Raw genomic sequence first — 461,373 nt, 5'->3', positions numbered from 1 at the left:
CTCTCAATCTTGAATTACGTAATTTTACTGCCGGATAAGTTGCAGGCACAACATACACTCCTCTTTCAAATAACTTACGAGCAGTAAAAATGGATTTCATGTCATCTTTAATCATTAAAGGAATAATTGGAGATTCAGACCTACCAATGGAATAGCCCATATCTGATAATCTTTTCTTTAGATAGGCTGTATTTTCCCAAAGTGCGTTAATGATATAAGGTTCTTCGATTAGTAGATCAAGAGCCTTTGAAGCACCACCAATAGCTGGCGGTGCAATTGATGCTGAAAAGGTATTGGAACGGGAATACAATCTTAAATAGTCAATTAGCTTTTTTGATCCAGCTGCATAACCTCCTGTCGATCCGAGTGACTTACTCAGCGTTCCAGTAACCATCTCTACCTTATCTTCCATACCAAAGTAATTCGTTGTTCCACTTCCAGCATCTCCTATCACTCCCACGCCGTGAGCATCATCAACAAAGACCATAGCATTGTATTTTTCTGCCAGCATACATATGCTTGGCAGATTGGCAAAATCACCATCTTGAGAAAATACTCCATCTACAACTATTGCCAGATTTCTATATTTACCTTGCTCCCTTTTTAATACCATCTCGAGATAATTCATATCGTTATGACCATAGATCTTGGTATTCGTATTATTCTTTAATCCATCGTAGATGCTGGCATGTACAAGCATATCCACCAAAACCAAATCAGATTTATTGAATAGATTCTGAAATACACCAATATTGGCGGCATAACCGGATGTATACAAAATGGCATCTTCTTTCCCATGCAATCGGGCTAACTTTTGCTCCAAAGCTCTATGAATATCTGTATAACCACCAATCGGTGGTGCAGCACAAGTACCTGCTCCATATAACTCAACTGCATCTTTAACTGCATCCTTCACCTTTTGATGCTGCGATAAGCCCAGATAATTGCTGGAAACAAAACTAACCGTCGGTACTCGATCTCCAGAATAATAGTCAATCACATCCATATTTCTACTTATGGCGCTTCCAGATATAAAACCATAAGGGTACGATTTATCTTTCTCGAACTGATTGATGAACTTTTGAAAATGTTCTGCAGATTGATGAATATTTGCCTCTGGCATATCTGCAAAATCTCTCATTGTATAAATTTTTTCCATATAGTAGTTTTTATGCTTTAAATACTCTTTAGTACGATTTAGTCTAGCAATCGTCATGCAAATATAATATTTAGAGAAAGATATACACATATTTTATAATCACAAAAATATCAATGTATACTTTTAAGTTCGAATTTATTATGAAAAATCCATTATTATCGCTTTATTAATATCAATTATTACTATCCACCGTGCAATTGGTCACAAGAAAAATTAATGATAAGCTTAATAAGAATGACAAAAGCACTATTCCAATACTGTATGATAACAGCGATAGAATAATGCTTTTGATAACTTCCAAAACTTAGCTAATTGTTGCAATAAAAATTGTCTCTGTAGATTCTCTAAAAACTTTGATTTGGAACCTCTTGATTTTCTATTGTTTGCCTTTTAATTTTAGCTCTCTGTTTTCCCCATTTAAACTGATAACTAGCCTGAAGGCGAATAAAAAAAGTAGACACATGAACTTTCCCTTCTGTATTTGAGAAGTAATCGCTGCCACTACTTCTCACTCCTGCATGGGTAAAGTCCTTTTTTAATGGTATGGCTGAGGAGATTCCAACTTTCAACCCGTTTTTAAATGACTGATTGAGTGCTAATACATATATAGCATCGCTGAATCTTTTATTTTGCAAATCGTAGTTTGCACTGTTGAATTGAAATATCGCAGATGCAGTCAAGTCATCTGTAAAATTTATTCTCGAAGAGAACCCCAATTCGAATCCAGAGCTGTTTTTCTTTGCAATTGCTAATTGTCTAGCTAATTGATTAGGCTTATCGTACCTCTTATATCCTTTCAAATAAGGAGTAATTCCAATGGACCTAAACATGCTAATAGTCGTACTAATTTTAAAGCCATACTCTTTTCTTTCTGCAAGGTTGCCAATGTTATTTTCCAACAATTGATCTTGATTGACAAAGGCATAATTTTGAATCAGATCCTTAGATAGAACATGATACACTTGAGTGGATATATAATTCTTCCCAAAAGAAAAGGAGTGATTCAAGCTAAAATGATGATGATAAGTAGGAAGTAAATCGGCATTTCCTCTTTTCAAACTTACAGGATCTATTCTGGTAACACCTGGTGATAACTGATAAACATGCGGACGTGTTAGGCTTTTTCTGTAGTTCAACTTGAGATTTTGCTTCTTAGAAACTTGTAAAGTCAATTGCAAATTGGGAAGCACCGAAATTTCTTCATTTTCATTCCCCTTATCTACTCCTAGATAAGAATACTCACTCCGAATTCCAATGGAAGCCTTCCATTTCTTATTTCCATATGAAAATGAGAGGTAAGCGGCATGAATATCTTCCTGATAGTTAAAATTTTTAGAGTTTCTGTCTTCCATTTTGCGTAACTGACTTTTCCATCCTGCATCCATGTTTATTTTTGATCCAATCGGAGAAGTATAATCCATACGAAATCCAACAAACTGATTCACCGGCTTTACACCATTTAGGTTCGAACTTTCCTGATTTTCATATAAAATAGACTTCTCTCCCGTCAATCGAAAATAGTTTAAATCAAAAGAAATCTCTTTTCCTGATTTATCAAACAAGTGTTTGTAATACATTGAATAGTGTGAGAGGATGTAATCATTTTTTTCCAATCTACCACTTGTTTCCTTTAAGTTTAACAGCTCACCGGTTCTTACTTTCATATCTGCTGTACCTTCAAAACTTTGATTTTCTGGACATACAAAGGCATACAAACTAAATTGATTTTTCGAGTCAAAATGATAATCTGCTCCTAAATGAATTTGGTGCTTCCAGTTCTTTTGTCTTAAGTCCAGCGAAGAATGAAAGGTTTTCAATCCCATATCGGTGGACAAGATTTTTGTATTCTCTTCTGTATTATTAAAATACCTTAGTCTTCCACTGTAGGATGTATACAGATTTAATTTCCTATTGGTATAATTCAATCCACAAATTGGATCCAGGAATATCTCCTGAGCATTGGTTGGAATTTCCGAGAAAATATGTCCGCTCATCCCCACTTCTCGTTCTTTAAGTGTTACATTTATTACTCCACTAATATGAGCATCATATTTGGGTCCTGGACTTCGAATGATTTCTACCTTATCAATCTGCTTTGCATTTAATTGACTGATATATTGCAATTCCCGTTCTTTACCATCAACCAAAATGATAATATTGGAAGAGCCTTCCAAACTCAGGTTTTGCATTAAATCTACCTGAACGCCGGGAAGATGCTTGAGAATATCCACTCCTGTATTGGATGCATTATAGATTTTTCTATTCATAAAAAAAGTCGTACCTCTATTACTGGTTTGTGCTTTGATGCGCTCTCCCACAATTAATGTTTCTCCCACACGAACACTCTCCTGCCTAATTGGGAATGTCCCCAAATCACAACTGCTTTGTTGATTTAGTTTAACTATTTTTGACTTGTATCCAATAAAACTAATTCGAAGCAAATAGCTTCCCATTTGTACTTTACTAATTTCGAAGTATCCTTTCTGATTGCTTGTGGTACCTGTTATCAAAGAGGTATCACCTGGATTGTGTAATGAAACGGTCGCAAATGCTATTGGACTATTGTCCATTTGATCAATAATATGACCATGCATCTTCTGTTTTCCTTCAGCACTTAGTATTCTAAATTGACTAAATAAGAACATTAAAATTAATAGTAATGATCGTTTCAATTTGGTTTGATCGCAACAATTCATGTTTCCTGTGGGGTTAAGTTTTACAATTGATATTCACTGCAAAGTCAGGAAATATAGGCTCAAGAGGCAAAAATATGGTACAGACATCATGAATTTGTGATAAATGACAAATTCCTGCTAGACTTATTTCAAAAACTGGGATGAAAGGTTATTATCTGGGATGAGTAAACTATTGAGTTTTTTTAAAATCCTGTTCCAACAGATCGTAATTGGCAACATTCAATCTTGAAACTGGCAAATCAATATCTGTTCCTGCAATTTCTATGCGGTAACCCGAACTGTTCCCTTTCTTATTCTTAACCTTTTTCACATTCACAATAAATGCTCTGTGGATACGTGTTAAATAAGGGATATCACTTAATTGTTTCTCAACATCTCCAATTGAATTTCGCACCATTTCCTTTTCTATCCTATTCTTCTTTAAAAAATAAAATATTACATAGTTCGCATTTGATTCTGCATACAGAAATGATTCTGGATCGAAGCTAATGTGTCCTTTTTTTAATTTGGAGTTGATATAAATCAGTTCATTCTTAGATTCTTTCCTCTCGGAATCTACAACATCTTTTTGAGTATTTAAATCGAGTAAATGTCTCCTATTCTGAATGGTAAAGAAAAAATAGGGAAGCAGACCCATTATAAAGGGAGTTTTTACAGAATCAAGAAAAGTGTATATGTTCCAACGTCCTTCAGAAGATTCCATAATATAACCAGCGAAAAAATTCCAAACACCTAATAACAAGAAAAGGATCACACCAAATTTAATATCTCTTAGAAGAGTCCAATTCTTTATTTCATTAAAAGCGGGAAACAACTTTAACATTCTAATTGTGAAATAAAGAGGTAGCGTTAAAATCAAGCTATAAATTGCTAAAGTTGCTTCAAAGCTAAACGGATCAGAACTATGAGCATGCTGCGGTCTGTATAGAATCGTAAACAAGTAACAAAAGATTACTACTATAAAAGTTCCAATTAATGGCTTTCTAATAATGTAATTTTGAGGATACTTTTTATTTAGCCAATCGAAGCTAGCAGAGTTCATAAACGGAATAAGAGGTTGGTTTTGCAAAGGATAAAGATAATTATAATCTGAGAATTTTATATCGTCTGTACTCATCAAAAATACTGCATTTTAGTTTTATGAATACCAAATAAAATTGATTTATCTCACAATTTAAATGAAATAAGTAGATTTTAGAAATATTTATTCAAATACAAAACTCTTGTATCCTAAAGGAAATGGATATGTCAATAACATCTCATAAATCAGAACTAACAGTAACATCATTAATATTATTGACATTTCAATAAATACTTATTATATTTAATGAACTTAATCTAGCTAACTGAATATTACAAATAAAATATCAGTAACGGAATATATACTAATGAGATAAAAATATTCCAGCTTGAGATTAAAATTGAATAATTACAGAAGAACTTTTATGCTTCTACCTTAAAGATAAACGACTATTAAATTTACTTATTAATACCTGCAATGTCAGATTTTAAAAAAGCAGTGCAAGATCTAATACAAGATCTGAGCAGTAACGAAGTAGCTATTCTTGAAAAAGACAATGTAAATAGTCAAACTGCAAAATTCATTTCTTATGGGAAAGTTGAGTTAGAAGGAGATTCCATTCATGTTATGGCTCCTAATGCACAGCATCATGCCGAATTGCACAATGAATTGCTTATTTCCTCTAATCGTAACAGAAAATCGGTCTGGAATTTTATTCACAGGTCACTCCTTTAATACTAACACTTAAATCAAACTATTATGAGTATCAATTTAGACAAAATTAAAACGGCAATTTCTGATGTGTCCTCATTGGAGGTAGCAACACTAACCAATGCAAATGATAATAAATTCGATCTTAGCTCAGCCTCAAATAATGATATTTTTACAGCTATTCGAGCAAAATTAGATCAATCGGATTTGGTTGCCTATACCCGATTTGAACTGGATGGCGATGCTGTTAATTTTATCAATAAAAAAGAAGAAATGGCAGCTTTAGTCGAGGAACATAGTCTTTTAGTAGATTCTGCTCTTGAAACGCGTAAAACTTTATTCAATACTATTTATAGTGCCGTGGAAAACATTATTAAATGATAAACCAATTGAATTCGTGAAACAAAAGATCAAATATATTTTCTATACTCTTAAAGTTGACATGAATAGTTCATTTCAGGTTTCTGACATATGGAATAAGCTGAAAGAGGAAAATGCTCACAAGCTAAGCCCATTTGTACAAGGAGATGAAAATGAAATTCAATCAAGTAGTGAGTATGGAAAATATACTTTTCAAATTCATACGCAATTTGAAAAATTTCTAAAATTCATGAGAAAGAATAAATAGTATGTCGATACAAGAGATGTTCAAAAATGAGTTTTTAAATGAGGAAATTGAGGAAAATTTCGCTCGTATTCATAAACTTGAATGCGAAGAGGTATTGGATAACTTAGGTTATATAGAACTTGACCGAAATAGCAATAAACAGAGTGCTTCCAAAGCTGAATTAGATTTAAGCATTGCTATATTCAGAAGTGAATATGAATTACACAAACAAGCATTTTCTTCTGAAATAATTTCCTTTAGTAATGATCAAATGCAATTGCTTTCGGAAGAAGAATTGGAGTTTCTTCACGAAATATCATCTCTTGAAGGAGAGTTTGAACTTCATCTGTTCTCATTGGAAGAAATCAGACAGAATCCTATTCTTTCTAGAGTTCTGAATTGGCGACTTGGAATCCTTTCTATTTTTAATGAAAGCATCTCGAATCAGCTTTCTGAAGATATTGCCGATAACTTGAATCAAGTGGGGAATTGGTGTAACACTGCGGATCAAGGAGAAATTATTAAGCTATTGGGAAATATAGAGGATCTTTCTTTAGCAATTGCCAAACAAGATGAGTACACTAATTCCAATTACCAACACCTACTCTACTTTAAAAACTCCTACAAAGAATTAAAACATCAAGGCGTTAAAGTTAGAAGCGATAAAAAAAGATTCAATTCCAGATTGCAATTCATTCCCAAGGAAAGTAAGGATACCTTAGAACAGATTAGCAATAATAAAAAGAAATTTAACGCATTTCAGGAAGATAAATTGCATCGATTAATGACCCGATTGGTGCAAATTAGATTGTGGCTATTGGGCAATTATCAAGGCAAACTAGATAATGATCTTGGTCCCCTTAGTATTACAGGTCTACACTCCTTAATCGCATACATACATGAAACCTATGGTGGCAAGGAAGGATATAAATTAAGTGATTTAATTCTGCGCTTGGGTAAGGATAAGTGGGTATTAAATGCAACTTATCTTTTTAAGGCTCTTCTACCAGTTCTTAACGAGATGGAAGAAGAAAGAAAAATGAAAACCATATCAGAGGAATTTAGCAGCATTGTTAGCAAGTTGGATAAGGAAGAAGAGAAGAAAGAGGTTTTAAGTGAAATTGAAAAACAGATTAAAGATGATTTTAAAACACCCTCTCACAGAAAGTCCAAAACACGTGGAGGAAAAAGATTGCTTCGATCGATTGGACGTTTTTTTAAGCGAATTGGAGAGATTATAAAAGATGGCATTAAATGGGTAATTGAAGCTATTCGTAACCTGTTTAAATGGTTCAAAAATGGAATCAAAATATTAATGCGTGAACTGAAAAAGGCATTTCACATGGCAAAAACAGGTTTGTCTTTCTTTTTCTCGAAACGCATCGTTAAAACAGTAAACGGCAAAAGTCAATTGACTACTGATTATGATTTTAATTTTGACAGTGTTACTACACTTGTTCATTCCAATCAAAAATTAATAGAAGAACACATTCAAAATAATCAACAAATTTCAGAAGCTCTTGAGGAGGTTTCAGAATTTTTAGGAATCGTTATTTCCATAGCTATCAAAGTTATAAAAGGTCCTTTGGGTTGGATACAGCTTGGAATTAAGCTTATTAAGAGTCTTTCTGATGGTGATTTTAAATACAATAGATTATCTCTTGATTTTGAGAAGTAAGCAAAATGAAATCATCCTAAAATTACTGCAACTATGAAAATAAAAATGACCGATACCTATGTGAAGGATTTTGACGCTCCTGCTAAAAAACGAAAACATATCATTCTTTTAGATGGAACATGGAATGATGAAACAGGATCGGACCTTGATGGTTTAGTAACCAACATTGTAAAATTGCGAAAAATTCTTGTTAACAGCGAAGAAAATCAAATTGTAAGATACCACAGAGGTGTTGGAAATGATAATGACAATGGATGGCTTGGAAATCTATGGAAAGGCTCGAGTGGTAATGGTGTTCAGAAAATCGTTGAACACGCCTATATACGCTTTGTAAAAGATTGGCAAAAGGGCGATGAAATATTCATTTTTGGTTTTAGCCGAGGTGCTGCTGCTGCCCGACTACTGGCAAGTAAAATTTCGAAAAAAGGAGTCCCTAAATCGGTCAGCATTACTTTATTTGCACGAGAAAATAAACAAACCAAAGTTGCAGAACAGCACATTGCCAATTACAGTATAGAAAATGGTGATAAATCTGAAGCTGTAAAAATTGAGTTTTTAGGTGTGTGGGATACTGTTAGTGCTTTTGGATTGTACAATAACTTTAAACGTTTTATTGGCATTTCGAAAAAGGATTTATTTACAGATAACCATATTGCTCCAAATATTAAAAAAGCTGTTCACCTTGTCGGTATTGATGAAACCAGAAATCCGTTTACCCCCTCGTTAATGAATCATAAGGAAGGTGTAACACACGAGGTTTGGTTTCCAGGAGTTCACTCTGATATTGGCGGTAGTTATCGTGAAGATGAAATAGCCAAGGTTTCTCTTAATTATATGATTCAAATGATGAAAAATCATATACAAAAAGAAGGTCTAAAAGCTCTTGATGTCAATACAGATCACCTAAAGAAATTTACGCTTGAGACTTCCAGCAAAGCTCATTTCCACTTTCATGGCTTATCGTGGGGAGAAAACCTGCGCTTGATAAGAGTTCAAGAAAATGGTGAGACTAGCCATACATTAAAACCGAAAATACATCAGTTGTATTACGATTTATGTGAATCAAACGAAACTTTTGCTGCTGTTAAAAAACGAAAATCAAAAAAATGTGTTCCTTTTCAATACATGCCATTTAATGTAAAAGCACTAAGAGGTGAGTTTGAAATTGTAAAACCTAATGATTTAACTCACTCTCAAAAATCATCAGTTAAATCGAATAGTTTAGAGCTATCTTAGAATTGAACGATTTTATCACCTAAAATATCAAGTAAGAATATCATAAAAAGACCTGATAACAAAACAGCAATCAGGTCTTTATTAATTTACCAAATAAGAATCTTATTTCGTGTAAAGCTCTTTTTCTTTTAAGGTGATAATTTCACCATATTCAGAAAGCTTTTCCATATCAATCTTCGATTTATCACCAACAATCATGGTTACCATAGGTTGATTCTGAATGTGAGATTTATAGAAATCGTTAATGTTTTCGAAAGAAAGTTCCTTAGCTATTTGACTGGTATATTTAGAAGGATCCTTATCGTATCCTAACTCTTCCCAAGCTACAACGCTTTCGGATAAATATCTAAAGTTTGGATAGGCTGTAATGACCTGCTGCTGAAGATAAGGCTTGATGTAGCTCATTCTTTCAGGCATTTGCGGCATATTTGTTTTTAGATCATTAAAAACCTTAATGGCATCAAGGGTTTTATCCGCCTGTGTACCAATCATACCCATAAAATAGTTGTTTTCTCCTTCTCTACCTGCTGATAAATATCCTGCCCATGCCGAATAAGCTAGTGAGCGATACTCACGAATTTCCTGTAGTACCAAACCGGAAAAGCCACCTCCAAAGTATGCATTAAAAGCCTCCTGTACAGGAACCTGCTCTTTAGTAAAACGATCTCCATTTAGTAAGAAGTAGATATTGGATTGAACAGCATCTTTTCGATCTATAAAGTAAACCACCTGCTTGCTATAATTCTTAATTTTTGGCAATACCGTTTTGTCTTCAGCGATTGGATTGCTTGCAAAATTGATGTTTTTACTGATGATTTTTCCCAATTCTACTACATCAGTTTTTCCAGCATAATGCACATCACATTCATATTGCTGAATACTGTTCCAAACGCGCTTAAAATCATCAGTTTTAAATTTCTTGATCTCTTTTTTTCTTAAACGATGTTTGGATTCTGTTTTATCGGCATAAGCTACATAGCTAAGTAATGCTTGACCAACTGCTGCAGGATCTTCTCTCTCGTATTTACGTTCAGAAATCATACTCTTAGCCGTTGTCTTTAGATCTTCTTCGCTCACCACAGGATTTGCTATCAGTTTTCCAATCAAATTCATGGCTTCTTCCATATTCTCCTCCATACCTGATAAACTGATGACAACTTGTTCACCATCGGCAGAACAGGAATATGAAGAACCTATCTGAGCAAATGCAGTTTGTACCTCATCGCGACTCATGTTTTCACTACCTGAGGTATTAAAAAGTTCGGCTACATATTTTGCCTCTTTTACTTTTAATGTTCCCAGGTTAAAAATAATATCAACAGTATAAATATCATTTTTAGGGTTATTAACTGCGTACAGTTTTACTCCTTTGGCTAGTTTAACTTGCTGTACATCCTTATTAAAATCAACATACTTTGCTTCATAATCCTTCTCAGAAATATTCTCGTATCTTTTTGCGAACTGCGACACTGCTTTTTTATCGGTAACTACAGGATCGTAATTAGGTTTTGATAGTTTCTCCTTATCGGGAGATCCCATTTTTGAATAAAATGCAAGATAATTGTCGCCGTAATATTTCTTTGCAACACGCAATACTTCAGCTTTATTAAGAGCGTTAATTTTTTCTGGTTTCGAGAACAACTCATTGGCATCTTTGCCATTCATAAAATAGCTTGCAATGGTATTTCCACGAGTTTCAAAATCTTCTAATTCCAACTGGAAATTCACATACATTTCCTTTTTACTTTGCTCCAGAGCTTGCTCATCAACATCTCCATCGCGAACTTTGCGAATAGCCGTTAGAACCAATTCTTCAGCCTTTTCCAATTTTTGACCAATTAATTTTGGAACCACTAAGAACATGTTGGCACCATAATCCTGGTTGTGAATTTCAATGGCTTCAACAGCCATTAGTTCTCCATTTTGAGCCAACTTATTTAATACTCCTGTTCCCTTTTCATTAGAAATCAGATTATTGAAAATACTTAAGGCTAACTCATCAGGATGACCTACCGGAACAGTTCTGAATCCAAGAAGAGCCATTTTAATAGGACTATATTTTCCTACAACTTCCTCTCTTCCATTAAATTCCTTCTCTGCATACTTTTGCTTCTTAGGCAAATCAGCTTTTTTCCACTGTCCAAATTTCTCCTTTAAAAGAGGGATAACTGTCTCTGAATCAAAATCACCAATTAAAACAACTGCCATATTATTGGCTACATAGTAAGTATGAAAAAACTCATACATTTTCGAAAGCGATGGATTTTTAAGATGTTCTGTTTCTCCTATAATAGTTTGCTGTCCGTATGGATGTTCTTTATAAAAGTTCTTATTGAAAGCATCAAGCAAGGCTGTTATAAAATTGTCCTGATACATGTTTTTTTCCTCATAAACAGTCTCCAACTCTGACTGGAATGCTCTAAAAACAGGATTTATAAAACGATGACTGTACAATTCAGCCCAACGTTCAATTTGGTTGGGAGGAAATGAATTGTAATATACGGTTTGATCAACACCCGTTCCTGCATTCAGATTGGTTCCACCCATTTTATCAATTAAGGTGCTCATCTCGTTCAAGACAGTATATTTTCCTGCCTCAATAGATTCCTCATTGATCTCTTTCTGAATTTTTGTTCGTAAGCTATCGTCTTTCGTGATAGCTAATTTGTCGTATAGTGCAATAATACGATCGATATGTGGCTTCTCTTTCTCCCAATTACTTGTACCCAACTCTGTGGTTCCTTTAAACAGCATGTGTTCCTGGTAGTGAGCCATACCTGTTGCATCCTTCGGGTCATTCTTGGCTCCAGCATTTACAACAACCATCCCAAACACTTCTGTTTTACTATGATCTTCATTCAGAATAATTGTTAAACCATTATCAAGTTTAACTTGTGTTACGGCACTGTTCTGTGCATATGTATTCCCTATTCCTAAAAAGAGAATGGTCAAAAAGAGTAATTTTACTATTCTTTGTCTTTTCATTTCTATACTATTTTTCAGTCATCTATTTAATAAGTGAAATATTATTATTCAGCTTATTCTATTTCGCGACTCCATTAATATTTAAAAGTTATGATTGACAAAGTAGAAGATAATAAGTGATAGCATCATCAAATTCTACCCTCAAAGGACTTCGGATTTCTGAAATTTACATGTATTTCACAATTCCAAATATTGCAGAATTACTCAAAACACTAAACTATCAACACATTACGAATTACAATTATTTCATGTCATTTTTAATAAAACATATATCAACACTGCACCCTTTTGTTTATTTTTGGAGAATTGAAAACGCTTCGAATTTTGCGAGGCTAGGAATTTATGAATAATGGAAGAAATTAAGGATAGAGTATTACAAGTCATCACAGATGGCACATTGGATTACAGACAGAAAAAACATCATTTAGCATATATAGCTGAAAGCACTCAGGTGTACCCTGAAATTTCTGATGAAGCAAAGACCGCCTTGCAAGAGAAAGTGATTTGTGATCTGTTTGAAGGAAGCGCTCCTTATCGACCAAGATATGTTCTTCCAGATTACAAACTGGCTCTTGAAAATGGTATCAGTTATCTTGAATTGGAACCCCCTACAAATTTAGACGAGGCAATTAATTTCCTTTCCATTCTATACGTTCAGGTTCCATCTATTACAGGATATTCGGTTTATTTAGGCACTATTGATCAACTCCTGTTAGAATATGTTGGTGATTTATCAGAAGAGGATATTTATAAAAAAATGAAGCTTTTCTGGCGATTTATTGACAGGACTTTACCTGATGCATTTGTACATGCTAATATTGGACCTGAAGATAATGTAATTGCTCGTGTGATATTACGCATAGAAAAGGAACTCAAACAAGTTGTTCCCAATCTTACTTTAAAATACGATAAAGAAAAAACATCAGATTCCTTTCTAACTGAAGCTGTAAAGACTGTATTTGAAGTGGCTAAACCTCATTTTGCCAATCACAATATGACGGCAAAAGATTTTAAAGGAAATTATGGCGTTGTTAGTTGCTACAATTCATTGCCCGAAGGTGGTGGATCGCATACGCTTATTCGTTTAAATCTTAAAAAAATAAGCGATACTCATAATGGTGATACTGAAGCTTTTCTAAAAGGAACATTAAAAAAGTATTGTGAAATGACACTGGATATTATTGAATCCAGAAGTAAATATTTGGTGGAAACGGTTAAATATTACGAGACCGATTTTCTGGCTAAGGAGGGACTCATTTCACTTGACAACTTCTCTGCTATGTTCGGATTTTATGGTCTTGCTGAATGTGTCAATCAATTGATGAAAAATAGTGGTAAGAACTATGTATATGGAAAAGATGCAGAGGCAAATCAGTTGGGACATCTTATTCTTGAGGAAATGAAACGATTGGTTGATTGCAGAGAACTTCCTTATTGCGAGGGCAACAACGGAAGAGCATTTTTCCATTCTCAATCGGGTATCGATATTGATATTGAAGAAACAGCAGGAGCACGTATTCCTATCGGAGAAGAACCAGATATTTATTCACACATAAATACTGTAGCTCCACATCATCATTTATTTAGTGGTGGGATCAGTGATATTTTCCATTTCGATGAAACGATCAAGAGAAATCCTACGGCAGCATTGGATATTATTAAAGGAGCATTTTCGAAAGGAATGAGAATGTTTACTTTTAATTTATCGGATAGCGAATTTGTACGAATTACAGGCTATTTGGTAAGAAGAAGTGATTTGCAAGATTTCAGAAAAGATGGTTCGAGATATGGCAGTGCTCTTTTTGCAGCCAATTCAATGGATAATGCCAATGTAGACGATCGTGTATCGAAAAGAGTTGTTTCAAATGAGCAAATTGCGAGCAAATATTAGTGATATCATCAAATCAAGTGTGATTGATGGTCCCGGAAATCGAATGGTGATCTTTTTTCAGGCATGCAATTTAAACTGCATGTACTGTCACAATTCACACACCATTGGTTTGTGTAATTTGTGCGGTACTTGCGTAAAAGCTTGTCCAACCTGTAGTCTAAAGCTTGACGCTGATAATAAGAAGTTGGTACACAATTCAGAAACTTGCATTCGTTGTGACAAATGCCTTAAAGTTTGCCCACAAAACAGTAGTCCTTTCTACAAAAGTATGTCAGTTGATGATATCTTATCAGAAATTCTTGAAGTAAAAGATTTTATTTCGGGTATCACTGTTTCTGGCGGAGAGGTGATGTTACAATCTCTATTTCTGAAACAACTTTTTACAGGCATAAAAGAGCATTCTGATCTTCAAAACTTATCTATTCTTGTTGATTCAAACGGCAATATTAATCGAGATAAATGGACTCCTCTACTCCATTTAACCGACGGTTTTATGATTGACCTTAAGGCATATTCATCCGAAATACACAAGAAAATAACTGGCTATTCCAATGAAAAAATTCTGAATTCGATACACTACTTAAATGAACAAGATAAGCTTACAGAACTTAGATTTGTTTTAGTTCCAGAGTATAACGACAATGCATATGAAATAGAAGGAATTGCTGAGATGATGAATTCTGTATCTCCTGATGTTCGAAAAGTACTTATTAAACTGAGAAACCATGGTATTCGTAGTCAGTACAATCATCTCTCAGAGCCAAGTCATTCTGAGGCTGAAAATATTAGAAAGCAGTTCGAAAACTCAGGTGTATCCATTCAAGTAATCTGATATTTTTACTCCAATAGCATTTACCATCTATAAATTAGTAAATACAATAGTAAGAGTGGAATTACCAATAAAAATCCCAACCATGCATTCGATTTATTCTGGCATACCATGCTGTACTTAGGTCTTTCGCTACCAGTAAGCAAAGAATAAATCAATTGAATAATGTAGCGAATAGAACTACCTATAAAACAAAAAATGGGATGCATATTTCTATTATTTACTTTTGAATGCTAATTTAGTTAAAAACCTTAAATTTATTAGTCGTAAGCTATATATAATCAGCATTAGGAAGCAAGCTCATAATGGTTTGGTTTCAAAATAATTCTATGCTGTATGGTGCAAGTACAACTTTTACAATTTCAAAACCGATTTAGAAATGAAAAAACAAAAATATCCTATCCAGAACGAAGAAGAAATTCAAGCCTATATTAAAAAGAACAAACTAAATGCCACACGAAGTGATTCCGGCTTGTACTACATAATCACAAATCAAGGTGAAGGTGCCCAACCAACCCGCGATTCGAATATTTCCATTGGCTATATTGGTTATTTAACCAATGGTAGCATTTTTGATAAAAGTGAGAGTCTCGAAATTAACTTATCGGTAGTAATTGAAGGCTGGAAAGAAGGCATTCAACATTTTAAAGAGGGCGGTGAAGGGATATTACTTATTCCATCACATTTGGCTTATGGAGATACTGATTATGGTTCTATTCCTGGTGGATCTGTTCTTATTTTCGATCTTTTCCTTCAAAAAATTATTTCCTAAATAAAAAAATAGCCCTGATTTTTACAAGTAAAGATCAGGGCTATTTTTTATCGGTACACATTTAATTACACGCGTTTCATCATGCTTTCGATTTCACGAATTTGAGCGGTCAACATTTTACGCTTATCTTGCTTTTTAGCTTCCTGTAAATAGTATTTCGATAATTTCTTATTTCGCTGTGATAAAGCTATTCCAGATAGATTCAATTTAGCTACCGCCTGATCTGTATCTGTTCTTAATCCAGTATTTAAAGCTTTCTTAAATAACTTTTCTGCTTTCGAATTTTTATGCTGCTGCGATTCAATCAAACCTGAAAGATAATAGTGATATGCTTCTTGTCCTTTTATCATTCTTTCCGGATGTTTAACTCGTCCAAGTATCTTACCAGCTTTTTCGAATTTATTTTTTCTCACAAAATAAAAAGCTACAAGATTTGTCTCGTTCTTGAAATGCAATAGAACAAAAATTCCAGAGATCAAAACAGCCCAAATTCCAACACCAACTAACCCATTCACAAAAAGGAAGATAGATCCGATAAGCAGAATTCCTGCAATTATCAAGCGTAGAGATTTTCTAATCATATTAAATTCTTTAAAGTTTATTGCTACAAAACAAAGCATTTTTTGTTACAAATCAAGTTTTATAACACTCTGTTTTTCGATAAAATCATTTTGTATATTTTTAAAATACTGTTCAATTACAAATAAATCAATTAATAAATTCATTCTTTCTTTATAGGCAAGGTATTGCAACACTTTTATCCTTATTCCGTAATAATTTAAAGACTTAGTTCTTTATAAATAAGTTTCAACCACTTAGCCCTCACCTATATGAAATCAAGAAGTATTAGCTACATTTTAAGACGATTGATTCTTGTTATTTCCGTTGCCATCTTTTTTGGTCTAATGTTCATCATATTCATGTCTGAATATCATCAATACCAAAAAGATTTTCAATATGAAAAGAAATTAATTGAAGACGAAAAAAAGATTTTTCTAAAAACTGCAGTTAAAAATGTAATATCCTATGTGGAATATGCGCACATCACTTCAGAAAAAAAAATGAAATTAAAACTGAAAACTGCAGTTAACAATGCTATAAATCAGGCGCAAAACATCTATAACCTAAGCAATTCAGATCGATCAGAATCCGAAATCAAAGAGTTAGTTAAAAGCACATTAAGAGAACTGAGATACTTTAATGACAGAGGTTATATTTACATAATTGATCAAACCGGCAAGCTGCAAATGTATCCTTTTCAATCTAATTTAGAAGGAACCAAATCACTTGGAATGCCCGAAATAGATGGTCGAAAAATAATAAATGAACAATTAAATATAATTCAAAATAAAAACGAAGCATTTTATACTTACAAATGGACTAAACCATGGACAAGCGATTCAACTGTATTTCTTAAAACATCCTATATTAAACGTTTTGAACCTTTTAATTGGATAATTGGATGTGGTGAATATTACGACGAACACCAAACTGAAATTAGAGAAGAAGTCATCAATTATCTTAAAAATTCATATTCCAAAAAGGATTGGAATCTTTTTATCAACCACTACGATGGAACTTCAATCATTATTAATTCTAACAAATACAAAGCAGGTGTAAATATCAGAGATATTTCGGATGATAATGGATTAAAGATTTTTGAGGAAGAACTTATGATAGCTCAATCCGACTCATCAGGCTTTCTACATTACAATTGGCCAGTTGAAGAAAATAAATACGTTCCTAAAATGGCATTTGTTAGTGGTTTTAATCAATGGCAATGGATGATTGGAGCATCCTCAAGTTTGCAATCGCTAGATCATTTAGAACTTCAAAAGACAAAATCATTCTATCGGTTCTCCTGGCTTAGGATACTCTTAATATTATTAATTGCAGGACCTTTTGTAATGATTATCTTAAATCAACTACAAAAAACTGGTATTCATATTAAGGAGGAAATGAACCTCTTTTTCAAACAAATTGAGGCGGCCGTCAAAGGAAATGAAACGAAATCATCTCCCCAATTTAAAATTGATGAATTTACACACCTTTCTAATAAAGTGGATCAACTATTATCCAATCACCTTACAAATGTTAATGCTCTGAAAGAAAGTGAAGAAAAGTTTAGAATTTTAGTTGAACATGCTCCATTGGCAATAATAGGTCTAGATAATAAGGGATTGGTTAAAATTTGGAACAAACAAAGTGAAGCATTTTATAATCTAAAAAAAGACAAGGTTTTAGATAAGTTAGCTCCCCTCGATGTGCTTTTTGATAATGAAATGCGAGAAGATGCGAAGGAACGTATGTTTGATGACAATCCAGAATTCAAACTTATTCCGATAAAACTAAAAAACGGTAAATCTGCATTTCAATATTGGGCAACATTTCGAGTATCGGATAATCTTTTAATTTGGGTAGGTAACGATATTACCGACTTAAAAGAAACTGAAAACAAACTACTGGAGAGTAGAAATTTTTTGGATACAATACTGGAAAGTATTCCTTCACCTATCTTTTATAAAGATATCAAGGGCATTTATATAGGTGGCAATTCAGCATTCTTTAAATTAATTAATAAAAAGCCAGAAGAAATCATCGGTAAAGGAGTTTACGATCTATATCCAAAAGACTTAGCTGATGTTTATCACCAAAAAGACATTGAAGTATTTGATGGCAACAACCAGCAATATGATTTTATTTTCAGAAAAGAAGATAACACAATTAGAAATTATACTTATTACAAGGCGCCGTTTAAGAATACTAATGGAAGGATTGATGGTTTGATTGGCGTAATGCTAGATATTACAGAACGAATTCAAATTGAAAAGGAATTAACGGACAATCAACAAGAACTTAAAGAGTTAAATGCAACTAAAGATAAATTCTTCTCAATTATTGCACACGATTTACTCAATCCTTTTAATGTAATGATTAACTCTGGTGAAATGTTGGCTGAAAGTGTCAATGACAAAGATTTTGAAGGAGCTAATGAGATGATAGAGTTGCTTAATCCAGCCATTAAAAATGCCTATACCCTCTTACTAAACTTACTTGAATGGTCTAGATCACAATCTGGAGCAATAAAATTCTCACCTAGAAAAATTGCCATTCTCACCGAAATTCAAACAAGTTTGGATCTGATTGCTGGAATGGCAAAATCAAAAGATATTGAACTCGTAAAAAATATCTCTTTTAATCCTGAGATTTCAATTGATAAAAATATGTTTAAAACCATTATGCGTAATCTTCTTTCCAATGCCATAAAATTTACACCTTTGGGTGGTAAAGTAATTGTTGAGACACAAAACATATATGATTTTTTAATGATCAATATTACTGATACTGGTATTGGTATGGATAAAAAATCAATGGAAAACTTATTTAAACTTGATAAAACAAAAACAAGAAAAGGCACCAACGAAGAGCCAGGAACAGGTTTGGGATTAGTATTGGTTGATGATTTTATTAAAAGGCATAAGGGTAAAATAAGTGTGAAGAGCGAAATCAATAAAGGAACGACTATTAGCATTTGGCTTCCCTTAACCTGATAGCGCTTAATTTTAGGAAAATAACTAAATTTATCACCCCAGTTTTCAGTTAGCCTAACTATTAATTATCACTCCATAATTAGTTTTGCTATATTTACCAATTGTAGAGCCTATCTAGTAATAACAATTGTGCCCAGACCGAAATGAATCAAAAATCAAATAAATTTATCTATAGCATTGTAGTTCCAACATTTGTAGCAATTACGATGTTTATTGTATCATTTTATGCCATTATGATTCCAATGTTTGAACGAAGCATGATGGACCGCAAACAGGAAATGATACTGGAATTAACCAATGCGGCTTGGAGTGTTCTCAACGAATATCAGGATGACTATAAAAGTGGTGCATTAACATTGGAAGAAGCTCAAAAAAGAGCCGTTGAACAAATTGGGCGGATGAGATATGGTCAGGAACAAAAGGATTATTTCTGGATCATTACCTCAAGTCCAAAAATGATTATTCATCCTTACCGACCAGATTTAAACGGTAGCGATTTATCAAACTTTGCGGATAATCATGAAAACAAATTATTTGTTGATGCTGCTCAATTGGTTAAATCAGAAGGAGAAGGAATTATTACCTACTATTGGCAGTGGAAAGATGATGCATCTAAGATAGTTCCCAAATTATCTTTTGTTAAAGGGTTTTCGGATTGGGATTGGATTATTGGTACTGGCATTTATCTGGATGATGTTAAAACCGAGATTAAACAACTCAAGCGTAAGCTTTTAAAGGTGTCCTTCTTTATTGTTGGTTTAATTATTATTATTCTGATATATGTATTACGACAAACACAATCACTCGAAGAAAAACGCTTAAAAGCAGAAAAAGAGCTTAGATTATCGATACAGAAATACAAAAGCCTGGTAGATGCCTCAACAGAAGGTACCTTAATGTTAGTGAATAAAAAAGTGGTGTTTGCAAACACCAAATTCACCAATTTATTTGAAACAGAACCTAAAAGTGTAATTGGTAACGATTTCTCCAACCTTTTTGCAATAAGTTGGGACGATTTAATTGCGAAGATTAAAAACCCTAAGAAAACATCCACATTTGAAACAGAATTGCTTCAGGCAAAAGCAGGCATGCAAAATGTCATTGCCTCGGTAACACAAATAACTCAATCGGGTCAAATTGGTTATATTCTTGCCGTTAGAAATGTAACAGAACACAAGCGCTTGCGCCTAAGTGCTCATAAGCTTTCTGATGATTTGCAAGTATCATTACAATTGATGAATCAACCTGTTCTTAACCTGGTAAAAAACAATATAACCTGCCAGTTAAACGATTCTGTTAACACTGCCGCTTCTCTAATGACTGAAAAGCATTCCAAAATAATTTGTATTAAGGAAAATGATGATATCATTGGTGTGGTTACTGACACAGATCTTAGAAGTCGGGTTTTGGCGAAGCAAGAAATTGAACACAAAAGAATTTACAATGTAATGACCTCACCAATTCAGACCATACATCAGGATGCGCTCTTGTATGAAGCTATTTTGGTATTTACTCAAAAAAATATTACTCATTTACTTGTTGAAAACAATAATGGAGAAATCATTGGAAATATAAGCCATCTTCAATGTCTTGAGATGCAGCGCAATTCATTATCCTATTTAATTCAAGAGATTAAGGAGTGTACAAGAATTGAAGATTTAAAGAGAATTTACAATAAATTACCTGTTGTCATTCAAGCCGTGTTTACCAGCACAGAAAATATCAATAGTGTATCCCGAATTATTACTTCAATAGCCGATGCAATAAGCAGCAGAGTTATTGAAATGGCTTTAAAAGAAGTAGGTGAAGCACCATGTTCGTTTGCTTTTGTAGCTATGGGAAGTGAAGGACGAGGCGAGCAGACTTTAAAAACCGATCAGGACAATGCCATTATATTTGAAAATGCAAGCGAGGACAATAAATCCTATTTCTTACGTTTTTCTGAAATTGTAAACGAGAACCTGCACACGATCGGTTATTCGAGATGCAAAGGTGATTTGATGGCAGGAAATCCTGAATGGTGTAACTCTCTTGATATCTGGAAAGATTATTTCTCCAATTGGATAAACAACCCTGATGTAGCCAATGTGTTAGATAGCTCCATCTTTTTTGATCTAAGATTGGTATATGGAAATCAAACATTAGTAGATCAATTGTTCGATCATGTTAAATCTACTCTAGATGGGAATGTACTCTTTTTCAATCAGCTTGCTAAAACAGTCATTCGAAAAAAACCGGTATTAGATAAAAAGCATGTTCAGCCAAAACAGTATTTACAGCCAATTATTGGCTATCTAAGAATACACGCACTCTACCATTCTATTCGCGAAACCAATAGCATGCTACGTCTCGATCAGCTTATGGCGCGTGGAATAATAAAAGATAAAACAGGTGAAGAAATTGAAAAAATGTACAATTTCTTAATGCATCTTCGCATTAAGTGGCAGGTAGATTTAATTCTTGATAACGAATCGCCAGACAACTCGGTTTTACTTAAAAACCTGACAGATATCGATAAGTTGACTCTAAAACAAATTGGCATAGAAATTACAAAATTACAGGATGAACTTCAAAAGTCATTCAAGACCTCAGAATATCATCAGTAACAAATAATAAAAATCTCTGTCCATATCATAAGCAGAGATTTTTATATTAGTTTATAATGTTTTAAGTACTCCATATCTCATTTTTACGGACAACTTTACACGGATTACCAAATGCAATTGAATTGGCTGGAATGTCTTTGGTGACAACGCTTCCCATACCTATAAATGTATTGTCTCCAATGGTAACATTATTATTTAAAATTGCACCTGTACCAATCTCACAGCCTCTTCCTATAGTTACATTCCCAGAGGTAATCACTCCTGGATTGATATCCGAAAAATCACCAATGACATTGTGATGAGCAATTTTTGCTCCTCGCTTAATACTTACACCAAATCCAACAGAGGTTTGCGCACTTATTACGCATTGATGATCGATAAACACAGCTTTTCCAACACAACTACTCGCGCTAATAATAGAGGATTTAGCAATCACATTGTTGTAATCCTCTTCCCTTAAAAATTTAGAATAATCTTTATAAATGGGAAATTTATTGCGCGGACTCACCACTCCAAATATCACTGGTTGATTCCGACAGATTTCCTGCATTTCTCTGACTTCAAATGGCACTGCCTTCAATCGATCTGCGGCTTTAAATTCCAAATCTATATTCGGAAAAACCTGCAATGAGAAAGGTCCTTCTGAATTATAAATCAGCATATCCTGTACTACGCAAATCCAATTTGGATCAAACCCAAGAAGTTGAAAGTTGCTCTTTGATTCCCTCATTTTTAAATCCCAATTTACCAAATTCCTTTGGTGTGAAAAACTCTTTATTATTGATTTGAATTAATGAATGAATCCTTTGTACCAGTTCTGTATTGGTACATTTTCTGCTTCGCTGAGCATCCCACCAAATATTATCTTCCAGACCAACTCTCACACCATAGCCCATTCCTATTGCAGCAGCATTTACGGCTAATTGGTCTCCCGCCAAACCTGCTAATCCTACAAAATGGTCTTTAGGGATTTCAGATAAAGCTGTTCCCATTTGATGAAAATTCGCCTGAAAACCTGCAATGTTGCCAAACAAAAGATTCCAGTAAAATGGTCCCTCTATAATACCCTTTTTTATCAGATATTTCCCATAATTAATCATCCCTAAATCGAAACATTCCAATTCCACCGAAACACCGTAAGATTTCATTTTCTCTGCCAGGCGTTGCACCATATCTGGAGCATTAACCGAAGCTTGCTTTACAAAATTTAAACTGCTTAATGTAAGTGAACACATATCTGGTTTTAACTCAATCACACCCGATCGTTTTTCAAATTCAGGAAAATTTCTTCCCGATGTACTACCACAAATTATCAAATCGGGACAATACTTACGAACACCTTCAAAAATTTCCTGATATACATTCTTTTTATAAGTTGGCACTCCATCATTTTCTCGTGCATGAAGATGTGCTATTGTAATTCCTAATTCGTATGCTTCATGAGTTTGCTCTATAACCTCCTGAGGTGAAACCGGTACATGTGGTGTGATTTCTTTGGTTGGTATCATGCCTGTTGGGCAAAAATTTATAATTACTTTATTTTTTTCCATATTTAACGTTTATCATTAGTGAACTCCTATTCAATATACAACATTTTTCCTTTTTATAGTAATCTGATAATCAAACATTTTGAAACATAAATATGTAGTTTATTAATTCTTAAATTTTTTAAATGATACGACTATAATTACCCTGAAAAATTAAAAATTCATTTACCGAGTAAGTGTTCATCGTTTTTTAAGTGTCATACTAACAAATCAACACTTTTGAACTATGAAAACACGCATATACATTTTACTACTTCTTCTGAGTGCATTTGGAATACAATCTTGTAGCAAATCAGCTTTAAGCGATATTGAATTAACAGATCCTTCATTAGTAAAGGTTTCCGTTCACATTGCTCAAGATTACGACAACAATAAAGAAGTTCAGATTTTTATAAGAGATAAAAACAGTAGACCTGTACAATTGGAAAATGGATGGGTTGAAGTAAATGGAGCTGCAGCTCATTGGGATCGTGCAGAAATTAATTCCATGAGCGAGAGAGGGTATATTTATCATCCAGATGAGTATGAGCACGATTTTCGTGTTGTCATTCACCTAAACCCTTATGACGAATATTGGTTCGATTTGAATCCTTACTACGGTTTCCCAGGATTTATTAGAAACTATCCTCTATTTACCGACGAGTTTCATCCAGAGTATGATCCATACATCTACGACAGTTATCGTTTAGATGATATGCCATTTAGAAATGGAGTTGTAAAAGTTAGCTATCACATTTTAAAAAGAGAATAATAACTTGTTACAAATAAAAAATCCTCCTTCAGTTCGAAGGAGGATTTTTTTATATGTATAATAAATAATTATTCTGCACCTATTGATTTTCTGAATTTAGCCGCTTTAATTCTAAATTCCTCAAACTCTCCATATTCAATAAAACGACTCACATTTCCACTACATTTCTTACATCTTCCCTTTATTAAGATGTCATTCATATCGTTTAGGAAATTCTCTTTAACATCTACCCCTTTCGTACACATGTCTTTGCAGTGAACACAAAAGGTTCCTTCTTGTACAATGTAATTATAGGCTGCTTTCTCTTCTTCGTCCAACAATACATTCAATTGGAATTGATTCAGCTCTATTTCTTTCATTTTTTCCATTCTTTGAGTTCGTCTTTATTTATTAAGTTCAGATTATAAGAACATTAATAAAATATGCCCTCTTATTTAAAAGCAGAACGAAAATAGTTATATTTTGTTTTATGACAAATTTTAAGAGATAAAATTCTTAAAAAGGTGATAACTTTCACATGAATATTTTCAACATTACACATAAATAAGACTTAAAACTCTTTTTCTTTTAATATTCCTATTATATTTGCATAAAATTATACAAAAATGAGTTTATACCGATTACTAATTCGCCCTCTTTTAATACAGTTCCAACCTGAAACGATTCATAAATTCACCTTTGCATGGTTTAAATTTTTTCAACGGTTTGCCTTGGTGCGTTGGATTGTTTCTGTTCAATTTAGGGTAAAGCATCCTTCTTTAGAACGCCATCTCTTTGGATTAAATTTTCCCAATCCTGTAGGTTTGGCTGCCGGTTTAGATAAAAATGCAGAAGCCTTTGATTTTTTGGGAAGTATGGGATTTGGATTTATCGAAATAGGTACACTTACTCCTAAATCTCAAGCCGGAAATCCAAAACCACGCTTATTTCGCTTTGTGGAGGATAAAGCTCTTGTAAATCGAATGGGATTCAATAACGAAGGTGTTGAAGAAGCGGTTGAGCGTTTAAAAAGGAAACGAACAAATATTCTGATTGGTGGAAATATTGGAAAAAATAAAATTACTCCAAACGACGAAGCCAGTAAGGATTACATCACCTGCTTTAATTCATTGTATTCTCATGTTGATTATTTTGTTGTAAATGTTAGTTCTCCCAATACACCTAACCTGAGAGAGCTGCAAGGCAAAGAACCTTTAAAGAAACTACTCAATCAACTGGTTGTTCTAAATCAAAGCAAAGAGAAAGCAAAACCTATTCTTCTGAAAATTGCTCCTGATGTAAACACATCCCAATTGGATGATATAATTGAGATTGTTCAGGAAACAAAAATTGATGGTATAGTGGCTACTAACACGACCATTTCAAGAGATAGTTTAAGTGCTTCACAAAATAAAATTGAGGCAGTTGGTGCAGGAGGATTAAGTGGTCAACCACTAAAAGATAGATCTACAGAAGTGATCCGCTATATTCACCAAAAATCGAAGGGCAATATTCCTGTAATAGGTGTTGGTGGAATTATGAACAAAGAAGATGCATTGGAAAAACTAAACGCAGGAGCTTCTCTGATTCAGATTTATACAGGCTTTATATATGAAGGTCCGGCTTTAGTTAAAGCGATTAATAAGGAGCTAATTAAAAGAACCATTTAAGTTCATCTTCAATATTCCTGACAGATATTTTGTCAGGTTTTCTCTTTATCACAACTAACAACATCTTCGATACTTAAGTTTGCCATTCTTTCCATTTTGCTCACCTCAATACTCAAAAAACCGTACTCCTCCACTACTCTACCCTCTATGCAGTAGCATCCGGGACCTCTAAAGGGATAATCTTTTGCGCTAGGTGGAAAATGAACGGTATCCAGCCAATGTCCGTCCAGATCGATCCAGGTACCAAAATACATGATTTTGCCATTGCTAGCCTTGGTGGGCTTGCGGTGAATTAAAAAAGCTACTATGCGAATGTATCGGTTAATCAATCTCGGTAAATGACAAGCTTTTAAATCGGAAGACAGCTCATCTTTAAGCAAATCAAAAGGCGATTGTACCGATAAGCCCAGCAATTCAATTTCATCAAAAGCATTTTCAAGCTTGTGTTGCCACAATTTTGGCAGCTTAAACTCTTTTACCTCCATCTGAAAAAGAGTCTTTTCAGGCTTGGCTTTCTTGTTGTGTCCCAATAAAAAATGGGCATCCCAAAGCAATTCCTTTTTTTCTTTTCCTGTAAATCGAAAGGCTCCAATTCTAATTAGAATAATTAACTGTTCCAAACCTATTGGATTGCGCTTTACAAAATCTCGTAAGCTCAAAAAATCACCCTTTTCTGTTCTCTCTTTTATCAGGGCTTTAACCATTCCTTTTTCCAAATCCCTTAACAAATAAAATCCCAGGAAAATGGTCTTCCCCTTTATGATGTTTTTCCATGAACTACTGTTTACACAAGGAGTTACCACCTCTGCTCCATTCATAACCGCTTCGTGCAGATATAGCTGAGCAGAATAAAAGCCTCCACCATTATTCAAGGTAGCAACCATATACTCCAATGGGTAGTAAGCTTTTAAATAGAGCGCCTGAAAGCTTTCTACGGCATAACTTGCCGAATGTCCTTTGGCAAAAGCATAATTGGCAAAACTTTCGATTTGTCGCCAAATATCACTTACAGTATGTTCGGAATAGCCTTTTGTTTTACAATTGGAGAAAAACTTATTGCGCACCTTACTAAACTCGTTGCGTTGCTTAAATTTCCAGGACATTCCCCTGCGAAGCACATCAGCCTCATCCAATGTTAAGCCAGCAAAATAGTGAGCTACCTTAATCACATCCTCCTGATACACCATTACTCCATAAGTCTCCTCCAAAATCTCATACAGTGCGGGCAATTCCCGTTGTGCCTGCTCTCTCCTCTCTTTATTCTGAAATCGGATGATGTATTCACGCATCATACCGCTTTTAGCCACTCCTGGTCTGATAATAGAACTCGCCGCTACCAAGCGCTTGTAATCTTCAGCCTTAAGCTTGGTTAAAAGCATTCGCATCGCCGGAGATTCCACATAAAAACAACCAATTGCCTGTCCTTTTTTCAGCATGCGCTTTACACGCAGATCTTCCATGAACAATTTGGTATCATTAATATCGATATCAATCCCATGGTTTTGTTTGATAATGCCTAAGGTGTCCTTGATTTTTCCTAAACCACGCTGACTCAGGATATCGAACTTGTGCAAGCCCAAATCTTCGGCAATGTACATGTCGAACTGGGTAGAAGGAAAGCCTTTTGGCAACAGTTCTGTTGATGAATAGTTACTGATTGGCTCATCTGCTATTAAAATCCCACTGGAGTGGATACTGCAATGACTTGGAAAGCCCGAAATGTATTTGCTGTAGCGTATCACCCACTTTCCATACTCATCGGCTTGTGCCGGATTGGGATTCTTTTGCAGGCGGACAATCTCCTCATCGGGCAAGCCAAATACTTTGCCAATTTCGCGAAAAGCAGACTTGTGACTAAAAGTGATAAAGGTTCCCAACAGAACTACTCGATCCCAACCATATGTATCAAACAAATATCGCGTTACATCATCGCGATCGGTCCATGAAAAATCGATATCAAAATCGGGTGGTGAAGTTCGAAACGGATTAATGAAACGCTCAAAGTAAAGGTCTAAGTCAACCGGATCAACATTGGTAATTTTCAGTAAATAAGCAACCAAACTATTGGCTCCACTTCCTCGTCCTACATGATAATATCCCTGACTTTGAGAATAGCGAACCAAATCCCAATTAATCAGAAAATAGGAACAGAAATTCAACTGTCGAATTACCTTCAGTTCCTTATTCAAACGATCCAGAATTTCATCCGTTACATTATGGTATCGGTATTCTAAACCCTCACAAGCCAGCTTCACCAGCAATTTAAAATCCTCTTCTTCCGATTTGGTAAAAAGCTTCTTGTTTTTGTTGGTTCCAAACTCAAAATCCATGCTGCAAGCAGTCAATAGTTGTTCTGTATTTTCTACAATTTTCGGATATTCCTTATACAGTTCCAGCAAATCTGCTTTGCTTCTGTATTGATCTTCGAAAACAGCCTGCTCTTCTTTCGGTAATTTGCTCAAGAGCGTATTCTTATCAATAGCTCTCAACAATCGATGAATATTGTAATCCTTTTTGTTACGAAAGCTGGAAGTTTGTAATATCACCAACTTTTGCTGATGATTTTTCCACACCGAAAATGGCAGGTATTGCAAATCTTTCGAACTTATGCCTACATATTCGTGCTCTTCCAGATCTCGCAACTGATTTTGAAAGGGATATACCACAAAAGCATTTTTAAAGGAAGGAGCTTTTGCTTCAAATTCGGTATGTGCATGCAGATGTTTGGTCAGAAACTCATTCAGCTCCCGAAAACCATCTGCATTTTTAGCTATGGCAACATATTGCTGCTGGTTTCCATTCCTAAAATCAACACCTACAAGTGGACGAAGCGAAAATTCCTTCGCCTGCCTCACAAAATCGAGACTAGCCGCTGTATTGTTGATATCCGTTAAGGCAACAACAGCATGCTCTCCCGCCTGAGCTTCCTGCAAAAGCTCTTCTACCGAAAGAGTTCCGTATTTAAAACTGTAGTAGCTGTGACAATTCAATAACATGTATTAAAGTATAAAAGTCAAGAAATATAAAGTCCAATAATGATTACCCTCTCTATAAAAGGGAGAATTTCATAATTAGACTTACTGTCTTCGGTGAGCAGGAATAATTGGTGCTTGTCCATTAAAAGGGTTCATGCCACCAATGGTTTTTACATCCATGGCAATGGCACGTTTCACCGCATTTTTTCCATACTGATTCCGCAAATGATCCATAGCCTGATATAATTTTATCAACTTTTCGGAGTCCTCGAACAGACGAATTTGATAAGTTCCACCCACCAAATTGCTAAATCGAACGCCTATCAAACGAATCAGTACACGACGCTCATACATCTTATCAAAAAGGTCGAGAACGACAGCGATTAGCGTATGATCTAATGATGTGTAGGGGATTCGCTTCTGTTTTGTATAGGTCTGAAAGTCGGAATACCTGATCTTAACCGTCACACAAGCAGTTAGTTTGTTTCCATTTCGGAGCTGATAAGCCAAATTTTCAGCCATGGCAACCAAAATACTGCGCAATTTTACAATATCGGTGGTATCTTTCTCGAAAGTTCGTTCCGAAGAAATCGATTTTCGCTCATTCCAGGCAGTCACTGGTGTGTTATCAATTCCCTGTGCCTTTTTCCAAATTACCTGCCCGTTTTTTCCCAGTACACGCTCCATTAATTCCATGGGCATCTCCTGAACGGTTCGTACTTTTTCCACCCCCATGCTTCGCAACTTGTGATAGGTTTTTTCGCCAACCATGGGAATCTTTTTAATGGAAAGCGGAGCCAAAAAAGGAACTTCATTCCCACTTTCGATATTGATATGATTGTTGGGCTTTGCTTCCCCGGTTCCAACTTTCGAAACCGTTTTGCTACTTGAAAGACCAAAAGAGATGGGCAGGTGTGTCTCCCTAAGAATTCTTTCGCGCAACTCTCTCGACCACATGTAACTTTCCCGCACAAAGCGATCCATTCCTGTTATATCAATATAAAACTCATCGATAGATGATTTTTCGAAGATGGGCGACTGCTCCTTTATGATTTCGGTAACCATATCGGAAAACTTGCTGTAAGTTCCGCTATTGCCTCGAATTACCACCGCATCGGGACATAACATTCTTGCCATTTTCATTGGCATGGCAGAATGAATGCCATATACCCGCGCTTCGTAAGAACAAGCTGCTACAACTCCCCTGTCGGACGTTCCCCCGATTAATACCGGTCGGTTATTTAATTTACTGTCCAACAACCTCTCACACGACACAAAAAATGTGTCCAAATCCATATGTAATATTGTTCTTTTCACTAAATGTCGATATTTTCGTCAATATTCTGACTATAATTTAGTCTTTCTTTCTTATCTTTGAAAAAAAGAAGCTATGTTTTTTGCAGAAAATATCAAGTTCCTTCGCAAGCGAAGAAAGAGATCGCAAGCCGATTTATCTGATCAGTTGGAGATTACCAGAACAACTTTGGCTGGTTATGAAAAGAGCGTGCAGCCACCATTTAAGGTGCTGATTAAGTTTGCCGAGTACTTTAATGTATCTATCGACGCGCTGCTAAGGTATAATTTACAGGAATTATCGGAATTTCAGCTTTCGCAGATCGAAGATGGATTCGATATTGATGTAACCGGTAAAAAATTGCGACTGCTTACCCTATCAATCAACCAGGATGGAGAAGAAAACATAGAAATGGTGCCTTTAAAGGCGCAAGCTGGTTATACCAATAGCTATGGCGATTTGGAATTTATTGGTTCTTTGCCGAAATTCTCCCTACCCTTTTTGCCCAAAGATAAAAGCTACCGTACGTTTCAGATTCAAGGAGATTCTATGCTGCCCATTCCCGAAGGTGCATGGGTAACTGCTTCCTACATTCAAAATTGGGAAATGATAAAGGATGGTACGCCCTGCATTATCGTAACACAGGATGATGGGATTGTTTTTAAATTGGTATACAATCAACTGGAAAAGAATCAGACCCTTTTGCTGGTCTCTACCAACCGAAACTATACACCTTACGACCTGGAAATAGGAAAAGTGATTGAAATCTGGAAATTTGAGACGTATAATGGCTTTGAAGTAGGACTATAAACAAAGCTCTGAGCAATAAAAAAGACCTCCCAATAAATTAGGAGGTCTTTATTTTAAGCAAAACAATCAAACATTAAGTGCAACTCTATCTTTTTCTGCCTGCTTAGCAGATACAGCGACTTGTGTATTTACCATGAGCAATGAATTTTGAGCAGTTGTTTTTGCACTATTAAGTTTTACCTCTATTGTTTTATCTGCCAAAGTAATTGGAATAGTAGGCAGGGTAAATATCTTAATAGCAGGAATAGCCAGTAATGCAGCTTTTATTATTGGCTGTAAGGCTGTATTTAATGCAATTCCTAATCCAGCTCGTAATGGAGAAAATATTGTATTTAGCCAACCTGGAATACCTCCAAAATCAAAACTCATTTCTTTAATCTGCACATCTTTAACCTCGATATAGAAATCTGAATTTTTAACCAAAGGTTTAAGAGTTAATTTTACTGTAGATGTAGCCTTAGGTCCAAAAGAGAAATTTGGCAATGGCCATGGCGTATGAATGGTTAACTGAGCACGAGCCTCCAAAGGTAACTTTGCAGATATGCTGCCATCCTTATTTACCTCGAAATGATTCGGTGTCTGCAATTGAGCATTCACCTTTCCAGTAATTATCTTCCAATCGAAACCTGTTGATGGACCCAATGGGAATATATTTACTGCCGAAACAACTCCCTGCATTAAAGCAGCATCTACTCCTGCAAAAACACAATCAGCAGGCCATTTTTCCGGAGCTGGCACATCGGGTTGAATTGATCCTAAAGCTGAAAAGTTTAAGAAATAAGGATTTTGAGTAACTGTAGACGGAAGACTTACAAGTAAAGAGTTATATTCTAAAGTTGGTATCTCGATAGGCTTTAAAATATTATCATTAAAGTAAGGTGTAAAATGTGGAATAAATGCTTTGTTTAACAGATCTTCGAGAAGCGGATTGGCCGGAATACTTTTTAAGTTTGCAGAAATCAAATGTGCCGTTAAAAAATTCTTTCCTTCTTTTGTTATCGCCTGAATGTTAAGGTTTATGTGGATAATAGCCTCTGTATTCGTAGGGGCTTCTCCTCCCTCATAATTAATTGTTAGGCTAACATTAGCATCTAAACCAAATGAAGCCGCCGAAGCCATTTCAAGAACTTTAAGCTTATCGTCTTCTGATAAATTACTTAGTTCCTTAAGCTCATTATTCTTAATGATACCTTCAACCTGATTTTTAATCTCTTTGGCTCTTTCGAAACTAATTTGAGGCGCTTTAGTAATATCAAAGGCTACAGATTCGATTCCCAATTGATTTAATGTTATTGTATTCTTAAACAAACTTGGATATACCGCCTTGTATACATCCCCAATAATTCTATTTAGGGTACAACTATCTATACCGGCTACTATATTGTAATTCATATTCTTTTATTTTAAAACTATTTTTAATTCGTTATAATTAATATCTGTAATGCCAACTACACACCTACATGTGCTTCGTGTTCAGCATCTGCAGTTAAAGCAGGACCTGCAACTTTCCCTGTATAAGCCCCTACTCTTATCTGATTATGAACATTTGTTGTAAACAAATAGCAAGGCTCGGTACTTAAATTGTAGTTTACCCAGTACATCTGAATTGTACCTACAAACCTATCGCCACCATTTGTTTCACTCAATCGCTCGTGAGCAATTTTAAATGCTTCCTCAATATCTACTCTAATACTTCCAAATGGGATAGGTCGAATTCCTAATACTGGCTTAATTTCCATAGGTCCACCTATAAGTCTGGTAATTGGTCCCGGCCAATTCCATTCCGTTGTAAACTGTAACCAAGTTTGATTCGTTGCTTGTGTCACCATTTCTTCTTTACAGATATCTTCAACTTTATCAAAAATACTGTTTCGAGAATAATAGGTTTCTGACATTGTAGGCACAGCTTGCCATGATAGTTTTGACATAACTTTTTGATTTTTAATTAAAAAAACATTTTCCCAGATCAAGATTACTTAGCATTTTAGTAAAATATCTATCCTAAATAACCTGTAATTCAGAGACTATATTTTTAAAATTCTTTAATCTCTATTCAAAATCAAAAAAAAGTAAGTGAAGAGGGTAAACCATTTAGTAAGGAGCCCTTTCTGTTGAGTTAAGTAAAATGATAAGAGGGGAATTATTCAAATGATATAAAATGGAAGAATCAATAGATAAAGTTCCTCCAGAAAGCAATCGCCCACTTAAATCTGCAGGGGTAATCTTTCAATTCTATTTACTTGTTATAAATTTGTAAGACATTCGTTTTCTGTTTTACAGTGAGCACAAATTGCAAACTCGAATTACAGGAGATGAAATAAAAATCAAAAAAAATGATTTTAATGTGTAACTATTCCTAAAATCCTCTACTAAATAAGTACGAACAAAAACTTATACATTGAAAAAAGAAGATCAATTCAATCAGATTCTATCGGAAAATAGCGAGCGGATACTTCGAATATGTCGCTACTATAATTCCAATGCCGAAGATCAAAAAGACATGTATCAGGAGGTATTGGTTAACATTTGGAAAAGCCTCGATAATTTTAGAGGCGATTCGGCTATTAGTACCTGGGTGTATCGCGTTGCCGTAAATACATCCTTAAGCTTTACCGGCAAAAGTTACAAGCAAATGAAGCTTATGGTACATTCCGATACTCAAAACCTAAGCTCTATTATCGATGATGAAAACTTAGAGGATAAGCTCAACGAGGAAAGCCTGTTCGACAACTTACAATGCGAGCTAAATTTGCTTTCGGTGATCGATAAGGCGCTAATATCGCTGATGCTTGAAGGACTAAGCATGAAAGAGATTGGGAATGTTATTGGACTTAGCGAAGCCAATACCAAGGTTAAAATCCACAGGATTAAAGCACAGTTAAAAACAAAACTTACGGGAGGTAATCATGAACTTAAATAAATCAGAAGGAGAAAAAGTAAAGCTGGATCAATTGCTTGTAAAATTAAAAAAGGAAGACAACAATTATTCCAATCTGTGTAAAAGATTAAAGCTTATGTATTGGATTCTAATTCCCATATACACACTCATGGCAATTGTTACCTACCTTGAAACAATGGAGATGAATAATCTTATATCAGGATTTAGTTTTGTTGGAGCTTTTTTAATTTTTGCTCTTGTTATGGGAAGCTATCAAAAAGAGTACAAAAGCGTCGATTATGCCCTACCAACCTTGCTCATGCTAAAAAAAGCCGCCGCAAGATATCATCCTTTCAGACCTAAAACCCTGTGGGCACTACTTGCCATTTTATTAATGTATGCAGGCATAAGCTCCAGGTCAGATATTGATTCCCACTCCTTCTTTCATCCGCTTGTTTTTAGTATTGTGATGATTGCTGCAGTAATAATAGGCTTAATCGTGTGGTATTTTAAATACAAGCCACTTAGAGACCATGCCCTGGCAAACATTGCCGATCTTGAAGGATAATCAATATTTTTGTGAAATATGCCAAGCATCTCCAAGGTGCTTAGCATGTTTTCTTCCCCAGAGCACAAGTTCTAAAGAACATTCTCATTCATACTTAAATTGTGTGCCGGAATTATCCCCTAACTTCATGAGCCAGTGTCTTATTCTGTTTGTATTATTAATGACATTGTAAGATAAACTCTATTCTCCCTGAGTTATCATCATAGAAAACATATATTACTCCTACATCTCCCCACATTAAACCAGCATTGTCCTCCGAGTCTATCTGAAATAAAAGTTTCATGGAATTCCCTTCATTATCTTTTGGTGTTGATTCTCCTTGAACCCACCTTGGGTATCCTCCCAATTGACTTTGATAGCTCTGTTCTCCAATTAGCTTTGCAACTACCTGCGCATAACTGTCCCAAGGTTTATCTTCGTTAAGAACACAAGATAAATTTGAGGCATTATTGCAGTGTAAATCTATCCCCTCCCAATCGGGCAAGGATTGAATGGCTTGGCAAGAAATTTCACAATACTTCGATTTTCCCAACTCTTTTGGTTTCTCAATGTATTCAATGTTTTCTTTCTGCGTTTTTTGATAGATCTTTACTAACCAACCATCATTCTCAGTATCCCAGGGAAATTCATCCCAGTCATAATAGAACTGGATCAGTTCAATGTTTTCCGGCAACTCCAATTCTGCAGAATTAAACAGCTGAAAAATAAAATTCAAAGGTTTTCCTTTTTTAGTTCTTGGCCACTCTTCCCCTTTTTCAAAATATGCTTGTCCCCCAAAATGAGAATTTAATTGAGAGTTATTAGGTGGTCTCGAGGCTGCTAAAATCTCAAGTTTTGTTGTTGGTCTAATTAAAGGTTTTACCAGATTTTCCAAATCGGATAATGATTTTAAATCCAATTCATTTAATTCCTTTCTATATGCTTCAAAATGGGAATCAACTGTCTCGGTCTTACTTTTATCACCAAATATTTTCTTCCAAAAACTCATTTTACAATCTGTTTTTATGCTGTATACAACTTTTTACTATCCTTTTGAAGTTACCTAAAAGAAGGTACTAATCTATGTTCCGATATAGTAGCCTGTTTTAATTTATCTAATTTTCCCCAAATATAAAGGGAATATTACCAGGGACTTCTATTCCCATTTTTCTAGTCGTTTCATACCAACTCAATACATAATTCTTATCTTCTTCGCTCTGTATGGTAGCAAGTCGGATTGTATAATTGTTCCATGACTCAAGAAACACTTTTGCCATTAATTGAATTTTTGCGTCATTATCTGTCAAGGCTTTTAAGAAATCACCTGCAACAGACCAACCGCTAAATCTATTAAACAATCGAAGAATAATTTTCTTACCTGTTGAATCTGTTAAATCATACAACGTTCTTAGTCTTTTAAAATCAATGCCCTGTTTTACAAGTATACTTTCTGCCGCTCTCCTTGTGCTCACAGGATTTTCAGATTCAAGAATTTGATAAGCATTTTCTGTTCCAATAGTATTGTCAAGATTGTATATTCCAATCAAAGATGCAGTTTTGATTCTTGCTCTGTCTGAATTCAAATATTGGTTTAGAATTGGAAGCTCACCTTTGTCTGCAACTTCTGATAAGCCAAGAATTGAACCTATAATCAGTTGATTGTTCGATAAGCTTTCCTGATATATCTTTTTAAAATTACAGTCACATATTGTGCTTAATAATCGTCTCGCTTCAGCTCGCACTTGAGTAGAATTATCAAAAACCAATATTCTTAAGATTGTTTCATATTCGTTAATATCCTGATTTGCTATCATATTAACAGCAACTTGTCTAACTTTTTGTGACTTATCTTTGAGTAACTTTACAAGAACGAGTTGTAAATCATCTATTTTATCCGAGTGTTTAATCATTAAAAGCCGAATCAAATAATATTTATCGGTCAGCATTTTATTGATCATCTCCTTATCTATTAATCCAGCTTTTACAAACGTTTTATAATAAAAAAATCTATCCCCTTCACCAAGCTCCTTTATTTGTCCTGGCTTGAGTGGATTTGAAACAACTGAATTAATAATTTGATTATAAAGCTCAGATAAATCAGTTCTTTCAATATGTAACAACCAATTTATCAACTTATGCTTTTGAATAAAATAGAGATTGTTTTCTCCAACTAAAAATTTCTTTAACGCTTTTTCGGCTATTTGTCTAATCTGAGGAACCCAGTCTGCAAGCCGGAAAAGTATAAATGGAATTGTGTTTTGCGCTTGAAATTCAATCAATCTGCTAAGAGCCATAGCTCTTAAAAAACCATTTCCATTCATGGATGCAACACACAAGAGAGTAATTTCTAGCTTTTTATCAAAACGATTAAATTTCTTAAGATCTGATATATTTATTCTAAAATATTTGAATGTTCCGTACAGTTGTTTGTGCTTAATTACCTGAATAGAATTAAATAATCTATCTACTGTTTGCGCAGCCTTATTTGCAATTGCAAAATCAGAATTCAGGGTATAGTCAAATATTGTTTCTATTTGTCCAAACTCATCCAACTGATCAAAATCGGGAATATATTTTTCTGATCTGCCCATACTTTTTAATTCACTTTTTGTTTTCTTTCCTAATATTTTTTCAAGAATATTCATTAATTGTAGTATCGTTATTCCAATAAGTCCTATGTGTTAATGTCAACCATATTGTTGTTCATATAAAATCTCTTTATAATATTCGCAAAGTACGAACTATAAATTTGCGCTAGCTAACTCATAAATATCTATTAAGAAGTCTAGATCTTACGAATCCACCTATTCCGATTATACCAACTATCATAGATACGATAAAACCAAACTTGGATTTCGATTTTGCATCTTTGACATCATACAGAATTTCATCCAGATGGTTGGAAATGCGAAATACAGTTGGTCGCAATTTGTTTATCTGATTTCCTTTAATCCAAATTGTCAAACCTCTGGATTTCTTTATTTTGTTTGCAATTTTTTCAAATTGAAAATTATATCCATCCTGACCGATATTTTTCGTTAAAACAAATACTTGCTTCTCGTTTTTTAGCCTAAACTCCAACTCCGATTTAATACTTCCAGATCCTCCCGAACTCTCAATCTTCTTATATAAAACTTCAACCCTTTCGAGTTTTCCATTGCATTCAATTAAAGAACTTTCAAAAGTAAATAGAGTCGAAGCAAAGAAATAAACGCCACATATTATAGAGGCTATTCCAAGGCCTAATAATTTTATTGGATCGAAATAAAGATTCATGATTTCAATTTTCACTATAGATTACTCAAATCTAATTCCACCTAATAAATTACCAAAATTCGTATACCGAATTCGAAAATCATGAGCTACAAGCCCGTGCTATCGCAGATTACATCTTTTTCAAGACTACTATTACAAGTGTAACAACAAGCATTAGTAGGAATAAGATTAAAAAGATACTCGCAAATTTCAGTAGTTTTTTCAGAGTTTTACCCAATGTATATTTTCGGTATTTTTTATAAGCATACAAATACCATATCACAGTTAATAGTAAAGAGCCGCCAGTGTATACATCGTATCCTATCAGCAAGGATAGAAAGAATATGGGTACCCCAAAGAAAAAGAGCAAGCCCTGGATATAGGCATTTATCACCAGATGTTCTCCATAATTATCGGGTTTCCCAAACACGAAAAGAGCAACTAATGCAAAAAATGGCAACAAGAGAAATGATAAATAGTAGTAATATTTATATACAAATTCAACTAACTTTATTTTTGAAGCTTCCTGCTCTTTCATAAAATCTGCTTGCTTTTTGCTGATCTTAGAACTATTTCCATCTTTGGAATAGGTACTAACTGTAGTCTCAGAAGATTTTACATTCGTATTTGCAGATAGGTTAATTAATTCCTCGGAATATAAATTTAGAACGAAAACCGAGAGTGCTGTTCCAATGGCAAAAAATGTAAAAGGATTGGTATATTTTTTTCTCGTTCCATTCAAATATTTTCCAAATACGACTTGAGGTCTTACTATCAAATCTCTAAATGTTACAAAAAATCTATTGTCCCAACCAAATGAAACCAACAGACCAGATAGTAAACTTTTTATACTTATTCTCTCATTAACAACCTTTGCACCACATTCGTTACAGTATTTATCTTCCGAATTTAATTGGAAATCACAATTTTTACAGTTCATTTACATCTCTTTTTTGCAAGCATTTATTGGGAATCCCAACTTAAAAGTTCATCTCTTTTTTATTTCAAGTTTCTTTCCTTTAAGAGTTTTGACAACTCTTTAATTTTAAGCTTGTTCTTAGCCGCTATAGGCAGATAAACCATGGGAAGAAAAGTTAACAAGCCCAAGCCATTTTTAACCGTGCTATAAATGGCAATTCCAATCAAAACACCAAAGATTACCGGATCATAAAGCTTAGTGGCTTTCATTCTTTTTGCTTCTTGTAACAACTCTTCGTTTGTTAATTCTGCTGTATTTTTTTGCTGCATTGTTATTCTATTAGTGGTTAATTTTTTTCCTAAAAATTTTTATTGTATTCAAAAAGTAAGAGCTATAAATTTGCACTAGCTGGGGAAATATGCTTAGCGTGTTTTCTTAGCCATACCAATCAAACTCCTCATAGATCACTTTATACGCCTCCTGCTACCGCACGAGTCCTCTCGTGTGGTTTTACATTACTACCACAACACCCTCCAAAATCCCTTTCTCTCCTCTATAGTCTCTGGCACTGCTGTATATATAATCTTCCGGGAAGGAAACTAGATCATCCTCAACGGGATTATTATGAATGTAATTTATTTTTTCATCAAACACTTTATTACTCCATAACTCAATTGGTTTATTATCGTGTTGCCAAAACTGATACTGCTTTACATTAGACGATTTTGCCCCTGCTTTTAGGAATTGTTCTAACATGTATACGCTTCTACTTTCTATACCATTATCTTTTATTGCCTTAACTAAAGCCTTACTTGTAAATCTCTTAAAATCACCTAAAAGCAATTCTGGCTTTTGTCCATCTACACTTCTGAATATTAAATGAACATGATTTGTCATAATACACCAAGCAAAAATATCCATTCCCTTATGCTTTTGACAATAACGCAAACTGTCAATTACAATTTCTTTATATTCATTTTTGGTAAATACATTCAACCATTCTACCACTGCAAAACTTACAAAATAAACTCCTTCTGGATTTTTAAATTTATAATTTCTACTCATAACATGATTTAGATCGATAAAAATATTAACGTAACATAAATTTCGAATACAAAAAGCCTTGTAATTCTGCCAAATTATAATTTTATAATTAGACTTTTACGATTACCACACGAAAGGATTCGTGCGGTAGCAATGCATTCACAAAGCACAAGCGGCTCATCATAGATCCATTAAAAAACCTTTCCATTAATTAATCCATCAAGAAGTAGAGAAAATTTATGAAATTCATTTTCCATACTTTCCTGGCTTGAGACTCTCACACCCGACTTACGTTCCAATGTCATACAGTTATCAACTGTCTTAAGATTATAACTTCTGTATTTATCAGCTATCAATTCGTTTCGTAGATCTTCATTTTTAAAAATAGATGATAAGGATTTTTCAATATTCTTGCTTGGCTTTAGACCAATTCGCTTATCAAACTCTTTGTATCCAGTTTTACGCCCCGATGAACCAAAGATTTTATCAAAATAATCCTTTCGCCAAATTGACAATTCTACTCTCTCCTTTTTGGCTTTTTTGGCTGTAATAATAATATCGCAATCATTGTATTCGTTCTTTTGAAGTGGAAATTCATAAAGTCCTGTGTGTATATTTATTTCTAGACCCCTATATATAAATTCAATTCCAAACAGAAACATACCGCCAGCCATATTACCACCATTGATCTTCTGCTTCGGCATAGAGAAACTTCCTCCCAAAACATGAGCGGTTTGTTTCCACAATTTTACTATTTCAATTGCATTGTAATCCATTTCTTATTATTTGCTGTAACCATTGAATTTAAATAGCATGAGCTATAAAATTGCACTAACGAGAGAAATATGCTAAGCATGTTTTCTTAGCCATACCAAGCAATTTCCTCATAGCTTACTTTATCTGCCTCCTGCTACCGCACGAGTCCTCTCGTGTGGTTTTACATTGCTACCACAACACCCTCCAAAATCGTTTCATTTATACAGTTCTTCTTTAGTTTATCAATTCAATCTACAACTTCCTATTTCTTGCGACTTCTGGTTTGTAGCTCCCAGGTTGCCATGCCAATAATTAAATTTCTTTAAATGTTGTTATTGCATTCGCAAAACACGAGCTACAAGCTCGCGCTAGCTGGGGGTTATCCTTCTATTCCAATATCTTCAATATTTTTCTTCAAATCAGTTTCTACAGTAATAGCATGTCCCCAAAATATATCTCCATCATTAAAATTCATTTGAAACTCATCTGTATCATTAAGGTTAATTGATTCAAGGTAAATCCTGGAAATGAATTCATCAGCTGTTAACGGCTTTTCATCTTCCTCCAACCAAGTCTCATTTTTTAAGCTTAAAAGTTCCTCACAAATCTTTTCTTTTATATAAGTATCCCAATCTTGATGATTCTGTACAATTAAAACTGCCTTCTTCTCTATACTATCTAATTTGTCGTGTTCACCTATTAAACAGACATCGATCAATCTTCCGTTCCAGTCCGTTTTACCTTCAAACCAATCAAGCCTCCTATCAAGTTCAAACTTACCTAAGGTTAAACTTTCATAAATTACCGGTTCTTTTCGTTTGGCTAGAATTTTTTCTAATCTCTCATTCTTAATATTTGATTTTAGCAATTTATTCAGCCTTATCCTATTTTGGTTGTATTGTGTATATTCCTCACCCGAAATTTGTACTATAGATAAAGGTTCAATCCCTTTTACTTTTGTGTCAATTGAACGTATTTTTTTAGTGACATAAATATTGTCTTCAATTATCTCGGAGTTATTTTTAATGTATGCAAAAAGTGTAAATGACATCGAAGTATCCTCCATAAAAGAACTCTTTACAACTCCATCTTCAGTAACAATACCCGTAAAAATATCTTCATTATCCTCTACCTTTGCTAATCGGAATATTTCTCTTAATCTTTTCATTTGTGAGTTTTACAAACAGTTTCATTAATTAAGCACAACTAGTTTGTAACAGTAATGCTATTGTTGTTTTATACCAAAGACCTCCATTGCATTCGCAAAACACGAGCTGCAAGCTCGCGCTAGCTGGGGAAAATATGCTAAGCATGTTTCTTAGCCATACCAAGCAAATTCCTCATAGCTTACTTTATCTGCGCGTCCTTCAACCTGTTCTTCTCACTTATTTCATAATACTCGGTAAAAATCCGATAGAGTTTTTCGGTTGCATCATTTAAAGAACTGCACCACCATCCATAAGATATAACTTCTCCATTATCATTTCTTTGTGGGATACATTGCGAAGTCATAATCCAATTCAATACATTACTCTCAGCTTCTAAGATCCCTCCAATATAAATACCGACATTTCCTTCCTCTGCAAAAAACACCTTAACTTGATTACTCATAGCACTCGTTGTAAATGAACACGACTGTCCCATCAAAATAGCATTTTGCAGCCTCGATGAAATCAACTTCCTTGTTCTTGCCAAATAATCATCACTGCTGAAAAATGTCTTCTGATCTGCATATTCATTCAGCAAATCATTCATGTGACTCAAGTAGTAATCTTGTCTTTCTCGTGACAAAACATCAAAAGACTGTAGCTGCTCGTATACAGCATCCCAATACTCAACCTCTTTTCTCTTCTTCTTCCCAAGGTTCAAGAATCTCTTTTTAGTTTTACTACCTTCAAATAATTCAATAAGATTAGACCTTTCCGAAGCTGTTGTTTCGGTCATTTGTAATTCGGTTAAGATATGAGCTCTCAACCACCTATTAAACAATCTAAACAATTCTTCCTCAGCAATATCATAATACGACAACAAAGGTTTGATCACCAAGTAGGCAATATCATCCCTATACCTTTCTGCAATACTAATAGGCCGAAAATCAATCTTTTCAATTAACTTTTTTCTTAACTCATCAGGCTTTAAGGATAAATTAAACATCTCTGAAATATCATCCTGACTCCAAAGCTCAACATCAAATTCAGCAGCCAAGGCATAGTCACTATCCTTAATAACGAGTCCGGCTAAAGCAATAATAATTTTATGAGCTTTTATAATTTGGTTCTTACTGTGCCATTGATGTATTAAATTTCTAATGGTAAGAGTACTATTCTGGTAATTCTTACATTCCACAATAACCTTTCGGTCTCCAATCTCAGCAACAACATCAACCTCATACTTTGCAATCCAAACATTTCGACTAGTTTTAAATCCAGCCACACTAAATATGTGTTCCACTGCCAGCTCTAGCGAATCTCCTCTTTCTCTTGGAGTTATTTTACTTGGGCTTTCCATTGTTAAAGTATTCATTGCTTAAGGTTTTTGAGGTATTGGATTATAAATGCATACATAATTACACTAATTAGCAATCTCGCGCTAGCGCGAACTTATTATTAATCGAGGAATGACTTAGGAATTAATGCATTACTATCATGAAATTCTTCAACTAAATGAACATGGTTCAAATCTGATATTGCCTCGAACGGTATGTGTTCTAGAACAATCATCTGAAAATTTCCTTCATTCTCTTTTCTTGTTGCTACAAAACTATTTAATAATTCAAAAGCTTTTCTAATCTTATAGTCATCAGTCTCAGGAGAATCAGGTTTTCTTTTTCCATTTGTTCCATAATATGGTCTACTTGGTTGATCAATTAATAATAATGGTGCAACAAATGGTGATTTATTTTGAAAAATAACTTCATGCATAGCCAAGGAAAAAAACAAATGTAAAAACATATGATTTGAACTACTACCAACATTTTCAATATAAGATGTTTTAGGTTTTCTCAATAACAATGTTTTATTTTTATAATCTAAAACTGGTTGATATGTCGCATAATTAGCCAAAGCTTTTTCCGAATTCTCAATATATTCACATATAATTTCTTCAGTTAATTTGATTGTTAATTCTCTTTTTTCTTCAGTACTGTCTATTACTAATTTTTTAATTTTTTCCTCTAAATCTTTTATTTCTTTATCAAAAGTCGATCGTAGTGATGAAGGTTCTGACGATAATAATTCAAGTTTTGTTTTAACTTGTCCAAGAAAAAAGTATTTCTCCTTTTCACTTTTAAAGTTTTTATTTTCTTTGGGGAACTGATCTAATTTTGTCTTAATCTCACTAAGCTTATACTCTAAATCCTTAATATTATCATTAACTTGTCGATCAATAGGTGTATTTGTCTTGTAAGCATTACGTATAGAATCTAAATCCGTAGTTAACGAATTTAAAAGATCATCAAATATTGATGTCTTAATTATCTCATGATCTTTGTTTTTTAAGAATTCAATAGGTTTTAAGCTATCATTTAGGTTTTTAATTGTTGATTTATACTTAGTATATTCTCTGGAAAATTTCTTAATATTTCTTATTTTTCTTTGCAAAGTATAAAAAGATAATTCTAATTTTTCCTTATCACTTTTTATTGATTGCTTTACTTCAATTCCTTTAATAGCTTCTTCAAGTTCTGTAATTGCATTTTCCGAACTAGTATCTACTTTAATTACATTATATTCCTTTGCTTTTCTCAGTATGTTAGTTCTTTCTTTAGCAAAATCATTTGCTTTAGAAACTATTCTATTATTCTTTCGATTCAGTTTTGCAAGTTCTTTCTCTAGTTCAGCTTTCTTCTCAGCTTTTAAAACATTTTCAACCTTTTCTATTCCTAGTGCTAAATCAAATATTCTTGGTAGAGCTTCCTTATACCTTATTTCATTTTGTTTATCGAAAAATACCCCTTCATCATTTTCTATTATATTACCAGAAATTGTATTAAACATTAAAAAATATCTCAAAGATATTTTTGTTCCAGCTTTTATATAATTACTTCCAAAATTTGTTGGGAATTTTGCATCACTATCTATTCTAAATTCAGTCTCAAGTATTGATTTTATAGCAGAATCGGAATTGTTAGATACGACAACAGTTGGTGTTTCTCCAAAAGATGAGAAGAAATAATCGTTAGAAACTTTTCCTTCAATAAGTGCCTTCCTTGCTATTGTATATTTTTTATCATTTATTGAAATATTTATACCATACCATAGAATATTTTCATTAATCATGCTTTCAGAAATCCGAGATTTGCTGGAGAAAAGGCAGTAGTCAACAATTTCAAGTATTGCACTTTTACCAGTATGACTACCTCCTGTGATTATATTTACTTTGTTTGGCTCAAATTTTATCTCTCGTATTTTACCATTTTTAAGCCATAATATTATCTTGTTTATATTAAAATTCATAATTCAATTCTTAAATTTAAAAATAGGTTTGTATCTCTTTCTGTGAGTAGTTCTGAAATATTATTAGCCGCTTTAAATATCTTATTAGCCCTATTTCCCATCTTCTTATTATACTCTAATGGTTTAAGCATTATTAATGTACCATCTTTAAATTCAGCATACTCCATGTCTGTAAGATATTGAATGGATGATAATGATAAACTTAACGAGTCATAATATCTCGCGTTGAAATTTGAAAAAAAACTTGTTTTCTCTGATATTAATTTTTCAATGCTTTTAACTTGAGTATTTGCTCTAGATAAGTAATTTAAGCTTTCACTGTGAGTCACAAATGGCAATATTAAAGTCGCTTTTGCTATTGTCAATTCTTCAATATTGTTTAGAATAGAACCTATTGCTAAAGCGCCAACACCTATATTATTATAATCTACCTTCATTTCTTATATTTTTTCCAATCTTTTCGCCAGCCAATAACTGGTTCATCAGACAACGAATAATACCTACCATTACTCAAATCAACATCTAATTCTTGTTCTCCTAGTTTTAGATTATTTCTCAAAATAATTTGCAATAATTCTATTCCTTTTATATTATATTCTTCCTCAGATACATTTCCTAAATATTTAAAACGAAACTCTCTATTCCATATGTTTAGAGCGTCATTTTTTAGACGTAATAATTCATCTTGAGTAACATCTCCTTCTTGCTTCCAATTTTCAAGGTTATCCAATAATTTAATTTTAAATCGGCTTAGTTCAGAAATTAATTCAAAATCATCTTGCTCTACAAAACCTATTTCTTTTAATTGCTTAATAAAAACTTGATCCTCTAGGTTGTCGGGCAGTATTCCATTATACTGCCGAATATTTAGATTTTCATTTCTGTAAGTATCGAAACATCGACGATACTTCTTATAAAAATTATCAAAAGTGATTTCAATTTTTTCTCCATTTTTAATATTTAAAAAATTATCTGCTCTTATACTTGAGTCTAATAATGCAAAACAGTCATTTATTTTATTCAAAGGAATCATTTTAGACTTTATTGCACTCTTACACTTTTTAATTAGATCATCATCATCTAAATGAAAATAAGTATGCATTAGGAACTTCTCAAGAACAGCACCTTCCATATTATTAACATCAGAAACATAACCTTTTAAGTCATCATCTTTTGTGCTTCTTTTTAAATTGTTGAAGAATGACCGAACATCTGCCACTTTCTTTCTTCCTTTTTGAAGGTCTTTAATATTATTAATAACTTTATTAGAAGTATTTGATGATTTATTACTTGCTAAAACAAAACTTACTTTTTTTATAAAATCCAATTGAGCTTGTTTATTTGCTCTTCCATCATTTTCATCGGTAATCATCTTAGACCAATTGGAAAGTGTTTTCCACATATCTAAGTCTGACGTAGTTAAATTAGCTGGACTATTGTCTGCTTTTCTTTTAATAGTGTGTTTCAATTGATAAAGCAGTACATAATCATTATTCAGATCACAGTGTACATCATCTTTGACTTCTAGTCCAACTGATTCACTGGGAGATAGTGAAATAACCTTCCATAGAAAGAAATAATATTGATAATCGAAACCAATGGATTTAGTTTCTGCCGCAGTTTTTTCTGCGTATGTTTTATTACTCATAACATTATATTGTTTATGAAGTGATGTCCTTGAAAAAAGCTTATCTTATTTGTAACATATAATATTGTTGTTATTTTTTAAAAATTGTTGGTAGCACATTCATATTGTGAGACAACAACGCTTATAATACAACTGTAAGTGATTTTAAGAGCATACCCCTTAAACACATCTCACTCCCTAAAATTAACAATAATTACCAAATCAAAAAAACATATTATTCTTATTGTAGACTTTACTATTGCATTGGAAACAAATTGTAATGGGTAAAAAAGAATCTCACTTGTGCAGAATAGAGTTTATCATACAGCAAATGGAAAGTAATTTGAAGTAAATACAATTGATTTTGACTTAAATGGAAAGTGTTTTACCATCAGAATAAAGTGTTTTGAGCCGAATAGAATTTCTAAATAAGTGAAAGTGGGCTAATTTTCTATTTATCACCTCATTACATTTTCAATAGAACCAGAAATACTATAATCTTTATTTTTAGCGCTTTATAGAAATATTTCATGAGAATATTCTTTTTACCTAATGTTTCTTATTCTTGAAAACGTCATTTTTTTCGTGAATCCCTTGTTTTTTATGTTTTTAATTGACATCCTGCAACTTACACTTCTAGGGCCTGTACCTACTTTATATAAATCTCTGATTATATACGCATTAACTATTTAACTAAATGATAATTTAGAGTTTGTAAATTAAAATTTGGCTAAAAAACAGGATCAATCAGTAAAAATATTATTTCTGTATCGCCCAAAAACACTGAGCTTCTGAGGATTGATTTAAAAAATGTATTTTTTTTCGTGTTTTTTCTTGTCTTCTTTCATAGCTTTAATAGAGAAGACATACTTAATTTATTTATGAACCAAAAATCCATGTTATGAGTTTTATCTTAACAATTATTAGCACTATTAAGAGTTTTATCTCTTCAACAGAAGAGGGTTATTCTGAAAAATCGGATAATTTTATTGAGAAAGCACCTCCTCTTGTGGAATCGGGCATCTTGCCACAAGAAGCTACCGAGGCTTTAATTGCCACCTTGAAAAAGATAGAAGAGGCTCGCAAGCAAAAAAATGCCGCCATTAAAAAGGCTCACGATTCGCGTAAAGAGTTTGTAGATCTTAAAACGGGTGGCGACAAGCAGCTGAGAGAATACAAAAAAGCAATTGACATGCTTCCTAGTGTTCCTATCGAAGCTAAGAGAGAACTGGGCTTGGTAGATGAAAAGAAAACGGAAGAGAGTAACAACAAGCGTCCAGATTTAAGAGTAGAACTGGCGGCTGGTGTTCCCAAAATTACTTATACCAAAAGCCCTATGCATGGTATTAAATTGTATTCTAAAATTAACGATGGGGAGTACAATTTCGAAACCACTGTGAACCTTTCCCGCTTCGACGATACCAGAGCCAAATTGAATCCTAAGGAGACCGAGGTAAGAGAATATTACGCCTACTACCTGTACAATGGCAAAACAGTGGGTAAAAAATCGAATGTGGCGAGAGTGGTTTTGGAGCCGATTGATTAGGAAAAGCGGTTAGCGGTTAGCGGTTAGCGGTTAGCGGTTAGCGGTTAGCGGTTAGCGGTTAGCGGTTAGCAAGATGCATTTTTCGGATAAGAACAGCGAGCTAAGTGCAAATTAAAAAACTAAAAAATCCAGTAAGATGTGCCTTGCTGGATTTTTTAATATCATAGACACTCGAATCTTGCACTACCGTACAATTGGTGAGTTCTCCCCTTTTAGGGGAAACGAAGCGAAGCCTAGTTCGTGAACTCCTTTTAAATAGACACAAGTGAATCAAATGGCGATAGCCAGAGGGGTGCTTGGGGGAAATTTTTTATTTTTTCACCCTTTTGCCTATCGGCATTTTCCCTAAAAGGGAAAAACTCAACTTGAAAAATTGGAGACTCCATCTCCTATTTCAATTATAAATTGTAACATGTCAAGCATCTTGAAGATGCTAGACATGTATTGTTCATTGGTACAAAAATCGTTTTTTACTAGAAGCTGAGGGCTAATCAAAACACTCGAATTTTGCCCTACCTTAAAATTAGTGAGTTCTCACCTTTTAGGGGAAACGAAGTGAAGCGTAGTTCGTGAACTCCTTTTAAATAGATACAAGTGAATCAAATGGTAACAGCCAGAGAGGTGTTTTTATTTACATTTTTTACTAGTTCGCCCTTTTGCCTATCGGCATTTTCCCTGGAAGGGAAAAACTCAACTTGAAAAATCGGAGACTCAATCTTCTATTTCAAATAAGGATTGTAACATGTCAAGCATCTCGAAGATGCTAGACATGTATTGTTCATTGGCACAAAAATCGTTTTTTACTAGAAGCTAAGGGCTAATCAAAACACTTGAATCTTGTACTAACGTACAATTGGTGAGTTCTCCCCTTTTAGGGGAGAAGGTGACAGCCAGAGGGGTGTTTTTATTTACATTTCTTACTATTTCACCCTTTTGCCTGTCAGCATTTTCCCTGGAAGGGAAAAACTCAACTTGAAAAATCGGAGACTCAATCTTCTATTTCAAATAAGAATTGTAACATGTCAAGCATCTCGAAGATGCTAGACATGTATTGTCCATTGGCACAAAAATCGTTTTTTGCTAGAAGCTGAGAGCTAATCAAAACACTTGAATCTTGTACTACCGTACAATTGGTGAGTTCTCCCCTTTTAAGGGAAACGAAGCGAAGCGTTGTTCGTGAACTCCTTTTAAATAGACACAAGTGAATCAAATGTCAACAGCCAGAGAGGTGTTTTTATTTACATTTTTTACTAGTTCGCCCTTTTGCCTATCGGCATTTTCCCTAAAAGGGAAAAACTCAACTTGAAAAATTGGAGACTCCATCTCCTATTTCAAATATAAATTGTAACATGTCAAGCATCTCGAAGATGCTAGACATGTATTGTTCATTGGAATAATAAAGCAAAGTACCTGAATGATAAAAATTGATGAACAAATTAACAGCAGTGAAAAAATCAGTTTAAATTACTGATTGTTATTGCAATTCACTTATTACAATCTTTTTTCCTTCCTGTTTAATGCTTATCATGGCATTGTATTTTTTACTCCAAATTGGTGCTCCATATCGTCCTTGCAAAGCCTTTCCGTTTACATATACTTTTTTAGGAAGATCCATTCTACGATTTTCTATAATATACCGACCGCCATCAACATAAGCATAAGTACTACCATCAGGAGATACCTGAAATTCTTTTATGTTATCGTACTCAAGTTCATTTACCAACTGACTGTTTTTATATAGTTTCCATTTGTAGTTTTCACCTTTTTTAATGCGAAGCGTATAAATAAGATCGGAGGTATTTTCAACGGTAAATATCTGTCCGGCATCCAAATCTCCATTTACCAACAATTTGTTTTGCTTGTAACTAATTTCGTGTTTGGTGGCAGCTACTTTAGCATCCACATTCAAATGCATCAAAACTTCATTGTGATGGGCTTGAAGGGTTTTTACAAAAGCTATGTTTTTATTGATATGCATGTCCTTCCCATTCTTATCAATGTGGGTTTTCTTATCCGTCCCAACATAACAAACGTAAAGATCATCGGTATCACTTATACGCGAAAAAACCAAGCCATCAATCCCGGTAAGGTGATTCTTATTCCAAAGAATTTTACCGCCCATACCCAAATATTGGTAACGATTTGTTTGCGTGTTGAAGTTCTGGTAGTAAAATCGATTGCCCGCTTCTTTTACATACACATGCCCTTTGTATGGACCGTGTTTTTCTACAGTTCGACTGGCAACATTGTATTCATATAAGGTATTGTTCTGAGTTTGGGTATCTTTAATACAAAATACCACATAATCCGGGCTTACCGTGAACTGAGACAAGGATTCATTTGGCTTGCAATTGTATACGTATTCGCCACAACGCACTTCCTGATATGTATTGTAGTAGATCTGCTCGCTTCCGGGAATAAATCCAATTCCTTTGTGCGCAATCATTTTAAAAGGACCATATTTTTGTTGGTGATCCACATAAACATACATCTCATCGCGTTTTTCGGGAGCACTGGCATAAATCAATTGCCCACTTTCCGAGTAAACTGGTTCACTCACCATTTTTGCTCCTGTTATTTTATTCATCCCGTTTTCGTAGATACGATAATCGTTTTGCGACCACTGAATGCTGTAAGCAAATTTACCGGGATAGGTATCATATTCTGGTGCCTGACCAGGTCCCCAATAATAAAAGCCCTTATTGTTACCAATAATTGGGTAGTATTTATTTTTTCTTGTTCCACAAAAGCTAATTCGTTTGCCATCTTCGCTTACCCATTTGTCGATATCCGGATTTCTGTCGAGAGAATAAATATGGTCGTAGGGTCCCATTTTTTCACCATTAAAAATCAGATAATAGTCATACTTATTGTATTCCTTTGGTGTTCTTGCTTTTCTTAAATTTGCTCCAATAGGGCGTGGTCCGTAGTATGGACCATAAAATTCATATACTTCTTTTTCTGCATTGGGAACACGAACTACAGCTAGCGTATATTTAATGCCGCCCTTCTTATTTTTCCCAATTTTACCGTACACAAATTCTTCATTTGCCTGAAGTGTATAAATAGTACACCCTACATTCAATTGTTCATTGGCAGGTACAATAAAATTGTTGTTGGGTAGGTTTGAATTGTGCTTGTTTGCTAGAAGCGTATTGCTAAAAATTAGAGTCGCAATTGCCAGGGTAAAGATCTTAAGCTTACTCATTTGTTACTTTTAATAGGATTGCCAACAATTTTCAAATACTTGCCAGCAATAAAATGGTAGGTTCAGTAATTTTAGTCAGTCCTCTTCTTGTATAATACAACAACACTCAATTCCAATACATTTGAGCATTAGAATTGAGTAGTTATAGTTGCAATCTTATTTTAACGAACAGGCGTTAAATACCATTCTGTGGTAATTGCATTATGGTCGTCCCAAAGGTGTATCTTATTCCCGTTATTATCGGTTTTATTATTTTGCAAACACACTACCTTACCACTTTTGTGATATATCTTGTAACTACCATTAGGTAATTTTTTCAGGTAAAATTTTTGCGAATCACCACCGTGCTTAGACCAAAAGTGTAGCGGTGTACCTTTACTTGTACCCCCTCCTTTACAATCCACAACACCATTAGCACTTTTCGCAGCTTTAATCCAATAAAATTCCCCATTAGGAGTTTTTTCGAATTTAAACATCTTGTTGTTTGAAGAAGAATTTCCTTTTGTCCAGATTTGTGCGCGATTTCCTTTTTTCTGCCAATCTGCACCACCAAATTCAAAAAATCCCTTACTACCCCTACCATGGCTCATTGCTGATTGAATATAGAAGGTTTTAGATTCATCAACTCTTGATCCTTTTAATGATTTATGTACGATCCCAACTTTTTTGTCTACTACTATAGGTTTATTTGTATTCGCATCTAAAATAAACCATTCTGTTGAAATTGCGTTGTGGTCTTTCCATAGGTGCACTTTATTACCATTTTTATCAGTTTTGTTATCCTTAAGGCAAACCACTTTCCCACTTCTGTGATAAATTTTATATCTACCCTCTCCCAGGTGTTTAAAATAGAACTGCTGAGATGCTTTTCCGTGAGGATTCCACAAATGTAATGCAGTACCATTTTGTGCTGGTACGTTCTTTGCATCTACATTGCCCTTATAAGAAGTAGGTTGAATATTGAAATACCCATCTGCATTCTTCCACAGATAAAATAATTTATTGCTGTTAGTATCTTTGGTCCAAATATCCATCTGATTTCCATTTTTCCTCCAATATTTTTCTCCTCCAGGAAATTCCAGAAAACCTTTACTACTGCGACCATAACTCATTGCCGATTGAATTCTTATTTTTTTGCCTTGTGGTATATCAATCCCTTTTTCGTATTGAGCCATTAATGGCATAATACTTCCCAGTAAGAAAATTGTTACCAATGATAATAGTTTGATATTTTGCATCATATTAAATTTTTGAATTAGTTTTTATTACAGGTTCTAGTTTGGCTTATAAAACACAGCATTTTTTACATTTAAAATCGGATTCAAATATGTAAACTTCCTTATGTATTTGGCAAAAACAGCAATAGACATTACAATAGACAACTTAATGACAGAGGAACTAGAAACTACTAATCAAACACTTACAAAACACATTGCTTTTTGTTAAATTTTAGCTTTTCTATACTATTGCAGCTCCCTTAAGAATGTTTTTGAAACCTGTAGATGAGTATAAAGCCACAAGCTCCAAGCTTCAAGTAAAAACACTTGGGGCTTGGAGCTTGAAACTCGTTATTTGGAGTTTGAATAAGCACAGTATTTGAAATATGTTTTTCAGTCTAATCAGTGAATTCTCCCTTTTTAGGGGAGATGGCGACAGCCAGAGGGGTGCCCTTTACTTATTCACCCTTTTGCCTATCGGCATTTTCCCTGGAAGGGAAAAACTCAACTTGAATACGAAGAGATTTAATCAACTATTTGAATTAATTGAAGGCAGTTAAAAGAGCAAATGCAATAAGAGTGATTTTAAAACCTGCAGAACAGTATCAAACCACAAGCTCCAAGCTTCAAGTTAAAACACTTGGGGCTTGGGGCTTGGGGCTTGGAGCTTGAAGCTTGGTATTTGGAGTTTGAATAAGCACAGCCCACGAAATCCATTTATTTCACCCTTTTGCCTATCGGCATTTTCCCTGGAAGGGAAAAACTCAACTTGAATACGAAGAGATTTAATCAACTATTTGAATTAATTGAAGGCAGTTAAAAGAGCAAATGCAATAAGAGTGATTTTAAAACCTGCAGAACAGTATCAAGCCACAAGCTTCAAGTAAAAATACTTGGGGCTTGGAGCTTGGAGCTTGAAATTTGGCATTTGGAGCTTAAATAAGCACAGTATTTGAAATATGTTTTATAGTCCAATTAGTGAATTCTCCCCTTTTAGGGGAGATGGCGATAGCCAGAGGGGTGCCCTTTACTAATTCACCCTTTTGCCTGTCGGCATTTTCCCTGGAAGGGAAAAACTCAACTTGAATACGAAGAGATTTAATCAACTATTTGAATTAATTGAAGGCAGTTAAAAGAGCAAATGCAATAAGAGTGATTTTAAAACCTGCAGAACAGTATCAAACCACAAGCTTCAAGTAAAAATACTTGGGGCTTGGAGCTTGAAACTTGGTATTTGGAGTTTGATTAAGCACAGCCCACGAAATCCATTTATTTCACCCTTTTGCCTGTCGGCATTTTCCCTAAAAGGGAAACACTCAACTTGTATGCAAAGAGATTTGATCAACTATTTGAATTAATTGAAGGCATAAAAGAGCAAATGCAATAAGAGTGATTTTAAAACCTGCAGAACAGTATCAAGCCACAAGCTCCAAGCTTCAAGTAAAAACACTTGGGGCTTGGAGCTTGATATTTGGTATTTGGTATTCTTCTCTAAAACAGACCAAACCTTTTCTTTCTTTTGGCGGTATTCTCTCTATCTATTTGTACAATATCTGTTAGACCATGCTTATCGAATCCATCGAATAAAGACTCAACACCTTTCTTCATTTTTCGATTTACTTCTTCGCTGTAAAGCGGTATTATGGTATAAAAATCAATCGATTTATTTTCCAATTCAAGGGTATGAAATTCTTGTCCAAAAACGATGGTTGGCAACAATAACATGGTATTTAGTTCCGTATTTTCTGCAAATGGATCGGCAGGATCACCATTTGGAATGGTATGCCCGTAGCCCAACCACGTATTGTATTCGTGAGGAAATCTTGCCAAATACTTTAACCATCTCACCGGCCAGTAATTTCGTTCATCCTCGAAATCTTCATCCGATATTTTCCATTCCTCTGGCAAACAAATACTCAATTCTGCGTATTCACAGCCCTCAACTCCTTCGGGTGTTATCATCGCTTTATCGCTCATTCCCGAAGTAACCAGAGTATGAAAGGGTCTCTTCTTAGTAGGTTTTACCCAATGAATATCAACATGAACTTGATCGGATACCAGCTCATGGAAGACCGTATCGATTTTGCCAACATGCTTTTCTATGTGTTCCGAAATCTCATCAACTGATGACTCACCCGAAGCCATTTCAAAATCGTTTATATCCGATTCCTTGTATCGGTAAATGGGTGATCCTGATTCTGATTTTTCCATTCTAATAGTATTAATTGGTAACAAAAACACTGTTTTTTATTACAGAAAACTTAATTCATAGCCACATGTCAAGCATCTTGGAGATGCTAGACATGTTAATATTTAGCGACAGCCAGAGTTTTTACTAATTCACCCTTTAGTCTGTCGACAGTTTCCCTAAAAGGGAAAAACTCTTCAATTTTTTGGTGCAGCTTAAAAAAACATGTCAAGCATCTTAGAGATGCTAGACATGTTAGCCTTAGAGCTTGATATTTGGTATTTGAAATTTGGAGATTGAAGCTTACTTCTCTTCCAATATCAACACCACCTTATTAAAATCTGCGGCAGCATTTACCACATTTCTAAAGGCTTCGATGTGTTTTTTGTCCGTATATATTTCGTTGTAGAATTCATCTATCTCTACAATGTATTTGTTGCCCTCGATACGATGCTTAGAAACGAATTTAAACAGGGTTTCCCCATCCATTTCGTGTACTACATTCATATCTGCTACTTCGGGATTCGAAATGCTGTAATCCTCGGGAATGGTAAACTCAATGTTTCGTATATACCAGCGGTTGAACTCATTTTCGATATCTGCCTTTCGTTCCTCTTCCTGATACATTTCTGATTGTGGTCCTATGCTCTCGCCAATGTTCACCAATATTTTATTCCCAGCCTGCTCCATAAAATCTTCAGACATCACATCGGCATAAATGATAAAGTCGGCATCGGAGGCTTGTGGATTCTCCGATTTTTCGTGAGTGGTCATCTCTTTGTATTCCGGTTTTCCCAGTTTAGTAGCCATGATGTTTTTTAGAAATTCTCCTTTGGCTTTTTCATCCATCATGCTGTAAAACTGCTTGAAAAATCCACCACTTAAGCCATGAAAACAACGCTCGGTAATGATATGAGTCAAACTCTCATCTATATTCAAGTCCATTTTAATAAACATGTGATCGTAATTCTCTCGGTAATCCGCAGCTTTAATCTCTTTGAGTTGAGCTACAGCCGATTCAAAATCACCCACCTTCACCAGTTCAACAAACAAGCCATCGCTAGCTCCCAGTGTAGCCGGGAAACATCCCAATCGAAACTGCAAGTTTGCAGGTGCAATGTACTGGTCTATTTCAGGCAAATAAATCAAATACTTTCGCAGGTAATCCCAGGAACTAAAGTCCTTATCCAATGGGAAGACATCTCTATCGGAAGCCAAAACAATATTGTGCTGAATGCCTAGTTGCTTAAACAAATTGGCATAGATTTTCACAATTCCTCTTTCGCTCGATACTTTGTTCTGAGCCACAAATTCCAAATTATCGAATTCGGGTGCATGAAATTCCTGTATCAGAATGTTCTTTTTAAGGTAATTTTCAACATTCGCTACTTTCTCTATTAGGCTGCTGACAGACAAGTCGATTTCACTCTTCATTTTATCCAATACTTCCTGATCTTTACCCTCTAACAAATAGTTGTTGGCATAGATTCTCTGAGCCACATGATCCCAGGTAAGTATCGGAAATTTCCCCTGATCGGTATTATATGCCAATCGGTATTCAACGCGAGCTCTTCTTGGATTCAGGTAGGCAAACTTCTCCTCCTTTAGGCCAGGAATATTTTTCATCTCGGCGGTGTAAACATTTCGTTTTTCGCCCAACTGATGGTCTAATTTTATATCGGCATTGTAAGCCTTTGTATCGTATAGTAGCGTTGCTGGCGACGACAGTTCCCATCTGGCTTCCATTACAGGATATGGATACTGGAAATAGGCACGTCCGAAATAATCCGAAGGGATCTTCTTTACCATGATGTACTCAATATCGTTTCCTACCTCTATCCCATCAATGGCAAATATCTTGTACTTATCGCGACTCTCATCGTCGGTAACTTCCTTGATGCTGCTCTTATCAAAATTTACAATTTTTCCATTTTCGTTAATGGTTCTGGCTTTAATATCTATCAGTTCTACTCCATTCCCAATTTCCATTGATAAGGTATTCAACTGGTTCACTGCCTTATCGTTTAAGGCTCTGAATTTCCTATGTATCGTCTGAAATACAAATAGATTTCCTTCCTGATTGTGGAAATATTCGTAGCGCTCGAAGGAATAGAGTCCTACCCGATCTTCGCTTGTAAATTCTTCCGGAATTGTAAGGTAAGCAGGTTTACTCTCCCATTTGTATTCGCTTGGTGCTATTTGTGCCAGAGCCAACAGATGGCTAAAAACGAGGCAAAGTGTAATATAATATGTCTTCATATGATTGTAATGCTTTATTTTTCCTGATGTTTAAGAACTATGGTTTCGCGATAGGCTTTGTTCAGCTGTTTTATCATCTTATTCCAATCGGTAAAATCCGACTTTGGCAGATTTAAAAACTGAAAGCTGATGCTTTTTTCCTGAATCACCCTATTTTCTTCTTTTTTATAGGCAATATCAAAACCAAAATGCTTGTTGCTGTAGCTCGAATTTTTTGGCAGATATTCCAATTGGTAATCTGCAGGTATTTCAACACTGGTAACATCCGTTTTGGTAAAATGAAAATCGTTGCCAATTGGCGCTATCGAAATGGTCGTGTCTGCTTTAAAGTTCTTGTACTCTTTCTCTAAATTTAAATTGATATAGATCTCATCCCCATAAGATCTCAGGTAATTTTCCACCTTAAATTCGTAGTTGATATCAATGGATTTTTCACGATCCTGAAGCTGACTGACTTCATAATTGCTAAGCGTACATTTGTTGTTGCCCTTGTTTAAAATTCGGGTCAGTTTCTTCTTTAAACGCTCCTCGGTTTGTCCGTAAATGGCATAGCCCATTTCCATACGGTTGTAACCGATATGAGTACGTTTTCCTTTTCCGTTCACCGTTTTATTGTCAATTTTAATCTGTACCGAATCAACAATCTGATTGCGGGAATGCGACAGTACAGGTAGCTTGAATATTTTGTACTCATCCTTATCGATGCTCAGCAAAATATCTTTTCCCTGAATATGATCGGGAATCTGCCCAAACTGCAAATGACGTATGGTACCGTCCATAACAATCAAAGAATCCTTGTTCAGATAAGCAGCCACCATGTGATTATCGGTTTGAATGGTTGGCAATTCCTCGTAGGTATATGGCAATTTACGCGTTCCTACCCAGGCATAATAGCAAGGTAAACCAGCATAATCCATCATGGTTTTAATGATACTGGTCATATCCTTACAATCGCCATATCTTTTCTCGAAAACCATCTTAGCTGAATGAGGTACAAAACCTCTCATGCCTTGTTCGTAGGCTACATACTTGATATTGTCCTGTACCCAATACAAAATTGCTTTTGCCTTCTCGTCATCGCTTTCTATTCCTTGTAACAGTTTATTTACAAATGCTTTTAATTCATCCGAATCTGCCTTTAGCTCTTTAATGTTGGTATAATAAAAACGATACAGATCTTCCATACTTCCATAGTAGCTTTCCGTTTTACCCTTGTGATTTAGCTCACTTACAATTGGAATTAAATGCGGCGAATAGTGCAGCATATTAAAGTTCTCATTACCTGCTTTCAGTTCCGGAAGATCATGTGCTTCCCAAACAAGATATTTGTACTTTCCCTTTTTATACTCGCTAAATTCATGAGGCATTTTTTCATCATGAAACAAACGATAATCCATGCTGATATCCTTGTGGTATTTAATCACAAACTTAGAATGCAAACTAGGAATGTACGATTGAAAGAAAAACTTCCGCAAAAAGCGTGGGTTCTGATAATCGATACGATACTCTACCGAGGTTACCGCTCCTTTTTGCACATTTGGATAAGTGAAATGAATCAACTTGGAATCGTCGTAGAATATCGAATTCGAGATGTCGTGAGTCTCCTTAAAGGTAGTAGCCTCAACTGTTTTGAATTTTTCTCCATCGGGGATATACGTTTTTGCCTTTATATCGTGAATACTGGAGAAACTTGAGTAAAAGATGTTATCGTTCGAGAAAGCTTTGGTGTGCTCATTCAGAATTAAAATTTGCTCTTTCACATTCTGAGAAGCTATAATCTCACCGTCTTTCAGATCTAAAAGCAAAGTGCTTTCCTTTTCCAGAAAGACAGCATTCTGCGCCTTGTATTTCTCTTTTAGCAAAGATAGATCCTGCTTAAACTGTGCAAGAAGGCAAACTGGCACAAAAAGTAAAAGAAGGAGTAAGGATTTCTTTGTCATCATAGTACACTATACTTACTAAGTTTGTTATTCCAATGTTCCTCTACACTGATTAGCTTGCCCATCTGGTTGTAATTCTTACATTCTCCTTGTAAGTTCCCCATTTTATAGATTTCCAATCGTTTTAGTTTTCCATTCGGATAATAAGTTCGGCTCTCACCTTCTTTGGCATTTCGCAGGTAGTTGCTCTTGCTCTTTACATTGCCATTCATATCAGTAAAGATCTCCTCTCCAATCTGAACTCCATTGTCAAACTCCATTACAGAGATCTTTTTTCCATTCCTAAAATATCGCGTGCACTTTCCGTGATATCTTCCGCTTTTATAGGCAGATTCAATACTTGGCTTGCCATTATCGTAGTAGGCAACAATTTTTCCGCTGCCCTTTTCCAGATAAATGGTATCGCATAAAGCTCCATTTTTATTGTACTGATAGGCTAGTATCTCACCATTAACATATATCTTTTTAATCAAGAGATTTCCTTCCGGATCGTAATAACAATGATCTCCATGCTTCTCATCATTTTTATAATGCGATTCAGATTTCACTTTCCCATTTTCCCAATAAACCGTATAGGTAGAATCCAATTGATCGCCCACGTAATTGTAGGCTCTGTGTAGGGTTCCATCCTCGTAATAATCTGTCCACAAACCGGTTTGATTTCCATCGCGAGACTGCCCTTTAGTTCTTACTTCACCCGTAGGGTAATATCGAATGTATGCACCCGAAGCTTTGTCGTTTTCATATTGCTTTTCAACATACTTGCTTCCATCAGGGTGATACCAGACCAAATTCCCATTTAGTTTTCCGCAGGTCATTACACAATCGCCTTCCAGGGTATTGTTGTAGTTCATAAACTCTCGCTTACTTGCAGTAGGCAAAATCTGTGAATACATCATTTCTCCTTCCTTGTTGTATTGACAAAGCTCTACAGGATTTCCTTTCACATATTTGCTCTTTTGTGCCAACTTGCCATCCACAGCATAATTCCACATCCATCCCGATGCATCTCCCTTTTTATAGGAAAACTCTTGCTCCAATGTTCCGTCTGCATAATAGTTTAGCCACAAGCCATCCATTTCACCTTCTACATATTTTCCCCTGGTTTTTATCTGACCATTGTTATAATATTCAAGATATACACCATGCTCTTTTCCTTTGCTAAAATTTCTTTGATAATTAACATTCCCATTTTCGAAATAAGAAATCAACTCCCCATCCGCAAGTCCGTTCTCGTAATTCGAGCTTTCCTGTACATTGCCATTTCTCCAATACGAACTTCTATTCCCGGTTTTTTGTCCATTTATAAATTGTCCTTTGGCTATTAGTCGTCCATCCTGGCTATAGGTTTCGTAAGCAAAGGTTCCATCTGCCGATCCCGAATACTGAATGGTATCTCCCTTTGAATTTAAAGAGGCGCTTCCAATAATTGTATCATTTCTATAAGTCTCAATCAAATGAGGCTTCCCATTTGTAAAAACCACATAATCTCCAATTAGTTCTCCATTGCTGTTGTATTCGCTTCTATCGCTAATCGTTCCATTTCTCTCAAAGTTTTCAATCGTTCCAACTGGCTTGCCATCTTCATAACTTGCTATTGATTTTATCTTCCCATTATCGAAATAATATTTCCAGGTTCCAAGCTCTTTTCCATCCTCGTATTTTCCTGTAACCGAAATTGATCCATTAGAATAGTATTCCTTGTAATCACCATCTCGTAAATCCTCTTTGTAATTCACTTGGTAAAATAATTTACCATTGGCATGATATCGCTTGTATTCTCCATCTACTTTTGCATCCTTATAAACAAATATAGATAAGGTATCACCCGTTGGGTACATGGCATAACCAGGTCCGTTTAATGTTCCTTTGGTATACTGATTGTATTCTTCAACCACCTGACAAGGATAAAAGAAGGCTACATCTCCATCTACTTCTCCCATTTTATATGAGATAGAAGAAGTTTGATTTCCATACGAATCAAATTCACAATACAGTCCATTCAAATTTCCATCGATATATGAACAGGTCGTTTCTTTATAACCCGCAACATTGTAGTAGATCCAGTCACCTTCTTTTTTTCCATCGATAAACTTACCGCAAGCTTGCAGACTTCCATTGGAAAAGTAATACTTCCACTCTCCACTTTCTTTGCCCTCCTTGTTTGCGTTTCCGATAGATTCCAATGCACCTGAATCGTAATGCTGACAAGTCATTTTTGTGCTATCATTTAGCCATCGGTATGTTTTGTACTGTCCAAGATAACTTCCTGTAGCATAAAATTCCTTTAAGGATTTCTCATTCTTCTTAGACCATTTGTTAATGCTTTCGCGTCTTGCTGAACGCAATGTGGTATTCAAAAATTCTTTTATAAAATCATTCTTTTTCGTGTTCTGATAAAATGGGAAGTAAAACTCTGCCCAAAAATCTCTCTCTTGTGTTTGATATGGCAATTTTTCCAACACCAGTTGAGTCTGCTTCACCAAGGAGGCATTAAAATCGTAGGCTGATTCAAAACGACGGTTCAAGACAATCTTTGCCCTAATGTAATGATCCAGTTCCTCAAACAATTCATTGGGAACAAAAGGCTCTATTCTTTCACCCACATAAGTAGTATCTATGAAATTGTTAGCCAGATTTTCCAAACAAATTAATGCCTTGTTGCTTCTATTGGAATTCGGCTCTAATAAAAGAAAGGTCTGTAAAGACATAAAGGCATGACTCAACTGACCCTGTGCCGCCGAAATTTTCCCCAGCATCAAATGACTTGAAGTATGGAATGGATTCGATTTTAAAGCTTTTTGAAAATATTCAAGTGCTTTTGAATACTTATTTTCCCTATAGTAGGTTATTCCCAAATTAAAAAGCAACAAGTAGTCATAAGGATATTTCTTTAATGCCTTAGCATAAACTTTAATGGCTTGTTCCCAATCACCTTTCTCATCGAAAGCTGTTGCCATAGTTCTCATAATATGATTCTCATAAGAACTTACATCAATTAAAGCTTCCTCGCATGTAGCGATGGACTCATCGTATTCCTTAGTAGCAAGATAAGTCATTGCCAACTCGCTCATCATGTATAAATAATTGGTGTCTGCAGGATGCACCTGCTTATACATTTCTATGGCTTCGGGGTATTTGCCTTCGTCATACAATGCAACTCCTTTTTCAATCAATTTCTGGGAGTTGTATTCCTGATTGTATGCACAAAATGCATACAGAAACAATAAAATACTTAGGGTAGTTTTTTTCATAAAAATTAGCACATTTAACTATTGGGATACTAAAAAGTAATCTTCTTTGTCATCCAATATGTTATATTATTCATAGTGTTGTATAAAATTAATAATTTAAATTAGTTTACATATTCAATCCTTAACATGATAAAGATTTTATTGCTTATTCAAAATGAATTTAACTTATTGCAAACTATATGTAGACTAAAATACGATGGTCACAACAATAAATTTGTGTGAAATATTCTACAAGCCAATCTAAAATCAATATTTTTGCCAATTCATTTAAGATAGAACTTAGGAAGTACGATAATGCTGGAATTTAAAATAGAAGAAGAGAAGTGTATTGAGTGTGCATTATGTGCCCAGGATTGCCCGGTAAGTATCATTGAGATGAAACCGAAACCTATTATTCGAAAGGAACGTGAACACAACTGCTTAAAATGTCAGCATTGTTTGGCTATTTGTCCTACTGCAGCACTTTCAATTTTGGGTAAAAAACCTGAAGATAGTATTTCTGTTAAAGGTGAAATGCCAAAAGCCGAATCCTTAAGTCGCATGATCAAAACCCGACGTTCGATTCGCAAATACAAAAAGGAAGATCTGGATCAGGAATTGATTCAGGAGCTTTTGGAGATTGCAGCCTACGCTCCTACTGGTCATAACGACAATGCTGTACTAATTTCCTTAATTGACAATAGAACGGATTTACATCTGTTTCGTGAAAAAATATATGATGCCATTAAACAAGCCAAGAAGAATGGCACACTACCAAAGCAACACGATTTACTTGCGTATTTCCAACGAGTGTGGGAAAACAATGGTATAGATATACTTTTTAGAGATGCACCTCATGTAGTTATAGCCACGGCTCCTGCTGCGGATGCTTCGCCAATGGCTGATTGTATGATTTCCTTAAGCTACTTTGAATTAATGGCAAATACCAAAGGTGTAGGTACACTCTGGAATGGTTTAATCAAATGGGTTTTGGATGATATTGCTCCTGAGTTGAGAACTTCTCTAGGAATTCCTGAAGATCATTTAACAGGATATGTGATGCTATTTGGAAAACCCGCAGTTAAATATGCAAGAGGAATTCAATCGGAAGGATTACAAGTAAACAAAATCAAAATGAAGTAGTAAGAAGTTCAATTTAATTCATATCAATACAACTAACTAAAGGAATTTCTTTTTAACAAATTCGTCGAATACTTCTTTGTACTGCTTGCTTATTGGAATCCGTTCGGATCCAAAAAGTATTCGGTTCCGTTCAATTGTTTTAATTTTTTCAAGATTCACAATGTAAGATCGGTGAATTCTCATAAAATGATCCTTAGGAAGTTTTGTTTCTACTGACTTCATTGTGGAATGGAATACAATAGGCTTAGCTGATGTATCCAAATAAAGCTTAACGTAATCCTTAAGACCTTCAATGTAAAGTATCTCATTAAAATTAACTCTTTTAACTTGATAATCAGCTCTCACAAACAGATAATCAGAATTAACATCTATATCTTTTTCAATATCCAAATTAGCTGAAAAAATAGACTGAAAATGCTTTTTTGCTCGCTTGGCTGAGTTCAAAAACACTTCGTAGCTAATTGGCTTTAACAGATAGTCCAGAGCTTCGAGTTTAAATCCTTCAACAGCATATTTATCAAAAGCAGTCGTGAATATAATTTTGCTATTTTTTTCTAAAATTCGTGCAAACTCTACCCCGGTAAGATCAGGCATTTGAATATCTAAAAATAAAAGCTGAACAGGATGATCTTCCATAAACTCCATAGCATCAATAGGATTATCGAACTGACCACAAAGTTCTAAAAATGGTGTTTTATTAATATAACCCACAATTAAGCCTAAAGCTAAGGGTTCATCATCAACTGCAATACAAGTAATCTTTTTCATCCTTTAAGCATTTAATGGTAAAATTAACTCCACACTATAAACTTTATCCTTATCGCACTGAATAAACTCCACCTTATTACCATACAATAATGCAAGTCTTCTTTTACTATTTTCAATTCCTAATCCACCTTTAGGAGTATTAGTATTATCATCCGGTATACTATTCTTACATTTAAAAATAATTTTATCATCAACTGTAGTAAGTGAAATTTCGATAAATGAGTTCTCCCGATAACTAATACCATGCTTGAAAGAATTTTCAACAAAGGGAATAAATAGAAGTGGTGGTATTTCAACATTTGGAATTTCTTGTTGAATATTTGTGCTTACTTCCACTTTAGAAGAAATTCGTTGCTTCATTAGATCTATATAATTTCGGGTAAACTCAAATTCTTTTTTTAGTTCTACCTTCTTTATATCCGATTCATATATCAGATAGCGCATTAATCCCGAAAGCTTTTCTATTGCTTTTTGAGCCTGATCTGTATCAATAGCTACAAGTGCATAAATATTATTAAGCGAGTTAAAAAAGAAATGAGGGCTTATCTGATTTTTTAAAAATGCCAACTCTGTTACAACACGAGCTTTTTCCTTTTCCTTTTGCTCATTCTCATCGCGTCGTAAACGCTGCAAAACAGCCATTCCTGTACTAAAGCCTAGCACCAATAATAACATCCCAAAATCATCAATAATTCTGGGATGAAGATTGAACTTTCGTTCCGGTCTTTCAATACTCTTCATTAATTCACTTCTATAGCCATCAATATCAAAAATATCATAGAGAAAATGTGATAAAGAGAGTAATAGAATCGCAAACGCAATTACCACCACAAAAAATCTAATTCTTCTGCCAGTAAAAAAGAAACGAGGAACAATGAAAAGGTAATTCACATAAAATGCAATGACAATAAAATTTAACTGATAGAAATACCTAATTCTCCAGAATTTTAAATGCTCGTTGGTTTGATCAAAAACAAACATTGGCAAGATAACAATAAATAAAAGTCCAATAATATGAGGCAACCACTGCTGCAATTTGTCATTGTATATTTTCATGCTATTCAATTTTCGTAAAATCTTACTACTTCTAACTGGTACCCTACCTAATTTACTACTCGTGCCTTAATGCATCAATTGGGTCTAAAGCAGAAGCTTTACGCGCCGGATACCAACCAAAAAACACTCCTATAAAAGAACAAAAAAGAAATGACAAAAGTATAGATTTAGTGGTAACAAGTGTTGGCCATCCCATCATGCTTTCTACAGTATTAGATGCAGATACTCCCAATCCAACTCCAATTATTCCTCCTATTACACTTAACAGAATCGCTTCAAAAAGAAATTGCATTAATATATTTTTGCCTTTTCCACCTATTGCCAAACGAAGTCCTATTTCGCGAGTACGTTCAGTTACCGACACATACATGATATTCATAATACCAATGCCTCCCACAAGTAAAGATATCGCAGAGATAGAGCCTAATAACACAAGCATCATTTCGGAAACAGAACCAAATGTACTAATTAATTCCTGTTGGGTTCTGATTTCAAAATCATTATCCTCACTATCCTTTAACTTGTGTGATTTTCGCATTGCTTCCTCCACTTGTACTGTTGCGTCTTCAATTTGATCTTCCGAAACAGCCGACATTATAACACCATTTAAATGTGTTTGTCTAACTATCCTTTTCATTACGGTTGTGTATGGTGATAACAATAAATCATCCTGATCCTGACCAAAAGTATTTTCGCCTTTTTCACTAAGTACACCAATAATAACTAAAGGTATTTTTTCAAATCGAATGGTTTTTCCAACTGGATCTACATCTTCTTCAAACAAGTTATCGATAACGGTTTGACCAACCAAACAAACTTTAGCAGCAGTTTTTATCTCCTGAGTCGTAAAAGTACGTCCACTAGTAACATCATACTTCTTAATATATAAGTAATCCTCACTGCCGCCAAAAATGGAAGTTGGCCAATTTTTCGAACCCAAAACGACTTGTCCGGACCCGATTACCTCCGGCGAACTTGCCTCAATTAAATTACAATTTTCAGTAATGTAATCAACATCGGTAAGTTTTAGTGTTTGAGATCCACTTCTGCCCATTTGAACTCCTCCATTTTGAACGCGTGCCGGATTTACATTAATTAGATTGGTTCCCATGGATGATATTTGCGATTTAATACTTGCATTAGAACCTTCGCCAATAGCCAACATTGCTATTACAGAACCTACACCAATGATAATCCCTAACATTGTTAGAATGGAACGTAATTTGTTTCTCTTGATCGCCGTTATGGCTATTTTTAATAATATGAATAAATTCATCCTTTTCGTTTTAAGACCTAATTCGTTAAAATTTTAATATCCTCTTCTAAACTTTTTAGAGCTTGTAATGCACTGGTAGGATTATTAATAGTAACATCCTTAATTATTTGTCCATCACGAAATACAATATTCCTTTTTGTAAATGCTGCAATATCTGTCTCATGAGTTACAAAACCAATGGTAATCCCATTTTCATTTAATTTTTGAAACAGTGTCATTATCTCATATGAAGTTCTTGTATCAAGATTACCAGTGGCTTCATCAGCTAAAATGATTAAAGGATCGTTCACTAAAGATCTTGCAATAGCTACACGTTGTTGCTGTCCTCCAGACATTTGATTGGAAAGGTGTTTCATACGATCAGCTAGTCCCACTGCTTCCAAAGCGTATTCGGCTCTCTGTCGTCGTTCTTTCGAATTCATCTTCGAATTATACAGAAGTGGTAGTTCAACATTTTCCAAAGCTGTAGTTCTGGGCAGCAAATTGTATGATTGAAATACAAAGCCCAGGTTTAGGTTTCTAATCTCTGCCAGGCGATTTTTACTCATCGATTCTACATCAATACCATCCAACCAATAATTTCCTGCGGTAGGTTTATCGAGACAACCCAGAATATTTAAGAGAGTTGACTTACCTGAACCACTAGTTCCCAGAATAGATACAAATTCTCCTTTATTTATGCTTAAATCAATTGAGCGCAAAGCCTTAACTGTTTCGTCACCAACCGTATAATTCTTTTGCAATCCTTTAATTTCAATAATTTTTTTATTTTCCATCTTAACATCCTCATTTTAAATAAAAAACATATTTACCTTGGACCACCACCTCTAGGTCTTTCTTGAACAAAAGGGCTTTTCTGCGTACTGGTTTCCTCCTTCTCTTCGCCGCTATCCTTTTTACCAAGAGACATTGCAGTAACAATAGCATCATTTTCATTTAATCCTGATAAAACTTGAATATTTATTCCATCCGTAACACCAATTTCTACTACCACAGGTTTAATTAAATTTCCCTGTTTCACCCATACCAGCTTCTTATCATCCTCCAAATCCTGATCTGGTCGTGATCCCTTGCGTGATGCTATTGATGAATTTGATCCAGTATTATTTCTCCCTGAGCGCTCCAATTGATTGTTGTCAGATAAATTGCTCATATAATCATTCATCATTTCACGATCAGGTGAAAAACGAAAAGCTTTACCTGCTAATAAGAGAATATCATTTACCTCTTCCACATAATCAGTAATGGAAGCTGTCATACCTGGCATTAATTTGAATTCAGGATTTTGAGCTTTTACAATAACAGTATAGGTAACAACATTGGAAGTTTCAACGGCTTGTAGTCTTACTTCCGAGACTTCTCCCGAAAAAATATCATCAGGAAATGCATCCACGGTAAACTCAACTCTTTGTCCTGTTTTTACCATTCCTATATCCGCCTCGTCAACATCAGCTTCCACCTGCATTACAGTAAGATCGTTAGCAATGGTATAGAGCTCAGGCGTACTCATGCTTGCAGTAACAGTCTGACCTTCTTCTACAGCTCGATTGATTACAATACCATCAATTGGAGAATAAATGGTTGCATAGCTAAGATTTAGTTTGGCCTTATTTAAATTTGCTATTGCTGACTTTACTTTAGCTACACTGTTTTTGTAATTGTATTTTACCAAATCGTAATCACTTTCCGCTAATAACTCTTTATCGAAAAGAACTTTCATACGATCATAATTCGCTTTTTGATATTCAAATTCGGCTTGAGCTGAAGCTAAATCCGCCTCTACCGTTTCAAAAGTTGATTGCAAAGTTGATTTATCAAGTTCAGCAATTAACTGCCCTTTTTTTACTTTAGAATTAAAATCAACATACAGTTTCTCTATAACTCCAGAAACTTGCGTTCCTACTGTTACCGTATTTGTGGCCTCCAATGTACCTGTTGCAGTTACAGTATTGTTTATTGATCCTTTTTTAAGAACTACAGTATCAAATACGTATTCAGAATTACTATTGCTTGCAAACAGATAAGCTACGATACCTCCTGCCAATATTATCATACTCACTAAGGAGATTATTACTTTTTTATTTTTCATCCGGTTATATTTTAATTATAGTTGTCGTATAGAACTTACCATGATTTTATAATCATTTCTGTATGAGCTTAATAATTCCAAAATCATGGACGTTTATATCGTAATTTTTAAATTTTAGAACTTAACTTCTTCTCCCATGTAATAACCTATGATCTTATTCTGTATTACAAGGCTATATTTGTTTTGACTTAGATTGTTTTCGGCATTAACCAAATTATTTTTTGAGGTAAATAAATCAACAGAGTTTATCATCCCTTGAGAAAACATTTCTTCAGCTAACTGGTACGATTCCTGTTCAGCATTGTACTGTTCTAATGAGGCTTGAAAATTCATATCTGCTGCTTGAAAATCCACACAGGCTTGTTCAATAGCTTTTCTCAAACTAATTTTTTCATCAATTAAGTCTAGTTGATAGTTTTCTGCTTGAATGTTAGCCTGAGCAATCGAATTCTTTGCCTCTTTGCTTTGAGAAATAGGAATAGACAATGACAATCCTATAGTTGGTTGAATTTGTTTACTAAGTTGTTCTCCAAAATCAATTCCACCGTAATCATTAGCATAACTTGTACCTAAACTTCCGTTTAAGGTTAATACTGGGAGAGCACTTGCCTTGGCAATTTTAATTTCCATATCTGCACTTTCCAAATTCAATTCAGCTGAAGCAATGCTCGATTGTAATCCTAAAGCCACGTTGTAGATATAACTTGCATTGGAATTGATCTTTTCGCTCAACAATGCCTCAATATTAGGAGTTTCGATATCAAATGAATTACTAATTGGCATGTTCATTATTTGCATCAATGAAACAAGAACAATTTGCAAGTTACTTTGTGCAGATACTACTAATGCTTTATCAGAAGCAGATTGCGATTTAATATTTAAATAATCAGATGTGGAAATAATTCCTGCTGATTTACGAGCCTCTGCCAAATCGAGTTGTTTTGTTGTTAACTCGAAATTCGACTTTCTATTTAGTAACTGCTCTTTTGCTAGTAAAACATTCATATAGGCAGTTAAAACATCAAGACTTAGTAGTTCTCTTTCTGTTTGAACATTCATCTCGAACGCTTTCAAATTTGTTTTACGTTGAGCGATTGTATTTTTCAGTTTTGCACCATTGTAGAGTGTTATTTCTGAATTTAATGACAAACCTAAACTTGATGTATTATCTCTATCCCATTCACCCAAACCATTTGCTTCGGTATATTTATTAACCGAACTTAAGCTTTGACTACCATTTAATGATAAATTTGGAGTTTGTGCAGCTTTTGACTGTTCAAGATTATAGCTCTCACTTTTGATACTGTTGTTCGCTCTACTTATATCTGTACTATGCTCCCAGGCATAGCTTATGCATTGTTCCAGTGAATAGGTTTGCTTTTGTGCCACTAACTGCCCCTGAAATAGATTTGTAAACAGCAGACACAACAATGTTATTTTTAAATACTTTTTCATATCAACGATTTATTTTATAATTCCCTGATACAAAGATTCATTATATCAAATATGACAGCAACTACTTTAGACCATTGATAAGAATTTTTAGAAGTTTGACATCTTTCTTTCGACAAATGGAATACTAAAATGAGCCACTAATGAAATTGAAAGAGCCGAAGATGACATTCATTGCGGATTCTTTTTATCAGTTTCCATTCAGATTTGTTTTTGGATAAATTTAATTTAGCATTAACAACAAATTAACATTCTTCTGTTAGCTTGATCCCCAGCAATTAACACACATATGTAACCATGTAATGTCTGTGTTCCATATTGTTTAGCAACTGATAATGATCTAATCTTGCAGAACAATTAAAGCTTAGAAAATGTATTACAACAAAACAATTATTTCAATTTTAACTTCAGGTCTGCTATTGCTATCGCTTGTAGTTAATGCTAAAAAGAACAAAATGGAACAAGGAAAAAATGAATACCCGCGAGCGTTTTCCCATATTGGAATTACAGTTCCTGATTTGGATAAGGCTGTAGAGTTTTATACTGAAGTGATGGGCTTTTACATCATTATGCCTCCAACAGAGGTTGTTGAAGAGAATGAAACTGCTATTGGTAAAATGTGTATTGATGTGTTTGGAGAAGGATGGGGAACTTTTCGCATTGCTCACCTTTCAACAGGAGACAGAATCGGTATTGAACTGTTTGAATTTAAAGAGAGTAAAGAACAAAAGCCTACCTTTGAACCATTTAAGACAGGCTTGTTTCACTTCTCGGTTCAGGATCCTGATGTAGAAGGATTGGTTGCCAAAATAGTTGAGCATGGTGGCAAACAGCGCATGCCCATCAGAGAATATTACCCTGGCGACAAACCATATAGAATGTGTTATGTAGAAGATCCGTTTGGAAATGTATTTGAGATTTATTCTCATTCTTACGAATTGCATTATTCTCCTGGAGCATACAAGTGATGCTCTTTTGCAAAATTTTGTCCCCATTCGTCTAATTCCATGATGATGGGGATGATTGATTTTGCAGAATCGGTCAATTCATATACTACTTTAGGTGGAACTTCGGGGTATACTTTTCTACTTACCAGTCCATCTCTTTCCAAAGCGCGAATAGAAAAGGTAAACATTCGATTTGAAATGCCATTAATGGTCTTTTGAAGCTCACCTGAACGCATCTCACCATCTTTTAAATGAAAGAGAATAAGTGATTTGTATTTGTCACCTATCAATTGAAGGGTAAATGCCAGAGAACAGGCGTATTGTTTATCGTCGTAATTAATGATTTTTGATTTACAGGAATCCTTTGCCATACTATTTGTAATATTTAGAATACAAAGATAGGGATTTACTAACTTGTGTAATGAATGTCACATCACTAATAAGATATCAAATGAATAAAATAATTTATAGATTACTAATTGTATTGCTTGTGTTCTGCACTATTGCCTGTCAAAACAAGAATACTCCCAAACAGAATAAACTTGAAGTTATTGCTTCGTCGGATAAGCAGTGGACCGGAGTAGCGGTTGATCAGACAGGGCGTATTTTTGTAAATTATCCGAAATGGTCGGACGATGTGCCAATGAGCGTTGCAGAAATCGTAAATGGAAAACCAGTAGTCTATCCAAATAAGGATTGGAACAATACTGTGAATACAGAATCCTTTGTTGCAGTGCAGTCGGTTGTGGTTGATAAAAAGAACAGATTGTGGATATTAGACACACGTAATCCATTGTTCAAAGGAGTGATGGAAGGCGGACCACTGCTTTATCAATTCAATTTGGAAAGCAATCAGAAAGAAAAGGTGTATCAGTTCCTGGAGGGTGAGTACAAACCTAACTCCTACTTTAATGATGTTAGGATTGATACCGATAATGAAATAGCATACATGACCGATTCGGGTGATGGAGCTATTATTACTCTGGATTTAAATACTGGTACTTCTCGTCGCTTGTTAGATCAGCATCCGTCGACAAATAGTGAGGTAAATTATCTGATTTGTAATGGTGAGAGATGGGAAAACTCGGTTCATTCCGATGGTATTGCCCTTTCACCAGATAATGAATACCTATATTATATTGCTTTAACTGGTCATACTTTGTATCGCATAAACACAGGTGATCTTCTTAATAAAGATCTCACAAATGAAGCTTTGGCAACTAAAGTGGAAACAGTAAAAACAATTCCAGCGACAGATGGTATGCTGTTTGACAAATCAGGGAACCTATGGCTAGGCGGATTGGAAAACAATTCTATTAATAAAATTAATACAAAAGGAGATCTAACAAGTGTGGTTCAAGATAGTTCGATTCGATGGGCAGATTCCTTCGCAGAAGACCAAACTGGTAATATCTACTTTACGACTTCTCAAATTCACTTGCCAAATGAGCGTCGTGGATCCTACGAAGTAATTCGATTTGATCCAAAGAATCTAAAGAGTAAATAGGAATTCGATAAACTCATCAATTTCAACCTTTTTGTATTTCCAACAAATGAATTGTTGATATTATTTCATTTCATTCTAAACAGTATAATTAACACTTTATTAAAAAGAATTTAATGTTATTTTATTTGATTATCAATTATTTACGTTTTCCTGAATAGTCAGCGTTAACACTAGTGTTAACAATTGAATTGCAAAAAAACGTCAAATTTTAAAATATTAGACAAAAAAAGAGAGCTTTAAAGCTCTCTTTTTTGTTATAATTAGTTTAATAAAAAACCCAGATTCGAATACTATTTCTTATCTTATAACTTACTATTATTTACGAATTTTTTCAAATAAATTCACACTTCTTGCATTAGTGAATGTTATTTCATCATATAAATCAGGATTGTTTAATTCTAACCACTTATAAAGCTCATCCAACTTATAATATTCTACTATTGAAATACCTTGCCTAAATCCCTCTAAATGAGAATTTATATATTGGTGTTCTAAACTCCTATCATTAAAATCTATTAATTGAAAATTTTCAAAACCAAACAATGCGTTCATAACACAATAATCGTATAATAAAGAATTGAAGATATTTTCTATTAATATTTTTTTGTGCGATTCATGTACGTAACTATCTGTATCAATTTTAGATACCAACAAGGTTATTTTTCTTAGTTGACTATACAATCGAGTATAAAAAAGAAATAAATTAGAATAATGTATGAACCATTCTTTATCCTTAGAATCATTAAAATTAATCTTACTTTTAGTTTCAATAAGATTTAAATATTCAGCATTATTTATAAACTTATCTTTAATCCTCAATAATATAAACATGTAATCTACAAGTGATAGTACTGAAATATCTTCGGTTTTTATTATATCTTCTTCTTCAATATACTCTTCAAGATTAAATGCAATATTTTCATTACTTACACTATTCTTTAATTTCTTAATCTCCTTATTGTAATATTTTAAAAAGTAATCTCCTTGCAAAATTTTACTATCCTCCTTTTGTTGTTTTGTTTGCTTCATTATGTATTTTAATGTCACATAATACACTATAAAAGCAGCAAGAGTAACAATAGGAGTTAAAATATTATTAAAAATAGTTGTTTTCCCAATTAACTCGTCCCCTGTAATAGTCACATTTCCATTTAAAACAATTACAAATATTCCTAAAAAGAGTAAAGATAAAAAGGTCAATAAACCAATTAGAAGTCTTCTTTCGCTCCACATATTTTAAATTATTAATTTTCAATATCAAATTTATGAATTTATTATAAAATAATTCCTGAAATCACATTTATTAGAAGCTATCTAAAAATATATACAGTATAAAAAAGAAGCATATGATAAATGAACAGAGAATTATTAGAAGAAGTAATAAATAAACATTTTAAAAGATTAAAATTAAAATATTGTAATGGGAACAAACCAGATAATGATGGTTATACAGGAGAAGATGTTTTTCAAGAAAACATTCTATACCTAATACAATATCCCGAATTACAAAAATGTAAAGAAACCGAAGAAGATTATTTACGGTATATTGAATTTTACTTAAGTAAGAAGAAAAAAAGGAAAGAAAAGAAGAAGAAAATTAAAATTGATACACGTTCTGAATTATCAAATTTAGAAGCAGCTTATGATGCAGAATCAGGAATATTAAAAGAACATTTTCAGAAAAAACTGAATAAGGCTAGTTCTGAAACATTAATTATTATAGAAACATACCTAAGCAGTAAAAACAAAACCATAGCAGCGAATAAATTAGGTATATCACGATTTTCATTTTCCAGAAGATTAAATTTCGCTATAAAACAACTAAAGGAGATAGAATAATACTATCTCCTTTTTTCATTATAAACCTGTTGCTACAATTTTTAGAATTTCTCCAAGTGTTACATTACCTGTAACTATCGAATAGATAACAAAACCCCAAATTAATAATCTAAGTATCTTATATCCTAGTGCAATTATAATTTCAGTTTGTGTTGCTTCTTTTCTGTTACTTAAAAGAGTGTCAACTGATTCAATTTTAGCTTTTTCTCTTTTTAGTGAAGGTATTATTTTAGTTATTAGTTGTAATATTTTCATGCTTTTCTTGCTTGTTTTTTTATTCTCATCTTCCCCATTTTAATGTAAATGGGATAAAATAAATTATTCTTTTTTCGATATTGTTTTAAATAGAAAAATCTCGAAATCTTGAAGAATAAAGAGAAAATTAAAACAGCACAAGATAGAGCTGTAAAATATTGATTAGCAAACTGGACAAAGGCATTTATTACACCTAAACCAGTCGAACTAGCTAATAACGTGTTTATTGTATTTTTTATCATTTATATCATACTCTTATTTTTTTAGTTGTTAGTTATTGAAAAGGATTCAGTATTTAACAGTTGTATAGTCGGAGAATTTTAATATTCTGGCATCCTAAAGGAAATATTATCAATTTTTTTAATTTTATCTGTCAATTCAAACATTTCTGAACAAGCATATGCCAATGGAACAACATACATATCAGCAATATCAGCAAGCACATTAACCCCTCTAGCTCTTATAGCTTTTGAAGCTAAACAAGCTTCTCTTAATTTATCTTCCTTACATTTTTGCGGAGAATCTAACATGAAATGTGAGCGACATGATAATGGACGTACAGGGTATATAGAACATTTATTTTCATGAAGAAATGGACATGGCAAATTATTCGAATCTACAACATTCATAAAATCCACAAACACTTCCTTAACGTTTAATATTTCTTTGTTTGGTGTATTAGCATGAAAAAAACTCAACCAATCTTCATGGTTCTTTTTTATTCGATTAAGGTCTTCTCCATGAATATTTTGTTTAACGTAGTCTTCAATTAATGGTTGTTCCCATAATAATACTTCTATAGATTGATAACAACAATGGTCACACCCTTCAATACAACAATTTTGAATTTCTCCTACCGCTTTATCTAAGACTTCATGTAAATGTCCTACAATGTTTTTGATTTTTCCTCTAGTATCCATAAATTCAAATATTAAAAAAACCACCCAATTGGGTGGTTTTAATTACAAAGTGACTTCTTGTTAATCATTTATTTGTCAGTAAACATTATTAAATTTAAAATATTAATTTCTTAATAACAAAATATTATGAAAAAATATTTACTAGATTTTGTAAAATTGTTTCATCCAGACATTGATAAAAACACCTCCATATTCACCTTACTATTAGTAATATTGGCGCTTTCAGTAGTTTTATTATTCACTTACATTAATACGTAATAAAAGATTCTTAATAACCCCTCCTTCTATCCCTAACATGTTTATCTCTTTCTATAATCAGAATCTTTAGAATATCTCGTTCAGAATGATATCGTACCTGTATCCAACTTTCTTTAGATTCTGAAATTTGAAAGAAACTTTGATTTTTGTTCTTCGCTTGAAGCACTTGATATTCCTTCACTATTCCATCCAATTTTGCTAAGATTTCTAAATCTTCAACATACTCGAATTTGGATAGTTTAAGACCTTCAATTTTATCATCTGTGAGTAAATAATAGTTACTACTATTCTGGTCTTTAATGTATTTCTTCATCTATTAGAATTAAAAGAAAAGGCAGTGCCTTAGCACCACCAATCCTGATTTGAGACTACTAATATAATGATTAATTAGAAGTTACCATTATTTAATCTAGTCCAACAATCAGACATCTGAATAAATTCAACCCATTCATTCTCATCTGATACTGTATAAGTTCCACTTGTTCTTTTTGTGTTCGTATCCCATCTCATACGACTATTAGAATTAGCTACAATTTTAACAGCTTTACCTGATGTTCCAATTCTTATTATAGTTCCGTTTGGTGTATTTCCTGAATCTGGAAGTCTAACGTAAAAACTACCCGAAGCATCAAAATCGACATAGTAAGAATTAAACTCCATTTTAAGCTGAGTAGGTGAAGATGAATTAGAAGACCATTCAGAAGAAGTTGATGAAATCACCTTACCACCACCTGTAACACATCCACCTAATTTAAATTCACTGGCATATTTGGTAAGAGTCTTAGGACTATTCAAGAATGTATAATCATCACCTTCTAAATAGATGCTACGATTAGCAAATATTTCCACACCTAAATCACTTGAACTGCTATAAGTTTTCGACCTTATTCCACCTGTTCTTGATAAAGTAGAACCTGAATTATACCCCACATATAAAGCTGCTGATTGTTGTGAGGAATTTCTATAAACACCTATATCACCGCCACTTGCATTTAATTGAAGGCTTAAATTAGTTGAAATTAACGATGATGAACCAATCTTAAAACCTCCTATTTCACCGCTTTTTGCGAACATCTTACCATCAGTATCAACTCTAAAATATTTAGCTCTAATAGCTCCGTCCTTATGGATAGTCATACCTGATGTAGTGTAGGCATTTGAACCTTGATATGTACCTGAATAAATAGATGCTGTATTAATTATCCACGCTCCAATAGTACCTTTGGTTGATGCTAATGATAAAGTATTAATCTTACTTGCTGTTACTACTGCTGCCTGAATACTCGAAGTATTTATTTTAGTAGCATCAATAACACCAGATTTAATATTTTCAGCATATACAGAATTTGCTGCTAATTCACTTGTAGTAATAGCATTTGCTGCTATTTGAGTAGCCGTAATAGTATTAGATGTTATCTTATTTCCGTGTAAACTTCCTGTAGAAATTCTAGCCGCTGATAAAGTACCTGTAGTCATTTTTGAAGCACTTAAATCAGTGGTTTGAACTATACTTGATTTAATAACATCAGCTTCTAAAAGTGATGTTCTAATTTTGTTATTTGTAATAAGAGTAACACCACCAACTTTAGCAGAATTAACAGATAATGTATCTCCTGAATCAATTAAAGCATTAGAATAATCCTTATCAATATTTGAAGCAATAGAGGTAGTTATTCCAATATCCCAACCTGTTGACCATTTTGAAATAGATGAACCAGAATGACCACTTTTAAAATCTCTTACAACTATCTTTGGATAATACCAATTCGAATTACTTTCGCCAATATAAATACAGCATTTAGTACCATCGTGTCCAAAACGCACACGGTTATCAGCTTCTTTACTTCCTGTTAATGCTACAGAAGTATTAACCCAACCTGTTGAATAATTATAACCTGACACTCTTAATGTAAATGCTTTATTACTTGAATAATTGTAAACATCTACATGAAATTCCATCATTGTATTAGTCCAACTCTGAGGTAGAGTAACCTTAATAGCACCTGTATTTGTTCCTGTTAAACTAAGTTCACCACCTATAGGTCTTTTTACAGTTACTACACCACCTGAATTAACATTATTAGCTGTTAATGGGTCATTTTGCCAATTCAGTTTTACAGCACTCGAAAAGGTTACATTTCCTGATGAATTCCAACTTATATTATTATTTGCTAAAAATCCACTACCATCATTATATAGCCCCCATTTAGTTGTATTTGATATTTCACCTGTACTTCTAATAACTACATTACCACCTGAAAATCTATCTTCATTAAAATTCCAACCTGCTATAAAAGCACCAGCATTATCTGCTCTAAAAATATCTTTATATGGATTATTCCCTTTTACTATTCTAAAACCATAATTAGGAGTAGAAGGAAATGAACTAGCAGAATCCTTATTACAAAGCATTCCTAATTGAATAATCTTTATAGAATCGCTATTAATCAATTTAGTATTATCCACATACAGAGTTAAACCTCTTTTTGCTCCTCCGTGTACCGTATCGGTTTCAGAATTTTGCAATACTAAATGTTTACTATCTACACTACTGGATAGGGATGAATTTTTAATATTAAACGAAGCTATTTTACCCTGATTAAAAGAACATGCTAATCCATTGATATAAGTACTTGAAACTGTATCTTTTGTAATAGTTGTAGCTTGTGAAGAGGTTATTTTTGAACCTGCTAAAGTGTAAGCTGAATTAGCTTTACTTTGTGCTGTTGCTGCGTTGGTTACTCCTGTTTCAGCCGTGTTTTGTGCCGTTGAAATAGAATTTGTTAATCCTGAAGTATCTGTTACTTGATTCCACGATAATTTAACTTTATCTGTAAAGGTTACATTTCCTAATTTATCCCAACTAATTGCACCACTTGCTAAAATGCCTGAACCATCACCATTCAATCTCCACAAATAAGATGATTTGAAATTGTAAATAGTTCCATCAGATTTAAGAACTACTGAGCCACCTTGTAATGTAGAATCTGAAATATTCCAACCACCAATTTTTCCGAACTTAGCATTTATACCACCTTCTAAGTATCCGTTTTCAGTCCAAAAACCGTATCCTGATAGATTATTCCAAGTTGGTGAAGTAATACCATCAAGTTTACCTAATCTAACCTTTGTTTTACCTGCGAAAGAGTCAGAATTTACACCGTCAAGCACGTCAACATAAGGGCTGTTATTATCATTACTAGTAATATACACCGCTCCCTGTCTGTTTGTATCTGAAACGTTACCTATTCGTACTAATTCATCACCTATTTCAGGAACCCCCGAACCTGTTTTACTACTTACTGGCGCTCTGAAATAACTATGTGATTCATTGCTAGACTGAGCATCAACAACAAGAGTGTAGTATTTAATACCTCGACCATTCCAAACTTGACAGCGTACAATATCGCCAACTGCAAAAGGTTGTATATTTTTACCGTTATCGGTGTCAACACCAATCCTATAATAAGTTGAATTAGAGCCGTTATCAACCTCGTACTTCATTCCATCGCTAAACCAATAAGAACCATTTCCACTTCTTATCTTATTGATATTCAACTCATACACGTTCATACTCTTTCGTACAGTTAAGCTGTCAACTGTCATATTTCCGCTTACATCTGTACGCCAACCACTTCCACCAAAACCACTTACGTAAGAGTCACTACCTACATAACCTTTAGCTCTAAAGTCTCCAACATTTTGAAGGTTATAAACCGCTTCACTGCCTGTTGTGTCTCTCTCTGCAAATGTTAACCAATTATTAGCAGCTTTGTTAACTATAACAATATCGTTTCTATTCAGATGACGTCCATAAGTTTGTAGGTCGCCTGTAGTAACGTGCATACCTGTAGTAGTAGTGCCTGTATTGTGAACTTTAAACTTTTCAACACCTCCTATGAAAGCCCCGATTCTATTAGTAGTACTACCTGTATCACCTGCTCTTAAATCAATATTACCGTTTAACTGTTGGTTATTGATATACATTGTATTATTGACATTAGAGCCATAACCAATATAACCTAAGCCAGTACCTGTACTAGTTTGGAATCGCATATAAGGAGTAGCAGCCACACCCGAACTTGTACCTTTTAAAATAAGATTCTCAGAGGCTTTAACTATTTTATGAACACCTGTTGTGTATGTACCAGAAGAGTTAACTAAGAACTTTGCGGCATCATTAATACTTACAGCTACAGAAGCGCTAGAACCACCATTATTTTTAATATATGATGTACTATTTCTGTTAAATATTAAGTCATTTCCACTTAGATTTGCTGATAAACCACCTGTTGTTGATGTAATGCTACCACCATAAGAGCCACTTCCCGTTACCGTTTGATTACCCGTAGTTTTAGTACCATCATTTGTAAGTCTAAATATTTCAGAATTATATGCTAACATTACAACTTCACCGATAAGATTACGAAGTCTAAATTGTGAACCCGATGAATAAATTGTAGCTTTTTCTGTACTGTCATTTATAAACCTTAGTACATTGTTACCTGTACCTGCTGCTCTAAGTTTGTGTTCACCACCCTTAGAGTCAAAACCACTTGTAATTACTGCTGTTCCTGTTGTGGATGTTCCAGATGAAGTTGTTTCAAACCGTTTTATACCAACACCCCTAATTTCAATTTGACCATTATCAGAACTTAAAATAGAATTTGCAGTAGCTTTGAATTGTAAAAATCCATTTCTCACGCTACCTGAAGAGTCATAACCAGCTATATAGCCAGCTTCTGAATTTATTTTAAATCCTAACGTAGAGGTGGAAATAACAGTACCTGTAGCAGTATGATTCCCTGTTGTTAAAGTTCCCGAACTTGTAGTTTCAAATCTTCTGAGTCCTGAATGATATAGAATAGGTGCTTTAGTATTTCCGCTTAAAACTATTTGCGTATAAATTACATCTCCAACTCTAGTTTTAAAACTTATATCACCACCATTTACTAAACCTTTTAACTGAGTACTGTAACTACCTGTATTGCTCATTTCTAATCTTGGCAATAGCAAAGCACGAGCGTTCCAATTAACTGTTGATTTATTTGAATTCCCAGAATGCCATATTGTATTATTTTGCCTTGAGTCAGCACTCAAACCCCACGTAAGAACATTATTACTTCCTATGCCAAAATATCCTTTTAATGTTCCGTTATGATAGAATGACATATTTACATTACTAGTGCCTGTTCTATCTAATCTTAAGGGGTTGTAATTACCATTATTAAAAGTAACTTGACCGTTAAAAGTCTCATTAATGTTTGTTCTAGCATACTTTGAAGCATCATACCCTCCTAATTTTAATGAATCCTTTACACTAGCTACACCAACAATTCTTTTATTACTAGCATCCCACGCCAAACTGTAACCATCTGAAATTGCATCTTCTCTAGTGGCTACAGTTTCAAGACTATTAATTTTACCTAATTTGATAAGGGGCTTTGAACCTTCAACCACACCAAACCAATAATCTGAACCTGTACCTCTTCCTAAATTCAGACCACTGAATTTTATATTAGTGTTAGGAATTGTGCTTGTAATAGTGTTGGATGGTTCATTTTTGTTAAGCCATAAAATGTTATTTTTCACCTCTAGCTGTTCAGCCTTAGTGACGTAATGAGAAGAATTTTGAATTATATTGCCATTGAAGATTACATCTTTTTGAAATACATTTTTCTGAGAAAAAATATTTTCAAATTCAATTTTAGCATATTTGTAATCACTTGTATTTGAAGAATCCGAAGTGGTTTCTGAAGAAGAAGTATATGGAGAAGAGAAACTTGTGTTTGGGTTTGTATTTTCACTTCTGAAGTATGTTTTTAATGTATAATTTTTTACGCTTGGCATTTATATCATAGGCTTTATTTTTTAAGATGTGGTTAGTTATTAACCACATCTGTTAGAATTTCAATTAATTGAATATTTGCTGTACAATCTCGAACATCATATTCATAATTGTAAGCAATAAAATCTTTATCAAAATATAAATGTGAAGAAGCAACTGTTTTATCTCTATAAATCGCTCCATATTTAAAATTTGAAGATTTTAATTTTGTATTCATTCTTAAAATAGTACGTTGGCGAATAGTTAAAATTGATTGCATTAATCTAGCTGCTAGAGCATTATTTTTATTATCTCTTAGCTCTTTTTCACTATTCACCCGAAAATCTGTTATTGGTTCATATTCACTCCCATTTTTCCAATATAAGGCACTCAAATAAAGGTCTTTTGAAGTTGTAGGAGTGCCAATATTTAGTTCTTTTGCTGTAGCTTCTTTTCTAGTTGGAAAAGTTACATCTGAATTATAATCATTTACACCTCCTATGTAGTCTTGTACAGTATCAACAGAACCATCTTGAATATTAACATACACATTGTCTAAATAGTAACCTTTTACAGGTAATTCAGCAGTTGTAGAAGAAGTATTTAATTTTGAACTAATTGAATAAAATTTGATTTCCACTTTATTACCTCCATCTGGTTGAGTATTCACATGATAACCATTATCAACCAAATCCTTTACAGCAGATTCAAATTCAATAGTACCGTATGGTGGTGCATATTTCAAACTTCCTGTTGGGTATTTTTTGAAATCAATTTGAATTCCAGTTTTAACTTCATTTTCTATTTGGTCTATTGGTGAATAGAAGAAATATTTAGCATTTTCTAATATTTTACCTAAAGGCTTACCATTCAATATAATTTCTACTCCTATACCACCACCATCATACTGATAGTAATATTTAATTGATTCATTGATATCTTCAAGAGCATAGGAAAACCCAAATTTGAACATGAATTCATTCTCCATTTTCAATGAAGAAGTAAAAGTTGTAGTAATTGTACCACCATTATCATTATAAAGATTTCTTGTTCCGCTCATGTGCATACAATTATCTGAAATAATGTCTTTTGGCTCTGTTCCTTGGTATTTGAATTTGTCTCTGTAATAAGAGAAATCAGGATTATTTTCTAAAGTAATATCGTGTTGGTCATTATATCTAGATTGAGGTTGTACTATTGCCCAACCTTCTGTTCCTTGTTCAAAATCACCATTTGTAGCCCAATTTGGACGTGCAATCCATTTTTGTGTTATTACCTGTTTTTCAATTCCTAATTCTGTTTCATCAGTTCCATATTCATCAATTGTATGGGTGTTTATTCCATCAATTTCAATTACATCTTGAGAAATAGAATTATCTGTTGAATAGTACTTACCTGTTAAAGAATTATACTTGAATTCATGATATTTTAGGGTAGTTATTGAAAAATCTTCATTAGCCCTTTTAATGTCTGCATAACGTTGTATTTTCCATGCTTTTGCATCTTGGAACAATCTACAACCGTAAGCTGTCATTATATCCTTAAGAATATCCAAATTTGAAGCCATACCATCCTGTCTTTGGTAGACTTGTGATTCAATGAATGTATTATAGAATGAACCCTTTTTTTCTGAATTATTTACTTCTTGTTTAGGGTACAATTCACTCAAAATGTGAATATCTAATTTTTCAGGAGTGCTAATATCATTTATAACATTTGAAATTAAATCTAATAAAGTAATCTTTTCAAAATCTTTCCAAAGACCTGGAGAGTTACCATCGGTTAAACCTGTACTTCCTCTTTTCACATATTTTAATTCAGAAAGCCCACAACCTGCTGTTAACTTTATGATTTTTGGGTATTTGTTTGAATGTTCTTCTTCATAAAGAGTTGATGTAATAACACCATAAAATATTACTTCATTTAAGCTTATATTGGTGATTTCACAAGTAAATCTTTTTCGAAAATTGTATTTATTCAACACCTCGGTATCGAACAAGTGTAAATATTGAAAAGATTTAAAAGATTGAAGTTCTATTTCTGCTACAGTTGGTACAACATCAGCAAATAATTCTTCACTAGCATTTTTTGTAATTTTAACGGTATTACTACCAAACTTAAGAGGTTCAGCAGGTAAATATGTATCACCTGCTCTTCCAATTTCTTTAATATCAACTCTAATAAGCTGACTATATTTATTATAAAATGTACCTGAATGTTGTATTAATTTCATTCATATTTCATTATTTTTTATATCAATTTTAGAAGGTCGTTTTTCTTAATAACAGCAGCTAAATCACGTCCTTCAACTTTAAGTTTTACCTCTCCGTTACCATTCCCACCTTTTGAAGAAGTCATTGCACCAGAACGATTAAAATAGTACCCTGTATCGACCACTGTAGGTTTATAATCAGTTTTTTCAACATCTTCCTTTTTTCCTCCGAATAAAGAACCAAATAAACCCATACCTGCTGAAATTATACCACCCCAACCTGCTATATTACCCATAGTTTTCGCTTCTTCATCTGATAATTTACCCATAGACATTAAACTATCTTTTACTGTCAATAATGAATTAGAAAATGAACCTGAAGCCACACTGGCAACATCATAAAAACTTGCTGAACTATCAGCTAAAACACTATTTAGATTTTGAATATTAGATGATAGATTACCAATATTATTAGCAGTATCAAATTTGAAATCTTCACTACCCATATAAGAATTAATAGAAGCTTGATAATTTTTAGTATAATTCTTTTGCTTTTCTATCCCTTCTATTTGTGATGTGTAAAAAGGTTGTTGATGTTGAATAAAACTTTCTCTATCCTTTCCAGATAAACCTTTTAAAATATCTTCATATTCCTTATATAATGCTGTTTGTCTCTTACTTAGAGTATTTAAATATTTATTTGTTTTCTTATTTGAAAAACCACCAACATTATTAAACATCGTATTATAAAGGTGTTCTTCATCATCCTGAACATATGAACCAAAATCATTTCCTTTACCTCTTATATCTGATTTTAAATCATCTTTGAATTTCACCTTACTATTAAGGTCTATTGGCTTAAATTCAATAGATTTAGCCTTAGTTTCGATAACAGAAAATAAACCTTTTATATCACCATCTTTAAATTCTTTATCATTGGAAATCAAACCTTTTTTCAATTCATCTAAGAATGATTTCATCTTGGAAGATTCATTTTTATCTAAATTTACATCATTTAATAATTTACTTACGTTATTATAAAATTCTTGATAAGTTTCCTTCTTTAAAATATTGGCATCTAAGGCATTTACACCATTACCTGAAATATGATTTTGACCTAAATTTTCTCGATAATTTATATAACCAAGTTTTTGTAATAATTCTTCCTGAAGAGATGTAGAAGAAGTTGTACCACTTCCACCACCACCATTACCATCTGTACCAACATAAGCACCAGAATCAACACCATATACTTTAAGCACTTGTTTAACTTGGTAATTTTGTTCTTTCTTCAGTTGATTTAATTCTTCTTGAAGCTCTTTAAGTGGTTCAGTGTAATAAAGTTTTTCGTAATTTTTACCTGTTTGGGTTTTGAAAAATTCAGGTTTTTCTTTCTTTTCCCTTGCTAATAAAGTTTTCTTATAATCAATATGTTCCTGTTTTTCACCTATTTTTTCACTGTTATCTTCATACACTTTTGATAGAGCAGTTGTAGCAGCTTGGTATTTAGCTTTCTTTTCAATTGCCTTAATTTGTCTCTCAATTAATCCTAAAGTGTTTTGGTTTTGCTTGTACTCTTCACCTGCTAATTCAGCTACTTTTTTAGCTACTTCAATTTTCTTATCAGGTATAGTTGTAGATTGATACAAACCCTGTAATAATTTCAGTTCTGCAATCTCTTCCAAAGTGCTTTTCTTTTGTTCTTTAAGAGCCTTAGTATATTCATTAGCAGCCTTATTGTTCTTTTGATAACTTTTATAAAGTTTATACATCCCATAAGCAAGAGCAGCAGCAATTGCAACAGCTCCAACTATAGCAGCTTTATTTAATAATTTAGCTGTTGTATTAGCTTTTGTGGCTACTGTATCAGTATTCGTAGCTGCTGAACTAGTACCTGTAATTATAGTAGCTTTTTTACTTACACTATTCAGTAATTTCTTATTAGATTGCCACATCTCAATCCCACCTGCTACACCGATTGAAACCTTCTCCAAACTTTCAGCAGTTTTAATAAATTCTTCCAGATTAGTACCTGCGAAAGCAGCTCCAAGTGTTCCGACTCCTACGGTCATATCACTTATACCACCTGTAACAGATTTCAGTTCACTAGCTTTTTGTTCAGAATCCAAACCTTCAAAATCAAGCTCCATATTTCGAATCTCAGAATTAACAGAAGCTAATTCTTTAGCTAACTTTTTATATTCCGAAGTTCCTTTTCCAGTATTTTCAAACTCTTCTAATAATTGTTTCTGTCTGCGTTCTAATGATTTCATAGAACCTTCAACCAGTTGTACAGAATCATCAGCATCATTCATTCCATTCCGGAAATCACTGGTCATTTCCTTTATTCTACCATTCACAGTAGATATCTGTGATGCTAGTGTCTTATACTCATCAGTACCTTGTTTTGTCTTGTAAAACTCACTTATTAATTGACTTTGAGTAGATTTTAATCTACCTAGTGAGTCTTCATATATTTTAACCTCTTTCTTACCTTCTTTTAAGCCATTTTTAAAATCATTAGCATCAGCAGTAAGTTTAGCAGATATAGTAAATTCATTGTTATTAGCCATTTATATTAATAATTCCATTTTTCATCAAGGTCTATCATTCTTTCCCTTGTATTATTGCTCAAATCCACCTTTTTGACTTTCTTCTCTTTATCGGTTGGCAACTTCAATAAATCAGTCTCTTCAATGGCTGTTTTTTGCATTCCGTTAAAGTTGATAATAGTAGTAGCTAACCATCTTACTTTCTCCCATTGTTTACTTTCTTTTAGTACAAATTGGTGATGGATTTGAAAAAATTCTTTTGGTCGTAATGAATAAAAATCATCTTTACTCATACCAAAATCTATTACGGCTATAGATAAGCATTCACTTATGCTTACATGTTTTTTTTTACTTCTTCCTCCTTATTATCTTCTTCCTTATTTTCAGGTAAATCTTCATTAAGAAATTCCTTATAAAGTGCTTTTATAAGTTTTGTTCCAAAATCTAAATCTTTTGAACATTCTCTATAATATTCTGTGAGTTGAAGATTAAAATCTCGTTTATTCTCAATACAAGCTGCTTGAATACTACAGTACATCATATCCATCATATTGATATAAGAATTGATAACCATTTGTGTATTTCCATTTGTATCCGTACCTGTATTATCATTATCTGATTTAGCATCATAAAATTGGTTTTCTTTGAATAATACAAAGTCCTCTCCTTTCGCATCCTGATAATAAGCTAATGCTAGAAAAGAAGCTTTAAAATCGTAGTTATTGCCGTTTATATTTATTGTGTTATAAATCATTTTTTCATCTTAGTTTTTTCAAAAAAAGGGTGTAATATTTTACACCCTTTTATATAATTTCATTGTGGTTATTAAGCCGATACTGGTTTAACTACTTCTAATTCTCCTGTACCTTGAAAGTCTACCGAATAACTTCTATTATCTCCTCGATTTCCGTCTTCTTTATAATCTGTGATTATTGCTTTACCTTTCAAATAACCTGCATCATCATCAGCAACTTTGTAAGAAGCACCTTTTAGACCCATTTTCAACAAAAGAGGTTGTTTTGAAATGAATAATTCTAATAAATTGAATTTATCAATAATACCTGCTTCTGCTACACCATGACCAACTGAACCATTATATGTTGAATTCCATGATAACACATCACCAACAAATTCTTCCCAATCTCCTGATTCTTGTGTACCTACATTACGGGTTGACATGTTTGTTGATAGTGAATAACCACTTGCTAACATGAAAGGCTTCCAATTTGTTCCATTATCATTTGATGCGTATAAAATTGCTTCATTTCCGCTTACTATTTCTTGTGACATTTATATTTAAATTCTTTTTTTAATCTGAGTTTCAATAACATAATATTCATGAATTTGGTCGTAATCTTCATTATACAATGATGTATATTCACAACCTGCATCTTCAAGAATATTTGTTACTTTTTCCAGAATTTCCACTGCTTTATCATAGTCTTGAGATACTATATAGATACGTGCAGTAAGTGACGTTTTTTTATTTCTTCTAAGGGAATCTTGAGAATATTTAGGGTCTTGATTATCTTGCTGAAATACAATATAATTACCTGTTGTATCTGATTCAGCACATACAGGGTATATTTGATTTTTAGTGATTTCAACTATTTCAGCATTTTCTTTTAACTTAAGATTAATAAAACTTGTTAAATTCATTCATATTTTATTGTTTTTTAGCCTTTTGGATAATAGAAGTAATGATTTCAGCATATTCTTTAACCATGATATCTTCTGATACATTAGCAGTAGTAGTTATAGCTCCCGAGAAATAATTTGTACCCTTCATTGTACCATATTTACCCCTATTTCCAGTACCATTCTCTAATAAATGACCATGATAACCACGCCAATTACCAAACACTCTAGCACCTATTCGAAGCCCCTTCTTTCCCTTTATATTCTTTGTTCCTATAGACTTTGCTAGATTGCCTGTTTTCTTATTTGGCTTAAGATTATTTCTTATTTCTTTGATAAGAGGTTTAGCAACTTTTTTAAAGACTTTTAAGTCTATTCCTTTTTGTTCTGATGTTGTAAATTCGTTGTATATTTCATCCAGAATTTTAACACCTGATAAAATAACACCCATTATTAATTATGTTATTTTTTCTAAATCAAAAACAATCTCCTGTTTTTGTTTATTTGGATTTTTGAATATGATATTATAATCATCACCATCATACTCTATTCTATCCTTATCTGTAATATCTTCTGCATCATCATAACGACAATACATTTTAATCTTCAGTGTATTAATAAGCTTGTTATTATCTATTATTTCACCACCAGAATAGATTATTATCTTACACCATACATCACATGAAATATTATACCCTTTTGATACACTTCCTGATAATTCTGAAACTGTTTTTGAGTATTTTTTAATGATTACATTTTCGTTTAATTCACCTGCTGATAACATTACACAAACTCCTTTCGAAATGGTGCTAATAAGTAGTAACTTCCTTTACTATTTATTTCAATTTTCTTATCTGATAAATTACCTGTGTAATTCTTATAATCTTCAATGAACATCAAACGAGATTGGTAAATAATTTCAGGTGATTCAGGGAATAATTCTTCTATTTCCTCAATGGTTCTTTGTGTTTCCATTTCAACCATTGATTTCGATAAGAGAATTAATCTATCAAGCTTATCATCTAGCTTATTATTACTAATTTTAAGTTCTTTCTTTACATCTTCTAATGTCATATTTTCCTCTTATTTTTTTGTAAAAGAGGGTGTATTAATACACCCCCTAGGAAATTATATAAATTGCTTACGCTAAGATGTTAGTAATTGCAAGAATGGCTTCTTGGTGTAGAATATTCCAATCAACTTCTACTTCAAAGTGGTAACGAACTTGAGAAGTACCCATATAAGTATAAGGGTCATATTCAACCGTTGCATTCTCGAAGAAATTAACTAAAACGTGTGAGAAGTCACCCATTAAAGCTGTATCATCCTGAATAAAAGGAGATGCTAATACTTTAACTCCTGTGTTAGTAATTGTATCACCTTCAAGCAAAAATTTACCTGAACCTGCATCAATTGCTTCACCTCTCATTGTATTATCCATTAGATAAGAAGTAACAAATTTAGCTTTACCAACATTTACATGTTTCTCTGCTAATTTCTTTCTCCATCCCAATACAGCTTGATAATTAACACCTGCACTTACATGGTCTACTGCTGTACCCATTGCAAAAAGTCCACCAGGGTTTTTCTCTCCTCGTACTGTAGCAGAAAATAATTCGGCTTCAATTGATTCTTCTAAATGAACCTTTGATTCTTGAATAACTTGTGCAGTTGCTCCAACAATATCTTCTCTTACAAAACGCTTTCCAACAAGTACATCAAATGGAATTTTTCTCGCTCGCAATACAACTGTACGAAAGGTTACAGATTTATTATCACCTGCTTCATTTTCACCTTTAAAACCTGCTACACCAGTTAAACGGTTTGCAACAACTTTTTCAACCATTTGAGGCTCAAAAGTAACTTGTACACCAAGCTTATTTAAAAGTTGCTCAGGATACAATGAAGTAGCTAATGATTTATTTGATTGAGTAACTTGAGGGTTATCAGTAATTGATTGCGCTCTTTCTTTTTTAAACATTGAAGTAGGAATACTTCTAACTTTTTTATCATCCGAATTTGGAAGAGTCCAATTTGTCATTTCATTTCTCTTATTTTTTAATGGTTCACCTTCGATTTTCACATCTTCGAATGAACGTGCTTTTTCTTTATTGATAGCAATTTGATTATCAATTTTATTACCTAATTCTGTTGATTGTGTCAACAACTCATTTCTTTCTTTTACTTCGTTTTCTTCTAATTCACGATTTTCTTTTTCAGCTTTAGTTTCAAGAGCTTCCATTTTAGTAATTACTTCTGCTCTCTTTTGCTTCATTTCATCAATTTTCATAAATGTTCGTACTTCTTTTTTCTTTTCTTTTTGTTCAGTAATTACTTCTGAACGTGCTTTTGCAAATGAATCAACATAAGCAGGGTTAACAACTATATTAACCGCCAATAATTCTAGATAATGAATAGTCCTTACCTCTATCCCATTTTCATCATATTCAATTTTGGTTTGGTCTTCATCTTCAAAAAATTCAAATGAATTACCATACAAATCTTCTCTTTTAGCTTTTGCATAAACTGATTGATGTTGTGGGTCTTCCTTATTTAATTGGCATCTGTAATAATATCCATCATCCTTTTCAAATAAAACTAAGGTTGAGTTCCTTTGTCTCCCCAAAATTTCACCATCTATATGATTTGAGGTCATTATTATATCTCTCTTGATATGTACTGCACCACGCACCACTTTTTCATAAAAACCCATATACTTAGAAGCTGAATTATAAGTAATAAAACGACCTTCTAATATCCATTCATCTTTATCATTTTGGGGTGCTGTAATAGTTGTAGTTAAGCTTCTTATTTGCTTTTCTTTACTCATTTAATATTGAGATTCTTTTTTATTCATTTTCAACAATATCAGGTTCTTTAGGCTTGTCTTCCTCTTCAGTCGATTGAATTCTATTATCTATCTGATTTCTTGCTATTTCATCAAGCATAGATAATGGAGTCATACCACCAACAACTACATACTGATTAGCTTCTTCACTTGTAGGAATATTTAAATTCTTAGCAGCATTAGCAGGTGTAGAAATTCCGCACATAATAGCCTTATACCAATATTCGATTCTTGACTTCATATCACCCAGAATATTAGCTGTACGGTCAAATTCAACTATGAATTTTCCAACCTCTTTTTGTGTGAATAATTTTCTGTTAAGCTCCTGTTCAACTTTATCAAATCGAGGTTCTAAACTTTCACTAGTAAAAGCTAATTGAGCAGCTTCCAGTGTATTATAACTTATCTTACCTGCATTGATTTTTTGTGGAATAACACCATAATAACGTGCTACATTTAAATCATTATAAGCTCTTGATTCAAGTAATTGAGAATTTTTAGGGTCTACTGAAATCGGCTTAATATCCATTGATTCACCTTGAGTGAACACAAGACCACCACCATCACTTAAAGCTGATGCTACACTATTACGTGTATCTTTAATTCTATTCTCTGTAGTCCTTCCTTTAAGGTTAATAACAGCAGAAAAATTTGCACCATTTTTAAAGAATTTCTTAGCTGTATTTTCTGAATGGTTGGCTATTTCAAGCGTATCAGCAGCATAAGCATTTAAAGGTGTACCTTCATAACCGTTATCTGTATTTTCCCAAATATGTGCCATAGAAGGTGATTCAATTACCCCATATCCATTTACATCATATTCTACATCACTTGGAATAAATTGATTATTGGGAATAACTCTAACATATTGGTTTTTTATTGGAATAATTTCTTCTAATACACCATAGTTATCTTTTTTCAACATCAAATAACCATTACCATTACCTGTTAAACTATTCCAGATAAATTGTCTCATTACTTCATTTCGGGTGTGTAACTTATTAGGGTTATTTAGCACCTTCTGTACTCTGTGATTAGGTCTATGTACTTTTCCTTCATCAGTAATTTCAAAGACTTTTATAGGACAAGTACTAACACCATTTGCAATAGCAAGAATACAAGCATAAGCAGCAGGTAAATTTGTATTATCACCACCACCAAGAATTCCTTCAAATCCTGATATTGTTGAAAAACTTGCACCTGTAGAAGTTGGTTCACTTCTTATTTTTTGTTGTGATTTTTGTTCTTGTGAATAATTAATATTTACTAATTGCATTCATATTTTTATTCTTTTTTATGTGTTCTTGTTTTAGTAGTTGAACACTGCAATATTATCACTAACATTTCCTACATATCCGTTTTCATTATCGTGCATAAAGCCACTAAGTGCCTGAATCATTGTAATCACGATATCTATTTTGTATTTATTTGAATCATTTTTCTTAAAAGGCTTAGGATTGTTATTATTATCTGTTTTTAAAACAGAATTCTTAAAACAATAACGAGTCATAGGATTATCATCTATAATAACTTCATACTTATTATCATCTATTATTAACAACTCTAATTCCTTTGTTGGTTTACCAAAATGACCATAGCCTTGTCCATGTTTTACAAGATGAAAACCTGAATTTTGTAATTGAGGTGTAATCCCTCCACTTAGGGAAAAATCAAACAGTATAGCCATAACATCCAGATTGTAATTATTTCTATTTCTTTCAATATCCATAGTCACATAATTATAATCTACCGTTGCTGATGGAGTTAATTTTAAATAACCTGCATCATGCATTGTTTTAAAGAAGTGATAGTTATAACAATTTTCAAAACCAATCTTAGGCAAATATGGAACTGATTTGAAAATATATTTCCCATCCTTAAATATTAAATAAGTGACTGAAGTTAAATCGCTCACCGAACTCAAATCCAAGCCAATCCAACACTGACAACCTCTATAATCTTCAAAATCTACTTTTTCAGTACATCTCTTTCTTACATCATTTGCCGATATCCAGACTTCACTGTTTTCTACAAAAACATTTAATAATTTAGTTTTAAATTCTGGTTGTTCAGACTTCAATTTTAAACAGTTATTCAACTGGTCATCATATAAATTTCTAACTCTTCTTTCATGAATATATAAGGGATGTACTTTTTCAACTGCTCTATTCTCTATACACTTTTCCCAACATTCTTTTTCGTCATCATCCAAGTCATATATTAAAGCAAACTTTGATTTAGGAAGAGATTTATTTTGTAATTCTTCTTTATAAGTATCATACATTTCTTTCAACAAACCATCCATTATATCACCTGCTGTTGAAATATAAATACCTAATGGGTTCTCTCTTTTACCTGCTGTATACTCTAAAGCTGTTTTAAGTTTAGAATCCTTTGCTGCCCAAACTTCATCATAGATAAAACAAGATGGATTTTTACCATCATTCCTTTTCTTATCCGCACTAATACAAAACATTTGTCCATCAGTATTTTTAAATTTCAATATGCCCTGATGGTTATATTCTGATTCAGGAATTTTCCATGCATTTCTACATTTTGAAACTGAATATTTACACATATCCTTAGCCTGTTTAAATACTTCACCTGCTTGTTCCTTTGAATTTGCAGCTATATTTACAACAGCCTTTTCCTTATCGGTTCTGTCTGGAAACATGATTGCAATTATTCCAAGGATAGCAGCAATAAAGGATTTACCGCCACCTCTTGTCATTAGAATAAATGCTTCTTTTACGACTCTGTAATTATCCTCTTTATAAAACCATCCATGAATACCTGCAATGATGAAAGCCTGAAAAGGGTAAAACACTATCTTCTTATTGTCTACTGTTCTGTAGTTATTCTCTATAGCATTTATAATTCTCTGTACCCATGCCGTATCAAAATAAATATCTTTATCATTTGATAGTTCTACAAAAACATCAATCATAGAACGGAGTGAAGAAGAAGCAAGAACTGAACCGTTAAGAATACCCATGACATAATCATCTACTCTTTTAATTCCGACTTTCTTATAATTCATTAATATTCTAATTCATTTTTATCCGTAGGCTTTAGTTCCTTTTTACTTTTCTGAGTAAGCATTAATTGAACTGCATAAGTGAGATATAAAGACTGTAGAGATTTAATCTCTACTATAAAAGGATGCTTTCTAATTGCTCCTGTTTTCTGGTCGATATATGTTGGTTCTTTCTTGACTTCTTCAGAATATTCAATGATGTTCTGATACACTAAAGCCATTTGAGTACAAGGCAAGACATCAATATTTGTGAAGCCTCTTTCCTGTTCAATTAACTCCTTTAGGATTTTGTAATGTGCTTTGGCTATAGGTTCTTTTCGAAGAGCAGAAGGAATTGTATCTTTTAATTCTTTCTTCATATTCTCTTTCTTTATTTTGGTAGGTTGATAGATGCTATTATATAATCAAGCATTCTATCTTTATAGTATAAGTTCAATTGGAATTCTTTATTCTTCTTTCTTATACTTTTCTTCTTTATCACATAGGCTTTATCAATGATTCCTATGTCTTTAATATTGGCTCTAATTAATAATTTAATATGTGATTTATTAGCTGCTCTTTCATGAGCATATTCATATTTAATATTTGAAATTAAGTCACCATTATATTTATCAGTTAAGAGTTCAGTATTTAATATTTTAATTCTTTTATCTCCCTGTATTACTACAGCATATTCAAATTCATCTACAACATCTTCTATTAGTTCATTATCCTTATTGTAGAATTCAACACTGGTGACTACTTTATGAGTAAATGATAGATAACGCTGTATACAGGCAATTGATATTTTCTTATCATGTGTTTGTAACATTAATGGTTAACAATTATTTTTTATTACCCCTTGATTTACTGACAGTTAGAAGGATTTATTTAAGTCTCCCCCCTATCTTAAAATACTGATATACAGGGGAAACCACCGAAGGGAGTGACCTTTAAACGTGCGATACTTTTTCAGAATTTCAGCGTTTTTGGTAATCAAGGTTTTTCTGGTAGACTTCGAAGTAATAAGAATGAAAATTTGTATTAGTTTCTTCATACACTTCAATTAGAAGTTCCATATCTTCCACATCTATTTTCATAAATTTATGTACTTCGATGTGGCATGATTCACACAAACCACTTAGATTTTCATAATCAAAAGCATATTCTAAAGCTTTATCATAGTCAGTATCTAAATATTGAGCAAAGGGTATAATATGATGTATGTGTTCTGTGTACTTTCTTTTACAACATTCACATATTGGGTTATCAGAAAATTTTAAGGTTCTTAAATCCTTCCATTGTCTACTCTGATAGATTTTCTGGTGAGCCTGTTTAGCTCTTATCATTCTTTAACTTGTGTTTTACTTGTTGCTTAAACAGGTCTAAAAATGAATAGAAACCAGTTAAACTAAATACAATAAATGTTCCAAATAAAACTGCAAGAATTCCAGAGGTAATAAGTGTTGTGGGTGTTATTCCAAAGATTATTAAAATAACAGGGATGGAGAAAATTACAACCGCATTAAAAGCTAATTCTAATAACTGAAGTAATAAATTGAGTGTAAATAATATTGATAATTTTAATTCTTTCATTTATTGTTCTTTCCATTTTTTATAGAATGTATCAAATTCCTTTTCATCCATTCTTTTTACTCTTTCGTGTCCATTAAATAGTACATAGTAAGTAGCACTAATATTTGCTTTTCTGATAATAATTGTTCCAGATTCGTTTCTATATTCACCATTAACATATTTAATCTCAGATACTCTATCTAGTAATGTTAATTTCTTTTTAGAAGCTTTTTTTACTTCCACTTCTGTTTCAATTGCTACTTCTTGAGTAACTTGTTCTTCTGCTTTCTTAACAACTTTTTTAGTCGTTTCTGTTGCTTTTTTCTTAGCCATTTTTTATAATTTCCTTTTTTATTATGGTAATAATTCAATGTATTTTAATCACATTCTTTGTTTTTCATTAAAAACACCATACATTTTACATATATTTTCCTATTATTATTACCACTTTTTTATACTTTTTGAGCGCTTTTCTGGTGATTTTTTATAATTTATTTTTAAATTATTTCTTTTATTCTCTCCATAACATCAGGATGGATACCTGCGCAAAATGGTTTATTTGTTGGGTCTATATCTGAGTGCTGTTTTATATTAATATCACCATGTTTTGATTTCAACATCCTCAATAAATTTATTAAGGAATTCATTTGATTTTCTGTGAATATTCCATCCTTACTTATTAAACATATACCAATTGTGTTTCTATTATGACCATATGTATGTGCGCCTGATTTGTTTGTCCTTCTTCCACTCTCGATTAACCCATCACAAACTTCATCATAGTAGCCTGAATTGGTATATCCATTTAGTACAACATAGTTATATCCAATTTCATCATATCCCTTTTCTCTATGCCAAGAATCAATCAGTAAGGCATTTCCAAACGATGATGCAGAAGCATGTATTATTACTTCTTTACTCTCATTTAAATTCTTTGTTAATACTTTTACTCTCTTGGTTATCTGTTCATTATTCATCCATATCTTATTGTTTTTTTAGCATTTTCCATCTATAAAAAAGCTCCCAATCAATACTGAGTGGGAGCTTAAAAAAAATAAATCTTTAAAATGAAAAACTTAATTAAAGTCCTTATTCTATATATTTAAGTTATGATATCAAAAAGTGTTTTTTTGCAATTATTTTTATAAAAAAGAGCATCCATTAATGAATACTCTTAATAATCTCTTTATTATTTACTCAACTAAAATGGTTGCAACTCAGCCATTCGTTGAACAATTTTTCGTTTAAAGTAAGTCCCTTCACCAACCAATGCAGTAATCTCTGGAATATTTCGTAAATATTCTCTTATAGAATTTTCATGACCTGTCAAATCCAATTCAGTACATTCAATACCTTTTTCCTCTGCATATTCATTTATCCAATAGTCTATTATTTTATCCACTTCATCATTATCTATAGATTTTGAAGGTATACCACCCCTTATTCCTCTTAAAATTTGTAACGATTCTTCAAGTAATTCTCTATCACTTCTAATATCCTTCTCCTCACTAGATGATTTTGGAGTTTTAGACAATCGTTTTTCAAGTTGCTCCCAGTTCGTATCGAAAACAGATTTCAAACTAGATTCTCTAAGATTTTTACCACCTGTCTCACTAACAATACCATTAATAGTCTTTAATAACTTAAATATATCTTCTTTATTAAAACTTGTGTGTTGAAACTGTGAAAGTGGAGATTGGACATTAGCAGGTGTTATATCGAACAAGAAAGTACAAACAAACGCATCTTCATTTTTTGCTATTGCTCCTGCCTCGAAATGCACCCAATTCGAATTTAAATTTTCCTCAGTTAGGCAAATGATTGCTACCTTAGATTCTTTCAATTCGTTAGCTATTTCTTTACTCCAACGTTTTCCTTTGTCAATATCCGTTGAAATCCAAGGCTCTAATGATTGTAAAACTTGTTCTAACCAACTACTAAGAGACTCTGCTATATACTTGCTTCTTTCACCAGACCAACTTATAAATGTTTTCATTTTTCTCGTTTATATTATATTCTTAAATAATCATCTATATCATATTCCCTATTCATAAAATGCAAAGTCCCTGGTTGAACTTGTGGTTTTACTCCTAGAAGTTTTTCACTTTTAACTTTTTCAGAAAATTCCCTTACGCTTTCTTTATTAGGAAACATGTCAATATGGGTCACAATATTCCACATCAGATTAAAAAGTAAATCATCCGTAAATATTACATGTTCAACTGTTATATTGTTCGAATTTCCATTATGAACAAGTTCACACCTCCTTAGGTATGCATCTTTTATCTTCTCTTGATAGTTCTTATCCTCCCAATAATCAACCCATCCAATAAAAGCTTCAGCAAGTTCTGGAAGTCTTTCCATATACTTATCTTGACTAGGTAACAACATTTCTATAGCAATCATATTCCATAGAAATGCGTATTCCAAATCTCGACTCATCATACTTTTTCCAGACATTTCAGCAGCACGGATAATTGTATCCTTCCACTTCTTATTCATTTTTTTCTTTGAATCAATTAGTTTTAGAAATTCTAAAAAGAAAAAATCCTTATGAAATTTCAACCATTTCTTTCCAATCCTAAAGGGTAATATTTTACTTTCTTTGGTGGAACACAAACTTGACTTATATTCATTTTTATTAAGAATGAATAGTTCAGTATGAGTATTCAAATCAATCATTCCAAATTGTGAATTTCTTCTTCTATTACAATATCCTAATTGTGAAAAACCTAAAATATGAGTAGCCTTTTCAACTTCCTTACGAATATCATATCTTAACTTTTCATCTTTCGAATCCCCTCGAAATGTACATATTGCATAAGTTTTAGATAATTTGAAATAATTACTAAGAAATTTGGTTTCATTAATTCGAGAAAGTGGTACAGGAAAACCAAGTCGCTTTCTAACTCTTGGTATTTTTGTTACATCAATAAAAGTAACTCTACCAATCTTCAATTCCTTTGAAATACTTTTTCCTAACTCCAAACTATAAATTGGAGTAATGAACAACCATTCATCATTCTTTGACTTAACAACAATACTATTCTTCAAAATCTAAACTTTTAAAATCCATTAAAATGCTATTCTGTAATTTTAATTCAATATTTAACTTTCTTATCTTAACATCATAATAGACCGAATGTTCACTATCTGAAAATTTGGATTCAGATATTTCAACATCTTTCTTTTTAACACCAGAAAAGTCTCGATGACTTTGTTTCAATAAATAAACAATATCCTCACGAAGACAAGGTAATTTAACATTTTGCTCTACTGGATAACTTTGAAGAATTAAATAACGTTTATAATCTTCTTCAGAAAAAATACCAAGTTTCTTTAGCAATACCATTTGATAATTAAAACTTGCCAAATAATAATTTAAACTACCTCTATCATAGTCCAGAATTAATAATTCTCTAACTACTATTAATAATATTATCAAATGGGATTTAAATGAATGAAGAGAACTTATAACATTGTACTCATCTTTATTCATAAAAATCTGCTTAGTTTGGTCGAGTCCCAATTCTTTAATAGAAATATTAATTACCGAAAACAAATCAATATCTCTAATCAAAACCTTTTGACCATCTGATATTTCACCATATACTTTATCGTTTTCAACAAAATACTTTTTCCTCTTTCTCTTATCTTGAACTAAATTCCAAAATGGTAATAACTCTAGAGGAGTAATATTATGATTCTTAATTTCCTTCAGTTCCTCACCAACTTTAAACATTTGTGTTTCAAGAGATTTTATTTTCTCATTCTTTTCATTAACCTGAATCTGGTTTTTAAAAGACAAAACAATCCAAATCAAAGTTGAAACAGTAGCAAGAGTTCCAACAATTCCACCAAAAAAACCTGCGAAATTAGACCAATCCGAAGAATCTAGTGAAAGTGAACCGTGAAAAATCATGAAATACAAGGAAAGAATACCCCCAATAAGTAAGAGAAGAAGTAAAATAAATATATTTCCTTTTCTTAAGACAGTTTTATCCATAGTATCAGAATTAACATTAGAACATAAAGTTAACAACACCATATGAATTAACAATATATCTCATAAAAAAAAGAGTTGCCTTTTAAAAAGTAACTCTTCTTCATATTCCTCTTTTTCAATTTATTCTACATCGCACCATGTTCTACCTGTTGCGATACCATACAGGCAATTATAGCTTACATTATACTTATCTTGATAGTATGAATAGTTCACTTTAGTATTTTCGTCTAAAGTGCTTATATACTCTTTAAATTCAATAATATTATTATTAGAAATGGTTCGATGAGCATCTTTTATTCTTACCATCGAATAGTTCATATTCTCTTGTCTGCTTCTCACATCCAGATTCTCTAAACTATTATTACTTCTATCGTAGTCTAAATGATTAATTTCAAAACCTTCAGGAATTTCACCAACCCATGAAGACCAAACAGCTATTTGGCAATAAACTTGATGATTCTTACCATCAATTCTTAAATTCCATTTGTAATAATCATTGGCATTCTTGACTGGTTGTAGTTTTCTGCCTGTCTTTGAGTTAAAACACTCTCCTTTTCTGTTTAAATAATAATTAGTATCACGAAATTGTACTAAAACTTCATCATCTAATTCTTGAGTATCTAAACAGATATAGTTTTTCTCTAACCAGTTGTAATCATCAAATACACCCAACCTATGAGCAGTATTATAAATATTTGGATATGCTTCTCTAAATTCTTGTAGGTTGTCAAAATGAGCTAATAATTCATGAATTAATGCTCTTCTGTTTTCATTTTTTAATTCTTTCTTTTCTGATTTGATTTCATAATTTTTCATTTTAAATAATGTTCTTTTTTTTAAGTACACTGAAGTACTTACATTATTATATATTCTTGAAAAAATATGAAAAAGCGTATTTTTTGATATTTTTTATAAAAATTTTTTAATATTTTAATTTATCATATTTGGATTGATTAATGATGGTTTAAATTATTAATTCTTTAATCTCTGATGTAAGTTTTTAATATTTTAATTTCCTTTTAGAATAGAAATGTAGATAACACGACACTAAATGAATTTATCAAAAAGTAGAATATCAAGCTTTTGGGGTTTGTGAACCAATATGGTTATAAGATTCTTTTTGTTTTGTCCAACTTGAGATAAACAATAAAATACCCTTAGTAGTAGCTAACATTATTCTCGCTGAATTAATTTTTTCTTCCATACTAACAAAATCATCATTCTTTTGAATAATTCCTTCTATTTTTCTACCTCCGCCTTTCCTAACAGATTTACTTGTAACATTATTACTAAAATGTACATATCCACAACCTGCTTTATAAGCATCTTTAACCCATGAAAAAGTCTTATTTTTTGATAATCTATCACATAAATAATTATCACTCATCTTCTTACCTCTATCATCTTTAAGTTGATTAATTTGCTTACCACCAATTACTTTAAGAGCAAAATCATCAACATTAAATGATATGATTGTCGATGCGAAAATACGCAATAAAGAATCTATTTGGATTCTAACTAATGGAGCTGCTGATAAAAAGTTTTTATCTCGCATTAATAAAGTGTAACCCCTTATAGTATTTATACTACGATTTAAGATGGCTGAACAAAATAAATCATAGGAATATAAACCATAAGTTTCAAGCATTACCTTACTATAATCCTTAATAATGATATCTAATCCTTTATCCAATTTTTTTAATAAATCCTCTAATTCTATTTCTTTATCTTCCATAATCTATTTTTATTGTAAAGTTATAATTTATTCTACAGATAATAAATTGAATAAAAAGAATATTACATTATCATTATCTGGCATATTTTTAAAAAGTTTTAAATAAGGATATTTATAACGGTTTTAATAGATTTAGGTTTGAATGTAACTTAATTATTAGATTTGAATAGTTATTAGACTAAATCAAGAATAAACTATGTTAATTTTAATAGAAAGCTTTCTTCAGGAGTTTTTTGTGTTTGGGTTGCGAAGCACAAACCCATGAACAAAAACGATAATATTCATTTATAATATATTCTACTTTAAAGCCTTTTTAGACCATTTCACTTTGAATATATCAACTATCATTGTTGAATATATCTTTGCTTAAAGTTTACCTAAACCTTGTTGAATAGAGTTTTGTTTGTGTTGTGGCGAAGCAAACAAACACAAAAGCAAACAAACGATAATATTTATTTTTAATATAATCTATTTAAAAGCCTTTTAAACCCTTTGTTTATTGAATATAACTTACTATTCATTTATTCTTTATTATTAGCTTAAACCATAGATAATCCTATTCAGGTTTGAGTATAACTTTGTTTGTTTCTTTAATATATTATTCAATCCTAATAGAGTTGTTTTGTGTTGGTGTGCAAAGCACAACACCATAAACAAAATACGATATCAACATTAATAAATCTTCTTTTGTGAGACATCATTATTAAATATTACACCTTAAAATCACAAAACCTTCTTGTCTACCTTTATTCTTTATATAATACCTTATTAGAATTAAGGTAGGCAGTCGTGTTTTGTGATAAAATCAATCGTCTTTTGTGATATAAACAAGTAAATATTACAAACAAGGTAGATAATCGTGTTTTGTGACAAACCATATTAAAAAAAACATAAGATATTGACGTTTTCAATAATGATTATTTAATAGATAGTATAGATTGTTTTGTTAGTTACACACTAAAAGGGGTTTTGATTTATTTCGAACCCCTTTTTTAATGCTTTAAATAAACATTTTGATTTTTTTTTCATATAAAAATAAAATAAATCGTGTTTTGTGAGTTTTGACTAGTTAATATTTAATAGATACTATGTGTAACGAACAAAACAAAATATTAAAAAATGGAAAAACAAAACAACTACAGACCACTTAATTACAAACCCTCATTAAAATGGGTAAATGATAATATTAAAGATGGAATAAACAATGAAGAAGTGAATGGTATCAAAGTGATAATATTTAATAATCCTACATGGTTACCTTATTCGATTTCAAAAATCAGTCTATTAAAAAACATTTATTCAAAAATTGATAATACTAAGAAGAAAGACTTATTAATACAACACATTGTAACATTTGCATATTTGAATAAAGGAAGGGAAAAATCAGTATATGGTCACCTAAAAAAATATTTATCATCTGAATTTGAAGAATGTGATATTTCAGATAAGTTTTTATTATCAAAAATAAAATATGATTATCAATTTGAAAGTACATTAATCAGAAAAGAACCTATTAATTATATAATTGATAGGGAATCAAAATTTGATATGGAAGATACTAACACACAAAAAACAATACAAACACTAATGACAAAATATAGAACAATTAAAACTGACATCAAGCACGATAAGATTATTGAGATTTATAATAATTATAAGAATGAAATATTTAACATGAGTGATTTAAATAAATTTATTGAAATCGAAACACAAAGTACCATAACATTAAAAAATGACACATTGATTTCTATTTTAAAAAAGAAGAATATTGAATACAAACACAAACAAATAACAATTGGTGAACATACTTTAAATTTCACAACTAGAAAGGAATATGAATACATTAAAGATTTAGAAAAGTATTTCAAATCACATAACGATATCACATCAAATGCACTTGGAAACAAGCATGAAATAGTAAAAAGATTTTGGAAAAAGAATGAATACATTAAGTCTATTATAACTTCATCATATTCATCAATAAAGCAATCTCAGAAGCAAGAAGTGAAGAAAGTTGATAAAGTAGTAACAGAAGAAATCAAACCTCTTAAAACGCCTGTAATTAGCCCTGAAGTTAAAGAGAAAATGAAAGAAGTTATTACTGAAAATACAGAATCTTTTGAGGTAGAGGAAGAAGAAATTATTAACAATTTTATCAATTCAAAAGATAAAGATTTGGATAATGATGAAATAGATGAAGAAGATGATTTCATTATAGAATATAAAGCTAAGCTAGAAGCTAAAAAGGCTGAAGAAGCTATAAAAGAAGCTGCTGAAGAAGAAGAAATAAGAAAGAAGTTACATATATCGAAAAAAGAAAAAGAAAGCTTTATATGGTCTAGTTTGAATAATGATAACGTACCAAAATCAAATAAGAAAATTATTAAAAAAGAGAAGAAACATGAAACCGATGTTAATGGTAGAATCATTAGCATGAAAAAAGAAGAACAATATTTAGGTTCTGCTTTAGGATTTTAAAAAAAACAATCCAACATATATGAAACCACTAAAAATTAAATTATTCCCAAGAGGTCAAAATCCTAGAGAAAAATCTAAAAAATTTAACAAATGGTTCTTGGAGAAATACAAAAACCTAATCAACCTTTAAGCTAGTCTACCCGACTAGCTTTTTTTTATAAAAAATTGAAAATAATTACCCAAAAACACCTTTTTGAATATCAATCAGAAATATATAATAAAAACAAGATTATTAGAATGATAACACTTATTGAAGCAGAAGATTTATTTGATAAAAAGAAGAATTGATTAAAATATTAAAAAATAACGAAGAAATAAATGAGTAAAAAGTACACTTACAATGAACTACATGGAATGGCTGAATTCCTTCAGCAAAAAATGACAAATTTTAAAGGCATAATCTGGAATCATCACCTACAGAAAAACATGGATAAGATTGAATGCCTGATGAAGCAGGTGCAGAAATCTATTGATAAGGTAAGACCTGAAAATTTTGAATCTGTTAATGAGAAAGTAGATGAATATAATCAAAAGATAGAAGAAGGAATTCCAATTGAATCATTAACAGAATACAAAACTGATATCGAAGTTTTTATGATTTTTAATAATGAAGTTGAAGAATTGTTGAATGAAGAAGTTGTCTTTGAATTTCACAAAACTAAAAAAGAGAAGCTACCAAAGAATTTTGAAGAAGAACTTGATTATCAACAAACATTGATGATTAAAGAACTGATTTACAAAGAAGATTTTCCAGAATTATTTGAAGATGATGAAGAAAAAGAAGGTGAAGAAGTAATAGCAGATGCTGTTAAAGATTGGGAAAAGGATGCTAAATAGTATCCTTTTTTCACATAAAAAAGAATCAATTATGAATTGGCAAAACTCACTAAAACACAGATAAAACAACATGAAGAAGCATGTAAAATATTAGAAAAAGAATCATTAACATTCGATGATAAATTGTTTGTTCTTGCTAACTGGAATGAAGGCGCAAATAATAACAATGCCCAGGCAGGTGCATTTTTTACCCCTTACCTATTGGCAAGAGATTTTAAGTTAGAAATATACGAACAGAATAATAAAATTATTGACCTGTGTAGCGGAATTGGTGCATTATCACTCCCTCACTATTCATTCTGTGAAATGATGGGTTATGAAATAGATATTACGTGCGTAGAACTCAATCACAGCTACCTAGAAGTAGGTAAGAAGATATTACCAAAGGCTAAATGGGTACAAGGGAGTGCGCTTGACTTAGGCATGTTAAAAGGGCTTGGTCACTTTAATCAGTGCATAAGTAACCCACCATTTGGGAAAATCAAAACTGATGATAACAAGAATTTAAAATATAAAGGCAGTGAATTTGAGCTTAAAATAATGGAAATAGGCTCTTATATTGCTGACTACGGTACTTTCTTAGTACCTCAAAATAGTACTCCATTTCGTTATTCTGGAAGACCATATTTTGAAGACTTGCGTTATGAAGATGATGGTGATAGATTACCTAATAAAGTGAAGAAATTTATTAAAGAAACAGGACTAAATCCAGATTTCAATGTTGGTATAGACACTTCTATTTATTTGAAGGATTGGAAAGGTGTATCACCGCTCTGTGAAGTGGTAAATTTTAAATATTCTAAAACTTAATAATTAGTGTGGAATTAGAGAAGAAAAGAATCAGATTAAAAAAACTCGCTTTCTATTTTCCCGAATGGTTTAGGAAGAAAAAGTTACTTCAATATTTTAAGTCAAAAAGGGATGAAAAAGAGTCTATAAATTAATTCTAGACTCTTTTTTTATAGTAATAAATTATAACGTGGTTAAAGCAGGTGCTACAGTATCACTTACATACTCACCTTTTAAAGTCTTTAGATAGTGTTCCGTAGTTGATAGTGATTTATGCCCCATAGCTGTTTTAAGGGCGTATAAATCGACTGGCTTACCTAACTCCTGAGCTGCAAAAATAATTAGCATAGCGAACGTGTGACGAGCTGAATGTAACTTAAAAAATGGTATATTAAATTTCCTACAGATGTATTTTAATGACTCCGCTTGCCTTGCACACATATTGTTTCTCATATGCATTTTCTCTTTTTCTGTGCCTTTTTCATACCGTTTTGTTGCAAGCTTAGTTAAATAACGGTCTTTTGTTTTATCCTTTTCAACCCTCCTCACCTGTCGAACAAACAATTCTTTAGCGAAAGCTATTTTTTCACTTTCATCTATGTTTTCCAAAGCCCCTGTTTGCTCTAGTTCTAAATCAAAATTATGAGTATAACTTCGTTTAAATTCATTATTACCATTTAGCTCATAAATCATTCTCAAATTTTCAAAAATCTTCTTATTTTTCCAGTCTTCTTTTTTTATTTTACCTGCAATTGTACCAATTATACAATTACCAAACTTATCAGCATATTCTATCTGTAAATCACTATCTAAGAAGTAAACAAGGTATTTGAAAGAAGAATCATTAAGATTCCAACTTAATGTTGTTTTTTTATTCTTCAACATAGTGTATGTACACTCAACATCTATTTTTTTAATATGCTCATATTCATCTTCTTCTTCATCTATGCAAACAGAAGTGAAAGAAACTTTATTCTTAAAATTGCTAATTTTCAAAAGAGTTAAATCACTGGCTCTCATTCCTAATAATGATACACTTAGAAGATAACGGCACATATGAAGGTAACTATTTATGCTTATTTTTTTAGCCCAGTCAACATTATGGATAACCTCTTTATAATAATCTAAATGCGTGTTATATTCAGGATTTTTTTCAGGTGTTTCTGTTAATTTTCTGACAAAATTTATTTCAATATCCATTTTTTTGTATTTGTTGACCCATTGGATAAATCCCACAAATGAGAAAAAATATGAATGGATAGTGTTTAGTGAATATTTCTTACCTACTTTTTCTTCATCAGCCAAAAAAGCATGAAAATTTGTGATGAAATCTCTATCAATTCTATTTATACTTACTGTTTTATTTTCTATAAATTTTAGTAAGAATTGATAAACATATATATTGGTTGAGTATGTTGAATAAGCGAAATATTTTTCTTTAAAAATTAGAAATTCTTGATAATATTCCTGAATCGAATTTTTCTTAGTTAATGCTAGTTTTATTTTGGCTGAATTCAATTCACCATCTTCTAACATTTTCTCTTCTTCTTCCTCATATGCTTTTTGTATCGCCTTATATTGGTTGCATGTTTTTTTTACATCCTTGTTGGCTTTACTCCATTCTGTTTTTTTGATAGAGAACCCCAAATTTTTATAAGAAATTTTTCCGTTATTTGTGATTCTTATTTTTAAAGGAAATTTTCCAGTGTTACCTATTTCACGAGACCATAACACTAAAGAAATTTTAATCATAATTTTATTGCTTAAAATGATAATAAAGTACTGCATTAATGTTAACAATTTTTGTTAACAATTTCAAATAGTGTTAACAATTCAATGGAAAATTGCACTTTGAAAAAATATCTATAATCACATAATCAACTGACTGTTAAAGATGTTAAGCGTTTGTAAATACAGTGAAATAAAAACAAATATTAACACTTTATTAAAACCATTCGATTCAAACAGTTCTTAATTTTGCTTGTTCAAAACAGTACAATAAAACAAAAGATATGAAAGTAGTCGCATTTAACGGAAGTCCAAAAAAGGAAGGAAATACATATCACGCATTACAATTGGTGTGTGAACAATTGGAAGCCAATGGAATTGAAACTGAAATTGTTCAGGTTGGAAACAAAGGCGTAAAAGGTTGTACGGCATGTGGACATTGTGGTAAAACCCGAGATGAGAAGTGTGTAATCAAAAATGATGATGTGAACCTATGGATTCAGAAAATGAAAGAGGCAGATGGCATTCTTTTAGGATCTCCTGTTCATTATGCATCCTTAGGTGCGAATATGAAATCATTTTTAGATCGTGCTTTTTACGTATCAGGAATGAATGGAACTATGTTCCGCCACAAAGTTGGTGCTTCTGTTGTGGCAGTGCGCCGTTCGGGTGGTTTACCAACCTTTAACGAGCTAAACAACTACCTAAACTATTCTGAAATGATGATTCCAACATCAAACTATTGGAATGTGATTCATGGAACTACGCCAGGAGAGGTTCTACAGGATAAAGAAGGTGTTCAAATCATGCAGGTTCTAGGTAAGAACATGGCTTACCTGATGAAACTGATCGAAAACGGTAAAGATAAAGTTGAAGCTCCTGTTCAGGAAAAGAAAATTTACACCAATTTTATACGATAAAGAATATTTGAGTCCCGACATTTTGTTGGGACTTTTTTTACATCCTGACTGCCATAATCTTTTAAAGCTCTAGTATAAGGTTTGACCGAATTTAGCCTTTAAATTTCTGTCGTACATGATAATACTACCCGCAACCGATACATTCACACTTAATCGGGTATCGAATTTTACCAAATGATGCGATTTTTCGATGGCATTTTTGGTTAAGCCATTGTCTTCGGCTCCCAGCAAATATACACAGCGACGAGGATGCTTGTACTCTTCTAAAGGCACCGCTTTTTCATCCAACTCCACTCCTACCAAAACCGCTCCCTTAGGAAGGTGTGCATAAAAGTCATTGAAGTTATCGTAATGGAAGTAAGGCATGGCTCCTGTAGCCTTATGCGTATCGCAGGCTTGTTTTGCATAGCGCTTGCCAACAGTAAAAATAAAGCTGGCTCCCATATTTTGAGCTGAACGCCACAACACACCTAAATTCTCAGGTGTTTTTCCATTCTGTATTCCAATACCAAAAAATCCTTGTTCTAATGTATCTATCATCTCTATTCTTAATTGAGCTGCAAATATAGTTTTTATCAGTGTTTGCTTAGTAGGAAAAACCAATTAACCATTCAACCATTTCTTAAAATCATTACACCTATCCTGGCTTACAATGGCATCCATGCATTCAGGCTGATCGGGTTTGAGGTTGAGTTTGATTCTTGTTTTGGAATAATAGTGCATGTCAACAATGGAAGCGTAGCTCACCGTAAATTTTCGGTTGATTCGAAAGAATCGTTTGGGATCCAATTTGCTCTCTAAAGAGGTTAATGTGCCATCGCACAAGTAACGATGACCATCTAAGCCAAAAAGATAGAGCGATTTACCATCTGCCATAAAATAGGCAATTTTATCTATCTCAAGAGAGCTTAATCGATCTCCTAAACTCACCATGAATCGTTCCTGATAGGTATTTCCAGCTACCAAACTATTAAGTGACTGCTGCAATGATGATAAGTTAACAGATTCTTGATTTCGATGTCTTTTTTCAAATTTTTGAAGGGCTATTTCCAAATCATCTACATCTATTGGTTTTAACAAATAATCAACACTATTCTGCTTAAAAGCCTGAATAGCATATTGGTCGTATGCTGTCGTAAATATTACAGGAGTATCTATATTAAGCCTATCAAAAATGCCAAAACTATTGCCGTCTCCCAAATGGATGTCCATAAATAACAAATCAAGCTTATTAGAAGAAAGATATTTTACCGCTTCCTCAACATTCTCCAAATGCACTTTTACCTTTATCTCACCCGGACGCAAGCTAAGCAACATTTTCTCCAATTCACGTGCAGCTAAATGCTCATCCTCTATTATTGCAACTTCTATCATCTCCTCTTATTTTTTTGGGACTGCCAAAATACAAAAGAAAAGGGGCATTCCGCAATGGAATGCCCCTATTTTGATTCAAATAAATATGCTATTTATCCTAATTGTTCAAATTTGGATTGTTATCCACAGCTTCCTGAGGGAAACGCAATGTATATCTTGGATCTCCTTCTTCTAAAACTTCAGTTTCACCACCAAATGTGTGAGTTAAACTCTGCTGAGTTGTTCTTCTCAAATCATACCAACGATGCCCCTCAAATGCCAATTCACGACATCTCTCCTTAGCAACCTCAGTAATCAATTCAGCTTGAGTCATAGCATTGATTCTAATTTCCTCTAAAGCATAAAATTCAGCTTCTAAGCGATTTTGCTTTAATGTATTTAAATACTCTTTTGCTTTTGGAAGATTTTCGTTCAAGTTAGCTTCGCACTCTGCCAAAATTAAATACAACTCAGAAGTTCTGAAGCTACATTTGTTTTCAGAATTCTTTCCTTTATTAGTTGTATTTCCTGACCAACCACTCGAGTAATATTTCGATAATCGTAAGTCTTGAGCATTGTATTTTGAAATTAATTCATTTGATGCAAGCAAATTGAAACTTAAAATATTATCAAAAGTCTGCTCTGCGGCAAAAACATTTTCTTTCGACTTAAAATGATATGGCATAATAGCATTATCCTCATTTAAATCAACCAATTGATTATTGATAGTATAAGCTTCTAAAGCAGCATCTTTAGCCAACAAATATTCACCTCTATACAAGTGCATACGAGCTTTTATTCCTAAAGCAGCAACTTTTGATACTCTATAATTCAAGCCTTTCTCATATTCTGCAACGTTGATATATTTCATGGTGCTATCAACATCTGACAAAATTTGAGTGTATACCTCTTCAATTGTACTAACAGGAAATGGTTGCTCAATATCAATAAGTGTTACTACAGGCACACCTTTATCAGTCGAGGCTGTTTCCTTATTGTAAGGTTTAGCATACAAATTCAACACATTAAAATGCATATATGCTCTCATAAAATATGCTTCAGCCACTAATTGATTGATTTCCTCCTGACTACCTTCTTTCATATTGGCAGCCTGTGAAATAATTTCATTCTCATAGAAAATCACTTTGTAAAATTCCTGATATGGTAATGATCGTGCTTTTGAACTCAAAACACTTTTCCATAAGTAATAATCCTGAAATTCTTCAGCTTCTGCTCCCCATTCGTCCAAAATTGCTTCATCGGTAAAAATTGTTGATCTTGATCTATCAATTAAACCAACTTCGTATGCTCCAGTTTGTAGCTTTCTGAAATCCTCGTATGTTTCAGGAATAATTTTATCTGCAGGCTTAATATCCAAAAAATCATCACATGATGTTAAAGATAATCCTGCAATTACTATATATAAACAGTTTTTAAATAATTTCATAATTGTAATTTTAGAAGCCAACATTAATTCCAATTGAATATGATTTCGCAATTGGCTGCGCATAAATATTACCATAAGTTTCAGGATCAAAATATCCATCATAATTGTCTGAAATTACAAATGGATTACGAGCCTCTACACTTAATCTCGCACTCGTTAAGTTTAATTTATCCAAAATGTCTTTCGAGAAACTATAACCTAATCGAATATTTGTACATCTCAAATAATTCATCTCTTTTACCCAAATATCCAGGTACTTTAGATAATCAACCGGATCTTTTTGAGAATACAGTTGGTGCTCAACAGCTACATTCCCATCTGCACTTCCTGAACCAATTAAGCGAGGTAAATAAGTATTTGGATTTTCAGGAGTCCAAGCATTCAAAATATCTGTTGTTGAATTCAGAGCTCTGTCATATTCTGTAAAATCATATGGAGGAGTAACTCTAACCTTTTGCCCCAAATTAAAGCTACAAGCAATACTTAAATCAAAATTCTTATACTTAAAATTATTAATGATACCACCACTATATTTCGGATCAGCACTTCCCTCATATGTAAACAATTCTCTGAACTCCGTTGGTGATAGTGTTGGTGTAGGCCAGAATCCCCATTTTAATTCAATTCCAGCAAATTCTTGCAAATTCATTTTCTTACCATCCTTCACAAAAACAGGCATACCATTTTCATCTAACCCATCAGTTTTTAATGCATAAATAGCATTTACAGGTTTACCAATTCCCGAAGGAAACCAGCTATCGTTACGGACCTGAATATCATTAACCTTATTAAAGTTTCTCGAAATGTTAAAGTTAGTAGTCCATTCAAAATCGTCATTATGAATATTTCTAGTAGAAATACCAATTTCATAACCTTTATTGGTAACGGCAGCCCAATTAACCGGGGCAAAATTAAAACCATTCTCCAATGGTAAAGCGCGTAAGTTAATCAAGTCTGAACTTTTTCTATGGTAGAAATCAACACTCGCACGAATTGCATTTTCGAAAACAGCAATATCCAAACCTGCATTATAGGTTTTCGTTTTTTCCCAACGTAAATATTGATTTGGAGGATTATCAACCTTTAATGCATCTTCAACCATTCCTGGCAAAATCTCTACCTTATATTTTTCACCAATCACATATGGAGAAGTACTTTTATCAACATTTCCTTGTAAACCATAAGAAGCTCTTAACTTCAAGCTATTTAACCAAGGTACATTTTTCAAAAATTCTTCTTCTGTGGCATTCCATGATCCACTCAAAGCCCATAATGGAAGGTATTTGTATTTTTCATCTACACCAAATAAATTGGATCCATCGTATCGAACACTTCCAAACACTGTATATTTGCGCTTGTAAGAATATGATAATGTAGAAAAGAATGATACAAAAGTATTTTCAACAAAACTTTTATCGAATCCTTTATATTTTTTAGCGGCATCTGCATCGTGAAAATCAATTCCTGTTGAGGTATTAGAAGATCCGTCAAATGCATAATTGGCAGAATAAATTGTTGTCAACTCATTACCACGAATTTCATTTCCTAACATCAAATCGAACTCGTGATCTTCATTGATGACTTTATTCACTTCAATAATGTTCTTTAAATTGTATTGGAAAAAATCAGCATCCCAAACTTTTATAAAACCATCATTCACATCATAACGAGTAACACTTTGCCCATTCTCATCTTCGGTCTGATATCTACTATTGTGAATAGTTCTTCGACCAACATAAGAATCCTTTGTAGCTGTCTGTTCTGTTCTTTTATCCTCTGTTTGCAATCCAAGTTGAGCCGTATACTTTACTCCATCTATAATTTTGTAATCAAAATCAAAAATTGCGTTAATATTTCTAGAGGTTAATTCATTAGATGTATTATTTCGCTCTTCAACAATGTTAAAATCCAAAGGAGTACCCAATGCACCAGTCGTTTCTGTATCATACACATAAGAACCATCAGGATTGTAAACTTGCTGATAAGGATTTACTCTTCTTGAATAATAACCAGGATTAGTGAATAAATCTGATCCAGTTAAATATCCTTTAGTTTTACGTTCTGAAAGAAAAAGAGCAGCTCCAAAATTCATTTTCTCGTTCAACTTTAATCGAATTTTTGAAGTTAAGTTGATACGATCCAATGAAGTCCCTACAGTAGTTCCTTTTTCGCCATGATATCCTGCCGAAAAATAGTAGGTAGCAAATTCATTTCCTCCAGAAATGCTTAAACTTTGATCTTGGTTTACAGCTGTCTGATACAGTAAATCTTCCCAATCAGTATTGATACCTCTTAGAGCATTAATATCATTTTGAGCAGTATTTGAAATTCCAGAAAATCCATTATCCAAGTAATTTTGTCTATCATTATATTTATCCAAAACTCTTGCAACACCTCCATTACCATTTCTATAAGAATAATCACTTCGAGCAGCCAAGGCCAATTCAAGATCTACTTTCTGATCAGAATTCATCAAATTCAATTGACTTAAATCTGGTCGTTGAGTGAAAGTTGTGTTTGAGGAAAAATTAACTCTCATTTTCCCTTGTTTCCCAGATTTTGTAGTAACTACAATCACGCCATTTGCTGCTCTTGCACCATAAATAGCCGTAGCAGCAGCATCTTTCAAAATGGTAATATTAGCAATATCAGATGGGTTAAATCCAGCAATAGACGAATTGTACAGTTGATCAATATTACTTTTATCATTAAAATCCGGCACATCGTTACCTTCCAATGGCATACCATCAACCACCCAAAGAGGATCCTGTGAACCTGATAGAGACACTGTTCCTCTAATTCTAATTTTAGCCGGAGCACCTGGGGCACCAGTTTGAGTTACAGCTGTTACACCTGCTAACTGTCCACTAAGCATATGGTCAACACTCACAACTCCTGCCTGCTTAATGTCTTCCGCATTAACCTTAACAACTGCAGAAGTTACTTTACGCTTTTCGATCTTCTGATATCCAGTTACAATAATTTCGCCTAGCTCGCTTGTTGATTCTCCCAATTTAATGGTAACAAAAGATTTTCCTTTGATATCAACCATTTGAGTTTCGAAGCCCAAAAAGCTACAGGCAATCGTATTTAAATCTTTAGGAACTTCAAGTGTAAAATTACCATCAAAATCGGTAATGGTTCCTAAAGTAATGTTTTCAATAATCCCTTTCATCTTGGTTTCGGCACCAATTGTTGCTTTATCAATGTAAACCGATGCACCAATCAGAACGTCTCCATCCTGCTCCGAGAGTACCTTTCCTTTTATCTGCTTCATTTCCTGAGCCCAGATAAATGCTGGCATCAAGATCAAAAGCAAGGTTAGCATTCTTTTCATAAACTTGTATTTTTTATTGGTTATTAAAATAGTGGTTATTTCATACAAAAAAACAGGTAGGAGAAATATTATTCTCCCAACCTGAACTAACTAATTACTGATGTATATTAAGTGCTTCCTCAATTCGAAGAATTAAATCCTGATAATGAAACTTTGTAGCTTCATCATAAGTATTCAATCTCTTTGAGAGTAAGTCTCTTATTCGTAACAATTCTCCTCGTTTAACCGATACTACATCCGACACACGGTTGCTTGTTGCATAAAACACATTCCTGTTGGCATAACGACTTTCTTTAGTTTCATTCTCATTACCATCCTGAAACATCTCCTTGCTTTTTACTGCGTAATCGCAAAGCATTGGCATGTGATTGTGTAATCCACAATTTGAATGATCATGTTCATCATGAAGAGTTTTCTTAGTGGTCTTCTCCATAGTTTTATTATGAGTAATGATTAAATTATCCACAAAGTTTTTCTGAGTTTGACGCGTGAAAACATCTAATTTTTGTCTCTTAATGGTTTTGGCAAAAATACCATTGTGCATATCTCTCATCATATCTGTTAAAGTGTATGCCTTATCGCCATTAACAACTTCATTCTGGAGCATTCTTAATAATCTTTCTTTTTGAAGGATAGAATAAAAAATTCTTGAATTAAGATCTCTGAATAAAGTTGTTGGTGCATATTCAATATCCCCAATAACCGATTCACGAATAGGATATGATTTTTTATAGATTTCAGCATTGGTAATCCATTTCGGATTCTTAATTACTTCTTCTATTAAATAGTTTACTGCATCCTTTTGTTTAGCTTTTTCAACATGAGTATATGCTGATTTAGTTTCACCATATACTGGCTGGTCCAAATAGATACCTCCAATATTGGCAATTACATGATTGGCATAAGTAAACCATTGTCCAATTACACCCATCATCATTTTACCTGCTTTTTCGTAACTTACTCCTTCTTCATAAGTCCATTTTTCAACTTCAGGAACAATGCGTTTCAAATTTTGCAATCCGTAACGACTGGCTTTCATTGAATTGTCTCCTAAATCTTCGCTTTGCGCTGAAGGGTCGATTGTATTTTTTCCACTTTGCTGTGGTCCGTAATGATACAAAGGATCATTTTCATGCTTGCGAATCATATTGCTTAAAACCTGCAACTCATCCCAAGGTGTATCCTGGTTGATCCAACGGTAAGCCCAGGCAATAGCATACTTATCATACACACCAATCTGAGGCGTAATGTACTCTATACCATCCTTTGGCTGAGCAACGTAATTAAAACGAGCATAATCCATAATAGATGGAGCGGTACCTCCCATTCTACTAGTAAAGGTTTTTGAACGCAAAGAATCTACCGGGAAAGCATAAGATGCTCCCATATTGTGCATTAAACCAAGCGTGTGTCCAATTTCGTGAGATGAAACAAAGCGGATGGCATGAGCCATGTGCTCATCAGTAAATTTATTGTCTCTTGCTTTTGGATCAATACTTCCTGTTTGAATACGAATCCAGGAATGAAGAGCGGTCATTACATTGTGCCACCAAATTACATCAGCTTCAATAATTTCACCAGAACGAGGATCAACCACAGATGGACCCATTGCATTTGCCTGGCTCGATGCTGCATAAGTGATCATTGAAAAACGAACATCATCACCATCAAAATCAGGATCATCAAGTGGTGCATCTTTTGCTACAATTGCATTTTTAAATCCTGCCTGTTCGAAAGCTGATTGCCAATCGGTAATACCATCTTTAATTGCCTGACGCCATTGAGGTGGAGTTGAAGGATCGATATAATATACGATTGGTTTTTTAGGCTCAACCAATTCTCCAGACATATAACGTTCTACATCTTCTTTTTTAGGCTCCAATCTCCATCTGTTTACAAATTCACGATTTTCAACAGCTTGCTGAGAATCTTTATAGTAAAAATGCTTGGTGGTAAAATAACCAATTCTGTTGTCAGCAAAACGTGGCTTCATTGCTTTTTCTGCCAACAAAACGATATTAGTAGTAGCTTCAACCGTAACTGTAATTCCTTCAGCTTTTGTAGTAAGTAAAGATTTAACAACTACATTTTCCGGAAAGCTTTTAACTGCATTGATTTTAGATAATGACTTTACTGCACTACTTGGCATGCCTAACATACCAAACAAATCATTTAAACTTTTCTCCGATCCATCGAATACTTTATTTACTTTAAACACATAAGATGTGGAATCTTTACCAATACATGCCAAGTCGAAAGATTCTCGAATTGAAGGCATATAATTGTCTTTTACCGATAGGGAAATTGCATCCCCTTCTTTTCCTTCGTAATAAGGATGATAAGTTTTCACCCAAATTTTCTCGTTTAAAGTATCTGCCTCGAAACGAATCAAAAGGTTTTGGTAGTTAATACCTTTATTCAATCCCAATTCATTCACTTGAGAAGGTACCTTGGATATTTTATTCACCAAAAGAAAATCACGACCTAACAAAGAGTCTGCAATTTCGAAATAATAGTCTTTTTTAACACGGTGAATATCTATTACTCCATTCTTGGTTTGAGCATCTGAAGTAATTACCTCACTAAAAGCTTTTAAATCTGATTTCGATTCTTTACTCTTGGTACTATCAACTTTTATTTCCTTTTTCTTCTTTTTCCAAAAGTTAAAAATCCCATCATTTGGTGAGATCGATTTAAAATCTGCAGCTAGAGTTGTAGCATGCATTCCCCCCAGAATACATGCTATAAGGCACAGCTTGCTAATTGTGTTTGTAGGTGTAATTGTTCTTAAGTTCATTTATAGTGTTTTGTTTGCAAAGGATAAAACAAAACAAGGTTTTGCTCCTATGCTCATGTCATTTTGCATTTGAATGGCAGCTTTGATTGTACCACAATTCAGAACAAAAATGTTTTTTTTTGTAACTGCAAAGAAAAAGAAAGGAGTGAACTCGAAATATTGAGGAGTGAATGACAAAAAAATCGGTATGAAAGAATCATACTGATTGAAAAATCTTTTGATTTCTATTTAAAAAGGGGCAATTTAACTTTGAATTTGCCATCTGTTATGCCATAATAAGCTTGTCTATCGCCTAGAAAAGCGTAAAGTGCATCAAGAGTTTTTAGACCAGTACCCGGTGAGTTATTCAAATCGGTTCGCGGCTGATAAGGATTCTCAACCCATAGAAAATTATCATCATCCACTACAATTCGAATAGTTAATGGCTTTTCACTGGTAATTACATTGTGTTTAATGGCATTTTCGACCAATGATTGTATGCTAACCGAAGGTAATTTTAAAAGAAGTGCCTCTTCAGGAATATCATATTCTAAAATAAGATTCTCGCCAAAACGAATTTTCTGCAAAAAAACGTATTGCTTGATAAAATCCATTTCTTGTTTCAAACGAATTAGGTTGCTATTGTTACTATCAAGAAGGTATCGATACACTTTTGATAAGCTCATTATAAATTTCCGAGCTAACTTAGGCTCGCCATCTACTAAAGCATACAAGGAGTTCAAGGAATTAAAAAGAAAATGAGGATTAATCTGATTCTTGATGTTCTTCAATTGAGCTTTTACCTTCTCCTCCTCTTCATCCTGAGCTTTCTTCCTTAACTGAAGTGTTTCACTAATATCAAATCTAAAACTTGCAACCCCAACTACATTGCCTTCGGTATCCGAAATGGCATTAAAAATCTGCTGATAATCGATTCCATGACGTTGATACTCTACCAAAAAATGCTCTCCTCCTAAAGCCCTATCCAGATATTTTTTCATTTTTATGCGAAAATCACCATAATAGGTATCAAGTATATTATCTCCCTCTTTTATCTGATTATTCTCTGAATTTAGGATATCGTTTTTGTGAACGGTATTAAAGCTAGTATACTTATAATTCTGACCTATTGAAAAAATCATTATTTGATCGGTACTCTCCATAATGGATGATAATTTACTTACTTCGTTCAAATGTCTTTTCTCAGCTCGGCGTCTTTTGGTTGATTCATAAAGCCAACGACGTTGGGAAAAATAAAGAAAAACCATTAACAAAAGTGCCAATACCAACCCAATTAGTATCGTTAAGTTTCTTATTTCCTGTACAGATTCTTTTACATTAAACATAGGAACGCTTACAGTAATTAGCCAATAATCTCCCCCATTTGCGATTCGAATAGGCTTATACACCCTCATTACCGGAAGGTTTAAAAATTCGGATTGAACTTCTTTCTTTTGTTCTGTTCCCGACTGTAATGCCAATTGTACAAAACTGGAATCCTGATGATGACCAATCTGTTTACCAATCAAATTTTCATCGGGATGTGTAATGCAAATCCCATTTTTTGAAATGATGCTCACATAAGCTCTTCCCAAGGATTCTTCATCATAAAAAATTTGCTGAAACTTTCTCAAATCAATATCAAAACCAACAATTCCATACAAGTATGAATCAACAATTACTGGAGTCAAAATGCTAACCAACTCTTTACCTTGATCATTTTTATAGGGCTGTGATAAAATTGTCCCTTGCAGGTTTCGTATTTGATTCCACAGGATTTTCTCATGAATAGCTGAAGTAGGTTTTTCAACAATGGAATCACCTAATTTTTCCAAAACAATGCCACTAATATTCTTTTCCTTATCCATTCTAATGAACCATCGTGCTGATATTTCTTGACTGATCATTAAATCAGACCTCAATATCTCATGAATCACTGGAAATTCACGTCCATAAGCAATCTCTTCAACTGCATCAGTATAAAGTTCGGCTTGTCTGCAACTGTTTTCAATTTCGGTCTGAACAATCAGAAAGCTATTTTGTGCTTTCGACAATGCCAAATCCACACTCATTTTACGTGCAGTAATGGTCATTTTATCGCCAATATAATAAGCTACAGCACCAAAGGCAAGAATAATAACTAAACCTATAAATATAATGGATTTGTTTCGAAAGTTCATTAGTAATACGTTAAATTAATCTGAGATAAACAACACATTTTAATCCACTTACAAGAAATAAAATTCATTACATCTATCCTCTATTAGCCTACAAATGTAATGTTTCGAATGGTAATGAAGTGTTTTGCAGACAAGTTTTGTCAAAAATCCAATCTGAATTTTATTATTTAAGAAGCGAATTTATATGAAGTGACCATTTGTTCTAAAAAGCAAATAGAGTTCAATTACTCGAAAAGATGTTGGAAAGAAAAACTGGATCTAAAAAAAGAAATTCTCTTCTGTAATTATTATGTGCCACTCCCAAATAAGCACTATTGCATTCTACTACTATTCACTATCAGAAGGACTTTAAAGAAATATCATTACTAAAGAAAAACACAACCTGCCACTCATATATTTAACAGTAGAGTTTATAAATAAATCATAGTCCTATCGATATTGAAACTGAAAAATACGAGGAGTTAAAATCCCTTTATCTATCAACGTTTGCTCCTATCAACTGCACAATATAAATCAATACTAAACAATCATTTCACTGTATAAATAGTTCAAATTATCATCAATTTAAACGACTCATACTTAACCGCTTACTTTTTTCGAATATTTTTCACAATAAAATTATCAATGTTTACTAAGACAAGTAAATGAATTGCATTATTTCACTATTAACATATACTATATTACTGATTAAATAATTTCTTTCAGTTAAAAAAAAGAAATAAATTCCATCATAATTTACTTACAAACTATAATTTTAATCACCTATCTATGAGACATTTTACTATGTTAATGGTCTTGATATTTCTATTTCAGACCGGAATTACACAAAATCGCAGTGTCGACTCTAAAGGAAATTATGAAGGAGTTATACGCGTAAAATTCGACAACACTTACTTGTCAAAAGTAGATGCCTTATCAAGCACTCTTGATAAAGGACAAAATCTAAAAGCGCAGCCACAATTAGGTTACGTAGTAACAAATATGGAAGCAGTAAATGAGGCAAATAGAAAATTTACTGCAACAAAAATGAAACGTGTTTTCCGTGAAGCAGGAAAGCATGAGGCTAAACATCGCCAATATGGACTACACCTTTGGTATGAAATTGAGTTTGATGGCAACACTCCAATTACTCAATTGATCTCTTCTTACGGCAATCTTGCCGAAGTTTCCATTGCCCAGGGAGTACCAGAAGCCAAACAAGTTAATCATTCAATCCAAGTAACTCCACTTGCTGATAATGACATAAATCCTTCTTCGTTAAGCGGTGCTCCTAATGATCCTCGCTTTACAGATCAATGGCATTATGAGAACACAGGACAGAATGGAGGCACTGTTGGCTCTGATATTAGTTTACTTGAAGCATGGGAAATTGAAACAGGTAATTCAAATGTAATTGTTGCTATTGAAGATGGTGGTATAGATTGGGACCATGAAGATTTAGCAGGAAATATGTGGGTTAATCCTGGCGAAATTGCTGGTAATGGTATTGATGATGATAACAATGGCTATATCGATGATGTATATGGTTACAACTTTGTTGACAACACAGGAACAATTTCGGTTGGAGATCATGGAACTCATGTAGCTGGAACTGTTGCTGCAGAAACGAACAACGGAATTGGTGTTGCTGGTGTTGCTGGTGGTAGTGGTTCAAACGACGGTGTTCGTTTAATGTCATGTACAGTTTTTACCAACTCATCAAATGGTGGATTTGAAGAGGCATTTATTTATGCTGCTGATAATGGAGCAGTAATCTCACAAAATAGCTGGGGATACAGTAGTAAAGGCGTTTATGATCAAGCTGTTCTTGATGCAATTGACTACTTTGTCGCAAATGCCGGAGGTCCAAGTGAAGCAATGAATGGTGGATTAGTAATTATCGCCGCAGGTAATGATGACGATTCCGGACTATGGTATCCGGGATGTTATGAAAGTGCTTTGGCTGTTGGTGCAACCAATTGTAAAGATGAAAAATCCTGGTATTCAAATTACGATACTTGGGTTGACATTTCAGCTCCTGGAGGAGAATTAATTTCAACTAATAATGATCCAACTGCGATTCATTCCACACTACCAAACAATCAATATGGTGTAATGCAAGGAACCTCAATGGCTTGTCCTCATGTTTCTGGAGTAGCAGCTTTAATAATCTCTAAAAACTATGGAAACATAACTCCTCAAGAGGTTTGGAATAAGCTAGTAAATACAACTGATAATATTGATGCAACCATCCCATCTTACATTGGAAAATTGGGTAGTGGAAGAATGAATGCCTTCGCCGCATTAGATGATGGAAACCCTCCTACCACTCCAACAGGTGTTACTGCCACAAACATAAGTTCTACATCTTTTGAACTTAATTGGGACGCTACAAGTGGAGCAAGTTCTTATGATATTCAAATTCGAGAAAGTGGTGGAACCTGGTCAAGCTATAATTCATCAACAAATACTTATACTTATTCAAATGCAAGTGCAGAAACGACTTACGAATATCAACTAAGGGCTAATAATAGCGCTGGAAGCAGTTCATACACTTCTATTGCTACTGTTACTACTCTTGCATTGCCTGATATTCCAGGAATTCCATCTGGATTAACTGCTACGAATATCACCGCCAATTCATTTAGTTTAAGTTGGAATAATGTAGCCGAATCAGATGATTACGATGTACAACTGAGACCTGAAAATGGTTCATGGAGCGATTACAATACGCTTACAAATAGTATTAATTTTACTGGTTTGCAAGCAACTACTGTTTACGAATATCAGGTACGCTCTAACAATGTTACAGGAAGTAGTGATTATTCTGCAATTGGATCTGCAACAACAACCGATGTTCAAATCGAATATTGCACATCTCAGGGTAATAATTCAACTTATGAATGGATTGCGGAAGTAGCAGTTGGTACATTTACAAATTCTTCGGGTGCTGCTGGTTATACTGATTTTACATCACAAACCATAGACCTGGAAGCCAATACAACTTATAACATTGCTTTAACTCCTGCATTTTCAAGCACTACTTATAACGAATATTGGAAAATCTGGATTGATTACAATCAGGATGGTACATTCAATGATTCTGATGAGTTGGCATTTGATGCTGGCTCTATGAGTAAAACTACAGTGACAGGAACAATCACCATTCCTTCTAGTGCAACAGGAAGTACAAGAATGAGAGTTAGTATGAAATACAATGGAAGTCAAACTTCATGTGAATCATTCTCATATGGCGAGGTAGAAGATTATACTGTAAACATTCAAGCTGCTACACCTACCGTCCCTCCTATACCAGACGGATTATCTGCAAGCAATGTAACTACTAATTCCTTTACAATAAATTGGAATGAATCAAATACTGCAACTTCCTATGATCTTCAGGTAAGAGAACAAGGTGGTAATTGGTCTACTTTTAACACCACATCTACCAGTTATGATTACACTGGCGCTAGTGAGGAAACTACTTACGAATTTCAAGTAAGTGCCATTAATGCAGTAGGATCAAGCAATTATTCAACTATGGGAAGTGTAACAACAAACTCTACCAGTCTTGTTTATTGTGATTCAGAAGGATCTAACTCATCCTGGGAATGGATAGATTTGGTACAACTTGGAAATATTGATAACAGTACAGGTAATGATGGCGGTTATGCTGATTACACACAATTAAGTACAGATTTAGCTCCTGGTAGCTCTCAAACTATATATTTTAGTGCAGGATTCAGAAGTTCAAGTTATACCGAATTCTGGCACGTATGGATAGATTTTAACCAGGACGGAACCTTTGATGCTTCCGAAGAAATGGTCAATGGGTCATCAAGTAGTAGTGGAACTTTATCCGCAGATTTCACAGTTCCTTCAAATGCTAAGCTTGGAACAACTCGCATGCGAGTAAGCATGAAGTATAATGCGGCTGCGACAGCATGTGAAACATTCTCCTATGGTGAAGTAGAAGACTATACAATTAACATTAGCAATTCAGCAAACAGTGTTCAGTTCAGCTCTATTACACAATCAGAATATTTAGGAAATGAAGTACCTGTTGAGCTAATGACAATTAGTCCAAATCCTGCTGATAATCTGTTCTTAATTACTACTGTTCACGATCAAGGTATTGTAAAAATTATGAACACAAATGGTCAGTTAATAAAAACAGTATCAATCAATAGTAACCAAACTGAAGTAAACATTTCTAACCTGGCTTCAGGCATGTATTTAATAATGCTTGAAGGAGAAAGAGATGGAATCGTTAAAAAGTTAGTAAAAAAGTAAAGTTGAATAATTGAGCTAATGATTAAGAGGTTACTATGTATTAGTAGCCTCTTTCTTCTTATCTTACAATTTAATAGAGCTTAAAATATCTCTATTTTCATATATTTTCTGCCCTGATGCTTCTATTCCTATCTTAAACATTCCATATGCCAATTCTTCAGAAGTTATGCTAACATTTTCACCAAACATCTTAATAAGAGGGTACAATAAACGAGATAGTTTATAAGAAAAATTCGGTTCTTCTCTCTTTTCAACAGGATAAATATAAGCTGGTCGAAAAGTAAAAGCATTATCTAAAGTTGAGAAGAAATAGTTTTCAGCAATTCCCTTATATTTGGCAAACGACATTCGGCTCTTTTCAGTTCTATCAGCTCCTCCTCCACTTAAAAAGCAAAAATTCGCTTTAGGACTATGGATTTTTAACACATCAACAAAAGAATTTGTATAATCCACGGTTATTTCTCTAAACTTTAAATCCGAAACCGCTCCTGTATACACTCCAATGCAAAAATAGACCACATCTATATTCTGAAACTCATGTTGATAGGGAGAGTAATCTTTAAAATCTTTCACAAGCACCTCGTTTAGTTTTGGGTGTTTATTGTCAGAAAATCTACGAACAAAACTGGTTACTTTAGCTATTTCCAAAGATTTTAGGCAGTGCTTAAGAATAATGTTCCCAACCATTCCACTTGCTCCAGTTATCAAAACATTTTTCATTCCTTAGAATTTAATTATTAATTTATAGATCCAAGTTAATCCTAATATAACAATCCTTTTCACCACTTCTATAACTTTGATTAATCTTACAAATTTATGGCGATTCCAGATCAATCATTTATAGCAATTACAGAATCATGAATACTTTTTACTGATTTTCATACTAAACTTGTATTTCAATCTTTACTCATGCTCCAAACGAAATTTATTTTCTCTCACAAACCTACTTAGATTTATTCTAAATAAACTCAATATTGTTAAAATCTCAGTCAAGGCATAAGCATTCCATTATCAGACTCTTCCCTCTTCTAATATCGATTGCATTAGGAAACTCACTATTTATAGGTATTGTACAGTAAAAAAGAAAACCGTTCCTTTGCACGCTGAAAGAAAAAGGAGTTGGTTGTCTTTATTAGAATTTTGATAAGTAAATCCATTTATTTCAAATTACAACAAACCAAAATTAACAGCGTAGCAAATTTATGCAGCCTTGATATTTACTGAATTTCAAAAATTATCAACTGTGATATTTGTTCCACTCAACCATTGAAAAATAAATTGTAAAATGGCTAAAATGCAATTCAAAGCCGGTGAATGGCAAAAAACTATTAACGTTAGAGATTTCGTTAGTAACAATTTAACTTCGTACACCGGAGATTCTTCATTTTTGACTGAAGCGACAGAACGCACAAAGAAATTATGGGATATCTGCAAAGAAGCAGTTAAGGAAGAACGTGCTAATAATGGAGTTCGCTCAATCGATACAGAAACAGTATCAACCATTGCTTCTCACGGAGCTGGTTATATCGATAAATCATTAGAATTGATCGTCGGATTACAAGCTGATGAATTACTTCGCAGAGCAATGAAGCCTTATGGTGGTATTGCTGTAGTTGAAAAAGCATGTACAGAGCAAGGTCTTGAAGTATCGGATCGTGTAAAAGACATTTTCCGCAACTTCGCAAAAACTCACAATGATGGTGTTTTTGATGCATATACCGACGAAATTCGTAAATTTCGTTCTTTAGGATTCCTTACTGGTCTTCCTGATAACTACGCTCGTGGTCGTATCATTGGTGATTACCGTCGTGTAGCACTTTACGGTATCGATCGTTTGATCCAAGCTAAAAAAGAAGATTTGAATGGTTTACAAGGAACCATGACAGATCAAATGATTCGTCTTCGTGAAGAGGTTTCAGAGCAAATCAAGGCTTTAGGTCAAATTAAGGAGCTTGGTGACAAGTACGGCTTGGAATTAAATCGTCCAGCTGAAACTGCACAAGAAGCTATCCAGTGGGTTTATATGGGATACCTTGCTGCAGTAAAAGAGCAAGATGGTGCTGCTATGTCATTGGGTAACGTTTCTACTTTCCTTGATGTTTATATCAATCGTGATCTTGAAGCAGGTGAAATTACTGAGGAATTTGCTCAGGAAATGTTAGACCAATTCGTAATGAAATTGCGTATGGTTCGTCACCTACGTATGAATGCTTACGATGAGATTTTCGCAGGTGATCCAACTTGGGTAACTGAGTCTATTGGTGGTAACACTCTTGACGGAAGAACTAAGGTAACCAAGACATCTTTCCGTTTCTTGAATACATTATACACTCTTGGAGCTTCTCCAGAGCCAAACATGACCGTTCTTTGGTCTGAAACATTACCTGAAGGATTCAAGAAATTCTGCGCTCAGGTTTCTATCGATACTTCTTCAATTCAGTACGAGAATGACCAGTTGATGTGTGATACTCGTAAATCGGATGATTATGGTATTGCTTGTTGTGTTTCTTACCAGGAAATTGGAAAGCAAATTCAGTTCTTCGGCGCGCGTTGTAACTTAGCTAAAACTCTTCTTTTAGCATTGAACGGTGGACGTTGTGAGAAAACAGGAACTCAATTGATCAACGGTATTCCAGCTATGTCAAGCGACGAGTTGAATTACGATGAGGTAATGAGTAACTACATGATTGCAATGAAGGAAATGGCTCGTGTTTACAGCGATTCAATGAACATCATTCACTACATGCACGATAAGTACTACTACGAAAAGGCTCAAATGTCTTTAGTTGATACCAATCCTGCAATTAACCTTGCGTACGGTATTGCTGGTCTTTCAATTGTTGCCGATTCATTGTCTGCAATTAAGAATGCTAAGGTAACTGCTGTTCGTAACGAAGAAGGATTGACTTGCGATTTCAAGATTGAAGGTGATTTCCCATTCTATGGTAACGATGATGATGCAGTAGACTGTTTTGCTGTTGAAATTCCAACTCTTTTCAATGGCTTATTGAAAGAATTGCATACATATAAGAATGCTGAACCTACCATGTCTATTCTTACCATTACTTCTAACGTTGTTTATGGTTTGAAAACTGGTGCTACTCCTGATGGTAGAGCCGCTGGTGTACCTTTCGCTCCTGGTGCTAACCCAATGCACGGACGTGATTCTCATGGTGCAATTGCTTCTTTGAACTCTGTAGCAAAAATCAACTACGAAGATTCATTGGATGGTATCTCTAACACTTTCTCTATTGTTCCTAAATCATTAGGCGCAACTGCTGAAACTCGTCAGGATAACCTGGTAACTATGATGGATGCTTACTTTGTAAAAGGAGCTCATCACTTGAACGTAAATGTTTTGGATCGTGCAATGCTTGAAGATGCAATGGAGCATCCTGAAGAATATCCACAGCTTACTATCCGTGTATCGGGATATGCTGTAAACTTTGTACGTTTGACACGTGAGCAGCAACTTGAGGTGATCTCTCGTAGCTTCTTTGATAAAATGTAAGATCGTTTAACTTATATATAAAGAGTACCGGAGCTTTCTTATGAAGGTTTCCGGATTCTTTTTTTTATTGCATCAATGTGAATTTTAACATTGATATCCCACTTAAATAGAAAAACATGTTAAACGTTCATTCATTTGAATCATTAGGTACTTACGATGGACCAGGAATCCGTTTGGTCGTATTTCTACAAGGTTGTGCCTTTAAATGTTTGTATTGCGCTAATCCCGATACCATTAGTTTTAAAGGTGGCACTCCTACTCCATTGGATGAAATAATGAGAAAAGCTCGTAATCAACGACCTTTCTTTGGAAAGATTGGTGGTGTGACCATTTCGGGTGGTGAGCCATTATGGCAAGCTGCAGAGTTAAAAAAACTTTTCAAGCTATTGAAAGAGGAAGATTTTAACACCTGCATAGATAGTAATGGAAATGTGCTAACCGATGATGTTAAAGAATTGATGGAATATACCGATTTGGTATTGCTTGATATCAAACACATCAACCCCGATTGGCACCAGAAAATTACAGGTAAACGCAATGATACTACTCTGAAATTTGCCAAATACCTTCGCGATAAGGATGTAAAAGTATGGATGCGTTATGTATTGGTTCCAGGATACTCTGATCAACCAGAATATTTGCATGAAATGGGTAAGCATTTTCAGGAGTACGGCAATATCGAAAAACTGGAAATTCAACCTTACCATAAATTAGGCGTTCACAAATACGAACACCTAAAAATGGAATACAAATTAGAAGAAGTTCCTGAAAACACACTAGAACAACTTGAAGCGGCTAAAGAAATCTTCAGTCAGTATTTCAAGGAAGTCATTATTAATTAATTACAAAATATTAATTGAACAACAATGTCGTATCAAGATATCAATGAAATTGTTGAGGTAGCAAAACCAAAAATTGAAGTTTCTGTAAAGGATCAAAATGCTTTTAATTCACCATCCGAAACTGTTGAGGTAGTAAATCATACTGCTGAAGCTAAAAAAGTAATGCCGTCGAAAAAAACATTTGTATTAGCATTAATGGCGGGTGGATATATTGCTATGGGTAGTCTTTTGGCTTTAATTGTTGGTGGCGCCATGCCGGGTTTAGCAGCATCAAACCCAGGATTGCAAAAATTCTTTTTTGGAGCCGTTTTCCCTTTGGGATTAATATTGTGTGCAGTTGCTGGAGCAGAGCTATTTACAGGCAATACAGCTTATTTTATTCCTTCAGTATTGTCAAAAAGAATGTCTTTCAAAGTACCTTTAAAAAACTGGGGAATTGTATACTTTGGTAACTTTATGGGTTCACTTATTGTTGCCTATTTTTTAGTATATCTTACAGGGGCACTAATGAATTCTCCATCGGTAGATTCTGCTATTAATATAGCAATTGCAAAAACATCGAATCCATTTTACAAAACCTTTTTAAAAGGAATTGCATGTAATTGGATGGTAGCTTTGGCCATGTGGTTGGCTTATGCATCAAAAGATATTGCCAGCAAAGTATTGGGAATTTGGTTTCCGGTTATGGCTTTCGTTGCAATGGGATTTGAACACTGCGTAGCAAATATGTTTTTTATACCAGTAGCCATTTTCCATGGAGCTGACATTAGCTGGTTCGATTTTATTGTGAAAAATTTAATTCCGGCAACTTTGGGTAATATTGTTGGTGGAGCATTATTTGTTGGGACTGCTTATTGGTATGTCTACGACAAAAAGAAATAATTGCCAAAAAACATAAACAATCGATAAAATCTATTAGATTGTTAAACTTATTTCTATTATTTAATTCAGGAAGAGCCTTTGATTAATTTCATTGGCTTTTTTTATTCTAAGAAATTAGCTTCGTATAAGACCAAATCACAGAAAAATTCATGAGTAATATTACAGTCGCAATCATACATTAAATTCTAAGTGGCTTAAAAATCATCTTTTTCCAATGTTTCTCTTTAATTATCTGCCAATTACACAAAATAATAAACTTTCAAGAATTCATCCATTTTACAATACTTTCTTAATAAAAGTTGGATATTGGTATACTACCAATAAAAAATAGTTGATAACTCAAATTTTAACCCCAAAAGGAAATCTCATTTTGTTTGATATTCTAATATACATCCTCTTGCCATCGTTTTTCAGACTTTAGTTTGGAAACGTAATTTTTCACTTCTTCTTTTGATAATTTCCCTTCCTTAGCTATCACCTTCATTAAGGCTTTTCTGATACTAATAGCCATGGTACGTTTATTTCCACAAATATATACCGTCGCATTTCTATTCTCCATCCAATTGTAAATCTCAACGGATTGTTTTAATATAATATCTTGTACATAAATCTTTTCTGCTTGATCACGAGAAAATGCTGTTTCCAAACTGGTTAAAATTCCAGATTCCAGATACCTCACCAATTCATCCTGATAAATGAAATCAGTCTTAGAATTCCGTTCCCCAAAAATTAACCAATTATCTCCTTTCGATTTTGTAGCTGCCCTTTCCTGTAGAAATGAACGATAAGCTGCAATTCCAGTTCCACATCCAATCATAATAATTGGGAGATCTGTATTTTCCGGTAAGCGAAAGCTATCATTATTCTCAATGTATACCGAAATCATTTCTCCTACCTCAATTCTATCAGACAAGTACGAGGAAGTAATACCAATATGAGACCTATCTTTCAGATTATATTCCATTACTCCCAAAGTTATGTGAACTTCATCGGGATACACATTATAACTGGATGCGACCGAATACAATCGAGGTTTCAATTTCCGAAGTACTGTTAGAAACTGCTCTGGTTTTATTACTACCGGAAAATCACTCACCATATCCAATACATCGTGATTGAAACAATACTCCTCTATTGCCTTAGAACTGGCAATAATACGGTTCAATGCCTCGATATTGGCTATAGATGCATATTTTTTCAGAACAACAGGAGTTAACAAGCTAAGTTCATAATGTTTAATTAAAGATTCTTTAAGAAGTTCTATACTACCATTGTTTTGAATTGCATGAGTGCCATCAAACTTTAATTTTCGCAAAAGTCGATCCACCAAAAAACGAGAATTAGTACACTGAATTGCAAGAGAATCACCTGGTTTATATTGTTTATTCACCCCTTCAAGCGAAAATGCAAGATGAATTGTTTTCTTGGTAGAATCAGACCCACAAAGATTTCTCTTCTCTTTTACTCTTACCTGAAACTCTCCTTTGGTGTTTTGACTATCAACATAAAAATCAAATGAAAAATCTGTGCTTGGGAACTGCTTATCCGCTTGAATTAAATGAAAATGTGCTTCCACTGCCTTCTTAATCCAATCTCTTGCTACCTCTTCAAAATCTACATCACATTCCTGTACTGGTAATATTTTCTTAGATCCAAGTTGTAGCAATCGCTTTTCTAAATCTTTACCCGTTTTGCAGTAATCTTTATAACTGCTATCGCCAAGTGCCAAGACACTAAAGTTCAATTGTTTTAGATCTTTTCTTTTCTTATCGTGAAGATAATTGTAAAATTCCATGGCTACGGCGGGAGGATCACCTTCACCATGAGTACTTACAATTAAAAGCATATTATGGATCTTATCTAAGAGCTGAAACTCCATACTCTTCATTTCAAGTAAACACGTTTTTAAAGCAACTTGCTTTGCATACCTATTCGTAAGCTCTGCAATAGAACGTGAATTACCAGTTCTGCTACCATATATAATGTAGAGAATATCCTTCATATTAACTTTTCACTCCAATTTGGTTTAACTGATCTACCCAGGTGGCATTTTCCTCGTATTTCATAAAAAATGGCTTATACGTTTCCTTATAATCTCGATGACGAACATATTGCATCATGAAATACTTTTCTCCATCAAGTGGATTCTCTACTATTCCCATGATGTGCACTTTGCCCTTGGATGCCGACATAACAGGACCGGTAAGGGTTTTTGCCAAACTGCCAGTGCTTCGAATAGCATCAGTATATATTTGATAAGCCTCTTGCAATGGAATTTGGAAATATTCGTAAGGTCCGGTTTCTCGCTCAATAAACATGTAGTAAGGAACTAAGCCTAAGTTGACCTGATCTGTCCACATTTTAGCCCAAACTTCACTACTATTGTTGATATGGTTTAATATTGGTGCCTGGGTTCTGATCTGAGCTCCGGTAGCTCTTATATTACTTATGGCTTCCTGAACAATTTCATTATCAAGCTCTACATAATGATTAAAATGTGCCATTATCGAGAGATGTATTCCACGATCAACAATACGTCTAAACATGCTTAACATCTCCTCTGCCTCGTCATTAAATGCAGGTAAAAATGTAAACGGCCAATAACTTAAGGATTTTGTTCCGAATCTTATTACCTCCAAATTTTCAAGTTCCGCATCAAGTATTTTTTCGATATATTGATTTAGAGTTACAGGGCTCATAATCATTGGGTCACCACCTGTAAATAAAAGTTCATGTACATATTCATGATTTCTAATATAAGCAATCACCTTATCTATCTCCCGCATAGAAAACTGTAAATCAAGCTCCTTTGTAAATTGTGGCCACCTAAAACAGAAGGTACAATGGGCATGACACGATTGTCCTTGTGTGGGAAAAAATAGCACAATATCCTGATACTTATGCTGAATACCTCTTAATTTTCCCCCATTTAATTCCGGAACATTTGTTAGTTGTTGAGCAGGGTGCGGATTTAAATCCATCCTAATTTTATTAATGATCTTATACAGCTCTTTCTCTGGTAGATTCTGCTTTACTCCTCTCCTTACCATTTCATACTGCTCTTCCCTAAGCATATGTCGATTTGGAAAATTAAGAATATAGATCGGATCATCCTGATAGTTGTTCCAATCAATTAAATAATCAACCACATAATTATTAGTTTTAAAAGGAATCACCTTGGAAACTATTGAGATTTCGTTTTTGACATCTTCCGAGAGATATCGCAAATATTCAATCTTTCTAAAATTTTTAGTATTGTATGTAATGAACCTCATATCTAAGTAAATTAAGTAATACAAAGAGACAGGCAACAATGGATAAGTAGGATATTAAAAAATACCAATTAATGTAACCAAAAGCAATTTATTTAGATTAAATCTAACTACAATGCATTTTAACTAAAAATCTCTTTTGATCACAAAAAAATCCAATTAGCTTAAGCCAACTGGATTTGATATGAAATATGTATAAGTTATTTACAACTTACATCATCATAATTATTCTTAACTTGAATCAAGGCGACCATTTCCTTGGTCTGATCAACGCATGAAAAAACATTTTCACCAATAGTATTATATGCTAAAGTAATACCCATTCTTCGAAATTCTCTTGTTGTTGGTTTCCCAAAGAATCTCAAATCGGATTTTGGATAAACAGCAGCTTTTTCAACACCTTCAAAGTAGGGATTACTACCTTCATTGTCAGCTAAAATAACAGCACTTGCTCCTACCCTTTCCAATGTAATTTCAGAAATAGGTAAGCCCAAAACTGCACGACAATGCAATTCAAACTCACTAAAATTCTGCGTTCCTGCAAGCGTTACCATTCCAGTATCATGCGGGCGAGGTGATAATTCAGAAAATACCACGCCATCTTCGCAAATAAAGAACTCAACACCCCAAAGTCCGTTACCACCCAAAACGGACGTAACTTTTTCGGCCATTTCCTGTGCCACTTTCACATCCTCCTCAGAAATTAAAGCTGGTTGCCAACTTTGCTGGTAATCCCCACGTTCCTGAACATGTCCAATAGGAGGACAAAATAGAGTTGTACCATTTTTTTGAGTAACCGTAAGCAATGTAATTTCTGAAGTGAATTTCACAAAAGCTTCAACAATTACATCACCTGAATCTCCACGACCTTTCGATCCTGCAATATCCCATGCCTTGGCTATATCATCGTAACATTTGATTACCGATTGACCTTTTCCCGAAGAAGACATTAGAGGTTTTACCACACAAGGCATTCCCACTTCTTCCACAACCTTATACATATCCTCCAAAGAGTGTGCGTAAAGGTATTTTGCGGTACGAATTCCTAAATCTTTAGCCGCTAAATCTCGAATAGCTCTTCGGTCCATCGTAAAATTAGCCGCCTTTGCACTCGGAACAACCTGAATTCCTTCTTCCTCATAAGCATAAAATCGCTCCGTACGAATGGCTTCAATCTCCGGCACTATTACATCAGGTTGATGCTTCGCTACTATCCTATCCAGGGCATCTCCATCCAACATGTTTATCACTTCAAAGACATCCGCAACTTGCATAGCTGGAGCTCCAGCATAACTATCAACTGCAATAACATTTTGTCCTAATCGCTGAGCAGCAATCACAAATTCTTTCCCTAACTCTCCTGAGCCTAACAGTAAAATTTTCTTTACCATAAAACAACTTTCAATTTATAAAATGGATTATTTAAACGGTTGTTAAGTATCTTAAAATGCAAAATTACATTTAAATAATGTAATTAACTGTTAGTAGGTAGTGTAAAATAGAAAGTGGTTCCAACTCCTTCGGTTGACTCACACCAAATTTCCCCACCTAATAATTCTACCAAACCTTTCGAAATGGATAAACCAAGACCAGTTCCACTGTTATGCTCATGATTTTCAGATTCAACCTGAAGGAAACGATCGAATATGTGTGGAATCTGATCGCCTGGAATTCCAACTCCCGAATCCTGAATTTTGATTTGCAAAAAATCTTCATCCAATAATGAGCAATGTATCAAAATCTCACCTTCAGTAGTAAATTTACTGGCATTGCCAATTAAATTGATCAAAATTTGCTTCAGTCTTACTCTATCTGTTTTAATCAAATTCTCGTGAAAATCCAATTCAATTTGAGAGTGCAATCTGATTCGTCCATCCTTAATTTTATCGTTGCTGGAAAAAAACTCCTGTATTGTTTCGATTAAATCCCTTATTTCTACTTCTTCAACATACAGTTTTAATTGCCCACTTTCTATCAAGGATGTATCCATGATATCATCAATTATCTTTTGTAAATAATCTGAACTCCTTTGAATTAAATCACAATACTTAAACTGTTTTTCCTTTGTTATATTAGGTGAAGATAATAAAGAAGAAAACCCAACGATACTATTCATAGGGGTCCTAATCTCATGCGACATATTAGCCAAAAATAGGGTTTTTAAGCGATCAGCATTCTTCGCAACCTTCGTTGCTTCTTTAAGCTGTTCTTCCCTCTCCATTTGCACCGATATGTCACTCATAATACCAAGCATTCTATAGGCTTTTCCTGATCCATCCTTTAAGAAAGTTCCTTTATCATGAATCGGAACATACAAACCATTCTTATGCTGATATCTATAAATTACTTCATAGTCATCACCCTTGGCAATGGAGTGATCCAAAGTGGATACTGCATTATCCACATCATCAGGATGAACAAACTTCTCCCAATCCTTAATTGTGATAGACTCGTATTCTTTAGTGGTTGAACCAATCGTATTTTTCAGATCTCCAGACCACAACACACTATCATCCAGCAAATTGTAGTCGTACACAATTTGACCTCTTTGCTCTGCCACTATTCTATACCGAGCCTCACTATCTTTCAAAGCACTTTCTGCAACTAACCGATGAGAAAGCTCTTTATTCAATTCTGCAGTTCGCTTTATTACTAATCTCTGCAATCTCTTATTGAAAACAAATAAAATTGAAAAAACCACCATTACCAGAAGAGCAGCACTGCCTATCCAATACCAAAAATTTCTACGCTCCCAAAATTCACGAGTTGATAAGAACACCCACTCTTTTCTAATTTTATTCTTCTCACTCCTGCTAATTGCAGCAATGGTTTTATCCAAAATAGTACGCAATATTGGCATATCATCTCTTACGCCCATGGCAATTCTGTAGGTAAAGTCAATATTACCTGCCACATGAAGCTTTACTATACCAAGGTTTTCCAGATGAAAGGATGCAGAAGCCAAATCTAAAATCATGACATCTGTTTCATCAAAAACCAACTTTTTTAAGCCTTCCAAATCATCCAAAACCAAATCCAGTTTCAAATCAGGATAAGTTCTCTCCAAATATTCATGCACCGCAAACTTATAACTTACACTCACCTTTTTATCATAGAGATCTGCTACAGTCAACAATTTATCCGAATTACTAACAATAACAACAGGAGATTCAAAATAGGCTTCGGTAAAAATTAAGTATTCACTACGCTGGGGAGTTTTCGATAGAGAAGTGGCAATCTCAACATGCTTGCTCTTTATTAATTCCAGGTTAGCATCCAAACTCTCCTCATGAAGCTTGATAAATTCTATATTCAACTTATCCTCTATTAAAGACAAATAATCATTCGAAATGCCAATAACCTCGCCCTTATCATTTATAAAATCAAGAGGCGCATAAAGTGGATCTTGCGCAACCCTTAGGGAATCTCCATTTACCAACAACCATTCTTTTTCATTATTGCTTAAAAAACTTAGCTGCTCTTCATTTTTACAGCCCAATAGGAAACATAGTAAAATTAATAGGGAGATGTATTTCATGTAAATGGATCTTATGCCTTCTAAATTTAAGTATTGAAGTTCAAAATTACAAATGCAAAAAACTTCATATGACATCATAAATATCACGATATCAATCGATAAATTTCTTTCTTACAAAGAATACGTATTTTTCGATTTAGCCTGAATATTTTAATGAAACTTGATACTTTATCCATTTTAATTTATATTTACTTGTACCATTTAAGCATGCATCATTAAACCAAACTCACCTTTCACATTCTCAAACAATAATCATCCTAAACCCCCAAGAAATGAAAAAATTAGTCCTTTTATGTAGTGTTATCGCATTTTGCTTTCAATTGAGTGCACAAAATGTAGAAGAAGACAAAAAAGCAATCCAAAAAACCATTCAAACGGCTTATGTTGACGGTTTGCAAAACGAAGGTGATCTGGAGAAGATCGATTCTGGTATCCATCCTGATTTTAGATTAATAGGTATAGGCGAAGAAAACAAAATGTGGAGCCTACCTATCGATAAATGGAAAGAGAAAACCAAAAAGAAAAAAGCCGATGGCAAATTTCCTCGCACTGGCGATAAAAAAGTGAGTGTGAAGTTTGAGAATATTGATATTACAGGCAATGCCGCTGTTGCAAAAATCCAATTCTTTGTTGGCAAAAAATTGACTTACGTGGATTACATCTCGCTTTACAAATTTCCAAATGGCTGGAAAATGGTAAACAAAATTTACTATAAGATTCCGAAATAAGAAATCAATTCGATATACAAAAAAGATCGCCAAAACTGGCGATCTTTTTTATGCAATAGTATTGATGAAACTCTTGGTGTTGCAGAAAAAATGTAACCGCCCAACTGCCGCAAGTCATAGACCTGTGACAATTGAGGAAGCTTTTATAAATACCTGCTCTGCTTTCACAGAGCACAAGCAAAATCCTCGCGCTAGCTTTGGCTTGTGAATACTTGGACTATGTGGGACATCACTCAGACTTGTTCATCAAAAATGCCATCCTACTTTTAGGGATACCTCAGCTTGAAATTTTTTGCTACTGTATGTAGTGGCACCAACATTCACTTTTTCGTTGTTTAGCACACAGTGCACTGCTCCCCAAGGTTCTACATAGAAGTTTTTATACACCTTAACAATATAACCACCGCCTGCGGTTATCACATAGTCGTTGAAATTGTAATTGTTGTTATCAAGTTTTGATGTAATGGTGTTTTTCCACATTTCGCATCCAATACCATACCACCATCCCTTAAAGTTGTCATCTTTAAAGTAATCTATTATTAAAGCAGTGGCCCTTGTTTTCAAATTCAGGAAATCATCATTTCCCATCAACTTGTCTGGCATTTGAAATCCAGCGATTACACCTCGAAAACGAATTTTTTTGTAGCCATACCACAATTGGGCTGAGTATCCAAAATTACCCGTTGTCGCACTCATAATCGGAGGAAGTAAATCAATGGCTACACCAACAGTTTGTCTATTCTTTACCCTAAGGGATTGTGAATACTGAATTTGATTTTCAGAAGTATCCCTTATTAAATTTGTTTGTGCAGAAATTGTTGTAGCTAAAGCCATTGTTAGGGCCCAAATAAAAAATTGCTTTTGCATATCCTAAAGTTTATCTATTTACGATACAAAAGTAAATCTCCTATAAGGCTCAACTACTCCACATTTGTTACCAATTTACATTACTCAAATAGTTCCTTGCGAATTCGGCTTAAGGATTTTGGAACTACACCTAAATAATTGGCTATATGATAAAGCTGTACCCTTTGAAATATTTCAGGATATTGGCAAAGCATTTTCTTATATCGCTCAGTGGCCGTAAGTACCTGCAAGTCTATACTCTGTTCTGCAATTTTTAAGTATGCTTGTTCCATTAATATCCTGCCAAGTCGCTCTACTTTAGGAATTTTAACATACAAATTGCACAAATCTTCTTGTTTAATTACAAGCAATGCAGAGTTTTCAATTGCCTTAATACTAACTAATGATGGAGAATTATTCAAGCGGCTCTGATTAATTGTGACCCAATCTCCTTCAAAAGCAAAGTCGGTTGTTTTTTCATCACCATTCTCCATAGATTTAAAATAAATCATCGCTCCATGATTCACAAAGCCGATGGAAGTGCATACCTGACCTGCCTCTAAAAAAAACTCATTTTTTTTGAGTGTTTGCAATTCAAAAGAACTGCAGAATTCCACTAATTCCTCATTGGTCAGGGAGATGATTGAGTCAATACTTTTTATTATTTTATTCGTTTTATCCATAGAAAAATTGCCTGTTGTTTCCCAAGTTAGCAAAACATTTTTCATGCCGGAGTGCAGGTACGCAAATAATTATTCTGAATAAATTTTACTGGTACAGATTTCACCTTGTGGTAATTGGGAGAAAGCAAAAATCAAAGCCATAAAAACTCGCCAAGAGACAAACTTTTACGGCTCTAATCATTTATTTATCTAATTTTATGGGGATGTGCAACAGTTACTTTTGTTATCAGCCGCTTTTACATCAAGTCTTTAATGTCCAACACGGTAAGAAGCAGCCCCATTAAAATCATCACAATGGCACACCACTTCATATAGGGTTTATTGATCCGTTTTAATTGTGTAAGAACAAAAATCCCACCACCAATAAATATCAAGTTGTCTATAAAAGAACCAATTATTTCAAACATAGCATTTTAATTATTTTCAGTTCGTTGTATTAGTTTAATGTTTTCTTTTTCTAAGTTGGTTAGAAAGGCATTAACATTATCGTGTTGTCCAGAATACCAATCCTGATTTTTAAAATATAAATAGATTTCTCCACCTAAGTTAAACTTATAACCATATCGGGCAAATATCTCATTTCGCATGATTTGTAGATTGGGCTTAGTCATTTCGTTTAATTCTTCTGGACTTAAAATTCGCATTGATGCTTGTGGATATTTTCCTGGAAAATTGGAATTAATTAAACCTGTCCTAATTCCAATTTCAAATTCTCCTTTATCCATTAAAGGACTCCATGATTCATATATTTTCAATCCTTTAATGTGTTCGTTGGATTCATATATCACAAATTCTCCATTTGTCTTATTAGAATAGAATTTACTTCCTTCAATTCGAACATTTTTTAAGTTCTCCCAATGCCAAATCCATGATTTGCCATCATCAGACCAATTTCCTGTTTTAAGTTGAGCGTAATCCTTCTCAATTCCAAATATTAGAATCAGTTCAGATTCCATTTCAGAATCTCCAAAATGATATATGGATTGATATTCAAAAGTAAATTTGGGCACCCAAGTTTTAATTTTTGACTCATCGATTCTTTCTGAACCAATCTTTTGTCCGCTTACAACTAAGGGAATTAAAGTTAAAAACAAAAGAAGATATCTATTTCTCATAGGTGCTTTTTTAATGTAATCATCTAATTTTATATAGATGTGCAACGCTTACTTTTCTTAGCAGCTGGCTTTTGTCATAATGTTTTCTCAGAAATTTCTGAGTTCTGTGAATCGCCATTGAAAATAATTGGATGACATTCTTTAATAAACTTTTCAACTTCTTTTTCGGATATGTGGTCTGGATATGACATTAGTAATAATTGTAATGGAGATTGACCTTCTTTTAAAGGAGGCATTTCATAATAATGTTGATTTAGTTTGAAGCCTATTCTTTCATAAAATTTTATTCTTCGCTGATTTATTGCCGATGTAGGCAATTCCACCTCCAGAAGAATTGGCTTTTCATTTCGATTCATAAATCTATTAAGAATTAACTTTCCGAAACCTTTATTCCTATGTTGTTTTGATGTCGCAAAATGATCAATGAATCTATGTTTTTCAAAATCCCACCATAAAAGAAATCCTATCAGCTCTTTTTCATTACTCATGACATCAAAATGATAATTTGATTTATTAAAGACACGTATTTGATCATCCAACAATCTTCGCTCTTCCAATGGGAAGGCATCCTGATAGAGTTCCCAAGCTTCGTGGAAATAATTATCTGAAATAGTTTTTAATCTTATTTGTTTCATTTGCATCGCTGTATGTGCAGGGAGATGGTTTACAGTTGTACAAGTCACATGGTTTACACTATGTGGTTTGTTACGCGAATACTCTTTTCTCTATATTTTAGTAGTATATTATTAATATAAGCTAAAAATACATTACCATAAAATACTTTCCAAACACCATTGACATTATTCAGGCAAACAAAGTAATGCATCTATCTGCTACTGCCTATAATCTTAAAAAACTATTGAAATATGTAAGTAAAAACACGAAAACAATGGCTAATCAGGCAATTGTTTGCTTTTTACTTATCAGGAGCCTATTGGGCAGGTATAGATCCATTTTAAGGCTTTTATAATGTAATCATCTAATTTTATGCGGATGCGCAATGCTTACTTATATTACCAGCTGTGTTATCACAATCACTTATTTTTCGTCAATCTTTGCTTATTATAATTGAATTTCATAAATATAACATACCCCGGTAATCGAATCCCGAAAATACCTTGAACCTTGGTCAAAATCACAATTTCCACCATATCTGATGGAAGTATGCGATGGTTTAAACCAATCAGGAGCTTCACTTGGTAATGTCCAATTTCTAGTGTCAATAGGTAAACTGTTTTGTACTAAAAACTCTTCCCACCAAATCTTTGTTGGTTTGAATTTCAAATACATAATATATTCTCTAGTCATATGACTGGATTGCCAATATTTTGCTTTTTCAAATTCTATATCATTTGGAGGTTTCGTTCCTGCCCAATAATTATATGCTTCTTTTGGATTAGTTGTATTAATTTCGGAACAGCTACTTAGCGTTAACACGGTTAATGTTAAAATCAGAATCCATTTTATCAAATTATCTAATCTCATAAGTCTATATTATTTGATCATTTAACATTGCTGGTAACGGTTGGTGTAAGTTTAGTAGAGGATTTACGTGCAGTTATCCGTCCGATAGGAACGGATAATTGGGCGTGAATCCAACGTTGGAACACCCACCGAACCCGCTATTAAATTTACACTTTGTTGTGTGCTGGCTTTTTTACATATTGATTATAAATTACTTGAATGAAAAAAAGTGCTATTCCAATAAATCCAAAAAATAAAGTAATTATAACTATCAGTGGATTTTTAATCTCATTGATTTTAAAATCCTTATAAACCAAAATGGCAAAAGCTATATTAAATAAAACTGTAATAATCGTTGGAATATAAGATATGTACTCATACATGGAGTTTTGGCTTTCTATCATTAATTGGGCTAGATAATTATGGAAATAATAAATCCAAACCAAGTTAATTAGGTAGGCAATTGACAATAAAATAGCGTATTTATAAATTGCTTTCTGAAAATCAAATCTGTTCATATTTATTAATTAAGTTTTTTAGAATTAGGATTGAAAAAAAGAACAGTCCTGCTGTTGCTGAAATAACGGTCAAAATCGGAATAATAATCCAGTTTAGCCCATTTCGGTATAGGTCAATCGACATTATTACTCCTAGAATTATATTAAAAATATTAGTTTGATACATTGAGAAAAATGTGGTTTGGCTCTGCGTAAACCCATCACCAACAATTGTTTTCGTAAATAAATCAGGCACTAATTCATTTAGTAAAACTCTCAGTATTGCTAATCCTATAATGATTAGTAGGTATTTCGTTATAAATCTTTTTATATCCATTGTTTCTTTTTTTCGCATATGTATCGATTTGGTTAAGCTTGCACACAACTTGTTTGTTAGCTGAATAAAGTTGTGTTTATTTTTACTGTATCACAATTAAAAGTTGTGCAATACATACCCTATAGGTCAGTATTGTGCACTTCTTGTAATTTTTCGGTCGTATACTATATTTAAAAGTAGAAAGAAGTTAGTCAATTCAAAAGCTAGCATAATAAAAATTTAAAAAGCTTTCAGAATATAGAATAGGTCTAGATTAGAATTACTTTCTGATACTCAATATCAAAGTCAATGTAATTATTCTCATGATTGCTATCTTTTTATTATGTATGTACAGGGAGATCGTTTACAATTGTGCAAGTCACATGCTTTACACTATGTGGTCTGTTAAGCGAATACTTTTTTCTCTATATTTAAGTAGTTTATCATTTATATTACTTAAAAATACATTACCATAAAATACTTTCCAAAGCTCGCTAGCGCACGTAAGGAAGTGCGGTGGCAGGGCGATAGACATTAACATTCAGCCACTTACAGTAAAAGCGCAAGCTTTCAAGCTTACATTTTGTGGCTCTCGCAAAAAATTCTCTTGCTCTCGCACATCTGTGTAAGTGAGAAACAAAACCTTTTGTGACACTCTCAAAATTTTTTCGGACTGTTAAACAAACAACAAAGCCTTGCAATTTGCCTTTACTATGGCATACAATATAATTCGTTTACAAACCTCGAATCTTGATTGCAAATCGAAATCTTCAGTTCAGAAATAAGGGGCGTCTTACTTCTTTATTTTTGGTGGGATTTATAGTATTGTTCTGCAGAATCAATGTTAAAAGTTCTTCCGGAAGTAACTTTTGGGGAATTAGAGCCTTCTAATTCGTTATTATGAATTGGATTGAATTAATGCTCTGGTTCTTATTCTAGAATAAATTTAAAGAATTATTTCTTTAAATTCCGAATGGAAAATTCATTTGTCAGGAAAAAACTTGGGTTTATGATCTAAAAAGCAAAGTTTAAATTAAAGCGGATGCTTTAATTTTATTAGCTCTAAAGGTAGAGGTCAACAAATCAGATTCTAAAAAGCTTTGTCCTAATAAGCTGAGTTCGATACGGCAAGATACCCGATCGATTTACTTCAGCTATTTTATCTTTTCAACTACACTCCCACAATATCCATTTAGCAATGCAAAAAACACTTGATCCATTTTACATTGGATAAACGAAACAACCTGTTAAATCACAAACTTTTCTTTAGAATTAAACGTCAAACTATTATTTATATCGAGGTTATACCTAGCATGTAAAACTAGTTTAAAAGACGTATTAAACTGGAGGTAATACCTGGCTTCGACAAGGAAATAATCGTAGGCAGAGAGCGAATAAAAGATTTTAATTTTTTGCTTAATAGCTAAATTATTGATTTTTATCTTCTCCTTCTACTTAAAAAACTTTAACTGTTCAGAAACTCCAGGTATGGAATGTGTAATTCCGTATGTTATCTATTTTGCCCCAACATCCTATTCCGTATATCGAAAACAACAATTTTTAAAGTTTAAATGAAAATCCATCTGGTAAAATAATGTAAACAATGGTTCCCGGATATTCTATTTCATTTTCATTTCTATCCAGAATTCTCAATTTTATAGTTTTATCGTTAACCGAATTCAATAGTCTAAAGTAAGCCTTCATAAGCTTCATACCTACACCATTTCCCAAATTCTCTTTTTGAGACGAAACCTTACGACCTACACCATTATCTTCAATTTGAAACACCGTATTTTTACCTGTTTTATAAATTTTTATCAACAATTCTCCTCCCAGCTCACGATCCAACAACCCATGTCTAACTGCATTTTCCACATAAGTCTGCATTAACATTTTCGGAACCTGAATTCGTACGTTCACATCATCAGCCACAACTATACTATAAGAGAAACGATTCTTAAACCTAAATCGTTCCAACTGAAGATAGAGTTCAATAAATTTCAATTCCTGATCCAAACTTACGGATACTTTTGAAGATGATTCCAGAGCATGTCTCATGAGTTTGGTAAACTTCGTAAAGAAATCATACGCCTCATATCTTTCTTCTGATAATATGACTGCTCCAACCGAATTTAAGGTGTTAAAAGTAAAATGAGGATCCAATTGATTCTTCCAACTTGTCAATTGTAACTCGGCCATTTTCTTTCGACGCAGGTCACGGGTTGCGGTCATTTTTTGAATAAAAAACACAAACATCCACAATACCATATATATTCCAGACAGTGCTCCCAGAATTTTCAAATGATAATAATGAATCTGATGGTAAATGATATCAAACCATTGATTTCCGCATCTTAAATATAGAGAAGGATTTTTGTATTTTCCCTTAACCAATGCATATTTCATTACCTGTGGTATACATTTTATTTGGGTTTTTATTGGATTTCTTATTTTATCATTATATACATAAAGATACCTCCCCTCTCTACTTATAAATACTTTTTCTATATCCCCATCCTGATTCATATCTATATTCCCCAAATAGCCAACCCTTTCTTCACAATCCGTAATTTTAATTAAATCAAGGCTTTCGTTTATAGTATAAACAGTATTATTTCCTTTTAAAATTAAGACACCATGCTTTCCATTCTGAACTTGAGGTAGCATGGAAAGATAATCCTCTTTATTTTTATGCTTATAACTTCTTTTTTTCACACATGTACCAGCAGTATCTAATAAATAAAAATAATACCCCACCTCCTGGAATCTTGCATCACATTTGTGAAATACACAATAGTAATGTTTTTCTCCAAATTGAATTGGAAATGTTCTGATAAACCTAGTAGCACCTTTAAATTCCCTTACAGGGAACAAAGGCTTTAAATTTTCATCTAATATAAAAATATATGCACTGTGATCATGGTAAGCAATTGTAGTATCTCTCATATTTGAAGAAGCAAAACTACTAATAGAATATTCAGGTTTACCATCCGAATTCAGATCTGAAATTTTAAAATTATGAACATTAGTTCCCAGATGTCCTGTCTTTTTCAAGGTATTACTGGTAAGGTTATATACAAAAAGAGCACGTGGATGAATACTGAAGCCTGCAGAAACCATAAAAATATATTCTTTATGTCCATCCAAATCTGTATCATACAATTGAGTAGCTCTAATAGAATAATCATACCCCGCTTTACCACTTTTTACTTTTTCAATAAATTGATCTCTTACAAAGTGCCCTTTCCCATATGGTTCAATTACATTTAAAAACAAAGAATCGTTACGGTGCAAAAGCACATACAATTCATCCAGGCTATTGCCATCATAATCACCTGTAAAAGCCGCTTCTTGTAAATATTTACCAGGTTTTCCTGAAATATTTATTTGTTGACTGACTTCACCCTCAATAGTTCTAAAGGGAAATGAATAAAATCCATCGGTCCATTCATAGCATTGAACATTGTCAGAAATATCATCCCCATTAAAATCAGCCCATAGTGTATAGGTCGTTTTATCGGTCACCCCTTCATCAACCACTATCAGCTCAAACCTTGAAAAATTAATAAGAAAAAACACCCATAAAGGGATACTTAAAATAATAGCTAAGCCAGGAATTGATGAAGTATATTTTAAAAGTTTATATTTGATTCTCCGCATTTAACTCTAGAATATATTAGATAAATCCTGAATTCGTGTTAAAGATAATGGCAGTTGGTAAGAGAATTCACCATACTCTATCTCACAGAATCTTTCTTTTCTATCAACTGACTTGAGATAATTTAAATTAATGATTACAGATCTGCTTATTCTGTAAAACTCATCCATGGTTAAACCTTTTTCAACAAGCCCTAAGGTATTGGAAGTCGTTATTTTTTTTCCATCAATCATACAAATATCTGTATAGTTCCCATCTGCTTTGCAATACAAAATCTCTTTCGGGTTAATCACTTCAAATCCTGTTCTTGTATTGATTTTAAGACGATGATTCATCTTAATTTTGGTAAGCAGTTCCATCATCTTTTGATTTTCTACTTCTTCTTTTCGAATACCTATTATTCGATTCATACAAATGCGTAAATCTTCTTCATTAACAGGTTTTAATAAATAATCCAATGCCGATGCCTTTATGGCTTCAATGGCATATTGATTAAAAGCAGTTACAAATACAATTCTAGGTGATTTCCCCAAGTGAATTAATTCATGTACAAACTCAAAGCCATTCTTTTTTGGCATTTCTACATCAAGGAAAACTAATGCTGGGTTATGGTCAAAGTATAATTTTATGGCTTCATCAACCCCTGGAGCAGTTATAATTGTACAATCCGGATTTATTCTTTTTAGTAAAATTGACAAGAGCTCTCGCCCTCTTGATTCATCATCAACAAGTAAATAAGTAGACATATTATATGTAGTGGTTAATTGAAGAGTGAATATAATCAAAAACAAAACTGAAATGATATTTAATTAAATAAATCGACAATTATTATAAAAATAGAGGCTATGATCAAACATAGCCTCCATTAAAACCAGTATTAAAACTATCTTTCAATACTAAAACTAATACTCTTTTCTACTTTATTATCAAATTTATCTACAACAGTACAATTCAATAAATATTTTCCTTCCATAGCGGCATCATCAATTTCTATGGAGGTGGATATCTCTGCTGATTTTTTACCTTCAACAGTTGGAAACGGATTTCCATTGGCATCATTATCGGTTAAACTGTTAAATGAAAACTCCTGCACAGATTTCATTGATTTAAGCCCGGAGTAATCAATTTTTATTACATAGCTTAACAATTCTTTATTATCATTTAGTTTTACTTGCAATGATAATTGTTCACCCGCTTTTACCATCTGATTTTCTGTTGGATTTAGGATTGATACATTTGGTGCTATAGTATCCTCTTCCACTATTTTATCATCACTACCTCCTCCACAGGAGATAAAAATCAAGAAACAAAATAGGCTTATGAAACTCTGATTTATAATTGTATTTTTTATTCTCATAATTTTACAATTTTACGTTTAACAATTTGATCTCCTTTCTGAAGAATTAAAAGATACATTCCTGAGGATAGATTTGAAACATTCGTTGAAATCTGGTAGGAACCAAATACCTTATTTTTTTCTTGAAGATTAAGCATTTGACCATTAGAATTTAAAATTCTCATTTTAATATCTTCACCTGTACAATTATTTAGTTTCACGTTTATTATATCTACTACAGGATTAGGATACACCTGTAAATCGATATTATTAACATCCTCAATTCCGGTAACCACTTCGTCCTCTGAAGCTGTTTCAAAAAGTTCTCCTGCCAAATCAGCATCGGAACCTGCATCAAGGCTGGCTACCATCTGATCGTTGGAAGCATCGTAAATTTCTATCATAAAATCATAGGAGCCATGAGATAATTCAGGGTTTGGTGATCCAATAGCAATCCAGAAAGCATCATTGCTAGAAGATTCAGTAATATCAAAATTACCAGAGGTAAAATAAAAACTATAAGTGCTCTCACTTTCCAACTTGTAGTTGACCTTAGCGTAAATCGTATGAGTACCTGAACTTACATCTACATCTAGATTCAGTTTTCGGTAACGACTGTATCCATCTCCATCATTATCCTCAACATCACTCATGTTTGCACTGAAAATACTGTAACTGACCGTGCTTGTTGCAGCATCTTCAGAGGCTGTTTCAAATTGCTCTCCTGCCAAATCAGAATCTGAACCTGCATCAAGGCTGGCTACTTTCTGATCGTTGGAAGCATCGTAAATTTCTATCTTAAAATCGTAAGAGCCATGAGACAATTCAGGATTTGGAGATCCCATTGCAATCCAAAAAGAATCACTACCTGTATTATCAGTAATCTCAAAATCACTGGATGTATAATAAAAACCATAAGTGCTCTCACTTTCCAGCTTATAGTAGATCTTAGCGTAAATCGTATATGTACCTGAACTTACATCAACATCCATATTCAGTTTTCGGTAACGACTGTATCCATCTCCATCGTTATCCTCAACATCACTCATATATACATTGTTAATACTGTAAGTAAGCGTGCTTGTTGAACCATCCTCTGAGGCTGTTTCAAACAATTCTCCTGCCAAATCAGGATCCAAATCTGCATCAACACTAGCTACCATCTGATCGTTGGAAGCGTCGTAAATATCAACCATGAAATCGTAAGACCCATGAGACAATTCCGGATTTGGAGATCCAAGGGCAATCCAAAAGGCATCATCAGAGGCATTATCGGTAATCTCAAAATCACTGGATGCATAATAAAAGCTATAAGTACTCTCACTTTCTAATTTGTAGTACACTTTAGCATAAATCGTATGCGTACCTGAGCTTGCATCTACATCCAAATTCAGTTTTCGGTAACGACTGTATCCATCTCCATCAATATCCTCAACATCACTCATGTTTGCGCTGAAAATACTGTAACTAAGCGTACTGGTTACACCATCCTCTGAGGCGGTTTCAAATAACTCTCCTGCCAAATCGGAATCTGAACCTGCATCAAGGCTGGCTACCTTCTGATCGTTGGAAGCGTCGTAAATCTCTATCTTAAAATCATAGGAGCCATGTGACAATTCATAATTTGGAGATCCAAGGGCAATCCAATAGGCATCATCAGAGGCATTATCAGTAATCTCAAAATTATTGGAGGTAAAATATAAATTGTAGGAGCTCGAACTTTCCAACTTGTAATACACCTTAGAGTATACCGTATGTGTACCTGAACTTGCATCTACATCCATATTCAGTTTTCGGTAACGACTGTATCCATCTCCATCGTTATCCTCAACATCACTCATATCTGCACTGTGAATATTGTAAGTAAGCGTGCTTGTTGAACCATCCTGCGCGTCTGTTTCAAACAGTTCTCCTGCCAAATCTGCATCCAAATCTGCATCAACACTTGCTACCATCTGATCGTTGGAAGCATCGTAAATATCTACCATAAAATCGTAAGAGTCATGAGACAATTCCGGATTTGGAGCCCCCATTGCAATCCAAAAGGCATCATCAGAGGCATTATCGGTAATCTCAAAATCACTGGATGTATAATAAAAGCTATAAGTACTCTCACTTTCTAATTTGTAGTACACTTTAGCATAAATCGTATGCGTACCTGAGCTTGCATCTACATCCAAATTCAATTTTCGGTAACTACTGTATCCATCTCCATCGTTATCCTCAACATCACTCATATCTGCACTGTGAATATTGCAAGTAAGCGTGCTTTCACCATCCTCTGAGGCGGTTTCAAATAACTCTCCTGCCAAATCGGAATCTGCACCTGCATCAAGGCTGGCTACCTTCTGATCGTTGGAAGCATCGTAAATTTCTATCTTAAAATCATAAGATCCATGAGATAATTCAGAATTTGGAGATCCAAGGGCAATCCAATAGGCATCATCAGAGGCATTATCGGTAATGTCAAAAGTACTGGAGGTAAAATATAAATTGTAGGAGCTCGAACTTTCCAGCTTGTAGTAGACCTTAGAGTATACCGTATGCGTACCTGAACTTGCATCTACATCATAATTCAGTTTTCGGTAACGACTGTATCCATCTCCATCGTTATCCTCAACATCACTCATATCTGCACTGTAAATATTGAAGCTGACCGTGCTTGTTGCACCATCTTCTGAGGCGGTTTCAAATAACTCTCCTGCCAAATCAGAATCTGAACCTGCATCAAGGCTGGCAACCTTCTGATCGTTAGAAGCGTCGTAAATATCCACCTTAAAATCATAAGATCCATGGGACAATTCAGGATTTGGAGATCCCATTGCAATCCAGAAAGCATCATCAGAAGCATTATCGGTAATCTCAAAATCACTGGAGGTAAAATAGAAAGAGTAAGAACTTGAACTTTCCAGTTTGTAGTAAACCTTAGCGTAAATGGTATGCGTCCCTGAACTTGCATCTACATCCAAATTCAGTTTTCGGTAACGACTGTATCCATCTCCATCGTTATCCTCAACATCACTCATATCTGCGCTGTAAATATTGTAAGTAAGCGTGCTTTCACCATCCTCTGAGGCGGTTTCGAACAATTCTCCTGCCAAATCGGAATCTGCACCTGCATCAAGGCTGGCTACCTTCTGATCGTTGGAAGCGTCGTAAATTTCTATCTTAAAATCATAGGAGCCATGTGACAATTCAGGATTTGGAGATCCAAGGGCAATCCAATAGGCATCATCACTTGCATTATCGGTAATATCAAAATTATTGGAGGTAAAATATAAACTATAACTACTTGAACTTTCCGACTTGTAGTAGACCTTAGAATATAAGGTATGTGTACCTGAACTTGCGTCTACATCATAATTTAGTTTTCGGTAACGACTGTATCCATCTCCATCGTTATCCTCAACATCACTCATATTGGCACTGTAAATATTGTAGCTAACCGTGCTTGTTGCACCATCTTCTGAGGCGGTTTCAAACAATTCTCCTGCCAAATCGGAATCTGAACCTGCATCAAGGCTGGCAACCTTCTGATCGTTGGAAGCGTCGTAAATATCCACCTTAAAATCATAAGATCCATGGGACAATTCAGGATTTGGAGATCCCATTGCAATCCAGAAAGCATCATCAGAGGCATTATCGGTAATCTCAAAATCACTGGAGGTAAAATAGAAAGAGTAAGAACTTGAATTTTCCAGTTTGTAATACACCTTAGCGTAAATGGTATGCGTACCTGAACTTGCATCTACATCCAAATTCAGTTTTCGGTAACGACTGTATCCATCTCCATCGTTATCCTCAACATCACTCATATCTGCGCTGTAAATATTGTAAGTAAGCGTGCTTTCACCATCCTCAGAGGCGGTTTCAAATAACTCTCCTGCCAAATCGGAATCTGCACCTGCATCAAGACTGGCTACCTTCTGATCGTTGGAAGCGTCGTAAATTTCTATCTTAAAATCATAGGAGCCATGTGACAATTCAGGATTTGGAGATCCAAGGGCAATCCAATAGGCATCATCACTTGCATTATCGGTAATATCAAAATTATTGGAGGTAAAATATAAACTATAACTACTTGAACTTTCCGACTTGTAGTAGACCTTGGAGTATAAGGTATGTGTACCTGAACTTGCGTCTACATCATAATTCAGTTTTCGGTAACGACTGTATCCATCTCCATCGTTATCCTCAACATCACTCATATTTGCACTGTAAATAGTGAAGCTGACCGTGCTTGTTGCACCATCTTCTGAGGCGGTTTCAAACAGTTCTCCCGCCAAATCGGAATCTGAACCAGCATCAACGCTTGCTACCTTCTGATCGTTAGAATCATCGTAAATATCCACCTTAAAATCATAAGATCCATGAGACAATTCAGGATTTGGAGATCCCATTGCAATCCAAAAAGCATCATCGCTGGCATTATCGGTAATATTAAAATCACTGGAGGTAAAATAGAAAGAGTAAGAGCTTGAGCTAGTTGACTTGTAATATACCTTAGCGTAAATCGTATGCGTACCTGAACTTACATCTACATCCAAATTCAGTTTTCGGTAACGACTGTACCCATCTCCATCCGTATCCTCAACATCACTCATACCTGCACTGTAAATACTGTAGCTAAGTGTATTTGTTTCATCATCCTGCGAGGCGGTTTCAAATAGCTCTCCTGCCAAATCAGAATCTGAACCTGCATCAATGCTAGCTACCTTCTGATCGTTGGAAGCATCGTAAACATCTAACTTAAAGTCGTAAGATCCATGAGACAATTCAGGGTTAGGGGATCCGACAGAAAACCAATAGGCATCATCACTGGAATTATCGGTAATATTAAAATCGCTGGAGTTAAAATAGGAAGAATAAGAACTTGAACTAGACAACTTATAGTATGATTTAATGTAAATTGTATGTGTACCAGAACTTACATCCACATCCATATTCAGTTTTCGGTAACGACTGTATCCATCTCCATCGTTATCTTCGACATCGCTCATATTTGCACTGTAAATAGTGAAGCTGACCGTGCTTGTTGCGCCATCCTGAGAGGCGGTTTCAAACAGTTCTCCCGCCAAATCGGAATCCGAACCGGCGTCAACACTGGCTACTTTCTGATCGCTCGAAGCATCGTAAATATCCACCCTAAAGTCATAGGACCCATGAGACAATTCAGGGTTTGGAGATCCCATTGCAATCCAAAAAGCATCATCACTGGCATTATCAGTAATATTAAAATCGCTGGAAGTAAAATAGGAAGAATAAGAACTTGAGCTAGTTGACTTGTAATATACCTTAGCGTAAATCGTATGTGTACCTGAACTTACATCTACATCCAAATTCAGTCTTCGGTAACGACTATAGCCATCTCCATCGTTATCCACAACATCACTCATACCTGCACTGTATATACTGTAAGAAATTGTAGAGGTCTTAATATGCGGCGTTATATCTTTACGAATTTCAAAATTATTTCCTGTAATTACACCATCTTGATCCATTGATTTGGATAACTTAGGCGATTCTAACTTAATGCTATTGTTTAGATTCTCACAAAATCCTTCCAACTTTGAAACCTTATTATTCAGGATCTTACCATCTCCACCCTTCTGAGTTTTGATTTTTGGTGAGATTAGATTTGATAAGTCCCCATCAATTTCATTATTTATATCTGTAATAGATCCCTCGAATTTTGAAACACTATTATTCAAAACCTTACCATCTCCACCCTTCTGAGTTTTAATTTTTAGTGAGTCTTGAGCTGATAATCCGGACTTAATTCCATTATTTAAATCCGCAACAGAGCCCTCCAATTTTGAAATATTATTATTCAAAACCTTACCATCTCCACCCTTTTGAGTTTTAATTTTTAGTGAGTCTTGAGTTGATAATTTTCTATTTATGTCATTGCTTAAATCTGCAATAGAACCCTCTGATTTTGAAGTATTATTGTTCAAAACCTCACCATCTCCACCCTTTTGAGTTTTTATTTTTAGTGAGTCTTGAGCTGATAATTCTCTATCTATGTCATTGCTTAAATCTGCAATAGAACCCTCTGATTTTGAAAGATTATTATTCAAAATCTTACCATCTCCATCCTTCTGTTTTTCTGTATTTGAAGAAACTTTGCCAGATAATTCTCTCTCATTAGAATTCTTTAAATCCGCAATAGAACCTTCTAGTTTTGAGACATTATTATTCAGCACTTTACCATCTCCACCCTTCTGATTTTTGATTTTTAGAGGTGCATCAAGTACTTTAATTCCATCCTTTGTTTTCTTAATAGAATCACAAAGTAAACTTTGCTTGGTTGTTTTTTTTGATGTATTAGTTTTATACTGTGCATGTACAGTATTAACCAATAATAATAAAATAAGAACAGTCTGTAGAAGTTTATTCATAATTATATATTTAGCAATTAAACAAACTAAAACTAAACATTTAATAAGGTATCAAAATCAGAATATTATACTTATTTAGTAGTGAGGTACATTTACTTACTCAAGCATAAGCTTTAATGATTAAAGGAATTTATTTACTCGAATAATCCGAGCTATATGGGGAGTTAAGCTTTTAAATTATAGTTGGATAGATCTTTTTGGATCGTATAAAAAACGCTACTCTTAAAAATTACACATAACAATAATCATAGGTTTATCTCCAAAAAAACAATTGATTACAAAGTGAGTTTTTGATATTTCCTTGCTAAAGGAGAAAATTCATTGAGCTCTTTCCATCAACTATTCCAAACAGCATTAGATATTACCCCCTATCTCACCAATTCGATAATTAACATATCATCTATACTTTATTTACAACAATAAAGTATTATTTTTGTACTCACTTTTCGAATTGGAAATAGATGTAAATCATAAACAAATAAAACAGATGAAACGCATAGCATTAATTTTTATAAGCCTTGCCGTAGCAGCGCTTTTCTTAACCTCCTGTGATAAAGACGATACTGATACTGACACGAGCTTTGAAGAGTCTTTACTAATTGGAAAATGGCAGAGTGGTACTTTATTCGAAAGATACAACTCTAACTATTCGGGTGCTAGTTGGGATACTGCCGATGATGTAACGGAAGATGAAGCTCAGGAATTTACCTGGTCTATTGTTAAAGATCAGTTGGAGCAAATTCATATCATCGAGAACGGCGGTAAAGTACCAAAAGTATACACCCTTACAAAGTTAACGGCATCCTCCCTGGAGTATGAAGACGATTACGGAGTAAAAAAATCATTTAGCAAACTATAGAGAAATGCGAATCGTAAAAAAAGTTGGAATCGCTTTATTGGGGTTCGTTATTGTAATGATACTATGCGTGTCAGTGGCATTGTGGTATCTTTTTACACCCGAAAAATTGAGTCCAATCGTTAACAAACAGGCAAAAGAGTACTTAGCCTGCCACACAACAATTGAAAAAGTTGAACCAACTTTTTTTAGTAGCTATCCATTTTTTGGGATTGAGTTAACTAATCTCTGTTTGCAGGAAAATAACTCAAAAAAGGATACAATTTTATACACTCCCAAATGCTTTGCCTCGGTAAATGTAATGTCGTATTTGTTTGGAGGAGACATAAAGCTTGATCCTTTTCTTGTTGAAAATGCCTATTTGAATTTCAAGATTGACGTATCGGGGCAATCCAATTTCGACATTTTAGAAAGTAGTTCCCATTCAACGGAAGATGATTCAAAAGAATCATCTCTGGGTGATATGGACATAAGCAATGTGGAATTCAAAAATTGCAATGCCAATTATACCGATGAGTCAACATTTAGAAAGGCTAAAATCAGCAACTTAAATGCAAAACTAGAGTTAACCTACAACAGCACAAATCAGTTTTGTGATTTGGAGATGCAAGTAAAGCAATTGTTGTTTGTCACATCCGACTCTTTGGCACTTCATTTTGATGCAGGGGACTGCGATCTGAAAATTAAATCCAAGGCTACGAACAAAGACTTATTCAAGTCCAATGTAAAGCTTGTTTGTCAATCCATGTCGCTTTCTATGGCTGGTGATACTCTTTTATCGCAGATGAAAATTGACACTCACCTGCCCTTTACTGCCAGGCTTTCTGAAAACAGCTATGCATTTGAAGAGTCTAAACTTACTGTGAATAATGAGCAAGCCATTTCATTCAATGGTTTGGTAGCCATCTTAAAAGATAATTCCATATCAAGCGATATTAACTATTCGAGCAACGAATGGGATGTGGAGAAAATCATGGCGCTTATTCCCAATGCCTATTCAGAACCACTAAAAGAGGTAAATGCTAAGGGTTTTGCACAAGTAAACGGATCGGTAAAAGGACTATTATCTGAGAGCAGCACTCCCCTACTGGTAGCAAATGTAGATTACGCCAAGGGAGAATTGAAGTACAGCTCCTATCCTACTGTAAAAGACATACAGTTGTCGATGTCGACTCAGGTGGATTTGAACGAAAATCAAAATTCGACTCTTACGATCCATCCCAGCTCTGCCAAAATAGAACACAGCAGTGTTTCGCTTAAAGGTGAAATTTCAAACCTTCTGGAAAGTCCATCTTACGATATTTATTCAGGAGGTGGTTTTAATTTAGTCGATTTTAAGCCCTTTATACCCAAGGATCAAAACATCAATATTAAGGGATCGCTTTCTGGCGATCTGCATACCCGATTCACTCAAGCGGATTTGGATAGGGCTGCGTATCACCGAATTTATGTAAGCGGCGATTTCAAGACCAAAGATTTTTATGCGGTATACCAGGATAGTATGAAAGTGGAGCTAGATGCTGCAAATCTAAAGCTCAATTTACCCAGCCAAGCCAGAGCAAACCCAAAGCTTACATTCGCCAATATCAAAATTGATGCTCCAAACTTGAAAATGGACGTATCGCCTGAAATTTATGCGGCAACAGAAAATCTTGAACTCTCTGTCGACATCAATCAAGTGGGAAAAGACCTTTCTGTTCCTATATCCTCCTGTGAGTTAAAATTTGGAAGCCTTACTGCTGCAATCGATACCTTATCGCTTCGTGCCAAAAATGCGGAAGGACAATTTGCTTATGCTCCGCAACTTGATGCAAAACAAAAGGTTGCCCTTATCAATTCAAGCATTAGCAGTCAGGAAATTCTTATTGCAAGCAGGGATACGACTCTGTTTGATGCAAAAGAGCTGTACACCAAAACGAATTTGAAATACGACAGCTCTCAAAACAATGTCATTTTGAAATGGCAGCCCGAAGTGGCGATTCGTTTCTCCGATGCCATTTACGACCTGGGAAAACAACTGAAAGGGCAAATTCCAAACATCTCCTTTACGCTTGATTCCGACACCATGGCGATTGCAAAAGCTGATCTAATTTTAGGAGATTCCGATTTCAGCCTCAAAGGTGAATTAACCGATATCTCCAGCTATCTTAAGGATGAAGCCTTGCTTAAAGGCAAGTTTGATTTGATCTCTAAAAATACCGATGTCTACCAGCTAATGGATATTTTTAATGGCATGGGAAGTCAGGATTCAACTTTGACAAGCAATGAGCCTACTGCATCCACAAACGATCCTTTTATGGTTCCAAAGGGTGTGGAAATCCGATTGAACACAAGCATCGATCAAACCATCGTGAATGATAATATTATTGAAAATATCAAAGGTGGTTTAACCGTTAAGGATGGCACGTTGATTCTGGATCAAATGGGTTTTACAAGCAAGGCTGCCAATATGCAGCTTACAGCTATGTACCGTTCTGATAGAAAAAACCATCTTTTCTCAAGCGTCGACTTTCACCTTTTGGATATTGATATTGCTGAATTGATTGATCTGATTCCTTCGGTTGACACCATAATTCCAATGCTAAAATCATTCGAAGGGAAAGGCGAATTTCATTTGGCTGGAGAGACTTACCTTAAGAGCGATTATTCATTGAAGCAATCTACTATTCGAGGTGCTGCGTCTTTCCAGGGGCAGGAATTAACCCTAATGGATACCCAGACATTCGACATGATTGCCAGTAAACTAATGTTTAAGAAAAAGACCGAAAATGTGATTGATAGCCTGAGTGTTGAAATGACTCTGTTTAGAGATGAAATTGATTTGTATCCTTTCCTTCTTGTTATGGACAATTACAAAGCCGTAATTTCCGGACGCCACAATACGGATAATCGTTTTAACTATCACATATCGGTAACAGATACTCCATTACCTGTACGGTTGGGCTTAAATGTAACTGGCACCATTGAAGATTTGAAATACAAGCTTGCTCCATGTAAGTACAAACATCTTTACGATCCTAAAAAGCAAGGCGTTCTAGAGGCACAAACTTTACGTTTGAAGAAACTAATCTCGGAATCGCTAAAGGAAAATGTGAAAGCAATTGAATAAACCCTCGCAGGGAGATAAAAGCAGATCATAAAAAAGAGGATGTCCTTAATTTGGGCACCCTCTTTGTTTTTATAATGTTTCAGGCAAAATATCAAGTCTTAAATCTCTTGTTAAAATCTTACAGATCCATTTTAAAAGCTCAATAATTTAACTTTTTGAATTTGCGTAAGCCAAAAATAAAGAGCCATCCGGCTTGAAGATAAATCCTATGTTATAATTCATCATTTTAAAGCACCCCTCTCCCTGTCGGGATCTCCCTTAAAAGGAGAATTTCAACTTTCTGAATTGTTCTTGAAGCAGCGTTCTTCTCTCCTTCAAAAGATAGATAGAGTGAGGTTTTTCAATCTTCCATCGCAAACAACAACAGCATTCCAAATTAAGACAATAGTTGCGATAGAGTTACATTCACAAATAAACCCAGGACCTTGCCCTGGGCTATAAATATTTTGCCCCTACAGGGCATTTCTCAAAGCGATATTTCTTTTCATCAATGTACCGATCGAAGTGAGATCATGAATGCCCGTAAAAATTATAAATGAATCAAAAGTAAAAGCCCATCCGGCTTAAGGACAAAACATATTTTCAATGCAGCCTTGACCTTTTTGCTTCGTTTTTGGGTTAAGCCAAAAATGAAGAGCCCATCCGGCTTGAGGACAAAACCAATAAACATTGAAAGATAATCTTATTCTATGCTTTGCTCCACTTTAATCAATTTACTCACATCGTATCCTCTCTCGTTTAATCTCACAAGCAAATCATTATACAAATCATCTTTAATTTGAGGGGTTCGAGAAAGAATCCACAAATACTTGTCGGTACTACTTCCAACAATTGCCCATTGGTAATCCTTATCTAAATCGAGCACAAAATAGTCCCCATAAAAGAACCAAAAGAAGGAGACTTTTAATTTTGAAGGTACATTTTTGTTTGGAATTTTAGCCTTACCAATTGCTTCGGATCTTTCACCTTGTAAAGTCTCCTTAAAGCCTGCATTCACCACTTTTATCTTTCCATCTTCACGATAGGAATAAGTGGCACTAACACCAACCAAACCACGTTCGAAACTATGATCGAATCGGGCAATTTCATACCATTTTCCCAAATATCTATCTACATCCAGTTCTTTCACAACTGTTTTATCGATCATTGTATCCTGACTTTTACATGAACTAATTAGTAATAAAAAAAACACTAAACCATTGAAAAGATTTCTCATTTTAAAAAAATTGTCTGATATAAACACCTAAGAATAGTAACAAGCTGTTGTAGCTCATTCTCTATACAAAAACAACACTTAGAACATGAGATTGTTCATTCCGATGCAGAAATATACATTAAGTACAAAAAATCAGATATCATTCATGAAAAACCCCAACAGGATTTGGTTTGGCATGCACAATAACATTTCGAGATAGCTGATTGCTATCCGAATTGCCATCGTTAAGCGTAAAAGTGATGGTTCGACTGCCTGTGACAAGTGAACCTGAAGTTTCATTGTTTCTAAAACTTATGGCTTGAAGTGCGTCCGACATATTCGCTGGACTTGCAGCATTCAGTACTATGGTCTGATCACTCGATGAAGATACGGTAACGCCAGATACAGGTGAATACTCCAATTCATCCTGTCCACTCTCAAAACCACTACTAATTGTTATAGTGGCAGTAATCAGATCCGACTCTGTATCCGAAGCAGTTATAGTATTAGTGATCAAAACAGATCCATCACAATACTCCAAATCGGCAGATTCGATAGTAGATAATACTGGAGGAAGATTATGGCGATAAAAAGTAAAATATTGATTGTTGCTAAAATTCACTGTTGCTTCCCAATTCGATCCGGAATCAATCAAATCTACCATTTGGGTAGATACATTATTTGGAAAAGATGCATTTGTACTGACTAATAATCTATTCACTCCACTTGGAAGCGCCGATTTTGCAATCTGCAAGCGTACGTTCCCTACCGATCCTGTTTCGTTAACTTTCCATTTTCTGGCTATACCTGAATTGGCTTGTCCATAGTAAGTTTGAGAAAAAGAGTTGGTCAATCCATCGTTATGTCCCCATAAAAGAAAAGATCGATTTGATGTGAAAGAAGCAGGTGACGAAATATTCGTTCCATTTGCAATGGTAATGCGCGAAGAAGAATTTACACTTTTCGATTTGCCCTGGTTTAAACCTGATGTATCATCACGACCTATACCGGCAACATCATTCAAATAGCCAGAATTACCACTTCTGTTCCAAATGGTAGTTCCGCCAGAATGAAGGTAATTGTTATGCAATGTTACCCCATACTTAATTGCCAAATAAGATTCAATTCTATTTTCGGCACTACTTCCTTTGGTATTGTCGTAGAAAATGATCTCAGCCGTATAACCTTGAAGATATCGTCCATACTCGTTCAATGGGAAACGGCTGTTGCTACTTCCTGTATTCAGGTTATTGGTGGAACTCACGCCATCTACAATTTTCTTTACAAGCACATTCGAGGAATTGTTAGATTTCTCGAAACTAATAATAGAAACCTGTCCATAAGGGGATGAGATACCACTATTGTAGTCTCGAATACCGTATCGGGTAAAACCCAAAGTTCCTGTGTTGTTCCATTGTTCGTAACGCAACGAATAGGAATTGTTATTAAGCAATCGGCTTCGATTTCCCCAATTCTCTCCCCTTATTACAAAATACACCAAGGCACGGCGATAATTTCTATTTTGTCCGTTAAAATAATCACCTCCATCGAAATAATAGGCTGGATTAAAATTAATGATGTTATTGGTTAAACTTGGACGCAAAGAAGAAGTGTATTGAGAAAAATCATTGTTATTGGAAGTCTGATCGTTCCAAACGGAAGTAGTAACTCCAGCATTGGCTTTCAGCCACATTCTTAAATTACCACTCTGTCCTCCAGGCGATTGAGCCACAGAAGAAAACGTAAAAAACAAGAAGAAAAAAGCGTAAAAATATTTCATATATTACCGGTTAATAAAAACAAACACATACGAATCTTAAAGCTGTTTTTAGTAAACATTTAAGAGTTTAATGTAATACGGCTGAAAGCCTTGATATGTTTCTTCGTACGCTTAATAACATTCAATCATTAGATTTATCAAATGGTATAAATAAGCTTACAATTAAAAAAGAGGAAGCCTAATTGGCTTCTTCTCACTATTTAGTATAACTACTATCGAATTTCATTTACGTCATTCCATTGTTTTTGTTCAAATACTTTAGATATTGAATTAATAGCAAGGAAATTCCACCACAAATGGCAAAACCTGCAAAAAGTGGCAGTGCTGTTACATCAATAAATCGACCAATAAAAGTGGCAATAGGCACGGCCATAACTGTTCCAACAAATCCAAATAGTGCCGCACCAATTCCTGCTATATGTCCAATGGGTTGCATGGCTAGTGTATTAATGTTTCCAAAAATAAAGCCTATACAAAATAGCATTAGTACAAAAAATAATAGAAGTATAGCAAAACTTGGATTGGACTCTCCATAAAAAAGGATCACATACAATAATGAGATAAAAGTAAGTGCTATTGTAAATATTGTTGCCAGCTTTAACATGCCAAAACGAATCACCAAAGTTCCATTCATAAAAGTGGATAATCCAATTACGATAGCAATTCCTGAAAAGATAAAAGGAAATTCATCAACCAAACCGTATTGTTCCTGAAAAATTTGCTGACTGGAACTTAAATAAACCATAAAGGCTGATAGGATTAACCCAGACATGAAAGTGAAAATCAAAGATTGCTTGTGTTTGGTAAACTCTTTTATTCCATTGGAGAATAAGGACCAACTCATTTTCTTTCTGTTTTCAACTTTAAGAGTTTCGGGCTGGCGTTTCCACAACCAGAGAACCACAAAAAGACCAAATATCAATTGGCTGGAAAAAATAGATTCCCAACCAAAACTGCTTAGCATCAACTTTCCAAAGGATGGTGCTACAATTGGCGCCAAAATAAATATAACTGTAACAAAGGACATGATTTTTGCCATATAATCTCCCACAAATCTATCGCGAACCATAGCCGTACTAATTGTTCGGGGCGCCGAAAGACCAATTCCCTGTAGAAACCTTCCTAAAATCATCATCTCCATACTAGTGGAAAAAATACAAAGTAAACTTGAAAAGGTAAAAATGGTAAAACCTATATAAATAACTGTTTTTCGCCCCAAACTATCCGACAAAGGACCGGAAATCAGCTGACCGAATCCCATACCCAAAAAGATCATGGTAATTAACAACTGATTGTTCTTTGGATCGGTAATGCCTATGGTTTTGGCAATATCAGGCAAACCTGGCAGCAAGGCATCTATCGATAAGGATGCCAGGGACATTAAGGATGCCATAATGATAATAAATTCGGTATCCGTTTTTCTTTTTATTTGCATAAAATACATTTAACATCAAGCATTAATGATTTTAATGTTTGATTTTATCAATCTAAAACTTATTCAAATAGAATTCTTATTCAAGTTCTCTATTCTCAACGAATACCGCATTTTTATTGGGTTCAATTTGACAATTCATTTTCCCACTAATGATTTTCACGAAAGAGGCGCCCAAAAAGATAATTTGTGAAGTATAATACACCCAAAGCATTAATAATGCCAATACACTAGCTGCTCCAAATGTTGAGGAAACATGCGAGTGACCAATATACATTCCTATAGCCGATTTCCCCAGAACAAAAAGTATTGCGGTAAATATTCCTCCAGCTATTGCTGCTTTCCAGTGTACTTTTGCATCACCCAAATATTTATACATGATTCCAATAATCAAGGCAATTACTACTAAAGATGTGATGTGCTCGTAGATAAAAGTCATTTTGTAATCGCTATGCAGGTTATAGGCATATTTACTTAAGAAACTGCTAAGAGTGGTACTAATTAAAATGATGAAAAAGAGAACCACAAGTATGACAAAGGACGTCAAATGTTTAGTGATGTATTTTAGAAGTCCACTTTTCGGCTTTTCTTTTATTTCCCAAATGCCATTAAAAGCATTGTGAATCTGACTTACCATTCCTGATGCGCTCAAAGCCAATGTCGCAAATCCAATTGTAGTAGTAAGTACATTGTTATGATTTATATGCTGATTCTTTACGATATTCTGTAACTGTAAGGCAGCATCACTACCTAAAATATCTTTCAGCTGTGCATATATTTCTCCAGATACAGCTTGTGCTCCAAAAAACAATCCAAGTAAGGAGGTTATGATAATGATGATAGGCAAAATAGAAAACACAGCATAATAAGCCAATGCTGCACCTTTTTGAAAGGTATCACTATTCAAAAAATGACCAAATACTTCTTTAAAAAATTGTATCATATTTAACAGATGAGTTAAGATATTATATAAGTTCGAGTAAGGCAGGCAAACCTATATATTTTTAAAAGTGGCAAACCATTTAAACTCCACTATAGCCTTCCACAGCTAAATCGATTATCCTTGTGATTATTTCTTGTAAATCATCTGATACAAATCATAATCCTTTGCCCAATAATCCTTTTCGATATTCACCAATTCAAAGCCCATTTTATTGTAAAAATCAGCCACCAATTGACTTGTTCTCACTTCGATGATTTTGAATAAATTCTTCGCTTTGATGTAATCAATCCTATATTTTATTAATGATTTCCCAACTCCCTTTCCTTGATAATCGGGATGAATCATATCCCAAGATATTCTGGCAATCTTCTCTTCGGGAAAATAATTGATTCCTCCTGCCCCTACAATCACAGATTCAAGCTCAACGACAAAATAATCCTCTACCTCTTTATCCAGGTAGTTTTTTAAGTCATTCTCTTCTGATGGATCAAAATATTTAGGCGTATTGAGCTTTACCAATTCAATAACTTTAATTTTATCTTCTTTTGCGTATTTTCTAATCATCTGTATGCTCTTTATTTATCACACACTTTAATTGCTTACTAGCAATTCTGCACTCCTCTATATTAAGTCATTAAAATTGTACAAGAATCATATCACGTACAGAACTTCTCTATTTTGACATTTTAAGAGAATTCCGCAAACTCTTTCTCCTGTCGATAAAACTTCCCGAGAATATTAATCCACCAATAATCCCCATAAAAATGTAAAGGATTTGCTCTCCCATGTTGGAATGTGTATTTCCTTCATTAAGAAACACACTACTCAGTCCAATAAAAGCCTTACTCCCCGGAACTAGCATAATAATTCCAGGAACCAAAAAGACCAATTCTGGCGATTTAGTTATCTTACTAAACAACTTACTTGCTAAAACTGCGACAAATGTTCCAATAAATATACTTACTAATATTCCTGTAAAGTCGAGTAAAGTAGTGGTATAAAAACTCATGAATCCGGCAATTACACAAAATAACAGATCTTTTGGCTGCACTTTAAAAACAGGCATTAAACTCAATGCAAGTAAAATAATCGCAAAGTAATCTACCCACTGAGGAACATCATTCACCACTATATTTGGTTTCAAATCAATAAACATAGGAAGAATCGCCAAGCCCAAAACAACTCCAAAGAATTGCTTAAACAAAGATACCAATGCATCAAATAGTTTAGCTGTTCCCGATACCAAACTTCTGGATGTAATCTCTTCCAAAGCTGTCGTAATCGATAAACCAGGAATAAATACAATGATGGAAGCCAGTATGGTCATGGAGATATTAATCTGTCCAAACTGTGCAGCAAGCAAACCCGTTATAAGAGTTGCCGTAAAAGCCACCAGTGATTCCAGCGTACTTCGAATGTAATCTGACTTTTTTGCAAATAGTGTGATCCCATATATGATCGCACCAATTAATGATGCAGTCAATGCCGATGCCCAACTAGTATCCAGAATAATACTGAATGCTCCTGCTGAAATCATGAATGCGAATAACTCTGTCAGCTTACCATATCCCAAAGGTGCACTTTCAATTCTTTCAATTCTCCGCTTGGCTTGTACAAATGAAATTTTATTGGACAATACACTATTCGTAATCTCAACAATTCTCGATAGAGCGCCTAGATTTAATTCCCCTGGCAAAACACATTCCACATAATTGTAGGTATGTTCATCCTCTTCGTAAAACACATAGTTGATCCAGGTAGGTGTATCCATAAAACTGCCACGAATACCTTTCTTCTCAGCGATTTCGTTCAGATAGATTTGAGATTTATAAGAAGGCACCCCATAAGTATGAAGTGCCTTACCCAACTGTACAATGAATTTATATTTTTCTGGTATTTGCATTCTCTAATATCTTATCGATCCAAAACTTTACAAAAAATCATATTTATTCTAAAGCCGTACAAAAATACAACAAATTATTAATCACTTGATAGTCCATTCATATACTTTCTAATTTAGTAATCCGACCTATTCGTAAAGCTAATAGCCAACAAATCAGAAAGTATCAATTTCATGCTAATAATTAGATAATTACGGACAATAAAATCTTCTAATTTATTTTCAATTTTCTTGTAAAATTTATCAATAAACGAGGATAACGACAGCCATTATGCATTACTTTTGCAGCTTCAATCAAACAATATTTACCAAATGAAATCTATTTTTAAGCCCAAATTACTTTCAGTAATTAAAGGGTATAATGCTCAAGCCTTTCAAAAAGACTTGTTTGCCGGCATTATTGTCGGAATCGTTGCTCTTCCATTGGCAATTGCTTTTGCAGTAGCATCAGGTGTTTCACCCGAAAAAGGTTTGATCACAGCTATAATTGCTGGTTTTATCATTTCCTTAGTTGGTGGTAGTCGTGTACAGATTGGTGGTCCTACCGGAGCTTTCATTGTAATTGTTTATGGCATTGTTAATGAATATGGTCTGGATGGTCTTATGATCTCAACCTTTCTTGCCGGTTTAATTCTGATCGCATTTGGTTTGATGCGATTGGGAAGCATCCTAAAATTTATTCCACATCCGCTTATTGTTGGTTTCACCAGTGGTATCGCTTTGGTAATTTTCTCAACTCAGATTAAGGCTGCTTTTGGTTTGCAAATAGAAGAATTACCATCTGAATTTATTAGCAAATGGGTGTGCTACTTTACAAATTTTTCAAGTTTTTCCTGGTACGCCATTGCGATTAGTGGAGCAACTATTTTACTTACCCTATTCGCTGGAAAAATCATTCCAAAAATTCCTGGTTCTTTCATTGCCATCATAGGTATGACTGCATTGGTTTCTATTCTTGATTTACCAGTTGATACAATTGAATCGGTTTATGGTAGCATTCCAAATAGTTTTCATTTTGAAATTCCTCATGTTGAATGGACCAATTTACACAATTACTTTGCTCCTGCCATTACCATTGCCATTTTAGGAGCAATTGAATCGCTCTTATCAGCAGTTGTTTCCGATGGGATGATTGGTGGTAATCATCGTTCCAACACAGAATTAATTGCTCAGGGTATTGCCAATGTTTTCTCTCCTATATTTGGTGGAATTCCTGCAACTGGGGCAATAGCAAGAACAGCTACCAATGTTAAAAATGGTGGACGAACTCCAATAGCGGGTATGATTCATGCCATTACCCTTTTACTAATCATGTTGGTATTTGGTAAGTGGGCTAAGCTAATTCCTATGTCATGCCTTGCTGGAATATTGATTGTAGTTTCTTATAATATGAGTGAATGGCGTTCGTTCCGATCGATCCTGAAAAGTTCACGATTTGATATCATTGTACTGCTAACCACTTTCTTTCTTACTGTTTTAGTTGATTTAACCATTGCCATTGAAATTGGAATTGTTTTGGCTGCTTTGATCTTTATGTATCGCATGTCGAAAATTAATGGAGTAATGCCCGTAGAAATAGAATCGGATGAAATTCAGAATTACAGCCAATTACCAAAAGAAATAGAAGTATATGAAATTAGCGGACCTTTCTTTTTTGCTGCTGCGAAAAGATATCAGGAGACCTTACGCAATTTAAAAGGATCTACATCTGTTCTCATTATTCGCATGCGACACGTTCCTTTTATTGACTCTACTGGTATTCAAAACTTCACGGAAATCATTAAAACTTTAGAAAAAAGAAAAACAAAAGTTATTTTATCAGGTGTAAACCCTGATGTTTTAGTAGAAATCAAAAGAAGTGAAATTATCGATTTTATATCCGATGATAACATTTTAGATAACTTTGATGACGCAATAATCAAGGCTAAATCGAATATATAAACCTACCAAAATACACACAATAAAGCGACACCTCGAAGAAGATATTTCTTTTTTTTGTGTCGCTTTTTATTTGTTACTAATCTTAGAATTTACGAATTGATATATTCTATTTATGTTTCATTTTATACATCCTGTTTTCATGTCTGTAATGTTCTTGCATTTTTTTGTTTTCTTTTTCATTGGGAGTAAGCATAAAAGGACCTAAAATAAAAAACAAACACATCAGTATAAAAGCGATTGCAAAAAACATTTTCGATCTCGAAATTCCCACAACTTTTTCAAACATTGCTTTTATCAACTTCCAGTGGTAAAATACATGAAGAACAATTAGAACGATCATAATAAAACCTAGAATCAAATGAATGTACCCCCACTTGTGACGATCCATTCCCAAAAATTCTAATTTTACATGATCACCATACTTTGCCCATGTCTCCTGCCCCGTAAGTAAAACATACTTAATTAAGAAGCCTATTCCGGTTATCAACGATAAGCACAAAAACAAAAGTAAATCAATTACAAAATTAATGTTTAACCGTTTCATTTTAAACAATTTTAATTTTACAAAAAAACCGGATCTGCACAATACAGAATCCGGTTACAATCAAATAGTCATAAACTACTACTAAATCAATACTGCATTCTTTAAATTACTTATTATCAGATCGGGTACTCTTTGCGGTTTGCGAGTTATACTATCGACAAACACTACAGTAGAACTTGCCTTGCATACCACCTCATTCCTGGCATTTTCGAAGGTAAAATAAAACTTGAATCGTGTTATTGGCAATTCCTTAATTCTTGTTTTAACTGTTAATTCATCATCGTAACCCGATGGTTTAAGATACTTCAAATTCATATCCACAACCGGAAGCATTATTCCATTCTCCTCCAACACCTTATCGTTCAATCCAAACTCTCTCATCAATTCAGTTCTTGCTCGGTGGCAATAGTTTACATAGTTGGCATGATAAACATAGCCCATTTGGTCTACCTCACCATATTGTGGTCTTATTTTACACTCTCCTCTAATCATACCTCACAAAGTTTTTTTGAATGAACAAGACCAGCCCAAATTGTCTGAATTATTGGATTGATATCCGATTCCGGTTTAAATTCAATAATAGATTGATGATTAACAATCGAATATACCATATCCTCGCTAAAAGGAATTTTTCCCAATAAATTAATATTTTGAGTGGAAAAAAATGCTTCCATTTGAGCTGTTATTTCCAAGTTAATATCGTACTTGTTAATAACCGCAAAAGCAGTAACATTAAATTTTTTCACTAAATCGATTACCCGAACCACATCATGAAAACCGGATTTACTTGGTTCCGTAATTAATACAACAGCATCAACTCCTGTTATTGATGCAATGGCAGAACAACCAATTCCCGGAGGACCATCATTCAAAAGAAAATCCGCATTCATTTCTTTCGCAAGTTCTTGAGCTTTCTTTCTAACCACAGTAACCAATTTCCCTGAATTTTCCTCACCAGGTCCCATTTTTGCATGTACTAACTTTCCAAATCTAGAATCGGAAATAAACCAACTATTATTAGTACTGTGTTCTGATGAAATAGCCTGAACCGGACAGATTCTCTCACACAATCGACAGCCTTCACACTCGAAAGCATTTACTTGCAATCCGCCTTCAGGTTTATAATGTATCGCATCGAACCTACACTCTTGCTTACACTTACCGCAATTGGTGCAGATTTCATTATCAATCTTTGCAATTCGGGCACCTTTAAAAACATGCTGCTCTTTAATATCAGGCTGAAATATTAAATGAAGATCTGGCGCATCAACATCAATATCTGAAAACACAGTATTCTTACTTACCGATGCTAGTGCTGCAGTTAAACCTGTTTTACCAGTTCCGCCTTTACCGCTTAATATGGTAATTTCTTTCATTGTTTTTGCTTGTGTTTAATATTGATAGCCAATTTCAAATATTCTTGTTCTATAAAAGGCGGAATGTCGTTTAGTAATTTTCCTTTGGCATATTGCTTGGCATAGTTTTTATCAAACGGAATTTCAGCAAGCAATTCAATTTCCTCTTCCTCCAAATACTTATAAATTTCACGATCGCCCAATCCTGCCTTATTTACAACCAATCCAAAAGGCTTATGCATTTCTTTCATTAAATCTACGGTTAGCCGTAAATCATATAAACCAAAAGGAGTAGGTTCCGAAACCAGAATTACATAATCTGCATCCGAAACGGTCTCAACAACCGGACAACTTGTACCAGGAGGTGCATCGAATATCACAATTCCATCTCCCTTATTCAACTCCTGCTTTAATTCCTTAATTACCTTTGTTTGCATTGGAGAACCAATTCTCAAACTTCCTTCAATAATTTCGGCACCAACTTTAGTTTTACAAGTTGTTATGCGTCCAATAGGATTTGCTTCTTCGGTTATTGCATTATAATTACAAGCATGCAAACATGCTCCACAAGAATGACATAAATCGAGATCTACATGAGCATATTTTACCGATGGCATTATACTAATGGCATTGAACTCACAGTATTCCTCACATTTACGACAAAATGTACATTTTTCGGAATCAATAGTCGGGATCAATTGAGATACTGATTTATCTTTTGCCCTACTAATGTTCTGAAAGAACAACAAATCGTTTGGCTCTTCAACATCACAATCAACCAGCTGAACATTTCGTGTCCACTTATCGAAAATAGTGGAAAACAGATTTACTGCAACAGTTGTTTTACCAGTTCCTCCTTTTCCACTTGTTATTGCTATTTTATACGCCATAACTCTTACGCCTTATTAGATTTTATAAGTAAATCGCCAATCTCAACACCTAATTTACCAGCAATTAAATCACATTTAGCCATAAGCATAAAAAAGAGATTCTCTCGCTTTTCGTTTAACAATCCTTCTAAATTACCTTGACCTTTTGATATCACGACATCAGCAGTATGAAACAATTTTTGAAGTTCGGATGAACAATTTTCCAATAAAGTAGAAGGTGCATCGTGACCATTGGAAATTACCTTACAAACATCTTCCATTGCCACATAATCCGCATCTTCGTAAGTTACATCGTTAATTATTGGCTGATCTCTCACCACATAAATCACATTCGGATGATTTAAATGTTTAATAAAAAGCTTATCGAAGACTATCTCGCCAGCATTATCTCCCAAATACAAAACTGTTTTAGCTTTTTCAACAGCTTTCAATAAATCTAAACTGTTATCAATGGCAATTTCTTTCTCCAGTAAACTGTTAACACTTTCGTTAATATCAACAGGTGCGGTATGTGCTCCATAATCAATAATATTTCCGATAACGGCTAATTTCGCTGCGAAATGAAACGGATTATCCGAATTACTTATAGAGTTATTCCAAAATTTAATTTGAGAATAAAGTAGCTGATTTGCTTTCTTCTTTTCCTCTTTGTACAAATCCTCAATCTCAAAACTCTTCTTAGCAAGACGATGAATTAATAAGGAAAGATATGGGCTTGAAATTGAATTGCTATGATTAATAATATAATCTGCTTCAGAGAGAAACGCATTGGTAAGCTTTGCTTCCGTACCAAACTTACTTGCTAAACTCTTCGCAGTTTTGGATTGACACGCCAAACATGAATTATTCATCTTAATGATCACAACAATTAGCAGTAAAGCTAATGGTTTCAGTTAAAAAACCATTCACCAAATCTTTAGCTTCCAGTTTTGGAGCACCTACAAAAACATTTACATTGTTGGCATTAAATATTTCAATTGCTCTTCCGCCCATACCGCCTGCAAGAACATCCGTTACACCTAAGTTTGCTAAAAATGGAGGTAACATACCTGGTACGTGTGGTGGTGCTTCTACTAATTCTTCGCTTACAATTACTTTTTCATCTACATCGATTAATGCAAAATGACTACAATGTCCAAAATGTGCATCCAACATACCTTCTTTTACCGGTACCGCAATCTTCTTTTTCATGTGATAAATTTTAAATTAGAAATCTCAAATATGATTTCTATGTATTTGTTATTTAATAATCAGTTTACAAAATGCAAACACAAGGAATTTACCAAACCAAATAAGCATTTCCCTTGTGTTCTTTGGACATATTATAATCCATTATCTTCTTCTTCTTAAACCTTGCCCTTTTCCTCTTCCAATTCCTCTTCCACGACCAAGCCCCATTCCTTCGGATGATTGATCTCTCTTTTCCTCTTGCTTTTCGGTATTAATTTCAGACTTGCATCGTCCCATACCTCTACCTGACCTAACTCCTTGTCCTCTCGGACCTGTTCTATCCAATCCTGGCATAACAACCTCCTTTTTTAAATAGATTTTCCACTTTTTAATCTTTTCCCCCGACCAAGACCACAACCACTTTTTCTTTTAAGACCAAGACCTTCGCCCAGTTTCTCTAGTTTGGTTTTCATATCATCAGAGGAACACTTGCCTAATTTGCGTCCTGTTCCGGATCCTTTTCCTTCCGGACCTTTTCCATTTAGCTTTGGCATATTCGTAGAATTTAAGATTTTAAGTTTTTAAGAATTTTCTCAACTGTATTGTTATCATCCTGAAGAATTACCATCTGAATATTAAATTCATCTAGTAGATCTTTTGCTTTGGGTCCAAAATCACCAGAAATAACTTTTGAAACACCCAATTCTATAGCCGTTTCAGAGGCTTTCGTCCCTGCTCCTCCAGCTGCATTAGCATGTTTATTTTCGATAAAACGCACCTCTCCATTTTCATCATCATACAAACAGAACCAAGCTGCTCGACCAAAACGCAAATCAAATAAAGAACCCTCTCCTTTTCCAGTTGATGTAATAATTGTTTTCATTTATTTTTATTTATTTAAAGATTCTATTTTTAATGAATTACAAGCAGGACAAACCTCACTATCCATATTTTTGGGAATATTAAATCGGGCATGGCACTTGTTGCACACAAACCAATCTTTATCCATTACAGCATTTCCAAAAACAGTCTTTATATCTTTTGTTTCGACTAAAGCCATTGCTATTTTCCTTCTTGCACTTTCATATATTCTTGCAAATGTTGGTCTTGATACTCCCATTATATCCGCAGCTTCTTTATGATTCATAAAGTCATAATCGGCTAATTTAATAGCCTCATATTCTTCATATAAAAATTCAACAGAATCTCTTTTTTTAGCATTAACACCAAAGGGTCTATATCCTTTAAATCTTGGAGGTTCAACAACCTTTCTTAAACGTATTCGTCTTGGCATATATTAATTTTTAAACAAAGTTATTGAGATTATTCTCATTTCACAAATATTTTCCAATTAAATATTTGATCACTATAAGATATAAAAAAAGAGATCCTAATTCGGATCTCCATTTAACTAATATTAATTTTAGTTCTTAAACCTCCTCCTCAGCCGAGATAAAGTGAGCAAATTGCTTTTCCACAGTAACAGGTTCGGTTAAATACAATTCTCCAACTTGTTTCGACATCATATCCGGAAAAACATACTCATTGCCATCTTTTAATCCTTTTACGATATTTTGAGCTACATTTTGAGGCAGATCTTTATCCAATTCCAAATCTCTAATCATATCCGTGTCAATGGGTCCAGGATAAACACCCATTACCAAAATATTAGAATTTAATAATTCGCCCCGCATTCCCTGAGTAATGCTATGAACAGCTGCTTTAGATGCAGAATATGCTCCACTAATAGGCATACTTGCCAAACCCAATACCGAAGAAATATTTACAATAGCTGCATGACTCTTATTTTTTAAATGATCAATCATTGAAAGGCTTAACTTTACCAAACCCCAAACATTCACTTCAAAATTAACCGCCATGCTATCCAATGTATCGTCTGAGAAAAAACCTCCAGGTTCATAAACACCAGCATTATTTATTAATATTTCAACATCTTTTATCGATCTGGTAGCTTTAATAATCGATCGATCATCTCTCAAATCTAACAGAACAGGTACCAGTCTAGTACTGTATTCTGCTTTTAAATCATTTAAGGCTTTAGCGTTTCTAACTCCGGCGTATACCTTTTTTGCTCCTGCTTCTAACAATTCGATGGTGATTGCTCTCCCAATTCCTCTACTTGCTCCACTTACAAAAGCAACTCTCCCTTTCGGGGATACTTTTAATTCATTCATCACAACCTCCGTTTGGTTTAAAACTTATTTAAAACAATTCTACACAAATTACAAATATCCTCTCCCAATAGCAATGTAAATAAGATTGCTCATCTTATTTAGAAAGTCAGTAATAATCATGAGTCTAGATGAATCATTATATGCACTTATTTTTTACCTTTGCATTCGTCGAGATTCTTTGGCGATTTCTTATCGGGGTGCGATCAATCTATAATCTTTTCCAATGGCATTCCTGGCTGGAGATCATAAGGAGAATCTCGGCTTTCTAATATAACCAGTATTCAAGAAATACTAATCCTGTTATATTTAGTATCTGTTAACCAATAACCACATACAAAATGTCTACAAATTATTTTAAAACCTATCCCAACCAAGATGGGTATTTCGGAAAGTACGGAGGTAGTTATATCCCTGAAGAACTAAAGGAAGAAATGAAAAAAATTAACAATGCGTATTACTCTATCAGTAAGTCGCATGAATTCATTTCAGAATTAAGAAGTATTCGCAAACACTTTCAGGGAAGACCTACGCCTGTTTATTACTGCAATCGCTTATCGAATAAATACGGAGGTAGAATCTATCTTAAACGTGAAGATTTAAATCATTCCGGAGCTCATAAGTTGAATCATTGTATGGGAGAAGCTCTGCTTGCCAAATACATGGGTAAAAAGAAATTGATTGCTGAAACCGGGGCTGGACAACATGGTGTTGCTTTGGCGACTGCTGCTGCTTATTTTGGTTTGGAATGTGAAATCCATATGGGCGAAGTGGATATCGCCAAAGAGCATCCCAATGTGATGCGAATGAAAATATTGGGAGCTACAGTTATTCCGGTTACTCATGGATTAAAAACATTAAAAGAAGCTGTTGATTCTGCTTTTCAATCCTACTTAAAGGACCCGATTAATACAATTTACTGCATAGGTTCTGTGGTTGGTCCACATCCATTCCCGATGATGGTTCGTGAATTTCAACGCGTGATTGGAATCGAAGCCAGAGAGCAATTTCAGGAAATGACAGGTGAGTTACCTGATAATATTGTTGCTAGCGTAGGTGGTGGTAGTAATGCCATGGGTATTTTCTCTGCCTTTTTAGATGATGAAGAATGTAAACTTCACGGAGTTGAACCTGCAGGAAGATCTTATGACAAAGGAGAACATGCAGCAACCTTAACTTTCGGAAAACCTGGTGTTATACACGGTTTTAAATGTTATTTATTACAAGATGAAGAAGGACAGCCAGACCCAGTTTATTCTGTTGCCAGTGGTTTAGATTATCCTGGAGTTGGACCAGAACATTCTATGCTAAAAGATTGGAACAAGGTAGAATACAATTCTATTACCGATAAAGAATGCATAGAAGCATTTTATGAATTAAGTAGATCAGAAGGGATTATCCCTGCATTGGAAAGTGCTCATGCTGTTGCTTATGCCTTAAAACTTGCCAAAGCCAATCCTCGTCAATCCATCTTAGTCAATTTAAGTGGAAGAGGCGATAAAGACCTTGATTTTGTAGTAGAAAAATACGGTCTTCCTGAAGATCGATAAAACGATTTTTCGAATTGATATATTAAATGCTGCTCTATTTTGAGCAGCATTTTTCATTTTAAGTCTGCAATTTAGAATAATGAACTTATATTTACAGTATTATGAAAGAAGTTTATCAATTTTCGAAGGATTTAAGTAAAGAATTTGAGTTTATCACTTCCAGAAGCAGTGGCCCAGGTGGACAAAATGTAAACAAAGTAAATTCTAAAGTAGAATTACGCTTTTCTGTTTTCGACTCAAAGATTTTGACTCAAGAAGAAAAAGAAACCTTATTTAAAAAATTATACCATCACATTAATAATCAGGGAATACTAGCGGTTACAGCTCAAACTGAACGATCGCAACTTATGAATAAGGAAATTGCGATCCAAAAATTCTATCAGTGGATCGAACTTGCCCTAAAACCAGAAAAACCTAGAAAGAAAACTCGACCTACAAGAGCTTCAAAAGAAAAAAGATTAGCTGGTAAGCAGATTCAATCACAAAAGAAAGAATCGAGGAAAAAGCCGGATTTTTAAAATATTTTTCATATAAAAGAAAAGGGCTATACCAAATGGTATAACCCTTTTTATCTTTTAGAAATATCTTCTTACATATCTGCAAAAAAGTCGTTTCCTTTGTCATCAACAATAATAAAAGCAGGGAAATTCTCTACTCTAATTTTACGAACTGCTTCCATACCTAATTCAGGGAAATCAATCACTTCAATGGATTTGATACTGTTCTTAGCAAGAACTGCAGCTGGTCCACCAATCGATCCTAAATAGAATCCACCATTTTCTTTACAGGCATCAGTTACTGATTTGTAACGGTTTCCTTTTGCAACCATTACCATAGAACCGCCTTCTTTTTGGAATACACCAACATAAGGATCCATACGTCCAGCTGTTGTTGGTCCAAAACTACCTGAAGCCATTCCTTCCGGAGTTTTAGCAGGTCCTGCGTAATACACCGGATGATTCTTGAAATATTCAGGCATTTCTTTTCCCTCATCTAACATCTGCTTGATTTGAGCGTGTGCAATATCACGTGCTACAATCAAAGTTCCCGATAAATTCAAGCGTGTTTTGATAGGATATTTAGTCAATTCCTTCAAAATATCTTCCATTGGCTGATCTAAATCAATATCAACTGCAGCTTTCATTGCTGGAGCCTCCTCTGGTAAATATTTTACTGGATCTTTCTCTAACTTTTCAAGGAAGATTCCATCCTCATTAATTTTGGCTTTGATATTTCTATCTGCACTACAGCTAACACCTAATCCTACAGGACAAGAAGCAGCATGACGAGTCATACGAATTACTCGTACATCGTGAACAAAGTATTTTCCACCAAACTGAGCTCCAATTTCGCTATTTTGGCAAATCTCTTGTACTTTTTTCTCCCATTCAAGATCTCTAAAAGCCTGACCACCTTCGTTACCTTCTGTTGGTAAATGATCGTAATAACCTGCAGATGCTTTCTTAACTGTAGCCAATGTTGCTTCAGCTGAAGTTCCACCAATTACTAATGCTAAGTGATAAGGAGGACAAGCAGAGGTACCTAAATCTTTAATTTTTTCTTCAACAAATTTGGTTAGATTCTCTTCGTTCAAAAGAGCCTTAGTTTGCTGATAAAGGAAAGTTTTATTTCCTGATCCACCACCTTTGGTTACAAATAGAAATTCGTAAGCATTACCTTGGTTAGCGTAAATATCAATTTGAGCTGGAAGGTTATTTCCTGTATTTTTTTCTTCGAACATAGTGAAAGGAACAACCTGAGAATATCTCAAATTTCTTTCTTTATAGGTATCGTAAACACCTCTTGAAAGATGCTCTGCATCATTTGATCCGGTGTAAACATCTTCACCTTTTTTTGCAACAACAATAGCAGTACCAGTATCCTGACAAGTAGGCAACTGTCCATCAGCTGCAACCACTTGATTCATCAACATGGTATGAGCTACGAATTTATCATTATCTGAAGCCTCTCCATCCTTTAAAATATCCTGTAGTTTAGTAAGGTGAGCAGGACGCAAGAAAAATGAAACATCAGAAAATGCTTCTTTCGATAATAATTCTAATCCTTTAGGATCAATCTTTAAGATTTTTCTTCCATCAACATCAATGGTGGAAACATAGTCTTTTGTTAACAAACGATATTCTGTTGTATCCTTTGTTATCGGAAAAGGCTTCTGATATTTAAATTCGGACATGGTAAAATATTTTAAAATTTGTGTGTTTCAATTTTCACTAAAAGATGAGAAATACTCTTCTTTTAGATCTCTACAGACAAAGATAAAACAAAATGATATCTAAGCTCAACTAAATTGGCTATTCTAAAACATTGCCGTGCAACATACGCAAAACAATACCAACAGCTTATTCAGCTTTTAGTGTTTCTATGATATTAAATTTTCGAATGAGTCTTATAGGAATTAAAATCCATAATAATCCACTCACAAATATGGCTAAGAGCAATGAAATTACGTAAGTATAAGGCATTTGAAATGCAGGAGAAAACAATGATGGCAAAACACCAATGAATGCTGCCGCTGTACCGCAAAGCAATCCCAAGATCAATAAAAATAAATTTTCTATAAATAATAATTTAAAAATATCCTTAGCGGTATATCCAATAGCGCTTAATAGAGCCAATTCTTTTTTACGCTCCCACACATTTCTTAAAAGCACTATTCCTAATCCAATGGTTCCAATGATCACGCCCAATCCTCCTAAAAACATAAACATGCTTAGGTAGGTATTTTCTACAGAATAAAATGCAGCCAATTTGTCTGATGTTTTGCTTCCTCTTACTCCTAAATCTTGTAAGTTTTCTTCTAGCTTATTAATAAACAAAGAATCAGTAGGTGAACCCTCTGCCAATATAATTTTTGAACCACTTACCGATGGAAAATTCTCTTGAAATAAGCTATCGGCTATTAGAATATTACCCTGGAAAATTGAATTGGCAAGTCCACCAACCAATAATAATTTCAAATCTTCACCAAATTCGTTTTGATAATGCAAGGTATCTCCTACTGCCATTTTTAATCCCCAAACAATAACCGTTTGATCGGCAATTGCAGGAATTACATTCTCTCCGAAATCCTGATTTAATGCTCCCCATGGATTTTCTTTATCAACTTCAGAATGCAGTTTCGCAAAAGAGAAGGATTTTCTCTGCTCAAAATCAACAGTATTAAATCCAAGAATTTGTGGTTTACTCACCTGATTTAAATTCAAGCAACTTGCATCATCTCCTTCCAATGCTCTGAATTGCACAAAATTCACTGTTGTATCCAAATCCCCTTCCCAAAATCCAACTTTCTCCTGTCCTTCCGATGTATTTAAATCTGATAAAACAGGAAGTGTTGCTTCTATCCAATATTCATATCCTCCAGTTCCTGAGGCGTTTGAATTCTCTGTATTGTAAAATGTTTTACGATTGGCTCCGGTTATCAGTACTGAAAATGTACCCAATGCCAAAAGAACAACAATTGCCAAACTACGTTTTACATTTCTTGATCCATTTTTCAGAGCCAAAGCAGTTATATCGGGTGTAGTTGAACTTTGCCTATTCCCAATTTTCACCAAATAAGAATGTACAAAAGCTGAAGCACCAATTAAAACTAATCCTCCCGCCGATAAAAGCAATTCTGCGTTTTGTTCCAATGAAGACACAAACGCATACACAACAATAGCTGCTGTTCCAAGCACGGAAAACAAAGCAATTAATATAGATACACTGCCATTTCTTCTTCTTATCTGATCATCTTCGGTATTTTGAATCAACTTAATTGCAGATCTTTTAAGTTTCTTTCTTGTGATAACTACAATACAAATCATAGCAGTGAAAACTCCTGCCATAAATCCAGTCAACAAAGTATTTGTCTTAATGTGAACATTTAGCATATTGGTTCTTACCACATCTTGCCAAACAGAATTCAATGCATCGAGCAATAAACTATTGTAAAGCACTCCTCCTAAAACACCAAGAACTCCACCAAGAATAATCGTAATCAACGATTCATATATTCTTAGACTCAAAATTTGATTGTTCTGAAAACCTAATCCCAATAATATGCCTGTTTCCTTGTTTCTACTATCCAGATTTAAAGAGTAAATTAAAACCGTAAGTAGTATTCCAGCACAAATTATAAAGAAGCTTAAGCTCAGAAATAAGCCGCCAAAATCTACCATATTATTCACAGCTCTTTTCCCTTCGTTTCTTACTGGTAAAAATTGCAGGTTGATCATTTCAGGATTTAGCGCCTTCTGTAATTTTTCCTGTAAATCTTTTGCAGATATTTCGTCCTTATTAAAACGAAGAGCTGTATATTTTCCATACTTGTTACTCCATAAACCAAGAGCAGTTTCAGGCGAGATCATTGCCTTAGGAATCCCCTTATATTTCTTCCAATATTCTTCATCTTTGGGTCTGATTTTAGAAAAATCAACCGGAACACCGGCTTCCCACTCATTACACGAACCAGCATCAGATAAACCTGGAAAATCAGGCATCATATCCTTATCCCAAAAAGAATCAGTAATAGATATAACCTCTTTAATTTTGAATGTTTTACTCTCTTCTACTAATTTCCGAAGCGCTCCAATCACAAAGTATTTTAGTTCAATGGAATCACCAATGCTTACTTTTAAATCATCTGCCAGCCAACTATTAATCACCACCTCATCATCACCTAAGTCATTATTCTTATCATTACGAATTGAAGTAACAAAGGAATAAGGAGTTTCACCTTTCGACGAGCTTATACCATTCACGAAATAGGTTAATAGCTGCTGCTGATTTATTGTGATATCTTCTATTGCATCAGAAATAGGCTCATCAATAAAAACACGATTTGAGCTTATCTCATATTTGTTTTTCCCTTCTATCTCTTTCAATTTCAGTCCTGAATCTTCTATTTTCCAATTGGTACGTAAACTATTTCCAAGTTTATCAGCATCGGTCATTTCCGTCTGATCTGAATCAAATAGAATCAAATTGGCAGAACCAGATAAATCCATTTCTTCTGCAATGTAATTACGCGATAGAAAAACATTGTATGGAGCAACTTGATTGGATTGCAAACTAAATCGCCCAAAATGAGATTCATCTGCAATATCTTTTACCATCAGCCTTAAAGCCAAACTCTGATCCTCATCGGATACAAATGGGGCATTAGCAGGAATCACACTCCCTTTCTCAATACGAAGTAGAAACTGATCTCCTTTTTTCAAATTCATCCTATCGGATAAATTCTGACTGATATAAGCCTCATCCTTAGACAGGTCTTCTACTTTTGCATTGTTCAATTTCCAAAACAAACTATCCACACCATAAACATGTATTCCATTGACTCGTGTACTTGTTTCTGGTTGAATTGCAATACCATTAATCTGGAGAACAGGTGCAACAGTTGCCTTCAAATCATCCGCAATTTCATAGGCTAAATCAGAACGAACATAACGATCTCCTGTAGTCATGGCATATTCAACTTCTCCCAAGCGTAGGTTTACCAATTCGTGGAGGCTGTATTTTACCGAATCGCCAACAATTAAAGCTCCCGTTAGCACCGTTGTACTTACAATTGTGCCTAGTAATACTGCAAAATGTTGTCTTTTATAAAACCACAGACTTTTAAGAATGTATTTAAGTTTGTTCATGTTTGAGAGGCTGAAGATTATCTGTATGAGTCTAAAGTTAATTTTTTGAACTGATCTAAAAACCTAAGGCATCCAATATCTTCTCATTCAATCTTCTATTCTTCCCCTGATATGGATAACAATGTATGTGAATCGCCGGATTGAAATTCATCTCGATAATTGCATAATTATCTTTGGTAGCAGGTTTCGAGAGATCTTCAATCATCATATCCAAACCTGTAATTCTTACACCTAATGCTTTCGCTGATTTCGATGCAATTTCTTTATAGGATGGATGAATGTCATCTGTAAAATCAAGACTATCACCACCTGTACTAATATTAGAGTTTTCGCGTAAGAATACAATTTGATCTTTCTCAGGTACACTATCGAAATTTAGATCCTGATCCTTTAAAAACATCTCCTCAGCTTCTTCCAATCTAATCTTCTCTAATGGAGTTCTATAACCACGACCGCGAAGAGAATCTTTGTTCTTCTCAGATACCAAATCTTTAATGGTACTTACACCATCTCCTTTTACATTAGCAGGTACACGATGCAGAATACCAGTTACTTTTTCATCAATCACAAAAAAGCGATACTCTTTTCCAGCTACAAATTCTTCTATTAATATGCTATTATCATGCTCAAAGGCAATATCAACAGCTCTTTTGTATACTTCCTGATCGTTATTCTCTTTCAAAATCGTAATCCCTAAACCAAAATTTGTTGATTTAGGTTTGATAACAATTCCTTTTCCTTCAAACAAATCAAAATCAGATCTAGCTTGTTTCGCATCACGATAATCTAATCCTCCCGGAACACGAATGTCAGCTTTCTCCAAAATCTTTTTAGTGACCAATTTGTTCTCCATCATTAAAACACTGGAATAGTTATCTAAGGATGTTCTTGTTGCCTGCATCACATATTCTGTCTTGTCACCTCTATGCAGACTGATAAAGTTCTCACTTCTATCTAGTATTCTAAATTCAACTCCGCGACGTAAAGCGGCTTTCATCAACAATTGCGATGATAATTCAAGGTCTTCAAATCCGTGAAAACGAAAGCCACTCATTTCGCTCTCTTCCTTGTATTTCTTTGCAAGATTCAAATGAAAGTTAATGAATCCTTCCTCTTCTATTTTCTGCTTTACTTTAAATGAAGCTCTCAATTCAGGATTCTGCACCATTTCACCCACTTCATGATAAGCTGCCATGTAAGCTTCATTATCGCCAATCCCTGAAGTATGAATAAACTCTTTGATATCAGATAGAAGTGAGGAAAGCATTACATCAATTTTCGTGGCTTCTCCTTCAAAATTTTTCAGTAATAAATCCTCTTTCATACCACTACAAGCCACCCAATCGTGATTTTTAGCAGCTATCTTTTGCTCCTCTGGATTGTATCTATTCTCTTCACTTTTGAACAAACAATACAGCATGAACAAATGCATAAAATACAAGCGATTCTTTGACACACCCGATTTCTCAAAAGGATCTAAATCCAATATGCGAACCTCAACATGAGATAACACATCACTCTCTGGAATAAACTTTAATCGAATTGGCAAATACAATTCCTCATCAACTATTAATTTTCCCGAATCAAGTAATGATTTCATTGATTCTTTATACTCTTTCAGACTATTGAAATCTACAAAATACTCTTCCGCGTTTCTGTAGCCAGCAGAGCTAGTACGAATGGATACAGCCTTTCTGCAACCCATTTTCATTTTCTCACCTGTCTTTAAAGACTTTAATTTTAGTGATGGATCCGCTTCCGGACTTTCGCCAAATAAACAAACCAAAAACCATCGGTAACGCATAAAGTTGCGAACCATTTTAAGGTATGCTGCTTCTCTGAAACTTTCCAAATCACCATTCCATTTGGTGGCTTTTCTTAATTTTCTTTCCAATCTACCTGATAAAGAAAAGTTAAAATGAATACCCGAAAGCATCTGTCTCTCTTTTCCATACCTATTCGCCAATTCTTCTCTGTATTTTTCTTTGTGGGCTCCTTCTTCACCAAAACGAGCTATCGGAATTTGATCTTCCTCAGGCAGTAAAGGGGGTAAACTTTGAGGCCAAAGTAATTCATCGTGCAAATTCTCAGAAATTACATCATTCAAAGTCTCCAAAAAGCCATGCACCTCCGCAATACTATGCAAAGGGGGTGTAATCATCTCAACCTGACTCTCAGAAAAATCTGTTGTTATATAAGGGTGACGAAACTTGTCACCTAAAATACCGGGGTGTGGTGTATCAGCCATCTTCCCTTCACCATCTACTCGTACATTTTCTTTTTCGATGCCAAACTTTCCATTAATAATGCTTGCTCGTATGCTTTCGCAAGACAAAGTTTCGGCTATATTGTTGATTAATTTATCCATCGTATTTAGATTTTTCCAAATGTGTTGTTCTTAAAATAAGTTCGTAAGAGAAAAAACAGAACAATACCCTTTAAGATACTACTTCCTGTTATACTCCACCATACTCCATTCAAACTTAAAAAAGTATAAAATCCTAAAAAGTAAGCTCCAGGTAATCGCAACGAAGTAAATATTACGCTAACTGTCGCCGGTATTTTTGTTTTTCCCAATCCATTAAATACACCAGCACTAATCATTTCCAAACACATAAACAGTTGCGACACTGCCAATATCATCAAGTATTCTTTACCCATTAAAATACTTTCTTGTTCAGGAACGAAAATAGAAAACAGGGTTTCTGGTATTAGCAAAAAGACAAGTGTTGTTACAGCACCAACAGCGAATGACATTCTCCATCCTGCTCTGTAAATATTCGGAACTTCAGTTAAATTTTTTGCACCATAACTTTGTCCTACCATAATGGTTACTGCCTGCATAAAACCACCTACAATCATGAAAGTAAACGATTCAATTTGTACACCAATTTTTTGAACAGCGATAGCATTGGGTCCCCAATCGGCAATAATACGAGCAAGAAATATATAGATTATTGAAAATGAAATTCTTTGAATAGCCGCAGGAGTTCCAACTTTAAACAAAGTTTTCAGTTTTTGCATACTTGGGAAGAATCCTCTAAAGTTAATTCCAGCAGTTTTTTTATAGATAAAGAAGAAATATACCAAACTACAAGAACGACCTATAATTGTGGCATAAGCAGCTCCCTCCACTCCCAAAGACAATCCAAAAATAAGTAATGGATCGAGAACGATATTAATTGCTGTACCTATTAAACTTGCCTTAAAGGATATTTTAGTTTTACTATGTGCATTGAATATACTTATAAACAAAAGGTTGACATAACTAATAATAACACCAAAAGTGCTAATCACCAGGTAAGAAATTGCCATTTCGTTCACCTCAGGGTCTTTCATTTGAAAGAAATGAATGAACTTCTCTGGAAAGCCCCAGAAAATAGCCATGAATATAGCAGATACAAATGCAATACCCCACAATCCTGAGGTGGAGAATCGTCCTGCTAATTTTTCATCTTTAGCACCAACTGCATGTGCTATTTTTATATTTGTTCCTACGGTAATGATGGAAGCCATTGCCCATCCCAAATGAAGAAAAAAACCTGCAGACCCGACCGCTGCCACTGCATTACTACCCAAACTTCCTACCCAAATCATATCGGTAAGATTATAAGCAGTGTGAAGTAAGTACGATCCGATTATCGGAACAGCCAATTTGAAAAGTTCTTTTCCTACGGCTGAATATTGTTGTTCCCGTTTAAACAAACGAGTAAAGAAATTGATCATTTAAAGCTCAAAATGTGTAGTACAAAAATAACATCTATTTTTAGTTGTGCTTCTTAATGCTTTGTTAATTCAGTAAAATATTTAAAATAGGCACAAAAAAAGGATTCAAAGATAAACTCTGAATCCTTTAGTTATTATTAGTTCGAAACTTACTCTTTCCAAAATCCTCTTTGATTTCCCAATCTGAATTTACCCGGTCCTAACAATGTTACAGCTATAGCACCCAACAAATACAAGGCGCTCAATTCAATTGCCAATCCTCCATGCTCTGTAATTTGAAACAATCCATCAGGATGAGCCAAAGGAATAGCCAGGAACATGGTAAATGCAATTAGTAATCCGGATACACGGGTATACAAACCCATTATCATTAATAAAGGAGCAATAACTTCACCTGCATAAACACCATAAGATAAAAATTGTGGCAAACCAGCTTGTCCCAATAAATATTTAACTCCACCAATTCCATGTATCAGTTTCGCAACGCCATGAAATAACATTAAACCTCCAACTGATAATCTTAAAATTAATTTTCCTAAATTTTCCATTCTTCTGTCTTCTTTAAATATTGATATGTCAAAACTAGATACAATAACTGATAATAACATTGGACTAATTATGGGTATCCATGTACTTTTTAATAAAGATAGTTCAAAATAAACTCAATTTCTGAATCCGATTCTTTCACTTTCCTCTAACTTTGACCACTCATACGTAAATTCAAATTAGTAAGAAACTCCTTGATGAAAAGAAATCCGAACTTCCCTTTTGCTCCAGCCAAATTTCCATTCTTTTACGGATGGGTAAGTATGATTGCAGGCACACTAGGTGTATTATGCAGTATTCCAGGGCAAACAATGGGCGTTTCCGTTTTCACTGATTACTTAATAGAATCCTTACAGTTAAGCAGAGATGCGCTAAGTATGGCTTATTTAATAGGAACTGTTACCAGCTCTTTTTTTCTTACCTATGCAGGAAAAATTTACGACAAATTTGGAGCGCGTTTTACAGCTATTATTGCCGCATTAGGTTTGGCAATCACATTAATGCTCTTCTCTGTCTCAAATAATATCACTTTAAGTTTATCTAACATTTTTCATTTAGGATATTCTACAATAGCATTTATTGTTGTTTCCCTTTTGTTTTTTGTATTGCGTTTTTCAGGTCAAGGGGTTTTAACTTTGGCCTCTCGAAATCTAATCATGAAATGGTTCGATCAACGAAGAGGTTTTGCCAATAGCATTTCAAGTGCTTTCCAATCTTTCGGATTTGCCGTTTCTCCTTTGTTTATTGCTATGCTTATCACAGATTACAATTGGAATACTGCCTATCAAATTCTAGCACTACTCACGCTGTTTTTTGTGGCATTTGCTTTTGTTTTCTTTCGTGATAATCCGGAAGAATGTGGCTTAATACCTGATGGTGAAAAACTAGAACCTAAACTAAAAGGCAATGCCGATTTTCAAAGGAAAAAACAGTACACTTTGCAAGAAGCAAGAAGTACATGGGTATTTTGGGTATTCGCATTAGGTTTAAGTTTTAGTGCCTTTTTTATAACCGGATTCACATTCAATGTAATCTCCATATTCGAATCGTGTGGATTTTCTGAGCAAAAAGCACTTGGTGTATTTATTCCTGCTTCTATTATTTCCATTATCACTGCCATTGTAGGAAACATAATTAGTGACTATGCAAGATTACAAAAATTACTAATTGCCTACCTCATCGGATGTCTTTTGTCTGCACTGGGTGTAGCAATACTTCAATATCAAATTGGTTACTATATACTTATTTTAGGAAATGGAGTAATGGGAGGTTTATTCTCTGTTTTGGCGGCTATTACCTGGCCACGTTTTTATGGAAGACAACATTTGGGTGCCATTAGCGGATTATCCATGTCGCTTATTGTATTTTCAAGTGCCATAGCTCCACTATTCTTTAGTCGTATTTTTACTTTAACTGGCAGTTACAGTTTAGCTGGATATGCGGGGGTTCTAGTAGTTGTTATAATATTACTGTTCTCGGGAAAGGCTAAAAATCCACAGTTACAATAGGTAGTAAAATCTTCCATTCTTCAAACAATTTTCCAACAACCCTAATTTGCAGTAAATAAACCAAATATATCTCCACAACAATACTTATCTTGAATCAAGATTCCATACTTGATAAAAAAAATATTCCATTGAGTGTAATAATCTATCAATTCTACCACTAACTAAGAAAAAACTATAGTGAGTAACGATTTTTATACATCATCAATTTTACCATATGCCGCTATCATAATTAAGATTTGCAGGGCATATACAAACACACAGGAAGATTTCGAAGATTATTATCAAGAAGTCTGTTTGCAGATTTGGAGAAGCCATAAGAATTTTAAGGAACAATCAGAATGGTCTACATGGATCTATCGATTAACTCTTAATGTTTGTTTAACGCTTCTTAAGAAAAAGAATCATCAACATGTTGCATCCGACTATATGCCTGACGAGGCAAGCGAATATAGTCATGCTTTTGCAGATGAATCTTTGAATCAATTATATGATGCCATAAGGCAATTATCCGAGGTCGACCGAGGGGTAATTTTGCTTTATCTGGAAGAGAAATCATATAACGAAATAGCAGACATTATTGGTACAAGTTCGAACAATATTGGTGTGAGAATTAAAAGAATTAAGGAACGATTAAAAAAGATACTACATGGAAAAGTCAATTGAATCTATATGGAACGAAGGTTTTTTAAACAATGAAGCAATGGTTGTACCAAAACTTAACAATTTATACAATCAAAAATCGAAACATTTGGTAGACCAGTTTAAAAAAATGGGCAAAAAGAATTTATACGGAATTGTTATTGGTGCTTCATTTATGCTACTGCTCTCTATATTTCTGAGAATACCAATTATTGGAAGCTGTTTCTTTTGTTCTCTTATGCTTGTAGTTTGGATAGGAAAAAAACAAACTGACAAACTAGAAGAGTTGGATAGCAGTCTTAGCAGTTATGAGTATTTGATAGCATTTGATAACTGGCTAAAAAAAGCGATGTCTCAGTACATGAAAATTTTTAAATTCATATATCCAATCCTCTTTTTAGCTGTTATTTTAGGTATGTTTTATGCAGATATGGATCCATTTATGAAGGAACGAATGATTGATGAAATCATGAGTGATCCAAACACTTATTTAGTTTATGGTATACCTATTTTGTATATGATTCCTATAACAGTATTTCTTATTTTAATTACTGTATTTAGTGGAAAATTATACAAACTAGATATCAAGTTAATTTATGGTCATATATTTAGAAAGCTAGAGGAAACAATAGCTGATATGGAAGAACTTCGAAAATAATTAAAATTCAATACTCCTCATAATGAGGAGTATTTGTTATTTCTTAAGATCCTTCACCAATCTGTTTATTGAGATCATATCAAAATCTCCGAATTTTTCAGCTTCATAATTCTTCACAAATTCCTGATTAATTAAGAACAACTTGCTATTGTAAGTATCCTGCGGATAAGTATTTTCACTATGAAACTCTTCGAAATCGGTAAAATTTAAAGGACAAGTTGACAACTCCCATCCATCACCTTCCTGATTCATAAACAAGAGAGGTAAACCATGAGTTCTGCAAATAAAAGGACGAGATTGATAGATTTGACACAAATCATTAATTAAGAAATTACAATCATCTGCCTCCTCATCCAATTCTCGATATTTCTTTAGTGGATTTTGTTTCAACTCATCTAATATGCTAAAGTACTCGACTGGCAACACCGAAAAATGCATACAACATTCAGAACAACCTTTTTTACATGCCATTTCTTCTTTATGCAAAGCTGCTAATTTTTCACTTACTTCACTCACCTCATCTCTCAACTGGCGATACTTTGCCAACTCTTCTCTTGCCTTTTCGTTCATCTCTCTAATTTTAGTAGGGCAAAAATAGTTTTTTTCGATGAGATTCGAATTATATCATTTAATATCTCATACTATTCTTCAATCATAGATAGTGAACATGAATTATCTTGTTAAATTAAATGGCAATATTTCTCCCAATTCAATTTTTTCGGGACTTACAATTGCTCTTATCGGATACACCTCAACTCCACTTTCATAAGCTTTTTTTAGAGTTGCTGCATAATCAGGATCGATATCAAAAGCAGGAGTAAATATTTCTACATCGCTGCGCTGAATAACGTAAACCATTACTGCGCGCATGCCTTGCTCTTTCACTCGCATTAAGGTTTCCAAATGTTTTTTCCCTCGTGTGGTAACGGCATCGGGAAAACGTGCATATTGCTTATCTTTAAGGCTTACATTTTTCACCTCAATAAAACACTCTTCCTTCTCATTCGAAGCAAACACATCAAAACGGCTATCTTCAAACTTAACCTCACGTTTTACATGAGTAAAACCTGTCAGTGCTTCAATTTCCTGATTCTTTACAGCTTCGTATACCAAAACATTGGGCACAGCAGTATTAATCCCTACCCAGGCATTGTTAATTTGAATCATTTCCCAGGTATACTTGGTCTTTCGTTTGGGATCATCAACATGTATTAGATACACCTCTGCACCTTCTTCCAAACAGGATTTCATACTTCCTGAATTAGCCGTATGTGCCACAACCACATCCCCATTATCTAATTCTACATCCGCTAAAAAGCGTTTGTATCTTTTTATCAATCGACCATGAACAAGAGGTTTTGGAAAAATCATACTGGTATTTTTATGAAAAGAAAATCAAATATAGATAGATTTCTTCTACTTTTGCTGCATCATAATAAGATTGAATAATGAGTGTATCAAAAGTATTTGTTTATAATCCAACCTGCGAAATAGCCATATCGAATGGTACGGTAAGCTACATGCCTAATAAAACATTAACCAAATTCGAACAGGATTTGGATTTACTACCCATGTATTTTGCCACCGAAAATGATGTGATGCTGGTTCATCAGTTGCCCGATCAAAAGTTTTTGGATTTGATATCTGAGGCAGGATTTAAACTTCCAAACATCATTAAAACTAGCAACATACTTAGTGATCCAATTTCTGTCTTATCATCTAAAATAGAATTTCATCCCTGGGGATGGAGCCCAAGAATACATCATATTTATAAAGATCTTAAACCATTTTGCAGTGAGGATTTTTTAAATCAACCTAATGCTTACTGGAAGGAGACTCACAAGGAATTGTATAGCCGACAAACAGCTTTACATGTGTTGAACGATTTCTTTAAGGAGCACAAAAAAGGCTATTTCGATGAGCAAAAAAAGGCTCGCATTTGCCGCTCGGTTGAAGAAATTGAAGCTTTGATAGCGGAATGGGGACAAATTATTATTAAAGCTCCGTGGAGTTCATCAGGAAGAGGTTTACAAGTTTTAAGATATTCTTATTTGAACGAATCCATCACACAATGGATAAATGGTACGCTTGAGGCTCAAGGATATGTTATGGTTGAGGCTTTGCTACACAAAAATTTCGATTTCTCTCTTCAATATTATTGCGATGGAAAAGGAAAATTGGAATATCTGGGACCTGGTTTTTTCCAAACCAACTCTAATGGTCAGTATGATGGAAATCTACTTGGAGGAATGCCACAAGAACTGAAAAATCACCTATCAGAGGGAACTTTAAAAGAACTGTCAGATGGAATGTTTAAAGCGATTGCCAAATCGGCAATTGCAAACAATTACTGTGGATATTTGGGTGTTGATTGTATGATTATTGAAGATGAAAATGGTGAAAATAAAATTCATCCATGTGTGGAGATCAATCTGCGTTATAATATGGGAACCTTAGCCATTTGTCTCGATAAATACATTCATCAGGATTCATGTGGTGCTTTTAAAATCAATTTTAAACCCAAAGAATCTTTCGATGATTTTCACAATAAAATGAAAAATGAATATCCTTTTGAAATGAAGGATGGGAAGTGGTATAGCGGTTATTTGCCACTAGTAAGTCCATATCAGAACAAGAAATTTGGTTTGTATCTTTTACTAAACAAAAAAGAGGAAGCCTGAACCTGTCAAACTTCCTCTTGGAATCAAACCTAGTTAGCACTTATGGTAACTCTAATTAAGTCTTTTATAGCTGGATATGTAAATGAATCATTTACCTCCATAACCGAATTTGTTTCTTCTGTTCCGGTGTTTGCACCTGCTTGTCTTGGCGGCTGATTGTTTCCCGCTCCCGGATATTCATTTACCTCAGTTCCTGCATCCCAAAGCATTAACTTTGATGTTACATCGCCAGTAACTGGAATTCCATTTTCGAATAAATAAATGCCTTTGTCTTCGAACGCAACAAATAAATCATTAGTCTGAACCAACATCGTTGCCAAATTGAAATAATCCAATTCACTTGCTTCAAAAGTAAATTCGTAAGAATCTCCAGGGAAAATTGGTGCTCCACCACTACCTCCTACTGGTACAGAAAATACACCATTTGCAGTAATTCCCGCTAATCCATCGAATGATGCATTTAAATCTCCAGGACTTCCATCCTCAGCCAATGCTTCCAAACCATTTCCTAAATGAGGGACACCGTCTTCGAACAATGGAAGACCTCCTGTGTTCACAACAAATACTCCAGGAGCAAAAGGTGATACATAGCCACTATTATCAGACAAATACATTCCTAGGTCGGCATTTGCTCCATCCTCGGCTAAACCTTCCAATCCATTCATTGATGCCTCATTTTCCGTAAAAATTGGCATTCCTGAGTTATGAACAACCCAAACTCCAGGAGCTATTGGTGTTTGAAAAGCAAATCCATCAGATACATTAGTTACAGTTACCGTAAATTCAGTTCCTCCATCATGACTTAATTCGATTTTTATTACTTCAGCAGTAGCCGGATAGTTGTAACCATCGTTAACATCTGCGATTAATTTTACGCTTCCATTTTCTTCAGCACCTGTATTTGCACCAGATTGTCTTGGCGCCTGATCAGTACCTACTCCAGGTTCCTGATTAACTTCCGTTCCTGCATCCCAAAGCATTACTTCACTTGTAACATCTCCCGTTACAGCATCGCCATTGTCATCATATAATGCAAGTCCTGTATCGCCAAATCCATAAAATAAATCGTTCGATTGAACAAACATGCTTGCAAATGAAAGGTAAGTACCTTTACCTGCATTAAATGTGTAGGAATATGAACCTCCTGGTCCGGCGGCATCCGTTGTTCCCGAATTAAAGAAAGATTTTCCCTGTTGAATATTCTCAACAGTTACAGTAAAGGTTCCTGATGCAATTGGATTTGTTACGATATCGTCATCATCATCGCAAGCGGTAAAGGCAAACAAGCTTGCTGCGGCAAATAATAGTAAATTTTTCATGTCTAACATTTTTTGGTTTAATACTTTAATTCAAAAGTACCTTCCTTATATTCCAAAAAATGTAAGCCAGATCACAAAAGGATCACTTTTATTAAAAATCAGAGTTGTTCTTTGGCAAAAACACGAATTTCTTTTCTTGAATAGTCAATCACCCCCTCCTGTTTTAATTCATTAAACAGACGAGTAACAGTTTCACGCTTTGTTCCTATTAAATCTGCAAAATCCTTTTGAGTATAAAAATGACGGATGATAATTTGATTGTTGTTTTGAATTCCATTCTCTTCTGCCATATCTTTTAGGAAATCACACAAACGAGTTTTCACATCTTTAAAAAGTAAGGCCTCCAAACGTCTTTCCATTTTTCTAATTCGAAATCCAATCAGTTTGTAAATAGACAATCCAAACTTCTCATTGTCTCGCATCAACTCATACATATCAGGCAATTTCATAGGACAAAGCTCAGTTGGTTCGGTGCAAGCCATAGCATAATCACCTCGTTTCTCTTCACCCAATACTGCCTTTTCACCAAATATTTCTCCTTTACCCAAAATGGCTTTAACAACCTCCTCACCATCCTGATTGTAAGTAATAATCTTTACTTTACCCTTACTCACCATAAAAATCGATTTAGATGGATCATGAGGGAAATAAATAAAATCACCTTTCTTAAATCCTTCAAAATGGTCGTTATTGTATTTCTTCAATCTATGAGGACAAAGAATCTGAAAGAGATTTACATTTTCGAAACACCAAATAGAATCGCTCATTAATTTATTGTTTTGATTATGAATTTAGTAATTCTAAACGAATTATAGAACCGAAAAACCCCTCCGAAATCGAAAGGGTTTCCTTTTATAAAAAATAGTCTTAATGATGGTGATGATGCTTCGATGGTCCGAAATACAAATGCGTAAATGCATGAACAGCATCATTTAGTTTTTTAATATATTTTAAATCTGTAGTTTGCTTTGCCTTCATGGCATATACACAAATCTCATGAAGAACAGCAAGCATTTTTTGATTCTTCTTCATTTTTTCAACATCATCAGTTAATTTTACTCGCTGAAACATAAAATACTGTGTAGCAATTTCCTGAATTTTCTTAGCATGCTCTTCTTTGTTACTTACCCATCGCACCAATTGATTATAATTCACTTTACCTTCTGATGATAATTCTACAATTTGCTTCATACTCTTTTCAATTGTAGTAATGTGTTCACTCATTAGAGCTACCCGAACCGAGTCAGCATATATACCACATGGAATTTCACAATGAGCATACGTTTTTTCTACATTACTAATAAATGCAAATAGCATAAAAGCTAATGATAAACCTATATTCTTAACTATTTTTTTCATAACAACTAATACTTTAATTTTATTTCATTAATTCTTATTTAAAATTAATCTAATTAATTTTAAATACAAAGGCTGCTTAGCATTATAATATCCTTGTAAATCGTTTTTCTGTCCAAATTCCGACAATTCATTCCTTAAATGTATTGTAATTTCAGTTGTATAAAACAACTCAATACATATGAATAAAATGAGACTAATCTTCTTTACAATACTTGCTTGCGCCTTTCAATTGCCTAGCAATAATACATTTTCACAAGCTTGTTGTACTGGTGGTATTCCATTATCAAGTAGTTTAGGGATAAAAACTTATCCTGAAAAGAGCTTCGTAATTGATTTGTCTTATGATATTAATAAAATGGATCAGCTATATTCAGGGACACATAGGTTAGATGATTCCAATAGGAAAAGAATAACAAAAAGTAGCATTCTCAGATTCACTTATGCTTTAAATAAAAAATGGACAATCACTACTATTCTTCCTTATGTATGGCAAGATCAGACCGTATATTCAGCGGCGGGAAATACATCTCAATCTTCCAACGGCATTGGTGATATTGTAATATTAGGACAATACACATTAATACAAAACAAGCAAGATCAATTCATAGCTGCCATTGGACCAAAATTCCCAACCGGAAGTGTTTACAAAAGAGATAAGCAGTTTGAAATTTTATTGCCTCCTGATCTGCAACCGGGAAGCGGTTCCTATGACATCATTGGTGCGATATCATATTCAAAACTTGGAATCATTAAACCTACGCTTCGTGCAAACGCGCAAGTAAGTTATCGGTATAGTTTCGAAGTTGGTAGATATGGTGGCGGACAGAAATACCGATTTGGGAACGAATTGATCCTCAATTTAGGTTTTACCGATAGCTTTGTGTTAGCTAAAAAAGTTGTGAATCCTGCTGTATTCTTCAAATACAGACACACACAGGAAGACGAAAATAATGATGCCATATTTCCAAACACTGGAGGATCTTTAATGTATTTGGTTCCAAGTCTGGATATTCAAATAACACCGAATTTAAACATTCACTCTAATCTTGAAATCCCTATTTACACCGATGTAGTAGGAACTCAACTGGTAACGAGCTATCGTGGTAAATTTGGCATAAACTATACACTCAATTTTTTATCTAAAAAATAATATCATGAAATCAACACTCAATATAATTTATTTACTTTTAATAACAATGGCAATATCATGTTCCAGTTCTGATAATGATATAGCACCAGATTCACCTCCTGACACTGATCCTACTCCAAACACAAATTATAACATCAAGCTTATTGAAGATAGTTTTGAAGGAAAAAACTATGTTGTTATTGGATCTGAAGGTTGGAATTTTATGGTAGCCTACAATTCTATTTTGGATAATGTTTCCTTATCATTTGAAGCCATTAACGGTGCATTGCCGATCATCATGAGTGATAATGAAGGTAGTAGATACAATATCTTTGGTGAAGCCATTGATGGTCCGAATTTAGGAAAAAAATTAACACCAATGACTGGTATAATGGGTTATTGGTTTTCTTGGGCTGCCTTTTATCCTGGTCTTGTGATATTTAACAACACCTTACCATTACAAAATTTTGGAGAATCTGTATCAGGAACAGATGGCTGGCTAGTTCCAAAAGATAACGTATTTGTTGGAGCCTTAAGAGATGCAATACCTGCAATTGAAGAGCCTGAATATCATGTAAACAAAGATGATACACCAACAGATATTCTTCCGAACATCTCAAGTGTCGTGGTGGGAATTAAGTACAATGGAACGAGTAAACTTTATCCACATAACATATTAAACTGGCATGAAATCATTAATGATAAGATCTCTGATTATTACTATTCTATCATTTTTTGTCCCTTAACTGGAACTGCCACAGTCTGGAATCGAAAAATAGACAATACGGTTACAACATTCGGTGTTTCCGGATTGCTATACAATAATAATGTCATGCCATACGATCGGAAAACCAATTCCATTTGGTCGCAAATGTTGTTAAAGAGTGTACAAGGTGAGCTAACGGGTACTAATTCTGAAAACTATTTTGTTCTGGAAACAAATTACGAAACCTGGATTGAAATTTCGAAAGATCATCAACTGATGAATACTAACACTGGATACAGTAGGGATTACAGTAGAAACCCATATGGAACCTACCCAAGCAATTCAACTATTAATTTTCCAGTGAATTTTATTGATACCAGGTTACATCCTAAAGAAAGAGTTTTAGGAGTAATTGTGGATGGAAAAGCTAAAGCCTATCGTTTTTCTTCTTTTAACTAATAAAGTATGCTTAACAAAACAAGAAATTGGAAGCGCCTGATAATAGGCGGAGCTGTGGCAAGTGGATTATTAACTTTCCTTTTGTATGGTTTTGTTTTTACAAACCATTTATCGGAAGAACTGGCAATTCCTTGGACAAGTATGCGTCAAAATGTGTTAATGGTGGACTGGACTTGCCTTTTTCTAGCTTCATTTGCCACAGCCATTTTGATTGGTCTTAATGTTACCCGCATTAATGGTATAAAAGGAATGATTGCCGGATTTGTCTTTGGATTATTACCTCTTATCTCAGGGATAATTTTAAACGGAAAAGTAAATGGAACCGCCTATTATTTTGCTTGTTATCTTATTTGGGGATTAATTTTTGGCATAATATATCATCAAAAAAACAATCTAATAATCCGACAATTCTAAAAGTCAGGCTCCGTTAAACCAATCTTTAAAATTATTCACTTTTTCTCTACTTACTATTAGCTCACGATCGAAATCACTTGTGAGAATAACCTTAAGTCTGGAATTGGAATGAACTGAAACATCGCTAATCGCATTAATATTTACTATAAATGAACGACTGATTCTATAGAAATATTTTGGATCTAATAAATCCTGTAGCTCTTCCATTTTATAATCGATTATGTACCTGTGTCCATCTTTTAATAAAATAAAAGCATCTCTTCCTTCTGCAAAATACAATGAGATGTCATCAGCTTTAAAAGATTTAAGTTTCTCTCCTACTTTCACCATAAATCTGGTTTTGTAGTTTTTTTGAATACTTGATAGAGCGGCACTCAACTCCTCTATATTTCTCAATTGAGATGATTCAGCCAATGACTCCTTCATGCTTTCAAACTTTTTTAAAGCTGCATGTAAATTATCGAAAGTAACTGGTTTTAACAGATAATCTATGCTATTTAATTTGAATGCATTAAGTGCATACTCATTGTAAGCTGTTGTGAAGATAACCGGTGTTTGAACTTGAACTCTTTTAAATATTTCGAAACTTAAGCCATCAACCAAATGAATATCCAGAAAAATAAGATCAATTTTATTATCTGGATTTCCCAACCAAATAGATGATTCGGTTACCGATTCGAATCGATCAACTATTTTAATACGTGGATCGTATTTATGCAACAATCTTTCTAATTTATCCGCTGCTAAAATTTCATCTTCGATAATAATTACCTTCATTTTGCTCTATCAGTTGTTGTTTGGTTTAATCTTCAATTTTTATTGTTGGTACAAATATTCTTGTCATATTATCTGTACACTCCCATTTCATATCCAAATCCGAATAAAACGAAATGGCTTTTTGAATACTCTCTTTCAGAAGCTCAACTTTTGGTTTAGGCGTTAATTTTTCTGAAGATAGAAATTCAAAAATAATATAGCTTTCATTTTTCTTAATATCAACACTCAATTTAGTATGAGAATCTATCATCTGACAATATTCAATAAGCTGAATTGTTTGCAAAATCATATTGGGAACAACATGAATTTCATCTTCATTCGAATTAAGATTCCAATTTACAATAAAATTATTCGAATATTTATAGTTTCTAATTTTTAAGTATTGTTTTACCTTAAGTTTTTCTTCCTCCAAACTTATAATCTCGGAATATCGATTGCCTAAAATCCGTCTGTAAAACAATGCCAAATGGTCAATATACTTTTCGGCGTTTTCAACATCATTTTTTCGAATCAAACTAATTACACTTTCGAATGATTCATACAAAAAATCGGGATTCAACTTGTTCTTAAAAACTTCCAATTCAAATTCAATGTTCTTTCTATTCATCTCCTCCTTTTGTAGCAAAAGAGTGTTTTGCCTATCCAAAAACTGAATACTTAAATAAAACAGATGAAATAGAATGCCAACCAGAGTAAATACAATTAAAAAGGAAGTCAATTCTGTCCTGAATTCGCTTAAGCCAATTATATAAACAAAGTATAATGAAAAACACGCAATCACAACTGCGAATGTAATCAGAAGGCTACCCGAATAAAGAACAATGGTTTTTATAATCCCTTTACCTTCGAACCATTTTAATTTCTCCGTTTTCTTAATCCAAAACCGATAAGATTCGAAGAGTAAAAAGGTAACAACCATTAAAAAGATAAACTCCTCTGGACTGAAGTTATTATCTATTTCTGATAGCTTATCGAATACCAAAAGCATCAATAAATAAACCAATCCAGAAACTAGAGATGGTGTAAGAATGCGATAAAGAGGACTATTTAAGAAATTCGTTTTCATTTTTTAGGCGTATAGCAATCAATTAATTCTGGTTTGAGAAATCAGTGGTAAACTAACCTTGAAATGTTCACTTTTATCCAATAATATGGAATCGTTGGTAAAAAATGAATACCTCTTTTTAATATTTTCTATTCCGATTTGGAAAGACTCTGGTTGTTCACGTAAGGGGTTAATGTTGTTCTTCACACATAAATAATTGTTATCACTTCCAATCTCTACTGATAAAGGTGTTGTCTGTGATATCAGATTGTGTTTAATAGCATTTTCTACCAACATTTGAACCGAAAGAGGCGGTACATAGCTGTTCTTTATCTTTTCCGGAATGTTAATTTTCAACTCATAAGCTTCCTGAAATCTAACCTGAAGAAGATAATTGTATGCTTCTACAAAATCCAACTCTTTCTGCAATGGAATTAATGGCTGATCGTTCTGTTTAAAAATAAAACGATAGCTCTCAGCAAACATTCTTATGAATTTTTCCGCAACCTTAGTATCCTTATACAGTAAGGATGATATCGTATTTAAAGAATTGAACAGAAAGTGCGGATTCAATTGAGATTTAAGAGCTTCAAACTGCAAGTTCAGCTGATTATTCATCATCTCAACCGAACGTATTTCTTCTTCGCGCATTTGATTAAACGAGTAAATCATAAAATCAATAATACAATACACTATAACTGATAAAAAGAGAATTAGCAAGGTTTTAAAAATCTCATCATTATAAATCAGCCAAAATTGTGAGTAAGTAAGTTCTTTTCGAATCGAAATTAAGAACATTTCGGAATAAATAGCGATTAGCGCAAGTCCTACTACATATAAGGCACTACACTGAATTAAAAATCGTAATGCATGTTGTTGCCTCCAATTAATAATCCGATTTAGGTATTTGCTAATAAATAAAGCAGCCATACCTGCCCATAAACCGAATACAGCGCTAGGTAGATATCCGGTTAAATTGTGCTCAACACCAGGAAGATCGCCAGCATAACTATAAAAGGCCAATACATAGCATAAAATTCCCAACAAGGGACTAATCGTAATAAATCGCCAGTTTTTATTCATTTCTTATTTTGGGTGATTTTCAACTAAAGATACAGCAATACGATAGTAAACGCCTAGTTTGTGTACTAATATTCGATCTATCGGACTTAACACCCGATAAATCGAACACTCTTAACGACAAGCTTATTTGTTTCTATCTCTTGCATAAATTGCTTTCATTACTTTACCATACTCGTACTCTGAACTAATCTCCTGAGTAGCCTCCAGTAAAGCATCTCTAATTTCATCATCGTCCAAATCCATTCTCTGACTTGATACGATTAAAAAGCTTGCTAATTCATAATTAGAGGAGATATTCTCTGATTTTTTAATCAATTTTAATTGCTGCTTTTTGGTAAGTTCTCCACTAAGTAATAATGACTTATAAAACTTACTCAATTCGTATGATGAAGAGATATTATCAGATGATTCAATTAGAAAATCGAAACGCTCCGATCCAAGTTCATCATATTTTATCAATTGATTCAAAATACCTTTATAGGTATAATCTGAAGATATATTTCCAAGTAATGAAGTGAATTCATTTAAGTTTTCCTGACTTAGCATTTCACCATGAATAATGGTATTAATAATCTGTCCCATTTCGTAATCAGATGAAATAGACTCAGTCAATTCAATAATCTTTTCAATATTACCATCAGTTAAACCATTGTCTTTCAATACCGATTTAATAATTTGAGATTTTTCGTAATCCGATGAAATTTCATCTACCTCCGCCAGTATTAAATTCAATTGCTTGTCGGTCAATTTATCATCTTTCAAAGCCAGTTTCATTAGATTCGATTTCTCGTAATTCGAACTAATATTTTCTGTTGCCTCAATAAAATGAGTGAAGTTTTCTTCCGATAAATCATTCAATTTGTACACCGATTTTAGCACTTGCGATAACTCATAGTTCGATGAAATCTCCTTTAAACTGCTAAAGAATTCACTTGCCACTTCCGGATCGGAAATAAATACAGGATTGTATTTCTTGTAAATTTGAGAAACTTCATAATCCGAATCAATACGATAAGGAAATTCTCTTAGCAAATTTTGAAGTTCGCTTTTATTCAATTTATTGTTCTTCAATAAATACTTTACCATTCTCGATCTGTAATAATCGCTATCGGTTTCTTCCAATTCGCTTAAGAATCCCGAAATACCTTTCTTTTGATAGACTTTATTAACTCTGTTTTCCAGATCAAGACCCGAATTTCGCACAATATCCGGAAGCATCTTCTTCATCCATTCTCTCCCTTTAGGTTCGAACGCAACTTCTTTATTTCCTTCAAAATATCTGCGTACAATTCTATCATCATCCGATGAGATATACAACTTTCGTCTCATACCGAAACTAACCATACTAATTTTAATGTAAGCATCTTCAGACATACCTACTACATCAGTATAATCATTATTAAATTCGATATCACCATTTGAAGAAATTTTGATATTCTCCAATCTCCAATTGTTATTTCTTCTAATTGTAATTTCAATATCTTCATTTCCTGCGTATCCAAATGGAGTTGAAAGCAAAAAGACTGAAAGAACAACAGTTAAAATGCGTAAATATTTTTTCATCCTAGTATAGTTTAGTGTTTTCATGTGATTTTGTGTTATTTCTACGATACAATATTCCGAATTAATTAAGTCGCAAAAAAACGAATTGCCACCAACTGTAGAATTAATGTAGTGAATTGTAATTCCCACACTTTTATTAAAAAACCATCCATCTTTACCATATGGTTTATTCTTAACTAAATACTGATTTCTAAATTTTAATTGTATCTTAAAACTGCAAAACCTGGCAATAGAAATCATATTATGAACATTGATCCGATAAGAGAGTTAGACGGAAGAAATTTGTATTATACCTTTGTAGCTGGTGCAAAAAGAGTTTTTGAACATCAGGCGGAAATCAACAGAATAAATGTTTTTCCTGTTAATGATAAGGATACCGGCACTAATTTAGTCGCTACTTTGCAAGCTATTCTCGATAATACAAGTCCCAATAAATCGTATAAAACAACTGCTGACAATATCGCCGAAGCTGCCTTGATTGGAGCGAGAGGAAATTCAGGAATAATTTTCGCTCAATTTCTTTATGGTTTGTCAATGGAAACTGTAAATGAAGACAAAATTAAAATGCCCGATTTTGCATCAAGTGTAAACAATTCGATTACCTATATTTATGATGCCATCAGCAATCCGGTTGAGGGAACAATGTTAACGGTAATACGAGACTGGGCAGAATACATCCACAGCAATAAGGATCTGATTTCAGACTTCAACCAAATTTTCCTAAGTTCTCTTGAAACCTTAAAAAAATCATTATTTGAAACCACTGGCAAATTAAAGGTATTGAGTAAAGCCAATGTGGTTGATGCGGGTGCCAAAGGTTTTGTCTTGTTTATAGAAGGTATTATTGATTTTATAAAGAATGGGAATATTCAGGAACTAATGGCGCAAAATCATACAAGTGCTGAATTGCCATTAATTAATGAAAATATAGAGAATGAAATCACCTACAGATATTGCACCGAAGCTGTAATTAAAAATTTTAGCTGGAATAGTAAGCAACTAAAAGATTTACTAGAGAAAAATGGAGATTCTGTTGTGGTTGCGGGATCGAGTAAAATGCAAAGATTGCATTTTCATACCAATCATCCCGATCAGGTTTTTCAGGAATTAAAAGATTCCGGAACCATTACATTTCAGAAAATAGATGACATGGTTCGTCAAAATGAAATGGCGATTGCTCCTAAAGCAAAAATTGCATTGGTTACCGATTCAACCTGCGATTTGCCACAGGAAATACTTGATCATTATCAAATCAACATGATTCCTATCAACTTGTATTTTGGTCAGAATCATTACCTCGATCGCTTGACCATACAGCATGATCAATTTTACGAAATGTTGGATTCCAATGCTGAATTTCCTGTAACATCGCAATGCAATACTCAAAGTTTTGAGAAATTATATAACCGTTTAGCGGATTATTACGACGCCGTGATATCCATACATTTAAGTGAAAAGTTGAGTGGTACCATTAACAATGCCATTAAAGCTGCAGATAAAATCTCCTCCACAAAAAGCACTCCTATTCACGTAATCGATTCAAAAGGTGTTTCCGGAGCTTTAGGATTACAGGTCTTAAAAATTGCAGAAGCCATTGCATCAGGAATTCAAACATCAGAAATAATAGAGTCACTTAAAGTGTGGCAAAACAATACCAATATTTTTGTAAGTGTTAAAACCTTAAAATACATGGTTAAAGGAGGTAGAGTTTCCCACACCAAAGGAATAATTGCTCGTTTGCTAAATATCAATCCAATTATATCTTTAGGTAAGGATGGAAAATCTCTTGTGTTTGGAAAAACCTATACGCACAAATCGAACCTTAAGCTGGTAATGAAAACTGTGGCAAAATTAACCGAACAGAAAAATGTTTGGAAATACATAATTTTACATGCCAACAATCCAGAAGCTGCCAATTGGTATAAATCTCAAATGAAAAAACTCAGCAAACAGGAACCTGTTGCTGTAGTAAATATCTCTCCTGTTATAGCAATGCATGCAGGAGTAGGAACAGCTGCAGTGGCATTAATCACAGAATAGAACATATCAATGATAATAGCAATAATACTAACAATTTTTGCCTACCTATTGGGTTCTATCCCTTTTGGATATTGGATTACCAAAAGAGTTACAGGTAAAAACATACAAAATCACGGAAGTGGAAATATTGGCTCAACCAATGTGAGACGAATTGCAGGCAAAAAAGCTTCAATTTTAACTCAGGTCTTAGATATGCTAAAAGGTCTTGTTCCTGTACTCATCGCTTTTAATGTACATCGTTATGGTTTTGTCATTCCTCCGGACTCCATTCTATTTGTTGCACTTGCGGCAATACTAGGTCACAATTTTAGCCTATTTTTGGAACTAAAAGGTGGTAAGGGAGTTAACACAAGTTTGGGCGCTAGTGTTTTAATTTGTCCTATTCCTGTATTTATCGCTGTATCGGTTTATTTTATCGTACGTTACGTATTTAAATTCGTATCCTTAGGCTCTTTGTTTATTGCACTTAGTTTACCCATTTCCTTCTACTTTCTTTACGGATACAATCATATCTTAATCTATTTGATAGTTGTGGGAATACTTATCATCGTTCAACATCAATCCAATATCAAACGATTATTGAAAGGAGAAGAGTTAGGCGCATAAAAAAAGCCATTCCCGAAAGAATGGCTTTGAAATATTCTTTGTAATCTCTTACATGTTCATACCACCACAAACGTGAATTGTTTGTCCGGTTACATAAGAAGAAAGATCAGATCCTAAATACACACAAGTTTGTGCGATTTCTTCAGGAGTTCCTCCTCTTTTCAATGGAATTTTACCAGCCCATTCTTTCACTACATCTTCAGGAAGTTGACCTGTCATTTCAGTAATGATAAAACCTGGTGCAATTGCGTTAGAACGGATACCTCTTGATCCTAATTCCTTAGCAACAGATTTTGAAAATCCGATGATACCTGCTTTAGAAGCTGAGTAGTTAGATTGACCAGCATTACCGCTAACACCAACAACAGAACTCATGTTGATGATAGAACCACTACGCTGCTTTAGCATTGTACGTTGAACTGCTTTAGTGAAGTTGAATACAGATTTCAAGTTTACGTTGATAACCATATCCCACTGCTCTTCAGTCATACGCATCAATAAAGTATCTTTCGTGATACCTGCATTGTTTACCAAAATATCAATAGCTCCGAATTCTTTAACAATCTCAGCAACTACTTTATCTGTATCAGCAAAGTTACTTGCATCAGAAGCATATCCTTTAGCTTTTACTCCGTAAGAAGCAATTTCCTTTTCAGTTTCGATTGCTTGCTCATTGTAGAACAAATCAGTAAAAGCAACATTAGCACCTTGTTTTGCAAACTCAATTGCAACCGCTTTACCAATACCACGTGAAGCACCAGTAACAATCGCTGTTTTTCCTTCTAATAATTTCATGAAATTCTATTTTGAATTTTAATAATTTCCTAAACAATCCGGATAATCCGGTATAGTATCACTTGATTTAGTATGGAATAGAGAAATAATTTAATCGCTCAATCCCTCAAAATCGCTAACAAATATAAAATATTTTCGTCTATAATACTTTTATTATTTCAAATTTGAGCTTCGTAAGTCTTAACAAAACAGCATAGAAGATTTCCACTCCCTTTTCCAAACCACAACATATCAAATAACTAGACTACACTTTCACTATAATTATCTCTTCCAATTCTCCCAATATTTCACCTGCTTTACCTTGAAGAAAAAAATCCGTAATACTATCCGTATAGTTTGATTTCTCTGTATTAATCTCGACTATTGTAGCTCCATTTCGTTTTGCCTCAATTGGAATACTAGCAGCAGGATACACTTCACCTGTGGTTCCAATTATCAGTACCACATCAGCACTTTGTGCTGCCAATAACGATTTTCGATAAGCATTTTCGGGGATTCCTTCACCAAAGAATACAAAATCAGGTTTTAGAATGGACTTATCGTTAGGACACAAGGGAGGCAATTTTTCCAAATCGATTTCCTTTGGTAAAAACACCTGTTCGCATGCAGCACAGATTAACTTTTGTGAGTTCCCATGAAATTCAAATACACTTTTCGATCCAGCTTCCTGATGGAGGTTATCAATATTCTGTGTAACAATAGATTTTAACACTCCTCTTTCTTCCCATCTGGCTAGAATTTCATGAGCCTTATTGTATTTTGCTTTTCCAAAAAAATCATAAAAAATAGATTTGATCGCCTTCCACGATTCCTCAGGTTCCGCATAAAAAAAATCCAAATCTAGACACTTAGGATCGTATTTACTCCACAAACCATTAGGTCCCCGAAAAGGTGGAATACCACTCTCAACAGAAACACCAGCCCCCGTAAATGCAATCATCGACTCAGAGTTTAGTATAAGTTCTGCAACTTTTTGTAAATCATTTTTCATGCTGAAATAGTATATTTTGTGTGAAAATAAATTGTTACAATCAGAATTCCTCAAACATTAAATTTAATAAAATTCGCTATTGCCAAAAAGATTTCTTCCTGTTTTACTGACACTTACAACTAGTAACGATTTATTAACATTGCTGTAATATTCCTGTAACATTAGCTTTCTAACATTGTAATATGGAATTGGGACAAACGATAAACCAATTCATACTATGTAATGTATCGACAAGGATTTTAAAAGTATAAAAAATCTACGAACAATCATTTTAAACTAAAAATCTAGAAAGAATGAAAAAGTTACAATTGATCTTTACTGCAATTATTGCAGTTGCACTATTGGCAAGTTGTGGTAATTCAGGAAAAGACAAAACTGCTAACAATAAAAAAGCAAAAAGTATAACGGGTGCAGGTGCAACTTTCCCGCAACCTTTTTACAATAAAATTTTTAAAGGATATACTAAAGATCAAGGTCTTTTGGTTACCTATGGTGGAATTGGCTCTGGTGGTGGAATCCGCAGCTTAAAAGATAAAATTGTTGATTTTGGTGCTAGTGATGCTTTCTTAAACGATAAGAAATTAGCGGATATGCCAGAAGAGGTGCTTCATATTCCAACATGCCTTGGTGCTGTAGTTGCCGCGTACAACTTGCCTGGTAAACCAGAATTAAAATTCACTCCGGAATTGATGAAAGGTGTATTTATGGGAAAAATTACCAATTGGAATGATGCTAAAATAGCAGCAGTGAACCCAGAAGTTAATTTACCGGATCTTGAAATCACAGTAGTATATCGTTCTGATGGAAGTGGTACCACTTTTATTTTTAGCGATTACATGAGCAAAGTAAGTGCTGAATGGGCTGAAAAAATTGGTGCTGGTAAAGCTCTGCAATGGCCAGTAGGTATTGGTGCAAAAGGTAATCCTGGTGTAGCAGGAACAATTAGCCAAACTAAGGGTGCAATAGGTTATATCGGATCAGAATACGCTTTCGCGATGGGAATTCCAGTTGCAAGTCTTCAAAATCAGTCTGGTAACTTTATCAAGCCATCAGTAGAATCGGTAAGTGCTTCGGCAAAAGGTGAAATGCCTGCTGATACACGCGTAAGCTTAACCAATACGGATGCAGCTGACGGATATCCAATCTCAAGTTTTACCTGGTTAATTATTTACAAAGAACAAAACTATAATAACAGAAGTCAGGATCAGGCAGCTCAAACTATTAAATTAATCGACTGGCTTGTAAGTGCTGATGCTCAAAAAGAAACGACTAAAGTACACTATGCTCCTCTTCCGGAGGCAGCTGTTGCTAAAGCCAAAGCTGTTCTTAGTAAGGTTACCTACAACGGAAAAGCATTAAAGTAAACGAGATTTAAATCAAACAACGAACTTGTTTCAGTCTTCTTATGGTTAAAATATGAATTGAAAGTTCTCCAGACAATCAATTGAGGCAAGTTCGTTCTTTTCAAACAGAATCGTTCAAGCATGAACAGCGAAAAATTATTTAAATATCTTCTAATAGGCAGTGGCGTTTTAATTGTATTAATTGCAATTGGAATTGTTACGACCCTATTTATTGGATCCATTCCTTCTTTTAAAGAATTTGGATTTGGATTTATATATTCTTCAGAATGGAATCCGACTGAAGGCAGAGAATCTTATGGTGCATTGCCATTTATAATCGGAACTTTATTAACGTCCATTCTGGCTTTACTTATCACATTTCCTTTTGCCTTTTCAATCTCCCTATTTTTAGGTGAATATTTTAAGAATGGCAAATTGCCTTCCTTTTTAAGATCTGTTGTTGATCTTCTAGCCGGTATTCCATCCGTAGTTTACGGATTATGGGGTTTTTATGCACTAAAACCATTGGTTGCTGAGTTAGGCTTAAATGCTCAGGGTTTTGGAATTTTCACTTCTTCCATCATTCTTGCAATCATGATTATTCCTTACGCTTCTTCTTTGGGTGCCGAGGTAATTTCAATGGTTCCTGGGAGTTTAAAGGAAGCCGCCTATTCTTTAGGAGCAACTCGATTCGAAGTGGTTCGAAATGTTATTGTCCCAAACGCAGGATCAGGAATATTTGCAGGATACATACTCGCATTAGGAAGAGCCATTGGGGAAACCATGGCAGTAACCATGCTAATTGGTAACTCTAACAAAATTCCAACAGGAATATTCGATTTGGGCAACACCATGGCAAGTTTAATTGCCAACCAATTTGGCGAAGCCGAAGGTCTTAAATACACTGCCTTAATAGAAATCGGTTTACTCCTATTCGTTATTACAGGTATTGTGAATTATATCGGCAAATTAATTATGAGAAAATTATCGGCCTAGCCTTTATCATATATAGAAATGAATATCTCTACAGAACTATCAGACAGAAAAATGAAGCAGCGCTTGTTTAAGGATAAGATCTTTACCTATGTAATGATGTCTTTAGCCTTTCTTTCGAGTGTACCTTTGTTTTTAATACTTTATCAATTGGTGATAAAAGGATATCGTCAATTAAACATCAATTTTTTCTTCGAGGTAGCTCCCGATACTATGGAGGCGATGATTGCTCTTGCAAATAATGAAATCATTCCTGGCGGTATTGCAAATGGTATCGTGGGAACTCTAATAATCGTTGGAATGGCTTCGGTAATTGCAATTCCCTTAGGTATTATTTGTGGGATTTATTTGTCTGAAAACTCAGAAGGAAAATTTCCAGGCATTGTTCGATTTATAGTGGACATGTTACAAGGAGTACCTTCCATAGTTTTAGGTGTTATAGGTTACATCTGGATTGTAAAACCTGTAACTGGTGGATTTTCAGCATTAGCAGGTAGTGTTGCCTTATCTATAATGATGTTGCCATCAATTGTTCGTTCTACTGAAGAAACGCTTAAAATGATTCCCGGCACTTTAAAAGAAGCAGCACTTTCTCTAGGTGTTCCCTATCACAAAACAATATTAAAAGTGATACTACCGACCGGGATATCAGGCATTCTTACAGGAGTAATACTTGGGATATCAAGAATTGCTGGTGAAACGGCACCGCTTATGCTAACCGCACTAGGAAGTACTGCGATTAACACGAACATTACAGAACCATCGAGCGCAGTTCCTCTCTTGGTTTGGGAGTTTTACAACGATCCAAATCTTGTTAATATGATATGGAGTGCCTCTCTAATTCTACTACTTCTAATCTTATGTCTGAATTTAACAGCCAAAGCAATTGCAAAAAAATGGAAAGTACAGTACTAATGAAAGAAAAAGAGTTGACAAAGCAAACATATAAAGATAGCAGTATGATACAGTCTCCTATAGAAAATATAGCATCGCCAGTTCTAAAAATCGACGATTTGTCGGTTTCATACGGTGGTGACAAATATGCCATAAACAATGTATCTGCAGGAATAGCTAAGAACAAAATTACGGCAATTATGGGACCTTCGGGATGTGGAAAAAGTACACTTCTAAGAGCCATAAACCGCATGCACGAATTGTATCCAAACACTCATAACAAAGGAGCTGTTTATTTAGGTGATGAAAACATTTACAAAATAAATCCCATACAGTTGAGAAGAAAGATTGGAATGGTTTTTCAACGTCCGAATCCTTTTCCTACAATGAGCATTTACGACAATGTTATAGCAGGATTCAACTTAAATGGAATAAGATTAAAACGTTCCGAAAAGGATGAAATAGTCGAAAAGTCCTTACGAGAAGTTGGTTTATGGGAAGAAGTTAAAGATTCCCTGCACAATAAAGGAACCTTTCTTTCAGGAGGTCAGCAACAACGCTTGTGTATTGCTCGTGCACTGGCATACACGCCTGACATTATCCTTTTAGACGAACCCACATCGGCTTTGGATCCTATCGCAACAGCTAAAATTGAAGACCTTTTGGTAAAATTGAAAAAGGATTTCACCATTGTTTTGGTTACACACAACATGTCGCAAGCTGCGAGAATATCAGATTATTCGATGTTTATGTATTTGGGCGATTTAGTGGAATATGGCAAAACCAAGCAAATGTTTACCATGCCTAAAGACAAACGAACCGAAGAGTACCTAACCGGTAAATTCGGTTGATGCCCTTCTCCTTTTGTTAATTTATAAATTATGAATTCGTAATTGAATTATCCATGTCAATAAAAAAAGATAAGAAATTTGATAAGCTCCATACCGATTTCGCCAAAATGAAATTGATACTTCAGGAGCAATTTGAAATACTGGAAGATGTTGTTTTACTAGGATTGGATATTATCGACCCGAAACAAGTTGCAAAGTTCAAACAAAATGAGGAAAAGCTCGATCAGTTTGAACTGAAAATGAGCGATAACATTATACAAACTATGGGCTTGCAACAACCTATGGCAAGCGAACTTCGATTGCTTTTCTCCTATTTCAGAATGATTGGTCATATCGAGCGAATTGGGGATCAGCTGAATAACGTGATGCGATTTATCGATAAAATGGAACCTCCGTTCATTCCTGAAAACCAAAGAGAATCCTTACTCAACATGCTTTCTATTAGCGAAAAAATGGTGAGGAAATCCTTAATCTCATTTGAAGATAGCGACAGAGAATATGCCATTTGGACCATCAAGAATGATGAACTGGTGGACGAAATGCAAAAACAGCTCTTGCGAAGAATGGTAAAAAAAGAGACGCCTCAAGGGATAGAAGAATCTAAAATATACAATCTACTTAATTTTGGTAGTATTCTGGGCAATATCGAACGTATAGCCGATAATGCCACCAATATTGCTGAAGCTTCTATCTATTATCAGCAAGGAATCGATTTGCGTCATCAGGATTTACCCGAGGAAGAATAACTTTATTATCAACTGAATTTGCCTAAAACCTTCAAGTATAAAATTAAAATCTTAACCCTATAGATTTCAGATAAAATGACAGATTTAAAGATATTGGTCGTTGATGATGAAGAGGATTTGTGCGAAATCCTCCAATTCAACCTCGAACAAGAAGGATTTACAGTAGATACTGCATTCTCATCAGAACAAGCACTAAAATTAGAGCTTAGTCAATACGATTTCTTTCTCCTTGATATTATGATGGGAGAAATTTCGGGTTTAGAACTGGCTAAAATCATACGTCGAAATCCAGATCTGGCAGATAAGCCAATACTGTTTATCACAGCCAAAGGAAGCGAAGACGACAAATTAAAAGGATTTAATGCCGGGGCGGATGATTATGTTGCCAAACCCTTTTCGGTTAAGGAAATAATTGCCAGAATTCATGTGATTTGTAAAAGAGTTTTCACCACAACTCAAAAGGAAATTTCCTTTGAATACGAAGACATGAAACTGATTCCAGAGTCGAAAAAAGTAACCATTAATAATATAGATGTAGGTTTGACCAAAACCGAATTTGAGATTCTACAATTGCTACTAAATCACAAAGGGAGAATTTATTCAAGAGATGAAATCATGCACAAAATATGGGAAGGTGACACCTTTGTTGGAGATAGAACTGTAGATGTAAATGTAAGGCGAATCAGAAAAAAAATTGGCGAATATCACAAACTGATCAAAACAAAATCAGGATATGGTTATTATTTTGAATCGCTCAAACAATAGCAAAACAGAATTGATAAATATATCCTACATTTATGCCTCGTTAGGCAATTTAAATCTCAAAAGCAGATTCATGTAATGCATACATGAATTTAATTTTAAACGCACATGCACACAAACATTCATACCTCAGGATCGAAATACAAGAAACGATTGTTCTTTTTCTTCTTTATCATCGTCCTGATATTCTCTATCCTTATCGGAGGCTTTCAATATCAACAAGAAAGAGCTTATCGCCGCGAAAAACTGGAATATGCTCTAAATATTTATACCGAGCAGGTTCAGGAATTAATCCGTAAAAAAGATATTCTTCAAAATCTTCAGTTTACTGAGATTGATTCGCTTCGTTCTTTAATTCCCGATCGTAACATTCGAATTTCAGTAATCACTTTAAAAGGTGATGTAATTTATGATTCGGATGTAGAACATTTAGATCGCCTTGACAATCACCTGAACCGCCCCGAGGTTCAAAAATCATTGCATTCTTCAAAAGGCAGCAACATTCGACTCTCGGGCTCAACCGGACAAACCTATTACTATTATTCCAAGCATTATTACACGCATTTTGTACGTACGGCTTTGCCTTTTAACGATAGTGTTGTCACCTTTTTAAAATCGAATAATATATTTCTGTATTTTTTAATCGGTTTGTTTGGAGTTACCGTAGTATTTCTGATTTATGCAACAGAGCACTTTGGAAATTCCATTTCTAAATTGAGAAAGTTTGCCATTAATGCAGCCAAGAATAGACCAATTGATACCAACGAAGATTTTGGCAAAACAGAACTGGGCGAAATCAGTAAGCAAATTGTGAAGATTTACGAAAAACTGAGCAAAACAAAAGAAGCCTTACAACAAGAAAAAGACAAATTGTTTGCCCATCTGCAAATTGCGCAGGAAGGTGTTGCTGTATTTGATAAACAGAGAAATCTAATTCTTTGGAACAGCCATTTTATCGATTACATCAACTATTTATCAAACATATCAACACACAACTATCAGGAAATATTTGACTTGCCCGAATTAGAGGAAATCAACGATTTTATCAATACCAACATAAAAGAGTTGGAATCAAATTACATTCCAAATGTGGATATGATTAGCTCGAAAAAAACGGTGATTATAGGACACAAAGTATTTTTATATCAAGTAGTGGTGTTTCCCGATTGCAATTTCGAAATCTCGATTCACGACAATACCAAGTTGGAAAACGAGAAGACCATTAAGCAGGAAATGACTTTAAATATTGCACATGAGCTAAAAACTCCTGTTACTGCAGTCTCTGGATTTCTGGAAACCATTAAGGACAATCCAACCATGCCCGAGGATAAAAAAATACAGTTTATTGAGCGTTCCTGTGTGCAAATTAACCGACTTTCGAACCTGATTCAGGACATTTCGGTACTCACAAAAATGGAGGAAGCGCAACAATTGTTCTCGGTAGAAAATGTTGATATCAAGCTGATGCTTGACGAAATGATGGATGATTTTGAGTTGAAGTTGGAGAAAACAAAAATGAAAGTAGACCTACAAATTCCAGCGGACTTAAACATTAAAGGCAATAGCGAATTGCTCGATTCTATTTTTAGAAACCTGATTGACAATTCTATTAAATATGCAGGTGATAGCTCTCTCATAGAAATCAACAACTATTTTGAGGATAACAATTACCACTATTTCTCCTTTGCGGATAATGGAATTGGAATTCAGGAAAAGCATCTGCCTAGAATTTTTGAGAGATTTTACCGAGCCGACAACGGAAGAGCAAGAAAAATGGGTGGTACCGGACTGGGACTCTCTATCGTAAAAAATGCGGTTTCCTTTCACCAGGGACGAATCTTTATAAAAGCACGTAAAGAAGGTGGAATTGAGTTCTTTTTCTCCTTGAAAAAGCAATTGTCATAAATACGAAGAACATTCTTTCCCTTAGGTTAATGATTATTTTATTCTTAGGCGTTCTCGCAATCAATACACCAGCTAATAAAAAGTAAACACTTCAGCGAATGGATCTCCTCTCTCAGGCGAGAGATTATATTCCTCTCGCTCGCGAGGTGTTATATCTCTCGAACGGGAGAGCACTTCTCTCTCGGGCGCGAGGTCAACACTCTCTGCTTCGAGAGACATCATTCACACTTAGAACAAATCCTCAATGTTTCTCCTAATACGACATTACCGTTACACCTTAGCTGCCACACAGAGTGTTTCTTTGCCTTTATACTACTTCGAGATCTCATTGATTGAATAAATTGGTTCTATTCTACCAACTACAGCAAATAATTGTTTCAATCTAAAACAATAGGTTATTGTCGAAAAATAGTTCTTACCTAATAACCCACTACAAGCGAAATAGGGACAATGGGAAAAAGCCAGTTTTATTTTACCTCTAAATTTCCATTGAAGACATATCTCCTAGCCTGCTTGCGAAATCTTCCCTGAGAAGTAAATTGAGTAGTAACTGACAAGTTATACAAACCAATTTTCAAATCTGCAGGAGCAACAAAAAACAGTTTTGACGGAGAATTTAAAGCCAAACTTCTCTTTGGAACAAATGTCTCGACCTTAGTTTCCTGATGAAGCAAATAGAGTCCCAAAACTTCTGAATCTCCATCAATTTTAATCTTAGATCCCAATACATGAATACCACCTCCTGGAGTAAGTACTGTATTCATTTGTCCGGAACTAAGATCGGTAACAGAGTTGATTCCTGCTTGTACTGGAGCCATTCCTCTAACTTCAACCTCGCAAGATTCGACAGCTTTTTTCAATTTTACTATTGGATTAGCCTGTACATGTAAGCCGTGCTTTTCTTTATCCCACTTGGCTGCATCGCCCTGAAACACACCATGAACATTCACATGAAACTGTGCCAAACCCAAATGAACTATCGCTCCCTTGGTAATTTGTTCAATAGCCAATTCACTGATTATTTCAAGGGTTGCCCTCATTGCAGATGCCCCTATATCTGTTCCTCGAGCAACAGCCAATTGAATTAAATCTTCTTCGCTGAATGTTTTACAACTTATTACTTTACCTATCCGATCCTCCTTTTTATCACCCAAGGGATAATCATACAGTTCTACCAAAAAGCGATCTTTAATTTTAGTTCCCATTTTCTAGTCTTTTAAACAAATACTTCAACATTATTTATTCTCATGATTATTGCACTGTTAAATGTAAACGAGAACTTTTTAAATATCATTATACCTAAGGGATTATTAATTATACATTTGGACCATTTTTGGAAGCATTAGCAAAAATAGATTCTACAATACAAGCAGTTTCGTTAACAAACGATCATTTTACAGTATCGATCTTTTGACTTTTTTTACTTTCGACTTTCTTTTTATCTTCACACAACATCAAATTTTATTCAATATGTACAAAGCGTCAGAAGACAGATACAATGATATGCCCTATCGTAGATGTGGAAGAAGCGGCTTATTATTACCCGCTATTTCACTGGGATTATGGCACAATTTCGGACATGTAGATGTATACGAAAATTACAAGCAAATTATTTACCAGGCTTTCGATCGGGGTGTTACCCATTTCGATTTGGCTAACAACTATGGTCCACCTCCGGGATCGGCAGAAGAAAACTTTGGTAAAATTCTAAAGGAAGATTTAAAAGCTTACCGCGATGAGATGATTATTTCAACCAAGGCTGGATATAAAATGTGGTCTGGACCTTATGGTGAATGGGGATCACGAAAATACCTGATTGCAAGTCTCGATCAGAGTTTAAAGCGTATGGGACTCGATTATGTAGATATTTTCTATTCACATCGCCCAGATCCAAACACGCCACTAGAAGAAACCATGATGGCATTGGATCATGTGGTTCGACAAGGAAAAGCATTGTATGTTGGAATCTCTTCCTACTCGCCAGATAAAACCAGAGAAGCTGCCAGAATTCTTCGTGAATTGGGCACACCTTGTTTGATACATCAACCAAGATACTCCATGTTCGATCGTTGGGCGGAAGATGGATTATTGGATACTTTAGAAAAAGATGGAATGGGGGCTATTGCCTTCTCTCCTCTTGCTCAAGGCATGCTTACAAATAAATACATTAAAGGAATTCCTAAAGATTCTCGTGCTGCCAAATCTCATGGCTTTTTACAAAAAGATCAAATAACTGATAAGTTGATTGAAAAAGTGAAAGCTTTAAATGATATTGCTGAAAAAAGAGGACAAAGTTTGGCACAAATGGCCATTGCCTGGTTACTAAAAGATGAACGAGTGACTTCGGTATTGGTAGGTGCCAGCTCAGTAAATCAATTGAATCAAAATATAGATAGTGTAAACAATTTACACTTTGAAGTCTTCGAATTGGAAGAGATTGAAGAAATTCTGAAATCATAAGAATTTAACATCACATGCTAAGCACCTCATTAGTGCTTAGCATCTTCTTTCATTATAAATAAGATTACTAAGTATTCAATTTACTTTTCAAAATTTTCATATCCACCTCCAAAATTATCCATTCTTTATTTATGTGAATGCTTACCATATGTTTTTTATTCTAAATAAAACAACTAACGCAAGCATAATCTCCTATTAATCAACCAATACTTCACCAATAACAAACAACATATCATTTTTTTATGCTTTATTATAGGTATTGATGTTTGGCAGTCAAATCAATTTTGTTAATTTCACAAGGAGTAAATATAATGCTAACTTTAAAACTAGATTTATGAAATTATTTAAACCCTTTGTAAACTTAACCAAATCAGAATCTACAGGTGTATACACACTAAATGCGGTGGTTTCCGTACCAAAAGATTATGCTTTAGGCTCCATAGAACAAGGTCTTCTTGTAAAAAATGAGAAAAAATCGTGGGCAGTTACGGCAAGTGTAACAACTAATGGCTCGATAGAGACCGATATTGTTGAATTCTCAGTTCCATTAAAGCAAGGACCTACTGAAGAAATTAGTACAGTTACAATGGTTATGGTCGAAACATCTAAATTGGGTTCTGTTGCCAATCCATCTGAAGACGACAGTACTGATGTAAATTATGATGATGCTGAAGAGACTCTACCTTAAATATTCATTTTAATAAAATGAATGACAAAGCAATAATTATAAACTTTGTCATTCATTTTTTATATCTTGAACCTAATTACATCATTGTTTGTATTCTATGCGCCTAATCGCCCTCATTCTATTCTTATTCCCTTTTATTACTTCTTCACAAATTGTTGAGGAGGTAGAATTTTCATTAGATTCTATTAAGAATATAGAAGATAAGATCGCTTATCTCAATGAATGGACAGGGAAAAACTACCGAAAAAAGCCACAGGAAGCTGAATATTACGCACTTCATACAATTCAACTTGGACAGGATTCAAAAAATTATTCTGGCATTGGAGATGCATATATACGTATAGGATCTATTTACAGACGAAAAGGACAATTCGATTTTGCTTTATTAAACTACAACAATGCAATTGATAATTTTTCTCTTGCATCTGATTCTGCAGGAATGAACCTCACTTACCTGAATCGAGGTCTCATTTTAAGGAAAACAGCGAAATATGATCTCGCTCTCAAAGATTATTATTCCGTTCTCAAATATTACGAACAAAATTACAATGCGTCCATATTAATCAACGCCAATAACAATATAGGGGTAGTATATAAAGATCTGAAAAATTATAAAGAAGCATTAAAACATTATAAAAATGCCGCAAATTTGTGTGTAAATTCAAATAATCTATCATATTTATTTGGTGCAAACAATAATATTGCAGTGGTTTACACATTGCAGAAAAACTATAAGGAAGCTTTAAATTATTACAATAAAAATCTTATTATTTTAGAGAAAAAGCCAAATAAATACAAATTCGCTCAAACCTATCACAATATTGGAAATTGTTTTCTTTCTTTAAAACAATACAGCCTTGCTCTTGAATATTACAATAAAAGTCTTGAGCTTAAAAAATCAATTGGTAATAAAGATTTTATCACAACAACATTAAATAGCTTAGGTAATACTTATTATAGAACTGAGAATTACAATAAAGCTCTAACTTACAGCAAAGAAGCTTTTAACCTAACTTTGAACACCAATAATCTTGCTTATAGAAAAACCAGTTGTAAGGAACTATTTAATATCTATTCTCACCTAAACCAACCTGATAGTGCAATACACTATTTTGTACGATATGAAGCACTTAAAGACAGTCTTATAAATCGAGAAAACTTAAGTCAAATTTCAATTCTTAAAACAAAATACGAGACTGAAAAAAAAGAAGCTCACATTGCCATATTAGAGAAAGAGAACAAGAACAAAGTAATGCAACGAAATGGCTTAATGATAATTCTGGTTTTAATTGCTGCTTATGCTGCTTTTATCGTCAGCTCCTATTATCGCAACAAGAAAACAACTCGTTTGTTAAGCCTGCAAAAAACAAGAATAGAATGGTCTAAAGAGATTTTAGATCAGAAAAACAAAGATCTTCTGGTATCGAATCAAACCAAAAACAAGTTGTTCCAAATTATCTCTCACGATTTGCGTTCGCCATTGGCTTCGGTATCAGGAATTGCCAAATTGATACAAATTTTCATACAACAAGGCAGATACGGCGAGTTAAATGATTCAAGTAAAGATTTAGGTGAAAGTGTTACACGAGTACTCAACCTAACTGACAATTTATTATCCTGGTCCTTAAATCAATCAGGTCGTTTGCCCTACACACCTGTAGTTCTTTCGGTAAACAAGCTATTGTCAGGAATATTCGAAACCTATCAGTCAGTAGCCCAGGAAAAAAGCATTCACATGGAGCTTACTGCCTGCGATTCTCTTTTCATTTATGGAGATCGTTCCATGCTGGAAACCGTTGTTCGTAACCTAATAAACAATGCCATTAAATTTACGCCTGATGGTGGTATTATAATGGCAGGTGCCAAACTAAAAGATGGCATCACCGAAATTTGGATTAAAGACAGCGGTAAAGGAATTCCAGAAGAACAGCTTTTAGACCTATTTAAATTGGACGATGGTAAGTCAAACCTTGGAACAAGAGGTGAACGGGGTAACGGGCTTGGATTAATCCTCTGTAAAGATTTTATCGCTCAAAACGATGGTGAAATTTGGGTGGAAAGTAAAGAAAATATTGGTTCCACTTTCCGATTTACCGTTCCCAATGCCGAAAAAGTATATCAGGAAGATTTGATTTCGAAACAATAATAACAATCTATCAGAGACACAAAGCATTGTGTCTCTACTATCATTTCAATTTTCATATTCTACAAATCTTAATACCTGATTCCGTTTTTTGTGAAGAATTATTACTACTTTTGCGCCCTGAATTAGCAAAATAAAGGATAACGTATATATATGATTTCGGTTTCAAACTTATCAATTCAATTCGGGAAAAGAACGCTTTTCCAGGACGTAAATATCAAATTTACACCAGGCAACTGTTATGGTGTAATTGGTGCTAACGGTGCAGGTAAATCTACCTTCCTAAAAATTTTATCGGGCGATTTAGATTCTACTACCGGTAATATAATGATGGAACCAGGTGAGCGTATGGCTGTTCTTAAGCAGGATCACTTCGAGTTTGACGAGTTTACAGTTTTGGATACTGTTGTTACAGGTCACGCAGAATTGTGGGCTATCATGCAAGAGAAAAATGCCATTTATGCAAAGCCTGATTTTTCGGAAGCGGATGGTATTAAAGCATCTGAGCTAGAAGAGAAATTTGCCGAAATGGACGGATGGAATGCCGAAAGTGATGCTGCAGAATTGTTGAGTGGTTTGGGAATTAAAGAAGCCATGCACTACAAAACCATGAAAGAATTAAGTGGTAAGGAAAAAGTACGTGTCTTGCTTGCTCAGGCATTGTTTGGTAATCCTGATAATCTTCTTTTGGATGAGCCTACCAATGATCTTGACCTTGAAACTGTAATGTGGTTGGAAAGCTATTTGGCTAACTTCAACAATACGGTGATTGTTGTTTCTCACGACCGTCACTTCCTGGATTCGGTTTGTACCGATATCGTAGACATCGACTTTGGTAAAGTGAAAATGTTCTCGGGTAACTATACTTTCTGGTATGAGTCTAGTCAGTTGGCGGCTCGTCAGCAGGCACAGCAGAACAAAAAAGCCGAAGAAAAGAAGAAAGAACTTCAGGAGTTTATTGCTCGATTTAGTGCCAATGTTGCTAAATCCAAGCAAACTACTTCCAGAAAGAAAATGATCGACAAGTTGAATATTGAAGACATTCAGCCATCAACTCGTCGCTATCCAGGTATTATCTTTCAGCAAGAGCGTGAAGCTGGTGATAAGATCTTCTCGTGCACAGGCTTGAGTAAGGTTATCGAAGGAGAAACAATTTTTAAAGATGTTGAGTTTACCGTTGAAAAAGGTGAGAAAGTGATTTTCTTATCTAAAGATCCACGTGCTATGACTTCTTTATTCGACATTATTTATGGAGAAGATAAAGCCGATAATGGATCGTTCGAATGGGGTGTTACCATTACACCTGCATATTTACCATTAGATAACTCTAGCTTTTTCCAGGAACCAATTACTTTGATCGATTGGTTGGCACAGTATTCTAATGATACAAGTGAAATTTACCTTCGCGGATATTTGGGTAAGATGTTGTTCTCGGGTGAGGATATCTACAAAAAAGCCAATGTTCTTTCCGGAGGTGAAAAAGTTCGTTGTATGGTTTCAAGAATGATGTTGAAAGATGCGAATCTTTTGATTCTGGATACTCCAACCAATCACTTGGATTTGGAATCTATTCAGTCCTTCAACAACTCATTGATTAACTTTGGCGGAACTGTTCTAATGTCATCTCATGACCACGAATTTATTCAAACCGTAAGTACACGTGTTATCGAATTAACACCAAACGGAATTATCGATAAATTAATGGATTACGATGATTACATTACTAGCGAAAAGATTAAGGAACAGCGCGAAAAGATGTACAAATAAGTCTATATAAACCTTCAATACCTTTCTCCCCCTGGCGTTCGCGCTTGGGGGATTATTTTTGCTCTTCAGTTTGCATTTCGAATCTCTATTTATCTATAACATTAAGTTATTTTAACGCTTATAGATTTTTATTAAGCAGTAATCATTGCACATTATTAATGCTTATATTACCTTTGTTGCACTACCTAGACAACCCATCATCTGTATTTTTCAAAATACATTAAAAAACACAAGTTTATGATTCCAAAAATTGAGCGTGCTACTATTGTAGTACTAGATAGCGCAGGTGTTGGATATTTACCTGACGCAGAAGAATTTGGTGATGTAGGTTCCAATACAATTGGAAATATTGCTAAACATTGCGGTGGCATTGATTTGCCAAACATGCAAAAATTAGGATTGGGTAACATTACCGATATAAAGGGTGTTGCTCCTGAAACTAATGCAAATGGTGCTTTTGGAAAAGCTGCTGAAGCTTCTAAAGGTAAAGATACAACCACAGGACACTGGGAAATTGCCGGTGTAAAACTAGAGAAAGCATTTCCTACATATACACACGGTTTTTCAGAAGAAACCATTCGTTTGTTCGAAGAGAGAACCGGAAGAAAAGTAATGGCTAACAAACCTGCTTCTGGAACTGCAATTCTTGACGAATACGGAGAAGAGCAAATGAAAACCGGAAACTGGATCGTTTATACATCTGCCGATCCTGTTTTTCAGATTGCTGCTCACGAAGAAGTTATTCCTTTAGAAGAATTGTACAAAGCTTGTGAAATTGCTCTTGAAATTTGTTCGGAACTTGAGCCGGTTGCTCGTGTAATTGCTCGTCCTTATTTGGGAAGTGGAGAAGGAAATTTTGCACGTACTGCCAATCGTCACGATTATTCAGTAACTCCTCCAGCTCCAACCATGTTAGATCGTTTAAAAGAGAATGGTTTGGATGTAATTGGTATCGGTAAAACCAAAGATATTTTTGCAGGACAAGGAATTACAGATTCAAGAGGAACCAACAAAGACAATGTAGATGGTATCGAGAAAACTCTTGTTGCTTTAGAAGAAGACACAAAAGGTTTGATCTTTACTAATCTTGTTGATTTTGATATGGTTTACGGTCACCGTAGAAATCCTGAAGGATACAAGGCTGCCTTAGAAGAATTCGACAAGTATTTACCACAAATTCAGGAGAAGCTAAAAGAAGATGAAATTTTGATTCTTACGGCTGATCATGGTTGCGATCCAACTTACAAAGGAACAGATCATACTCGCGAGTACATTCCAGTTATGGTTTACGGTAAAAATATCAAAAAGAACATCAATTTGGGAACAAGAACTTCTTTTGCAGATATTGCTGCAACAATTGAAGAATTGGTTCTTGGAAGCAAAGTTGATGGTAGTTTTGCTGCAGAACTTTACAACTAGAAAAAACTCTATAGACCAGAATATAAAAAGAGCCGTTTCGAATTCGAAACGGCTCTTTTATTATATCATGTATCAGTTATTTATTCAACCTTTTCAATAGGTGTTCATGCACTCCAATTTTGTACCCATTGGATGTAAAAATAATCTCACCTTTCTGATTCAATGCCAATAACAATGGTTTTTGAATCTTTCCAGAAATTCCTAATTCAGCCTTAACTGCAGAAAGCAAGCTATCCTTCGAATCTTTATACACCGAATAGTTTTCTGGCATATTTTTAAAGAAACTTTCACTCATCGCCTCTGCCTGAATTCCTTCTGCTTGTAAAACTCCGATATGACCGTCCCAATTCTCATATTTCGGTTTCGCATCCTTAAACTCTTCCATTAAATGACGTGTAGGTTCCTTTCCTGGTTCCAACCACATTAACAAAATGGTATTTTGTTTCTTCAACTGCGACAGAGGAATAGTTTTGGATTTTGAATCAAGAACTGTTTCATTCAGATCAATTTGTCCAAGAACCTTACTTTCCACTTCAGGATCCCTAAATGTCAATGAAAGTAACTCCTTCTCTCCTTCTGCTATTTTAAAATGATTCAAATGGGTATAAACCGTTCCGTCAGCACCGCGTTTACCAGTTACCAATCGATATTCTCCTACTTCTAAATCTAATTGGTTTGGTAATTCTGTAAACTTCTTGCCCCAACCGAAGTCAAGAGTTTCATATCTGCCATTCATCAATTTCCCAATACTAAAATGAACGTAGTACATTGGATTAAACTCTTTCAAATTAAATTTCAATTGCACTTTCCCCATTAATGGTTGACTATTTTTCTGTGCTTCAAAATAGACGTTGATCCATTTTTTACCATCGAAATATTGTGGTGTTTTCTCGGCTGGTTCCAATCTTGATGGAACTCCTAAACTACGAGCTAAAGCAACAAAAAATACATCTCTCGACTCTGCATTTGCCATTCTTAACTCATAAACACCTTTAGGCGTTATGGGCAAATTGTAATAGTTTTCCGTTTCGTTAATTTGAATTTCTTTTAAAATCCAATCTTTAATCTGATCGACTATCTCGTTTCTACTTCCCTCAAACTTTCCAACAAACTCTTTTTGTAGAAATCCTCGATAAGCAATTAATCCTTCGTTCTTAATTCTCGGATTCAATATGTAGTTAATAAAAATATCTTTCGATGAGTAATCTGTAAGATTGAACTCGGCTAAACTATTGTTCAAATGATCCAGTAAAATGTCAGTTCTTGTATCACGTAAATCTTTCTTAGAAATTGATTCCAATAGAATAGATACATACTCTCGATTTGCATCATTAGTATTCTCAACAAATTTTTGAATTGCTTTCCAGTTTCCCTGACTCTTTTTGAATTTATCCCAAACAATATCCGAATCTAAGCCCTTTGATTTAGACAATTCAGATGATGAAACTGAATCAATAAATGTTGTTCGATAGGCAAATCGAATGCTATCCTCATAAGCCAAACGAATGTCGTTCTGTTTTTTCATGCTGGCATCAACCGAATATGGCTTTTTCTCTTCAGGAGGAACCATATTGAATTCAGCCTGCTTCTCTCCATAAAATCCTTTACCCAATTCCAACACCAAGGTATCTGTTGAAGATACATTCAGTTTATGACCTGCATATTTGCCATTTTTCTCTGCCCAAGCCAAAATATCACCATAACCAGTGGTAAGAAAGGTAAGACCTTTTTCATTTGTATTTTTGCTGGCTATTGGGTAGAACTCCGCATAGTTGTACAAGCCAAAATCTACTCTAGCATTCTTAACTGCTTTCCCTGATGTATCAATTACTTTTACAAATACCTTTTTTACATCAGCGTAGTTACTTACCACATTAATCTCAGTAAAATTATCCGATCGCTTTACCACTTCATCATTTCCTTGATAATCGCCAAATACTTTGGTATGTACTAACATTGCTCTTCTGGCTGGCTCTGTAAACCATCCCATATTCAAATCAGGCTCTGGTTCACATGCGCCCAAATAAGACCATTTTCCATCTGTCCATACTTCTACCCAGGCATGATTGTCATCGGAATGCGCCCAGCGTGGCGTATAAACTTGTCTTGCAGGAATTCCTACTGCCCGCAAAGCGGTAACCGTAAAAGTTGACTCCTCGCCGCATCTTCCCCAAGAGGTTCTTACCAAACTCAAAGGTCCACTTGTGCGAATATCTGTAGGTGCATAATTCACCTTTTCGTGACACCAATGATTCACTTCCAAGGCAGCTTCTTTCATACTCAAGCCTTGTAGTCTTGGTTTCAACTCTTTAAGAAATACGATTCTTGCAGAATCCAGATTTTCATTATTAACACGATATGGTAACACAAAATGTCTGAATAGCTCATTGGGAATTTCATTTCCCCAACTAAAACTATCTTTGGCTTCAAACGAAGCTCTCACCTGCTTAAAAAAAAACTCTCCATCATAATCTGCCAAATCGCAAAGTGGCATGTATGCGTATAAAAATTGCAATGCCTCTTTTTCTTGAGTACTCAAATCCTGATTGAATACATCAAATAACTGATGCGATCTGTTTTTTGCTAATTCCTTTCTATGTTCGAAACGTTTTGCAACTTTTGAACGATAATTCGCATCCTGAATAAAGTGTACGTCGGTACAGCCACAGAGAATACTGAGGCATAAAAGAAGAGTGAATAACTTCCTCATGAATATTTTAATTAGTTAACGGTCCTCGGCTTTTAGGATGGATACAATTTTACGAATTTTTTCTGAATCTGCCTCGTAATATTCAAATTCAGGTATACTACTCTCTCCCCCCATATTTATATTGGGATTCAAATATGTCATTTTACTTTTCACTAAACTTTTGGCAGAACAGTGAAACTCATTAGCTTTCGTTGTATCTGATAAAGATTGAATGTTTGAATGACTCACTCCGCTTCCAGGCATGATAATAATTCTATCTTTCGAAAATGCCACCAAATCCTTCAATAAATCAGCACCTTCATCGGCAGTTTGCATTCCACCAGAAGTAAGAATACGGTCAGTTCCAAGATCTATTAATTGTTCCAAAGCAAGTAAATGATCTTCCACCATATCAAATGCTCTATGAAAAGTAAAACTCAATGGTTTTGATAATTCTATCAACTCCTTTGTTCTTTCAGTATCAATTTTCCCATCAGGTAATAAAATTCCCGAAACAATTCCATTCACACCAATCTTTTTGCATGCTTCTATATCTTTTTTCATGCACTCAAATTCAATATCCGAATAACAAAAATCAGCACCTCTGGGTCTAATGATCACATTTATGGGAATAGTAACTAAAGTTTTAGCTAATTCAATTGTAGCCAAGCTTGGTGTTGTTCCTCCTTCGTATATTCCTGCGCACAACTCTATTCGATCTGCACCAGATTCCTCTGCGATAATTGCTGATTCAACAGAATAACAGCAAATTTCTAATAGTTTAGCTTTCATTTTATATGGTTTCTCAGATAATAAAGCCTAAAAGTATCCACTTACAAAACAATCCCCAAGTTTTCGAAAATAATTCTTAAAGAATCAATTTAACAATCTTTAAATCTAATAATTACGCTAACCATATTTTTTTCACTAATTTGTAACAATTGCAAAAACAAACAAAACCCACTTATGACCCTAAACAAACCCATCCTACTCTTAGGCTGCGTTCTATTATTTCTACAAACGCTGGCTCAACAAAATAATATTCGATTTAAGCGTATTACCATTAACGAAGGTCTTTCTCTAAGTTCAGTTTACTGTATTTTTCAGGATTCTAAAGGCTTTATGTGGTTTGGAACCGAAGATGGTTTAAATCGATATGATGGTAAAAATTTCAAAATCTACAGAAGTACTCCTGAAAATGAAAACACCATTTCACACAAATGGATAGAACAAATACATGAAGATAGTAATGGTAAATTGTGGTTCGGTTCTAGGGGCGGCTTAACCCAATACGATCCTGTAAAAGAAAAATTCACACAATTCAGAGGTATTGGCAACAGCAAAAAACTTGTGAATGATACGATTACTACGATATTCGAATGTGAAAACAGGAAACTTTGGATTGGTACATTAAAAGGAATCAATTGTATTGATCTAGAGAATTTACAAATGTTAGAATTTAATAATTCCAAACGAATTCAAGATCGTGTAAATTGTTTTCATCAACTAGTAAATGGCAACATTCTCATCGGTTCTCAAAGTGGTCTTTACCATTTCAATTCAGCAAATAATAAATTCAAAAAAATAAAGTTTTCCGATAATGTATTAAGTGTTCAATGTATCACAAAGTTCCGTGATAATTTTCTTATCGGCAGTAATAATGGAGTTTATACTCTTGATTCGGAACTTAAAATTTTAGAACAAGCACTAGAAGATACAAACATTGAAAATATTCTGATAGACTCTTTGGCTACCATATGGATCTCAACAGATAATGCCCTACTAAGAAAAGGAGATAAGGTACTAGAATACAGTAAGGCAGTTAAATCATTTGAAGCTACTAATAGTCTCTCCATCAACACGAACAAACCTATAATTTATAGCAATTCAGGAGATATTTGGTTCGGAACATATGGGTCAGGAGTTTTTAGATTTGATGATAAAAAACATCACTATCAGAACAATTCTGCAGATCCTCAAAGCCTATCCGAGAATTCCATCAATTGTATTTATGAGGATAAAAATGGATTAATTTGGATAGGAACTTTTGGCGCTGGAATCAGTATTTACGATCCACAGGCACACAAATTCAACCTGATTAAAAATAACCCATTAAGTGAAAACAGCCTGCCTAGTAATTTTATTTGGTCGGTCTGGGAAGACAAGCAAAATAATGTATGGATAGGAACCAACAATAAAGGACTAAGCAAATACAATATCACTCGTGACAGTTTTGTTCATTACGATTTTAGAAAAAAAACAAAAAGAAATCACACCGCTATTCGAAAAGTTTTTGAAGATAGCAAGCAAAACATTTGGATAGGAACCGATGGCGACGGCTTAATCAAATTCAAGCCTAAAACTGGAAAACGAAAATACTATACAAATATCGCTAACAATACGAACTCCCTTAGTAGCAATTCGGTTCGGGTAATTTTTGAAGATAGTGAAGGTTTACTATGGGTTGGTACTCAAAATGGTCTAAATTTATTTAATTCTAAAACAGAAACTTTCACACAATTTAAACATTCCGATACTGATCGGAATAGCATTTCGAGCAATTTTGTTTATTCGTTGATATTTGAAGATTCCAAAGGATTAATTTGGGTTGGAACATATGGTGGTGGATTAAATTCCTACAACAAAAGCACAAAGGAATTCACAAACTATCAGTTTTCAATAAATAAAGATAATGGAATATCAGATAATGTTGCCTTTTCGATGATAGAAGAAAAGGATGGTATTTTTTGGATTGGCACAAATAACAAACTAAATCGTTTCGATTCGAATACGGGTAATTTTGAACATTTTGGTACAGAACAAGGATTGCCCAACAATGTGATTTATGGAATACTCAAAGATGAAAACAATTCCCTTTGGTTAAGTACAAACAAAGGAATCTGTAAATTTTCATTGAAAGATTATTCCTGTGATAATTTTGATATCCATGACGGTCTCCAAAGTAATGAATTCAATGGAGGTGCTTTTCATAAAGGAAAAAGTGGAATCTTTTATTTTGGTGGTGTTTATGGTTTGAATTATATCAATCCCAACAAAAAGTACAAACAAGATGTACAACACGAAGTTGCCTTAACAAAATTAGAAATACACGGACAGCCTGTTGAAGTTTCTTCTGAATTGTCAAACACAAATAAAATTTTCTACTCGGAAGAAAATGACTCTTATTCCTTTTCAAAAAGTATTGCATACACCGATAGTATTGAATTGGATTATGAGCATCGATTTGTCTCTTTCGAATTTTCCACCTTATCGAATTTATCTCCTGATAAAATCAATTATGCATATAGACTAAAAGGACTTGAAAAAAAATGGGTTTACTCCAACAAACGAAATTTTGCCTCTTATTCAAATCTTTCACCAGGTACATATACATTTCAGGTAATCGTACAATATCCAAACGGAAAATGGAGTGAACAACCCAAAGATGTGATCGTACTTATTCATCCTCCATTTTATCTTACATGGTGGTTCATTCTATTTGAGATAATTATAGGCTTACTGTTTTTAGCATTTGTTTATCGCTTTTTGCTTCACCGAAAAACCAATAAACTCTTAAGTGCACAAAACGAACAAATTAAAATAGCCAATCAAAATTTAAAGGAGTCGGAAAAAAATTTAAGAGAATTGGTCGATACAAAAAACAAGTTCTTTAGAATTATATCTCACGATCTGAAAAACCCATTTACCAGTTTACTTTCCATTAGCGAAATGATACATGAAAACTATGAAATGGTTGATGACGATGAGAAACAAACTGGAATTCGAAAAATTCATGAATCGGTTAAGCACATTTTCACATTACTTGAAAATTTATTAACCTGGTCCCGATCACAAACCGGTAAAATTCAATTCATTCCTGAAGTGTTTAATTTATCCGATTTAATAAGTGAATCGGTGAATTTGTATAAAACATCTGCGGATAAAAAACAGATTAAACTAGTAAATGAATGTTGTGAAGAATTGTCTGTAATTGCCGATAGAAACATGTGTAGTTCAGTTTTAAGAAATTTATTGAATAACGCACTAAAATTCTCTTATGCCGAAAGCCAAATTACTATTAGAGTAAATCCAAAAGAGAATTTTCATGAGATACAAGTTATAGATCAGGGAATTGGCATTGAAAAAGAAAATATTGAGAAGCTTTTCAGAGTTGATTTAAAATTTAAATCAACTGGTACTTCCGGAGAAAAAGGCACCGGTTTGGGCTTACTCTTGTGTAAAGAATTTGTTGAAATTAATGGAGGACAAATTAAAGTTGAGAGTGAAATAAATAAAGGAAGTGTTTTTTCATTTACACTTTCAAATTCTTAAATGGCTTAGAATCTCTCAAAACATGGGTGTTTGATTTGAATTTCTCAATAATTTAAGGATATTTGCATCTGTATTTATCCAACAGATTAAGCAAAAATAGAATTGATGAGAGATAAAGTTCTTCAACTGGCAAAAGAGAAAAATGCTGTAATTTTAGCACACTATTATCAAACACCAGATATTCAGGAGATAGCGGATTTCAAAGGTGATAGTTTGGCACTAGCTCAGAAAGCAACTGAAGTGGATGCCGATATTATTTTATTTGCAGGCGTTCATTTTATGGCGGAAACTGCAAAAATATTAAATCCAAATACCAAAGTGCTCCTACCCGATTTGGAAGCAGGTTGTTCCTTAGCAGAATCTTGTCCAGCGGAGGATTTTGCAAAATTCAAGGCTAAATATCCAGATCATATGGTCATTTCATATATCAATTGTTCAGCTGAAATTAAAACGCTTTCTGATTTAATTTGCACATCTGGAAATGCAGTGCAATTGGTGGAATCTTTACCAAAAGATCAGAAGATTATTTTTGCTCCTGATAAAAATTTGGGTCGTTACATTAACGAAGTAACTGGTCGTGATATGGTTCTTTGGGATGGTACTTGCGAAGTTCATGATATTCTGTCTGCTGAGAAGATCATGAAAATGAAAATCGAAAATCCAGATGCAACACTAATTGCTCATCCTGAATGTCCGCAACCTGTTTTAATGTTAGCAGATTTTGTTGGATCAACTACAGCAATGCTAAAATATACTCAAAATAGTGATGCTCAAAAGTTCATAGTAGCTACTGAAACAGGAATTTTACATCAAATGAAGAAAGATTCTCCTAATAAAGAATTTTTAATTGTTCCAGCCGATGAAACCTGTTCGTGTAACGATTGTGCTTATATGAAATTGAATACCATGGAGAAAATATATCTGGCACTGAAAAACGAAACGCCAGAAATTACGCTTCCAGATCATATCATGAAAAATGCAAAAGCTCCAATTGTTAAAATGCTAGACATGTCGAAGCAACTGCAGCTTTAAAGCAATAAAATATAAAATTGAAGCCATCACTATTGTGATGGCTTTTTTATTTTAAGTTAGTTGTATGCCAGCATTTTCACAAGCTTCCTCAAAATGAAGCTCTTCTACTGCTTTGTAAAGAACTGCAAATGCTGAATGAATCCATATTATGGAGACAAAAACTCCTACAAATAGGCAAATAAACCCAAGAATTAGAATGAAAAATGATAGAATTCCCATACCTAAAATAGTCCAAAAATATCCTTTGGTTAGGTAATAACTCAATTTTACGGCTTGAATTGGATCCACATTCTTTTCCATTACCAAATAAGGCACAAAAACCAATTTACAAATCATATAAACTCCAGGAATAATCAAAAGAACAATACCCAAGCCCGTAATACCTATTACTAATAGATGACTCAAAATCACAAATGAGTATTTCTTAAATCCGGAAAGTATTTCTTCAAATTGAGGATCCTTCTTTCTTACTGATTGCAAAAACATCCAATCAACACTATAATTAATTGGAGTTACAATTAGTATGTAATAGGCAAAACCAAAAATGCCCAACAAAGACATTCCCACCGAAAACGATTCTTTTTCCTGATTAAATATTTGTTCATATCCCATTGGGATATCAAGTAAACCGGCAACAATAACAGCAAGCAATAATATTAGAAAATTACTTCTTAAAATACTCCAGGCTTCCTGAAAGCAACCTCCTACCGTTGGAAATACTTTCAATACCATATCTTCTTTACAAAAATCTACTTTCATGTGGGATGATTAATATTATTGGTTCGTTAAATATAATCCATATTTATCAAGTAACGAAAATATAATTGCTCTTGAAATATTGTAGAATTCTCAATTAAATGAATTAATCGGAAATAAATGAAATTTTAGATAGGGTACATTTCATTCCATGCATCATAGATATAGAAACAGGAAATTTCGCGATCGTTATTCCATATTTTATTCAATAATATTCTAATTAAAAATATATTGCCATGAAAACAAAATTAACCTACAGATTTACGATTCTGCTTTCGGCACTTTTATTCTTATCAATTAACAGTTTTGCCGCTGAAGGTAACTTTAAAAGAAAGAAAGAGAAGAAAAAGGTACAACATGTGATCGACACATTGAAGTACAATGTTTACAAAGGAAAAGTTCAAGATAAAAAAACCAAAGATCCTTTAATTTTTGCCACAATTGCAGTAAAAGGAGTTAATGTTGCAACGGTATCAAATAACGAAGGAGAATTCTTATTAAAGGTTGCTAAAGATCTTCCAGTAAGTAAAATTGAAATTAGTCATATTGGTTATAAAAATCTTGAAGTTGACATTAGCTCACTTAAGCCAAAAAGAAATGTTCTTGCTCTGGAAACAGCAACAGTTCCTCTTGATCAAATCAATATTTACCCTTTAGATCCAGAACTGTTAGTACGTAGTATTCTAAAGAAAATCAGTCAAAATTACTCTATGGATCCTAACATGATGGAAGGATTTTATAGAGAAACAGTAAGAAAAAACAGAACCTACGTCGCAATATCCGAAGCTGTTGTTAATATCCATAAATCAGGATACAAGCAACTAAAAAATGATCAGGTGCAAATTTACAAAGGACGAATGAGTCAGGATGTTAAGAAAATGGATACCTTACTATTTAAACTACAGGGAGGTCCAAACACTACACTTTTACTGGATATCGTAAAAAATCCTTACAATTTATTGTCTCATGATTTTCTTCAAAGCTATGATTTTAGTCTAAACTCGATTACAAAAATCAATGAAAAACTTCATTATGTAATTGAATTTAAGCAGAAAAAGGACATTGATATTCCTCTTTATTACGGAATGTTATATGTTGAATCTAATAACTTGGCTTTAACAAGTGCAAAATTTAGTTTGAATCTTGAAAATGAAAAGGAAGCAAGTCGCTTATTCATTAAAAGAAAACCTTCAGGAGTGAAAGTTACACCAACATCAGCAAACTACATTGTGAATTACTATGAATCAGATGGGAAGTGGTACTTCAACTACGCAAGAGGTGAAATTAATTTCAAATGCAACTGGAAGCGTAAATTATTCAATACAAACTACTCAGCAATGACTGAATTAGCCATCACCGACAGAAAAGCTGACAATGTGGTTCGATTTAAATCTTATGAGAAGTTTAAGCAGAATCAGGTAATGGTTGAAGAAATTAGCAATTTCGCTGATAAAAATTTCTGGGGAGCTCATAACACTATTGAGCCTGATCAATCAATTGAATCTGCAATTCGAAAATTGAAGCGCAAATCAAGATAGTAAAAAAATAATAGGAACCTAAACTCATTATTTAAAATCAAAAGAATCGAAAAATCTTAATTGGGGAATTAGATTAATAATTCGATTCTTTTGGTTCTATTCTATAAATGAGTTATTTATCTAAATAAATACTTTTTACCCGGAATAACTTGAGCATATTACAAGGGTTTAAAGACTAAAAATCCTATCTTAGAAAGAACTTATACTTTATAAAATGGGAATACTATAACAGAATGTTGGAAGATACAAACACTATATTACACAGGATTCGAAAAGGAGATTTAAATGAGTTTGAAAAGGTTTTTAAACAATATTACCCAATGCTTTGTCATTACGCATTAAAGTTTGTGAAGGACTCAAGTCAGGCTGAAGAAATTGTTCAGGAATTATTCTGCAAACTTTGGGAAGACAGACAAAAACTTAACATTCATACTTCGTTAAAATCGTATTTATACAGGGCAACTTACTTAAATAGCTTACAACATTTAAGAAAAAAAGGCTTAAAAAATCAATACAAAGAATACGTTAAGAATAGTAGTTCCAATAATTTTCAAAACAATCAATTGATTGAAGAAAAGGAAATACAGAGTATTATTCAAAATACACTTTCAAATTTACCAGAAAGGTGTGGTAAGATTTTTAAAATGAGTAGATTTGAAGGATTAAAATACCAGGAAATTGCGGATAAACTTTCCATCTCGATAAAAACTGTTGAGTCAAATATGGGAAAAGCACTAAAAGCATTTCGAAAAAATTTAAAAGATTACGTTAGTATAATTGTGCTATAAAATGATAAACGAAACATCACATAACATTGAATGGGAAAAGATCTCAAAATACCTGAATGGTGAAATGAGTATCGAAGAGAGGATTGCGTTTGAAAAATTGATTGATTCGAATTCGGAATATGCACAAATAGTTGCGGCATCGGAAAAGGATCTTGATTTAATAGATGAATTAAAAGAAATTGAAACAAATTTTAATGCAGATAATGCATGGACAAGCGTAAAATCTAAAATTTCCAAAAGAGACTATAATCAATCAAACAATTCAATTAAAGCTAATTTTACTTTCAAAAAAGTATTGCAATTGGCTGCAATGATTGTAATAGTAATCGGTCTTGGTCTTGCTTCATTTTCAGCATATAATAAGTATATGTCCAGTTACAAATCATATGCTCTGGAAATGAATAGCAACAGCCAATCCATTACTCTACCCGATGGTTCTGTAGTCACATTAAATGGTGGAGCAGAATTAAAATATCCAAGAGGATTTACAAAAGAAAAACGTCAGGTTTACCTAAGCGGTGAAGCTTTTTTTGATATCGTTAAAAACCCTAAAAAACCGTTTATTATTATAGCTGAAGGTGCTGAAATTAAAGTCTTAGGAACATCATTTAATGTAATAGCTAATAATAGTAAAGTTGAAGTTCTGGTTGAATCTGGTAAAGTTCAGTTCTCTGGAATTAAAAATCCAACCAATTCCTTAATTCTGGAAAAAGGAGATTTTGGTATTCTTTCTGAAAATTCCATTGAAAAAACAGTTATCAGAGATGATAATTATTTATCGTGGAAAACTCATAAAATGATTTTTAAGGAAATGCAATTAAAGGATGTTGCCAAAGTTATTGAAAGAACCTATCAGGTTAGCATTAAATTTGAAAACGATAGTATTGCAAAGAATCCTATTAACACCGCTTACGATAATGATCCATTGAACCGAGTTCTGGATAATATTTGCCTAACCTACAACTTAACGTACGAGAAAAATGGAAGTCAAATTGTAATTAAATCAAGAAATTAAGACTGATTTTAATGTATCAAAACAGATCAAATAGTAATTCGATACCTCAAAAAGTGAGATACCTCATTCTCTCACTTACTTTGTGCTTGATACATATTACACTCTTGGCTCAAGAAAATATATTAGATAAAAAAATATCAATTCGGTGTTCGGATATTAGTATTGACTCTGCATTGGATAGTATTTCAAAAGTAAGCAACTGCTTTTTTACCTATAATTCTGATTTGTTTAAATCTAAGGAAAACATCAACCTTTTATCTGAAAATGAAAGCATTCGCACTATTTTAAGGAGAATAATTCCAGATTCAACACTTAATTTCCATACCGCTGACAGACATATTGTTATTGTGCCTGTAAGATTTAAAAACGAACAAACTATAACTGAAAAGCTTATTCCTTACATTTCTTATAAAAAAATCAAAGGAATTATATTTGATGAATCCGAAAAGAAAGCTCTGCCTTATGCAAGTGTTGGTATAAGAGGAAAACATGTTGGTACCATTACCAATCAGGATGGTGAATTTTCTTTAACCATATCGTCGAAAAATATTCATGATACTTTGGTCTTTTCATATGTAGGATTTAAAAATCAGGAGATTCCTGTTTCTGAAATTTCTGATAAGACCATTCAAGTATCATTAAAAGAGAATTTCATATCTCTCCAGGAAGTAATTATCAGGAATAATGATCCAATATCAATTATTAAAGCATCTGTTGGTAATATCTCAAAAAATTACCCACAAAAACCAACTAACCTAACCTCCTTTTATCGAGAATCTGTACTAAAGAATAAAAAGTACATGATCTATTCTGAATCAGTTCTGGATATCTATAAGAATTCTTACAAAAAAAATGATTTGTCAGACAGAGTAAAGGTATTTAAAAGTAGAAAAATATACGATGTCTCGCGACTTGATACAATTTCCTTTCGTTTAAAAGGAGGTATTCAAGGCTGTCTGCATTTGGATATTATTAAGAAATTACCTGAGTTTCTTGATCCTGAATTCATGAGCTTTTATCAATATCGCTTGGCTGATATTAGCACATTCAATAATCAATCTGTATACGTTATTGAATTTCAACCTAAACCGAACTTAAACACACCTTTATTAAAAGGAAAATTATACATTGAAACCAATAACTTGGCCATAATCAGAGCAGAATTTGGTTATGAGCGTCACCGCTTAAATGAACTTAGAAATAGATTTATTATTAAGGGAAGTAATAAAACTAAAGTAAAGCCTCAAGTAGTTGATTATATAGTTAGTTATCGTAACATCAACGGAAAATATTATCTGAATCACACCTTGGGCAACCTAAAATTCAAAGTGAAAAATAGAAAGCGACTATTTTCGAATACCTTTTCTACCTCATTCGAAATGGCTACCACTAATACAAAAACTGAAAATGTAATTAAGTACAAGAGTAGAGAAACCATTCATCCATCTACAATATTCTCCAACTACAAAAATGTTTATGATAAGAATTTCTGGGGAGATAAAAATTACATTCATCCGGAAGAAAGCATACAAGATGCTCTAAAAAGGATTAACAATAGCATGCAGCAAGTTGCATTGGGAAGTTCTGAAAGTAAATAGTTTTGAAACTCATTTTGTATATTCAACTCGAACAAATAAATTGTTTTTATGAGTTGGACATGTCCAAATTGCAAAAGAGTACTTTCTGGTTCCAATCAGTATCATTCTTGTTATATTACCACTAAAGAAACTCACACCGATAAGATGTCTTCAAAAATTTTGGAGACTTTTGAAATGCTTCATACTTATTTAAATACTTTCGAAAAAATTGAAATCCTTTATCTTAAGACCTGTATTCTATTTAAAATTGGTGCAACTTTTTTATCCATTTACCCTAGAAAAGATAGATTTATCCTTGAATATCAATTAAATCGGGAGGAAGATCAATTTCCTGTATACAAATGCAAAAGAATTTCTAAAAACAGAGTTTTACACAGTCTGGCAATTGTATCACCTGCGGAAATAGACAGTCAATTGAAAGCTTGGATTAAAGAAGCATATTTGACAATTAGAAAAATATAATTTCTATTTTTGCATACCATTTCTATACCTTTTCAGTTTATTGATATCACAATTCATGAGTAAATCATTCAAAAAAATATTTCAAAACTTAATCGGAATTTCAATTGGTGCAATCTTCTTATTTTTAACATTGCGAGAAAAACCCTTGACTGCCGTTTGGGAAAGCCTAGCCAATTCAGATTATTTCTTTATCCTATTAAGCTTTTTAATCTTATTCATCGTATTTTATTTAAGAGCATTACGATGGAAACTGCTCCTAGAGGAATCTGGAGAAAAACCAAAATCCGATAAAGTATTAACATCCATATTAATTGGCTATTTCGTAAATAGTTTCACGCCTAAATTGGGTGAAATACTTCGCTGTACATCTCTTCAAAAGAATTCTAAAGTTCCAGTTTCTGTTTCAATGGGGAGTTTAATGGCAGAAAGAGCTTATGATTTATTAATACTAGGTGTAGGAGTATTTACCATTTTCTGGATAGAATTGGATCGCTTACAAGAAATACTCGATTCTACTTTAGGTGGTATATCGCATATCTACGGCTATCGTTATATTTACGCTTTCCCTGTCGCGATACTTGTTTTTGGATTATTATTCGTTCTTAGTTTTAAGAGATTAAAAAAATCAGAGAAAGCTGTCATTAAAAAGTTTATTGGGTTCCTACAAAGCATGTTCGTTTCTTTAAAACATGGATTATTATTGAAAAAAAGGTTCAAATTTATCCTTCTTACCATTCTAATTTGGTGTTCATTAGTTCTTTTAAATTACACCTATTTATTGTGCTTACCCGAAACAGCTTCTTATCCTATTACATTTGCCATTGTAATTTTATTTATAGGTGGACTTGGTTGGGCTTTACCTAGTCCCGGTGGCATAGGAACTACTCATTTCTTTTTACTTCAGTTATTTTTAGCTTATCAACTCGATGCAAATGCCGGTATTAGTTTTGGAATCCTCTCTAATGGCCTTACATTTATAGGAACTATTGTATTGGGAGGATATGGTTATTTTCGATTTTGGAGTGAAATGAGAGAAGGAAAAAAATAATTCCTTACCAAATACATTTATCTAACTCATATATTAGAATTATCTTTGCGCCCACTAAATAAGTAGCAAGTCATGAAATTTAATCAATATAGCTTTTCTCCAGATATCAAGAAAAACCTTGAATCACTTGGATTTAAAAGACCTACAGATATTCAATATAAAGCCATTCCGCCAATTGTAAGAGGTGAAGATGTGCTGGCAATTGCACAAACCGGAACCGGTAAAACAGCAGCTTTCGCCATTCCTGTTATCGATAAAATTCACAAAAGCAAAAAGAGCAAACGAAGCGAAGGCATTAAATGTGTGGTTATGGTTCCTACAAGAGAACTAGCCATTCAGATTACCGAAGTGTTTCAGGAAATTGCTAAACACACCAAAGTAAACAGTTTATGCGTATTTGGTGGTGTAGATCAGGATCCACAGATAGAAAAATTAGAAAAAGGTGTTGATATTTTAATTTCTACACCTGGTAGAATGTTCGACTTGGTAAGTCAGGGATATATCAAACTAGATCAAATTGAAACGCTTGTTTTGGATGAAGCCGACCACATGTTGGATTTAGGTTTTATTAAAGACATTCAGGATTTAATCCGATTCTTACCAAAGAACAGACAAACCCTTTTCTTTTCGGCAACCATTACTCCAAAAATTAAAAAACTAGCCTATTCTTTAGTTCGAAAAGCAATTCGTATACAAATTTCTCCAAAAGATCCTGTTTCTCGAAATGTAGAACACTCTTTGGTAAATGTTGATATGGATGACAAACGTTTCTTTTTGGAACGAATGGCGAAAGAACACGAGGAGAGTAAAATTCTTGTGTTTGTTAGAACTAAAGTTCGTGCCGAAAGAGTTCACAAAGCAATGGAACGTGTTGGAGTTAAAACTCAGGTTATTCATGGTGATCGTGAGCAAAAAGACCGTTTGGTAGCCATGGAAGCTTTCAAGTCTGGCGAAGTGAAAATTCTAATTGCAACAGATGTAACTGCCCGAGGTATTGATATTCCGAATGTAGATTATGTTGTAAATTACGATTTGCCTGATGTTGCAGAAAATTACGTTCACCGTGTTGGTCGAACCGGTCGTGGTGTTCAAAAAGGAATTGCCATTTCATTCTGCTGCCCAACAAACGAAAAAGAGTTACTAGCCGACATTGAAGAATTTCTTGGAGGCGAAATTCAAGTTATGGATGTTAGTCACAATGAATATTCTGCAACCATCGATTTCTCAGAAGATTATTCGAAGAGTTTGAAAGAACTAATGGATGAAGCAGATGAGTTCATGGATAAACCCAAAAAGAAAAAATCGAAGAAAAAGAAAAAGTAATTCCCTATAAATCAGAATTTAACCTCAAACTATTTAAAGTTTGAGGTTTTCTTTTTGCATTTAGCAAAAAAGAAAAATATATTCGTTACACACTATTAAATATACACCTATGCAATCTTTCATCTCTCCTGACAATAACATTGTATTGTTTTTTGTGATAACAGGAGCTGCAGCCTTTGGGATTTACTCCGAACACAAAAAATGGTTTGGTAAATTATCAGGAATTTTAGTTACCATGATATCCATGTCGCTACTTGCCATGACTGGAGTTGTTCCCGTGGCTTCCAATCCAAATATAAAAGTTGAAGTATACGATTTGGTATTCTCCTATTTCATTCCCATATCTATTCCGATGCTGTTATTTAGCTCTAATATTGTAAAAATTGTGAAGGAGAGTGGAAAACTACTCGTCGCATATATATTAGGAGCAATTGGAATTGTAATAGGTTGTTTTATAGCTTTTGGACTAATTGGTTTGGGACCCGATTCTGGAAAAACTGCTGGTGTAATTGCAGCCACCTTAATTGGAGGTAGCGTAAACTTTATTGCAGCAGCCGAAGCCTTAAATTTTAGTACCAATCCATTGTTTACAGCAACTATTGCCGTTGACAACTTCGTGTCGAACCTGTATACTTTGTTTCTCTTCTTAACTCCTTCTCTCCTATTTCTATCAAGATTTTTTGTGAAGCCTAAAAAAGAAAATCAGATCGAAGAAGTGAAGAGTGACAGCAAAACTTTTCCGATGACTATGGAACGTATTGCGGTATCGGTTTTTATTGCAGCCTTAATTGCTGGATTAGGAAGTATAATTGCACCATTTCTACAAAATTTACTACAAACCGATATCAACTTAAGCATTCTAATAATCACTGTACTTGCAGTTTTAGCTGCCAATTTATTTCCTAAGCTACTGCGTCCACTTGAAGACACCGCTTTCTCGGTTGGTTTATGGATGATGTATGTTTTCTTAGCCGTTATAGGTGCTGCAACCAACATACAACAGATTTTTAGCATTGGACCGGCGGTATTGGCATTCTATTTAGCTATTATGCTTTTCCACTTTGTATTTCTACTATCCTTGGCAAAACTATTCAAACTGGATGTTTACGAAGTTGTAATCTCATCAGCAGCGAACATCATGGGACCATCAGTAGCAGCTCCTATGGCAGCTTCGATGGGACAAAAGAAATTGGTAACACCAGGAATTCTGGTTGGAATTCTTGGCTATGTAATTGGTACTTTTATTGGTGTATCCATCGCCATATATTTGAGTTAAATATTTTAGAAAAATTATATTTTGAAAAGCTTTGCAGTAATGCAGAGCTTTTTTTTTGAATACAGTACGTGTGTCGTAAGATATGATTGTCTTATATATGAATGCAGGAAATATTGGAATAAAAATGTTAAATTAACCATCTGATAAATACCTGTTCGAAATATCAAGAAGCAAGGCGAATAAAACAAAATTACACAAGCGCGATATCAATGACACAAAGCCCTACTACCAATTCTATAGAATTGCTTACGGAGAGACGAATTGAAGAATTATTTAAAGAACACTATGCTGTATTAACTGCTTATGCAAATAAGTTTTTAACCGATTTGGATGATGCTCGGGAAATTGTTCAAAATGTTTTTGTTCAATTAATAGATCACAAGGAAACGGTTAAAATTCATACTTCGGCTAAAGCACACTTGTACACTTCGGTTCGAAATGCATGTTTAAATGTAATTCGACAAAGAAGTACACATGCCAAGCACCATGAAAATATCAAGTATTTAAATTCGGATTTGGGTATTGGTGCTGATAAAATTTTAGAGCAAACCGAATTAGAACATCAGTTGTATCAAGCCATTGATGAATTGCCTGAACAGTGTCAACGCATATTTAAATTGAATCGATTCGATGGCTTTACCAATCAGGAAATAGCCGATCAGTTACAGATATCGAAACGAACAGTAGAGACACAAATTAGCAAGGCATTAAAAACATTGCGCAATAAGATTGGACCAATGCTAGCTAGCTTGCTGATTTTATGGATCATGAAAGAAATGTGATTTTTTTAAATTCTTAAGTACGTGTGACAGTAAACTTACTTGTCTTACTAATAGAAAAGCGAAATGAACGAAAACAAACAACATATCGACGAGCAAATATTATTAAGCATTTTAAATCAAAAGGCTTCGGAAGAGGATGTAAAAACATTCGAAAAATGGATGGCTTCAAATCCTGAAAACAAAGAATCTTTTGAAAAGATGCGTAAGATTTGGGAAAAGAGTAAAGAAATTGAAATCTTTAATCAGATTGATGTTGAAGCGGACTGGAAACTAGTAAAGGCAAAAACTGCCCCTAAAGCTAAAGTCAGAAAACTAAGTGTATATATTCGCTATGCAGCATCAATTGTAATTCTGATAAGTTTAAGCTTTGCATTTTTGTATCAAACCACACCAGGCTTTGGCAAATTGGCTCAGCAAAAAACAAAACTGAAAAAAGATCAGGTTCTTTTGGCTGATGGAACACAAGTTCATTTGAACCAGAACAGTCGTTTGGTGTATCCAAATCAGTTCAATTCAAAAACAAGAAATGTAATATTGGAAGGTGAAGCTTACTTCGAAGTAGAAAAAAATCCATCCAAACCATTTATAATAACTTCTGGAAATGCGATTATTGAAGTACTTGGTACCGCCTTTAATGTTCGCAACGATGAGAAAGGAAGAACCATTGTAACTGTTAATTCAGGAAAGGTGAGTCTTACCGATCAAAAAACGAAGAAAGTTGTTTTCCTAACAAAAGGTGAAAAAGGAATCTTGCATGATTCTACCATCACCGAATCGGTAAACGATGAACCAAATTTTGATACCTGGAAGACTGGAGTTCTAAGATTCAGAAAAACACCAATGCCATTGGTGTTTAAATACATTGAGGACTATTATGGCATTAAAATCACAAACAAATGCGAAAGAATTGATACGCTGAATTTTAGCAGCACATTCAACAACCAACGTATTAATAGTGTGATATCTGAACTGGAATTACAACTTAATGTAACAACAGTAAAAAGGGGAAAACATCTCATTATTTCCGAGAAGAGGAACTAAATCTCATAAAAGAAACAATGAAAAATAAAATTGCACTTATATCAATCATCTTATTACTTAGCGCTTCGTTTGTAGAGGCACAAAAAACAGTTGTTAAAGCCAATATGCTAAGTCCATTGGTACGAACCGGATCATTTTTTGTAGAACAGCAATTAAACGATAACAGTAGTTTGCAATTGGGTTTACTATACACTGGAAAAACCTGGGATGACACTAAAGTTAGAGGTTGGGGTATTACGCCAGAATACAGATTTTACCTTTCTGATTCGCCTGCGCCCGAAGGCTTTTTTGTAGCACCCTATGCTCGATATTTGCACTTCAATTTGGAAAATGAAGCCAATGATGAAGCAAAAATGAACGGATTGGGAGCTGGCTTAATCATTGGTCAACAGTACATTTTCAAGAAAAGAGTCAGTTTTGAATGGTTTTTTGGACCTGGCTATACCAATATTGATTTAGATGTAGACTCTGGTGTAGAAGATGATTTTGATACCGGCAGCTGGGATGGCTTTACGCTGCGAGCAGGTATCACTTTAGGTATCGCATTTTAAACAATCAAAAAAACGTATTTAGTACAGAATTTCTTACTCGATTTTTCGAGTGAATGGCTCATCTTATGCCTAAAAAACAAATAACCTATTAACAATAATAAAAAAAAGATTACATGAAAAAGTTATTAATTATTGCAGCTATTGCATTCGGATTTTTATCAACTTCAAACGCTCAAAAAGTAGAGTACAAAGTAATTACTTCAGTAGAATCTATTGTTCCTATGGGAATTGGCCGTTCTAGAATTATTGAAGAAAAAGATCCTATTGAAGCAGAAAATTTCACAACTGAAAGAACCGATGGTAAAAAAAGCAAGCAAAAAGCCGTAAAAAGAAAGGATGCCAAAGTAAATCTATTTTCGGAAACTAAATTGCTGAATTTCTACAGTATTGCAGGTATTAATTTCCAAAATATCGCTTCAAACGATGCGTTGCTATCATCAAAAATCAATAAACTTACCAGCGAAGGATGGGAATTGGCTTTCGTATCTAGTGGTGTTGAAAGTGATAGCGGTAAAGGTGATGGTAAAGGAATTTTTATCACCAGATATATTTTTAAAAAGACGAGTAAAATCTAATTAATTTCAACAAATCATATTGATTTTACATTATTATTCAAGTAAATTTGAATACCAAGGAAGCCAAAAAGGCTTCCTTTTGTTGTTTATGATAACAATGTGTAAATTTACGCTATAAACCAATCACATCTGCCAACATATGGTAAAATTTATTTTTACTCTATTACTCTTAATAGTCTCTTTTGCTTCTCACAGTCAGAATATTAATTTACAGCAGGAATTGCGCTTTCCAAAAAGTAATTATTTATTATCTGAATTGTTAGACGAGATTACAAATCAAAGTAATGCTCAGTTTAGCTTTACCAGTGAATTAAATACCAATAGAAACATTCAACTTACCGATTCTATTGCTACAATTAAAAGTGTCTTAAGTAAGTCCATCAACCAAAAAAACTTTAGAATACAATCAAAAGGAAATAAAATTTTTATTATATCGATACCTCCTGCCGAACGAAAATACAGAATAAGCGGATACATTAGTGATGAAGAATCTGGCGAAATGCTACTAAATGCAACGGTAGCCAATTTGAACAATTTTACCGGTACAGTGAGCAACAATTTTGGATTCTACAGTTTAAGTCTTAAAAATAGCACACACCTATTACAATTTTCGTTTGTTGGCTACGAAGAGGTTTTATTAGATGTTGAATTGGAACGTGATACAAGCATCAACATTGCGTTAAAACCAAAAACTATTCTTCAGGAAATTCAGGTAACCGCAAACGAAAGAGCGAATAATATCAATCATCTATTTGTAAGTACAAATACCATTCAGGCTAAAAACATGGAGCAAACAGGCGTTTTTGGTGAAAATGATTTGTTCCAAAACCTTCTCCATCTTCCAGGAGTTCAAAACAGCAACGATGGTTTGGGCGGCTTAAATATCCGCAACGGTTCTCCCGACCAAAATCTTGTACTTTTAGATGATGTTCCAGTATACTACTCTTCTCATTTAATGGGGCTGTATTCTGTCTTTAATCAGGATGCTATTAATCAGGTAAAGTTGGTTAAAGGTGGATTTCCTGCACATTATGGTGGTCGAGTTTCTTCTGTTTTAGATATCAGAATGAAAGATGGAAATACTAAAAAGCTACAAGGGAGCTACAGCTTGGGATTACTTACTGCAAAATTTAATTTAAATGGACCTATTAAAAAAGAAAAAACTACCTTCAATTTATCATTGAGAAGAACCTATCTTGATTTATTGGTAAATGGAATTCTAGAAATGGCAGAAAGTGATGTTAAGGCAGGATACTATTTTGGGGACCTGAACTGGAAAATTGTGCATCGTTTTTCTCAACGTGATAAATTGTATTTTAGCTCCTACTGGGGTGGAGATTTGGCAACAGTAAAAAGTACTGAAGATATTTCATCAAATATTAGAGAAAAAACAAGAAATAAATTGGGTTGGGGTAATTTTACCAATTCTCTGCGTTGGAACCATGTTTACAACAATCATTTGTTTGGAAATACAAGCCTTATTCTAAGTAGGTATACCTTTCTACTTAAAAATAAACGCAGCGAAAAAACTGATGGTTCTGATTATAAAGAAAACTACAATTATAATTTTAAATCAGGCATTAGAGATTTTTCTTTTAAAACAGAATTTGATTTTATACCGGATTATAAACACTATATGAAGTTTGGATTGGAAGCTTCTCTTCATCATACTAAGCCCGGAAGTGAATTTCTTAAAAACACCAAAGATGAAAATCGTAATATCTCAACCGACGAGATCATCAAATCGAAAGAAGTTAACTTATTTGGTGAGTGTCAGATTCGTTTTGGTAAGAAATTCCTGGTGAATATGGGAACCAGATGGAGTAGCTTTATAGTTGAAAATACCTATTACTCTACATTAGAACCACGACTTAATTCACAATACTTTATTACTCCTAAGTGGTCATTAACAGGGAGTTTTTCACAGATGACTCAATATCTTCACCTAGTTAGAACAAGTACTTTGAGTTTACCTACCGATTTATGGTTTCCGGTAACAAAGAAAATCAAACCAATTGATTCATTTCAATATACTGGTGGAACACATTACACTTTTAACAAATCGGTTCAACTGAGTATTGAATTTTATCACAAATTGAGTCGTAATTTGCTAGATTTAAAAGAAACTGCGTATTTCCAGGACATCACTACCGACTGGGAAAATTTAGTTGAAACCGGAAAGGGTTGGAGTAAAGGAATGGAAATAGGCTTGAGTAAATCACTTGGTAAAACTAATGGAAATATTGCCTATACTCTTTCTCGATCGAGAGTAAAATACAATGGAATAAATGGAGGTAAATCCTATGCTTCACCATACGATCGTCGCCATAATTTTTCTATACAGATAAATCAGCACTTGAGTAAAAGGACAAAATGCTCGGCTTATTGGACTTATGGCACTGGAGTACCTGCCACGTTATCCACATCTTATATCGAAGCAATTTCTCCATACGATCCAAATTCCATGCAAAGCAGACCTGTCTATTCTGCAAGAAACAGCTATAGACTTCCTGATTATCATCGTTTAGATTTTTCAATAAGTTTTACGAAAAAGAAAAAACGAGGCATCAGATCCTGGGATGTAAGCATTTATAATTTCTACAATAGAAAAAATACAAGTTACATGTATGTTTCCGCAGATGATTCATCGGAATCTGGTTACAAACTGAAAAAGATCAACCTCTTTTCGTTTATTCCAAGTGTTAGCTATTCTTATAAATTTTAAATATAAACTTATGAATCGTGTTAAATTTCTGTTCTGTCTGCTCCTATTTATTTTTCTCTTTGCATGCGAAGAGGAAGAAGATGTGCCACAGCCGAAAGGTAATCCAACGTTGACACTGAATTCATTAATTGGTGTTGATAGCTTAATCAGAGTCCATCTTTCTGAAAGTACTGGAAATACTATGGATACGAAAAATATTAATAATGCTACCATAACAATTGCCAAGAATAATAAGGAAATAACTCAGTTAAACTATTTAAAAGATGGAATTTATGAACTTTCCGATTCTTATCTTGAAGCAAATGCTACTTATAAAATATCTGTAACTCATTCAGACTATGACGACTTGCAAGCTGAAACGAAAACTCCGGAGAAAATTGTCATAGATCAGATCACACAGTTTAATAATTCTAATGATGGAAAAACTACATTCCATTTAAATTTTAAAGACAATAACACAATGGATAACTATTACATGTTATTGGTTAAAGGAAAATCTTATGGCACATCTACAATTGTCCCATACTATAGTGATGATCTAGTATTTGAAGGTAATTTAGCTGTAAATGCAACCGATTTTGAACAAAATATGCTTCGTGGAAGTCGCAGCTTTTCCGATGAAAATTTTAACGATTCGCAAATTGAAATCTCATTCTATTTATTAAATGATGAAATCAACCGTGAGATTTCTGAATTTAGAATAGAGTTGTATCACCTTACGGAGGATTACTATAATTATGAAAGATCATATGTTTCCATAGAAAATAGAGATGATCTACCATTTTACAATAAAACCAATCTATATTCGAATATTGAAGGAGCTTTCGGTATTTTTACTAGTTATGCTGTGGATTATAGTATTCTTCCCAGACAATAAATTAATGATATTGAAAGTTATTTCTCTTAAAAATGAATTATTTTTAATGATTCAAAATTAAATACATTTCAATGTCAAGATATTTCCCAATTCTATTTATTCTATTCTTTTCTATAGCAAACCCACTATTTGCACAACAAACCTACCAATGGGTAAGTGTGAAAAAAGGAGAAGGATACAATGCCTTTCTACTTCGAAACAACTTAAAACCCAAGGAGTACTCTGCTAAATTCAAAGAATTAAACAAAGGTAAGTTTACCAAAACGGGACACTTAATTGCTGGAAAAAAATATAAAGTTCCTCTACTATATCCTACTCATAATATTCCTTTATTTGGTTCAAAACACTCAGTAACTAAACAAGTTGACAATGTACTTTCCGGAGCTGTTATCCACTTAATCGCCGGACATGGCGGACCAGATCCTGGCGCAATCGGAAAAGTATCTGGTAATAAGATTTGTGAAGATGAGTATGCTTATGATATAGTATTAAGAATGGGCAAAGAGTTAATTTCACATGGTGCAAAAGTTCATTTTATCATTCAGGATAAAAACGATGGTATAAGAAACCTCTCCTTTTTAAAAGCAGATAAAGATGAACGCTGTTATCCATCTCAGATTATTCCTAAAAAACAGACACCACGCTTACGACAGAGAGCAGCAGCGGTAAATCTGTTAGCTAAAAAAGAGAAATCGGGAACCTACCAAAGATTGATTGTTTTGCATCTGGATTCAAGAAGCAAAAGCAACAGAACTGATGTATATTTTTACCACCATTCCTTAAGTAAAAAAGGTAAAAAATTAGCCCTGACTTTACAAGATAAAATGAAATCGAAATATGCTAAGCATCAACCAAACCGAAAATATACAGGAACAGTTGGTTCCAGAAGGTTGTATGTTTTAAAAACCACAACTCCCCCATCTGTTTTTGTGGAATTGGGTAACATTAACAACTATCGCGATCAAATTAGATTTACAAAAACAGCAAACAGACAAGCTCTTGCTGAGTGGTTATGCGAAGGAATAATAACGGACTATAAATCGGAAAAGAAAAAGTAAGAAAAGAAAAGCGTAATCAAAATATTAATCATCTATACATATTTAAGCATAACACTTGTGCGTAAATTTCAAAACAGTGGGTTCAACGCAATTGTGGAAATCTTCATACGATAACATTATCAGTTCTGTATGTGTTCCGGCGTTGAAAACTATATCATCATCTTCTACTAAACTTTCCGACACGTAAACCTCCAAATTGTATAAATTTCCGAAGGGAGGCATTGCTCCTACATCACAGGCAGGAAAAATATCCTTAAATTCTTGTTCATGTGCTAATTCCACTTTTTTACATCCCAACATTTGCTTCAGTAAATCAAAATCGATCAGATATGAAGCTGGCAAAATTGCCATCGCCATTCTTCCTTCAATCTTAATCATTACCGTTTTTGCTAGCATTTTTCCAGGAATATGGGCTGATGCCGCAATCTGTTGAGCCGTGTAAGCCGATGAATGTCGAATTGTTACATATTTTATGTGTCGCTCATCCAAATACTCTTTTAATTTACGGATAGGCATATTATTCGATTCAATGGTTTAAATTTGCATTCTACATAAGGTCTATACACCTTTAATCGGATATCCCGATTGAGTTTTCCGTTTTCTTTTCTCACTTCTACTCTATCATTTTTATTAAAATGGAGCACCTAATAAAATACAAAAAAATAAGCAGTAAGTAAAGAGAATTAGCGAATTGGTAAACATTCTAAACAATGATTCAAATGTTAAAAATTCTAAAAGAGAGATTTAAATACGAAGATTTTCGTAATAAAATTTTGAAGTACGAAAAGAATCGTATACTTTTAACTACGAAATTAATCGTATAACGGAATTCACCACAAAATGCCAAAGAAGATTAAGCCAACCGAAGCTGAACTTGAAGTATTACAAGTTTTATGGACTTATGGTCCGTCAACGGTTCGTTTTGTAAACGAAAAATTAAAATCAGGAAGAGATGTTGGTTACACAACAACTCTTAAAGTGATGCAAATTATGACGGAGAAAAACATATTGCAACGTGATAAAAAATCGCGTACACATGTATATGAGGCAATTGTGGAAGAACGTGAAACGAAAAACCAACTCATCGATAAATTTATCTCTACCTTATTCGACGGATCAACTTCTGGTATGGTTCTTCAGGCATTGGGTAATAAAAAATGCAGTACAGAGGAATTGAGTAAAATCCGAGAATTAATAGATAGTATGGAAGGAACAAATTTGGAGGATAGCAATGAGTAATATTGAAATACATCAATTAATCAATGCTATTGGATGGACATTAATACATTCTATATGGCAAATTGGAATCTATGGAATAATTATATGGATTATATTTCGGTTTATATCGAAGGATAATGCTCGAGTTAAATATTCAGTCGCAGGTTTAGGTTTATTATTTATATTCCTAACCTCTGTAATAACCTTTCTACATTACATTTCTAAAATTCCAAATTCAGCAGTTGAGGGCACTTCCATAACACCTGAACTATTGCTTTTATTGATGAAATCATCGCCTATTGAGTCGAATTTTTGGGATCTTAACAACTTGCAGGTTGATAAATACTTTCCTGTTCTTGTTAATCTATGGATAATAGGAGTTTTTGTCTTGTCTTTACAAATGACCATTAGTTATTTACGAACGCTAAAACTTAAAAATCATTTGGCTTATCCATTAAACTTTCCTACTCAAAAAATAGCATTAAAATTAGTGGCTAAGTTTGATTTAAAACAGAATATTACATTTAAAGAATCTGGGTATTTGCAGATTCCTTCCCTTATCGGATATTTTAAACCCATTGTATTACTTCCGGTTTCCATGTTAAGTGGAATTCCAGAAAATCAATTGGAAATTATTATAGCTCATGAGCTGGCGCACATTAAGCGTCACGATTATTTGTTTCAGTTTATTCAGGGAATTCTTGAATTGCTGTTTTTCTATCATCCTGTTTTTTGGTGGCTATCTTCAGTGGTTAATACCGAAAGAGAACACATTTGTGACGATCTGGCGGTAAAGGTTTGTGGTGAATCCTTAACCCTTATTAAAGCATTAAATAATATGGAAGCAATTAGAAAAAAACAATATGATTTGGTTTTAGGATTATCAGGAAAAAAAGATAATGTACTAAAGCGTGCGCAACGAATTCTTCGTCCTAAAACAAATGTTTCACCAAAATTGGAGAAGTATGTTTTAAGTGGTTTGTTCGTATTTCTGTTTACAGGTTTGATTTTAATCTCAAATTTGGCTGTATCAGGCAACTCTATCACGGGCGATCAATTCTTTTCTAAAATAAATGTCTTAGATCAAGGAGATCCACAGGTAAGTCCTTCGAAAAGTTCAATACTTGAGGTTCAAAAAAAGAAAGACAAAAAGAAAAAAGAGAAGAAAAAATTACAAGAGGTAAACGAATTAGTATCTGTTGAAAAAATTGAAAATGCAATCGAAGTTGAAACTACTCCCGAAGCGGAATTGGTTGAAGTCCCTGAGGTTGAAATGGAAGTCGCCGAGGTAGCAGAAATAGCACCTGTTGTAGAAGTAGAGCACGAAATTGAGGTCGTAGAACCTGAGGTAAATTTTGAACTTCATAAAGATTCTCTTAAATCTCAGAAGTGGGTTAAAATGAAAACCGAAGAGATAATTGAAGAACAAAAGAAGGCAATGGAGGAAGCTGCCAAAGAATTGGAAGAAGCCGAGTTTGAATTTGATTTTCAAGAAATGCAGAAAGAACTTCAGGAGGAACTGAAAAACCTTGATATCAATAGTGAGGAATTTCAAAAAGAGATGAAGGAACAGCAGATAGAAATTGAAGAACAATTGAGAGAACTTTCTGATGAAAAATTTCTGAAAGAATTTAATAAAGACCGTGAGTTGCAACAAAAGGAACTTCAAAATCATTTAAAAGAAATTCAGGAAAATACTGATTTAAGTAATTCTGAAAAAGAAAGAATAACAAAGAAACTTAAGAAAACAGTCGAAAAAATCAATTCTAAAGAGTTTCAAAATAATTTAAAGGAGCAACTTGAAAAAGCTAAGGTTTCCTTGGAAAAGCATAAAGCTGAATTTGATTCAGGAAAATTTGAGCAAAAATTATTGGAGCAAAGAGAGGTTTTAAAAAGGCAGTTTGAAAAAATGCAATCTCCTGAATTCAAAGAGAAATTGGAAAAACAATTGAAAGAGAGTAAAGAACGGATTCAAGAGCAAATGAAAAAAATAAATACGCCTGAATATCGTAAAAAAATAGAAAAACAATTAAAAGAAAGAGTAGATACTACAAAGGAATCCTCAGCAAGAATTATCATTAAAGATAATTTAAACGGAAAAAATGCACCAATTGTAATTGTTAATGGAAATAAAATTTCGCGTGAGGAATTTAAACAAATTGTTCCCAATTCAATTGAATCCATGACCATATTAAAAGATGAAACTGCTATGGAAATTTATGGTCCTGAAGCAAAAAATGGTGTTATTCTTATTCAATCGAAAGTTGATAACAAACTATCTTTTGATAAAATGAATTTGGTGAATTACTCAAAAGAGAATTCCCCTCTATATGTAGTTGATGGAAAAATAGTATTGACAACAAATAAAGCTGAACTAAATCCAAATAAAATAGAAAGTATAGATGTCCTCAAAGGGGCTTCTGCTATCGAACTATACGGAAACCAAGCTGAAAATGGAGCTATTATTATCACATCAAAAAATAACGATTCAAATAATCTTGAATCAATAAGAATTAAAGGTAGTTCTGGTAAAAATGCTCCACTCTATATCTTAGATGGTAAGAGAATAAACGGAAAAAAACTAAAAAAGATTAATAAAAATACTATCGAATCTATTGAAGTTTACAAAGATAATTTCGCTATTGAAAAATTTGGAGAAAAGGCAAAAAATGGTGTGGTTATTATCACTACAAAGAGTTAAGTTAAGTAGAATAAGTCTAAAGTCTAAATGACCACCTATATGAGTGGTCATTTTTTTTGCCTCTTCCCCTTATTTGCACACAGAGAGACAAATTCGTAACTTGAATATGAAATACTATAAAAGTTGAAAACTGATGTTATTTATTTGTGCCATATTCTTTACTTACATCCTAATTTGGTTTATTGCCAAATTTAATACCTATCTGCAGCAATATTCCAAAAACCAACATTTGCGATTTGCTTTTGGCATTGCCGCAATAGTAATAGGTAGTTTTCACATTATGCTACCTTCCTTTTTTGGGCACTTGTTTTCAACTGTATTTAAATCCACATACAATGTAATTACAATTTCGGGCTTTATTCAAATAGTTTGTGGTGTAGGCTTATTAATAAGAAGAGTTCATCGAGAAGCTGCAATTTTATTAATGATATTACTGGGACTATTCATTCCTTTAAGCATTCTCATGCTAACCAAATACATTCCAGGTCCATTAGGACCGGAATATGAACCAGTACTAGGCTATTTACGAATTCTATCCTTTCCACTTTTAATCTGGATATTATTTCATGCTTGTGAATTATCACCAAGAAAAGGTCTGAAAAACAAACGCTTTGATATGGATATTTAATTCAATTTTTATCATCGCTCATTTTTTCATAACTTATATCAACTAAACCTAAATCCCTATAAAATGAGTTACTATATTAATATTAAAACCGATTATCAATTCGATGAAGCAATTGATAAAATTACACAAGCTTTACAAACTGAAGGATTCGGTATATTAACGGATATTGACGTTAAATCTACACTAAAAGAAAAATTAGATGTTGATTTTAAAAATTATAGAATACTTGGAGCCTGCAATCCTGCATTTGCCTACAAAGCATTCCAAGTGGAGGATCAAATAGGAATAATGATGCCTTGCAATGTAACGGTTATAGAACAGGACAATGGGCATGTCGACATTTCGATAATGGATCCAACGGCGGCTTTCGATGTAATTGAAAATGATGAATTACAACCTTTTGCACACGAGTTAAAAATGAAATTAGAGCGAAGTTTAACCTATTTAGAAGAATCTACTTCTCACTTAAATCAATAAAAATGAAATTTCGTTTTGTACTAGTTTGTTTGCTTTTTTCAACATTTACATTAACCGCACAAAAACAAAAAGATAGTATTAATATGCATCGCCAATTCGATTTTTGGGTCGGAAAATGGGATGTTTATACTGGTGAAAATATTGTTGGTAAAAACCATGTCGTCTTACTTCAAGATAAGCATGTTTTGCAGGAGAACTGGATCTCGGAGAAAGAAAATTTTACCGGAACCAGCTTTAGTTTTTACAATCCTAAAACAAAAAAATGGCATCAGGTATGGATTGATAAAAACGGTAGTAATTTATTACTAAAAGGTGAATTCAAAGCTGGAAAAATGATCCTATCAAGTGGGGAAGATTCAAATATGGGAGAACAAGAATCCATACATAGAATTACTTGGACTTTGTTAACCAATGGAAATGTAAAACAATTATGGGAGTCGACGACAGATAAAGGAAAAACATGGACTATTCAATTCGAAGGAGTATATAAGAAAAGCAAATAGCTAATAAGTATTGCCTTTATCATCAACCATTGGTACGAATCGAACCGGGATAACGCTTTGTTTTTTAATTTTTCCATTTGTCTTAATTAGTAGCATTAACTTTTTTACATTTTTCAAGCCAACAGGAATTACTAACCTGCCTCCTTCAGCCAATTGATCTAGTAAAGGTTGAGGAATGCTGCTTGGAGAACAGGTAACAATTATTGCATCAAAAGGAGCTTTTTCAGACCATCCTAAATATCCATCCCCGTGTTTCACCCAAATATTTTTATAATTTAACGAGTCAATTAAAAATGATGCCCTTTTTTGCAGTGGCTTTATAATCTCAATGCTGTAAACTTCGCTGCATAATTCTCCCAAAACAGCTGCTTGATATCCTGATCCGGTGCCGATTTCCAACACTTTCTCTGTTTTATCAACATCAATTAATTGTGACATTAATCCTACTATATATGGCTGTGATATTGTTTGTTCATGACCTATAGGCAAAGGTCTATCCAGATAAGCATATTTCTGAAGATGATCAGGAACAAATAAATGTCTTTCTACTTTTTCCATAGCTCTAAGAACATCGAAATTTGATATTCCTCTGGCTGATATCTGTTCCTCAACCATTTTTATGCGATGGGTATTAAAATTCATATCCTGCTCATTCTGTAAATTCACTCCGTTTACTCCGGTCAAAAACATCAATATTCCAAATAGCAAATCGGTATTCATAACTTATTTCATTTGCTATTAAAGGTACAACAATATTAACTGACTATCAGATAATCAGTATGCAAAATCAATACATTCAAGTGAGTAAAAAATAGTTGGAAATAATCATAACACGTTAATTTTTTATTACTTTCATAAATCCAATTAACTTTTTACACAAATTCTTTATTATGAAGAGAGTCTCTGTTTTCTTTATTTCCATATTGATAATTACCCAGTTATTTGGGCAAAATAGTAATGCTCTTAACTTTTCCAAAAGCATTTCAATTGATAATATTAAAAAGGATTTGATCTTATTATCCTCATCAAATATGGAGGGGAGAGAAACTGGTGAAGTGGGACAGAAACTTGCTGCACAATATATTTACAAGGAATTTTACAAAGCGAAACTTTTAAATTACAAATTGAATATTGATAGTATTGATTATTTTCAACATTTCGATATTTTTAAAAACATTTCTCCTTCTGCAAACATTAAATCGCAAAATAAAATATTTAAGCATTACGAAGATTTCATGTTATCAGGATTTTCAGATTATTACAACCCTAATTTGGAATTGGTATTTTTGGGAACTGCACCTGACAGTTTATATCTAAACAAAAATTATTCTGAAAAAGCCATTCTTTTCCTTACAAAAAACCTTTATGCTGGAGCTGTTAAAGCCAATGATATCATTAAAGAAACCGGATGCAAAGTAATTTTCTTTTGCAACCCACTAGACCCTCACCAAATGCAACAAATTGTAAAAAGACAAAAGCGTGCATTTAGTCGAAGAATCAAATTGGATCCAGATATATTTTCTTCGAAAAATCCATTTGATTCAATAACAAAACCCAAGGCTTTTTCAATGTACAAAACTGTGACAAGTACATTCCAAGGACCTATTGAGGCAAGAACTATATCGGAATTATTCGATATAAAACTAAAGGATTTAAGAAAATGTGCAGCAGAAAAACCATATAAAATCCCACAAACTAAAACCAAAAAAATTGAACTAAAATTTAACGAACAATTCATACAAAAATCAACAGAAAATGTTCTGGCATGTATTCCAGGTACAGAGAAAAAGGATGAGTTTATCGTAATTTCAGCTCATTACGATCACATAGGTAAAAAGGGTGAAAAAATATTCTACGGCGCTAATGATAATGCTTCGGGGACAGCTGCCATGCTCGAAATTGCAAGAAAAATTAAAGAAGCCGTTGACTCTGGTATTCAATTAAAAAGAAGCATTGTATTTGCTGCTTTTTCGGGTGAAGAAAAAGGCTTGCTAGGTTCTAAGTTTTTTGTTGAATCTAAAACCTTACCAATTGAAAAAATTAAAGCCAACCTGAATATTGATATGCTGGGTAGAAAAGATAAAGCTCATTCTCACACAAGTTTCATCTACCTTCTCGGAGCCAATGATTTAAACCCTAAATTGAAAAGAGTTTCTGATAGCCTCAACCAAATTTACCCTAAAATAGAATTGGATTACAGTAAGGATACACCTGATAATTTTCTATACGCTGCTTCTGATCAAGCTTCGTTTATAAGAAGAAATGTTCCTGCAATATTTTACTTTAATGGTTTGCACAACGATTATCACAAATCAACTGATACTGCAGATAAAATTGATTATGAAGCTATTAAAAAAGTAAGTGGTTTAATATTCCTAACTACATTAGAATTAGCTAATATGGAGTAAATCTATTCATTAACTTAACAAAAAGAAAAAATCATTCAGTTGAAGATTATTAAAACTTAAACAAAAGGAAAACATAAATTCTTTTTTTACGTATGTTTGTATTGTTCTTGAATGACTACTATAAACACACAATTATGAATATTAAAAAATCTTACATATATCTTTCTATTGCCTTAAGTTTTCTTGGCATTTCAGCTTGTTCTGAGAGTGATAAACACACTGGTTTTCTAGATGATAATCAGGAATTATTAGTTGGTCTTACCGAAGTTGATGGCTATGATCATACCTATAATTACGATTTTAACATACTAAAAGAAAGAGAGAAAGTTGAATTTTACATTCCAACAAGTTTATCCGAAGGATTAAATAGAATTCCTAGTGAGATGAGAAGCAAAATCAATTTGATTTCATCAACAGATTTACCTTTTATCGTGGCAAACAACCAGTCGAATATTGTTACTTCGTGGAACAATTACAACAAGCTTGTTTTTCAAATACAAATCTCCTACTTAGAGAATGATTTGGGATATGATACAAATTTTAAAGATTTCTTTATAGTATCAATTACACAATGTCCTGATAATCCTTTTGAGAAAATGGACGAGGAAGCTCTTAAAACGTTAAATGACGATTTGGAATTGAGAAAATATGAATTTTTAAATCTTAAAGAGGATCTTACCTTATATTATCTTCCAAAATCAAACGATAACTCTTGGCCAAGAATGTTTGATTACTATAATTACAACGAAAGTGAAAAACGCATGTATAAAGAATCAACAGGTTCATATCAATACTACGCCTGGTACAATGGTTTAATCTTTAAAATTGGATGTAATATGGATATGGATGCGGTGGATCCTGAACCATTGGTCAGAAAAATAATATTAGGAAACTAATAAAAAAGGACAGCATTGCTGTCCTTTTTTATTTTTGTAAATCTTTCTTACAACTAGCTGCCAAAGCATCATCAGCTATAGCTTTTGCCAGTTGCTTCGGATCTTTGTTAAAATCATAAAGCAATCGATAAATTTCTCTCACACTTAAACTATTTTCGTTTCGTTCTTTTAATGTAAGCTGATCACCCTTTTTAATGGTTCCTTCCTTTAATACCCTAATATAAATCCCAGGAAAACCTGCTTTAATAAACTCTTTTACCATATTATCGCAGCTAAATCTATAATTCAGTTTAAAACATGGTTGACGAGGCTGAGTTACCTGTACCAGACACTCTCCTATTTCATATACATCGCCAATTTTAACATCACCTTCATCTAAATTATTAATGGTTAAGTTTTCACCAAACATTCCATTTTGCCAATCCAAATCCGGAAAACGAGTCTTCCAAAAATCATAATGATCTGCAGAGTACCAATAGCATGCTTTATCGATTCCTCCATGATACCTTCTGTCAACCACAGAATCATCCTGAACATCTTCATTACCCAAATATATTCCTTCCAAAACAGGAGTTTTATACATTCCTGTTTTCACAAGTTTACCATAATAATTAATCTCTACAGAATTTCCTTTATTTGTTGATATTACCTCCATTTTCCAATTAAATTTAATTGCTCATCGATCGAAGCAGATATACTACTTCCTTTTTTAAGTCTGTGTAATCAGATTCCCTACAATCAAATATATACTCCATACCAATCCCCTTCTGAATAGAATGTAGAACTATAACAGTATGCTTATTTTCCTGTTTGTCTTGATAAGTTCCCAAATAACCCATTGAATTTGGCAATGAAAATAGTTCGAGTTCTTTATTCAACACTTTTTGCACATCAATTGACAATCTTCTTCTACGAAAAGATGAATAATCCAATAAACTGCCTTCCGTTCCAATATATTCTAATGAGAGTAATACACTCGGTGTAAAATCTGTTGAAATTCCTTTATCTGTGCCAGATCTTAAGAAATTAAAATTCATATGATCTTCTTCCTTGAACTGATCTATCAAACTCCAAAATCCCTTTGGAAAGGTTAACCTGATATCAGGACCTGCAATAAAAAAGCTATTGCGATAGGTCTCAGTACCCAATTTTTCACCAATATTATTATAATAGGTCCATTTGCCAACCTTTAAGCTTTTACTAAAGGCTCCTTCCTGAGCAATTTTCCCATTTTCATGATAATAAACAGCAGGACCATTAAGACTATCATTTTTAAAACTCACCGAAAAACTTGTCGTTCCATCCTCAAAAAACTCTAGATATTCCCCATTTGCGATATGATTCTCCGCTGTAAATTCTCTTAATACATATCCAGATTCATCCCAAACCGTTACTTTCCCTTTCTGAGTCCCATAAACATAGACAAATTCTTTTTTCTTTTTACCACTCGGATAATATTCAATACACTTACCATTTTCAATGGCAAACTCCTCAAATCCTATTTCATATAATCGCTTCCAATCAATATCTTCTGTTTTAGCAGAATACTCAGTTTGCGCCAATATACTTCCATCTATTTTGTAATCCTTTACCTGAAATTTTCCATCAGCCAAAGCATGTATGTTACAATAGTAAGTGGCATTTTCTTTTTCTACAGATAGCCAATTATCATTTAAATAAATAACTTTTTGTGCAGATAATAATTGCGGAATAAAAAATAAGGGCAAAAATAAAAAGTGAAGGGTTTTCATAGATTTTTTTTAGCTAATTGTAACAATAATTATTCCTAAATTAAGCAGTATTTGAACTATTTACTATTCTTTCTTGCTTTTTCATGAAATTTTAAATGAGATAAACCATTTACTATTCCTTCGTCGGTAAAATAGTTCCAAAAAGTATCGAAACCATGTTCAACTCCATGTAAAACTTCAAACTCGTGCTCCAAATCCAATGCATTCAAACAATCATGCAAATCGTAAATACATCTCCTATTCTTGGTACTAACAAAACTATCCTCTGTGCCTATCTCCAATCGAAATGGTACTGATTTATTTTGAAGCGTATCAATATTGTTTTTTGCCAATATACAATTATTATTAAGCGTATAATCACTAACATAACCCATTCCAACAACAGAAGCAAACTTCCCCGGATACTTTAAATAGTAATGAATAGCACCAGCTGCACCTCTTGAGTGACCTTCAATCGAAACATTCCTATCTCCTATTCCTGCTTTAAATTTATCTCTGCAATAATTGACAAGCTCTCCCACCAAATCTCCTACAATTAATGATTCATTTTCTTCAGTAAACCATTGTACACTATCACGATCATTATCACCTCTTACTCCAACAATTACAATAGGTTCAATCTCGCCATCTGAAATCCATTTGTTCAATTGTTCTACCCGCACATACTTTTTAAATGTAGTTTCATCTCCTCCTTGTCCATGCATAAACAGAATCAAAGGATAATTACTGGAAGTATCCCATTCCGGTGGCAAATAAACAAAATACGGCACCCAAGACCTTTTCTCACTTTTAAATATGGATATGCTTATTTTTCCTGCACAATTATTAAAATCAGTGATCTGATCAATATCGTCGAATCTTACTTTCATATAAATGTTTTTTCCCTATTACTTCTCAATTGTCAACATTTAGTTTCAAACATCACATTTAAAAACTATATCTGATCTTTAATCTAAAGGAATTGTCGTAACTTTTACAAAACTAAAAATTATCGCTTAAAATTAACTTTCAAAACTCTTGATAATTGAACTGATTATGGATATCTCTGGAAATCTGAATATTTCATTCTTTTCTTACTCACGATATTAATTCTCTCGATAGTGATATAAAGAATATTGATTAATATAATTTGTGCGTTATTCAAATCAATTCTACATTTGTAAAAGTTCAAAACAAGAAAAATAATAAACTTTAAAATAGTAACACAATGCAAACATTAATCGGAAAAAAAGCGCCGTCTTTTCAAGCAAATGCAGTTATCAAAGGAAATCAAATTGTTGAAGGATTTTCATTAGATCAATTCGTAGGAAAGCAAGAAGTAGTATTCTTTTTCTACCCTCTTGATTTTACTTTCGTTTGTCCAACAGAGTTAATTGCTTTTCAAGATAAACTTGCTGAGTTTGAGAAAAGAAATGTTGCTGTAGTTGGTTGTTCTGTTGATTCAGAATATTCTCACTTTGCATGGTTAAATACAGAAAGAAATAAAGGTGGTATCAAGGGAGTTACTTATCCATTAGTTGCCGACCTTTCAAAAACAATTTCTGAAAACTATGGGGTTTTGGCTTCTGAGTACGATTACGATGCTGATGGAAATGCAACTTCTACTGGTGCTCCTGTAGCTTACCGTGGTCTTTTCTTAATCGATAAGAATGGTGTTGTTCGTCATAGTGTTATTAACGATCTTCCATTGGGAAGAAATGTTGATGAAGCAATTCGTATGGTAGATGCTCTTCACCACTTCGAAGAAAATGGCGAAGTTTGTCCAGCTAACTGGAGCAAAGGTGAAGAAGCAATGCAAGCTACTGCAGAAGGTGTTGCTGAATACTTAAGCAAATAATAAACGATAAATTAAACTCTTACTCCGAATTAAATTCGGCATAAATCAAAAAAACAAAACATATGAAAATTAATACATACCAAGACATCACCACAATCGAAGGTGAAGCTAAAAAAGACTATATCGACAGACACTCAGCATTCATTCACTGTGATGAAGCAGCTAAAAAAGGTGAAAAATTTAAGGTGAAAGTGAAAATTGGTGATGCTTATGCACATCCAGATGATTTTGATCACTATGTTGCCTGGGTTCAGCTTTGGGATGGTGAAAAAATGTTGACACAAGCTAACTTTTCGACTGGTATTTTAGGTGGTGAAGCAAATCAAGCTGAAGTTGATTTTTACGTTGTTCCAAGCCGTAAAATGAAATTGACTGCTACAGCTTTCTGCACAAAGCATGGTCTTTGGCATTCAGATGAGAAATTGGTAGAAATTTCAGAATAGTACTTTCATAGATTATAATGAGAGATTTGCAATAATTAAATACTCTCATTATTACTAACAATAAAAATGCCGCGAAATTTATTTCGCGGCATTTATTTTTTAACAATCTTATTATTCAGGTTTTGTTGTTTCCTTCTTCTCCAATAAATATTTATCAAGGAATGTTACAATTTGTCCATATCCTTTAATTTCATTCTCTTTCTTTCTAAATCCGTGACCTTCATCGTCGAACACAATGTATTCTACAGGCACATTGTTCTTTTTAACTGCATCTACAATTTCATCAGATTCAACTTGCAATACACGAACATCATTTGCTCCCTGTAATACCATTAAAGGCTTAGTAACTTTATCTGCAAAGAACAATGGAGACTTGTTATAAAGAGCTACCGAATCAGCTGTATTAGGATCTCCCATTTCAGCATATAAAGCTTTACGGAATGATTCCCAGTATGGAGGAATAGATTTTAATGTACGTAACCAATTGGTTACACCAAAAATATTAACACCTACTTTGAATTCTTCCGGTGCATAAGTTAATGCAGCCATTGTCATGTAACCACCATACGAACCACCAATGATTCCAATCTTATTTTCGTCAACAACTCCTGTTCCAATCAAATATTTTTTTGCCCAAATACAATCTTTTAAGTCAACATCACCGTGCTTTTTATCATCCATAGCATAAAATTGCTTACCATACCCGCTACTTCCACGATTGTTTACTGCAAGAACAGCATATCCCTGATTTACCATGTATTGTATCAAAGAAAAATAACCAACTCTCGATTGTCCACCTGGTCCACCGTGTACCCAAACTAAGGCAGGAACCTTACGATCTGCACTTGCAACTTTAGGTTGGTAATAAATAGCTGGAATTTGCAAACCATCGAAAGATTCGTAACGAACTACTTTCGCTTCAACCAAATTAGCCGGATCAATTTCAGGGTTCAGTGTTTCGGTCAATTTACGAGCCTCTTTATCTCCCATATCAAACACATAAATATTGTTTGGGGAAACCGAAGTACCAACTACCAAACGAACACGCTGCTCATCTTTGGTTAAGCTTACCGATTTAATATCACCACCACTAATATTAGGAAGTTGAACTTCATTTCCGGTAGCTTTTTCAATCATTTTAACATTCGTTTTACCATCCTGATTGATACCTATAATTCGGTAATTTTCTAGATAACTGTCATAAGCATACCAAACATCCCAATCGGTTTTGTAAACCATCGCTTTCTCACCAGTTGCAATATCATATTTAGTAAGATATACGAAATCAGAATCTTCGTTACACAAATAGTAAAGGTATTTGTGATCTAAACTAAAAAACTGAGGATTGTACTTTGCATCTCCAGTGTGTTCAGAAATATGAATCTTTTTACCTGTACGTCTGTCGTACAAATACATCTCGTTGTTATTGGTAGTAATGCTTTGTGTTAGTGCAAGGTATCTGTTGTTCTTACTTTTAGCAGAAACATCTAAACCATCGTTATTGGTATACAACAACTTAGCTTTTGGCTTACCATCAAGAATCGATTCTAAACTTACCTGATACAAATCCATATATCTAGGATTTCTTTTATTACACTGATAATAGAATGATTTTTCATCACGATCCCAACCCCAGAAACCTGCTTTTGCACCTTCAAATGGTGTAAGATCGGTTATATTGCCTTCTTCATCTCTCATGTAAATGTGATTGTTTTCATTTCCACCCTGATCCGCTGAAAACAAAACTTTATCACTGTTTGGAAAATAGGAAATCGCAAAGTAGGATTCCTTTTCCGAAGAAGTCAATTGCTTAGCTGCAGATCCATCAACTGGAATCTCAAACAGGTTATAAATACCCGTTTCGTTACTACTAACTAACAATTTCGATTTATCACTCGAAAAACTACCTCCACTTACACTCTTGTTTTTGTAAAATTGCTCAATAGAGTAAGATGGGACATTAATTTCTTTTTTTTCTGGCTGACAGGCAGCTAATGCGAATAAAAAGACAAACAAAATAAAATAACTACGATTCATAATGTGTTAAAAATAGATTAGAAATACTTTTGATATTAAGTATGGAAAGTGGTGTCGCCCATAAATTTAACACAATGACATGGCTTTACAAAATATATTCACGTTGTAGATGAAAAGATTTTTCAAAATTCAATTTGTCAATTGCTTAGAATGGATAGAATAGAATTACCCCCTAAAACCTTTTTGTTCAAGAACTAATAATCGTTTTAAATTCTATCCTATCCAAGTATTATTTAGCCTAGCCTTAATACAAGCGAACATCACTATTTGTTCTAACACGACTTTAATTTCTAGAAAACTGTTTAATATTTCATTCTTCTTCCTCAGTATATCAAATCAAAACATATATCTTTGGCGCATCTTAAAAAAAAATGGGATACCAAAGTATTACTTGATCCCAAAAATTGATACAAAAAAATGAAAGATTCTGTTGTAATTTTGTGTGGTGGCGGTCCGGCTCCTGGGATTAATACCGTAATAAGTAGTGTTGGGAAAGTGTTTTTAAGAAACGGTTACAGAGTAATCGGTTTGCACGAAGGATATAAAGGTCTTTTCTCGGAAGATCGTAAGATGGAAGAACTTGATTTCGCAACTCTTGATGGCATTTTCACCAAAGGTGGTTCTCATCTAAAAATGAGTCGCTTTAAGCCAAAGGATAGTGATTTTACAACTAAATTCTTTGTTGAGAACAATGTGAAGCTTTTGGTTACTGTAGGTGGTGACGATACTGCCTCTACTGCCAACAGAATTAGCAAATACTTAGGCGATAACAATGTGAATATCTCAAACATTCATGTTCCTAAAACCATTGATAACGATTTACCATTGCCAGAGGGAAGTCCTACATTTGGATTCCATTCGGCAAAAGATGAAGGTGTAAAAATTGCAACTACCGTTTACGAAGATGCAAGAACATCTCAGAACTGGTTTGTTTTAGCTGCCATGGGACGCGAAGCGGGTCACCTTGCATTTGGTATTGGTGCAGCTTGTCATTTTCCTATGATCATCATTCCTGAGATGTTTAATAAAACTGATATCTCTGCCGACAAAATCGCTCAATTAGTTATCTCATCTATCATTAAACGTAGAATTCTAGGCTTGAACTATGGTGCCGCAGTAATCAGCGAAGGTGTTTTCCATTTTATGAGTGATGAAGAAATTGAAAGTACAGGTGTTAACTTTACATACGATGCACACGGTCATCCTGAATTGTTTAACGTGAGTAAATCTCATGTTTTCAATATGCTTATTCAGCGTAAAATTAAATCTTACGGATTGAACATCGGAACTCGTCCGGTTGAGTTAGGATTTGGTTTGCGTTGCTGCCGACCTATCGGTTTCGATTTAAGTCTTTGTACTTTATTGGGTGATGGTGTTTACACACTTTTCAAACAAGGTCATTCGAAATGTATGGTTACTGTTGATCCTAAAGGGGATGCTTCTCCATTGTTCCTAAAAGATGTAGAAGATGAAAATGGAAAAGTGAAACCTCGTTTGGTAGATGTAAATAGCCAAAAAGTTCAATCGGTAGTGAATTACAACCTTCACTATTTAACTGAAGAAGATTTGGAAGCAGCCAAAGAATATCTTCCGGATGCTGAGAACTATTTGTTCAAAAAGATCTTGAACTGGGAATAAATCAAACTTTCCCGATTTAAAATATACAAAGCAGCCAGATTAATTCTCGGCTGCTTTTTTTATAGATAGATCCAGATCAATCAGGTTTTAAAAACCTGACAGATAGAGAAAGATTCTCTCCTGAATAATACATATTCCTGTAAAATTTCTATTTTTGCAATACACACCTATACAATTCTAACGGACAATTCGTAAATTTTAAGTAAAAACCAATTATACGCACGAATATGTCTGAAAATAACGTAAATGCATATTTACTTCTAACTTGTCCCGATCAGAACGGGATTGTTGCTAAAATCACACAATTTATTTATCAAAGTGGTGGCAATATCATTGCTTTGGATGAGCATGTAAATCAAAATCAGGAATTCTTTTCCTTTCGTGTGGTTTGGAACCTAAAAAATTCTACCATTCCTGCATCGCAATTGCATACCGCTTTTGAACCATTTGCCAAAGAGTTTAAAGCGCACTGGAGAATAGAATTCTCAGGACAAAAACAGCGTGTAGCCATTTTTGTATCCAAATACGATCATTGCTTGCAAGAGATTTTGTGGCGATACAATATGAACGAGTACGATATCGAAATTCCATTGATCATTTCAAATCATCCCGATTTGCAGCACATTGCCGATGCCCAGAGTATTCCTTATCATGTATTTCCGATTACAAAAGAAACAAAGGCTGAACAGGAAGCTAAGGAGATTGCTTTATTAAAAGAATACGATATCGATTTGGTGGTATTGGCTCGTTACATGCAAGTACTCTCGCCTAATTTTATTCAGGAATATCGCAATAAAATTATCAATATTCATCACTCTTTTTTACCTGGATTTGTTGGCGGAAACCCATACAAACAAGCCTACGAACGAGGCGTTAAAATGATAGGTGCAACCAGCCATTTCGTTACCGCAGATTTAGACGAAGGACCAATCATCGAACAAGATATCATGCGAATTACGCACAAGGATACCATTCCCGATTTAATACGTAAAGGTCGTGATTTGGAACGAATCGTTCTGGCGCGTGCATTGAGCTACAAAGCAGAACATCGTATTATTGTTGATGGAACAAGAACGATTGTGTTTGGTTAAAGTAATTTGGTCTCCCAGCTCAAAGCTCGGGTGACCAATATCTATCATTTAAGTCAAAACGAATCATGTTTTACTGTCATAGATATAAAAGCCAACAATATTTTTGTCATTATCTATTCTAATCCTTTTATAAACTCTATAAAATTGGTGCTCCGAGGTAAGTGCAGCTGAAGGAGTTGCCGTTTTATTTGTATTCTCAATTAAATAGGATACCACAATCTCCCAAATGTCATCGTCTGCCAAATACTCAGCCTGTTCCAAACGAAAATCAGGAGTTTCTAAAGCTGATAATCCTTTCATCTGAATCTTTGCGATATCAAGTAATTCTATTAAGGTCATAGTCTAATTTATTTTATGGATATTAGTCATTAAACACAAGGACTAGCAGTACGCATTATTGTGGTATGCCCTTCGCTTAAGACAAGATACTATAAAAAAAATTAGCATGACAGTGAACCAACTAATAGGTAGGATTTTCATATTGCATTCACAATACACATGAAAATATCACTTTCTGTGATGCTCTCATTAATCGAATTGATACTCTTACTTGGAGTGAGAGCATCAAAAAAATTACTCTTTCAAAATAAAGGTCTGACTGCACATTACTTTGTCCTTATGAATAATCTCAAAAACCCATTCGCCGAGCTGCATTTCCCAGTCGAACTCGAAGGTGTAGAAATCGAAGCCCAACTCATCGCTCCATTCGTCTTTTGCCTCAGTGGTTTCAACAAATTCTTCCTTCGTTTCCGGATTTACCAACTTAGGATGTCTTATCCTACAAATAAAATCAACACGTTCTGGCTCCATTGAATCAATCTCGAAGCTATAGCTAATTCCAAAACTCAATCCTGTTACAACTTGAATAACATCAGTTCTTTCCTGAAACTCCATACCATCGGAATGCAAAAAGTATCCTGTAGAACTCCCCGGAACATATTCTCTCTTTGTCTCTCCTATCGCCTTACAAATTCCGTAATTAACTATTTTTATATTCATTCTTTTTCTTTAATGATTGATACCCTCACTTTGAGTTAGAGCATCAAAACTACAGCTTTTTTTATTAGACTGCACCTCACTAGTTCCAGTTTACGAAGCAGAACTTGTATAAAAAACTATTTATGCTATAAAAAGCCTATTACAAAAACAGAGGACATATGAAAATAGCTTGTGTAGAATTTAATCCACTTGCCAGAAATTTTAACTCCAGCAGTTTTAATTACATAAAAATCATTCTTAATTGCTATTCTTCCCATTCGCAGAATTACGAGCCAACTGATGGCAAAAAGCTTGCTTGTGATTGTCTGAGTTTCCTTTGATCCATTTTAACTCTATCAATTTATCATGGCATAACTGATCGATTTGCTTCCAGCATTGAACAAATTTCACCTCGTGACCATAAGCCGTTTGCCAATTGTTATGCTTCCAAAAATGAACCCATTGTACCAATCCTCTTATCACAAAACGACTATCGGTATTCACTTGTATTTTATCCTGGTATTTAAGGCGTTGAAGACCTTCAATTACCGCCATCAGTTCCATTAAGTTACTGCTTCCCTCCTTAATGGTTTGATAATAGACTTCCTGTATTCCAGTGGGAGATTCTACAAATCCGCCATAACCTGACTGATTTAATTCAATGGAGTGAGATCCATCAGCATATATTTTATGAATATCCTTTATCTCGGTTTTATTGGTGGTAATATTCAGCTTTTCATTACGTCTGTCAACTCGTATGTACTGATTGAACTCTAGCCGACTTAAAAAATTAAAACCATCAATAAATACGCAGTTAATAGGTTCACCTATATTAAGTTTGCCCTTTATAGCTGTTCGTATCACCTTTTCGAACTGAAACTGGAGTTTGCAAATCATTTGCGACAGATGTGTATCCTCGGTACAAGCAATACTTCTCTCTTCGGGGAAGTAGATTAATTGAATTTCCTCACGCTCATCGGAAAGCAAGCACTCAATTTTTAGTGCACTTTTCGATCGAATCTGCAATATGGTTTTAAATACTTTCAAGTTGAAATGAATTTATTCTTCAATTTACAGTATTGCGGCGAAATCTGTAGATCTTATTGCCAAGTCTTACATGAATACACAAAAAAACCGCCCCAATAACATGGGACGGCTCTAATATTATTATTAAAATTACGCTGTCAGGATCTTTGAACTCTGACAGGTATATTTTGATTTACCAGATTACAGCTCTTTGATCTTCGGTACGATACAATGGATCGTTTTCGTTAATCTCGAATGCTTCGTAAAACTCAGGAATATTGAATAAACCGCCGTTTACACGATATTTTCCTGGCGAGTGAACATCTTCCTTAATCAATTTTCTTAAGTACTTATCGCGTACATTTCCTCTCCAAACTTTTGCATAAGCAAGGAAGAAACGCTGCATGTTATTGAAACCTTCAATATCAGCTGGCTGCTCACCATTCAATGACATTTTGTATGCTTCTAAGGCAACAGTTAATCCACCATAATCGGCAATGTTCTCGCCCAAGGTTAATTTACCATCAACAGTTAAATCTTCGAATGCCTGGAAACCGTTAAACTGATCTACTAACTTTTCAGCTCTTGCTGTAAATTTCTCTGTATCTTCAGCAGTCCACCAATCTCTCATGTTTCCATCCTTATCGAATCTACGACCAGAATCATCGAAACCGTGAGTCATTTCATGACCAATTACAACACCAATAGCTCCATAATTTACAGCATCGTCACCATTCATATAAAAGAATGGAGGCTGCAGAATTGCTGCTGGGAAAACAACTTCGTTCAACAATGGGTGATAGTATGCATTTACAGTTTGTGGAGTCATTCCCCATTTTTCTGTATCAACTGGCTCTCCTAATTTTGCAAAGTTTTTCGCTGTTCCGAAACGAGCCGCTCTCCAAAGGTTCTCTACGTATGAATCTGTTGCAACTTCTAATTTTGAATAATCTTCCCACTTCTCAGGATATCCAATTTTTACACCAAAAGCATCTAATTTAGCCAATGCTTCTTTTCTGGTATCGTCGCTCATCCACTCCAACTTCTCAATTCTTCCGCGCAAAGCAATTTTCAAGTTCTTTACCAACTCGTCCATTCTTACTTTAGCCTCAGGTGGGAAATATTTCTCAACGTACAATTGACCAACTGCTTCGCCTAAAACAGAACCAGTTGTTTTCGACATGCGTCTCCAACGTGGCTGTTGCTCTGTAGCTCCCGTTAAAACCGTTCCGTAGAATGCAAAATTTTGCTTTTCCAATTCAGAACCAACAGCACCGGCAACATCGTCTAAAACTTTCCATTTCAAGTACAACTTGATATCTTCCATTTTTTCATCAACCAGCATGTTGTTCAATTCTTCCATATATCTTGGATGAGTTGTAATTACATACTCCTTAATGTCGGCACCCATTTCTTTAAAGTAGGCTCCCCATGCAAAATTTGGATATTCAGTTTCTAAAACTTCAACTGTTTTAGGATTGTACATTGCAGGGTAATTTCTATTCTCCAAACGAGTGTTGAATTTTTCAGCCATACGAGTCTCGAATTTCATGATTCGTTTCGCATTTTTTTCTGCTACTTTCGTGTCTTCACCAATTAGTTCAAACATTTTAGCAACATGCTTCACAAACTCTTTACGGATATTTTCACTTGTCTCATTATCGGCAACATAGTAATCACGATCTGATAAAGAAAGACCTCCTTCGCTCAAATACATTCTGTTAACAGTTGTATTTTTCATGTCCTGCTCAACACCTGCTCCAAACAAAGCACTTACCCCCATTTTGTGAAGGTGCACCAATTCGATGCGTAAATCGTTGGCATTTTTAAGCGCGTCAATTTTTTCAAACTCAGGCAGTAATGGTTTAATTCCTACTTCATCAATTTTCTTAACATCCATTGCTGTAGCATAGAAATCCTGAATCTTTTTCAAGTTACTTCCCTCTTCAGCATTTTCAGTTTTTGCAGCTTCTTCCAGCAAATTGTGAACCGCTTCGTTTGCGCTTTCTCCTAAAATATCAAAAGCACCATAACGACTTTTATCAGCAGGAATTGGAGTATTTTTCATCCAAGTTCCGTTCGAATATTCAAAAAAGTCGACTCCTGGCTTTACGGATAAGTTCATATCCTCTTTTTTAATTACGCCAAGACCTTTGGGAGCTTCTTGCGTACATCCCACGGCGATAGTTAAAGCTAAAACAAGCCCTACCATTCCCCCTGTTAGTTTTCTAGTTTTCATGTTTATTATTTAAGTAAATAATTATCCTATTAGATAAGGCGAAAATAGAAAAAAACAGAACAAAACATGTATTTTTTCGATAAGTAATGTTAATCTCAAGATCAATTGGCTTTGCTTATCTTAAGCGAAAGCAATATGTTGAATTCGTACAAGTAAGTAGAAAGAGTAAAATAGCTATATCTGCTTTAAAAATACAAGAAAAAATCTATTTCTGATTGTCAAAATTGTAAGTCAATTTTAACATGACTGATGGCTTGTGTCGGTATTCATCTTCAAAAATAAAATTATCACCTTTGGTCGTGTTCTTGTACTTTATGCTATTGAATACATTGCTCACCGATAGTAATATCTGCCACTGATCATCCTTTATCGATTTTTTTACTGCCATATTCGAAGAAATATAGGCTTCGCGTTCCGACTGTACCGAAATGTGTCGACTCCTGTATTTCACATCCCATTTAAAAGTAAAATTCTTAGGTAATGTAAATATATTATTCAACCTGGAATCGAATTTAAATTGTTCCTCTCTTGAATTCTGATCTTCATAATCAACATCCAACTGATAATGATAAATATTTGTTGAAAAATTTACATTCCACCAGGAATACAGGTCAACTCCGCTCATAATTTCAAGACCTAAGCTCAACGAATTTCCAATATTAGCTTGCGAAGAAACACTCACATTTTCTGACTCCAATCGATAATAATCCTGAATTACATCCGAAGATTCTTTTGCAAACAGTTCAAATCCGATAAAATCTTTGTTCCAAGATTTTTTATAGTTTAATTCATAGGAATTGGAATAAGAAGGCATTAAATTTCCGTTCCCTTCCTCATAAGAATAGGAATCATTATATGTTCTAAATGGAGACAAAGACCAATAATTAGCTCTTCTGATTCGTCGCGAATAGCTTACTCCCATTTGATGCTCATCGGTAAAATTATATAAGACATGTGCACTTGGAAAAAAATCCCAAAAATCTTTACTTGATGGTTGTTTGATTCTTGCTCCCAACTGATCGGTATATTCATAATCCGACTGTCGACTGGTCCATTCAGCCCTAAAACCTAATTTATATTCCAACTTACCAATCTTACTTTTAAATGTGGCAAAACCAGCATAAATATCTCTCTCGAAGATTACCTCCTGATCGATTGGATCATTAGGTAAAGGAGTAAACACATCATTGGAATCGTAAGTTCCATTGGTGACGGTCATTTTAGGAATATGATCCGTATCTACCTGTCCACCAATTTCAAAAGAAGAATTTTCACTCAACTTATTCGCATAACACAATTTTAGACTTACAAAAGTTTCGTTACTTTCGGTGTCTCTTGAGCCTATCCTTTCAATTCTATCGTCATATGTTTTCGTATCAATTACATTTCCAATATACCGATGCAAATAGGTAGAATAATCGGCATAAAATGACAATAAATGATCTTTATTCTTTGTAAAACTATGCTCGTATTCAAATGTAGTTCCCAGATATTGATAATCACTTTTGTTGCTGTTTTCCAAATCGTACTCTTCGTAATTGATTTCATTTCCATCCTGTAAAGTCCGCTCAACAAAATGTCCGCTTGCCTCATGATCATTACCTAACAATAAGGGGTTTACATTGATATTAAAATCAATACAGTCTTTATCTGTTACATCATAATTAAAACCAAACTCTACATATGCATTGGTTCCAGATGCTTTGCCATCTTTGTGATAATCCACTAAATATTGCTGATTCTCATAATTGTTGATCTTTTTACCATCGATCTCAACATTCCTCCAATAGTGTTTACCAGCATTCCCATTAATATACCAACCTCCTTTTTCCGATTGCTTATCAATTGCTAATGAAAAACGCTTTGTATCGTTGGTTGAAACTTGTGCGCTGGAAGTAATCGCATATCCCTCCAGTCTATTCTTTTTTAAGATAATTTGAATAATTCCCGCCGTGCCTTCAGCATCATACTTTGCAGATGGATTTGTAATTACCTCTATCTTATCAATTTTAGATGCATCCAATTGCTGCATTTTCTCTACACCATTTCTTACCGGATGTCCGTTTATAAATACTTTAAAGGTTCCATCACCACGGTAAGTTAATTCTCCCTCAAAACTAACTTCTAAAGAAGGAACATTCTCCAAAAGATCCAAAGCTACACTGGCTTCCGGAAAGCTAGAAGCATTTATTACCTTACGATCTACCTTATAACTTACAGGAGATCTAACAGCCTTCACAGTTACTTCACTTAAATTTTCACTTGATGCCTTCAACTTTATTTCACCAATATTTCTTGTACCCTTGTATACGTTCACCTCTTTAAATTCCACCGACTGGTAGCCCATAAAACTTAACATCAAATTGTATTTTCCCTTTTCTATTTTTTCAATTTCAAAAACTCCATTGTCATTCGAAATTGCGCCCAGTAAAATGGTAGAATCACTTAATGAAGTTAAAATTGCATTGGCATATGGAAGAGGCATTGAATTCTGTTCGTCAATTATTTTTCCTGTGATTTTACAGTTCTGAGCATGTATATTTTGCAATAATAAAAGGAAAAATAACAGTAATAACCTGATTTTCATTTCGATTCTTTTGGGTTCATGAATTTTAAAGATTGTAAACATCTCTAAATTGTCTATCTCTTATCTTTTTCTGATATTTGGCAAAGTTTAGATCTAATATCTTATGTAATATCAAACACAAGACGAACAGATATTTCAAAAAGTTACAGGTCAAATTATCAAAACATAATAACACCTAATTTTTCATTATATGCATAGTGCGGAAGAAACGAAGGGAAGATTGATTTTAGGAATGAGCGGAGGAACAGATTCTTCTGTTACTGCAATGATGCTTAAAGAACAGGGATACGAAGTAATTGGTGTTTCTCTTTGGTTCTATACCAATACTCATTCATACGATTCAAACGATACTTATCCAGATTTTATAAGCGATGCGCAAAAACTAGCAGCTAAATTGGGTTTAGAACATCATGTAATTGATGCTCGTCGTGAATTTCGAGATACAATCATTCAATTTTTTCTTGACGAATATATGGTTGGAAGAACACCTAGTCCTTGTATTCAGTGCAATCCGAATTTAAAGTGGAAATTATTACTTAAGAAAGCTGATGAATTGAATTGTGCACAAATTGCTACTGGTCATTACATCCGTATTGAAAAAGAAGCAGACAATTATTACATCTATAAAGGGAATGATCCGGTTAAAGATCAATCCTATTTTCTGTGGAATTTAAAGCAGGATATTTTATCAAGAACTCTAACTCCTCTTGGCAAATACAGCAAACCAGAAGTACGGGAAATTGCCAAATCTTTTGGTTTCGAAGAAGTAGCCAAAAAGAAGGAAAGCATGGGCGTTTGCTTTATGGATCGAAAAGATTACCGTGATTTCTTACAGGAAATGGTGCCTGATATCAATGACAAAATTGGAAAAGGAAAAGTGCTAAGTCCTGATGGTGTAGAATTGGGTGAACATGATGGATATCCTTATTACACAATTGGTCAGAAACGAGGATTGGAACTGAAGGAAAAATCGGGCTTAATGGTGAGCAAGATAGATGCTAAAAACAACACCTTAATTCTTGAAAGCAAGAATGATCTAAACAAATTACAAATTCGTGTTTCCGATTACTATTTTCATGATATTAAAGACAGTGAAGCTGCAAACATCACAACTTTAGTTCGTGGTTTAGGAAGAAATCCGGAAGGCTTTTCAAAGATCACAATCGTAAATGAGAATGAATTAATTGTTAATTTGGAACAACCCGCGTGGGCAATTGCTCCGGGTCAACCTGTCGCCTTTTACATTGGTGATAAATTAATAGGTGGTGGATTTGCAGAAAATAATGATTAACACCAAATATCTATAAAGACGCAAGGCATTGCGTCTCTACGACATAAAACAAACATTCAATAAATACAATATATGGAACAATCATCTCCTGATAAAGCAGAAATGAACGAGGCGTTAATCAAATTGATACAAATGCGTATGCCTTTTGGAAAGTACAAAGGTCGTTATTTGATTGATTTGCCAGAACCTTATTTGGTTTGGTTCAGAGAAAAAGGTTTTCCTCCTGGGAAATTAGGCGAAATGATGGCTTCCATGTATGAAATAAAACTGAATGGATTGGAAGGAATGCTTCGTCCATTATGCAAAAAATATCAATAAAAATAAATTCGTGGAGACGCAAAGCCTTGCGTCTCTACATCCAATACATTTATACATTCACCTGCAGCGCCATTGATTTAAAAAGGCACCAAACTTCTTTTTCTTCGATGAGATTCATTTTTTGTTGAGATGCTTGCGTTACCGAAACAACCAATAAAAATCCCACATCTACCAGGCAGTAAATACGATTCTCCTTTTTTATGATTTTGGAAATTCTTCCCTTTAACTGATTGCGAATGGATATGTTGGGAATTTCTTCTAATGTAATCGCTATATCTTCGGGACGAAGTGATACATTTATCTCATCACCAATCCTACAACAATCACAAATTAATTCACGCTCCACATGTATTTCATGACTAGCATCTTTATTCATTAAATTGGTTAGCCCGTATACTGTATCGTGCGATTCAACTTTAAAGGGAATAACATTCAACAAACCTGCTCCACGCATTATATCCAATGAATTTTCTTCCTGAATCAGATCAAAATAATTACCATGTCCTTCTACTCTACCATTACGCAGTAGAAACAGTTCTTGTGTCAAGCTTAATAAATCAGGTAAATCGTGGCTTACAACCAACATTGGAATGCCCAATTTTCTATTTATTTTTATCAGATAAGGAATAATTTGTCTTCTTAATGCAACATCTAATGATGAGAATGGCTCATCCATTAACAGTAATTTCGGAGCGCTTAACAAAGCACGACCAATAGCTACTCTTTGTTTCTCTCCGCCTGATAAACTACGAGGTCTTTTCTCCAATAAATCTCTAATCTCCAACAAATCTACCAGCTCATCAAATTCAATAATTTGTTCATCAGCTGAACTGTACTCACTTGCAAACAGAAGATTCTTTTTCACAGTCATGTGCGGAAACAGTCTTCCTTCCTGAAACACATACCCAATTCTTCTTTTGCGGGGTTTGGTCCAAAGGTTCTTTTTGGAATCTACGATTGCTTGCTCTTCTATGGAAATTGTTCCTTCATCAGGATGTTCCAATCCTACCAATAAATGCATGAGAGTTGTTTTTCCAGCTCCCGAAGGACCGAAAACCCCAGTAATTCCTTTAATGAAATCAACCTCTACATCAAGAGAAAACTCTCCTTTCTTAACTTTTAATTTGGCTGATAATGCATGCATATTGTAATAGATTCTTTTAATTCAACTTATCTGCGACGATGTAATTTTTTCACCAACAATTCGGAAAAGGCCATCGCCATAAACGAAAATACAACAGCCACCAACAACAATCGAAAAGCAGATGTTTCCTGTCCCGGTATTTGTATCTGATTAAAAAGAGCTAAAGGAATGGTTTGTGTTTCTCCGGAAATGTTTCCCGCAAAAATAATGGTAGCTCCAAACTCACCCAATGATCGGGCAAAAGCCAAAACAAATCCACTAATTATTCCAGGTAATGCCAACGGTAAGGTAATTCTAATAAAGGTCTGAAATGAATTTGCTCCAAGAGTTTTAGCTGCCTCTTCGTAACCAGGGTCAACCATTTCTATTGCCAAACGAATGGCACGAACTGCTAAAGGAAAGGATACTATCATCGAAGCCAAAACCGCGGCATAAAACGTAAAGGCAATCTTAATTCCAAACCATTCGTGAAGCCAACTTCCTAAAACTCCATTCGATCCTAATAATAAGAGCAAAATAAACCCGGAGGCAACCGGAGGCAAAACTAAAGGCAAATTAACAAATCCTTCAACTAATGATTTTCCTCGAAAATTCTTTCTAGCTAACCACCAAGCCAAGAGAATTGCTGGTGGTAAAATTAAAAAAGCACACCATAAAGCAATTCGGAATGATAATCCGATTGCCTCTAATTCTACTTCTGTAAAACTCAAGAATTCATTCATTTTACAAATCTTTAAACCCGTTCCGCTTCCAAATTTCTTTAACCTGATCCGATTTCATAAATTCAAGAAATTGATTCATATACTGATTCTCGCCATTACTTATAGCTGCATAATATCTAATTGGATCACAAGCTTTATCAGGGAATTCATAAATGATTTTAACCTTTTGAGAATTTATTGCATCCGAAGCATAAACCATTCCCATTCCACACTCAGCCATTTCTACCATAAACAATGCATCTCTGGCATTTTTTGCAGGCAAATATCTATCCAATAAAGTCTCATTACACTGATAATACTTTAAAACTTGAACTGAATATTTCCCAACCGGCACATGTCCAGGATCTCCAAGTGATAATCTTCCACGAAAAAGTTTAGGAAAATTATAAATATTACTTGTATCGATTACAGATATCTCGCTGTTATTAGGAACAATCGCAACCAAAGAATTTCCAGCAACAATACAAACAGAATTGTGTGCAACTAATTTGTTCGAATCCACATAATCCATCCAGGTTTTACTTGCTGATATGTAATAATCAAAATCAGCTCCACTTTCAATTTGTCTTGCCAATATCCCCGAAGAAGCAATATTCAATCGAATCTTAACTCCTGTTTCCTTTGAATATGATTTCGCTATTTCCTGAATTACATTGGTAACACTTGCTGCAGCAAAAACAGTAATACTTTTACTCTTTTTCTCTTTGTTCGAGCATGATATTAGAATCAGGAATAAAAAGCAGTAAGGAAAAATCTTTCTCATCATAAATTCAGTTGGGATTGTTGAAAATACTAAAATATCCGTAAAACCATTTGGTAAGAATCCATATATGTTAGATTATCTTACATATTCATTGATATTTAACTCTTTTTTAGGACTTCTTATTTTTAATCAGTATAAATAATTTTCGTAACTTGAGAGTAATCTTACATCCACCAAATCAACTCGTTCATGCAAGACAAAATCTTATGGTATTTCGAGAATTTTAATTTTTTAGGAGCATTAACTTTTTTAGAGAAAATGGACCTAAGAAAGCGTGTAAAAATGTTGGAAGCAACGAAAAATCAAACCATATACTTACCAAACGATGAAGCAAATTCGGTTTACTTCCTCAAAAAAGGCAAAGTAAAAATCTCCTCCTTTTCGGATGATGGAAAAGAATTGATTTATGCCATACTTGGACCCGGAGAAATCTTTGGAGAATTAGCAATTACCGGTCAAAGCACTAGAGAACAAATTGCTGCAACTACTGAATACGCCGAAATTTGTTATATAGATATTCAAGATTTCGAAAATTTTCTATCAAGTCATCCCAGGCTAAGTTTGAAAGTAACCAAACTGATTGGTTTTCGACTGAAAAAAGTGCGTAGCAGATTGGAACGAATGTGGTTTAAATCTGCTCCTGAAAGGGTGAAATGTTTGCTGCTGGATTTAATTGAAGAACACGGGATAAAAATTGGATACGAGAGAGAAATCAGATTGAATCTGACTCATCAGGATATCGCGAACTTGGCTGCTACAACAAGGCAAACCGTTACTACCACACTCAACGAATTGGAACGAGAAGGAATAATAACTTACGATAGAAGAAGAATATTGGTAAGAAATCCGAGCGCTTTAAATTAAAGCGCTTTTGCGAGTTTAAATTTTCGAGCATCGAACCATTCCCGAACTGGACCAAAGCGAACAATCAAACCTAAACTGAATAAAATTCCGTATAACATCCAACCTTCACCCAGCAGAACGACATGTAAAATGGATAATACCGCAGCCCAATAAACTATTCGGTGCATCTTTTTCCAACGTTTCTTAAAGTATTTCATTGCTCTTCGGTTCGAGGTAAGAGTCAATATTATAATAATAACAGATGCCAAAACAGCCAATACCAAATTCACTTCAGTAAACATGGCAAAAAATCCTTCATGATACATGAAAAAGAAGCCATGAAGCATCACATATACACCACAGGAAATTCCCATTGCCTGACGTACATACAAATTACTTTTAGTTCCAAATACAATTCTAAATGGTGTGATCATTAAAACAGCAATCATCCAGCGTATTGCCCATTCGCCGGTAGAATGAATTGCAACTTTTACTCCTGGAACAATATCGAATCCGGTTTTTTCAGCAATGTTCTCAGGTACTTCATAATCGTCGAATAGGATCATATCAAAATCACTATTTGAGAAATTAAAACTGACAAAGGAAAAGATATTTATTAATGGCAGAAAAGCCAACAACACAACTAAAATCCAAGCCCAATTTTTCTTTAAAAAACTCATAAACCCCACTTTAAAACAATACACAATCTTTTATTATTTGGAATGTTTCAAAATTGGAAAATATAATCTGTTTTTAAAATACCAACATTTAGGTATTTCAAGTGATAAAGAAAAAAAAGAAGTTGATTAAACAGTGCTGAAACTAGCCTACCTTACTAATTTGCCTTAATTTATTCAAATCAAGAATGGATACGGCACGCCCGCTCACTTTAATAATATTATCAGATTCGAAACCTGACATCTGTTTAGACACACTTTCACGACTTGTGCCAATCATATGAGCAATTTCCTTTCTGCTTAATGGCAATAAAAATTCATCCGATTTGAAAATTATTTCTGAGAAATACAGGAGTGCGTCCGCAACTTTTCCAAATATCTTCTTTTGATGCTGATCGATAAAACGATGGTAATTGTTCAAACTATCATTGCAAACCGATGATAGAATTTCATAGCTAAAGCGTCCATTTTCTTTAATGAATTGAGAAAAAACAGATAGCTCGATAAAACAAACACGAACTGGCGTAAGTGCAGAATAAGAATAATGATTGCAAGTATCGCTAAAAATAGAGTGAAGCCCCAGATATGAATGCGGCTTAACTACCTGAAGAATGTATTCCTGATGCAAACCAGATTTGCCGTATTCTTTAACCAACCCTTCCCGAAGGTAAACAATATGAGAAGTCATTGAACCTTCGGATAAAATCATTTCTCCCTTCTCAAATTTCACTTCATTACAACTCATACTTAACTGCCGTAATTCGGGAACAGAAAGACTTTGAGCGGCACAAGACTTATCGTCGCACATCTGACAACTAGAGAAAATCTTATTATCTGACTGAAATAGCATAATACTGTGAGATATATCACAAAGATAAGATAAAACAATCACATAAACCTATTCTATTTTCGCCTATATACTATCGTAACTTTGTAATAAACAAAGGATTTTAACTTTTTCCAGTATTAACATTACGAATTAAACAATTCATGAAAAAACTGTTATTCATATCATCACTTTTTGCAATTATCTTGTTTGCAGATTACTTATTCTTAATTGCGCTTGGTTGTTCAGCTTTTAGTTTTGGAGCTCAGGATGGATTCTATTGTGGATTCTATTGTAAGTTTGCTCTTAGCTTGATTACACTGTCGCTTATAGGTGGATTCTTTGCGGCAAAAAAGCTAATTCACAATATTGCGTAGTAATTTGTTAAAAATAAGGTAAAATAAAAAGAGGCTACATCCGTGTGGATATAGCCTCTTTTTTTAAATTTCTGAAGGAACTAAAGTCCCAAATTTTTATTCTTTATTACTTCGTCCTGAAGTTTTCTTGCAAGCTTCTGCTCACGAACCAAAGCATTCTTACGGTGCGTATCAAATTCCTCACGAACCTCTTCTAAAGTTGTTTTGGTTTCTACAGTAACAGTATTGCTTCGTTTATAAAGCATAAAGCAAATTCCTGCTACAGCCAACGAGCCTAAAATAATTACCCACATAATTGTATTGTAAGTTCCTTTAGGCAATTCTGCTCCAAAAAGTTTCATGCTATCTTTCGCTTTGATAGTCGCATCCAGCTGATTTTGTAATTTCTGCATGTCAGCCTTTAATGTTGTAATCTCACTATTTTGTTTCCCTACCAATGCTTTAGAATCCTTTAATCTTGATCGAAATGATTTTAATGTATCCTGTACATTAGCTCCAAACTTATTGATCATGTTTACCTTAATCACTTCATGATCTTGCCAATTGCTCGATTTCTTTTTCATGTAATCGAATTGACTTTTTATGGTTCCATTATCAAGAGAGGGTTTCACTTCTTCTTTTGCAGGTGGAGTATCCTGTGCAAACAGTGATAGAGACACTAAAAATATTACAATAAAAGAAAGAATTGATTTGTGCATGTTCATTGGTTTTCTATAATTATTATTTACTGATTACAAAGAAAACGATATTCATCTAGTAAAATTGCCGATTGTCTAAATTTTCTTAAACTATTTTCTAAGCAGAATTTCGACTAGCATTTATGTTTCCATAAAGAGATCGTATCACTAACTTCTGCAATATACTGTATTTCGCTAGCTTTGTTTCATTATTCTGCTCCATTTCGCGAATTTTTATCAATGCATACTGTTGAATTGTAATCAATGGCATTACCATTTCTTCTCTCAGTTTAATCGAATCTCTTAAAACCATTGATTTTTCCATCAATTGTGATTGCCCGGAAACTTTTATCAGCATTTCAATACTCAATTGATACTCATCATATATCCAGGTCCAAAACTCACCAAATTCCTCATCACTTTTCATGTATTCAGTCAGTTTAAAATACGATTTACTGATAGACTGCATGCTGTTCTCCACCAAAGTTCTAAAAAATAAAGATTTTTGATAAAGTTTTTTGCAGGCTTCAAAATCGCCCTCCTCTTCTACCCTTTTCAGAGATGTACCTACTCCAAAAAATCCTGGTACATTTTGTTTCATCTGACTCCAGGCACCTACAAAAGGAATCGCTCTTAAATCTTCAAAGTTCAATTTCTCCGATTTGTTTCTTTTTCCAGGTCTACTGCCAATATTAGCCTTTCCATAATATTTCAAAGCACTCATTTCTTCCAGATAAGGCACAAACTTATCCGAAGTTTTAAATCTCTGATATTCTTCCAGGCTATACTTCGATAATTTTTCCATTACAGATCGATCTGTTTCACTCAGCTGTTTGCTCTCATCATCAAACAACCGATTTTCCAAGCCTGCTGAAATCAAACGCTCCTGGTAGAATTTTGCAGAATCTTTGGTTCCAAACTTCGAGCTAATAGTTTGCCCTTGTATGGTAACCTGAATATCCTGATTCTCGATATTCTTACTTAGGGATGAATAAAACTTATGGGTATTTCCGCCACCGCGAGCCGGAGGTCCTCCGCGTCCATCGAAAAAGGCAACTGTAATTCCCATCTCTCTGGAAAGCCTGGTAATATTCTCTTTTGCTTTGTAAATGTTCCAATTGGCAGAAAAATATCCACCATCCTTGGTTCCATCCGAAAACCCGAGCATAATGGTTTGTTTCATTCCTCTACTATTCAAATGCTTCGAATATTCTTTATTCTCGTACAATTTTAGCATGGTTTTATCCGCCTGTTCTAAATCATCAATCGTCTCGAATAATGGAATGATATCCAAGGGTACTTCATCTTGCCATGCACACATTCTCGACATCGCAAAAACCCGCGCTACATCTTCTGCTCCACGGCAATTACTAATGATAAAACGATTACATGCAGCTTCACCATTTCTCAACTGAACTTCTTTAATCGTCTCGAACAAATTCAAAGTATCGCGGTAAACCTCATCATTGGTTTGAAACATCGACACCTCAGTTTTAAGTTTGGTTAAAGCATCAAAGTCAAGTGTGCAATTCTTATTTTTTAATTCCGGAGCGGTTGCACACAAAACATCAAAAGCTTTTTTAATGATTCGACTGTCTTGTCGGATATCAATACAAGCAAAATGTGTCCCAAATAATTTGATTTTATTTTTGAATTCTCTTAGTAAATCCACAAAAAAACCATCATGCTCATCCAATAAAATCTTTTCAATTTTATTTAATGCCAGTAAAATATCTTCCTGATAGATTTTATCTGTCTGATCTGAAGTATTTATTGACTGTAGAATTCTCTCTTCCAAATCAACCACCAATTCGTACACGCCCTTAAAACTCAAACGTCTTCGTAATGCGCGAATATCTTTGTGGTAATTTGAGAATAGAATATTACGCAATCGATCAGCTACAGCTAAAGTTGTATCTGTATTAACAAAAGGATTTCCATCACGATCGCCACCTGGCCAAAACCCAAAAGAAATAACATCTCCACTTTGCTTTTCAGGATCATCTACTTCCTTCATCAATTCCCCATAAAGATCAGAAACTGAATGATAAAAAATGTTTTCCAAATACCAAGTTAAGCTTTTAGCCTCATCGTAAGGTTTTGGTTTTTCTTTTTTGAAGAAAGGTGTTTTACCCAATTGAGTTAGCAGCAATTTTATTCGTAAAAGATCATTTTTCTGTACAGCATCAATTAAATCGTTGATAATTGCCAAAACTGTGCTCGGATAAAATTGTGTTGGATGAGCAGTAAGCACAATTCGAACTGCCAAACTTCGCAAAGCTTCACTCATTTTAGATTTGCTTTCTTCACCTGAAAGTCTGTTTCGAATAGACTCCAATTTTCCTCTTCCCTCCGGATCGTATAGCTTCAAAAATGCAGCATCTTCTAATGCATCTAACAAAACAACTTGTCGTTCGATATAACTTATCACTCGAAACATGAAGTCCTGTTGTTCTTTTTCTGTTTTGAACTCGGTTTGTTTGTCGAAAAATTGATTGAGTATCTCTACCGGAGATTTTCCTTCTTCCAAACCTTTGGTACATTCATCTTTTAATAATGGAATCAGTATTCCGGTTCCGTGAATTCCATCCAAAGGCAAGGTCAGGAATATGCTGTTGTACAATTTGTACTTTAATTCAACTTCATTTTGAAATTTTTCTGAGAGCATAGGCTATTTATTTTTTTATCCCCCTTGATAAACTGAATACTTGTAAGCCTTAAGATAATAAAAATGTAGCTGATTTAACGCCTTCCAAAAATCCCCTTGGGGATAAGAATTCTCCCATAGAGGATTAAGCTTATCCCCTATGTCCGCAAACATATCCCTTTGGGGAGAATGATCATCTCCCTGGGGATGATATAAATCCCTTAGGGGCGCATTGTTCTCCCCTTGTCCTCCAAGATCATCCCCTTGGGGCGAAAACTTATACCATAAGGGAGAAAGTCTGTCCCCTTCCTTTAAATAATTATCCCCTTAGGGATAAGATAAATCCGAAAGGGGAGATAGTATGTTCTTTTGTAAATTTTGTTGATTATTTCCTATTCCAACGCACTGTTGTTATTACTGGCAAATGATCAGAAGGATAACGAGAGTCAATCTTATCCTCAATTATTTGACAGCGCTTCACCTTGCAGTTTTCATCCGTAAAGAGATAATCGATACGATCGGTAACTTCTTTGTCGTGCTTAAAGGCATTAAAAGTTCCCAAGTTTGGATTCTTTTTATTTCTAAGATTACTATCAAACAGTTCAGAACATAGATATTGAATTGCCTTCGATTCTGGTTTTAAGTTTAAATCGCCCATTAAAATGGCAGGATAATTTTGGCTATTGAGTTCCTGAATCTTCTTTACGATTAACTGAGAACTTTCATACTGCGCCTCTTTACCCACATGATCGAAATGAGCATTGAATACCCAAAAACGATCACCCGATTTCTTATTTTCGAAAAGAGCAGATGTACAAATTCGTTCCAAAACAGCATCCCAACCTACTGATATTTTATCAGGAGTAGTTGACAACCAAAAAGTAGATTGTTCAATTACTTTTAACTCGTCCTTTTTATAAAAAATAGCACAATACTCTCCTTTTTTCTTTCCATCATCACGACCAATTCCCAGGTAAGAATAAGCATCTAAATTTTCATTTAAATATTCGAGCTGATGATTCAATCCTTCTTGCGTCCCAAATACATCTGGGCTGTATTTTTCTATCAAATTAATGACATTATCCTTTCTCGCATCCCAACGGTTGATTCCATCATTTGGATTGTCGTATCGAAGGTTATAGGTCATCAACTGAACAGTTTGAGCATTTGTGTTGAAGCCAAACAGAATCAATAAACTGAAATATAGTAAGTGTTTCATTTTCTTTGAAATTATAGAGATAAAAAAAGCTGTACCCCTTTGAGAATACAGCTTCTAAAATATGATTACTTTGCTCCAAGTATAAAATGCAATTCTCCACCCTGCAGAATCTGCTGGTGAGTAATTGTTAATTCTTTATACTCTTTACCATTAAGCAGAATTCTCTGAATGTAGTGATTTTGATCTCCCTGATTTTCGGTAGAAACGGTAAAGGTTTTTCCATTTGGAAGATGAATAACGGCATTATCCAGCCATGGAGAGGTAAGATCGTAAATTCCATTTGATGGATTTACAGGATACATTCCCATTGAAGAGAATATTAACCAAGCCGACATTTGTCCACAATCCTCATTTCCACAATAACCATCTGGTTTAGTCGTGTATTGCGTATTGATAATTCGACGAACCATTTCCTGTGTCTTTTTTGGCTGACCTATATAATTGTACAAATAAGCTACGTGATGGCTAGGCTCATTCCCATGTGCATATTGTCCAATCATACCGGTACTAAAAATCGGAAGATCATCGCTCGCTTCTGGATAATAGGTAAACATAGAATCCAACTTGGCTGTAAATTTTTCCTTACCAACTGTTTGGATAAATTCTGGTACATCCTGCGGTACATACCAGAAATACTGCCATGCATTACTTTCACAGAAGTAATTGGTATAATCCTTAGGTACAAAAGGTGAGATAAATTTTCCCTGATCATCTTTTGGACGAAAAAAAGTTGATTTGGTATCGTAAAGATTCTTCCAATTTTCTCCTCTTTTCAGGAAATACTTGTAATCTTTTTCCTTATTCAATGCTTTCGCAAATTGTGCAATACACCAATCATCGTAAGCATATTCCAATGTTTTGGATACCGACCAATTCTCACCTTCAGCATCGGTTGGAACATATCCAAGGTGCATGTACTCATCAATCTGTCTGCCCTTTTCTTTTGCCGACTCAACACAAGCCTGATAAGCTTTTTCCGTATCCATATTAATGCCTTTAAAATAAGCATCAACAATAACCGGAACCGCGTGATAACCAATCATCATATTGGTTTCATTTCCTGCCATTGACCAAACCGGCAATAAACCAGTTTCATTGTAATGACTTAAGAAAGACTTCACAAAATCTTCTACCTTATCCGGACAAAGAATGGTGTACAATGGGTGCGCCGTACGATAAGTATCCCATAAAGAGAAAGTATCGTAACGATGAAATCCTTCAGCTTTGTGATATTCGCCGTCAGCACCTTTGTGCATTCCATCTACATCGCTATGCAAGCTTGGCGTAAGATAAATATGATATAAATTAGTATAAAACAATTCTTTTTGGTTTTCGCTACCTTCAATCTCTATTTGTGACAATAGTTTTTCCCACTCCTCGTCAGCATTGGCAACAGCTAAGTCGAAATCCCAAGAAGTTAATTCTGCTTTCAGGTTTCTTTTTGCACCATCGATAGAAGCTGATGAAAGAGCTACCTTAACCAATACCTGCTCTTGATCTGAAGTCGCAAATTCAGCAACAAATTTAGTTTTTGCCGCATTCACCATTTCACCTTCTGTTTTATCTTTCCCCTCAAATAATTCTATGTTATTAAATGATTTAGAAAATTGAGCTGTAAAATAAACATGCTGATCTCTTGCCCAACCGTTAGATTTACGATATCCAGAAATGGTAGAGTCATTTTCAATAATAATTTTTGTATCGTAAGGATTATCCCAATTCAATTTATAACCCAAATCCAATATGATTTGAGATGTCTCATCTTTAGGAAATGTGTAACGGTGAAATCCAACACGCTTGGTCGTAGTTAATTCAGCAGTAATACCAGAACTCAACAAGTCTACTTTATAGTATCCTGGTGATGCTTCTTCCTTATCGTGTGAGAATTTTGAATAAGGGCGATAATCTCCCTCTGGCGTTAAGCTTTCAGTAAATCGACTATTCAAAGGCATTACCAACAAATCATACATATCTCCGGCTCCTGTGCCCGAAAGGTGTGTATGGCTGAAACCTGCAATTGTAGAATCTGGCCAAAAATAGCCTGCAATTCTATCCCAGCCCGGCAAACCATTATCTGGACTTAACTGGACCATTCCAAAAGGAGCAACAGCACCAGGATAGGTGTTCCCAGGTCCATCGGTTCCAACAAAAGGGTTTACGTAATCGGTTAACTTTTTCTTGCTTTCTACCTGCTTATCACTACAGGCAACAAAGCCAATCATTGCCAAAAAAACGGCTAATAATCTCATAATCACTAATGATTTAAATTTCTGGATTTATAAAATTCAGAAACTGTAAATTTAAATTTGGCTTTTGGTGATAATTCGCATCAAATATAGGGAAAAGAAAGGGAATAGGCTCTTGATTTTTGTATGGATTATAAACAATTCTACTCTCATTTTGTCATACAAATAAGGATTATCTTTTTAATGTTAAAATAGTACATAAGGAAAAACAAATAAATTAGTAAATTAGGTTTGCTAAGAATAAATCCTTTAACCTATGAAAAAACTACCCTTCTTCATCTTAGCATGCCTATTAATATCGGCGTGTGTGCACAATCAAAATACCAAAACTATGAAATCTGGTGATTATATTGGGGAAACACCTCCCGATTCCATTGCCAAAATATTTGCTCCAAATTTTATTTCGACACACCTACATGAGCGGGATTTTACCATAACTCCTGATGGAAAAGAATACTATTACACCGTTTGGGGACGAGACTATTATGCCATTGCAGTTACCAAACAGGTGAATGGAGAATGGACAGAACCAGCAATTGCTCCTTTTTCAGGCAATAAAAAATACAGAGATTTAGAACCATTTATAAGCAAAGATGGAGCACATTTCTATTTCATGTCGACTCGTCCTCCAAAAGGAAAAGAAGAAAAAGATGGATGGTTTTACCAAAACATTTGGGTAATGGACCGAATAGAAAATGGATGGTCGGAACCTTACGAATTGGGTGAACCTGTAAACTCAGATGCAGGCGAATATTTCCCTAGTCTTACAAATGATGGTACCATTTATTTCACAAGAGAAGATGGCGAAGGTCAGCAATCTATTTACCGATCGAAAATGATAGACGGCAAATACCAAAAAGCAGAACGTTTGCCGGAGGAAGTTAATGCGTCCAGAATGCAATACAATTCGATGATTGCTCCCGATGAAAGTTATATTATTGTTTGTACAAAACTGGAAGGAAATACCATTGGACGAACTGACTATTGCATCAGCTTTAATTTAGGTAAAAATAAATGGACTCCTCTGATTAATATGGGAAGTAAGGTGAATTTTCCCAATTGTCATGCACTCTCTCCTTCCTTATCAGCAGATGGAAAATATTTTATTTTTTCTAGTAATAAACAAAGCGATACAGATAGAACAAAATTAGACCTGAATCTGTTAAAAGAACAAGCCTTATCTCCACAAAATGGAAATTTAGATTTGTATTGGATCAAAAGTGATTTTATAGAAGATATTCGTAAGGATTATTTCGCAAACCATTAATCTTTTAATTGTATAGACGCATGAAAATATTACTGACAGGTGCTAATGGATATATTGGAAAACGATTGTTACCGGTTCTATTGGAACAAGGTCATAAAGTAGTTTGCTGTGTACGAAACAAAGAAAGATTTGCACCTAAAGAACTGAATCATCCAAAGCTTGAAGTAATTGAAGCCGATCTACTAAAAAGAAATTCATTGGATAAAATTCCGACAGATATCGAGATCAGTTACTATCTGATTCACTCCATGTTACATGACACTGAAGATTTTGATGAGTTGGAAAAAAAGTGCGCACTAAATTTTATTGATTTCCTGAAAAAGACCGAAAATCGACAAATCATCTATTTGAGTGGAATTGCAAATGAGGAAAAATTATCGAAACATCTAAAATCGAGAAAAGAAGTTGAGGAGATTTTAAAACAAAGCAGAAGCTATTACACAATCCTAAGAGCTGGTATTATTGTTGGTTCAGGAAGTGCTTCTTTCGAAATTATTCGCGATTTGGTGGAGAAACTTCCCATTATGGTTTCTCCTAAATGGCTGCTAACAAAATGTCAGCCTATTGCTGTAAGAAATGTAATTGAATATTTACACAAGGTTATTTACCACAAGGAATGTTTGAACCAAACCTTTGATATTGGCGGTCCTGAAGTTCTCAGTTATAAGGAAATGCTTTTGCAATATGCCGAAGTTCGAAAATTGAACCGAAGAGTCATTACCTTTCCTGTGATGACTCCCCGACTTTCCTCCTACTGGTTATTTTTCATCACATCAACCTCATACAATTTGGCAGTTAATTTGGTAAATAGCATGAAAATAGAAGTTGTTTGTCGTCCGAATAATGTTGCAGAAGTTTTAGACATACGACTACTGCCCTATAAGGAGGCAATTGAACGTGCCATGGGGAAAATCAAACAACAAATGATCATTTCATCTTGGAAAGATGCCTTAAGTAGCGGACGGCTTCCCAATAAAAAGATGAAATATATCGAACCTCCCTCATATGGTTGTTATTTCGATGAGAAAATTCTTGAAATTGGAAATAGTAAACCAAAAGTTCAAAACAATATTTGGGCACTTGGTGGTGATAGAGGTTGGTATTATGCCAATTGGTTGTGGCGCTTACGAGGAACACTCGATAAAATATTTGGAGGTGTAGGGCTCAATCGTGGTAGACGACATCCTTCGGAAATTGAAATTGGTGATTCCATTGATTTTTGGCGAGTACTTCTTGCCAATAAAGAGAATGGTAGACTATTACTGTATGCTGAAATGAGATTGCCTGGTGAGGCATGGCTTGAATTCTCCTTTAAGAAAAACAATGGAAGCTATGCACTACAACAAAAAGCCATTTTTAGACCCAAAGGAATTATGGGAAGATTGTACTGGTTTTTGAGCTATCCTTTTCATGTGTTTATATTTAGGGGGATGATTAAGGGAATTATAGAATACGATAAATAGTTTAATCACAAAAAGCAAAAAAAATATTCTTACGATTCAATTTTACCTTGCTATATTGAGTCTCCGAAATACAAATAGAGCAACAAAAAACTAAATACTATGAAAAAACGAGTAACAGGAATAGGTGGTATCTTCTTCAAATCCAAGGATCCTAAAGCAAGCAGAGAGTGGTACAACAAACATTTAGGTATTCAGTGTCCTGATGAATATGGTGGAATGTTCGAATGGCGCAAAACTAGTAAGCCAGACGAGACAGCTTTTACCATTTGGAGCCCATTCGAAGAAAAAACTGAATATTTCCAGCCATCGCAAAAAGATTTCATGTTTAACTACAGAGTAGAAAACCTTGTTGAGTTACTGAAATTGCTGAAAGAAGAGGAAGTTGAAATAGTTGGAGAAATGCAAGAATTCGAATACGGAAAATTCGCATGGATTCTTGATCCGGAAGGAAATAAAGTAGAACTTTGGGAACCAATTGAAGGTCCATTTAGCGAAATGTATAAGGGCAAATCAACCTCTGAATAAACCATAAGAATGAGCTTACCTATAGTTAATTTTTTAGATGCACTTAGCATCCCCGAAGAAAACCTGAAATACTCAATTGTTTGTTCCCAATATCAGAACAATTGGGTATTTGTTCGCCACCGCTTGAGAAACACCTGGGAAATGCCAGCTGGTCATATCGAGCCTAATGAGAGTGCCTTACAAGCAGCCCGACGAGAATTGTACGAGGAAACTGGCGCTACAGATTTCGGGTTGAGATTGATAGCCGATTACTCTTGCGACTGGAAAGGTGAAGTAAAATATGGTAGAATATTTTTTGCCAACATTCACCACTTGGGCAAATTGCCAGTATCTGAAATTGCAGAAGTTCAATTCTTTAAGGATCTGCCAGAACAATTGACCTATCCTGATATTCAGAATTTGGTGTTTCAGAGAGTCTTATCAATCCTATCCATACAATTAAATCAATTACCTCAATCTATTAAAGAATAATATGCAAATGATATTGACTCCATCTTATGAAGATATTTTTGATGGACCTAAACCCAAATTAGAAGATATACTAAAAAGAACTTCTACAGCTATACTAATTGAACTTATCGCATATATTGATGCACAATTATACCCAAATGCTACTTGGAATAAACAAGTCAATATCCTAAAGCACTACTTAAGTAGACAACCTGTAAATCTTCGTAACAAGATTTTTGCTAAGTTTGATTTATTCAAATTCAAAAATGGGAATAATGATATTTCCCTATTCTCGCGGATATATTTAAAGTATTTTCTTCATGCCGTATTATTAAATGATAATAACTTGATTGCTGATGATACATCTCCAACTCAAGAATTAGATTTCTTTAAAGCTTATTTACTTATTCAATCTGAACAAAACATCCTAGCAACTAAAAGGTATAAAATTGAAAGGCAATCATCTAATGGAGATTTTTTTCCAATTCATACATGGCCTATCCTTATAAACCAATTTGATATACAAATAATTGTTAATCCCATATATAATTTAATAAAAGGAGTTTGTTTTTTAAATTATCTTCAATTTCATTCTAATTATTCTAAGTACGTTATTTCGTTTCTTAATAAAAATAACAAACCAAATTCTTGGGAATATCTTATGACAATTTTTGGTTTATTACAGAAAACTTTAAAAAACAATAAGGCAAATTGTAATAATTACTTTTTTACTTGTTCCAAAGAGTTACAATTACTATTTAATCACTTAACATTAACTGTCGATGAATATAAACGAAAAGTATCATCTAATAAGGAAAATTTCTCTTTATTTAAGGCGAAGCCTTTAATGAAACATGGTGAAAGATATATAGTGCTTGACTGGAATCTTTTAATGAATAAAATATACGATGGGCTAATATTTGACTTTTATAATACTTCAGGAATCAAAACAAATCAAGATTTTGATACACTCCCTAAATTTAAAAAATTCATAGGTAACGAAATTACGGAGAAGTTCCTCTTTCAGCGATTGCTCAATAAAATACTGGATAAGAAACATTGTAAATTAAACCTTCCTGAATATGATGATCAAGGTGAGCCTGATGGCTATTTTAGAAAAAATAGCTCGATTGTTCTATTTGAGATTAAAGACGCTTTTTTTCCAGCCTCAGCTATTGAATCCTGTACATACCAAGATATTAAGAATACAATAGACTTGAAGTATAATAATAAGAAAAAAGGAATTGCACAAATAATTAAACAGATACAAAAGCTATCACAATCTCCTTTTTATTTTGATGAATATAGAGGTAAGATCAAAACAAAAAATCTCCAAATATATCCGGTAATGATATATACAGACAAACATTTTGGAATGCCTGGAGTAAGCAATTATTTAAATAACGAATTCAATTTAAAACTTGATAGTTTAAACTTAAGACAGAACTTTAAGAAAATTCAAAACCTAACCTTTATTGACTTTGATTTATTTATTCGTTTTCATAAATACCTAAATACCCATGGTTTTATCCAAACAATAAACAGTTTACATAGTGAACTAAAAAAAAGAAAAAGGAATAGTTCCAGAGGCAAGCAAATTCAAGATTTTTTAGATTTTAATGAAAGTCAAGATCAGATATTTCAAGATTTAAATCTAATGAAACGAGAAAAAGAACATAACCTCAAAGAATTAATTAACCTTTTAGAGCTTACTGAAGGTTTACCAAAAAATTAATTAAACCATAAAACATGTCCCAAATCCATTTTCATTCCGATTTTTACGAAGCCATTAAAAATGGCAATAAAACTCAGACGGCAAGAGTTGATGAATCCATTCCTGAATTGGGAAATGGAGAAGCAATTTTCGATGACAAAGCTCCAATTCCTATTGAAATCATGAAAGTTACACACAAAGGATTTGAGAGTTTAACATTGGAAGAAGTTAAACGAGATGGTTTCAATTCTAAAGATGAATTATGGTCTGTTTTGTTAGGATTTTACCCTCATTTGAGCAAAACAGACCCCTTGATGCTTATAGTATTCAGTGCAATATAGATTCTTATTCTTCAATTAAAATACAAACAGGTTTAGGAACTTTCACCTCATCTACGAAAGTGAGTAAGCCTGTTTTTTCATCTCTTGAAAAACTCACCAAATTATTGGTATTTTGATTGGCTACAAGCAGATATTTACCATCAGGTGAAAGAGAAAAATTTCGAGGATGATCACCACGAGTTGATTCATGTCCAACTAAACTTAAATTTCCATCATTCAATAAGGAGTAGATAACAATGCTATTGTGTCCTCGATTCGATCCGTATAAGAATTTACCATCAGCGGAAATGTGGATATCTGCAGTATAACTTGTTCCTTTAAAATCGACAGGCAGAGTTGAAATATTAGATATCAGCTTGTATCCGTCATCAGATATATTAACCAGACTAATTGTATTGTCCAATTCATTAATTACATACAAATATTTTCCATTAGGATGAAACGTTAAATGACGCGGACCTGCACCTTCAGAAAGTTGTATGCAATTATTCTCGACAGCTTTAAATTTATCCTTACTTATTTTCGAAATCCACAATTCATTGGTTCCTAAATCGACTGCAACTATTTTATCAGAATTAGGTTGAAAGCGCACGCTATGTGCGTGTGGATTATCTTGTCTGCCCTTAACAGTTCCGGAACCTTCGTGTTGATTTACATCTAGAAGCTCCGTTAAATTACCATCCTCATCAACCTTTAATAGCCCTGTATTTCCACCTGTATAATTTGCAGTTAAAATAATACCATCCTCATTTGCAGTCACAAAACATGGATGCGCTCCACCACTCGATTCACGACTAATCAATTTCAGGCTATCACCTATTTGATAAGATTCAACACTCCCACTTCCATTAAAGCTATTTATCTCGTTCACGGCAACCAAGGTCTTTCCTTTATTGGCAAAGGTCAAAAAAGACGGATTCTCAGTCTCAGCTTGCAAACTCAAATTCTTAAATTTTCCTGTCTCATCCATTTCCAATTTATAAATCCCTTTTGAATCGGTATCGGTATAAGTCCCAATGAAAATTAAGTAGGAAGAATTCGGCATATGATTTTTCTGCTTTTGATTTTGACAGGAAAGTGCTACACTTAATATCAGCACGATCAATAGAGTGTGTTTTATCATGATCTTTATTTTAATTGCTAAAGATAAACACTAATGTCCTAAAAAAATCAAGCTTGCTTTTAAATCAACTATCTTATTTGCTTTAAGTTTAAATGTGACCGGGATTTTCGAGCTAAGTTTTTAATCTATCAAAATAATCTTACGCTTCTCCGTTTTATCGAGGTATTTTATGAGTAAAAAGTAAACACCAGCCGACAGACCACTCAAATCCAAATCAGCACTATTACTTGAATTCAAATAATCCAACACTTTTCTTCCTGTGGAATCGAAGGTACTGATATGAAATTCGCTTACTTCATCATCATCAATCAAGACAGTAAAATTTCCATTACTTGGATTTGGAAAAACCTTCACCTCACCATCAATTTCCTCTTCGGGATCAGGTGTAGGATCAGGATCAGGGTCTGTATCTGGATTCGGATCGCTTGCAATCGTATCACGAATCACAAGGGTATGATTTCCTTCCGCCAGATCAACAGTGATCTCAAAAATTCCATCTGTATTGGAATCCCCTGTTCTTTCCAAAACATCATCAACAAATACTCCAAATGAAGTATTACTTTTCATATCCATGGCAAATATTTTTACCGTGCGATTTCCGTCAATTGGATTCACAGAATATCTAACAGCCGCAGTATCTCCTTGTGCCTGGAACAGATACAAATGATTTTCCCAATCGATACCAATGGTGCTTTCATTCTGTAACAATTCACCACCTGCATTGGCTTGATTTTTACCGTCACCAATCTTAAGTGTGTGCAAAAAAACTAAATTCTCTTTAACATCAGTGGGTTCAACTTCAATTCTCCACGAACCAGGATCCTCCTCATCGTCACCAATATTGCCACCATGAGGGTAATTCGTTCCATCAACCCAAAACTCGTAACCATCTCCACCAATTAAGGTTGTGGTAGTAGATTCAGGTAATAAGGTTCGTACGCCAATGCTTCCATTGCCATTACTTGCCTCGTAATCCTTACCATCGTAAGTGATAATTTTATTGGCAACTGCAGTACTCACCACCTTACCATTAATATTAGGTCGGTTCACGAAATGATTGATGTATTTTGCTTTGCGCTCCCTTGATTCTATATTTAAAAGGTGCAAGTGATCTAAAACCAAAACTCTATCTGGTTTGTGATAAAGCAATCGGCGCTCAAAGCGATCCAATTTATTGGAAGCATAAGAATCTGCCGCATCCGATACATGATATGCGTAGTCATCACCCGATACATAGCGAATCCATTTGCCTCGCCTGTGATCATCTTCAAAAACCTCATCTAAATTTTCCAATCGATCGGATTCTATCTGTCCTCCATCGTTCGAAACAGATCTGCCAAATGCCCGATACGATTCACTACCATCAAAAACACAAATGGAGTTGTGCGCAATGGTTCTGGAGTAGTAATTGTTGTAATGAGTAGTTGCATACGAATCGTAATATCCCGCATCTATAATCTGTGGTCTATCCTTTATTATCGAAAAAGTATTGTTGTCGCGATGCTCGTGATCAGCCCTTTTCGATGGTGCACAATAATACCAAAGCATGGTAGCATCATCATCCCAGGAAGTTCTGCCAACTGCCAAGCCAGTTTTATCAGCCCACCAATTTAAGGGTGGCTCCGGGTGTTGCACATTACTGGCTTCAAAATCTTTATAAATCAACTTTTGAAATACCAGTGCCGTATTGTGCAGATTCCCAGTTGCTCCATATTCCTGAACCAAATACTGACTACGCGGATCACCATATTCGGCAGCATGTCGATACATGACTCTGTTTGCCTGGTCTAATCGAATAATGGCATCTCCCAAATGAATCGTATAATTATCGGGGCGATAAAAATACCAATATTGATTGATTGACTCTTTGATCCAAGGCTGATCCTCGTAATAATTCTTATCTGTACCATAAAGCATATCATCAAAAAGCTGATACTGCCTCGGCAATCCAAACATGGAATAAGCCGCTCCCCAATTCCATCCTCCATCATCATCACGGAAGTGAGCGAAAGCAGGTAAAATTCCATTTTCCCATTTGCCAACCAAGGTTCTATACCAGGAATTTACAGTAGACATTTGAGATGAAGACAATCCATCTGCACCATGCAAAGCCAATGCTGCATGAAGAGTTATGCTACAGTTGTAAATGTTATGGCTGGTAACATAGCTATTCCCCGATGGAGTAAGTACATAATTCTCCATGAAATATTCCAGTACAGGATACAAAGCTTGCGATAATTCCTGCCGGAGAGCTTGAGGAATGTCATCGTAAGTCCAATCCAAAAGAATGCCACCATAATCGCAATTCCGTCTCAATAAATTCTCTTTGGTATCACCTGAATAATTATCAAAATCCAAAGAGTTTAAGTATTCGATGTATCTGGATACAATAAATTCACATCGTTGCAAAGCCAAACCATCAGTTTGCATTTTTAAAAGAAAGGCTGTCATTTTCGACATCAGAAAAGCATCGTTCGAATCAAATTCAAAATTCCATTGCGATTGATCGGAACCCACCAAATAGGTACTGGAATTAGTAACCCAATTTCTATCGTAAGCACTTTTAAATCGGTTATAGGTTTCCTGACATTCACCTGAAGAAATATTAGCTTTTAACCAATCAAACCTATCCTGATTTAATTCCAAACGAGGACGCTCGCCATTCACAACAGGCACATCCTGCGAATAACATCCGAAAAGCAAAAAGAAAAATAGAAATACCAATATACTTCTCATTGAATCTGACCTTTTGTAAACTTTTATAAATTACAAAATTTCAGGGGATTGAGAATGATAAATAGGTAAAGGATTCTTTATTTAGAATAACAAATTAAATAGGATTGGTTAAGACAAGGCAATTTTACCATTGAGTTTTCTGAATTCTCTGATGATAAATATGCTGGCAACAATTGCCGAACCTACATCGGAGATTGGACCTGCAAACCACACCCCATTTAAACCAAAATAGTTTGGTAGTATAAAAAGAATTGGAATCAATAAAATTACCTGACGCATTAGTGTGAGTAAAGTTGAAACTCCGGCTTTACCAATAGATTGAAAATAATTTCCAACGATCACCTGAAAACCAACAACAGGTAATGCTAGTAAAAAGGTTCGTAAGCCAAAACTTCCAACCGTCAATAGCTCTTCGTTTGTACTATTAAATGCCAATACCATTGTCTCCGGGAACAATTGAACAAAAATCCAACCGGCAATAGCGACTCCCGTTGCAGCCTTCATGCAAATTATTAGAGTCTCTTTCACTCTGGCGTAGTTTTTAGCTCCATGATTGAATCCAAAGATTGGTTGAGCCGCCATATTAATGGCAACTATCGACATTACAATTAGCATAGCAACCGAATTGATTACACCCATTGCAGCAATTGCTATATCATTACTGAATTTTATCAATTGAATATTGTACAAAGCCTGAACAAAACTGCCAGCAATCTGCATCGAAAATGGAGCAAATCCTATGGTAAGTATATAGATTACAATTTGTCCATTGAGCTTAAAATTACTTCCCCGCAACTTAATTACAGAACGAGAACTTCTAAAATGGCTCAACACCCAAATGCACAAAATCAACTGTGAAATTATAGTTGCCCAAGCTGCACCGGCAACTCCCATATCCAAAGCAAAAATAAAGATTGGATCTAATACGATATTGGTTCCAGCACTTATTAACATGGAATACATGGCAATTTTAGCATTCCCTTCGGAACGAATCAAATTGTTCATAGAAAAGCCAACCACACTAAAAACAGCACCATAAAGAATAATATTCAGGTATTCGTTGGCAACCGACATGGTATCGTCACCCACACCAAAAAGTCTTAATAATGGATCTTTTATAAGAAAACCTATTGTGGTTATTATTACCGATACAATAAGCATCAGTACAAATGAATTTCCCAGAACCCATTCGGCTCTTTTAAAATCTTTTTTCCCTAAATTAATTGATATTCGAACTCCGGCACCTAATCCAATCAGCATTCCAAAAGCCATCAGTATCAGCATAATTGGATATACTGCACTTAATCCCGAAAGGGCTGTTGCACCAACACCTTGTCCTATAAAAATCCTATCGACAACATTGTACAGCGAGTTGATTACAACTCCGGTAAAGGCAGGAAGGAAGTACTTCCATAGCAAACTGCTAATCTTCGAATTTTCTAATTCGTAAACATTTTGGGTATTCTTGTCCGTATTCATAAAGTGTGGCAAATGTACCAATAATGCTCTCTAATGAAGATTAAATCCAAATAAAAAAGAAGAAAAATCGGTAAACCAACTTATGCATAAGGCAAAATGCTTGCAAATATCTTCCAATTTAGATGTTTAATGCAGACAACTACTGCTAGATTATTTTAATTCATATCTATCTTTCTCTGCAAAGTAATCCATTACAATGGTGCGCTTGTTGAATTTTGCGGAATGCAATACCTCTTCAGGAATATAATAATGATCTCCCTTACGATATTTCTTCGTTTCACTCCCAATGGTCAATTCCATATCTCCATCGATAACCATTCCCCACTGCGCTCCGTGAGAATGACGAGGAACTTCACCAATTGGTTCAATCTCGAAGAATACAATTTGATGATTTTCTCCCTGGGCTACCCAACCTCTTACACCTTTAAATGGAATATTTGCTTCAGGTAAGTTTTTAATCATTTCTGGATAAATATCGTTCATATTGATCAATTAAGCATGTAGTTTATAGATATTTACTTCCTTCTCTAACACTTAGAGGAGACAATGGATTTCTGGAAATAAAATTCCTTACCCAATCGGGATTGAATTTTGAATATTGTCGTAAAGCCCAACCAATTGCTTTGTTTACAAAAAATTCATTGGTAAGATGATTGCAGAAAATAGTCTTCTTTAAAAACTCTGTGTCTACTTGATCTTTGTATTTCAACTGAAAAATTATGCTAACTCTCTTCAACCAAATATTAGAATCCATCATCCAAGACTTTAATTTCTCTTCTTTTAATTCTGGATATTTCTGACACAAAACACCAATCAAAGGAGCAATTGTATCCACAGAATCCCACCAGGATTTTGCAAGTATTAATCGCTCCAAATTTTTAATATCTTTCTTTACCAAATGATTCTGAAGTTTCCGTAAATAATCTAATGCTAAATACTGAAATTCTCTTTCCGGCAATTCAAACAAATAGAAAACAAAAGCCCAGTCAAGCTTTTTAGTTTTTGTTTTCAATTTTAAAAACTTCTTACCCAACTCAGCTCTTTTGGGTTTTGGAATGCCCAAAAAAGAAAAGTTATTTTTCATATAGGTAGACATTCTTGCTGCATATTCAGGATCGGCATTTTTGTGGTAAATATCTACTATTTCTAATGTGTCAATTGTCGATTCCATTTCTGTTTCTTGCTTATTACATTAACATCTGGCAGTTTTTTTCTTTTTGCCAACTCTTCCTTTATCAATAATTTTTTGGAGATATTCAGGAGCAAACGGAACCTTACAGGATGTTTTCCCCATGAACACTTCTACTTTACCAATTTTTTCGGCAGTTTGCATCGACAAATCAGTCAATTCTGAAACATAGGCTCCTACCGAAATTACAAAACCATTCATTGTATATTTTACTCTATTGCTTTGCTCATGAATAGTGTCCTTTACCCTTAGTAATAAATCTTTTAACAATTGAATATCCAATTCATCATCCGCTTTAAGAGCCATTAAATTTGATAAGGTTGACCAACCGGCTGCTGCAATGGTTTTCTTATCCGATTCTATCCATTCCAAAGCCAATTCTAATCCATATTGAGATTCTGAAGCAATCCATGCAACCGTATATTCACTTATCATGTACCAATAAGCTCCCTTTGCCCATTTTTTCAGATCGGCTTTGGTCATTTGACTTTCATCAGCAATTAAGCCTGCCAAATACATAGCATCCGAATTTCCAGAGTCGAACAATTCCAAAGACAAGTGATAATCTTTTTTAATTTTCTTTACGATCTTTTTAAGATCCTGAACTTTAACTCCGAAAAATGGTTCACGTGCTCCATGATTTATAAATATCCTCTTGGTATTTTCATTGCCATAACTTTCCAGCTCTTTTAAAACTTCTTCTTTGGTCATTATTCATTAAATTTTATCAAGATTAGGCGCATTTATTTTAAAAACATCGGCATATACTAATCGCGGTTGATTTTCTTCCGATACAGAAGCAACACTTGTTACTCTTCCTTTGGCAAGTGAAACTCCTTCAAATTCCTGAATGATTACCTGTAAAGGTTGATCTTTGTATTTTCTACTCAACTTGAATTCTCTTGTAATGGTAAAATAATTGTTTTTTACATGATTTCCATTTATAGCTATCCTCACGCCCTCATCTTCCAAACTCTCCTCATTTCTTCCATCGCTAACAGTACCATACATTGGCTGTACCAATTCCGGATCGAGAAAGCTAATTGTGATATAATTTCCTGTATTTCCATTTTTATCCAAAGCATTGGAAATTACACCTTCAATTTGCAATGTAAATCGAGAATTCATATTATCCTTTTTAAAGGTAAGTGTAGCCAAGCGTTCCGGAACCAATTGAATATAGTCTGCCATCACAACTGATGAGAGACATACATCTGTATTTCCTTTTCGAACCGAATGAGGCTGATATCTTGCCAAAGCCAACTTCACAAATGGAAAATACATTTTACCATGATTCAATGCAAAATCGACAAACCACAATTTCCTCTCCTGATTAAACTCGACAGGATAAGCCATCGCAGTTACTTTTACCTTTTCATTGTCAGGATAAACGATTGATTTATCGATAGTCGGATTGTGTCTAAAATCATTTATCGATGGATAATTCAGCGCGCCAGGTTTTGATGGACGAATAGGATCCTGTGCCCAATGCGTTAAAGCCTGATTAAAGCCAGGACCACCCAGACCAACAAAACTTTGTGCAATTTTAGACGGATCGCTTCCCGGAATCAAAACCGCCAACATTTCATCTTCGCCCGTCGAGAACCATGGTCGCTTTAAATAAACACGCAATCCTCCTCCAAGCCTGTGCTGACGCATAACTGTAGCCGATTTCGTTTTTCTCCATTCGAAAGTAGGGATCACATAATCCACCAATGGAACTTTTGGTCTGGCTGTACTTAGAATGTTTACCTTTTCGAACCATTGACCATCCCTACTCAACTGCAATCCTTCCGATTTCACCAAATTATCGAAATGCTCAGCATATCGAGTGGTTCCCTCCGGATGATAATCCACATATCTATGTTTTGTATCTCCAAATTTGTGCTTTAAGGCTCCACTCAAGGAGCTTATCAATGCTAATTTTAGCGTTTGCTTCTCATTATTATTTTGCCCTTGTAAAGCCAATTGCTTCGATGGATCTTTCTTCTCAGGAAGATTGCCCTTGTTAATACTTTCATCGTGATAGCTAACCGGAACTTCTTCTACATTTCCAGAATTCTCTTTCCACGATGGTCCTGTTGCACGAGGATCATCTGTTCTATCTCTCCAACGAGCCATATACTCCACTTTGTGGGTAGAAAATCCATGAACCGAAAAACGTGTATGTAACCAAGCATGTGTATCTGAATAATTACGATCAGGAATTATTTCCTCAATCTCAGGTGCAACAACAGGCTGAACTACGGCATGTGTGAGTTCCAATTCTCTGGCAGGACTAATCATCCAATGTCTGCCTGTTTCCGCCAATTCTTTTATTTTTCCAATATTTACAGGATTCTCTTCTCTTAACAAATCCCACATCCCTGATAATTCCTCCAGATCTTTTGCTCTCCAAAAAGTTGAGAACTTCAGTTTTATCCTTTCGCCTTTCGGCAGATAAACATTCAATATTCGCTCCGATGCATTCCAGGTAAAGTTGGTAACGCCTTCCTGCAATCTAATTCGTAAAGATTTAGCTTTGTACCATTCATCATCCGATACATTTATATTGGTTTCTGAAGGACTCAATTCTGCGTTAGTGAAAAAGCTAAACAATCGTGGATCGAAAGTTTGTGAATGGGAGTCATCGTATCCATCTGCAAGAAACAGAGCTACTCCAGCCGCCGCAGGATCTGGTAAATAAATCAAATCAACATCATCACCCTTATACACCTTTTCCTTTCCATTTTCACCCTTTTCCAATTGAACTTCATGTTCACTTATTAACTGGTACAATTCCTTTGCAACTTGAAGATTGTTTCCAAATGCTTTATCGAACTTTCCATGTTGCTCAGCAATTAATTGCGAATTTCGTGGTGGCAAAAAGTGTCTAATCGATTCAGTATTCTCACTTGAATCAACCGCTCCATATCGTTGCTGAAACTCTTGGGTTGTCATATCGTGATTACTTCGAACCACCAATTCTTCTAAGGCTTCTCCATCTTTTAAATCTGATCCAAGAAGTAATACAGGATTCATGAGTGCATCAAAACGATAATATCTAAATCCTCTAATAACAGCTTCACTTAGCTTTTCAGCCTGGAAATCTAAAGGCAAACTATTTCCTGCCAAATCAACAGTTCTTACTCTCAATAAATAATCTTTGCCAAATCGTAAACGAGGCAATGTTCCTGCTACACTTTTAGTTTTAGTATGCAATCTAAACTCTCGTGTAGTATCAAACTCATATTTCTTAATTTCTACACTTTTTGATTTATTTACGTAATCCACCTGTTTAGACGAATCTATGTTATCATCTTCAGATTCGTTAATGGCAAAACCAGGTTTTGGTACAGAAAGACTCCAACCTTCCCATCGAATCATACTTTCTCCAACAAAAAGTTCATTTGCCTCTTCTGTATCCTCAGCCACAGCTGTCTGAATAAATCCTTCATCAACTTCTAAATCATCAATAATTTCTTCTGTATTATCTGAATCAAAATAAGAATAAGCCTCTTGTCTCATGTGCAAGGAATGCCATTTTTCCGGATCCGACGAATAAGCTACATCCATTCTATACCCTTGTACCAAATCTTCAGCATACAATTGTTCATTGGATAAAATAAGGTTTAATGAATTATCCAGCTTCGATGGATCTATAATCTTTGTTTGCAATTGCTTAGCTTTTACAAATCTTGCATTCAAATGCTCTCCCATTCCATTTCCAGCAATTCCAATTCCCGTCGATCGTAAACTTGGCAATCCTTCCTTTTCAGGAGGATCAACTGGTACTATCCCATTGTTAAACTTTTTACTTTTGCTCAATTCCAATTCCACTACCTTCAATTTTACCTCTTCCTGAACCTTGTTATCAACCATCTGATTCATTTTCAAGGCTACTCCATCTGTATCGATTTGAAATACCGTGAATCGATCCGTATTGATTTTCACGAATCCCATATTCACGCGAGCATCCTCTTTTGGTTGGGCATAAAATCCTTTTTGCGTAAGATGATAAGCGGTTAAAGGAACCGAAACATCTGTACTCATTGTAAAATCTAAATTCTCCACAATCAATCGAAATGCGTTCTGATTAGGAAAATTATTAGGTAAGTCCATTTTAAAATCGAGAACGACTCCCAACTTTCTTTGAATTTGAGGGTAATTACTAATTACCGCCAATATATCGTGAAACTCGAACTCTGGTTTCTTTATATTAGGTAAAGGTGTTGTTCTTGTTGGCTTATGAGTTTTATGAAAATCTCTAAATTGAGCAAAATCAAACTTTGGATTTGACTGTTTCGCAAATGGTACAAAACCATTCTTCTTACGAACTTCATCCAATCTGTTTTCTGCAGTTTCATCTACATCCAAAAAATCTGACTCTTTGAAAACACGTCTGCCTGCTGCTGTACTTGTAGGTACTTCCTGTTTAGGCGTATCACGCTTCTTAAATCTCGAAATTTGCCCCAAACCTTTAGGATCTCTCAATTGAGAAGGTTCCAACAATCTATCTGGGCTTTGAGTTCCCAATTTTTTATAGGTATCCAACACAAATGATTGGATATGTTTTAGTGGATACGAGTGAATTCTGGTAGGCGTTAAATCTTCCTGCTCAAATCCATCAACTCGAATATCTTTATGCATGAGTTTTTGCCACAAATCCTCATCCAAATTCGAAGAATTCAATTCTACCTCATGTTCATCACCATTTTTAAGTCGAATCTTAAATGATGAATTCATGATTTTTTGCGGTAAGTTTTCCATATCTGGAAAAGAAGCTAATGTTTTAACACTTGCTGTTTCCAGACGCAAACTTACCTGCACCGAAAATCTCAGGTTATTCTCCTGATCGATTCGGTGTGGCAAACAGGTAAATATGATGGATTGTTTCATACCTTTTCAATTTTGATTTAAGCATATGCCTGACAATATTCTAACCAATCGTTTTCTTCCATTATCATTTGGAAGGTAGGATCTGCATCGGCACCTTTTAATTCTCTTCTAGCAGTTAAGCTTACAGTCTTGCTAAAGAACAAGACTTCAATTTTGACTTTTACAATTGCCTCTCCATACAACTTTTCAACTTTACCATTCTGGAACATAGCTACAAAAGCCAGATAAATCTCCAATGAGATGCTAATGATTCCAAGTATGGATAGATATCCATTAAAACGGATATAACCCGTTAATACTGTTTCGGTGTGATCATCTACAATCTCCATACTGAAATAGAATCCTCCCATTACAGAAACACCACCACTCGCTATACCAAAATTAACAGACAAGGCTGCTCCAAATTCGAAAGCTGCCTCCATTCCCACAAAACCTTTAACACTGGTTTTCATCAGGAAATAACCTCCACCTCCAAATGCCGAAACAGTTAACAGAAAAGGAGCTTCTCTTTTACAAAAGTTAAACTTAAGCGTTAAAGGAGCACCTGTAAATGGTAGATTAACACCGGCGCCCAAAGTCATATTAGCAATGGTGCAAACACCAACTTCTACACTTGGAATGGCTAAATCGAAACCAGCACTAACTCCTGTAGGTGATAATTTCATATAAGGTCCATCGGCAAATCCATTAGATGGAATTAAATTCTGCAATTGATTTACAAAACTCAATGGTCCCATAAATAAAATCGAATCTTCCTCTGCCATTTCAACTTTCACATCCGCTTTTTTGCCTGAGCCACCACCAAATTTTAAGGATTTGAACCGTACTTGAATCAATTCTTTTATCTCAATCGAGAAATCGGTAAAAGATGCATCAACGCCAAATTGTGTTTTCTGTGCTGTATCGAATGGTCTACTTAACTTACTAATAACTTGTAATGATTCCTTTGGTTTCTGAACCTTCACTGTTAGAAATCCTCCAAAAAGAGACTTACTAGCTTCCATTTCGGGAATCCAACGATATTCAACAACAAAAGCATTGTTTGTTTTATAGGCATTAAAATTTGGAATTTTAGGAACCTGATCACTTAGTTGTTGCTCCAGTTCATTTACCTTAGATGATAATTGATCTTTAAGATTTTGTATTTCCTGCTCAATTGCATCTCTAGCTTCATCAGCGGCATTTTCAAGAATTGCTTGTTGTTGAAAGATATTCTCTTTTAATGATTCCATCTCACCACTCCGGTTAGAGAGGAAGTCGGCTTGCTGATTTCCCTCAGCACCAAAATTCAAATTCCCCAACAAAAGATCAAAAATGGAAACCACTCCAAACAATTTTGCAACCGGCATATCTCCTGGTGATCCAAAAAACTCTGTTGGATCAAAATCTAAATCTTGCATTTTATCTACAACCCCACCCAAAGGTCCTTTCAATTTCGATAATGATGTTACTTGAGTATTTGGACTCATAAACCCACCTGACTTGTCCGATTCTCCCGAAAAATCAGCCTTTAGATTTCCCAAAACTTTGGCAAATATCTTACCCGAATTATCGTCATCTATAAGTTCAATTAAAACAGGATCAGGATTGCCCGTTAATTCTTCCACAGCCTTTACTTTAACCGAAGCTGTTTTTATGGTTGGATGAAATTTTAGAATGCTGGCTGGTTTGTTAATCAAAATTTGTGCACCATATCGTACTTCGCTAGTTTCAAATTGTGTATCGCCTTCAATTAAAGATGGTGAATATGCAATCTCTTGGCGATTAAAATCTATTGTTGTTCTACTGACTTCTGAATTGTATGCATTAACAACATCTTCCGATTTGGACTGATCATATCCAGCAGATTTTCCAATAAAAATCAACGGCATTCGTACCTTTTCTTCTTCCCCTTCCTGATCAACCAATAATAAATCGAATTGCAATTCTATTACTCCTGAACGTATCCAAAAATTATAATCTCCACCCAGATTTACAAGGTTAGCTGGAGGATCCAAATCTGGAGTCTTGGAAGCCAAAATTTCTACCGATTGAAATGGAAATGGAATAAATCCATTCTTAGGATCACGCATTTCGTAATACACTACAGGCTCTAAAATAACAATATACATTCTCTGTCTGTTAACAGCAGATTTAGTTGAATTATCAGGCTTACGTTCGGTTATTTTCACTAATGAAGCCGTGTGACCAAATGGAAATAAAAATCCTGCTTCTACAACTTTCACATAATGATCGCGTCCAAGAGTAGCCAAATGTTCCCATTCCAATAGTTCAAAATCAGGCTGAGCATGAAAGTCTGGAAAATTGAAATTCGCATTAAAATTAAACCAAGCTCCTAATGATGTAAGCATCAATCGATCAGCCTTAACAGGTTTTGGAGTATAATTTTTGATTAAAAAATTTGAGGTCTGATGTACAATATTGTGTCTGTCTCTTCCATCCAAAGCCGTTCTAAATGGAATATTTCTTGGAGGCTTTGGTTTCAGATTTTTTCTTGCGTCTCTAGCCCAAAGAGCTCGAACAGTTCTAAATCCTGAAAGTACATTTTCATCGACTTCACCATTTTTTAAACGCACACCCATTATCGAATGCCACAGTTCCGACAATTTACCTTTATTAGATATTAATGGATTATTGAACTGTAAATTTTTAATAGTTCCCTTATTTATCTCTTGATGATCTTTTAAATCAATCTTATTTTTATGAGCAAATCCAGCCAATTGATTTGGCGAAATGAACAAACGAGTTGGTGCCTCAATTGATGTTTCAAAAACAGATGGCTTTCTCATCTCCAACAACTTAATCTTGAGGGCTGAATAATTAATTTTAGCGTACAATTGCCCACTAACCTCTTTGGGTAAAGACTTTTTCAATTCACTTGCTCCATATAATTTCTGCTGACTCAAGCGTTTTTTTCCATATTTAGCAATAGTGAGATTCTGCTTACTTACTCTCTTGTTCAATTTCGAATCTCCCTGAATTTTATAGGAAGATATTTTCTGGAATTTATTCAATACAACTTTAAGTGGTTCTATAACTCTTGCACGGTAGTTTACTTTTAGTTTAAAGCGTGACCAATCCAAAAGTTGCTCCATTATTATTGGCATTCCCTCAAAATTTGAAGGTACCGAGTAGACCAATCTACTTTTACCGCTTCGGATATATTTGGCAGGAAGAATTACATTTTCATTCCCCTCTCCACCAGGTAATGAATTGTTCTCCACAAAGGCTTGTTCCAAAGTATGTTGTGATGGGAAAATTACGATCATTGCCGCAGGTTTCTTTGGATTATCAATCTCCAAATAACTCTGCTGACCTTTTTTAATGTATTTAAAATTATAAAATTCAAATTGCAAAAACAACATATCCTCAGGACGAAGAATACTTAAGCGAATGATTTCCTTCTCTCTAAACTTAATTGTTCCCAAACGCGCCTCTGTTAAAACTCTTTTTTTCGTTTGAACCTTTTGCTGCTGTAACTCAATCTCTACAATAGGATTTTCCGGATATTCAACAGGCAAACTTAGGGCATCAATTAGTTTATAATGTGATGCAAGCACCTTTGCATTCCCTTTAATCTCGTTGATCACTCCATTATTCCCATACATCTCGATTGCAGGTAATTGATCCGATAAATTGGACAATAAGTAATTGTTTTCGCCAGATGCCATCCAAGCTCCTACCGAAGATAAACCAGCCAATAAAACCAATTTTTCATTCTCACCTATAAATTCAACTGCTAATTGAGAGTTATACAAATCAATTTGTTGTGATTTTTCTTTCTCAAGTTTTTTATAAAATAAAAAATGAGGTGTAGAATTATTTATCTTATCGAATTTAGACAACAATAAATACTCCTTTTTACTTTCTGAATTAACCCCAACTATAAGAGAATACTTTTGATTTGTTATAGAAGAGTTAACCTGTAATTGATCGCCATTTGCTATTTTCCAATTCGTAAAAAGAGAATTTACATCAGAAATTAAAAAATCAATTTGAAGTTTAGGTGGTAAATGAGAAAATGCTAAATTATCCTTATCAGGCTTTTTCAAGCTAAGTTGCCGTACAACTATTTTATTTTCAGGCAATTTTAAGATTGCCAAATTCTTTCCTTCCAAATCAATTTTCCAATATTTATTAATTATCACATGGGAGTGATCCTCAATATCCAATGAAAATCGATCGTTCATCTGAAATATTTCCTTTACATCACAATAATCCGAAATTTGTAATCTTCCATTGATCCAATCCTTAAAATTAAGATCTGCATTAATATCAAGATCTGTAAAATTGAACTCAATTCTCCACTCCAGACTATAATAAATATGAGCCTTAAAATCGAAGGAAATAGTTGAACCAGGATAAATCGCATTACGTAAATCAATGAAATAATCCTCCTTAACTTTTTTGAACTTTAATATCGCATCTCCCTCAAAAAATCGTGTATCTAAAATCCAGTTTTGATCATCTGACGTAAAAAATGTAAGGGTATTTCGTCTTTTTCTATAATTGATATCCTTACTTAAAACTTGTCCAAAAACTTTAATTGTGGGATTAAAAGCTAAGATTCCAATACCAATACCTCTTAAAAAATTGCGCCTGCTGGAAGAAGTTGGTTTTTGATTTATTATATCTCCCCTACTTTTCTTTAGCCTTTTTATATCTAAATATTTAAATCTCATCTCTCTTACCCTTTCGTGCAATAGAATAGAAATTAAGAAAGCTAGTTTGCAATGTCAATAGAAGAGTGCTTTATTTTTATTGAGTTTAAATAATATTTGATTAATGAAGAAATAAGCATAAAAAAACCTCGTCAAAAATTGACGAGGTTCTTTTCTATTGTAATAAGATTTTTAAATATCTAATTCTGAATGTCTCTTCATTCCAGAACTCTTTTTCTTTGCACGTAAAACCCGGTATCGTTTACCGAAATAATATCTGAAAGTTAATTTCGCAATTTGTGTTTCTTTATACCTAATTTCTTTGTTGTAAAAGTCAGGATCGGAGGAGTGGATTTTAAATTTAAATGTGTTAAATATATCATTAGCAGTAAATGACAAACTACCTCTTCCTTTTAAAACTTTACGACTTAAACCTAAATCTACGTAATACAAGTTTTGATATTTTCCCTGAGCTGTTAAAATCTCGGACTGGTAACGGAAACTAGTTTGCATTTTGAACCATTTTTTGAAATTCATTATGGAAGTAACTTTACCTAAAACTTCCCACATGTCTCGCGATCCAAAATTAAAATCATCACCCGGATTTGTTTTTTCATAAATGCCACCAATATAACCACTTAAGCTCCACCATTTATTTAACTTAGTAGAAGCCTCGAATTCTAATGCTGAATAAAATTTATTATCAAAATTACCATACGTCACAACAGATTCATTATCGTCGTTTATACTTCTATATTGATTAATTAATGTATTGTAATAATTGATATATAAAGTCGTTTTATAACTTGCCTTTTTTCTATCATAAGACATAGACATTTCTACATTATGATTGTAATACGCTTCAATATCCTGAGCTCCTAGGCGTTGATTTTCGGGATCTCGTAAATTCTGAAATGGATTTAACATACCCGAATTTGGACGATATATCATTCTACTATATGCCAATTCCCACTTTTTTGTATCTGAAAAATCGTAGGATAAATGAACACTAGGAAACAAATCCAAATAATCATCCTTAAATTCCCTGTTCGTTGTTATATCCGAATACTCCGCTCTTAAACCTAACTCATAAGCAAATTTTCCTGCCGCTCCGGTATACATCAAATACAAACCATGAATATTTTCTTCGTAGTTAAAGGCTGTCGATAAATCTTCCTGGTCTTCGTAATCAATTTCATTATTACGATACAAATATCCTGTTTCTAATTTTCCATTTTTTCCAACAGGATGCACATAATCAACTTGAGCTACAGATTCTTTTCTTGCGGTTTTGTAAAAATCACTTCCCGAATAATACCAAATATTCGATGGTTCTTCACGAACACTATAATTACCTGAATTATCGGCTTCATTATCTGTATATGCAAAATCTACAGAAAGACTTTGTCCCTTCTTCTTAAATTTATGTATATAGGAAGCATTGTAGATTCTGGAAGTTAAATCAAGATCCACTGCACTTTTTCTATATGATACATCTGGCATACCACTACTTAACACATTGCTCTCAATATATTCGTAATTTCCATTCCAATTCTGCAAAATATCTCTATAAGTAGTCGATAAGGTTATTGTATTGTTATCGTCAATCAAAAAATCCATCCCGATTTTACCTATATGGTATCTGTTGCCAAAATCTACATCTGCATGCTCCACAAGGGATGTATTTGTCTCATATATTGATCTTTGAACATTATAATCTCTACCAGCCCAATCATCTTTATAAACGTACTGACCAAAGAAGTTTATTTTTCCAGTACGCAAATTAGCACTAAAGTTTCCTGATTTCTTATCCTTAGTTCCTAATGTTGCTGAAGCACTACCATTAAAACCTTTAGTGCGATTTTTCTTCATGATAATGTTAATAATCCCATTGGCACCAGTTGCGTCATATCTTGCAGAAGAAGTACTAATCAATTCTACTCTATCCACATCAGAAGCTGACATTCCAGATAGAACCTCGGAAGGATTCATACCAAGTAATCCACTGATTTTTCCATCAATCAAAATTTTTACATTCGAACTTCCACGAAATTGAATATCACCATCAGAATTTACACTCAACTTAGGAACAGTATTCAATACATCATTTATTGTTCCTCCATCAGCAATCGGGGATTTAGATACATTGTAAACCGTTTTTCCCAATTCCATTCTCGAGAATTCGCGATTTCCTTCCACAACAACCTCTTCTAATGCTTTAGTATCTTCAGCAAGGGAAATTGCTTGTTTTAATACTTTTTTCTCATTGCTTGCAAGTGTTAATTTCTTAAGCGTATATGAATTGTACCCGATATAGTCAACTTTCAAGAAATAAGCATCCGCTTTTAATTTTTCAAGTTTAAATTCACCTTTTTTATTGGTTATTGTACCTTTTACCAAAGTAGAATCTTTTAAACAAAAAATAGATACAGTAGCGAATTCAAGAGGCTTTTGATGTTTGTTTTCAATAATTTTCCCTTTTACAGAAGATGCCAAAAGTTCGGCAGTTGGATTGAGGGAAAAAGCATAATTTGAAGAAAAAATAATCAACATTGCGCAAACGATGATATTCTTCCAAAAAGAAAATTTAAGGTTCATTGTAGTTTATAGATTAGTTTAACATGTAGTGTGGCTGAACAAATATATATCATTATGTTGAAATATCACACAATATTTTAAACTTTTCATCTTCTCTTTTATTGCGTTTAAACCTCATTCAATCATCAAAAAACTCCAGTTCACTTAATTTTATTAGATTTTTCACGTATTCTATAAAATAGCAAAAAACTTTTCCTCAATAAAATATATTAAATAAAAAACCACCACTCTGAATGAATGATGGTTTACCTACAAAAGAAATTCTATTTACAATTCAAGTTGTTTTTTTAGGAGCTTAAAACCATTTCTGCTAACTTTTAAACTCTCGCCACTTTTTAAAATCACAATCCAATTGTCTTTTTCATATGGTTGCAATTGGGAAATCTGATCAACTTTCACAAGGTAAGAACGATGAATTCGGCAAAATTCACTTTGACTCAAGTGAGATTCAAAGTATTTCATAGTTTTTTGTTTTAAATGTCTTCCTGTATGAGTATATATCATTACATAATCATCCTGAGCTTCAAAATATTTTATTTTATCCACTGCGATTACATCAATTTTATTTCTGGATTTTACAACTACCCTATTTATTAGTTCACTTGATGAATCATTATGAGATGTTATTTTTTCAATTTGATCATTAGTTAAACTATTATTGATTCTCTCTCTAGCTTTTGTTAATGCATCCTTAAACCTTTCTCCCGAAAAGGGCTTTAAAAGATAATCGACGGCATTATGCTCAAAAGCTTTTATAGCATATTCGTTATACGCTGTAGTAAATACAATATTATAAGGTTTGTCCAACAATTCCAGCAGTTCAAAACCTGTTAATTTTGGCATTTGCACATCAAGAAATATCAAATCAGGATGATATTCCTGAATTGCCTTTAATCCTTGAAACCCATCCGAAAACTCACCAACTATTTCAATATCATTTTCTGAATCTAAATAAGATTTAACCAAATCCCGAGCTAAAGACTCGTCATCAATAATTATTGTTTTAATCGTATTCATATCTACTTACTTTGAGGAAATTCAAGATAAACTGTAAACTGATTTTCTGTTTTAACAATTTTCATCAAATCGGAACGTCCATAAATCAAATTTAAACGCTCCTGAATATTTTTTAAACCAATTCCATTCCCTTTAGGAGGAACCGCTTCAGCATCGAAATTATTACTAATATCTATTTCGAGTCTATCCGAATTCCCCTTACAATTGGTAGTAATTGTAACAGGTTCTAAACTTTCATGTACTCCATACTTAATTGCATTTTCGTACAATGGCTGAAGTATCAGGTTGGGAATTTTTAAATTTTCGCACTTCGCATTCAAATCAAAATCAAGCTGAAGACGCTCACCAAAACGTACCTTCTCAATTTCCAAATACAATTTAATATTATTCAATTCATTCGTTAGACTATTCAACTCCTTTAAATCCTGATCCAAAGAATATCGTAGAAATGAAGATAACTTCACAAGCATTTCTCTTGACTGTTCTGGTCTTGAAAGAGTTAATGAACTAACCGAATTTAAACTATTAAAAAGAAAATGAGGATTAATTTGAGATTTTAATGCATTCAACTCAGCCTCCTTCACAAGGTTTTTCAACTCGGATTCATGTACTAATTTATCTTTAAAGTTATTGTAATAAATAATTAAATAATAAACAATAATTAAATAATCGTAAACACATAGTGTAAATAACACCTGCCAATGTATGGGAATAATATAATCAATACCCACATCATAACTAGCAAATAATCCATTTCTTATCTGATAAGCACTCGATATCCATAAACCAACTACGACTCCACCTGCCGCCAAATGATGTAATATAAAACCTGGAATACCGGAATTTTCGATATTCACATACCTAACAACATACCAAATGCAAAGTCCTAAAATTAGTAAGGGAAGAGAGAAACTAAATGAATTTACAAAGGAATTATAAGCTGTTCTCTCTTCAAAATACCAACCAATTACAAATAACAAACTTGCAAATAAAAGCCAGGCTGAAATATAAATTGGTATACCAAAACGATTTTGTAGTATTGGGTGTCTCATTAGGCTATTTGTATGATTTAATTTCACATCCGCCTAATGCAACTATTCCCTTAATTATTAACTCTTTTTTTGGTTCTACAATATAATTTGTTGTTGGAATTCGTTTATCAGCGACACCACCAAGTATAGCGGAAACTTCAACTTTAACCTCCCAATCTGAAGGAACAATTAAAACACATCCTCCAAACATTGTGAAAACATCAATAACATTAGTGCCTTCCGCAAGATTAGCATTAGTTAAGTTTAGTTCCGTACCTCCGAATACACAGGTTACTTTCCCACCTTTAAAGTTGTTGGTATTTATAACTTTTTCTCCTCCTCCAAAAACATTTAATTCATCTATATAAGAAGATTCATTCCCGGATCGTTCTTTTGAGTTTGGCATACATTCGCTACGCTTACGAATTATAAATATTCCAACGACAATTAAAATAACCGGCCAGAAAATCCCCTTCCAATGAAATCCCCAGTCAAATATAATAGGCAATAAAAATAAGCCTCCAACACCCATTAACACAAAGCCAGTTGTTTTATCATTTTTACCAAGATAAAATAATGCTCCCAATCCGAACAATAATGCTGGCCATGAAAAAAGAATATCCTTCATGTAATAAGGGAATATATCAAGGTTTTTAAGAACTAATAAGCAGCCAAATAAAATTAAAAAAATACCAAAAATCACACGGTTATTTTCTCTATTCTTCGGGTTTGAATGATGATGATGCCTCATAACAAATATATTTTAAAATGTTAATTTACTTAATACACTCTTTTGATGATGGTTGTAGAATATATCCTAAACCTCCAAAAATTAAAATTGCAGGTAAAAACCAAATTTCACTATTCTCAGGAAGAAAATACAAATCATCAATAAGGAAATATCCACCGATAAGTATTGAAATAATACCTCCAAAATATTTACGTCGAACAATTATTAGCAATATACCAACTAGAATCATTACCGATTCCCATCTGTAAAGCCAATTCATTATAAAATCGGAATGATAATTTAATCTTTCAAGTAAAACAATACTACCAATAAGAATTAAACCAATCCCTACAAACAAGCTTTTATTTTTTTTATTTTCATCCATGTCTATTAATTTTATTTAGACAATAACGCTCTTCGGTTACTTACAATACTAAAGTATTTCAAAATGTAAAATTTAAATATATGTAATCGGTTAACAAGTCAAATGAATCGGTAAATGGATAACTATTATTAACTATCGATTTCTAACAATCTTAAAAAAACATCCAGACAATATATTTTTAGTAATCCATATCCATCAGTAACAACATGATTTCTAAAACTGTTTTAGTTAAACTTTAAATAATTCACATTAACAATTAAGATTCCTTACAAAGCTTGATAAATTCAAACTTAGGATTACTATTTTTACCAATTAAGAGACATGTAAATTTAAATGTCCTTTTCTATTCTCAAAACAATAGACCTTTTAGATTATGAGTCAAGCAAAAGCAATAATTCGTATCAACGAACTACGCGAACAATTACATACACACAATCACAATTATTACGTTCTTTCGCAACCTACTATTAGCGATTTTGATTTCGACATGCTATTGAATGAACTAATTGATTTGGAAAAACAATACCCACAATTTATTGATCCAAATTCGCCAACACAAAGAGTTGGTAGTGATATCAATCTTGAATTCAGTCAGGTTGAACACAAATACCCTATGCTTTCATTAGGCAATACTTATTCCGAAGATGAGATTCGTGATTTTGAAACAAGAATAAAAAAACTAATTGATGGAGATGTTCAATATGTTTGTGAACTGAAATATGATGGAACCTCCATATCTCTAACTTATAAAAACGGGAAATTAATCCAGGCAGTTACTCGAGGAGACGGTGTAAAAGGCGATGATGTTACAGCAAATGTGAAAACCATCCGTTCTGTACCATTGCAATTAAGTGGTAATAATATTCCGGAAGAATTTGAAATAAGAGGTGAAATACTAATGCCTTTTTCGGTTTTTGATAAATTAAATTTGGAACGTGAAGAAATTGGGGAAACAGCTTTTGCTAATCCAAGAAATGCTGCTTCAGGTACACTTAAAATGCAAAATTCTGCTACAGTTGCCAAACGAAAACTCGACTGCTATTTGTATTATTTAATTGGTAAAGAGATTCCAACACGTAGTCATTTTGACAATTTGCAAGCGGCTAAAAAATGGGGTTTTAAAGTTCCGGAAAATACAGCTTTGTGCAACAATATAGATGAAGTTATTGATTTCATAAATATTTGGGATGCAAAAAGAGAAGAATTACCAGTTCCAATTGATGGTATTGTTATTAAAGTTAATTCTATCGATGAACAGGAAGAGTTAGGATTTACTGCCAAATCTCCGCGTTGGGCAATTTCTTATAAATATAAAGCAGAAAGAGTAGCTACCAAGTTAGAGAAAGTAACATACCAGGTTGGTAGAACTGGTTCCATAACTCCAGTTGCCAATCTTGAGCCGGTTCTACTGGCAGGAACAACAGTAAAAAGAGCTTCTCTTCATAATTCTGATATTATTCAAAATCTTGATTTACACGAAGCGGATACGGTTTATGTTGAGAAAGGTGGAGAAATCATTCCGAAAATTGTTGGTGTCGATACATCGAAAAGAGCAAAAAATGCGAAAAGTATTGAGTTTATTAATGAATGCCCTGAGTGCAGAACTAAACTTGTAAGAAAAGAAGGGGAAGCCAATCATTATTGTCCAAACGATATGGAATGTCCTCCTCAAATTAAAGGAAAAATTGAACATTTCATTAGTCGCCGTGCCATGGACATTGATGGTTTAGGTGAAGAAACAATAGATCTTTTATTCAAGGAAAATCTTTTAAATAATGTTTCTGACTTGTATTCTCTTCAAAAAGACAACATAACTCCATTGGAGAGAATGGGAGATAAATCAGCAGAAAGAATATTAAATAGCCTTCAGAATTCTTTACAAATTCCTTACGAAAGAGTGTTGTATGCCTTAGGTATTAGATACGTTGGTGCTACGGTCGCAAAAAAATTGGCTAAAGCAATTCCATCCATAGAACAATTGGCGTCCTCAAGCATCGAAGAATTAATTGAAGTTGATGAAATTGGAGGTAAAATTGCCGAAAGCATTGTAGAATATTTCTCTGTAAATTCACATAAAGAATTAATTTCCAAGCTCAAAGAACATGGTCTTCAATTAGAAAGAATTGAGGAAGAAAAAGAAGGTGGAAGTAACATACTTGAAGGATTATCAATTGTAATTTCAGGAAGCTTTTCCAAATACTCTCGAGATGAACTCAAAGCTTTAATTGAACTTCATGGCGGTAAAAACGTAGGCTCTATTTCCAAAAAAACCAGCTTTTTACTTGCTGGAGAAAAGATTGGTCCGAGTAAATTAGCAAAAGTAGAAAAACTTGGTATCGACCTAAAAAATGAAGATCAATTTCTAGAATTGATTGGCTTGTAATTCATTTTTCATCATTCTTGATCCTTTAAAAATAGCAAATGAATTTCACAGCAATAGATTTTGAAACAGCAAATGGTAAACGCAATTCGGCTTGTTCTTTAGGATTGGTTCGTGTTACAAATGGAGTTATAGTCGATAGTAAAGAATGGTTAATTTCTCCACCTGAAATGTATTTTCATCCAATGAATGTTAGCATACATGGCATTACGGAAGATGATGTAGCCAACCAACCCAGTTTTAATTACATTTGGGACGAAGTAGAAGATTATATCCAAGGGAATATGGTAATTGCTCATAATGCTAGCTTTGATGTGTCGGTATTGAGAGCCTGTCTTGAAACTTATGGAATTCCACTGCCTGAATTTGATTATATGTGTACTGTTCAGATTGGTCGAAACATTTGGCCCAATATGCCAAACCATAAATTAAATACAATGGCACATCTTTTTGATATTCCATTAAAACATCATGATGCTTTAGAAGATACTTTAGCTTGCGCAAAAATTGCCATAAAAGCTTGTGAGGTGATGAGTGTTTCGAATCTTAACGAATTGGCAAATAATATTAAAATATCACCAGGAAAAGTTTTTTCAGGAGGCTATAAAGCACCAAAAAAACTTAAATAAGCTTAAATTGAATATCAAAAATGAAATTTTTCCTAACTTGTGATTTCAAACAGTCAAGCCCATTCAGCTAGTCATTTACTAGCCTGTAATTTAACTATAGAATATTGAAATGAGTTTTTTCCAAAATCTAAAAAAACAACTTGCCGATCGTATAATTAATGGAAAGCAAAATAAAAATCCTAGAAAAAAGGAATTCCATAATCTGGAAAGTGCTAAAAACATTGGTATTATTTTCGACACTCAAAATGATAAAAACCACTCAACGGTAAAAAAATTCTCTGAAAATTTAAGCCAGAAAGGGTATCGTGTAAAAACCATAGCCTGGGTTAATGCAGATGAATTACCTGATTATGGTGTGGGGCAAAAAATAATATTTTACACTAATAAAGATGTAAAATGGAATGGTGAACCAATAATTCCAGAATTATTGGAATTTGTTGATCAAAAATTTGATCTCTTGTTTGTCTTAACCGATGCAGATCATATTTCGGTTCAATACATTTCTAAACTATCACAAGCTTCTTGTAAAGTAGGTTCATTATCCGAGAATAACGAACATTTGGATTTAATGATTGATCAGAGTAAGAATAAAACACTCGAAAATTTAATTGAAGAAAGCTTAAACTACTTAACTCTAATAAAAAAATAATAAAATGACTATAAATCAATTTTCAGGTACAGGAATCGCAATAATTACACCCTTTAAAGATGACAAGAGTGTAGATTACAATGCACTTGAAAAACTTGTAAATTATCAAATTACCAATGGTGTGGATTATTTGGTTGTTATGGGAACAACCGGAGAAGCAGCTACCTTATCAAAAGCAGAAAAAAACGAAGTAATAAAGCATGTTTGCACAACAAATGCTAAACGCGTGCCAATTGTAGTTGGTTTTGGAGGCAATAACACTAGCGAAGTAGTTGAACAAATTAATGATTTCGACTCTTTTTCAGAAGTTGATGCTATTTTATCTGTTGCACCTTATTACAATAAGCCTAGTCAGGAAGGAATATTCCAACATTATAAATTTATTGCAGACAACAGTCCTGTTCCTGTAATTATATATAATGTTCCGGGAAGAACAAGTGTAAATATAAGCGCCGAAACTACTGTTCGAATTGCCAACGAAATTGAGAATGTTATTGCAGTTAAAGAAGCATCGGGTGACATGGAACAAATTATGCAGATATTAAAAAATAAGCCTGCCAATTTCATGGTAATTTCTGGAGACGATGCCTTGACATTTCCTATGATACAGTTAGGAGCTTCAGGAGTAATTTCTGTAATTGGAAATGCTTTTCCAAAGGAATTTAGTTCAATGGTTAAAAATGCTATACGGGGTAATAATAAAGACGCTCTTACCACACACTACCGATTACTCGATTTAATTCAAAATATTTTTACCGAAGGAAATCCTGCTGGAATCAAAGCCATTCTGCATCAAAAAGAACTTATCTCAAACGACTTAAGACTACCTCTTGTGCCTGTAAGTTCATCACATTACGAAAAATTAAAAATGCTATACAATAAAATGGCATAAATATTGTCCACAGATACAAGTGTTATTTTACACTTTATTTTTGAAATTAATAAACAAAAAATGATTAAAAATATGAAGTATTCATTTCGCCTATTTGTTTTCGCACTTGCTGTAATGAGTTTTGCATCTTGCTCACGACAAATAACCAGAGTTTCCCCTGATCAGCAAATTGATTTAAGTGGACGCTGGAACGACACTGACTCTAGATTAGCTGCTGAAGCATTAATCGATCAGGTATTAAATCAAGGTTGGATTGGCAATTTCAAAGAAGAATTCAATCGTAAACCAGTTGTAACAGTTGGTTTAGTAACTAACAAAAGTTCTGAACATATCGATTCTGACACTTATATTAAAGATATTGAAAAAGCGATATTAAATGATGGTCGTGTTAGATTGGTTCAAGCTGGAGCTAAGCGTGAAGAATTGCGCCAGGAAAGAGCAGATCAACAAGATTTTGCCTCAAAAGAAACCATTAAGAAATGGGGACGCGAACTTGGTGCTGATTTTATCCTTCAAGGAGATATCACATCGATAATTGATAGCTACAAAAAAGAAAAAGTAAGATATTATCAGCTAAACCTTGAATTAACCAATCTTGAAACCAACGAATTGGTTTGGTTAGGTGACAAAAAAATCAAGAAATACGTTAACAGATAAATCCATATTAGGGAAGTCTGATGGCTTCCCTCCTTTCTCTTATCATTTACCAAATGAACAAAAAGCTCTTCGCAAATAAGATCATTTTCTTGCTTGCAATTTTGTCAAGTATTCTATTTTCAAGTTGTGCTACATACTATGCTCAAAATGAAGCGTTCAATCAGTATTTTCTTAATGGAGATATTGCGAATGCCGAAAAAACATTGGATGGTGATGCTAAAAATCAGCGTAAAAAGAATAAATCCTTATATCTTTTAAATAAAGGTACACTAGCATGGATGCAACAAGATTACGAAAGAGCAACTGCTTATTTTAACGAAGCCGATTTATTTATTGAAGATCAGAGAAAAAACATCGCTAACGAAGCCCTAGCATTACTAACAAATCCTGCGACAAAACCATATGTTCCAGAAGATTTCGAAAATGTAATGCTTAACTTTTATAAGGCTTTAAGCTTTTTGGAAATGGGCAAAAGTCAGGAAGCTTTGGTCGAGTGTAGAAGAGTGAATGAAAAACTATATGCACTTAATGATAAGTATCCGAAAAACTATAAAAACAGATATAGTGACGATGCATTTGCTCACACCATAATGGGCTTAATTTATGATTCTACTGGCGATTCAAATAATGCATTTATCGCTTACAGGAATGCATATAAAATTTACGAAGGTAATTACACCAAAAATTTTAACACACCCGCTCCTAGACAACTTAAAGATGATCTTCTGCGTACAGCATATCAAACTGGATTGAATCAGGAGTATGAATTTTACAAAAATAAATTTGGATTTGATTTTACTAAAAGAGAAAAAAATCAAGGTGATTTAATAATGATATGGATGACAGGATTAGGACCTGTTAAAGACGAATGGAGTATTAATTTTAGTGCTCTCAATGGTCGCGATGGTTATTTAACACTTGTAAACGAAGGTGAAGGTGCTAACTTTCCTTTTTATGTAGGTGATATGGATAGCAGAACTCGAAATTCATTTAGCGATCTAGATTTTGTGAGAGTAGCCTTTCCTAAGTATCAGGAAAGAATGCCTTTTTACAATTCAGCTTCAATACAAGTAGATTCTGTTCATTACAATTTAGATAAAGCGCAAGACTTAAATGCTATTGCTTTTAAATCTCTAAAAGATAGAATGCTTAGAGAAATGGCGAATTCATTACTCAGATTAGCTACTAAAAAAGCTTTGGAAAATTATGCTCGCAGCAAAGATGATAATATTGGTGCTATTATAGGAATTTTTAATGCCGTTACAGAAAAAGCTGATACAAGAAACTGGCAAACCCTACCTCATTCTATTCACTACACGAGATTGCATTTAAAAGAAGGAGAAAACAATATTAATTTAAAAGTGCAGTCTCCAAATGGAACATCAAATAATCAAAATTTGAAGTTTACGATAAAGGCAGGACAAACCAGCTTTTTTAGCTTTCACAGTATGGAATCAAATTAGAACGCTGTTTTTTGATAATGTAAACCGTACCACGTCCTTATCAACATTAGCAATATATTCACAACTTAAGGTCAAATCCTCATTAAAAAATCGCTGACATCCCATAAACATCCCGATAGCCAAATCAACAAAAACCTTTTTTGACTCATAAGAAATTATAAAAGTACTGTCGTCAATTCTTTCTGCCTTAAAACCTTTCAATCCTTTATGCGGAAAACGTTCCTGCATTTTTACATGAATAAAATAATCTATTTGTTCTAAAAATTCGAACACATCACTATTCCCAGCAAATTCTGGTCGGTACAAAATTACCAGTCTACTAAATAAATATTCACCAAAATTTTTAGATAAATCTGATTTTGAAAGTCGCGTTTCCTCACTTAATAATGTAACCAGCTCGTTGAATTGCTTGTAAGAATAATCTTGCATAGAATCATAAACTCCATTATTCCCTGCTCCCAAAAGAGAAACAACTTTCTCAACTGTTTCACATCCAAATTCACTTTCCGACATCTCTAAAATTTCTGTAAAAAAAATCCCTTTCATCTACTGTAAATTTTAAATGATTTTATCAAAGTAATAGTTTATAATAGTGCAACATTAAAAATTCCGACATTTACAATTTTGTTTGGTTTAGCTGAGAATTTTTCAATTCTGCGAGTAATTTTTGCATGGCAAGATATTTCTGCTCATAATCCCAACGTCCCTTATCCTTATTGTGAGCAACCTCATAAAACTTAATCGCCATATCAGGTTTATTCGTTGTTTCATATATTTCTCCCACATAAAAATACGGCTCTGCCTTATGCGGATAATTATACACGGTATACTTTAAAAATAGTAAAGCTTCCTGATACTTTTTCTCCTGTTTAAGTTGCAAGCAAACACTCTCTAATAAAGAATAAGGTAATTTCTCGTTTCTGCCATAATTTAGCATGATGTCTTTCTGATATTCTTTTGCTTTAGCCACACCACCCACAGCTAAATCATTAACATCCGGATATTTGTAATCCTTAAACAGATGCTCCATACCGTTCATTAAACTCTTTCGATACAAACTATAATGATTTTCATCGGGCATCCAATCGCATTTCCAATTTAAATCCCCTGGCGAAGATGTTTCAAGTACTTTAGTTAGCTTCTTACATTCTTCGAGCATGTTCTTTGCCTCTTCGGCAAAACTTACGAACAAATGTTTTCTAACTGTAGATTTACCATTTAAAAATTTTTCGGTATCCTTCACAACAGAATTTCCGTTCCACCATAAAATTGGACTAAACGCCATATAACGATCAAATAAATCCGTTCCGTTAATAAAAGCATTGATTACGAACAGTCCACTATAATTATGACCCATAACCAATCTACGATTATTAGTTCTGTAATTTTTGGAAACATACGGGAAAATATCCGTTTTAAGAACCTCTAAGAATGTGTTTGCTCCTCCTCTTGTTGGAAAAATAGTCTTATTCAATAAACTATCCACAGGAGTCATATCCCGAAAACGATCTGTATTAGGAATTCCAACCACCACATGTGGAGGTATAAAATGATTGTCCATTAAAAAACTCAGGACTTCAATGCTAGTACTAAAATTTGTTTCTGCATCTAGCAGATAAATTACAGGATAAGAAAAATAAGTATTATCAAATTCGGTAGGTAGAAGAATCTGAAGTTCTCTATTCTCCTTTAGTATAGTAGAATATACACTGGTACTTCGTAAATTTTTAGGGTTTACCTCCGCCAATAAAATACCAATTGTAAAAAAAACAAATAAAGCAGTTAAAAGGCTTCGCTTCATATAATTCTTGGTTTAGGATTTAAAGTACTGTTAAAATACAATTATTTACAATAAAATCAAAAAAATCCTTTATTAGCAGGCGGTTAAACATTCTTATATTTCATGATATTAAAAATAATAAAGCCGGATTAAATTAATATCCGGCTTAAAATACAATATGTAAGATTTAACGTAAATACAAATCAAGTGTTAATTCAAAATCGTCATATATGGTTTTATCTCCCAAATTATCGAAAAAGCTTCCAGAACCATAACGAATATTAAACTTACTTCTATCGATAACTACTTTTCCACTAACATGAATATCTTCGCCATGTTTATGCAAATTCACAGTAAATTCAATTGGTTTTGTAATCTCTTTAATCGTGATATTTCCTTTCACTTTATAATTGCCCTCGCCCAAATACTTGCTTTCGACAATTTCAAATTTTGATTTTGGAAACTTTTCTATTCCAAAAAAATCATCCGATTTTAAATGACCTTCCAATTTCCCTCTGTAGCCTTCGTCTTTAATATCCGTACATTTAATCGAGTTCATATCTACTACAAAACTTCCTGATTTAAGATCATCTCCATTCAGTATAATGCTTCCATCGGATATCATTATTGTTCCGGAATGTTCTCCAGTTACCTTTTTACCTAACCACTCCACTTTACTCTTTTGAGTGTCTACTTTATAGGTTCCATTTTTTGCATTAGCCATACCAACAAATAAAAAAATACCAGCCAACATTGCAATTCCGCTTTTTAAAACATTTCTTTTCATAAGTTTTAAATTTTATAAATCGTTAAATATTAATTTCTTTCTTTAAATACTTACTTACAAAACTAGCTTTAGTTTGTATTTGGGTAAATGGACAATTCTCCGTTATTCTTGTATTATTTCCGAACCAGACTCCGAAAATCACTTAATGTTTGATTCGTATATTTTTTGAAAAAACGGCTAAAATAAGCCGGATCCTGAAATCCCAAATCATAAGCAATCTCTTTGGTATGTAAATCCGATCCAAACAACATTTTCTTTGCTTCTTTTATCACTCTGCCACGAATCAATTCTCCTGCAGTAACTCCTGTTGTCTTCTTACTAATCTCGTTTAAACAACTTGGATTTAAATTGAGCATATCCGCGTACGATGAGACATTCTTTTTATCACGATAATTTTCATCAATCAGTTGTTTAAATTTAATGATAACAGATCCAGGATGCTCATCATTCAACGACTGATCCAAATCATGCTGATCTTCATAAATTCTTCTGGACTCCAACAAAAACATCTTCAACTGATGATAAAGCATATCATGACGATATTTACTCTCACCATTAAATTCACGCTCCATTAGTCCTGCAATACTTTGAAAAATTTGGACTTGCACTTCATCCAAATGAATAATGGATTTGAAATCGGGATTGCTAAAAAGAGTAGAATCAGATACTGATCCCTCTCCATTTTCCTTAATTGAAAAAAAAGTTTCATCGAAAGTGATTGTATATCCATTGCAATGCTCATTCATTATAAATCGATGCATCAATCCTGGTGGCACAAATAATATTGAATTTGCTCTTAGAGTGTAATCAACATATTTGGTAGAATGAATAGCCTCTCCTTCCTTAATCCAGGTTATTGTGTAATAATTATGCATGTGAGGAACATCGTTCTGCTTTCTTACCTCTTCGCACATATTTTGTATTTTATGAATGTGAAATAAGGCTTTCGATTCATCTTTTTCTTGAAATAGCTCTGCAGGATCTCTTTCCATTTTTATCAATTGGTTTTATTTAAATCAAATTTAAATAAAAAGCTACACTATACCTTAGCGAAGCTGTTAATCGATTGTTAAAATCGCTTTTTGTCCGGATTTCCTTACCAGGAATGAATTTTTAAAAAGATATCGCATTTTTTTGTTAATCTAATTTTCTACCAATAAAGACCTTAGCTTAAACCCCTCAAATTATTTACAAAAAAAACAAAAAAACATTTGCAGTTCACACAGTAAAACCCCTATATTTGCAGCGTCTTAAAGAGATATGGACGCGTAGCATAACTGGATAGTGCACCACGTTACGGCCGTGGAGGTTGGGGGTTCGACTCCCTCCGTGTTCACATTAAAAATCTTGCTTAGATTAAAGGGGCTTCCACCCTCTAAGTTAAGAGATCGTCACCCTTCATCCGGTGACGATTTTTTATTTTTATTGGAAGAATCTTATAAGATAAGGACGCGTAGCATAACTGGATAGTGCACCTCGTTACGGCCGAGGAGGTTGGGGGTTCGACTCCCTCCGTGTTCACATTAAAGAGCTTGTTTAGACTATAGGGGCTTCCACCCTTCTAAGCTAAGAAATCGTCACCCTTCATCCGGTGACGATTTTTTTGTTTATATGCTTTAATTAACATTGAAAAAAAATACCACCCGAAAAATCAAGTGGCATTTCAGAATAACTAGAATTCTATTTATTTAACGATTACACCTAAAACTTCCAATTTTTGGCGCTCATTGCCTTCGTAAAATAAATCGAGACAGGCACGCAAATCGGAACAGTAGGCCATAAATTCGCCATAGTATTCTTGTTTCTTAGTGGTGGCTTGTTGAGCTTCACCATCTTCTTTCTCGGCATTCAGTTTTAATTCATCTACGGCAATCAAATCTCCTTGAAGAGCTGTTATTACCTCAGGAGTTAAAGCAACCAATGTCAATTTTTCCTGAATTGCTTCATGAGTAATAATTGCATTTACAGTATCATCAGCCAATGCTTTCCACTCAGGATATGCAGTTGGAACTTCCCTGTTTAAACGCAGAAGAGTTGACAATTCAAGATCATTTTTAAAGAAATAACGACCCACCTTACGAATATGAATCAACTTATCGTGAATCGTGGTATAAGAATCGTTAAATACACGAGTTGCCTCGCTCGATTCAATACGTTCGGTATTTTGAACCTCGAAAGCAATTTTGGTTTTGGTATAAAGGGTTTTTCCCAATTCGATACGCTCTTCGGGATAGATAAGTGCTATCCGTTCTTTAATAGAGGCATCATTGGAAACTCCATAAACCAATAGTCTTCCTTTTTCGAGTTCTTTCAAATAACTTTCTTTCATCTGTTTCAATTTTTAAATGTAAGATTAGATGAAACTAAGCTTGATTCAATAATTCTTCACGAATGTGAATTAATAATTACTGAATCATGGATGTTTCATAAGATTAAATTTTAATTGTTCTTTTTGAAATGTAAATTGTAGTAATTACTTCGTTTTAATAAGGAAAGCAAGAATAAGTAACTGCCGAAATAGACCCTATATTGCTGCAATTGATAGAGATACAAAACAGAATACTTGCCCTACATATTAGAGGATGAATTGATTACAGTAATCAATTCTTAATTATCTATAATAAAATTAGAAGAGTATTATGTGAAAGTCAACAAGTGTACTGTACTTTTTTTGTGATATTCATCACCTTTTTTAACAAAACACAGTCTGCCATTCATTTTTTTGTGACTTTCTGTCATTTTTGAGCAATTCCCCCAGCTTTTTAGCGATTCCCCTCACTTTTCACTGACTTTCCGTCGCTTTGGAATGATTTTCCCATACTTTGGGTGAGTTCCCCTCACTTAGGATGCATTTTATTACATTTGGGTTGTATTTTCCTTAGGCTTGGGGCTTCTCCCCTTACTTTGGAGGATTTTATATTAGTGTGGCGATTCTGTATTTTGCTTAAGTGGGGTTTTGGATTGGTTTGAAGGGTTGAAATTAGGAATGATGAGACATTAATAGACTTTGGAAAAAGAAAAGGCTGAGCTCTCGCTCAGCCTTTCAGGAACTTATAGTTATATTAATTCATCCATTATTGAAAATCCTTGGATACATAGAGCGTATCTATTTACCTCTTTTCTAAACAAACTCAGTTCCTTTTTACCAATAATTACTTTCTGATCTTTAATTTCATATTTAAATTCCAAATTATCAACCATAATAGAATAATTACCATCCATTCTCGAAAAATTATTTCTATAACCCAATACCTCTATCAACTCAACTAAATGAAATTCATCCAAACGACTAGCAAATCTTGTCTCCGCAAGGGATTTCATCATTTTTAGAGAATTAAACAACATTTCATTATTTCCATCATATAAAAAAAGTAACACTTTATAACTCCATCCAATCGATTTTTCTTCAATCCTGTAGTAGCAATCTGATTTTACCCTTAAAGACTCACTTAGTGAAATTGGAAAATTATAAAGTTTCAATAATTGTCGAATATTCAAAAGTCCATTTTGTAACAAATCATATATTATAAGATCTATAAACTTAGTAAAATGCTCATTACAATTTGCGCAAAATGAATTCATAGCTATGAATTTCTGAGTCAGTTCTTTTAAATGATTATGCCAATTATAAATATTGTTAAAATAAAATATTTCAACAGATCGAAACTTATCGATGTAGCCCTTAAAATCAACATTATTACCGAATTTATTAATGAAGATTTTTTCAATATTATAAAGATCACAGACCAATATTATTTTAGAGAACCCAAATTTATTATCCAACTCAATTGATTCAAATTGCTGTTGGTCGAAATGAGCTGAGAACACATTTAACAAACGAAAAATATGATTAGGGTCAACGCGATCTAAATCATCGATAATGAGAACTGTTTCTTTTTTCCCTTTATTTTCATCGTTCAGCTTATGAATTTCCTCTGAAATAAAATAAGATAATGAATCCATTTCGTAAATAGAGCCTTTGCACGATTGAAAATTCCTAGAATATTCCTCTAGTGTAGCGAACATTTCATTTTCTGGCTGCTTAAAAGACGAATTCAAATTAGAACAAAATTTTATTATACTCTCAAATGAACTTACAGCCTTACCCAGTTTGGGGATCCCTTTAAGGATATCTAAAGCTAAGTTTGCACCATCATTCATTAAATAATACTGAGAGGCCAAAATTTTATCCTTCAAATTATATTCTGGAGTGGTAAAATCAATAGATGGGATTAATTCAGTTAGAATATCAAACTTTAATAGTTCGAATATATCCTTGTTATTGGCTACTTGATAATTTACAGGATAAAGGTGAAATACTTGATATTTATCTTCTTTCCCCTTAAAGAATTCTTTCAAAAAAGTAGTCTTGCCTGTACCGAAGGGAGCTGAGAATAAAATCCTATTATTCTCTGGTATATCAAGATGTTTATCAAATTGTTCTAAAGGTTTGGCTATTGGAACAATCAAATCATTTTTTTCTTTTTCTAATGTCTCTGAGGTCATAAATTCAAGTTTAAATCAAATTTGAATTTATGAAAAACCAAGCAAGAACAAAAGATTTGAGATGTTAAATTAAAAATAGCAATTTGCTTCCTTATGTGAGATATTCATTCCAGAATGATACACTCCCAAAAACAACAAAAGCCCACTCCGTTTCCGAAGTGGACTTAAGCAAACCAAATGAAGGTAACCACTACCTATCACATTATTTTCATAGAGAAGCTTCCGCCAATCTCCTTTTATCCAAATCGGTTTTCATTACTACACAAGTTTCATGATCGATGGTATAGAAATACAAGAGAATGGCACAAGACATGTATAAAATTCCTGGAATTACTGAAATCATCAACTTAATGCCTGTAATTGCGGTTTCTGTTTGTTCTACATTGGGTGCAAATTCGAAAATTGCCAATAACCAACCTGCCAATGCTCCACCTATTCCCCAACCAGCTTTTTGTGCAAAAGTGGCTGCAGAAAATACCAATCCGGTTGATCTTCTTCCTGTTTTCCACTCCGAATAATCAGCTGTATCGGCAAGCATGGTCCATAGTAATGGAACGGCAGGTGCGTATGCCATTTTTGCCAAAATATTAAAGGCATATATCATTGCAGTATTCTCTGCATTGGGAATGTATAGGCAGATGAAGAAAAATCCGGAAAGTAATGAACTAGCCAAAAACACATTACGTTTTCCGAATCGTTTTGCCAATGGTTTAGAAAAAGGAATCGCCACAATTAAAGCAATAGTTCCAATTACATTAAACAACTGAACATTTTCTTCATTTCCTATGTAATATTTAAAGTAGTAAGCAATGGATAAATTTTGCATTGCAAACATGATAAACGAAATAATACCCACAAAAAACAGAATTACCCAGGGCTTGTTTTTAAATAGGTTTTTGAAATCTTCTTTTAAATTCTCCTTTTGTTTTTTGGGTGGTTGCACACGTTCTTTTGTGGTTTTAAAAGTAATCATGAACAAGGCAAAACTGATGATCGAAAATAGAATTAAAGTGTACTGATATCCTTTTGCATTGTCACCTCCACCAAAATACAAAGCCAAACTTAGAGCCGTTCCCGAGACAATAAACTGCCCAATAAAAGCAAATATAAATCGGTATGAGTTTAAGCCTGCACGTTCATAAGAATCAGATGTCATAACGGCTCCTAAAGAGGAATATGGGAGGTTTATAGCTGTAAAAACAGACATCAACAAGATGTATGTAACTCCTGCGTAGATCACCTTACCTGTCGCTCCTAAATCGGGTGTTGTAAAAGTAAGAACAGCCAGCACGCTATACGGTAAAGCCATCCATAAAATATAAGGTCGAAACTTTCCCCATCGAGTTTTGGTACGGTCGGCAATAATACCCATAATTGGATCACTAATCATATCCCAAAAACGAGCAATTAACATGATGGTTCCTGCTGCAGCTGCTGAAATTCCAAATGTATCGGTATAAAATATCAGAATCCAAAAGCCTACCATATCCCATACAAAATGAGAAGCTGTATCTCCTAGACTGTAACCTACTTTTTCTTTTAAGGATAATTTTGACTCAATCTTACTCATGTTCTATTTGTTATATTAAGGGTATACTTAATTTTGTTTTCTTGTGATATTACTCAACTCCTCCTATGAAAGACAGGACTTTACTTGCCGCCAAACTTCCCTCTAGCATAGCTTTTTTCACATCTTTCGATGTAAACCATTCAATCATAAATGCTGCTTGATATGCATCACCACACCCAGTAGTATCAATAATTTTATCTACATGGATAGCTTCCTGACGAAAAATTGAATCTTTATAGAATGCCACACTTCCCTCGCTTCCTATAGTAGCCACAATCATCTTACCTGATTTAAATGCCAACTTTTTCAAACTATCAAACCTATTTTCATTGGCACTTAAAAATACAATATCAATATGCTCAATTCGTTTTTCAATGAATTCAATGCTATGGTAATCCAGAAAATCAATTACCACAAGCTGGTTTTGGGTTCTTCTCTCCACTAGCGAATCTAAATTAGGATCGCCTGCAGGCATTGCAATAATGTCCCTATTTTCCATATACAACCAATCTTCTTCAGACAAACGAAATTTATCAAAAGCACCTCCATTCCAACTATTCTCCTTAAAATAACGATCTCCTTGCTCATTAATGTAAATTCGATTGGAAGCTGTGGGAACATTTAAGCGATACAATCTGGATCGGTCAATATTATTTTTATCTAAATGTTGTTCGATAAGATCTCCATACCAATCTTCACCAACTGCACCCATTACCGATATATCAGTTATATTAGAAAGTTTGCATTGGGTTGCGAAATTCAGGGAATTTCCTCCAACATATACTTTTTCTAATTCCGGAAAAAAATCTACACAACAGGAACTTAGAGCTGTTATTTTCATTTTCTTTAATTTAAGTGCTATAAATCCTTTCTATATAATTCTAATTGCGGTGTTGGATATTAATACTTAGTATTGAATACTTTTCTTTAATTAATAACCTTCTCCATTTAAATCTATATCATTATCTCCTACAATACAGGTATTAGGATAAACCATAACGTAAGGATCCCTCCAAGGATTTTTATTTGTTCCAATAGTACTTTTTCCATTAATAAATTTATTCTGGATTTGTTTGCAATCGAATCTCTCATAAAATCCCGGCACATTAGTTTGAAATATTGAACAAGAAAATTGTCCATTGTCTACATATCTGAATGCATTCTCCACCAGACTATATCCAATATCTTTACCTCGGTATTCTGGTTTAACACAAACTCCAGCCAAGGCCAATATTTCCTTTCTCTCAGAATCAACAATAATTTCCCGATTAAATATTTCGGTATGGCCAATCAACTCTTCTCCTTTAAAATACAAGAGAACCTTATTAAATGAACTTAAATTCTTACGTGAATAATCCTGAATCATTTTTTCAGTATCAACGAAACCCACTTGTGGAGGCCAAATGGAGGTAAGTAATTCTAAAATTTTACGAATCTCAGATAAGGATAATTCAAGTCTGTCTTTTATATGTATTTTCATCTCTTTAATTACTCCCCATTAACTTTTATAGAAATCTATTACTATTCAACTTCATAAACGGCATAGGCTCGAGACCATTCGATGGTCTTTCCGGGTTCCACGCTTAAATCGAAAAACAACTCCGGACTTATCACATGTTTCCATCCCCATAGGTTTACTTTGTTTGTTTTAAAGCTTCCTGTTTCCCTTATTCCAATCTTGCTCTTCGTATTGATTAACTCCCAACTTGCATCAACCATTTTATTACCTGTAAGATTTCCATAAAAGAATTGTTCTTCAGGCGTGCTATTGAAAGTAATTTTCTCCTTTTCAACCAATACTTTTCCTTCTGGATTTAGTGCTGCATCAAATAATTCCGCATTGAGATCGAATGGAAATTTTAATATGTAATCACTTCCCATTAACTCTTTATTGATGGCTAAAAAATTGTGACAGTATTCATTGGTTGTAATGGTTTTTACTCCTGTATTTCGTAGGCTGTATCGAATTATAAAACTACTTTCCAGTAGTTCTGTTTCTTTTCTCAGAACATAGGAATAACCATTCATACTTTTTGATTCACATTCTACAATTAGCTTATTCTTTTCTGTTGTCACCTTAAAATTGGCTGGTAGAATTTCATAATTCTTGCTAAAAGCGTAATTCTTTCCCTCCTTTTTTAAGGATCCTATCCCGATTTTAGGAAAATACTCACCCTCTTTTATATCATCAAAACCAATGGGCATTTCAATACCAAACTCATTGTAAAAACCTTTGCCATAAATATTCTCTTTATCTCCACTTATTTTTTCTTGAGTGGAAACAGGAATGCCTTTAAATTTTACGGCTGCGATTTTACCCGTCCAATCGAATCTTGAAAACTGATAATTCTTTAAGGGAAAATCAATACAAATTTCAAGATTATTATTTTTAAGAATGTGTTCCATATTTGCGTCTTTTCTTTGCTGAGCTGAACTATTAAAGGCAAAAATGATCAGTAAAATCAATAGTATATTTTTCATTCTTTGGAATTTGAAAAACTAATTTGACTTCGATAAATTGGTGTACTTCTCTTTGACGATCTGAAAAGCCTTTTTCTTGTTCCGATCTATATCTACAATTCCCCAATACTCTTCATTAGGAGCTCCATCGTAAGGAACGCCACTGCTATTTGGAGCCCATCCACCTGTATCTAAAACGTCATTATTACCTGCTTTCCACAATTCATCTACAAAAGCAAAAAGAGTTACACCCGAACAAATTTCCTGATTTCGAAATGTGGCATCTAAAATATTAGTTGTAGCATCGGCTTGAGCCAACTCGTTTGCGCCTTTGCTGTAACCACTTTTTTCGATGGTCATATAACTGTCTGCGCCAGCCTCCGATAAATACATCGGCTTATCACTTACAGCAGCCCACTGTGAAAATATCTCTTCCGGATTGTCCCAGCGATACACATTCATTCCCCAAACATCAATATTAGGGCACATGCTTAAAGCCAAAGCATCTGGCAATTCTCCATGTGCTGTTGTAACAGGATGTAATGGATCTTGCTCATGAATTAGTTTTGCCGCATTATTCATAGCTGTGTACCAATTTTTCATATCTCCCTGAAACCACTCTGGATGATAATTGTATTCATTGCCCAATTCCCACATCAAAATTGCCTCGTGGTTCTTGAATGCATTTACGTAATCGATAAAAGTTCCGGATAGAATATCATTCTCTCCTCCCTGATTGTAGCCAAAGCCAATGATCACTTTCAAACCAGATTCATGTATTTTATCAAGAACAGAAAGCTCTGTAATTGGTTCATACACACGAATCGTATTGATTCCTGCCTCTTTCATTAAAGCCAAATCTTCCTTCAAATTATCAAAACTTCTTTGATCGCTCCCTTTTGGCACAGGATGATAACATATCCCCCTAATTGTATAAACAGAATCGTTTACTAAAATATCCCGTCCATTAATAGAAATGGCATCTGTATTAGCTTGTTTACATGAAATGAGCAGTATACTCAGCGTAAAAATCAACACAATATTTTTAATCATGGAAAGGATATTAGTTTGTTTCTAATTACAATAACTTAAGCTGGAACAATCACAGTTTGAATTGCTTGTGCATTAATCTGAAATTTAACCGAACGATCGCCTAATGAAATTTCTAAATTCTTTGTTTTCTCATTCATATTTAAAATCACAATAGCTATGGTACCATCAGGATTTTTTGCTGCTGTCATCATTACATCTTTATCAGATATCTTAAAACCAATACGAACAGCGTCAGGACGAATGTACTTGCTAAAATGAGCTAAAGTGTAGTACATTGGCGTAAAATACACCTCATCTTTTTCAGGGTCGACAATAACAGGAGCCAAACACCAGTTATTTGCCCAGTTTGGTCCGCCTTTAGTATCCAATACCATATTCCAGTCAATCCAAGCTTGTACGTAATTGTTTAAGCAGCCAATAATATCTCTTGCATAACGATATACTGGTACATATTTAGGGTGTAAATGTTTTTGATCATCCGGAGCCCAATCAAAGCCCCAATCAGTTGCCTCTTTTTTCCAGTACCAGGCATCATCATTCCAATGAGGAACTTCTGCATCAACGCAAGCTTCAGACTGAATCATCAGTTTATTTGGTGCCTTTTTGAAAGTATATTGCAAAACTTCAGGCATATAATCGTATGTACTGGCATACCAATGAATTGCCATACCATCAAAATATTTAGATGATTCCTCATCCTTGTACATGATATCAGCCCATTCTTCCAATTCATCCCTGTTTTGATCATATCCCAAAATCTTAACATCATGACCATCTTCCTTTAGTTTTGGTCCCATGTGTTTGCTCACAAATTCTACCATTTCCTCAGGAGAAAAATGCATACTTTCCCAATTGTTTCCATTTCCCAATGGCTCATTTTCTACAGTCAGTCCCCAAATATCAATTCCTTCTTTTTTGTACTCCTGAATGTATTTTGAGAAAAATAGTGCCCAAGTATCATAGTATTCTGGCAACAATTTTCCACCTACATACTTGTTGTTATCTTTCATCCAGGGTGATGCTGTCCATGGAGATGAAAGTATTTTAAAGCCATCCTTAGATGCTTCCATAGCCTCTTTTATCATTGGAATGATATCATCACGATCTTCATCGATAGAAAAGTGTTTTAATTCTTTATCCCCTTCAACCGGAGCGTAAGAATAATTGCTAAGCGAGAAGTCACAAGAGTTAATATGTGTTCGGGTTAGTGAGTATTTTGCGCCCTCTTCAGCGAAATAGGCATCCAAGATCAATTTCCTATTTTCTTTACTCATTTGATTCAACAAATAAGCCGATGACTCGGTAAATGAACCTCCAAAACCTATGATTTCCTGATATTTTTCCTCAGGTAATATTTGAATGCTTACAAACTCATCTCCTGATTCAAATTCTGTTATTTTTGTTAATTTATTACCACTTGCAGATGTTTCGTAAACATCAACCAACAAGTTTTTTTCTTTTGTATTACAAGCCATAACAACAAGACTTAAAAGAATACCGATAATGTATTTTGATTTCATAATTTTCAATTAAAAAGTTCTTTAATGTTTTACTCTTCCTCTTTTTGCGATTAAGGCTTCACGAATTTCCAGTGCTCTACTTTCAGTGATATCATATTTCCATACTAGTAGAATAGCCATTAATGCAGTTACTATAGGAATTACGATATCTGCAATTCTCAAATTGGTTAATGTTTCAACACTTTGCTGATCTACAGATTCGTTAAAACCAACCATTTGCAACACAATTCCACTAGTAAGCAATGCCAAAGCGGTTCCTAACTTCACCATCCACCAGTAAACGGCTCCAAACATTCCCTCTCTTCTTTCTCCATTGTTCAATTCATCTAAATCGCAAACATCGGCTGTCATCGACATCATTAATGTGAATAAACCACCAATACCGAACGACAAAAATGGAATTGGCATGAACATTAACCATGGATTAGCAGGATTGAAGCCCCACCATTTTAATGCATATCCAACAATGGAAACAAAAGTTGCTATTACAAAAGCATTTTTCTTACCCACTCTTTCTGACAATTTTGTTACAATAGGAATAACAAGAAAGGCTGTAGCCATTGCACTTATTGTTCCAAACCATGCTGGCCAGGAACCTGCAGCAACTTTATCGCCCTGAAATAAATAATAAACAATAATGAACATCGCAAATTGCGCGATGGTTTGAAAACCATTAAATATGAAAAAAGTAGAACCACAAAGTTTCATAAACTGCTTATTTTTAATAGTCAGCTTAATTCCTCTAACAAATTCTTTAGCATTCACGGCCAAATCCTTCATACTTAAATCAGCCATTTTACTCTTATCAGGAACAATCATCTCTTTGTTGAAAATGGCTGGTAAAATTCCAAGCACCATACAAATTCCTCCTACCCAAATCGCTAAAATTCTTGCTCCTTCGGGAGCCGATGCAAAAATTGATGGATCATATATGATCACCCAAAACCAAGGAGCAATCATCCAGGCAACCTGCCCCATCCATTGAGATACTGCCATCAAACGGGTACGCTCATTGTAATCGGAAGTCATTTCGTAACCCAAACCAATTAAAGGAGTGGCAAAAATGGTATAACCGATGTAGAAAAATACAGAAACAATTAGGAAGTAGACGAAATTATAGGTTTGAGAATCTTCTGGGTTTAGTTGCCACATTACCATAAAGGCAACACCAGTTATAGCACTTCCCAATAAAATATATGGCTTTCTTCTTCCCCACTTCGATTTGGTATTATCCGAAATGAATCCCATAATTGGATCTGTTAATGCATCTAAGAATCGTGGAAGAGCTCCTAAAATACCCGCCAAAACTGGATTCATATTTAAGGACATCACCAACACAACCATAAACACACCCAGAGCAGCAGGAAACAACTGATTTGCCAAATGTCCCGATCCAAATGCTAGTTTTTGCCCAAACGGGACAATGTCTTCCTTTGCCGTTTTATAATGTGTCATAGTTTTAAGATTTGAGATGTTATAGTTATGATTCTAGAGTTCTGGAAATAGATTTTGCATTACCTTTTTTGGTTTTCTGTCCACTGTAAATAATCCCCAATGCTTTTCAGCTCCGAGAGGATTAGCGGTTTCCCCTTTCCAATCCTCATCAAAAGCTTCGAAAAAGAAAGTGGTTATATTCATTGCTTTCGTCCATTTCATCAATTCATGGTAATATTTCTCTTGCTTTTCTTCATTAGCTCTATCACCAAATTCAGATGCTACAGTTGCCCATCCTGCTTCGGTAATTACAAGTTTGCTATCTGGTATTGCATTGCGCACTTTCTGAACATTTTCGATGGTATAAGACATTGCTTCATCAATATCCCTCCCTTCCCAAACCGGATAAACATGAATGGAAACAAAATCAACTGCCTTTGCCAATTTTTGACCTTTTAAAGCCCACCAATCGTAATTATCGGCAACTGTTACCGGTTGTTTGATAGCTGCCTGTACTTGTTTCACATAAGAGATAATAGTATCGGTATCCACTTTATGGTCGTTCCATTCCACCAAAGCCTCGTTACCCACATTCACAGCAAGCACTATTTCAGAATATTTATTCGCCAGTTGAATTCCTTTTTGGATTTCCTTGTGATTTAAATGTCTGTTTTCATCTAAAACATTCTGTGCAATTGGTTCTGTAAGCCAAGCACAGGTTTCGTGAGCACTTAATTCTGCCTTAAGCCAAATTCCTAGCATCACCTTGATATCTAATTTTTGTTCTTCAATAATCCTAAGAACAGCTTCGGAGTTTTCTCCACAATCATAAAGGCGAATCAAATTGAACAATGAATCTTTTGAAATGATTCGAAGATCTTCCAATATTTCCGCATCGCTCGGATTTATTGCGCCATTTCCTCTATCGGGATGCTGACCACTTCTAAATCCAGAGTAACAAACAGCTCTGGACATCCCATTTAGTAGGTCTTTCTCGTTTTGTTTAATTTCAATTTTATCAGATTTCTTCACAATTGTCTCTTCTCCTGATTTTTTATTTTCATTCTTACATGATACAAATACAACTGAAGCGATTGCTAAAAATGTAAGCAGTGTATGTTTAAGATTTGAGCTTTTCATGTTTCAAAAATTTAAGATTGAGTTATTACGCTATTAAATAATTCTTGAGTTACTTTCTTTGGTTTTCGATCAACCGTAAACAAACCCCAATGTTTTTCAGGCTCCAATGGTTCAGCCGATCCTTTCCATGGCTCATCAAAGGCTTCAAAAACAAAAGTGAGAATCTCCTCTTCCTTACTCCAGTTCACCAAATCGTTATAGTATATCTTCTGAAGATCCTGACTTACATTTCCAGGACAAATTCCTCGTCCATTTGAATTGGTTGCCCAACCAGCTTCAGTAATCACAACAGGTTTATGCGGATATCTGTCTGCAACACTGTAGTAGTTTTGCTTGGTGTATTCTAATGCTTCATGAATATTTTTATACTCCCAAACCGGATAGGTATGAATGGAAATAAAATCAACCTCTTCTACCAAGTCCTTTAGTTTATCCAGCCAAGGCACATAATTTTCACAGAATGTAACAGGTTGTCTGCAAGCCTTTTTAATAATTCGAACGTAATTAATCACATTTTCTACCGGCACATAATGATCTGTCCAGTGAACTGTAGCTTCATTTCCTGCTGATAATGAAAAAACAATCTCAGGATATCGATTTGCCAGAAGAATTAATTTTGATATTTCCTGTAGGTTATGTTCTTTGTTATCAAACAATTCTTCTTCGGAAAAAGAACCTCCCCAAGGACAACCGAAATTGTTCATTTCGGCACCAATATATGCTCCAAGCATTACCTTAAAATCAAAACCTTCTTTTTCTATTACCTCTAAAATGGTATCTGTTTGCTGATCGCAAGCATACAAACGAAGAAATTTCCAATGACCTTGAAGAATCGTTAAATCTTCTTTTATCTGATCGTAAGTAGGAAAAACTCCTGTATGCGGACTCTGTCCTTCTCTAAATCCTGAATAGCAAATGGCATTGTCAACCTGTATATTAATTTGATCTTCTAGTTTCATTAAATTTCAATTGGTTTCTAGCTTTTTCTTACTATCAATCGTAAGATTAATACTTCAACTTCTCATTCTTATCCCAAATTCCCCAATAAGCACCTACATCTCCTTCATCAGTAGTTTTCCATCCTTCGTCGAATGAAGAGAAATAGAAAATATCAATATCTTCTTCCTTTGACCATGATTGTGTTTGAATAAAATATTTCAATGCATTTTCTACTGATGGCTCTGCACCATGGAATGGTTCACCAACATTCGGCCATCCAGTTTCCGTAATGATTACTTTTTTCCCATTACCAGCTCGCAATGCTCTATTATACATATCTTTCATATAGAGATAGGAATGCTCAAGACTACAACCTTCCCAAAAAGGATAGCAATTCGCGAGGATTACATCGCATGCTTCAGTTATTCGAGGGCGATTTCCGAATTCATAATAAGCATCAACATAACCAACAGGAATGCCAGGAAGAGCTTCCTTTACCTTGTAGATGTAATCCAACAATTCATCTTCACTTAAATCCTCACGATATAATACTTCATTACCAACAGCCACGATATCTGCATGTCCGGCTTTTGCAACTTCAATTAGTCCTTCGATTTCTTTATCGTTAATACTCTTGTATTTTCCTAACCAAGCTCCAACCAAAGTTTTTAAACCATTCTCCTTAGCTATTTTCGGTATCAATTCGTTTCCTTCGGTACATGAAAATGATCGAATCCATTTGGTATGTGGATTAATTATTTCCATTCTTCGTCGAATTTGACCCTCACCAATCTGATCACCAGGCTCTTGCTCATCCATATATGGACTAAAACAGATTCCATGCATTCCACTATTCAGATACTGATAATATATAGATCTCAATTCATCTTCGCTTTTACCATTTAGGTCGACTCCTGCTAAAGACAAGAGATATTCACTTCGTACAGACATAGGTTTAATAGGTTAAAGTTTAAGCTAATCTGTATGAGATATCATTGCGGATAATCTCACACAGATATGGTTTATTTTATTTTTTTCTGATTGAATAATCGATTCTATCAATTTCTCCGTTTCTATTGAAGATCCTTGCACTGATTTCCTGATCAATTGCATTGGATTTTATCAGTTTTGTTTCTCCATTTTTAAACGAAATAGAGATTTGACTTTCATCGGAAACAGAATAAACTACAGGCACTTTACAAAAGGTAAAAGCCAATTGTCCCTTGCCTAATTTTATTTGTTGCTTATTGCCAAACACATCGAAGTATGCAAACTGATCTTCCTGATTAAGTAATTCAAGATCATTCAACAGGGATGTTGAAAAAACGATTTGTCCATTTTTTACATGAACGCCCAATTCTCCAATTCTTGAAATGAAATCCTCTTTCACCTGACCTGTCATACCTGGTTGCTGTGCACCAGCAGTTGATGGTGTATGTGAGTAGGCATCAGTTGGAAAAGCACCATACAATTCAGGAGATTTGTACAAGCCAATTCCTGCTTTAATCTCAAAATAATGATCCTTTATTTTTCCACGAGTAATCGGATTAGCTCCTTCTTCAATTGCATGGAAATAACTCTCTTGTGCAGCAAGTAATAGTTTAGAAACCATGTGCCAATAAATACTTCCTAAGCCTTCAAAACCATAAAAAGTACCCGATCGACCAGTAAAAGATTGATGATCGAACATCTCCTCGAAAATATCCAGCACCTTAGCTTTTTCTTTATCAACTAATGACTTATAATCAGCATTAGCAAGATTCTCTAAAGCATTCTTTAAAACTTCCGCATTTCTAAACGAACCATTAAAGTGATAGCCTCCAGCCTGATCAACTCCTAGAATTGTTGTGTCATTATTCTGAATTAGCTTTGTCAAAAGTTCAGATTCTTTAACTCGTACTTCAGGAATGTTATTTTTTTCTGTAAATCGAGGCAATTGTCTATCAGGATATAGAAAATAACTGTATTGATCTTGTCTGAACATCTGACTGCCTTTCAAGCTATTTAGCACAGACAAGCTCTCTTCAGCATTTAAAAGACCAGAACTTAATACAGCCACCTGTCCTTCAAGCATTTCGTACAAGTAACGAATCGATATATCTTGATTTGCAAATGAAATCAAATTGTAAGCATGGTAAAGACCGTCTTCACGCTTATTTACTCTTATCGACTGATCCATATAATCCAATGCCAGATCGACGAACTCTTTCAGCTCATTTACTCGAATGGTTCTTTTAACACCTGTGAATGATTCAGCGTAAATACCATTTCTGTATTTTGTACCAGCTTCTCCCAATACATCAGCAAAATGACGTCTATTTTTATCTGAAAAACCAGTTTCCAATAGTTGAACATTTTCTGCAAATAATGACTGGATACTCTCCAATAGTGTTACTACTTCCTCAGAAATGCTTATTTCATCAACAGAAATATTATTGAATTTCTCTGACCAAAATTGAAGGAATCTTCTTAGGTAACATAGTGTAACCATTGAAACACCATTTCCAACCAAAGCATTATTTGCATCATTCCATTCTGGTCGTTGAGTGTTCAACCAAATCCCTGCTTCAGGAATAAAATTGCTTAGCTTTGTTAAAAGTGTTACCAATATCTTTTCGGTAAGATTCACCTGATAAAGATTATCCCCTTTTCTCAACAACCTGGCATCAGCACCAATCTCACTCACCATACTTACAATCTGATCATTCAATTCATAATCAAATTCAATAGTATCCTGAGGATTTTTAATAATATCCTGGTAAGATTTAATTCTGTAAGGCACATTTGCATACACAAAATTCTCTTTTGTCAACAAATCGTTCAGTTTACCTGGATGAAATTCATTCGATAACTCAAGGAATTTTTGCAAATAGATAATCTGATGATCACCCCAATATCCGATATAAGCCCAAGGATCATGCGGATCGGGACATTCCCAATCGATTCCCTCTCGGGTTATTCTGTAGGGATTGTAACCATCAGCAGTTGAAGCATTCACAAACTTACTGATCATACCTTCCAAAAACTCAGGGTACGATAATGCCAGCGCTTCCCAATTTTGAAAAATATCACGCCAGTTTCCCTGATAATTTAATTTTGGCGAACCATCTTCATTTTTAGTTTCAATAGCAAACTGATTCCATGGACGACTTGGATCTCCATGTCTTCGACTGAAAGTTAAAGGAAGATACTCACTGCAAATTCTGATTAAATCAGCATGATTGGTTTGCTTGGCAAGATCACTCAATTCCGTATAAGAGATATGCACAGGTAACTTCTCAATCCATTGTTCAAATTCCTTAGCCAATGGTTTGTTGGTTTGCTGAACAAACAACTTAAAATCAACAACATCAATAAGGTAATTATCATTAAAAATTCCACCGCGCATCACATTGAACAGGGTATTTGAAAAATGACGAGCATAGCTTAAATCATCATTTCCCATTTGCAAACCATCAGCATCAGCAACAATCTTAATCAGATTTTTAGTCCCTAATTCAATATCTTCTTTTAAGGCTGAAGCAATATGCTTTTCTGTTTTAATGAATTCATTCAAATTGGCAACAGCAACACTGTCCTGATTCAACTCAATTACAAACATCCACTCTTTGGATTCACCCTTTGCCAGATTCAACTCTTTATGCAAAAGATATGCACCTTTAGCAGCTCTTACATCAATCTCAGTTGAAAGATTCTGTCCCTCTTTAAACTTATTAACTTGTTTGGTTGATAGTAAAATCTTACTTCCATTTAATCCATAAGACCAAACGGTTGTTGCATTTAAAGATTCACTTGGTTCAGCTCTATCCACAGGAATTGAACTTAGCATGTACAAACCCAATCCAGATTCTTCCAATAATTCACTTTTCTTATATGCATCAAGTAAATTGCTGTATTCGTTCTGAAAATCATAATCTACACCACTTGGTAGAATGTTTTCCAATCCATCAAGAATTTCGAACTTTACCGATTCCTCTCCAAAATTGCTTACCTGAGATGTTTTTACAAAACCATACTTCTCCGTATTGCTCCATGAGTATTGAAAACTCATCCCCAAATCGAAATTGACCTCTTCAAAAATTATCTTGTTACCATAGATACTTTTGTACAGGTTTCTTTCAATCTTATATATTTTTCTTAGTCCGTTCGAGAATGGCTTCCACAACAATGTTTTATCTCCTTTCTCAACCAACATTATGGTTTTACTACCAGTTTTATCACGAAAATCGTGAATTTTGTCAACTGTATAATATGGAAACAATGCATTGTTTCTATCCTTTCTTCCTGCAGATAAAGATCCATTGCTCGATATGAACATCCAGTGATCCGAATCACTAACTATACTCATAAAGAAGTCTGACATTTGATCAGAATTGCTGATCTTGTAAAACTTTTCATTATGTAGTTCTACGAACTTCCCCTCAACTTCAGCCTCGCTGCAATTCAAATTCGTGTCTCCCAAATAAATGTTTTTCTTCTTCATTTTAATCTTAATTGATTCTACTTCAATTATTTCTTTTAAAAATTCTGATTGTACCATAAAATCCTAATTGAATTTCATTTGATACTATATTTAGATTATTCCTTTACCAGAATAAGTTCTAATTCTTCTAAAGATTTTCCTTTGGTTTCCGGTAACATGAAAATGACAAACACAAGTCCTAATGCTCCAAAAATTCCATATATTAAAAATGTTGTTGCGTTACCAAAATTCAACTGTTCCCAAGGGAAAACCAGTTGAACCAGAAAACTAATTCCTGAATTAATTAAACCAACAAATGATATTGCTAAACCCCGAATTTGATTCGGAAAAAGTTCTGAAAACAAAACCCACATAACGGGTCCAATGGAAATTGCAAAAGATGCTACAAAACCAAGAATACCAACCAAAACCATCCATGGATTAATACTAATTGCTTTCGAAATGAAATCTGATTGGTGTTCTTTAAATGCTTTTGACCCTATTGAATTTTCCAATGCTTTATTAAATTCTAAATCACTTTGGAAGACTATATTTTTCATTGCTTCCAAGTCATTCGTATTTGCAAATGCTATGCATTCCTGAATGCTTTTTTCACTTAACCGGTAAGTGGCTCTTCCAAATCCTGTTGAGAGAATAAACATTGAGATGGCTATTCCTGTTAAGCCAAAAATTAGAAGAGGCTTTCTGCCAATTCGATCGACTAACCAAATGGCGAAGAGAGTAAATACTAAATTTATTACACCAACTAATATTGCTTGAGAAAATGAAGCATCGGTGCCGATACCTGTTTGTTCAAAAATCATTGGTGCATAAAAAAATACAGAATTGATTCCCGTTATTTGCTGAGTAATTGCAATTACAACTCCAATAATAAGAACCAATTTTAAAGAGGGTTTGAATAATTCTTTAATTGAAATCTTTTCATCCTTTTGAGATGAATTTATACTTTGAGAGATAGATTTTAACTGAAGTTTTGCCTCATCATTACCTAATGATTTACTCATTACCTCAAGAGCCTCATCATCCATTCCATTCATTGCCAGCCAACGCGGACTGCGCGGCACAAAAAACAAAAGAATAAAGTAAAGTATTGCCGGAATGGCTTCTAAGCCAAGCATCCATCGCCAATTGTATGCTTTAAACTGTAATAAATTGATCCATTCAGCGTTTGATTTTCCCAGCTGCAAAATCAAATAATTGGTGAAAAATGCAATGGAAATACCTAAAACAATATTCAGCTGGTTAAAAGAAACCATGGTGCCTCTTAATTTGGCTGGGGAAATTTCAGCAATGTAAATTGGTGCGATAATCAAGGATGCACCAACACCAAATCCACCAATCATTCTTGCTATGACCAAAAACCAAAAACTTGGTGCAATTGCCGATCCAATAGCGGATATAAAATAAAGTGCAGCTGCGTATTTTAAAATGGTTCTTCTTCCGAATTTATCACTCAATGGTCCAGCCAATAACATTGCCAGGGTTGCGGTAAGAGTTAAGCAGCTAACTGCCCATCCTAATTGAATTTTCGTTAAATTAAATTGCGGTTCGATAAACTTCACAACACCTGATATTACAGATGCATCGAAACCCATAAGGAAACCACCTAAGGCAACAATTAAAGATACAAAGACACTATATTTTAGGTTCATCGAATGATTTTTTTGGAAGTAATTTAAGCAGTAGGTAAATTTTAATACTTTATTTTTTTTGATAGATTCTTACATAATCAATTTCCATTGTTTGAGGAAATACACTATCATCGATTCCTTCTCCGCTACCCCAGGCACCGCCTATCGCGAGGTTTAGAATAAGATAGAATGGTTTAATGTATGGCCATTTTGATTTTCCCAAGCCTTCATTTTTATATTCGAAATAAAGCTGATTATCCACATAAGCTTTCATCAACTCTGGTGTCCATTCTAACATGTAGGAATGGAATTTTTCATCAACACCAGCAATTTTAATGGTACTTGTTTGTTGTGTATTCTTTTGCCATTGGTAATCTTTAGAATGAGCAGATGCATGAATGGTTCCTAAATTATGTCCTACATGTTCCATAATATCGATTTCTCCAATATTAGGCCAGTTTCCATCATTGTAAGTCCAATCCTTCGGCATCATCCAAATTGCAGACCAAGTACCTCTTCCCTTAGGAAGTTTGGCATTTACCTCAATTCGTCCGTGCAACCAGTTTGCTTTTGAATTCAAACGTGCTGAAGTATATTCTTTTCCTCCAAATTGCTCTTTTAGCGCAGTAATAGTTAGCACACCATTTTCAACCCAGGCGTTTTCCTTTTTTGCCTTTGTATAATATTGGGCTTCCCTATTTCCCCATCCATCAGCATTGCCTTCTGTATCGTAAGTCCATTTGGTCGAATCAGGTAAGCCCGTGTAATCAAATTCATCCGACCAAACCAAATGATACTCTTCCTTTTCCTTATTTTGAATAAATTTATTTACCTTCCTTGAATCACAAGCAGATATAAGAAGTAGGATACCTACTAATAGATTTATATTTTTTAGCAGCATAATATTCACTTTTACAGCAATTTAAAATCCAACAATATTTTATTGATAAACTCTAAGGTAATCTACCTCCATAGTTTGAGGAAAAATTGAATTATCTATACCCTGAAGTCCTCCCCAGGTACCACCTACAGCAATGTTTAGAATAAAAAAATGTGGTTTATTAAATGGCCAGTTATTAGCCGTTTTATTTGCTGGTGAATAGGTATGAGTAACATTCTCTTGAGAATCTGTGTAAAACTGAATTTTATCTTTATCCCAAATCATACCATAAGTATGAAATTCTTCCTCACAAGTTTCCAATGTTTTTGAATTACCATTACCATCTCCAGCATATCCGGATGGAGTATGAACTGTAGCATGTATTACATTGGGTTCAAAACCTACATATTCCATAATGTCAATTTCACCACATGCCGGCCATCCGACTTGATCTAAATTAGCTCCAAGCATCCATATTGCTGGCCAAACGCCGGTTCCTGAAGGTAATTTAGCACGAATTTCCATTCTACCATAAGTGAATTCTTGCTTACCCCAGGTAATCATTCTAGTTGAAGTATATGATCCGGCAAGCTTATTATCATTCACTTTACGTACTGTAATAATTAGTTTACCATCAACTATTTCTGCATTATCTCCATTGGTATAATTTTGAAGTTCTTGGTTTCCCCAGCCTCCGTCACCTGTTTCAAATGTCCAATTATCAGAACTAATACTTGTACCATTAAATTCATCAGACCAAACTAAGGTTTCTCCTTGTACATAATCAGGATCATCATTTTCTATACTTACAGTTTTGGTAATCGTTTTTGTATCAGTTAAACTATTTCTTAACCCCCAAACCGTTAAGGTAATTTCATAAGTGCCTTTTTGTGGATAATGAATACTTCTCACCGAGGTTTTATCAGTTTCTTTTGAGCTAGAATTACCATTTCCATAATTCCATTGTAGGTATAGATATTCTCCTTCTGATGTATTCGTTAGGTTTACCAAGTTTGGATTGTCCTGATCAATTTCAAGTTCAAAACCTGCTGTATATTCCTCACCTTCATCGCTACTACTTGAGCAAGATGACATACTTATTACTGTGAAGACAACAAAAATAAGTGTCATTAAATAACTTTTATACTGAATCATCTACTTCGATATTAACAAGTTCATTTTATTTATAAAGAGAGTTTTGAGTTTCCTCAAAACCCTCTTTATTATTCAAATTAATTTGATCTTCCAGACTTAACTCCCTCTACGTGAGGACCTGCTAAATCATCGAAATAAAATTCATGAGCACCATCTCCGTTACCTGGATTTAGCATGATTCTGACAACATTGTAGAAATCTTGACTAAATCGAGTATCCGTGGTAACATCAGAAGTAAACTGATCTCCAGTCCAATCATATCCTGCTGCAACTCCTGCAAAATCAAATTCTGCAACTTCCCAGGTATCATCTTCCTGGATGGTATAAATCACATCATAAGTTCCAGTTTGCCACGCATTACCACCTTTATCAGTATTCTCAAGCTTCAACAATACTTCTTGTCCAGCTTTCCCAAATACCATAATTTTAAATACACTGTTGTTACCGATATCGAAACGGTAACCTGCTGGTAATTGCATGTAAGCATTTGCCCATTGTTGATTTTCCTTAGAATAATGAAGTACTTTTGCACCTTTATTCGGATAAATTCGATCTGGATTATCAACAAGATTTACACCGCAATCTTGTCCTAAAATTGGAGATAATTCAACTTCACTATTATCAACATACATTACCATCATATCTAGTAAAAATGGTACATAAGCAGAATGATGATTGTCAACAGTTATCGAACTTGTAGATGCTAAATCTTCATTAGATGCCTTAACAGTAACGCTTATCGGGTAAGTACCTTTTCTCATGTAGGTATTCTCAAGAGATGCTGTCGCATCATCCGATTCCATAACTTCACTACCGTCACCAAAATCAACAGAGAAACTATTTACAAATAATCCATCAGGAATTACAAGATCTGTTAAACTAACAGCCCATGTATTTTCTTCACCTGTTGCTTGAACATCAACATTAAAAGTTACAGTTGGCTTCACATATCCTTTTAAAACTAAACCATTATACCACCTGTTACCATCCCCGCCAATACAACTTAAGGTAATGTTAGTTTCAGTAATCGATTCAATTCTATATTCATTGTTTACTGCACCGTAATCAAATCCGAAAAACGAAGGTTTATCTGATGAAAGTGTAATGTAATATGTACCATCTGTTTCTGAAAACGACCAGTTTGCAGCGGCTGGCGTAAAATCAACTTTTGCATCAGTACCATCAACTTCTACAGGGTTAGAATAATTAGGGTCATCTAAACGGTAGTCTTTTGCATACGAATTTCCATTGTTTACATAGTCAAAAATAAAATCAACCATTTTAAATGTAAATTCGTCATCATAAGATCCTGAACCCGTTTTCTGCAGAGGAGATGCAGCCCACCATTCCGGCCAATTTCCACTTGCTGGTCCAATTCCATAATGTGCCGAAGCCAAACTATCAACTACCCAAGTCTTTCCTTCTGTTACAGAAGCTCCACCAGAAATCATTGTCAACACTGGGCTATCCAGAAATGCATAATCCGTTTCGGTTTGCTCCAAGCTCATTGTTTTTACCCCTGAAGTTCCATCGGTAGCCGAAATAGTTAGTGTTATTTCATAATCTCCTGGTAAAGGATAATATGCAATTACATTATTTCCCTCTCCACTAGAACCATTTCCGAAATCCCACTTCACTGTAGCAACTCCCGAAACGTTAGTTAAATTTTCCAGTTTATAGTGAAAAGCATCCTCACCTTGAGTCACTGTAAAGCTCATTTCATCGGCAGTTGGAGCTGTACCAACATTTAATTCCGATTTATCAAATTCATTTGGATCACAGGCAACCAACATCATCAGCATTGCCAATGCAATTCCAAATCCTGATTTTATAATATTTTTCATGATTTTTTAATTTATTTGTGATTAGTAACCTGAGTTTTGTACCAACTTGTATTCACCGTAAGTTTTATCGATCTCAGACTGAGGAATTGGAAAGTATTTTCTAGTTTCATCCCACGTTCTTTCTGACGAAAAGTCAGGATTACTCTCAGTTAATACATTTGTATCTCCCCATCGTACCAAATCCCAGTAACGCATTCCTTCTCCAATAAACTCTCTTCTACGCTCTAGCTTAATATTCTCAGCTGTTGCAGGAATAGAAGCTACCCCAGCTCTGGCTCGAACAGCATCTAAGCAAATTTCTGCAGTAAGCCCAGTAGTAGCGGCTTGTCCGTGAATAACAATTAGCTCTGCAGCATTTAATAATGTTTCAGCATAACGGAAAATACGTACGTTATTCTCATAGTTCAAATCCCCAGTATATGGTGCATCGTTGTACTCCTTACGAGCAGCATATTTTGCCATAAAGTAACCTGTGTTCTGGAAACGAGCAGTGTAAGTACCATCTTCGAACTGATTAACTGAGGCAGCCAATCTTGTATCTCCATCTTCGAAAATCCCTGGTGTTTCAGAACGTACGGGAGCAAATCCCCATCCACCCTGATAATCTGTAGATCCACTTAATAAATCTGTTCCTCCAAGTTCGTTAGGAGAGATAAATGTAGGTAAATTGGTTCCATAACCTGTCCATGCAGCACCCCAATCTTTACCTTCAGCTAGATGATTTGCTTCAAATATAGATCCTGAACCAAATTCACCACTTCTATCCCAAATAGAAGCATAATCTTCCAATTGGAATTCAGAACTATTATAAATCGCTTCCATATCAGCCAAAACCTCAGCATATTTACTTTGATCTTTTTGGTACATCACGATTCGAGCTTTTAGCATCATTGCGGCAGCTTTAGTAGCTCTACCGTCATTAGAAGCAGTTGTTTGCAATGGCAACTTATCCCCAGCAATGGCAAAGTCTACATCTTCAATCAACTCCGCATAAATCTGATCTGCAGTTAACTGAGGAGCGAAATAAGGTGCTTCCAATTCTTCTTCAAAATATGGAATATTACCCCAAAATTTCCACAACCAATGCACATAATATGCTCTTAAAAAATGTGCCTCAGCTTTATATTGATTCAAACTTTCTTCATTGACACCAATTGCATTTTCACAAGCTATAATCACACCATTACAGCGGCTTAAACCAGCAAAATAAATGTTCCAAAGACCGCTGGCAGTTAAATCACCATTTAAATTATACTGAGACATATTATATAGTACCTGCTGGTCTCCTGCAGATCCACCTCCTTTATAAATATCATCAGACATTAAATCTGACATCAACGTTACACTGTTGTACTGAAAATCAGCATAACTATCGAATAGTAAAATCTGATAAGCAGCCCCTAAGTTAGATAAGATAGCACCATCAGTTGCATCTCCTCCCGCTTCTTGCGAAGAGGTAGGCTCCACGGTTAAAAAGTCGTCGCTGCAGGATGTAAATCCTATCAAAGCAGCAAAGAATAATGTTTTTATATATTTATTCATAATGTTTTTCATTTTTGAGTTAGAAAGTAATGTTTGCTCCAAATGTAATGGTGCGTGATTGTGGATAAACTCCTTTATCAACACCAATAGTAGTATAACTTCCAGAAGCAACTTCCGGCTCAAATCCTTCATAATCAGTTAATGTAAACAAGTTCTCCGCTGCTACATAAACTCTGAATTTTTTAATAATATCTTTACTTATTATTGAAGAAGGAATTGTATATCCTAACTGAATAGTCTTTAATCTGATATATGATCCATCTTTTACATACAGGTCAGAAGAACGTGAGTTATTATTTGGATCTTCAGAAGTTACCCTTGGAATAGAATTAGATGTTCCTTCTCCTCTCCAACGATTTAGAATCCAAGATGCACGGTTCATATTTGGAATATCCGCTCTTTGAGAAAAATCGTAGATATCATTACCGTAACTTCCCTGGAAGAAAGCTGCAAAATCGAAATTTTTATAGTCAGCAGTAATGTTTAAACCGAATGTCCAATCTGCCATTCCTTTACCAATTTTAGTTCTGTCGTCATCATTAATTAAACCATCATTGTTGTAATCAACAAAACGAACATCACCTGGCATTGCAGATTCACCAAAAGCGCTGTTATATAGAGCAGCTTCTGCATCATTCTGAATTAGTCCATCTGTTTTAAAACCATAGAAATATGGGAAAACTTCACCGTTCTGACCTTTTACGTAGCTACCAATACCTGATGTACTATTACTCTCATAAATGGCTTCTCCTGAGTCATTACCCATATCAACCAACTCATTCTTGATATATGATGCCTGTGCACTAACTGAATAATTCAAGTCTCCGATATTGTCTTTCCAAGTAACTTCAAATTCAATTCCTTGATTTTCCATATCACCTGCATTGGCAATAGGAGCACCTTTTCCAACGTAGCTAGGAATCGGCTGAGCAATTAACATTCCTTCAGTATCTTTCTTAAAATAATCGAAACCAATCGATAATGCATGATTGAATAATCTCAAATCAAATCCAACATCAATTTGTTCTGACTCTTCCCATTTCACATCAGGATTCGCAATTCTTGAAGCATTAGACCCATACTGCATAGTTGAATAATCACCAGAACCAAAGTAATAGTTAGTTCCACCATCCATCAAACTTGTGTATGAAAAAGCATCAATATTTTCATTACCATTTCTACCCCAGCTGGCACGTACTTTCAAATAATCTAACCATTCTGGCATTCCATCCATAAAGGATTCATTGGTTACATTCCAACCTGCCGAGAATGACGGGAAAGTTGCCCACTTGTTGTTTGGACCAAAATTAGAAGAACCATCGCGACGAACAGTTGCCTGAAACATGTATTTTTCATCGAAGTTATAATCTACACGTGCAAAATAAGATGCCAAGGTTTTAGAAGTATAGCCACCAGTTCCACCTGAAACAGTTTCATCATCCTGATCAGCAATTGCATAATCAATTACTGCCTTAGAAGGATTCTCTTCTAATAAATCATAATCGGTTCCCGACAAGTTTCTATAGGTATATTCCTTAGAAGATTGCCCCAACAAAGCTGAGAAGTTATGCTTCTCATTAATTGTTTTTGTATAATGCAATGTATTCTCGATCTGCCAGTTGTAACCTCTATTCATACTAGACCAAACTGAACTACGATCGTAATTTTTTCCTTGTGAAGTTAGATAGTAAGCAAATCTATATCCATCATTTCCCCAAAAAGCTAAATCAACACCATAACTGGATTTGAATTTTAAGTCCTTAATGATTTCCAATTCAGCCCAAAGTGTAGCTACGAATTTATCGGAATTATCTTCTGAATTATCAGGAGCATTTAACATTGCAACAGGGTTAGCAATTTCCTGAAAACCTGATGGAGGAAGTGAAAATACTCTTCCTTTTGAATCGGTTACTGCTGTTGGGTGAGCAGCTAAAACAGCATCAGGATCGGCAGCATATACAGATACACTTGGATCGAATGCCAATGCACTTCCCAAAACTGAACCATACTCGGAGTTGGTTTCAATTCCTGTGGATTTTATTCTTGTATAACCTGAGTTGATTCCAACTTTTAAACTCTTAAAAAGTTGACGATCCTCATCAAAAATATTATATGTATTATTTACACGTAAACTATAACGCTCAAAGTTTGATTTATCAAAATTACCTCCAACAATACCTTCTTGATTGAAATAACCAAAAGACACAAAATAATTAGACTTATCTGTTCCTCCACTTATACTAACTTGATGATTTTGAACTGGCGCATCATAATTAAACGTCTCATCTTGCCAATCAGTTCCTTCACCTGCATTAGCAACTTGCTCTGGAGTATAAGTTGCAGAATTACCATCGTTTAATTGCATTTCATTCATGATAACCATGTATTCCTGTGCATTTAAAACCGATTTTTTAGTCCATGGATTCTGGAAACCATAAGAAAAATCGTAGCTAACAGTTGCTTTTCCCTGTTTACCAGATTTTGTTGTTACCAAAATAACACCATTCGCACCTCTGGCACCATAAATTGCCGAAGAAGCAGCATCTTTCAATACCTCAACAGATAGAATATCTGATGGGTTAAGATAATTGATACCTCCATCAACTGCCATTCCATCTACAATGTATAAAGGATCACTATTGTTAATTGTACCAATACCACGGATTCTAACTTTTGAATCTGCACCTGGTTGACCAGAACTTTGTGTAATTTGAACACCTGAAACACGTCCTTTCAGTACATTTTCAATACGAGAAGGAGTTGACTTTTCAAGATCTTCAGCATCAACACTACTAATAGAAGCAGTAACGACACTTTTTTTCTGAACACCATAACCAATAACAACAACTTCATCTAAACCTGTTGTTTCGGTATCCAAGATAACATTGATTTCTGTTTTATCTCCTACTGTAATTTCTTGAGTAGTAAATCCAATTAACGAAAACAAAAGAACATCTTCATTCGATGCCATGATACTGAACTTCCCATCAAAATCGGTAGAAGTTCCTATTGTAGTGCCTTTTATCACTACGGATGCAAAGGGTAAAGCAAGACCATCTTCCGATGAACGCACTGTACCGCTAACTGAATGTTGCTGTGCAAATGTTTGCAAACAAAACATTGCCAGAACTAAAAACATTACTGTTTTTTTCATAAATTAGTTAGTTAAGATTAGAAAAATTAGTTCACTTGATATAATTGCAAAGTCCACAACTAAATCGTTTGCAATATCCACTCTTACAAGTCTAATTTCAAGAAATCAACTACATCACGAACCCTACAGCTAGAAAAAAGCTATACATCATTACTACATCAATAACAATATTTACACATGTAATGTTTTAATAACGTAACACTTAACACTCCTTAACATTTACACATCATTACAAATAGAAGTACATCAAAAAATAAAAAGGGAGTTAATGAACTATGTCATCAACTCCCTTTTTGGCTTTGTTGTTTTGGTGTTATTATACGTTCAATATAAAATCAATTAGATTTTCTTCTCGAGTTAAGTCAAACTTTTTACGCAAACGATAACGACTTATTTCAACACCTCGTACCGAAATATTCATTAATGGAGCAATTTCTTTCGTAGATAAATTCATTCTCAAATAGGCACACAAACGCAGATCTTTTGGAGTTAATTGTGGATAGTCGTTTCGAAGTCGTTTTATAAAATTTTCGTGAACTTTGTCGAAATGGATTTCGAATTGCTCCCAATCATGTTCGCTATTAAATTCGGAATCTATCGTTTTCATTAACTGACGAACTTGAACAAGAGCGGTTGGATCTTTAATTTTGCGAAGTGCTTTTTTTAATTCTCCTACAGAATAAGATAAAACCTCATTTTTGTGGATAATATTCATGGTTGAACTTGCCAGTTCTTTATTTTTAAAATCTACCTCTCCTCTTAATTTTTCATTACGCAATTGAACGATTTCACGCTCAGCAATTAATGCTTCCTCCCTGAATTTTTGTTCTTTAATTTTAATCTCTTCTTTCTGCTTTTTCTCCATTAAATATTGCATTCGTTTAACTCTTCTGCGAATTAAATACACTATCCCATAAAGGCTAAATACAAATAACACAGCATAAAAGAAGTAAGCTAAATAGGATCTATACCATGGAGGCAATATGGTGAATTGAAATTCATCCGCTCGGGAGTTCAATCCATATTGATTTTCCGACAACACTTTAAATACATAATCACCCTCAGGTAGATTCGTATATTCTTTTTGCAACTTTTTTGTCCATACCGATGAATTCGGTTCAAAACCTATTAACTGATATTTATATTGTACAAATTCAGATGAGTTATATATCGGAGCAGAATATTCGAATCTCAAAGCATTGTTTTTATAAGCTAAGGAAACCTTACTTTCAGCTTTAACATTTGGTCTTAAAGTGCTTGAATAATTTCCATGATAAATAATAGAATCTCCCGCATTGGTTAAATAAACATTACGAATAAAGGTTGAATAAGATTTATCAAATCTGGACACAATACTTGGATCGTAATGAACAAAACCTCTCTCAGTGCCTATGAGAACATTTTCGCTATCAATAACACTCACATTCTCAAAAGCATTGATAAACTTTCCCTGAATAGAAGAAAATGTTTTTTTGTGAATCTCATAACTGTTATCTAGCTGAGATTTTAATATTCCTGCTTTATTCCCTTCAAAAAACCATACATCGCCGTTAGATTCCTCTATTAACTTATTTACACTTTCGTTCTTACCAAATAAATTGTTTAGATATTGATGCTTTTCAAAACGATCAACTTCTGGTATGTATTTATAAAAACCACTATCCGTCGAAAACACCTTCTCATTTCTAATTTTATGAATATTGATATTCAAATTTGAAGGTAATCCATCATTTGTACCATAAAATCGAGAATGGGTACATTTTGTAAAATCTTCATTTAAATATATACGGTAAACACCTTTATATCCATGGCACATCCAAATACTATTGTCTTTGTCCCAAAGCAACTCTTTTGATGATTCTAAAAAACCATCAATTCGCTTTACAAACTTCCAGTTCCCTTCTGATTTTTTTAATAAAATTAAGCCAGAATACGTACCTCCAATCAATATATCCGGAAATTCTTCCTTGTACAAATAAGTCCAACCTCCTTCAACATCCGATAGTAATTCACCTCTGTTTTTTTCAATTCTAAACGTTCCCTTATTATGACCACATATCAATTCACCTCCAATCACTTGCAATGACCAAACCTGACCTGATGTATTTTTTACCAATTCAAACTCATTTCTCGAGCGATTCGAGAAATCATGCTTTTTGACAAATAAACCCATATTTGTTCCCAAATAAAGATGCCCTTTATGGTATATCGAAGCATAACCCGAACCAATTTCATTGTTTCTTGGGAAAGTTGATAAAGGCGAACTAATTTCCAATAAATCAATCCCATTATCCAATCCTAACCATAGATTCTCATCTCTATCCAAATGCAAACTTAAAATTGTATTGTTTTGTAAACCCGTTTTTGTATTTACCTTTTGAACAAATTCTCCTTTAGTATTAAAAACATACAAACCATCGCGAACCGTTCCAACAGCAAGGTATTCACCATTAAGCCTTGCCATACAAAATATCTGTTTTGTCTTAAAATCTGAATTCAGACTGATATCCCAAGTTTCGATACGATTTTCCTTGTATAGAAACAAACCATCCAATGCTGTAGCAATTAAAATTGCGCCATCAGAAAATGGAGTCATTCCAACTATTTCCAGATCTTTAAAAAAACTACCTTCCTTTATTAATTGAATACTTCTACCATCCAACTTACACAATCCAATTCCTTTTTCACGAACAAAAAATTGATCATTCACCATAAAACTGAAATGAAATTCATTCTTTGCTTTTATTTGTGAAATTTTACCATTCTTATAATAAAATACCGATCCAAAGGAGTGTATAAGCATTCCTTTTTTAAACGGATAAATATTCCATACTTCTCGAAAATCTCGTTCAGAATCAGGTAACAAGTTCACAAGAGAATGGTAACTTAATTTACCCGATTTATCAGGCTTTAGAAATCCAAAGTCATTATAGGCTCCAACAAAAATTCTATTTAATGAATCGATAGCTAAAGAACGTACGATTGATTTGTTTGGCATCTGGATTAATCGCCAATTGTTTCCATCAAATTCGAGAACTCCATCGTTATTGGCAAAATACATTAAACCATTGGGAGTTTGAACAACATCCCAGTTCTGTGTTCCTCCCTTGTACTCGTTTTTGTAATAATTCTTTATAAATGGAATTCCATTATTCTTAATCTTTGCAAATACAATACTTTGCCAACAAAATATAATAATTAGGAGTAAATATGTTTTTTTCAAGATCTTCAATTTAGGTAGGTAGTGATATTTGTATTGTTACACAACTTAAAATAAACCTATTTTTTAAAATAAAACAAGTAGAATAATTCACTTAGTAATAAAAATATACTTTTCGTTTCTTTTTGAAAACTCAGAAATCTCACTGGAAAATTTCCTCTTCTTTTCTCTCCTTTTCAAATTTATTTACTCTATTCTTCAGTTGTAATTTTCTTATCATCCAGGCGGACACTTTTAATGGAAGAATTCTGGATAATGCAGCCAAAAACTGATTAAAGAAACCTGGAATAGCAATCAATTTGTTATTATTCATTGATCGATATGCATATTTCGCAACCTCCCTTGCAGATCCAATATTCCAACGTATAAGTGCCTTTTCTTCGCACATACTTTTCTGAAAGGCAGTACGCGTTAAACCAGGACACAATACTGTTATACCAACTCCCGTTCCTTTTAATTCATTACTTAATGCTACACTAAATGATAATATATATGCTTTACTCGCGTAATAAACCGACATTAAAGGACCACAATAATAAGACGCTAAAGAAGCAACATTTAAAATCTTTCCCTTTTTTCTAGATATCATTCCAGGCAAAAACAATTTACACAAATGCGTTACGGTATGCACATGTAAATTGATCATTTGAGATTCTTGTTGCCAATCCGTTTCCTCAAACTTTCCCAAAATTCCAAAACCTGCATTATTAACCAATACATCTATAACAACGTCCTGCTCATAAAGTTCATTATAAATCTCCTCAGCTGTATTAGGCTTACATAAATCCTTAACTAAAATGCGCACTTTGTTATTATTAGTATGATGATGAAAACTTGATTGAACTTGAGTTAATCCACTAGCATCCTTATCAATCAATATTAATGAATAATTATCGCGAAACATTAATTTAGAAATCTCCAAACCAATTCCACTCGCCGCTCCTGTAATTAAGGCTACTTTATTCATAAATTCAGAATTTAGATTCCATTTTCAAAACAATCTAAGTGTATTTTCGAAAGCTATTTAATAAAAAAAGCACTTGCTCAGCAATGCCTGGGTCAGGCTCCCAATCAGTATTCTCACTCATAAAATTAGAGAAACCTTGAATCGATTTCAGGTCCTCATTGGTAATTCGCTTAAATCCCATAGACCAATCTGGAAATGATCTCTTCTTAATTGGTTCCTTTAAAAGTTCAATAATATTCTTATGTCTTGCATCAGATTTTACCAATTCAAATAAATCAATAATACGCTTAACATCACCTTCAATTACCTGAATAAACATACCATCGTTGTATAACAATAATCCTGTAATATTGTTTTTCTTATTCTTGGCTCTGATACTCTTGAGTAGTTCATCCAATTCTAATTGTGAAAGATCATGAGTAGAAGTACTGACATATACAATATGAATTAATTCTGACATGTGTTTATCTTTTGGTTAATAGCAAAATTGATGAGGCTTCTCAACTAAAGATACAAATACTTTAAGATAAGATGTTATCTTATCATCAACAGTTTACTGTTCTTAATCTAATAATTCAACTAATAATAGCCAATTAAATAGTTTTTATTAATCCAATATTTGCTTCGTATTTCTTAACAATTGCCTAACTTAGTTAAATACAAAAGAGTTTATAACAATGAAAGAACAAAATGATTTAAATCTTGCCGTTTTAATTGATGCAGATAATATCCCCTATTCGAATATAAAAGGAATGCTTGACGAAATAGCCAAATTTGGAACGCCAAGTATTAAACGTATTTATGGTGATTGGACAAGACCAACTGTTTCGGGTTGGAAACCTGCACTTTTAGAGCATGCCATTACTCCCATCCAACAATACTCCTACACAACAGGTAAAAATGCAACCGATTCTGCAATGATTATAGATGCTATGGACATTTTGCACAGCGATAAAATAGATGGTTTTTGTCTGGTTTCCAGCGATAGTGATTTCACTCGTCTTGCAACCCGATTAAGAGAATCAAGCAAATTGGTAATTGGAATAGGCGAAAAGAAAACACCAAATCCATTTATTGTAGCTTGTGATAAATTTATTTACATAGAGATTATTGGAGGCAAACAAATAGCTGAAAAAAAGAAAAATGATACTCAAATTGAGCAGCAAAAATTCGATAAGATTGATCGAAAATTTATCAATCTACTTAAAAATTCGATTGATGATATAGCTGATGATGATGGATGGGCATTTCTTGCAGAACTTGGTTCTCTTATCAATAAAAAGAAACCAGATTTTGATCCCCGAAATTATGGCTTTAACAAGTTAACTCCTTTAATTAAATCATTACAGAAACATTTTGAAATAGATGAGAGAGAGAGTGGGAAACGAAATATCAAACATATTTTTGTAAAGATTAAAGATTAAAAACTCTCATTAAGATATTCAATATATTGCCTTTATGTATTTAAACAATGCCTCAACAAACCGATTAAAAATACAAGCACTTACCATTAATGATAGCTCTAACTGGGAGTGTTTTTTTGAAAACAATCCACTTCTTCCCTATTTGGGAATAGATTTAAGTCTTTCCAATGAAGAACAAGCCACTAGCTGGATTCAATTCCAATTGGACCGATACAAATCTGGAAGGTTCGGACATCATGCTCTTTGGGATAAAAGCTCAAATGAATTTATTGGACAGTGCGGACTTCTTACTCAGGAAATTAACGGAGTTGAAGTGCTGGAAGTTGGCTATCATATTCTACCTAAATATTGGGGAAATGGGTATGCTACAGAAGCGGCACTAAAATTCAGGGATTTTGCTTTTGAAACCAATTTGTGTGATCGGTTGGTATCCATTATTGATATAAGAAACATTGCATCGCAAAAAGTAGCCGAAAAGAATGGTATGAAAAGAAAAACACAAATAAAATATCATGGATTGAATGTATTTGTTTATGAGATTACAAAGAAAGATTGGATAGCTAAAAAATAATATCTTAAAAATGAGGGAGTATATTCGAAATATTGTTGAAGATAATACCAGTAAAAAAGGAAAAATATTTGATTATATCATTCAGGGACTGATCATGTTGTCATTGATCTCCTTTTCTGTAGAAACTTTACCCAATAATTCTCCAAATACTATCTTGTTCTTAGAATATTTCGAGATTTTTTGCATTATCATTTTCTCCATTGAATATGTATTACGCATTTATGTTTCAAAAAAACCATTCTCCTACATATTCAGTTTTTATGGCATCATCGATTTACTTGCTATTCTGCCATTCTATCTAAGAGGAACTCTGGATTTTAGAGCTCTTAGAGCATTTCGAATTTTCAGAGTATTCAGAACCTTAAAACTAATTCGATACAACAGAGCCTTACATCGTTTTCACATAGCTGCTCGCATTGTTCGCGAAGAAGTAATTCTATTTTTTATCGTTACAGGAATATTAATATTTCTTTCTGCTGCTGGAATTTATTTCTTCGAAAACGAGGCACAACCAAAGGTATTTGCGTCTGTATTTCACAGCTTATGGTGGTCAATTGTTACCTTAACTACAGTTGGCTATGGAGATGTGTACCCTATTACGGTTGGAGGTAAAATTTTCACATTTTTTGTTCTTCTTGTTGGTGTTGGAATTGTCACTGTTCCTGCTGGATTAGTAGCTACTTCTTTATCGAAAGCCAGAGAAATTGAAGAAGAGGAACGCAAAAAAAATAATTTACCAACCTAAAAAACTGATTAATTTGCATTTGTAAAGTTTCATTTTTTACTTTTCATATTTTTATTCAAGGAACAGTTGCATATTAAAAAATTAGCTGTAAGTTTGTCAACATTATTAACAAGGGGTGCCTGTAACGGCTGAGATTAGACCCTATGAACCTGGGCAGGTAATGCTGCTAAGGGATTGTATGTATCTCCTGTTTCTACTCCTGCAATATTTTTAATATGAACATTTTTTGCAATGGTAATTCTATTACCTTGGATGATAGTGCTACACTTTTTTCACTTTTGTCTGTCACAGAATATGTGAATCAGAAAGGAATTGCAGTAGCTGTAAACAACAATGTAGTAAAAAAACAGGATTGGAAATCTCATCAACTTCAGGAAAACGACAAAGTTTTAATTGTATCGGCAACCAAAGGAGGATGATTCTATAACTTGCTCATTCAATATTCTTTTGTCGCTTAATTGCTCCTCCTTATTTCTGGAAGTATCAATTAAATTCACAAGAAATTGAAAACAAAAAACATTACACAGGGAGGATTCCCTAACTCAAAAAAAGTTTACGTAAAAGGAAAAATTCACAATATTGATGTGGCTATGCGAGAAATTGAGCTTGCAGATACCACCGATAAAGATGGAAATATCCTGAAAAATCTCTCTGTAACCGTTTACGACACATCCGGTCCGTATACCGATGATAAGGTTTTGGTTGATTTGGAAAAAGGATTGCCTAAACTTCGAAAAGAGTGGATTCTAGACAGAAATGATGTTGACGAATTAGAAGGTCTATCTTCTGATTACGGTCGCATGCGTCAAGCAGATACTGATTTGGATCATCTTCGATTCGATCATGTAAACACCAAGCCATTAAAGGCAAAAAAGGGAAAATACATTTCGCAGTATTACTATGCAAAAAAAGGAATTGTAACGCCAGAAATGGAATATGTTGCCATTCGTGAGAATCAGCGAATTGATGAATTGAAAGAAAAATTTTCTCAACATAAAGGCTGTCCTATGGGTGCACAAATTCCTTCGACTCATATCACAGCTGAATTTGTTCGTGACGAAATTGCCAAAGGCAGAGCTATTCTTCCAGCAAATATCAACCATCCCGAAGCGGAACCAATGATAATTGGTCGAAATTTCTTGGTGAAAATCAATGGGAACATTGGTAACTCCCCTACTACATCGAGTATTGAAGAAGAAGTGGACAAAGCCGTTTGGGCATTTCGTTGGGGTGCAGATACCATTATGGATTTATCAACAGGTGAAAACATTCATGAAACCAGAGAGTGGATCGTCAGAAACAGTCCAGTTCCTGTAGGAACAGTACCTTTATATCAGGCATTAGAAAAGGTAGATGGCAAGGTTGAAGATCTGTCATGGGAAATTTATCGCGATACTTTAATTGAACAATGCGAACAAGGGGTTGATTATTTCACCATTCATGCCGGTTTGCTTTGGAAACACATTCCTCTTACCGTTCACCGCACAACTGGCATTGTATCACGTGGTGGATCTATCCTTGCCAAATGGATTTTGCAGCATCACAAAGAAAACTTTCTATTCACTCATTTCGAAGATATTTGTAAGATTCTTGCCAAGTATGATGTTGCTGTTTCTTTGGGAGATGGATTACGCCCTGGTTGTTTAGCTGACGCCAACGATAAAGCTCAATTTGGAGAATTAGAAGCATTAGGACATTTAACCAAAATTGCTCGTGAAAACTTTGTACAAGTAATCATTGAAGGACCGGGTCATGTTCCTATGCACATGGTAAAAGAGAATATGGATGAGCAATTGAAGCATTGTGATGAAGCACCATTCTACACCTTAGGACCTTTGGTAACCGATATTGCGCCTGGTTACGATCACATTACCTCAGCAATTGGTGGAGCCATGATTGCCTGGTATGGAACAGCGATGCTTTGCTACGTTACACAAAAAGAGCATTTAGGATTGCCTAATCGCGATGATGTAAAAGAAGGTGTAATCACCTTTAAATTAGCAGCTCATGCAGCCGACCTTGCAAAAGGATTTCCAGGTGCCCAATATCGCGATAACGCCATGAGTAAAGCTCGTTTTGAATTCCGTTGGAAAGATCAGTTCTCTTTGGCTTTAGATAGTGAAAAAGCAATGAAATTCCACGATGAGACATTACCCGATGAAGGTTATAAATCAACCCATTTCTGCTCCATGTGTGGTGAAAATTTCTGTTCCATGAGAGCTTCAATGGAAATAAGAGATTTAGCAGAAAAAGCGAAGCAAAAGGCTGAAGAATTTCAAAACAGCGGAAGTGAAATTTATAGCTAAAACTATAATGGAATTCATCCTTATATCTTATCCTGAGTTTTTTAAAGGGGAAACAACTATTGTTTCCTCTTTACTAGAACAATTTGAATTTACCTTTCATCTGCGAAAACCAAATGCAACAACCATTGAATATACTCAATTCCTGGAGGCAATACCTTATCATTTTCATAACAGAATAATAATTCACAATCAGGTAGTGATTAATAAACAATTCGAATTAAAAGGAATTCACTTTTCTTCAAACAATAGGAGTTATGCATCCAAAATATCTCCAACTATCAGGAAAGGAACTTCTTGTCATTCACTTCAGGAGATAAAAGACCTTGATGGAAAATTTGACTATGCGTATTTAAGTCCCATATTTCCCAGCATATCAAAAAAAGGATATACGGGAAATTTGGATTTGAAGGAACTTAAGAAGTACCTCAGGAAAGATAGAAAGATCAAAGTTTTTGCATTAGGCGGAATAGAAACTAACAAATTGAAAAAACTAAAAACTATCGAATTTGATGGGATAGCCATTTTAGGAACAATTTGGAATGAAATTCCACACAACAATTATCAAGAAATTGAGAAGAATTTTAAATACATCTACCTGCAATTTTTAGAAGTTTACCAATGAGAAAAAACATACCCAAAATACAATACATAACCCAAGATTCTGCTCGTTTCTCTCATTCGGAACAAGCCCGATTGATGTTTGAAAAAGGAATTGAGTGTGTACAAATCAGAATGAAAAACTCCACCGAGGAAGAAATTTTAACTCAAGCCAAGCAAGCACTACAATCTGCAAAAAAATATGGTAAAACTCTTATTATTAACGATTCAATAGAAATTGCTAAAGAAATTGGTGCACATGGCGTGCATTTGGGATTATCAGATACTCCAATAAATGAAGCCAGAGATTTTTTAGGTGATGAATTTATAATTGGTGGAACTACCAATACAATAGAAGATATTCAATTGCAGCAATCACGAGGAGCAAATTATGTAGGACTTGGACCTTTTAAACATACTACTACTAAGAAAAATATTAGTCCGATTATTGGTCTAAATGGCTATAAGGAAATTCTATTTCAAATGAAAAATCTAAAGCTTGATATTCCAATAATTGCTGTCGGAGGCATCCAATTAAACGATATTGAAACTCTTACTCAAACAGGATTATATGGAGTAGCGCTATCTGGAGCATTATTACAAACACTAAACAACCATAATACCGATTAGTATTTGATTAATACATTAATTGCACAAGTTTATTAATGCATGTCAAATATCGATCGGCATTATACCTAAATTATTTAATAAGTAAAACGGTATAAAATGCAAGAATTAAAAATAGGAGATAAAATATTTACATCTCGTTTATTTACAGGAACAGGAAAATTCAGTTCTAACGAGATAATGAGAAATGCCATAATAGAATCAGGATCCGAACTGGTTACCATGGCATTAAAACGTGTTGACATTCAAGATGAAAATGACAACATGTTACAACACTTGAATATTCCTGGCGTTAATCTATTACCAAATACATCTGGAGTTCGTAATGCTCAGGAAGCCATCTTTGCAGCACAATTGGCAAGAGAAGCTCTCGAAACCAACTGGCTAAAACTAGAAATTCATCCTGACCCAAAATACTTATTACCTGACGGAGAAGAAACTCTAAAAGCAGCAGAAGAATTGGTAAAACTTGGATTTCATGTTTTGCCATACATCCAAGCCGATCCGGTCCTTTGTAAGAAATTAGAAGATGTTGGAACTGCAGCTGTTATGCCTTTAGGCTCACCAATTGGTTCAAATAGTGGGTTGCAAACCATCGATTTCTTAAAAATCATTATTGAGCAAAGCAATATTCCTGTGGTAGTTGATGCTGGTATTGGAGCACCATCTCATGCAGCCGCTGCTATGGAAATTGGTGCCGATGCTGTTTTGGTAAATACAGCAATTGCAGTTTCGCCAAATCCTATTGAAATGGCAAAAGCATTTAAAATGGCAGTTGAAGCCGGACGCATGGCTTTCGAAGCAAGGTTGGCAGAAAAATCAATAGAAGCCAATGCGAGTAGTCCGTTAACATCATTTTTAGAAGATTTAGATTAAACCATTCAACAACAACCAATGAGTTTCTACGACGAAATACAAAAATACGATTGGCAAGAAATCAAAAATCAAATCTATAATAAAACTGAAGTTGATGTTGAAAGAGCATTAAACAAAGAAAGAATAGATTTGAATGATTTTCAAGCTCTTATTTCTCCTGCAGCAAGTGCATATCTGGAGCAAATTGCACAAAAAAGTATGGAATTGACCCAAAAGCGGTTTGGCAAATGCATACAAATGTATATTCCTTTATATATTTCCAATTCTTGCACCAATACTTGTATTTATTGCGGTTTCAATCATAAAAATAAATTTGACAGAAAAATTCTTAACCAAAAAGAAATTAAACAAGAAGCAAAAGCGATAAAGCAGCTTGGATTTGAGCATGTTCTTTTGGTAAGTGGTGAAGATCAATTGAACTGTGGCGCTAATTACATTTCAGAAATGATGGAAGCTATTAGAGATGACTTTGCTTTAATTTCATTGGAAGCACAACCCTTAAAAACTGAAGAATACGAAACTCTTTCAAAAAAAGGATTGAATACGGTTTACATCTATCAGGAAACTTACAACGAAAACAATTACAAAAAATATCATCCATCGGGTAAAAAATCAAACTACCAATATCGATTAGAAACTCCGGACAGATTAGGTAAAGCTGGTGTTCATAAAATTGGATTGGGTTGTTTATTAGGATTGGAAGATTGGCGTGTCGATACCTTTTTTACGGCTGTACATTTACAATATCTTGAAAAAAAGTACTGGAAAAGTAAATATTCAATCTCCTTCCCTCGATTGCGTCCGCATACTGGCGGATTCCAACCAAATTTTGAAGCATCACAAAAAGACCTGCTTCAATTGATTGGAGCGTACAGATTGTTCAATCATCATATTGAAATCTCACTTTCCACCAGAGAAAGCGAAAAATTCCGGGATAATGCCATGAAATTGGGAACTACTTCATTTAGTGCAGGTTCTAAAACCAACCCTGGTGGATATTCCAAAACTGATAAATCACTGGAACAATTCTCAATAAATGATGAAAGATCTCCTAAAGAAATTGCTGCAATGATACAAAATAACGAATATGAAGTAGTCTGGAAAGATTGGGATAATTTCATGCAATTGTAAATACAATGAACAATACACAAAAAGAACGATACAACAGACATATTTTGCTATCTGAAATTGGTGAGAAAGGACAGAAAAAACTACTAAATGCAAAAGTTCTGGTGGTTGGTGCTGGCGGCTTAGGAGCTCCGGTCTTGCAATATCTCGTTGCTGCAGGAATAGGTAATATTGGTATTGTTGATAGTGATGTTGTAAGCCTTTCGAATTTGCAAAGACAAATTTTATACAAGGAAAATGAAATTGATTTATCAAAAGTGGAGTGTGCAAAAACAATTCTTAATCAGCTAAATTCTGATGTTAATATTGATATTTTTCCCTACATGCTTGATGAAACTAATGCTGAAAATCTGATCTCTCAATTTGATATTATTGTTGGTGCAACTGATAACTTTGTATCTCGAAAATGTATTGATACCATTACAAAAAAACAAAAGAAAGCATTCGTGAACGGCTCTATTGGCGAGTTCGAAGGGCAAGTTTCCGTTTTCAATTACAACAATGCTCCCTCCTATTTCGATTTGTTTACCGACTCACCTGATGAATCAAGTCTTCCAATAGGAGTTTTGGGCGTACTACCTGGAATTATTGGAAGTATGCAAGCTTGCGAAGCAATCAAAATTGTATTAGGAATAGGAGAAATACTATCGGGTAAACTTTTAGTGTATGATGCATTGACATGCAATTCCCAAATTATCAATTTCGAATAAAACCCAATTGAAAAGCCATTAATGTAATAATCAATGGCTTTTTATTCTTAAAGGAAACTTTCTCCTGGTCTCTTCTTTTCTTCAGGATGCTTCACTTCAATTACTTTGTTTAAAACGGTATAGAATTCCACTCTAAAAACCACAGGTCCTGTAATTACAACATGATGATATCTTTCAGGAAAAATAACTATTGGATGGTTGGAATCTGCATCCAAAGCTGGTCCTTCCTCATCTTCCCAAACATATTGGCAATGTCCTTTCTCAACAACAAGCAATCCGATTTTTCCTTTTGGCGCCAAATGAGATTTTAAAATAGCCGGTTTTACTGTTTCTTCAGTCATACTTGGCGTACTACCAACTTTTATCGCACCATCAGGTAATTTTTCATTTTGGTAATTCATATTTTTATTTATTCTTAATCTAAATAGCTTCAAATATAATTATTTTAATCAAATAATCTTTTCAATTTCAGATTAATTCAAGCCAAGTTTATTTAAACAAATTCAACACAACAAGTAGCTATAAACTGCGTATACATTGGGACTAAACCATTTTATAATTCGTTAGTTATCATAGCAATATTTCTTATGAGAAAATTATTCCTTTACATTCTAATTTCATTTATCTCATTTACAGCAGTCTCACAAAATAAAGTTGATAGTCTTAAGAATCTTCTTGACTCATCTGAGGATAAAGAGAAAGCATACATATATTACCAGCTTTCTCGTGAGTTGTATTACAAGGACGTGCTTCAAGTAAGATATTATTCATTAAAAGCAGATTCAATTGCCACCATATTCGATATAGATAGCACAAGAGTAAATGCATTGAACAATCTCACCTATGCTTCTTTACAAACCGGAAAGGTAAATGATGCCATCGCGTATAATCAAACAGCAATGGATATTGCTGAGCAAAAGAATTTAAAGAAAGAAAAAATAAAAACTATTTTCTTCAAAGGATACTATTTATATGCAACCGGGCAACCTGATAGTTCACTGGTACATCTGAATAGGGCTTTTAAATTGGCTACAGAATCAAAGGAGAGCAAAATTAAAATGCAATGCCTAAACACAATGGCTGCCAACTATTTGAATCAAGGAAAATACGATAAAGCTCTTTCCAATTTCACACAAGCCTATTCAATTGCAGATAGCATGCAATTGAAAAAAATGCTTCCAAATTTGTCACTAAATATAGGCACCACCTTACTTTATAATGAAGATTTGGAACAAGCAATTGGATATTTTGAGAGAGTAATTGAAATGTCGGATACTACGGATGTTAATTTGGCTTATGCCTCAGCTCTAAACAATTTGGGGGCATGCTACAGTAGAAAAGCAGATCATGAAAAGGCATTAGTATATTTCGAAAAAGCACTACCTGCATATCAAAAATTAAACAATCAATTCCAAATTGCACAATTGTATGCAAACTTAGGACAGTCTAATTACATTCTTGGAAGAATAGAAGCTGCCCGACCATACTTGAAAAAGGCAATTTCACTTAATCGTGCTAGTAAATCGAGTAATCAGTTAATCATTAATCTTATTATACTAGGGAAATTGCAACTGCAAGAGAATGAATTTCTTCAGGCAAAATATTCCCTATTCGAGGCTCAAGAATTAGTAAACAAATACAATATCAATTACAATAAAGTTGATTTGTATAAGGCAATAAGTCTCTATTTCGAGAATACCGGACAATTTAATGAAGCCCTTAATTACAAGCAGAAAGAACTCAATTTTAAGGATAGTATTTTTAATGTAGATCACCAGCAACAAATTGCAGAATTGGAAACAAAATTTCAATCTAAGCAAAAGGAAAAGGATAATCAAATACTTCGGAAAGACCTAAGTATAGAGAAAATGAAAGTACAGGAACAAACCACTATTCGAAATTTTCTAATCGCATTAAGTATACTCATTATTATATTGGGAAGTATTCTTTTAAACCGAGCACGCATAAAAAGACAAGCTCACAAAATAATTGAAAAACAAAAGCTAGAACTTGAGATTGCAAATGCAACTAAGGATAAATTCTTTTCCATTATTGCTCATGATCTACGATCTCCGTTTAGTACTATTATTGGCTTTAGCGATTTTTTAAATGAAGAATATGACGATTTAAGCAACGAAGAAAGAAAAGCTCAAATTCTGGATATTAAGAAAGCTTCGCACAGAACATACAATTTGCTGGAAAATTTACTAACGTGGTCGAAAGTTCAGCAAGGAGGAGTAAAAATAAATCCTGAACCCATACAGCTTAATGCACTGTTAAAAAGATCTGTCAATAACTTCCAGTCTAGCGCAAAATTGAAAAATATTGATTTATCCTTTGAATCAGATCAATTAATTAATGTAATAACAGATCAGTTCTCTTTTGAATTGGTTATCGGTAATCTAATAAACAATGCGATCAAATTTACACCTGCTGGTGGATCTATTAATATTAAAGCTTTAGTAAAAAACAATAAGGCAATTGTTAAAGTTAAAGATACCGGTGTTGGTTTGTCACAAACAGCAGCTCAGAAAATTTTTAATATTAATGAGTCGTATACCACAAAAGGAACAAACGATGAAAAAGGTTCTGGTTTAGGACTGATACTTTGCAAAGAATTTGTAGAAATGAATAATGGAGAGATTTGGTTTTGCAATGAGTATGATAAAGGTGCTTGTTTTGCTTTCTCACAGCCTTTAGCTTAAAATTCCTTCTATCGTATTAAATTATAAAAAGCATATAAAAAAAAACAGAGGCAATTCACAATGAATTGCCTCTGTTTTTTTACTATTTTAAATTGGTTGGAACCTGAGGAGTTGAAATTAAATGAGTAAATAATTCCCATCTCTTTTCAGGATTTAACTCTGTACCTCCATTCTTTTCAATGAAATCTCGTACCATATCCTGTCCCCAATTGTAATTTATGATATAGCTTCGATAAGTTTCCGGAAACCTAAATGAAGCTTCAGATGAACGACGCAATGCGTATTTCTCCATCCATTTTCCGGTTTCTTCTTTAGTCCACTTGCCATCTAAGTAATTTCTCATGGCAACCGTTCTAGCATAGGTCAATTCATGAGTTAATTCTTGAATTTGATAATACAAATCCACCTTAGCAGTATCCAATCCAGCCAATGGAAAAAGAACTTCCTTTTCAAATTTCATTCTATCTTCTCTTGGGAAAACTACATTAATTCCATAATTTGCTGTTCCCTCTGCAATTAATGACTGCGGGCTAAACAATGGATATACCGAAAATTCCAACCAGCCTCTATTCTTAACTAAATTTGTCTCCAATAAAGAATTGTAAACATGATGTCCCGGATATCCTTCATGACTCGCCAAGTCAATTGCTCTATCAATCAAAATTGGAAAATCGATATTCACTTGAATCAAACTGAAATTATTTCCTTTATACCAATTGTAACCTGCCCATGCTTTATCTGTTACATATTCCAATTCAAAATTTTCATTGTCTGGCAAGTCGATATGCATTTTGGTTCTTCGTCTCGATTCTTCAATTGCAGCACGAAAAACTGTATCAATCTTATCTTTAGGTATCACAAATTCTCGATTAAACTTGGCTACCTTATCAATTACATTCTCTTTTCCAGGAAGTAATTTTTCAAGCTGTTCAATAACTGAGGCAAAATGCTCATTCTCAAAAGGAGGCACAACAGCATCGTAAAGTTTACTCGATTCCTCATCAAAAGTATATGTCTTTCCATTAAGCATTTTAATTCTAGCTTTTACAGCAATCAATTGCTTTGCCATATATTTTTTTCGTAAAACCAACATTTCATTTTCAGGTTCAATCGAAATTTTCTCCAATAGAAGTTCTAAGTCTTCTACCTTCTTAATCAATCGTTCTGCAGGAATCGATTCCTCTTTTAACTGATCGACTTCTTTCTTCCAGCTTTCCGGACCATAATATGCATCAACATACATTGGATCATACAATCCAATTTCTAATATAGTTTTCACATAATCTTCAGATAGAGAACTGATTGAAGTATTCGGATCAATTTTGGATGTACATCCAAAAAACATTGTACTTATTACTAGTAGAGATAAAATTCTTTTCATTGTAGCTATCAAGGTTAATGGTAAATTGAATATCTCAAATCTACAAAATCCTTATGGTATCCCATGTGTATTTTTACAATAGATGATATGTTTTTAATTATCTCGTAATTTTCTATTACTTTAGATTCACTTTAAATAAATCAAATATAATAATGGACCCTATACTATTAAAAACTACGATAAGCATTGATGATATAAACGCTCTTATTCTTAATGGAGTTAACGATATGGATATCAATCAGGACAAACGTAATGAGATCAAATCAGAGGCTGAACAACTTTCGCCATCTTTTGTTAATGCAATAAGTTATCATTTGCAAAAAGGTGAAAATCCAGATGCCTCTTATGCTTTTCAAATAGCTGTTGAATTCAACAAATTAATTGAACTGTACAGACAAATATTCTCAACTAACCACAAAAAAGATTTATTGGTTGCATTTGGTATTAGCGCAATTTGGATGAGTATTTTCAACGGATTAGATGCTGAAAGTGGTATTATGCCAAATCATCCCTTTAAAAGAGAAATTGCCAATTGTATCAGATCAATAACCGAAATTTTAGACGAAAAGAAGACTGGAAATTAATATTCTTTTAACCGAATTATAAAAAATCCCCGAAAGGAAATATCCTATCGGGGATTTTGCATTATAGTAGTCAGGTTAGATTACTTATTTTCTTCAGCAAATTTACGTCCAGCATGAAGTGCTTTGATGTTCATATCTACAACTTCTTCCCCTTTTCTACCGAAAATCTTACGGATACCCTCTTCAAGATACTCGAAAGGAACATCGATAAATGGTGAAGCAGCGCCTAACATTACAAAGTTGAAAGCACGCTTAGACCCTGTAGTTTCCTCAGCAATTTTATCAGCATCAATCAACACATAATTTGGAAGAGCTTTAATTGTTTCTTCCAGCTTTTCCATTTCTGGATAATCAGGAATATTTACAAATGGAGTTGAATTGGTTACTACATATCCACCTTGCTTTAAATAAGGAAGGTAACGAAGTGCTTCCATTGGCTCAACTGATAGAATAATATCAGCACCTCCTTTAGGAATCAAATCTGAATAAATAGGCTTGTCAGAAATTCTCATAAATGACTGAACATCACCACCACGCTGACTCATACCATGAGTTTCAGCTTGCTTCATATGTAAATCGTTATCTAGTGCAGCAGAACCTAAAGCAGCAGCAATGGATAAAATCCCTTGTCCACCAACACCTGCTATGACCATATCTGTTTTCATCGTCTTTTAATTTTTCAGGTTAATAATTGATTAAGCTTTAGCAGCTGCTTTTGCTTTAGCGGCTTTTTTAATTTTCTGATCGCGAACGTTCTTCTGAACACAAACACGACGAGGAATAATTACAGATACTCCCTGGTACTCAAATTCCTTACGAAGAAGATCTTTTAGATCGTCACGTTTTTTAGGTACAGCAGTTAGTACGTGTAAGTGATCCTGCTCAACTCCTAAACCTTCACAGATCGCCTCTAACTTACCTTTAGCAGAAGAGTGCTGACCTCCAGTCATAGAGATAGACTCATTATCAGAAATGATAACCGTAACTGGAGTCTTTTCATTAATGGCATCCAATAAACCAGTCATTCCCGAGTGAGTAAATGTAGAGTCACCAATCACAGCAACAGAAGGAATTAAACCTGCATCAGCAGCACCTTTAGCCATTGTAATAGAAGCACCCATATCAACACAAGAATTAATTGCGTTAAATGGAGGCAATGCACCTAAAGTATAACAACCTATATCTGCAAACACACGACCTTCGCCATATTCAGCAACCACTTCGTTCAAAGCAACATATACATCAATGTGAGAACATCCAGTACACAATGCTGGTGGACGAGCAGCCACCATACTAGGAACTTCAGCTCCTTCTTCAACATCAAAACCTAAAGCTTTACCAACCATTTCTGGCTTTAACTCTCCATCGCGAGAAAGAGTGCCATCCAAACGACCGATAACTGCTTCTTTTTCCAAATATCCTTTCAACATTTCTTCAATTACAGGATATCCTTCTTCTAAAACCATTACCTTATCGCACTCGCTGGTGATTTTTTGAATCATCTTACGAGGAATAGGATACTGGCTAATTTTTACAACTGGGAACGGACAATCACCATTTGGATAATTCTCCATTAGATAGTTATAACCTAAACCACATGCGATAATACCCATCGACTTATCTGCAGCATCGGTATATATATTGTATGCTGATTCCTCAGAAGCCAATTCGAATTTCTCCTGATTGTTCAACAACATTTTATAACGCTTACGAGCGATACCAGGAAGCAATACAAACTGTACCTTATCTTCTGGTAGTTTCATATCATTCTGTGCGATCACCTCTGTAGCACGAGTAACACCAGCACGAGAGTGGGCCAAACGAGTAGTAATTCTCATTAATACAGGAATTTCACAAGCTTCAGACAATTCGAATCCGAAACGAGCCATATCGTATGCCTCTTGCTGGTTCGATGGTTCAAGGATTGGCATCATGGCAAACTTACCATATACACGTGAATCCTGCTCGTTCTGTGAAGAGTGCATTGATGGATCATCTGCTACAACGATTAACATACCTCCGTTAGCACCAGTAATAGCAGCGTTCATAAAACAGTCAGCAGCTACATTCAAGCCAACGTGCTTCATACATACCATTGCTCTTTTACCTGCATATGACATACCCAAAGCAGATTCCATTGCAGTTTTCTCATTTGCTGCCCAATCGCTATGAATGTTTAATTCTTTTGCTTGCTTAGAATGTTGAACGTATTCTGTAATTTCGGTTGAAGGTGTTCCCGGATAAGCATAAACTCCGGACATACCGCCATCGATTGCACCCTGTGCAATGGCTTCTACACCTAATAGTAAAGACTTTTGCATGTTATATTTGTTTAACTATTTAGTATTCTTTTATTTACACATACCACACAAATGAATTGTGGGTAGCTAAGAAGTATGATATTTTTATTTGATGCATCCAGCTTCAAATTCAATAATCAATAAATATATGTGTATAGGAAACGGATCCTAAGCTTAGGATCGAGGAAGAGAGTGGATATTAAAGTCCACCGAAAATCTCAAAGTAGCTTACAAGGTAAGCAAGTACGTAAAAATAAATTTCAATTAAATTCATCTATTTACTTAGAGTTTGTAACAAAATGAGCTATTCTCCTTTTATTTGATGCTAAAATACCATTATTTGGTTTAAAGCCAATAAAAAACAATCGAAAGGCTAAAGTTTAGAATAAGTTCAAATAACGAAAACGGTTTCGTAAATTTCCTCAACAAGAAGCAAACAACTTACAAGCTACATTTTTACAACTATTTACTCTTAAAAATATTTGGTTTTATTCTACCAAAAGCATCGAATACAAAACGGTTCGATAGAATGATACTAATAAGTAGGTTTAGCGTACTTCCTACAAAAACCGCTACCATTATTAATATCTGATATTTTATTGCGACAACCGGAGAACTACCTCCTAAAATTTGTCCAGTCATCATTCCGGGGAGAGATATTAAACCAATTACTGACATGGTTGCAATTAATGGATTTAATCCTTTTCGTATTGCCTCGCTAATAAATGGTGCTAAAGTTTGCTTCTTATTACCCGTATTAATTAATAGAAAGTAATACATTTCCTGCTCTTTTGTCAATCTATCGAAATAGGTACTAACACCAACAATGTTATGATTTAGTGCATTTCCAAGAACCATTCCTGAAATAGGAATAAAATATCTGGCATCAAAAACATAGTCGAGTTGAATTACTATTCCCAGAAAAAATGTATCGAGGATAAGAATACTAGTAAATCCTGCCAGAAAAAATGGCAATGCAAAATATCGATAATTTAATCCAACACGCTTGATAGTTGTAAATGCACCAACCAGAATCATTACAAGAACCCAAGTTGCATTAATCAAGGCATTGTTCCATTCAAAAATGTACTCTAAATAAACAGCAATTAAAGACAGTTGCACCACCATTCGAACAAGTGCAATTAAGGTTTCTTTTACGATCTTGACTTTAAAATAGATGAAGCCTGCAAATGGAATCAGCAAAAGCAAGAAGCCTAATGCCAAACTGTATATATTAATATCAACAATCTCTTTCATGATGGTAGATTATAATTCTATTATTTGAGAACAATGGTTCAACCACTTTTGATTGTGCGAAGTGGAGATGATGGTTTTGTTTTTTAAGGATTGAATCAATTCTATAAAAAGATCTATAGAGTCATCATCGAGAGCAGAAACCGGTTCATCCAGAACAAGAATTGGTTTGTTCATGCTTAAACATGCTGCCACAATCATTCTCTGCCTTTGTCCACCACTCATTTTATTAAAAAGCTTTCCATTGTTATCGATACCCAAAAACTTTAAAAAGGAATGGTAATTTTTGATGCCTTCTTCGTCCAATTCCAAAAGTTCAACCAATTCCTGTCCTGATTCTATTGGCAAATTCACATTCTGTGGTAGCCATATAATTTGTTTGCGTATTTCATCAATCGAACTTGGGTTGACTTCAATATTATTGACTAAAATTTTACCAGCATCAGGAACTAAAATACCCATCATCAATTTCAACAAACTGGTTTTTCCCTTACCAGATGGCGCACTTAAACCAACCATTTCCCCTTCCTTAACTTTAAAACTAAGGTTCTCACAAATAATCTGTTCCGGAAATTTTAAGCTTATATTGTCAAATCTTATCATGAATATATATTTACACTATAAAGAAAATAATAATTCGTTTAGGAATAATAAAAAGATCCTTTATTCAGTCAGAATAATTCACATTCGAATTATTGTTTAACCAAACATTTACATTATTGAGATTATTCTCACCCTTACGTCTTATGCCAAAATACACAAAACCCCGAAACGCCCATATTTACTAACACATAAGCATCGCAATCGATTACTTGTGTTTTATAACACATTTTATTTATTCCAATTTAACAATCTCATTTAGATAGAAAGTTTACATTTGCAGCTCATCATATATGGATATCTAGATGTTCATATTGTAAGATTGTTAATTTTGAATATATAATATAATGGCAAAGTACTTGATTATAGGCGGCGTAGCCGGAGGAGCAACTACAGCTGCCCGATTACGAAGAATGGATGAATCGGCAGAAATTATCATGTTTGAACGTGGTGAACACATTTCTTATGCGAATTGCGGACTTCCTTATTACGTTGGTGGTGTAATTACTGAAAGAGAGAATTTACTACTTCAAACTCCCGAAAGTTTTAACAAACGCTTGAATGTTGATGTTCGTATCAAGAATGAAGTTCTTAAGATTAACAAAGCGGATAAAACGGTTGAAGTTGCTGATTTAATCAACAATACCACTTACATTGAATCTTATGACAAGTTGGTAGTATCTCCTGGCGCAGAACCAATAAAACCGCCAATCCCTGGTATTAACGACGAAGCGATTTTTACGGTTCGAAATGTAAAAGATACCGATAAAATCAAAAGTTATTACGATGAAAAACAACCGCAAAAAGCTGTAGTTGTTGGTGCAGGATTTATTGGCTTGGAAATGGCAGAAAACCTTCATCATTTAGGTATGATGGTGACCATCGTTGAAATGGCTGAACAAGTAATGACTCCATTAGACTACGAAATGGCCGCTGAAGTTCACCAGCATCTTAAAACCAAAAATGTTGAGTTTTATTTGAAAGATGGTGTAAGTGAATTCAAACGTGAAGGCGATTATTTGAATGTACATTTGCAATCGGGTCGTAAGGTGGAAGCCGATATGGTGATTTTATCTATTGGTGTTCGTCCGGAAACGAAATTGATAAAAGAAGCTGGAATAGATTTGGCTCCAAATGGTGGAATTAAAGTAAATGAATATCTGCAAACAAGCGATGAACATGTTTATGCTTTAGGAGATGCCATTGCTTTTCCTCATCCTATCACAGGAAAGTATACCAATGCCTATTTAGCTGGTCCGGCAAACAAACAAGGCAGACTACTAGCTAACAACTTAGTATTAGGACACAAACACACATACAAAGGCGCTATTGCCACTGCTATTGCCAAAGTTTTCGATTTAACAGTTGGATCAACAGGATTGGCTGAGAAAGTATTGAAAAAAGAGGGAATTTCTTACGTTTCGAATATTACACATGGTGGCGAGCATGCGGGTTATTATCCTGGAGCCTTACCAACAACCATTAAAATCATGTTCGATCCGGAGCATGGCAAATTATATGGTGCCCAAATAATTGGTTACAACGGTGTAGACAAACGTACCGATATGATTGCTACGGTTCTGCAAAAAGGTGGTACCATTTACGATCTTCAGGAAATTGAACATGCCTATGCTCCTCCCTACTCTTCCGCCAAAGATCCGGTTAATCAAGCAGGATTTACTGCAGGAAACATTATAGAAGGATTGGTGAACATCATTCACTGGGATGAGCTTCACCAACTGCATGCGCCAAATAATTTTATTTTGGATGTAAGAACTCCGGATGAATTTGAACTTGGAAACATTGAAGGAGCTGTAAATATAGAGGTTGATCAAATTCGTAACCGACTGGATGAAATCCCTAAGGATAAGAAAATTATTATCTACTGTGGAGTTGGTTTACGTGGTTATTTTGCCGCCAGAATCTTAATGCAAAAAGGATTCTCGAATGTTTACAATTTAAGTGGTGGATATAAAACCTACGAGCATGCAACTTGCAAGCAAAGTAACGAAGATATTTTCGAATCAAGTTATATTGCCAGAGACGGACACATCTATCGCGGAAAACCAAAGTCAAACAAAGAAGAAATTAAATCTAATTTAAAAACGATTGAAGTTGACGCGTGTGGCTTGCAATGTCCCGGACCAATTATCAAATTGAAAAAGGAAATGGACAAGCTTGAAAATGGTCAACGTTTACACCAAAAGGTAACCGATGCCGGATTTGTAAAAGATGCCGAAGCCTGGTGTAAAATGACAGGAAACAAATTAATATCTACTGAATCAGATAAGGGAATTTATTCTGCCATAATCGAAAAGCAGAAAGTAGAAAAAAGAGCTACATCCGGATTTGTTGATATGCCAAAAAACAAAACCATGGTTGTTTTCTCTGATGAGTTGGATAAAGCATTGGCATCCTTGGTTATTGCAAACGGTGCCGCTGCAACCGGAAACAAGGTTACCTTATTCTTTACCTTTTGGGGATTAAACATCATCAAAAAATCAAACAAGCCTAAGGTTCAGAAAGATTTTATGGGCAAAATGTTTGGTAAAATGATGGCTGATGATGCCGGCGATTTGAAACTATCGAAAATGAATATGATGGGCTTGGGATCGAAGATGATGAAGAAGCGTATGCTTTCTAAAAAAGTGGATTCTTTGGAAGACATGTTGCAAACTGCTATGGAAAATGGCGTTGAAATGATTGCTTGTCAAATGTCTATGGATGTGATGGGCGTTGCCGCAGAGGAATTATTAGATGGCGTTCAAATTGGAGGAGTTGCCACCTATCTTTCCGAAGCTGAACAATCAAACTTGAATTTGTTTATCTAAGAATATTATCAAAAAAAATAAACCTGACGGGCATCTATTACCTGTCAGGTTTTTTTATCATATATTAGTCAATTAAAGATGTATTTTATGTACAATAATTATCATTTATTGCATAGTACAGGAACAGCGAAGGAACACCGAAGACACCCACCTCTTACCAAGGATGATATTATGGTTTAATTGCCATGTGCAGTTTTCCCTTAATCCTCATCCTCTAAAATGAATACATCTTCCACCTTACATTCAAAAAACTGAGCCATTTTAAGCGCTAATACTGTTGATGGTACAAACTTTCCTTTCTCAATAGCATTTACCGTTTGTCTGGAAACACCCAATTGTTCAGCCAATCCTGCTTGAGTAACATCCTTTTTGGCTCTTTCTACTTTTATTGTATTTTTCACAGCTCTCCTTTTTAATACTTATTCAGTTCCAAACTTCCACTTTCTATTATAGGCATAAATTACTGTAAAAAATAGAAGATGTAATTGCAAAATATAAAAATCTTCGAACTCATACTCGGGACCAAGCCAGTACACCAATCCGATAAAAATCCATGTGAAAAATAAGGCTTGAGTCAAAGATTTATACCTCAATTGTTGATAAAATTCGTCTTCAACTTTCTCTTTTGAAAACAAGTACAATGTAAAACCAAGTAGAGATAATATAAGACCACCATTAACCCAAGGCTTTGCTTCTTCTTTGGTAAAATAGGGTGTATACTTTAAAATACTATCCAATTCAGGATTATCAATACTATTAATAGGTAGATCTTTATCAGCACTTAACCAGCCTCTATTAAAATCATCAATACCGCCAATAAAGGACAAGATAAACGCAATAAATACAAATAGGATTCCAATCCTTTTAAAATAATATGGGAAATAGGTTCTCATTCTGTCAATTTATAAGTTAAACTTTGATATTATTTTGTGCACAAAACAAATGTAAAGTTTATTTTACTTTTTGACAACTATTTACTTCTTTTTGTAAGATACAAAAGACATAACTTTAGTAAATATTAATTTTCCCAATTCACGATCAAGCTATTAATACTTTAAAATACATGGAATTACCAGACTGAATAGAATGACTCGTTTGTAATTTCTTAAATTCTCTCCAGAATTAAATATCATTCTATTAGAATTACTTAAACAAAAATCTAATTCTTGATTTTAACCTTAAGATTACATGCTGATATATTGGACTTTGCTCTTACAATTTCGTAAATTGCTACTGCTTAACTACCCTATTATTTGATTTGCCCAAAGAGAATATTAATTCAGTTAAATACATTATCTGAGAGTAAATTCAGTTGCCTCAAGCTTAATCTCAATCTAGGACTCGATCTTGCAATTGATTGTACTCGAAATCATGTGCGTTATTCTCCTGTAAAACGCCACATGATATAAAATAAACAGTTCCGAACAGGAAATATAAAGTACTACATTGGTAGTGGTTAGTGGTTAACCGAAACAGCGGAATTTTTCCGTAGTCCCTTTGTCAGAGGAATTCTGCTGTTTCAATCTTCTTGCTCCTCTATCACCTCTTTCTTCGCATTTCTCATTCGTACATAGACCATTGCCATAATGCTTAAAAAGCCTATTACCTTAAGATATTGTTTCAATAGAGAAATTGAATTGGCTTCCCATGAGTTTAAAATATCCGAATTATTTATCAGTAAAATTCCTCCTACCGAAAATACCAAAACGGCTAGTAAGCCAATCATTAGTTTCGTTTTATTTGTCATTTTATTCATTTTTTTGAGGCATGAAGGTAAATATTCTTTTCCTATATCCATTCTAAGAAGTTCGTAAACTGGAATATCAATCTAGAATTTCATATATTTAGTTATTTACATTTGAACTGATAACCAAAATAATAAACCATGATTGATAAGATTAGTACTCTTGGAGGATACATACATGAGTATCAAAAAAGTGTTGAAAACCCAGAAGCATTCTGGAGTAGAATTGCTGAAAGCTTCTTCTGGCGTAAAAAATGGGATAAAGTATTGGACTGGAATTTTTCCGAGCCAAGAATCAATTGGTTCGTTAATGGGAAAATGAACATTACCGAAAACATTTTTGAAAGACATCTTTTTACCAGAGGCGATCAGCCAGCAATCATCTGGGAACCAAACGATCCTTCGGATGAAAATAGAGTTTTGACTTATAACGAACTCTTCGATCAAGTTCAAAAGTTTTCGAATGTGATGCTTGATTTGGGCATTAAAAAAGGAGATCGCATTGCAATTTATATGCCTATGATTCCTGAATTGGCAATAGCAATGCTGGCTTGTGCAAGAATTGGAGCCATTCATTCTATCGTGTTTGCAGGGTTTTCAGCCAATTCTCTTGCAGATAGAATAAACGATGCCGAAGCTAAATTGGTGATTACATCCGATGGTGGATACCGAGGAAGTAAAATTATTCCCATAAAAGATATTGTGGACGAGGCAGTTGAGAACAGTCCATCCGTAGAGAAAGTAATTCTGGTTAAACGAACCAAATCCGAAATTACATTTAAAGAAAATAGAGATTTGTGGTGGCACGAATGCATGGCTAATGCAGAAGAAAAAAATAAAGCCGAACTAATGGATGCTGAAGATACATTGTTTATTCTTTATACATCCGGTTCAACCGATAAACCCAAAGGTATCGTTCATACTTGTGGCGGTTATATGGTTTATTCAGCTTATACGTTCAAAAATGTATTCCAGTATAGCGATGGCGATGTCTATTTCTGTTCTGCTGACATTGGCTGGATTACTGGGCACTCCTATATCGTTTATGGTCCCTTACTAAATGGAGCAACAACTATGATGTTCGAAGGAATTCCAACCTACCCTGATGCAGGAAGATATTGGGATATCGTCAATAAATATGGAGTTGCTCAATTTTACACTGCTCCTACCGCTATTCGCTCTCTGATTTCAATGGGACAAGAATATGTTGAGAACAAAGATTTAAGCACTTTAAAAGTTTTAGGAACCGTTGGTGAACCCATTAACGAAGAGGCGTGGCACTGGTATCACGATCATATTGGGAAAAATCGTTGTCCTATTGTTGATACCTGGTGGCAGACCGAAACTGGTGGTATTTCCATTAGTCCAATTGCAGGAATTATTCCAACCAAACCAGGATTTGCAACACTACCACAACCGGGAATTCAACCCATAATAGTGGATGGAGATGGAAAGGAACTATCGGGCAAGAGTGTAGAAGGAAATCTTTGTATAAAATATCCGTGGCCTGGAATGTTACGCACCATTTGGGGAGATCATGAAAGGTTAAAAAAAACTTATTTCAGTACATTCGACAAGCTTTATTTCTCGGGAGATGGCGTAAAAAGAGACGAAGATGGTTACTATCGAATTCTTGGTCGGGTTGACGATGTCATCAACGTATCTGGACACAGAATGGGAACTGCGGAAGTTGAAAATGCCATAAATGAGCACCCATTGGTGAATGAATCAGCCGTTGTAGGATATCCACATGATATTAAAGGGCAAGGAATATATGCTTTTGTGGTGTGTGGAGAATTATCGACTGGCGGCGAGGAAGGTATCAAAACAAGTATCCGTAAAGGTGTTACAAAAATAATCGGACCAATTGCCAAGCCTGATAAAATACTATTGGTAAGAGGATTACCTAAAACCAGGTCGGGCAAAATCATGCGTAGAATTCTACGTAAAATCGCTCAAGGCGATTACTCCAACTTTGGAGATATTTCCACTTTATTAGATACTTCGGTAGTTGAAGAAATAATAAACGGAGCACTGGAAGAGGTAAAGGAATAAATAATTAGAGGTTATCAATATGATAGCCTCTTTTTTTTAGAATTATTGATGCAAATAATAGCTATTCTTAACTCATTTATTTATCTTAAATGTGATAGATTAAATTACCAATACACATGGCTAAATCAATGAAAAAAGTTCTTATTACTCTCTTACTACTTATTCCATTATGCGGATTTTCTCAAAATGAATGGTATCAATTACAAATACCTGAACAAGGTTATAGCATTGAATTTCCTTCGCAACCGAAGGCAAGTAATAAAACCATTCCTTCAGAAATTGGGCAATTGCTCATAAAAATGCAGATTCTTGATTATTCGAAGGAGACCAATAAATCAACACTCTTATATCTGTCCAATCATACCCTTTATCCTAAAGAATACGAAAGTTATAAAGATACTGCTAACCTTCCAACCTTTTATAAGGAAGCAATTCATGGAGCTGTAACAAATGTAAATGGAAAACTTATATCTGAAAAAGATGTTTTCTATGAAAAGTATCCCGGTAAAGAAATTAAAATTGACTATGGAAATGGCTATGCTATTATAACGGCACGTATGTTTCTTATTGGTTATGATATGTATATGATACAAACCATTACTGAAACGGCTAAAGATAACAATGCCGAAATGCAAAAATATTTTGATTCTTTTAAATTGATCAAAAAAACCAAACAAATGAAAAAAGAATTCCTTGGCTTAAGAACAACAATTTATAAAGTACCCAATTTGATCGAAGCAAAAGAGTGGTACGAACAAGCATTTGATGCTAAAGCATATTTTGTTGAAGATTTTTATGTAGGTTTTAATATTGGTGGATATGAATTGGGCTTACTGCCCGAACCTGAATCTGCAAGTCCAAAATCAGAAAATGTTCTATCCTATTGGGGTGTAGATGATATAAATGAAAGTTATTCCAGGTTAATTGAAAATGGTGCAACCGAACATGAAAAGCCAATGAATGTTGGTGGTGAATTATGGGTGGCAAGTGTGAAGGACCCGTGGGATAATGTGATCGGAATAATTTACAACCCAGCATTTACTTTGGAATAATTTGAGAACTAATAATTTTACGATAAACCAATACAAATGAAAATCGGAATTGCTTTAGGAGGTGGTGGAGCAAGAGGGTTTGCTCATTTGGGAGTGCTAAAAGCTCTCGAAGAAAAAGGCATTAAGCCAGATGTAATATCTGGTGTTAGTGCTGGCGCGCTAATTGGTGCCTTCATAGCTTCAGGTTTCAGCTATTCAAAAATTCTTCGAGCACTTAAGAATAAAGGCGTTATGGCCTATTCTAAATGGCAATATCCTCGACATGGATTGTTTAGTCTTAACGGATTGGAGAAAGAGGTGAAGAAACACATTAAAACCAAGTTGATAGAAAATCTTAAAATTCCCCTTTTTATTGCTGTTTCTAACCTAAACGATGGACGTATTGAATACATTAAGGAAGGTGATTTAATAGAGTATCTGCTAGCATCTGTCAGTATTCCTGTTCTGTTTTCGCCTGTATTAATAAATGATAAAATGTATGTTGACGGAGGTTTGTTCGACAATTTACCCATTTCTCCCCTGTTGAATAAATGTGATGTGATAATTGCCGTAAATGTTAGTCCTATCCAGAAAATTGAAAAATTTGATAATCTGGTTCAGGTGGCATCAAGAACCTTTCAATTGGGAGTTCACTCTAATGTGATCAGACACAAAGAAAAATGTTCACTCCTAATAGAACCTAAAGGTCTGAGAAATTATGAAATTTTAAATGGAAATAAGGCTCAGGAAATCTTTAAATTAGGATACGATTACACCAAAAATCTGGACATTCCCAAATTTGAATAAATTTAAATTATCAGATAATAAACCTATATTTATATTAATCAATATTTTACCCAATTAACTCTATTAAAACCCTAAGATGATTTCAAAAAAAGCAAAAGCAATTGAAGCCTTTCATTCAGGTATGAACTGTGCTCAATCAGTTCTGTTGGCTTATTCCGAACAATTTAAATTAGATGAAAATCTTGCCTTTCAAATTTCAAGTGGATTTGGCGGTGGCATGGGAAGATTACAGAAAACCTGTGGAGCAGTAACAGGTGCTTTTATGGTTATTGGAATTCACAATTGCGAAAAGTATTCCAATCACAGGTTACAGACCGACAATAATAGATCGATGATTCAGGAGTTTAATCGGATATTTCTGACAAAACACGAATCTTTAGATTGTAAAGAACTTATTAAATGTGATTTGAATACCAAAGAAGGACAGGAATATTCCAAGAAAAATCAAGTCAAGAAAAACATCTGCGAAAAATGCATTACAAATTCTATAGAAATTGTTGAGGCTTTACTAAACTAAAAAAGCAGGCTTAAAGCCTGCTTTCTATATTTATAATGTTTCACTAATTTCTATTTCAAATAGTTTTGCCATCACTTCCTTCACCTCATTCAGATCCGGATTGATATCAAAAACATGGGAAGGTTTCAAATAACAAACTTCCTTCTCACGTTTGAATCGTTCCTCTCCTCCACCTGTAATATTAAGCATTACACAGGCATCTTTATCCAATTTCCCTTCCTGAGCATATTTTATTAAAGTAGCTGTTGCCACCGCCGCTGCAGGATGAATATCGTTACCTTCGGTTTCTTCAAAGATTTTTGCTGCTTCAGCAGCTTCTTCGTTGGTAGCTTTTAAAACATCGCCGCCAGCATCTTTCATAGCATCGTACAAACCGCCTTTAATCGAATATGGAGGTTTACGATTTGACAATACTTTTGCTACAATTTCTTCAACCTGCTTTCTAGCCAAATTATCATCCAATGGTAACATTTCACGCGAATCTTCTTTCCATGCATCATACATTGGCAAGAATGGAGTATTTTGAGAAACCATTAACTTCATCTTATTGGAGCCAAATCTACCATCTTCGATAAAACGTAAATTAGCTTCCCAGGCTGCAATAGCACCAGTACCGGAACCTACTGCCTGGAAATAATAATCAGGAATTTTTCCAATCTCGGTAACTGCTGAATTAACCGTACAAGCCATACCATCACGACGAGCAACATTCTTAGCGCCTCCTTCGGCAATAAAACCATCTAACTGACAAGCAATATTTGAAAGATGAATGGCATCAAAATAATCGCTACCCGATTTCGTAGCCACCAAACGTACATTGTCCTTTATTGCTTCATCAAACCACAAAGCATTAATATTATCTTCAGGAACGCACAAAAGCAATGGAATATTATTATCGGAGCAAACTCGTGCAAAAGCTCGTGCAGTATTTCCTGCAGATGCAACCACCAATATTTGATTGTTATCTTCTAACCGACCTCCAACAGCATAAGCCTCAGTTTCTTTAAAAGAACATGTTCTAAACTTTGCACCTTTCTCTGGCCAATAACCACTAAAAGTAATGTAAAGATTATTCAAGCCCAGATACTTTGCCAAACCTTCACTTTTGTAGGTTGCAGGAGCTGAAGAGCCTTCAAGAGTTTTATGTATAGGTAACCAATCTGAAAATTTATAAATTCCCAGGGAGTTATCTTTAACATTTAATTGTTTTTTATCGTAAATTGCTCTAACCAAGCATGGCTTATCTTCTCCAGGAGCGTCAAGAGTCCATCCTGCATCGGCAAATCTTTTTCCAGTCTGCATCGACTCCAGTATAAAGTCAGTAGGTCGAAAATCTTTTGTCATTTTTACACGTTTTGATTTTGAAGATGTAAAAATAGTCATTTTACTGTATACTTAAAGTTTTTCGAACTATTTAGATGCAATTATCATATTGATACAAATCTGTTTTTTGAAAATTTTAAAAAAACAATTTTCAATTTTAAGTCTGTTTTTTTTCAAAAGTTCTATATTTAATAATCAAAAAATAGATTTAAGTAAAAGTTGAACACACACACTTAAAACTTTTTGTTTTCTGATAATGAAAATAGTTTGTTTTAAGATCTCCTCTTGAAAATTAATATATGGATCAATATGAAATCATATTAGGCAAAGGAATTGCTGGAGTAGAATTTGGGATGATTCAGGCTGATGTGGAAAAAACACTGGGCAAAGCTGATGAAGTAGGAGAATATTCTCTATCACCCGAGGAGAGTAGTATTACTTTATTCTATCATAGCCATGGTTTAAGTTTTACTTTCGAATCTGTCGATCAGGATAAACTAAGTTATATTTCTGTTCACAAGGATTCTTATCACCTATTTAATTTTATTAAACTTGGATTACCCAAAAGAATGCTTCTTGATGAAATTGAGCACTTTCAATTGGGTAAGCCTGAATTTGAAAATGCAGACTCTGAAGAATTTCCAACACATGAGCTAATATACTTTACGTCGGAAAATCTTCACCTGTGGTTTGATGATGGTAAAATCTCAGAAATTCAATTTGGTCCTTTTTGGGAGGATATCAAAACCATAGTTTGGGAAGAATAAGATTAGCTTTTTTTAGGAAACCATGGGATAAATGAACTTGTTGTTTCAATGTAATTTCCATATCCCGATTTGGTTTTAGATAAACTTCTCTCCAAAAGACGTACGCCAGAAACCTTAAGTAATAAGTAAGTCATTACTATTACTCCTACTAAAGGTAAATATGTGTTCGTTGCAAGGCAAAACAGTCCTATGCCCCACCAAATTACAGCCTCTCCAAAATAATTTGGATGCCGGGAATATTTCCAAAGTCCATGACGAAGAACTTTTCCTTTGTTATCTGAATTGGATTTAAAAAGCCATAACTGTAAATCGCCAAGCGATTCAAAAATAAAACCTATAACAAACAAAGCCAATGCAATATAATCAAGCCAAATTAAACCAGTATCGATTGTATAATAGAAAACTGCTAGCAAAGGCAAGGAAATGATCCAACACAAAATCCCCTGAAGAAGAAAAACCTGAAAGAAACTAAACCACCAATATCGTTTTTCTCCATAATCCTTTCGAAACTTTTGATAACGATAATCTTCACCCTTCCCCCAATTACGAACCAACAAATATCCACTTAATCGAATTGCCCAGAGAACAATTAATACAAAGACTATTTCCGATCTCAGACCTACCGATTCGGTAACCGAATAATAATGAAAGCTTAAAATTAGAAAGCCAATACTCCAAAACGGATCAATAATACTAGCATTTTTTATAATAACACTAAACAACCAAAGTAATACCAGTGGCAGAAATAAATATGGGAAAGCACTGAGCCAAACAGCAATAAAATCCATGATTCTTCCTTTCTATATACAATTTACAACTAAAAGACAATTCTATACTTATAAAGTTCATCATTAAACATCACATCTTAACCACAGAGAATCAGACGAATCATTTTTAATCTTTAAACTTGATTATAGTAGGATTCGTAAATCGCCATTATTTTTATAAATTGCACGCCTAAACGGGGAATTCCCCACACAACAACTATATTATTTCCTAATCAAAAACTGCGCTTATTCTAGCCAGTAACAAAAGATGGTTTTTTAGTTAATAACTGATGTTTTTAAATCACATCACGGGCGGATTGTATCCTGTCCTGAAAAACCATAAACATGAACAAACAATCTTACGAGCATGGGAGCTCAGAAGTGCCTTTACTTGGCGAAACTATCACAGAAAGACTAAGAAAAACAGTTGAATTATACCCAAATAATGAAGCATTAATAGTACCCTATCAAAACTACCGAGCCACATACTCCGAATTTTGGAATCAGATTGAAGAAGTAGCGAAAGGACTCCTGGCTTTTGGAGTAAAAAAAGGCGATCGTGTTGGAATCTGGTCTCCGAATCGTTACGAATGGGTAATTGTTCAATTCGCAACTGCAAGAATTGGTGCCATATTGGTAAATGTAAATCCTGCATACAAAGCATCAGAACTTAAGTTTGCACTTCGTCAATCCGAAATTAGCTTGCTTTTGATGTCGAAGAATTTTAGAAAAACCAACTACTTTGAAATCATTCAGGAAGTAAGAAAATCATGTATTCATTTGAAGCAAATCGTAATATTAGATCGCGATTGGCAAGCCTTAATCGAAGCTGGTAAAAGAATTACAAGTGGTGAAATAGATGCAATAGAATCAAGCCTACAGTTTGATGATCCAATAAATATACAATATACATCGGGAACTACAGGGTTTCCTAAAGGAGCTACACTTACTCACCATAACATTTTGAACAATGGCTATTTTATTGGTGAAAGATTGAAATACACCCAAAAAGATCGCGTTTGCATTCCCGTTCCTTTTTACCATTGTTTTGGAATGGTATTGGGGAATTTAGCTTGCATTACTCATGGCTCGACAATGGTGATTCCTGGTGAAGCTTTCGAATCTGAGACAGTACTAAAAACCGTTCAAGACGAGAAGTGTACTTCACTTTATGGAGTGCCCTTAATGTTTATTGCGGAATTGGAACATCCGAATTTTAGCAATTACACATTAAGTAGCTTGCGAACCGGAATTATGGCTGGAGCCTCCTGTCCCGAAAAAGCTATGCGTGAAGTTCAGGAAAAAATGAACATGAAAGAGGTTGCCATTTGTTATGGCATGACCGAAACATCTCCTGTCTCCACTCAAACATTTGTGAATGATAAAATCGATAAAAGAGTTGGTACAGTAGGTCGTGTTCATCCTCATCAGGAAATTAAAATAATAAACCCTGAAAGCGGAAAAATAGTTGAACGGGGCGAAAGCGGCGAATTTTGCACAAGAGGTTACTCTGTGATGCTAAAATATTGGAACAACGAGGAAGCTACCAATGCTGTAATAGATGATGCAGGTTGGATGCATACCGGTGATTTAGCCACAATGGACAAAGATGGATATGTTAGCATCACGGGTAGAATCAAAGACATGATCATTCGTGGTGGAGAAAATATTTCACCTTTCGAAATTGAGGAGTATCTGCACACTCACGAATCAATTAGCGAAGTGTATGTAATAGGTGTTCCCGATTACAAATATGGGGAGGTGGTAATGGCATGGATTAAATTTAAGGATGGAAAATCTGCCAGTGAGGAAGAACTTCGAGAGTATTGCAAAGGACAAATTGCAACCTATAAAATTCCTAAATATTTCAAATTTACTACAGAATTTCCAACAACGGTAACCGGTAAAATTCGAAAAATTGAGATGAGAGAAATCTCTAGCAAGGAATTGGAACTTGTAGGAAGATAAATAAAAACTCCCTGTCATATTTATGATGACAGGGAGTTATACTTTAAAATTTCAATTGCTCTGCAATCTTTAACAATTCTCCTTTGCTTAACTTGTAAGTACTGACAATTGAAATGATCATATCTTCTTTTGGATACTCGATTATTAAAGCATTCCCCTCAATCTCTCCTTCTTCTTCATCAATGGCATCACCAAAATGCATCTTACGGCCATCGTGACTAAAATGCTGATATTTATCCATACCTTCAGCTGCTGAATCAGTATGCATATTTTCAATTGAACTTGCCACAATCACGAAATTCTCTTTCATCGACTTCATGTAAGAAGTCATATATTGACCGTCCACATTCATAGTCATTGCTTTTTTAAATCCGGCGTATTCAATATCTTGAGTTGCTTTTTTAAATCGCTCAAAAGAGTAGCTTACAGGGATCATATCTTCATCATCGTCCTGGTATGAATCCTGATCATCATCATCAGAATCAGCATAAATATCTACTACCGCATTTAAATCTGTCCATTCAATATCCTGAGGAGCCGAAAATTTAAATGAAGGCACTGAAATATTTTCTTCAAACAAAGTAGCTGTTTCGGTATTAATTTTACCCAACATCCTTACTTTTGTCTGTAATGCAACTCCTTTATAAATGGTTTCTGTTACGCCCAAAACTTTAATTATATCGCATTTGCGTCCTAACATTGTTCCTACTCCCAGTTTTGTTCCGCCAATATCATTAAATATTTCATTCGCGAATTTATCCTTCTGAAATTCCGACATTTGATCGTAGGCTTGATAAAATTCTGTAGGGATGCCATAGGAGTGTTTGGTTCCTGTACCTAAAATTAAATCTGCCGAGTAGAAATCTTCTCCATTTACAATTTTTAATGTGTGAGCTTCTTCGACCGTTTTTATTCCAAAAATTTCAGTTGTTGTAATAACTTTAAGCTCATCTCGATATTGTCTTCCGTAATCGTCGAACCAAATAGAACGAACACCTTCCGATATTCCGACTACTTTCATTTCAATATGTCCCGATTTCACCAGAAATCTTTTGTGATTAGCCTGTGCAGATACACAAACACTTGTTGCTAACAGAGCTACACAGGTAATTAGTACTTTAAATTTCATCTTTTAATTAATTGGTTAGAAGTGAATAACAATACTATGTATATTTAATCTAAATTAGCAATAACAAAATTAGTACCAAAATATCATTTATTGTATAATCAATTGTTTACGATAATTTAACACTGAATTTTATCCATCTACTTCCGTTTGCCTTAATAACCATTAAATCTTAGCAAGAATAAACTTTTAATATGAAAAGTTCAGAATTGCATTCTGAACTTCATAAACATCTAAAACTCTAGAAATCCCACAATTACAAGTCCTATTATACAACACATACTTATATTGCCATTCCGTTTACGAGCGCATCACAGCCCTGTAATCCATGAACTTACATTTTTCAAAGAGAAATGTTGCAGGGTAGGCATGTTTTTAAACTACATTCTGCTTTAAATACCTGCTATGCATTTTGTTAGTTTTGCCGCCTCAATCAGGATAAAATTAACTATAGCGATGAACAACGTAAAATTAGGAAATCCGGCTGTTGTCGGACTTGGAGGATTTGGTTTAAGTACCATTTTATTACAATTACACAACTTAGGATTGTGTGGATTAGGTCCAGTATTGGCAGTAGGTTTTGCTTTTGGTGGTATAGCACAATTGTGCGCAGGATTATTAGAACACAAAAACGGTAACAACTTTGGTTTTGCAGCGTTCTCTGCATACGGTTCGTTTTGGATAAGTATTGGTATTGTATGGATGCTTAATCACTTTGGAATTTACAAATCATCAGGTACTGATGTAGGATATTTCCTTATTGGATATACATTCTTCACTTTAATTTTATGGTTTGCATCACTATTTATTCATGGGGCAATGGCAACCACTTTTAGCATTCTAATGGTAGGTTTCATTCTTTTGGATTTAGGACACTTTGGATTCCCTATCATGAATATCGCAGCAGCATACGTTCTAATTGCATGTGCTCTTGCAGCTTGGTACATGATGGGAGCAATTATCATTAACGATGTTGCAGGAAAAACAATTCTAAAGGTTGGTAAACCTTGGATTGCACCAGCTAAATAAGAAGCTTCACTTATTATAAAGCATTAAAAAGGGAAATTGGATAACATCCGATTTCCCTTTTATTTTTTAAATGAATCCAATTGTAAATCAGATTTCACCCCTTCGCCTGTCGGCACTTCCCCAACGAGGGGAAGATCACTAAATAAGATCTACATCATTCTAAAGAATAATATTTTCTTTATATTTTTTAGCTTGGAGCTTGTAACTTGGCGCTTTTTTAAGGCAATAGTTCCTTGTGCATTGTTACTTCAAATTCCGCAACATGATGTGGTTTTCCATCATTAAAGAACTCTACAATGTAAGGCGTATTGCAATGAGCATCAAAAGTTACCTGATCGTACCACTTTTCGATAAAAGTGATTCTATTTGGCTCATCGATACATTGATTCAACTCGTAACGAATGCATCCACCCTCTTGCGAAGTCATTGGAATTAATGCGTGTAAGTTCTGAATCAACTGATCTACTTCTCCCTCTTTAGCTATAAATTTGGCAATACACACCAACTGTGTTTCGTTTCTTTTGATTTCCATTTGTGTATAATTTTGTATCGGTATATTTTCGATCAAACTTAAGGATTTTAGTAGAAAGGATAGCCATTTGTATAAACAAAATTAAGCTTTAGACTTTGATCATACCGCGGTACTCTGCACCTTTGTCTAAATTTAAATTACATCGCCACAAAGACTACGCTGCTCTGCAGCTTATCTTTTTTAAATGAAACACAAGGTGCAGCGCACCGAAATATTTATAGCCAATCATTTCCATTATCGACATAGGTACAGAGTACCGTAGCCTCGAATAGAAACCATTAAGTCAATTTTTACACACAAAAAATGCCGTCCCAAACGGAACGGCATCATATATTGATCTAATTAATATCGATTAAAAAATACCAGGGATTCCCGGTAGCTGTCCAACCAATGCAAGTGAAACAACACAAACAATAAACATTGCGCCAGGAATAATCAATTTCTCTTTCAAACTTAACTCGGCGGCACGCTCGCTATCACCAATCAATCCCATATTGTCAAGCAACATGGTGAATGCCCATCCGAAAACAGGATTAACGAAAGCACATGCAAAGATACAAGTACCCGCACTTAGTGAATCTTTGTGCTTGCGAACCATTTGCATACCCGCCTCAAGCAATGGCAAGAATACACCTACGATTAAGGCTACACGCAGAACTGGTTCCCACATGGCTAAATCCATAGGATATCCAAATACCGAAGCCAACACACAAAGCAAAGCAGTTAAGATTGCTCCACCTGGAATAGGACGCTTGGCAATTGCAGCAGGAATCATATATGTTCCCCACGATGATGCAATATTACCACCACCTAAAGCAGTACCAATCATCTGACGAACTGATGCTACTGTCATGGTATCATCCACATCCATCAATACATTCTTCGCTTTTTTAGGATAATTCAACTCCTGGAATACACGGTGACCCAAATAATCTGGCGACCACATCGCTACAGCAAGAATTGCAAAAGGAATAACAGCAACAAAGTGACCGAAATTTGGTAGACCCAATTGCCATCCTGTATCTTCTCCCCACCACCACATTGGGTTCATGTGAGGTAATCCTGGCTTGGTTGTAAATGCAAAATCGGCACCCAATGCAAAGGCAACAATACCTGCAATAGCCGAACACAATGGAATAGCCAACCAACGCTTGTTGATCTTAGCCAAGTATGCATAAATTAAAATGGTAATTCCAATTACAGCAAAGGACACATATCCTATATCGCCAGCCGAAGCCCAGGCTTCCAACTTTGTAATCTGACTAAGCAGACCAACTGCTCCCAGATATATTAAGAGTCCTCCACGAACTCCTACACCCGTTAGTTTCATTAACATAGATCCACCTTTTGTGATACTTAAGGCAAGACCAAATACACCAATTAAAATACCCAGCGCGAGCGGATGACCACCTGCGGCGGCAATAATCGGAATCAGCGGAATCATAGGACCGTGTGTACCAGCAAGGTTGGCATTCGGATTTAAGATGGCTGAAAATAGAAGTACGAAAATACCTCCGGCAATTAACAATTCGTAACGAACGTTTTCCGCAACGAATTCAGGTGATAAACCGAACTGTGTTGCAAATACGGCAACCATGGCAGTTACCATTACCACTTTTCCAATGGTAGCGGCTAATGCAGGCACCCAATCTTCCAATTCAATATTGAAATCTCTAAATGGTAAATGAACCCTCCATCTTTTGAAATTCATGATGGTCAATTCGTGCTCCAGGTACTCTTCTCTACTCGAGAATTCCTTGGATTTCTTACGCTTGGATTGGTAAGAATTTTGGTTTTCTTTTGTCATTTTATGAGTTTTTTGTTTTACAAACCCCTATTCAGCTACCTACGCGTTTTCAGGGGCAAAAAATCGCCGTAAAACTAAAAAAATTAAGCATGTATGCAAACAGTCAAAAGCTGTATAACAATTAATTGTACAAGCCATTTATCACTGCAAACTCAAACCATAAAAGACAGAATATTTTTAAGATCAATAGCAACAAATCTTAGCATATAGATATCTTACTTGGACGATAAATTGCAATTTAATTAGTAGAAGAACTTCCTCACAATAAAAATACAAGATAATAAACTCTTCTTTTATACTACACCCTACCTAGCAACTTGAATATTACGTTTACTTTACTTCTCTCCAACGCATAGTTTGAACAGACATTTCTGACAAATGCAATCGATAGAATTTAGAGAGAGACTAAATTAGGTAAGTCCCCAGTGTCAATAATCATTCGTGATTTTAGATTGCTTTAAAATAACCTATGATATTTCATTTAACAGTTAATTAAATTGTGATAATGTTGTGCTTTGCATAAATTCGAATTTACATTCAAAATCCTGGCTACAAATTAATAAAGCACATGAAAAAATTTATTTTCAGAACAATTAAGACTTTTTGTATTCTTATAGTGGCTATTCTTGCAATATTTTATTTCGTACAAGAGAAGTTAATTTTCTTCCCACAAAAATTCAATAAAAATTATCAACATACATCTGAAATTAATTTCGAAGAAATTCAAATTAAAACCGAAGATTTCAAAACACTTCACGGGCTCTTATTTAAAAGTAAAGAATCAAAAGGATTGATATTTTATCTACATGGTAATGCAGGCTCAATCTATAGGTCGGAGCTTGTAGCAAAAACCTATACCGACCTGAATTATGATGTATTCATGCTCGACTACAGAGGCTTTGGTAAAAGTGATGGATCAATTCAAAATCAGGCTCAAATATTCTCTGATGCTCAATTAGCCTATAATCTAATTAAAGAAAGATACAGTGAAACCAAAATTAGTATTATGGGCTTCTCAATTGGATCTGGAATAGCCACTTATCTAGCTAGTACCAACAAACCTAACTTATTGATATTACAAGCTCCATATCTAAGTTTAACAGACATGATGAAAAGAAGATATCCATACCTGCCAACATTTTTATTAAAATACAAGTTTCGAACTGATAGGTTCATAAAAAATTGCAGTATGCCAATTGTAATTTTCCACAGTACAGATGACCTTGTTATTCCCTATGAATCATCAATTCTTCTTAGAGAAATAATTAAACCAACTGATAGGTTAATTACTCTTAAAAGAGCAGGTCACAATGGAATTAATAATAACTCGAAATTCAAAACCGAAATAAAAAATATACTAAACTAGTTATTTGATTTACCATGAAATACAGAATTAAAAACACAAAAATTACAATTATTATTCTTGCCATTTATCAGATACTTGGAGGTTTAGCTGGCTTATGAATTACTAGTTGGCTATTACTAAATACGCAAAACATCAGTGGTGGAGCTCTCCTTATTTTTATAACAGCTATATTTCTATACTATTTCTCAATAAAATGCGGAAGTATCTTATTGCGATATGAATATAAAAGAGGATTGATTTATTCAATGATACACCAAGCATTGCAAATTATAGGAATTGGATTTGGAGGATATGCCTATACATATTCCTCTGGTGGAAAACTGATCTTTGGTCCTGATTTCACAAACGGAATAAACTTCAGGTTTGATTTTGCGCTTGCATCTCAATTTAATTTCTCGATCAATATTGCTGATAAAGTTTATTTCTTATATGTAAATATCTTAGCCCTGTTTTTACTGTATCTGTTTTGGGATTTGTATAAGGAAATAATTCTCGGCAAAGAGAAAGAATCCACTCCACCTAAGGAGAAAACCGAAATCTATGAAAAATTTGTAATTTAAAAAACCAAATTAAAACCCGCCAAAATAAATCAAAAAGGGTGGCAATTTAAATATGAACAAATAGAAGACATTTTATGAATTAACGGCTACCAACACTAAACATTCACTAAAAAGAAAACCCATTGAAAAATATTTTCCAATGGGTTCTTGTATAAGGCTTTATTACATTCCTAATATCCAAAGTATAAATTACTCTCCGATAATGGATAGAATAATTGTATTATTTTCTAGCTCTAATCTGGCTAAAGCCGATATTTAGTGCTTTCTGAAGATAGCGAATGCATTTCATGGAGTTCGATAAAATTACGACTCAATGTTAGCTATCATTCAAATATAAATTAATACATAATTCTAAAAGTATGTTTCTTAAGAAACATTCTTTATATTTATCATTATATTACATTTAATTAATCAACACTTTAACTACCATATCAATCAAACTAAAAATGAAATTAAAATATCTTACTTTGTTCCTTTCGTTCTTTCTACTTTTTGCTTGTGGAAAAGAAGATGATCCGGAAAGTAAAATTTCTATAGATTTTACCTATAGAACTATGAATGATCGAGTAATTCTTGACGCAAGCAAATCCTCATCAGAAGTATCTAAAAATCTAAAATTCCAATGGAAATCAACCGATCCTGATATTTACATTAATCGTAGTAATGAAATACAATCTTATTTTACATTTCCCGATAGAAATACCAGTTCTGAGGTTGAAATAAATTTGATAATTGATGATGGTCATTCTAATAAAAAACTTCAAAAAAGCATTAATATTTCTGCCTTTAATGACCACATTATTGAATGGGGATTAGGTACACAATCAATAAATAGATTAAGTAATGATGTAGATTATGAATGGTACATTGATCAGGCAACTACTGGTAAATACAACTATGAAAACTGCGGACCTTCTTGTGTAAATATGGCTCTAAAATGGGTTAATAAAGATTGGAACAAAACCGCGGAAGATGCAAGAGCCAAATACCATCCAGATGGTGGTTGGTGGTATACTAGTGATATAATCGAATATCTTTTAAACAATGGAGCAAGCGTCTCCACCATTCATTTTGACTCTTACAAAGATTTAGTATACCATCTAAATAAAGGTGATATTGCGATTCTTTGTCTTGATATGCACCATGTTAGTTCAGAACAAAACCAGGATCATCGAATCGACAAATATTATCAAACATCACCAGATTGGGGACATTTTATTATTGTAAAAGGATATCGTTATACCGATACAAGAAATTATTTTGAGGCCTATGATCCAAATAGTTGGGGAGCCAGATATTCCGACAATAGCTATAAAGGTGTTAATCGTTATTATAGAACTGATGACATAAGCAGAGCTTCAAATAACTGGTGGAAGTATGCCATTATTGTACACAAAACAGCCGGAGGTACTAAAGCTGGTATTGATCCGAAAACCATCGAACATGCATGGGGAAGATAAACACAGTTAAATTACAAACCCATCTGAATAATTAATTCGATGGGTTTGTTTAAATTATAATGTTGCACTAGTACCGCTTATTATTTTCTAGCTCTAATCTGGCTAAAGCCAATATTTAGTGCTTTTTGGAAATAGCGAATGCTTTTCATCTCTTTGCTATTAACAATAGACAAAGAAACACCTTCTTTACCTGCACGAGCAGTACGTCCGCTGCGGTGAGTGTAGTATTCTTCCTTATCAGGCAACTGGTAATGTACCACAAATGCCAAATCTACCACATCAATTCCACGTGCAGCCAAATCGGTAGCTACCAAGACTCTAAGTTTTTCGCCTTTAAAAGCACGCATCACCTTGTTTCTTTCAATCTGCTTTAAATCTCCGTGAATGGCATCTGCTTTTACTTTTTGCGCCTGCAATTGCTGATTCAACTTGATAGCCATTTCTTTCGTTTTGCAAAACACAACACCTCTGGCTTTGGTATCTGCCTTCAAAAACTGCATCAATACAGAAAGCTTCTCTACATCATCGCAAAGCACAAACTGGTGTTTGATATTTTTATTCACCACATTTCTACCACTAACCTCAATTTTGTGAGCTTTTGGAGAAAATTGACGCTTGATAATTTGCTTGATTCCATCGGGCATGGTCGCCGAAAACAACCACTTGTTCTCAACATTCGACAAATAAGTTAAAATTTCGTTTAACTGATCCTTAAATCCCATACTCAACATCTCATCCGCCTCATCCAAAACAACGGTTTTCACATGAGTCAAATCAACTGCCTTGCGTTTTACCAAATCGATTAAACGACCAGGAGTAGCCACAATAATTTGAGTAGGACGACGCAATGCGCTAATCTGCTTCTCTATCGGCTCACCTCCATAAACACATTCGGTAAAAACCTTATCGGTATATTTGGTGAATTTAAACAATTGCTTGGCAATCTGTAATCCCAATTCTCGAGTAGGACAAAGAATTAATCCTTGTACCTTATCCGACTTAGGGCTAATTCTGTGAAGTAATGGCAATCCAAATGCAGCAGTTTTACCTGTACCTGTTTGTGCCTGACCAATTAAATCGGTATTTGCATTCATTAAAACCGAAATAACTTCTGATTGTATTTGTGTAGGCTCAATAATATTTAGATCATTCAATCCCTTAACAAGATTCTTACTGATGCCCAGTTCTTTAAAATTTTTCACGACTCTTCATTTAAAATGATGCGCAAAGATAAGCGAAACAATTCAATATTAGGACTGAATAAATGGTAAATGCAAAAGAATGAGTAATACTAAAGAATAAAACTAAAAATAACTTACTGAAATAATCTTCTTTCATCTTCATTTTCGATCTCCATTTCCTGAAGAAGGGTGATTTTATATGGAAAATTCTTCCCAATAATATACAAGGTAATAAACCACGGAATGAACCAAAAAAAATCTTTTGTAATTAAGTAAGCCAATAAAGAGGCAACTCCTGCCATACATGCTAAGAATATGCTAAAAAAATATGCTTTTCTAAACTTTTTTAACTTTTCCTCTAAATCCTCTAACAGCTTAATGTAACTAACTCTACTTCGATACAATAATTCTGCAGCTAGTAATATACCTGTAATTAAAGTTAATCCTAAAACATTTATAACAAAACCGAATGAAATAGCACTTTTAAAAGGAAAGTTAAGTTCATTGTGAATAATATACACTCCCAGAACAAACTGAATACAAATGGCAATGCTAAAAAGCACTAATAATCCCAACATTGTCTTTTCGACAAGTTTTTTCATCTCTTTCATAACGAATTGAAGTAATAAAAATACTGATATTATAGTGGGATAATACAAGTATAAGAAGATCAAATAGGAATACCGTAGGGAAACAGATGTATCAAACTTAAATTATAGTTTTTTAACACTCAAACGTTTGCGGAATTATCATATATTCAATGTTAATCCTTTGTTAAACATTAGTCCACTTCTTGTCATTTAAGTATAAATATGTAGTTTTGAAATTGAATAATGCACTCAAAATATGCAAACAAAGAAATTTGGACATATTATCATGATCTTTCTTCTGCTAATCTCAACGGCAGGAGTGAGTATCAATAAGCATTATTCCGGAGGCGAACTCTACTCCTCTGCTATTTTTGTTGATGCAGATTCATGTTGTGAAAATCCATGTGGCTGTTGCGATGAAAAATCGGAACACCTTAAAGTTGAAGCAGATTATTTAGCTTCTTCTTTCGATTTATCGGAAGTGGCACAATTGGATTTATTGTTTTCAAGTATTCCTTTACTGATAGATTTTGAAAGCACTCAACTGATCACCAATAATTTTATTCTTGAGGACACCTCTCCTCCTTCACTGCCCGATTTGTGCATCTTGAATCAGGTTTTTCGTTTATGATTTTTTGAATTTATGTGGGCTTTACTTTTAATTCTGTAGGCTCATTGTGTTTATTTTTTTTGGTTTATCCAATAATAACACCTCACCCTAACCCTCTCCTACAGGAGAGGGAAGCATATAGGACAAAATATTGAACTACTCCCCTTCGCCTTTAGGAGAAGGGGTTGGGGGATGAGGTCCAATTCAAAGAATCATGCTAAACAAGACAATCAAATTCTTTTTAGAGAATAAGCTGATTACGACCATACTATTAGTTGTATTCATTACCTGGGGATTGATTACATCACCATTCCCATGGAAAATTGATTTTCTTCCTAAAGATCCAGTGGCAGTTGATGCCATTCCGGATATTGGAGAGAATCAACAAATTGTATTTACAAAATGGATGGGGCGCTCACCTCAAGACATAGAGGATCAGATCACCTATCCTTTAACAACATCATTACTGGGGATCCCGGGAGTGAAGACCATTCGATCTTCCTCCATGTTTGGATTTTCGAGCATCTACATCATTTTCGATGATGAGATCGAATTCTATTGGAGTAGATCCAGAATACTGGAAAAGCTGAATTCCTTACCTCAAAACCTTTTGCCAACGGATGTGCAGCCTACTCTTGGACCCGATGCTACAGCTCTTGGACAGATCTTCTGGTACACACTGGAAGGAAGAACTCCCGATGGTGAAGTAACAGGTGGTTGGGATTTACAGGAACTCCGGAGTATTCAGGATTTTCAGGTGAAATATGCGCTGGCATCTGCAAGTGGCGTTTCCGAAGTAGCTTCCATAGGTGGATTTGTAAAAGAATACCAGGTTGATGTAGATCCTACAGCTATGCAAGCTCATGGTGTCAACCTCATGCAAATTATGAATGCTGTGAAGAAATCCAATTTGGATATTGGTGCGCGAACCATAGAAATCAATCAGGCAGAATACTTTGTACGTGGAATAGGTTACGTAAAAAAACTATCGGATATCGAAGAGGCGGTGGTTAGCATGAGCGATAATACACCGGTTCGCATTCGCGATGTTGCCAAAGTAAACTATGGACCATCTGACAGGCGTGGTGCACTCGATAAAATGGGTGCCGAGGTAGTTGGTGGCGTTGTGGTTGCCCGTTATGGAGCCAATCCTTTGGAAGTAATCAATAATGTGAAAGCAAAAATCGAGGAGTTATCGGTTGGACTTCCCCAGAAGGAATTGGACGATGGAACCATTTCACAACTAACAGTAGTTCCTTTTTACGATAGAACTCAATTGATATATGAAACCTTGGGAACACTGGAAAGTGCACTCACATTGGAAATCATTATCACCATCATAGTCATCATTATTATGGTGATGAATTTACGCGCAAGTATTCTGATTTCTTCGCTCATCCCAATAGCTGTTCTGATGACATTTATTGCGATGCGATATTTCCATGTTGATGCAAATATTGTTGCCCTTTCGGGGATTGCCATTGCCATAGGAACCATTGTTGATGTGGGAATTGTGCTCTCCGAAAATATGATCAGGCATTTAGATCTTAATAAATCGAAGAGAAACATTCGTGAAGTAATTTATGAAGCAACTATAGAGGTAGCTCCAGCAGTTATTACAGCTGTGCTTACAACCATTGTGAGCTTTATTCCTGTGTTTTCGATGGAAGCGGCAGAAGGAAAACTATTCCGACCATTGGCTTTTACCAAAACCTTTGTTCTCTTTTCAGCCTTAGCGGTTGCCATTATTATTTTACCTGCCATGGCTCATTGGTTGTTTTCGATTCGCACCAAAAAAAGAAACATTAAGTTAGCATCGAATGCCTTACTAATTTTAGTAGGTATGTACACCCTATTTGCATTTTCGGCTTGGATAGGTATCACCCTGATTTTACTAGGAGGCATTAACCTTACGGCTCAATTTTACTCTAAGTATGAACGGAAATTGTTTTGGGCAAACCTTCTGGTAATTGCATTTGCAGTTTCCTTTCTGCTGGCTCGAGAATGGTTGCCATTAGGAGCTTCCAATTCTTTATTCTCGAACTTCTTATTTGTAATTTTAAGTATAGCTCTACTGTTGTCCGTATTTTTAGTTTTTATACGATTTTATCAACGAATCTTGAGCTGGGCACTTCAATACAAATTCATTTTCCTTTCCATTCCATCTTTTATAGTTCTTTGGGGAATAATCATTTGGTTAGGATTCGGAAACACCTTTGGTTTTGTAGCTCGTGGATTGGATAAAATCGGGATGAATATCACCTCAACTTCAATGTGGCAGAACATGTACCATAAATATCCAGGTATTGGTAAAGAGTTTATGCCTGCTTTGGATGAAGGCTCATTTCTATTGATGCCAACTTCGATGCCACATGCGGGAATAGAAGAGAACAAACGAGTTTTACGATTGCTGGATATGGCAGTAGCTGGTATCCCTGAAATTGATATGGTGGTTGGTAAACTAGGACGAGTTGAGTCCGCTCTTGATCCTGCGCCAATTTCCATGTACGAAAATGTAATTAATTATAAAAGTGAGTACAAAACCGATCAATATGGGAAACGAATTCGTTTTGCTGTAGATGATGAAGGCAATTATCTGAAAGATAAAAAGGGTGAGTTAATCCCAGATGATTTCGGAGAATTTTATCGTCAGTGGAGAGATCACATTCAATCACCCGATGACATATGGCAAGAGATTGTGAATGCAACAAAGATTCCAGGTGTTACATCTGCGCCTAAATTGCAACCTATTGAAACCCGACTGGTGATGTTGCAAACCGGAATGCGAGCACCAATTGGAATTAAAGTATCAGGAAACAACTTGAAACAGATTGAAGGTTTTGGTCTGCAACTAGAAAAACTTGTAAAAGACATTCCTGGCGTAAATGATGCCTCTGTTTTTGCTGAACGCATGGTTGGAAAACCTTATTTGGAGATTCATATCGACAGAACAGCCATTGCTCGTTATGGCATTCAGGTTGAAGATGTACAAAAACATCTTTCGGTTGCCATTGGTGGCATGACTTTGACCAATTCGGTTGAAGGTCGTGAACGTTATCCAATACGAGTTCGTTACCCTAGAGAATTAAGGAACGATCCTGACATGCTCCAAAAAATATTGATTCCAACTACAAGGGGCAATTCAGTTCCATTACAGGATTTGGCAAAAATTGAATATGTACAGGGTCCTCAGGTCATAAAAAGTGAGAATACCTTCCAGGTTGGATATGTAATCTTCGACAAAGAGGAAGGCTATTCTGAAGTAGATATTGTTGAAGCTACTCAGGAATATATCGCTGATAAAATTGATCAGGGTGAGCTGAAAGTTCCAGCTGGAATCAGTTATCAATTCACAGGAAACTACGAAAATCAGATTAGAGCTGAGAAACGGCTAGGAATTGTTATTCCTGTTGTGCTCATCATCATTTTCCTAATTCTGTATTTCCAATTTAGAGGTATTGCACCAACTCTTATGGTATTTAGCGGTATTGCCGTATCATTTGCAGGTGGCTTTATCATGATATGGTTGTACAGTCAGGGATGGTTCCTTAATTTTTCAATTTTCGATATCAATCTGCAAGAACTCTTTCAGGTTCATCCAATATATCTAAGTGTTGCAGTTTGGGTTGGCTTTATTGCTCTATTTGGTATCGCTACCGATGATGGTGTTATTATGGCATCCTATCTGGAACAGGTATTCAAAAAGAACAAACCTAAGACCAAAGCTGACATCCGCAAATCGGTAATTGAAGCAGGATCAAAACGAATCAGACCTTGTTTGATGACCACTGCAACTACACTATTGGCATTGTTACCAATTTTAACATCAACCGGACGAGGTGCCGATGTAATGATACCAATGGCTATTCCAGCCTTTGGAGGTATGGCAATTGAATTAATTACTCTCTTTGTTGTTCCCGTTTTGTATTCCATGTACAAGGAATTTCAATTGAAAAAAGAAGGAGGTTTGTCATGAGATATTCTATAATAATTGTAATTATCAGTTTCTTGAGCTTGCAATCTTCTGCTCAGGAAGGATATCCAGAATTGCAGAAATACATTGAGTTTGCAATTGAAAATAATCCAAATTTAAAAGCAATGGATTTGAAATATCAGCAAGCACTAGAGAGAGTTCCACAGGCAAAGGCATTGCCGGATCCAACATTCTCGGCTGGCATTTTTATACAGCCAATTGAGACAAGAGTTGGAGCTCAAAAAGCAAAATTATCCATTTCTCAGATGTTTCCCTGGTTTGGCACTTTAAATGCAAAAGAGCAGCAAGCAAGTCTGCAAGCACATGCTGTTTACCTGAAATATCTGGATGCAAAATCAGCCTTGGAAATGAAAGTAACCAATGCATGGTTAGATTTGATTCTTACTGATAGAAAGATCCATTTTACTCAAAAAAGAGTTGAAATTCTGGGTGTATTGGAAAAGCAAAGTTTGAGTCGCTACGAAAGCAATCAGACCGATATGGTGAACGTCTTATACATTCAGATGCTAAAAGAAGAATTGATTTCAAAATTGGAATTGTTCAAAGATAAACGTGAAACACAACTTGTTGCATTCAATCAATTGTTGAATAGAGATCAGAAGACCGGAGTAATTACACCAAGTGATGATTCATTTCTGATTTCATCCGCAATTAATATGAACGATACTAATTTCTCAAATCACAACAGGATTAATTCTTGGAACAAACTTGTGGAATCAGCACAATATGCAGAAAAAGCATCCAAGCTAAATGGACTGCCAAAACTAGGACTGGGTTTAGATTACGCTATTCTTTCTAAACGATCGGACATGGATCTTGCAGACAACGGACAAGATGCAATTATGCCAATGATATCTGTAAGTATTCCTATTTTCAGGAAGAAGTACAAAGCAGCAATAAAAGTTACTCAACTGCGACAAGTACAGTTTGAAGAAGAAAAGCAAGCTGAATTGAATCAATTGGTTTTGGAAAAACAAAAGGCTTTTGAGTTGTACAAATCTGGATTAAGAGATACTGAACTGTATCAAAACCTGCTAATCAAAGCCAAACAATCCTATGAGATTTTATCAAGTAGTTACGAAAGCTCAACCAAAAGGTACGAGGAGGTTTTAAATATGCAGCAGAAGATTTGGATTTACGAACAAAAGCAAATTGAAGCGCAAATCAAGGTTCAGAAAAGTTTAGCACAATTCAAATATCTAGACGCCAATCAAAGTCTGGAAAAGTCGAACAGTCAAAAGGTCAAATAGTCCAATCTTGGAACTTGAGGCTTGAAACTTAAAATATAAAAAATGAAAAACATATTAGAATTCATATCAGAAAACTGGCAGCAAAAACTAATCGTACTGATTGTAGGATTATTGCTGGGCTGGTTATTGTTTGGAGGAAGTGCTGAAACACCTCATCAGCATGAAGGACATGATCACGAGAAAGAATCAGTAGAAGCAAGTGTTTGGACTTGTTCAATGCATCCGCAAATTCAACAACCAAATGAAGGCGATTGCCCAATTTGTGGGATGGATTTAATTCCACTGGACAATTCATCAGGAAGCTCATCTCCAGCTGTAATTAAAATGAATGAAACAGCTATGAAACTTGCCAATGTTCAAACCACGAGAATTGAAAGTGGCAAAAGCAGTATGGAGATAATCCTAAATGGAAAGGTGACTATTGATGAACGTAAAATCAGTTCACAAGCCATCCACTTCGATGGTAGAATTGAAAAGCTCCTAGTCAATTTTGAGGGTGAAAAAGTTTACAAAGGACAAACTCTGGCAAAAGTGTACGCTCCTAAACTAATTAGTGCCCAACAAGAATTATTACAAGCACTAAAAACTAAGGATACGTATCCGGAGTTGGTAAAAGCTGCCGAGCAGAAATTAAACTACTGGAAGCTGACTAATGATGAGATCAATCAAATAAAAGAGAATGGAAAACCAAGTGAATATTTCGAAATTAAAGCGGATGTTTCCGGTTATGTGATCAAACGAAACATAGCTGAAGGCTCTTATGCTAAAGCAGGTAGCATTCTGTTTGAAATAGCTGACCTTAATAAAGTTTGGATTGAATTTGATGCCTATGAGAAAGATCTTGGATTCATAAAGAAAGGTGATGAAATTGAGTTTACCGTTTCGGCTTTTCCTTCTCAGGTCTTCAATTCTATCATCACTTATATCGATCCGATAATTGATCCAAAAAAGCGTGTGGTAAAGCTTAGAACTGAAACAAATAACACAAAAAATTTGCTTAAGCCGGAGATGTTTGCATCTGGAATTGTTTATGCCGACATGCAACATACTCACGAAGCCCTTGTTATTCCTAAATCATCTGTAATGTGGACAGGGAAGCGATCGGTTGCCTATGTAAAAGTTGATGGTGGATTTGAAATGCGCGAAGTTGAACTGGGTGAATCATTGGGTGAATCTTACATCTTAAAAGAAGGAATTGAAGAAGGTGAAGAAGTGGTTAGCAAAGGTACATTTACGATAGATGCAGCCGCCCAGTTAAATAACAAATACAGCATGATGAATCGTCCGGGAAGTGAGCCAGGAGCACCACAATTACAACAGTATGTTACCGAGAATTTCTCTGCTAAATTGAAGTCTTTGCTACATTCCTACCTGAAAATGAAAGACATTATGGTGGAAACCAAGGCAAAGGAAAGTAATGATGCAGCCAAACTGGTCATGAAGGCATTAATGCAGATGGAACCTTCAAAGGTGAATATAAAAGGGAAAACACTCAAGTTTTGGAAGGAAAAGTATGAAATGCTTCACGTTCACCTAGCTGACATTGTAAAAAACAGTGATATGGAATTGCAGAGAAAAGCATTTAAACCTTTTAATGAGGTATTGATTGCCAGCATCAAATCATTGGGAACTGGTGAAGAAAAGATTTACATCCAATACTGTCCAATGGCTGATAACGATACGGGAGGATATTGGTTAAGTCTGGAAGAGAAAATTATGAATCCATATTTTGGAGATATGATGCTTCATTGTGGTGAAGTTACTGACACTCTCGTTAAAGTCTTACCAAAACAAAATCACCAGGGGCACAGACATTAATCAAGTAATAATTATTAAATAATAGAAAATGAAAAAAGGAATTTTATTAGCAGTTGCAGTAATCTCAATGCTTGCACTTTCGTTTACGGCAAATGCTGAAACTAAGAAAACAAGCTTTAAAGTATCAGGAAACTGCGGCATGTGCGAAAAGAAAATTGAAACTGCAGCCAAATTGGTAGAAGGAGTTGCAATTGCAGATTGGGATAAAAATACGAAAGTTATGACTTTGAGTTATGATACCAACATAACCAATTTGGATGAAATTCACAAAGCAATAGCTAAAGTGGGTTATGATACTGAAAAGGCAAAAGCAGATGATGCCGTATACAACAAGCTGCATTCATGTTGCAAATACGACAGATAAGAAACTGTTAAGGGGTATTCCACATGATTTATTTACTACATACGATTACTTACAACTGAATCATAGTTACAGAATACCCCTCTTTTATGTGGAAAAATCAGAACAATTGTGGAATATTTACTCATAAATTCCTATCATGGAACATGTAATTATTTTGTTTTATTATCAATGCTTCTGGTTTAAACCGAGTTATAGATTCATCCTGTTTCAGTGGCATATTTATTGATATTCTATGTTCTGGAATGACAAAACATATATCATTTTTTGTCGTTATACAACTATCAATTAATAATTACATACTATGAAAAATTTAAGACCTTTAGGTTTTCTTACCCTTTTGATTTTGGCATTTGCATTTGTTCAATGTTCGGATGATGACGTAAAATTAACTACCCCTGTTAAGATACGATTGACTGATGCTCCTGCTCAATACGATAAAGTCAATATCGATATTCAGCAAATTCAGTTTCACTCATCAAATAATGAAAACGAAGAAAATGGGTGGAAAGAAATGGATTTGATTAATCCGGGAGTTTATGATCTATTACAATTCAATAATGGTATAGATACACTTTTGGTTGATCAGGAACTACCAAGTGGCACCGTCTCTCAAATGCGTTTGATTCTAGGAGAAAACAATACTGTTGTTATTGATGGTATGACTTATGATTTAGATACGCCATCGGCTCAAACATCGGGTCTTAAGTTTCAAATTCATGATGATTTTCTTGCAGGTATTGAATACAAGCTTTGGATTGATTTTGATGCTGCACGATCTATTGTTGAAACTGGAAATGGTAAATACAAATTAAAGCCTGTAATCAGAACATTTAATGAAGCTACAACGGGAGCTATCTCAGGTATTATTTCTCCAGCAGAAGCGAAGCCAAGCATTCATGCAATTATTGGACAAGACACTGTTTCTACTATTGCTGAAGAAAATGGAAACTTCCTGATTAAAGGATTAAATGCCGGAACTTACAAATTGGCGATTGAACCAATTGATGGATATCTTGAAAAAGAAGTGGAAGATATTACGGTGAGTATCGAAAACATTACCGATGTGGGAACCATAGATATTGAAACAGCGGTGAATTAATCGATGTAAATATAAAATTTAAAGTTGCTCAAAATGAGCAACTTTTTCTTATACAATATATTAAAAAAAAAATGTTGTCATGCTCCGACTATAGGCAAGCTGAAAATGTCGGGTATGACTAAAAACATCTTCAACAAAATCATTCCTTTTACCATTTGCCACCTAATTTTAACCAATTGCTTTTTGCACAAAAATTTAAGCTAAAGTATACATTCAATTAGGAGATTATTTGCAACTTTATTATTGCAAACCTATCTATCGTAAAAATGGAATTAAAACAAGAAATAGTACCCGCCAACTGGTCCGAATTGCAAGATTTATTATTTACCGATTCTTACAATACCAATATCAACCGTACTCGCTCCCCATATATTTACCGGGGACTTTCCAAATTCCACTATCAGTTAAAAACTTCGCTGATTCGATTGAACGGACCTTATCCGGATTTAGAATTTCATTTACTAAGAAACTTCAAAAAATACTCTTCACGCCCCGATATTAACAACAAATCGGATTGGGAATGGTTAGCATTGGCACAACACCATGGTTTGCCAACCAGACTACTGGATTGGACTTATTCTCCATATGTTGCCTTGCACTTTGCTACTTATGAAATTGACAAATTTCATCGCGATGGAGTAATTTGGGCTTTAAACTACGAAAGATTGAAAGAATATTTGCCCAATAATCTTCAACAAAAACTCAATGAAATTGGATCAAATAGTTTTACCATTGATATGTTGAAAGAAACCTACCAAAACATCACGGAACTTTCGAAAGAACAAAGTGACTTTGTAGTTGCCTTCGAACCTCCATCTCTTGACGATAGAATTGTGAATCAATATGCGATATTCACATTTATGTCCCATTCCAATGCCATTTTAAATGAATGGCTTGCCGACAAACCCGATCTGTATTTCAGAATTCGTATTCCTTCAGAAATGAAATGGGAAATAAGAGATAAACTCGATCAGGTGAACATTAACGAACGAGTACTTTTTCCTGGTATGGATGGCTTAAGCAAATGGCTAACCAGACATTATTCGCCTAAAGAGATCAAAAGCAAAAAATCTTCGAGTACTAAAACCAATCATCGGTAAAACTTTTTTGCTCGATTTAGCTGAACTTCATATATTTATTTAAAAGCCACAATATGAAGTTCAAATACAAAATTATACAGGAACTTAAATTAATCAAGGAATATTACTATGGTTATTTCAAATGGAATGATCTGATTCAGCACACCTTGAGTACGAGGAATGATCAGCTATTTGATGAAACCTACAATGTTATCTCCGATTTTACACAAGCAAAAGTTCTTCTAAATATTAAAGATCTGGATGATTATATTAATGAATACGAAAAATACAGTCCAATTTTAAACAAATGTGCAATCATTGTAAGTGAATCATATGATACGCCAATGGCAATGCTTTTTGAAATTCAAGTACGAATTCAAAATGCCAAAGTATTCCATTCCGAAAACGAAGCATATCAATGGCTTGATATTAATCCTGTTTCAGTAACTAAACAGTAATCTGCTCTACTCTTTAATAAAACTCATTTAAAATAAAGTTTTTCCAGTGTTTTTTGCTTGACATAGGTGCGTCAATGAAGTAACTTTAATATACTTCGGCAGATAAATAGCATCTGTACTCCCTATGGTTTCAACAAACGAAACCTAACAATTGGATTTCTCTGAATCCAAACCTGATTCCAAAATCAAGAATAATCAATAAACACAAACTTTAAGCCATGGAAGAAAACAGAGAACTAAGTAAAGTTTCTATGCCTAGAATTGGAGATAAAGCTCCGGAATTTAGAGCAATAACCACTCAAGGTGACATTCACTTCCCAAATGATTATCGAGGAAGGTGGGTAATCCTTTTCAGTCATCCTGCAGATTTTACACCAGTTTGTACTTCAGAGTTCATGACCTTCTCAAAAATGGAAAATCAATTTAATGAAGCCAATTGTGAGTTGGTTGGTTTATCGGTAGATGGTTTGTACAGTCATATTGCCTGGTTAAGAACCATTAAAGAGAAAATTGAATACAAGGGAATGAAAGATATCGAAGTTCAGTTTCCATTAATTGAAGACATTAAAATGGATGTTGCCAATAAATATGGAATGATACAACCTGGCGAAGACAGTACAAAAGCAGTAAGAGCCGTATTTTTTATAGATCCACACGGAATTATCAGAACCATTATCTACTATCCGTTAAGTTTAGGTAGAAACTTCGATGAAATTTACAGAGTATTAATTGCTCTGCAAACCGCAGATAAATTCTCAGTTGCTACCCCAGCCGATTGGCAACCAGGTGAAGAGGTAATTGTTCCACCTGCAGGTTCATGTGGTGTTGCCAAAACCAGAATGGAAAATGCCGACGAAGATGTACACTGTTACGATTGGTTCTTCTGCACTAAAAAACTAAGTAAAGAAGATATTCTCAATACAATATTAAAAAAAGAACCTGTAGCTCATTAATTTTAAGAGGCTGTCAATTCTGGCAGCCTTTTCTTTTGTTAGGGAATCGTTAAGAGAAGAGTGTAATTCAAAAAAGTTTTGTAATTTCCCCGGAATATTATGCTTATCAATTGCAATTTTATAATGAAACATATTTTTATATCTCTTACTTTTCTGATTGTCAGCCTTTGCGCTTCAGATAAAATTACTGCACAAAGTTATAATATCTCTATTCAATTAGAGAATTGTATGGATTCATCAGCCTATTTGGCTCATTATTTCGATGGTAGAATTTTTGCTGATGACACCACTCAATTGATTAATGGTGCAGGAACTTTTTCTAAAGATAAAGTACTTGAACAAGGTATTTATGTAATTTATTTACCAAGTCAGAAATATTTTGATTTACTAATCGGACAAGATCAAATATTTTCCATATCAGCTGATCCTAAAGACTTTATTGGTAGTATCAAAATTAAAGATGCCGAAGAAACCAATGCATTTCATAATTTTCAAGTTTTTATGAAATCGCAAAATGCAAAATCGAAGCAATTACAGGAAGAATATAAAAAAGCAGGGAATAATGATGCTGCAAAAGAAAAATACAAGAAAGCCTATAAAGATGCTGATATAGCAGTACATCAATACATCAATCAATTAAAACTTGATTATCCAAACTCATTTGTTAGCCTCTTTGCAAACTTTACACTTTCTCCTAAGGTTCCCGATTTCTCAAAAGATATTCCTGAATCGACACCAAACAGAGAAAAGGAAATCCAACGCAAATCTTATTTATACAATAAAGATCATTACTTCGATCATGTAAACTTTGCTGATAATCGCTTTTTGAGAACACCTATTTTAAAGAACAAATTGCAATTCTTTTATGAGAAGATATTGGTTCAAAGTCCAGATAGTATCGTTAAAGAATCCGTTAAGATTATTGAACAAGCTAAATCGGATAGTATCTTTTTTCAATACCTAACCCAATACTCCTTAAACTATGCAGTAAAAAGTAAGATTATGGGAATGGATGCAGCTTTTGTAAAGTTGGCAAAGAAATACTACTTGAGCGGACAAGCTAGTTGGGCTGATTCAACTTTAATGGCACAAATTCGTGAGAAAGTAATTAAAACACAATTCAATTTGCTGGGTATGAAATCGCAAGATTTATTGATGGAATCGCCCGAAGGAGAATTTGTTCGTCTTCACGAAGTTGATGCCAAATACACAGTTCTTTATTTTTGGGAACCAGATTGTGGTCATTGCAAAAAAGTAACTCCCCGTTTAAAAACAGAAATTCTTGATAAGTACAAAGATAAAGGAATAAAGGTTTTTGCTGTATGCACTCAGGATCAAAAAGAACTATGGGCAGAAGCAATTGATAGCTACGAATTATACGATTTTATCAACTGTTACGACCCTCAATTTCAAACCAATTTCCGAATCTATTACGATGTGTACAGTACTCCTATCATCTATTTACTTGATAAGGATAAAAAGATTATTGCAAAAAGATTAGATGTTGACAATTTGAAAACATTTCTCGATAACAAATTAAAAGAAAATTAGCACAAAGGACACTTTTCAGTGTCCTTTTCTTTTTAACCTAATTTGTAGATCTATTCGAATACTATTATATTTACACTCCTTCCAAAAGCCAAAATTATAACATTTAATTTCAAATAGATGAGAATCTATCAATTGGCAATTTGTTGCCTGGCTTTACTATCTGCGTGTACTACACAGAAAAAACAAAATTCAAAAATTAACAAAACTTATTTTCAAACTTCTTCGGATTGGCGACCAGAAATTGACATCAACTCAGATGTGGTGATGGTGTATGGAAATACAAATAATTACCAAATAAAAGCCAAAACATGGAAAGATCGTGGATACGAAACTCATAGCATGTTTAGCGCATCCTGGGGAGAGAACAAAGATTTATTGAATGGCGATTTCGATGGACAGCCTCATCCTGAAATCATTCAGAAAACAAAAAATGGAGAAGATGTTTTACACGGAGCTCATATCCCCTACTTCATTCCTAATAAAGCTTACACCAATTATTTTAAATCGTTTATAAAAACAGCTCTAGATGCTGGAACCAAAGGATTTTATATCGAAGAACCTGAGATATTTACCAGAGGTGGCTATAGTGAGGCTTTTAAATCAGAATGGAATCATTTTTTCAATCAGCCTTGGCAAGATCAGCATTCGTCTCCTGAGAACATGTTGAGAACAGGAATTCTAAAAACTCAACTCTATAAAAAACACATAGAAGAGCTGTATAAATACGCGAAAAATTTAAATCCTGATATTAAATGCTATGTTCCTACCCACTCTATTTTAAATTACAGTCTTTGGAATATCATTAGTCCCGAGATTGAATTTAATAAGATTGAAAGTATCGATGGTTATATTGGACAGGTTTGGACAGGAACTGCTCGCACTCCAATTTATTACAAAGGTAAATATGCCGAACGCACTTTCGAAAATGCATTTTTAGAATATACCAGTCTATTGGCTCTAACCGATCAGAATAGTAAGGAAATGATCTTTTTAACTGATCCTATTGAAGATGATCCAAACCATACATGGACTGACTATAGAGAGAATTATCAGAAAAATTTTGTAGCCCAATTACTTTTTCCACAAGTGAATCAATACGAAGTGATGCCATGGCCATCAAGAATTTTCGATGCTAAATACCCTTCGGAAAGTGGAGGGAAAACTGTAATGCCTAAAGATTATGCAACACAAGTATTGATTGAGGTAAACTCTTTAAATCATTTCGAAAAATCGGATGAATTGGTAAATGGAACGAAAGGAATAACTGTTGCCATTTCAAATACTATCCAATTTCAAACGCCTTGGAAAAAGGATAATTATTCCGACCCTAGAATTGCTAATTTTTATGGTATGGCACTTCCATTGGTAAAGCATGGTGTTCCTGCTAAGGTAAAGTTTATTGAAAATATGGTAAACTCAGAGGCTTTAGATGATACAGAACTGCTTTTGTTATCCTATGAAAACCTGAAACCTTTGTCGAAAGAATATCATAAAACCATTGCAAACTGGGTGAATAATGGAGGTAGTCTGATTTATTTCGGGACCAATAAAGATGTTTTCAACAATAGCAATCAATGGTGGAATAAGGAAGGATTCAGTTCTCCTCTAGAGCACCTTTTAAAGGACTTAAATGCCGAAGATACTTATGAGAATCAGCAACTCGGCAAAGGACAATTCTTATATATCAAAAAGAATCCTAAAGATTTTATTTTGGAGGATAATGATGCAGAAATCATTCAAATTGTGAAAAATGTTTGGAACTCTAAAAAGAGAAAATCAGAATGGCATGAGAAAAATCATTTCGATTTGCAACGTGGTGCTTATCGAATAATTTATACCATGACTGAAAGTGTAGACAGCACTCCTTTGAAAATAAGGGGTCACTACATCGATTTATTCTCATCAAAATTAGAAATCATAGAATCAAGAGATCTGGCACCAGGAGAAGCAGCTTACCTTTTCGATTTAAATAAGGCAAACTCTCAACCCAGCAGACTGCTTGCAGGATCTGCAAGAGCAACTCAGGAGAGCAATACTAAATCTTCATATAATTGCACGCTAAAAGGACCTGAAGGGGTAAATGGTATCGCCCAAATTTATCTTCCAAAAGAACCAAGGCTGATTAAAATTGATGGTGAAACAGTAATTGGTAAATGGAATAAAAAGAGTCAAACTCTCCTAATTCATTTCAAAAATTCACCTAAGGGTAAACAATTAGAAATTGAGTGGTAAAATCTTCATTTTATTATTGAAATAATTATTTTCCCGTTTCGCAAACGATAACACACTGAAAACATGGTAGATTATAAAATGAAAATTGTATTTTCAGATTATAAACCAAAATTAACCAAGCTCCGAACTAAATTCGGAGCTTATTAAGTAACTATTAAACAGATTTTTTATGTGTGGATTCGTAGGAGTTTTTGATTTGAAGGTAGACGCACAAGAGCTACGCCCTCAGGTCTTGGAAATGTCTAAGAAAATTCGTCACCGCGGACCAGATTGGTCAGGAGTATTTTGTGATGAAAAAGCAATATTGTCTCACGAGAGACTATCGATTGTAGATCCTCAGTCGGGAGGACAACCTTTGTACAGCAAGGATGGTAATTTGGCACTGGCTGTAAATGGTGAAATCTATAATCACATGGACATTCGAAATCAGATGAACGGATCCTATGAGTTCTTAACCAAATCTGATTGCGAAGTTATCCTTGCCTTGTATGATAAAAAAGGAATTGATTTTATTGACGAATTGAATGGGATTTTTGCCTTTGCACTTTACGACAAAAAAAACGATTGCTATTTAATAGGTCGCGATCACATGGGAATTATTCCCTTGTATCAAGGGTGGGATCAACATGGTAACTTCTATGTGGCTTCAGAATTAAAGGCTTTGGAAGGATACTGCAACAAGATTGAAGAATTTCTTCCGGGTAAGTTCTTGTATAGTAAGGATGGTGAAGTGAAAGAGTGGTATCAGCGTGATTGGATGGATTACGAGAAAGTAAAAGACAATACGACAGATATGGAGGCTCTTCGTAAGGGATTGGAAGATGCAGTGCATCGTCAGTTGATGTCTGATGTTCCTTATGGTGTTTTACTTTCTGGAGGATTGGATTCATCGGTAATTTCTGCCATTGCTAAAAAATATGCAGCAAAACGTGTAGAATCAGGTGATCAGCAAGATGCCTGGTATCCACAGTTGCACTCTTTTGCAATTGGGTTGGAAGGATCTCCCGATTTGGCTGCTTCACGAAAAGTTGCTGATTATATCGAGACCGTTCACCACGAAGTTACATTTACAGTACAGGAAGGTTTAGATGCCATTCGCGATGTAATTTATCATTTGGAAACCTACGACGTAACCACCGTTCGTGCTTCTACTCCAATGTATATGATGGCTCGTGTGATCAAATCGATGGGAATTAAAATGGTTCTTTCGGGCGAAGGTGCCGACGAAATGTTTGGCGGATATTTGTATTTTCATAAGGCTCCAAATGCTAAAGAATTTCATACCGAATGTTTACGAAAATTAGATAAACTTCACCTGTTCGATTGCCTGCGTTCCAATAAGTCTATGGCTTCCTGGGGAGTTGAAAGTCGTGTTCCATTCCTGGATAAGGAGTTCCTTGATATTGCCATGAGAATTAATCCTGAGGATAAAATGGCAAAGGATGGAAAAATGGAAAAGTGGGTGATTCGTAAAGCTTTTGAAAATTATTTACCTGAAGAAGTTGCTTGGAGACAAAAAGAACAATTCTCTGATGGTGTTGGTTACAATTGGATTGATACTTTGAAAGAGATTGCCAATACTGAAATTTCTGATGAGCAATTGGCTAACGCCGCATTCCGATTCCCGGTTAATCCTCCTATGTCGAAAGAGGAATACTACTACCGTGTGATCTTCTCGGAGCATTTCCCTTCGGATACCGCTGCAGCTTGCGTTCCTTCTATCCCATCAATTGCTTGTAGTACTGCTGAGGCTCTGGCTTGGGATGCTTCATTCCAAAACAATGCCGATCCTTCGGGACGTGCAGTAAATACCGTCCATAACGATGCATACGAGGAGAAAAAGAATAAGGTAACTGAATAAATATTTCATTTATACATTTAGCAAGAGGCTTTCCATTTGGGGAGCCTCTTTTTTTGATGGTCTAAATAGCAAACCGAATGATTGTCAGTAGTGGCTTTTGATTTTGATGCTCCTGTTTTGTTTGATGCTCTCACTTTAAGTGAGTGTATCAATTTGTTGTTTCTTGTGCCAGCTGAGAGCATCACATAAAGTGATACCCTCAAATTAAATTGCCCTATACTCTGCACTTAAAAAAGTATGAAATTCATAAGTCGAGACTTAAAGATTAAAGGTCAAATACAGAAATCTTAAAAAAAGACATCAATTTCAAGTTTGGAAGAATGTTCAACATAGGTCTAGGATTGAAAATCATGCCTTTAGCTTTGATTTTCATAGGTAAAGGCTCGAAAATCAAGAGTAAAACCAAAGAATCTTTAAAAGAAGCATCGATTTCAAGTGTAGAAGAATGCAAATCATCCGTTTAGGATTGATAATCATAGCTCGAGCTTTGATTTTCATAGGTAAAGACTCGAAAATCAAGCCTCGAGGCACGAATTTCATGGGTACAGGCACATCAATCGAGGGTAAAAACACACTTACAGTTAAAAATTTTAATAAATTACCTAAAACAGGCACAGTTCATCGCACTTCGATGCTTGATTAGGACTAAAAGTTTTAGGTATTTGGCTAAAAAATTATTGATAATTAAAAATAAAGAATCAAATCATAAACTTTACCTATTAATTCCTCTCCAGTAATCAAATAGAAATTAATTATTTTCCTAATTATGTATTTTTCATCTGCATAAATGAAGCTTATCAATAATAAAAATATAACTTTATATCCTACGCCAAATTATAAACCTATAAAACCTAAACTTATGTACGCAAGCTCGAAACAAACCGTTTTCTTTAAATATTTTTTTCCACTTTTATTTGTTTTTGGTTTTGGTGCCTCCTTTCTAGTACACAATTTTGTAGGTGAAGCACCAGATGGTGTTAGAATTGCATTTGGAATAATGTTAATATGGCTCTCTATTTTTTTTATACAAATACCATTCAGATTAAAAAGTATTTCTACATCTGATAAGGGCTTATTAATTAAAGGTCGCGAAAGAAAATTAATTCCGTATTCTGAAATCAAATATGTTTCCAAATTCGATTTGGCAGGTCCTTGGTTCATGACCATTAAGTATTTTGATCAAAAGTCGGGAGATACTAAGAGAATTTGTTTTATACCCACCCAATCTCAAAAAAGAATAATGGCTGATGATACCTTCACTGCTTTTATTAAAAAGAAAATGAAGGAAGAAAATCCTCAATACTGTGAAGAGAACCAACCTTCAAGTATGAAAAACTTCATAATACTCACGTTGCTTAGTTTGCCTTTTACATTAACTTCTTTTTACTTCTTTATTTTTGCTTAGTGATTAAAATAATTGAATTATTAAAGCAATCACAAGTAGAAAAAAGATATCTAAAAGATTGTTATAAACATTTACCGGACAGAAATTAATTTGAGACCTTATTTTGAGTTTAACAAAGCTTCTTAAATTGATACTGCCTAAAAAACACAACTTCAAAAACAAAAGAAAAGCGATTTTCTGCCATTAATGTTCTAATTTAGCGGATTCAAATAAGAGATTACAATCCATGCTAGATAAGAAGAAAAAACATCCTAAAGTAAAGTCGAGATTGCACGAAAGAAATAAAAATCGTGAACGATACGATTTGAAAAAGTTGGTGGAAAGCTGTCCCGAATTAAAGCCTTTTGTGATATTAAATAAGTATGAGGATGAGTCGATAGACTTCGCAAATCCTGATGCTGTTAAAATGCTAAACAAGGCAATCTTAATCCATTTTTACGGACTAAGCACATGGGATATTCCTGAAAACTATCTGTGCCCTCCTATTCCTGGAAGAGCAGATTACATTCATCACATTGCCGATTTGTTGCGCCAGAACAATTACGGGAAAATACCAACAGGAGATAAAATTACTTGTTTAGACATTGGTGTTGGGGCAAATTGTATTTATCCTATTATTGGAACAAGTGAATACGCCTGGTCCTTTATTGGTGCCGATATTGATCCTATTGCCTTAAAATCAGCAGAAAATATTGTCAACTCGAATGAATCTTTGAAAGGAAAAGTGAAGTGTATTCTACAGGAAAATCCTAAAGACTTTTTCTATGGTGTAATTCCAAAAGGTGGATTGGTAGATATATCTATTTGTAATCCTCCGTTTCATGCCTCTGCAAAAGATGCCTTGGAAGGAACCATGAGAAAAACAAGAAACCTATCATCCGAAAAGGTAAGCCAACCAAGCCTGAATTTTGCAGGTCAGAGCAATGAATTGTGGTGCGATGGTGGAGAAACCAGATTTGTTAGAAATATGGTTAATCAGAGTAAGAAATTTGCAAAATCGTGTTTCTGGTTTTCAAGTTTAATCTCGAAGGAATCTAACCTAAAAAAGGTATACCAAGCACTTAAAGATGTAAATGCGGTTAAAGTAGAAACCATTCCGATGGGGCAAGGAAATAAAACAAGTAGAATTGTTGCCTGGACATTCCTAACAAAAGAAGAACAACAGGAATGGAAAAACACAAGGTGGAATGTGAAGCCAAAGAAAAAGGACTAATTTATATTATAAAAGGTTTCACTATTTTGTGAAACCTTTCTTTTTAGAGTAAATAACAATATCCCCTAAAGCGTATTAGTAAAGATATTCTGATTTTCTCACTGTGCTGAGTAATTTTCTATTTACTCAAGCCGTATGGCTTTTACTTTTCTCCTTAGATGAGAAAAGTAAACAAAAGAATCAAGTCAGCCTGATCCTTGTTAAATCTTTATTTTTACCAAGTAACACGCCTTACGGCAGGCTGACAAAACACGCTCAAAGCAACTACACCTAGTAGATATTTATTGTATGGGATCATACCTCTATAAAAAAAGGATGAAACCACTTGGCTTCATCCTTTTTTATTCAACTAATCTATCTTAACTATAATGAATTCTTCTTTATAAAATCGATGATTTCATCCATGTAACCAAAGCTCATACCAACAACCGTATCGGCTGCTCCGTAGTAAACTGCTACTTTATTTTCTTCGTTAAGTGCAGCACATGGGAAAACCACATTCGGAACATCACCCATTAGCTCGTAAGGAGCCGCTGGAGCCAATAAATATGGTTTTGAGCGATACAATACCTTATCCGGATTTTCAAGATCGAGAAGCGCCGCTCCCATTGAATAACGGAATCCATTGCAAGTATTAATTACTCCGTGATAAAACATCAACCAACCTTCCTTGGTGCGAATAGGTACAGATCCCGCACCAATTTTAGTACACTGCCATGCACTATCCGTAAAATCGGATACTTTCATTACACAACGATGCTCTCCCCAATATTTCATGTCAGGACTATAGGAAACGTAAATATCACCAAAAGGAGTATGACCATTATCACTAGGACGACTCAGCATTGCATACTTTCCATCAATTTTCTCCGGAAATAAAACACCATTTCTGTTAAAAGGCAAAAAGGCATTTTCGCACTGATGAAAAGTTTTAAAATCGTAAGTATAAGCGATTCCAATTGTTGGTCCGTGGTAACCATTACACCAAGTAATCCAATAGCGATCTTCAATCCAACAAACACGAGGATCGTATTTGTAATCCGATTCAATCATCTCGGTGTTACCAGCTTCCATTTCAATCGGCTCATGATTGATTTCCCAGTTAATTCCATCCTTACTAAAACCGGCAAAAATATTCATTTGAACCGCTTTGTTATCGCAACGGAAAACACCTGCAAAACCATCTTCAAAAGGCACAACAGCACTGTTAAAAATACTGTTAGATGATGGAATATCATACCTCCCTATTACAGGATTCTGAGAATATCTCCACATCACATCTGCAGAACCTTTCGGTCTGTCTTCCCAAGGCATATTAGCTTTACTAGTCATCTTATTTCGTTTATATCTTTTATTTTTTCAATCTCTTTTTATTCTTTATTTTCCTTAATTGGCAACTTGTAATCTAAAGGATAATCTTCCAATTTCTTGTACCAGGTAAAATACAGTACTATACTTGATACAATAAATATTAAAATCACCCAAGTCATGGACATGTACTCACCAATTACAAGAAATATTGGTATCAATACCAGCATCATCTGCCACCCCGTACCAATGGTACAGTTCATCATATCTCTCCAAAAATTGTTATTTGGTTTAGCTTCTGGTTTCTGTTCTTTCAATTTCAGATAAACAGGCTTCCAAAAACCCCAAGGGCGAACACTATCGTAGAATTTTATCAACACCTCATCGGGCTCAGGTTTGGTTACCAAACTTCCAATTATTGATGCCGCAAATGCAAACAAGAAAATAAATGGGAAAGCATATATTGGTGATACTTCAGAAAAAACCAAGGGTGCAATTAGAGAAGCTAACAAACCTGCTACCATTCCCGAGAAGTAACCATATCCGTTAAATCTCCACCAAACCCATTTCAATAAATTCGATGCTGTGTATCCTCCAAATAAAGCACCTACCAACCATTTCATTACAGTATCGATACTTTCAGCAAAAAAACCAAAGAAAATACCTATTGCAACTACAGCAAAAGATGCCAAATAAGACATTCTAATGTATTTTTTTTGCGATGCATTCGGATTGATAAACTTCTTGTAAATATCATTAACAATATAAGCCGGACCAGCATTTACATTTGCTGCAAATGTTGACATGAATGCTGCAACTAAACCTGCAAGTAATAATCCTTTGGCTCCTGTTGGGATGAAATTATTTAAGGCATAAGGCAATACCATTTCAAAATCGATATTATCGCCCATTTTATTAAACTCTGGCGCCAAATAAACCAGTGCCAAAACTGCTAAACCAGCTATCATTAAATAACGAGGAATAAACAATACCAAGGAAACAATACCACTCATCTTCGCAGCATCCTTTGGAGTTTCAGTTGATAAAATTCGTTGCATATCATAACTCGGAACAGGACCAGCTATACTTACCAACATTCCTTTAAAAATCATCATCATCATTAATACCGAGAATAGTGAATATCCATCTGTATCAATCTTGTTGTTAACTGCTGGTATAATATGATCCCAATTCAGATCCAGGTTCCAGCCAAAGAAAACATCTTTCCAACCTGCAGGAATAGCTGCTGTCACCTGTTCGGGTGTTACCAATGAAATCGCAATTACACCAACTAGAATACAGGCAATGGTCATAATCAGGAATTGAAGTACCTCGGTAAATACAACTGAATACATTCCTCCCTTAATCACATAAAGTGTTGTTATACCCATTATTACAATGGCATACATGTGTTCAGAACTAATTATTAATCCTGAAATTTGAGTTTTTAAATCCCAAGGGAAAAATGTTTGAGCAAATTTACCAACGCCAACAAATCCGTAGGTGATGAATCCAATAACACTGACAATCGCAAACAGTACTACTATTAAATGTGATAATTGTGATCCTCTATCATTTCCAAATCTGGTTTTTAACCATTCGGCACCTGTCATTACATTCGACCTTCGCAGCCAAACTGCCAGGAACATCATTAAAAAAATTTGATTCCAAACGGGCCAAAGCCAGGGAATCCAAACCGATTTTAAACCATAAACAAACAAAATGGTAACCGTCCACATGGTTCCAGTAATGTCGAACATGCCTGATGCATTGGAAATTCCAAGCATATACCATGGTATTTTATTTCCTCCCAAAAAGTAATTGGAAAGATTTTTTGATGCTTTATTAGAAAGAAAATAACCTATGAAAATGGTTAAGATAATGTATCCTACAATTATGGATAGATCGAGTGTAGATAAATTCATTTACTAAAAATAAAATTTATTTTTCATTTTCATCAGCTTCGCTTTCTTCTGAATGAACAAAAGGGACATATTTTGCTGCCAGAAGAGATGGAATTATAACAACGAGAATGCATATAAAAAACAATTTATAACCCAACCAATCACTCATAAAACCACTTACCATACCCGGTATCATAATACCCAAATTCATGATTCCAGTAGCAAATGCATAGTGAGCCATCTTATATTTTCCTGGAGCAACCTGTTGCATCATAAACAGCATTAAACCCACAAAACCAAAACCATAAACAAAATATTCAACAACAACAGCTGATCCAATTAAAAATAAACTCTCCGGGCGATAAATGGCCAATAGAGCGTAAATAATAAATTGGACATTAAAAATACAAACCAATGTAAATAAAGATTTTTTTAAGCCTCTTGCTGAAATATAATAACCTGCTAAAATTGAACCCAAAACAAAAGCTGCAGAACCAAAGACACCATAAATAAGTCCAATTTGTGAAGTACTAAGCCCTAAACCTCCATCTTCGATTGCTGCTTTAAAAAACAAAGGGGCAATTTTAATAGCAAAACCTTCGGTAAAACGATATACAATAATGAAGCAAATAAACCAACCAATATATTTTTTCTGGAAAAAGGTTTTGATAACATCCCACAAAGTTTTAAATCCCTCGTTGAATGAAGTAACCTCACTGCTTGCATTTCCTCCCGATGGTAACATTTTAATATGATACAATGCTAACGAAATCATAATTATCGAGTAGGTAGCCATAACAACCATCCACGCATGTAGTACTCCAAAGCGTTCCTCAAGAACACCTGCTAAATAAACAAAAGCACCAGCAGTTAAGATTTTCGCCAAATTATACGAAGCTCCTTGCCATCCAATATATTTTGCTTGTTCTTTCCCTGATAAAACACTCAGGTAAACTCCGTCAGTAGCAATATCGTGTGTTGCACCACTAAAGGCAACAACTGCTAACAAAGCAATAGAATATGTAAAAAAACTATCTAATGGTAAAGTCATCACCACCAGAGCAAATGATAAGCCTGTTACAAGTTGGGTTGCAACTACAAAGTGCTTTTTTGTTTTAAACATTTCTAACATTGGACTCCATAACGGCTTTAATGTCCAGGGTAACATGATAAGTGAAGTCCAAAATGCAATTAAAGAATCGGATACTCCAAAACTCTTAAACATCAGCACTGAAGCCTGAGCTATAGCAATAAAGGGTAAACCCATCGCAAAATATGCAGTTGGAATCCAAGTAGCTGGGTGTTTTTGTATTTTATTCGTTTTTGACATCTATTTTATTACTAATATTAGAATGTTATGTTTTTTATTTTTTAAGAAAAAATTCCAATTTCCCTCCCTCAGTTATTGTTTTGTGATTAATGAAATAAGAGTTTTGCTTCTTATCATTCATCATCATTTTTTCAATGAACAAATCATCTTTGCTCTTACGGTGAGTAAGAATTTCAAATGTTTTTCCATTATGAAATTCAGGATCCAATTCAATAGTGATTTTATCGAAAACTGGAGCAGTTAAAGCATAATTCATATCGCCTGGGCAAACAGGATACATTCCTGTCATAGCATAAACAATCCATGCAGATAAAGTACCACAATCGTCATTACCAGGAATACCATCAGGAGCATTCTTATAATAGGTATCAATTAAATTTCGCACCTCTTTCTGTGCTCTCCACTCTTCTCCCTTAAAATAGTTAAACAAGAACGGGTAATGAATGTCAGGCTCGTTTGCCATATCAAACAAATCCTCATCGAATACCTTCTGCAATTTGTTCACGAAATTTCGCTTTCCGCCCATTAGCTTACTCAATCCGTAAACATCATGAGGAACACAGAAAGTATACTGCCAGGCTGTTCCTTCATGAAATCCTGGCGAAGGTTCAAAATTCTCTCCTTGTTTAGGATTAAAATTCTTTAGGAAGGTACCGTCCTCCATTTTAGGTCGAATCATTTGGAATTCTTTATCGAAATACTCCTTGTATCCCATAGATTGATTCAAGAATTTCTTGTAATCAGCTTTTTTATCCAAAGCTTTAGCGAATTGTGCTAAATTCCAATCAGCAATATAATATTCCAATGCATGCGATACTGAATTGTCAAATTCCTCGCGAATTGGCACATATCCTTCCGCCAAATAATGATCGATATCTGGTCTTAGCTTGTTATTCTTTCCTTCGGTTGTTGCCGATTTGTACATGGCTTCATAGGCAGCTTCCACGTCAAAATCAGTCAATCCTCGTAAATAAGTATCTACAATTACAGGAATGGACGGATCGCCTTCCATTACATGAGTTTCCATAGAATTCAATTCCCATTTTGGCAACCAAGCACTCTCTTTGTACATATCAACCATAGAGCGAACCATATCCAATTGTTCTTTTGGATATATCAAAGCCATTAATGGATGATAATTTCGATAGGTATCCCACAATGAAAACACCGTATAACGATTGCAGTCTTTGGTTTCTTTAATCTCGTAAGATTCCATTGCCGGATATTGTCCATTTACATCGTTAATGATGTTCGGATGAATTTGAGTGTGATACAATGCAGTATAGAAAATGGTTTTCTGATCATCGGTTCCACCTTCTACCTTGATTCTACCAAGTATATCATTCCACTCCTGCTCAGCTTGTGTTCTTGTCTTTTCAAAATCAAAATTGTTCGATTCTGTTTCCAAATTTAATCTTGCATTTTCAATACTTACATAGGAAACACCAACTTCTACAAGAATTTGTTCTTGCTCTTTGGTATTGAAAGTGAAAAATGCTCCAACTTCATCACCATACATTTCCTGAGAGAAATTTGGGTAGTACTTGAATTGACCATCCGTATCACTCCAAGCTGATTCAGCCTGCATTTCAGGCATCTTTTTCCATGTTCCAAACTCTTCAGCTTCCTTGCTAAATCTTGCAACAAAATAAACAGTTCTTTCCGATCCATCGTTATAGCAAAAGGATCCTGTCATTCGAGAGCCTTCAATCTCTCGATTGTTTACAATTCGAACTTTTGCTCCCGATTCGTTTGTCAATCCTAATCCCAAATTCAAAAGGATATTCGATTTCCCTTCTGGAAAAGTGTATCGACTAATTCCACTTCGTAGAGTAGAACTCAATTCGGTTTTAATATCATACTTTTCAAGATCCGTAGCATAATAACCCGGAGTAGCCTCCTGATTTTTCATAATTGATCCGTATTCCTTGTGATTTGCATTTACCTCTCCTGTTGTCGGCATCAAAAGAATAACTCCCAAATCAGGGCAACCAACGCCACTCAAATTTACATGCGAGAAACCTGTCAAAAAAGTATTGTCCCAGGAATATGGTGTAGACCACCATCGGGCATCTTTATCCCAAGTATTGATATCGGATCCTGAAACATTGAACGGAGTAACTGAAACCATTCCTCGAGGCACTATAGCACCAGGATTCGTTGTTCCAAAATTAGTAGTTCCAATAAAGGGATTGACGTATTCTGTGTATTGGCTAAAGCCATTTGTACAAAGTAAAAATAGAAGTGAAATTCCTAATAAGCGCTTCATCTGTTTAAAATTTATATTCATTTACCAGATGGAACTCTCAATAAATTTTAATCATTCTCTTGTATGTAATTTAGAATGTTAAAATTCATGTTCGTTTCATCAATTTAGGTTTTGTTGAGTTCGTGGTTGTTAAAAACATACCGAACGGGATTTTCGCTAGCCAAGCTCTTTCCCGATCGGTTATCTAATTTCTAATCTATAATTCAAATTAAGCCCTTTATGATTAAATGATGATTAATATTTAGATTAATCCATCAAATGAATCATTAATCAAATGAAAAGGTAAATTAATTCTCAATTGGAGCAATTACAACTGCCTGTCCTCCACTCTCTATCATTTTTACAGATAATTTGCTTTTAGAATCAACAGTTAACTCCGTAATTTCAATATCCGTTGGATTGTTTTCCAGACTTGCATCCTTTCCATCAGCAAAAATACTAGCCATATATTTTTTGCCATCCTTTAAAAAGGACAAATCAATTTCCACATTTCTACTGTTCTCATCTGTGATTGTTCCAATATACCAGTTGTCTCCTTTTCGTCTGGCTACAGAATAAACATCTCCAATTTCAGCAAGAAGAACCTTCGACTCATCAAAATCTGCCGGTAGTTTCTCGAAAAATTCAAATGCTGGCTGATCTTCGTAATTGCTTACCAAATCAGAAGCCATTTGCAATGGACTGTACAAACAAACCCAAAGTGCTAGCTGTTTTGCCAGAGTCGTATTCACACGACTATTTCCTTTGTCATTACTATTCCATTGGATGTACTCTTTTCTGTTTTTGTACAGAATATCGAATGTTCCAGGAGTGTAATCAATAGGACCTCCCAAACATCTGGTAAATGGTAAAATTACATGATGCTCTGGTAGATTTCCCTCACTCCATCCGTTCCACTCCATTCCACGAGCACCTTCACGAGTCATCATGTTTGGATAAGTACGACTAATTCCTGTAGCCTTTATTGGTTCATGCGCATCAATCATCAAGTGATATTTGGCAGCTGTTTCAACAACCTTTCTGTAATGTTGTACCATTTTTTGCCCGTGATGAAAGTGTCCATTTGGAATTGGACCAGCATAACCAGTCTTTAAAGTTCTAATTCCATTATCATGCAATTTAGCAAAGGCATCTTCCATGCACTCTTCATAAAAAATGTAATCGCCTCCTGTTTCGTGATGACCTATTAATTCTACATCCTTTGATTTTGCATATTTCACCAATTCGTCGAAATCAAAATCGGCATAAGGTGTTTGTTGGTCGAAAGCTCTGGGTTTTCCCCAATTTTCCCAACCAGTATTCCAACCTTCTGCTAAAACTGCATGAACTCCATTTTCTGAAGCAAAATCAATATATCTTTTCATATTCTCAGTGGTAGCTCCATGCTTAGGTCCCATTGTCCAGGTTTCAACTCCCAAATGCATTCCCCACCAAATTCCAATGTATTTCATTGGCTGAATCCAAGAGGTATCCTCTAATTTACATGGTTCATTTAAATTCTGAATTAAGTTGGATTCAACCAAACCTGCAGCCGACTTAGTAATTGTAATGGTTCTCCATGGAGAGATAATTGCCCCTTTTGCTTTCACCTTAATTCCATCAGGCCAAGGCACAAGGTTCGCCTGGAAATGTGTTTCTCCAGTATTTTTCAATGTCATTCCGGCATAATCAGTAAGATTGGCTTCATGAATGCTTATATAGTTACCATCAACAGTCTTAAAAGTTGCAGGAGTATTGGCATTCTTCACCTCATCAATTTTAGTGGTTCTATAAAGCATTTCGTAGCTTTCGAAATTGGCTGGAATAGTCCATGCAGTTCCATTATTTGTAATGTTGAACTCCGTTAATTCATTAATGATATTAATACTGTCAGTTCCTTTCTGCTTCGGTATTTCATATCTAAACCCTAATCCATCATCAAATAACCGAACATACAAATTCAATTCTTTATTATCATGATTTCTCATGGATACTATCATTTCATTGTAGTTTTCCACAATCGTATGATTAGGTCCCCAAACAGGCTTCCATTCTTCATTTTTAGTCTCTCTTTGGATCTCAGTAATCTTTAATCCATTGCTAAAAATAGAATCACTTTTTAAAATTAGTCCCAGCCTTGAAGATGTAATAGCTTCATTGTTTTCAACATGAACAGTATAATACATTTGTCCACTCTCATTAACTTTCAACTCAAAACCAATATTACCATCAGGTGATTTTAGATCTGCATGGTCTATCGTACCACAAGCACTAAAAAATAGTAATACCAGTATTGCAATTATTACCTTATTCATAATTATTTAACCTCAAATGTTTTTAATTCAGGACCTACTCCCTTAATTGTTAATTTTTTCCATTGTTTTGGCAAACATGGATTTTTCTGTACAATACCTTTATCCGTCAAATGCAATCCACCAAAACCAAAAATTACAGCTTGTAACATTCCTCCCGCTCCTGTTGCGAAATACGGATTATTACTATATGCAGATTCAGATAAAGCTCCAAATGGTGCTCGTTTATTTGGTATATAGGCACGCTTGAATAATTCAAATGCTTTTTCTGGATTACCCAATCGAGCATAAAGAACAGATAGAACTGAATGAGACATCGCTGGTCCTTCCGGAGCCAGTTTAGATTCATAATAATTCAAATCGCTTTTGATGTCGTCCAGATTTTTAACTACCGAAAGTGGATAAGCCAAAAGATTTACATCCGCCTGTTTGATAATTTCACCATCGTAAGTTTTGTTCTCTTTCAGAACTCCATTTGGGAAATAATGAAAATTTAATGATTCTGCTAATTCGGACCACTTTTCATTTGAATCTATGCCTAAAATTCTTGCTGCTCTATTTGCATATTGCAATGCGGTTTTTGCCGATCCGTTAGTAAAAGCATTATCATTAGCATGATGATAAAACTCATTAGCTCCAACTACATTGTTTATAGAGTAAGTCCCATTTTCGTTTCTAACAGATCTGCTTACCCAAAAATCTGCGACCTCTTTTAGCATTGGATAACCTATAGTTGAAAGCCATTTTTTATCACCAGTCATTCGAAAATAGTTCCAGAATGCAATTCCAATATCCGCAGTTATATGATGCTCAAACGTTCCAGTTAAAGCCCAGGTTGGTGTTGCTTCCTCTCCTGTTTCATCCGATTCCCATGGGAACATAGCTCCTTTATAACCAAAATTCACAGCTTTTTTCCTAGCCATATCCAATCTATCAAAGCGATAATTTAAAAGAGATTTTGCAATATCCTGATTAAAGATCAATAATGGTGGATACATCCATAACTCTGTATCCCAAAATACATGACCATTGTATCCCTGTGCCGATAAACCCATTGGAGCAATGCTCAAATTTGAATCATCTCGTGCAAAAGAATACAAATGATACAAGGCCAGACGAACATCTTGTTGCGATTCTAAATCTCCTTCAATAATTATATCACCTTCCCACAAATCATTCCAAAGTTCCAGATGTCTCTCTAAAACAGCTTTCTTATTTCCAAGCAACTGAAAAACAACCATTCGTTCCGATTCACTCTTAGGGTCATAAAAATCCTGTGTGGTACAAACTGCACCAGCCCAGGCAAATTGGTAGGTTTCCCCTTTTCTCAGATCTTGTGTAAAACTCAATTCATGATGCAGAGAATCTTTAATATGATGTTTTAAATCAGGAGTTTCTTCTTCAAAAATAAACGATGCTGTAGTAGCCAGATGGTGTTTCCCAAAAGGACTATCCGCTACAGTTTGTAAAATCGGCATTCTTGCATCCAAATCCTGCATAACGCGATACCCGGATACTACATCCTTATATTCCTTTGGACAAATAATTTGCCCACCTACCCGAATTCTAATATTTTTCTTTAACGAAACTACATCAACATCTATCATTCCTGAATATGGCATTCCTCGTAAAGCATAAGTTGTAAAAGAAAAATCTGCATAATCTTTAAATCTACATGTAGTTATAAATGCAGCCTTCTTCATATCCAAGGTCTGTTTCCACTTGGAGCAATTTTCCGTTTTCAAAGTATCTCCTGAAATGATAATTTCAAGGTTTGAAAAATTAATACCCAACAAAACCTTACTAACACCAAATTTCGATTCCTTATCGAATACATGATTCAAAACAATCGCTTTTGTTTTGCCAGGATGTTCAGATGGTAGTAATCCTATTCGACCATTTGCAACAGATATTCCTGTATAATTTGAATAATCATTGGTAACTATATTCCACTCATCTCCAAATTGATTTTGAGCTGTAAGACCACTGATATAGTTTACACAGATCAAAAACAAAAAAATTCTTCTAAACTTAATATTCAATTTATACATGTTTAAGTATTTCTGGTTTTTCATTGTAAATTTTAAAAATCAATTCACCAAACAGGGTATTTGCCCAAGCAAACCACGATCTTGTAAAGTTCTTCGGATCATCTTTATGGAATGTTTCATGCATAAAACCCGTATCTGCATGAGTTCTTATTAATGTCTTAAGACAACCCACAATTTCATCATCATTATCAGAAGTCATGGCGCGCATTATGATACTCATTGGCCAAATCATATTCACACCAACGTGAGGACCACCAATCCCTTTGGCATATTTACCAACAAAAAACCATGGATTATTCTCGCTTAAAATGAATTTTCTTGTATTCTGATAAAGAGATGACTTAGCATTTATCGCACCCAAATATGGTAAAGAAAGTAAGCTAGGAATGTTCGCATCATCCATATAGATTTGATTTCCGAAGCCATCCACTTCAAAAGCCAATGTTTCTCCCATATTTAAATGATTTGAGCTCGCATATTTATTAAGTGCTTCCTCTACTTCGATTGACATCGCTATTGCCGCCTCTGCCAATTCTTTCTCAATATTCAAATGAGTAAGTATCTCAGCCATTTGCTTTAATGAGACCACAGCAAAATAATTCGATGGAATTAAAAATGGCAAAATTGTCGCATCATCGGATGGTCTAAATGAAGAAACAATTAAGCCTACAGGTTTAATTGGATTTCCATAACCGTTTCCTGGAAGCGTATCGGTTGATTTGCTGGTAGTTCTTGAGAATCTGTATGGACCTTGATCCTCTTTTCTTTGTTGTTCCTTAAAAGTTTTCACAATGGCTTTCGAAGCAGTCACCCACTCTGAGTCAAAACATGATGTATCTCCAGTTTTCTTCCAGTAATTATATGCCAATCTTATGGTATAACAAAGAGAATCGATTTCCCATTTACGTTCATGTAATTCCGGTTTCATATCGGTGTGATCACTCTCCCAATGTGAACCGTCTGCCCCTTTATTAAAAGCATTTGCATAAGAATCGATGTTAACACATTTAGTTTGTCTATTGATTAAACCTTGAAATAGTTTTTGTAATTTTTCATCCTCGTTTACCAATGGCAAATATGGCCAAACCTGAGCCGTTGAATCTCTCAACCACATTGCATGAATATCCCCGGTAATAACAAAAGAATCGGGTTTACCGGAATTTTCAGAATAGGTAACTGTAGTATCGAGTGTATTCGGGAAGCAATTCTCAAACATCCAAACCAACTCTTTATTTGATATTGTCTTTTTTATCTCATTAATCTTACTATCAACAGCAGTGCTCACAAAATTTCGTTTTGCAAATTCGGGTCTATTTGAGGTATATTTTAAATCATTGGTAATTGCAAAACCTTGAGTTCCTACCAAACTTAAACCGCCGGTAAATAGTAGTGAGTTCTTTAAAAAAGTTCGTCTTTTCATCTTGTTTGAGTTTTATTTGTGGTCTGTTAATCAGGATGTTTAACGCAAAAGCAAAGGCTTACAATTAGTTAATCGCAAGCCTTTTAATCTTAAAGTGATATATAACAATTCATTTCTGAAATAGCTTTTTATACTTTATTCTTTACTCATTGAATACGGTGAACTATCATCACCAATTCCTCTTTTCTTATTTGGTTTGTTTGACATTTCAAAGTTTAACTTGCCACCTTTTTGAATATCATCATGTTTAATAAAATTAGCGTCATATACTTTATCATTAAACTGTAAGTCATTCACAAACACATTCTCTTTAGAGTTATTAGAGCTTGAAATTGTAAAGGTTTTTCCATTCTCTAATGTCAAAGTTATTTTATCGAATAATGGTGAACCAAACACATACTCATCGGTTCCCGGACAAACAGGATAGAATCCCATAGAACTAAACACATACCATGCCGAGGTTTGTCCATTGTCTTCATCACCACAATAACCATCTGCTTGCGGTGTATATAACTTATCCATCACTTCACGAACCCTAGCCTGAGCTTTCCATGGCTGACCTGCATAATTGTACAGATAAATCATGTGTTGAATTGGCTGATTACCATGAGCATAATTCCCCATATTAGCGATTTGCATTTCACGAATTTCATGAATTGTTCCTCCGTAGTATGAATTATCAAATTTAGGTGGCATTTCAAACACTCCATCAAGAGTAGAAATAAACTTGTCTTTTCCTCCCATTAAATCAATCAATCCATTTACATCCTGAAATACTGACCATGTGTAGTGTAAACTATTTCCTTCTGTAAATGCATCACCCCATTTCAAAGGATTAAATGGAGATTGAAATGTTCCATCTTCATTTTTACCACGCATTAAACCGGATTCATTATCGAATACATTTTTAAAATTTTGTGCTCTTTTGGCAAACAAATCAATTTCTTCTTGTGGTCTTCCTAATTCCTGAGCGAGTTTCCAAACGCAAAAATCTGCGTAAGCATATTCTAGGGTTCTAGCAGTATTTTCGTTTATTCCAACATTGTAAGGCACATAACCTAACTCATTGTAATAATCCGCACCATAACGTCCAACCGAAGTTACTTCTTTATTGTATCCATTGGTGTTTTTAAGAATTGCTTCATACAAGGTTTCTATATCATAACCACGAATTCCTTTTAAATATGAATCAGCAATAAGCGATGCCGAATTAGAACCAATCATACAACCGCGATGTCCTGGACTTGCCCATTCAGGTAACCATCCGCTTTCTTTATAAGTATTGGCTAATCCTTCCATAATTTGAGCGTTCAAATCAGGATACATTAGTGTAAAAAATGGAAAGACTGCCCGGAACGTATCCCAAAAGCCATTATCTGTAAACATGTAGCCGGGCAGTACCTCACCATTGTATGGACTATAATGAACTACTTCATTTTTATCATTAATTTCGTAAAACTTACGTGGGAATAACAATACTCTATACAAACAAGAATAGAATGTTTTTAATTGATCATCCGTTCCTCCTTCAACCTTAATTCGGGCAAATTCTTTTTCCCAAGCCGCTTTTGCTTCCTGTTTTAACTGATTGAAATTCTTTGCTCCAATTTCTCTATCTAAATTTAGTTGAGCCTGCTTTGGACTAATAAAAGAAGAAGCAACTCTTACATTCACTACTTCATCTTTCTTGGTTTTAAAACCAATTACGGCTCCAACATGTTCTCCTGTTGCCGATTTAGAATTTTCAGTTAATTTATCACCACTCCAAGTATGAATCAATTCAAAATCCTTATCGAATTCAGCTACAAAATAATTGTGAAAATTATCAGGAACACCACCATTATTATTACGACAATAACCAATAATTTTTCTTTCTTCAGGAATGATCTTCACCTCTGATCCTTTAAAAAATCCATCTAACAAAATATAAGATGATTCATTTTCAGGAAAAGTAAATCGAAACATTGCGGCACGTTCGGTAGGTGTCACTTCTGCTGTAACATCATAATCTGCCAAATACACACTGTATTCATATGGTTTGGCAATTTCTGCTTTATGTGAGAACCATGAAGCTCTTTCATCTTCCTTATATTTTAATTCTCCCGTTACTGCCATCAACGAAAATGCTGCATAATCGTTAATCCAAGGACTTGGCTGATGAGTTTGTTTTATTCCCCTGATTTTTTTTGCATCATAAGCATAACACCAACCATCACCCATTTTTCCTGTTTGTGGAGTCCAAAAATTCATTCCCCATGGCAAAGCAATTGCAGGGTAAGTATTTCCATTTGACAATGCATGTTCTGAATCAGTTCCCATTAAAGGATTTGCTAAATCAACACTTGAAATGGTTTGCTCCTGAATATTCTTCTCTCCGACACAAGCTGCAAACAATGCAACGACCATTACTAACAGAATTCGAATTCTCATCATTTTATTGAGTCTTGTTTATTAACTGATTTGTGTTTCAGTTTTATTTAAATCTATATTGAACTAATCATTCGTATTAAATTGCTAATACATGATTGATTTTGGTCTATCCTGAGGGTTTTTTCCAAAATTTTCATTTGGTTTCTCTCCCATTTCAAAAGTTAAAACTCCTCCTTTAAGGATATCTTTATGGGTGATAAACGATTTTTTATAATCAATACCATTTAGTTTTACAGATTGAATATAGATATTTTTCTTGCTATTATTTTTAGCAATTATTGTAAAATTCTTTTCTTCGGATAAAACAATGCTTGCTTCGTCAAAAAGTGGACTTCCAAACACATAAGCTCCATTACTTGGATTAACTGGATAGAAACCCATTGAAGACATTACATACCATGCAGACATTTGTCCACAATCTTCATTTCCACATAAACCGTCAGGTTGATCTGTATACAATTCATTTAGTATATACCTAACCTTGTCTGCTGTTTTGTACTGTTCACCAGCATATGCATACAGGTATGTAATATGATGACTTGGCTCATTACCATGAGCGTATTGACCGATTAAACCAGTGATATCAGCAGAAGCTCCATGTTCCAAATCCGATGAAATACTAAATAAACTATCCAGCTTTGCTACAAAAGGTTTTTCTCCACCTAGAAGCTTGATTAATCCTTCGGGATCTTGTGGTACCAACCACAAATATTGCCATGCATTCCCTTCGCAATAATCATTTACTCTATGTTGAGCAGAATATGGATCAAATGGTGTTCTCCAACTTCCATTTTTCATGCGACCTTTCATGAATTTATCCTTTGGATCAAAATATTTTTGGTAAGCTTTTGCTCTTTCTTTAAAATAAGCGGCATCTTCAGTTTTACCTAACTTCTCTGCCAACATGCTTATTCCCCAATCACTAATTGCATATTCCATGGCGCTTGCCACTGATTCATGCATCATATCACAAGGAATGTATCCATATTTTTGTAGCTCCTTTACACCAGGTTCGAAATCGCCCATAGCGGTAGTTTTAACCGCTTCGTAAGCCAATTCAAGATCAATTCCTTTGAATCCTTTTAGGCACGCATCTACAACAACCGGTACTCCACTATAACCAACCATCGTATTGGTTTCGTTTCCTCTTAAATGCCAAACTGGTAACTTCCCTTGCTGCTTATAAATAGCCAGCATTGAATTGATCATATCCGGAACACGATCTTTCTGCGTTAATGTATATAATGGATGTGCTGTACGATATGTATCCCATAATGAAAACAATGTATAATTTGTGAAATTAGCTTTATCATATACTTTTTTATCAACACCGCGATAATCACCATTGGCATCATTAAACAAGTTAGGTGCAATTAGTGTATGATACATTGCTGTATAAAATACTTTTTTCGCACTTTCATCCTTTGTTTTTATCTCGATTTTAGATAATTCCTTATTCCACTTTGCTTTATTTTGAGTCAACACCTCATTAAAATTCCAACTCGGCATTTCAGCTTTAATATTAGCAAGTGCATTCTCCATACTAACTGGAGACATACCAAATTTTACTAGTACTTTTTCAAATGCCTTTGTTTTAAAATTTAAAAAAGCTTTTACAGCACTTCCTTTAGCCGCATCACCATCTTTTTTATTATCTCCATCAAATACAGTAATATCATCAATTGGCTTTGAAATGATCATTGCAAAATATTCGCGTTGATCAGCAGCCCATCCTTGTGAAAATCTATAACCAGCAACAATTGTATCATTAACTTTATGGAAAAAAGTTTCTGTTGCTTTATCCCCATTACCTTCTTTTAAATCAATTATTAGTCTTGACTGATCTGATTTTGGATATGTTATTTGATGTAAGGCAACACGCTCAGTAGTTGTCATCTCAATATCCACATTATACGTATCCAAGTGAACCTTATAATAACCTGGTTCCACCTTTTCTGAGTCATGACTATAGTAAGAAGCATATCCTTTTTCAGGATCTTCCTGGCTACCAGGATGGATTTTCAATTCTCCAACTGCTGGCATTATTAAAAACTCACCCAAATCAGTACAACCCGTTCCACTCAAATGCAGATGTGAAAATCCCTTCACAATACTATCCGAATAATGATAAGAAGAGCACCAATCCCATCCTTTATGAAAATTACTTGGTCCGGCCTGAATGGCACCAAAAGGAACATTAGCTCCTACAAATACATGTCCATGACCTCCTGAACCAATATATGGATCTACATATTTGGTTAAACCATCACTATTATTATCTTCTCCTCCAAGAAACTGACATGATGCTAATAGAGCACCGCTTAAGAGAGATAAGCCTAATGATTTAATTAATTTAAAGTTTCGCATTTGGTTGTACTTTCTGGTTTAGTTTTAAGCATATATATTGAAGCTCTTGGCTTTCGAATATTCAATCTAATACACCTTTTTTATTAAAAAGGCTATAAAAAATCCTTCTCTTTAAGGCGGAAGCATACCTTGAAATTATATAAACAGCCTAAACTTGATAAGGGTAGACTATTATTTTAATAATTTAACAGAAAATAGGAGCCGCCTTACAACGGCTCCCAATATTTGATAAGATTTAATCTTCAACAGTATTCCATGAGATTCCTCTCATATCACCTTGATAATTTCCTGTTTTATCTGAGAACTTCACACCATTAACTTTATCTAATGGGAAGTAAACATTTAATCCAGTTTCAGTACCATCGATGTCTGCATCTAAATCTGCAGCGTCACGAGCAACATCCCATAAGCGGAAGTCTTTCATATAACCATCCATTTTACCCCAGCCATTACCAAGCCACATTTCACCCCAACCTGAAACTTCTGGAGCTCCAATATCAGTTTGAACACCTTTTTCTTCACCATCTACGAATAAAGTTGTAGTTCTGGCAGTATTGTCATGAACAATAGCAACATGTTGCCATTCTCCTGTCTTCATTGAAAGAGGATCTGCTTTAGGTCCTTGCCATCCGCTACCTGCGTTTGTAAAGTTCCAAAGTCCACCTGAGTTCAATACATTCTCCTCAGTTAACTCATCGTAACCATATACCCAGATACCATAATTACCATTATTGAAGAACTCACCAGTACCATATCCAAATAGAGATTTAACTTTCACATTAAATTCTACTGTATAGTCACCTTGAGGTGTATAGTTAGGCGTAATTCTAAAACCAACTGCATCAGCATTGTCACGATCAATTAAAACACCATCCGTATCTGCAACTAACATTGAATTAATCAATTTAATCTTAGATGATAAAGTTTTAATCATATCATCCAATTTCGCTTGCTGAGTAGCTTCACTTAATACAGTATTAGCATTTACAATTAACTCATCGATATAAGCAATTGTTCCAACAGGATAATCTCCATCCTGATCACCTTCTACAATCTCAGCTTTGAAAGCTTCCATTTCTTCAATTGCAGTTTCCAGACCAGTCTTATCAAGTACAATTACTGGTGGTTCAGCAACCCATTCAATTTTTCCTTGAAATTTCGCAGTGTAATTACCAGTTACATCCTTAAACTCTGAACCTAAATCTGCACTTAATGGCAAGAACATTTCAAGATTTTCTTCTGTTCCATTTAATGTTGCTGTTTTATTATCAGCAATCTCTGAAGCAGAACGTGCACCTTTCCATACTCTTACGTCTTTCATCAAAGCATTTACAATACGATCTGTCCAAGTTGGTCCATTACCAAGAACAAAACTTTTATCAGCACCTGGTAAATATGTCTCAGTTTGTGATAAAACTTCAGTACCATTAACGTATAGCTTTTGACTTGTGATTTCGTTTACAAAGGCAATATGCATCCACTCACCTGCTTTCATAACACCAGCAGCAGTTTTAACATCTCTCCAACCATCAGCAGTACCCACATTAAGGTGAATAACACCATCGCTAAAATAACGAATAACAAAACCACTATCAGGACCATCTTGCTCAGTAGCAAAAATATTGTTTGAGTAACCTTTTTGTGTTAAGTCAACAACATAAATCTGAGTTTCAATAGTAAAACTTTCGTTAAAAACAGGCTTAATATTATCCGAAATCTGAATCCATGTATCATTTTCCTGCTGAATCCAAGGCATTGCTACTGCAACAGTACTCGCAAGAAAATTATTAATCGATGCCTGTAACTTTACAGTTGCATCATCAAGATCGCTTTGAGATTTAGCATTATCTATTTTCCACTGAACCCATGTTACTACACTTTGCAATGTTTCAATAGAACCTGGCTGGTAATCACCAGCATTAATTCCTTCTTCGCTATTAGCGATTAAATTTTCCGCTTCAGCGATTAAGGTGTCCAGTGAGGCAGAAGTAAAACCACCCACTTTATCGTCATCATCACAACTTGTAAAAGCAAAAGCCATTACTAACGCAGCTATGAAAGACCACATTTTAATATTTATATTAAATACTTTCATTTCTTCTTAAAGATTTAGGATTATTACAAATTGCTATTCATTAAACCACTACCATCTTTATCTTTGGTATTAGTAGTATCCCACCATACTCGGATATCCATTCTATCGGTATCCAATGTATTTTGAGAAGAAGGCATATTAGCTTGATTTTGTAAATGCTCATTATCTGGGTAACGAACTCTTTTTACCCAAGTACCAGAAGCCACTGTTGAACTACCGCTTACACCATCTTTTGGAAGAGTAACATCAGGGTAATCCGTTCTACGGAAATCAGCCCATCCCTCAACTCCATTAGGGAAATTAGCAACCCATTTTTGTGTAATTAACTGCTTCAATGAAGCTTCGGTAGCACCTGAAAGAGTTGGCAAGCCGGCAATATAATCACTTGCTGCGGTTGCGTCAACACCAACATAATCCATAGACGCCTGAACTCCTTCTACATATAATGCATTAGCATCACCAGAAATATAACCTCTCATTGCCGCCTCTGATTGTAAAAACAGAACTTCAGAATAAAACATTACTGGACAATACATTGCATCTTCTGCACCATTACCAACGAAATCGATGTATCCACCTTCCAAATTTATTGTTGCAAAATTCTCATCAGAATTACTTGGAACAAGATTATAACCATTCTCAATTCCATTGTATCGATCAAAACCTGCTACTTCTTTTGTTACTGGCTCACCTTCTACTTGGTATGCAAACCACTTTGGTGCACGAGGATCTTCCCCTGCAGTAGATTGATCATACATGCAATCTGAGAAGGTTTTTGACATACGGATATTGTTCCAATTCCATGCCATTTGGTGTAAATAATCATACCACCCTTGACTCCACATAGGTACTCTTACAACATCATCATTACTAGCCAACAATCCACCTGGACCGCTAACAGCTGCTTGAGCTTCTGCTTGAGCTTTTGTAGGATCAACATTCGAAATACGCATTGCCAATCTTAGACGTAATGAGTTACCAAATTTTTGCCATTGCATTACATCTCCATCATATATCAAATCATAACCATCATCATACTTATATTGATCTACATTACCAGTAATTGCATTAATTGCAGCATCCAATCTGGCAAACAAGTCAGTATAAATTTCCTGCTGGCTATTGTAAGGAACAGCTTCTGCTAAATTCGTATTAAAATAAGGTATATCACCGTAAGTATCAGTCATTCTAGACCACCAGTAACACATCCAAATTTCTTTAATAGCTACAGCATCAACATATGCTGGATCTTCACCGTAAAGATCCTGAATTGAATTCGCACGACGTAAATCTTTTGTATAATGCTCTTTCCATTGATTCCCTATCCATCCATCAACATATTCGTAACGTGGCGAACCGAATCCAGAAACAGTATTCGCCCAATACTGAGAATACAAGTCAGGATAAAGGTTTACATTACGTTGATAATTATCAAATACAGCCTGAACCAATGGATTAAATAAAAACTTAGGCTCTACCGACGTTGTTGCATCAGAAGGGGTGTTGATATCTCCGAAATCATCGGAGCAACTACTACCCAGGATAATTAACCCTAATGCGAATAATATTATATTAATTTTTTTCATAACTAATTTCTTTATCAATTAAAATCCAACATTAAGCGAAAATCCGTAAGTTCTGGTTGCTGGAACCGGAGAGAAATCAAACGCTTGCGCAGCATATTCAGTACTGTAAGCACTTGCATCTGGTGCAGTTCCCGGAGTATCTTTATAGAAATAGAATAAGTTTCTACCTACCAATGAAACTCTTGCAGATTTAATTGGATTATGAGGAATTTTACTCAAAATTGATTTTGGAAGGTTATAACCAATAGCCAACTCCTTTAATTTCATATGAGAAGCATCATAAATGAATTCTTCATCAACTTTTGATAATTGTCTCCAATATTCCTCAGCTGAAATAATCGTAGTATTTGAACCTCCGTCCATTGTAACACCATCTGCAAATAGAGCAATACGATTGTTAACATTAGTTCTATCTGCAGTACCAGCACTTACCGCACTTCTTTCCGATGAAGAAAGAATATCGCCACCTTGCTGAACAGAAACTAAAGCTGACATATATAATCCTTTATAATCAACGCTCAGATTAATAGAGCCAGTCCAATCTGGCTGTAAATTACCAATTACATGATTATCTCCCTGCGCTGTAGTCATTAAACCATTCTCGTCAATAATAATATCACCATTTTCATTACGATCATATATACTACCAACAATTTGTCCTAGATCCTGCTTTAAATACGAATAAACTCCCATACCATGATCAACTCTTGGCACTTCATCTCTAAGTTTTTCGAGTGTACCTTTATTCTTAGCAAAGTTGAAATTCAGTCCAACCGTTAAATCATTAGTTTTAACAGGTACAGTAGATACCATTACTTCAAAACCTTTGTTCAGAACTTCACCAATATTTGATAAAATTTCAGAATAACCAGTACTTTGAACAGCCTCTAAATATCCAATTTGATTCTTTGTTACCTCATTATAATAAGTAAAATCAATTCCTATTCTATTCTGGAACATTCTCAAATCAAAGCCAATCTCATAAGAATCTGATTCCTCTGGCTTAAGACCTTGCTGAACTCCTTGTTCTGGCACATTTCCTGTAGATAGATTATAATTCCAATTACCGATAGTAAATGCCTGACCGGCTGCCAAGTAAGGATCTGTTGCTTTTCCTAATCTTGCCCAAGAAGTTCTTACTTTTGCAAAAGAGATCCACTCTGGCATTTCAACCATATCAGAAACCAATGCACTTAAACTAATCGAAGGATAAAAATATCCATTATCCATATCAATAGTTTTCGAAGTTAAAGTAGAAGACCAATCTTTACGAGCTGTAAAATCAAGGAATAGTATGTTTTTGTATGCAACCTGACCAAATCCATAAATTGAACGAACTTCTTTCTTCGTTATTCTTTCTGCTGATTTAATGTTTGATCCTGCTCCCAAAAAGAAATCATTCTCAGAAGTTAATCTACCAGATGTTGAGGACAACTCTTTAATTCTACTTTTCATACTATTAGCTCCTAAATTTAAGCCGATAGTAAAGTCTTCATTAATCTCCTTGTTATAACTTAATAAAAATTCATAATTCTCCTCTTTAAAATTCAATTGAGAAGGATTATAATTTGGTCTACTAGCATCAACATTATCAGCATACAAATAGCCTTCCAATGCTTCAAAACTATAGTTATCCATACCATACTTAAACTTCGCTTTTAAATCAGAAGTTAATTTTATATTAGCAGCTACGTAACCAAAAGTTCTATTCTTCTCATCTTTATTGGTTGTTTGAGCCTGAAGAAAATATGGATTTCTATAATTCGCATTTGCTGTAGTATACAACTTCTCAACATGCTGTCCTCCAATAATATTATAACCAGGATCTAAATCTTTATTGCGGATATTCATAGGCATGCTATTGAAATAAGAAACGTAACTATAATTTCCTATTTCAGGTCGTTCATTACCTTTTGTATTAAAGAAAGAGATTTTAGTATCTACATTTAACCACTTGTTGATATCGTAATCAGCTCTTAAATCAAAGGTTAATTTTTCCACCTTATGATCTTCATAAATCCCATTCAAGATATCTTTCCCCAAAGAAACACGATAAGTTCCATCATCATTACCCCCTGTAAAAGCAACACTATGCTTTTGGTTTGTTCCGGTTCTTGTGAAATCTTTTAAACGATCTTTCTGAGCTTCATAAGCAATACTTTCACCAGTCCATGATTCTAACATTTGACCATTCATCTCAGGTCCCCATGAAGCTGTTGCATTCTTATCGTATGCCCCATTATTTCCCTGACCATACCTATTCTGTAAATCAAGCATATAAGCAGCCTCCGAAATTGTATAACTCCCCGAGTAAGAAATACCTAATCCTTGACCTCTTGTTCCTTTTTTAGTGGTAACCAATACAACACCATTACCTCCACGCTCACCATAAAGAGCAGCAGCATTAGGTCCTTTCAAAATCGAAACTGATTCGATATCCTCAGGATTCAAATCAAAAGCACCACCTGCGCGAGATGTTCCACCCCAAACGCTACCATCGCGACTATTTCCATTACTAAACGGCACACCATCAACAACCCATAATGGCTCATCATTTCCAAGCAATGAACTAGATCCACGGATATCAATTCTAGATGTACCACCAACACCACCACCTGACTGGCTAATTTGTACCCCAGCAACTTTACCTTGTAAAGATGTAGCTAAATCTGAACTACCCGTTTGAGTTAAAACTTCAGATTTTACATCTTGAACAGCATAACCGATAGCCTTCTTCTCTCTTTTAATACCTAAAGCAGTAACGATAACTTCGTCTACCTGTAGAGCATCAGCTGCCATAACAACATTAATTACTGATTGCGAACCAACCGTAATTTCTTGTGTTGTCATACCAACAAAACTAAACACCAAGATTCCTGAATTGTCAACAGCGATTTCAAAATTTCCTTCAACATCTGTTACTGTCCCAACAGTAGTACCTTTTACAACAACAGATACACCAGGTAATGACATTCCTGATTCTTCAGTTACCGTACCCGTAACAGTTTTTTGAACAGCAATTGCTGAATTGTCATCGGACACTTTGTCAACGTTTGCATTTGCAGCTAATGGAAGAACCATTACAGCAAACATTAACGCTAGACTTCCAATCTTTCTTCCAAAGCTTAATGGGTTGGCTAAGCTTGAATGAAGATTTCGTAAATAGCATTTCTTCATAGTTAGTAATTATTAATTATACAATGAACAAAAAAATCATGTGAATTTTTTCTGAAACCAATATTAGCGCAAACGTATTAATTCACGATTAATATTGAATTAATGCAACTGATTAAAGCATTAATCAAACCCTACAAAACTGATAGCCCGTACGTTACGAGGAATTAATATTTTTTAACATTTCAAGTTAGAATCTTACAAGAGCATACTTTTACCTATACACTTGGGAATATGAATGCATGCAAAGAAGTAAGAATTAAAAATAATTTTATAAATCATTTTTTACAGTAACTTGATTTTTCCGAAAAGCCAGTATTTATAGAGGTTTTATCACTATTTTTAGCTCATGAATTTTATAGTCTACAAAGAATTAGATATATTTGATTCTTACAACTTTTTTTATTTATTAACCTAGCCTCTTTAGAAGTAATGCGATTAATTAATTGCTTAATAATCCTACTATTATTCATATCCGATCTTTACGCCGATCACGGTATTTATTTCAAATCCAATGAAGTAAGCAAAGAAAGTAGAACTGGAATTGATTTAACTCACCAAAATAATATTTCTTACTCTTCTGAATTTACAATTCACTTTCAAATCTCATTTCGAGAAACAGAAACACACTATGGGGATATTTTATCACTTAAAGAATCAAAAAGCGACAATTTAATTCAGGTTAACTTTAGGTCACCTGACCTTTTTGTGATACACAACAAACGCGAAACAAAATTCCATATTAACCTTGAAGAATTAAATATCCCAAACAACCGTTGGGTTGATTTTGAGCTACATATTGATGCTATTAATCATCAAATTAATCTCAAATTCGGAAATAAAACTCTTCAATCATCAATACAATTTGAGCAAAACTCTGATTTTGCTCTTTCATTAGGAGTTATAAATAAATATGGGTTTTTCATTGATGAAGTTCCTTCAATTTCTATAAAAGATTTAGGCATAAGAATCGACGGATCTCCAAAACATCTTTGGCCCTTCAAAAAAACTTCAAAAAATATATTAAGAGATGTTTTATCGAGCAGAACAGCTAAGTTATATAATCCTGACTGGGTTGTTGATTATCACAATAAATGGGCAAAAGTAAACAGTTTCTCTTTTGACAGAGTTACTGCTTTCGCATATAACGAAAAAACAGAATCAATTGATTTTATACAATTTAACGGTAAAATTACCTCTTACAACTTAGAAAGCAAAACACTTATTAATAAAACAGAAAATGTAGGTTTTCCTTCTCTTGAAAGTTCGCAACAAACCATTTATGACATTAACAATCAATTAACCAGTTACAGTTTTAATAAGGATAAAATATCAAGATATTTCCCTGAAAAAAAACAATGGGCTAATAACATTGAGTGTAGTGAGGATGATGTTCCAAAATTTTGGCATCACAACAAACTAATTCACCCAATTACCAACCAAATAACTACACTTTGTGGCTATGGGTACTACTCATACTACAATCTTATTCAATCTTTTGATGAACAAAAGCAATCCTGGCAAGAACTTACATTTGCTGGTGACACCATTGAGCCAAGATATTTGGCATCGTTTGGTCTTGGCAATCAAGATTCTTCAATTGGTTATCTATTTGGAGGATTGGGTAATTCAATGGGAAAACAAATCTTAGGTAAAGAGTTTTATGCTGATCTTTATAAAATTGATTTTAAAAATAAAACCATTGAAGAGTTATGGGATTACAAATGCGATGATCAATTTCAGCAATTACCTGTAAATTCTTTAAAAATTACCAAAAACGATAGTAGTTTCTACACCTTAATGTATCCATCGAAAAAACGCAATACCTACTTAAAAGCCGTTAAAGGATATCTTAATGAACCCAAATTAGTATTTATTGGAGATAGCATACCTTATAACTTTTTTGATATTGAGTCATTTGCAGACCTATATTATTGGGAGAGCGAAAATAAACTTATCGCCTTAACATCCCATAAAGATAGCTTAGGAAAATACCAGGTTGATTTGTATTCTATAAGTTATGAACCCGGAAATCAGGATGACTTTAATATTAATAAAATATCATTACCTCTACCTGTTAAATTATTCTATGTACTTTTAGCAGCTTGCGTTATTTCCGTACTACTTGTTGTTAGAAAGAGAATATTAAAAGCTAAACGAGTTGAGAGCGAAAAGAAATACTACAGTGCATCTGAATCAATTGATGATACGGAGATTTCTGACTACCAAGTTCCAAAATCAAAATCGATTCTACTATTTGGTGGTTTTCAAGTATTTGATGACAAGGAAAGAGATATTACATACCGCTTTAGTCCTACTCTTAAAGAATTATTCCTGTTAATTCTATTAAATACCATGAATGAAGGGAAAGGAATTTCATCTAAAAGAATTCAGGAATATTTATGGCCAGATAAACCCGAGAACAAGGCAAAAAACAATCGAGGTGTAAATATTAAAAAACTAAGAGGTATTCTTGAAGATATATCAGATATGGAAGTTCTTTTTGATAACAATTATTGGAAGATCGAATATTCAGAGGATACTTTTTTTGATGTGGACTTTATCCAAAAAAACCTACAACAAATTAAAGAAACTGGAAATAAAGAAAACCTTGATAAAATTATTACAGTTTTAAGAAAAGGTACCATGCTTAGAGATATTTTTCCCGAATGGTTAGATTCATTTAAAGATAAAATTACCGGGTTAATTGTAAATTCACTAGAGGAGATTGTAAAAGATCCGGACAATAATAAAACGATAAATTTAGCTTTATCTAATGTTATTTTTGAATTTGATGAAATGAACGAAACAGCCTTAAAGCTTAAATGCTGCATTTTATCGGAGCAAGGCAAGCATAGCTTAGCTATTGAAACCTATGAGCATTATCGAAAGTTATATCAAAAATACTATAATGAGGAGTATCAATACTCTTTTAAAGATTTAGTATCAAAGGAATAGAATCTAAATAATACCAAAAAAAAAGCTCTGAGTATAATACTCAGAGCTTTTTTTGACTAATCTAAACTAATTTAAATCGAACTTAAAGTTGATTTTAAAAACCGGAAAGGGCGCTTTCGCACCCCAATCCGGATCACACTACTACTACAAATTCTTTAATGCATACGCATAAGCACCAATTCCAATAGCTTTACTAGCTCCTAACTTGCTAGAACATACAGCCAACCTAGGATTTGGATCATATTTTATGGTTTTATCTGTACCAGGAATCGAAATTTCCTTTGATCGATCTGCAGCGAAATCTGCAAACTCATCTTCCTTATCAATATTATAAACTTTCTGCACCAATCTTGGAAGCGATTCTCCCGTCGATGTATAACACTTTCCATTCATTTCTTTAAGCGCTGCTGGCATATATAATGCATGAGCACCCGTCAATCCACCGCCAATAACGGCGACTCCATCAGTAATGGTTAAAAGGTTTGCTAAGCTATCGCCTAAACATTTACCAAAAATTTTAAATGATTCCAATGCTGCCACTTGATCTTTATTCTGATCATCCATTGCTACATCATAAACATCTTTTGGCATTAAATCTGTAGAATAATTACCTGAGGCTCTCTCTAAAAACTCTCTTTGGATGGCTCTTGTACTTATTCCTTCTTCAGCAAATCTTTCAGGGAACAAACGTGAACTTGTCAACCAAACTTCCGTTGCGATAGAATTATCACCAATAAATAATTCGTCATCATGCACTAACCCACCACCAAAACCGGTTCCTAATGTTACACCTACTAAATTGCGATATCTTTTAGGACTATTTTGAGCTTCAAGTCTTTTGTTAATTTCTGGTAAAACTCCTCCTAAAGCTTCGCCATAAGCGAACAAATCACCATCGTTATTAATAAATACCGGCATGTTAAAATGTGCCTGAAGCATTGGGCCTAACGCTACCCCGCCTCTAAATGCAGGTAAATTTGGTAAATCGCCAATAATTCCATTTTTATAATCTGCTGGTCCTGGGAAAGCGAAACTGATAGCTACAGGTTTCTCTTTCAAAATATCCAAAACCTCCTGAAATCCATCAGTAATTGTCTTCAAACACAAATCCAATTGATCTGCATTCGAAGGTTTTCTAATCGGTTCTATAACCTCTTCCCCACTTTTCATTGCTGAAAAAACAAAATTTGTTCCTCCTGCATCAAGAGTCAATACAACTCTTTCGTCGTTCCAAATATTCATGATTCTGCTACTTTCTTTTATAAAATGACAATGCGAAAATGTATCCAATACACACTAAGGTGACAACAAAACCAGCCATTAACGAGAAAATATCTGCTACAGCACCAAAAATAACCGGTACGAATGCACCACCAATAATAGCAGTGACCATTAAACCAGAAATTTCATTACTTCTTTCTGGCATAGCATCAATTGTTATAGAAAATACTAATGGGAAAATATTCGCAAAACCAAGACCTATAATAAAAATAGCTACAAAACCTAAGACTGAGCTTGCTGCAAAATACAATCCTGCAATTCCAACCAAAGCTAATAAAGTAGTTATTTTCAAGAACTTAGAGGGGGTCATCCAATTTAAAATAATACCTCCTAAAAATCTTCCTGTCATTAAAGCCAAAAAGAAAAATAATGTTCCCCAAAGACCTAATTCTTTAATATCGAAATTAAATTTATGCTCCAAATAATTAGGTAATTTCGCACTCATACTCACTTCTGCTCCAACATATAGGAAGATAGCTAATACCATAAAGAAAACATATGGATTTTTCAATAAAGCCAAAACGGAACCAAAAGATGCAGGCGAAGCTGAATCATCCTTCTTTTCATCAACCTTCACTATATATAAATAAATTGCTGCGATTAGCAAAATTGCCGAATAAATTGGGAATAAAATTTTCCAATCTAGTCCCCAATATTTAGCTGCTAACAATGGAATCAACGCACCAGATAAAGAACCAATTGCTTTAAAAAACTGTCCAAATGATAAATTTCTTGAGTATTTCCCTTCAGGAGATACATCACGCATAATAGGGTTTCCGGCAACTTGTAATAAAGTTGCACCTGTACCTAACAATAATAAGGATGCTAATAATAATCCGAACGATGAGAAATTACCAATAATTGGTAAAACTAAACCTGCCAAAGCTGCTAACATACCTAAAAGTAAAACAAACTTTTTCCCTTTTCTATCCTGGTACAATCCCATTGGTACTGATAACAAACCAAACATGATAAATCCCATGAATGTAACCAAACCTGCCATTAGATTACTTAGTTCATATTCACTTTGTAACTGACTTGTTAATGGTCCTACTACATCACCAAATCCCATACATAAAAACGCCAGAAATATTGGCCCGGATTTCAAATAATTATTTTTCATTGTCAATTGTTAATTTAACGTTCTATTAATTTAGGTTTCAATTCTATTCTTTTAATTGTTCTATCACTCGATTGCATAAATTCTATCAGAATATTTACCGAATGTTGAGCAATTTTATCGATTGGTTGAGCCACTGAGGTTACAACAGGTAAGGAATAATCAAACAGATCAAGATTATCAAAACTGACAAACTTCATTCTATTTAGTTTTTCTTTATAATGTACGTTCATCAACCAAATTGCATGAGCTGTAATCTGGTTATTGGTAAATGCGATAGCATCAACATTTTCTTTAATAAGATATTCCAATTGCTTTTGAGAACTTTCTTTTAGGTTGTTAGTATCAACAATTCTAATTAGATTTTCATCTAATTCAATAGCATTATCCTCAAGTGCTTTTCTGTATCCATCAATTCTTAATTTTAAAGAGTAAACATCCGGTGTGATAGATAATAAACCAATTTTCTTTGCCTCTTTATCTATTACCTTCTGCACAGCAGATTGCATAGATTTTTTATTCTCAACCAATATATAGTTTCCACAAAAATCGAGATGTTCCCTATCAAAAAACACCATTGGAAACCGCTGTGCTTCTAATGTTTTTAACATTCCTAAATTCTCAAATGAAGATGCAAGAATTAAACCATCCACTTGGCGATTTACAAACATATTTAAGAGTGAATCTTCTTTTTCTTGCTTCTCGTCCGTACTTCCAATTATTAAATGATATCCCTTCTCTGCAAGTAAATCTTCTATTAAACGACCTATTTTTGCATAAAATGGATTGGAAATATCTGGAACTAAATAGCCAATTGTATTGGTTTTTCCTTTTTTTAAACTCTTGGCAATTTGATTCGGTTGGTAGTTAACCTCACGAACATAGTCCAGAATTTTCTCTTGAGTTTTTTTACTAATATTCTTCTCATCCCCCTTATTGTTAAGGACAAATGATACTGTAGTTTTAGAAAAACCCAGTTCCTGTGCGATATCTTTTATTGATTTCTTTTTCAATGCTTTCCTTTTACTAAATCGGTTTACTAAATCGATTTATCAAAAGTATGACATTTTTTTAAAACTAAAAAATGAAATTTACGATTAGAAATAGCTAGACAAGTTTAAATCCGGAAACAATAAAAAACATTAAAAATGTTCCAAGTGCTCTGATTATTCCTTTGTATTCCTAAAATTCCGTACTTTTGCATACCAGTAATCACACCACAAAATTATTTACAACAGAATTTATAAAGAATATGAAAAACGATAAAATTAGTGTCATCGGTTGTGGTAACCTTGGAAAATCAATTGCTAAAGGACTATTAAATCACAATGAATTTTCGTCGAACAATGTTATTGCTACCCGACGTAATTTATCATTTATAGAAGATCTAAAAGAAGCTGGCGCTGATATAACCTCTGATAATTTGTATGCGGTTAGCAATTCTAATATCATATTAATTGCCGTTAAACCTTATAATGTATCCAAAATTATTAATGAAATAAAACCTGTTCTTAAGGAAGACAAGCACATTATTGTATCCTTAGCCACCGGATTGGGAACAGCAGAAATTTCTGATATGTTGGATAATAAATTTCCCATATATAGAGCAATGCCGAATATTGCTGCAAATATTGGGGAATCGGTAACCTGCATATGCAGTAAAAATTCCAATCAGGAACAAACAGAGAAAGTCAAATTCATATTTGATGCTGTCGGAGAAAGTTTGATTATTAATGAGGAATTAATGGAAGCTGCAACCATTCTTGGAGCCTGTGGAATTGCATTTGTCTTTAGGTTTATTCGCGCCATGATTCAAGGTGGAATACAAATTGGTTTTGATGCCAATACTGCCAAAAAAATTGTATCTCAAACTGTAAAAGGTGCTGCACAAATGCTACAGGAAAACAATGATCATCCCGAATCTGAAATTGATAAAGTTACAACACCAAAAGGTTGTACTATAGTTGGGCTAAATGAAATGGAACATCAGGGTTTTTCATCATCCTTAATTAAAGGAATCATCAATTCATTCGAAAAAATTGAAAAGTAATAGCCTCAAGCCATTCATGAAAAATTGAATGGCTTTTTTATTTAACCAACAATAACTTTCTTTTCAATATTTCTCCATCTACATTCATCTTTAGGATATACACTCCTGCATTCAATCCATTGAGATTAAAATTTAAAGAATTACTATATTGAGATATGGTTCCATTTTTCACCTGTGATCCTTTTGTAGAATAGATAGACCATGTGAAATTTTCAAATACAATTTTACTTAAATCAATCGTAAATTCCCCTTGTGAAGGATTAGGGTAAACTTTTAATTGTTTATTATAAGAAGTTAATATTTCCTTATTTAAACCAACTTCTCCACATAAACTTTCAGCACTCAAGCTTATTGTATATTTGCCCGAATTCTCATAAATATAAACAGGATTCTCTTCAATAGAAGTTCCACCATCACCAAAACTCCATGAGTATTTTGATGCGTCGGTGGTCAAATTTACCATACTGACAGTTAACTGTTCCAATTGATAATCGAAATCCACAATAGGTAAACCTTGTACCACAATATTCTTGACAATACTATCCTTTACTTCTCCTTTACCTACAATCAGTTTTACTTGCTTTATCCCTTTTGAACTGTAATTTATTGTATGAGGACCGCTAATATTAGCATTTGCTGGTAAGGCACCTTCTCCAAAATCCCAAAAATAAGTATCTGGACTACCATTTGAAAAATCAGTTAATGTAATCGAAGAAGTACTGCAAATTGTATCTGCTGACATAGAAAAGTTAGCCAACAAACCACCATATGGATCAAAACCGTCCAAGGTTTCCACTCCTAAACTAAGTGGATCAAGCCAATATTTTAGTTGTTCATTATTACTAGAATAATTTGCCCAACTTGCAGAAAACTTTGCATAATAATCATTTACCGAAGACTCACAGTTAGCATCTCCACCTGTTAAATCACCAATAACTCTATGATTTTCATCGAACAATGGAGAACCTGAAGAACCTCCTTCGGTTGTTCCGAACTCCCAATTAATAATTTGCCAACTTGTATTGTCATCAAAAGTATAGCGCCCATCTGAGTAGGTAGCTGTAACAGGTGAATCATTATCAAAGGATATTTTTTTTGCATCACCGCTAGGATGATGAATACAATATGTGTAGGCTGGTATTCTTCCTGATCTATCCCATCCTGCATAGTATGGATTGTAAGAAGCTGGAGGTGAAACCGAAAGCTCTAAAAGCGAAAAATCCAATTTAGATGTTGTTGATCGCAATGTTGCTCCTGAAATAGATTGTGTGCGACTTGCATCATTGCCATTACAGATAGAATTCTCGTAATTAAAATAAAAAAGAGCTCCATCCGCTATACTTTGCTCATGCATTACGTGAAAAGCAGTCAATAAATACGGCTTAGCATCCTGATTTGTATTGTTCATCAATACTCCTGAGGCTACATAACCAGATCCATTTTGAACGTAACTAATATGACAAACAGATTTTTTTTCTATTTGCCAATCTTCTCCCTCTTCACAATTAATATCTACATTACAAGATCCTGATGCTTTTGTAGAGGATTCTTTACCTGCTAATAAATTAAAAATATTCTTATAATCGTGAAGAACACCAGATATTTCCATTTCAGCTAAATAATCCACATTTACAGGTTCTATATACTGTAAGATAAGATGATCTCCTTTTAATGGAGCTATGGAAAATCGACCTGATTTCTTATTGTTCTCGTTCGTAAAAGCTCCCAAAAATGTATTCGAAGAATTATTGTAGACAAAAACCTTTCCTCCTACTGGAATGTTAAACTTAGAGAATTCTAATCCTAATGAATATGCTCCTTCCGAACGAATTGAAAATCTCCAGACTCTCCTTCCATCATCTAAATTATCCCATTTTCCACTATTAGTAATAGCATATTCAACATCATACTTATAAGCATATTTAGCATGCTTTAAACGGCTATTTTCTTCCTTAGAATCGCCTACCTCAGATTCTATTTCTATTTGAAAAGCAGGTAACACAACACTCGCTACTTGTGATTTTAACTCATCACGAATAATTGGCTCTCCACCATGCGAGATTTGAGCGTGAAGAGAATAAGAGAGAATGATTAGACCAATAAACAGCCCGGATCTTAAAAGTTTTATATACATGAGAGATTTTTATAACAATATTTTTCAAAAATAACAATAAAGCTCTTAAAGACAATCCGAACAAGTAACTCTTTAACCTACTTTTATCTTTATCTTATTTATATTTTTTGAAAACTATACATATAGATAGGGTAAGTAAATAATATTACCTTTTTTAATCCTAAAAAATTTATCTAAATTTGAATGTAATTTAAGTAAACCTAATTAATTCTAATGAATCAAAAGTCTTTTAATTGGTCCGACAGAACAATACTTATAGCAGAAGACGTTGAATCTAATTTTCTTTTTCTAGAAGAAGTTATTGGACGTACTGGAGCAAATATTTTATGGGCAACTAATGGACAAAATGCCTTAGACATTTTCAATCAAAATAACATTGACTTGATTCTAATGGACATTCAAATGCCACTTATGAATGGATTTGATGCCACCAGAGCAATTAAAAAATTAAATCCGAAGATTCCTGTCATTTCTCAAACAGCGTATGCTATGGCTGAAGATAGAGCAAAAAGTATTGCTGCCGGATGTGACGATTACATATCAAAACCCATTTCAAGCCAGAAATTACTCTCTTTAATTGACAATTATTTGCCTTGAATTAAATAAATGACAAGCTTACATCTTTTAAAAATTTCTCTTCTAGCAAGCTCACAATTTTCTTTACCACAGTTCTTCTAATTTCCAATTCAATTGGTAAACTTGGATCTTGATGAGCAAAATTAATTCTAGTTCCTGTAATAATTGAAATTTTATCGCTTTGCAATAAATAGTGAACAATCTGATCAGCTGGTCCATCACCTAAGTCATAGTCGATTGTATATTCATCCAATATTTTAGCTACTTTCCCGATTGTAAGAATACCTTCCGTTACCAAATTAATTCCTTCCATATAGGATGCAGGTGGCAATTCAGGATCGGTAATTTTCATACCTGCAGCAAATTTCAAATTCAATTCTCTAGCAAGAATTTCCGCAGTAGTACCACCACTTATAATCTTTTTGCCCTTAAAGTGATAAACCCTCATGGCAAGTTCCGAATCCTTATCCTTTTCAAAAGGAGGACCAGTACAAATCAGTAATTTTCTTGGTTCACGATAATAAATTACTCCAGCACTTGTATCATCTTTTGGCTCATCTTTATCATTACGAGAAGCTCTTTTCACCAATTGTAAACCTAAATTACGAGCTGAAATATATGGAGTAGACTTAACAATGTTCTTCACATAATCTAGTGCGTTATCATGCCCCCAACCAAAAGGCAATTCTCTACTTCCCATACCAGATTGCATAATTCCATCGGACCAAAACAACACACGATCCTCTTTACGCGCCGAAAAAGAACAAGTACGCAGCTCTTTTCCCTGATTTTCTTCACTATCCAAAGTTATGGTTCTCCATCCCGGATCATAGATTTCAGATCCTCGCATCACCACACAACAAGGATTATCGAACTCAATAATACGAGTTGTACCATCAAATTCAATATCAATAATAGTAAATGTTGAATAACTAACCTTACGCACGCTACACACAGGTAAAGTGTTCATGATTATCTCAGCAATGGTTTTTACATCCTTGTGTTCTGCCGTAAAATTCATTGCCATAGATGCTGTTAGGGTAGCTAAAACATTAGCTTTAACACCACTTCCCATACCATCACTTAAAACAGCAATCGTTCGATTTTCTTCTTTTATTCTTTTCGAAAGAAAAACATCACCACAAATCATTTCACCATGATGAAACAATTGCTGACAATCAATATCTATATGAAATTTTTCTTCCATTATTTATTTTTTTCGTCCTCTCCCGGAGTATGAGATTTAATAATTGAATTCAGCAATTTTTCAGTCGTAGAAGCACTCTCTCCTAATAAAAATGCTATTTGCTGAACAGTCTGAAGATTTTCTTTAATTACAGCTCTTGCTCTTCCAATCACCTCTTCCTTTCTAACCTCAGGAGCATATAAATCTCTAATAATACCACCAACAATCTTGTTCTTTTTAATGGTAAATACAGAAACGTTAAACAATCTATTTCCGAAATGAACATCTCTATTTAGGATATCTTCACCATTTAAGATAACAGTCGAGAATAATTTATGGAAGGTGATCATTTTTGTTAGATCTGCATCCACCAAACCAGGAATTATTTCATTCAACATTCTGGTTTCTTCACCAAGCAAGTCAACAAAACTCTTATTCGATTCTATAATCTTCAAATTCTCATCAACAATTACCACACCCGAAGGAAGTTTTTGCAACATTGCTGATACTGTTTCAGATGCCTCCTGAGCTGCTTTTCTCTCCTCATTAGCAATTCGCTCTGATTCCTTTAATGCAGACTCAGTTTTTGATAATTTTTCATTAGCTGTACCCAATTCTTTTATGAAAGTATTCATATTCTTTATGGTGAAAGATGAACACATTTCATAGTTGGCTAATCCCTGACATTTAGCTATGGCAAATTCCTTGCACGATTCATAACCACAAGATCCACATCCTAGTTGATCTTCTACCTTTTCCTTTCCCATTTCAACAAGGACTTCTTGAACTTCTTCCTCGGTTGGAATAGGTAGCGATTGTCCTCTTGATATGAATCCCCTATTTAAATCTAAATCTTTATACTCTTCAATTTCTCTTTGCCATTGTTCTTCATCGAAAGATTTCAATCTTTTTCGAACGTATCTAATCACTTGCGATCTTCTGGAAAATTTACGTCCTCCTGGCGACGCTCCCGGTCCCATAATACAACCTTCACAGTAAAATAAATCCAAATGTTGATTTAGGTTGTGTTGAGTTTTAAACTCATTAATAGAACGCAAAAAGTTATTTCGACCTTCGGTACTAATAATTCCTCCATTAAGCATACTGATGTCAATATCTGCAGCCTGAAACAAACCATGACTAATTGGGAATAATCCACCCAAACGAGCAAATGGAGGGTCAAACTCAGAAAACTCAACCGAATTTTCAGATATTTTATACTCTTCAAATAATTTACGAAGTTCTACAAAACTCAAAACTGCATGAATATCTCCATCAGATCCATTAAAAGCTCTAATGTCATTTTTACTTGCTACACAAGGTGATAAGGAAACTATTTTTGCATTAACGCCATATTTCTTGCGTACCACTTTTGCCATTGCCACATTAGGAGGTACGATAGGTGCCAAATTTTCTACCAAATCAGGATGAAAATTCTCAACATGATTTACCAAGGCTGGACATTTGGTTGAGATATAGTATTTTCCATGAAAGTTATCAAATAAGTTTTTATATTTATAGGCTACCAAATCTGCACCAAAAGCCGCTTCCACAACAAAATCGAAGCCCAAAGCTCTAATCATTCCAACAAAATTCCTATAATCCAATATATCATCAAATTCTCCTGATATACTAGGATCACAGACCGCAACCACTGGATCAATACCACTTAGAAATTGTTTTACCAAATCTTCAGATTTGCGATATTCAATAGCGGATTGGGCACAAACCGTAACACAATTACCACATCCAATACATCGGTTTTTTATAATGTTAGCATGGTCATTTTCAATTTTTATCGCTTTAGCAGGACATACGCGAATACAAGTATAACTAAGGTTACACTTATCCTTATTAGTTGCAATTAAAGGCATAGAATGGGTTTTTAGGGTTAGAAACGAAAACCAGAATTAAACAAGACCGAACACCCCGCTTAATATTTCTATCACTCCATCATGATCAATTTCTTCATAGAGTTCTCCATCGATCTTTAGAATTGGTCCTTTAGCACAATTTCCTGTGCAAAGCTCTCCGTGAAAGAAAACCTTATCCTTCAAATTATTTTCCTCAAGAAATGTATTTATTGCTTTTAGGGTCTTACCATTTCCTCGCGAGAAACAGGAACTTCCTAAACAGATCGTAATTTCAATTTTCTCAGCCATTTAGTTTCGTGTATTGTTTGAGTAATCAATCCACAACACTCATTTTTAATTCTGAACTTGATCAATTCTTATTTGATCTAAATCATCATTTTTTAATGAAATATTGCAGTGCACACGTTAAATATAACTAAGATCTACTTCTTTTAAAAACTTTTCCTCAAGGAGTCCAACTATATTCTTTACAACTGTCCTTCTAATTTCCAATTCAACAGGCAACTTAGGATCTTGATGCGCAACATTTATCTTGGTTCCATTGATGATAAAAATTTTATCACTTTCCAAAAGCAATTTTACAATCCTATCGGCGGGACCATTTCTAAGGCTTGTATTTTGATTGTAATTCTTCAAAATTCTGTAGACTTTTCCTAAAGTCAAAATTCCTTCCGTTACCAAATCAATACCTTCGATGTAAGAAACTGGTGGTAATTCACTATCAGAAATATCTAAATCAACCTTAATTGGCTTTTGTAGTTCTCTTGATATGATTCCTGCGGTAGTACCTCCACATACAATTTTACATCCTTCAAATTCACTCAATTGCTTTACTAACTTAGCATCTTTTGATTTTTCATAAGGAGGTCCTGTACTTATCATTAAGTTTCTTGGCTCACGATAATATAATACAGCGCACGAAGTGTCATCTTTAGGCTGATTACCATAATTTGCACATGCACGTTCAACAATACCATTACCTAAATGACGTGCAGAAATAAAAGGCTGTTTACGAATTAAAGAGCTTGCAAATTGATGAACATTATCCATTCCCCATCCAAAAGGCAACCTATGACTTCCCATTCCTGAGTTGGTAACTCCATCGGAACAGAATACAATGCGATCCTCTTTTTGTGCTTTAAATCTATAAGAGAATAATATTTTCCCTTTGTTGGCTTCTCCTTCCAAATGCAATTCCTCACATTCAGGTATAAACGATTCCAATCCACGCAAAATCAAACAATCAGGATTATCGTAGCAGATAATTCGAGTCTCACCATCACATTCGATCTCTACAATCGTAAAAGTTGAATAACTGGCTTTACGTTTGCTACATACAGGCAAAGTTTTCATAATTACCTCAGCAGCTTTTCGGATATCCTTATTCACTTTCATGTAATTCAGAATCATCGATGCAGTTAAGGTTCCCAATACATTTGCCTTAACTCCACTTCCCAAGCCATCGGAAAGCACAAGTATTGTTCTCCCCTCATCTTTAAGCTTTCGCGACATAAAAACATCACCACAAATCGACTGACCATGTTGATTTCTTTGCTGACACTCTACCTCTATGTAAAAATCTTCCTGCATTTGCTTTTACTCTAAATCTGCTATATAAGACCCATCAACTATTCATCAGGTGTGTAAAACTCAACAATTGAATTCAACATTTCTTCCGTTTCCGAAGCATTTTCACCTAACAAATAGGCTATTTTCTGAACAGTTTCCAGATTTTTCCGATTAACAGTTCTTGCTCTGGTAACAACTTCTTCGCGCTGAATATACGGTTGAGACATGTCTCGCACAATGGCACCAACTATTTTATGCTTATGGATTGTGAAAATGCTAATGTGAAGCATCTTATTCCCATGTTTTATATCTCTCTCTAAATTATCTACACCAGTACTTAAAGCCGATGAAAATAGTTTATGAAATGGTAAAATCTTTTTTAAATCAGCATCAACCAATCCTGGAATAGTTTCGTAAACCTCCTCGACTTCTTCACCCAGAATTCCGGCAAAACTTTGGTTGGCTTCAATTATTTTCAATTCATCATTTACAATAACAACTCCTGAAGGTATCTTTCTCAGAAGAGCCGATGATTTGTCATGGGCTATTTTTCGCATGTAGGATACACACATATTAGGCTCAGATCTGTCCTCAAGGTATGCCTCAGCAAATTCACGACATGAGTTATATCCACAACCGCCACAATTGATTTCATCCTTTTCAGAGTATTTACCAATCATGGTCAAAGCTTCTTTAATGCTATTCTCAGAATGCTCATATTTCGGGATTGGTAATATGGAATCAAAATTACGTTCTATAGAAAATTCCGTATTCAATACACAGGTTCTCTCATCATCAATCTTATTGATGACCTCTAACCGTTTTATTGCAGTAGAGTAAGTTTTTTGCGTTCCTGGACCGTTCACACATCCTCCATCACAAGCAAGTAACTCCAAAAATAATTTATTGGTTTTACGATACTTATTCAAATCACTAAGTACTGCCTGAATGTTATTAATTCCTGAAAATGTCATGTAAACGGCATCTGTAGCCGTAGCATTCTTTTTCATTCCCATAATCATACCACCATCAATTGGATATAAAATACCCTTGCCTGCCTTACCTGGAATGAATTGATCCACTTGTTTGTCTTCAGGAAATAAATATGGATCTAAATTTTCTTCCTCTAGCCAATTCTTTAAATCGGTAAAAGTTAAAGCTGCATCAACTAAATCAGGAAATTCGTCGCTTTCTGATTTTTTTGCGATGCAAGGTCCAATAAATACAACTTTCGAGTTGATATACTCCTCTTTCAGATATTTTGCATGTGTTAATAAAGGTGACAATATTGGAGTAAGATTACTTTTAAAATCAGGATAATGTTTACAAATCATTTCTACAACAGAAGGACAGGCAGATGAAATATAAACTCCTTTTTCGTTTGATTCAACATATTTGGTAACTCTGCGAGAAACTTCCTGTGCTCCCAAAGCTGTTTCCGAAATGGCTAAAAATCCCAACTCTTTAAGTGTAGCTATCATTTGCTCGTCCGAAAGGTTTGGAAACTCTGTTACAAATGATGGTGCTAATGAAACAATTACCTTCTCGCTCCTGTTAATCATCTTTTTAACCTTCTTCAAATCATCACGAACCTTTTTAGCGCCTACCGGACAAATCTGTGTGCAAGTCCCACAATAGATACAATCATTATGAAGTATCTGAGCAGAATTATTAACCACCTTAATGGCTTTTAAAGTACACTCACGAATGCATTTGTAACAATCCTGACAATCGTTCTGCTCTGTATAAACCGGTTTTAATATATCCATCTGATTTCTCCTTATTCCCAATTACAAACACCATTATCACTATGTAAATTTTCCAGTAAAAGGAAAATGTATTCATTAGTAACACAATTGTATTCTACTACTTTTAACAGTAGACAAATTTCAGAATTTATGATTTCATTGGGTGATAAGGAGTGCTGTTTGGGAACACATCTTATTTATTCATAATCCTTTTAAATAAGCATGATACAGCTATTCAAATACGGACAATAGTTGTCCTAATTCGAACAGATTATCATTCTCTTTTTCAATGCTAAAAACAGTAAATCACTAATAATTTGACACTTCTATCCTTCGGCTTAATATTTGATTAATCAGATAGTTGTATCTTGTGATGGACAATCTTTTATCACATATTCACAATAAACGAAAATCAAATAAACCTAATAATCTATAAACAAAACATCTGATGAAAAAGACAACACTAATCTTATGTACCATTGCACTCCTAATGCTTTGGTATTCGCCCAACACTCAAGCACAACAAAAAGATCTACAGGAATGGAATCAATTTAGAGGATCACACCGAAGCGGAGCTACTGAAAACATAAGTTTGGCAGGTTTTACTGAAAAAGCTCCAAAACTACTTTGGAAGAAAAAATTAGGGGACGGATTCTCTGAAATCACAATTAGTGGGAAGAATATCTACACCATGATAAGTGAGAAAAAAGATACCCTAACCGGTACTGAATTTATTGCTGCATTCAATTCTAAAACTGGTAACGAAGTATGGAGAACAGAGGTTGACTCTCTCTTTTTTGACACATTTGGTGACGGACCACGATCTACGCCTGCTATTGGAGAGAATAATATCTACAGCTTAAGTAGCTATGGTAAACTAACTGCTAGTTCGAAAAAGGATGGCAAAACCGTTTGGCAGGTAGATTTCATGAAAGAATATGGCAGTAAGCCTCCTCGTTGGGGATTTAGCTCCTCTCCTGTTTTAATTGATAACAATATAATTGTTGAAGTTGGTGGAACCGAAACACGAGCATTTATGGCTTTTGACAAAAATACTGGTAAAGAACTTTGGAAAAATGGTGAAGGCAAATCTACCTATAACTCGCCCCTGGTGACAGAGATAGATGGTAAAAAAAATATCATTTTTGCCAATGGAAGTAAAATATACTCACTAAACACTGTTGGAGATACCATTTGGACTTTCAATTCACCAGTAAGCAATCCTACAGGAATGCCAATTGTCTTCGACGGAAACAAAATCTTCATCTCCGCAGTTCGCTCTACAGGATTTATTGTTCTAGAGGTGCAAAACAACAAAGCAACCCTTATCAACAAAGGATCTAGCATGAAGAACGATTATAGTTCTTCTATCTATTACGATGGTCATATTTATGGTTTTCATATTGCAGCACTACAATGCATTTCTGTTAAAACTGGTGAAAAAAAATGGACCAAAAGAGGCTACGGTAAAGGCAGTTTAATACGTGTAGGCAATCAGCTTTTAGTTTTATCAGATAAAGGAAAATTGATACAGGTAAAAGCCACACCCGAAGCATTCACTGAAATGGGGAATATTCAAGCTATTGTTGGAAAATCGTGGACTGCACCATCATTTTCTGATGGTAAAATCTATTTGAGAAACCTTAGTGAGATGGCTTGCTATGAACTAAAATAGCTACTACTACTTTAGCGTAAAAAATCAATACAAACAATACAGACTTCAAAAACACCCAAAATGAAACTCAAAAAACTTCAATCAGTTATCCTTATTGCTTTGCTCTGTTTACCAACAATATTGTTAGCACAAACAGCCGAGGAAATTATTGCGAAGCATATCGATGCCCATGGAGGTGCCGATAAATGGGAAAAAGTAGATGCACTAAAAATCACCGGAAGGTTTACCGCATTTAGTCTCGAGAAAGATTTTACCTCTTACAAAACCAAGTGCGGAAAATATTATTCGGATTTTCATCTTGGTGAACAAAGAGTAATTGAAGCATTTAATGGCAAGTGTGGGTGGACTATTGATCCCTGGCAGGAAATTGAATATGCCCGTAAAATAAACGCAGGTGAAACTAACGTATTCATGCAAAAAGCGACATTCTTTACTCCTTTTTTCAAATACAAAGAGAATGGGCATAAAGTAGAATATATAGGAAAAGAAACTGTAGATGGCATCGAAATGTATGCCTTAAAATTGACCAGAGAGAATGGTAAATCGGAAAAGTGGTACTTTGACACAAAAACCTATTTAGAGTACAAATGCGAAGCAGAATGGGTTGATTTTGCCAGAACTCTGCCATCGGAAATGTATTTCGATGATTTTAGATCTGTTGATGGATTAATCATCCCTTTCTTTGTAGAAAGAATATTCTGGCAACGAGATCGTATTACCCAGATTGAAAAAGTAGAAGTAAATCCTGACTTTGATGCCAAACTTTTGGAAATGCCAAAAAGAAAAGAGATCTCGAAATTAGATTTTATGGCAGGTAATTGGGATGTGAAAATGGAATTTATGAGCCGCAGAGGTGAATACAGAGAGACAGGTACAACAGAATCTATTATCAGCTATGCTGCCACCAACTTGTTACAGGAAAAAATGAGTTACGAAAACTATTTTCCAAACACTTTAAATATCAACTACTCCTACAATCCTGAGGCTAAAAATTATCGCATAGCCGCCTTTAATGAATTTACATCTGCAATTGATGTGTTCCAAGGGAAAATGACCGATAATGTATTAATAGTTGAAGATACGCACATTAGCTTTGATGATACAAAGAAGCCTACAAGAACTTGTAAACAATTTACCTACACAAAAATAGACAACAATAATTTTACTGTGGAAAATAAATTGTCAAACGACGAAGGAAAAACCTGGAATCCACAAGCCAGATTTACCTATACTCGTAAAACAGATAGAGCAATTTCACAGAAATAATTCCATTGAATCATTTAAATTAACTCCTCAAACCTTGCAAGGTTTGGGGAGTTTCTTTTGAACAATTTTCAGGTATTAACTTCTACAATATTAAAAATTATAAACCCCGAACTTTACGAATTCGGGGTTTAGAGTATTACTCAATCAACCATGAAAGAATAATCCTCAGAGCTTCTTTATATGAATTTAATCAGGCTTAAGAGTGATTAAAATACAAAACAAACACTCTTGCAGAATTTTTTTTATAGTAATTAAAAATAAATCTACAATAATTTATGATTATCTCATAATAATTTAACATTCTTTTTTACAATGGCATTCTCACCTATTATAGTGCAACTTACACTATCCAATAATTATAACCCTCAAATTTTACTGACCCTTTAATTACAATTTATTTTCAATAATAAAAATGATAAATATCACATATTACTATCAAAAATTCCGTCTAATATTAATTAACCTACAATTTATTGTGTTATTAAAACGATTAATATAAATAACACATTTGATTTTTTTACCGATAATCAACTTTATAGTACGGATCAAAACTTGTAAATAGATTAATCTTCTTCATTTATCAACTAAACTTTTAGTATTCAATCATAATTTTATATATTTAGCGTCAGGATTGTATATTATAACAATGCAATTCATACATTAACATATCATTCAACTAAATCATCACAATAAATTAAGTTTCTTCCAATTCCTATTCAAACCCAAAATTAATGTTCAAAAACTATTTTAAATCAGCCCTGCGAAATCTTAAACAAAATTTCATTTACACAACCATTAATATACTAGGACTATCAATTGCATTGGCAGTTTCTTTTATTATTATTTTGTTTGTTGTAAACGAACTAAGCTATAACAATTGCCACCAACACAAAGACAAGGTTTACAGAGTAAACAGCTACCTGAATGATTTTAAAATGTATGAAGCTAAAACACCTTTTGTGATGGCATCAGTACTCAAAGAAGATATTCCACAAGTTGAAAATTCAATTAACACTCGAAAACTACGTAATTTTAAAATTAAGCTTAAAGATGATTTCGTTAGTGTAGAAAATCCTATTGGGACTAGCTCTGAAGTATTTGATATATTTACTCTGCCCCTTATTAAAGGTAATAATAATGGCAAATTACTTGAAGACAATCAAGCAATTTGCCTTTCCGAATTTTTAGCTAAAAAGATATTTTCTCGTACCGATATAATAGGTGAACAAATAATCATCACCATCGGTAAAGCGGAAAAGTTCTTTAATGTAGTTGCAGTATATAAAGACCTCCCTAAAAATTCAACTTTTAATGCTGATTGCTTAATTAATGGCATTCATACTCTTCCCTTTATTAATGCAATATATAGATCAGACAATGCAGATACTGATTGGTATCAAAGAGCTTGGATGACCTGGATTAAATTATCTGCAGGTAGTAAGGTAGAGCAATTTAACTCCCAGTTGAAAAATATCAGAAACAAATACATTGCAGAAGACGCTCCTATCTCTTTTCATTTGCAAAACCTATCGGATATTTACCTTAGTTCTATTGTGGTAAATAAATCTGGCATTACTGGCAATTGGAAAACAATAAAGATTTTTATAGCGATAGCAATGTTAATCATTTTGGTTGCTGTTATTAATTACATCATATTGTCAACCTCAGTTTCATCGGGCAGATCAAAGGAGATCGGAATCAGGAAGACATTTGGTGCCGAAAACAAACAGGTTAAATTTCAATTTCTTTTAGAAGCTGTTTTTCTATCTATTATAGTATTACCAATTGCAGTATTACTTATGACACTAAGTATTTCTCAAGCCGAAAAATTATTTCAAACTCAACTACCCATCATTAATGAAAATATCATTTATTACATTTTCATCTATCTTCTTCTTACCATTTTAATTGGATTGATTTCCGGTCTTTATACTTCTGTAGGTCTTTCAAGAATGAATGTAATTAAAGTCTTAAAATCAGGAAATTTTAAATCAAAAAGCAAGAATTATTTTAGAACCTCATTAATTATATTTCAATTGGTAATATTTTGTTTTTTCGTTACAAGTGCTCTTGTCATACAAACCCAATATCATTATGCTTTAAAGAAAAACCCGGGATTCACAAACAAAAATATACTGCTAGTAAATTTCAATGATCTCAAACACTATGCGCCATTTTTAAATGAAGTTAGAGCCAATTCTAATGTAATTAGTGCAAGTGGTGCAAAAGAAGGACTTCCTATGCATGGCACGATGAGTTTTTCAACTACGCATCAAAAAAACAAAGAGGATAACGTAATTGTTGAAGCTATGGCAATTGACTTTCAGTTTTTAGAGACAATGGGTATTAAGCTCCATAAAGGTAGATACCTCTCAGCCGAATTTGGGAGCGATAGAAAAAAATCATGTATAATTAACGAAACTGCAGTAAAAGCTTTAGGAATTGATGAACCTATTGGTTGTAAATTAGGAAACCATCATGTGGTAGGTGTTGTTAAGGATTTTTATCCAAATTCTTTTCGATCGGAAATTCCTCCTTTGCTAATATTTATATCAGACAAATATTTAAAACAAGTGGTGATAAAATACAAAGAAGGATCATTAGATGATCTTTTAGTAGCTTTAAAGGAATCTTGGAACAAACTTGAAACCAATCAAGAATTCAATTCTGTGATGATTGAAGACGTAATTACAGATCTCTATTCTGATGAAAAAAATAACTTTACCATTGTAAGTATAATTGCATTATTCACAATGCTAATATCTTCATTAGGTCTATTTGGTTTAACCTTATTTTTAATACGTGGTAAAACCAAAGAAATAGGAATAAAAAAAATACTAGGTTGCTCTGAAAGAGGTATCGTACTTTCATTTATTAGAATTAATGTTATTCATGTTTTCATTGCATCAATTATATCTATACCACTAACAATTTACGTAATGAATAAATGGCTAAGCAATTATGCTGAAAAAAAAGAAATTGAGTGGTGGTTCTTTGCATTAACATTTCTTATTGCGAATATCGTTGTAATTACAACAATTTTCTTTCACTCATATAAAGCAGCAAGATTAAATCCTGTTAAATCATTGAAGTACGAATAATCAATTAACACTTATGTCTAACACCAACATACATATAATTGCTTTTTACAACCTCGAAAACTTCTTCGATACTACTGATGATCCCAAAAAGAACGACAATGATTTTTTACCAAATGGATCGAATCATTGGACTGAGAATCGCTACCTGAATAAGGTAGAGAGAATAACAGCTGCAATAGAATCCATTCAACCAGGAAAATTACCTATTGCAATTGGAGTTGCTGAAATTGAGAATAAAACTGTCTTAAGGGATTTAATATATCAACCTGCCTTTAAAGGGGAATATGATTTTATTCATTACGATAGTCCGGATCGAAGAGGAATCGACGTTGCCCTACTCTATAACAAAACTGAATTTGAGGTGATTCATCATGAAAGAATACCAGTTCGCATGAATGGGAATTCTCGTTTTGTTACAAGAGATATTCTTTACGTAAAAGGGAAACTAGCAGGCAGTGTCGTGCATTTATTTGTAAATCATTGGCCATCGAGAGCAGAAGGAATACTAGCATCGGAACCTAAACGTATTGTAGCAGCCAATTGCCTATACAAGAAAGCCTCAACTATTCTTAATGCAGATGCAGAAGCTAAAATTTTGATGATGGGTGACTTTAATGATCTACCCATCAGTAAATCTATCACAAAACATTTACATACCAAAGCTCACAAAAACATAAAGGAGACTGAGTTTTACAATTTAGCAGCCATTCCCTATCAGAACAAAGTGGGAAGTTTGTTTGCTAAAAAACATTGGCTAATGTTTGATCAAATTATAATCAGCAAAGGAATGATGTTTGGCAAAGGAATTAAGATAAAAGCACCACGGCTAACCATTCATGGTGATAAAAAATTACTCTATTTCGATCAGCAAACTGGCATATATAAACCAAGCCGAACTTATTCTTATCACACCTATAGAGGAGGATCATCTGATCATTTACCAGTTTATGTTGGAATCGTAGGTGAATAATACA

The 461,373-nt window shown here is 34.3% G+C and carries 365 protein-coding genes, 2 tRNA genes and 1 riboswitch (1 of these 368 cut by a window edge); of the genes, 146 read left to right on the top strand and 221 right to left on the bottom strand.

Annotated elements, in window-relative coordinates:
* From GCQ56_RS08055 to GCQ56_RS08045, 3 genes are all read right to left on the bottom strand, one after another.
* Window positions 1-1,159 carry the 5' portion of an aminotransferase class I/II-fold pyridoxal phosphate-dependent enzyme gene (locus GCQ56_RS08055; RefSeq protein WP_193323739.1) on the bottom strand. It extends 101 nt beyond the left edge of the window, so the window shows 1,159 of its 1,260 coding nt (coding positions 1-1,159); the start codon lies at window positions 1,157-1,159; its stop codon lies off the left edge, out of view.
* A gap of 344 nt (window positions 1,160-1,503) precedes the next feature.
* The gene (locus tag GCQ56_RS08050) at window positions 1,504-3,855 is read right to left on the bottom strand and encodes a TonB-dependent receptor domain-containing protein (RefSeq protein ID WP_152733951.1); all 2,352 of its coding nucleotides are present in this window, start codon (window positions 3,853-3,855) and stop codon (window positions 1,504-1,506) included.
* A gap of 169 nt (window positions 3,856-4,024) precedes the next feature.
* Window positions 4,025-4,972, bottom strand: coding sequence for a LytTR family transcriptional regulator DNA-binding domain-containing protein (locus tag GCQ56_RS08045; RefSeq protein ID WP_152733950.1), 948 nt, complete (start codon window positions 4,970-4,972; stop codon window positions 4,025-4,027).
* A 381-nt stretch (window positions 4,973-5,353) separates the two neighbouring features.
* On the opposite strand from GCQ56_RS08045, the gene GCQ56_RS08040 reads away from it, so the two are divergent.
* Genes GCQ56_RS08040 through GCQ56_RS08020 form a run of 5 tightly spaced genes read left to right on the top strand, consistent with a single transcriptional unit; the run spans window position 5,354 to window position 9,108 of the window.
* The gene (locus GCQ56_RS08040; protein WP_152733949.1) at window positions 5,354-5,611 is read left to right on the top strand and encodes a hypothetical protein; all 258 of its coding nucleotides are present in this window, start codon (window positions 5,354-5,356) and stop codon (window positions 5,609-5,611) included.
* A gap of 24 nt (window positions 5,612-5,635) precedes the next feature.
* A complete protein-coding gene (locus GCQ56_RS08035) occupies window positions 5,636-5,968 on the top strand; it encodes a hypothetical protein (RefSeq protein WP_152733948.1) in 333 nt (110 codons plus the stop codon).
* Between the two features lie 16 nt (window positions 5,969-5,984).
* The gene (locus tag GCQ56_RS08030; RefSeq protein ID WP_152733947.1) at window positions 5,985-6,215 is read left to right on the top strand and encodes a hypothetical protein; all 231 of its coding nucleotides are present in this window, start codon (window positions 5,985-5,987) and stop codon (window positions 6,213-6,215) included.
* A 1-nt stretch (window position 6,216) separates the two neighbouring features.
* On the top strand, window positions 6,217-7,872 hold the full coding sequence (locus tag GCQ56_RS08025) for a hypothetical protein (RefSeq protein ID WP_152733946.1): 1,656 nt from the start codon (window positions 6,217-6,219) through the stop codon (window positions 7,870-7,872).
* 33 nt (window positions 7,873-7,905) lie between these two features.
* On the top strand, window positions 7,906-9,108 hold the full coding sequence (locus GCQ56_RS08020; RefSeq protein WP_152733945.1) for a DUF2235 domain-containing protein: 1,203 nt from the start codon (window positions 7,906-7,908) through the stop codon (window positions 9,106-9,108).
* Window positions 9,109-9,210: 102 nt separating this feature from the next.
* Here the strand turns inward: GCQ56_RS08020 and GCQ56_RS08015 are convergent, their stop codons facing one another.
* Entirely contained in the window at window positions 9,211-12,093 is a 2,883-nt protein-coding gene (locus GCQ56_RS08015) for a pitrilysin family protein (RefSeq protein ID WP_152733944.1), read from the bottom strand.
* A 349-nt stretch (window positions 12,094-12,442) separates the two neighbouring features.
* Here GCQ56_RS08015 and GCQ56_RS08010 point away from each other — a divergent pair, with 349 nt between their 5' ends.
* The 3 genes from GCQ56_RS08010 to GCQ56_RS08000 all read left to right on the top strand — a co-directional run bounded on the left by GCQ56_RS08010 (window position 12,443) and on the right by GCQ56_RS08000 (window position 15,585).
* On the top strand, window positions 12,443-13,984 hold the full coding sequence (locus tag GCQ56_RS08010) for a YjjI family glycine radical enzyme (RefSeq protein WP_152733943.1): 1,542 nt from the start codon (window positions 12,443-12,445) through the stop codon (window positions 13,982-13,984).
* Window positions 13,959-14,816: a YjjW family glycine radical enzyme activase gene (locus GCQ56_RS08005; RefSeq protein WP_152733942.1), complete on the top strand. Its 858-nt coding sequence runs from the start codon at window positions 13,959-13,961 to the stop codon at window positions 14,814-14,816. The genes GCQ56_RS08010 and GCQ56_RS08005 overlap by 26 nt, the downstream gene beginning before the upstream one ends.
* Window positions 14,817-15,192: 376 nt before the next feature.
* On the top strand, window positions 15,193-15,585 hold the full coding sequence (locus tag GCQ56_RS08000; protein ID WP_152733941.1) for an FKBP-type peptidyl-prolyl cis-trans isomerase: 393 nt from the start codon (window positions 15,193-15,195) through the stop codon (window positions 15,583-15,585).
* 65 nt (window positions 15,586-15,650) lie between these two features.
* Here GCQ56_RS08000 and GCQ56_RS07995 read toward each other — a convergent pair whose 3' ends face one another.
* On the bottom strand, window positions 15,651-16,166 hold the full coding sequence (locus tag GCQ56_RS07995; protein ID WP_152733940.1) for a DUF2892 domain-containing protein: 516 nt from the start codon (window positions 16,164-16,166) through the stop codon (window positions 15,651-15,653).
* Window positions 16,167-16,415: 249 nt separating this feature from the next.
* Here GCQ56_RS07995 and GCQ56_RS07990 point away from each other — a divergent pair, with 249 nt between their 5' ends.
* Complete coding sequence (locus tag GCQ56_RS07990; RefSeq protein ID WP_152733939.1) at window positions 16,416-19,136, top strand: cache domain-containing protein; 2,721 nt, start codon at window positions 16,416-16,418, stop codon at window positions 19,134-19,136.
* Window positions 19,137-19,279: 143 nt separating this feature from the next.
* Window positions 19,280-21,742 (top strand): DUF294 nucleotidyltransferase-like domain-containing protein, encoded by a 2,463-nt coding sequence (locus GCQ56_RS07985; protein ID WP_152733938.1) that lies wholly within the window; start codon window positions 19,280-19,282, stop codon window positions 21,740-21,742.
* 61 nt (window positions 21,743-21,803) lie between these two features.
* Here the strand turns inward: GCQ56_RS07985 and GCQ56_RS07980 are convergent, their stop codons facing one another.
* Complete coding sequence (locus tag GCQ56_RS07980) at window positions 21,804-22,472, bottom strand: hypothetical protein (protein WP_152733937.1); 669 nt, start codon at window positions 22,470-22,472, stop codon at window positions 21,804-21,806.
* Window positions 22,432-23,292: a 3-keto-5-aminohexanoate cleavage protein gene (locus tag GCQ56_RS07975; RefSeq protein ID WP_152733936.1), complete on the bottom strand. Its 861-nt coding sequence runs from the start codon at window positions 23,290-23,292 to the stop codon at window positions 22,432-22,434. The genes GCQ56_RS07980 and GCQ56_RS07975 overlap by 41 nt, the downstream gene beginning before the upstream one ends.
* A 223-nt stretch (window positions 23,293-23,515) precedes the next feature.
* Between GCQ56_RS07975 and GCQ56_RS07970 the strand changes: the two genes are divergently transcribed.
* On the top strand, window positions 23,516-24,040 hold the full coding sequence (locus tag GCQ56_RS07970; RefSeq protein WP_152733935.1) for a hypothetical protein: 525 nt from the start codon (window positions 23,516-23,518) through the stop codon (window positions 24,038-24,040).
* A 68-nt stretch (window positions 24,041-24,108) separates the two neighbouring features.
* Here GCQ56_RS07970 and GCQ56_RS07965 read toward each other — a convergent pair whose 3' ends face one another.
* The gene (locus GCQ56_RS07965; RefSeq protein ID WP_152733934.1) at window positions 24,109-24,399 is read right to left on the bottom strand and encodes a hypothetical protein; all 291 of its coding nucleotides are present in this window, start codon (window positions 24,397-24,399) and stop codon (window positions 24,109-24,111) included.
* A 246-nt stretch (window positions 24,400-24,645) separates the two neighbouring features.
* On the opposite strand from GCQ56_RS07965, the gene GCQ56_RS07960 reads away from it, so the two are divergent.
* Complete coding sequence (locus GCQ56_RS07960; protein ID WP_152733933.1) at window positions 24,646-25,689, top strand: quinone-dependent dihydroorotate dehydrogenase; 1,044 nt, start codon at window positions 24,646-24,648, stop codon at window positions 25,687-25,689.
* Between the two features lie 32 nt (window positions 25,690-25,721).
* Here GCQ56_RS07960 and GCQ56_RS07955 read toward each other — a convergent pair whose 3' ends face one another.
* A complete protein-coding gene (locus GCQ56_RS07955; protein WP_152733932.1) occupies window positions 25,722-28,685 on the bottom strand; it encodes a DNA polymerase III subunit alpha in 2,964 nt (987 codons plus the stop codon).
* Window positions 28,686-28,766: 81 nt separating this feature from the next.
* The gene (gene dinB / locus GCQ56_RS07950; protein WP_299993137.1) at window positions 28,767-29,981 is read right to left on the bottom strand and encodes a DNA polymerase IV; all 1,215 of its coding nucleotides are present in this window, start codon (window positions 29,979-29,981) and stop codon (window positions 28,767-28,769) included.
* 73 nt (window positions 29,982-30,054) lie between these two features.
* On the opposite strand from dinB, the gene GCQ56_RS07945 reads away from it, so the two are divergent.
* The gene (locus GCQ56_RS07945) at window positions 30,055-30,768 is read left to right on the top strand and encodes a helix-turn-helix domain-containing protein (RefSeq protein WP_152733931.1); all 714 of its coding nucleotides are present in this window, start codon (window positions 30,055-30,057) and stop codon (window positions 30,766-30,768) included.
* 66 nt (window positions 30,769-30,834) lie between these two features.
* Here GCQ56_RS07945 and GCQ56_RS07940 read toward each other — a convergent pair whose 3' ends face one another.
* A complete protein-coding gene (locus tag GCQ56_RS07940; protein ID WP_152733930.1) occupies window positions 30,835-32,160 on the bottom strand; it encodes a hypothetical protein in 1,326 nt (441 codons plus the stop codon).
* Between the two features lie 56 nt (window positions 32,161-32,216).
* Window positions 32,217-32,696, bottom strand: coding sequence for a hypothetical protein (locus GCQ56_RS07935; RefSeq protein WP_152733929.1), 480 nt, complete (start codon window positions 32,694-32,696; stop codon window positions 32,217-32,219).
* A 470-nt stretch (window positions 32,697-33,166) separates the two neighbouring features.
* Between GCQ56_RS07935 and GCQ56_RS07930 the strand changes: the two genes are divergently transcribed.
* A complete protein-coding gene (locus GCQ56_RS07930; protein ID WP_152733928.1) occupies window positions 33,167-33,688 on the top strand; it encodes an RNA polymerase sigma factor in 522 nt (173 codons plus the stop codon).
* Window positions 33,675-34,214 carry a hypothetical protein gene (locus tag GCQ56_RS07925; protein WP_152733927.1) on the top strand — a complete coding sequence of 180 codons (540 nt, stop codon included), beginning with the start codon at window positions 33,675-33,677 and terminating at the stop codon, window positions 34,212-34,214. The genes GCQ56_RS07930 and GCQ56_RS07925 overlap by 14 nt, the downstream gene beginning before the upstream one ends.
* A 157-nt stretch (window positions 34,215-34,371) precedes the next feature.
* On the opposite strand, the gene GCQ56_RS07920 is transcribed toward GCQ56_RS07925, so the two are convergent.
* From GCQ56_RS07920 to GCQ56_RS07865, 12 genes are all read right to left on the bottom strand, one after another.
* Window positions 34,372-35,202, bottom strand: a complete 831-nt coding sequence (locus GCQ56_RS07920; RefSeq protein WP_152733926.1) for a DUF1963 domain-containing protein — start codon at window positions 35,200-35,202, stop codon at window positions 34,372-34,374.
* 106 nt (window positions 35,203-35,308) lie between these two features.
* Window positions 35,309-36,838: a hypothetical protein gene (locus GCQ56_RS07915; RefSeq protein WP_152733924.1), complete on the bottom strand. Its 1,530-nt coding sequence runs from the start codon at window positions 36,836-36,838 to the stop codon at window positions 35,309-35,311.
* 118 nt (window positions 36,839-36,956) lie between these two features.
* Window positions 36,957-37,469, bottom strand: coding sequence for a hypothetical protein (locus GCQ56_RS07910; protein WP_152733922.1), 513 nt, complete (start codon window positions 37,467-37,469; stop codon window positions 36,957-36,959).
* 109 nt (window positions 37,470-37,578) lie between these two features.
* Window positions 37,579-38,388, bottom strand: a complete 810-nt coding sequence (locus tag GCQ56_RS07905) for a DUF3667 domain-containing protein (RefSeq protein WP_152733921.1) — start codon at window positions 38,386-38,388, stop codon at window positions 37,579-37,581.
* 59 nt (window positions 38,389-38,447) lie between these two features.
* On the bottom strand, window positions 38,448-38,696 hold the full coding sequence (locus tag GCQ56_RS07900; RefSeq protein WP_152733919.1) for an FUSC family protein: 249 nt from the start codon (window positions 38,694-38,696) through the stop codon (window positions 38,448-38,450).
* A gap of 181 nt (window positions 38,697-38,877) precedes the next feature.
* A complete protein-coding gene (locus GCQ56_RS07895; RefSeq protein WP_152733917.1) occupies window positions 38,878-39,432 on the bottom strand; it encodes an REP-associated tyrosine transposase in 555 nt (184 codons plus the stop codon).
* A gap of 170 nt (window positions 39,433-39,602) precedes the next feature.
* The gene (locus tag GCQ56_RS07890; RefSeq protein ID WP_152733916.1) at window positions 39,603-40,187 is read right to left on the bottom strand and encodes a hypothetical protein; all 585 of its coding nucleotides are present in this window, start codon (window positions 40,185-40,187) and stop codon (window positions 39,603-39,605) included.
* A gap of 359 nt (window positions 40,188-40,546) precedes the next feature.
* Entirely contained in the window at window positions 40,547-41,335 is a 789-nt protein-coding gene (locus GCQ56_RS07885; RefSeq protein ID WP_152733914.1) for a DUF2262 domain-containing protein, read from the bottom strand.
* Window positions 41,336-41,514: 179 nt separating this feature from the next.
* Window positions 41,515-42,690: a restriction endonuclease gene (locus GCQ56_RS07880; RefSeq protein WP_152733913.1), complete on the bottom strand. Its 1,176-nt coding sequence runs from the start codon at window positions 42,688-42,690 to the stop codon at window positions 41,515-41,517.
* Between the two features lie 83 nt (window positions 42,691-42,773).
* Window positions 42,774-44,621 carry a DUF3732 domain-containing protein gene (locus tag GCQ56_RS07875; protein WP_152733911.1) on the bottom strand — a complete coding sequence of 616 codons (1,848 nt, stop codon included), beginning with the start codon at window positions 44,619-44,621 and terminating at the stop codon, window positions 42,774-42,776.
* Complete coding sequence (locus GCQ56_RS07870; protein ID WP_152733909.1) at window positions 44,618-45,058, bottom strand: three component ABC system middle component; 441 nt, start codon at window positions 45,056-45,058, stop codon at window positions 44,618-44,620. Before GCQ56_RS07870 ends, GCQ56_RS07875 begins: the two co-directional genes overlap by 4 nt.
* A complete protein-coding gene (locus GCQ56_RS07865) occupies window positions 45,055-46,269 on the bottom strand; it encodes a hypothetical protein (protein ID WP_152733908.1) in 1,215 nt (404 codons plus the stop codon). The genes GCQ56_RS07870 and GCQ56_RS07865 overlap by 4 nt, the downstream gene beginning before the upstream one ends.
* 880 nt (window positions 46,270-47,149) lie before the next feature.
* Between GCQ56_RS07865 and GCQ56_RS07860 the strand changes: the two genes are divergently transcribed.
* Window positions 47,150-47,794 (top strand): hypothetical protein, encoded by a 645-nt coding sequence (locus tag GCQ56_RS07860; RefSeq protein ID WP_152733906.1) that lies wholly within the window; start codon window positions 47,150-47,152, stop codon window positions 47,792-47,794.
* A 1,474-nt stretch (window positions 47,795-49,268) separates the two neighbouring features.
* Here GCQ56_RS07860 and GCQ56_RS07855 read toward each other — a convergent pair.
* From GCQ56_RS07855 to GCQ56_RS07830, 6 genes are all read right to left on the bottom strand, one after another.
* Window positions 49,269-51,002 carry a hypothetical protein gene (locus GCQ56_RS07855; RefSeq protein ID WP_152733904.1) on the bottom strand — a complete coding sequence of 578 codons (1,734 nt, stop codon included), beginning with the start codon at window positions 51,000-51,002 and terminating at the stop codon, window positions 49,269-49,271.
* A gap of 161 nt (window positions 51,003-51,163) precedes the next feature.
* Window positions 51,164-52,243, bottom strand: coding sequence for an RICIN domain-containing protein (locus tag GCQ56_RS07850; RefSeq protein ID WP_152733903.1), 1,080 nt, complete (start codon window positions 52,241-52,243; stop codon window positions 51,164-51,166).
* A 1,467-nt stretch (window positions 52,244-53,710) separates the two neighbouring features.
* The gene (locus tag GCQ56_RS07845) at window positions 53,711-54,430 is read right to left on the bottom strand and encodes a suppressor of fused domain protein (protein ID WP_152733901.1); all 720 of its coding nucleotides are present in this window, start codon (window positions 54,428-54,430) and stop codon (window positions 53,711-53,713) included.
* 280 nt (window positions 54,431-54,710) lie between these two features.
* Window positions 54,711-56,666, bottom strand: coding sequence for a DUF3857 domain-containing protein (locus GCQ56_RS07840; protein ID WP_152733900.1), 1,956 nt, complete (start codon window positions 56,664-56,666; stop codon window positions 54,711-54,713).
* A 14-nt stretch (window positions 56,667-56,680) separates the two neighbouring features.
* Window positions 56,681-58,609 carry a DUF3857 domain-containing protein gene (locus tag GCQ56_RS07835; RefSeq protein ID WP_152733898.1) on the bottom strand — a complete coding sequence of 643 codons (1,929 nt, stop codon included), beginning with the start codon at window positions 58,607-58,609 and terminating at the stop codon, window positions 56,681-56,683.
* Window positions 58,606-61,860: a toxin-antitoxin system YwqK family antitoxin gene (locus GCQ56_RS07830; protein WP_152733896.1), complete on the bottom strand. Its 3,255-nt coding sequence runs from the start codon at window positions 61,858-61,860 to the stop codon at window positions 58,606-58,608. Before GCQ56_RS07830 ends, GCQ56_RS07835 begins: the two co-directional genes overlap by 4 nt.
* 294 nt (window positions 61,861-62,154) lie before the next feature.
* Here GCQ56_RS07830 and GCQ56_RS07825 point away from each other — a divergent pair, with 294 nt between their 5' ends.
* Window positions 62,155-62,982, top strand: coding sequence for a nitroreductase family protein (locus tag GCQ56_RS07825; protein ID WP_152733894.1), 828 nt, complete (start codon window positions 62,155-62,157; stop codon window positions 62,980-62,982).
* Between the two features lie 36 nt (window positions 62,983-63,018).
* Here GCQ56_RS07825 and GCQ56_RS07820 read toward each other — a convergent pair whose 3' ends face one another.
* The 6 genes from GCQ56_RS07820 to GCQ56_RS07795 all read right to left on the bottom strand — a co-directional run bounded on the left by GCQ56_RS07820 (window position 63,019) and on the right by GCQ56_RS07795 (window position 69,626).
* Window positions 63,019-63,750: a LytTR family DNA-binding domain-containing protein gene (locus GCQ56_RS07820; protein WP_152733892.1), complete on the bottom strand. Its 732-nt coding sequence runs from the start codon at window positions 63,748-63,750 to the stop codon at window positions 63,019-63,021.
* A 3-nt stretch (window positions 63,751-63,753) separates the two neighbouring features.
* Window positions 63,754-64,806 (bottom strand): sensor histidine kinase, encoded by a 1,053-nt coding sequence (locus GCQ56_RS07815; RefSeq protein WP_152733891.1) that lies wholly within the window; start codon window positions 64,804-64,806, stop codon window positions 63,754-63,756.
* 55 nt (window positions 64,807-64,861) lie between these two features.
* Window positions 64,862-66,082, bottom strand: coding sequence for an ABC transporter permease (locus GCQ56_RS07810; protein ID WP_152733890.1), 1,221 nt, complete (start codon window positions 66,080-66,082; stop codon window positions 64,862-64,864).
* A 17-nt stretch (window positions 66,083-66,099) separates the two neighbouring features.
* Window positions 66,100-66,858, bottom strand: a complete 759-nt coding sequence (locus tag GCQ56_RS07805; RefSeq protein ID WP_152733888.1) for an ABC transporter ATP-binding protein — start codon at window positions 66,856-66,858, stop codon at window positions 66,100-66,102.
* A gap of 32 nt (window positions 66,859-66,890) precedes the next feature.
* Complete coding sequence (locus GCQ56_RS07800) at window positions 66,891-68,171, bottom strand: efflux RND transporter periplasmic adaptor subunit (RefSeq protein WP_152733886.1); 1,281 nt, start codon at window positions 68,169-68,171, stop codon at window positions 66,891-66,893.
* Between the two features lie 114 nt (window positions 68,172-68,285).
* Window positions 68,286-69,626, bottom strand: a complete 1,341-nt coding sequence (locus GCQ56_RS07795; protein ID WP_152733884.1) for a TolC family protein — start codon at window positions 69,624-69,626, stop codon at window positions 68,286-68,288.
* A 368-nt stretch (window positions 69,627-69,994) separates the two neighbouring features.
* Between GCQ56_RS07795 and GCQ56_RS07790 the strand changes: the two genes are divergently transcribed.
* Window positions 69,995-70,591 (top strand): lactoylglutathione lyase family protein, encoded by a 597-nt coding sequence (locus GCQ56_RS07790; protein WP_227006026.1) that lies wholly within the window; start codon window positions 69,995-69,997, stop codon window positions 70,589-70,591.
* Here the strand turns inward: GCQ56_RS07790 and GCQ56_RS07785 are convergent.
* Entirely contained in the window at window positions 70,567-70,941 is a 375-nt protein-coding gene (locus tag GCQ56_RS07785) for a helix-turn-helix domain-containing protein (protein WP_152733882.1), read from the bottom strand. The genes GCQ56_RS07790 and GCQ56_RS07785 overlap by 25 nt on opposite strands.
* Before the next feature lie 80 nt (window positions 70,942-71,021).
* On the opposite strand from GCQ56_RS07785, the gene GCQ56_RS07780 reads away from it, so the two are divergent.
* Window positions 71,022-72,077 (top strand): SMP-30/gluconolactonase/LRE family protein, encoded by a 1,056-nt coding sequence (locus GCQ56_RS07780; RefSeq protein WP_193323738.1) that lies wholly within the window; start codon window positions 71,022-71,024, stop codon window positions 72,075-72,077.
* Between the two features lie 315 nt (window positions 72,078-72,392).
* Here the strand turns inward: GCQ56_RS07780 and GCQ56_RS07775 are convergent, their stop codons facing one another.
* On the bottom strand, window positions 72,393-73,310 hold the full coding sequence (locus GCQ56_RS07775) for a hypothetical protein (protein ID WP_152733878.1): 918 nt from the start codon (window positions 73,308-73,310) through the stop codon (window positions 72,393-72,395).
* Window positions 73,311-73,430: 120 nt separating this feature from the next.
* On the opposite strand from GCQ56_RS07775, the gene GCQ56_RS07770 reads away from it, so the two are divergent.
* A complete protein-coding gene (locus GCQ56_RS07770; RefSeq protein WP_152733877.1) occupies window positions 73,431-73,916 on the top strand; it encodes a hypothetical protein in 486 nt (161 codons plus the stop codon).
* An 18-nt stretch (window positions 73,917-73,934) separates the two neighbouring features.
* On the opposite strand, the gene GCQ56_RS07765 is transcribed toward GCQ56_RS07770, so the two are convergent.
* The 27 genes from GCQ56_RS07765 to GCQ56_RS07635 form a co-directional block, all read right to left on the bottom strand.
* Window positions 73,935-74,171, bottom strand: coding sequence for a hypothetical protein (locus GCQ56_RS07765; protein ID WP_152733875.1), 237 nt, complete (start codon window positions 74,169-74,171; stop codon window positions 73,935-73,937).
* Window positions 74,172-74,491: 320 nt separating this feature from the next.
* Window positions 74,492-75,091: a YkgJ family cysteine cluster protein gene (locus tag GCQ56_RS07760; protein ID WP_152733874.1), complete on the bottom strand. Its 600-nt coding sequence runs from the start codon at window positions 75,089-75,091 to the stop codon at window positions 74,492-74,494.
* A gap of 268 nt (window positions 75,092-75,359) precedes the next feature.
* Entirely contained in the window at window positions 75,360-75,662 is a 303-nt protein-coding gene (locus GCQ56_RS07755; protein WP_152733872.1) for a hypothetical protein, read from the bottom strand.
* Between the two features lie 74 nt (window positions 75,663-75,736).
* Window positions 75,737-81,199, bottom strand: coding sequence for a hypothetical protein (locus GCQ56_RS07750; protein WP_152733871.1), 5,463 nt, complete (start codon window positions 81,197-81,199; stop codon window positions 75,737-75,739).
* Between the two features lie 32 nt (window positions 81,200-81,231).
* A complete protein-coding gene (locus tag GCQ56_RS07745; protein ID WP_152733869.1) occupies window positions 81,232-83,409 on the bottom strand; it encodes a hypothetical protein in 2,178 nt (725 codons plus the stop codon).
* 17 nt (window positions 83,410-83,426) lie between these two features.
* Window positions 83,427-85,961 carry a hypothetical protein gene (locus tag GCQ56_RS07740; protein ID WP_152733868.1) on the bottom strand — a complete coding sequence of 845 codons (2,535 nt, stop codon included), beginning with the start codon at window positions 85,959-85,961 and terminating at the stop codon, window positions 83,427-83,429.
* 5 nt (window positions 85,962-85,966) lie between these two features.
* Window positions 85,967-86,233: a hypothetical protein gene (locus tag GCQ56_RS07735; protein ID WP_152733866.1), complete on the bottom strand. Its 267-nt coding sequence runs from the start codon at window positions 86,231-86,233 to the stop codon at window positions 85,967-85,969.
* 41 nt (window positions 86,234-86,274) lie between these two features.
* The gene (locus tag GCQ56_RS07730) at window positions 86,275-86,694 is read right to left on the bottom strand and encodes a hypothetical protein (RefSeq protein ID WP_152733864.1); all 420 of its coding nucleotides are present in this window, start codon (window positions 86,692-86,694) and stop codon (window positions 86,275-86,277) included.
* Between the two features lie 71 nt (window positions 86,695-86,765).
* On the bottom strand, window positions 86,766-87,230 hold the full coding sequence (locus tag GCQ56_RS07725; protein WP_152733863.1) for a hypothetical protein: 465 nt from the start codon (window positions 87,228-87,230) through the stop codon (window positions 86,766-86,768).
* A 6-nt stretch (window positions 87,231-87,236) separates the two neighbouring features.
* Complete coding sequence (locus GCQ56_RS07720; RefSeq protein WP_152733862.1) at window positions 87,237-87,599, bottom strand: hypothetical protein; 363 nt, start codon at window positions 87,597-87,599, stop codon at window positions 87,237-87,239.
* A 7-nt stretch (window positions 87,600-87,606) separates the two neighbouring features.
* On the bottom strand, window positions 87,607-88,029 hold the full coding sequence (locus GCQ56_RS07715; protein ID WP_152733860.1) for an HK97 gp10 family phage protein: 423 nt from the start codon (window positions 88,027-88,029) through the stop codon (window positions 87,607-87,609).
* Between the two features lie 6 nt (window positions 88,030-88,035).
* On the bottom strand, window positions 88,036-88,362 hold the full coding sequence (locus GCQ56_RS07710) for a phage head closure protein (RefSeq protein WP_152733858.1): 327 nt from the start codon (window positions 88,360-88,362) through the stop codon (window positions 88,036-88,038).
* Window positions 88,362-88,652, bottom strand: coding sequence for a phage head-tail connector protein (locus GCQ56_RS07705; protein ID WP_152733857.1), 291 nt, complete (start codon window positions 88,650-88,652; stop codon window positions 88,362-88,364). The genes GCQ56_RS07710 and GCQ56_RS07705 overlap by 1 nt, the downstream gene beginning before the upstream one ends.
* A gap of 67 nt (window positions 88,653-88,719) precedes the next feature.
* Window positions 88,720-90,408, bottom strand: a complete 1,689-nt coding sequence (locus GCQ56_RS07700; RefSeq protein WP_152733855.1) for an HK97 family phage prohead protease — start codon at window positions 90,406-90,408, stop codon at window positions 88,720-88,722.
* A 19-nt stretch (window positions 90,409-90,427) separates the two neighbouring features.
* Window positions 90,428-91,702: a phage portal protein gene (locus GCQ56_RS07695; RefSeq protein ID WP_152733853.1), complete on the bottom strand. Its 1,275-nt coding sequence runs from the start codon at window positions 91,700-91,702 to the stop codon at window positions 90,428-90,430.
* Between the two features lie 33 nt (window positions 91,703-91,735).
* Window positions 91,736-93,466, bottom strand: a complete 1,731-nt coding sequence (locus GCQ56_RS07690) for a terminase large subunit domain-containing protein (protein ID WP_152733852.1) — start codon at window positions 93,464-93,466, stop codon at window positions 91,736-91,738.
* On the bottom strand, window positions 93,466-93,822 hold the full coding sequence (locus GCQ56_RS07685) for a P27 family phage terminase small subunit (protein ID WP_152733850.1): 357 nt from the start codon (window positions 93,820-93,822) through the stop codon (window positions 93,466-93,468). The genes GCQ56_RS07690 and GCQ56_RS07685 overlap by 1 nt, the downstream gene beginning before the upstream one ends.
* Window positions 93,823-93,833: 11 nt before the next feature.
* Entirely contained in the window at window positions 93,834-94,274 is a 441-nt protein-coding gene (locus tag GCQ56_RS07680) for a hypothetical protein (protein ID WP_152733849.1), read from the bottom strand.
* A gap of 148 nt (window positions 94,275-94,422) precedes the next feature.
* Window positions 94,423-94,791 (bottom strand): HNH endonuclease, encoded by a 369-nt coding sequence (locus GCQ56_RS07675; protein ID WP_152733847.1) that lies wholly within the window; start codon window positions 94,789-94,791, stop codon window positions 94,423-94,425.
* Window positions 94,778-95,038 (bottom strand): hypothetical protein, encoded by a 261-nt coding sequence (locus GCQ56_RS07670; protein ID WP_152733846.1) that lies wholly within the window; start codon window positions 95,036-95,038, stop codon window positions 94,778-94,780. Before GCQ56_RS07670 ends, GCQ56_RS07675 begins: the two co-directional genes overlap by 14 nt.
* On the bottom strand, window positions 95,039-95,350 hold the full coding sequence (locus GCQ56_RS07665; RefSeq protein WP_152733844.1) for a hypothetical protein: 312 nt from the start codon (window positions 95,348-95,350) through the stop codon (window positions 95,039-95,041). It abuts the gene before it with no gap.
* A gap of 164 nt (window positions 95,351-95,514) precedes the next feature.
* Window positions 95,515-95,994 carry an N-acetylmuramoyl-L-alanine amidase gene (locus GCQ56_RS07660; RefSeq protein WP_152733843.1) on the bottom strand — a complete coding sequence of 160 codons (480 nt, stop codon included), beginning with the start codon at window positions 95,992-95,994 and terminating at the stop codon, window positions 95,515-95,517.
* A 224-nt stretch (window positions 95,995-96,218) separates the two neighbouring features.
* Window positions 96,219-97,013 (bottom strand): toll/interleukin-1 receptor domain-containing protein, encoded by a 795-nt coding sequence (locus GCQ56_RS07655; RefSeq protein ID WP_152733841.1) that lies wholly within the window; start codon window positions 97,011-97,013, stop codon window positions 96,219-96,221.
* Window positions 97,014-97,027: 14 nt separating this feature from the next.
* The gene (locus tag GCQ56_RS07650; RefSeq protein ID WP_152733840.1) at window positions 97,028-98,071 is read right to left on the bottom strand and encodes a HEPN domain-containing protein; all 1,044 of its coding nucleotides are present in this window, start codon (window positions 98,069-98,071) and stop codon (window positions 97,028-97,030) included.
* A complete protein-coding gene (locus GCQ56_RS07645; RefSeq protein ID WP_152733839.1) occupies window positions 98,061-99,023 on the bottom strand; it encodes a hypothetical protein in 963 nt (320 codons plus the stop codon). The genes GCQ56_RS07650 and GCQ56_RS07645 overlap by 11 nt, the downstream gene beginning before the upstream one ends.
* A gap of 120 nt (window positions 99,024-99,143) precedes the next feature.
* Complete coding sequence (locus tag GCQ56_RS07640; RefSeq protein WP_152733837.1) at window positions 99,144-99,839, bottom strand: HNH endonuclease signature motif containing protein; 696 nt, start codon at window positions 99,837-99,839, stop codon at window positions 99,144-99,146.
* Between the two features lie 259 nt (window positions 99,840-100,098).
* Window positions 100,099-100,758, bottom strand: coding sequence for a hypothetical protein (locus tag GCQ56_RS07635; protein ID WP_152733835.1), 660 nt, complete (start codon window positions 100,756-100,758; stop codon window positions 100,099-100,101).
* 1,119 nt (window positions 100,759-101,877) lie between these two features.
* Between GCQ56_RS07635 and GCQ56_RS07630 the strand changes: the two genes are divergently transcribed.
* The 3 genes from GCQ56_RS07630 to GCQ56_RS07620 all read left to right on the top strand — a co-directional run bounded on the left by GCQ56_RS07630 (window position 101,878) and on the right by GCQ56_RS07620 (window position 104,883).
* Window positions 101,878-103,236: a hypothetical protein gene (locus GCQ56_RS07630; protein WP_152733833.1), complete on the top strand. Its 1,359-nt coding sequence runs from the start codon at window positions 101,878-101,880 to the stop codon at window positions 103,234-103,236.
* A gap of 318 nt (window positions 103,237-103,554) precedes the next feature.
* Window positions 103,555-104,073, top strand: coding sequence for a hypothetical protein (locus GCQ56_RS07625; RefSeq protein ID WP_152733831.1), 519 nt, complete (start codon window positions 103,555-103,557; stop codon window positions 104,071-104,073).
* 36 nt (window positions 104,074-104,109) lie between these two features.
* Window positions 104,110-104,883: a methyltransferase gene (locus tag GCQ56_RS07620; protein WP_152733830.1), complete on the top strand. Its 774-nt coding sequence runs from the start codon at window positions 104,110-104,112 to the stop codon at window positions 104,881-104,883.
* A 162-nt stretch (window positions 104,884-105,045) separates the two neighbouring features.
* Here GCQ56_RS07620 and GCQ56_RS07615 read toward each other — a convergent pair whose 3' ends face one another.
* Window positions 105,046-106,614, bottom strand: a complete 1,569-nt coding sequence (locus tag GCQ56_RS07615; RefSeq protein WP_193323737.1) for a phage integrase SAM-like domain-containing protein — start codon at window positions 106,612-106,614, stop codon at window positions 105,046-105,048.
* 260 nt (window positions 106,615-106,874) lie between these two features.
* Here GCQ56_RS07615 and GCQ56_RS07610 point away from each other — a divergent pair, with 260 nt between their 5' ends.
* Window positions 106,875-107,510 (top strand): flavodoxin family protein, encoded by a 636-nt coding sequence (locus GCQ56_RS07610; protein WP_152733826.1) that lies wholly within the window; start codon window positions 106,875-106,877, stop codon window positions 107,508-107,510.
* Between the two features lie 69 nt (window positions 107,511-107,579).
* Here GCQ56_RS07610 and GCQ56_RS07605 read toward each other — a convergent pair whose 3' ends face one another.
* The 6 genes from GCQ56_RS07605 to GCQ56_RS07580 all read right to left on the bottom strand — a co-directional run bounded on the left by GCQ56_RS07605 (window position 107,580) and on the right by GCQ56_RS07580 (window position 118,603).
* Window positions 107,580-108,050, bottom strand: coding sequence for an RNA methyltransferase (locus tag GCQ56_RS07605; RefSeq protein WP_152733824.1), 471 nt, complete (start codon window positions 108,048-108,050; stop codon window positions 107,580-107,582).
* A gap of 63 nt (window positions 108,051-108,113) precedes the next feature.
* A complete protein-coding gene (locus tag GCQ56_RS07600) occupies window positions 108,114-108,884 on the bottom strand; it encodes a LytTR family DNA-binding domain-containing protein (protein ID WP_152733822.1) in 771 nt (256 codons plus the stop codon).
* A 97-nt stretch (window positions 108,885-108,981) separates the two neighbouring features.
* Entirely contained in the window at window positions 108,982-110,310 is a 1,329-nt protein-coding gene (locus GCQ56_RS07595) for a RagB/SusD family nutrient uptake outer membrane protein (protein ID WP_193323736.1), read from the bottom strand.
* A 10-nt stretch (window positions 110,311-110,320) separates the two neighbouring features.
* Window positions 110,321-113,647 (bottom strand): SusC/RagA family TonB-linked outer membrane protein, encoded by a 3,327-nt coding sequence (locus tag GCQ56_RS07590; protein ID WP_152733820.1) that lies wholly within the window; start codon window positions 113,645-113,647, stop codon window positions 110,321-110,323.
* A gap of 94 nt (window positions 113,648-113,741) precedes the next feature.
* Window positions 113,742-116,444, bottom strand: a complete 2,703-nt coding sequence (locus GCQ56_RS07585; protein WP_227006025.1) for a zinc-dependent metalloprotease — start codon at window positions 116,442-116,444, stop codon at window positions 113,742-113,744.
* Window positions 116,445-116,668: 224 nt separating this feature from the next.
* On the bottom strand, window positions 116,669-118,603 hold the full coding sequence (locus GCQ56_RS07580; RefSeq protein WP_152733818.1) for a histidine kinase: 1,935 nt from the start codon (window positions 118,601-118,603) through the stop codon (window positions 116,669-116,671).
* Window positions 118,604-119,371: 768 nt separating this feature from the next.
* Between GCQ56_RS07580 and GCQ56_RS07575 the strand changes: the two genes are divergently transcribed.
* The gene (locus tag GCQ56_RS07575; RefSeq protein WP_152733816.1) at window positions 119,372-122,875 is read left to right on the top strand and encodes a S8 family serine peptidase; all 3,504 of its coding nucleotides are present in this window, start codon (window positions 119,372-119,374) and stop codon (window positions 122,873-122,875) included.
* 63 nt (window positions 122,876-122,938) lie between these two features.
* Here the strand turns inward: GCQ56_RS07575 and GCQ56_RS07570 are convergent, their stop codons facing one another.
* Window positions 122,939-123,595, bottom strand: a complete 657-nt coding sequence (locus GCQ56_RS07570) for an NAD-dependent epimerase/dehydratase family protein (RefSeq protein WP_152733815.1) — start codon at window positions 123,593-123,595, stop codon at window positions 122,939-122,941.
* A gap of 574 nt (window positions 123,596-124,169) precedes the next feature.
* Here GCQ56_RS07570 and pflB point away from each other — a divergent pair.
* From pflB to GCQ56_RS07555, 3 genes are all read left to right on the top strand, one after another.
* Window positions 124,170-126,386, top strand: coding sequence for a formate C-acetyltransferase (pflB, locus tag GCQ56_RS07565; RefSeq protein ID WP_227006024.1), 2,217 nt, complete (start codon window positions 124,170-124,172; stop codon window positions 126,384-126,386).
* A 116-nt stretch (window positions 126,387-126,502) separates the two neighbouring features.
* Window positions 126,503-127,228: a pyruvate formate-lyase-activating protein gene (gene pflA / locus GCQ56_RS07560; RefSeq protein ID WP_152733812.1), complete on the top strand. Its 726-nt coding sequence runs from the start codon at window positions 126,503-126,505 to the stop codon at window positions 127,226-127,228.
* Window positions 127,229-127,252: 24 nt separating this feature from the next.
* Window positions 127,253-128,110 (top strand): formate/nitrite transporter family protein, encoded by an 858-nt coding sequence (locus GCQ56_RS07555; RefSeq protein WP_152733811.1) that lies wholly within the window; start codon window positions 127,253-127,255, stop codon window positions 128,108-128,110.
* Window positions 128,111-128,492: 382 nt separating this feature from the next.
* Here GCQ56_RS07555 and GCQ56_RS07550 read toward each other — a convergent pair whose 3' ends face one another.
* The 4 genes from GCQ56_RS07550 to GCQ56_RS07535 form a co-directional block, all read right to left on the bottom strand.
* Window positions 128,493-130,112: a sulfite reductase flavoprotein subunit alpha gene (locus tag GCQ56_RS07550; protein ID WP_152733809.1), complete on the bottom strand. Its 1,620-nt coding sequence runs from the start codon at window positions 130,110-130,112 to the stop codon at window positions 128,493-128,495.
* A 1-nt stretch (window position 130,113) separates the two neighbouring features.
* Window positions 130,114-131,385: a KamA family radical SAM protein gene (locus GCQ56_RS07545; protein ID WP_152733807.1), complete on the bottom strand. Its 1,272-nt coding sequence runs from the start codon at window positions 131,383-131,385 to the stop codon at window positions 130,114-130,116.
* 197 nt (window positions 131,386-131,582) lie between these two features.
* A complete protein-coding gene (gene purT, locus GCQ56_RS07540) occupies window positions 131,583-132,773 on the bottom strand; it encodes a formate-dependent phosphoribosylglycinamide formyltransferase (RefSeq protein ID WP_152733805.1) in 1,191 nt (396 codons plus the stop codon).
* 83 nt (window positions 132,774-132,856) lie between these two features.
* Complete coding sequence (locus GCQ56_RS07535; protein WP_193323735.1) at window positions 132,857-134,920, bottom strand: ATP-binding protein; 2,064 nt, start codon at window positions 134,918-134,920, stop codon at window positions 132,857-132,859.
* Window positions 134,921-135,192: 272 nt separating this feature from the next.
* On the opposite strand from GCQ56_RS07535, the gene GCQ56_RS07530 reads away from it, so the two are divergent.
* Window positions 135,193-135,648, top strand: coding sequence for a nuclear transport factor 2 family protein (locus tag GCQ56_RS07530; RefSeq protein ID WP_152733803.1), 456 nt, complete (start codon window positions 135,193-135,195; stop codon window positions 135,646-135,648).
* A gap of 246 nt (window positions 135,649-135,894) precedes the next feature.
* Here the strand turns inward: GCQ56_RS07530 and GCQ56_RS07525 are convergent, their stop codons facing one another.
* From GCQ56_RS07525 to GCQ56_RS07475, 11 genes are all read right to left on the bottom strand, one after another.
* Window positions 135,895-136,515 (bottom strand): hypothetical protein, encoded by a 621-nt coding sequence (locus GCQ56_RS07525; RefSeq protein WP_152733802.1) that lies wholly within the window; start codon window positions 136,513-136,515, stop codon window positions 135,895-135,897.
* Window positions 136,516-136,595: 80 nt separating this feature from the next.
* Entirely contained in the window at window positions 136,596-137,222 is a 627-nt protein-coding gene (locus GCQ56_RS07520) for a Crp/Fnr family transcriptional regulator (RefSeq protein WP_227006023.1), read from the bottom strand.
* A 368-nt stretch (window positions 137,223-137,590) separates the two neighbouring features.
* A complete protein-coding gene (locus tag GCQ56_RS07515) occupies window positions 137,591-138,292 on the bottom strand; it encodes a YARHG domain-containing protein (protein ID WP_152733800.1) in 702 nt (233 codons plus the stop codon).
* A gap of 74 nt (window positions 138,293-138,366) precedes the next feature.
* Entirely contained in the window at window positions 138,367-138,927 is a 561-nt protein-coding gene (locus tag GCQ56_RS07510; protein WP_152733799.1) for a GNAT family N-acetyltransferase, read from the bottom strand.
* A 427-nt stretch (window positions 138,928-139,354) separates the two neighbouring features.
* Window positions 139,355-139,777, bottom strand: a complete 423-nt coding sequence (locus tag GCQ56_RS07505; protein WP_152733798.1) for a hypothetical protein — start codon at window positions 139,775-139,777, stop codon at window positions 139,355-139,357.
* Between the two features lie 146 nt (window positions 139,778-139,923).
* Entirely contained in the window at window positions 139,924-140,274 is a 351-nt protein-coding gene (locus GCQ56_RS07500) for a hypothetical protein (RefSeq protein WP_152733797.1), read from the bottom strand.
* Entirely contained in the window at window positions 140,261-140,608 is a 348-nt protein-coding gene (locus GCQ56_RS07495) for a hypothetical protein (protein ID WP_152733796.1), read from the bottom strand. The genes GCQ56_RS07500 and GCQ56_RS07495 overlap by 14 nt, the downstream gene beginning before the upstream one ends.
* Window positions 140,609-142,129: 1,521 nt before the next feature.
* Complete coding sequence (locus GCQ56_RS07490) at window positions 142,130-144,229, bottom strand: sensor histidine kinase (protein ID WP_152733795.1); 2,100 nt, start codon at window positions 144,227-144,229, stop codon at window positions 142,130-142,132.
* 6 nt (window positions 144,230-144,235) lie between these two features.
* Window positions 144,236-144,973 (bottom strand): LytTR family DNA-binding domain-containing protein, encoded by a 738-nt coding sequence (locus GCQ56_RS07485; RefSeq protein ID WP_152733794.1) that lies wholly within the window; start codon window positions 144,971-144,973, stop codon window positions 144,236-144,238.
* Window positions 144,974-145,110: 137 nt separating this feature from the next.
* Window positions 145,111-145,584, bottom strand: coding sequence for a DUF4625 domain-containing protein (locus tag GCQ56_RS07480; RefSeq protein WP_152733793.1), 474 nt, complete (start codon window positions 145,582-145,584; stop codon window positions 145,111-145,113).
* Window positions 145,581-151,964: a choice-of-anchor H family protein gene (locus GCQ56_RS07475; protein ID WP_152733792.1), complete on the bottom strand. Its 6,384-nt coding sequence runs from the start codon at window positions 151,962-151,964 to the stop codon at window positions 145,581-145,583. The genes GCQ56_RS07480 and GCQ56_RS07475 overlap by 4 nt, the downstream gene beginning before the upstream one ends.
* A gap of 487 nt (window positions 151,965-152,451) precedes the next feature.
* Here GCQ56_RS07475 and GCQ56_RS07470 point away from each other — a divergent pair, with 487 nt between their 5' ends.
* A complete protein-coding gene (locus GCQ56_RS07470) occupies window positions 152,452-152,823 on the top strand; it encodes a hypothetical protein (protein WP_152733791.1) in 372 nt (123 codons plus the stop codon).
* Window positions 152,824-152,827: 4 nt separating this feature from the next.
* Window positions 152,828-155,929 carry an AsmA-like C-terminal region-containing protein gene (locus GCQ56_RS07465; protein ID WP_152733790.1) on the top strand — a complete coding sequence of 1,034 codons (3,102 nt, stop codon included), beginning with the start codon at window positions 152,828-152,830 and terminating at the stop codon, window positions 155,927-155,929.
* Between the two features lie 682 nt (window positions 155,930-156,611).
* Here the strand turns inward: GCQ56_RS07465 and GCQ56_RS07460 are convergent.
* From GCQ56_RS07460 to GCQ56_RS07435, 6 genes are all read right to left on the bottom strand, one after another.
* Complete coding sequence (locus tag GCQ56_RS07460; protein WP_227006022.1) at window positions 156,612-157,145, bottom strand: lipocalin family protein; 534 nt, start codon at window positions 157,143-157,145, stop codon at window positions 156,612-156,614.
* A gap of 139 nt (window positions 157,146-157,284) precedes the next feature.
* A complete protein-coding gene (locus GCQ56_RS07455; protein ID WP_152733789.1) occupies window positions 157,285-158,904 on the bottom strand; it encodes a hypothetical protein in 1,620 nt (539 codons plus the stop codon).
* A gap of 226 nt (window positions 158,905-159,130) precedes the next feature.
* Window positions 159,131-160,339 carry a multidrug effflux MFS transporter gene (locus GCQ56_RS07450; protein ID WP_152733788.1) on the bottom strand — a complete coding sequence of 403 codons (1,209 nt, stop codon included), beginning with the start codon at window positions 160,337-160,339 and terminating at the stop codon, window positions 159,131-159,133.
* Window positions 160,340-160,415: 76 nt separating this feature from the next.
* Window positions 160,416-161,279 carry a YihY/virulence factor BrkB family protein gene (locus GCQ56_RS07445; protein WP_152733787.1) on the bottom strand — a complete coding sequence of 288 codons (864 nt, stop codon included), beginning with the start codon at window positions 161,277-161,279 and terminating at the stop codon, window positions 160,416-160,418.
* A 126-nt stretch (window positions 161,280-161,405) separates the two neighbouring features.
* Window positions 161,406-161,843: a GNAT family N-acetyltransferase gene (locus tag GCQ56_RS07440; protein WP_152733786.1), complete on the bottom strand. Its 438-nt coding sequence runs from the start codon at window positions 161,841-161,843 to the stop codon at window positions 161,406-161,408.
* A gap of 109 nt (window positions 161,844-161,952) precedes the next feature.
* Entirely contained in the window at window positions 161,953-163,182 is a 1,230-nt protein-coding gene (locus tag GCQ56_RS07435) for a threonine/serine exporter ThrE family protein (protein ID WP_152733785.1), read from the bottom strand.
* A 309-nt stretch (window positions 163,183-163,491) separates the two neighbouring features.
* Between GCQ56_RS07435 and GCQ56_RS07430 the strand changes: the two genes are divergently transcribed.
* Complete coding sequence (locus tag GCQ56_RS07430; RefSeq protein WP_152733784.1) at window positions 163,492-165,120, top strand: SulP family inorganic anion transporter; 1,629 nt, start codon at window positions 163,492-163,494, stop codon at window positions 165,118-165,120.
* A 106-nt stretch (window positions 165,121-165,226) separates the two neighbouring features.
* Here GCQ56_RS07430 and GCQ56_RS07425 read toward each other — a convergent pair whose 3' ends face one another.
* From GCQ56_RS07425 to GCQ56_RS07375, 11 genes are all read right to left on the bottom strand, one after another.
* Entirely contained in the window at window positions 165,227-165,664 is a 438-nt protein-coding gene (locus tag GCQ56_RS07425; RefSeq protein WP_152733783.1) for a DUF4405 domain-containing protein, read from the bottom strand.
* A gap of 81 nt (window positions 165,665-165,745) precedes the next feature.
* Window positions 165,746-166,156: a thioesterase family protein gene (locus tag GCQ56_RS07420; RefSeq protein WP_152733782.1), complete on the bottom strand. Its 411-nt coding sequence runs from the start codon at window positions 166,154-166,156 to the stop codon at window positions 165,746-165,748.
* A complete protein-coding gene (locus tag GCQ56_RS07415) occupies window positions 166,153-167,040 on the bottom strand; it encodes an ATP-binding protein (RefSeq protein ID WP_152733781.1) in 888 nt (295 codons plus the stop codon). Before GCQ56_RS07415 ends, GCQ56_RS07420 begins: the two co-directional genes overlap by 4 nt.
* On the bottom strand, window positions 167,037-167,909 hold the full coding sequence (locus GCQ56_RS07410; RefSeq protein WP_152733780.1) for a P-loop NTPase: 873 nt from the start codon (window positions 167,907-167,909) through the stop codon (window positions 167,037-167,039). The genes GCQ56_RS07415 and GCQ56_RS07410 overlap by 4 nt, the downstream gene beginning before the upstream one ends.
* 5 nt (window positions 167,910-167,914) lie before the next feature.
* A complete protein-coding gene (locus GCQ56_RS07405; RefSeq protein WP_152733779.1) occupies window positions 167,915-168,760 on the bottom strand; it encodes a DUF89 domain-containing protein in 846 nt (281 codons plus the stop codon).
* Between the two features lies 1 nt (window position 168,761).
* A complete protein-coding gene (locus tag GCQ56_RS07400; RefSeq protein ID WP_152733778.1) occupies window positions 168,762-169,100 on the bottom strand; it encodes a NifB/NifX family molybdenum-iron cluster-binding protein in 339 nt (112 codons plus the stop codon).
* Between the two features lie 141 nt (window positions 169,101-169,241).
* Window positions 169,242-169,433: a DUF5320 domain-containing protein gene (locus tag GCQ56_RS07395; RefSeq protein ID WP_152733777.1), complete on the bottom strand. Its 192-nt coding sequence runs from the start codon at window positions 169,431-169,433 to the stop codon at window positions 169,242-169,244.
* Between the two features lie 14 nt (window positions 169,434-169,447).
* Complete coding sequence (locus GCQ56_RS07390) at window positions 169,448-169,633, bottom strand: DUF5320 domain-containing protein (protein ID WP_152733776.1); 186 nt, start codon at window positions 169,631-169,633, stop codon at window positions 169,448-169,450.
* Between the two features lie 11 nt (window positions 169,634-169,644).
* Window positions 169,645-169,962: a NifB/NifX family molybdenum-iron cluster-binding protein gene (locus tag GCQ56_RS07385; RefSeq protein WP_152733775.1), complete on the bottom strand. Its 318-nt coding sequence runs from the start codon at window positions 169,960-169,962 to the stop codon at window positions 169,645-169,647.
* Window positions 169,963-169,968: 6 nt separating this feature from the next.
* Window positions 169,969-170,373 (bottom strand): DUF134 domain-containing protein, encoded by a 405-nt coding sequence (locus GCQ56_RS07380; RefSeq protein ID WP_152733774.1) that lies wholly within the window; start codon window positions 170,371-170,373, stop codon window positions 169,969-169,971.
* Between the two features lie 136 nt (window positions 170,374-170,509).
* Window positions 170,510-171,274, bottom strand: coding sequence for an SDR family NAD(P)-dependent oxidoreductase (locus tag GCQ56_RS07375; RefSeq protein ID WP_152733773.1), 765 nt, complete (start codon window positions 171,272-171,274; stop codon window positions 170,510-170,512).
* Window positions 171,275-171,612: 338 nt separating this feature from the next.
* On the opposite strand from GCQ56_RS07375, the gene trpB reads away from it, so the two are divergent.
* Together trpB and arfB are read left to right on the top strand one after the other, a co-directional pair.
* Window positions 171,613-172,821: a tryptophan synthase subunit beta gene (gene trpB / locus GCQ56_RS07370; protein ID WP_152733772.1), complete on the top strand. Its 1,209-nt coding sequence runs from the start codon at window positions 171,613-171,615 to the stop codon at window positions 172,819-172,821.
* Between the two features lie 101 nt (window positions 172,822-172,922).
* Window positions 172,923-173,339, top strand: a complete 417-nt coding sequence (gene arfB, locus GCQ56_RS07365; protein ID WP_152733771.1) for an alternative ribosome rescue aminoacyl-tRNA hydrolase ArfB — start codon at window positions 172,923-172,925, stop codon at window positions 173,337-173,339.
* Between the two features lie 71 nt (window positions 173,340-173,410).
* Here arfB and GCQ56_RS07360 read toward each other — a convergent pair whose 3' ends face one another.
* From GCQ56_RS07360 to GCQ56_RS07340, 5 genes are all read right to left on the bottom strand, one after another.
* Window positions 173,411-175,015 (bottom strand): fumarate hydratase, encoded by a 1,605-nt coding sequence (locus tag GCQ56_RS07360; protein ID WP_152733770.1) that lies wholly within the window; start codon window positions 175,013-175,015, stop codon window positions 173,411-173,413.
* Window positions 175,016-175,181: 166 nt separating this feature from the next.
* Entirely contained in the window at window positions 175,182-178,469 is a 3,288-nt protein-coding gene (locus GCQ56_RS07355) for an ABC transporter permease (RefSeq protein ID WP_152733769.1), read from the bottom strand.
* Window positions 178,470-178,524: 55 nt separating this feature from the next.
* A complete protein-coding gene (gene gshAB, locus GCQ56_RS07350; RefSeq protein WP_152733768.1) occupies window positions 178,525-180,837 on the bottom strand; it encodes a bifunctional glutamate--cysteine ligase GshA/glutathione synthetase GshB in 2,313 nt (770 codons plus the stop codon).
* Between the two features lie 5 nt (window positions 180,838-180,842).
* Entirely contained in the window at window positions 180,843-182,195 is a 1,353-nt protein-coding gene (locus GCQ56_RS07345; protein ID WP_152733767.1) for an MATE family efflux transporter, read from the bottom strand.
* A gap of 149 nt (window positions 182,196-182,344) precedes the next feature.
* Window positions 182,345-182,743: a DoxX family protein gene (locus tag GCQ56_RS07340; RefSeq protein WP_152733766.1), complete on the bottom strand. Its 399-nt coding sequence runs from the start codon at window positions 182,741-182,743 to the stop codon at window positions 182,345-182,347.
* 195 nt (window positions 182,744-182,938) lie between these two features.
* On the opposite strand from GCQ56_RS07340, the gene GCQ56_RS07335 reads away from it, so the two are divergent.
* From GCQ56_RS07335 to GCQ56_RS07325, 3 genes are all read left to right on the top strand, one after another.
* On the top strand, window positions 182,939-184,249 hold the full coding sequence (locus GCQ56_RS07335; RefSeq protein ID WP_152733765.1) for an MFS transporter: 1,311 nt from the start codon (window positions 182,939-182,941) through the stop codon (window positions 184,247-184,249).
* A gap of 177 nt (window positions 184,250-184,426) precedes the next feature.
* Window positions 184,427-184,912, top strand: coding sequence for an RNA polymerase sigma factor (locus GCQ56_RS07330; RefSeq protein WP_299993186.1), 486 nt, complete (start codon window positions 184,427-184,429; stop codon window positions 184,910-184,912).
* Window positions 184,896-185,546: a hypothetical protein gene (locus GCQ56_RS07325; RefSeq protein WP_152733764.1), complete on the top strand. Its 651-nt coding sequence runs from the start codon at window positions 184,896-184,898 to the stop codon at window positions 185,544-185,546. Before GCQ56_RS07330 ends, GCQ56_RS07325 begins: the two co-directional genes overlap by 17 nt.
* 36 nt (window positions 185,547-185,582) lie before the next feature.
* Here GCQ56_RS07325 and GCQ56_RS07320 read toward each other — a convergent pair whose 3' ends face one another.
* Window positions 185,583-186,116: a YkgJ family cysteine cluster protein gene (locus GCQ56_RS07320; protein WP_152733763.1), complete on the bottom strand. Its 534-nt coding sequence runs from the start codon at window positions 186,114-186,116 to the stop codon at window positions 185,583-185,585.
* Between the two features lie 102 nt (window positions 186,117-186,218).
* Window positions 186,219-186,917, bottom strand: a complete 699-nt coding sequence (gene sfsA / locus GCQ56_RS07315; RefSeq protein ID WP_152733762.1) for a DNA/RNA nuclease SfsA — start codon at window positions 186,915-186,917, stop codon at window positions 186,219-186,221.
* A 77-nt stretch (window positions 186,918-186,994) separates the two neighbouring features.
* Here sfsA and GCQ56_RS07310 point away from each other — a divergent pair, with 77 nt between their 5' ends.
* Entirely contained in the window at window positions 186,995-188,227 is a 1,233-nt protein-coding gene (locus tag GCQ56_RS07310; protein ID WP_152733761.1) for a hypothetical protein, read from the top strand.
* A 29-nt stretch (window positions 188,228-188,256) separates the two neighbouring features.
* Here GCQ56_RS07310 and GCQ56_RS07305 read toward each other — a convergent pair whose 3' ends face one another.
* The 3 genes from GCQ56_RS07305 to GCQ56_RS07295 all read right to left on the bottom strand — a co-directional run bounded on the left by GCQ56_RS07305 (window position 188,257) and on the right by GCQ56_RS07295 (window position 190,905).
* Window positions 188,257-189,546, bottom strand: a complete 1,290-nt coding sequence (locus tag GCQ56_RS07305) for a spondin domain-containing protein (protein ID WP_152733760.1) — start codon at window positions 189,544-189,546, stop codon at window positions 188,257-188,259.
* A 98-nt stretch (window positions 189,547-189,644) separates the two neighbouring features.
* Window positions 189,645-190,313: a Crp/Fnr family transcriptional regulator gene (locus GCQ56_RS07300; RefSeq protein WP_152733759.1), complete on the bottom strand. Its 669-nt coding sequence runs from the start codon at window positions 190,311-190,313 to the stop codon at window positions 189,645-189,647.
* A 100-nt stretch (window positions 190,314-190,413) separates the two neighbouring features.
* The gene (locus tag GCQ56_RS07295; protein WP_152733758.1) at window positions 190,414-190,905 is read right to left on the bottom strand and encodes a superoxide dismutase [Ni]; all 492 of its coding nucleotides are present in this window, start codon (window positions 190,903-190,905) and stop codon (window positions 190,414-190,416) included.
* Window positions 190,906-191,083: 178 nt separating this feature from the next.
* Between GCQ56_RS07295 and GCQ56_RS07290 the strand changes: the two genes are divergently transcribed.
* The 3 genes from GCQ56_RS07290 to GCQ56_RS07280 are packed head-to-tail and all read left to right on the top strand — an operon-like array spanning window position 191,084 to window position 193,613.
* Window positions 191,084-192,055 carry a transporter gene (locus tag GCQ56_RS07290; protein ID WP_152733757.1) on the top strand — a complete coding sequence of 324 codons (972 nt, stop codon included), beginning with the start codon at window positions 191,084-191,086 and terminating at the stop codon, window positions 192,053-192,055.
* 4 nt (window positions 192,056-192,059) lie between these two features.
* The gene (locus GCQ56_RS07285; RefSeq protein WP_152733756.1) at window positions 192,060-193,199 is read left to right on the top strand and encodes a DUF3179 domain-containing (seleno)protein; all 1,140 of its coding nucleotides are present in this window, start codon (window positions 192,060-192,062) and stop codon (window positions 193,197-193,199) included.
* Window positions 193,200-193,205: 6 nt separating this feature from the next.
* Window positions 193,206-193,613 (top strand): hypothetical protein, encoded by a 408-nt coding sequence (locus GCQ56_RS07280; protein WP_152733755.1) that lies wholly within the window; start codon window positions 193,206-193,208, stop codon window positions 193,611-193,613.
* A 3-nt stretch (window positions 193,614-193,616) separates the two neighbouring features.
* Here the strand turns inward: GCQ56_RS07280 and GCQ56_RS07275 are convergent, their stop codons facing one another.
* The 4 genes from GCQ56_RS07275 to GCQ56_RS07260 all read right to left on the bottom strand — a co-directional run bounded on the left by GCQ56_RS07275 (window position 193,617) and on the right by GCQ56_RS07260 (window position 198,081).
* On the bottom strand, window positions 193,617-194,390 hold the full coding sequence (locus GCQ56_RS07275; protein ID WP_152733754.1) for a LytTR family DNA-binding domain-containing protein: 774 nt from the start codon (window positions 194,388-194,390) through the stop codon (window positions 193,617-193,619).
* Window positions 194,391-194,415: 25 nt separating this feature from the next.
* Complete coding sequence (locus GCQ56_RS07270; RefSeq protein ID WP_152733753.1) at window positions 194,416-195,456, bottom strand: histidine kinase; 1,041 nt, start codon at window positions 195,454-195,456, stop codon at window positions 194,416-194,418.
* Window positions 195,457-195,474: 18 nt separating this feature from the next.
* Window positions 195,475-196,518 (bottom strand): sensor histidine kinase, encoded by a 1,044-nt coding sequence (locus tag GCQ56_RS07265; protein ID WP_152733752.1) that lies wholly within the window; start codon window positions 196,516-196,518, stop codon window positions 195,475-195,477.
* A 123-nt stretch (window positions 196,519-196,641) separates the two neighbouring features.
* On the bottom strand, window positions 196,642-198,081 hold the full coding sequence (locus tag GCQ56_RS07260; protein ID WP_152733751.1) for a hypothetical protein: 1,440 nt from the start codon (window positions 198,079-198,081) through the stop codon (window positions 196,642-196,644).
* Window positions 198,082-198,324: 243 nt separating this feature from the next.
* Between GCQ56_RS07260 and GCQ56_RS07255 the strand changes: the two genes are divergently transcribed.
* Entirely contained in the window at window positions 198,325-200,121 is a 1,797-nt protein-coding gene (locus GCQ56_RS07255) for a DegV family protein (RefSeq protein WP_152733750.1), read from the top strand.
* 9 nt (window positions 200,122-200,130) lie between these two features.
* Complete coding sequence (gene plsY, locus GCQ56_RS07250; protein WP_152733749.1) at window positions 200,131-200,727, top strand: glycerol-3-phosphate 1-O-acyltransferase PlsY; 597 nt, start codon at window positions 200,131-200,133, stop codon at window positions 200,725-200,727.
* 48 nt (window positions 200,728-200,775) lie between these two features.
* On the opposite strand, the gene fabG is transcribed toward plsY, so the two are convergent.
* Window positions 200,776-201,522 (bottom strand): 3-oxoacyl-[acyl-carrier-protein] reductase, encoded by a 747-nt coding sequence (fabG, locus tag GCQ56_RS07245; protein WP_152733748.1) that lies wholly within the window; start codon window positions 201,520-201,522, stop codon window positions 200,776-200,778.
* 244 nt (window positions 201,523-201,766) lie between these two features.
* Window positions 201,767-202,513, bottom strand: a complete 747-nt coding sequence (locus GCQ56_RS07240) for an NAD-dependent deacylase (protein WP_152733747.1) — start codon at window positions 202,511-202,513, stop codon at window positions 201,767-201,769.
* A gap of 293 nt (window positions 202,514-202,806) precedes the next feature.
* Here GCQ56_RS07240 and pstS point away from each other — a divergent pair, with 293 nt between their 5' ends.
* From pstS to GCQ56_RS07205, 7 genes are all read left to right on the top strand, one after another.
* Entirely contained in the window at window positions 202,807-203,877 is a 1,071-nt protein-coding gene (pstS, locus tag GCQ56_RS07235) for a phosphate ABC transporter substrate-binding protein PstS (protein ID WP_152733746.1), read from the top strand.
* 120 nt (window positions 203,878-203,997) lie between these two features.
* Entirely contained in the window at window positions 203,998-204,852 is an 855-nt protein-coding gene (gene pstC / locus GCQ56_RS07230; protein ID WP_152733745.1) for a phosphate ABC transporter permease subunit PstC, read from the top strand.
* Window positions 204,853-204,870: 18 nt separating this feature from the next.
* Complete coding sequence (gene pstA / locus GCQ56_RS07225; protein ID WP_227006021.1) at window positions 204,871-205,764, top strand: phosphate ABC transporter permease PstA; 894 nt, start codon at window positions 204,871-204,873, stop codon at window positions 205,762-205,764.
* Window positions 205,765-205,808: 44 nt separating this feature from the next.
* Window positions 205,809-206,594 (top strand): phosphate ABC transporter ATP-binding protein PstB, encoded by a 786-nt coding sequence (pstB, locus tag GCQ56_RS07220; protein WP_227006037.1) that lies wholly within the window; start codon window positions 205,809-205,811, stop codon window positions 206,592-206,594.
* Between the two features lie 53 nt (window positions 206,595-206,647).
* Window positions 206,648-207,340, top strand: coding sequence for a PhoU domain-containing protein (locus tag GCQ56_RS07215; RefSeq protein WP_152733744.1), 693 nt, complete (start codon window positions 206,648-206,650; stop codon window positions 207,338-207,340).
* 75 nt (window positions 207,341-207,415) lie between these two features.
* Window positions 207,416-208,105, top strand: a complete 690-nt coding sequence (locus GCQ56_RS07210) for a response regulator transcription factor (protein WP_152733743.1) — start codon at window positions 207,416-207,418, stop codon at window positions 208,103-208,105.
* 105 nt (window positions 208,106-208,210) lie between these two features.
* Window positions 208,211-210,007 (top strand): ATP-binding protein, encoded by a 1,797-nt coding sequence (locus tag GCQ56_RS07205; protein ID WP_152733742.1) that lies wholly within the window; start codon window positions 208,211-208,213, stop codon window positions 210,005-210,007.
* A 467-nt stretch (window positions 210,008-210,474) separates the two neighbouring features.
* Here the strand turns inward: GCQ56_RS07205 and GCQ56_RS07200 are convergent, their stop codons facing one another.
* A complete protein-coding gene (locus tag GCQ56_RS07200; protein ID WP_152733741.1) occupies window positions 210,475-211,212 on the bottom strand; it encodes a DUF4469 domain-containing protein in 738 nt (245 codons plus the stop codon).
* Window positions 211,213-211,477: 265 nt separating this feature from the next.
* Here GCQ56_RS07200 and mgrA point away from each other — a divergent pair, with 265 nt between their 5' ends.
* From mgrA to GCQ56_RS07175, 5 genes are all read left to right on the top strand, one after another.
* The gene (mgrA, locus tag GCQ56_RS07195) at window positions 211,478-212,467 is read left to right on the top strand and encodes an L-glyceraldehyde 3-phosphate reductase (protein ID WP_152733740.1); all 990 of its coding nucleotides are present in this window, start codon (window positions 211,478-211,480) and stop codon (window positions 212,465-212,467) included.
* Between the two features lie 334 nt (window positions 212,468-212,801).
* Window positions 212,802-213,155 (top strand): hypothetical protein, encoded by a 354-nt coding sequence (locus GCQ56_RS07190; protein WP_152733739.1) that lies wholly within the window; start codon window positions 212,802-212,804, stop codon window positions 213,153-213,155.
* A 97-nt stretch (window positions 213,156-213,252) separates the two neighbouring features.
* Window positions 213,253-215,301, top strand: coding sequence for a tetratricopeptide repeat-containing sensor histidine kinase (locus GCQ56_RS07185; RefSeq protein ID WP_152733738.1), 2,049 nt, complete (start codon window positions 213,253-213,255; stop codon window positions 215,299-215,301).
* Window positions 215,302-215,451: 150 nt separating this feature from the next.
* Window positions 215,452-217,065, top strand: a complete 1,614-nt coding sequence (locus GCQ56_RS07180; protein ID WP_152733737.1) for an ABC-F family ATP-binding cassette domain-containing protein — start codon at window positions 215,452-215,454, stop codon at window positions 217,063-217,065.
* Between the two features lie 237 nt (window positions 217,066-217,302).
* Window positions 217,303-218,484, top strand: a complete 1,182-nt coding sequence (locus GCQ56_RS07175; RefSeq protein ID WP_152733736.1) for a phosphopentomutase — start codon at window positions 217,303-217,305, stop codon at window positions 218,482-218,484.
* 76 nt (window positions 218,485-218,560) lie between these two features.
* Here the strand turns inward: GCQ56_RS07175 and GCQ56_RS07170 are convergent, their stop codons facing one another.
* Both GCQ56_RS07170 and GCQ56_RS07165 read right to left on the bottom strand, forming a co-directional pair.
* Entirely contained in the window at window positions 218,561-221,194 is a 2,634-nt protein-coding gene (locus tag GCQ56_RS07170) for a transglutaminase domain-containing protein (RefSeq protein ID WP_152733735.1), read from the bottom strand.
* A 15-nt stretch (window positions 221,195-221,209) separates the two neighbouring features.
* Window positions 221,210-221,965, bottom strand: coding sequence for a copper homeostasis protein CutC (locus GCQ56_RS07165; protein ID WP_152733734.1), 756 nt, complete (start codon window positions 221,963-221,965; stop codon window positions 221,210-221,212).
* A 174-nt stretch (window positions 221,966-222,139) separates the two neighbouring features.
* On the opposite strand from GCQ56_RS07165, the gene GCQ56_RS07160 reads away from it, so the two are divergent.
* Complete coding sequence (locus GCQ56_RS07160) at window positions 222,140-225,505, top strand: two-component regulator propeller domain-containing protein (RefSeq protein WP_152733733.1); 3,366 nt, start codon at window positions 222,140-222,142, stop codon at window positions 225,503-225,505.
* Window positions 225,506-225,610: 105 nt separating this feature from the next.
* Window positions 225,611-226,537, top strand: coding sequence for a quinolinate synthase NadA (gene nadA, locus GCQ56_RS07155; RefSeq protein WP_152733732.1), 927 nt, complete (start codon window positions 225,611-225,613; stop codon window positions 226,535-226,537).
* Window positions 226,538-226,588: 51 nt separating this feature from the next.
* Here nadA and GCQ56_RS07150 read toward each other — a convergent pair whose 3' ends face one another.
* A complete protein-coding gene (locus GCQ56_RS07150; protein WP_152733731.1) occupies window positions 226,589-227,296 on the bottom strand; it encodes a hypothetical protein in 708 nt (235 codons plus the stop codon).
* A gap of 233 nt (window positions 227,297-227,529) precedes the next feature.
* Here GCQ56_RS07150 and GCQ56_RS07145 point away from each other — a divergent pair, with 233 nt between their 5' ends.
* The 15 genes from GCQ56_RS07145 to GCQ56_RS07075 all read left to right on the top strand — a co-directional run bounded on the left by GCQ56_RS07145 (window position 227,530) and on the right by GCQ56_RS07075 (window position 243,950).
* A complete protein-coding gene (locus GCQ56_RS07145; RefSeq protein WP_152733730.1) occupies window positions 227,530-228,831 on the top strand; it encodes a carboxypeptidase-like regulatory domain-containing protein in 1,302 nt (433 codons plus the stop codon).
* Between the two features lie 233 nt (window positions 228,832-229,064).
* Entirely contained in the window at window positions 229,065-229,619 is a 555-nt protein-coding gene (locus GCQ56_RS07140) for an RNA polymerase sigma-70 factor (RefSeq protein ID WP_152733729.1), read from the top strand.
* 1 nt (window position 229,620) lies between these two features.
* The gene (locus GCQ56_RS07135; RefSeq protein WP_152733728.1) at window positions 229,621-230,634 is read left to right on the top strand and encodes a FecR family protein; all 1,014 of its coding nucleotides are present in this window, start codon (window positions 229,621-229,623) and stop codon (window positions 230,632-230,634) included.
* A gap of 104 nt (window positions 230,635-230,738) precedes the next feature.
* Window positions 230,739-232,232 (top strand): carboxypeptidase-like regulatory domain-containing protein, encoded by a 1,494-nt coding sequence (locus tag GCQ56_RS07130; protein ID WP_193323734.1) that lies wholly within the window; start codon window positions 230,739-230,741, stop codon window positions 232,230-232,232.
* Window positions 232,233-232,280: 48 nt separating this feature from the next.
* A complete protein-coding gene (locus GCQ56_RS07125) occupies window positions 232,281-232,694 on the top strand; it encodes a DUF5655 domain-containing protein (protein ID WP_152733726.1) in 414 nt (137 codons plus the stop codon).
* Window positions 232,695-232,749: 55 nt separating this feature from the next.
* Window positions 232,750-233,742: a lysylphosphatidylglycerol synthase transmembrane domain-containing protein gene (locus GCQ56_RS07120; protein ID WP_152733725.1), complete on the top strand. Its 993-nt coding sequence runs from the start codon at window positions 232,750-232,752 to the stop codon at window positions 233,740-233,742.
* A 72-nt stretch (window positions 233,743-233,814) separates the two neighbouring features.
* Entirely contained in the window at window positions 233,815-235,065 is a 1,251-nt protein-coding gene (locus GCQ56_RS07115; RefSeq protein WP_152733724.1) for a DEAD/DEAH box helicase, read from the top strand.
* A 109-nt stretch (window positions 235,066-235,174) separates the two neighbouring features.
* Entirely contained in the window at window positions 235,175-236,341 is a 1,167-nt protein-coding gene (locus GCQ56_RS07110; protein WP_152733723.1) for a DUF819 domain-containing protein, read from the top strand.
* Between the two features lie 209 nt (window positions 236,342-236,550).
* Window positions 236,551-237,123, top strand: a complete 573-nt coding sequence (locus tag GCQ56_RS07105; protein ID WP_152733722.1) for an RNA polymerase sigma-70 factor — start codon at window positions 236,551-236,553, stop codon at window positions 237,121-237,123.
* A gap of 63 nt (window positions 237,124-237,186) precedes the next feature.
* Window positions 237,187-238,164 (top strand): FecR family protein, encoded by a 978-nt coding sequence (locus GCQ56_RS07100; protein WP_152733721.1) that lies wholly within the window; start codon window positions 237,187-237,189, stop codon window positions 238,162-238,164.
* A 17-nt stretch (window positions 238,165-238,181) separates the two neighbouring features.
* Window positions 238,182-238,715, top strand: a complete 534-nt coding sequence (locus tag GCQ56_RS07095) for a DUF3575 domain-containing protein (RefSeq protein ID WP_152733720.1) — start codon at window positions 238,182-238,184, stop codon at window positions 238,713-238,715.
* Window positions 238,716-238,828: 113 nt separating this feature from the next.
* On the top strand, window positions 238,829-239,290 hold the full coding sequence (locus GCQ56_RS07090) for a hypothetical protein (RefSeq protein WP_152733719.1): 462 nt from the start codon (window positions 238,829-238,831) through the stop codon (window positions 239,288-239,290).
* A gap of 139 nt (window positions 239,291-239,429) precedes the next feature.
* Window positions 239,430-242,015 carry a carboxypeptidase-like regulatory domain-containing protein gene (locus GCQ56_RS07085; protein ID WP_152733718.1) on the top strand — a complete coding sequence of 862 codons (2,586 nt, stop codon included), beginning with the start codon at window positions 239,430-239,432 and terminating at the stop codon, window positions 242,013-242,015.
* Between the two features lie 10 nt (window positions 242,016-242,025).
* Window positions 242,026-242,892, top strand: coding sequence for a DUF4249 domain-containing protein (locus tag GCQ56_RS07080; protein ID WP_152733717.1), 867 nt, complete (start codon window positions 242,026-242,028; stop codon window positions 242,890-242,892).
* Window positions 242,893-242,963: 71 nt separating this feature from the next.
* The gene (locus GCQ56_RS07075; protein WP_152733716.1) at window positions 242,964-243,950 is read left to right on the top strand and encodes an N-acetylmuramoyl-L-alanine amidase; all 987 of its coding nucleotides are present in this window, start codon (window positions 242,964-242,966) and stop codon (window positions 243,948-243,950) included.
* A gap of 42 nt (window positions 243,951-243,992) precedes the next feature.
* On the opposite strand, the gene GCQ56_RS07070 is transcribed toward GCQ56_RS07075, so the two are convergent.
* The gene (locus GCQ56_RS07070; protein ID WP_152733715.1) at window positions 243,993-244,466 is read right to left on the bottom strand and encodes an aminoacyl-tRNA deacylase; all 474 of its coding nucleotides are present in this window, start codon (window positions 244,464-244,466) and stop codon (window positions 243,993-243,995) included.
* 324 nt (window positions 244,467-244,790) lie between these two features.
* On the opposite strand from GCQ56_RS07070, the gene GCQ56_RS07065 reads away from it, so the two are divergent.
* The 5 genes from GCQ56_RS07065 (at window position 244,791) to GCQ56_RS07045 (ending at window position 249,477) form a co-directional block, all read left to right on the top strand.
* A complete protein-coding gene (locus GCQ56_RS07065; RefSeq protein ID WP_152733714.1) occupies window positions 244,791-245,189 on the top strand; it encodes a BlaI/MecI/CopY family transcriptional regulator in 399 nt (132 codons plus the stop codon).
* Window positions 245,182-247,869: a M56 family metallopeptidase gene (locus GCQ56_RS07060; RefSeq protein ID WP_152733713.1), complete on the top strand. Its 2,688-nt coding sequence runs from the start codon at window positions 245,182-245,184 to the stop codon at window positions 247,867-247,869. Before GCQ56_RS07065 ends, GCQ56_RS07060 begins: the two co-directional genes overlap by 8 nt.
* Window positions 247,870-248,002: 133 nt before the next feature.
* The gene (locus tag GCQ56_RS07055; RefSeq protein ID WP_152733712.1) at window positions 248,003-248,497 is read left to right on the top strand and encodes a hypothetical protein; all 495 of its coding nucleotides are present in this window, start codon (window positions 248,003-248,005) and stop codon (window positions 248,495-248,497) included.
* A gap of 63 nt (window positions 248,498-248,560) precedes the next feature.
* The gene (locus GCQ56_RS07050) at window positions 248,561-248,974 is read left to right on the top strand and encodes a DUF302 domain-containing protein (protein WP_152733711.1); all 414 of its coding nucleotides are present in this window, start codon (window positions 248,561-248,563) and stop codon (window positions 248,972-248,974) included.
* A gap of 2 nt (window positions 248,975-248,976) precedes the next feature.
* The gene (locus tag GCQ56_RS07045) at window positions 248,977-249,477 is read left to right on the top strand and encodes a hypothetical protein (protein ID WP_152733710.1); all 501 of its coding nucleotides are present in this window, start codon (window positions 248,977-248,979) and stop codon (window positions 249,475-249,477) included.
* On the opposite strand, the gene GCQ56_RS07040 is transcribed toward GCQ56_RS07045, so the two are convergent.
* Window positions 249,478-250,197 (bottom strand): protein-L-isoaspartate(D-aspartate) O-methyltransferase, encoded by a 720-nt coding sequence (locus tag GCQ56_RS07040; protein WP_152733709.1) that lies wholly within the window; start codon window positions 250,195-250,197, stop codon window positions 249,478-249,480.
* 170 nt (window positions 250,198-250,367) lie between these two features.
* Here GCQ56_RS07040 and GCQ56_RS07035 point away from each other — a divergent pair, with 170 nt between their 5' ends.
* Window positions 250,368-251,885, top strand: coding sequence for a M28 family metallopeptidase (locus tag GCQ56_RS07035; protein WP_152733708.1), 1,518 nt, complete (start codon window positions 250,368-250,370; stop codon window positions 251,883-251,885).
* A 134-nt stretch (window positions 251,886-252,019) separates the two neighbouring features.
* Window positions 252,020-252,781: a hypothetical protein gene (locus GCQ56_RS07030; protein WP_152733707.1), complete on the top strand. Its 762-nt coding sequence runs from the start codon at window positions 252,020-252,022 to the stop codon at window positions 252,779-252,781.
* 28 nt (window positions 252,782-252,809) lie between these two features.
* Here GCQ56_RS07030 and GCQ56_RS07025 read toward each other — a convergent pair whose 3' ends face one another.
* From GCQ56_RS07025 to GCQ56_RS07015, 3 genes are read right to left on the bottom strand one after another with little or no spacing between them, the layout of a single operon-like run.
* The gene (locus GCQ56_RS07025) at window positions 252,810-253,436 is read right to left on the bottom strand and encodes an MOSC domain-containing protein (protein WP_152733706.1); all 627 of its coding nucleotides are present in this window, start codon (window positions 253,434-253,436) and stop codon (window positions 252,810-252,812) included.
* Window positions 253,437-253,449: 13 nt separating this feature from the next.
* Window positions 253,450-254,532: a toxin-antitoxin system YwqK family antitoxin gene (locus tag GCQ56_RS07020; RefSeq protein ID WP_152733705.1), complete on the bottom strand. Its 1,083-nt coding sequence runs from the start codon at window positions 254,530-254,532 to the stop codon at window positions 253,450-253,452.
* A gap of 56 nt (window positions 254,533-254,588) precedes the next feature.
* Complete coding sequence (locus GCQ56_RS07015; protein ID WP_152733704.1) at window positions 254,589-255,401, bottom strand: esterase family protein; 813 nt, start codon at window positions 255,399-255,401, stop codon at window positions 254,589-254,591.
* A gap of 338 nt (window positions 255,402-255,739) precedes the next feature.
* Here GCQ56_RS07015 and GCQ56_RS07010 point away from each other — a divergent pair, with 338 nt between their 5' ends.
* Entirely contained in the window at window positions 255,740-256,369 is a 630-nt protein-coding gene (locus GCQ56_RS07010; protein WP_152733703.1) for a peroxiredoxin, read from the top strand.
* Window positions 256,370-256,431: 62 nt separating this feature from the next.
* A complete protein-coding gene (locus GCQ56_RS07005) occupies window positions 256,432-256,812 on the top strand; it encodes a desulfoferrodoxin family protein (RefSeq protein ID WP_152733702.1) in 381 nt (126 codons plus the stop codon).
* A gap of 111 nt (window positions 256,813-256,923) precedes the next feature.
* Here GCQ56_RS07005 and GCQ56_RS07000 read toward each other — a convergent pair whose 3' ends face one another.
* Window positions 256,924-258,849, bottom strand: a complete 1,926-nt coding sequence (locus tag GCQ56_RS07000; protein ID WP_152733701.1) for a prolyl oligopeptidase family serine peptidase — start codon at window positions 258,847-258,849, stop codon at window positions 256,924-256,926.
* A gap of 417 nt (window positions 258,850-259,266) precedes the next feature.
* Here GCQ56_RS07000 and GCQ56_RS06995 point away from each other — a divergent pair, with 417 nt between their 5' ends.
* Complete coding sequence (locus GCQ56_RS06995; RefSeq protein WP_152733700.1) at window positions 259,267-260,487, top strand: 6-phosphofructokinase; 1,221 nt, start codon at window positions 259,267-259,269, stop codon at window positions 260,485-260,487.
* A 227-nt stretch (window positions 260,488-260,714) separates the two neighbouring features.
* Window positions 260,715-261,578, top strand: coding sequence for a formyltetrahydrofolate deformylase (purU, locus tag GCQ56_RS06990; RefSeq protein ID WP_152733699.1), 864 nt, complete (start codon window positions 260,715-260,717; stop codon window positions 261,576-261,578).
* A 63-nt stretch (window positions 261,579-261,641) separates the two neighbouring features.
* On the opposite strand, the gene GCQ56_RS06985 is transcribed toward purU, so the two are convergent.
* From GCQ56_RS06985 to GCQ56_RS06965, 5 genes are all read right to left on the bottom strand, one after another.
* The gene (locus GCQ56_RS06985; protein ID WP_152733698.1) at window positions 261,642-261,917 is read right to left on the bottom strand and encodes a hypothetical protein; all 276 of its coding nucleotides are present in this window, start codon (window positions 261,915-261,917) and stop codon (window positions 261,642-261,644) included.
* A 234-nt stretch (window positions 261,918-262,151) separates the two neighbouring features.
* Complete coding sequence (locus tag GCQ56_RS06980) at window positions 262,152-262,577, bottom strand: DUF3859 domain-containing protein (RefSeq protein ID WP_152733697.1); 426 nt, start codon at window positions 262,575-262,577, stop codon at window positions 262,152-262,154.
* A 237-nt stretch (window positions 262,578-262,814) separates the two neighbouring features.
* Window positions 262,815-263,603 (bottom strand): RNase H family protein, encoded by a 789-nt coding sequence (locus tag GCQ56_RS06975; protein WP_152733696.1) that lies wholly within the window; start codon window positions 263,601-263,603, stop codon window positions 262,815-262,817.
* 172 nt (window positions 263,604-263,775) lie between these two features.
* Entirely contained in the window at window positions 263,776-265,821 is a 2,046-nt protein-coding gene (locus GCQ56_RS06970; RefSeq protein ID WP_152733695.1) for a M13 family metallopeptidase, read from the bottom strand.
* Window positions 265,822-266,026: 205 nt separating this feature from the next.
* Complete coding sequence (locus tag GCQ56_RS06965) at window positions 266,027-268,408, bottom strand: outer membrane beta-barrel family protein (protein ID WP_193323733.1); 2,382 nt, start codon at window positions 268,406-268,408, stop codon at window positions 266,027-266,029.
* A 190-nt stretch (window positions 268,409-268,598) separates the two neighbouring features.
* Here GCQ56_RS06965 and mnmA point away from each other — a divergent pair, with 190 nt between their 5' ends.
* Together mnmA and GCQ56_RS06955 are read left to right on the top strand one after the other, a co-directional pair.
* A complete protein-coding gene (gene mnmA, locus GCQ56_RS06960; protein WP_152733693.1) occupies window positions 268,599-269,699 on the top strand; it encodes a tRNA 2-thiouridine(34) synthase MnmA in 1,101 nt (366 codons plus the stop codon).
* 72 nt (window positions 269,700-269,771) lie between these two features.
* Window positions 269,772-270,017, top strand: a complete 246-nt coding sequence (locus GCQ56_RS06955) for a DUF3820 family protein (protein WP_227006020.1) — start codon at window positions 269,772-269,774, stop codon at window positions 270,015-270,017.
* Between the two features lie 49 nt (window positions 270,018-270,066).
* Here the strand turns inward: GCQ56_RS06955 and modC are convergent, their stop codons facing one another.
* The 3 genes from modC to modA are packed head-to-tail and all read right to left on the bottom strand — an operon-like array spanning window position 270,067 to window position 272,646.
* Window positions 270,067-271,161 carry a molybdenum ABC transporter ATP-binding protein gene (gene modC / locus GCQ56_RS06950; RefSeq protein ID WP_152733692.1) on the bottom strand — a complete coding sequence of 365 codons (1,095 nt, stop codon included), beginning with the start codon at window positions 271,159-271,161 and terminating at the stop codon, window positions 270,067-270,069.
* A 26-nt stretch (window positions 271,162-271,187) separates the two neighbouring features.
* Window positions 271,188-271,883, bottom strand: coding sequence for a molybdate ABC transporter permease subunit (gene modB, locus GCQ56_RS06945; protein ID WP_152733691.1), 696 nt, complete (start codon window positions 271,881-271,883; stop codon window positions 271,188-271,190).
* Between the two features lies 1 nt (window position 271,884).
* Complete coding sequence (gene modA / locus GCQ56_RS06940; protein ID WP_227006019.1) at window positions 271,885-272,646, bottom strand: molybdate ABC transporter substrate-binding protein; 762 nt, start codon at window positions 272,644-272,646, stop codon at window positions 271,885-271,887.
* Between the two features lie 189 nt (window positions 272,647-272,835).
* On the opposite strand from modA, the gene GCQ56_RS06935 reads away from it, so the two are divergent.
* Window positions 272,836-273,510 (top strand): Crp/Fnr family transcriptional regulator, encoded by a 675-nt coding sequence (locus tag GCQ56_RS06935; protein WP_152733689.1) that lies wholly within the window; start codon window positions 272,836-272,838, stop codon window positions 273,508-273,510.
* On the opposite strand, the gene GCQ56_RS06930 is transcribed toward GCQ56_RS06935, so the two are convergent.
* Both GCQ56_RS06930 and GCQ56_RS06925 read right to left on the bottom strand, forming a co-directional pair.
* Window positions 273,507-274,169 carry a ferric reductase-like transmembrane domain-containing protein gene (locus tag GCQ56_RS06930; RefSeq protein WP_152733688.1) on the bottom strand — a complete coding sequence of 221 codons (663 nt, stop codon included), beginning with the start codon at window positions 274,167-274,169 and terminating at the stop codon, window positions 273,507-273,509. The two genes, GCQ56_RS06935 and GCQ56_RS06930, sit on opposite strands and share 4 nt — an antisense overlap.
* Window positions 274,170-274,311: 142 nt before the next feature.
* Window positions 274,312-275,016, bottom strand: a complete 705-nt coding sequence (locus GCQ56_RS06925) for a Crp/Fnr family transcriptional regulator (RefSeq protein WP_152733687.1) — start codon at window positions 275,014-275,016, stop codon at window positions 274,312-274,314.
* Between the two features lie 140 nt (window positions 275,017-275,156).
* Here GCQ56_RS06925 and GCQ56_RS06920 point away from each other — a divergent pair, with 140 nt between their 5' ends.
* On the top strand, window positions 275,157-275,369 hold the full coding sequence (locus GCQ56_RS06920; RefSeq protein WP_152733686.1) for a hypothetical protein: 213 nt from the start codon (window positions 275,157-275,159) through the stop codon (window positions 275,367-275,369).
* 80 nt (window positions 275,370-275,449) lie between these two features.
* On the opposite strand, the gene GCQ56_RS06915 is transcribed toward GCQ56_RS06920, so the two are convergent.
* The 4 genes from GCQ56_RS06915 to GCQ56_RS06900 all read right to left on the bottom strand — a co-directional run bounded on the left by GCQ56_RS06915 (window position 275,450) and on the right by GCQ56_RS06900 (window position 282,161).
* Entirely contained in the window at window positions 275,450-276,067 is a 618-nt protein-coding gene (locus GCQ56_RS06915) for a tRNA (guanine-N1)-methyltransferase (protein WP_152733685.1), read from the bottom strand.
* A gap of 97 nt (window positions 276,068-276,164) precedes the next feature.
* Entirely contained in the window at window positions 276,165-278,714 is a 2,550-nt protein-coding gene (locus GCQ56_RS06910) for a phosphoenolpyruvate carboxylase (RefSeq protein ID WP_152733684.1), read from the bottom strand.
* Window positions 278,715-279,078: 364 nt separating this feature from the next.
* The gene (locus GCQ56_RS06905; protein ID WP_152733683.1) at window positions 279,079-279,912 is read right to left on the bottom strand and encodes an endonuclease/exonuclease/phosphatase family protein; all 834 of its coding nucleotides are present in this window, start codon (window positions 279,910-279,912) and stop codon (window positions 279,079-279,081) included.
* A gap of 65 nt (window positions 279,913-279,977) precedes the next feature.
* On the bottom strand, window positions 279,978-282,161 hold the full coding sequence (locus tag GCQ56_RS06900) for a GH92 family glycosyl hydrolase (RefSeq protein ID WP_152733682.1): 2,184 nt from the start codon (window positions 282,159-282,161) through the stop codon (window positions 279,978-279,980).
* 253 nt (window positions 282,162-282,414) lie between these two features.
* Here GCQ56_RS06900 and GCQ56_RS06895 point away from each other — a divergent pair, with 253 nt between their 5' ends.
* The 6 genes from GCQ56_RS06895 to GCQ56_RS06870 all read left to right on the top strand — a co-directional run bounded on the left by GCQ56_RS06895 (window position 282,415) and on the right by GCQ56_RS06870 (window position 287,918).
* Window positions 282,415-283,425: a PD40 domain-containing protein gene (locus GCQ56_RS06895; protein WP_152733681.1), complete on the top strand. Its 1,011-nt coding sequence runs from the start codon at window positions 282,415-282,417 to the stop codon at window positions 283,423-283,425.
* A 20-nt stretch (window positions 283,426-283,445) separates the two neighbouring features.
* Window positions 283,446-284,888: an SDR family oxidoreductase gene (locus GCQ56_RS06890; protein ID WP_152733680.1), complete on the top strand. Its 1,443-nt coding sequence runs from the start codon at window positions 283,446-283,448 to the stop codon at window positions 284,886-284,888.
* Between the two features lie 99 nt (window positions 284,889-284,987).
* Window positions 284,988-285,413, top strand: coding sequence for a VOC family protein (locus GCQ56_RS06885; protein ID WP_152733679.1), 426 nt, complete (start codon window positions 284,988-284,990; stop codon window positions 285,411-285,413).
* A gap of 9 nt (window positions 285,414-285,422) precedes the next feature.
* A complete protein-coding gene (locus GCQ56_RS06880) occupies window positions 285,423-285,884 on the top strand; it encodes an NUDIX domain-containing protein (RefSeq protein ID WP_152733678.1) in 462 nt (153 codons plus the stop codon).
* Window positions 285,885-285,891: 7 nt separating this feature from the next.
* Window positions 285,892-287,598 (top strand): hypothetical protein, encoded by a 1,707-nt coding sequence (locus tag GCQ56_RS06875; protein ID WP_193323732.1) that lies wholly within the window; start codon window positions 285,892-285,894, stop codon window positions 287,596-287,598.
* 14 nt (window positions 287,599-287,612) lie between these two features.
* On the top strand, window positions 287,613-287,918 hold the full coding sequence (locus tag GCQ56_RS06870) for an ASCH domain-containing protein (RefSeq protein ID WP_152733676.1): 306 nt from the start codon (window positions 287,613-287,615) through the stop codon (window positions 287,916-287,918).
* Between the two features lie 4 nt (window positions 287,919-287,922).
* Here the strand turns inward: GCQ56_RS06870 and GCQ56_RS06865 are convergent, their stop codons facing one another.
* The 13 genes from GCQ56_RS06865 to GCQ56_RS06805 all read right to left on the bottom strand — a co-directional run bounded on the left by GCQ56_RS06865 (window position 287,923) and on the right by GCQ56_RS06805 (window position 309,745).
* Window positions 287,923-289,041: a lactonase family protein gene (locus GCQ56_RS06865; protein ID WP_152733675.1), complete on the bottom strand. Its 1,119-nt coding sequence runs from the start codon at window positions 289,039-289,041 to the stop codon at window positions 287,923-287,925.
* Window positions 289,042-289,161: 120 nt separating this feature from the next.
* On the bottom strand, window positions 289,162-291,777 hold the full coding sequence (locus tag GCQ56_RS06860) for a T9SS type A sorting domain-containing protein (protein WP_152733674.1): 2,616 nt from the start codon (window positions 291,775-291,777) through the stop codon (window positions 289,162-289,164).
* Between the two features lie 108 nt (window positions 291,778-291,885).
* Window positions 291,886-293,256, bottom strand: a complete 1,371-nt coding sequence (locus tag GCQ56_RS06855) for an MATE family efflux transporter (RefSeq protein WP_152733673.1) — start codon at window positions 293,254-293,256, stop codon at window positions 291,886-291,888.
* Between the two features lie 150 nt (window positions 293,257-293,406).
* Window positions 293,407-293,739, bottom strand: a complete 333-nt coding sequence (locus tag GCQ56_RS06850) for a cupin domain-containing protein (protein ID WP_152733672.1) — start codon at window positions 293,737-293,739, stop codon at window positions 293,407-293,409.
* Between the two features lie 22 nt (window positions 293,740-293,761).
* On the bottom strand, window positions 293,762-294,427 hold the full coding sequence (locus GCQ56_RS06845) for a DNA alkylation repair protein (RefSeq protein ID WP_152733671.1): 666 nt from the start codon (window positions 294,425-294,427) through the stop codon (window positions 293,762-293,764).
* Window positions 294,428-294,448: 21 nt separating this feature from the next.
* Window positions 294,449-295,156, bottom strand: a complete 708-nt coding sequence (locus GCQ56_RS06840; protein ID WP_152733670.1) for a DNA alkylation repair protein — start codon at window positions 295,154-295,156, stop codon at window positions 294,449-294,451.
* A 6-nt stretch (window positions 295,157-295,162) separates the two neighbouring features.
* Window positions 295,163-299,323 (bottom strand): hypothetical protein, encoded by a 4,161-nt coding sequence (locus GCQ56_RS06835; RefSeq protein WP_152733669.1) that lies wholly within the window; start codon window positions 299,321-299,323, stop codon window positions 295,163-295,165.
* A gap of 17 nt (window positions 299,324-299,340) precedes the next feature.
* Entirely contained in the window at window positions 299,341-304,005 is a 4,665-nt protein-coding gene (locus tag GCQ56_RS06830; protein WP_152733668.1) for a hypothetical protein, read from the bottom strand.
* A gap of 171 nt (window positions 304,006-304,176) precedes the next feature.
* Window positions 304,177-306,582, bottom strand: a complete 2,406-nt coding sequence (locus tag GCQ56_RS06825) for an outer membrane beta-barrel family protein (protein ID WP_152733667.1) — start codon at window positions 306,580-306,582, stop codon at window positions 304,177-304,179.
* A 267-nt stretch (window positions 306,583-306,849) separates the two neighbouring features.
* Complete coding sequence (locus GCQ56_RS06820; protein ID WP_152733666.1) at window positions 306,850-307,599, bottom strand: LytTR family DNA-binding domain-containing protein; 750 nt, start codon at window positions 307,597-307,599, stop codon at window positions 306,850-306,852.
* A gap of 2 nt (window positions 307,600-307,601) precedes the next feature.
* Entirely contained in the window at window positions 307,602-308,651 is a 1,050-nt protein-coding gene (locus tag GCQ56_RS06815; protein WP_152733665.1) for a sensor histidine kinase, read from the bottom strand.
* A gap of 4 nt (window positions 308,652-308,655) precedes the next feature.
* Window positions 308,656-309,381 carry a LiaF transmembrane domain-containing protein gene (locus GCQ56_RS06810; protein ID WP_152733664.1) on the bottom strand — a complete coding sequence of 242 codons (726 nt, stop codon included), beginning with the start codon at window positions 309,379-309,381 and terminating at the stop codon, window positions 308,656-308,658.
* A 25-nt stretch (window positions 309,382-309,406) separates the two neighbouring features.
* Window positions 309,407-309,745 carry a LiaF transmembrane domain-containing protein gene (locus tag GCQ56_RS06805; protein WP_152733663.1) on the bottom strand — a complete coding sequence of 113 codons (339 nt, stop codon included), beginning with the start codon at window positions 309,743-309,745 and terminating at the stop codon, window positions 309,407-309,409.
* A gap of 373 nt (window positions 309,746-310,118) precedes the next feature.
* Here GCQ56_RS06805 and ligA point away from each other — a divergent pair, with 373 nt between their 5' ends.
* The 6 genes from ligA to GCQ56_RS06775 all read left to right on the top strand — a co-directional run bounded on the left by ligA (window position 310,119) and on the right by GCQ56_RS06775 (window position 316,415).
* A complete protein-coding gene (gene ligA / locus GCQ56_RS06800; protein WP_152733662.1) occupies window positions 310,119-312,128 on the top strand; it encodes an NAD-dependent DNA ligase LigA in 2,010 nt (669 codons plus the stop codon).
* 38 nt (window positions 312,129-312,166) lie between these two features.
* Complete coding sequence (locus GCQ56_RS06795; RefSeq protein WP_152733661.1) at window positions 312,167-312,754, top strand: exonuclease domain-containing protein; 588 nt, start codon at window positions 312,167-312,169, stop codon at window positions 312,752-312,754.
* A 109-nt stretch (window positions 312,755-312,863) separates the two neighbouring features.
* The gene (locus GCQ56_RS06790) at window positions 312,864-313,403 is read left to right on the top strand and encodes a DUF6913 domain-containing protein (RefSeq protein WP_152733660.1); all 540 of its coding nucleotides are present in this window, start codon (window positions 312,864-312,866) and stop codon (window positions 313,401-313,403) included.
* 4 nt (window positions 313,404-313,407) lie between these two features.
* The gene (dapA, locus tag GCQ56_RS06785) at window positions 313,408-314,295 is read left to right on the top strand and encodes a 4-hydroxy-tetrahydrodipicolinate synthase (RefSeq protein ID WP_152733659.1); all 888 of its coding nucleotides are present in this window, start codon (window positions 313,408-313,410) and stop codon (window positions 314,293-314,295) included.
* Between the two features lie 72 nt (window positions 314,296-314,367).
* Window positions 314,368-314,952, top strand: coding sequence for a penicillin-binding protein activator LpoB (locus GCQ56_RS06780; protein WP_152733658.1), 585 nt, complete (start codon window positions 314,368-314,370; stop codon window positions 314,950-314,952).
* Between the two features lie 53 nt (window positions 314,953-315,005).
* Window positions 315,006-316,415, top strand: coding sequence for a COG3014 family protein (locus tag GCQ56_RS06775; protein ID WP_152733657.1), 1,410 nt, complete (start codon window positions 315,006-315,008; stop codon window positions 316,413-316,415).
* On the opposite strand, the gene GCQ56_RS06770 is transcribed toward GCQ56_RS06775, so the two are convergent.
* The 4 genes from GCQ56_RS06770 to GCQ56_RS06755 all read right to left on the bottom strand — a co-directional run bounded on the left by GCQ56_RS06770 (window position 316,407) and on the right by GCQ56_RS06755 (window position 319,974).
* Entirely contained in the window at window positions 316,407-316,961 is a 555-nt protein-coding gene (locus GCQ56_RS06770; RefSeq protein ID WP_152733656.1) for a heme NO-binding domain-containing protein, read from the bottom strand. The genes GCQ56_RS06775 and GCQ56_RS06770 overlap by 9 nt on opposite strands.
* 70 nt (window positions 316,962-317,031) lie before the next feature.
* Window positions 317,032-318,216 (bottom strand): alpha/beta hydrolase, encoded by a 1,185-nt coding sequence (locus GCQ56_RS06765; protein WP_152733655.1) that lies wholly within the window; start codon window positions 318,214-318,216, stop codon window positions 317,032-317,034.
* A gap of 166 nt (window positions 318,217-318,382) precedes the next feature.
* Window positions 318,383-318,982 carry a YceI family protein gene (locus GCQ56_RS06760; RefSeq protein ID WP_152733654.1) on the bottom strand — a complete coding sequence of 200 codons (600 nt, stop codon included), beginning with the start codon at window positions 318,980-318,982 and terminating at the stop codon, window positions 318,383-318,385.
* A 113-nt stretch (window positions 318,983-319,095) separates the two neighbouring features.
* Window positions 319,096-319,974 carry a helix-turn-helix domain-containing protein gene (locus tag GCQ56_RS06755; protein ID WP_152733653.1) on the bottom strand — a complete coding sequence of 293 codons (879 nt, stop codon included), beginning with the start codon at window positions 319,972-319,974 and terminating at the stop codon, window positions 319,096-319,098.
* A gap of 270 nt (window positions 319,975-320,244) precedes the next feature.
* On the opposite strand from GCQ56_RS06755, the gene GCQ56_RS06750 reads away from it, so the two are divergent.
* Together GCQ56_RS06750 and GCQ56_RS06745 are read left to right on the top strand one after the other, a co-directional pair.
* Window positions 320,245-320,318 (top strand) — tRNA-Arg (locus GCQ56_RS06750).
* A 111-nt stretch (window positions 320,319-320,429) separates the two neighbouring features.
* Window positions 320,430-320,503: transfer RNA gene (locus GCQ56_RS06745), tRNA-Arg, on the top strand.
* 163 nt (window positions 320,504-320,666) lie between these two features.
* On the opposite strand, the gene GCQ56_RS06740 is transcribed toward GCQ56_RS06745, so the two are convergent.
* The 22 genes from GCQ56_RS06740 to GCQ56_RS06635 all read right to left on the bottom strand — a co-directional run bounded on the left by GCQ56_RS06740 (window position 320,667) and on the right by GCQ56_RS06635 (window position 352,940).
* The gene (locus tag GCQ56_RS06740; protein ID WP_152733652.1) at window positions 320,667-321,311 is read right to left on the bottom strand and encodes a hypothetical protein; all 645 of its coding nucleotides are present in this window, start codon (window positions 321,309-321,311) and stop codon (window positions 320,667-320,669) included.
* 728 nt (window positions 321,312-322,039) lie between these two features.
* Window positions 322,040-323,488, bottom strand: a complete 1,449-nt coding sequence (locus GCQ56_RS06735; RefSeq protein WP_152733651.1) for a P-loop NTPase fold protein — start codon at window positions 323,486-323,488, stop codon at window positions 322,040-322,042.
* A gap of 208 nt (window positions 323,489-323,696) precedes the next feature.
* On the bottom strand, window positions 323,697-325,058 hold the full coding sequence (locus tag GCQ56_RS06730; RefSeq protein WP_152733650.1) for an MFS transporter: 1,362 nt from the start codon (window positions 325,056-325,058) through the stop codon (window positions 323,697-323,699).
* 49 nt (window positions 325,059-325,107) lie between these two features.
* On the bottom strand, window positions 325,108-325,899 hold the full coding sequence (locus tag GCQ56_RS06725) for a PfkB family carbohydrate kinase (RefSeq protein ID WP_152733649.1): 792 nt from the start codon (window positions 325,897-325,899) through the stop codon (window positions 325,108-325,110).
* Between the two features lie 90 nt (window positions 325,900-325,989).
* Window positions 325,990-326,538 carry a GNAT family N-acetyltransferase gene (locus tag GCQ56_RS06720; RefSeq protein ID WP_152733648.1) on the bottom strand — a complete coding sequence of 183 codons (549 nt, stop codon included), beginning with the start codon at window positions 326,536-326,538 and terminating at the stop codon, window positions 325,990-325,992.
* A 41-nt stretch (window positions 326,539-326,579) separates the two neighbouring features.
* Entirely contained in the window at window positions 326,580-327,539 is a 960-nt protein-coding gene (locus tag GCQ56_RS06715) for a hypothetical protein (RefSeq protein WP_227006018.1), read from the bottom strand.
* An 18-nt stretch (window positions 327,540-327,557) separates the two neighbouring features.
* Window positions 327,558-328,571 carry a glycoside hydrolase family 2 TIM barrel-domain containing protein gene (locus tag GCQ56_RS06710; protein ID WP_152733647.1) on the bottom strand — a complete coding sequence of 338 codons (1,014 nt, stop codon included), beginning with the start codon at window positions 328,569-328,571 and terminating at the stop codon, window positions 327,558-327,560.
* Between the two features lie 35 nt (window positions 328,572-328,606).
* Window positions 328,607-330,091, bottom strand: coding sequence for a glycoside hydrolase family 30 beta sandwich domain-containing protein (locus tag GCQ56_RS06705; protein WP_152733646.1), 1,485 nt, complete (start codon window positions 330,089-330,091; stop codon window positions 328,607-328,609).
* Between the two features lie 21 nt (window positions 330,092-330,112).
* Window positions 330,113-331,546, bottom strand: coding sequence for an MFS transporter (locus GCQ56_RS06700; RefSeq protein ID WP_152733645.1), 1,434 nt, complete (start codon window positions 331,544-331,546; stop codon window positions 330,113-330,115).
* Between the two features lie 33 nt (window positions 331,547-331,579).
* Window positions 331,580-332,665, bottom strand: a complete 1,086-nt coding sequence (locus GCQ56_RS06695; RefSeq protein WP_152733644.1) for a glycosyl hydrolase family 17 protein — start codon at window positions 332,663-332,665, stop codon at window positions 331,580-331,582.
* An 11-nt stretch (window positions 332,666-332,676) separates the two neighbouring features.
* Complete coding sequence (locus GCQ56_RS06690; RefSeq protein ID WP_152733643.1) at window positions 332,677-333,624, bottom strand: glycosyl hydrolase; 948 nt, start codon at window positions 333,622-333,624, stop codon at window positions 332,677-332,679.
* A 46-nt stretch (window positions 333,625-333,670) separates the two neighbouring features.
* On the bottom strand, window positions 333,671-334,555 hold the full coding sequence (locus GCQ56_RS06685; RefSeq protein ID WP_152733642.1) for a glycosyl hydrolase family 17 protein: 885 nt from the start codon (window positions 334,553-334,555) through the stop codon (window positions 333,671-333,673).
* Between the two features lie 76 nt (window positions 334,556-334,631).
* A complete protein-coding gene (locus GCQ56_RS06680) occupies window positions 334,632-338,144 on the bottom strand; it encodes a hypothetical protein (RefSeq protein ID WP_227006017.1) in 3,513 nt (1,170 codons plus the stop codon).
* A 38-nt stretch (window positions 338,145-338,182) separates the two neighbouring features.
* Window positions 338,183-339,739 (bottom strand): sugar porter family MFS transporter, encoded by a 1,557-nt coding sequence (locus GCQ56_RS06675; protein WP_152733641.1) that lies wholly within the window; start codon window positions 339,737-339,739, stop codon window positions 338,183-338,185.
* 49 nt (window positions 339,740-339,788) lie between these two features.
* On the bottom strand, window positions 339,789-340,619 hold the full coding sequence (locus tag GCQ56_RS06670; protein WP_152733640.1) for a family 16 glycosylhydrolase: 831 nt from the start codon (window positions 340,617-340,619) through the stop codon (window positions 339,789-339,791).
* Window positions 340,620-340,658: 39 nt separating this feature from the next.
* A complete protein-coding gene (locus GCQ56_RS06665; RefSeq protein ID WP_193323730.1) occupies window positions 340,659-341,729 on the bottom strand; it encodes a family 16 glycosylhydrolase in 1,071 nt (356 codons plus the stop codon).
* Window positions 341,730-341,830: 101 nt separating this feature from the next.
* The gene (locus GCQ56_RS06660) at window positions 341,831-343,597 is read right to left on the bottom strand and encodes a PKD domain-containing protein (protein ID WP_152733638.1); all 1,767 of its coding nucleotides are present in this window, start codon (window positions 343,595-343,597) and stop codon (window positions 341,831-341,833) included.
* A gap of 21 nt (window positions 343,598-343,618) precedes the next feature.
* Complete coding sequence (locus GCQ56_RS06655; RefSeq protein WP_152733637.1) at window positions 343,619-345,139, bottom strand: RagB/SusD family nutrient uptake outer membrane protein; 1,521 nt, start codon at window positions 345,137-345,139, stop codon at window positions 343,619-343,621.
* 19 nt (window positions 345,140-345,158) lie between these two features.
* Entirely contained in the window at window positions 345,159-348,293 is a 3,135-nt protein-coding gene (locus GCQ56_RS06650) for a TonB-dependent receptor (protein WP_152733636.1), read from the bottom strand.
* 316 nt (window positions 348,294-348,609) lie between these two features.
* Window positions 348,610-351,516 carry a triple tyrosine motif-containing protein gene (locus tag GCQ56_RS06645; RefSeq protein WP_152733635.1) on the bottom strand — a complete coding sequence of 969 codons (2,907 nt, stop codon included), beginning with the start codon at window positions 351,514-351,516 and terminating at the stop codon, window positions 348,610-348,612.
* A gap of 139 nt (window positions 351,517-351,655) precedes the next feature.
* Window positions 351,656-352,480, bottom strand: a complete 825-nt coding sequence (locus GCQ56_RS06640; protein ID WP_152733634.1) for an SDR family oxidoreductase — start codon at window positions 352,478-352,480, stop codon at window positions 351,656-351,658.
* Window positions 352,481-352,514: 34 nt separating this feature from the next.
* A complete protein-coding gene (locus tag GCQ56_RS06635; protein ID WP_152733633.1) occupies window positions 352,515-352,940 on the bottom strand; it encodes a BLUF domain-containing protein in 426 nt (141 codons plus the stop codon).
* Window positions 352,941-353,157: 217 nt separating this feature from the next.
* Here GCQ56_RS06635 and GCQ56_RS06630 point away from each other — a divergent pair, with 217 nt between their 5' ends.
* From GCQ56_RS06630 to GCQ56_RS06585, 10 genes are all read left to right on the top strand, one after another.
* Window positions 353,158-353,904 carry an NYN domain-containing protein gene (locus GCQ56_RS06630; RefSeq protein WP_152733632.1) on the top strand — a complete coding sequence of 249 codons (747 nt, stop codon included), beginning with the start codon at window positions 353,158-353,160 and terminating at the stop codon, window positions 353,902-353,904.
* A gap of 34 nt (window positions 353,905-353,938) precedes the next feature.
* A complete protein-coding gene (locus tag GCQ56_RS06625) occupies window positions 353,939-354,475 on the top strand; it encodes a GNAT family N-acetyltransferase (RefSeq protein ID WP_152733631.1) in 537 nt (178 codons plus the stop codon).
* 10 nt (window positions 354,476-354,485) lie between these two features.
* Window positions 354,486-355,220, top strand: a complete 735-nt coding sequence (locus GCQ56_RS06620) for an ion transporter (protein WP_152733630.1) — start codon at window positions 354,486-354,488, stop codon at window positions 355,218-355,220.
* Between the two features lie 101 nt (window positions 355,221-355,321).
* Window positions 355,322-355,412, top strand: a riboswitch (TPP riboswitch).
* 23 nt (window positions 355,413-355,435) lie between these two features.
* Complete coding sequence (thiS, locus tag GCQ56_RS06615) at window positions 355,436-355,639, top strand: sulfur carrier protein ThiS (RefSeq protein WP_152733629.1); 204 nt, start codon at window positions 355,436-355,438, stop codon at window positions 355,637-355,639.
* An 84-nt stretch (window positions 355,640-355,723) separates the two neighbouring features.
* Window positions 355,724-357,526, top strand: a complete 1,803-nt coding sequence (gene thiC, locus GCQ56_RS06610) for a phosphomethylpyrimidine synthase ThiC (RefSeq protein WP_152733628.1) — start codon at window positions 355,724-355,726, stop codon at window positions 357,524-357,526.
* 7 nt (window positions 357,527-357,533) lie between these two features.
* On the top strand, window positions 357,534-358,148 hold the full coding sequence (locus GCQ56_RS06605) for a thiamine phosphate synthase (RefSeq protein WP_152733627.1): 615 nt from the start codon (window positions 357,534-357,536) through the stop codon (window positions 358,146-358,148).
* Window positions 358,145-358,753 (top strand): thiamine phosphate synthase, encoded by a 609-nt coding sequence (locus GCQ56_RS06600; protein WP_152733626.1) that lies wholly within the window; start codon window positions 358,145-358,147, stop codon window positions 358,751-358,753. The genes GCQ56_RS06605 and GCQ56_RS06600 overlap by 4 nt, the downstream gene beginning before the upstream one ends.
* Window positions 358,754-358,849: 96 nt before the next feature.
* Window positions 358,850-359,626: a thiazole synthase gene (locus GCQ56_RS06595; RefSeq protein ID WP_152733625.1), complete on the top strand. Its 777-nt coding sequence runs from the start codon at window positions 358,850-358,852 to the stop codon at window positions 359,624-359,626.
* Between the two features lie 18 nt (window positions 359,627-359,644).
* Window positions 359,645-360,757, top strand: coding sequence for a 2-iminoacetate synthase ThiH (thiH, locus tag GCQ56_RS06590; protein WP_152733624.1), 1,113 nt, complete (start codon window positions 359,645-359,647; stop codon window positions 360,755-360,757).
* Window positions 360,758-360,762: 5 nt separating this feature from the next.
* Window positions 360,763-361,464, top strand: a complete 702-nt coding sequence (locus GCQ56_RS06585; protein ID WP_152733623.1) for a HesA/MoeB/ThiF family protein — start codon at window positions 360,763-360,765, stop codon at window positions 361,462-361,464.
* 47 nt (window positions 361,465-361,511) lie between these two features.
* Here GCQ56_RS06585 and GCQ56_RS06580 read toward each other — a convergent pair whose 3' ends face one another.
* Window positions 361,512-361,865 (bottom strand): DUF1971 domain-containing protein, encoded by a 354-nt coding sequence (locus tag GCQ56_RS06580; protein ID WP_152733622.1) that lies wholly within the window; start codon window positions 361,863-361,865, stop codon window positions 361,512-361,514.
* 186 nt (window positions 361,866-362,051) lie between these two features.
* Here GCQ56_RS06580 and GCQ56_RS06575 point away from each other — a divergent pair, with 186 nt between their 5' ends.
* Complete coding sequence (locus GCQ56_RS06575) at window positions 362,052-364,169, top strand: tetratricopeptide repeat protein (protein ID WP_152733621.1); 2,118 nt, start codon at window positions 362,052-362,054, stop codon at window positions 364,167-364,169.
* Between the two features lie 82 nt (window positions 364,170-364,251).
* On the opposite strand, the gene GCQ56_RS06570 is transcribed toward GCQ56_RS06575, so the two are convergent.
* Window positions 364,252-365,550 (bottom strand): hypothetical protein, encoded by a 1,299-nt coding sequence (locus tag GCQ56_RS06570; protein ID WP_227006016.1) that lies wholly within the window; start codon window positions 365,548-365,550, stop codon window positions 364,252-364,254.
* Between the two features lie 152 nt (window positions 365,551-365,702).
* On the opposite strand from GCQ56_RS06570, the gene GCQ56_RS06565 reads away from it, so the two are divergent.
* Window positions 365,703-366,134 carry a hypothetical protein gene (locus GCQ56_RS06565; RefSeq protein WP_152733620.1) on the top strand — a complete coding sequence of 144 codons (432 nt, stop codon included), beginning with the start codon at window positions 365,703-365,705 and terminating at the stop codon, window positions 366,132-366,134.
* An 80-nt stretch (window positions 366,135-366,214) separates the two neighbouring features.
* Here the strand turns inward: GCQ56_RS06565 and GCQ56_RS06560 are convergent, their stop codons facing one another.
* From GCQ56_RS06560 to GCQ56_RS06545, 4 genes are all read right to left on the bottom strand, one after another.
* Window positions 366,215-366,799: an indolepyruvate oxidoreductase subunit beta gene (locus GCQ56_RS06560; RefSeq protein ID WP_152733619.1), complete on the bottom strand. Its 585-nt coding sequence runs from the start codon at window positions 366,797-366,799 to the stop codon at window positions 366,215-366,217.
* Between the two features lie 30 nt (window positions 366,800-366,829).
* Window positions 366,830-368,455, bottom strand: coding sequence for a thiamine pyrophosphate-dependent enzyme (locus GCQ56_RS06555; RefSeq protein WP_152733618.1), 1,626 nt, complete (start codon window positions 368,453-368,455; stop codon window positions 366,830-366,832).
* A gap of 441 nt (window positions 368,456-368,896) precedes the next feature.
* Complete coding sequence (locus tag GCQ56_RS06550; protein WP_152733617.1) at window positions 368,897-369,691, bottom strand: ABC transporter permease; 795 nt, start codon at window positions 369,689-369,691, stop codon at window positions 368,897-368,899.
* A gap of 9 nt (window positions 369,692-369,700) precedes the next feature.
* Window positions 369,701-370,291, bottom strand: coding sequence for an ATP-binding cassette domain-containing protein (locus tag GCQ56_RS06545; RefSeq protein ID WP_152733616.1), 591 nt, complete (start codon window positions 370,289-370,291; stop codon window positions 369,701-369,703).
* Window positions 370,292-370,635: 344 nt separating this feature from the next.
* On the opposite strand from GCQ56_RS06545, the gene GCQ56_RS06540 reads away from it, so the two are divergent.
* Window positions 370,636-373,119, top strand: a complete 2,484-nt coding sequence (locus tag GCQ56_RS06540) for an FAD-dependent oxidoreductase (RefSeq protein WP_152733615.1) — start codon at window positions 370,636-370,638, stop codon at window positions 373,117-373,119.
* A gap of 200 nt (window positions 373,120-373,319) precedes the next feature.
* Here GCQ56_RS06540 and GCQ56_RS06535 read toward each other — a convergent pair whose 3' ends face one another.
* From GCQ56_RS06535 to GCQ56_RS06525, 3 genes are all read right to left on the bottom strand, one after another.
* Window positions 373,320-373,520, bottom strand: a complete 201-nt coding sequence (locus GCQ56_RS06535; RefSeq protein WP_299993291.1) for a helix-turn-helix transcriptional regulator — start codon at window positions 373,518-373,520, stop codon at window positions 373,320-373,322.
* Between the two features lie 18 nt (window positions 373,521-373,538).
* A complete protein-coding gene (locus GCQ56_RS06530; RefSeq protein ID WP_152733614.1) occupies window positions 373,539-374,012 on the bottom strand; it encodes a hypothetical protein in 474 nt (157 codons plus the stop codon).
* 626 nt (window positions 374,013-374,638) lie between these two features.
* A complete protein-coding gene (locus tag GCQ56_RS06525; RefSeq protein ID WP_152733613.1) occupies window positions 374,639-374,866 on the bottom strand; it encodes a hypothetical protein in 228 nt (75 codons plus the stop codon).
* A gap of 138 nt (window positions 374,867-375,004) precedes the next feature.
* On the opposite strand from GCQ56_RS06525, the gene acs reads away from it, so the two are divergent.
* From acs to GCQ56_RS06505, 4 genes are all read left to right on the top strand, one after another.
* The gene (acs, locus tag GCQ56_RS06520; protein WP_152733612.1) at window positions 375,005-376,918 is read left to right on the top strand and encodes an acetate--CoA ligase; all 1,914 of its coding nucleotides are present in this window, start codon (window positions 375,005-375,007) and stop codon (window positions 376,916-376,918) included.
* Window positions 376,919-377,034: 116 nt separating this feature from the next.
* Window positions 377,035-377,970 carry a VOC family protein gene (locus GCQ56_RS20495; protein ID WP_227006015.1) on the top strand — a complete coding sequence of 312 codons (936 nt, stop codon included), beginning with the start codon at window positions 377,035-377,037 and terminating at the stop codon, window positions 377,968-377,970.
* Between the two features lie 36 nt (window positions 377,971-378,006).
* Window positions 378,007-378,756, top strand: a complete 750-nt coding sequence (locus GCQ56_RS06510; protein WP_152733611.1) for a patatin-like phospholipase family protein — start codon at window positions 378,007-378,009, stop codon at window positions 378,754-378,756.
* A 76-nt stretch (window positions 378,757-378,832) separates the two neighbouring features.
* Window positions 378,833-379,273, top strand: a complete 441-nt coding sequence (locus GCQ56_RS06505) for a C-GCAxxG-C-C family protein (protein WP_152733610.1) — start codon at window positions 378,833-378,835, stop codon at window positions 379,271-379,273.
* A gap of 30 nt (window positions 379,274-379,303) precedes the next feature.
* On the opposite strand, the gene GCQ56_RS06500 is transcribed toward GCQ56_RS06505, so the two are convergent.
* Complete coding sequence (locus GCQ56_RS06500; RefSeq protein WP_193323729.1) at window positions 379,304-380,617, bottom strand: cysteate synthase; 1,314 nt, start codon at window positions 380,615-380,617, stop codon at window positions 379,304-379,306.
* A 278-nt stretch (window positions 380,618-380,895) separates the two neighbouring features.
* Between GCQ56_RS06500 and GCQ56_RS06495 the strand changes: the two genes are divergently transcribed.
* On the top strand, window positions 380,896-381,363 hold the full coding sequence (locus tag GCQ56_RS06495; protein WP_152733609.1) for a hypothetical protein: 468 nt from the start codon (window positions 380,896-380,898) through the stop codon (window positions 381,361-381,363).
* A 2-nt stretch (window positions 381,364-381,365) separates the two neighbouring features.
* Here the strand turns inward: GCQ56_RS06495 and GCQ56_RS06490 are convergent, their stop codons facing one another.
* Window positions 381,366-382,151 carry a DUF1295 domain-containing protein gene (locus tag GCQ56_RS06490; RefSeq protein ID WP_152733608.1) on the bottom strand — a complete coding sequence of 262 codons (786 nt, stop codon included), beginning with the start codon at window positions 382,149-382,151 and terminating at the stop codon, window positions 381,366-381,368.
* A 324-nt stretch (window positions 382,152-382,475) separates the two neighbouring features.
* Here GCQ56_RS06490 and GCQ56_RS06485 point away from each other — a divergent pair, with 324 nt between their 5' ends.
* Window positions 382,476-384,098 carry an AMP-binding protein gene (locus tag GCQ56_RS06485; RefSeq protein ID WP_152733607.1) on the top strand — a complete coding sequence of 541 codons (1,623 nt, stop codon included), beginning with the start codon at window positions 382,476-382,478 and terminating at the stop codon, window positions 384,096-384,098.
* A gap of 43 nt (window positions 384,099-384,141) precedes the next feature.
* Here GCQ56_RS06485 and GCQ56_RS06480 read toward each other — a convergent pair whose 3' ends face one another.
* The gene (locus GCQ56_RS06480; protein WP_152733606.1) at window positions 384,142-385,227 is read right to left on the bottom strand and encodes a hypothetical protein; all 1,086 of its coding nucleotides are present in this window, start codon (window positions 385,225-385,227) and stop codon (window positions 384,142-384,144) included.
* A 453-nt stretch (window positions 385,228-385,680) separates the two neighbouring features.
* Here GCQ56_RS06480 and GCQ56_RS06475 point away from each other — a divergent pair, with 453 nt between their 5' ends.
* On the top strand, window positions 385,681-386,253 hold the full coding sequence (locus GCQ56_RS06475; RefSeq protein WP_152733605.1) for an acetate uptake transporter: 573 nt from the start codon (window positions 385,681-385,683) through the stop codon (window positions 386,251-386,253).
* Between the two features lie 217 nt (window positions 386,254-386,470).
* On the opposite strand, the gene GCQ56_RS06470 is transcribed toward GCQ56_RS06475, so the two are convergent.
* Entirely contained in the window at window positions 386,471-386,785 is a 315-nt protein-coding gene (locus GCQ56_RS06470) for a putative quinol monooxygenase (protein ID WP_152733604.1), read from the bottom strand.
* A gap of 352 nt (window positions 386,786-387,137) precedes the next feature.
* A complete protein-coding gene (locus GCQ56_RS06465; RefSeq protein ID WP_152733603.1) occupies window positions 387,138-388,592 on the bottom strand; it encodes a DUF3360 family protein in 1,455 nt (484 codons plus the stop codon).
* Window positions 388,593-389,160: 568 nt separating this feature from the next.
* Between GCQ56_RS06465 and GCQ56_RS06460 the strand changes: the two genes are divergently transcribed.
* The 3 genes from GCQ56_RS06460 to GCQ56_RS06450 all read left to right on the top strand — a co-directional run bounded on the left by GCQ56_RS06460 (window position 389,161) and on the right by GCQ56_RS06450 (window position 391,978).
* Window positions 389,161-389,958: an alpha/beta hydrolase gene (locus tag GCQ56_RS06460; RefSeq protein WP_152733602.1), complete on the top strand. Its 798-nt coding sequence runs from the start codon at window positions 389,161-389,163 to the stop codon at window positions 389,956-389,958.
* Between the two features lie 245 nt (window positions 389,959-390,203).
* Window positions 390,204-390,518 (top strand): hypothetical protein, encoded by a 315-nt coding sequence (locus GCQ56_RS06455; protein WP_152733601.1) that lies wholly within the window; start codon window positions 390,204-390,206, stop codon window positions 390,516-390,518.
* 446 nt (window positions 390,519-390,964) lie between these two features.
* Complete coding sequence (locus GCQ56_RS06450) at window positions 390,965-391,978, top strand: C39 family peptidase (RefSeq protein WP_152733600.1); 1,014 nt, start codon at window positions 390,965-390,967, stop codon at window positions 391,976-391,978.
* Between the two features lie 80 nt (window positions 391,979-392,058).
* Here the strand turns inward: GCQ56_RS06450 and GCQ56_RS06445 are convergent, their stop codons facing one another.
* Both GCQ56_RS06445 and GCQ56_RS06440 read right to left on the bottom strand, forming a co-directional pair.
* Window positions 392,059-393,180, bottom strand: coding sequence for a DEAD/DEAH box helicase (locus GCQ56_RS06445; protein WP_299993303.1), 1,122 nt, complete (start codon window positions 393,178-393,180; stop codon window positions 392,059-392,061).
* 113 nt (window positions 393,181-393,293) lie between these two features.
* Window positions 393,294-393,770, bottom strand: a complete 477-nt coding sequence (locus GCQ56_RS06440) for a hypothetical protein (protein WP_152733599.1) — start codon at window positions 393,768-393,770, stop codon at window positions 393,294-393,296.
* Window positions 393,771-394,005: 235 nt separating this feature from the next.
* Between GCQ56_RS06440 and GCQ56_RS06435 the strand changes: the two genes are divergently transcribed.
* From GCQ56_RS06435 to rlmF, 15 genes are all read left to right on the top strand, one after another.
* A complete protein-coding gene (locus tag GCQ56_RS06435) occupies window positions 394,006-394,380 on the top strand; it encodes an HYC_CC_PP family protein (RefSeq protein WP_152733598.1) in 375 nt (124 codons plus the stop codon).
* 193 nt (window positions 394,381-394,573) lie between these two features.
* Window positions 394,574-398,335: an efflux RND transporter permease subunit gene (locus GCQ56_RS06430; protein ID WP_152733597.1), complete on the top strand. Its 3,762-nt coding sequence runs from the start codon at window positions 394,574-394,576 to the stop codon at window positions 398,333-398,335.
* The gene (locus GCQ56_RS06425; protein ID WP_152733596.1) at window positions 398,332-399,603 is read left to right on the top strand and encodes a TolC family protein; all 1,272 of its coding nucleotides are present in this window, start codon (window positions 398,332-398,334) and stop codon (window positions 399,601-399,603) included. The genes GCQ56_RS06430 and GCQ56_RS06425 overlap by 4 nt, the downstream gene beginning before the upstream one ends.
* Window positions 399,604-399,645: 42 nt before the next feature.
* The gene (locus GCQ56_RS06420; RefSeq protein WP_152733595.1) at window positions 399,646-401,421 is read left to right on the top strand and encodes an efflux RND transporter periplasmic adaptor subunit; all 1,776 of its coding nucleotides are present in this window, start codon (window positions 399,646-399,648) and stop codon (window positions 401,419-401,421) included.
* Window positions 401,422-401,449: 28 nt separating this feature from the next.
* Entirely contained in the window at window positions 401,450-401,785 is a 336-nt protein-coding gene (locus GCQ56_RS06415) for a heavy-metal-associated domain-containing protein (protein ID WP_152733594.1), read from the top strand.
* Window positions 401,786-402,086: 301 nt separating this feature from the next.
* Window positions 402,087-402,884 (top strand): DUF4382 domain-containing protein, encoded by a 798-nt coding sequence (locus tag GCQ56_RS06410; RefSeq protein WP_152733593.1) that lies wholly within the window; start codon window positions 402,087-402,089, stop codon window positions 402,882-402,884.
* A 266-nt stretch (window positions 402,885-403,150) separates the two neighbouring features.
* The gene (locus GCQ56_RS06405; protein ID WP_152733592.1) at window positions 403,151-403,984 is read left to right on the top strand and encodes an FRG domain-containing protein; all 834 of its coding nucleotides are present in this window, start codon (window positions 403,151-403,153) and stop codon (window positions 403,982-403,984) included.
* A 53-nt stretch (window positions 403,985-404,037) separates the two neighbouring features.
* The gene (locus GCQ56_RS06400; RefSeq protein WP_152733591.1) at window positions 404,038-404,421 is read left to right on the top strand and encodes a hypothetical protein; all 384 of its coding nucleotides are present in this window, start codon (window positions 404,038-404,040) and stop codon (window positions 404,419-404,421) included.
* 218 nt (window positions 404,422-404,639) lie between these two features.
* Window positions 404,640-405,374: a peroxiredoxin gene (locus GCQ56_RS06395; protein WP_152733590.1), complete on the top strand. Its 735-nt coding sequence runs from the start codon at window positions 404,640-404,642 to the stop codon at window positions 405,372-405,374.
* Between the two features lie 123 nt (window positions 405,375-405,497).
* Complete coding sequence (locus GCQ56_RS06390; RefSeq protein WP_193323727.1) at window positions 405,498-406,925, top strand: TlpA family protein disulfide reductase; 1,428 nt, start codon at window positions 405,498-405,500, stop codon at window positions 406,923-406,925.
* A gap of 117 nt (window positions 406,926-407,042) precedes the next feature.
* Window positions 407,043-409,157, top strand: coding sequence for a hypothetical protein (locus GCQ56_RS06385; RefSeq protein WP_152733588.1), 2,115 nt, complete (start codon window positions 407,043-407,045; stop codon window positions 409,155-409,157).
* Window positions 409,158-409,326: 169 nt separating this feature from the next.
* On the top strand, window positions 409,327-411,018 hold the full coding sequence (gene asnB / locus GCQ56_RS06380; RefSeq protein WP_152733587.1) for an asparagine synthase B: 1,692 nt from the start codon (window positions 409,327-409,329) through the stop codon (window positions 411,016-411,018).
* Window positions 411,019-411,338: 320 nt separating this feature from the next.
* Entirely contained in the window at window positions 411,339-411,482 is a 144-nt protein-coding gene (locus GCQ56_RS20260; protein ID WP_193323726.1) for a hypothetical protein, read from the top strand.
* Between the two features lie 395 nt (window positions 411,483-411,877).
* Window positions 411,878-412,423 (top strand): hypothetical protein, encoded by a 546-nt coding sequence (locus GCQ56_RS06375; protein ID WP_152733586.1) that lies wholly within the window; start codon window positions 411,878-411,880, stop codon window positions 412,421-412,423.
* Window positions 412,424-412,649: 226 nt separating this feature from the next.
* The gene (gene rlmF / locus GCQ56_RS06370) at window positions 412,650-413,636 is read left to right on the top strand and encodes a 23S rRNA (adenine(1618)-N(6))-methyltransferase RlmF (protein WP_152733585.1); all 987 of its coding nucleotides are present in this window, start codon (window positions 412,650-412,652) and stop codon (window positions 413,634-413,636) included.
* Window positions 413,637-413,999: 363 nt separating this feature from the next.
* Here the strand turns inward: rlmF and GCQ56_RS06365 are convergent, their stop codons facing one another.
* The 12 genes from GCQ56_RS06365 to GCQ56_RS06310 all read right to left on the bottom strand — a co-directional run bounded on the left by GCQ56_RS06365 (window position 414,000) and on the right by GCQ56_RS06310 (window position 437,864).
* Window positions 414,000-414,968 (bottom strand): glycoside hydrolase family 130 protein, encoded by a 969-nt coding sequence (locus GCQ56_RS06365; RefSeq protein ID WP_152733584.1) that lies wholly within the window; start codon window positions 414,966-414,968, stop codon window positions 414,000-414,002.
* Between the two features lie 38 nt (window positions 414,969-415,006).
* Window positions 415,007-416,869, bottom strand: a complete 1,863-nt coding sequence (locus tag GCQ56_RS06360; protein WP_152733583.1) for a sodium:solute symporter family protein — start codon at window positions 416,867-416,869, stop codon at window positions 415,007-415,009.
* Between the two features lie 16 nt (window positions 416,870-416,885).
* On the bottom strand, window positions 416,886-418,178 hold the full coding sequence (locus GCQ56_RS06355) for an MFS transporter (protein WP_152733582.1): 1,293 nt from the start codon (window positions 418,176-418,178) through the stop codon (window positions 416,886-416,888).
* Window positions 418,179-418,212: 34 nt separating this feature from the next.
* Window positions 418,213-420,447 carry a GH92 family glycosyl hydrolase gene (locus GCQ56_RS06350; RefSeq protein ID WP_152733581.1) on the bottom strand — a complete coding sequence of 745 codons (2,235 nt, stop codon included), beginning with the start codon at window positions 420,445-420,447 and terminating at the stop codon, window positions 418,213-418,215.
* Window positions 420,448-420,734: 287 nt separating this feature from the next.
* Window positions 420,735-422,741, bottom strand: coding sequence for a glycoside hydrolase family 97 protein (locus tag GCQ56_RS06345; RefSeq protein ID WP_152733580.1), 2,007 nt, complete (start codon window positions 422,739-422,741; stop codon window positions 420,735-420,737).
* Window positions 422,742-422,743: 2 nt separating this feature from the next.
* Window positions 422,744-424,813: a glycosyl hydrolase family 95 catalytic domain-containing protein gene (locus tag GCQ56_RS06340; protein ID WP_227006013.1), complete on the bottom strand. Its 2,070-nt coding sequence runs from the start codon at window positions 424,811-424,813 to the stop codon at window positions 422,744-422,746.
* Window positions 424,782-426,209, bottom strand: a complete 1,428-nt coding sequence (locus GCQ56_RS06335) for a glycoside hydrolase family 125 protein (RefSeq protein WP_152733579.1) — start codon at window positions 426,207-426,209, stop codon at window positions 424,782-424,784. The genes GCQ56_RS06340 and GCQ56_RS06335 overlap by 32 nt, the downstream gene beginning before the upstream one ends.
* 135 nt (window positions 426,210-426,344) lie before the next feature.
* On the bottom strand, window positions 426,345-428,642 hold the full coding sequence (locus GCQ56_RS06330; RefSeq protein ID WP_152733578.1) for a GH92 family glycosyl hydrolase: 2,298 nt from the start codon (window positions 428,640-428,642) through the stop codon (window positions 426,345-426,347).
* An 81-nt stretch (window positions 428,643-428,723) separates the two neighbouring features.
* Window positions 428,724-431,006: a GH92 family glycosyl hydrolase gene (locus GCQ56_RS06325; protein WP_152733577.1), complete on the bottom strand. Its 2,283-nt coding sequence runs from the start codon at window positions 431,004-431,006 to the stop codon at window positions 428,724-428,726.
* 235 nt (window positions 431,007-431,241) lie between these two features.
* Window positions 431,242-433,101, bottom strand: coding sequence for a LamG domain-containing protein (locus GCQ56_RS06320; RefSeq protein ID WP_152733576.1), 1,860 nt, complete (start codon window positions 433,099-433,101; stop codon window positions 431,242-431,244).
* 23 nt (window positions 433,102-433,124) lie between these two features.
* Window positions 433,125-434,687, bottom strand: coding sequence for a SusD/RagB family nutrient-binding outer membrane lipoprotein (locus tag GCQ56_RS06315; RefSeq protein ID WP_152733575.1), 1,563 nt, complete (start codon window positions 434,685-434,687; stop codon window positions 433,125-433,127).
* An 18-nt stretch (window positions 434,688-434,705) separates the two neighbouring features.
* Window positions 434,706-437,864, bottom strand: coding sequence for a SusC/RagA family TonB-linked outer membrane protein (locus GCQ56_RS06310; RefSeq protein ID WP_152733574.1), 3,159 nt, complete (start codon window positions 437,862-437,864; stop codon window positions 434,706-434,708).
* A gap of 429 nt (window positions 437,865-438,293) precedes the next feature.
* On the opposite strand from GCQ56_RS06310, the gene GCQ56_RS06305 reads away from it, so the two are divergent.
* Window positions 438,294-440,819: a hypothetical protein gene (locus tag GCQ56_RS06305; protein ID WP_152733573.1), complete on the top strand. Its 2,526-nt coding sequence runs from the start codon at window positions 438,294-438,296 to the stop codon at window positions 440,817-440,819.
* Window positions 440,820-440,963: 144 nt separating this feature from the next.
* Here the strand turns inward: GCQ56_RS06305 and GCQ56_RS06300 are convergent, their stop codons facing one another.
* From GCQ56_RS06300 to GCQ56_RS06290, 3 genes are read right to left on the bottom strand one after another with little or no spacing between them, the layout of a single operon-like run.
* Window positions 440,964-442,061, bottom strand: a complete 1,098-nt coding sequence (locus GCQ56_RS06300; RefSeq protein WP_152733572.1) for an ROK family protein — start codon at window positions 442,059-442,061, stop codon at window positions 440,964-440,966.
* Window positions 442,062-442,068: 7 nt separating this feature from the next.
* Window positions 442,069-443,223, bottom strand: a complete 1,155-nt coding sequence (locus GCQ56_RS06295; protein WP_152733571.1) for a sugar MFS transporter — start codon at window positions 443,221-443,223, stop codon at window positions 442,069-442,071.
* 14 nt (window positions 443,224-443,237) lie between these two features.
* Window positions 443,238-444,233: a LacI family DNA-binding transcriptional regulator gene (locus GCQ56_RS06290; RefSeq protein ID WP_152733570.1), complete on the bottom strand. Its 996-nt coding sequence runs from the start codon at window positions 444,231-444,233 to the stop codon at window positions 443,238-443,240.
* Between the two features lie 239 nt (window positions 444,234-444,472).
* On the opposite strand from GCQ56_RS06290, the gene proC reads away from it, so the two are divergent.
* Window positions 444,473-445,270 (top strand): pyrroline-5-carboxylate reductase, encoded by a 798-nt coding sequence (proC, locus tag GCQ56_RS06285; RefSeq protein ID WP_152733569.1) that lies wholly within the window; start codon window positions 444,473-444,475, stop codon window positions 445,268-445,270.
* Between the two features lie 37 nt (window positions 445,271-445,307).
* On the opposite strand, the gene GCQ56_RS06280 is transcribed toward proC, so the two are convergent.
* Window positions 445,308-447,404, bottom strand: coding sequence for a PKD domain-containing protein (locus GCQ56_RS06280; RefSeq protein WP_152733568.1), 2,097 nt, complete (start codon window positions 447,402-447,404; stop codon window positions 445,308-445,310).
* A 213-nt stretch (window positions 447,405-447,617) separates the two neighbouring features.
* On the opposite strand from GCQ56_RS06280, the gene GCQ56_RS06275 reads away from it, so the two are divergent.
* Complete coding sequence (locus GCQ56_RS06275) at window positions 447,618-448,001, top strand: response regulator (protein WP_152733567.1); 384 nt, start codon at window positions 447,618-447,620, stop codon at window positions 447,999-448,001.
* Between the two features lies 1 nt (window position 448,002).
* Here the strand turns inward: GCQ56_RS06275 and GCQ56_RS06270 are convergent, their stop codons facing one another.
* From GCQ56_RS06270 to GCQ56_RS06250, 5 genes are all read right to left on the bottom strand, one after another.
* Entirely contained in the window at window positions 448,003-449,187 is a 1,185-nt protein-coding gene (locus tag GCQ56_RS06270) for a SpoIIE family protein phosphatase (protein WP_152733566.1), read from the bottom strand.
* Complete coding sequence (locus GCQ56_RS06265) at window positions 449,187-451,040, bottom strand: [Fe-Fe] hydrogenase large subunit C-terminal domain-containing protein (protein WP_152733565.1); 1,854 nt, start codon at window positions 451,038-451,040, stop codon at window positions 449,187-449,189. Before GCQ56_RS06265 ends, GCQ56_RS06270 begins: the two co-directional genes overlap by 1 nt.
* 36 nt (window positions 451,041-451,076) lie before the next feature.
* Window positions 451,077-451,328: a (2Fe-2S) ferredoxin domain-containing protein gene (locus GCQ56_RS06260; RefSeq protein WP_152733564.1), complete on the bottom strand. Its 252-nt coding sequence runs from the start codon at window positions 451,326-451,328 to the stop codon at window positions 451,077-451,079.
* Between the two features lie 117 nt (window positions 451,329-451,445).
* Window positions 451,446-452,630 carry a SpoIIE family protein phosphatase gene (locus GCQ56_RS06255; protein ID WP_152733563.1) on the bottom strand — a complete coding sequence of 395 codons (1,185 nt, stop codon included), beginning with the start codon at window positions 452,628-452,630 and terminating at the stop codon, window positions 451,446-451,448.
* 38 nt (window positions 452,631-452,668) lie between these two features.
* Window positions 452,669-454,378 (bottom strand): [Fe-Fe] hydrogenase large subunit C-terminal domain-containing protein, encoded by a 1,710-nt coding sequence (locus GCQ56_RS06250; RefSeq protein ID WP_152733562.1) that lies wholly within the window; start codon window positions 454,376-454,378, stop codon window positions 452,669-452,671.
* 427 nt (window positions 454,379-454,805) lie between these two features.
* Here GCQ56_RS06250 and GCQ56_RS06245 point away from each other — a divergent pair, with 427 nt between their 5' ends.
* The 4 genes from GCQ56_RS06245 to GCQ56_RS06230 all read left to right on the top strand — a co-directional run bounded on the left by GCQ56_RS06245 (window position 454,806) and on the right by GCQ56_RS06230 (window position 461,369).
* Entirely contained in the window at window positions 454,806-456,032 is a 1,227-nt protein-coding gene (locus tag GCQ56_RS06245) for a PQQ-binding-like beta-propeller repeat protein (protein ID WP_152733561.1), read from the top strand.
* Window positions 456,033-456,092: 60 nt separating this feature from the next.
* Window positions 456,093-457,298, top strand: coding sequence for a DUF1579 domain-containing protein (locus tag GCQ56_RS06240; RefSeq protein WP_152733560.1), 1,206 nt, complete (start codon window positions 456,093-456,095; stop codon window positions 457,296-457,298).
* A gap of 731 nt (window positions 457,299-458,029) precedes the next feature.
* Window positions 458,030-460,399 carry an ABC transporter permease gene (locus GCQ56_RS06235; RefSeq protein WP_152733559.1) on the top strand — a complete coding sequence of 790 codons (2,370 nt, stop codon included), beginning with the start codon at window positions 458,030-458,032 and terminating at the stop codon, window positions 460,397-460,399.
* A 13-nt stretch (window positions 460,400-460,412) separates the two neighbouring features.
* The gene (locus GCQ56_RS06230; RefSeq protein WP_152733558.1) at window positions 460,413-461,369 is read left to right on the top strand and encodes a hypothetical protein; all 957 of its coding nucleotides are present in this window, start codon (window positions 460,413-460,415) and stop codon (window positions 461,367-461,369) included.
* Window positions 461,370-461,373 lie beyond the last annotated feature (4 nt).

Origin of the sequence: Marinifilum sp. N1E240 (assembly GCF_009295825.1) — a bacterium.
Lineage (GTDB): Bacteria > Bacteroidota > Bacteroidia > Bacteroidales > Marinifilaceae > Marinifilum_A > Marinifilum_A sediminis.
This window is presented reverse-complemented; position numbering and strand designations above follow the sequence as displayed.

Bases quoted from the DNA above. Each gene is read 5' to 3' on its own strand.
- trpB (WP_152733772.1), top strand. From the start codon at position 171,613: ATGTCTACAAATTATTTTAAAACCTATCCCAACCAAGATGGGTATTTC.
- GCQ56_RS06490 (WP_152733608.1), bottom strand. From the start codon at position 382,151: ATGGATTTTATTGCTGTTTGGCTCAGTGCTTTCCCATATTTATTTCTG.
- GCQ56_RS07995 (WP_152733940.1), bottom strand. From the start codon at position 16,166: ATGATTAGAAAATCTCTACGCTTGATAATTGCAGGAATTCTGCTTATC.
- GCQ56_RS07520 (WP_227006023.1), bottom strand. From the start codon at position 137,222: ATGAAAAATGTTTTGCTAACTTGGGAAACAACAGGCAATTTTTCTATG.
- GCQ56_RS06880 (WP_152733678.1), top strand. From the start codon at position 285,423: ATGAGCTTACCTATAGTTAATTTTTTAGATGCACTTAGCATCCCCGAA.
- GCQ56_RS06355 (WP_152733582.1), bottom strand. From the start codon at position 418,178: ATGTCAAAAACGAATAAAATACAAAAACACCCAGCTACTTGGATTCCA.
- GCQ56_RS07480 (WP_152733793.1), bottom strand. From the start codon at position 145,584: ATGAGAATAAAAAATACAATTATAAATCAGAGTTTCATAAGCCTATTT.
- purT (WP_152733805.1), bottom strand. From the start codon at position 132,773: ATGGTAAAGAAAATTTTACTGTTAGGCTCAGGAGAGTTAGGGAAAGAA.
- GCQ56_RS08015 (WP_152733944.1), bottom strand. From the start codon at position 12,093: ATGAAAAGACAAAGAATAGTAAAATTACTCTTTTTGACCATTCTCTTT.
- GCQ56_RS07320 (WP_152733763.1), bottom strand. From the start codon at position 186,116: ATGAACGAAAAGGCAAGAGAAGAGTTGGCAAAGTATCGCCAGTTGAGA.
- GCQ56_RS07935 (WP_152733929.1), bottom strand. From the start codon at position 32,696: ATGTCAAAACTATCATGGCAAGCTGTGCCTACAATGTCAGAAACCTAT.
- GCQ56_RS06600 (WP_152733626.1), top strand. From the start codon at position 358,145: ATGAGAAAAAACATACCCAAAATACAATACATAACCCAAGATTCTGCT.
- GCQ56_RS07345 (WP_152733767.1), bottom strand. From the start codon at position 182,195: ATGATCAATTTCTTTACTCGTTTGTTTAAACGGGAACAACAATATTCA.
- GCQ56_RS07310 (WP_152733761.1), top strand. From the start codon at position 186,995: ATGAGTGTATCAAAAGTATTTGTTTATAATCCAACCTGCGAAATAGCC.
- GCQ56_RS06545 (WP_152733616.1), bottom strand. From the start codon at position 370,291: ATGATAAGATTTGACAATATAAGCTTAAAATTTCCGGAACAGATTATT.
- GCQ56_RS06340 (WP_227006013.1), bottom strand. From the start codon at position 424,813: ATGAAAAACCAGAAATACTTAAACATGTATAAATTGAATATTAAGTTT.
- GCQ56_RS06560 (WP_152733619.1), bottom strand. From the start codon at position 366,799: ATGAAAACAGATATGGTCATAGCAGGTGTTGGTGGACAAGGGATTTTA.
- GCQ56_RS06395 (WP_152733590.1), top strand. From the start codon at position 404,640: ATGGAAGAAAACAGAGAACTAAGTAAAGTTTCTATGCCTAGAATTGGA.
- GCQ56_RS08040 (WP_152733949.1), top strand. From the start codon at position 5,354: ATGTCAGATTTTAAAAAAGCAGTGCAAGATCTAATACAAGATCTGAGC.
- GCQ56_RS07510 (WP_152733799.1), bottom strand. From the start codon at position 138,927: ATGAAACAAATAAGATTAAAAACTATTTCAGATAATTATTTCCACGAA.
- GCQ56_RS07655 (WP_152733841.1), bottom strand. From the start codon at position 97,013: ATGAAAACATTTATAAGTTGGTCTGGTGAAAGAAGCAAGTATATAGCA.
- GCQ56_RS07660 (WP_152733843.1), bottom strand. From the start codon at position 95,994: ATGAATAATGAACAGATAACCAAGAGAGTAAAAGTATTAACAAAGAAT.
- GCQ56_RS07160 (WP_152733733.1), top strand. From the start codon at position 222,140: ATGACCCTAAACAAACCCATCCTACTCTTAGGCTGCGTTCTATTATTT.
- GCQ56_RS07205 (WP_152733742.1), top strand. From the start codon at position 208,211: ATGCACACAAACATTCATACCTCAGGATCGAAATACAAGAAACGATTG.
- GCQ56_RS07920 (WP_152733926.1), bottom strand. From the start codon at position 35,202: ATGAGTTTTTGGAAGAAAATATTTGGTGATAAAAGTAAGACCGAGACA.
- GCQ56_RS07340 (WP_152733766.1), bottom strand. From the start codon at position 182,743: ATGGAAAATTTAGGAAAATTAATTTTAAGATTATCAGTTGGAGGTTTA.
- GCQ56_RS07595 (WP_193323736.1), bottom strand. From the start codon at position 110,310: ATGAAATTATTTAAAAACTGTTTATATATAGTAATTGCAGGATTATCT.
- GCQ56_RS06765 (WP_152733655.1), bottom strand. From the start codon at position 318,216: ATGAAGCGAAGCCTTTTAACTGCTTTATTTGTTTTTTTTACAATTGGT.
- GCQ56_RS07295 (WP_152733758.1), bottom strand. From the start codon at position 190,905: ATGAAAAAAATAGTTAAGAATATAGGTTTATCATTAGCTTTTATGCTA.
- fabG (WP_152733748.1), bottom strand. From the start codon at position 201,522: ATGAAATTATTAGAAGGAAAAACAGCGATTGTTACTGGTGCTTCACGT.
- GCQ56_RS06685 (WP_152733642.1), bottom strand. From the start codon at position 334,555: ATGTCTGTACGAAGTGAATATCTCTTGTCTTTAGCAGGAGTCGACCTA.
- GCQ56_RS06350 (WP_152733581.1), bottom strand. From the start codon at position 420,447: ATGAAGCGCTTATTAGGAATTTCACTTCTATTTTTACTTTGTACAAAT.
- GCQ56_RS06995 (WP_152733700.1), top strand. From the start codon at position 259,267: ATGAAAGATTCTGTTGTAATTTTGTGTGGTGGCGGTCCGGCTCCTGGG.
- GCQ56_RS07390 (WP_152733776.1), bottom strand. From the start codon at position 169,633: ATGCCAAAGCTAAATGGAAAAGGTCCGGAAGGAAAAGGATCCGGAACA.
- GCQ56_RS07830 (WP_152733896.1), bottom strand. From the start codon at position 61,860: ATGAAAAAAACTACCCTAAGTATTTTATTGTTTCTGTATGCATTTTGT.
- GCQ56_RS06695 (WP_152733644.1), bottom strand. From the start codon at position 332,665: ATGAAAAGCTCAAATCTTAAACATACACTGCTTACATTTTTAGCAATC.
- GCQ56_RS07305 (WP_152733760.1), bottom strand. From the start codon at position 189,546: ATGAAAAATTTACTATTATTTGCCGCAGCAAGCTTGTTTGCCTTTACC.
- GCQ56_RS06870 (WP_152733676.1), top strand. From the start codon at position 287,613: ATGTCCCAAATCCATTTTCATTCCGATTTTTACGAAGCCATTAAAAAT.
- GCQ56_RS07900 (WP_152733919.1), bottom strand. From the start codon at position 38,696: ATGCAGCAAAAAAATACAGCAGAATTAACAAACGAAGAGTTGTTACAA.
- GCQ56_RS07695 (WP_152733853.1), bottom strand. From the start codon at position 91,702: ATGCAATTAGTAAATATTAATTATTCACAAGAACAAAAATCACAACAA.
- asnB (WP_152733587.1), top strand. From the start codon at position 409,327: ATGTGTGGATTCGTAGGAGTTTTTGATTTGAAGGTAGACGCACAAGAG.
- dapA (WP_152733659.1), top strand. From the start codon at position 313,408: ATGACTATAAATCAATTTTCAGGTACAGGAATCGCAATAATTACACCC.
- plsY (WP_152733749.1), top strand. From the start codon at position 200,131: ATGATAATAGCAATAATACTAACAATTTTTGCCTACCTATTGGGTTCT.
- GCQ56_RS20495 (WP_227006015.1), top strand. From the start codon at position 377,035: ATGGCTAAATCAATGAAAAAAGTTCTTATTACTCTCTTACTACTTATT.
- GCQ56_RS07925 (WP_152733927.1), top strand. From the start codon at position 33,675: ATGAACTTAAATAAATCAGAAGGAGAAAAAGTAAAGCTGGATCAATTG.
- GCQ56_RS06235 (WP_152733559.1), top strand. From the start codon at position 458,030: ATGTTCAAAAACTATTTTAAATCAGCCCTGCGAAATCTTAAACAAAAT.
- GCQ56_RS06850 (WP_152733672.1), bottom strand. From the start codon at position 293,739: ATGAACGATATTTATCCAGAAATGATTAAAAACTTACCTGAAGCAAAT.
- GCQ56_RS07725 (WP_152733863.1), bottom strand. From the start codon at position 87,230: ATGTCACAAGAAATAGTAAGCGGAAATGAAGCAATTTTATACGCATCA.
- GCQ56_RS07440 (WP_152733786.1), bottom strand. From the start codon at position 161,843: ATGATTAGAAAATACGCAAAAGAAGATAAAATTAAAGTTATTGAATTG.
- GCQ56_RS08035 (WP_152733948.1), top strand. From the start codon at position 5,636: ATGAGTATCAATTTAGACAAAATTAAAACGGCAATTTCTGATGTGTCC.
- GCQ56_RS07945 (WP_152733931.1), top strand. From the start codon at position 30,055: ATGTTTTTTGCAGAAAATATCAAGTTCCTTCGCAAGCGAAGAAAGAGA.
- GCQ56_RS07335 (WP_152733765.1), top strand. From the start codon at position 182,939: ATGAAAAGAAATCCGAACTTCCCTTTTGCTCCAGCCAAATTTCCATTC.
- GCQ56_RS06250 (WP_152733562.1), bottom strand. From the start codon at position 454,378: ATGGATATATTAAAACCGGTTTATACAGAGCAGAACGATTGTCAGGAT.
- GCQ56_RS06885 (WP_152733679.1), top strand. From the start codon at position 284,988: ATGAAAAAACGAGTAACAGGAATAGGTGGTATCTTCTTCAAATCCAAG.
- GCQ56_RS07795 (WP_152733884.1), bottom strand. From the start codon at position 69,626: ATGAAAAAGTATTTAAAAATAACATTGTTGTGTCTGCTGTTTACAAAT.
- GCQ56_RS07850 (WP_152733903.1), bottom strand. From the start codon at position 52,243: ATGATGCAAAATATCAAACTATTATCATTGGTAACAATTTTCTTACTG.
- GCQ56_RS06480 (WP_152733606.1), bottom strand. From the start codon at position 385,227: ATGAAATTTAAAGTACTAATTACCTGTGTAGCTCTGTTAGCAACAAGT.
- GCQ56_RS06620 (WP_152733630.1), top strand. From the start codon at position 354,486: ATGAGGGAGTATATTCGAAATATTGTTGAAGATAATACCAGTAAAAAA.
- GCQ56_RS07750 (WP_152733871.1), bottom strand. From the start codon at position 81,199: ATGCCAAGCGTAAAAAATTATACATTAAAAACATACTTCAGAAGTGAA.
- GCQ56_RS07150 (WP_152733731.1), bottom strand. From the start codon at position 227,296: ATGAAAGTAGATTTTTGTAAAGAAGATATGGTATTGAAAGTATTTCCA.
- GCQ56_RS06915 (WP_152733685.1), bottom strand. From the start codon at position 276,067: ATGCACAAATCAATTCTTTCTTTTATTGTAATATTTTTAGTGTCTCTA.
- GCQ56_RS07145 (WP_152733730.1), top strand. From the start codon at position 227,530: ATGAAAACAAAATTAACCTACAGATTTACGATTCTGCTTTCGGCACTT.
- GCQ56_RS06580 (WP_152733622.1), bottom strand. From the start codon at position 361,865: ATGAATTACCAAAATGAAAAATTACCTGATGGTGCGATAAAAGTTGGT.
- GCQ56_RS07270 (WP_152733753.1), bottom strand. From the start codon at position 195,456: ATGAAAACGAATTTCTTAAATAGTCCTCTTTATCGCATTCTTACACCA.
- GCQ56_RS06825 (WP_152733667.1), bottom strand. From the start codon at position 306,582: ATGAACCTTAAATTTTCTTTTTGGAAGAATATCATCGTTTGCGCAATG.
- GCQ56_RS07635 (WP_152733835.1), bottom strand. From the start codon at position 100,758: ATGGAAGATAAAGAAATAGAATTAGAGGATTTATTAAAAAAATTGGAT.
- GCQ56_RS07680 (WP_152733849.1), bottom strand. From the start codon at position 94,274: ATGTTACAAACACATGATAAGAAAATATCAATTGCCTGTATACAGCGT.
- GCQ56_RS06840 (WP_152733670.1), bottom strand. From the start codon at position 295,156: ATGACCAAAGAAGAAGTTTTAAAAGAGCTGGAAAGTTATGGCAATGAA.
- GCQ56_RS06795 (WP_152733661.1), top strand. From the start codon at position 312,167: ATGAATTTCACAGCAATAGATTTTGAAACAGCAAATGGTAAACGCAAT.
- GCQ56_RS06660 (WP_152733638.1), bottom strand. From the start codon at position 343,597: ATGAAAAATATTATAAAATCAGGATTTGGAATTGCATTGGCAATGCTG.
- GCQ56_RS07815 (WP_152733891.1), bottom strand. From the start codon at position 64,806: ATGAAAATATACAATGACAAATTGCAGCAGTGGTTGCCTCATATTATT.
- GCQ56_RS06890 (WP_152733680.1), top strand. From the start codon at position 283,446: ATGAAAATATTACTGACAGGTGCTAATGGATATATTGGAAAACGATTG.
- nadA (WP_152733732.1), top strand. From the start codon at position 225,611: ATGAGAGATAAAGTTCTTCAACTGGCAAAAGAGAAAAATGCTGTAATT.
- GCQ56_RS07005 (WP_152733702.1), top strand. From the start codon at position 256,432: ATGAAAATTAATACATACCAAGACATCACCACAATCGAAGGTGAAGCT.
- GCQ56_RS07385 (WP_152733775.1), bottom strand. From the start codon at position 169,962: ATGAAAACAATTATTACATCAACTGGAAAAGGAGAGGGTTCTTTATTT.
- thiH (WP_152733624.1), top strand. From the start codon at position 359,645: ATGAGTTTCTACGACGAAATACAAAAATACGATTGGCAAGAAATCAAA.
- GCQ56_RS07020 (WP_152733705.1), bottom strand. From the start codon at position 254,532: ATGAAAACCCTTCACTTTTTATTTTTGCCCTTATTTTTTATTCCGCAA.
- GCQ56_RS07170 (WP_152733735.1), bottom strand. From the start codon at position 221,194: ATGAGGAAGTTATTCACTCTTCTTTTATGCCTCAGTATTCTCTGTGGC.
- GCQ56_RS07960 (WP_152733933.1), top strand. From the start codon at position 24,646: ATGAGTTTATACCGATTACTAATTCGCCCTCTTTTAATACAGTTCCAA.
- GCQ56_RS06920 (WP_152733686.1), top strand. From the start codon at position 275,157: ATGAAAAAACTGTTATTCATATCATCACTTTTTGCAATTATCTTGTTT.
- GCQ56_RS06700 (WP_152733645.1), bottom strand. From the start codon at position 331,546: ATGACACATTATAAAACGGCAAAGGAAGACATTGTCCCGTTTGGGCAA.
- GCQ56_RS07885 (WP_152733914.1), bottom strand. From the start codon at position 41,335: ATGAAAAGATTAAGAGAAATATTCCGATTAGCAAAGGTAGAGGATAAT.
- GCQ56_RS06985 (WP_152733698.1), bottom strand. From the start codon at position 261,917: ATGACCTTAATAGAATTACTTGATATCGCAAAGATTCAGATGAAAGGA.
- GCQ56_RS07395 (WP_152733777.1), bottom strand. From the start codon at position 169,433: ATGCCAGGATTGGATAGAACAGGTCCGAGAGGACAAGGAGTTAGGTCA.
- GCQ56_RS06530 (WP_152733614.1), bottom strand. From the start codon at position 374,012: ATGAGAACCTATTTCCCATATTATTTTAAAAGGATTGGAATCCTATTT.
- GCQ56_RS07600 (WP_152733822.1), bottom strand. From the start codon at position 108,884: ATGATAGAAGTTGCAATAATAGAGGATGAGCATTTAGCTGCACGTGAA.
- GCQ56_RS06845 (WP_152733671.1), bottom strand. From the start codon at position 294,427: ATGGAATCGACAATTGACACATTAGAAATAGTAGATATTTACCACAAA.
- GCQ56_RS06790 (WP_152733660.1), top strand. From the start codon at position 312,864: ATGAGTTTTTTCCAAAATCTAAAAAAACAACTTGCCGATCGTATAATT.
- GCQ56_RS06690 (WP_152733643.1), bottom strand. From the start codon at position 333,624: ATGAAACTAGAAGATCAAATTAATATACAGGTTGACAATGCCATTTGC.
- GCQ56_RS07060 (WP_152733713.1), top strand. From the start codon at position 245,182: ATGAGTAATATTGAAATACATCAATTAATCAATGCTATTGGATGGACA.
- GCQ56_RS07185 (WP_152733738.1), top strand. From the start codon at position 213,253: ATGCGCCTAATCGCCCTCATTCTATTCTTATTCCCTTTTATTACTTCT.
- GCQ56_RS08005 (WP_152733942.1), top strand. From the start codon at position 13,959: ATGAGCAAATTGCGAGCAAATATTAGTGATATCATCAAATCAAGTGTG.
- GCQ56_RS07630 (WP_152733833.1), top strand. From the start codon at position 101,878: ATGGAAAAACAAAACAACTACAGACCACTTAATTACAAACCCTCATTA.
- GCQ56_RS07665 (WP_152733844.1), bottom strand. From the start codon at position 95,350: ATGGCTAAGAAAAAAGCAACAGAAACGACTAAAAAAGTTGTTAAGAAA.
- GCQ56_RS06315 (WP_152733575.1), bottom strand. From the start codon at position 434,687: ATGAAAAAAATTAATATAATATTATTCGCATTAGGGTTAATTATCCTG.
- GCQ56_RS07465 (WP_152733790.1), top strand. From the start codon at position 152,828: ATGCGAATCGTAAAAAAAGTTGGAATCGCTTTATTGGGGTTCGTTATT.
- GCQ56_RS06320 (WP_152733576.1), bottom strand. From the start codon at position 433,101: ATGAAAGTATTTAATATAAATATTAAAATGTGGTCTTTCATAGCTGCG.
- GCQ56_RS06635 (WP_152733633.1), bottom strand. From the start codon at position 352,940: ATGTCAGAATTAATTCATATTGTATATGTCAGTACTTCTACTCATGAT.
- GCQ56_RS07300 (WP_152733759.1), bottom strand. From the start codon at position 190,313: ATGAGCGATTCTATTTGGTGTTTCGAAAATGTAAATCTCTTTCAGATT.
- GCQ56_RS07645 (WP_152733839.1), bottom strand. From the start codon at position 99,023: ATGGATAAAACTGTCTTAAGAAAAGGAAATATATTTATTTTACTTCTT.
- GCQ56_RS06470 (WP_152733604.1), bottom strand. From the start codon at position 386,785: ATGGAAATCAAAAGAAACGAAACACAGTTGGTGTGTATTGCCAAATTT.
- GCQ56_RS07050 (WP_152733711.1), top strand. From the start codon at position 248,561: ATGAGTTACTATATTAATATTAAAACCGATTATCAATTCGATGAAGCA.
- GCQ56_RS07910 (WP_152733922.1), bottom strand. From the start codon at position 37,469: ATGAATCTTTATTTCGATCCAATAAAATTATTAGGCCTTGGAATAGCC.
- GCQ56_RS07670 (WP_152733846.1), bottom strand. From the start codon at position 95,038: ATGAAAGAATTAAAATTATCAATATTATTTACACTCAATTTATTACTT.
- GCQ56_RS08025 (WP_152733946.1), top strand. From the start codon at position 6,217: ATGTCGATACAAGAGATGTTCAAAAATGAGTTTTTAAATGAGGAAATT.
- GCQ56_RS07905 (WP_152733921.1), bottom strand. From the start codon at position 38,388: ATGAACTGTAAAAATTGTGATTTCCAATTAAATTCGGAAGATAAATAC.
- GCQ56_RS06505 (WP_152733610.1), top strand. From the start codon at position 378,833: ATGATTTCAAAAAAAGCAAAAGCAATTGAAGCCTTTCATTCAGGTATG.
- GCQ56_RS07735 (WP_152733866.1), bottom strand. From the start codon at position 86,233: ATGAGTAAAGATGATTTTTATTCATTACGACCAAAAGAATTTTTTCAA.
- GCQ56_RS06865 (WP_152733675.1), bottom strand. From the start codon at position 289,041: ATGATAAAACACACTCTATTGATCGTGCTGATATTAAGTGTAGCACTT.
- GCQ56_RS06640 (WP_152733634.1), bottom strand. From the start codon at position 352,480: ATGAATAAAGTAGCCTTAATTACAGGAGCGGCGAGTGGAATTGGTTTG.
- GCQ56_RS06650 (WP_152733636.1), bottom strand. From the start codon at position 348,293: ATGAAAAAAACAGTAATGTTTTTAGTTCTGGCAATGTTTTGTTTGCAA.
- GCQ56_RS07035 (WP_152733708.1), top strand. From the start codon at position 250,368: ATGAAGAGAGTCTCTGTTTTCTTTATTTCCATATTGATAATTACCCAG.
- proC (WP_152733569.1), top strand. From the start codon at position 444,473: ATGAAAAACGATAAAATTAGTGTCATCGGTTGTGGTAACCTTGGAAAA.
- GCQ56_RS07485 (WP_152733794.1), bottom strand. From the start codon at position 144,973: ATGTCTACTTATTTACTTGTTGATGATGAATCAAGAGGGCGAGAGCTC.
- GCQ56_RS07015 (WP_152733704.1), bottom strand. From the start codon at position 255,401: ATGAAAGTAAGATTCGACGATATTGATCAGATCACTGATTTTAATAAT.
- GCQ56_RS06965 (WP_193323733.1), bottom strand. From the start codon at position 268,408: ATGAAAATCAGGTTATTACTGTTATTTTTCCTTTTATTATTGCAAAAT.
- GCQ56_RS07785 (WP_152733882.1), bottom strand. From the start codon at position 70,941: ATGGCAAAGGATTCCTGTAAATCAAAAATCATTAATTACGACGATAAA.
- GCQ56_RS06980 (WP_152733697.1), bottom strand. From the start codon at position 262,577: ATGAATATAAAAATAGTTAATTACGGAATTTGTAAGGCGATAGGAGAG.
- GCQ56_RS06485 (WP_152733607.1), top strand. From the start codon at position 382,476: ATGAACAAACAATCTTACGAGCATGGGAGCTCAGAAGTGCCTTTACTT.
- pstS (WP_152733746.1), top strand. From the start codon at position 202,807: ATGAAAAAGTTACAATTGATCTTTACTGCAATTATTGCAGTTGCACTA.
- GCQ56_RS07500 (WP_152733797.1), bottom strand. From the start codon at position 140,274: ATGAACAGATTTGATTTTCAGAAAGCAATTTATAAATACGCTATTTTA.
- GCQ56_RS07555 (WP_152733811.1), top strand. From the start codon at position 127,253: ATGTCGTATCAAGATATCAATGAAATTGTTGAGGTAGCAAAACCAAAA.
- GCQ56_RS07640 (WP_152733837.1), bottom strand. From the start codon at position 99,839: ATGAAAAATTATGAAATCAAATCAGAAAAGAAAGAATTAAAAAATGAA.
- GCQ56_RS06270 (WP_152733566.1), bottom strand. From the start codon at position 449,187: ATGGAAGAAAAATTTCATATAGATATTGATTGTCAGCAATTGTTTCAT.
- GCQ56_RS07430 (WP_152733784.1), top strand. From the start codon at position 163,492: ATGAAATCTATTTTTAAGCCCAAATTACTTTCAGTAATTAAAGGGTAT.
- GCQ56_RS07990 (WP_152733939.1), top strand. From the start codon at position 16,416: ATGAAATCAAGAAGTATTAGCTACATTTTAAGACGATTGATTCTTGTT.
- GCQ56_RS07775 (WP_152733878.1), bottom strand. From the start codon at position 73,310: ATGTGGAGCGAAAGAAGACTTCTAATTGGTTTATTGACCTTTTTATCT.
- GCQ56_RS07490 (WP_152733795.1), bottom strand. From the start codon at position 144,229: ATGCGGAGAATCAAATATAAACTTTTAAAATATACTTCATCAATTCCT.
- GCQ56_RS06300 (WP_152733572.1), bottom strand. From the start codon at position 442,061: ATGAATATTTGGAACGACGAAAGAGTTGTATTGACTCTTGATGCAGGA.
- GCQ56_RS06275 (WP_152733567.1), top strand. From the start codon at position 447,618: ATGAATCAAAAGTCTTTTAATTGGTCCGACAGAACAATACTTATAGCA.
- GCQ56_RS06365 (WP_152733584.1), bottom strand. From the start codon at position 414,968: ATGACTAGTAAAGCTAATATGCCTTGGGAAGACAGACCGAAAGGTTCT.
- sfsA (WP_152733762.1), bottom strand. From the start codon at position 186,917: ATGATTTTTCCAAAACCTCTTGTTCATGGTCGATTGATAAAAAGATAC.
- GCQ56_RS07255 (WP_152733750.1), top strand. From the start codon at position 198,325: ATGAACATTGATCCGATAAGAGAGTTAGACGGAAGAAATTTGTATTAT.
- GCQ56_RS07675 (WP_152733847.1), bottom strand. From the start codon at position 94,791: ATGATAAGAGCTAAACAGGCTCACCAGAAAATCTATCAGAGTAGACAA.
- GCQ56_RS07445 (WP_152733787.1), bottom strand. From the start codon at position 161,279: ATGATACAATTTTTTAAAGAAGTATTTGGTCATTTTTTGAATAGTGAT.
- GCQ56_RS07260 (WP_152733751.1), bottom strand. From the start codon at position 198,081: ATGAAAAAATATTTACGCATTTTAACTGTTGTTCTTTCAGTCTTTTTG.
- GCQ56_RS07625 (WP_152733831.1), top strand. From the start codon at position 103,555: ATGAGTAAAAAGTACACTTACAATGAACTACATGGAATGGCTGAATTC.
- GCQ56_RS07105 (WP_152733722.1), top strand. From the start codon at position 236,551: ATGACACAAAGCCCTACTACCAATTCTATAGAATTGCTTACGGAGAGA.
- GCQ56_RS07075 (WP_152733716.1), top strand. From the start codon at position 242,964: ATGTCAAGATATTTCCCAATTCTATTTATTCTATTCTTTTCTATAGCA.
- GCQ56_RS06265 (WP_152733565.1), bottom strand. From the start codon at position 451,040: ATGCCTTTAATTGCAACTAATAAGGATAAGTGTAACCTTAGTTATACT.
- gshAB (WP_152733768.1), bottom strand. From the start codon at position 180,837: ATGGATAAATTAATCAACAATATAGCCGAAACTTTGTCTTGCGAAAGC.
- GCQ56_RS07525 (WP_152733802.1), bottom strand. From the start codon at position 136,515: ATGCAAAAGCAATTTTTTATTTGGGCCCTAACAATGGCTTTAGCTACA.
- GCQ56_RS07080 (WP_152733717.1), top strand. From the start codon at position 242,026: ATGAATCGTGTTAAATTTCTGTTCTGTCTGCTCCTATTTATTTTTCTC.
- GCQ56_RS06575 (WP_152733621.1), top strand. From the start codon at position 362,052: ATGAGAAAATTATTCCTTTACATTCTAATTTCATTTATCTCATTTACA.
- GCQ56_RS06255 (WP_152733563.1), bottom strand. From the start codon at position 452,630: ATGCAGGAAGATTTTTACATAGAGGTAGAGTGTCAGCAAAGAAATCAA.
- GCQ56_RS07970 (WP_152733935.1), top strand. From the start codon at position 23,516: ATGAAAACACGCATATACATTTTACTACTTCTTCTGAGTGCATTTGGA.
- GCQ56_RS07545 (WP_152733807.1), bottom strand. From the start codon at position 131,385: ATGAGGTTCATTACATACAATACTAAAAATTTTAGAAAGATTGAATAT.
- GCQ56_RS07400 (WP_152733778.1), bottom strand. From the start codon at position 169,100: ATGAAAAAGAAGATTGCGGTACCGGTAAAAGAAGGTATGTTGGATGCA.
- GCQ56_RS07215 (WP_152733744.1), top strand. From the start codon at position 206,648: ATGTCAATAAAAAAAGATAAGAAATTTGATAAGCTCCATACCGATTTC.
- GCQ56_RS06925 (WP_152733687.1), bottom strand. From the start codon at position 275,016: ATGCTATTTCAGTCAGATAATAAGATTTTCTCTAGTTGTCAGATGTGC.
- GCQ56_RS07120 (WP_152733725.1), top strand. From the start codon at position 232,750: ATGAGTAAATCATTCAAAAAAATATTTCAAAACTTAATCGGAATTTCA.
- GCQ56_RS07505 (WP_152733798.1), bottom strand. From the start codon at position 139,777: ATGAGATTAGATAATTTGATAAAATGGATTCTGATTTTAACATTAACC.
- GCQ56_RS07800 (WP_152733886.1), bottom strand. From the start codon at position 68,171: ATGAAAAATAAAAAAGTAATAATCTCCTTAGTGAGTATGATAATATTG.
- GCQ56_RS07755 (WP_152733872.1), bottom strand. From the start codon at position 75,662: ATGAAGAAATACATTAAAGACCAGAATAGTAGTAACTATTATTTACTC.
- GCQ56_RS06595 (WP_152733625.1), top strand. From the start codon at position 358,850: ATGCAAGAATTAAAAATAGGAGATAAAATATTTACATCTCGTTTATTT.
- GCQ56_RS07285 (WP_152733756.1), top strand. From the start codon at position 192,060: ATGAAATCAACACTCAATATAATTTATTTACTTTTAATAACAATGGCA.
- GCQ56_RS07715 (WP_152733860.1), bottom strand. From the start codon at position 88,029: ATGGGTGTTATTTTATCAGGTGTTAAAATTCTGGATGAAATATACAAC.
- GCQ56_RS07965 (WP_152733934.1), bottom strand. From the start codon at position 24,399: ATGAAAGAAATAGAGCTGAATCAATTCCAATTGAATGTATTGTTGGAC.
- GCQ56_RS07110 (WP_152733723.1), top strand. From the start codon at position 235,175: ATGCAATCTTTCATCTCTCCTGACAATAACATTGTATTGTTTTTTGTG.
- GCQ56_RS06305 (WP_152733573.1), top strand. From the start codon at position 438,294: ATGCGATTAATTAATTGCTTAATAATCCTACTATTATTCATATCCGAT.
- GCQ56_RS07700 (WP_152733855.1), bottom strand. From the start codon at position 90,408: ATGAGTAAAGAAAAGCAAATAAGAAGCTTAACTACAACTATTACAGCA.
- pstA (WP_227006021.1), top strand. From the start codon at position 204,871: ATGAATATCTCTACAGAACTATCAGACAGAAAAATGAAGCAGCGCTTG.
- GCQ56_RS06715 (WP_227006018.1), bottom strand. From the start codon at position 327,539: ATGAAAAATATACTATTGATTTTACTGATCATTTTTGCCTTTAATAGT.
- arfB (WP_152733771.1), top strand. From the start codon at position 172,923: ATGAAAGAAGTTTATCAATTTTCGAAGGATTTAAGTAAAGAATTTGAG.
- GCQ56_RS06905 (WP_152733683.1), bottom strand. From the start codon at position 279,912: ATGAAACACTTACTATATTTCAGTTTATTGATTCTGTTTGGCTTCAAC.
- GCQ56_RS07705 (WP_152733857.1), bottom strand. From the start codon at position 88,652: ATGACATTAGAAGATGTAAAGAAAGAACTTAAAATTAGTAATAATAAG.
- GCQ56_RS08000 (WP_152733941.1), top strand. From the start codon at position 15,193: ATGAAAAAACAAAAATATCCTATCCAGAACGAAGAAGAAATTCAAGCC.
- GCQ56_RS07055 (WP_152733712.1), top strand. From the start codon at position 248,003: ATGTTATTTATTTGTGCCATATTCTTTACTTACATCCTAATTTGGTTT.
- GCQ56_RS07845 (WP_152733901.1), bottom strand. From the start codon at position 54,430: ATGGAAAAATCAGAATCAGGATCACCCATTTACCGATACAAGGAATCG.
- rlmF (WP_152733585.1), top strand. From the start codon at position 412,650: ATGCTAGATAAGAAGAAAAAACATCCTAAAGTAAAGTCGAGATTGCAC.
- GCQ56_RS07180 (WP_152733737.1), top strand. From the start codon at position 215,452: ATGATTTCGGTTTCAAACTTATCAATTCAATTCGGGAAAAGAACGCTT.
- GCQ56_RS08010 (WP_152733943.1), top strand. From the start codon at position 12,443: ATGGAAGAAATTAAGGATAGAGTATTACAAGTCATCACAGATGGCACA.
- GCQ56_RS07855 (WP_152733904.1), bottom strand. From the start codon at position 51,002: ATGAGTAAGCTTAAGATCTTTACCCTGGCAATTGCGACTCTAATTTTT.
- GCQ56_RS07590 (WP_152733820.1), bottom strand. From the start codon at position 113,647: ATGAAAAGAATGCTAACCTTGCTTTTGATCTTGATGCCAGCATTTATC.
- GCQ56_RS07810 (WP_152733890.1), bottom strand. From the start codon at position 66,082: ATGAATTTATTCATATTATTAAAAATAGCCATAACGGCGATCAAGAGA.
- GCQ56_RS06435 (WP_152733598.1), top strand. From the start codon at position 394,006: ATGCAAACAAAGAAATTTGGACATATTATCATGATCTTTCTTCTGCTA.
- acs (WP_152733612.1), top strand. From the start codon at position 375,005: ATGATTGATAAGATTAGTACTCTTGGAGGATACATACATGAGTATCAA.
- GCQ56_RS06955 (WP_227006020.1), top strand. From the start codon at position 269,772: ATGGAACAATCATCTCCTGATAAAGCAGAAATGAACGAGGCGTTAATC.
- GCQ56_RS06325 (WP_152733577.1), bottom strand. From the start codon at position 431,006: ATGCGAAACTTTAAATTAATTAAATCATTAGGCTTATCTCTCTTAAGC.
- GCQ56_RS07045 (WP_152733710.1), top strand. From the start codon at position 248,977: ATGAAATTTCGTTTTGTACTAGTTTGTTTGCTTTTTTCAACATTTACA.
- GCQ56_RS06710 (WP_152733647.1), bottom strand. From the start codon at position 328,571: ATGATTAAAAATATTGTGTTGATTTTTACGCTGAGTATACTGCTCATT.
- GCQ56_RS06630 (WP_152733632.1), top strand. From the start codon at position 353,158: ATGAAAGAACAAAATGATTTAAATCTTGCCGTTTTAATTGATGCAGAT.
- GCQ56_RS06780 (WP_152733658.1), top strand. From the start codon at position 314,368: ATGAAGTATTCATTTCGCCTATTTGTTTTCGCACTTGCTGTAATGAGT.
- GCQ56_RS06510 (WP_152733611.1), top strand. From the start codon at position 378,007: ATGAAAATCGGAATTGCTTTAGGAGGTGGTGGAGCAAGAGGGTTTGCT.
- GCQ56_RS08045 (WP_152733950.1), bottom strand. From the start codon at position 4,972: ATGAGTACAGACGATATAAAATTCTCAGATTATAATTATCTTTATCCT.
- GCQ56_RS06705 (WP_152733646.1), bottom strand. From the start codon at position 330,091: ATGAAATCAAAATACATTATCGGTATTCTTTTAAGTCTTGTTGTTATG.
- mgrA (WP_152733740.1), top strand. From the start codon at position 211,478: ATGTACAAAGCGTCAGAAGACAGATACAATGATATGCCCTATCGTAGA.
- GCQ56_RS06375 (WP_152733586.1), top strand. From the start codon at position 411,878: ATGTACGCAAGCTCGAAACAAACCGTTTTCTTTAAATATTTTTTTCCA.
- GCQ56_RS07135 (WP_152733728.1), top strand. From the start codon at position 229,621: ATGATAAACGAAACATCACATAACATTGAATGGGAAAAGATCTCAAAA.
- GCQ56_RS07010 (WP_152733703.1), top strand. From the start codon at position 255,740: ATGCAAACATTAATCGGAAAAAAAGCGCCGTCTTTTCAAGCAAATGCA.
- GCQ56_RS06330 (WP_152733578.1), bottom strand. From the start codon at position 428,642: ATGATGAGAATTCGAATTCTGTTAGTAATGGTCGTTGCATTGTTTGCA.
- GCQ56_RS06730 (WP_152733650.1), bottom strand. From the start codon at position 325,058: ATGAGTAAGATTGAGTCAAAATTATCCTTAAAAGAAAAAGTAGGTTAC.
- GCQ56_RS07030 (WP_152733707.1), top strand. From the start codon at position 252,020: ATGAATATTAAAAAATCTTACATATATCTTTCTATTGCCTTAAGTTTT.
- GCQ56_RS06555 (WP_152733618.1), bottom strand. From the start codon at position 368,455: ATGCAAAAGTCTTTACTATTAGGTGTAGAAGCCATTGCACAGGGTGCA.
- GCQ56_RS07425 (WP_152733783.1), bottom strand. From the start codon at position 165,664: ATGAAACGGTTAAACATTAATTTTGTAATTGATTTACTTTTGTTTTTG.
- GCQ56_RS06680 (WP_227006017.1), bottom strand. From the start codon at position 338,144: ATGGTACAATCAGAATTTTTAAAAGAAATAATTGAAGTAGAATCAATT.
- GCQ56_RS07240 (WP_152733747.1), bottom strand. From the start codon at position 202,513: ATGAAAAATGATTTACAAAAAGTTGCAGAACTTATACTAAACTCTGAG.
- GCQ56_RS07535 (WP_193323735.1), bottom strand. From the start codon at position 134,920: ATGAAATACATCTCCCTATTAATTTTACTATGTTTCCTATTGGGCTGT.
- GCQ56_RS06835 (WP_152733669.1), bottom strand. From the start codon at position 299,323: ATGAAACAATCCATCATATTTACCTGTTTGCCACACCGAATCGATCAG.
- GCQ56_RS07580 (WP_152733818.1), bottom strand. From the start codon at position 118,603: ATGAACTTTCGAAACAAATCCATTATATTTATAGGTTTAGTTATTATT.
- GCQ56_RS20260 (WP_193323726.1), top strand. From the start codon at position 411,339: ATGTTCAACATAGGTCTAGGATTGAAAATCATGCCTTTAGCTTTGATT.
- GCQ56_RS07040 (WP_152733709.1), bottom strand. From the start codon at position 250,197: ATGAATACCGATTTGCTATTTGGAATATTGATGTTTTTGACCGGAGTA.
- GCQ56_RS06900 (WP_152733682.1), bottom strand. From the start codon at position 282,161: ATGAGATTATTAGCCGTTTTTTTGGCAATGATTGGCTTTGTTGCCTGT.
- GCQ56_RS06735 (WP_152733651.1), bottom strand. From the start codon at position 323,488: ATGACCTCAGAGACATTAGAAAAAGAAAAAAATGATTTGATTGTTCCA.
- GCQ56_RS06430 (WP_152733597.1), top strand. From the start codon at position 394,574: ATGCTAAACAAGACAATCAAATTCTTTTTAGAGAATAAGCTGATTACG.
- GCQ56_RS06230 (WP_152733558.1), top strand. From the start codon at position 460,413: ATGTCTAACACCAACATACATATAATTGCTTTTTACAACCTCGAAAAC.
- GCQ56_RS06665 (WP_193323730.1), bottom strand. From the start codon at position 341,729: ATGACACTTATTTTTGTTGTCTTCACAGTAATAAGTATGTCATCTTGC.
- GCQ56_RS07790 (WP_227006026.1), top strand. From the start codon at position 69,995: ATGTATTACAACAAAACAATTATTTCAATTTTAACTTCAGGTCTGCTA.
- GCQ56_RS06675 (WP_152733641.1), bottom strand. From the start codon at position 339,739: ATGAACCTAAAATATAGTGTCTTTGTATCTTTAATTGTTGCCTTAGGT.
- GCQ56_RS07405 (WP_152733779.1), bottom strand. From the start codon at position 168,760: ATGAATAATTCATGTTTGGCGTGTCAATCCAAAACTGCGAAGAGTTTA.
- GCQ56_RS07190 (WP_152733739.1), top strand. From the start codon at position 212,802: ATGAAATTATTTAAACCCTTTGTAAACTTAACCAAATCAGAATCTACA.
- GCQ56_RS06755 (WP_152733653.1), bottom strand. From the start codon at position 319,974: ATGGAAAGAGATCCTGCAGAGCTATTTCAAGAAAAAGATGAATCGAAA.
- GCQ56_RS06540 (WP_152733615.1), top strand. From the start codon at position 370,636: ATGGCAAAGTACTTGATTATAGGCGGCGTAGCCGGAGGAGCAACTACA.
- GCQ56_RS07515 (WP_152733800.1), bottom strand. From the start codon at position 138,292: ATGAGAAATAGATATCTTCTTTTGTTTTTAACTTTAATTCCCTTAGTT.
- GCQ56_RS07380 (WP_152733774.1), bottom strand. From the start codon at position 170,373: ATGCCAAGACGAATACGTTTAAGAAAGGTTGTTGAACCTCCAAGATTT.
- GCQ56_RS06410 (WP_152733593.1), top strand. From the start codon at position 402,087: ATGAAAAATTTAAGACCTTTAGGTTTTCTTACCCTTTTGATTTTGGCA.
- GCQ56_RS07825 (WP_152733894.1), top strand. From the start codon at position 62,155: ATGCTGGAATTTAAAATAGAAGAAGAGAAGTGTATTGAGTGTGCATTA.
- GCQ56_RS07280 (WP_152733755.1), top strand. From the start codon at position 193,206: ATGCTTAACAAAACAAGAAATTGGAAGCGCCTGATAATAGGCGGAGCT.
- GCQ56_RS07275 (WP_152733754.1), bottom strand. From the start codon at position 194,390: ATGAAGGTAATTATTATCGAAGATGAAATTTTAGCAGCGGATAAATTA.
- GCQ56_RS06390 (WP_193323727.1), top strand. From the start codon at position 405,498: ATGAAACATATTTTTATATCTCTTACTTTTCTGATTGTCAGCCTTTGC.
- GCQ56_RS07460 (WP_227006022.1), bottom strand. From the start codon at position 157,145: ATGAGAAATCTTTTCAATGGTTTAGTGTTTTTTTTATTACTAATTAGT.
- GCQ56_RS07745 (WP_152733869.1), bottom strand. From the start codon at position 83,409: ATGAAATTAATACAACATTCAGGTACATTTTATAATAAATATAGTCAG.
- GCQ56_RS06725 (WP_152733649.1), bottom strand. From the start codon at position 325,899: ATGAAAATAACAGCTCTAAGTTCCTGTTGTGTAGATTTTTTTCCGGAA.
- GCQ56_RS07940 (WP_152733930.1), bottom strand. From the start codon at position 32,160: ATGAATTACAATATAGTAGCCGGTATAGATAGTTGTACCCTAAATAGA.
- GCQ56_RS06475 (WP_152733605.1), top strand. From the start codon at position 385,681: ATGAACAACGTAAAATTAGGAAATCCGGCTGTTGTCGGACTTGGAGGA.
- GCQ56_RS07000 (WP_152733701.1), bottom strand. From the start codon at position 258,849: ATGAATCGTAGTTATTTTATTTTGTTTGTCTTTTTATTCGCATTAGCT.
- GCQ56_RS07985 (WP_152733938.1), top strand. From the start codon at position 19,280: ATGAATCAAAAATCAAATAAATTTATCTATAGCATTGTAGTTCCAACA.
- GCQ56_RS06550 (WP_152733617.1), bottom strand. From the start codon at position 369,691: ATGAAAGAGATTGTTGATATTAATATATACAGTTTGGCATTAGGCTTC.
- GCQ56_RS07585 (WP_227006025.1), bottom strand. From the start codon at position 116,444: ATGAACTTAAGAACAATTACACCTACAAACACAATTAGCAAGCTGTGC.
- GCQ56_RS07880 (WP_152733913.1), bottom strand. From the start codon at position 42,690: ATGAATACTTTAACAATGGAAAGCCCAAGTAAAATAACTCCAAGAGAA.
- GCQ56_RS06565 (WP_152733620.1), top strand. From the start codon at position 365,703: ATGGACCCTATACTATTAAAAACTACGATAAGCATTGATGATATAAAC.
- GCQ56_RS06420 (WP_152733595.1), top strand. From the start codon at position 399,646: ATGAAAAACATATTAGAATTCATATCAGAAAACTGGCAGCAAAAACTA.
- GCQ56_RS07915 (WP_152733924.1), bottom strand. From the start codon at position 36,838: ATGAATATTCTTGAAAAAATATTAGGAAAGAAAACAAAAAGTGAATTA.
- GCQ56_RS07065 (WP_152733714.1), top strand. From the start codon at position 244,791: ATGCCAAAGAAGATTAAGCCAACCGAAGCTGAACTTGAAGTATTACAA.
- GCQ56_RS07100 (WP_152733721.1), top strand. From the start codon at position 237,187: ATGAACGAAAACAAACAACATATCGACGAGCAAATATTATTAAGCATT.
- GCQ56_RS07720 (WP_152733862.1), bottom strand. From the start codon at position 87,599: ATGAATTTAACAAGTTTTATTAATCTTAAGTTAAAAGAAAATGCTGAA.
- GCQ56_RS07980 (WP_152733937.1), bottom strand. From the start codon at position 22,472: ATGAGGGAATCAAAGAGCAACTTTCAACTTCTTGGGTTTGATCCAAAT.
- GCQ56_RS07085 (WP_152733718.1), top strand. From the start codon at position 239,430: ATGGTAAAATTTATTTTTACTCTATTACTCTTAATAGTCTCTTTTGCT.
- GCQ56_RS06385 (WP_152733588.1), top strand. From the start codon at position 407,043: ATGAGAATCTATCAATTGGCAATTTGTTGCCTGGCTTTACTATCTGCG.
- GCQ56_RS08020 (WP_152733945.1), top strand. From the start codon at position 7,906: ATGAAAATAAAAATGACCGATACCTATGTGAAGGATTTTGACGCTCCT.
- GCQ56_RS07875 (WP_152733911.1), bottom strand. From the start codon at position 44,621: ATGAATTTTAATATAAACAAGATAATATTATGGCTTAAAAATGGTAAA.
- GCQ56_RS06465 (WP_152733603.1), bottom strand. From the start codon at position 388,592: ATGACAAAAGAAAACCAAAATTCTTACCAATCCAAGCGTAAGAAATCC.
- GCQ56_RS07820 (WP_152733892.1), bottom strand. From the start codon at position 63,750: ATGAAAAAGATTACTTGTATTGCAGTTGATGATGAACCCTTAGCTTTA.
- GCQ56_RS07115 (WP_152733724.1), top strand. From the start codon at position 233,815: ATGAAATTTAATCAATATAGCTTTTCTCCAGATATCAAGAAAAACCTT.
- GCQ56_RS07200 (WP_152733741.1), bottom strand. From the start codon at position 211,212: ATGGGAACTAAAATTAAAGATCGCTTTTTGGTAGAACTGTATGATTAT.
- GCQ56_RS07530 (WP_152733803.1), top strand. From the start codon at position 135,193: ATGAAAAAATTAGTCCTTTTATGTAGTGTTATCGCATTTTGCTTTCAA.
- GCQ56_RS07470 (WP_152733791.1), top strand. From the start codon at position 152,452: ATGAAACGCATAGCATTAATTTTTATAAGCCTTGCCGTAGCAGCGCTT.
- GCQ56_RS06440 (WP_152733599.1), bottom strand. From the start codon at position 393,770: ATGAAAGAGATGAAAAAACTTGTCGAAAAGACAATGTTGGGATTATTA.
- GCQ56_RS06830 (WP_152733668.1), bottom strand. From the start codon at position 304,005: ATGAGATTTAAATATTTAGATATAAAAAGGCTAAAGAAAAGTAGGGGA.
- GCQ56_RS07325 (WP_152733764.1), top strand. From the start codon at position 184,896: ATGGAAAAGTCAATTGAATCTATATGGAACGAAGGTTTTTTAAACAAT.
- GCQ56_RS07495 (WP_152733796.1), bottom strand. From the start codon at position 140,608: ATGCGAAAAAAAGAAACAATGGATATAAAAAGATTTATAACGAAATAC.
- GCQ56_RS06280 (WP_152733568.1), bottom strand. From the start codon at position 447,404: ATGTATATAAAACTTTTAAGATCCGGGCTGTTTATTGGTCTAATCATT.
- GCQ56_RS07860 (WP_152733906.1), top strand. From the start codon at position 47,150: ATGAGTTTTATCTTAACAATTATTAGCACTATTAAGAGTTTTATCTCT.
- GCQ56_RS07760 (WP_152733874.1), bottom strand. From the start codon at position 75,091: ATGGATACTAGAGGAAAAATCAAAAACATTGTAGGACATTTACATGAA.
- GCQ56_RS06335 (WP_152733579.1), bottom strand. From the start codon at position 426,209: ATGAAAAGACGAACTTTTTTAAAGAACTCACTACTATTTACCGGCGGT.
- GCQ56_RS06400 (WP_152733591.1), top strand. From the start codon at position 404,038: ATGAAGTTCAAATACAAAATTATACAGGAACTTAAATTAATCAAGGAA.
- GCQ56_RS07865 (WP_152733908.1), bottom strand. From the start codon at position 46,269: ATGAGTAATAAAACATACGCAGAAAAAACTGCGGCAGAAACTAAATCC.
- GCQ56_RS07290 (WP_152733757.1), top strand. From the start codon at position 191,084: ATGAATAAAATGAGACTAATCTTCTTTACAATACTTGCTTGCGCCTTT.
- GCQ56_RS06500 (WP_193323729.1), bottom strand. From the start codon at position 380,617: ATGACAAAAGATTTTCGACCTACTGACTTTATACTGGAGTCGATGCAG.
- GCQ56_RS06770 (WP_152733656.1), bottom strand. From the start codon at position 316,961: ATGAAAGGGATTTTTTTTACAGAAATTTTAGAGATGTCGGAAAGTGAA.
- GCQ56_RS06405 (WP_152733592.1), top strand. From the start codon at position 403,151: ATGGAATTAAAACAAGAAATAGTACCCGCCAACTGGTCCGAATTGCAA.
- GCQ56_RS06585 (WP_152733623.1), top strand. From the start codon at position 360,763: ATGAACAATACACAAAAAGAACGATACAACAGACATATTTTGCTATCT.
- GCQ56_RS07265 (WP_152733752.1), bottom strand. From the start codon at position 196,518: ATGAATAAAAACTGGCGATTTATTACGATTAGTCCCTTGTTGGGAATT.
- GCQ56_RS07975 (WP_152733936.1), bottom strand. From the start codon at position 23,292: ATGGAAAAAAATAAAGTAATTATAAATTTTTGCCCAACAGGCATGATA.
- GCQ56_RS07450 (WP_152733788.1), bottom strand. From the start codon at position 160,339: ATGCAAATAAAAAGAAAAACGGATACCGAATTTATTATCATTATGGCA.
- pstB (WP_227006037.1), top strand. From the start codon at position 205,809: ATGATACAGTCTCCTATAGAAAATATAGCATCGCCAGTTCTAAAAATC.
- GCQ56_RS06605 (WP_152733627.1), top strand. From the start codon at position 357,534: ATGGAATTCATCCTTATATCTTATCCTGAGTTTTTTAAAGGGGAAACA.
- GCQ56_RS07410 (WP_152733780.1), bottom strand. From the start codon at position 167,909: ATGGCGTATAAAATAGCAATAACAAGTGGAAAAGGAGGAACTGGTAAA.
- GCQ56_RS07955 (WP_152733932.1), bottom strand. From the start codon at position 28,685: ATGTTATTGAATTGTCACAGCTACTACAGTTTTAAATACGGAACTCTT.
- purU (WP_152733699.1), top strand. From the start codon at position 260,715: ATGTCTGAAAATAACGTAAATGCATATTTACTTCTAACTTGTCCCGAT.
- GCQ56_RS07375 (WP_152733773.1), bottom strand. From the start codon at position 171,274: ATGAATGAATTAAAAGTATCCCCGAAAGGGAGAGTTGCTTTTGTAAGT.
- GCQ56_RS07870 (WP_152733909.1), bottom strand. From the start codon at position 45,058: ATGAAGGTAGATTATAATAATATAGGTGTTGGCGCTTTAGCAATAGGT.
- GCQ56_RS07605 (WP_152733824.1), bottom strand. From the start codon at position 108,050: ATGATAGATACATTAGAACAAGGATTTTTTGGTATTGGAATACAGAAT.
- GCQ56_RS07740 (WP_152733868.1), bottom strand. From the start codon at position 85,961: ATGGCTAATAACAATGAATTTACTATATCTGCTAAACTTACTGCTGAT.
- GCQ56_RS07360 (WP_152733770.1), bottom strand. From the start codon at position 175,015: ATGTCCGAATTTAAATATCAGAAGCCTTTTCCGATAACAAAGGATACA.
- GCQ56_RS06570 (WP_227006016.1), bottom strand. From the start codon at position 365,550: ATGAAAAGAATTTTATCTCTACTAGTAATAAGTACAATGTTTTTTGGA.
- GCQ56_RS06260 (WP_152733564.1), bottom strand. From the start codon at position 451,328: ATGGCTGAGAAAATTGAAATTACGATCTGTTTAGGAAGTTCCTGTTTC.
- GCQ56_RS06860 (WP_152733674.1), bottom strand. From the start codon at position 291,777: ATGAGAAGTATATTGGTATTTCTATTTTTCTTTTTGCTTTTCGGATGT.
- GCQ56_RS07025 (WP_152733706.1), bottom strand. From the start codon at position 253,436: ATGGAGGTAATATCAACAAATAAAGGAAATTCTGTAGAGATTAATTAT.
- ligA (WP_152733662.1), top strand. From the start codon at position 310,119: ATGAGTCAAGCAAAAGCAATAATTCGTATCAACGAACTACGCGAACAA.
- GCQ56_RS06970 (WP_152733695.1), bottom strand. From the start codon at position 265,821: ATGAAAACTAGAAAACTAACAGGGGGAATGGTAGGGCTTGTTTTAGCT.
- pflB (WP_227006024.1), top strand. From the start codon at position 124,170: ATGCAATTCAAAGCCGGTGAATGGCAAAAAACTATTAACGTTAGAGAT.
- GCQ56_RS07840 (WP_152733900.1), bottom strand. From the start codon at position 56,666: ATGAAGACATATTATATTACACTTTGCCTCGTTTTTAGCCATCTGTTG.
- GCQ56_RS06670 (WP_152733640.1), bottom strand. From the start codon at position 340,619: ATGCTGCTAAAAAATATAAATCTATTAGTAGGTATCCTACTTCTTATA.
- GCQ56_RS06495 (WP_152733609.1), top strand. From the start codon at position 380,896: ATGGATCAATATGAAATCATATTAGGCAAAGGAATTGCTGGAGTAGAA.
- GCQ56_RS06855 (WP_152733673.1), bottom strand. From the start codon at position 293,256: ATGAATACGGACAAGAATACCCAAAATGTTTACGAATTAGAAAATTCG.
- GCQ56_RS07730 (WP_152733864.1), bottom strand. From the start codon at position 86,694: ATGATTTATAACACAATAAATATAAACGGCAATAACTACGATTTTAAA.
- modB (WP_152733691.1), bottom strand. From the start codon at position 271,883: ATGAATGAATTCTTGAGTTTTACAGAAGTAGAATTAGAGGCAATCGGA.
- GCQ56_RS06310 (WP_152733574.1), bottom strand. From the start codon at position 437,864: ATGAAGAAATGCTATTTACGAAATCTTCATTCAAGCTTAGCCAACCCA.
- GCQ56_RS06810 (WP_152733664.1), bottom strand. From the start codon at position 309,381: ATGAGGCATCATCATCATTCAAACCCGAAGAATAGAGAAAATAACCGT.
- GCQ56_RS07175 (WP_152733736.1), top strand. From the start codon at position 217,303: ATGATTCCAAAAATTGAGCGTGCTACTATTGTAGTACTAGATAGCGCA.
- GCQ56_RS07455 (WP_152733789.1), bottom strand. From the start codon at position 158,904: ATGAAATATTTTTACGCTTTTTTCTTCTTGTTTTTTACGTTTTCTTCT.
- GCQ56_RS07475 (WP_152733792.1), bottom strand. From the start codon at position 151,964: ATGAATAAACTTCTACAGACTGTTCTTATTTTATTATTATTGGTTAAT.
- GCQ56_RS06345 (WP_152733580.1), bottom strand. From the start codon at position 422,741: ATGAATAAGGTAATAATTGCAATACTGGTATTACTATTTTTTAGTGCT.
- GCQ56_RS06820 (WP_152733666.1), bottom strand. From the start codon at position 307,599: ATGAATACGATTAAAACAATAATTATTGATGACGAGTCTTTAGCTCGG.
- GCQ56_RS06740 (WP_152733652.1), bottom strand. From the start codon at position 321,311: ATGAAAGAAAGTTATTTGAAAGAACTCGAAAAAGGAAGACTATTGGTT.
- GCQ56_RS06245 (WP_152733561.1), top strand. From the start codon at position 454,806: ATGAAAAAGACAACACTAATCTTATGTACCATTGCACTCCTAATGCTT.
- GCQ56_RS06360 (WP_152733583.1), bottom strand. From the start codon at position 416,869: ATGAATTTATCTACACTCGATCTATCCATAATTGTAGGATACATTATC.
- pflA (WP_152733812.1), top strand. From the start codon at position 126,503: ATGTTAAACGTTCATTCATTTGAATCATTAGGTACTTACGATGGACCA.
- pstC (WP_152733745.1), top strand. From the start codon at position 203,998: ATGAACAGCGAAAAATTATTTAAATATCTTCTAATAGGCAGTGGCGTT.
- GCQ56_RS06875 (WP_193323732.1), top strand. From the start codon at position 285,892: ATGATATTGACTCCATCTTATGAAGATATTTTTGATGGACCTAAACCC.
- GCQ56_RS06720 (WP_152733648.1), bottom strand. From the start codon at position 326,538: ATGAAAATACATATAAAAGACAGACTTGAATTATCCTTATCTGAGATT.
- mnmA (WP_152733693.1), top strand. From the start codon at position 268,599: ATGCATAGTGCGGAAGAAACGAAGGGAAGATTGATTTTAGGAATGAGC.
- GCQ56_RS07780 (WP_193323738.1), top strand. From the start codon at position 71,022: ATGAATAAAATAATTTATAGATTACTAATTGTATTGCTTGTGTTCTGC.
- GCQ56_RS08050 (WP_152733951.1), bottom strand. From the start codon at position 3,855: ATGAATTGTTGCGATCAAACCAAATTGAAACGATCATTACTATTAATT.
- GCQ56_RS06775 (WP_152733657.1), top strand. From the start codon at position 315,006: ATGAACAAAAAGCTCTTCGCAAATAAGATCATTTTCTTGCTTGCAATT.
- modC (WP_152733692.1), bottom strand. From the start codon at position 271,161: ATGCATGCATTATCAGCCAAATTAAAAGTTAAGAAAGGAGAGTTTTCT.
- GCQ56_RS07435 (WP_152733785.1), bottom strand. From the start codon at position 163,182: ATGCAAATACCAGAAAAATATAAATTCATTGTACAGTTGGGTAAGGCA.
- GCQ56_RS07550 (WP_152733809.1), bottom strand. From the start codon at position 130,112: ATGAAGGATATTCTCTACATTATATATGGTAGCAGAACTGGTAATTCA.
- GCQ56_RS06455 (WP_152733601.1), top strand. From the start codon at position 390,204: ATGATACACCAAGCATTGCAAATTATAGGAATTGGATTTGGAGGATAT.
- GCQ56_RS06625 (WP_152733631.1), top strand. From the start codon at position 353,939: ATGTATTTAAACAATGCCTCAACAAACCGATTAAAAATACAAGCACTT.
- GCQ56_RS06655 (WP_152733637.1), bottom strand. From the start codon at position 345,139: ATGAATAAATATATAAAAACATTATTCTTTGCTGCTTTGATAGGATTT.
- GCQ56_RS07420 (WP_152733782.1), bottom strand. From the start codon at position 166,156: ATGATTAGAGGAGAGTGTAAAATAAGACCACAATATGGTGAGGTAGAC.
- GCQ56_RS06460 (WP_152733602.1), top strand. From the start codon at position 389,161: ATGAAAAAATTTATTTTCAGAACAATTAAGACTTTTTGTATTCTTATA.
- GCQ56_RS06240 (WP_152733560.1), top strand. From the start codon at position 456,093: ATGAAACTCAAAAAACTTCAATCAGTTATCCTTATTGCTTTGCTCTGT.
- GCQ56_RS07165 (WP_152733734.1), bottom strand. From the start codon at position 221,965: ATGAAAGCTAAACTATTAGAAATTTGCTGTTATTCTGTTGAATCAGCA.
- GCQ56_RS07415 (WP_152733781.1), bottom strand. From the start codon at position 167,040: ATGAAAGAAATTACCATATTAAGCGGTAAAGGCGGAACTGGTAAAACA.
- GCQ56_RS07140 (WP_152733729.1), top strand. From the start codon at position 229,065: ATGTTGGAAGATACAAACACTATATTACACAGGATTCGAAAAGGAGAT.
- GCQ56_RS07090 (WP_152733719.1), top strand. From the start codon at position 238,829: ATGAAAAAGTTATTAATTATTGCAGCTATTGCATTCGGATTTTTATCA.
- GCQ56_RS07575 (WP_152733816.1), top strand. From the start codon at position 119,372: ATGAGACATTTTACTATGTTAATGGTCTTGATATTTCTATTTCAGACC.
- GCQ56_RS07125 (WP_152733726.1), top strand. From the start codon at position 232,281: ATGAGTTGGACATGTCCAAATTGCAAAAGAGTACTTTCTGGTTCCAAT.
- GCQ56_RS07070 (WP_152733715.1), bottom strand. From the start codon at position 244,466: ATGCCTATCCGTAAATTAAAAGAGTATTTGGATGAGCGACACATAAAA.
- GCQ56_RS07895 (WP_152733917.1), bottom strand. From the start codon at position 39,432: ATGAGTAGAAATTATAAATTTAAAAATCCAGAAGGAGTTTATTTTGTA.
- GCQ56_RS07355 (WP_152733769.1), bottom strand. From the start codon at position 178,469: ATGAACAAACTTAAATACATTCTTAAAAGTCTGTGGTTTTATAAAAGA.
- GCQ56_RS06815 (WP_152733665.1), bottom strand. From the start codon at position 308,651: ATGAGACACCCAATACTACAAAATCGTTTTGGTATACCAATTTATATT.
- modA (WP_227006019.1), bottom strand. From the start codon at position 272,646: ATGAGAAAGATTTTTCCTTACTGCTTTTTATTCCTGATTCTAATATCA.
- GCQ56_RS06450 (WP_152733600.1), top strand. From the start codon at position 390,965: ATGAAATTAAAATATCTTACTTTGTTCCTTTCGTTCTTTCTACTTTTT.
- GCQ56_RS06805 (WP_152733663.1), bottom strand. From the start codon at position 309,745: ATGGATGAAAATAAAAAAAATAAAAGCTTGTTTGTAGGGATTGGTTTA.
- GCQ56_RS07710 (WP_152733858.1), bottom strand. From the start codon at position 88,362: ATGTTATCAGCAGGTGAATTAAACGAAAATGTAATCATTAAAAAATAC.
- GCQ56_RS07615 (WP_193323737.1), bottom strand. From the start codon at position 106,614: ATGATTAAAATTTCTTTAGTGTTATGGTCTCGTGAAATAGGTAACACT.
- GCQ56_RS07570 (WP_152733815.1), bottom strand. From the start codon at position 123,595: ATGAAAAATGTTTTGATAACTGGAGCAAGTGGAATGGTTGGGAACATT.
- GCQ56_RS06910 (WP_152733684.1), bottom strand. From the start codon at position 278,714: ATGCTCTCAGAAAAATTTCAAAATGAAGTTGAATTAAAGTACAAATTG.
- thiS (WP_152733629.1), top strand. From the start codon at position 355,436: ATGAACATTTTTTGCAATGGTAATTCTATTACCTTGGATGATAGTGCT.
- GCQ56_RS07835 (WP_152733898.1), bottom strand. From the start codon at position 58,609: ATGATGACAAAGAAATCCTTACTCCTTCTTTTACTTTTTGTGCCAGTT.
- GCQ56_RS07095 (WP_152733720.1), top strand. From the start codon at position 238,182: ATGAAAAATAAAATTGCACTTATATCAATCATCTTATTACTTAGCGCT.
- GCQ56_RS07765 (WP_152733875.1), bottom strand. From the start codon at position 74,171: ATGAAAATATTACAACTAATAACTAAAATAATACCTTCACTAAAAAGA.
- GCQ56_RS06525 (WP_152733613.1), bottom strand. From the start codon at position 374,866: ATGACAAATAAAACGAAACTAATGATTGGCTTACTAGCCGTTTTGGTA.
- GCQ56_RS06425 (WP_152733596.1), top strand. From the start codon at position 398,332: ATGAGATATTCTATAATAATTGTAATTATCAGTTTCTTGAGCTTGCAA.
- GCQ56_RS06935 (WP_152733689.1), top strand. From the start codon at position 272,836: ATGCAAGACAAAATCTTATGGTATTTCGAGAATTTTAATTTTTTAGGA.
- GCQ56_RS07805 (WP_152733888.1), bottom strand. From the start codon at position 66,858: ATGGAAAATAAAAAAATTATTGAAATTAAAGGATTGCAAAAGAATTAT.
- GCQ56_RS06415 (WP_152733594.1), top strand. From the start codon at position 401,450: ATGAAAAAAGGAATTTTATTAGCAGTTGCAGTAATCTCAATGCTTGCA.
- GCQ56_RS06295 (WP_152733571.1), bottom strand. From the start codon at position 443,223: ATGAAAAATAATTATTTGAAATCCGGGCCAATATTTCTGGCGTTTTTA.
- GCQ56_RS06930 (WP_152733688.1), bottom strand. From the start codon at position 274,169: ATGAGTTTTTTAAAGAAAAATTGGGCTTGGATTTTAGTTGTGTTGTTG.
- GCQ56_RS07685 (WP_152733850.1), bottom strand. From the start codon at position 93,822: ATGAAGAAAGAATTAAAAGATACAATTCCTTCTGCTCTTCGAAAAGAA.
- GCQ56_RS07890 (WP_152733916.1), bottom strand. From the start codon at position 40,187: ATGGATTACAATGCAATTGAAATAGTAAAATTGTGGAAACAAACCGCT.
- GCQ56_RS07610 (WP_152733826.1), top strand. From the start codon at position 106,875: ATGAAAGTAGTCGCATTTAACGGAAGTCCAAAAAAGGAAGGAAATACA.
- GCQ56_RS06760 (WP_152733654.1), bottom strand. From the start codon at position 318,982: ATGAAAAGAAATGTTTTAAAAAGCGGAATTGCAATGTTGGCTGGTATT.
- GCQ56_RS07690 (WP_152733852.1), bottom strand. From the start codon at position 93,466: ATGAATTATAAGAAAGTCGGAATTAAAAGAGTAGATGATTATGTCATG.
- GCQ56_RS07210 (WP_152733743.1), top strand. From the start codon at position 207,416: ATGACAGATTTAAAGATATTGGTCGTTGATGATGAAGAGGATTTGTGC.
- GCQ56_RS07770 (WP_152733877.1), top strand. From the start codon at position 73,431: ATGAACAGAGAATTATTAGAAGAAGTAATAAATAAACATTTTAAAAGA.
- GCQ56_RS06895 (WP_152733681.1), top strand. From the start codon at position 282,415: ATGAAAAAACTACCCTTCTTCATCTTAGCATGCCTATTAATATCGGCG.